The sequence below is a fragment of the Janthinobacterium sp. SUN206 genome (genome assembly GCF_030587305.1).
In the GTDB taxonomy this organism is placed as follows: Bacteria; Pseudomonadota; Gammaproteobacteria; order Burkholderiales; family Burkholderiaceae_D; genus Janthinobacterium; species Janthinobacterium kumbetense.
Genome location: NZ_JAPWIB010000003.1, coordinates 395579 through 805682, shown reverse-complemented (window position 1 = coordinate 805682; position 410104 = coordinate 395579). Strand labels below are relative to the sequence as shown.

Genomic DNA, 410104 nt, shown 5'->3' with positions numbered 1-410104 from the left:
CTATTTCATTATTTCTTGTGAACATTTGATATATTTTAAGTATTACGCCAATCCGAAGATTGACGCTGCACTTACATCAAATGCCCACACTTATCGACTGTTAATTGTTAAAGAACTGTATTCAGTTACTGCTTTCGCGCTATCGACAAAGCGTTGTGTTTGTCAGCTGCGAAGAAGGAAGAGTATGAAGCGTTTCGGCCATTTCGTCAACCTTCTTTTTTACTACCCAGCCCTTGAAGGCTGTCCCTTTTGTGCCGCAAACCAGTGCGTCTCATCGGGGAGGCGAATCATATCAAAGACCGTCGAAGTTTGGCAAGCGCTTTTCCAGAAAAGCGTGCATGCCTTCTTTTTGTGCAGGCGTACCGAAGGTGGCCTGGAACAAGCGGCGCTCGTAGGCGACACCATCCGTCAAGGTGGTTTCAAACGCGCGGTTGACGCAATCCTTGATCATCATGGCCACCGAGGTCGGCATGGCGGCGATAGTCTTGGCGGCAGACAGGGTTTCTTCCAGCAACTTATCGGCCGGCACGACGCGCGACACCAGGCCGATGCGCTCCGCCTCGGCGGCATCGATGGTGCGCGCCGTCAACAGCAGATCCATGGCCTTGGCCTTGCCGATGGCGCGCGGCAAACGCTGCGTGCCGCCCGCGCCCGGCGTGACGCCGACCTTGATTTCCGGCTGGCCAAATTTGGCGCTGTCGGCGGCGATCAGGAAATCGCACATCATGGCCAGTTCGCAACCGCCACCGAGCGCATAGCCGGCCACCGCACCCACCACAGGTTTGCGCACGCGCAAGATATGTTCCCAGTTGCGGCTGATGTAGCCCTGGGTAAAGGTGTCCGGGTAGGTGTAATCGGCCATGGCGGCGATATCGGCGCCGGCGGCAAACGCTTTTTCGTTGCCAGTGAGCACGATGCAGCCGATATTGTCATCCGCGTCGAACTTCAGCAAGGCGTCGCCCAGCTCATTCATCATGTTGTCGTTCAAGGCATTCAAGGCCTTCGGGCGATTCAGGCGGATGACCGCCACTTTGTCCTGGATATCGATGATCAAGTCTTCGTATTGCATATAGTCTCCTCTGGATGAACACGGTGACAACGATTGTAGCGGCTAACGGCAGCGGCGCGGCAGGTGCGCTGCTATTATTGTGAGCCTGATCATTTTCATATCGAGCAAGATATTTTCTCCTCCCTCTTCCAGTACTGCACCCATTACCTGCGCGGCGACGGCAGCGCCGCCAGCGTCAATTTCCGCCGCCTGTGGTTCAGCAACGGCCTCAATTGCTTCGGCGCCCAGATCACCTCGCTGGCCCTGCCCCTGTGTGCGGTACTGTTATTGCATGCGACGCCGGAACAGATGGGCGTGCTGGTTGCCTTGCAGGCGCTGCCGTTCGCCCTGTTCGGCTTGCCCGTCGGCGTGCTGCTGGACCGGCGCAGCAAGCACCCGATCATGCTGTTCAGCGAAAGCATGTCCGGCCTGGCCCTGGCCAGCGTGGCAGTGGCTTACTGGTGCGGCGTGCTGTCGATGCCGTGGTTATATATAGTAGGGTTCATCATCGGCACGGGCTTCGTCGTGGGCGGCGGTGCCGAGCAGGTGTTTCTGACTTTCCTCGTGGGCCGCGATGGCTTGATCGATGCGCAGTCGAAATTTGCCGCCACCGAATCGGCGTCGCGCCTGATCGGTCCCGGCCTGGCCGGCGTGCTGGTGCAGGTCTTGTCCGCGCCCGTCGCCATCCTGTGCACGGCGTGCGGTTATCTGATTTCCGTCTTCAATTTGCGCGCCATGAGCGTGCGCGATCCACGGCCGGCGCCATCCGACAAGCACGCCTTGCGCGACATCGCCGACGGCTTGCTGTTCGTGTGGCGCGAACCGCTGCTGCGCGCGCTGGCCTGGGGCGCCGGCATCTGGCACTTCCTGTTTTACGCCAGCATGGCCTTGACGGTGCTGTTCGCCACGCGCGACCTGGGCATGAACCCTGGCGTGCTGGGCATGACGCAGATGCTGGGCGGCGCCGGCGTCTTGCTCAGCGCCTTCATCGTCAAGCCATTGACGAAGCGCTACGGCGCCGGCCGCACCATCCTGATCGGCCTGGCATCCACCTCCGTGTGCTTTGCCCTGACGCCAACGATTCCGGCAGCACTGTTCGGCAGCGCGGCCGCCAGCGCCGTGGCGTATGCCATATTGATGTTCTTTTTCGATTGCGGCGTGATGCTGTTCTTTATTCCCTACCTGGGCCTACGCCAGAAGGTGACGCCCGATCCCATGCTGGGCCGCATGACGTCGACCATGCGCTTCCTGACGGTGGCGACGGCGCCGCTGGGCGCGCTGGCCGCCGGCTGGATCGCGGAACACTTTGGCGTGCGCAATGGTCTCGCTTGCATCGCGGCCGGCAGCATCCTGTTGACGGTGGCCATGGTGTGGGGCACGCCGCTGCGTAGCGTGCGCACCTGAAGCGATGAACGGGCATACACTGCTAAAAGATTGCCTTGGCGACACTATTCACGCCAAAGCCTGTGAGGTTTGATTTATATCAAGGTTTTAATTGATGTAAATCCATAAGCTGTCTTACATCACTTGAGGAGCACGCTATGTTTAACACCATCTTATTTCCCACCGACGGCTCGCCGTTGTCCGACAAAGCCGCCGAGACCGCCCTCGCCTTCGCCCAACTGAACAAAGCCAAGCTGGTCGCCATCAGCGTGGTGCAGCCCTTCCCGTTCTCGCCGATGGCCGACGGCGGCATCGTGCTCGACGCCAGCCTGTATGAACAGCAGATGCAGGAAGCGTCACAACGCGCCATCGACAAGATCGGCGCAGCGGCAAGCGCTGCTGGCGTGCCTTTCGAAGGCGTGGTGGCCGTATCGCCGAGCCCGCACGATGAAATCGTCAATGCGGCGCAAACCTACCATTGCGACATCATCCTGATGGCCTCGCATGGCCGCAAGGGCTTGAACAAGCTGTTCGTGGGCAGCGAAACGCAAAAAGTGCTGGCGCATACCCATCTGCCAGTCATGGTCCTGCGCTAACCTTGCGCTAGCGCAATCCCCGCCCGGCGCCGCGAGAAACTCAGCGCGCCGGCGCCTGCTTCGGCAACAACACCCACACGGCGCCGCTCTGTTTCATGCGGCCCGCATTCTCGGCCGCTTCCGCGCCAAAGCCAAAGAAATAATCGACACGGATCGGCCCGCGAATGGCGCCACCCGTATCCTGCGCCATCACCAGGCGCTGCATGGGAATCTCGCTATTGGCTTGCGTGGTGGACAAGAACACGGGCGCGCCCAGCGGCAGGAAGCGCGAATCGATGGCCACCGAGCGCTGCGGCGTCAGCGGCACGCCCAGCGCGCCCTTCGGCCCCACTTTCGGATCGGGCAAGCGCTCTTCCTTGAAGAAGACATAGCTCGGGTTGGCGTTGAACAATTCATCCTTGCGCGTGGGATGGCCGGCGATCCACGCCTTGATGCCCTGCGCGGACGCCTGGCTCAGGGTCAGCTCGCCCTTGTCGACCAGGTAGCGGCCGATCGATTTGTATGGATGGCCGTTTTGATCCGCATACGCCACGCGCACGGTTTCCTGCGTATCGGTCAGCTGTACGCGCCCGGAACCCTGCACTTGCAGGAAGAACGCCTCGACTTCGTCATCCACCCACAGCAATTCCTTGCCAGTGACGGACGTGGCGCGCTCGATGTCGGCGCGGGTTGCGTACGGTATCACCTTCTTGCCGACCAGCTTACCCCGCAAGCGCATGTTTTTCAGTTCCGGATACACGCCGGACAAGTCCACCGAAACCAGATCGTCAGGCACCTTGTACAGCGGTGTCTGGTATGGACCGCCGCGCTTGCGCGCGCCGTGCAGCAATGGCTCGTAATAACCGGTCACCAGTCCAGTATTGGCGCCATCGGCGGTGACGACTTGATTTGGCACAAAGAAGGTCTCGAAAAACAGGCGGATGGCCTTGTCGCTGTCGGCATTGACCTGGCGCGCAATCGTGCACGATTCCTTCCAGTCCGGCCGTTTCACCAGCACGCCGCACGAAGCCATGAAGGCGGGCCAGGCGGCGCGCATGTCGTCGCGGGCCCAGCCTGGCAAGGCGGCAAACTTGGCGGGCACGAAGGTGGGCGCCGCCACGTCCGTGGCATCCTTGGCATCGGCCGGCTTGGCAGGCACAGGCTTGACGACGGTCGGCGCAATGGCGGGCGCCTTGCCGCTGGAAGCAGCGGGCGGCGCGACGGGCGGCGTGGTGCAGGCGGACAAGACAAGCGCGACGGCGCCGATTGAAACGGGTAGACTACCGCGTGTAAACAGACGGCTGGTAAATGGGCTGCGGGTAAATAACATAGGGATGCGTATGTGGATCTTGATGATAGAGGCGCTGGTGGCGTTCTTCTTGCTGGCATTTATAGTCTGGTGGACCATGTATTCGGGCAAAAAGCCCGCACCGCCGGCGCGCAAGCACCTCAGTGAAGAACAGGACGCCACCGAAAAACTGAAATAAGGGGGCAAGCCCCCGGCGTTTCCTTAATGCAGGGTGCGCGGCACCGACAGCACGAACTCGGGAATCGGCGCTTCGAACTGATGGCCGTCTTCGGCCACGCAGAAGTATTCGCCGTGCATCGAGCCTTGCGGCGTGCCCAGCATGGTGCCGCTCGTGTATTCGAACTGCTCGCCCGGCTGCAACAGCGGCTGGTGACCGACGGCGCCCAGGCCGCGCACCTCTTCCACCTTGTTGTTTGCATCCGTGATGACCCAGTGGCGCGAAATCAGTTGCGCGCCAGCCGTGCCCGTGTTGACGACGCGGATCGTGTAGCTGAACACGTGCCGCCCCTGGTCCGGTGCCGATTGATCGGGCAGATATTGCGTTTTGACCGTTACCGTAAATTCATAAGTCGCCATCGTCATTCCTCTTCAGACATTGCCAGTCATATTGTGTGTCGCGCGCGCCGCATTGGCCATCGCGCGATGCGTATTCTGTATTTCACCGTACTTCAATGAGGCATGGTAACGGCGTCAGGCGTAAAATAGCGCAAATCGCATTTTCTATCCTTTGGCTACTTCACCATGACAACATTCCGTATCGCTCCCAGCATCCTGTCCGCCGACTTTGCCCGCCTGGGCGAGGAAGTGCGCAACGTCGTTACCGCAGGCGCCGACATCATCCACTTCGACGTGATGGATAACCATTACGTGCCGAACCTGACCATCGGCCCGCTGGTGTGCGAAGCGATTCGCCCGCACGTGCAAGTGCCCATCGATGTGCATCTGATGGTCAAGCCTGTCGATCGCATTATCCCGGATTTCGCCAAGGCTGGCGCGAACATCATCACCTTTCACCCGGAAGCGTCGGATCACGTCGATCGTTCCTTGCAGTTGATCCGCGACAATGGCTGCAAATCGGGCCTGGTTTTCAACCCGGGCACGCCGCTGCATTACCTGGAACACGTGATGGACAAGATCGACATCATCCTGATCATGTCCGTCAACCCGGGCTTCGGCGGCCAGTCCTTCATTCCGCAAGCGCTGAAGAAAATCGCCGAAGCGCGCCGCATGATCGACGAATCGGGCCGTGACATCATGCTGGAAGTCGATGGCGGCATCAAGATCGACAACATCGCCGCCGCTGCCGCCGCCGGCGCCGATACCTTTGTCGCCGGCTCGGCCATCTTCGGCAAGCCGGACTACAAGGCAGTCATCGACGCCATGCGCGCCGAGCTGGCCAAAACGGTGGGCAACTGATGCAGGCGGGCACGGTGAAAGACCACGTACTGGCTGGCGTGCGCGCCGCCATCATCGACCTCGATGGCACGATGCTCGACACCGTGCCCGATTTTCATGTCGCCATCAATGGCATGCGCGCCGAACTGGACCTGGCGCCCATCAGCGCCGACGCCATCAAGTTGATGGTGGGCAAGGGCTCGGAAAACCTGATCCGCACCGTGCTGGCGCTCGACTTCGATGACGCCGGCGTGGAACAGCGTTTCGAGCAGGCGATGGAGGGCTACCAGCGTCACTACCTGGCCATCAACGGCCAGTTCAGCACCCTGTATCCGGAGGTCGAAGCAGGGCTGGCGGCGATGCAGGCGGCGGGCCTGCGCCTGGCCTGCGTCACAAACAAGCCGATCGCCTTCGCCCTGCCCCTGCTGAAACTGAAAAACCTGGACCAGTATTTCGAGATCGTCTACGGCGGCGATTCGCTGCCGAAGAAAAAACCGCACCCCATGCCGCTGCTGCAAGTGTGCGCGGACTTCGACCTGCCGCCATCCAAAGTGGTGGCCATCGGCGACTCCTCGAATGACGCGCAAGCGGCCAGGGCTGCGGCTTGCCCCGTACTGACGGTACCGTATGGCTACAATCACGGACACTCTATACACGATACCGATTCCGATGGTATAGTAAAGACACTGCTCGAAGCAGCCCGTTTTATTGGCATGCAAAACTAACCGGCATACTGACCAAACCCAACACCATATCGTGAACACGTTTCTCATCAAAAAACACAATGTCACCCAAACCGGCTCGATTGAGGCCTGGCTTTGGCGACGCTGGCAATCCTGGCAGGCTTAAGGGCCGAGCCGTTACGATTGCTGCCGGTTGTACACACGTCGTTTGCGCATATTGCGCACGTTGCGTGTCCCGGCAAGTTTTTTGATAACCCACCGCAGGGTTTGTGCACTATGCACACTCATACCCTGACGGCATGGAGAGAAACATGACCGAACTCGAATTCAAATCGCTGGCCCAGCAAGGCTACAACCGCATCCCCCTGATCGCGGAAGCGTTCGCCGACCTGGAAACCCCGCTCACCCTGTACCTGAAACTGGCACAGTCCCAACAAGGCGGCAAGAACACCTTCCTGCTCGAATCCGTCGTCGGCGGCGAACGCTTCGGCCGCTATTCCTTCATCGGCTTGCCCGCCACGACCGTGTTGCGCAGCTATGGCAAACGCACCGGAATCGTCAAGAACGGCACCGTAATCGAAGAACACGAAGGCAATCCGCTCGACTTCATCGAACAATTCCAGTCGCGCTTCAAGGTGGCCCTGCGCCCCGGCATGCCGCGCTTCTGCGGCGGCCTGGCCGGCTACTTCGGCTACGACACCGTGCGCCACATCGAGAAGAAACTCGCCGGCGGCGCGCCGAAAGACGACTTGAAGCTGCCCGACATCCAGCTGATGGTGACGGAAGAACTGGCCGTCATCGACAACCTGTCCGGCAAACTCTACCTGATCGTCTACGCCGACACCACGCAACCCGAATCGTTTTCGAAAGCGCAGCAGCGCCTGAAGGACTTGCGCATGATGCTGCGCCGCGGTGTCGATGCGCCTGTCACCAGCGCTTCCGTGCGCACGGAAACCATCCGCGACTTTTCCAAGGAAGACTACCTGAAGGCCGTCGCCAAGGCGCATGAATACGTGATGGCGGGCGACCTGATGCAGGTGCAGATCGGCCAGCGCATCCGCAAACCTTACGTCGATTCGCCGCTGACTCTGTACCGCGCCTTGCGTTCGCTCAACCCGTCGCCGTATATGTACTTCTATAATTTCGGTGACATGCAGATCATCGGCGCCTCGCCGGAAATTCTGGTGCGCAACGAGAAGACGGCGGACGGCGGCAAGAAAGTCACCCTGCGCCCCATCGCCGGCACCCGTCCGCGCGGCGCCACGCCAGAGCGCGACGCCGAATTGTCGGCCGAGCTGCTGGCCGACCCGAAAGAGATCGCCGAGCACGTGATGCTGATCGACCTGGCGCGCAACGATATCGGCCGCATCGCCGAGACGGGCAGCGTGCAAGTCACCGACCGCATGGTCATCGAAAAATACTCGCACGTGCAGCACATCGTTTCGAACGTGGAAGGCAAGCTGAAGGATGGCCTGTCGAACCTGGACGTGCTGCGCGCGACCTTCCCCGCCGGCACCCTGACGGGCGCGCCGAAAGTGCGCGCCATGGAAGTGATCGACGAACTGGAAATCACCAAGCGCGGCATCTACGGCGGCGCCTGCGGCTACCTGTCGTTTGGCGGCGAAATGGATGTCGCGATCGCCATCCGCACGGGCGTGGTCAAGGACGGCATGCTGTACGTGCAGGCCGCGGCCGGCATCGTGGCCGACTCCATCCCCGAAATGGAATGGCAGGAAACGGAAAACAAGGCGCGCGCCGTACTGCGCGCCGCCGAACAAGTGCAAGATGGCCTGGATGGAGGGTTTTAAGATGCTGCTGATGATCGACAACTACGACTCCTTCACCTACAACATCGTGCAGTATTTCGGCGAGTTGGGCGAAGACGTGCGGGTCTACCGCAACGATGAAATCACGATCGCACAGATCGAGGCGCTGAACCCGGACCGCATCTGCATCTCGCCCGGTCCGAAAGCGCCGGCACAGGCGGGCATTTCCGTGGAAGTGCTCAAGCACTTCGCCGGCAAGAAACCGATACTGGGCGTGTGCCTGGGCCACCAGGCCATCGGCGAAGCGTTTGGCGGCAACGTCATCCGCGCCAAGCAAGTCATGCATGGCAAGACTTCCCTCATCGCGCATACGGGCGTGGGCGTCTTCAAGGACATCCCCAGCCCCTTCACAGTGATCCGCTACCACTCTTTGGCGATCGAACGCGCCTCGCTGCCTTCCTGCCTGGAAGTGACGGCGTGGACGGACGACGGCGAAATCATGGGCGTGCGCCACCGGGAATACGATATCGAGGGCGTGCAGTTCCACCCCGAATCGATCCTCTCGGAGCACGGCCACGCCCTGCTGAAGAACTTTCTCGAGCGCTGATTTTCCGCGCACGCCACGGCGTGCCATCAGTGTCCTCCTGCGCCATCATTGAAGAAGGAAGCATCATGCCGATCACACCACAAGAAGCCCTGCTGCGCTGCATCGAACACCGCGAAATCTTTCACGACGAAATGCTGTACCTGTTCCGCCAGATCATGTCCGGCGAAATGTCGCCCACCATGATCGCCGCCCTCACCATGGGCTTGCGCGTGAAAAAGGAAACCATCGGCGAAATCGCCGCGGCCGCGCAAGTGATGCGCGAGTTTTCCACCAAGGTGCCCATGGCCGACACCACCAACCTGCTCGACATCGTCGGCACGGGCGGTGACGGCGCGCACACGTTCAATATTTCCACCGCCTCGATGTTCGTGGCGGCGGCAGCCGGTGCGCGCGTGGCCAAGCATGGCGGGCGCAGCGTCTCTTCCTCGTCCGGCAGCGCCGACGTGCTGGACTCGCTGGGCGTCAACATCAACCTGCAGCCCGAGCAGATCGCCCAGTCGATCGCGCAAACGGGCATCGGCTTCATGTACGCGCCCAACCACCACGCGGCCATGAAGCATGCGGCGCCCGTGCGCAAGGAACTGGGCGTGCGCACCATCTTCAATATCCTGGGCCCCTTGACCAATCCCGCCGGCGCGCCGAACATTTTGATGGGCGTGTTCCACGCCGACCTGGTCGGCATCCAGGTGCGCGTGTTGCAGCGCCTGGGCGCGCAGCACGCCATCGTCGTGTATGGCCGCGACAATATGGATGAAGTGTCGCTGGGCGCGGCCACCATGGTCGGTGAACTGGTCAACGGCGAAATCCGCGAATATGAAATCCATCCCGAAGACTTCGGCATGTCGATGATCGCCAGCCGCAACCTGAAGGTGGCCGATTCCGTGGAATCGAAAGCCAAGATGATGGAAGCGCTGCGCGGCGAGCCCGGTGCGGCGACCGACATCGTGGCCCTGAACGCGGGCACGGCGCTGTACGCGGCCGGCGTGGCCAGTTCGATCGAAGACGGCCTGGCGCGCGCGCGCACGGCCGTCAGTTCGGGCGCGGCCCTGGCGAAACTCGCGCAATTCGTGCAGGTCACGCAACAGCTGGGCACCCCGGCACAAGCGTAAGCTGCCGCCCTCCTTTATAGAATAGCGACCATCATGTCCGACATACTCGATAAAATCCTGGCCGTGAAAGCCGATGAAGTAGCCAGGGCCAAGGCCCGCCGCAGTCTGGCCAGCCTGCGCGGCGACGTGGAAAGCGACAGCGCCCTGCGCGTCGGCCTGCGCGGCTTCGAAGCGAGCCTGCGCCAGCACATCGCCGCCGGCAAGCCCGGCATCATCGCCGAAGTGAAAAAGGCGTCGCCGTCGAAAGGGGTCATTCGCGCCGACTTCCGCCCTGCCGACATCGCCGCCAGCTATGCCGCGCATGGCGCGGCCTGCCTGTCCGTGCTGACGGACGAGCAGTTCTTCCAGGGTTCCGTGGCATACCTGCAGCAGGCGCGCGCCGCCTGCGCCATTCCCGTGCTGCGCAAGGATTTCATGGTCGACATGTACCAGATCTATGAAGCGCGCGCCATGGGCGCCGACTGCATCCTCCTGATCGTCGCTGCGCTCGACCATGGCCTGATGGCGGAAATGGAAGCGTGCGCCCACGAACTGGGCATGGGCGTGCTGATCGAAAGCCACGACGGCGACGAACTGACGGCGGCCCTGAAACTCAAGAGCGCATTGATCGGCATCAACAACCGCAACCTGCGCACCTTCGAAACGTCGCTCGACACGACCATCAAGCTGTTACCGCGCATCCCGCAAGACAAATTGATCATCACGGAATCGGGCATCCACGGCACGGCCGACGTGCAACGCATGCGCGATGCGCACATCCACAGCTTCCTCGTGGGCGAAGCGTTCATGCGCGCGCCCGACCCCGGCGTGGAGCTGGAACGCCTGTTCAGTTAAACCATGGTAGGCTGGTAGCATGAGACACGGAATTATCGTCCTTGCCGCCGCCAGCCTGCTGTCGGCCTGCCAGACCGCGGCCCCGCCGGCGGTGAGCACGTCCACGCCCACGTCCACGCCCCCTCGCACGCCGGCCGCGATACAGCTCGCGGACAGCATCGACGCCTACAAGTCGCTGGTGGCGCAGCAGATCATGGCCGCCAACAGTGCCTACACGTTCAGCGGGCGCCTGCCGCCCATGCTCCCTGCCATCGTCGTGCTCGACCTGAGCGTGGGCCCGGACGGCGAACTGAAAAGCGTGCACGTGCACCGTTCGCGCGACAGCGAAGCATCGGCCGCGGCGCTGGCCGCCGTGCGGCGCGTGCCCACCCTCTTTCCGCCAGCGGCACACCTGATGCACCGCCACGCCCGGACCTTCGATTTCTCCGAAACCTTCCTGTTCAACGACCAGTACCAATTCCAGCTGCGGACCTTGTCCGGTCCACAGTAAACGCGGCGGTATCGAGTTCGATACGGTCGCGTCCCCGTTCCTTGGCCAGGTACAGGGCCGCATCAGCGCGCGACAACAGCTGTTCCAGCCCTTCCACCACCGACGCCTGGCAAGCGACGCCGATGCTGACCGTACACGGCGGCAGCCCTGTATGACTGGGCTCGCGCAGCAAGGCACGGATGCGTTCGGCCACGCCCAACGCATTATGCGCCGGCATGTCCGGCATCAGCACGACGAACTCCTCGCCGCCGAAACGCGCCACGCAATCCGATTCGCGCAAGGCGCCCTTGATAACGGTGGCCACATGCGCCAGCACCCGGTCACCCACCGCGTGACCGTGGCGGTCATTGATCAATTTGAAGTAATCGAGGTCGATGCTGAGCAATGTCAACGGCAAGCGGCGGCGGCGCAGATTGTCTATCTCGCGCGCATAGGCGTCGCCAAAGCCGCGCCGGTTCAGCACCTGGGTCAGCGGATCATGGGTCGAGCGGCGCTCCAGTATCTGCTGCAGGCGGCGCGTCGCCATCGTCATGAAGCCCACCGTCAGCAGCAGCGCCATGAAATTGGCGACCGCCAGATAGATGCCGGCCGGCGTGCCGGCCACCGTCAGGTTCACGCTGGCGCCGCCATGCAGCAAGGCAGACACGCCGCGCGCCAGCACCACGACGGCTTGCATCAGCATCAGCGCGGCAAAGAAAAAACTCGAGAAATGGCGCTCGCCGTGGCGCCACACCAGTTGCACCTGGCGCGCATAAAACAGGAAGACCAGCAGGGAAAAGACCGCCACGCGCGCCGAGAAATCGGGGTGCGCCAGCAACCACCAGCTATTGCCGGCGATGGCCAGGGCAAGTATCAGCAGATAGGCGCGGCGGCTGGGCGCCAGGCCAAAGAATTTTTCCGTGCCCAGCATCGACAGGCCGATGCCGGCCACCAGCGCCGCATTGGCCGCGATCATGGACAATGCCGGCGGCAGCACTTCGCGGGTGCCGAACAGCAGGGACGCGCACACCAGCAACAGCAAGCCGGCCGCCCAATGCCCCAGGCCATGCACCTCGCGCCGGAAACTGCGATACACCGAGAACATGACGATGCTCATCGCCCCGCACATCAGCGTGGTCATCAGCATAATCGTTCGAGGATCGAGGGTTTGCACGTTGGGCGCGATCTAAAAGAAGCGGTTCGGCAATTTTAGTTTAGTTAAAGAAAAATTAGTTCATTTGCAGTAAATATGATGGCAAGCCGCCAGTTTCACCGGATAAGTTGCATTTGGGAAATTGCTGCTTGAAATAAAAACCGGCCAGTGACGGCCGGTTTTCTGTCTTACTGCATGAGCATCATGCCGCGCTAGGACGCTTCGGCCCCGTGGCTTTCTTCGGCGCCGGCAGCAGCGCCAGGCTGACGCCGGGCACGCGGTCGCCTTGCAAGACGGCTGCAAACGTCATCAGCTCGTCGCGGCGGAAGGCGTGGATGGCCACCTTGGCGCCGACGGCGTAGCGGCCCAGCAAGGTGTCCAGGTTGGCAGGGTTACCCGTCACGCGCAAGCCATCGATGGCCACCAGTACGTCGCCCGCCGACAAACCGGCCACGTGCGCCGCGCCGCCCTGGTGCACCTGCGCCAGCTTGGCATCGTTGCCGTCGCGGCCCAGGTTGACGTCCAGGCTGGCCTTTTCCGCCTTGCGCGCGTCGCTGTATTTCACGCCGAACGGCGCCAGCAGGCGCGCCAGCGGCACGTCGTCCGTGCCGCGGATGTAGCGCTCGAAGAAGGGCTTCATCCGCGTGCCCGCAATTTCATCGAACAGGGCTTCGACTTCGGCCGGCGTCACGCCGCGGCCTTTGCCTTCTCCCTTGCCCTTGTAGAAATCGCGGCCATAACGCTGCCACAAGGCCTGCATCACGTCGTCCAGCGACTTTTCACCATTCGTCTTCGTGCGCAGTGTCAGATCGAAGGCCAGCGCGATCAGCGAACCCTTGGTGTAGTAGCTGACGATGGCGTTCGGCGCGTTTTCATCCTGGCGGTAGTACTTGCCCCAGGCGTCGAAGCTGGAATCGGCCACGCTTTGCTTCGTGCGGCCGCTGCCGCGCAGCACGCTGTTGACGGTTTTCCCCAGCAATTTGAAATAGGTCGCTTCATCGATCAGGCCAGCGCGCACCAGCATCAGGTCGTCGTAATAGCTGGTGAAGCCCTCGAATAGCCACAGCAGCGGCGAATAGCTTTCCGCCTGCAGGTTGTACGGCGCGAAGGCGGCCGGCTTGATGCGCTTGACGTTCCAGGTGTGGAAGTACTCGTGGCTGCACAAGCCCAGGAATTTCAGGTAGCCATCGCCGATTTCCGTGCTGTTTGAAGCCGTCGTCGGCAGGTCGGCGCGCGCGCAGATCAGCGCCGTCGAGGCGCGGTGTTCCAGGCCGCCGTATCCGTCGCCGACGGCCATGGTCATGAACACATAGCGGTCCATCGGCGCTTTCTTTGTCTTTGGCTCGAAGAAGGCGATCTGCGTTTCGCAGATGGCTTTCAGGTCGCGGCACAGGCGGTCCAGGTCCAGGTTCGGCACCTTGCCCGTGACGACGATATCGTGCGGCACGCCATGCGCGGTGAAGGTGGCCAGCGCGAAGTCGCCCATCTCCACCGGGTGGTCGATCAGCTCGTCGTAGTTGGCCGCCTGGTAGCTGCCGAATCCATAGCGTTTCGCTTTCAGTTCCGGCAGGGTGGTGGCCACTTTCCACGTCTTGCAGGCCGCATCCTTCGGCTGCACGATATGCACTTCATGCGGCTCGGCCTCCTGGCCCAGCACGCGCAGGAACACGCTGGTGCCGTTGAAGAAGCCGTGATTCTGGTCCAGGTGGGCGGCGCGCACGGACAAATCCCAGGCATACACGTCATATTCGACGGTCAACGGGCCCTTGCACGGGGCGGCTTGCCACGAATGCTTGTCCAGCTTGGTCAGCGCCACGGCCTTGCCATCGGACTCGGCGCGGATGCTGACGATATTGCGCGAAAATTCGCGGATCATGTAGCTGCCCGGAATCCAGGCCGGCAAGGCAAATACCTGACCGATGGCGGCCGGCGACTTGACGGTCAACGTCACCTTGAACATGTGACCGGCCAGGTCAGCGGCGGCAATGCTGTAGATGATGCCGGCGGCCGGTGTGGCTTTCACTGCGGTTTTTGCCGCGGCTTTGCTTGTGGCTTTGCCGCTTGCCTTGGCTCCCGCCTTGGCGGTGATTTTTTGAATCGGTGCTTTCTTCATGTTTTCCTCGTGTCTGGCATGGATGTTCTACAATCGCCCGGGCGCGCCAGGCGCCGGCGACAAATCGTCAGGTGTATCAATATCGCGCAAGATGCCGCTGTCGTCCACTGCTACTTCGCACACGGCATGGCTGTTGACGATGCTGCGCGCGCCCTGGTCGCCATCGAGTGCCAGCAGCAGCGGCAAGTGAAAGGCGCTGAACGCGACAGGATTGCCGCGCCGTCCCCGGAACACGGGCACGGCGATGCGCGCGCCATCGCCGATGGCGTGCGACAAGGCGGCGATTGTAGCCGCTTCCACACTCGGCATGTCGCCCAGCGCGATCAGCCAGCCCGGCGCGCCGCGCACGTGACCGATGGCGCAGGTGAGCGAGGCGGCCATGCCCGTGTCGGCATCATGGCAGACGCGCACCTCGCAGCCCAGCGCACCGAGCTGGCGCGCGACCTCGGCATCGTCGGGGCGCACCACGGCCAGCACGCGCGGCAAGGCAGCCAGCATATTCCTCGCTGCCGCCACCACCACCGGCAGACCCGCGTGCGGTCCTTCCGCCAATGGCTGCAATAATTTGTTCTGCACGCCGGAAGGGTCGAACCTGCGCCCCCTTCCGGCTGCCAGCAAGATGCCGACCGTGCTCAAAAAACCGCTACCGTCATGCGGCCGCCAAATCGAAAGGCAGCTTGCGCAGGCGCTTGCCCGTCAGCGCGAACAGCGCGTTGGCGAAGGCGGGCGCCAGCGGCGGCACGCCTGGCTCGCCCATGCCCGTCGGCGCATCGCCAGACGGCACCAGGTGCACCTCGATTACCGGCATGTCGGGCATGCGCGGCACGGGGTAGTCGCCAAAATTCTGCTGCTCCACCACGCCATCCTTGAGCGTGATGGCTGCGCCGGGAATCGTCATGCCCAGCGCCATCAGCGCGGCGCCCTGCACTTGCGCCTCGATCGTCAGGGGATTGACGGCCAGGTTGCAATGCACGCCCGCCCATACCTGGTGCAGCTTGGGTGCGCCTTGTACCACCGACGCCGTCACCACATAGGCCACCACGGAATTGAACGATTCGTGCATGGCCACGCCCCAGGCTTGCCCCTTCGGCAGCTTCTTCTTGCCGTAGCCGGACTTGGCCACGGCCAGGTCCAGGGCGGCGATGTGGCGCGTATGCTTGGCGTCGATCAGCTGCTTGCGGTAGGCGACGGGGTCCATCTTCGCCACGTGCGCCGCCTCGTCGATCAGGGTTTCCATGACGAAGGCCGTGTGCGTCGAGCCGACGGAGCGCCACCACAGCACGGGTACGTTCGCCTTGGCCGTATGCACGGACAGTTTCATCGGCAGGGTGTAGGGCTCGCCCATACCTTCGACCATGGTGCCGTCGACGCCATTTTTCACCATGAAGGCTTCGAACGGCGTGCCGGCCATGATGGACTGGCCCACGATGGTATGGTCCCAGGCGAGGATTTTCCCTTTGGCGTCGAGGCCGATCTGCGCGCGGTGCACGTGCGACGGCCGGTAGTAGCCGCCCTTGATATCGTCCTCGCGGCTCCACATCAGCTTTAACGGGCCGCCCTTGCCCGCCGCCCGGTACGCCTTGGCGACGTTGACGGCTTCGACCACGTAATCGGACGAGGGCACGGCGCGCCGGCCGAAGCCGCCGCCGGCCATCATCGTGTGCAGGGTGACCTGCTCCGGTTTCAGGCCGGACGTGGCAGCGATGGCCGCCTGGTCGCCCGTCTGGAATTGCGAACCGACCCACATCGTGCATTTGTCGGCCTGCAGGTCAACGACGCAATTGAGCGGCTCCATCGGCGCATGCGCCAGGTAGGGAAATTCGTAGACGGCTTCGATCTTTTTCGGCGCCGAGGCCAGCTTGGCCATGTCGGCAGGTTTGGCGACGGTGCCCGGCGTTTTCGCCAGGGCCTTGAAGGCGGCCAGCTGCTTGTCGCTGCTGACCTTTTCCACGGCGCTCGTGTCCCATTCGATCACCAGCGCATCGCGCCCCTGTTTGGCCGGCCAGTAGCCTTCGGCGATCACGGCCACCCCGCTGCCACCACGGTCGGTTTTGACCTCCAGCACGTCCAGCACGCCCTTGATGGCTTTCGCCTTGTTGGCGTCGAATTTCGCCACTTTCGCGCCAAACACGGGCGGGCGCGCCACCATGGCCACTTTCGCGCCAGGCGGCTTGAAGTCGATGCCGAACTGCTGCTTGCCCGTGGATTTGGCGGCCGCGTCCAGGCGTTTCACGGGTTTGCCGATGATGGCAAAGTCGCGCGGGTCCTTCAGCTTGGCGGTAGTGGGCACGGGTTGGCGCATGGCCGCGTCGGCAAATTCGCCATACGTGGCCTTTTGTCCGCCGGGGCCATACAGCACGCCCTTGGCGGCGCGCACCTGGTCAGGGCTGACTTTCCATTGTGCGGCGGCGGCGCCCACCAGCATGGCGCGCGCCTTGGCGCCGATTTCGCGGTACTGCGTAAACGAATGGGCGATGCTGCCCGAACCGCCCGTCATCTGCATGCCGTAGGCGGCATCCTTGTACTGCTCGCCGGCAGGCGCCAGCGCGCCGTGCACCAGGCTCCAGTCGGCGTCGAGTTCCTCGGCGATCAGCATGGGCAAGCTCGTTTGCACTCCCTGGCCAAATTCCAGCCGGTTCACCTGCACCGTCACCGTGTTATCGGGGGCGATGTGCAGGAAAGCGTTTGGCGCGTACACGGGCTTGGCGGGTGCGGCATCGGCCGCCTGCGCCAGCTTGCCTGCGCCTGGCAGGAAAAAGCCCAGCATCAAGCCGCCGCCGGCCACCGCGCCCGCCTTCATGAAACCGCGACGCGACACGCCATCCGCCACGCCCGGCGAAACCGATGCCAACGCCGCGCCCAGGGTCACCCCGCCATGCTGCAATGCTTCCTGATTCAACCATTCGATACGCATGTCGCTCTCCTCAGGCCAGGGTCTTGGCCGCGTCCTTGATGGCGGCGCGGATCCGTTGATAGGTGCCGCAGCGGCAGATATTGCCGCTCATGGCGCCGTCGATGTCGGCATCGCTGGGCGCCTTGTTGGTGCGCAGCAGCGCCGTGGCGCTCATCACCTGGCCGCTTTGACAGTAGCCGCATTGCGGCACGTCGTGCCGCACCCACGCCGCCTGCACGGCCTTGCCCACCTGGTCGTTTTCCATCGCTTCGATGGTGGTGATCTTTTGCGTACCGACGGAGGAAATCGGCGTGATGCACGAGCGGATGGCCTGGCCGTCGAGGTGCACCGTGCAGGCGCCGCACAGCGCCATACCGCAGCCGAACTTGGTGCCCGTCATGTTCAGGTTATCGCGCAGCGCCCACAGGATGGGCGTGGAAGGATCGGCATCGACCTGCGTGTCGCGTCCGTTGATATTCAGGGTAATCATCTGCTGCTTCTCCTTTTTGGAATTGTTATGGCGTCTACAAACAACACTTGATGATACGACAGCGGAAAAAAGTGCAAAAAAAAGCGCGCCTTGCGAGGGCGCGCCGTCCAGCCTTCCTGGCGACAGCCCGGATTACTTAATGGTCGAGAATTTCTGTTCCAGCGTTTTCGCATCGACTGCGCCCGGAATGCGGCTGCCGTCGGCAAAGAAGATGGCAGGCGTGCCCGACACGCGCAATTGCTGGCCCAGGGCCAGGATTTTTTCATGCGGATTGGCGCAGGTGGCGGCCACCGTGGCTGGCGCCTTGCCGTTCAACATCCAGTCATCCCAGGCCTTGTTGCGGTCCGGCGCACACCAGACATTGCGCGACTTGACGATGGAGTCCGGCGACAGGATGTTGTACATGAAGGTGTAGACGGTGACGTTGTCGATTTCCTTCAGCGCGTTCTGGCGGAAGCGCTTGCAATAGCCGCAGTTCGGATCTTCGAACACGGCGATCACGCGCTTGCCATTGCCCTTGACGGTCTTCATGGCGGAATCGAGCGGCAAGTCGGAGAATTTGATGCGATTGACTTCGTCCAGGCGCACCTTGGTCAGGTCTTGCGACGTCTTGGCGTCGAAGACATGGCCGACGAACAGGTATTGCGCGGCCTTGTCCGTGTACAGGATGTCGCCGCCCGTGCGCACTTCATACAGGCCGCCGTACGGCGTTTCCTTGACCGAATCGACCTTGGCGCCTTCGCCCAGACGCGGCTCGATCAGCTTCTTGATGTTCGCTTCCGTTGGCGTTTCCGCGCCGGCGCACGACATCATCAGGCCCGAGGCCAGTACCAATGCGATTCTGCTCATTTTTATCACTATCACTTCTCCACTTGAAACGCCTGGCGGGACTCGCCTCTGGCCCGGCATCGTTATCTCTTTGACAAAACGATCGCCGCAGACCAGCTGCGGCGACCTTGATTTTCACACCTGCCATTATCCGGCGATATCTTAAGATTCGCTGATATTTACTGATGTCCCAATGCGTGCGCGATCATTTTCCGCTTCAGGGCCGGTAATTTATCCAGCAAGTTTAATCCCAAATTGCGAACCACGCGCAACGGCTCCAGGTCGGCGCCAAATAATCGCGCCAGGCCATCGGTGGCCAGCTGCATCAACAGCACGTCTTCCTTGCGCGCTCGCGCATAGCGGGCCAGCACGCGCTCGTCGCCGATGCCGCGGTGCGCTTCGCGTTCGCTGATCGTCTTGACCAGCTGCGCCACGTCGGCAAAACCCAGGTTCATGCCGTGGCCAGCCATCGGGTGCACCACGTGGGCGGCGTCGCCCACCAGGGCCACGCGCGGCGCCACCATGGCGTGCGGGCGCATCAGGGTCAATGGGAAGGCGCGCACCAGCTCCGGCTGCAACGGCGTCAGCTTGCCCAGTTTGTCGTGGCAGTAGGCGGCCAGGCGCGCGGCCAGGGCGTCGGCCGATTCGGCCATCAAGGTGTCGGCCAGCGCATCGGGCGCCGACCAGACCAGCGAGACGCGGTCGCCCGGCAGCGGCAGCAGCGCGACGATGCCTTCGCTGCCCGTGAACCACTGGTGGGCCGCGCCATGGTGCGGCTTTTCGCAGGCGAAGTTGCTGACCACGCCGCGCTGGCCGTAGGAGCGGTAATCGAGGCCGATGTCGCACTGGCCCCGCACCCACGACTGGGCGCCATCCGCGCCCACTACCAATGCGCAAGTGATGGTGTCGCCGCCATCGAGATGCACGATGGCCGAGTCGTTCGTCCATTCCAGGCGGCTGGCGCGGCCCTGCACCACGCTGACGTTCGGCGCAAATTTCAGGGCGGCGTCCAGCGCCTGGCCCAGGTTGCGGTCTTCGATGATCCACGCCAGCGTGCCCACATGGGCGCCATACGCGTCGAAACCGAGTCCGCCCGCCTGCGCGCCGTCGCCGTTGACCAGCATGGCGTCGACGGGCGCCACCCTGTCGGCCTCCAGAGCGCCCCATACCTTCAGCGACGACAGCAGCTGGTGCGCCGTGTGATTGAGCGCATACACGCGCACATCCCAGCTGGCCTCGACCGGCTTGGCGGCCGAAGGGGATGTGGGCGCGGGCGGGCTCACCGGGGATAACAGGGTGACGCTTTGTCCTGCCTGGGCAAACGCCAGCGCCGTGGTTTTCGCGATGGCGCCATTGCCGACGATGCAAACGTCGCTGTGGCTATGCATGAAGCGCCGCATGGTAGGGGGAGTGGGACTGTTCATGCGGCCATTATAGCGTTTGCCCCACCCTTTTCAGATAGTCCGGAAGTACAGGACGCGTGTCCCAGATCAAGCGATGCCATGAAAGACGGGCAGCACGTGGTCCGCGATCTCCTGCATCGTCTCGGCCAGCGGGCGGCGGTTCTGCCGCAGCTGCAAGCCGATGTGCCGCACGCCGGCGTCGCGCATGGCCGTCAACTCGGCGATCAGGCCATCGCGCCCCGTGCGGGCACCAAAACGGAAGCGCTGCAGCGGCAAATTCGGGTCTTCGTCCAGGCCCAGGTGGATGAAGCTGACGTAGGGTTTATCTTCCCCGGCGACGGCGCGCCATTGCGCCGAGCGCCGCGCATGGTCGTCCGGCGTACCCGGATAGGCGAGCCAGCCATCCATTTGCTCGCCTATCCAGGCGGGCGACTGCTGCGCCAGCCCCGCCACCAGCAGCGGCAAGGGCGCGGACGGCTTGGGCAGCAAACGGATGCCGGGCGGCAGGCGCCTCTCGCCCCAGTCGCGCAGCATGGCCACCTGTTCGCGGAACGCCGCGCCGCGCTGCTCGAAGTCGCGGCCGAAGACGGGATATTCGACAGGACGGTCGCCGCTGGCTACGCCCAGCAGCAAACGTCCGCCGCTCAACTGGTCGACGCTGGCCGCCGCTTTTAACGTCAATACAGGCTCGCGCAGGGGCAGCACCACGGCGGCCGTGCCCAGCAAGATGTTCTCCGTGATGCCGGCCAGGTAACCGAGATAGGTAAATACCTCGAAGACCTGGGCCGCGTCGCCGAACGACGGGTCATACAAAGGCACGTCGCGCAGCCACAGGGCCCTGAAACCGAGGCGGTCGGCCAGTTTTGCCAGCGCCGCATGCTGTTGCAGGTCCGGTTCGCCCGGCACGCGGCCGGACGCCGCATTCGCCTGGCGCCCCGTGGACGACCAGTCATTATCGAGCGGCAGTTCCAACCCGATGCTGAAACCGCCCTGCCCGAGCTTCGTCATGGCGCCCATATCAATCCCACTGCGGCGCCAGGCCGTCCGGATTCGCCAGGCGTTCGCCACGCTCCAGGGTCGCCATCTGCGCCATCTCGTCCGGCGACAGGGTGATGCGCTGGAAATGCAGGTTCGCTTCCAGGTTGGCCCGTTTGGTGGACGACGGGATCACGGCAAAGCCCTGCTGCAGCGACCAGCTCAGGGCCACTTGCGCCGGCGTCACGCCATGTTTTACCGCGATGGCCATGATGACGGGATCGACGACCACCTTGCCGTACGCGAGCGGCATGTAAGCCGTGATGTGGATGCCCTGGCTGCGCGCAAAATCGATGACGGTGCGGTTTTGCAGGAAGGGGTGGATTTCGACCTGCTGCGTGGCGATTTCAGACGCGCCCACCGCAGCGATGGCTTGCTGCAGCTGCGCATTCGTGAAATTCGATACGCCGATGGCTTTCGTCAGCCCCTGCGCCTTGGCGTCCGCCAGCGCCGCCATGTACTCGGCGACGGGAATGGCGTCCTGCGGCGACGGCCAGTGGATCAGGGTCAGGTCCAGCTGCTCCAGCTGCAGCTTGTGCAGGCTGTCCTTCAGGCTGGGAATCAGTTTATCGCGCTGCAGGTTCTCGATCCAGATCTTGGTGGTGACGAACAGTTCGTCGCGCGGGACGGGGCTGGCGGCGATCGCCTGCCCCACTTCGGCTTCATTGCCGTAGATTTGCGCCGTGTCGATATGGCGGTAGCCGACGTCGAGACCCGTGGTGACGGAATCGATGACGACCTGGCCCTGCAGGCGGAAGGTTCCCAGGCCGATTTCAGGGATGGCGGTGCGATTTGTGGTGGCGTTCATGCGGTAATCCTCTCAAGTCAATGTCGATGGCCACACTATGCGCCCATCCTTTGTTGAGAAAAATACCGCTGCTATCAAATCATATTTGACCTACAAGCAAGTAAAACCATGCCCATGCAGGAAATCGGGGAAAAGTCGCAGCCGGCTCTTGCATTCCCGTTTTGGTCTGCTATAATTCGCCACCTTGGCCTGGTAGCTCAGTCGGTAGAGCAGAGGATTGAAAATCCTTGTGTCGGTGGTTCGATTCCGCCCCGGGCCACCAAGAATACGTTTCACGTTCAAAAACGCCACCTTCGGGTGGCGTTTTTGTTTGTGGACTGTCTAGACAACACGCAGGCCGTTTCCGGCCCGCAACCACTCCCCCGGCGCCGTCAGCGCCGGGCAAACATCCCGCTTACCACATCAAATCATCAGGAATCTGGAACGCCGCATACGGATCGTCCTCGTCCACTTCCGTGCTGGCCTGTTTCACGCGCACGACGATGGCGGGGTCGCGTTCGGCGATCTTGTCGGCGATGATGCGCGGCACCAGTTCCACGGCGCCGTTCAGGCAGATGATGACCAGGCGACCCGCCACCAGGTGGGCTTGCACGGCGGCCGTCACGTAGATGCGCTCGATCTTGTTATTAAATGTAAAGTTGTACGGCACGTCGCCGTTGTTGCCCTTGCTCTGGCGGTTCTTTTGCACCATTTGCGCGATCTGCGCCACGATGGCCTTCTGGTTGGTGGCCGCGTCGCGCTGGGCGTTCAGTTCGCGCGCCCGCTCGGCATTCTTGCGCTGGGTCTCGAGCGCGGCCAGGCGCACTTCGTCGACGCTTTGCGTGCCGCTCTTGCGCTCGTCCTTTTTCTGCTTGCTCTTGTCCTGGTTGGCCAGCTTGACCTTCTTCTTGTCGACCAGGCCGGCCTTTAAAAACTGCTCTTGCAACGAGACCATAACTACTCCGTATTGAGGGTGCGCCGGCCAAGGCAGCGGCATCGGCCGGTGGAAAGACGCTAGCATAGCAAAAAACAGGGGCGCTGCCGCCGCAACATGGCTGCCTGGGCCGGCTGGCGGGCGCCTTCTGCCTGCCAGTAACAAAAAGACACACTCGAGTGGAAATTTTGTTGATAAATGTCATATAGTTAGTTACGTTTTGCATATCGGCATTCTCTGCCGATTGCATCGCCCCCTTCCACCGACTGCGTCTACAAGGATTTGCCATGAAACAATTAATCGCCCTCTGCATCGCCGCCGCGTTTGCCAGCACCGCCTTTGCCGCCGCACCGGAAGCGGCGCCTGTCGCCAAGACGGCCCAACAATCGAAGATGACGACCTGCAATGCGGACGCCGCCGGCAAGAAAGGCGATGAACGCAAGACCTTCATGAAGGAATGCCTGAGCGCCAAGCCCGCGCCGGCCATGACGCAGCAAAACAAGATGAAAGCGTGCAATGTCGACGCCAAGGACATGAAGGGCGATGCCCGCAAAGCCTTCATGAAAGAATGCCTGAGCGCGCCGAAGAAATAAGCGCCTCGCCTGTTTGCCCCACAACGCCAGCGTCGATGCTGGCGTTTTTTTTCACGGCGAGGCGTACGCCTGCATGAGGCGGTCAAGGAAACCGAACAGCTGGCCGTTCATGGCGTGCCAGTCGTGGCTGCGCAAGACCGCTGGCGGCTGCACGAAGCGGTGCGGCTCCAGCATGGCCAGTTCGGCTTCCGACGCGGCGATCAGCAATTCGACCACCTCCGGCGTGAACTCCATATGGCACTGGAAGCCGTACACCAGCCTGCCGTATTCGATGATCTGGCGGGGGCAGCCTTCGCTACAGGCGATGACCTTCGCGCTGTCAGTCAGGCCAGGCATGTCGCTATGCCAATGTCCGGTTTCCAGCACGTCGCCGAAATGGGCGAATTTATCGTTTGCCCGTCCTTCCGCCGTCAGCATGACGGGGAACTTGCCGATCTCCTTTTCAGGGCTGTGCGCCTGGCGTGCTCCCAGGGCTGCGCCTATCAGTTGCGCCCCCAGGCAGACGCCGACGACCGCCTTGCCCGCCGCCGCACATGCGGCAATCAGGGCCTGTTCGGCCGCGGCGTCGAAATGCGGGCATTCCTCGCGCGTCGTCGACGGCGATTGCGGCCCGCCCATGACGACCAGCAGGTCGATGTCCGCGATGGACGGGGGCAGCGGCTCATGGGCATGGACGCGGGAATACGTGGCCGCGTAGCCGCGCTCGCGCACCCATGTCTCGTAGGCGCCCGGCGCCTCGAACGCTTCATGCACGATGAAATGGACTTTCATGATGTTCCCTTTCTGTGGCGAGGAATTAAAAAACTATGGCCTTCCCAGCACCTGGGCCAGCACGCCGGCGAACGCCTGCGCGCCCGCTTCATCCATGCTCGACACGGTGATCCGCAATCCCTGCGCCGGCGCCTGCACGCCGAACGCTTCACCACCGCGCACCAGCCAGCCATGCCTGGCCAGCGCCAGCACGGCCGCCTGGCTGCTGCCCGGCAGCGGCAGCCACAGGTTCAAGCCATCGGCAGGACTGGCGCAGACCAGGCCTTGCGCCGCCAGCGCATCGGCCAGGATGCCGCGGCGGCGCGCATAGTCTGCGCGGGCCAGGGCCACCTGCGCCAGCACGTCCGGCGACGACAGGCAGGCGCTCACGGCATCCTGCAAGAGATGGCTGACCCAGTTCGTGCCGGGCGCCAGGCGCAGGCGCAGGCGGCGGGCGGTCTGTCCGTCGCTGGCGACGACGGCCAGGCGCAGGTCGGGGCCGAAGATCTTGGACACCGAACGGACCAGCGCCCAGCGCCGGGCGGCAGGGGGAATCACGTCCCGGTAGCCGGCGACGGACAGCAGCGAGAAATGGTCGTCAACGATGACCAGCACGTTAGGGTAGGCGGCAAGCACGGCGCGCAGCTGAGCCGCGCGTGCCGCGCTCAGGCTGCAGCCGGTCGGATTGTGCGCGCGCGGCGTCACGATGACGGCTTGCGCGCCTTGCGCCAGCGCCCGTTCCAGCGCCCCGGCCTGCATCCCCTCCGCATCGACCGCCACGCCAACGGCGTGCAGCCCCGCGATGCGCAAGGTGTTGATGCTGCTGACGAAGCAGGGGTCTTCCACGGCCACCTTGTCGCCCGCGACCAGGTACGCGCCCAGCAGGCGCTCGACCGCATCGACCGCCCCATTCGTCAGGGTGACGTCGAGCCCTTCCGGGCAATCGCCGGCCAGCCAGCGCCGCGCCAGGGCTTCCAGCGCCGGGTCCAGCGTGGCCTCGCCATACAGGCGCGGGCGGTAGGGCTTGCGCGCCAGGGCCGCGCCGATATCGGGCAGCCAGGCCAGGTTCGGATTGCCGCCGCCCAGGTCGGCCAGCGGCGAGCCGGGCAGCAGGCCTTCCTGCTCGCCGGGATCGCGCTGCGCGCGGATGGCCGTGCCCAGGCGCCCTTGCGTGACCGCGATCCCGGCCGTCACCAGGCGCTTGTACGCCAGCGACACGGTATTGCGGTTGACGCCCAAGGTCGCCGCCAGCTCGCGCACGGTCGGCAGCGCCTGGCCCGGCGGCAGTTCGCCCGCCTGCGTCAGCGCGCGGATGCTGTCGAACAGCTGCGCCGCGGTTTTCCCCTTCATCTTCATGATGGTCTCAGACATGATATATTTTGGCATAGGACAATCATACATCACTGCGGCGACTCCTGCCGCTTATAAGGCTGACACAAGGCTGACACATGAACAATGACACTCCCCTGCCCACTCCCACCATGCACGCACAGCATGGGCGCTGGCCGCAGGCCGTTTCCGTGGACGACTTCCGCCGCAATCTGGCGGCGGTGCATGCGCGCATGGCGGCCGCATGCCAGCGGGTCGGGCGCGATCCGGCCGGCGTGCGCCTGCTGCCCGTCAGCAAGACCAAGCCCGAGGCGAGCCTGCGCCTGGCCTATGCCGCGGGTTGCCGCCTGCTGGGGGAAAACAAGCCGCAGGAAGCGGGCCGCAAGTGGGAAGCGATGGCGGACCTGGCCGACCTGCAATGGTCGGTGATCGGCCATTTGCAGACCAACAAGGCCAAGCTGGTGGCGCGCTTTGCCAGCGAGTTCCAGGCCCTCGACAGCCTGCGCGTGGCCGAGGCGCTGGAACGGCGCCTGCAAGCGGAAGGGCGCGGGCTCGACGTATTCGTGCAAGTGAACACGTCGGGCGAAGCCAGCAAGTACGGCTTGCCGCCGGACGAAGTGGCTGCCTTCCTGCGCCAGCTGCCCGCCTTCCCGGCGCTGCGGGTGCGCGGATTCATGACATTGGCCCTGTTGTCGGCGGAAGCGGAGCGCGTGCGCCGCTGCTTCGTGCTGCTGCGCGAACTGCGCGACCGGCTGCGCCAGGACGCCCCGCCTGGCATCGGCCTCGACGAGCTGTCGATGGGCATGTCCGGCGATTATGAAATCGCCATCGAAGAAGGCGCCACCGTCGTGCGGGTCGGCCAGGCCATCTTCGGCGCGCGGGACACGCCGGACAGCCACTACTGGCCCACGGCGCAGACGAAGTAGGCGGCCCGACGCGCCCCGCAGGTAGCCGCGCAGTCAACCATGCCGAATGATCAAGATGACATGCATAAAGATAGCGCGTAATATTTTTACCATACTGCTCAGCTCGGCAGCACAGCTCCTGGGGAAAGGACGGCAGCGTGGCCGCGTCAAACGATCTCGCGCACTGGCGCGGACAGATTTTTTCGCGCCTGCTGCAGGTGGTGTTGCTGCTTGGCATCATCACCGCCATTCCCAGCGCCTTGCTGGCGGCGCGCGAAGCTATCTGGTCCATAGTCGCCCTCGACGTGCTGGCCATCGGCTGGATCGGTCTCATCTGGCATCTGCGCGCCATGCCCTACCGCTGGCGCGTGTGGCAATTCCTCATCGTCGCCTACCTGGTGGGCGTGGGCCTGCTGTTGAAAATCGGCCCCGTCAGCCAGATCTACATGATGCTCATGCCCGTGCTGGCGGCCCTGCTGCTGGGGATGCGGCCAGCCTTGTCGACCCTGGCCCTGACTTCGCTGACCATCTTTTTCCTCGGCTTGCATCCCGACGTCGCCCTGCACGTGCAGGGCGTGCCCGACTCCCCCGTGCTGCGCGCGCTGATCGTGGCCCTGAACTTCCTGTTCATCGCCGCCGTGCTGACCCTGTCCTGCGCCTTCCTGCTGCGCCACCTGGAACGCAGCAGCCAGGCCCTGTCGCAGCTGAACGCCGACCTGCGCTTGACGGCCACGGCGCTGGCCCGCCTGAATGACATGGTGATGCTCGCCGAAGTGACCGATGCCCCCGGCGGCGCGGCGCCGGCCACGCGCATCATCTTCGTCAACGACGCCTTCGAGCGCAGCAGCGGCTATGCGCGCGCCGAGGTGCTGGGCCGCAGCCTGCTGTTCCAGCAGGGCCCCGCCACCGATGCGGGCGAACTGGCGCGCGTCGCCGCCGCCATGGCCAATGCCCAGCCGGCCAGGGCGGAATTGCTCAATTACAACAAGGCCGGCAAGGCGTACTGGGTCGAAGCGGAACTGGCGCCGTTCACGGATGCGGACGGCAAGCAGACGCACTGGGTGGCCGTCGAGCGCGAAATCGACGAGCGCAAGAAATCGGAAGCGGACATCCACCGCCTGGCCTTCTACGACGTGCTGACGGGCCTGCCCAACCGGCGCCTGCTGATGGACCGCATCGGCCACCTGCTGGCCGCCGCGCCGCGAGGGAATACCATCAGCGCGCTGATGTTCATCGACCTCGACCACTTCAAGCACATCAACGATGCGCGCGGCCACGCCACCGGCGATGCGCTGCTGCGCCTGGCCGGCGAACGGCTGGCGCAGCTGATGCGCAAGGCCGACACGGTGGCGCGCATCGGCGGCGATGAATTCGTCGTGCTGCTGGCGCACCTGGCCGAAGACCTCGACAGCGCCGCCCGCGCGGCGGCCCAGGTGGCCGAGAAAATCCGCGCCGCCATCGCGCGCGACTTCGATATCGACGGGCAGTCCTATCATTGCAGCGCCAGCATCGGCGTGACCCTGCTGCCGAAAGCGGGCCAGCAGGCGCACGACCTGCTGCGCGAAGCGGACATCGCCATGTACCGCGCCAAGGCGGAAGGACGCAACGGCATCGCCTTCTTTGAAGCGGCCATGCAGGCGGGCGTGGAACGCCGCCTGACCCTGGAACGGGCGCTGGCGCGCGCCCTCGATGCCCATGCACTGTGCATGCACGTGCAGCCGCAGGTCGACCGCCATGGCCGGGTGACGGGCGCCGAATTGCTGATGCGCTGGCCGCAGGCGGACGGCAGCCATATCGCGCCCGGCATCTTCATTCCCATCGCCGAGGAATCGGGGCTGATCGTCCGGCTCGGGCACTGGGCCCTGCGCGAGGCGTGCCGCGCCGCCGCCATGCTGGCGCGGGCGGGGCAGCCCGTCGCCCTGTCCGTGAATGTCAGTCCGGCCCAGTTTCGGCAGCCCGATTTCGCCGCCCGCGTGCAGGCGGCGCTGGCCGAACACGGCACGCCGGCCGGCGCCCTGATCCTGGAACTGACGGAAGGCCTGCTGATCGACCAGCGCGACGCCTCGCTGGCGCGCATGCGCGAATTGGCGGCCCTGGGCATCCGCTTTTCCATCGACGATTTCGGCACCGGCTATTCCAGCCTCGCCTACCTGACCTCGATGCCGCTGTACGAACTCAAAATCGACAAGCGCTTCATCGACGACACGCCGCACGATGCGCGCGACACGGCCATCGTGCAAGCGATACTGGCCATGGCGCGCCACCTGGGCTTGCGCGTGGTGGCCGAAGGCGTGGAAACGCAGGAGCAGGCCGACTTCCTGCTCGCCCACGATTGCGACGGCTTGCAAGGCTACCTGTATGCGCGGCCCATGCCGCTGAACGACTTTCCCGGCTGGCTGGCCCGGTATCAGGCTTAGCTTTCCGACATTTCCTGTACGAAACTCCTCCGCTAGAATACCGGCCTCATAGCCTGTACCTTCACCATCCCCTTTGATTAAAGTGATCCCCGATGCGTCTGGTTCTTCCCCTGCTGCCGCTCCTGCTGCTCTCTCTGCTCCCCGCCGCCCATGCGGCCCCATCCACCGCGCCCACGCCCATCACCCTGGACCAGGCCATGGCCGATCCCGACTGGATCGGCGCGCCCGTCGAAGCGGCATGGTGGGGCTGGAATGGCCAGCTCTACTACAAGCAGAAACGCCTCGGCTCGCCCCTGCGCGACACCTATCAATTGCCGGGCGCGAACGCCAAACTCAATAGCGGCAAGAAGGTCGACGATGCGCAGCTGGCCAATCTCGACGGCCAGCACATGGTGGTCAACCGGGCCGGCACGCGCGCCATCCTGCTGCGCAACGGCGACTTGTTCGAGCGCGACCTGAAAAGCGGCGCCTTGATCCAGATCACGCGCGGCGTGTCCGCCATCAGCGACCCGCAATACTCCGCCGACGGCGGCGCCGTGCAATACCGCAGCGGCACAGACTGGTTCAGCTGGAACCGGCATGACCGCCTGAGCGCCCCCGTGGCCCTGTTGCGCGCCGTCAAGGACCCGGACGCCAAGCCGGAAGCGGATGCCCTGCGCGAACTGCAGCTGCGCCTGATCGTCAACCTGGCGCGCCAGAAGGAAGACCGCGACGCCAGCCGCGAACGCCGCCATGAAGAGCGCCGCCTGGACGCCACGCGCGCACCGGAACCGATCTACCTGGGCGACAAAGTCACCATTTCCGGCAGCGCCCTGTCGCCGGACGGCCGCTGGCTGCTGTTCGTCACGCAGGACAAGGCCGCCGAAAAGGGCAAGCTGGGCAAACTGGCCCGCTACGTCACGGAAACGGGCTATCCGGAAGCGGACGACGAGCGCACGCGCGTGGGCCGCAACATGCCGATCGCGCAAAGCCTGAAACTGGCCGACCTGCGCACGGGCCAGGTGCGCGACATCGCCTTCGATAACCTGCCCGGCATCGCCACCGACCCGCTGGCCGCCATGCGCGCCGAACAGAAACTGCCGGCCCTGAAAGGCAACCGTCCCGTGCGCATCGACGCCCAGCGCGACGGCATCGCCTGGACCGACGACGGCGGCAAGGCAGCCGTGCGCATCCGCGCCATCGACAACAAGGATGGCTGGCTCGCCAACGTCGACCTGGCCAACGCCGCCCTGCTGCCCGTGCACCGCATCAGCGACACGGCCTGGGTCAACCGCCGCGCCGACGAATTCGGCTGGCTGCCCGACAACGCCACCCTGTGGTATCTGTCCGAGGAAAGCGGCTACGCCCACCTGTACACGAAAACGGGCGCGGCTCCGGCGCGCGCCCTGACCAGCGGCCAGTGGGAAGTGAGCGCCGTCGAATGGAGCCGCGACGGCAAAACCGCGTATTTCATGTGCAACCGGCAGGCGCCCGGCACGTATGAAGTGTGCGCCAGCACGGCCAAGGAGGGCGGCGTGCGCGAAGTCACCGGCTTGAAAGGCGTGGAAAACTTCGGCCTGTCGCCCGACAACGGCAAGCTGTTATTGCGCTATTCCACCAGCTATATGCCGGCCCAGCTGGCGACGATTTCCGTTGCCGGCGGCAAGGCCAATATCCTGACGGATACGCGCAGCGACGCCTTCAAGGCGCGCAGCTGGGTCATGCCGGAACTGGTGCAAGTGCCGTCCACGCATGGCGCGGCGCCGATCTGGGCCAAGCTGTACCGCCCGGCCCAGCTGGAAGCGGGCAAGAAATATCCCATCGTCATGTTCGCGCACGGTGCCGGCTACCTGCAAAACGTCACCGAGCGCTACCCCGTCTACTTCCGCGAACAGATGTTCCACAACCTGCTGGTGGAGCAGGGCTACATCGTGCTCGACGTCGATTACCGCGCCTCGCTCGGCTACGGCAGCGCCTGGCGCACGGCCATCTACCGCCAGATGGGCCATCCGGAACTGGAAGATTTCATCGACGGCGCCCACTGGCTGGCAGCCCGGCACCAGGGCGACATCAAGAACGTGGGCATCTATGGCGGCAGCTATGGCGGCTTCATGAGCCTGATGGCCCTGATGCGCGCGCCGGAAATCTTCAAGTCCGGCGCCGCGCTGCGTCCAGTGACGGACTGGACCACCTACAACCACGAGTACACGGCGAATATCCTGAACACGCCGGACGTCGATCCGCAAGCGTATAAAATCTCGTCGCCGATCGAATACGCCGATAAACTGACGGGCAATCTCTTGATCGCCCACGGCATGATCGACGACAACGTGTTTTACCAGGATTCCGTGCGCCTGTCGCAGCGCTTGATCGAGCTCAAAAAGGATAACTGGGAAATGGCCAGCTACCCAATGGAGCGCCACGGCTTCGTGCAGCCGGAAGCGTGGTATGACGAGTACCGCCGCATCTATCAGTTGTTCCAGAGAACATTGAAATAAACCCCGATGCCCGCTTGATGCGGGCATTTTTCATGGACTCATTCAGTCAAACGGCACGGGCCGCGGCGTCGTATCCGACGATGGCGGCAGGATCGGCAGCACGATGTGCGGCTGCTTGCCCGTCAGGGTTTTCAGGAAAGCCACCAGCTTGCCATTTTCATCGGGCGTAAAGGTGCGGCCCAGCTGCAGCCGGCCCATCACGTCGACGGCTTGCGTCAGGGTTGCCGCCTCGCCATCGTGGAAGTAGGGATACGTCAGCTCCACGTTGCGCAGGGTCGGCACCTTGAAGTTGAAGCGGTCCGCATCCTTGCCCGTCACGGCCGAGCGTCCCTCCGCCGTCATCGCCGTCTTGTACGGCTCGACGACGCCCATCTTCTGGAAGGTGTTGCCGCCCACGGCGGGGCCGTTATGACAGGCGATACAGCCGCTCGATTTGAACAGCTGGTAGCCGGCCAGCTCGTCTTTCGTCAACGCGCTTTTCTTGCCCGACAGCCATTGGTCGAAGCGGGAACCGGGCGTCACCAGCACTTCTTCAAAGGCGGCGATGGCGCGCGTGACTTGCTCGATGGTCAATTTATCCTGGCCAAACACTTGCCTGAACTCCGCGCGGTAGGCGGGAATCGAGGCCAGCACGTCGATGGCAAGCTCGTGCGTAAAAGCCATCTCGCCGGGATTGGCGATGGGACCGCCCGCCTGCTCCTGCAAATCCTTGGCGCGGCCATCCCAGAATTGCGCCACGTTCATGCTGGAATTGAGCACGGTAGGCGAATTGATGGGTCCGCGCTGCCAGTTATGGCCGATCGACGTCTTGATGTTGTCCGTGCCGCCCATGCTCAGGTTATGGCAGCTATTGCAGGAGATAAAGCCCGAGCGCGACAGGCGCGGATCGAAAAACAGTTTCTTGCCCAGCTCGACCATGGCCGGATTGGCCACCTTGGCGGCGGTGATCGGCTGGATCGGCTCCTTGTCGGCGGCGTGCAGCACGTTGCCGAAAGTCAGGCTGGCGATGAAGAGGAAGGGGGATAAGGTGCGGCGCATAGTCTAACTCCTGGAAACATTCCCGAATCGGCGGCGCGCGCCGGCGCGGGAATGCAGCGCACCGGCCCGGTTGCCACCCGTACATCGCTGGTTGGATGTTGATTTATATTAACTTTGACTAGTTAATAAGGAAAATGACCGGGATCAAGGTTCTGCCCAAGTGCGAATCGCGCTTGCCATTTACGCAAGCGTGGCACATGATGAGCGCATGCAAACGCCCACCTACTCCGCCCTGCTGCGCGCCGCGTGCGCCAGCTTCCTGCTGCTGGCCGCCAGCGCCTGCGGCAGCGCCCCCACGCAAGATGATGCGCCGCCCGCCCCCGGCAATGCCGGCTTGCTGGCGCAGATCCAGGCGGAAGTGGGCGCCGCCGCGTGCGATTCCACCCAGCAATGCCAGACCATCGCCATCGGCGCCAAGGCTTGCGGCGGCCCCGAGCGTTATCTGGCGTGGTCCAGCAAAAGCAATGACGGCAAAAAACTCAAGGCACTGGCCCAGGCGCAAGCCGAGGCAAGCCGCAAACAGCAGCAGGCGGACGGCATGATGTCGACCTGCTCCATCATCACGGACCCGGGCGCCACTTGCCAGGCAGGGCGCTGCGTGCTGCAAAAGAGCGGCCTGGGCGGCAGCTCGGCCATGTAAAAAAGCCGCTGATTCAGCGGCTTATGAGGTTCGGCAACGCGTCAGGACTGCAATTGCAAGGTCTTGACGATCTTGCTTTCCACCTTCTCGCCCGCGCCCGACATGGCATTCTTGCTTTCCTTGCGCAGGAGCAATAAATGGTCGCCGCTGACGCCATACTGGCGCGTCTCGTCCGTCTTTTGCGTAAAGCTGATGACGACAAAGGCGCGCCCGCTCACATCCACGTGGAAATGGCTGGCCAGCGGCGTGCCGTCCGCCGCGATCCACACATCGAGGCCGCCTTCGAACTTCTTCACATACTTGCGGTCTTTCTCAGGCACCTTGTCGAGCGACAAGGTAAAGCTGAGCAGGCGCGCCGGCTTGCCCTTGTAGCTATCCATTTTTTCGCCGCTGAACACGGCTTCCTCGATTTCGCGCGACAGGGTATCCGCCCCCGACACCATGGAGCGCAGCTCCGTCGCCTTCATTTCCCCCAGCGCAAAGCCGATCGGCGCCTTGGCCTTCGGATCCTTCACCCTGGCGCGCTGCTCGGCCTCCACTTTCGCCAGCAGCTCCTTACTGTAGAGCACTTGCAAGCCCGGCGGCCCGCCCTCGACCGCCACCGTGGCCTGGCCGCTATCCTCTTCCGCCGCCTTGCCCTCGCCTTCGCGCCGCCAGGTTTTCGATTCGACCTGCGCCTTGATCGGCATCTGCCCCTGCAAGCGCGCCAGCGCCGCGTTCAACTCGGCCAACCCGTCGGCCCGCGCCGCGCCGCACAACAAACCGAACAAGCCTGCCACCGCCAGGCCTTGCACTCCAATACGTCGCTGCATCGCCACATCCCTTTCGGTCATACAAGGATGCCAAAACACCATGTTTTGGCCATCTGTTGCATTTGAACACAGCCAGCTCTGGTCAGGTGGAAAGTCTTTCTGCTATAATTCGCCGCCTTGGCCTGGTAGCTCAGTCGGTAGAGCAGAGGATTGAAAATCCTTGTGTCGGTGGTTCGATTCCGCCCCGGGCCACCAAGAATAAAAAAACGCCACCTTCGGGTGGCGTTTTCTTTTGTCCGGCACCGCCGTTCGCTCTCTGGCAAAACCATACGCGTGACTTTTTTCTGTCGCCGCCGAACCCATTGTGCGAGAATGCCCCTCCCCACTGGATGGTGCGCATGATGATCAGACTCGCCGCAATCACAACTGGAATGACACTGCTGCTGGCAGCTTGCAAGCCCGCGGCCACGGCACCCGCGCATGACATTCCTGCGGCAATGCACCAGACCGCGACCACCCTGCTCCAGTCGAAACTGCTGCACGCGACCTCGATAGCCGTCGTTTATCGCGGCCAGGAGTTCATCCTGCATCAAGGCGAGCTGGAGACCGGCAAGGCCAATCCGCCCAACGATACAACGCTGTATGAAATCGGTTCAGTCAGCAAAACCTTTGCCGGCCTGCTGCTGGCCAACGCCGTGCTCGATGGGAAGGCGACGCTCGACGATCCCATACAAAAATACCTGCCGGCCGCCTACCCGAACCTGCAGTCGCAGGGGCAGCCCGTGCGCTTGCGCCATTTGATCACGCACACCAGCAATATGCCGGGCATGCTGCCATTGCAGGTGAACACCGTATTGCAGGATTTCACGGCGCACGCCACGCCGGCAAAGCTCAACGCAGCCTACGCCAACTACGGACAACCCCAATTCTGGCAGGACTTGCATACAGTCAACATCAACGGTCCGCTGGGCAAGGACTACGCCTATTCCAGCGCCGGCACCGAACTCGTTGCGCACGCGCTCGAAACCATCTACGGCATGCCCTATGAAGTGCTGCTCACGCAATTGCTCGCGCGCGAAGCCGGCATGCACGATACCAGGCTGAAAATCGCAGCCCAGGATGCCGGCCGGCTGGCGCCCGGCTACCACAGCGACAATCCCGTCATCACGACACCGATGCCGCAACTGCCCTGGGGGGCCGCCGGCAACCTGAAGTCGACCATGCCGGACATGGCGAAATACCTGCGCCTGCAATTGGGCACCCATCCCGCCGTCGTCGAATCGCACAAGCCGCTGCTACGCTTTCAGGATGACTTCAGCATTGCCTATTTCTGGAACATCGGCACGAGTCGCCAGCTGGGCACGCATTACGTCCACCATGGCGGCGTGCCGCGTGCGCAAGGCTACGCCTACATCGTTCCCCAATATCAGCTCGGGGTCTACATCATCACCAACCAGAGCGGCGACGCCACCGCCGGCGCCATGGAAAGCGCGCTGGCGCATATCTTCGACACCGTGGCATCCATGGAAAGCGCGCAGTAGGCCGGGCCTTGTTTGGCACATCTTCGTGCCGCTGCTTCGATTCCGCCCCGGGCCAGCAAGAATGCAGCAGTACTGATCAAGACGCCACCTTCGGGTGGCGTTTTTGTTTGCTGGCGCCGAAAACAATAATGCCGTACGACAATATGACTTAAGTTACAATCATGCAATTTTATAAATTGCATTCCCATGACTCATTTGCGTATTATTTCAGCGACCAGCTTAATGCTCGCCTTGAGCGCCTGCGGCGGCGGCAGTACTTCACCGACATCGCCTCCCGCTCCCCCCCCGACACCGCCCACACTGCCAACGCCCCTGCCGCCCGAGGTCAGCGCCGTTTCGCCCGCCAAGGCCAACATCGGCATGGTCACCACCTTTACTGTGACTGGCAGCAATCTGCCGGATAACATGCAGTTTGCGTTGACGGACTGCGCAGGTATCGCCGAGCTCAGCGGGGGTAGCAGCACGCAGCGTCAATTCAGCTGCACGCCGACCGGGCAATCGGGAGCGCGCCAGGGCGCCGTGTCCGCGAGCGCCGGCGCCGCATCGCCATTGCACAAGCTCTCCGTCGACTATCAGGCCATTGCCGCATTCGTCACCAGCCTGAATTGGCGCTACGCCGCCCTCAAATCTGATGGCACACTCTGGGGCTGGAACCCTCTCCAGCCCGTGCCGGTCAAGATCGGCGACGGCTACGCCGATGTTGCAGTCAGCATCGCGGCCACCCTGGCCATCAAGAAAGACGGCTCGCTTTGGAGCTGGGGCAACAGCAATGACGCAGGTATCCAGGGCAATGGCACGAGCGGCTCAAACGCCACTCCTGTGCAGATCGGCAGCGATTTCGTCAAGGTCGTCGTCAAAGGCGAGAGAAGCGTCGCCGGCGAAAACGCCGAAGCCCTGAAAAAAGACGGCAGCCTGTGGGTCTGGGGCGCGCGTAGCCTGCAGCAACCCAACGCCATCGAACCGGAGCTGACGCCGCGCATGATAGACACGGGCTACGTGGATATCGCCCGTGGCAGTGGCGGGGCGTCGCTGGGCCTCAAGCGCGACGGCTCGGTGTGGACATGGACCCAGAATCTGGCCAACCAGCCATTTACACCGGTCAAGATCGCGGATGGCTATGTTGCGATTGCCACCAGCTACGATGCGGTCTATGGCTTGAAGGCGGACCATTCGCTGTGGAACTGGGGCGGCAACGCGCCCAACCAGGCGCCCGCCGCCACGCCCACTGCCGCCACGCCGGTCAAGGTGGGAGATGGCTTCGTCAGCATCTCGGCAGGCACTTATTATGCGCTTGCCGTCAAGTCCGACGGCACCTTGTGGGCGGGCGGCGATGGCAACAACGGCCAGTTCGGCGATGGCCAATTCAATCGCGGTGCCTTCCGGCAAGTCGGTACCGGGATTGCCGCCGCATGGGCTGGCAGCGCATGCTCCTTCATCCAGAAGACCGATGGCAGCTTGTGGGCGGCAGGCTTCTGCGACCTGGGGGATGGCAAATATGCGCGCTACATGCTCACGCCGGAACCCGTCACGCTGTAATTTTCCCTACTGCCCATCCGGGTCACCATCCTGGATTTAAGTGACATCAAAGGCCCGGCTCTGGCACAGCCATGGCCGTTTCAAGGCGGCGCCAGCACAGGCGTAACTATTGAGAATGGACAAGTTCGATGAAGACTCTGGCAATTGTATTTAGCGCGTGTATGCTCGTCGTTGCCTGCGGTGGCGGCGGTGGCGACTCGTCGCCGGCCCCTGCCGCCCAGGCAGATTTGACCGTCAAATAAGCGTGCCAGGCAGCACCAGGCCCTCAGTCGCGGTGCTGCCACTCCAATTTGAACAGCCACAGCAACCTTCGGGTTGGCTGTTTGTCCTTGCACAAACCTCCACCCCACCCGCCGCTATGTACGCAAACGTACGGACTGCGGCTGTCCAAAAGCACATGCTGCAGGCAGACCACATCCCTTCCCGCCGCCAGCGCCCTGCGCGACACGGCGCAACGGCTACCTGATCCGATTCTCTCCGCCATACCGCCATGCGAAACTCGCGCCCGACGCCGTCGAGCCGTTCCGTACATCACGGCACACTGCCAAAGGATGCATCATGAAAACTACCCTGATATTGCTCGCGCTCGCCTCTACCCTCGCCCTGACCGCTTGCCAGCGCGAAGCGCCACCCGCGCCTACCGTCGTACAAGTCGTTCCCGGCCCTGCCGGCGCGCCTGGTCCTGCCGGCGCTACCGGTGCCAAGGGCGCCGAAGCCCCTGCCGGCGCGACGGGTGCCACCGGCGCCACGGGCCAGACCGGCGACAGCGGCATGCAAGGCAACGATGGCGCCAAGGGCGACGCTGGTGTTGCTGGCGATGAAGGCGCCAAAGGCGACACGGGCGCCAAGGGCAAGACGGGCGACACGGTGATTGTCGTTCCGCAACGCTGATACGCCTCACGCCAGACACCACAACGCCAATCCCTGCGGTTGGCGTTGTGCGTATGCGCAGTACCGCACAGTAACATCGGCCGCATCGGCCTACTCTGTTGTCATGACACAGGGAGATATCGCATGCTGACGATCATACTGATGCTGGCCCTGCTGGGCCTGGCTTTACTGTTTGCGCCCGGCCCCGTGCGCCGCGCCTTGCTTGCGCCGCACCTGCTCGCGCTGTTCAAGCGCATCTTGCCGACCATGTCCGACACGGAACGCGACGCGCTCGAGGCGGGCACCACGTGGTGGGATGCGGACCTGTTTTCCGGCCGGCCCGACTGGCCCAAGCTGCTGGCGTATGGCCGCGCCATGCTCACTGCCGAGGAGCGCCACTTTCTTGAGCACGACGTCGAGCGGCTGTGCGAACTGGTCAACGATTGGGAAACGCAGCAGCAACTCGACTTGCCACCGCAAGCGTGGGACTACATGAAAAGCCAGGGTTTCCTCGGCATGATCATCCCGAAACAATACGGCGGCAAGCAATTCTCCGCCTACATGCATTCGCAAGTGGTGATGAAGCTGTCGAGCCGCTGCTCGGCCCTGGCCGTGACCGTGATGGTGCCCAATTCGCTGGGGCCGGCCGAACTGCTGTTGCACTACGGCACCGAAGAACAGAAGGATTACTACCTGCCGCGCCTGGCCGCCGGCACGGAGATTCCCTGCTTTGCCCTGACCAGCCCGTATGCGGGTTCCGACGCGGCCGCCATTCCCGACCTGGGCGTCGTGTGCATGGGCATGCATGAAGGGCGCGCCACTGTCGGTTTCCGCCTCAGCTGGAACAAGCGCTACATCACCCTGGCGCCCGTGGCGACCTTGCTGGGCCTGGCATTCCAGACCAGCGATCCAGAACACTTGCTCTCCGACAACGATGCGCCCGGCATCACTTGCGCCCTGATCCCCGCCAGCCACGACGGCGTGGTGATCGGCCGCCGCCACCATCCCTTGAACGCCGCGTTCCAGAACGGCCCCACGTCCGGTCAAGATGTCTTCATCCCCATCGACTGGGTCATCGGCGGCCAGGCGCAAGTGGGCAAGGGATGGCGCATGCTGATGGAGTGTCTCGCGGCAGGGCGCGCCATTTCGCTGCCCTCGTCCAGCGTCGGCATGGGCAAGATGGCCGTGCGCGGCACCGGCGCATATGCGGCCGTGCGGCGCCAGTTCAACATGCCAATCGGCAAGTTCGAAGGGGTGCAGGAAGCGCTGGCCCGCATGGGCGCCAACCTGTACCTGATGGATGCGGCCCGCACCCTGGCCGCGCACGCCGTCGACCTGGGCGAAAAGCCGGCCGTCATTTCCGCCATCGTCAAATACCACGTCACGGAGCGGGGCCGCGCGCTCGTCAACGACGGCATGGACATTCTCGGCGGCAAGGGCATCTGCGTGGGACCGAACAATTTCCTCGCCAGCGCCTACCAGCAAATCCCCATCGCCATCACCGTCGAAGGCGCCAACATCCTCACGCGCAGCCTGATCATCTTCGGCCAGGGCGCCATCCGCGCGCATCCGTATGTGCTCAGGGAAATGGCCGCCGTCAGCGAAAGCGACGGCCGCAAGGCCGTGCGCGATTTCGATGCAGCCTTCTTTGGCCACGTGGGCTTTGTCCTGGGCAACCTGGCCAGGGGATTGTGGTACGGCCTGGGCGGCGCGCGCCTGGCAGCCGTGCCCGACGCCGGCGCCGCGGAACTGGCGCCCTATTACCGCGCCCTGACGCGGCTGTCGACGGCGTTTGCCGTCATGACGGATATGTCGATGTTCGTGCTCGGTGGCGAACTCAAGCGCCGCGAGCGGCTGTCCGCCCGGCTCGGCGACGTGCTGGCGCAGCTGTACCTGGCGTCGTCCGTGCTGAAGCGCTACGAGGACGATGGTCGTTTCGCCGCCGACCTGCCGTATGTGCACTGGTCGCTGCAAGATGCGCTGGTCAAGGCCCAGCAAGGCTTGACGGGCGTGCTCGATAATTTCCCCGCACGCGGGCTGGCCGTGCTGCTGCGCACCATGCTGTTCCCGTTTGGCCTGCCAGACCATCCGCCATCCGACGAACTGGGCAGTGAAGTGGCGCTGGCCCTGCAAACGCCGGGCGCCGACCGCGAACGGCTGCTGGCCGACGGCCATGTCGCCAGCGACGCCGCAGATCCCGTCGCCTGCGCCGAGCGGGCGCTGGCCTTGCTGCCCGACGTGCTGCACATCGAAAAACGCCTGAAAGACACGCCCGCAGGCGCGGCTCTGCGGCACTTGCCGCAAAGCCTGTCCGCCATGCAACAGTGGCTGGCCGCAGCCAAGGCGGCAGGCGCCGTCAGCTGCCAGGAGCACAATACCTTGCTGGAATATGCGCGCCTGGCCGACGGTTTGATCCAGGTCGACGATTTTCCGGCCGAGGCGGCGCAGCCAGCACACTTGCCCGTGCACGAGGCCGATACCGGCAGCCGCGCCGCCTAGGCGAATTTGCGACCTATACTGAATGAAGCGGGCGCGGTGCCCGCTCTTTGCAGAAAGGAGTCGATCATGACGCGCAAATTCATCGATTGCCGGGAATTTCCAAGCGACACACATTGCTCGGTGGCCATCTCGGCCGACAGCGAGGAAGAGCTATTGGGCATTGCCGTGGAACATGCGGTCTCGGTACACCATCACCACGACACGCCGGAGCTGCGCCAGCAGCTGCGTCAACTGTTCAAGGACGGCATGCCGCCCGAACACCTGCCCATGACGGGACAGGCCGGCAGCAGCGGGGCCTCGCACGCGCACTAGCCTGCCAGGGCTTGCGCCGGTTTCTGCAAGCGCAAGCCCAGCACGAGCGGCACCAGCGCCGCATACACGACGATCACGAACAACCAGACGGCGCCGGGCCAGTACGCCCTGACGCCAAAGTAAATGCTGGAAAACACCAGCGGACACAGCACGGACGCCAGGCTCACGGCCGAAGCCAGGACGCCCTGGAACTGGCCTTGCCGGTCCTCGGCAACTTGCCGCGTCGCCAGCGACTGCAAGGCCGGCGCGCCGATGCCGCCCAGGGCGAACACGGGCATGATGGCGAAGATCATCCAGCTGCGCGTGGCAAACGCCATGACGAGCAGCGCCACGCAGGCGCAGGCCACGCCCGTCAGGATGGTGGCGCGTTCGCCCAGCAGTTTCACGGCCGGACCGGGCAAGAAGGCCTGGGCCAGCGCCTGGCACACGCCAAAGGCGCCCAGCGACAGGCCGATCCACAGCCCGTTCCACGCGAACGCATCGTGTCCCCACAAGGCCCAGCACACGCCATACACTTCCCCGGCCGCGCTGAAGGTAAAGAAGATGACGGTGATCGGCAGCAAGCTTTTCTCCGAGAAAACCCAGCGCAAGGGGCGCAAGGGATGCAATGCCGCAAGGTCGATTTTTCCGCGTGTCGGCGTTCGTGATTCGGGCAAGCTCAACCACGCCAGCAACAGATTGCCCGCATTCAAGACGGCTGCCGCCATGAACGGCAGGCGCAGCCCGTAATCGCCCAGCGCGCCGCCCAGCACGGGGCCGATGATGAAGCCTGCACCGAACATGGCGTTGAGCAAGCCGAAGCGGCGCGCCCGCTGGTTCTCGGCCGAAATATCGGTGAGGTAGGCGGTGGCCACGGAAACGTTAGCGCTGGTCAACCCCGCGATGGCGCGCCCCAGCAGCAGCATCCACAGGCTGGGCGCGAAGGCGAGGAACAGGTAATTGATGGCCGCGCCCGCCAACGACAGCAGCAGCACGGGACGCCGGCCCAGGCGGTCGCTCAACGCGCCCAATACCGGCGCAAAGATGAACTGCATCAGCGCGTACAGGGCCGTCATGATGCCGATATACGGCGCCACGTTATCGGCATGCGTGACGTCCCGCAGCAGCGTCGGCAAGATGGGGAAGACCAGGCCGATGCCGACGGCGTCCAGCACGACAGTGGCGAAAATGACGGGCAGCGCCGCCACGGGAAGGGATTTCTTCATATACTCAATCTAAATATGTACTCAGTACATAAATAGTATTCCCCATCTTGCCGCACCATCAAGTGTTATCTGTACTTAGTACACTTCGTGTATGATCGGGGCAACATGACGATTCCTGCCGACCTCCGCTCCCGCAAGCGCCTTGCCACCCGGCAAGCCATCTCGAATGCCGCCACGCGATTGTTCTTCGTGCACGGCTTCGAGCAAGTGACGGTGGACGAAATCGCGGCCGCGGCCAGCGTGGGACGCATGACGGTGTTCAACCATTTTCCCCGCAAGGAAGACATGTTCTTCGACCGCGAGGAAGAGGGACGCGAACTGCTGCGCGACGCCCTGCGCCAGCGCGATCCCGCCATCGCTCCCATCGAAACCCTGCGCCTGCTGGCGCACCGCCTGGCGGCCGAGGACAGTCCCTACCTCACGTTTTCCGCCGCCGGCCAGGGCTTCATTGCCACCATCGAGGCCAGCGCTACCTTGAAAGCGCGGGCGCGGGCGATCCGCGACGAGCTGGCGCACGTGGTGGCGCAAGCGCTGGCCGACGCCACGGGGCGCGATGCGAACGATCCCCTCGCCCACCTGGCGGCCAGCCTGCTGCTGGCCACCTGGAGCACCGCCCTTGTCGAGGCGCATCGTGCCTTCGCGCAACATGGCGATGCGCAACTGGCCAAGGCCGGCTTCCTGTCCCTGGTAGACCGGGGACACACGGGCTTGAACGCCGCCATGGCGGGCACGCCCTACGCCTGAAGCGGCAGCCCCGTCGTTCAGGCAGCCCAGCGTCTGTCGCAGCGCAAGCCTTCGCACTTCCCTGTTTCATTTGCCGGCACCTGGGCTTGCGTACCGTCTGGCGCCTTCCTATCATGAAACCACGCGCTGGCAAACGATGCATGCAGGCCGGCACGCGGGGACAGTCCTCCTGCTTCCCGTCACCATACCCATAACCGCATGCAGCCGCTGGGAGGTACACGATGAATACCTTGACGAACGGCCAGCTCAATGAGTTGCAAGCCTCATTGAGAGGGCAACTGTTACAAACGAACGACGCCGGCTACGACAGCGCGCGCGCCGTCTGGAATGCGATGATCGACCGGCATCCGGCCCTCATCGCGCGCTGCGCGGGCACGGCCGACGTGCGCACGGCGCTGGCGTATGCACGCGACCACGGCCTGCCCCTGGCCGTGCGGGGCGGCGGCCACAATATCGCCGGCAGCGCCCTGTGCAACGATGGCCTGGTGATCGACCTGTCCGGCATGCGCTCGGTGCATATCGATCCGCAACAACGCCGCGCCCACGTCGAAGGCGGGGCCACCTTGCACGACTTCGACCACGAGGCGCAAGCGTTCGGCCTGGCCACGCCGCTGGGCATCAATTCCACCACGGGCGTGGCAGGATTGGCCCTGGGCGGCGGCTTTGGCTGGCTCAGCCGCACGCTGGGCCTGGCGGCCGACAACCTGCTGGCGGCCGACGTCGTCACGGCCGACGGACAATTCCTGCATGCGAGCGCGACGGAGCATCCCGACCTGTTCTGGGCCTTGCGCGGCGGCGGCGGCAACTTCGGCGTGGTCACGCGCTTCGAATTCCAGCTGCATCCGGTGGGGCCGCAAGTCACGGCCGGCCTCATCGTGTTTCCTTACGCGCAAGCCAAGGCGGTGCTGACGAAATACCGCGATTTCGTCGACGGCATGCCCGATGCATTGACCGTCTGGGCCGTCTTGCGCAAGGCGCCGCCGCTGCCCTTCCTGCCACCGGAAGTGCACGGCCAGGACGTGCTGGTCCTGCCCGTCTTTTCACCCGTGCAATCTGCCGCCATGCAGGAAGCGATCGAGCGCATCGGCAGCTTCGGCCAGCCGCTGGGGATGCACCTGGGCAGCATGCCGTACACGGCCTGGCAACAGGCGTTCGATGCCCTGCTCACGCCGGGCGCGCGCAATTACTGGAAGTCGCACAACTTCACGCAGCTCAGCGACGCGGCCATCGATACCGTCATCCGCCATGCCGGCAAGCTGCCGACGCCGCAATGCGAAATCTTCCTCGGCCTGCTGGGCGCGCAGGCGAGCCGGCCGGCGCCCCAGGATACGGCCTATCCGCACCGCGACGCCCTGTATGTGATGAACGTGCACACGCGCTGGGACGAGCCGGCCGATGACGCGCGCTGCATCGCCTGGGCACGCGAGTTTTTCAACGACGCGGCGCCGTATGCGACAGGCAGCGTGTACGTCAATTTCCTGACCGAGGATGAAAGCGGGCGCACGGCCGACGCGTATGGCGTGAACTATCCGCGCCTGGCGCGCATCAAGAAGCAATACGATCCCGCCAACCTGTTCCGCGCCAACCAGAACATCTGTCCGGCCGCCTAGGCTGCCACGGCGCAGCGCCTTGCAATCCCTTGATCCAGGGCAATGCAATGCGCTCGCCGCCCGCTTACAATCGCCGGCTTTGCCCCTCCTCCATGCGCCACGCTCCCGAACTTCTCCTGCCTGCCGGTTCCCTGGCCAAGATGCATGCCGCCTTCGACTATGGCGCCGACGCCGTCTACGCGGGCCAGCCCCGCTACAGTTTGCGCGTGCGCAATAACGATTTTTCGACCTTGCAAGCCTTGCAGGAGGGAATTGATGGCGCCCACGCGCGCGGCAAGCAATTCTTTGTCGCCAGCAATATCTTCGCCCACAACGCCAAGCTGAAAACGTATTTGCGCGACATGGAGCCGGTGATCGCCATGCGCCCGGACGCCCTGATCATGGCCGATCCGGGCCTGATCATGATGGTGCGCGACAAGTGGCCGGAGATTCCCGTGCACCTGTCCGTGCAGGCGAACGCCGTCAACTGGGCCGACGTGAAATTCTGGCACCGCATGGGCTTGACGCGCGTGATCCTGTCGCGCGAACTGTCGCTCGACGAGATCGAGGAAATCCGCCAGCGCTGCCCGGAGATGGAACTGGAAGTGTTCGTCCACGGCGCCCTGTGCATCGCCTATTCGGGCCGCTGCCTGCTGTCCGGCTACTTCAATCACCGCGACCCGAACCAGGGCACGTGCACGAATTCCTGCCGCTGGGATTACAAGGTGAAAAATGCCACCGAAGACGCCAGCGGCGACCTGGGCGGCATGCAAGTGGTGCCGCTGGAATTCCACCAGGCGCTGGCCGAGGCCGACAACAACGCGTTTTCCGCCCTGCACCAGCAGCCGCGCCACCCGCTGGCCGACCAGCCCTATCTGATTGAAGAAGCCCAGCGCCCGGGCCAGCTGATGCCGATCCTCGAAGACGAGCACGGCACCTACATCATGAACTCGAAGGACTTGCGCGCCGTGGAACACATCGAGCGCCTGGTGAAAATCGGCGTCGATTCGCTGAAGGTCGAGGGCCGCACCAAGTCGCTGTACTACGCGGCGCGCACGGCGCAGGTCTACCGCCAGGCCATCGATGACGCCGTCGCGGGCCGGCCTTTCGACATCGGCCTGCTGGGCCAGCTGCAAGGCTTGGCCAACCGCGGCTATACAGACGGTTTCTACCAGCGCCACCACACGCAGGCGCACCAGAACTACATGCGCGGCGCATCCGAGGCGGACCGCAGCCAGTACGTGGGCGACGTGCTGGGCGTGACGGACGGCTGGGCCAGGGTGGACGTGAAAAACCGCTTCGCCGTGGGCGACCGCATCGAAGCCGTGCATCCGGGCGGCAACCGCGACTTCACCATTACCCGCATGCTGGCCGACGATGGCAGCGAGATCCAGGTGGCGCCGGGCAGCGGCCACTTCGTGCGCATCGAACTCGACGGGTCCCTCGACAAGGCCTTGCTGGCGCGCTATTTGTAACCGCCAGTCTGGAGCGCGGGGTGGCGAACCAGTATGTAAGTGTTTGATTTGACAAGAAAAATTCCCGCTAACACGGCCTAAATAATTTGTTTAGGCTTCAACATTGCTATACGATACGGCCACCCTGCGCCCGGGGGCCTGATCGGCATCCCGCGCGTCCCTGACACGTTCACCGGAATCCCCGATGCCACCTGCCACCTCTGCCCTGATCACCAATGACGCCGTCGTCCTCGGCCTGCTCGCCATGACCCTGGGGGCCGTCTTCTGGACCGCCTCCCGCCAAAATGGCTTCTGGAAAAAGTTTTACACGTATATCCCGTCCCTGCTGATGTGCTACCTGATCCCGGCGTTGCTCAACACCTTCGGCATCATCGACGGCAACGCTTCCGGCCTGTACGCCGTGGCGCGCGACTACCTGCTGCCCAGCGCGCTCGTGCTGCTGTGCGTGGCCATCGATTTCGGCGGCATCATCCGCCTCGGCCCCAAGGCCATCATCATGTTTCTCACCGGCACACTCGGCGTGATGCTGGGCGCCCTCGTCTCGTTCGAAGCCTTGCGCCTGATCCACCCGGAAACGGTGGCGGGCGACACGTGGCGCGGCATGACGACTGTCGCCGGCTCGTGGATAGGCGGCGGCGCCAACCAGGCGGCCATGAAGGAAGTGTTTGAAGTGGACGCCACCCTGTTCGGCCAGTTCGTCGCCGTCGACGTGCTGGTGGCCAACGTCTGGACGGCCGTGCTGCTGTTCCTGGCTGGCCGCGCGGGCGCCTTCGACCGCTGGACGGGCGCCGATTTGACGGCCATCAATGCGCTCAAGGACAGCATCGAAAGCTACCGCGCCCAGCACGCGCGCGTCGCCACCCTGACGGACATCATGATCATCCTCGGCGTGGGCCTGGGCGTGACGGGACTGTCGCACTTCCTGGCCGGCCCCATCATCAGCTGGATCGCCACCCTGCCCGCTGCATGGCGCCTGCAGGATTACAGCCTGACGTCGAACTTCTTCTGGATCGTCGTGCTCGCCACCACCTTCGGCTTGCTGCTCAGCTTTACCCGGGCACGCAGCCTGGAAGGCGCAGGGGCATCGACCATCGGCTCGGCCATGCTGTACGTGCTGGTGGCCACCATCGGCATGCACATGGACCTCGGCGCCCTGCTCGACAAGCCGTTCTTGTTCCTGCTGGGCCTGATCTGGATCGCCGTGCATGGCGGCTTGATGCTGCTCGTCGCCAAGCTGATCCGCGCGCCCCTGTTCTTCATGGCCGTGGGATCGCAGGCGAACATCGGCGGCGCCGCGTCGGCCCCCGTCATCGCCAGCGCCTTCCACCCGGCCCTGGCCCCTGTCGGCGTGCTGCTGGCCGTGCTCGGCTATGCGCTGGGCACCTACGGCGCCTACATCACGGGCTTGATCTTGCGCAGCATGGCGGGGTGACGCTCTTGGCAGCGCGGTAACGACAACGCCAGCCTTCGGGCTGGCGTTGTCGTTGGTTCTCGAATCAGCTTGCTACCGGCCATCAATAGTTGCTAGGGAGAGACATAAAACATAAATAAATAATAACTTTGTGCTATATATGGCATGAATTGAGATAATATTTTAAAGCAACATATTTTCAAGAAAGTAAATTCTTTAGTTGCTTTAAAAGCATCATCGCACGCAACAGGGCATAGCCAGCCTCCCCCCACTCATGAATGAACGTTTCCCCACTCCGTTGACTAATATCAAGTCAGTATGGACCGGCAGCATGCGTCCAACGCCCGCAGAAATGCGTGAGTTTCCTTACGATACGTCGTCGTCGCCACTCCCCCATAAAAAGCTATTGGTATGCGCAGCGCCACGCGCATCGAGCAAACGACTGGCCCGCCTGTTACTCGGCGCAGGGATCGGCGTGCCGCTGGAGTATTTCAACGACAATAGCGTGCAGGCGCTGACGGAGCGCTGGCAAATCAAGAAACAGGATTACCTCGCGCATATTTTTGCCAGGCGTTCTGCGAATGGCCTGTTCGCATCGAATATCCAGTTTCCCCAGATACAAAAGTGGCCGTATCCACACGACTTTACCGCCTTGTTCGAAGGAGCGACGGTCATTCATTTGATCCGCGACAACAAGCTCGCCCAGGCGGCATCCCTGGCGACCTGCATGATCACGGGGCGCTGGGGTTTCGAAGTCGCCCCGGTAACAAAAAATTACTCGACCTGGCGCCTCAAACTGGCGGCGCGCAAGGCCATGCAGCTGATTGCCGTGGATGAACAACTCTGGCAGGACTGGTTCAAGCAACGGGGTATCGAACCGCTCGTCATCAGTACCGAACGTGTCAACCGGCACGATCTGACGCTGATCGATGACATCGCCGCCTTGCTCGGCGTCAATGCCGATGCGGCAAGCGCCCAACGCATGCTGGACGTGGACCAGGGCGCCTACCCAGGGGACCAGGAACTGAAATCGCGCATGCGCACGCTCGTCGAAGAACTTGCGGCACGCGGCTAGTCAACGCCCGGGCTTCCCCGTTTTCATTGAACACACACAACAAGACAGGACGAACATTGAATATCTTTATGGTGCGCCCCACCACTCGCAATATCGGCAACGATCTCATCGGCTACGCTACGGCAGAGCTCCTCTATGAGGTGTTCGGAGCGGCCACCAATGTCGTCAGCATTCCTGCCTTGAAGGGACCGCAATTTGGCGGCCTGGTGCCACGCCAGATTTACGATATGAACCGCCTCGCCGACGCTGTCATCGTGGGCGGCGGGAATCTGTTCGAAAACGGCCAGCTGTCCTATGATGCCCAGGCCGTCAATGCCTTGCGCCGGCCGATGATGCTGATGGGCCTATCCCACGGCCGCATCACGGGCCGCGACGGGCAAATGGAAGACCGCACCGATGCGCTCAGCCCGACTGCGATACGGCACCTGGTCGAGCATGCCAAGGTGGCCATGGTGCGCGACACGGGTTCGCAGGAAATCCTCGCCGACCTTGGCGCCAAGGTGACGGTCGGTGGCTGCCCCACGCTGTACCTGCCGCCGAATGCCGAGGGCGATGCCGCCAAGGGCGGCGTGATCATTTCCATCCGTCACCCCATGCGCATGAGCGTTCCGGCCACCTTGCAGTGGCGCATCGCCGAAGACTTGCGCCGCCTGATTGCCGCCCTGCGTGCCGAATATGCGCAACCCGTCTACCTGGCTTGCCACGACTACATCGATCTCGAATTTGCCGCCGGCTTCCCGGAAGCGGCCCCCCTGTACTTTGACGAAGTCAGCCGCTACATCGAAGCGCTGCGCACCTGCAAGCTGCACGTCAGCTACCGCCTGCATGGTTTCCTGCCCTGCCTGGCCATGGGCTCGCACAGCATCAACCTGTCGTATGACGAACGGGGCCGCTCGATGCTGTCGACCATCGGCATGGCGTCGTGGGATGTTGATCTGATGCAAAGTGGCGACTGCGTGAGCGCCATCATGGACCGCGCTCGCTCGGTCGCGCAGTATCGCCGCGCGCGCCAGGACGCCCTGCCGCTGATACAGGAGTTGCGCCAGATCACGGTGCGCGGCTTGCAAACCTTGCGCACCCTGGCATCGGAGCAATGAAGATGAGCGCTCCATCCTCGACACAGGGCGTGTGGCTCAAGTGCCACGTCCGTGAACTCGCCCCGTGGGCAACGATGACCGAGCGCGTGCTCAGCGAAATTATTTCCACGGTCGAACAAATGAAGGGCGCCGCGGCAGCCCAGGTGCTGCGCCAGCATGGCATCGAGCGGCTGCACGAAGTGATCGACACCGACGATGTGACGTCCTTGCGCAACCAGGTGCTGGAACGCTTGCGCCAGCCCTTGCTGGCCATGGCGACGGCCGTCGGCCGCCAGGTCCTGGGCTGGGACGGCGATTTCTATGTGGATGACTATTTGATCCTGCGCATCAACTTCCCCTACGAAGTGGCGCGCAAGACCAATCCGGCGAGCGAAAATCCCGGCATTGGCCGCCTCAGCGCGACCGTGCGCGAGCAATTTCAGGCCCGTAAGGTCATCGACCCCGTGTACGCGCCGAAAGACTATCACCGGGGCCACCCGCCCGCCGCCTGGGCACATGGTCCGCACATCGATAGCTGGGCCGGCCATTCGCGGGACGGACGCAATATCTGGTGGGCCATTGGCGAGGTGCCGGCGGAAGCGGGCATGGTGCTGTATCCGGAACTGGCCAACGCCTCGCTGCCCTGCGAGCGCCGCACGCTGTACCTGCAAGCGGGCTACCGCCTGCCGGTGCCGACCTATCTGCCGCTGGCGGCAGGCGAGATGCTGGTCTTCGATCCAGAAGTGCTGCACGGCACGCACCTCAATACGACGGACGCGACGCGCGTGGCCATCTCCATGCGCCTGAATGCTTCCCGCCCGACCTTCGATCCCGCCTGTTTTTACTCGCGCGAATTCTGGCGCCGGGCCGCCGATATCGAGCAGGGCCACGATGAAGTGCTGCACCTGCGACGCGAAGACAATTTCGGCGCGCCCGTCGTCGCCGCTCCCGTGCAGACGCCGGCAGCCGTTCCCGTCATTGTCGGCCAGCTCGACCAGGCGAACGGCGTCATACATGGCCAGCTTCCTGCTGACGGGCCCGACACGCAGCGCATCATCGTCGATGCCGCGCCGTATCGCATCATGCTGGTGCGCACCAGCGACGGCACCCGCGCCTACGATGCGGCCTGCCCGCATTACGGCGTGGACCTGGCCGATGGCGGCTGCGACAGCGACAAAGTGTATTGCCCGGCCTGTGCCATCTCGTTCGACTTGCAAACAGGAAAATCGTCCTGCCCGTCATTGACACTGCAACCGTATGACATCCGGCAAGACGGCGCAGCCATCCGCATCCGTGTTGCGCCGCCAGAAGCCGTGGCGCCATGAGCGTCGCCCCCGTCAGCGTCATCATTTGCACCAGAAACGGCTGGTCCAGGGGGTTTCTCGAGGACACCTTGCAATCGCTGCTGGCCCAGTCCCGGCCCGCGCAGGAAATCTTGCTGATCGACGATGCCAGCAGCGACGGCACTGCCGCTTGCGTCCACGCTGCCTACCCGCACGTGACCATCGTGCACAATGCGGGCACCGGCCTGGCGGCCGCCAGGAACACGGGAGTGGCCGCCGCCCGTTGTCCATGGGTGGCCTTCATCGACGACGATGACATCTGGCTGCCTGAAAAACTGGCCGAACAACTGGCACAGGCAGAAGCATCCGACACGCCAGATGCAATTGTGTATGCATCGCAAGTTGCCACGCTTAACAGCCATGGCGGCAATCCCGTGGCCTGGGCAACGCCACGGCAATTTGCCGCCTGGCCCGCCTGCCTGCTGGGTTCTCCCATCCAGCCATCCGGCGTGCTGCTCAGCAAACGACTGCTCTCCCGTATCGGGCCATTCAGCGAACAGCTGAAGGAAGGCGCCGCTTACGATTACTGGATACGCTGCCTGAGTGCCGGCATGTCCATACACTACAGTAGCAACGTCCTGCTGCACTATCGGCAACATCATCCGCAAATGACCGCAATGTCGCGCAAGCTCGAGCATTTCCTGCATATCGACGCCATGCTCACGCCGCACCTTGCGCGACTGGCGCCAGCACTGGCCAACAGGATCCGCTCAGCGCGCAAGCTGAACAATCTGCGTTCCCTGCTGAACCATACCGGTATACCGGCAGCAACACGTTACTGGCGCGCCAGCGCCCCTTGCCCGGTGCCCGGCCTGCGCACTCTTTCCTATTTCTTGCTGGATACTGTTGCATGCCGGGCTCCGCACCGGATTCGCCACACGCTGCGGCAGCGCGCCATGCAGCTGCTCATCGGCAAGGAAACGCCTTTGCCCGGGCTGCGCCCGAAACGATCCGGACATCTGACGTAAAGGTCCGCAACGCCAGCACTCACGCTGGCGTTTTTTGTTTTTCGGTCACTTTTTCCACCAGACCACTCTCTGCTTGGCCTCGCCGCTTGATGGGAAAGCGCGCCCCACAATGTAGCAGAAACCCCTCAAAACCAAATTTCCGCACCATTTTCGTGCGAAATCTGCGATGATAGTTGCCCAAATAACCGATTACCTCCATGGAATTCTGATGAAATACGCATCTGCTCACGAGTATGTCCAGCATGTCGCCGCACGCAATCCAGGTCAACCCGAGTTTCTGCAAGCCGTCACCGAAGTCATGGAGAGCTTGTGGCCATTCCTGGAACTGCACCCGAAATACGCGGAACAAGGCTTGCTGGAACGCTTGATCGAGCCGGAACGCGTGGTGATGTTCCGCGTGTCGTGGGTCGATGACCATGGGCAAGTACAAGTCAATCGCGGCTACCGCATCCAGCACAGCATGGCCATCGGGCCGTACAAGGGCGGCATCCGCTTCCACCCGTCCGTGACCCTGTCCGTGCTGAAATTCCTTGCATTCGAGCAAACGTTCAAGAATGCACTGACCACGTTACCGATGGGCGGCGGCAAGGGCGGCGCCGATTTCGATCCGAAGGGCAAGAGCCCGGGTGAAGTGATGCGTTTCTGCCAAGCCTTCGTGAGCGAACTGTTCCGCCATGTGGGTTCGGACACGGACGTGCCGGCCGGCGACATCGGCGTGGGCGGGCGCGAAGTGGGCTATATGGCCGGCATGATGAAAAAACTCAGCAACCGCGCCGACTGCGTGTTCACGGGCAAGGGCGCCAGCTTCGGCGGCTCGCTGATGCGTCCGGAAGCGACAGGCTACGGCACCGTGTATTTCGCCGAAGAAATGTTGAAACCGCGGGGCCGCTCGTTCGAAGGCATGCGCGTGTCCGTGTCCGGCTCGGGCAACGTGGCGCAATACGCGGTGGAAAAAGCCATGGCCATGGGCGCGAAAGTCATCACCGTCTCCGATTCGAGCGGCACCGTCATCGACGAGGAAGGTTTCACGCCGGAAAAGCTGGCCATCCTGATGGAAATCAAGAATCATCTGTATGGCCGGGTCAGCGATTACGCCGCGCGCACGGGCGTGCGCTTCGAGGCGGGCGTGTCGCCATGGCATGTGCCGGTCGATATCGCCCTGCCCTGCGCCACGCAAAACGAACTGGACATCGACGCTGCGCGCACCCTGATCGCCAATGGCGTGCAGTGCGTGGCCGAGGGCGCCAACATGCCTACCACCATCGAGGCAGCCAAGGCCTTCGAAGCGGCCGGCGTGCTGTACGCGCCGGGCAAGGCCAGCAATGCGGGCGGCGTGGCGACTTCCGGCCTGGAAATGAGCCAGAACGCGGCCCGCATATCATGGCCGCGCGAAGAAGTCGATGCACGTTTGCTGCAGATCATGCAAGGCATCCACGCCGCATGCAAGCAATACGGCACGCGCGCGGACGGTTCCGTCAGCTATGTGGATGGCGCCAATATCGCCGGCTTCGTGAAAGTGGCCGATGCCATGCTGGCGCAGGGTGTCATTTAACCCCAGGACAGATACGGGGAGCATCTTGAGAATTAACGACACCTGACAAAACCGTAGCGAGCGGAAGAGAGAGGTGGCCGAGAAGCGCAACCGTACTCGGGTACGGTGAGCATCGCAGGCCGCCTATATCGACGCGCAGTAGGTTTGGTCAGGTGTCCTACGACATTTCAGGTTTCATCAGGCTCTTGCGGCTGATGGTGCGGCCCGATACCATGAACTCGCCGTTGCCACGGTAGTGCAGGGTTTCGGGCAGCTTGGGCGAGGTGGCCACGTGGGCTTTCACGCACTCGAAAATGAAGAAGCCGCCCTTCGGGTTGCCCGCCACCTGGGCCAGCTTGCATTCGAAGTTGGCGTAGCATTCGGCGATCAGGGGCGCGCCCACCTGCTCGGCCGGCTGGGGCGTCAGGCCGAAGGCCGTGAACTTGTCCGTGTCTGCGCCGCTGCAATTGCCGATGGCGACCACCTGGTCGACCATGTCGGCCGTGGGCAGGTTGATCACGCACTCCATGCTGCGCTTGATCATTTCATAGCTGTGGTTCGCGTCGGAAATGAAGCAGCCCAGCAAGGATGGCGAAAATTCCATCAGCATGTGCCAGGCCATGGTCATGACATCGCTTTCGCCCTGCCACGTTGAACTGACCAGCACCACCGGTCCCGGTTCGAGGAAGCGCCGGATGTCGGCGACGGGATAATCTTCTTTGTGGTAATTTTTCATGCAGTCTCCAGGACGCGGTACGCCACAGCATAGCCCAACGGCGCCTTGCCGGGCGCGCGGCTGGCCGCTGGCGGCGCTCATCCGCGCCGCGATTTGTGCAGTTCATCGCAAATTTCTCCCCAATGGAGATGTTGCACAATAGAATACACTGATCAACTACTCAAGGAAACCGCCATGCGTCCTCTGCTCCTGTTGTCAGCCCTGTCCCTTGCCTGCCTCTCCACCCTCGCGCATGCCGACGAGCAAACCCGCACGGTCGGCGCCTTCAACGCCATCGATATCCGCGGCCCCATCAGCATCGAAGTCGAATCGGGCAAGGAGCAAAGCCTGCTGCTGCGCGGCGACCAGAAATTCCTCAGCGGCGTGATCACGGAAGTGGTCGATGGCGAACTGAAAATTTCCATGAAGGACAAGGACATCAAGAAGACCGAGGGCGATCCGCGCATCTTCATCACCATGCCGACCTTGCGCAAGCTGATCGCGGAAGGCGCAGGCGAAAAGATATTGACCAAGCTCAATGGTCCAAGAGTCGACATCAGCTACAAGGGCGCGGGCCGCCTGGCCGCCGATGGCCAGGTCGACTGGCTGCGCCTGAAGGCGCAAGGCGTGGGCGAAGTCGATACGAAAGCCTTGCTGGCGAAAAACGTCGACGTCAATTTCGAAGGCATCGGCTCCGTCAAGGTGTATTCCTCGGGCGAACTGAACGCCGTGGTGCGCGGCATGGGCGAACTGACGTATTACGGCAAGCCGAAGATCGTGCACAAGTCGATCGCCGGCATCGGCAGCGTCAATGCCGCCAAGTAAGATTTCCTAAAACAACAAGGCCATCAGGCCAGGGGAGACCGCATGACCGCAACACCCGAGACCCAAGAGAGCGATGCGCCGCTGGTGCTGCGCGAGGATGAGGGTGGCCTGGTCACCCTGCGCCTGAACCGTCCCCTGCAATTCAATGCCCTGTCGGAAGCCATGCTGGCCGCGCTGCAAGAGGCGTTCGATGCCGTCGCGCAGCAACCGCACGTGCGCTGCGTGGTGCTGGCCGCCGAAGGCAAGGCTTTTTGCGCGGGCCACGACTTGCGCCAGATGCAAGCCACGCGCCAGCTTGCGTATTATCAAACCCTGTTCGCGCAATGCTCGCGCGTGATGCAAACCATCCAGGCCTTGCCCGTGCCCGTGATTGCCCGCGTGCACGGCATCGCCACGGCGGCCGGCTGCCAGCTGGTCGCCAGCTGCGACCTGGCCGTGGCGGGCGCGTCCGCGCGCTTTGCCGTCTCCGGCATCAACGTGGGCCTGTTCTGCGCCACGCCCTCCGTCGCCCTGTCGCGCAATGTGTCGCCCAAGCGGGCCTTCGACATGCTGGTGACGGGCCGCTTCATCGACGCCGACACGGCCGCCGACTGGGGTTTGATCAACGAAACGGTGGCCGACGCGGCGCTCGACGAGGCCGTGGCGCGCCTGGCGCAGCAGATCATGGCGAAAAGCCCGACGGCCATCCGTTACGGCAAGCAAATGTTTTACAAACAGCGCCAGTTGCCGCTGGACGACGCGTATGCGTATGCGGGCGACGTGATGGCGCGCAACATGATGGAAGAGGATGCGGAAGAAGGCGTTGCCGCCTTCCTCGAGAAACGGCCGCCAAGCTGGGCGCGGCCGTAAAGCAGCTTAGCGCTGTTCCTTCATCTGCTGCTGCACGGAAAGACTCAAGGTGCCGAGGTCTTCCTTGCCCAGCAGCGGCAGTTGCGCCAGCAGTTGCATCAGGGCGGAACTGCCCGTCACGTCCAGTTCGGACGACTGCACCAGCACCGTGCCGGCGCCCGTGAAGTCGATCTGCTTTTCCTCGCCCGACAAACTGAAACCGGTGAGCGCGCCGGCGGCCGAGGCCCAGCCCTGCACGTGGGCGTAATCGTAGTGGTACGAGGGGCTGGGGCAATCGGCCCAGCCCAGCACGGCCTGCTCATCCACGCGGCACGGCAGTTCGAGGAAATGCACGGGGCCGTTCGACGAGGCGATGACTTTCCCTGTGCCGATCATGGTCAGATAGCCGGGCAAGGTCGATTCCTGGCAAATCACATCCTTCGTAAAACCCAGCAGGTTTTTCGCGCGGATGGTCATGTTGGCGTTGTCCAGGTCGTAGCACGCCAGGTCGTTGCCGTTGTCGCCCAGAATCAACTGGCCTTGCCCTTGCGCCACGACAAAGTGGTGCACGTATTTCGGTGCATTGAAGGCATTGCGCACGATCAAATCGAGCACGCTGCTGCCCATGGCTTCGAAGCGCAGTTCGCCATAGAAGGCGATCATCTTGCCCTTGCGAATGAAGATCTGTTCCTTGACGTCGATGACATACGAAAAACGGTTCAGGTTATCGTTCTTCGGCAAGGTATCGGGATTGTAAATCGTCATGGCTTACCTTTCGCTCGCTTGGATGTAGACCGTGCCCTGGCCCGTGAATTTCACCTGGTACGATTCGCCGGACGCCTGGCCGACGAAGGTTTTCCAGTTCAAGTCCGTGACGATGGTCGAGCTCAACTGCCCCGTGTGGCCGATATACGCTTGCGGGTCGACAAACACGGGCACGTCCGGCGTGACGGGCAAGCCGATGGCATTGCCGTCCGACAAAATCGCCACTTCGCCCGTGCCTTGCAGGGTGGTGGTAAACAAGCCCTGGCCCGAGGCCATGCCGCGCACCACGCCCTGCACGCCGCCCTGGTTGCCGAGGAACATGGTGCCGGCCGTCAGGCGCGCATCGAAGGCCAGCAGGGAATCGCTTTCCACATAAAACGTTTCGCCGCGCACGGGGACGATGGTGACGAACAGGCCGCCCTGCGCATAAAACACGCTGCCCGTGCCGCGTGCCGACATCAGGGCATAGCCCTCGTTCGTGACGGCGCGCATGGCCAGGCTTTGCACGCCCTGGCCGGCCAGGAAGGAGCGGCTGAACGCCACGTCGCCCTGGTAGGACACCATGGCGCCCTTGCGCGCGAACACTTCTTCATTGCCGAGTTTGACCTCAAGCATCTTTTCATTGATTTGCTGATAGACAGGCATCGCGGGTCCTCGCTGACTTAACGTTCGGCGGGCTGGATGAACACCACGCCCTGGCCTGTGAATTTGTGCTGGTACGATTCGCCCGAGCTCTGGCCGATCATCGTGCGCCAGTTGACGTCAAAGACGAATTCCTGGCGGATATCGCCCTTGAAGCCGACGAAGGCGTCCGGGTCCACGCGCAGCGGGTGCGCGGGCGTCACTTCCAGCATAATCAGGTTGCCGCGCGAAATGACGGCCAGGTTGCCGTGCCCTTCGACGGTGGTGGAAAACAGGCCCTGGCCCGAACTGGCGCCGCGCAGACCCGCAAAGCTGGTGCCCGTCTTCAGGCTCGTGTCGTAGGCCAGCAAGCTGCTGCTTTCGATGGTCAGCTTTTCACCCGTCAACGGAATGACGGTGATTTCGGCCGCATTCTGCGCGAAAAACACGGTGCCCGTGCCGGCGGCCTGCATCACCTGCATGCCTTCGTTGGTCACCTTGCGCTTGAGCGCGCCGAACAGGCCCTCGCCGCCGAGCAGAGATTTTTCAAATTTGATGCTGCCCGTATAGGCGACCATGGCGCCGGCAATCGCCAGCACTTTTTCATCCTGCAGGCGCACTTCCAGCAGGCGGTCGGTATTGGTGCGGAAACTGGTCACGCGCGACTCCCCAAGAATGCCAGGGCACAAAGCCATGGCTATCCGACAAGATACCGTTGGCGTTACCACCATGCAAGTGCTATTCCTCCCGAACGGGGGTGGGTGAATAAAAAAAAAGCGTGCCCGGAGGCACGCCTTGCGTTCAAGCAAAGAACGGTTTACTCAGCCAGCACCGGCTTGGCGCCGCGCGCGTTCTGGAACAGCGGCACGGGATCGTTGGTATTGACCTCGACCACCGTCACGCCCTGCACCACGCCAGCCACCTGGTAGCCGACGGCGCCCAGGTGGCGCTTGCCTTCGGCCAGGTTGGACCAGCTCAGCGAGACAGTCGCCGTGCCGCCCGTGTAGGCCGTGCCCGGCATCAGCGCCTTGAAGCCGCCATTCGACAAGCCCGGCGCCAGCACCCACGACGACAAGGTGTAGTCGGCCTGGCCGTTTTGCGGCGCAAAACCGATCACGCACACCTTGTAGGTGCCGGCGGCGGGCAGGCGCAGTTCCACTTGCTCATTGGAACTTTCATTGCCGCTGCTGCCGACCAGCACATTGGCGGCGTTGTAGACCTCCATGTCCATGTCGGTATTCGCGCCGCCCGTCGTTTCCGCATCGTAGGTGGCAAAGCGCGCCGCCAGGGTGCCGGCCGGGATCACCACATTGTGCACGTTCACGCCCGTGGCGCCGCCCGCCTTGCAGGCAGCCGATGCGGCGGCGCCCGTCGTCGCCTGGCCGATCGTGCGCGCCTGGCGCACGGCTTCGACGAGACCCGACTTGACGCCCACCAGCGCGCCCGAGAAGCCCGTGCCCAGGGTCAGCACCTTGCTGCCCGTGGCCGCTTCGCTGCTGACCAGCGGAATGGCCACCAGCGCCGTGCCGCGCGCCGTCAGGGGGCTGCGCACCGTGTGCGTGCCATCCGTCCAGCTCAGGGCGCCGTAGGTCCAGGTATTGGCCGGCGCCGTGGTGCGCGTCAGCTTGACCTGGTACTGGCCCTTGGCGCCCGGCGCCAGGCTCAGGCTCGTTGGCGTCACCGCCACCGTATAGCCGGGCAAGCTGGCCGAGACGTTGTAGACGGCGCTGCTGGCGCCCACGTTGGTCACCGTGCGCGTCAGGATTTGCGTGCCCAGCACGTTGGCCGCCGTCAGCGACGCCAGGTTCAGGTTATAGGCCGCGATGGTACCGATGGCCTGGCACGTGGCGGCGCTGTAGACCTTCAGGTTCAAGCCGCACAGGAAGCGCGCATAGTCGATTTCCGACATGTCGTACACGAGGCCAGGATCGGCCGCGCTGTTCGGCGCGATGTGGCCGGCGCCCTGGCCCCACGGCAGCTGGCCCGAGTTCTTCGCCGTGGCATCCCACGACACGGAACCGTTCAAGCCGTCCGAATAGGTGCTGAAGGCCGTCGTCATCAGCGCCGACTTGATGGCCGCGGGCGACCAGTCCGGATGCTGCTGCTTGAGCAGTGCCGCCACGCCCGCCACGTGCGGGCTGGCCATCGAGGTGCCGGAATAGAAATCCCACTCGGCCGCCGGCGCCACGCCGCCCGCTGCCACGGCATCGCGCTGCGCCTGCGTCAGGTCGGCCGTCACGCCGGCCAGCACGTTGGTGCCGGGCGCCGAGAGATCCGGTTTCAGGATGTTCGCGTTGGCCACGTTCGGGCCGCGCGAGGAACGGTCGCTGACGATCGGCGCCAGCACCGTCGTGTCGGCGGTGGTGTGGATTTCGCCCAATGCCGCCGTGCCGTCGGGCGTCGCCGCCATGAAGACCTTCAGCGCGTCGCCCTGCGCCTGCGCCAGGTGCACGGTCGACAGCGCGTGCGCCTGGTTGATGACGGTGTTGGCGCCGCCGGCCACGTTGGCGATGATCACGCCCGCCGCGCCGGCCGTTTTGGCGTTCGCGCTCTTGTTGACCAGCACGTTGCCGCCACGGTCGCACACCAGCACCTTGCCCGCCACTTTCGCCGGGTCCAGATACGCCGACGTGGCATCGGCCACGCCGAAGCAGCGCAGCAAGTTGACATCCGTCGGCAGCACGCCTGCCAAGCCCGCGTCGCGCGACTGGATCAGCGGCAGCGCCGGGGTATTCGCATTGCTCGATGCGCCTTCCAGTTTCGAGCCGCTGCTGAGAGTGACGTTGGCCGCGTACAGGCGGTTGTGGGTGGAATTGGCGACCGTCGCCAGCCATGGGCTGATGTGCGAGACGGGCGCCGGCACGTCGGGTGCGGGCGTGGCCGGGCCGGAATTGCCGCCCGACGTGGCGACAAACACGCCCGCTGCCGCCGCGCCGAGGAAGGCCACTTCCGTCGGCTCGTCGAAGGCGCCGCCGCCCGCGTTCGGGCCGATGGAGAAGTTGATGACGTTGACGCCATCCTTGACCGCCTGGTCGATGGCGGCCACGCTGTCGGCCGTGGCGCAACCGTTGCGGCCCGTCGAGGCGGCCGTCCAGCACACTTTATAGGCGGCGATGCGGGCGCGCGGCGCCATGCCCGACGCCTTGCCCAGCGACACGCCGTTCGAAGTGGCCAGGGCGCCATTGTTGCCGCCCGCCGTGGACGCCGTATGCGTGCCATGGCCGCCGTGCCCCGTCAGGCCGGCGACGGAATCGCGCGGCGACATGAATTCCGTCCAGTGCAGCGCCGACGTGGCGGCGCGGTAGTAGCGCGCGCCGATCAGCTTATTGTTGCAATTCTCGGCGCTAAAGCCTTCGCCCGTCTGGCAAGTGCCCTGCCAGCTGGCCGGCGGCGCGCCGTACACGACATTGTTGCCGCTGTGGCTGGGCACGCCATTCTCGTCGAGGCGGTCGGCAAAGGCCGTGTTCTCGGGCCAGATGCCGCTGTCGACGATGCCGATGATGATGTCTTCGCCCGCGTGCGCCTTGCCGCCCAGCTGCTCCCAGATGCCGCCCGGCTTGTCCAGGCCCAGGAAGCTGGGCGTGTAGCTGGTGTCGAGCTGCAGGATGGAATCGGCGCTGATGCTGGCCACGCCGCTGTTTTTCTTCAGGGCGCGCACTTCATCGTCCGTCAGCAAGGCGGAAAAGCCGTTGAAGACGACGCTGTACTGGTGCGTGATTTCCGCCGCGCTGACGGTGCCGGCCACGGCGGCCTGTTTGGTGTCGAGGTAGCTCAAATAGGCCTGCACGTCGGCGGCGCCCACGTTGATGCGCGCGCCCGGAGCCGGCTTGGTGGCGGCCAGGCCGTCAACCTGGCCCGTGTAGGTGGCGGCCGGCTTGTCGACCAGTTGCACGATGTAGGAGCGGCGTTCCTGCGCCTGCGCCGCTTGCGCCAGGCTGGCGGCCAGCAAGAGGATGCCGAGTGAAACGGGACGTAATTTCATCTCATGCTCCTTGCACGGTGGAGGCGGCGAACTTGCCGCTGCGGCGGCGCGACAGCATGCCGATGGCGCCCAGTCCGGCCAGCATCAACATGTAGGTCGACGGTTCCGGCACGGCGCTGATATTGATATTGTCGAGCGCAAACTGGCCCTGGTTGAAGGCGGGGAAATCGAGGGAATTGCTGCACGCGCCCGTGTCGTTGAAGATGCACGCGTTGAAGCTCAGGCCCGTAAACGCATAGTTGCTGAAACCGCCCAGCAGGGAAGCGCTCTGGAAATGGTAATTGCCATCGCTGCCCTGGCCGGGAAACGCCAGCGAGGTGCTGATCACCTGGCCGTCGCTGAGGGTGCCGCTCAGCTGCAGCTGGCCCCAATTCTGGTTCGGCAAGCCGGACACGGGAGCGATAAAGGAATAATCGAAACCGGCCAGGGTGAATGCCTGGTGGTCGGCGCGCGTGAAATTCACGCCGCCATCGTTGAGGATAGCCAGGTAATTGCCGGTGGCGCCCTGCGGGCAGGCGGCGATATCGCACGACGAACCCACGCGGCCATCGAGGATGGCGCCCACGCCGCTGACGCCGCCGCCGGCCGCCGTCGTCGGGTCGGCCAGGAACAGCAGGTTGTAGCTCGACGTATTGAGCGTCTGGCCGCTTTCATACACGTCGGGACGCAAGTTGTCGAAAGTCAGGACACCGGCCAGGGCCGGTGCCGAGCCCAGCACGGACAAGGTGGCCAGCGCGGCAAGGACGGCGACGCGACCGCGGGTAGCGGGCGGATTGGCGGTGGCGGGCGATACCCGCGCATGTGATAAACGATTCATTCTATTCCCTTGATTGTTGTGGATAGATAGGTCGGCAGGTCTGACGCCCGCTTTCAGCTTTTTCACAAAAGTGTCAACAAATATAGCAAATCGTATAAAACAAATATCATATTTTTAATATCATTTATTTATTTTTTATCTAACTCCGCGAAACTTTGTTTTGTTTTATCTATGAAAGTTTGAGGAATCTCAACGTTACATTTGAACAACAAGAGCGCACACTGCAGACGCGTACGCCAGCGGACCGGCCCGACTTCGGATAAGCTCGAAAACCGCGCCTGCCGCGTCGTCCTCCCCGTCACATCGCGGTACACCTGTTCCATCCTGGAACACTTGCCTGTCCCCTCCGCCCCGCATGAGCGGCCCCTCGCGCCCTTGCGCCGATGGCATGAAGCTTGCACAACAAGAAGATCGACCGTGCTCAGGGAGCAGCATCATGGAACACCATCAATTTGGCGCCCAGGCAAGCGCGCACGCCCGGCCGCGCCGGACCGTCCTGCTGTGCTGCGCACTGGCGCTGGCTTTTTTCCTGCTGGCCGCCAGGCTGGACCTGGCCGAACGGCTGACGCAGTCGCTCTGGCGCCAGGAACATTGGCAGCTCGATGAACTGGCCCTGAGCCTGCTGGTGCTGGTGCTGGCGCTGGCCGGCTTTGCCGTGCGGCGCGGCCGCCAGGTGGCGCTGCTGCTGGCGCAAAACCGCGCCCTCACGCAGCGCCTGCTGCGCGCGCAGGAAGAGGAGCGCTGCGCGCTGGCGCGCGAGCTGCACGATGAAGTGGGACAGGACTGCACGGCCATCCGCGCCGCCGCCAGCTACATCCTGCGCGCGCGCGAGGGCGACCAGGCAAACGTGCAGGCGTGCGCCGCCAGCATCGCCCGCTCGTCGGAAGCGCTGCACGCGATGGTGCGCACGATGCTGCGCCGGCTGCGCCCGCCCGTGCTCGACAGCCTGGGATTGGCGCCGGCGCTGCAGGCGCTGTGCGACAGCTGGACCCAGCAGCACGGCATCGCCTGCCATTTCGCGCCGCACGCCATCCCCGCCGGCCTCGACGACAGCACCGCCACCGCCATCTACCGCCTGGTGCAGGAAGGCTTGACGAACGTGGCGCGCCACGCGGGCGCCGACCGGGCCACGGTGGAATTGCGCGCCGATGCGCACGGCTTGCTGCACCTGGCCATCGAAGACAATGGCCGGGGTTTGCGCCAGGACAAGACGCCAGCAGACGGTTTCGGCATGCTGGGCATGCGCGAGCGCGTGGCGGGCTTGCGCGGCCACATCCGCTGGATCAGCGCGCTGGGCAACGGCTTGCGCATCGAAGTGGCCCTGGCGGCACGGTGCGTGGCATGAGCGCCATGAACGCCATGCACAGCGGCATGCGGCCGATCCGCGTGATGCTGGTGGACGACCACCCGGTAGTGCGCACGGGCTACCGGCGCCTGCTGGAACAGGGCGGCGACATCGCCGTCGTGGCCGAGGCGGGCAATGGCGAAACGGCGTATGGCTTGTACCAGGAGCACGCGCCCGACGTCTGCGTGACGGATTTGTCCATGCCCGGCATCGGCGGCCTGGAATTGCTGCGCAAGCTGCTCGCGCGCGACGCGGGCGCCCGCGTGCTGGTGTTTACCATGCACGACACGCCCCAGCTGATCGCGCGCGCATTTGACGGCGGCGCCTGCGGCTTCGTCAGCAAGCAGGCCGACCCGGAACACCTGGTCGACGCCGTGCGCGCCGCCCACGCGGGCCGGCGCTACCTGGACCCGCACAGCGCGCCCGGCGTGCTGCAAGGCACGGCCAACATGGAAGCGGACCGCTTGAGCAGCCTGAGCCAGCGCGAATTCGAAATCTTCCGCCTGCTGGCCGAAGGCCGCAGCGCCGCCGACTGCGCCCGCCTGCTGCACGTCAGCAGCAAGACGGTGGCCAACCACCAGACTTGCATCAAGGAAAAGCTCGACGTGCCCGGCCCCGCCGCGTTGGTGCACCTGGCGCTGCGCAATGGCATCATCGAGCAGGTCCATCCTTAAAACGCATAGCGCACGCCCACATTCACGCTGCGCGGCGCGCCGGCCGCATAAAACGTCGCATTGACCATCGGATAGTCGCCGTTCACGGCGGGCAGCGGGCGGGCGGCGAAATTGCCGTTGGCGTCGAAACCCGTCGCGCCCAGCTGGGCCGCCGTCGCATATTTCCGGTCGAACAGGTTATTCACCTGGGCAAACACGCTGAGCCGTGGCGTCAACTGGTATTTGCCGTTCAATTCCACCACGGCATAGCCTCCGCTCTTGCCCGCGCCCAGGTAGGCTGGCCCGCCAGCCTGGTGCGCATTGTTTTCATTGCCGCGCGCATACGCGCTGGAGACGGCCGTCATGGCCAGGCCCACCGTCCAGTCGCGTCCGCCCTGAATATCCACGTGCGCCTTCAGGATATGGCTGGGCGTCAAGGGAATGCGCTTGCCGGGCGTGATGACGATATTGCCTTCCAGGCCCGGTGCGGACGCATCGCTGCTGCTGTTGGCGCTGCCGTTGACGAGCTCCCGGCTTTGATACGTCGCCTGCAGCCACGTGTAGTTGACGCCAAAATCCAGCATGCCCGCCTTGCCATCAAGCGCCAGCTCCACGCCCTGGTGGCGCGTCTTGCCGAAATTCTTGAAATAGCCAAACCCCGCCTGGTTGTCGGCCACGAACAGGATGTCGTCGTGATTTTCCGCGCGGAACACGCCGGCACTCCAGCGGGCCACCTCGCCCCACTGGCCGCGCACGCCCGCTTCCCACGTCTTCGTGATGACCTGCTTTAGTGGCGGGTCGCCGGCCATGGCGTTGGGCAGGCGGCACGGGTTTTCCGGGTCGGCGCAACCGAGCTCGATGGCCGTCGGCGTGCGGCTGCCTTCGTTGTAGCCAAGATACGCGCTGATGCCCGCGGCCGGCGCATACGCCAGGCCGATGGCGGGATTGAAGCGGCTGAAACGGTGGTCGCCATCGAGCGAGCCGCTGCCGCCGCCCGGCGTGATGGCGTCGCGGTTGCGCACCGTGCTGCGGTTGTAGCGGCCGGAGACGGTCAAGGTCAGGTCTTGATTCAACGCAATGCTGTCGCTCGCATACACGCTCCACGTGCGCATGCGCCCGCTCAAGTCGACCCGGTTGTCGACGGGCGTGCCGTCGTCGTCGATTTCCGTGCCGTCGGCAAAGAAGTTCACAGGCGTGATGCTGCGGTCCGGGTTCAGGTAGCCGAACTGGCTCGTCTGGCGGAAGGTGGCGTGGCTGGCGTCGAAGGCGGCGCCAGCCGTGACGCTGTGGCGCATGGCGGCCACGTCGGCCAGCGCGGTGAACTGGCCCGAAAACCCATAGTTTTCCTGCCGCGTATGGCTGCGGTTGAGCATGCCATTGCATTTTTCGGCCGGCTCGTCGTTCAGCAGCACGTTGGCGATGCAGCGCCATTTCGGGAAGGGCGTATTGGCCGCGTTCGCGCCGCTGGCGGGAAAGCCCGTGTAGCCGGCCGCCGCCAGGGCCGCCCGCTCGGCCGCTCCCGGCTGGTAGACGGACTGGTCGAGCGACTCGTCGTTCAAGTCGCCATTGAACGTGTGCGTATCGATCTTGCGGTAGTACACATTGCCCGACAGCAGCAAGGCCGCGCCGGCCTGGTGCTTGCCCGTCAGATTCAACAGGGTCGATTTGTTCTGCGTCAAATCCGGCTTGGTATACACGCTGCGGTAATCGCGCGCCAGCATGCGCTGTTCCTGCAAGCCGTTGCCCGTCAGCGCATTGTCCGCATGGGCCACGGTAGCGGCGATGTCCGTGCGCGCATCGCTCCAGCCCAGCTTGCCAAACACCTGGCGCACGTCGGACGGCGAATCGTCGCGCCAGCCGTCTTCCTTGAAGCGGTTGCCCGTCACATACCAGTGCCAGCCCTGCGCATTGCTGCCGCCATGCTCGACCTCGACGGCGCGCCGTTTGTCGGAACCCAGGCGCGCTTCGATGGCGGTGCCAGGGCTGCTGCGGCCATCCTTGGTTTGCAGCGCCAGCGCGCCGCCCAGGGTGTTCAAGCCGAACAGAGGATTCGAGCCGGGCATCAGGGTCAGCGATGCGATCGCCATGCGCGGGATCAAGTCCCAGCTGACGACGTCGCCGAACGGCTGGTTCAGGCGCATGCCGTCCAGGTACACGGACAGCCCTTGCGGCGTGCCCAGCAGGGGCGAAGCCGTGTAGCCGCGGTAGCTGACGTCGGGCTGGAACGGGTTGTTCTGTACCTCGTTCACGTAGACGCTGCCCAGGTTGCGGCGCAGGAAGGCGGAAATATCGAGCGCGCCGTTGCGGGCGATCTGCTGCGCGCTGGCCGTCTGCACGGGCGCGGCCAGGGTGTCGCGCGGCTGGTCCACGGTGGGCAGCGGCATGCTGCCCGTGATGATGACGGTGGGCAAATCACCCGAAGTGGCCAGGCTCGCGGCCAGGCTGGCGTCAGCGGCAAGGTCAGCGGCCTGCGCCTGGCACAGCGCCATGGCGGCGGCGGCCAATAAAGTCAGTTTCATGCGTATCCCCAGTTTTATCGTGGTTTTTATTGCGTCCAGTATCGGACAGCCACCATCGGGGAACCAGGGAAAAACTCCCGCCGTGCGGGGGGAACTAGCGTTGCAAGGGCAGGTAACTCTGTTTGAGCTGGCGCAACACGAAACTCGATTTGCTGTGGCGGATGCCGGGAATTTTATATAGACGCTCGCGCAGCAGGCGTTCATAGTCGCGCGTGTCGCTCACCGCGATGCGCAGGTAGTAATCGTAGTCGCCGGACACAAGAAACGCTTCCAGCACTTCCGGGATCATGGCCAGCGCGTGGCCGAATTCGAACAGGGCCTGGTCGGAATGGTCGTCCAGCGTCACTTGCACGATGACGGTGTCGGCCAGCCCCACCTTGGCCGCGTTGACGTTCACCGTGTAGCCTTCGATGACGCCATCGTCTTCCATGCGCTTGATGCGCGCCCAGCATGGCGACGAGGTCAGGCCCACCTTGGCGCTCAGGTCGTGCAGGCTGATGCGGGCATCCTGCTGCAGGGCCGTCAGGATGGCGAGGTCGAATTTATCCAGTTTCATTCTGTCATATCCTTATTTCACAGCAAATTTTACTGAATATCGCATTCTATACGAGAAAACCAGCAGCCTTTTCTGCCCCATCAGGCAGAAAATAAGGCCATGAAACCCGATCCCGCTCCCCTCCTCGCTCCCGCCGCCGACCTTGCGCCGCGCAACGGCGCCAGCACCCTGATCGACACCCTGCTGGCCCTGGGCGTCGACACCGTCTTCGGCTACCCGGGCGGCGCCGTGCTGCCCCTGTACGACGCGCTGCACGCGCAGCCCCGCCTGCGCCACGTGCTGGTGCGCCACGAACAGGCAGCCGTGCACGCGGCCGAAGGCTATGCGCGCAGCACGGGCCGGCCCGGCGTCGTCTTCGTCACCTCCGGCCCCGGCATGAGCAACACCACCACGGGCTTGCTCGACGCCCTGTGCGATTCGGTTCCCGTCATCTGCATCAGCGGCCAGGTGGCCAGCACCAGCATCGGCACCAACGCCTTCCAGGAATGCGACGCGCTGGGCATCTCGCGCCCCGTCACCAAGTGGAACCGGCAAATCCGCGCGGCCGAGGAAACGGCCGCCGTCGTGCACGAAGCATTTATCCAGGCCACGCAGGGCCGGCCCGGCCCCGTGCTGGTCGATTTTCCCAAGGATCTGCAGCTGGCGCCCGTCACGCAGCACGCGCCGCTGCCGCCCGCCGCATCTGCCGCTGCCCTGCCGCAGCCCGCCGACCTGGAACGGGCCGCCAGCCTGATCGCCGGCGCGCGCCAGCCCGTGTTCTATGGCGGTGGCGGCCTCGTCAATTCCGGCCTGGATGCCTGCGCCGCCTTCCAGCAACTGGTGAAACTGGCCGCCGCGCCGTGCACCCTGACCTTATTGGGCCTGGGCGCCTTTCCCGCCTCGCACCCGGCCTTCCTCGGCATGCTGGGCATGCACGGCACGCTGGAAGCGAACCTGGCCATGCACCATGCGGATCTGATCGTCTGCGTCGGCGCCCGCTTCGACGACCGGGTCACGGGCCGCCTGGATGCGTTTTGTCCTGGCGCAAAGGTCATCCACATCGACATCGACCCGGCCTCCATACACAAGGTGGTACGCGCCGACGTGGCCCTGCGCGGCGACTGCGCCCCCGTATTGGCCGCCTTGCTGGCGCAGCTGCGCGGACGCCTGCTGGCGGACCGCCAGCCGTGGTGGCAGCGCATCGACGCCTGGCGCGCCCAGGACAGCCTGGCGTTCGACGATACGCCGCAGGTGATCGCGCCACAGGCGCTGATGCGGCGCCTGCAGGCGGCGCTGGACAGCATGGATGGCGTCGACGCCATCGTTTCCACTGACGTGGGCCAGCACCAGATGTGGGCGGCGCAGCACTTGCGCTTCGAGCAGCCGCGCCGCTGGCTCACCTCGGGCGGCGCCGGCACCATGGGCTATGGTTTGCCGGCCGCCATCGGCGCGCAGATCGCCCATCCGGGCAAGCGCGTCGTGTGCGTCAGCGGCGATGCGTCGATCTTGATGAATATCCAGGAACTGGCCACCGCCGTGCAGCACCGCCTGCCCGTGAAAGTGGTGTTGTCGAACAATGGCTACATGGGCATGGTGCGCCAGTGGCAGGAACTCATCCATGGCGGGCGCTACAGCCACAGCTACACGGAAGCGCTGCCCGATTTCGTCGCCCTGGCGCGCGCGTTCGGCTGGCAGGCGCACACGGTAAGCCGGCGCGAGGAACTCGACGCGGCATTGACGGCCTGCCTGGCCTCAGAAGGCCCGTACTTCCTCGACGTGCGCGTGCATGGCGCGGAAAACTGCTTCCCCATGATGGCGCCCGGCGCGGGGCACCATGAAGTGACCTTGCGCAAAGGCGTCGTCTACACCGGGTAACAAATCCTGCTCAACTCCACACCCTGTATATCCAGTAGCTTTCATCGTCGCGCATGGCGCGCGCCAGCTCGGTGGGGCTCAAGCCCGTGATTTCGCGCGTCTCGCGGCAAAAATGGGCCTGGTCGGCGTAACCGCCGCTGGCGGCGACATCGGACCAGGACGCCGTGCCCTGCAGGATGGCGCCGCGCTCGTCGAGAAACAGCTGTTCCGCGCGGCGCATGCGGCGCAAGGTGCGCATGGGCTGGCCGGCCCAGGCCTTGATGCGGCGCTCGATATTGCGCGCGCTGCTGGCCAGGCCCGTCGATGCCGCCTGCACGGCCAGGCGGCGCACCCAGTCCTGCACGGCGCCGGCCGGATGGTCGCCGCTCTTGCGCGCCAGCGCCCAGCGCGGCGCGAGAAAATCCTCCACCAGCCTGACGCGGACCGCATCGTCGGGCGCCGCCAGCACGGCGTCCGACAGGGCCAGCCATTCCCCATCGAACAGCGCGTCGAGCGGGCGGAACTGGTCCAGCAAGCCATCCATCGAGACCCCCGACAACGCATGCAGGGCGGCCGGGTAAAACATCACGACAAAGGAATGCACGGGGCCGGGGTTGTAGCTGACCAGCGGATACGAACGGGGGCCGCCGAACAGCGCGGGCGGCATGCGCACGTCCCGCAGCGACAGGCCCGGCGCTGCCGCTTCCACGTCGCCCGCGACGGTCCAGACGATGCTGCACATGGGCGCGGCGGGAAAGCGGTTCAGGCGCTGCGCCGGCGGCAACGGCGCGCAGCCCGTGGTATCGCGCACGAGGAAGGCGCGCACGCAGGAAGCGAGCGCCGTGCGCGGCGCGATCAGGCGGGTCAGGGGCGTAGGGGCGGCAGGCATGGCGACGATTGTACCGGCAATTTCCGGCCGCGCCCGATGTCGTATTCGTTCAAGACGCGGACGCGCAAGCGCGCTACAGTGAAGTCATTGTCGCCATCCACCAGGAGTACGCCATGCCCCCGCTCGATCACGCCGCCGCGCCTGCCACCACGGCCCTGCGCCAGATTCGCCGCCTGCCGGGGCCATTCGCCCTGCCCATCGTCGGCAACAGCCTGCAGATCAAGCTCACGCGCATCCACCGCGACGTGGAAGAGTGGGTGCGGCACTACGGCCCCTACCTGCGCGTCTGGTTCGGCCGCACCCTGGTGCTGGTGGTGGCCGACAGCGAGGCCGTCGGCGCCGTGCTGCGCGACCGGCCCGACGGCTTTCGCCGCCCCCTGAGCAGTTCCATCGTTTCCGAGGAGATGGGCGGCATCCCGGGCCTGTTCCTGGCCGAGGGCACGGAATGGCGCAACCAGCGCCGCATGGTCATGGCCGGCATGGCGCCCGGCGCCGTCAAGGCCTACTTCCCGGCGCTGGCGACGGTGGCGCAGCGCCTGCGGCGGCGCTGGCATCTTGCCGCCACGCAAGGCCAAGCGATCAACCTCGATGGCGACCTGAAACGCTATACGGTCGACATCATCGCCGGTCTGGCCTTCGGCACGGAGGTCAATACGCTGGAAGCGGGCGAGGACGTGATCCAGCGCCACATGGACGCCATCCTGCCCGCTGTGGCGCGGCGCAGCCTGTCGATGTTCCCGTACTGGCGCTACGTGAAACTGCCCGTCGACCGCCGGCTGGACCGCGACGTGGCGGCCCTGTCCGCCGCCGTGGCCGACCTGGTGCAGCAGGCGCGCACGCGCATGGCGCGCGATCCGGCACGCCGCGAGCGTCCGCCCAACCTGCTCGAAGCGATGATCGCCGCCGCCGACGAAAAGGACAGCGGCGTGAACGACCGCGCCGTGGCCGGCAATGTGCTGACCATGCTGCTGGCGGGCGAGGATACGACGGCCAATACGCTGTCCTGGATGATTTACCTGTTGCAACGCCATCCGCACACCCTGGCGCGGGCGCGCGAGGAAGTGCGGCGCCTGGCGCCCGACGCGGCCCGCTTCACGATCGAGCAGATGGATAGCCTCGACTATCTGGGCGCCTGCGCCAGCGAAGCCATGCGCCTGAAGCCGGTGGCGCCCTTCCTGCCCGTCGAGGCGCTGCGCGACACGGTCATCGCCGATATCGCCGTGCCGGCCGGCACCCTCGTGTGGTGCGTGATGCGCCACGACACGGTGTCCGATGCGCACTTTCCCGACGCGCAAGCCTTCCAGCCCGAGCGCTGGCTGGCCGAAGGGGGCGAGGCGAACAACAAGCGCGCCGCCATGCCCTTCGGCGCCGGCTTGCGCACGTGTCCGGGCCGCTACCTGGCCTTGTTGGAAATCAAGATCGCCATGGCCATGCTGCTGGGCAGCTTCGACATCGCCGGCGTCGACACGCCCGATGGCGGCGAGGCGCAGGAACTGATGGGTTTTGTGATGTCGCCCATCGGCTTGACGCTGCGCCTGGCGCGGCCGCAGTGATACCATGGAGGAAGTCCCATTCATACGACCTCCCCATGACCATCCGCCTGGAATCGCCGCAGCAAGCCGACGTGCAAACCCTGATCGCCGAGCTTGATGCATATCAACAGACCCTGTATCCGGCCGAGTGCGTCTACTCGCTGGACCTGGCGTCCGTGCCCTCCGATACCCTGCTGTTCGCCGTCGCCCGCGATGCGGCGGGCACGGCACGGGCCTGCGGCGCCATCGTCGTCACGCCCGCTTTCGGCGAGCTCAAGCGCATGTACGTGCACCCGGACAGCCGGGGACTGGGCCTGGCGAAACGCTTGCTGGCCTTGCTGGAAGAGCAGGCGCTGGCGCGCGGCTGCCGCTTGCTGACCCTGGAAACGGGCATCCACCAGCCGGCAGCGATCGCCCTGTACGCACGCCACGGCTACCAGCGGCGCGGACCGTACGGCGACTATCCCGACGACCCATTCAGTGTCTTCATGGAAAAACCGTTGCAGGCAGCCGCATGAGCGCGCCCAGCGACAGCCTGCTCGACATCCGCGCGCGCCTGCGCGCCTTTGCCGACGAACGCGACTGGGATCAGTTCCACACGCCGAAAAACCTGGCCATGGCCCTGTCCGTGGAAGTGGCGGAACTGGCGGAACACTACCAGTGGCTGGCCACGGGCGCGGATAGCGAACTGGACGAGGCGAAGCGCACGGGCATCCGCCACGAACTGGCCGACGTGCTGATGTACCTGGTGCGCCTGGCCGACAAGAGCGGCGTCGACCTGCACGCGGCCGTGCTGGAAAAGATGCAACTGAACGCACAGAAATACCCGGCGCAGCAGGTGCGCGGCGACGCGCGCAAATACAGCGAATACTGACACGCTCACCCGTGCGTGGCGGATGCGCAAAAAGGCGTAGCATTCAGGCATGCGTATTTATCGATTACTGCTGATCATAGGCTTGCTCCACGGCCCTATTGCGCTGGCGCAAACCGCGCCCGTGCCGCAGGTGAAGGTGGACGCCACGCGCGACCCCGTCGACAAGTCCTACCGCAAGATGCTGCAGGGCGTGGACCGCTTCGAACGCGACCATGCGCTGGCGCCGCAGGCCGTGCTGCGCTTCCGCTTGCTGCCGCGCCAGCCCGGCGTGGACATGACGGGCGTGCAACTGCGCATCGCCGGCGACACCGTCAGCATCCCCTTGCCCCTGGCCGAAGACAACAGCTTTGCCCCCGTGCGCAATGCGCAAGCGGCGCGCGAAGACGCCGTGCTGCTGGCCAACCGCAAGGCCACCACCATGAGCTGGCGCGCGCAAGTGATCACGCCCGGCTTGCCGCCCGGCACGCGGCGCCTGGGCGACCTGCGCCTGGAATGCCGCGCCGGCATGGATTCCGGCCTGATCTCGAACGACCCGCAAATCATCGCCTGGCTATCCAGCATGCTCTACAGCACAGATAAAGTGTGTTCCGAGCCGGATGGCAATTATCTGTTCTTCACGGACCGTCCCCTGTTCGGCGTGACCCTCGTGCATGGCGAACGCCGCCTGGCGCTGCCGTTCACGATGCTGTACGCGGGCGGCGAGCAAACGCCCGCCTCGCTGCCCTATTGCGATTGCCAGGTCTTGCTTGATCGCACGTATTACGCGCCCTTGTGGGATAGCAACTGGCCGGACGACACCCTGCTGGAATTTACTTACATGGACGAGGTGGCGCCATGAAGTGGCTTTCGCTGATCTTGTTGACGCTGCTGGCCGCCTGCTCCGGCACGCGCGCCTTGCAAGCAAGCAAGAATGTTCCCTACGCCACCCTGGAACAGACGGTGCAAGTGGGCAGCAGCACGCGCGAACAGGTGCGCGCCGCGCTGGGCGACAGCACGTCCATCCGTTTCGACAGCGGCAAGGAAGTGTGGATGTACACCTATCCGGCGGCCTCGGGCGCGCAGGGGGAATATGTGATTCTGTTTGGCGGGGATGGGGTGGTGAAGCAGGTGCGCGGCGGCGAGGTGTACCGGGTACGGAAGTGATTCCCGCCAGCATGGCGCTGGCGGGAGTGGCATGCTTATCGTGCCTTCAGCAAGGCCCGCGACGCGACGCCCGCGCCCACGCTGCGGCCCACGCCGGCAACCTTGCGCTTGGGCGACGCCTTCAGCTTGAAAATGCCGATCGACTGGGCCACGCTGTCGGTGCGCTGCGCCAGGTTGGTGGCGGCCGCGGCCGCCTGCTCCACCAGCGCCGCATTCTGCTGCGTGATGCCATCCATGTGGATGACGGCCTGGTTGACTTGCCCGATGCCCTGGTTCTGCTCGCGCGTGGTCGAGGAAATCTCGTCCATCACTTCCGTCACGCGGGCTACCGAGGCGATCACTTCCGCCATGGTGGCGCCCGCATTGCTGGTCAGCACGCTGCCCGCGTTCACGGTGGCGATCGAATGGTCGATCAGGTTTTTCACCTCTTTCGCGGCCGTTGCCGAGCGCTGCGCCAGACTGCGCACTTCGCCGGCCACGACGGCAAAGCCGCGACCGTGCTCGCCCGCGCGGGCCGCTTCCACGGCCGCGTTCAAGGCGAGGATATTCGTCTGGAAGGCGATGCCGTCGATCAAGCCGATAATGTCGAGAATCTTGCGCGACGACGAGCTGATCTCATCCATCGTAGTGACCACTTCGCTGACGATGGTGCCGCCCTTGGCCGCCACGGTGGACGCCTGCGCCGCCAGGTCGTTGGCCGTGGCCACATGGTCGGCGCTGTTTTGCACGGTCGACGTCAGTTCTTCCATGCTGGCCGCCGTCTGCTCCAGGCTGGACGCCTGCGATTCCGTGCGGCTGGACAAGTCCATATTGCCCGTGGCAATTTCCGCCGTGGTGATGCGGATATCCTCGAAGTTGGCGCGCACGTCGCCGATGATGCTGTGCAGGTTGATGTTGGTCTGGCGCAAGGCCGCCATCAATTGACCCATGTCATCGTCGCGCACCTTGTCGATGACGCCCGTCAAGTCGCCGCCGGCCATCTTGCGCGCCACCGTGATGGCGTCGCCCAGCGGGGCGACGAGGGAATTGTGCAGATGGGCCCAGAAATACAGCATCAGCGCCACGGCGGCAGCGGCGGCACCGCTGAGCCAGCTGCGCGTGGCCGTGCTCGTGTCGCCGTCGATATTCCACACGGCGCAGCCGAGGATGGCCAGCACCACGCCGAAGACGATGCAATGCAGTGCCAGGTCTTGCGACAGGCTCAACTTGCGCCATTCGGCAAGCTTGGCGGCCCAGCCCTGGCGCACGACGCGGCCATTGCGGATCGCCAGGTTGGCGCTATTTCCGTCTTTAAAACTTTTATACAGGGCTGCCGCTTCGTTGATCTGCTCGCGCGTGGGCTTGGTGCGCACGGACATATAGCCGATCGGGCGGCCGCTTTCGATGACGGGCGTGATATTGGCGAAGACCCAATAGAAATCGCCATTCTTGCAGCGGTTCTTGACCATGCCGGTCCAGGGCATGCCCGTCTTGATGGTGTCCCACAGGTCGGCAAACGCTTCGGCCGGCATATCGGGATGGCGCAGGATATTCTGTGGCGCACCCAGCAGTTCCATTTCTGAAAAACCGCTGACTTCAATGAAATACTGATTGGCGTAATTGATGTTTCCCTGTAAATCCGTGGTGGAAACAATCGTCATGCCTTCATTTAATACGTATTCATTTTGCGTGATAGGCGTATTGACCCGCATCGTCGCTCCTCTATTTTTTTTCAACTAGCATAACAAAAACATAAAAACAATATACCACATCAAGCACCCATGATATATCGCCTCGGCGACAGTGACGCCAGTCAAACAATTTAATAAAAGTCAATTTATTTATATTTTAGGATTTACTTTGATTCAACTTGATTGATTTTATTGAAATGCAAAATTTAAATTGCGTGCATATACAATAATTAATAAAAAATTATGTATCGATGCAGCAGGCAATAAATATGGCGTTTGCACCGATAAAAATATGCAAAGGAGCCGTGGCCATTGCCGGCAGATGGCAATACCTGCCGCCAACCATAACGCGGCAACCATGTTTATTTCTTGAGGGAAAATAAAAACTGGCGCGAATGCGCCAGAGGGGGATGTGTCTCCAATCCGCGACACAGGCGCCGGAGCGCCCGTGGGAATGGCTTACTTGTACGTTTTACGTGGCGGCGACTTCGGACGCGGCGGCGCAGGCTTGCGCTCCGTCGTGCCATCGTCCAGGCTGATGCGCAGTTTCTGACCAGAAACGACAACCGATTTCAAGTGGTCGAGGATTTCCGGCGGCATGCCTTCCGGCAAGTCCAGCACGCTGTAGTTGTCAAAGATATCGATGCGGCCGATATGCTTGGCTTCCAGGTTCGCTTCGTTGGCGATGGCGCCGACGATATTGCTTGGCGTTACGGCGTGCTCACGGCCCACTTCGATGCGGTAAGCCGTCACGCCCGGGCGTGGACGTTCCTTCTTCGGCGCGCGCGGGGCAACTTCGCCCGCGTCCGCCGGTGCATCCTTGAACGCTGGCGCGGACTTGGCGGCGAACGGCTTGCGCGGCGCGGCTGGCGGCGCCAGGTCCGGCGCGTCGCCGTCGCGGCTGATGCGCAGCTGCTGGCCCGCCACCCACACGGTTTTCAGCTGGTCCAGCAATTCTTTCGGCATGCTATCCGGCAAGTCCAGGACGCTGTAGTCGTCATAGATTTCGATGCGGCCGATGTTTTTCGAATCGATGCCCGCTTCGTTGGCGATGGCGCCCACGATATTGCCCGGTTTCACGCCATGCTGATGACCTACCTCAATGCGGAAGGTTTGCATGCCGGCGTCGGCTGGACGCTGGATGCGTTCCTTTTTCGGGAAGGCCGGGCGCTCGCTGCGCTCGTTGCGGTCGAAGCGGTCATTGCGTTCGAAACGGTCATTGCGTTCAGGGCGGTCAAAGCGGTCTTGGCGCGCAGGACGGTCGTCTTGCCACGTGGCTTGCTCGCGCGCCTTGTTCTTGTCCAGCAACAAAGGCACATTGCCACGCGCCATCTTCGCCAGGGCGGCGGCGATTTCGATGGCGGGAATGTTTTGCTCGCGTTCGAAATCTTCGATCAGCGACTGGAACTGCTCCAGTTCGCCCAAGGCCAAGGTTTCGCTGATCTGTTCCTTGAACTTGGCGATACGCACGTCGTTGACGGCCTGGATCGTCGGCAGTTCCAGCATGCCGATCGGCTGGCGGGTCGAGCGTTCGATGGCTTTGAGCAAGTTCTTTTCACGCGGGGTGATGAACAGGATCGCTTCGCCGCTGCGGCCGGCGCGGCCCGTGCGGCCGATGCGGTGGGTGTAGCTTTCCGGATCGTGCGGCACGTCGTAGTTGACGACGTGGCTGATGCGCTCGACGTCCAGGCCGCGGGCGGCCACGTCGGTGGCGACCAAAATGTCGATCTTGCCGTCTTTCAACTGCTGGATCGTGCGCTCGCGCTGGGCTTGCTGAATGTCGCCATTGATGGCGGCAGCCGAGAAGCCGCGGGCTTGCAGCTTGCCGGCCAGCTCTTCCGTACCCAGCTTGGTGCGGGCGAAGATGATCATGCCGTCGAACGCTTCCGCTTCCAGGATGCGGGTCAGCGCGTCGAGCTTGTGCATGCCCGACACCAGCCAGTAACGCTGGCGGATGTTGTCGGCCGTGCCCGTCTTGGCGGCCACCGTCACTTCGGCCGGGTTCACCAGGTAGGTGGTGGCGATGCGCTTGATGACGGAAGGCATGGTGGCCGAGAACAGGGCCGTTTGATGGCCTTCCGGCGTTTCTTGCAAGATGCGTTCGACGTCGTCGATAAAGCCCATGCGCAGCATTTCATCGGCTTCGTCGAGTACCAGAGTCTTCAGCTTGGACAGGTCGAGCGAACCCTTGTCCAGGTGATCGATGACGCGGCCAGGGGTACCGACGACGACGTGCACGCCGCGGCGCAAGGCCGACAGTTGCGGGCCGTAGCTTTGGCCGCCGTAGATCGGCAGCACGTGGAAGCCGGGGATGTGGGCGGCGTACACCTGGAACGCTTCGGCGACCTGGATGGCCAGTTCGCGCGTCGGTGCCAGGACCAGGGCTTGGGGTGAGCTTTGTTTCAGATCGATGCGCGACAGGATAGGCAAGGCGAAGGCGGCGGTCTTACCCGTGCCTGTTTGCGCCTGGCCCAGCACGTCGCGGTTCGCGAGCAATAATGGAATCGTCGCCGCCTGGATAGGCGACGGTGTTTCGTAACCGACATCCTTGAGCGCGCGAATCAGCGGCTCGCTCAGGTTAAGGTCGGAAAATAAGGAAATTGGTGTATCAGACATGAAATCACTCACAAGTTCGCTCGAATCGCCCAATGCGAAAGAGTGTATCTGCTAGTTTACTCTTTACTGGACCTTACCGGGTGGCTGCATGCCGCAGAACGCCGTTTTTTGCGCCATATCTACGTAAAAAAGCCAGAAAAATCGGCGATCCGCACGCATTTGGCGCGTGATTTTGCCAACATTAAACGATACACAACAATATGCCGGCTGCGCCTGTTCTGCGTGGCAACAGCTACGGCGGGCGCCGCGCCGTCACGGCGCCCGCCCCCGTTTCAGGTGCGCAAGAACTCCAGCAAGTCCTCGTTCAGCCTATCCTTGTGCGTCGTCGCCAGACCGTGCGGCGCGCCCGCATACACGAGCAATTTGCTGCCGATGATGAGCTCGGCAGTACGGCGCGCCGAGGCAGCGATCGGCACGATCTGGTCGTCGTCGCCATGGATCACCAGGGTCGGCACGTCGAATCTGGCCAGGTCGCCCGTGAAGTCCGTTTCCGAAAACTGCTTGATGCACAGGTAGGCGGCCGGCATGCCCGCCTGCATGCCTTGCCGCCAGAAACTGTCGCGCACGCCCTGCGACGGCTTCGCGCCGGGCCGGTTGTAGCCATAGAAGGGTTCGCTCAAGTCGCGGAAAAACTGGCTGCGGTCGGCCTGCACGCCTGCGCGGATGGCGTCGAACGCGGACAGCGGCAAGCCCAGCGGATTATCGGCCGTTTGCAGCATCAGCGGCGGCACGGCGCCCACCAGCACGGCGCCGGCCAGGCGCTGCGTGCCATGGCGGCCGATGTAGCGCGCCACTTCGCCGCCGCCCGTCGAATGGCCGACGAGGGTGGCGCCCGACAAGTCCAGCGCGGCGATCAGGGCGGCCAGGTCGTCGGCATAGGTATCCATGTCGTTGCCGCCGAACGGCTGGCTGGAACGGCCGTGGCCGCGCCGGTCGTGCGCGATGACGCGGTAGCCGCGCGAGGCCAGATAGAACATCTGGTCTTCCCAGGCGTCGGACGACAGGGGCCAGCCGTGGCTGAAGACGACGGGCGGGCCGCTGCCCCAGTCCTTGTAGTAGATCAAGGTGCCGTCGGCGGTACGCAGGGTATTGCTCGATTGCAAGTCAGGGCGAGTCATGGAACGCTCCTTGTCGGTGGACCAGCAGCCATTGTGGCCCCAATCGGCTGGCGCGCGCCGCGCGCTACGCCAGAGCATTGCGGTAGAGTAAGATTACCGCTGCTTTGCTTTCCCGTATTCACTTTTGGAGTTGTCATGCGTTTTCCCTTCGTCCTCGCCGCCAGCCTGTTCAGCACGGCTACCCTCGCCCAACCGCTCGTTGCCGAGGCGCCCCTGCGCGCCCACCTGTCCTTCCTGGCCGACGACTTGCTGGAAGGACGCGGCACGGGCCAGCGCGGCGGCGACCTGGCCGTGCGCTACCTGGAAACGCAGGCGGCCGTGGCCGGCTTGCAGCCGTTGCCGGACGGCACGTATCGCCAGGCGCTGACCATCGTCGGCAGCAAGGCCTTGCCATCGAGCACAGTGACCTTCAGCGCGGGCGGCAAGACCTTGTCCCCCGCCTTCGGCCAGGACATCGTCTTTGGCGCGGCGAATGGCCAGCAGAAAGTGGCGTTCGACGCGCCCGTCGTGTTCGCCGGCTACGGCATCCGCGCCCCCGAAGAGCAGTGGGACGACTTCAAGGGTGCTGATTTAAAAGGAAAAATGGTCATCCTGATGGTCAACGACCCGCAGCCGACCGTTGCCGAGCCGAACCGCTTTGCCGGCAAGTCGCTGACCTGGTACGGCCGCTGGGTCTACAAGTACGAGGAAGCGCTGCGCCAGGGCGCCGCCGGCGTGCTGCTGATCCACACGACGGCGTCCGCGTCGTATCCGTGGTCGGTGCCGGCCAACGGTTTCGGCCATGAACGCTTCAACCTGGCCGGCGCGGGCAATGCGATGGAAGGCTGGCTGCAGGAAGACATGGCGCGCGCCCTGTTCCAGGCGGGCGGACAGGACCTCGATGCCTTGCGCGCGCAGGCGGAAACGCGCGAGTTCCGTCCCGTGGCCTTGAACGCCACGGTCAAGGTGGTCTTGAACAGCCAGATCCGCAGCATCGAGCAATTCAACGTGGCCGGCATCGTGCCGGGCACGGATCCGAAACTCAAGGACGAAGCCGTGATTTACTCGGCCCACTGGGACCACCTGGGCAAGGATGACGAAGGCAGCGCCCGCTCAGGGCAAAGCGACCACATCTACAACGGCGCCATCGACAATGCCTCGGGCGCGGCAGCCCTGCTGGCCATGGCGCAAGTTGCGGTAAAACAACCTGCACGGCGCACGCAGATCTTCCTGTGGCCGGCCGGCGAGGAAACGGGCATGCTGGGCAGCACGGCCTACACGCGCAAGCCCCTGTGGCCGCTGGCGAAAACGGCCGCCGACCTGAACCTCGACAGCATGAACTTCGTCGGCAAGACGCACGACATCGGCGTGGCCGGCGCCGAGCGCAGCAGCCTGTACGCGAACGCCGCCAAGGTGGCCAAGCGCATGGGCCTGCGCCTGGCGCCCACCATTCCCGACCTGTCCGGCGCGTTTTACCGGGCCGACCATTTTGCGTTTGCCAAGGCCGGCGTACCCGCCTTCAACGTGGGCTCGGCCGTGTTTTCCGGCGACGGCTCGTTCGACTTCGTCAAGGAGCCGAAAGCGTCCAGCGAGCGCCTGGTGGCGTTCAAGAAGGATTACCACCAGGTAACGGATGAATACCACCCGTCGTGGGATTTATCGGGCATGGTGCAGCAGGCGCAATTCACCCTGAACCTCGGCTATGAAGTGGCGAATGACAAGAATTTGCCTACATGGAACAAGGGCGAAGCGTTTGGCAAGGTGAAACGCTAGGCGCCATGAAAAACACCGGCCTGGGCCGGTGTTTTTTTAAGAGTGCTGGACAAAATGTTCAGGGCTAGGCGTGTTGCCGAAGACAGTACGAATGTACGGCGAGGCAACGCAACAACGCCATGGACTTTTTGTCAGGCGCTCTAAATTGCCATGATGCGTTTCAGGTCGACGAAGGCCGTTTCATACAAGTGCTGGAAGGCGCCGATCATGACTTCTTCCACGCCTTCGGCCGCGTCGAACTCGCTGGCCCATTCCGCCACGCAGGAAGCGCCGCCCGGCTCGCCCGTGACGCGCAGGGTGGAGCGGTAGTTCTTGACGGGGATCGGCCCCGAGACGATGGTGTAGCTGTAGCTCTTGTCCGCCTCGCTGTAGCTTTGCAGGCGTTCGGCGATGATGGCGCCGTCCGTGGTTTTCAGGCGGCGCACGCGGCCGCCGTGTTCGGACAGGCTGGTCTTGATCGAGCTCGACCATTCAGCCAGCGACTGGAAGCCGCCGATAAAATCCCACACGCGTTCGGCGCTTGCCGCCAATGTTACAGAAACAATTACTTGGGCCATCTTTAATTCGGTTCCTCATCCAGGTTTGCCGGGCGTTGCCCGGCACAGCCGCTATTTTAGCGCCCATGCGGCTTTGCTGCTGGGCGGATATCGACACGGACGTCGGCGGCTGGCCTGGCTGACGGGAACGCCTTACAGGTTTTCCGCCAGGAAAATCAAGGAATTGCCGTGCGCGTGGGCGGCGGCGCGCTGCTGGTAGCTGTCGCGGTGGGTGCAGTTGAAACCGTGCTCGGCGCCCGGGTAGATGTGGATTTCCACGTCTTGCCGGTCTTCGAAGCGTTCGGCGATCTTTTGCACGGCTTCCGGCGGAATGTGGCTGTCCTGGCCGCCGAAATGCATGAGCAACGGCACCTGGATGCGGTCGGCCAGGTCCAGCTTGTTCTGGATGCCGCCGCCGTAATAGGCGATGGCCGCGTCGACCAGGCCAGCCGCGGCCGTCTGGAACGACAAGCGGCCGCCAAAGCAGTAGCCGACGGAGGCCAGCTTGCCCGTCACTTCCGGACGCGCGCGCAGAACGGCGATGGTGGCCTTGATATCGGCGTCGGCGTGGGCATTGTCGGTAGCTTGCATGAGTTCGACGGCGCGCTTCCAGCCGTCCGCGTCATAGCCCAGTTCGATGTGCGCACCGGCGCGCCAGAACAGGTCGGGCACCAGCACCACGTAGCCATCGGCCGCGTACTGGTCGGCCACGGCGCGGATATGCTCGTTGACGCCGAAAATTTCCTGCAACAGGATGATGGCGGGGCCCTTGCCCACATGCGGCACGGCCAGGTAAGCCTGGAAGCTGCCGTCCGGGCCGGCGATATCGATCCACTGCGATGTTGTGCTCATAGAAACTCCAGTCTGAGGTTGGGGGGAATGCCACAGCCAGGCATGTTACTGGTTTTTCCCTCTTTCTGCGCCCACCCTTTGTCCTGGCTCAATACATCTCGCGCAGGTAAATCACCGGGCCCGACTTGAAGACGCCAAAGACGACGGTGCCCACGGTGCTGGGCAAGTACGCGATGCCGGGCACGGACACATCGACGCTGCCGGTCTTGCCGGCGCCGGGCGCCGCCACAATCAGGCGTCTATTCGGCGGCAAGATTCCGCTGGCGAACGTATAAGTAATAGTCGTGCCAGCGGGGAATGCAAAGTCCTTGCACACCAGTGTTTTCTTGCAATTGGCAAACACCACCTGCGCGCTGCCGAAGGCGCTGATGCTGTCCAGCAAACTGGTGACCCAGGTCTTGCCGTCCCAGTACTGCGCCTGCACGGCCAGGCGCACGGGATAGCGCTCGGAACCGTAGTCATGCGGCACCATCAGACGGCCCGTGAGCACGGTCAGCTGCGCTTCCTTGCCATCGGCCGGCGCCGAGCTCACATTGCCAGCTGCCGGATAGGCATACGTCGCGCGCAGCAGCAGCCCCGTCGGCGATGCCAGCGCTGTCGGCTGCTTGGGCACGGCATAGGCGGCGGGGAAGCTGTAGGCGATGGCGCGCGTGGCAACGCCATTGGTAAAACTGCTGACGGGTACGCCCGTCACGGCCGCAGGTACTGTTGCCCCATCCGTCAGCGTGCTGCCCGATGGCGCCGTGGGCGGATAGCTGTTGTTCCCCGTGGCCGCGTCATACGGGACCAGCGGCACCTGCGTTTTGTTGATGTCGGCATTCCTGGCGTCGAAGTTCTTCGTCTCGTTGCCGGCGGCCGTCTGGGCGCGGATGGTCAGGTCGAAGGGCTGGCGCGAATACACGGCGCGGTTGCCGGCGCACACGAGCGGCGTGCTGCACGGGAAAGGAAACTCCGTCTTCGTCCCCCCCGGGAGGTCCACTTGCTTGACAACCAGTTCCGTCACAAAGTGGTGCGGATAAAAGAGCACGGGGTCGCTCGTCCCCTGCGACGTCAGGCTGCTACCCAGATAACCGTTTTGCAGCGCGGCCGTGAAATTGATCTTGCCCACTTCGGGCCAGATCAGCGGCGGCGCCGTGATGATGCCCCCTTTCGTCACGAAATCGAGATCGCCGCTGACCTGCGGATTGACTACGCCTGTGTAGAGCGGCGCCTGCAGATTACGGTCGAGCACGACTGTTTGCACGGCGACACCGCTTTCGTTGCCGAAATTCTTCGTCACGGCATCGAGCGCGTTGACGGCCGATAACGTGATGGTCGTCCCCGCCACGAGGGGCGCTGCCGCCAGGCCCGCGCGCTGAATCGGCGCCAGCTTCGTGAACAGAAATTTCTTCGGCGCCACGACGACCGTGCCGTTGCCTTTCATGTCCAAACCTTTGTCGCTGCCGCTGTCCGGCTTGTAGGCAGCCGTCAGAATCAGCGCACCCGCGTCGGCATACAGCATGTTCGGCCTGGCCACGCCATCGGCGCCAAACGTCACATTCACCTTGGTGCTCGCCACGGCGCAGCTGCTCTGGTCGCTGCCAGCCAGGGCGACATAGCTATTTTGGACGCTGTCAAAGATGCGCGCAGGCAATGTTCCCTTGTCCGGATTGCTGTACCCGCAAGTCAGGTTCAATTGCTTGGTCTGGCTGGCGAACATGGGCACGCACACGTCCCTGTTGCCGGACGAGGTCTGCAAGGCGCTGATTTCCAGTACGGCCACGTCCTCCGCGTAGCGCGGAACGCCGCTTACCTGGAAGCCGCTGGAAAGAAAGCTGATCTGGCAATTGCTCGTGTTGCCGCCGCTCTTGCACACCAGCGCGCCCGTCGTGGCGGGCGTGCTGACCAGGCTCAGGGTGGCGATGCCCACCGTGGTCTGGCGCACCGTGACATTGGGATTGACGCCGCTGGTATCGATCTGAGTCGGCACGCCGCCCGGGCTGACGGTGACGCTGGGGCTGGGACTACCCTTGTACACCGCGCTGCAGTTGGCATCGGCACAGGCAGTCACCGTCACCGTGGGCACCTGGCACGTGAGCGCCGTCAGCGGGTGCTCGATCTGGAAATGGTGCAGTCCGCTCGGCGTGCTGGGCCCGCACTTCGGCCCCATCGGTTCATTGAAGGCCCAGCCGCTGTTGTTCGTCACGCAACTGCACGGGTTCGACGGCGTATACGCCTTGCAAGTGATGGTTTGCTGCACCCTGCCCTGCCAGCCCAGGGTGATGTGGTCGACCAGCGCATTGCCCGTGATATACGCGTTGGACGAGTCCAGCGTGACGTTGCCGCCCTCGACATTACCCTTCACGCCATTGCCGGAGGCGATGCTCAGGGAGCTGGACGCTTTCACGTCGCCCGTGACCAGCAGGCCCGAGGCCTTCAAGTCGATGGTCGGCGACGTCAGGTTGCCCTTCACCTGGCTGCCCGAACCGACTGTCAGCGAGGTGCTGGCCGTGATATCGCCCTGCACCTGGCTGTTCGCTGCTTCGATGCTGACGACGGGTGCCTTGGTGGTGCCATTCAGGTTGCTGCCCGAACCAAGGCTGAAGGAATTGACCGCCGTCACGTCGCCGGTAATCGACACGCTGGAACTGGTGGTGATGCTGCTGCCGTTGACGGGTCCCGTTATAGTCGAGCTGGAGCCGATGCTGACGTTGCCGCTGGCCTTCACGCTGCCCGTGATCGTGACCTTGGAGTTGCCGCTGATCGAGCCGCCGCTGATGGCGCCATTCAGCGTCGAGCCGGAGGAAATGTCGATATTGCCCGTGGCCGTGATATTGCCCGTCACCTTCACGGGCGTGCCGCCCAGGGAGACGGACGCCGCCGAGATATCGGCCACGAGCACGGTGCCGCCCTGCGACCCCACCTTGAAATTGCCGCCCTTGGCCGTCAGGCTGCCGCCCGTGATCTTCAGGTTGGGCGGATTGACATTGCTGATGTCGATATTCTTGTTGGCCGTCAGGGCCGCCGTGCCGCTCATGCTCAGGCCCTGGTTGTAGTCGATGCTCACATCGCTGTTGACCGTCACGCCATAGCCGCTGGCGATGACGACGTTGTCGGTGCTGCCCATGATCAGGCTGGCGCAAGTATATTGGGTGCTGGACGCCGGCAGGGTGCAGCCGCTGACGGCGCCGCCATTGAAGTTGAGCGTGGCCGCGTGGGCAAGGGATGAGCCCAGCAGCAATGTCAGGGCGGCAAAAATGTGGAGTAAGCGCACGATATCGAGGAATCCGGTGGGTGGGGAGCCAGCGGGCGCGCGGATTATTTCATGCTAACCTACGCCATCGCTGTTGTTGCATTATGGCAGTATTTATCCCCCTCGCGCATATCGCATGATCAAGCAAAGCCCCAAAGAATTCCCCCTGCGCACCGTCGACATCATCGTCTATCCCGGCTTCAAGGCGCTCGAAGCCATCGGCGCCATGAAAGTGTTTGACTACGCCAACACCCATTTGCGCCTGCGCAATCTGCCCGGCGGCTACGACGTGCGCATCGCCTCGACAGCCGTCGGCCCGGTCGAGTCGGACACCCTGATGTCGCTACACGCCAGCAAGGCGCTCGATGTGAACCGCCTGCCCGACCTGGCCGTCATCGTCGGCTGCCACCACGTCGAGCAAGTCTTGCAGGACATTCCCGCCCTCGCCGCCTGGGTGGCCGAGGCGGCGCCGCGCATCGATACCCTCGCGGCCCTGTGCACGGGCTGCTTCTTCCTGGCCGAGGCCGGCGTACTCGACGGCAAGAGCGCCGCCACGCACTGGAGCGCCGTGGATAGCCTGCGCCAGCGCTATCCATTGATACAGGTCAATGCCGATGCGATTTTTGTGCGGGAAGGGAAATTCTGGACGTCGGCCGGCGTGACGGCCGGCATCGACCTGGCGCTGGCCCTGGTGGAAGACGATTTCAGCCGCGATATCGCGCTGGAAGTGGCGCGCGACCTGGTCGTGTATCTGAAGCGGCCCGGCGGCCAGTCGCAGTTTTCCGTGCACCTGTCGAGCCAGATGACGACGCACCCGACCATCCGCCAGCTGCAGGGCTGGATCATGGAGCATCTTGCCGAAGAGCTCACCGTGCCGCTGCTGGCGGCCAGGCTGGCCATGAGCGAACGCAATTTTACGCGCGTGTTCCAGCGCGAAACGGGCACCAGTCCCACGGAATTCATCGACACGGCCCGCTTTGAAGTGGCGCGTCGCTTGCTGGAAGACAATGTGTCTTCCTTAAAACAGGTGGCCGTGCAGGCGGGCTTGCACAGCGAGGACAGGCTGCGCCGCCTGTTTCAAAAGAAACTCGCCATCACGCCACGCGATTACCGCGAGCGCTTTTCCAGCACGGCGCGCTAGGCGCAGCGGGTATCAGCGCGGCTTGCCGTGACGCACGTGGCGCGTCGCCAGTTGGCGGCTCTGCCGGGCCAGCGGCGTAAACAGCAGTGCGCACAGCAGATACGTGGCCAGCAGCGCCAGCCAGATGGCGGGCGTGGCGAGGCTGGCGGCATTGCTCCACCACAAGGCCAGCAGGGAAGACAGGGCCGCGCCGAGGAAGACGGGCAGCATGCGGCGCAAGGTCGCGAGGTAGGCAGTGGCAAACATGGACGGCTCCCGAAGCAAGGCGGTGATGTCTTCACACTAGCAGGGGCAGGCGGCGAAGTACAGCGCGCCGCCCTGCCCCGTCCGTCAAGTGTTGCGCAATGAGTACAGTCAGATAAAATTAATACAACACGACGGACCGGATCGATTCGCCGCTCTTCATCAGGTCGAAACCTTCGTTGATGCGTTCGAGCGGCAAGCGGTGCGTGATCAGGTCGTCAATGTTGAGCTTGCCTTCCATATACCAGTCGACGATCTTCGGCACGTCCGTGCGTCCGCGCGCGCCGCCGAAGGCCGAACCGCGCCATTCGCGTCCCGTCACCAGCTGGAACGGACGCGTGGAAATTTCCTGGCCCGCCGCCGCCACGCCGATGATGAAGGACTTGCCCCAGCCCTTGTGCGTGCACTCGAGCGCCTGGCGCATCAGGGTCGTGTTGCCGACGCACTCGAACGAATAGTCGGCGCCGCCATCCGTCAGTTGCACGATGGCGTCGACGACGTTTTCCACTTCATTCGGGTTGATAAAGTGCGTCATGCCGAACTTGCGCGCGATGGCCTGGCGCGCCGGATTGATGTCGATGCCGATGATTTTGTCGGCACCCACCATCTTCGCCGCCTGGATCACGTTCAGGCCGATGCCGCCCAGACCGAACACGGCCACATTGGCGCCCGCCTCGACCTTGGCCGAGAACAGCACGGCGCCCACGCCCGTGGTGACGCCGCAGCCGATGTAGCACACCTTGTCGAACGGCGCGTCGGAGCGGATTTTCGCCAGGGCGATTTCCGGCACAACGATGTAATTGGAGAAGGTGGATGTGCCCATGTAGTGAAACAGCGGCTGGCCATTCAGCGAAAAGCGGCTGGTGGCGTCCGGCATCAGGCCGCGGCCCTGCGTGGAGCGGATGGCCTGGCACAGATTGGTCTTTTGCGACAGGCAGAATTTGCACTGTCGGCATTCCGGCGTGTACAGGGGAATGACGTGATCATCCTTTTTCAGGGTCGTTACGCCCGGACCCACGTCGACGACGACGCCGGCCCCTTCATGGCCGAGAATGGCGGGAAAGATGCCTTCCGGGTCGGCGCCGGACAGGGTGTAGTAATCGGTATGGCAGATGCCCGTGGCTTTCAGCTCGACCAGCACTTCGCCGGCGCGCGGGCCGGCCAGGTCGACTTCTTCGATGGTCAGCGGGGCGCCCGCTTTCCAGGCAATCGCGGCTTTGGTTTTCATGTGTATCATTCCTGCTCGGTTTCAGATGCGCCATTATCGGGCGCCGGCGGGCGCGGCGGCGCAAGTGCCGGCGCGCTTGTCTGAAAACGCGGCGCATTTGTCCGATGCCACCGTACGTTTGCGCCAGCTCAAACTTCCCGCCGCAAAGACGCGCATTCTTGGCACAAGCCCATCCCCTCTTGAGCAGCCATTGCATCGTGCCCGCAGGAGACTGACATGCGCCATTTCCTTTCCCGCTTGCCGCTGCCCTGGCTGGCCCCGCTGCTGGCATGCTGCCTGGCGCTGCTGACTGCCTGTGGCGGCGGCCATCACCACCCAGCGCCGGGCGCCACCACGGGGAACCTGACGGTCACCCTCGGCGGCTTGCCGGCCGGCGTGGCGGGCGCCGTCACGGTCACGGGGCCTGCGTCGTACAGCAAGACGCTGACGGCCAGCACCACGCTCACCGGCCTGGCGCCCGGCGCCTACGCGGTTGGCGCCGCCAGCGTGACGCAAGGCACGGGGACGCTGGCGCCCACGCCCGTCACGCAGCAGGTGCAAGTCACTGCGGGGGCGACGGCCAGCGCCAGCGTCATGTATGCGGCAGCCACGCCGCTGGCCCTGCGTCTGCAGGAAGTGGCCAGCGGACTGGATGCCCCCCTCTTCCTCACGGCGCCGCCCGGCGACAGCCGTTTGTTCATTGTCGAACGGGCCGGCCGCATCCGCGTGGTGCAGAACGGCAGCCTGCTGGCCACGCCCTTCCTCGACATCAGTACGCTCACCACCACCAGCGGCGAACGGGGCTTGCTGTCGCTGGCCTTCCATCCGCAGTACGCCAGCAATGGCTATTTCTTCATCTATTACACCAGCCTGGCCGGCGACATCGTCATCGAGCGGCGGCAAGTGTCGGCCGGCAACGCCAACGTGGCCGATCCCCTGTCGGCGCTGGGCATCCTCACGATTGCCCACCCCACCTTCAGCAACCACAATGGCGGCTTGCTCAGCTTTGGCCCGGACGGCTATCTGTATGCGGGCACGGGCGACGGCGGCAGCGGGGGCGACCCGCCCGGCAATGCGCAAAACACGAATGTACTGCTCGGCAAGCTGCTGCGCCTGGACGTCAACGCCAGCAACGTCGCCCAGCCGTACGCCATTCCACCCGGCAATCCCTTTGCCTCGGCAGGCGGACGCCCTGAAATCTGGGCCTACGGCTTGCGCAATCCGTGGCGCTACGCCTTCGACGTGCCGGCCCAACTGCTGTATATCGCCGACGTGGGCCAGGCCAGCTGGGAAGAGGTCGACGTGCGGCCCGTGGGTCAGGCGGGCAACAACTATGGCTGGAACATCATGGAAGGCACGCAGTGCTACAACAGCGTCAGCTGCAACCAGGCGGGGCTGGTCTTGCCCGTCATCACCTACGGCCACGATGCAGCCGGCGGCTGCTCGATCACGGGCGGCTATGTGTACCGGGGCGCGGCCCTGCCGGAACTGGCGGGGCAATACCTGTATTCCGACTACTGCAGCGGCTGGCTGAAGAGTTTCAGCTACGGCAATGGCACGGCCTCTGCCGTGACTGACTGGGGCATCGCGAACGTGGGCAACATCGTGTCGTTCGGCCAGGATGCTCAAAACGAGCTGTACATGCTGAGCGGCACAGGGAAAGTCTACCGAATCGTACGCAAATAGCGCCCCTGCGCGATGCCTGCAGCACACGGACGATGGGACGTTTTTCGACGGGACGCGGGGAACCGGCTAGAATTGGTTTTTTCCGCCGCGCCCTGCGCCCCAGCTCAAGAGAACACCATGGCCCGTTTGAAACTTGAATTCCCCGAAGACCAGTACTGCTATTCCTCGCAACTGACGGTACGCACGACGGACATCAACGCCGGCAACCATCTCGGCAACGATTCCATGATTTCCATGATTTCCGAGGCCCGCGCCCGCTTCCTGTTCGAATATGGCGTGCGCGACATCGAAGCGGACGGTACCGGCATCATCGTCACCGACCTGGCCACCACCTACCGCGCCGAAGCCCATGCGCGCGACCAGTTGCTGTTCGAAGTGGGCGTCATGGATTTCAACAAGTATGGCGGCGACATCACCTTCCGCATCACGCGTCCGCGCGACAGCACCCTGATCGCCATGGCCAAGTCCGGCTTTGTGTTTTTCAACTATAAGCTCAGCCAGGTCGTGCCCATGCCGGAAGATTTCGGCAGCAAGTTCCCGCAGGTGAACTGGATCGATTGAGGCACGGTACATTCCGGCCATCATCCTGTATGCTTGTCAGGATGATATGTAAAATTGACCTGCGCCGCGCCGGCGCCTGCCTGCTGGCCGCCCTCTGCGCGATGGCCGCCCCCGGCATCGGCCATGCCGCGCCGCAAACCGTCATCCTGTACGGCGACGACGACTATGCGCCATACAGCTATGTGGAAAACGGCGTCTTCAAGGGCATGTATGTCGATATCCTGCGCCAGGCGGCCAGCGCGATGCCCGCCTACCGGCTGGAACTGCAGCCGCGCCCCTGGAAGCGGGGCCTCGATGCGCTGGAAAAGGGCCAGGTTTTCGGCCTGTTTCCGCCCGGACGCAAGACGGAACGGCCCTACGTGCAGCCGTATTCAGCCATGCTGTACCGCGAATCGGTGGTGCTGTTTTGCCATGACGCCGTCATGCGCACGCCGCGCACGCGGTTTCCCGCCGACTTTGCCGGCCTGACCATCGGCGTCAATACAGGTTTTTTACTCTCGGAAAAATTGATGGCGCCGGCCCGCGAGGGACTGCTGCGCCTGGAAGCGGCCAAGGGCAATGAAGCCAATCTGAAAAAACTGGCCTTGCGGCGCATCGATTGCTACGCCAGCGACCGCGGCGCGGCACGCCACACGGCGCGCCGGCTGGGCGGCGAACTGGCCCGTTACGGCTTTGCCTTGCACGAAGTGCTGGAATTGTCGTCCGAAGCCACGTATATCGCCTACAGCGCGCGCAACACGCCGGCCTACAAGGCCGATTTCGTCGCGCAGATGAATGCCGCCCTGCTGGCCCTGCGGCATAGCGGCCAGCTGGCGCGCATCGAACACGCTTATTTGCGTTGATCAGCCCGGCACTTCGCGCCGCGGCAAGATCATTTGCGTGCCGGACTCTTCACTTGCGCGCCGAACGTGCTCGCAAACCAGTCATCGATCATCTGCTTCTCATAGCGCAGCTTGTCGCCGCTGGAATAACGATTGATGCGCGTCAGATAGGACATATCGGACAGGGCCGCATCGGCGCTGCCGATGACCTTGCCATCTTGCTCCAGCACATAGTGCAAGCGTATGCGCGGCCAGTCGGCCTGGCCGGTCATCACGCGGAAATCCTGCGCAGAGCGCATGGCGGGATTTTCACGACCAGCCATGTCCAGATCCGTCACATCGATCTTCAGGGTTAGCCCGGGCTTGAGCGCCTCTCCCCGTTTTGCGAAGTGCGCCGCCAAGTCCTTGAGGACATTCTCACGCTCCGTCCGATCGAAAGACACATCCGAGAATTGTTCCGGCTTGGTGAAATGCACTTCCGTGCCCGCCCAGGCGGCAGTGCTCGCCAGCAAGGCAAGACCAGCAATGAAGGTACGCGTCGTTTTCGTTTTCATGATGAGTCCTTTCAAGAATGTGGATGGCCTGCGGCCATTTTTTACTTCTCAATATAGCGCGATGCGTTTCATTCTAAAGGGAAACTAATACATTGTTACTTTTCTTGCACCGCGTAACGAACGAGGCTTCGTCCCACCGATTTTTTTTACAGATTCATTGGCAATATTAATTAAAACAAAGTATTGTCTTGAAAATATAGTTGCCTAAGCGATAAAGTATACATAGTGCCGGCAGCGTGGATTTAAAGTGCTTTTTTGATATGCATGTTGCATGAGTTTAGTCAATTATTCTTGCTTGTTGTTAATACTTGGCTGTCAGTCTACAATCGATAAAATGCGCCCGAAAAACGCGCAACGCCAGTAGTGGCGCACAGGCAAGCCTGGCGCGGGCGTCTCAGTATTGCGTCAGTTATGCCTTTTAGCGGAACTCGCCCTTATGTCATTTTTGTCTTCAGCATCGCCCAAGTTACCTCCCTGGAAAGTCCTGCTCGTCGACGATGAACCCGACATCCATGACATCACCGAACTGACACTGAGCCGTTTTCGCCTCGAGGGCCGCGCCCTGAGTTTCGTGCATGCCTACAGCGGCGCCGAAGCCAAGCAGGTGCTGGCGCGCGAAGCAGGCATCGCGCTGGTGTTTCTCGACGTGGTGATGGAGCGCGAAGACAGCGGCCTGGAAGTGGCGCGCTGGATGCGCGAAGACCTGGGCAACCAGTTTACGCGCATCGTGCTGCGCACGGGACAGCCGGGACAGGCGCCGGAAGAACGGGTGATCGTCAACTACGACATCAACGACTACAAGGAAAAGACGGAACTGGACCGCACCAAGCTGTTCACCACCACCTTTGCCGCCCTGCGCGCCTACCGCGACATCATGAAGGTGGAAGAGGCGCGCCAGGCCCAGCTCCATTACCGCGAGGGACTCGAGCGCGTCATCGCCGCCTCGGCCCACATCTTCAAGCAGCGCAACCTGCGCGACTTCGCCAGCGGCCTGCTGCAGCAAGTCGTCGCCCTGCTGCGCCTGGAAACGAGCATGCTGCTGCGCCTGCGCGGCGCCAGCGCCATTTCGGGCGAGCAGGATTATGAAATCCTCGCGCAGATCGGCGACACGGACGACGGCATCCTCAGCCCTTCCCTGCTGTCGCAGCTGGACGACGCCAAGAGCAACAAGATCTCGCGCCTGCACGGCGACACCTATGTCGGCTATTTCCCGAACAGCAGCGGCAAGGCGTCCTTGCTGGTACTCAAGGGCGTGGAAGAAATCTCCGACCTCGATGCGCAATTGCTGGAAGTCTTCTGTTCCGGCGTGGCGATCGCCTTCGACAACATCCTGCTGACGCAGGAAATCACCGATACCCAGGCCGAGCTGATCCTGCGCCTGGGCGACGTGGTCGAATCGCGCTCGCACGAAGGGGGCAACCACGTGCGCCGCATGGCCGAAGTGTGCCAGCTGCTGGCGCAGGCGTCCGGCATGTCGGACGAGGAAACCATGGTGCTGCGCCACGCGGCGCCCATGCATGACATCGGCAAGATTTCCACGCCCGACGCCGTGCTGCTCAAACCGGGCAAGCTCGACGCGGCCGAATGGGAAATCATGAAGCAGCATCCGACGGTGGGCATGTCCATCCTGGACGGCTCGCAGCGCCCGCTGTTGAAGGCGGCCGCCGTGATTGCCCACCAGCACCATGAAAAATACGACGGCAGCGGCTACCCGCAAGGCCTGGTCGGCGAGCACATCCACAAATACGCGCGCATCGCCGCCGTCGCCGACGTCTTCGACGCCCTCATGCACAAGCGCTGCTACAAGGACGCCTGGCCCCTGGAGCGCGTGGTGGGCTACCTGCGCGAAGTCAGCGGCAGCCACCTCGATCCGCAATATGTGGAATTGCTGATTGCAAATCTGGATGCGGCGCTTGCGTTGAATCAACGTTTTCCAGACTGATATTCACGGCCGTCGTTTTCATTCTGCGAACCCGCGCCGCAAGAGCGCCTGAAAAACGTTCAGGGCAAGGCGCGCGGTCGCAGACAGTGCGAATAGCACGGCAAGACCAAGCAACGCAGCCATGGACGTTTTCTCAGGTGCTCTTAGGTTCCAGTGGGAAACGGATCTTGTAGTGCAATCCCATCCCCGGCGCGCTGACCACCTTCACCGTGCCCCCCAGCGGCCCCGTCACCAGGTTATAGAGGATATGCGCACCCAGGCCGCTGCCGCCGGAACCCCGCTTGGTCGTGAAGAAAGGGTCGAACAGCTGGCCCAGGGTGGCGCTGTCCATGCCCATGCCGTCGTCGCTGTAGTCGAGTTCCAGCATCTCGCCGGCCGTGCGCACGCTGATCCTGATCTTGCCCGGTTCGCCTTCGGCAAAGCCATGCACGAGTGAATTGACCACCATGTTCGTGACGATCTGCGAGACGGCGCCCGGATAGCTGCGCAGCTGCACCTCGGGCGCGCAATCGATCTCCACCTTGACGGGCTTACCCTTCAGCTTGGGCTGCAAGGACAGCAGGATTTCATCGAGGTATTTGCGCAAGTTAAAGCTGCGCAATTCGTCCGACGACTGGTCCACGGCCACCTGTTTGAAGCTGCGCACCAGCGCCGCGGCGCGCTGCGTGTTCGTCGTCATGATGCGCAAGGTCTGGTCGATGATGTCGAAGAATTGCCGCAAGCCATCTTCATCGAGCTGGCCGCCTTCCAGGTCTTCGCGCGTGAGCTTCAATTCCTGCACCAGATGGCTGGTGGCCGTCACGCAAATGCCCAGCGGCGTATTGATTTCATGCGCCACGCCCGCCACCAGGCGTCCCAGCGAAGCCAGTTTTTCCTGACGCACCAGTTCCGACTGCGCCTCCTGCAAGGCGCTCAGGGCGCTGTTCAGGGCCGCGTTCTGCTCTTCCAGCGCTTCCTTGGCCCGACGCATGGCGCTGTCGGCCTGGATGCGGGCCATCGCCACGGCCACGTGGCTGGCCATGAAGGCCAGCACGTCCAGTTCCGCCTGGCCATACACGACGGACGTGTCATAGCTTTGCACGATGATCACGCCATATTTCCGGTCGCCCAGCAGCATGGGGGCGCCCATCCAGCTGGCGATGCTGGTATTGCCCAGCGGCTCTTCCATCTCGCCGCTGGCCACCAGCGCCGCATAGCTGTCCGCATCGAGCAGGCAAGCCTGGCGCCGCGCCAGCACATAGGAACTCATGCCGATGCCGTAATGAAAGCGTTTCACGGGCGCCTGCGCATCCTTTTCGTCGACGAAATACGGGATCGTGATGTCCTTGTTGTCCGGGTGGTACAGGGCGATGAGGAAATTCTTCGCCGTCACCAGCTCGCTGATGATGGCGTGCAGGCGCGTATACAAGGTCGTCGCATCGGATGCCTGCGCCGACAGGTTGGCGATTTCATACAGCGCATGCTGCAGGTTTTCCGCGCGGCGCCGCTCGGCCACCTCGTGCGCCAGCAGGGCCGTGCGCTCCTGCACCGCCTTTTCCAGCCGGTCCATGCTTTGCATGCCTTGCAGCGCACTCGACACGTGCGTGGCGATCAGCGCGAACAGGGCCTGGTCTTCCAGGCTGAAGCGGTGCTGAGCGTCGTAGCTCTGGATGACGATGGCGCCCAGCACCTGGTGCTGCTGGTCCAGCAGCGGACAGCCGATCCAGTGCTCGGCCGCCGTGCCCCCGCCCCAGGCGCCGCCGCCGATGGCGCGCATGGCGTCGTCGTCGGCCGTCATCACCAGCTGCTTGCGGTTGACGATGACCCACGCCGTGGGCGACTGCGCGGCGCTGGCCAGGCGCACGCCCTCGTCCGGGTCGGGCGCGGCGTCGAATTCGTCGACAAAATACGGAAAGCGCACGAGGCCGTCGTCGCGGTCGCTGAGCGCGACATAGAAGTTCGCCGCATACATGATGCGTCCCAGCGCCGCATGCACCGCCTGCAGGAATTCACTGATATCGCTGCAGGTGCTCGAGCGCTGCCCGATTTCCAGCAACACGGTTTGAACGGCTTCCAGGCGGCTGAGGCGGCTTTCCATGGGTGACTATGTACCTTGTGCAAGTATATGTTCTGAAAATCAATATTATCAGTTCAGCCCAGCCTTGGCACGGCATAAAACGGAGAATCTTGCCTTGAGGCAGAGCAACACACGCCACGCACGCATTTGCCACGCTGGCAATACAGTGGCAGACTAGGCCCCTTCCTACAGACCAGACCGTCCTCATGACTGCCACGCTACGCGCCTCGCTTCGCCCCTACACCCTCGCCGGCCTGCTGGCCTTTGCCGCGCTGGGCATGCCGCCCCTGTGCGCCGCGCCAGCCAAGACGCCGGCGGCGGAAACGGCCGATGGCGGACGCTATTTCGGCCCCCTCGTCGCCGGCAAGATGCATGGCCAGGGCCGGCTCGAATATGCGAGCGGTGCGTTTTACGAAGGGGGCTTCGCGCGCGGCGTGTTTTCCGGCCAGGGCAAGCTGCGCCAGGCGTCCGGCGTCGAATACACGGGCGCGTTCAGTCAGGGCGCCTTCGATGGCCTCGGCCGCTACACCTCGCCCAAGGGCGAAATTTACACGGGCAACTTCGTCAAGGGCAGCTTCGAGGGCGTGGGCCGCTTCCAGGGCGCCGACGGCGCCACCTTCGAAGGCCATTTCAAGCACTGGCGCCCGCACGGCGCCGGCAAGCTGACCGACACGGACGGCACCGTCTTCGAAGGCGAATTCGTCCAGGGCCAGGTGCAGGGCAAGGCCACCGTCACCACCAGCGACGGCATCCATTACGAAGGCGAGCTGAAGGACTGGAAATTCGAAGGCCAGGGCGTGCTGCGCACGGCCGAGGGCGACGAATACCGGGGCGGCTTCAAGAATGGCCAGTTCGACGGCAAGGGCGTGCTGCGCTACGCCGTGGCGCAGGCGGACGGCCGGCGCGAAGACAGCGGCAACTGGACGGAAGGCCAGCTGGACGACCCGGCCCTGGACAAGCTCACGCGCGACAATATCGAGCTGGCCCTGTACAACCAGCGCACCTTGCTCGACGGCGCCCTGGCGCGCATCGCGCCGCGCGATGCGGCGAAAAAGATCAATCTGTATTTGTTGGGCGTGGCCGGCGATGGCGCACAGGAAGTGTTTCACCGCGAAACGGCCTTCGTGCAGCGCCAGTTCGACCGCGATTACGGCACCGTGGGCCGCTCCTTGATGCTCGTCAACAGCCGCAACACGGTGGCGCAGCAGCCGATGGCCACGCGCACCAGCATCGCCGCCAGCCTCGACGCGCTGGGCGCGAAGATGGACAAGGCCAACGACATCCTGTTCCTGTTCCTCACCAGCCATGGCTCGCCCGAGCACGAACTGGCGCTGGCGCAAAACGGCATGGACCTGCACAGCCTGCCCGCGCAAGAGCTGGCGTCCATGCTCAAGCACAGCGGCATCCGCTGGAAAGTCATCGTGATCTCGGCCTGCTATGCGGGCGGCTTCATTGCCCCCTTGAAAGATGACAACACCCTCATCATCACGGCCGCGCGCAGCGACCGCACCTCGTTCGGCTGCGACGACCAGAACGATTTTACGTATTTCAGCGAAGCGTATTTCAAGGAAGCCTTGCCGAAAAGCAGCAGCTTCACGGAAGCGTTCGACAAGGCCAAAGTGCTGGTGCAGGCGCGCGAGGCGGCCGATTTCCGCGAAGGCGGCATGGAAGCGGAAGAGCATTCCGAGCCGCAACTGTTCCAGGGCAAGGCCATCGCCGCGCAATTGAAAGCGTGGCGCGCCCAGCCGCGCTGACATGGGCACGCCCGCCCGCCTTTCTGTACAATAGCCGTCACCATGCGTAAATTCTTCCTCATTTTGCTGCTGTTCGTGCTTCCGCTCCAGATGTCCTGGGCTGCGGCGAGCGCGTATTGCCTGCACGAGGAAGGCAAGGCAGCGCAGCACCTGGGCCACCACAGCCACCAGCACAAGGCGGATGCGGACAAGCAGCCCGCCGGCGATAAAAAAGTGGCGGACCAGCAGAAAAAAAGCCAGCCGCACAGCGACTGCAACGTCTGCCATGGCATCGGCCACGCATGGCTGCCGGCCGGCTCCAGCCTGCCCGTCGGCGACATGGCCTCCGTGAACGCGGACACTTCCCCCTTCTTTTACGCTTCCCACATCCCGGACGCTCCCAAGCGCCCCGACTGGTCGTCGGCCACCTAGGCCGACGGGACGTCCCCTTTTGTCATAACGCAATGCGCGCCCTGAAATAATCCGGGCGCAGGCCTGCGCGTCCCGTCGAATTCTTTTTCCATACCTTGGAGAATTCGATGCACCGATCCATGTATCTATTGCTACTCTCTGCTGGCCTGCTGGCCGGCAACTTTGCCCATGCGCAATCTGGCGTGGAACCCGCCGCGCCCCTGACCCTGCCCGCCGCGCTGGCCCTGGCGGAGGGCGGCAACGCCACCCTGTCGGCCGCCCGCCATGAACTGGCGGCCCAGGGCGGCGCCCTGCAGCAGGCACGCGCCTTGCCCAACCCGGAATTGCAAACCGTGCTGGAAGACACGCGGCGCGCCACGCGCAGCACCACCGTGCAGCTCAACCAGCTCATTGAGCTGGGCGGCAAGCGCGGTGCGCGCGCCGCCGTCGCCCGGCGCGGCGCAGACCTGGCGCAGGCGGGCCTGTCCCTGCAACAGGCGGACACGCGCGCCGCCGTCACGTCCGCCTTTGTCGACGTGCTGGCCGCGCAGGAAGGCTTGCGCCTGGCCGACAGCGCGCAGGCGCTGGCCGCGCGCGCCAGCGACATCACGGCGCGCAGGGTGACGGCCGGCAAGGCGTCTCCTGTCGAGGAAACCCGCGCCAGGGTGGCCGAAGCGAGCGTGCGGCTGGAACTGAACCTGGCGCGCAGCACCCTGGCCAGCGCCCGCCAGCGCCTGGCCGCCCTGTGGGGCAATGCCACGCCCCGCTTCACGCTGGCAGAGGGACGCCTGGAAACCTTGCCGGAGCTGCCCCCGGCCAGCGAACTGGCGGCGCGCCTGGCCCAGGCCCCTGCCGTGCGCCAGGCGCAAAGCGCACTGGCCCAGCGGCAAGCCATGCTGGACGTGGAACAGCGGCGTTCCACGCCCGACGTCACGCTCAGCATCGGCATGAAGCGCTCGGAAGAGCTGGGCCGCAACCAGGCCATCATCGGCCTGGCCCTGCCGCTGCCTCTGTTCGACCGCAATGCGGGCAACAAGCTCGACGCCTTGCGCCGCAGCGACAAGGCCAGCGACGAGCTGGCTGCCGCCCGCATCGCCGTGCAAACGGCCGTGGCCGCCGCCAGCGAACGCCTGGCCACGGCCCGGCTCGACGTGGAAAGCTTGCGCCAGGACATCTTGCCTGGCGCGCAAAGCGCCTACGACGCGGCCAGCAAGGGATTCGAGTTCGGCAAGTTCGCCTTCCTCGACGTGCTCGACGCCCAACGCACCTTGCTGCAAGCCAAAAACCAATATCTGCGCGCGCTGACGGAAGCGCAGCACGCCGCCGCCGACATCGAGCGCCTGCTGGGCACACCAGCTCCTCTGTAAGGAACACCCTCCATGAACATCACACGCAACAAAAAGCAGGCGATCGCCATCGCTTCCATCGCCGCCGCCGGCATCGTGCTGGCCGTTCTCATCCTTGGCACGGGCAATTCCAAGACCCCGCCGCCCGCCGCCGCCAAGGCGGAGGCGCATGTGGAAAAGAAAGACGAACACGGCCACGAAGAAGTGGAAGGCAAGCTGGAATTGACGGCTGCGCAAAGCAAGGCAGCCGGCGTCGTCATCGCCACGGCCGCGCCCGGCCGCATCAAGACGACGGTGGCCCTGCCCGGTGAAATCCGCTTCAATGAAGACCGCACGGCCCACGTCGTGCCGCGCCTGGCTGGCGTGGTGGAAGCCGTGCACGCCGACCTGGGCCAGCTGGTCAAGAAGGGGCAAGTGCTGGCCGTCATCGCCAGCACGGAACTGTCGGAACAGCGCAGCGCACTGCTGTCGGCGCAGCGGCGGCTGTCGCTGGCCCGCTCCACGTATGAGCGCGAAGAAAAACTGTGGCGCGAGAAGATTTCGGCCGAACAGGATTATCTGCAGGCGCAGCAAGCGTGGCGCGAAGCGGAAATCGCCGTGCAGAACGCCCAGCAAAAGCTCAGCGCGCTGGGTGCCAACTCCACCGGCAAGGGCCCGCTGAACCGCTACGACATCCGCGCGCCGTTCGACGGCATGGTGCTGGAAAAACACATCACCCTGGGCGAAGCCGTCAAGGAAGACGCGAACATCTTCGTCATTTCCGACCTGTCGACCGTGTGGGCGGAAATCGCCGTGCCCGCGAAAGACCTGGCCACCGTGCGCATGGGAGGCAAGGCAGAGGTGAAAGCGTCCGCGTTTGATGCCAGCGCGCAAGGCACGATCACCTACGTGGGCGCCTTGCTGGGCGAACAGACGCGCACGGCCAAGGCACGCTTCAGCTTGCTGAACCCGGACATGGCGTGGCGCCCGGGCCTGTTCGTCACGGTGGAAGTCGTGTCCGGCGAAGCGGACGCGCCCGTCACCGTGCAGAGCACGGCCATCCAGACGGTGGAAGACAAGCCCGTCGTCTTCGTGCAGGTGAAAGATGGCTACCAGGCCACGCCCGTGGTGCTGGGCCGCAGCGATGGCAGCTTGACGCACATCAAGCAGGGCCTGGCCGCCGGCACGCCGTACGCGGCGCAAGGCAGTTTCGTCCTGAAGTCCGAGCTGGGCAAGGACTCCGCCGGTCACGAACACTGATCACGTCAAGGCTAAGGAAACCATCATGTTTGAACGCTTGATCCGCTTTGCCATCGACCAGCGCTGGCTGGTGATGCTGGCCGTGGCCGCCATGGCTGGCCTGGGCATCTACAGCTATCAAAAGCTGCCCATCGACGCCGTGCCCGACATCACCAATGTCCAGGTGCAAATCAATACCCAGTCCGCCGGCTATTCGCCGCTGGAAACCGAGCAGCGCGTCACCTTCCCCATCGAGACGGCCATGGCCGGCTTGCCCAACCTGGAGCAGACGCGCTCGCTGTCGCGCTACGGCCTGTCGCAAGTGACCGTGATCTTCAAGGATGGCACGGACATCTATTTTGCGCGCCAGATGATCAACGAGCGCTTGCAGGAAGCCAAGGAAAGCTTGCCAGCAGGCATCACACCGAAGATGGGCCCCGTTTCCACGGGCCTCGGCGAAATCTACCTGTGGACGGTGGAAACGCAGGACGGCGCGAAAAAGCCGGACGGCACGCCGTACACGCCGACGGACTTGCGCGAAATCCAGGACTGGATCATCAAGCCGCAGTTGCGCAACGTCACGGGCGTGACGGAAATCAATGCCATCGGCGGCTACGCCAAGCAATACCAGGTGGCGCCCTACCCGGAAAAACTGGCTGCTTACGGCATCAGCCTGCAAGACGTGGTGACGGCACTCGAGCGCAACAACAGCAACGTGGGCGCCGGCTACATCGAACGGCAGGGCGAGCAACTGCTGATACGCGCGCCGGGCCAGGTGGCGTCCAAGGACGACCTCGGCAACATCGTCGTCGCCAATGTGCAGGGCGTGGCCATCCGCATCCGCGACGTGGCCGACGTGGTGCTGGGGCGCGAGCTGCGCACGGGCGCGGCCACGGAAAATGGCCGTGAAGTGGTGCTGGGCACGGTGTTCATGCTGATCGGCCAGAACAGCCGCGCCGTCTCGCAAGCCGTCGACAAGAAGATGGTGGAGATCAACCGCAGCCTGCCGAAAGGCGTGCACGCCGTCACCGTGTATGACCGCACGGTGCTCGTCGACAAGGCCATCAATACGGTGAAGAAAAACCTGCTGGAAGGCGCCGTGCTGGTGATCGCGATTTTGTTCCTGTTCCTCGGCAATATCCGCGCGGCCGTCATCACAGCCATGGTGATTCCGCTGGCCATGCTGTTCACGTTTACGGGCATGGTGCAATACCACGTGAGCGCCAACCTGATGAGCCTGGGGGCGCTGGACTTCGGCATCATCATCGATGGCGCCGTGGTGATCGTGGAAAACTGCGTGCGCCGCCTGGCCCATGCGCAGCAAAAACTGGGACGACCGTTGACCTTGCAAGAACGTTTTCACGAAGTGTTTGCGGCATCGCAAGAGGCGCGCCGGCCCTTGCTGTATGGTCAGCTGATCATCATGGTCGTGTACCTGCCCATCTTCGCGCTGACGGGCGTGGAAGGCCGCATGTTTACGCCGATGGCCCTGACGGTCGTCATCGCCCTGCTGGGCGCCATGCTGCTGTCGATCACCTTCATCCCGGCCGCCGTGGCGCTGTTTATCGGCGACAAGGTGGCGGAGAAGGAAAACGCCATCATGCGCGCCGCCAAGCGCTGGTATGCGCCGCTGCTGGACAAGGTGATGCGCAACACGCCCGTCGTGCTGACGGGCGCGGCGGTGGCCGTGGTGCTGTCGGGCCTGCTGGCCACGCGCATGGGCAGCGAATTCGTGCCCAGCCTGAACGAGGGCGACATCGCCATCCAGGCCTTGCGCATCCCCGGCACCAGCCTGACGCAATCGCTGGCCATGCAGCAACAGCTGGAAAAAAAGCTGATGAGTAACCACAAGGAAATCGCGCGCGTGTTCGCCCGCACGGGAACGGCCGAGATCGCGTCCGACCCCATGCCGCCGAATATTTCCGACGGCTACATCATGCTCAAGCCCCGCAAGGAATGGCCGGAGCCGAAGAAATCGCGCGAGCAATTGCTGGCGGAAATCGAAGCGACGGCCAGCAGCTTGCCCGGCAACAACTACGAGTTTTCGCAACCGATCCAGCTGCGCTTCAATGAACTGATTTCCGGCGTGCGCAGCGACGTGGCCGTGAAACTGTTCGGCGACGACATGCTTGTCCTCGACGGCACGGCGGCGAAGATCGCTGGCGTACTGGGCAAGATTGCGGGCGCCACGGAAGTGAAGGTCGAGCAGACGACGGGGCTGCCCATGCTGACGGTGCAGATCGACCGCGAGCAGACGGCCCGCTACGGCCTCAACATTGCCGACGTGCAGTCGGCGATTGCCACGGCCATCGGCGGGCAGGAAGCGGGCACCCTGTTCCAGGGCGACCGCCGCTTCGACATCGTCGTGCGCCTGCCCGACAGCCTGCGCAGCGACCTGGAGCAACTGAAACGCTTGCCCATCGCCCTGCCCCTGGGCGCGGCGGCGGAAGGCCGCGCGCGCTTCATCCCGCTCGGTGAAGTGGCCAGCCTGCAAGTGGCGCCTGGGCCGAACCAGATCAGCCGCGAAGACGGCAAGCGCCGCATCGTCATCAGCGCCAACGTGCGCGGCCGCGACATCGGTTCGTTCGTGGCCGACGCCACGCAGCAGCTGCAAGCGCAGGTGGCCATTCCCGCCGGCTACTGGACCAGCTGGGGCGGCCAGTTCGAGCAATTGCAGTCGGCCACGAAGCGCCTGGAGCTGGTGGTGCCGGTGGCGTTGGCCCTCGTCTTCGTCTTGCTGTTCGCCATGTTCGGCAACGTGAAGGATGGCTTGCTCGTGTTCAGCGGCATCCCGTTCGCCTTGACGGGCGGCATCGTCGCCCTGTGGCTGCGCGACATTCCCATGTCGATCTCGGCGGCCGTGGGTTTCATCGCCCTGTCCGGCGTGGCCGTGCTGAACGGCCTGGTGATGATCGCCTACATCCGCCAGCTGCGCGAACAGGGCATGCCCTTGCAGGAGGCGATACGCGTAGGGGCCATCACGCGCCTGCGGCCCGTCTTGATGACGGCGCTGGTGGCCTCGCTGGGCTTCGTGCCGATGGCCATCGCCACGGGCACGGGCGCTGAAGTGCAGCGTCCGCTGGCCACCGTGGTGATCGGCGGCATCCTGTCGTCGACGGCCTTGACCCTGCTGGTGCTGCCGCTACTGTACCGGCTGGCGTACCGCAAGGAAGACGAGGTGGAAATGCACACCGCGCCCGAAGGCGCGGCGGTGTAGTCCTGGAACCAGGCGTAGCAAAATCGTAGCGAGCGGCTTCGAGGCTCGGCGCCCCCTTGTGGCTGAGAAGCGCAGCTGTACTTAAGTACAGCGAGCATCGGAGGCCGCAAAGCGTGCCGCGCAGTAGATTTTGCTAGCCTGGGCGGCGGTAGCCGCCTTCGATCCAGTTCGCCGCCGACGTGGCGTTGAACTTGAAGGCGGCCGAGGTGCGCACCTTGGCGATCTGCTCGCCGTCGGCGTCGTAGGCGCTCAGTTCCGCATACGGGTGGTCTTCGTCGGGCACGATGTCGAACATCACCTTGATCTGCCCCTCGTCGGTGGCGACGAACAGGTTCTTGTGCAATTGCGCATGCAGCTGCTGCTCGTGGCGGCGCAGCACTTCCGAGGCCGTCTTGACCAGCGTGTTGAACGCGTTGACGTCGAGCGGCTTCGGGTTTTTCTTGTCGCGGCCCATGGTCCATGGGCCCACCAGCGCTGGCTCCGGTTCGCCATCCTTGATCATGGCCACGGCCCAGCCTTCATCTTCCTCGTTCTTGATCACGCGCGCCGTCCAGCCATTGCCTACCCACAGGCGCGGCTCCTGGATCGGGGCGTCATTGTCCTGCTCGGCTGCTTCGTCGGAAAAATCAGGGAAATCGGTACTCATGGCGGTGCTCGTGATGGAAGGTCGGGGCTAGCATGATAGTCGAAAACGCCCACCCGTGCCGCCTTGCCGCAAGGTAAGGCGCGGCCCGCCATAGTCGATTCCGGCAAGAAGACAAGTTATCAATGTAGTGGATTTACTCTAGCAATCACGCTTTGATATTTCTCAAGTAAACCTATTATTATTTTGCAATCTGAATTGTGTTTTTTATATTTAAATGTTGCATGTAGTAATGCTTGGCCTTAAGAAACTCCTGTCTCATGCGACGTCCCTCGTCCTCGCACGCCGCACTGCCTCGCCACGCCAGGCACTTTCGTCGTTCCTGATAAAAATAGTTGTGCACACCTATACATTCGAGGGATTCAACATGAAAATCTTGTCTACTCTGGCCTGCGCCACGCTCGCCGTCGCCGCAGGCAGTGCCAGCGCAATTCCCACCTTCACTACCGGCGGTACGGTACTGGCAGGCGAGGGGCTGGTCACGTCGGTCGCGGGCGCCACCACCATCGATTTCAATGATGGCCTGCTACCCGGCAATTACACGGGTAACGTCTTTACCAGCGATCACCCGAGCTACGCCGCGCAGCCACCGAACGATCTGACGGCCTTCTATTCCGTCGGCGTGACGAATGGCCAGATCACCCCTGGCGTCGCTACCTTCGGTGGCGGGCTGAGCTATTTTGGTTTCTACATGGGCTCGCCAGATGCGTATAACAGCGTCGTCTTCACCATGGGTGATCAAAGCACGGTCACCTTGACGGGATCGCAAATCGCCACCTTGGGCAGTGTCAGCTCCAATGGCGATCAATCGGTCGGCCTGTATGTGAACGCGTGGGCGGGCGAAGGGGCAAAATTTACCTCGGTCGCCTTCCACTCGACAGGCCAGGATGCCTTTGAAAGCGACAACCACGCCTTCATCTGCGCCGTCCCCGAACCGGAAACCTATGCCATGCTGCTGGCCGGCCTGGGCTTGCTGGGCTTCATGCTGCGCCGCAAACAATCCTGATTCCAGGCATGCACCAGCAAAAGCCCGCGCTGCGGGCTTTTGTCATTACCAGGCTGCTCGTTTCTTTCGACGACCAGGCATCAGCACATGGACATGGCAGGCCGGTTGGGCCAGGTCAGCGGCGGACCGGGCGGTACCCAGCGCGGGTCGATGGCCGGCAGCGGCGCATGGTAATTGAAGGGATTGATGATGATCGGCGGTATCGCCGATGGCGCGCCGACGGGCTCGGCGCAGGACTGCGTGGCGCTACGCTGGCGCATGGTGCGATGATCAGGGGGGGATAGCGATTGATCCCCGGTATCTGCAAACAAAAGCATGTTGCCCTCCTTGCGAGACTGAGGTATTCAGTATAGGACGGCTTGCGCGCATTACAAGAAAAGAAATCTTGTTCCAGATCAGTGTTTTTCTGCCCCCCAGCGCCTTCCATACCGTGAAAATGACAGCCTGTCGCACGCCGCTGGCGGCAAGCCGGGCGCATCCCTACAGTGTGAGCATGCAACACCCCATCACCCACACACCGAGGCTTATCATGAAAAAATTGCTCACCTTCGTCCTCATCGTCATGCTCGCCTGCCTGTTCCTCGACAAGATCAGCGGCAGTGGCAGCGACATGCACATGCAGTTCAACGGCGACGATGTCGACGGTCCCCTGGAGTGGCTGTTCGGCCTGGTGTTTGCCGGCGGCGGCTTGCTGATCGCCGCCACCGCGGTGGTGTGCGCCGCCGTCATCACGGGAGTGGTCCTGGCCGGCGTGGGCGTGGTGCTGATCGCGGTGGTGGCGCTCTGCGTGGTGCTGGCGCTGGCCTTGAGCACGCCCGTGCTGCTGCCGCTGCTGATTCCCGTCGCCATCGTCTGGCTGATCGTCAGCCGCAACCGCAAGCAGGCGCAAGCGCGTCAGCACAGCCTGTAATCACTGCGCCATGAACTTGCTGAGCACGCCGTCGCCGCCACCGTCGTTCTGTTCGATGCGGTTGCGCCCGCCCCGCTTGGCCCGGTACAGCGCCTCGTCTGCGCGCGCCAGCACGGCGTCGCAATCGGCATCGGTACCGGCCATGGCGGCCATGCCGATGCTCACCGTGATGGTGATCACAATGCCGCCATCGATGGTCAGCGAACTTTCCGCCACGCGCCGGCGCAACCGTTCGGCGAACACGGCGGCGGCGCTCAGATCCGTGCCAGGCAGCAAGATGGCGAATTCTTCGCCGCCCACGCGGCCCGGCACGTCGACCTTGCGCAGCGCCTGGCACATCAGCGCGCCCAAGTGGCGCAGCACGGCATCGCCCACCGCGTGGCCATACTCGTCGTTGACGCGCTTGAAGTGATCGATGTCGAGCATCAGCACGCTGGCGCAGCTGGCTAGCTCGCGCTGCAGCCGCGCATGCTCGTTTTCCAGCGCCGCCATGAAGTGGCGCCGGTTCGGCAAGCCGGTCAAAAAATCCGTGGTGGCCAGTTGCAGCAGTTCCGCGTTCATGCGCTTGCGCTCGGTGATATCGAGCGAAGACACCATGACGAAATCGAGGCTGTCCGCATGGCCCGGCATCACCAGCAAGCTCAATTCATTTTGCCGCGCCGCACCATCGAGACGCACGAAGCTGCTCTCGCACTCGTACAGGTGGGCGCCGCCAGCCAGCGCCAGCAGCGCATCGCCAAAGCGCGGCAAGGCGCTGTCGTCGAAATTCTGCGCCAGGCCCAGCGCGCCGCGGCGCTGGTCGTCCTCGTTGGCGCGCACCTGCGCCAGCGCGGCGCCGTTCGCATCGATGATGCGCACCAGCCCCGCCAGCCGCTGCAGCGCGTCCGGATGGGCCTGGAAATGGGCGCCCAGGTCGCGCACGCCCGCTTGCTCGAGAACATCGAGCGCGGCGCGCACGGCCGACCAGTCCTGTTCCCACAGGGCCACGGGCGCATGGTCGTACAGGCTGCGGAAACGCGCTTCGCCGGCGCGCAGGGCCAGCGCCACTTGCGCCTGCTCAATGGCCATGCCGGCCAGGTGCGCCGCCTCGCTCAGCCGCGCCAGGTGCGCCGCGCCCGGCAAGGTGGGCTGGCGGTGATACGCCATCAGCACACCGAGCAGCTTGCCCGAGCCGCCACGCACGGGTTCGGCCCAGCACGATTGCAGCTGGGCCCGCCACGCCAGTTCCATCGTCTCTTGCGCATCGGCAACGGCGTGCAAGTCGCCCACGATCACGCGCAGGTCATCGCGCAAGGCTTGCGCGGCGATGCCATGCACGCCCTGCAGGGTGTCGAGGTCATGGCCATGGCTGGCCAGGTTGAAGAACGCGGGCAAGCCCGGCGCCGCGCCCAGCACCAGGCGGTGGCGGCTTTCATCAAGCAGTAAGATGCTGCACAGCATGGCAGGATGGTCCGCTTGCACGCTCAGCACCACGCTTTCCAGCACCCGTTCCAGCGGCGCGCCCGTGGCCAGCATTTCCAGCACTTGCCGCCGCGTATGCTCGCGCCGTTCCATCTGGCTGCGCTCGCTGATATCGCGAAACGTCCACAAGCGCGCCTGTTCATTGCCCAGTTGCATGCTGCGCACATATTGCTCGACCACCCGCCCATCGCGCAGGTGCAGCACGTCGCGCCGCTCGCGGTGGCCGTGCGGCGCGTGAACGCGTGCTCCGAGGAAAGGCGCCGCCTGCTCCAGCTGGCTTTCCACGTGGCGCACCAGCGCCGCGCCGTCGGCTTGCCAGTCGAGCGCATCGGGCACTTGCCACAGGTCGCGGAAGCGCCGGTTCGACGTGAAGATGCGGCCATCGATGTTGTCGACCAGAATACCGTCGATGGTCGAATCGAGGATGCTGCGCAGCATGGCCTGGCTGCGCTGCGCCGCCTCGGCCATCGCCAGCACGCTCGCCTGCCCCTGCTCCAGCTGGCCCGTCAGTTCGCTCGAACGCGCCAGCGCCGCCTGAGCGCGGGCGCGGCCCACCGCCAGCAGCCAGGCGGTCAGCGCCAGCACGATGCTGGCCAGCAAGCCGGTCAAGGCCACCAGCCGGGGCCGCGCCAGCAGTTCGCCATCGAAACCGGGCATGGCGCGCACGCGCAAGGTCCAGGCATGGCCGGCGATGGTGATCGCTTCCTGCGCCACCAGGCTGTCCGACGCGGCAGACGACAAGGCGCCCGGCAAGCTGTCATACATCAGGGCCGCCTCGGCCAGTTGCGCGCCATCATAGATTTCCAGGTCCAGCTGGCGCGCGCTCTCGCCGCCCACGCCGGCCATCAGGTCGCCCATGCGAAATGGCGCAAATACCCAGGCGCGCAAGGCGGCGCGCCGCTGCTCCACGCTGCCATGCAGCAAGCTATTCTCATACACGGGCAGCACGATGAGAAAACCATGCGACTGGGCGCTGCCGCCATCCTGTACCAGGTGGATCTTGCCCGTCATGGCGGCTTGCCCCGTGTCGCGCGCCTGTTCGAGCGCGGCGCGGCGCACGGGTTCGGAGCCGATGTCGTAGCCGAAGGCCAGCAGGTTGCTCTCGCTCAAGGGTTCCAGATAGGTGATCGGCGCATGCCAGGCGCGCTGGCCGTGCGGACGCACGGCATAGCCGGGATAGCCTTCCGCGCGCACGCCGGCCTCGTGCCGCGCCAGGGCGCCGCCGGACAACAGCGGCAGGTAACCGATGCCATGGATGCCGGGAAAGTGGCGGTCCACCTGCTGCACCGCCAGGTAGGCGTGGAACTCGCGGCGCGTGACTTCCTGCGAACTGGCATACAGTCCCTGCACCCCGTGCAGCACCTGGATATAGGTCTGCATGCGGCCGGCGATGTTGTTGACCAGCTCGTGCACGCGGAAATCGAAGTCGGCCCGCACCTGCTGTTCGCTGGCATCGTGGGCATTGCGCCAGGCGCCATACGTCAATCCCAGGCACAGCGCCAGCACCAGGGCGGCCAGCACGCGCGGTCCCATCCAGTGCGACACTGGCCCAGCAAACCACGACGTAGACGCGCGTGTAGGCATGACAGGATGACAAGCAGAACGGATATCAAACCGCTTCACGGCCAGCGACGTGGCTGGCGGCGGGCTGCAGGACTACCATCGGTAGTCGATGAGAATGATAGTACGTTACAGCGGGCGGCCTTGCAATGCTGAATATTGTATTAAAAAAATCACATATTTCGCCAATGCAATGATGTGTACTCCAGGAAAATTCGATGCCGTGAAAACAATCCACCACTCGCTGATATGATCGCCCCGCAATCCATCACCTGGGAGTCGCGTTTGCAACAGGATAGCTGGCAGGGAACACTCTGGCTGGCGCCGGACTTCGCCATCTTGCATGGCGCGGCGGGCGCCACGGCCAGCCACGCCCATTATGCGCACCAGTTGATGCTGAGCACCGGGGCGCCTTTCACGGCCGAGCTCGACGGCATCGTCCACACGGCGCGGCACTTGCTGGTCGATAGCCTGCGTCCGCACGCCATCCTGGCCGCCCCGGCGCCCATGCTGACCATCTATGCGGAGCCGCAGCGCCTGGGCGGCCCGGCCCTGCTGGCAGCGGCCAGCAGCGCAGGCATGCCCAGCCTGGACAGTCTGGCCGCCGCGCTGCAGGCGCAGCCGCGCGAACACTTGCCCGATCCCCGCTTGCGGCGCGCGCTGGACAAGGTCGACACGTTGTTGTCAGGCAAGGTCAGCGCGGCCGCCGTGGCCGAGGCGGCGCATTTGTCGCTGAGCCAGTTGGAACGCCTGTTCAGCGCCCAGCTGGGCTTGCCCGTGCGGCGGCTGGTGCTGTGGCGCCGCCTGCGCCTGGCCATCCGTTTCATTGTGCTCGGCAGCACCCTGACGGAAGCGGCCCACGGCGCCGGTTTTGCCGATGCCGCGCATTTTTCGCGCACCATGCGCAGCCTGTTCGGCGTGCGCGCCGACCGCAGCTTGCGCCAGCTCAACGTCAAGCTGCTCGATTGATGGCTTTACGCAAGTCCGCCGGCAATGCGGGCGCGCGCACGCCCTCTTCCGCGCGAAACGGTTCCAGCAGCTGCGCCCCGTACGCGGCCGGGTAATCGGGACGGCTGCCGATGCCCAGGTCCTCGCCCCGCATGCGGTAGCCGGGCGCGTCGAAACGCGTGCCCAGCAAGCGGTCCCAGCAGGTAAAGAACAGGCCGAAATTCACGTCGCCGGCCGTACCGTATTTCATGTGGTGAAAACGGTGCAATGGCGCCCAGGCAAACACGTGACGCAATGGCCCCATGCGCATGTCGACATTCGCGTGCTGCAGCAGCAGCTGGATCGCCACGGCAAACGCCAGCACGCCCATGACACGCTCCGGTATGCCCAGCAGCAACAAAGGCAGCATGCCGCCCGCCGCTTCCAGCAGCAGGTGCAGCGGGTGTTTCATCCAGCCGTTAAAACCGTACAGGCGCGTCACGCTGTGGTGCACGGCATGCAGTTTCCACAGAAAATAGTAGCGGTGGCTCAGGTAATGCACGAGCGTGATGCCGCAGTCCGCGATGAGGATGGCCAGCAGCAGCTGCGCCCAGAACGGCAACTGGCCGGGCCAGAACGGCCCCAGCGCCAGGTGCCCGGCCAGCAAGGGGAAGATGGCCAGGCCCAGCAGGTACAGCGCTTCATTGACGAACGCGTGCGCAATGTCGCGCCAGCCGTCGCCATGCTCGTGGTTCCACGCGCCGTCATACGGCAGGTAACGCTCGGCCAGGAAGGATGTGACCAGGGCCAGCAGCAACAGCGGCGGCAAGACCCGGAGGGGGAGTTGGCACAGCGCCACCAGCACGGTGGCGGCGCCGATGAAGCCGGCCCAGAACACGGGGCCGTACAGCGCGGCAAAGAGGGATTTCATGGCAAGACGCTCCTGTGGCAAAAACCACAGCATGGCCTTGTCCCCCGCCCCGCCGCTTGAAGAAACGGCGCAAACTGCTTATTTGGCGGCCGGCTTCGCAGCCTTGCGCGCCGCGTATTGCTGGTAACCATTCGCGCGCAGGGCGCAGGCGGGGCAGGTGCCGCAGCCATAGCCCCAGTCGTGCAATTCGCCCCGCTCGCCCAGGTAGCACGTATGCGTGCCGCTGCGGATCAGGTCGACCAGCGGCTGGCCGCCCAGGTCTTCCGCCAGATCCCAGCTTTGCGCCTTGTCCAGCCACATCAGCGGCGTTTCCAGCTTCAGGCGCGTATCCATGCCCAGGTTCAGGGCCACTTGCAGGGCCTTCATCGTGTCATCGCGGCAATCCGGATAGCCGGAAAAATCCGTCTCGCACATGCCGCCGACCAGCACCGTCAAGCCGCGGCGGTAGGCCACGGTGGCGGCCACCGTCATGAACAGCAAGTTGCGTCCAGGAACAAAAGTGTTCGGCAAGCCGTTTTCCTGCATGACGATCTCGACGTTCTGCGTCATGGCCGTATCGGAAATGGCGGAAATCAGGGACAGGTCGATCATGTGATCCTGGCCCAGGCGGCTGTCCCACTCGGGCGACTGCCGGCGCATCTGTTCCAGCACGCCGGGACGCACGGTCAGTTCGATCGCATGGCGCTGTCCATAGTCAAAGCCGATAGTTTCCACGCGGCTATAGTGTTTCAAGGCCCAGGCCAGGCAGGTGGTGGAATCTTGTCCACCGCTAAAGAGCACCAGTGCGGAGTCCGTTGCTAGCATAATTTCTTTCTTTGAGTTTTGTTCTGTCCAATAGTGCGCGGGGAAACGAGATTCCCCATGCAAAAAATACTTATTCGTCCGCCATCAGTTTACCTATTCCGGTAACATGCAGTCAGCATTTACTCATCTGGAGCACCATGTTTTCTGCACGACCCATACGGCATACGGCTGCCGGCAAGGCGATACGACCACGAATTTTGGCACAAGTAGTGACAAAAGCAATGGGTCAACTGACACTGGCGGCCGCCGGCAGTGTCATCTTGCTGTTCCCCATCGCCCAGGCCGCCGCGCAGGAGGGTGCGCAACAGAGCGCGCAAGACGCGCCCGCCGACAGCGCCGCCACGGAAGCGGCGCCCGCCCCGCTGCAGTACGAGGTCAAGGTCAACGCGCCGGGCGACCTCGATGAGTTGCTTGAAAAAAACCTGGACCTGGAACGCTTCCGCGGCAACCCGCGCATGGACCGCGAGCAATTGCAGCGCCTCGTCCGTGATACGCCCGAGCAAGCCAGGAACCTCGTCGCCACGGCCGGCTACTATACGCCCGTCGTCACGGTGCGCGTCGATACGAGCGGCGCCAAGCCTGTCGTCATCGTCGACGTCGATCCGGGCGAGGCGGTCACCATCGACAAGGTCGAGCTGGAATTGCGCGGCTTCGACCCCACGCCGCCGCTGGCCGCCAGCGAGCCCTACGATACGGAAGCCCTGAAGCGCAGCTGGTCCCTGAAGACGGGCAGCGTGTTTCGCCAGGCCGACTGGGAATCGGCCAAGCGCGCCCTGCTGCGCGAAGTGGTGCAGACGCGTTACCCGCGCGCCCAGCTGGTCGACACGCAAGCCGTGGTCGACCCGGAAACGCATAAAGTCTCGCTGCTGGTGGTGCTCGACAGCGGCCCCGAGCTGCGCTTTGGCGAGCTGCGCATCGAAGGCTTGAAACGCTACGATCCCAGCATCATCCGCAACCTCGACAAGATACGCCCGGGCGAGTACTACAGCGAATCGGCGCTGCAATCGTTGCAGGCGCGCCTGCAGGACACGGGCTACTTTGCCAGCGTGGAAGTGAGCGCCGACATGAGCAGCATCCTCAGCGAGCAGATCGAGGCGGGCCAGGAAAGCCAGCAAGCCGAGGCCGAAGGTGCCAGCGCCGCCGCCGAAACCAAGCCCGTCAACCGCGGCCCCGCGCCGCTGCTGCCGCTGGTGGTGCGCGTGACGGAAAACAAGCAGCAGAACGTCAGCGCCGGTCTCGGTTTCAGTACGAACACGGGCAATCGTGCCCAGCTCAACTATGACAACCTGAACGTGTGGGGCACGCGCTTCAAGAGCGCGATCACCATGGAAACGAAGAAACAGGCGGCGCACGCCAATTTTTACTTTCCAACGACCGAGCGCGGCTACAACGACAGCGCGGGCGCCTCGTTCGAGCGCAGCGACATTTCCAACGAAATCACGGCCGTCACGACCATCTCGGCCAAGCGCAACTGGGGCGGTACCAACCTCGAGCGCAGCCTGACGTTCGAGTTCCTCAGCGAGGACAAGACCGTCGTGGGCCTGGAACAGACGCGCAGCAAGAGCTTGCCGCTGACCTATGCCATCACCAAGCGCAGCCTCGACAGCCTGCTGTTCCCCACCAGGGGCTATGTCATCAACGCCCAGGTGGGCGGCGCCCTGCTGCCCGTGCTGACGGACGAGCGCTTCGTGCGCGTGGCCGGCAAGGCCGTGTATTACCGTCCGCTCGGTGAAAAAGGCGAGCTGATCGTGCGCGGCGAAATGGGCGCGCTGGGCTCGAAGGAAAAACGCGGCGTGCCGGCCGTCTACCTGTTCCGCGCGGGCGGCGACCAGTCCGTGCGCGGCTATGGCTACCAGGAACTGGGCGTGAAGGAAGGCGACGCCACCATCGGCGGGCGCTACATGCTCACCGGCAGCGCCGAATACCAGTACTGGTTCAAGCCGAAGTGGGCCATTGCCGCCTTCTATGACGCCGGCAACGCGGCCGACACCGTCAAAGCGGCCATGACGCCGAAATCGGGCTATGGCCTGGGCGGGCGCTACAAGAGCCCCGTCGGCCCCATCAATGTCGACGTGGCGTATGGCCACGCCGTCCACGCTTACCGTTTGCACTTCTCTCTGGGATTCACTTTCTGATGTCCGATATTACTACCGAGTCCCCCAACGGCGCCGCGCCGCCACCGCCGGCGAAAAAGGCCCGCCGCTGGCCCCGCTATGTGGCGATCGCCGTCGCCAGCCTGGCCGTGCTGCTGGGCGGCGCCTTCTGGTTCCTGGGCCGCGAATCGACCTTGCAGATGCTGGTGCAAAAAGTGGCCAGCGCCAGCGGCGGCGAAATCGCCGTGTCGGGCGTGTCCGGCTCGCTGTACAACCGCATGCACCTGGGCCACGTCAGCTACCGCAGCAAGACGCAGCACATTACGGCCGAGAATATCGACATCAACTGGTCGCCGTTCCAGTTCTTCTCGGAAGGCATCGCGATCAGCGAACTGCATGTGGCCAGCCTGTCCGTGGAAAGCACGGCGCCCTCCGAGGAACCGTCGACGATGCCCGCCAGCCTGGCTTCGCCGTTCAAGATCGGCATTGCCGCCGCGCGCCTGGACAAGGTGACCTTGGTGAGTCCGGGCGGCAACACGGTGTTTGAAAAGATCCATTTCACCTTGTCGGGCGACAAGACGCAATGGCAGCTGGAAGACGCCTCGGCGCTCACGCCGTTCGGCCAGGCCACGGCCAGCGCGACGATTGCCGCCACGCAACCGTTCAAGCTGTCAGGCAAAGCCGGCTTGACGCAGATCAACCCCGCCGCCGGCGAAAAACCCGCCGCCCTGGCCCTGCAACTGGGCGGCGACCTGAATGTGCTGAACGTCACGGCCAAGGGCAGCGCGGGCGCGGCCACGGCCGACGCCCAATTGGCGCTGGCGCCGTTCGACCCCGTCATCATCCTGCGCTCGGCCAGCATCAAAGGCCGCAACATCAATCCGGGCAAGTTCGACGCGACCTTGCCGCAGGCGGACCTGAGCCTGGAACTCGACGCCGCCATCGATACGCGCCCCAGCGCGCAAAGCGTGTCGGGCAAGCTGGCCATCCTCAACCACGCGACACCGGGCCCCATCGACCAGCAAAAGCTGCCGCTGCGCCAGTTCGAGGCGAGATTAGGCGGCACCCTGACGGCCACCACCCTGGAGTCGGCCCTCATCGATTTCGGCACTGCGGGCAAGTTCACGGGCAGCGGCAAGCTGAACCGCGACGCGGCCGATGCCCCCATCGGCAATGCGCAGCTGACCTTGCACACAGACAAGATCGACTTGCAGCACATTTACAGCAGCATCAACAGTACGAAGATCGTCGGCGATATCGTGCTCGACAGCGACGGCAAGACGCAAACCCTGCGCGCCAAGCTGGGCGAAGCCAAGCTGCGCCTGGACGTGGAAGCCACCCTCGCCGATTCTCTCGTGCAATTGCGCAAGGCGACCTTGCAAGCGGGCAAAAGCAGCGTCAACGCGACGGGCCAGATCAGCCTGAAGGATGAACAACCGTTCAAGGCCGTGGCCAGCACCAGCCGTCTCAATCCCGCCGACTTCGGCGCCTTCCCCGTGGCCGACCTGAACCTCGACGTGCGCGCCAACGGCCACGTGGCGCCGCAATGGCTGGCGAATGCGGACTTCACCGTGCGCCCCAGCAAGCTGCTCGACCAGCCCCTGTCCGGCAAGGGCAAGCTGACGGCCGATGCGGCCCATTTCAGCGGCATCGACGTGCAATTGGCGCTGGGCAAGAACAACGTGACGGCCAAGGGCAACTTCGGCGGCGCCGGCGAAAAACTCAACTGGAATGTCGATGCGCGGCAACTGTCCGCCCTGCAGTCCGACTTGCTGGGCAGCGTACTGGCCAGCGGCGTGGTGCAAGGCACCATGCAGCAGCCGCGCACGACGTTTGTTGCCGATGCGAAAGGGCTTGGCTTGACCAGCGGCAAGCGTCCCGCGCCGGACAGCGCCATCCATGCCAGCGGCGACGTGGGCTTGACGGGGCCGAAGCAGGCAGCGGAACTGAAAGTGACGGGTTCCTTGCAAAAGATCAACCCGGCCGCGTTTGGTGCTGCACTGCCCAACGGCAACGTCAACGCGGATTTCAACGGCAGCGGCCACCTGAGCGGCGACTGGCAAGTGGCCCTCAACCTGGCCCTGCGCGAATCGACCTTGCAAAATGCCCCGCTGGCCGGCTACGCCAAGCTGTCGGCCAATGCGAAACGGATCGACAGCGTGGATACGGAACTGCGCCTGGGGCCGAACAGCCTGCTGGCCAAGGGCGCGCTGGGCGGCGCCACGGACAAGCTGACGTGGAAACTTGATGCGCCGCAACTGTCGACCCTGGGCCCCCGCTTTGCCGGCGTGCTGCAGGCAGCCGGTTCCGTCAGCGGCAAGATGGACGCGCCGGCCGCGCAGCTGACGCTCGATGGCAGGGATTTGACCTTCTTTGGCGACCAGCAATTGAAATCCATCAAGGGCAGCGCCAGCGTAGGCGCCGGCCAGGGCGCGCTCGACCCCATGGTCAGCAGCCTGGACATTACAGGCTACAGCACGCCCACCCTCAAGCTGGGCAGCGCACGCCTGGCCACGACGGGCACGCGCGGCAGCCATACCGTGAGCCTGGCGGCGCGCAACGACGATTTCGACGCCACCGTGCAAATCCGCGGCAGCCAGAGCGGCGCCAGCTGGACGGGCACGATCGACAGCCTGCAAAACAAGGGCCGCTATGCGCTCGTGCTGCAAGCGCCCGTGCCCGTGAAAGTGGCGGGCCCTGCCGGCAGCGGCGTGGCGGGCCTGGGCCAGCCGGAGCAAATCAGCGTGGGCAACACCGCCATCAAATTGCCAGCAGGCAGCATCACCATGCAAAGCCTGGTCAAGAACGGCCCCCGCTGGACCAGTTCCGGCCAGGCGGCCGGCGTGGCGCTGACGTATCTGGCGCAAGTGATTCCCTCGCTGCAAGCCAATGCGCGCAGCGACCTGACCCTGGGCGCGCAATGGTCGCTCGACATGCAGGTGCCGACGGCGCAGCAGAAAGATCCCTCCCTGGCGGGCATGCTGCACATCTACCGCGAAAAAGGCGACGTAACGGTGGGCGTGGAGCAGCCGCTGGCGCTGGGTTTGCGCACCCTCGACGCCCGCGTGGACGTTGCCAACCAGCAGCTGCGCCTGGCCGTGAAACTCGACGGCGCGCGCGCGGGGCAGAGCGACATCAATGCCACCGTGCAAATGCTGGGCGGACGCATCAGCAACGACAGCGCCCTCTCCCTGACGGGCACCACCAGCATCGATACACTGGCCTGGCTGGCGCCGCTGACGGGCCAGCCGGGCCTGGAACTGGGCGGCGCCTTGAAAGTGGCGCTGTCCGGCAGCGGCACCATCGGCGCGCCGCAATTGAATGGCGACATCAACGGCAGCAAGCTGCTGGTGAACTGGGCCGACCAGGGCTTGAAATTGCGCAATGGCGTGCTGCAAGCCAAGCTGGCCGGCGATCAATTGCAATTGCAGCGCCTGAGCTTTGACGGCGGCGATGGCAAGGTACAGGCAGATGGCTGGGTACGCTTTGCGAATGGCGAAGCGAGCCTGGAACTGAAATTGATGGCGGACCGGCTGCAGGCGCTGTCGCGCCCCGACCGCACCTTGATCCTGTCGGGCAACAGCACCCTGGTGCGCAACGACAAGCGCTTCAGCTTCGAGGGCAAGTTCAAGGCCAACCGCGCGCTGATCGAACTGGCGCCGCAAGATACACCCACGCAAAGCAGCGACGTGGTGGTGCTGGGCAAGGAAGTCAAGGGCAGCAAGGAAGCGCCGTCGCTGCCCCTGAATATCGACCTCGAGTTTGACCTGGGCAATGCCTTCCACTTGCGCGGGATGGGTATCGATGCGGACCTGGCGGGCAATGTGCGCGCCAGGGTCATCAACCGCGCCGCGCCGCGCGTGACGGGCAGCATCAAGGTTGTCACAGGTCAATACGCCGCCTACGGACAAAAGCTGTCGATCGAACGGGGCCTGATCGCCTTCACGGGCGCCTACGACAACCCGTCGCTGAACATCCTGGCCGTGCGCAAGCGTCCCGAAGGCGAAGCCTTGTCGGAAACGAATGTGGAAGCGGGCGTGGAAGTGCGCGGCACGGCGCAGGCGCCGACGGCCAAGCTGGTGTCTACCCCGAGCGTGTCGGACAGCGACAAGCTGGCCTGGCTGATCCTGGGCCACGGCGCGGAAACGGCGGCCGGCGATGAAATGGCCCTCTTGACGACGGCGGCAGGCGCCCTCTTCGGCGGCTCCGGCGGCGGCTTGCAGGGCAAGCTGGCCAATTCGCTGGGACTCGACGAAGTGGGCCTGTCGCAGGCGCAAGGGCTGGAAAGCACGGTCGTCACCGTCGGCAAGCGCCTGTCCTCGCGCGCCTACCTGACGTTCGAGCAAGGCACGAGCACGGCGACGAGCCTGGTCAAGCTGCGTTACAAGCTGAACCGCCGCATCACCCTGCAATTCCAGACGGGCACGAACAATGCCCTGGACGTGTTGTACACGTGGGCGTTCGACTAATCAGACGTTGAAATGCAGAAACAACAAAGGGCGCCTCGGCGCCCTTTTCTTTGATCTGCCGCAAAGGCAAACTTACTCGGCCACGTCGAGGCCCCGCTCGATCATGCCTTCGACGTACGCGCGCAAATATTGTTCCAGCGCAGGGCCGGACAGCACATTGGCCGTCAGCGCGCCATGGGGCGAGCCCTTCAGCACGCCGTCGTGGTACACGCGCGCAATCCAGGCCACGTCCGTGCCCTGGGTGTAATCGAGTTCATAGTCGAACGATTCTCCGCTGACTTTGCGTGTGTAGACTTCCTTGACAATTGCCATCTAAAACAGCCTTTCTTGACGAGATTAACTGGGATGCGGGTGCGGCACGGGATCGTCCTGCGGCACCGGGTGCACGGGCCCCGGATGGTGCCCGGGCGCTTCTTGCGGCTCCGGCGCCGGCATGGGTTCATCGACGGGCGCCGGGTCGGGCGCGCGGTGGGCATGGATGACGGACATGGCTGGCCTCCCGGTGGACAAAAGAAGACCATACCACGAGATGCCCGCCGCCTGTCCATGTTTGCCTGCCGGCCTGACGTCCGCGGCCGGCGGCACGGCGTGACAAGGCATAGTGCTTGCATGCCATGTAAATGTCAACATGCAACTTTTACCGTTTGACAAGCATCGCCGCCCGTCCCCATCTGGCTTACAATCGCTGTTTTACCCGTACCCGATTGCATACATGGAAACCACCACCCTCGCCCTGCTGTTACTGGTCCCGCTGCTGGTCTGGCGCATCTACTCGCGCCTGAAGAAACTGGTGGCGCGCCAGAAGTCGCAGCTGTGGCGGCACTGGACGGTGGCGATCGCCTTCCCCGCGCTGCTGCTGTTCCTGGCGACGACGACGAAGTTCGACGTCCTGCCCCTGTCCAGCCTGGGCGCGGCCGCGCTGGCCGGCGGCTGGCTGGGCGTGCTGGGCTTGAAGCTGACGCGCTTCGAACAGGTCGGCAAGGACTTTTTCTTTACCCAGCACCGCTACCTGGGCCTGGCCATCACCATGCTGTTCATCGCCCGCCTGCTGTACCGTGGCATGGAAATCTACATGAATTCACGCGCCGACGTGCCCGTGCCGCCGCCACCGTTCGGCCAGAGCGCGCTGACGATGGCCGCCTACGGCCTCGTCATCGGCTACTACGCCGTGTATGCGTGGGGCCTGGTGCGCTGGCGCCAGCGCAACCAACCGCTGCAGGCGCCCGAATAAGTCATCCCGTCAGTAGTACTGGCACAGGCCTTCGCAAGTCGTCACCGACAGCGCCTGGCGTATCGTCGCCAGCGCCGGCGCCAGGGCGGGATCGAGGTCCTTGTCCGCATCAGCCAGGCTGCCCAGCAAACGCTCGCGCAACGGCGGCGCCATCAGCGCGACGTTCGGCGCTGCGTACTGCGCGGCCGCTTCCAGCATGCGCTTCTTTTGCGCCACGTTCCAGAACGGCACTTGCACGAACTGCACCACGCCGACATACAGGGTGGTCGAGCCCTTGCTGAAGGCGCGCGCGCGCATGCGCTCCGTACCGCTCACTACCTGCAGCGGCTGGCTACGGAATTCCTGTTCCATCAAGCCAATCAAGTGCGCATGGCAATGCATACCAAAGGCAAAAAAAGTACTCATTTCATCGCCATAATTGGCCAGGTTTTCCGTTACCTGGTCATTGCGCGCCTGCTGCAACTCGGCGCCGGACAGCGGCAGCGGCCGCTCGCTGCCAAACGTGTAATACGCCTTGCCGATGTTGGTTGCCCGCTCGCACAGGGCCACGCTCGGGTTGATGTCCTGCAACGCCGCGACGGGCGCCCGGAACAGGCCCGGCGCGTCGGTAATCCGGGCAATCAGCGCTGCCACTTCAGGGTCGCCGAGGCGCGGCAAGCCGCTTTGCAGCGTGGCCTTGGCCATCAGCGCTTCCAGGCGCGCGCTGGCTTGCTGGAAATCGGTATAGCTGTCGGCCCAGGCGGCGGGCGCCACGAGAGCGGAGGAAAGACAGAACAGGCGGCCGAGGCGGCGCAACGGCATGGAAATTGACAGGGACATGGGATCAGGAAAACACTATTGGAAAATTGGCAATTATAGGCAATCTGTATCCACAGTGCATTTAATTATGTTTTAAACCACGTTTCACCTAGGCGATGATGGTGACGCGCGGCCAGCGCGCCGCATAATCCTTGCTGGCCAGGCGCTGCGCATAGCCGTCCAGGCTGATGCGCGCCGGGTTGCGCCGCACCACCATATCGAACAGGTCGTCGAGGCCATGCGGCGCGATGATGCCGATCCCGCCGTCAGGCTGCAGCGAGATGCCGACCGAGGTGGCAAACTCGGGCCAGGTGGCGATGGCGTCGTCGAGCGACAGCAGGGGCGGCACGGCGTAGCCGAACGCGTCTTCGAACCACAGGTGCACCCGCGCCTGGTTGCAAACCTCCCACGGCACGCCGGGCAGCACGGTTTCCAGGCGCTGGCGCAGCTGCGTTTCGCTTTCCGGATGCATATCGCAGGCATCGAAATACGCCACGTCGACGTCGCTCAAGGCCGACGCTTGCGCGTAGCCATGCAAGGCATCCCACACGAGGTTGCGCACGGCGCCGGCGCCGATGCAGCAATGGGGCAAGCCCAGCTGCGCCACTGCGTGCAGGGCTTGCATGCACCACGGCGTGGCGCCGGCGATGGCGCGCAGGCGCGCCGCCAGTGCTTCCTGCGTACGCATGCAGCTAAGGCCGGATCTGCGGCGCCACGCCGTCGTGGCTAACCATGCCTTCGACATTGCCGAAGTACACATCCAGGTCTTGCTTCGGATGGAAGTTGCGCAGCTTGACTTGCAAGGTGGTGGGGTTGATTTTGGTAAACGTGCCGGGGAAACACAGGCTGACCAGCTCGTCCGACTTGCCCTTGATCAAGTTCAAGGTAAAGTCTTCGATGCCATTCTTCCAGGTATTGCCGGTCGTCAAAATGTACGACACCCACACGGCATTGACGAAGCCGCTTTCGCCCTGCTGGGCCGCCAGGCGGTTCCACGTCTTGTAGAAGGCCTTGTCGCCGCAGTATTTCTTTTCAAATGTATTGCCGTCACCCAGGTAGGACGCGCCCGGACCGGCCGCGACGAACGGCGCATATTGATGCCGCACGCGCACGACTTTGCCGGCAGGGAATTTCTGCTGCCACAGGTAGATGACTTTCACAGTCCAGGCCGGCACCCATTCCTCGTCGTACAGCTGGGCCAGCAAGCCTTCGCGGATCATGATCTTGCTCTGCGCGGCCGTCAGCGGCGCCACTTTCTTGTCGAACGGCGTGTGCGAGGGGAAATACGCAATTTGCGCATCGGATAAGCCCAGCTGGCGCAAGCGGGCCGTCACATCCTCGGCGTCGAGCTTGGCGACGAAGGTGGTTTTATACTCCTTGCGCTTGCCATCCACGTCGACGGTAAACTGCTGCGGCTGGCCATAATACGTGGGCGAGCCGTGGTAGCCGGAAGCGTATTCGGGCAGCGGGAAGAAGATCGTCTCTTCCACATCCGTTTTCGACTCATTGAGGAACTCGTACTCGACCTTGATCAATTCCGCGCTCACGCTGAGCACTTCCTTTTTCATGGCCACGGCATCCGTCTTGCCGAACAGGATGCCCCCAGCGCTCACGGAGCCGATGCCGTCGTTGGCCATGGCCGGCGCCGAACACGCCAGCGCCAGCGCGGCGGATGCCAGCAAGGTGCGCACCAGCATCACGCCACCTTGCCCGAGACGGGATCGACCCGGCGCTGCAGCACGAAAATCGGTTGCGCCCATTGGGTATCCTTTTTCTTCTTGCTCGTGATCAAAGTCAGTTCCGATGGATCGTAGACATCCGTGTTGTGCGTCAACGGCGTCGTCATCAGGTATTGCGCTTCCGTGTTCTTCAGGAACTCGCCCACCAATTGAATGTTGCGGATATCGAGGTGGGCAAACGGTTCGTCGATGAAGACGAAGCCGCCGGAACCGTCTTCCGATTTCAGCAAGCCGATCAACAGCACCAGCGATTTCATCACTTGCTGGCCGCCCGACGCTTCGCCATCGTTCATGCCGATCACGCCCTTGCCGTCGAACTTGAAACGCACGTGCAAGCCCGCCTGCGACAGCTGCACATCGTCGTTTTCCAGGCGCACGGGGTCGGCATGCACTTCGATGCCGGCCAGCTCGCCCAGCTCCTTGATATTCTTGCTGTAGGTCTTGATGGTGTAGCGCAAGCGCTCCATGTAGGCGCCACGCGCATTGCCCGTCGCTTCGATGGCGCGGTTGTTCTGGTAGCGGCGCTCGTCCGTTTCCGACTGGCGGCCATGCAACTGGTCCGACAGGCGGTGGTGCTGGTCGATGACGGTGGCGTCGAGTTCCCAGTCGTCGCGCGCCAGGCTGTTTTGCAGGCTGGCCACGCGCAAGTCGACCTGGTGCGCATTCTGGTGCTCGGCCACGAGGGCCGCGCGGCGTGCGGGACGGCGCCAGCTCTTCGGCAAGTGGCGCCACGCATGGCGCAGGGCCAGCAAAGCGCGCGCATGCTCGGCGCGCTGTTCGATCTGCTTCTTGTAGCCGAGGCGCGAGCCCGCTTCCGCCTCGGACAGGGCCAGGCGCGCGTTTTGCCACACGGTATCAGCACGCGTGCGCGCCACGGTGGCGTTCTTCGTCAGGTTTTGCAGCTCGCCCAGGCGGCCGCCCACTTCCAGGCGCTCTTCCTTGAGCGGCTTCGAATTGCGCAACGCTTCGGCGAACTCTTCCTGGCGCGCACTGAGTTCCTTGGCCGCGTCGACGCCGGCGATGCGCGCTTTCAAGGCGCCCACTTCGGCCGCCAATTTCGAAATTGCCAGGGTCAGGGTGTCTTCCTGTCCTTCCAGGCCCGGCAGGGAGCGCAGCAGCGCTTCCAGGCGGCCGCTGCGGCCAGCCTGGCCGAAGCGGTAGCGCGACGCTTCCACGAACAGCGAGCGCCCACCCCGGCGTTCGCGGTGGTACGCCTCGGGCGTGATCCACTCTTCGTGGTTGCCCAGTTTAAAGCCTGCTTCGACGGAATCGACGCGCGCAATGCGCGACAGTTGCTCGATCAGCCAGCTGGGCACGGGCGCGGAAAATTTCACCACGGCCAGCAGGCTCTCGTCTTTCGCGACAGGCGCCGTGACCAGGTCGGGCACGATGAAGTGGCGATAGCGCTCCTTCTCGGCCAGACGATAGGCGGCCGCCGCATCCTTGGCCTTGTCCAGCAACACCACCGAAGCGTAACCGCCCAGCACGCCTTCGACGGCGCCCTGCCAGCGGCTGTCCGTCACTTCGACGATGTCCGACAGCATCGCGTGACTGATCCCCGCGTCGCGCAGCGCGCGGCGCATGCCGCGCACGTTGTCCGGCTCCGGCATGGCCGTCTTGCCTTGCAGCGCGGCAATAGTTGCCTGTTCGCCCGCGATGCGCGCGGACAAGGCGTCGCGCTGCTGGCGCTGCTGCAGCAATTGCGCTTCCTTCTGTTCCAGCTGGGCCGCCACTTCGGCGATGTCGCTGCCCGAGTCCGCCGCCAGCTTGTGCAAACGGTCTTTCTGCTCGAGCAAGCTGTCCAACGGTTTGAGCTTGCTATTGATCAAGGACAAACGGCTCTGCAAGCCGATCGATTCCTGTTCCAGCAAGGTTTCGTTCATTTGCGCGTCGGACAGGGCCTTCGCCTGCGATGCCAGCGCATTGCGTTTATCGGTCAGCTGCTGGTCCGCCTGCGCCATCGGTTTGCGCGCATCGCGCAATTGCCGGCTGGCCGTGGCCGCTTTTTCGCGCGCCTCGTGGTACTGCAGGCTGGGCAGCACTTCTTCCAGCAGGTTGCGGCGCTCCTTATGCAGCCCTTCCCACTGGTGGTAATTGGCAACGCGCAGGCGCAAGCCTTCCAGGTTGGTCTTCGACGCTTCCAGTTCCGTCTCGAAACGCTTCAGTTCCACTTCCGTGTCGCGCTGGTGGCGCTTGGCTTCATCGTAGGCGTCCAGCACCTCCTTGTCGCCGAACACCTGGAACACCAGGTCGAGCAGCTGGCGCGGCGCATATTCGCACAATTTGTCCGTCTCGCCCTGCTCCAGCGCCAGCACTTTCGACATGGCGGGCGACAGGCCCGCATTGGCCAGGCGCTTGCGGTAGTTTTCCACACCGAGCCAGTCGTTGGCGTCCGTGATGTCCTCGATCTGCACATTGCCCGGACGCATCAGATACTGGCGCTTCCAGTCGCCGCCGTTCTTCTGGATCTGGCAAAACAGGGTCACTTCATCGTCGCTGAAGAAGCCGGAACTGCGGAACGGGCGGTTCGACAGCTGCTTGCCCACGTTCTTGTTGTCCACCACGGCGCGCAGCCAAGCCGTCTGCTGGCCCGAGTGGCGCGCATAGTGTTTATACGTGCGGCCCATCGAGCAATCGAGGCCGAACAGGGTGCGCAAGGCGTCGAGCAAGGTGGTCTTGCCCGAGCCGTTCTGCCCCGCGATGGTGATGATCTTCGCGTCGAGCGGAATATTCTTGATGCGCTGCCAGTAATCCCAGTGCACCAGTTCAAGTGATTTGATATGAAACATGGGCGCTTTCAGTGAGGGAGGTCGGACGCGGGCTCATCGCCGTCGTCGGGCAGGTCGCCGATGTCGGCGGACAAGTCGTCCGCCAGGTCGGCGTCGGGCAACGTATCGCCGCTGACGGCCACCAGGCGCGCCGGCGCCCGCTTGAACACGTCGGCCAGGGCACCGTTGATGATGCGCTCTTTCAACACGTCCGTGTCCATCATCAGGTCCAGCAACGGGCCTTCCAGGATGAAATCGCCGCGCCGCTCGATGAAGCCCAGCTTGGCCAGGGTGCCCAGATTCATGTCCATGCGCGTCTTCTTGCCCAGCTTGTCGCCGAAGTCCGACAGCAGCGCCTTGTAGGAAATGCCGATCGACGCGTCTTCCGCGCGCGGCAGCGGCTTTTCCGTGCCAAACATGTCGTTCTGGTCATCGTCCGCGTGCTGGTGGGTTTCCTGGCGTTCACGCTTGGGCAGGATGATCTGCGCCCACAGCACCACCAGCAAGGCCACGCCATCGCGGGCCAGGCCGAAGTTGTTGTTTTGCCACACGTCGCGCGCGCCGAAAATCTTCGGTTCGATGGTGCGCGTCAGTGCCAGGGTGACATGGTCGGCGTACACGTTGTCGAGCAGTTTCAAGCCGCAGGCCAGAAGGCGCGCATCGATTTCGGCGCGGAACAGCTCGTCGGACAGCACGCGCTTGACGAGCTTGTCGTCGCGGCGCAGGGTTTGATGCGTGAGCAGGCGCGCAATCAGGATTTGGGAATCGTCATTCATCGGCGGTGCCGCTATCTAAATCAAGTGAAACATTCAGTGAAAGCGAGGCGATCGACATGGCCGCCACGTGGGGGTCGGTCAGTTGGACCATCTCGTCGGTCGGAGTAAAAGTGATCGGCAAACGGGCCAGTTCGGCCGTGGATCCCTGCAAGCTCGCTTCGGAGACGTCGCCCAGCAGCGGCAGCATGGAGGCGCGGTACGAGGCCACGGCAAAGCTGGCCGGCAACAGGGAATCCTGCACGGGCACCGATTTCGGCCCTTCTTCGCCGATGCTGGGGAAATTGCCCAGGCTGGCGAAGTTCGACAGGCGTTCGAGCAAGTCATCGAGTTCGAGTTGCATGGCGGGACCGTCGCTGATGGTGGTGGGCGCGTCCTCTCCGCTGGGCAGGCCCGTGTTGATGACACCCGCCGCCCGTTCGGACAGCAGTTCCGTTTCGGCCACGTCGATCATCTCGGCCGGCGTGGAGAACAGGGGCACGACAGGCTGGTCGATGGCGCCCTCGGCCAGGCTGGCCAGGTCGTCATGCAGCAAGAGCCAGCGCTTGATGTCCGTGGTCGACAAGCCCGACTGGCCCAGGTGGACCCGCTGGCGCTCGATCTGGTTCAGCGCGCGCGAAAACATGCCTTGCATGTTCAGCAATTTACTTTGCGCGCGGCCGATCGCCTGCGCCGCCTTGTGTGTGGCGCTGTCCGCGTTTTCATCGGACGTGATCGCCACGAGGATCTCGGAACCCTTCTCGACCCAGTCGCAAGCCATGTTCCACTTCGCTTGCGCCGTGCGCAGGCGGAATTCGGAACCGGAGGCGATCGCGTCGGAAAATTCTTCCGTCAAGTCCACCAGGCGGCCCAGCAAATGCTGAAGTTGCTCGACCGACACGCCACCGACGGCTTGCGCGCCCGCCACCTGCGACAGCAGGAAACCCATTTCCGCTTCATCTTCCGTCTGCCCCAGCCCCAGCAAGCTGTCGATGGCGGACAGCACATTGCGCGCCATCGGGGTCACGCGGTACACGCCCTGCTGCGCATCCCAGGCCAGCAACTGGTTCGAGCGCAGGCGCAGCAAGACCGTTTCCAGGCTTTCCGGCAACAGATACGCAAGTTTCGTATTGATATCGGCGCGCGTATAGGCGGACGTGGCCGCATCGGACGCGAGCTCGCGCAACACCAGCAGACGCACCAGCACGCCATCGAAACCGCCGTGGAACAGGGCCGTAAACACTTGCAGCAGGGGCTGCGCCCGCTTCAAGTGAAAAACTTGCTCAATTTCATCGGCCGAAATATTGGGCTGGAAATGCGCCTGCAAGGAATCGTGATGCTCTTGCTCTGTCTGATTTGCATCCGTAGCCACGGCTGCACTTGCCATTATATCAATCATTCTTTTCCGGATGAGTGTTCAGCGGGCGGCGCTGCGGGCTAACGCGGCGCTGCGGGGCGGGGGCGTCAGTATATCAGTTCTGACATGCAATTTAGCGCATGGGAGGGGGCGGTGCGGACATGGCGCAACACGGCCGGTGCGCCGTGTCGGGCCAGGACGATGAAATGGGGGGCCAAACACGGCATGCCTGGCCCCAAGCCATTAGTGAACACTTACTTCCTGACGATCTTTTGCAAGGTTTGCTCGACGTAATCGCCGTCTTCATCGGCGAACGTCACCTTCACGGGATACCATTCCAGCGACGGCGCCAGCCACAGGTCCACTTGCTGGCCCTTCTTGTCCGGCGGCGGCGCCTTGACCAGGTGCACGGCTTCCACCAAACCCTGGCCGGTGGCGACGGTTTCCTGCTTGACGACCTTGAAGGTCCACGGTTCGGCGTCATGGCGGCCGGCAACGAAGAAGCTCCATTCCGAGCCGGGCGTGAATTTCTCCGGGGTGGCGCGCGCCACACTGACCAGTTGCCAGACGGTGCTGTTGCGGTCCTGCTCGCCGCCTTTCAGCGGATACGTTTCATCGCCTTCGCTGAAGACGATGCTCTTGCTGTCGCGCTTGAAGGTGGTCGTGGCCGCTTCCTTGCGGAAACGTTTTTCCACGAACTGCGCCGGCGCCAGGCCGTAATCGTCGACCGTGCCTTCGCTGCGCTGCTCCAGGATCTTGCCGAACAGCGCGGCCTTGGTTTCGGCCAGCAGCGAGTACTTGCCGTCGCCGGCGCGCCAGTTGCTGACCGATTCGCCGGACAGCGCAATGCCGCGCTGCTTCGCCTTGATCGAATAGACGAGGTCGGCCGACGGCGCCAGCTTGTACGGGCGCTTGATGACGGGATGGTCCACGGGTTCGTCCGCCGCCATGGCGGGCGTCAGGGTGGCCGCCAGCAGGCTGGCAGCCAGGACGCGTTTCAAGGTAGTCAAAGTAGTCATTTATTTTCCTGTTGATTCATTTACGGAGATCTTGGTCACGGTTTGCGTGGTCAGCGCCCCGTTCGCTTCGGTATTGCGTATTTGTACCGGATACCATTGCATGGACGGCGCCAGCCAGACATCGAGCTGCGACGAATACGTGCCCGGCTTCGGCGGCCGGCGCAGGTGCCACGTCACCAGGCGGCCCATTTTCGTGTCCAGTTCTTCCTCGCCCACCAGGTGGAAGCGGAACACGGTCGCTTCCTTTTCCTCGCCGACGAGAATGTCGATATTGCCCACCAGCTGGTTGACGTCGGCACGGCCGATGGCGGCCAGCTGGAACGGCACGGTGGCCTTGTCCTGCGCCCCTTCCTGCCATGGCGCCGTGGCCGTCGTGGCCGAAAACGTGATGGCCTTGGCGTCGCGGTTGAAATGCGTGGCCGTTTGCGCGCGGCCCTTGCGTTTCTCCGTGGCCGTGACGGGCACGATGCCGCTGCCATCGATCTGGCCCTCGCTCGTCAGCACCAGCAGGTTGATGCGCGTGATCAGCATGCTCAAGCCCACTTCCAGTTTCAGCTGGTAGGTGTCGCCCCGGTTGTCCCACGCCATCGCGGCCACGCCCTGCCACTTGGTGCCGTCCGCATCGCGCCTGTCCACGTGCAGGTCGAACTGGGCCGACGCGGGCGCATTCGTCTTGTAGCGCCGTGCCTGTTCGACGGCCGGTGGCGGCGGTTCGCTGGCCGGCGCGGGCGCGGCGGCCACGGCGGGCGCCGGCGCCGTGATGGCCGGAGCCGCCACGGCGGCCGGCTCGCTCGTGGCCGGGCCTTCCGGCACGTCGCTGACGGGCGCCGTCAACTGCGGCGTTTCGCTCGACGCCAGCTCCGTCGGCGGCGGGGGCGGCGGCGGCCTGGGCTTGGGCACGGGCCGCAGTTCGGGCGGCGGCAGCGGCACCACCGGCAGGGGCTTGGGCGGCTCGGCGATCAAGGCCATGCTGACCACCTGCGCATGATTCTGTCCCAGCGGCACCATGCTGGCGCGCGAGGTGAGCCATTCCAACGCCACGTAATGCAGTACGCCGATGACCGCAACAAAGATGACGGTACGGCGGCGCGGTGGCGAAAAGAAGGAGTCAGGCATCATAGGCCGTAGTGTAACGCTTCCGCCCCGCTTCCCGCTTCTTGCCCGTGCTCAACTCTTAATGTTTTATGTAAGAAAATGTTGGCGGCATTGCGTCAGTTGCAAGCCGATATCTGCTACGCTAAGGCTATCCACCTACCAGGAGATTTCGCATGGCAAACCCGCAAATGCCCCAAATGCCGGGCGCAGCAGTTGTGACCGATACGCTCGACTTCGTCAAAAACCTGTGGGGCAGCATGAGCGTGCCCGGCATGGGCATGCCTGGCATCACGGCGCCCACCATGTCGGTGGAAGAGCTGGACAAGAAAATCAATGACTTGAAGGCCGTCGAAGCATGGCTGAACCTCAACACCAGCATGCTGCGCGGCAGTATCCAGGCGCTGGAAGTGCAGCGCGGCACCATCGCCACCTTGAAATCGATGGGCGCGTCCCTGGCGGCAGCCATCACCCAGCCCGGCGCCAGCGAAAAATCCGTGTTTGAATCGGTACCCTACGCGTCCGCGTTTTTCCAGCAAGCCACACCCGCGGCGCCTGAACCGAAACCGGCGCCGGCACCCGCACCGCAACCCGCTGCGGCGGCGCCCGGCGATGCCGGCAACCAGGCCGGAGCCCAGCTGGCCAATCCAAGTGCCTGGTGGAATTTGTTACAAGATCAGTTCACGCAGGCCGTCTCGACAGCGATGTCGCCCGACGCCGCCAGCGCGGCAGCGGCCAGCTTTGGCGGCGTGAGCAAAGCCAAGCCAGCGGCCAGCAAGCCGGCCAAACCTGCCGAAGCAGGCACGGCAGCCAAGGCCAAGGCCCCGCTGCGCAAGGCGCCCGCGAAACGCGCAGCGCCCAAGGCCAAAGCACCAGGCAAGGCCTGATGTTTCAAGCCAGCAATATGATCAGGCGATACGATGAATGCGGATCGCCTCGATCATGTTGTCGGCCTGGCGTTTTACGTCACCGATCGTGATCAGGCCTTCGTCGGCCAGCGCCTTGGCGTGCTCGTACGAAGACTGGAATGTTTCCAGCGTGTCTCCCTTGGCGGCGACCGGGCGTACCCAGGCAACGGCGCCGACCTTCATTTTTTTGTATACTTCATTGACCACATCACGCATAGTTTCTTCCTTATTGTTGTAAAGCAACTCAAGCACGGGCGAACCCACGCTGGCCCCTAGTTTATCATCCGGCACGCTCACGCACGGCTTTTCCCCCTTTTTCCGCTACCGGCGGCGCATTTTCCGGCGCCGCGACGGCGTCTTCCGGCCCGGGCGGCGGCGTCAACTGCACCAGTTGCTCCATCAATTGCGCGAAGCGCTGCTGCCCTGGTGCAATTTTGTCTACATACAACAACACTTCCATGGCTTCGGCCGCCAAATCGGCCTGAAACCCGCGCTGCTGCAGGAAGGAAACGATGATTTGCGCGGAATTGAACAGGATGCGCAAGTTGTTCGGCAGTTTTTCGCGCGCCGCGCGCATCCAGGCGACCGCTTCGTTGAGCTTGTCCGTCTTCCACAGCAGCACGCCCTTGTTCATCAAGTCCGACGCTTCCTTGCGCGAGGCGATGATCAGGCTCGTGCCTTCGTCGCCCATCTTCGCCTTGTCGAATATCTTTTGCACTTCATCCTGCACCACCTGGTTGTCGTGGTTGTTCTTCACCACGTAGCACAGCAGGCCGGCCGGCGCATCCTTGACGCCGACGGCGAACAGCAGGGTCGCCAGCTCCATGCAGATGGCCTTCTCGGGCCGCGCCGGGTCTTCCAGCAGCATGGCTTCAAGCTCGTCGCCGCACTTGCGCGCGCGCCGGTAATCGCCCGTTTCGTGGTGCACCATGCCTTCCGTGATCTTCGCGCGCAGGCCGATCTGTTCGGGCGAGAATTCGCGCTGCGCCAGCAACAGCCACTGCAGCGCCTCTTTCGCATCCTTCTTCAGGCCGCACACGCGCGCCAGTCCCAGGTAGGCGTCCGGCGTCTTCATGACGGAAAACTCGCCGATGGAAATACACTTGCGGAAAGCCTTTTCCGCCATGCTGACATTGCCCACTTTCAGGGCCGCCAGTCCCAGGTTGCGCTGGCGCGGCACGGAATTGGGCGACAGGCGCGCCGCCTTTTCCAGCACGCCGCACGCTTCCTCGTGCTGGCCCATCAGCTGGTAGGCGACGGCCATCTGGTCGTAGGCGTCGATGTAGTACTTGTTTTCGACGATCACGCCCTGGAAGATCTGCCGCGCCGCCTCGTGTTCGCCGTTATTCATGCGGATCTTGCCCAGGCCCGCCTTGGCCCAGCTGTAATCGCGCTCGGCCAGCACTTTTTCGTACACGGCGCGGGCCTTTTCCGGCTCGCCGCTTTTCAGCAGCAAACTGGCCTTCATGCGCAGCAATTCCAGCTCGTGCAGCTTGTTGACCTCGATCTGCGCGTCGCACAGCTTGGCGGCGCGCAAATAATCCTTTTCCATGCAAGCCTGGTCGATTTCGCGGAACACCTGCTTCTTGTGCCACACGCGGTTCAGCCGGGTCAGCAGCACGCCTTCCGTGATCGGCTTGATCAGGTAGGCGTCGGGCTGGTGCTCGGCCGCGCCCATCACGGATTCCACGCTTTTCTCGGCCGACACCATCAGCCACACGCTCGACGGCGCCGTCAGGTTGCGCACGCGCGTCTCTTCCAGCACTTGCTGGCCATTCTTGCCTTCGCCCAGGTTGTAATCGCACAGCACCACGTCGTAGCGCGTCTTGGCCAGCAGCTTCATGGCTTCGCCGCCGCTGGCCGCCTGGTCGATATGCCGCGCGCCCAGGTTGCGCAGCGATTCGCGCAGCAGGATGCGGATGCCGATGAAATCGTCGACCAGCAGATAATGTTTGTCGGCCCAGTCGGTGCTGCCCGCTTCGGCGGCGGTGGCGTGGCTGTCTGTCGTCATGGATTCCTCGTTCAGGGCAGGCGCAGGATGAAACAGCCGCCGCCCAGCGCGCCGCCATTTTCCAGGGCGATGCTGCCGCTGCTGCCCCGGTGCTTGTGCATCTTTGCCACTTCGCTGGAAAAATACAGGCCCAGTCCCGTGCTGTTGGTGGAAAAATTCACGCCGGCCGCCATGCCATCCATGGCCGCGCTGCCCGCGTCCAGCAAGGCCTGGGTATAGCCGTCGCCATTGTCTTCCACGCGCAGCTCCAGCATGTCGTCGTGCTCCCGCACTGACAGGCGGATCGTGTCTTTCGTGTAGCGGATGGCGTTGTTGATGGCATGCGCGAGCACGCCGATGACCAGGTCTTCATCGAGGGTCCAGATCAGCTCCGGCGGACAGGCCGTCTCCAGCAGGATGCCTTTCGAGGCCAGCAGGATCTTTTCCTGGTCCACCACCTGGTCGATGACCTGGCTCACCAGTTGCGGCTGCACGTCGAAGGGGTAGCCGGGCTTGCCCACTTCCTTGTACAGGGCCAGCAGCTGGATCAGGTTATCGTTGAGGCGCTTGGTCTGGTACAGCATCTGCGCCATCTGCAGGTAGGCGGGGTCGGCCTGGGGCGCGGGCTTGGCCTGCTCGGCCGCCAGCAGCGACTCCAAGGTGCCGCTGACAACGCTGATCGAGTTTTTCATGTCGTGCACGGTCGACGCCAGGAACAGGAAAAGCTCGGGCGAGCTGTGTTGATCTTCCACCGGATATCTCCTTGGGGGCCGCGGCTTGAATATTGCCAAGGATAAATTATACCGCCAGCCTGCGGGCGCCTGCCAGCCAGGCGCAAAGTCCGTGACATGACGCAACAATGCCGCCCCCGCAGGCGCAGGGGCGGCATCGGCTTGACAAGGCGGCAAGATCAGCGGCGCGCGCCCGCCAGGCGTCTGACCACGACGATCATGCGGTCGATTTCCTCATACGTGTTGTAGAAGGCGAACGAAGGGCGCACGGTCGCTTCCACGCCGAAGCGGCGCAGAATCGGCTGGGCGCAGTGGTGGCCCGAGCGCACGGCGATACCCTCGTCATTGAGGGCGCGCCCCACTTCCGCCGGCTCGTAACCGGCCAGCACGAACGAGGCCACGCTGGCCTTGTCCAGCGCCGTGCCGATCAGACGCACGCCGGGAATCGCTTGCAAGTGGTGCGTCGCGTATTCCAGCAGCGCGTGCTCGTAGGCGGCGATGTTTTCCAGGCCGATGCGCTGCACGTAGTCGATGGCCGCGCCCAGGCCCACGGCATCGGCGATATTGCCCGTGCCCGCCTCGAAACGGTTCGGCACGCCCTGGTAGACGGTGCGCTCGAACGTGACGTCGGCAATCATGTTGCCGCCGCCCTGCCACGGCGGCAATTGCTCCAGCAAATCCGCCTTGCCATACACGGCGCCGATGCCCGTCGGACCGAACACTTTATGCCCCGAAAACACATAGAAATCGGCGCCCAGCGCCTGCACGTCCACCCGCAGGTGCGACACGGCCTGCGCGCCGTCGACCAGCACACGCACGCCGGCCGCATGCGCGAGCGCGATGATCTGCGCCACGGGCGTCACCGTCCCCAGCGCATTCGACACCTGCGTCACGGACACCAGCTTGGTGCGCCCGTTGAGCAGCTTGCGGAATTCATCGAGGATGATCTGTCCGCTGTCGTCGACGGGAATCACGCGCAATGTCGCGCCCTTTTCCGCCGCCAGCTGCTGCCACGGCACGATGTTGGCGTGGTGTTCGAGCTGCGAGACGATGATCTCGTCGCCGCTGCCGATGTACTTGCGGCCAAAGGTATTGGCGACCAGGTTGATGCCTTCCGTTGCGCCACGCACGAAAATGATTTCATTGGCCGAGGCGGCGCCCAGAAAATTCGCCACCTTGGCGCGTGCCGCTTCATACGCATCGCTGGCGCGCGCCGCCAGCGCGTGGGCCGCGCGATGGATGTTCGAATTTTCGTGCGCATAGAAATACGACACGCGGTCGATCACCGACTGCGGCTTGTGCGTGGTGGCCGCATTGTCGAACCAGGCCAGCGGCTTGCCGTTGACCCGCTCGGCCAGCACGGGGAAATCGCGCCGCACGGCGTGCACATCGAACGGCGCCGGCGTCTGGTGCTGGCCAGGCGTCGCCGCCGAGGGCAGCTCGGTCTGGAAATAGAACGCGGGCTGGCCACCGGCTGGCGAGACGGGCAGCTGGCGCGCGGGCGCCTGCTGCGGCGTGGCAAACAGGCCCCGCACATCGTCGGGCGCCGCCTGCCCTTGCCCCTGCCGCGCCAGGCCATCGAGGCCATTGCCCGACGCGGGATAACCATGCGCGCCACCGATAAAATAATACGGCGACGGTGCAGCCGGCGCATTGATCGCCGACAAGCGCGGCGTCGGTACGGACGCGGGGGCCGGCGCAATGGGCGCTTCCAGGGGCGCCGTCACGGGCGGCACCTGCGCCGTCGCCACGCCGGGAGCAATGGCGGCGAACGCAGGACCGGGCTGCGGCGGCGGACGGTTCGCATAGCGGGGCGCCGCATCGAGCACGCTGCCGGAACCACCGAGGCTGGGAGACTTGTCCAAGCCCGGCAGGCGCGCGAAAAACTCGCCCGCCAGGCGGTTCAAGGTCGCTTCGTCGGGTAAAAACGGGACGGCAGGCAAGCCCGCCGCGCCATCACTTGTAGGTGTCTGGGTAGTCATGGTATTTACCGATCTCCACGTCTTCCAGTACGGCCAGCGCATCGTCGGTCAGCACGGCCAGCGAGCAATACAGCGAAATCAGGTAGGACGAAATCGCGTGGCGGTTGATGCCCATGAAGCGCACGGACAGGCCCGGGCTTTGCTCGCCCGCCAGGCCAGGCTGGAACAGGCCGATCACGCCCTGGCGCTGTTCGCCCGCGCGCAGCAGGATGATCTTCGTCTTGCCGTCTTCGATGGGCAGCTTGTCGGACGGCACCAGCGGCACGCCGCGCCACGTGAGGAACTGGGAACCGAACAGGCTGACGGTCGGCGGCGGCACGCCGCGGCGCGTGCATTCGCGGCCGAAGGCGGCAATGGCCAGCGGATGCGCGAGGAAAAAGCCCGGCTCCTTCCACACTTTCGTCAGCAGTTCGTCGAGGTCGTCCGGCGTGGGCGCGCCCGTCAGGGTAAAGATGCGCTGGTCGTCGTGCACGCTGGCCAGCAGGCCGTAGTCGGGATTGTTGATCAATTCGCTTTCCTGGCGCTCCTTGATCGTTTCGATGGTCAGGCGCAGCTGCTCCTTGATCTGGTCGTGCGGACTGCTGTACAGGTCCGACACGCGCGTGTGCACGTCGAGCACCGTGCTGACGGCATTGAGGAAGTATTCGCGCGGCTGGTCGTCGTAGTCGACGAAGGTTTGCGGCAGTTCCGACTCGTCGCGCTGCGAGCAGGCCACGCGCACGTCCTTCGGATTTTTCACGCGGTTCAGGCGGTAGATACCCGCTTCCACGGGCAGCCATTGCAGCAGATGCACGAGCCAGCGCGGCGTGATCGTGGACAGCTGGGGGACGCTCTTGCTTGCATTGGCCAGCTGGCGCGCGGCGTTGTCGCCCAGCGCGAACTGGTTCTCTGTTGCTTCTGCCATGACTACTCCTGATGAGAAAAGTGAATATGCTTATCTGAAAAACAAATAAAGTATCAAGCGTCTCCCCTGATCTCTCAACATGCTATCGCCATCAACGCGACGTTTTAATCCACCCGCTTTAATCCACCAATTCCGGCTCGCAGCGCGCCATCAGTCCCGCCAGGCCGATGCCCAGCGCGCCGGCCAGCTTTTCCACCGTCAGCAGCGACGGCGTGGCGGCGCCCCGTTCGATTTCGCCGATGAAGGAGCGGTTCAAGTCGGCCGCTTCGGCCAGGCGCTCCTGCGACCAGCCATGCCCTTCGCGCAACTGGCGCACGGCCAGTCCAAACTGTTTGATCAACATGCTGTCCTCATGGGTGGTGGGCAAAAGCGGGGTGGGATGGCGCCGGCAACTCCGGCGCCTCCTGCTGGTTATGCGCTTGCGTGACATGGCTACCAGGCGCCACGCTGCGGGTCAGCCAGACATTGCCGCCGATGACGGAGCCCTGGCCGATGGTCACCCGTCCCAGGATCGTCGCGCCCGCGTAGATGACCACGTCGTCCTGCACGATGGGGTGGCGCGCCAGTCCCTTTTTCAGCACGCCGTCGGCGCCGGCGGGAAAGCGCTTGGCGCCCAGGGTGACGGCCTGGTAGATACGTACCCGTTCGCCGATGATGGCCGTCTCGCCGATCACCACGCCCGTACCATGGTCGATGAAAAAGCTGCTGCCGATGATGGCGCCCGGGTGGATGTCGATGCCCGTCTGCGAATGGGCCACTTCGGCGATGATGCGCGCCACCAGCGGCGCGCCCAGTGCATACAAGGTGTGCGCCAGGCGGTAATGGATGATGGCCAGGATGCCCGGATAGCACAGCAGCACTTCGTCGACGCTGTGCGCGGCCGGGTCGCCATGGAAGGCGGCCGCCACGTCCGTGTCGAGCTGGGCACGGATGCGCGGCAGCGTGCGGGCGAAGCGCTGCACGATGGCCAGCGCCTGCTGTTCGATGGACACCGTCTGCTGCAAGCCGTGCTGGCGCGCGTGGTAGCTGAGTTCGCGCCGCACCTGTTCGTGCAAGCCCGTGAGGGTCGTGTCGAGCGTGTGGCCGACAAAGAAATCCTCGCTCTCCTGCTGCAGGTCGAGGGGACCCAGGCGCATGGGGAACAGGGCCGCGCACAGGGCTTTGATGATGTCGTGCAAGTGCTGGCGCGACGGGAATTCGCGCGCGCCGCACTCCTGGTTGCTGGCCAGTCCTTCGCGCCACTGCTCGCGCACGGCGCGCAATTCATCGACGATCTGGCGCAATTCCCATTGCGGCTGCGCGGCAAGGGAGGCGGGGGGGATGGCTCGCTGGTTCATGGTGATCCTGAAGGGAGATTTAATCTTGCAGCCAGGGCAGCGCATGCCAGCGCCAGCCACCGCTGTGGCCACGCTGCTGCTGCTCGTCGAGGTCGCCCTCGAAGCCTTGCGCGATATTGAAGATGTGCGTGAAACCGGCCTTGGCCGCCGCTTCGGCAGCTGCGGCCGAGCGCTTGCCGCTGCGGCACAGCAACACCACGACGGCGTCCTTGCCACCCACTTTCGCTTCCAGTTCGCGCGTGAAGCGGGGATTGCGGTTCATGGACGTGCCGGTCGCCCACGCCACGTGCAGCGAGGCGGGCACGTAGCCGACGAAGGTGCGTTCTTCATTCGTGCGCACGTCGACCAGCACGGCTTTGCCGGCCTGCACCAGCTGCCATGCATCCTGCGCACTGACGATGCCCGCATACGGCAAGCCCTGCGCCTGCGCCTGGGTACGCGCGAGATTGAGCACTTCGTCAAACGCCGCCTCGCCGTGCGCGGCGCGGGGATCGAAAATCAGTTCTGCAGCAGCCATCTTTCCACCTCTTTATTCCGTCGTCAAAAACCAGCACGAGTCCACTGTAGCGAACTTATGTTGTTCGGAAAACAAATTAAAAAGAGTTTGGAAAGCTGAAAAACGTATATGGAGATATTGCAGCGTAAAGCCGGGGTCAGACCCGCCGGGTCTGACCCCAGAACTTGTTTGGGGGGTAAATTAGAAAAAGACCAGAATCAATATGCTCTACGGCGCTCTCGTAATAAAAAGCGCGCAGGGTCCAAAGCGGCGGCCAATTGACTCTCCAGCGGCAGCGGCTCGCCCTCCAGCTGGCAAGCCAGCAGCTCGGCCGCCAGCGGCGCCCAGATCAGGCCGCGCGAGGCATAGCCGAGCAAGCCGAACAGGCCGGGCCAGCGGGGCACGTCGCGCAGGCGCTCGCAGCGGCCTGGCACGCCGGGGTCGGGCAAGGCGCCCGCCAGCGGCAAACGGTCCGGCGCCACGCAGCGAAAGCCCGTGCGCCCGGCCAGCGGCGCCTCGAACGGGGCTACGCCAAGGATGTCGGCGATCTTCGCGATATTTTCTTCCTGGCTCGATGGGCGCAACGTGGTGTCCGCGTCCGCATCGTAGCTGGCGCCCACGCACACGACACCCTGGTGTGCCGGCGTCATGTAGGCTTCGCGGCAGACGACGAACGGCAACGAAGGCAAGCGGCCTTCGGCCAGGTGCGTGACCTGCCCGCGCACGGCGTCCAGCGGCAGGCCGGCCGCCTGCTCGACATCCACGGCCCCCGTGCCCGCCGCCAGGATGACGGTGGGCGCGGCCGCGATCAGGGTACCTTGCGCATCGCGCACCAGCCATTCCTGATCGCCGCGTTCCAGGCGCAGGGCGCTGCTGGAAAAGCGCCGCGTGAGCAAGGCGCCGCAGGCGTCGAGCATGGCCGCGCAGACGGAGGACGGGCGCGCCCAGCCGCCCTGTTCGAACCACCAGGCGCCATCGGGCGCCGGCGCGCCCAGCATGGCCCCCGCCTCGGGCGCTTCCAGCCAGCGGGCGAATTCGCGCGGATACAGGCCGCTGGCGGCGATCTGCCGCTGCACCTGCGCATGCGCGTCATCGCGCGCCAGCTGCAGCACGCCGCATTGCGCGCCATCAAAGGCGCTGCCGATACCGCCCAGGTCCTGCCAGTAGCGCAGCGAGTACAGGTAGGCGGCGCGTACCAGGCGCGTGGCGATATTGTCGTCCTTCGACAGCTGCGGCATGAAGATGCCGGCCAGGTTGCCCGACGCCTCGCTGGCCGGCTGTGCATGGCGTTCGATCAAGGTCACCTTCCAGCCGCGCGCGGCCAGGCGTTCGCAGGCGGCCGCACCGGCCACGCCCGCGCCGATGACGATGGCGCGCCGCTCGGGCGCCACGGCAGCCACGTGCTCTGCGCGCCGCGCATAAAACATGGCGCGCAAACGGCTCTCGTCGAAGACAAAACCGTTCTTTTGCAGCGCCATGCGCTGCGCCTCGTCCAGGTGCACGGCCTGCAGGCGGGCGCCATCGACCATCAGGCGCGCCAGCACGGGCGTGGCTGCCGGCACCCAGGCCAGATGCACTTCGTCGACACGCGCCGACAATTGCGCCAGGCAGGCATCGGGCTCGCCGATCAGCACATCGAGCGTGACAAGGCCATCGTGCGACACCATGCGGTGCAGGCCCGGCACGCAGGGCGGCCACTGCGCGCGCCACTGCTCGGGCAAGTGGCGCGCATCGACGGGACGCGGCGCCAGCGCGATGTAATGGAGGCGGCGGCCGCCATGCGCCGCACAGGCGGCGCGCAAGCGGGCGCCGTCAAAATCCGTGTCGAGCAGGACCAGCGCGCGGCGCATCAACGCCCCGCACGACAAAAGCAGGCGGGCGCATGGTCGTCGACCATGCCGATGCCCTGCATGTAGGCGTAGATGATGGTCGAGCCGACGAACTTGAAGCCCCGCTTGAGCAAATCTTTCGACAGTTTGTCGGACAAGGCCGTCTTGGCGGGACGCTCGCCGGTCTGCCAGCTGTTGACGATGGGCTGGCCATCGACATACGCCCACAGGAAGCTGTCCAGGGTCTGCCCTTCCGCGCGCAGGCGCAAATAGGCTTGCGCATTCGTGATGGCCGCCGCCACCTTCAGGCGGTTGCGCACGATGCCCGGGTCGAGCAGCAGCTGCGCCACCTTGTCCGGGCCATACGCGGCGATCTTTTCCGCATCCCAGTTATCGAAGGCGGCGCGGTAGGTGTCGCGCTTGTTGAGGATGGTTTCCCAGCTCAGGCCAGCCTGCGCGCCTTCCAGGTTCAGCATCTCGAACAGCCGGCGCTCGTCGTGGCAGGGCACGCCCCACTCCGTATCGTGGTAATCGAGATAACGGGGATTGGCCGGATTGGCCCAGGAGCAGCGGGTAATATTCATGGTCGTGTTCTTCATGTGCAGGCAAGTGCCAGTATAGTTTATCGGCCGCGCAGGAGGCGTCCCAGTTCCAGCAAGCCGTGCGCCATCTCGGCCGGGGGAATCGCCGCAAAGCCCAGCAGCAGCCCGGGCGGCGTGGCGCACTCCGGCCCCGCCGCCGGATCGGCATAGTGGCCCAGCGGACGCAATTCGATGCCCCGCGCCAGGCCCGCGCGCGACACCGCTTCCTCGTCATGGCTGCCGCGGAAATACGCGCACAGTTCCAGGCCGCTGTCGGCCGGACCGCAGGCGAGCTGATCGTCGAGTTCGCGCGCCAGGCCACGCACCAGCAGGTCGCGCCGCTCGGCATTGCTGTCGCGCGTGCGGCGGATATGCCGGCCAAAGTGGCCCTCGGCGATGAAGTCGGCCAGCGCCATCTGCGGCACGATGGCCGTGTGGCGGTCCATCACGGCCTTGGCCTGCACCAGCGCTTCGGCCAGCGCGGGCGGCGCCACCATGTAGCCCAGGCGCAGGCCCGGGAACAGCACTTTCGACAAGGTGCCCACGTACACCACGCAACCGGCCCGGTCCAGGCTTTGCAGCGAGGCCAGCGGCGCGCCCGTGTAGCGGTATTCGCTGTCGTAATCGTCTTCCACCAGCCAGGCTTTATTTTGCGCGGCCCAGGCCAGCAAGGCCAGGCGGCGGGGCAAGCTCATGCTCACGCCCAGCGGCATCTGGTGCGAAGGCGTCACGTAGGCCAGCTTCGCCAGCGGGCAATGCGCCACGCCATACGCCACGTCGAGCCCCTGCGCATCGACGGGGACGGGAAAGACGCGCGCGCCGGCCGCGCGCAGCGGGCCGCTGGCGCCCCGGTAGCCGGGCGACTCCATCCAGGCCGCGTCGCCGGGCGCCAGCAGAATGGTCGACAGCAGGAACAGCGCCTGCTGCGAACCTGAGGTGATGACGATCTGCTGCGGCGTGCACTGGACGCCGCGCGACGCCTTCAGGTACACGCACAGCAGTTCGCGCAGCGGCAGGTAGCCGGCCGGGTCGCTGTAGCCGAAATGGTGATCGGGACGGCGCCAGCGCCGCGCTTCCAGGCGGTTCCACACGTCGAACGGAAAATGGTCGATGCGCGGCATGCCGACGCGAAAGGCGCGCAGCGGCCCCCGGTGGAACGCCACCTGGCGCATGGCCGCCACCACGCCCTGCCCGCGCGCCGACAGGGGCCGCAGCAAGCCCGGCGCCGCGGCAGGGACAGGCAGAGGAACGTCGCGGCTGACAAAGGTGCCGCGCCCCACGGCGCCATCGAGATAGCCTTCGGCCGCCAGCTGCGCATACGCATTGAGCACCGTCTGGCGCGACACGGCCAGCAGGCGGCAAAAGTCGCGCGTGGGCGGCAGCTGCATGCCGGGACTCATGCGGCCATCGAGGATGGCGGCCTTGATGGCCGCATACAGCTGGCGAAACAGCGGCTCGCTGGCGCCGCGCTGCAGCGGCAAGGCGGCGATAACCTGGTGCAGGTGGGAAACTGGCATGATGGCATTCTTGAATTGGTAGCTTCAAGATAGCACTTATTGGCTGTTTTAAATAGCCAAGACTGGCGCTAAGATGGTGCATCCCCCTTCTACTCTTGCGGAGCACCCATGCATCAGTTTTTCGCCACCGTGGCCTGGCAGCGTGACGGCCAGGATTTCGCCGGCCAGCGCTACAGCCGCGGCCATGAATGGCAGTTCGACGGCGGCCTGACGGTACCCGCTTCGTCGTCGCCCCTGTCCGTGCCGTTGCCCATGTCGGTGGCGGCCAACGTCGATCCGGAAGAAGCGCTGGTGGCCGCCACGTCGAGCTGCCACATGCTGTTCTTCCTGTCGCTGGCAGCGCAGCGCGGCTACGTCATCGACGACTACCGCGACGACGCCGTCGGCGAGCTGGGAAAAAATGCCGCCGGGCGCCAGGCCATGACGCGCATCGTGCTGCGTCCGCGCATCGTCTTCGCGGGAACGCCGCCCTCGCCCGAGGCGCTGGCCGCCCTGCACCACGACGCGCACGAGCGCTGCTACATCGCCAATTCGCTGACGGCCGACGTGGTCGTGGAAGGAGCCCACTAGATGTACACGCCCGCCACCTTCCGCGAAGAGCGCCTCGAGGTGCTGCATGGCCTGGTCCAGGCGCATCCGCTGGGCGCGCTGGTGCGCCATGGCGACTATGGCCTGTGCGCCGACCACCTGCCGTTCGAGATCGCCGCGCCCACGCCCGAGGCACCATTCGGCATCCTGCGCGCCCACGTGGCGCGCGCCAACCCGCTGTGGCGCGTGGCCGGCGGGAGCGATGACTGCATGGTGATCTTCCAGGGGCCGCACGCCTACATCACGCCCGCCTGGTATGCGGAAAAGCAGCGCAGCGGCAAGGAAGTCCCCACCTTCAACTACGCGGTCGTGCACGCGCACGGCCCCCTGCGCGCCATCGACGACGCGGCGTGGCTGCTGGGATTGCTGGAGCGCCTGACGGCGCGCCATGAGGCAGATCAAGCCGCGCCTTGGAAAGTGGGCGATGCGCCGGCCAGCTACATCGAGAAACTCTTGAAAGCCATCGTCGGCATCGAGATTCCCCTCACGCGCATCACGGGAAAATGGAAGCTGGGGCAGAACCGCAGCATGCAGGACCAGGCCAGCATGGCGCATGGCCTGGCGCTGGACACGCAAGCCGGCGCGGCGCAGGCCCTGGGCGCGCTGATCGCCGCCAACGTCAAGTCAGCCAGCTGACAGCCGCCGAAAACGTCAAAAACGACAGCGCCGTCGACACCAGAATGATGCGGGCGATGCGCGCCGTGTTCGCCCCGAAGCGTTCCGACAGCAGCGCGACATTGCTGGCGCTGGGCAGGCAAGCCACCAGCACCATGCAGGTCAGCGCAAACGGATCGAGCGGCGCGCCCAGCGCGATGGCCGCGTGGCCGATGCCCCACACCAGCAGCGGATGCAGCAGCAGTTTTTTCAGCGCCACGGGCACATACTCTCCCAGTGGCGCCGGGTCGCTCGTGCTCATTTGCGAACGGGCCAGCACGGCGCCGATGGTAAACAGGGCCACCGGCGAGGCGGCGTCGGCCAGCAGGCCCACCGTCTGCATCAAAGGCTTGGGCAAGGCCAGTTCCAGCCACGACGACAGGGCACCGAGCACAATCGCCCACGGCATCGGGTTGCCCACCATGCCCTTCAAGGCATTCGTGACGGCCGCGCGGCTGCCGTGCGCGCCGCCGCTGCCGATGCGCGACAGGGCGATGCACAGCGAGCTGGTAATGAGCATGTCGACGACGATGGTGACGATGACGGGACCCGAGGAGCGGGGACCGAGCAAGGTCAATAGCAGGGGCACGCCCATGAAGCCCGTATTCGGGAAAGCCGCCACCAGCGCACCGAAGGCGGCGTTGTTCCAGTCGATGCGGTGGCTCAGGGTCATGGCCGTGGTGACGCCCACCATGATCAGGGCGCACAGCAGGTAGACGCCGAACACGCTCGCGTCGAGCAGCTGCGCGATGGGCGTGGCGGCGCCGAAGCGGTACAGCATGCAGGGCAGCGCAAAGTACAGGACAAAACTGTTCAAGCCGCCGATGGCGGCCAGCGGCAGCAGCTTGCGCCGCACGGCCAGGTAGCCGCACAGCACCAGGGCGAAGAAGGGAAAGGTGATGGCGAGGATGGTCAGCATGGAGCGCCATTGTAGCGCGCTGCACCGGCCGGCCGCCTGGCGCAAAAAAAGGCCGCTCGCGCGGCCCAAGGAGGTTTTCGGAAAAACGCAGGCGGCCGGCTAGGGTTTGAGCTGGGCGCGGATCTCGCCGGCCGGGTAGGCGGCGCTATGCACGTTCACATACAGGTTGCCCGCCTGGTAACTCGCATACTGGGGCGGCGTGAGCATGGTGCCGGCCGGCACGGCAAACATGCCTTCGGCGGTTTTCACCAGCGGCACGATGACGGGGCCATTCGCGCCGGCGGGCGCTTCATGGATGTGCGCGACGGTGGCCACCATGCCCGTGTAGCGCACGCCGCCGCTGACGCTGCGGTCGTGGGCGACGCGGATATTGCTGCTGCCGCTGGCCGTGCTGGTATTGGCCGGCACTTCCTGCGCGCCCGTCAAGGTGACGTCAAGGCCGCCCGGGTGATGCGGGCCGTGGGAACAGGCGCCCAGCAGGGCGGCCAGCGCCAGCACGCTGGCGGCGCGGCGTACGTGTTGTTGCAGTGTGCTCATCGCAATACTCCCTCAACGGACATCGGATCACGGATGGCGCCCTGCCCGTACAGCCGAGCCGGGCGTACGCCGCACTTGAGTTGCATAGTGCGACAGTAACGCCATGCCGCCGTGTCCGCTTTGCTGTACGCCAAACTTGCTGCTCGCCTGCCTGCGCGCGTTCAGGCCAGGTGGCCTTCCGCCACCCATCCGCGGTTGGCGGCCGGCGCCTTCGGCTTGGGCGCGATGCCGCTGCTTTTTTCCGCATCGAGGATGATGCTGCGCATGCTGTCGCTGGCGGCAGGCCCTGGCGCGAACGCGTAGTACTCGTCGTTGATGGGCAAGCCCGTCGTGGCGTCGACCAGCACCGGGTCGGCGGCCAGGCCCGTGTCGCGGCTGGCGATGACGAGGCTGGCGCCTTCAGGCGCGAAGTTTTCATTACCCCAGGCAATAAACGCCAGCAAGACAGGCTTGAAGGCGCGCCCGGACTTGGTCAGCACATAGTCGTAGCGGGGCGGCTTGGCGCAATACAGGCGGCGCGTCATCAAGCCCCCTTCCACCAGGTCGGCCAGGCGGCGCGTCAGGATGGTGGGCGCAATCTTGAGGCTTTTTTCAAATTCGTCGAAACGCGTCTTGCCGTAAAACGCTTCGCGCAGGATGAGGATGCTCCACCATTCGCCCACCTTGCCCAGGCTGCGTGCGATCGGGCAAGGCAAATTATTAAAGTTGGTATGTTTCATGACCATCTCCTCACGTTGATTCAACACAACAATCGAAAAAGTATTTCAGTTGCAATACGGAAACTTAGTTACTATCATCTTGAAAGCTACGCTCACCCCATGATGGCGGCCTGAAAATACGCACAAACTCACACTTTTCTTGTTCCAGTACAATCATGGCTCGTTCTGTCCCCCTCAACCCGGTACGAAAAACGGTGTCAGCCTTGCCATGCGGCATCGCTGACCACGCCCGTTTTTCGCCAGATGCATCCAAGATGACTCCTTTGAAGCTTGCCGTACTGCCAGCCCTGTTTGCCCTTGCCGTTTGCCAGACCACCACCGCCGGTACCGTCTCTTCCGCATCGTTCCAGGCCACCTTCGTCGTCCACGATGCGTGCACCATCGTCTCGCAGCGCGGCAGCGCCCAGGTGCGCTGCCAGCACAACACGCCCTATTTTCTGCACCAGCAGGCAACGCCATCGGGCGCCGACCTCGTCACCGTCACGTTCTAGAAATAAATCGTTGCCGTCACCGTGTCCTTGTAATCGCCAGGGCGCGGCGACACCTGCGCCGGCACGCGGCCGTAGATCGTCAGCGGCACGCTGGCGCCCGTTCCCGTCCCCGTCAACATGCTCGTGCCTGCCGTGCCATCGCCCCATGGCGCACCATCGAGGGTGGCGGACAGCAAATAGCTGACCTTGTCCGTCGTCACCGTGTTCTTCATTTGCCGGTTGGCCACATTGGCCGCCACGCTGCCGCCGTTCAGGGCAATCTGGTAAGCATTGTTATTGACGCAGCGCACCGACAAGGTGCTGGTGCTGCGCAGGTTACCCGTCAGGATGGAGGCGTTCGCAAACGCCATCGGCGTGGCCGTGATGGTGCAATCGTTGACGGCCGTGGCATTCACCGTGAAACCGAAGCTGCCGCTGCTGGCCGTGCAACCCTGCAAGTTGACGAGGCCATACGTGGTGTAGGTGTAGGTGCCGACGCCGGCAAAGCTCGACGTATAGACGGTATTGGCGTTGGCGACCGTGGGCACGGCGGCCAGGGCGGTGCCGGCAGGAATCTTCGCGTACACGGTAAAGGTGGTGGAATACGTGCCGGGCGGGGCCAGCAAGCCGGCCGACAGGATCATGCCGAAAGTCGACGGCGCGCCCGCCACGCCGGCGCCGCCCCAGATCTTCGCCGTCGCATACGAATTGTCCACGTACACGTTGTACTCCATGCGGTTGCTGCCATTGCCCAGCTTGCGCGGCAGGGCCGACGTGGAATTCGTGCCCAGCCCCAGCGAAATGCACACTTGCGCATTGGGCGTGAGCAATTGCCCCAGGTTCAGCGACGAAAACAGGCAGCTGAAGGTCCCCGTGGCCTGCGCCACGTGATCGGTGCCGGAAATCGGGCTGACGGTGCCGAAATCGATATTCGTCACGCTGACCGTGCAGGTGTCGGCCGCCTGCGCCACGCCGCCCCAGGCGCAGCCCAGCAGCAGGGTCAGCCATAGCAACAGGCGGCGCATCAGCGGCCTGCCCCGGCGCTGGCAGCGGCGCAGCGCAACGGCCCGATCACGGGCAAGCCGCCCGCGGCCGGACGTACATAGGCAAAACGCAGCGTGCATGCGCTGTCGCCCTCGCCGACTTGCAACTCGTTTTGTTCGAGCAGGTCGTCGACGAAAACGATGCCGTCGAATCCCACCACCGTCTGCTTGCCGCTTTGCACGTGCAACACGGGCAAGCCCGTGGCCAGCGCCTTGCCCTGCGCATCCTGGACGATGACGGTGGCCGCGCTGTAACGCTCGATGGGAAAGGCCGCCAGCACGCCCGCCAGGTATTGCGGCACGACATTGATATTGCTCACGGGCACCCGCGCATCAACATCAAGCTCATCCGTGGCGATGCTGATCTGGTTATTGCCATAGGGATTCAAATTCGGCACCAGCAGATAACCGCCCCTGCCCGTCACGCCGATCTGGCGGTTTTCATGCAGCACAGGAATATTACCCACGCCGCCCGTGGAGACCAGCGCAAAACCGTTGCCCACCTGGCGCGCCGCCTCGACATGGCCATCCATCAGCACCAGCGCGCCGGCCGCGCCCAGCGAAGAGGCACTGCCCATACTGCTGCTTTGCGTGCGCGCGCTCACGCGGCCGTCGTTGCCCAGGTATTCCACTTGCGCCTGCCGGTAGGCATTGCTGCCCGCCGTGCCAGCCTGCACGCTCCAGCCGAAGCCGCCGCCAAAGTCCGCCGCGCGCTGCGCGCTGACGCTGCGGCCGCTCTCGCCGTTTTGCCGGCTGCTGTTCACGCTGAGGGCCAGATTGTTGTCGAAGGCCATGCTCAAGCCAAAGTAAAAGCCCCGCTTCTCGCGTTGCCGCAAGTCCTGGAACAGGCTGGCGTTGAAGAACAGGCCATGAAACAGGGTGGCCGAATAGCCCACGGTAGCCAGTTTCGATGGCGGCGCGCCAGGCGTGCGGTAGCTGATATAGCTGCTGCTGATACTGCTTCCTGCAGGCAATGGCAGGCTGACGGTGAGGCGGTCGGCCGCGCGCACCACGGGGCTGCCGTCGCGCGAGGCCAGGTCGCCAAAGCCGACGCTGGCGCGCACGCTTTGCACATCGACACTGAAACGCGGCCCCATGTATTGATAGCCGGCGCCCAGCTGCGCACCACGGCTGCGGCCGGCGCTGGCCGACAGCGAACCGCTCAGCACGCCCGCCTGGCCCAGCCGCACCAGCGCGCCCGCCCCCGCCTGATACAGGCCGGCGGCCAGTTCCGCATGGCCTTCGAGGGTGAAGCTGTCGCTGACGCCGTGGCGGCCGGAAGCGCTGGCAACCAGTTGCCGTTCATAGCCGAACAGGCGGCGGCCATAGCCGCGCCGCACGGCGCCCGCCTCGACCGAGTAATCGCTCAAGCCGCTGGCCAGCATGCGCGTATCGACATACAGGGGCAGCACGGTCGTCACGCTGCGCCCCAGCGCATCGCGGGTGATAATGGTGGCTTGCCCTGCGCCATTGATGCCGGCCACCTGGTTCAGCACGAATGGCCCGCTGGGCACGCTGGCAGCATATTGCTGCACGCCATTGACATACAGGCTCAGCGACGAAGGCACGAGCGCCGTGCCATCGACGGAAGCGACGGGAAAGGTCAGCAAGTCGGGGCGCAGCTGAAAATTCTTGCGCCACTGCACGCCGCCGACGCGCACGGCGCGGCTCCAGCTCAGCGACGAAGAAATCAGGTCGCCCACTTGCCACGTTTGCAAGGTGTCGGGGTCGGCGTGGCTCCAGAAGGTGTCAAAGCGCATGTACTTGCGCTGGTCCGCCCCCAGGTTCACGGTGCCGGTATTGCTGAAGACCCCGCTGTCATTGAAGTAGCGCAAGTCGTTGAAGATGGCGGCGCGGCGCGTCCGGCCCAGTTCCGCATAGGCTTCGTAATTGAGGACGGCACCGGGCGTGACCGTCGATGGCGGCGTCTGCGCCGCCGTGCGCGCGCTGATGCGGTAAGGCGAGCGCAAATCGTCCGCCACCCGCAGCGACACGCTCTGGCGCGCCGCATCATATTCATAGCTGAGTCCGGGAATCGCGTCGAGCGCCACCTCGGTCTGACCGGGTGCGACCAGGCGCGCGGGGTCCAGCCCCAGCTGCTGCAAGTTCGCCACACTGCTGCGCAAGCCTTTGCCCACCTGGGTAAAGCGCAAGATCAGCCCGGTTGATTCAGCATTCACAGTGACCTCCAGATACAGTTCATTCGGCGCCGCCGGATCGCTGGGCAAGCTGGCGGGACCCGGATCGGCGCCCGTCAGGCCCGCCGCGCCATCGGCCCTGGCCAGCGGCGCCATGACCAGCAACAGCCACGCTGCCAGTGCGCGTTTCATGGTGTGGCCGCTTGCGCCCGGGGCGCGCAGCAAGCCGCCCCGTCATGGCAGCCATGTTCAAGGTGTCGAAGTCTTGGCAATGAGTGCCTTGGCATTCACATTTACCGCAATACTCAACGGCCCATCCAGTTCGGCCTCCCTGGCAACGGGCAGGCGCCAGACGCGCATGCGTGCCGCCAGGACATAACCAAACAGCCCCTTGCTGATGACAAACTCCTTGCCCGCCGGGTTCGTCAACGTCATCGCACCGATCTGCGCATGGAAATTGCCGCTGTTCTTGATGCGCAACATCCACTCGCCCTGTTCGCGGAAAACTTGCCAGTCAAGCACTTCCTTACCCGGCGCCCCGGCCGGCAGCACGAACACGGGCACCGAATAGCGCAGGCGGATATCGACGCCGCTGCGGCCCGCCTCATCCTCGCGGCTGACTTCATCGATGAGCACGCGATACGTCTTTTCCTGCGCGACAGGGCCAGCCTGGGCACGCACGAGGCGGATGGTCTGCCGGCTGTTGGCGGCGATTTCGACGATCGGCGGACTGGCCACCAGTTCCTGCGTCGGCGCCAGCGTTTCCTCGCCATCGCGCTGATCCCAGACGAATACCCGCACTTGCCCGTAGATGGGCTGGTCACCGAGGTTTTGCAGGGTGAGACCGGCCGCATTCTGCGCCGCGCGCAAATTGAGCGTCACCGGCGAAATCTGCAGGCTGGCACCGTGCGCGCCCACGGCGCAGCAGGCCAGCAGCGCCAGCACGCCTTTCATCAGGGAAACAACACCGGCCTTCACGCAGCGCCTGGCTTAAAAGTAAACGGTGGCCGTGATGGTCGACTTGTAGGTGTCGGGCGCCGGTGTCGCCTGCGGCGGAATATTGCCGTACACCGTGATCGGCTGCGAGGAGCCGTTGCCGGTGCCACCGACGGTATTCGTGCCCTGGGTATCGCCCCACAAGGTGCTGCCGGCCGTCTGGTACAGATTGAATTGCACCGTCCCCAGGTTGCCGCCGGTACCGCTCAGGTAGCGCGTCGTGCCGGTCGAGCCGGTGCCCGTTCCCGCCGTCAAGCCCACGTTATACAGCGTGGTATTGGTGCAGGTGACATTCACGGTCGTATTGACGTTCACGGCAGTAGCCAGTACACCCTGACTTTGGCCAAAGTCGAGATTGGCCGCCGCGATGGTGCAATTGGCGATGATCTTCAGGGTGACGTCGAAGGTGGTGCTGGCGCTGCCATTCAGATACACCGCTGCGTCGGCGCCACGTGGCAGGAGCGCCGTGGCGGCAATAGCCACGCTGGCGGCAACGATAAGACGGGGGAAAATAACTCGCAACATGATACCTCCTGATGATGGAACATCATTAATGAGCCCGCCAATTTGAGGGGCGTCGAGGATAGTCACGGTATTGCCGGCGTTTTCTTGGGCACGCAAACCAGGACGACAAAATACAGGTGCCGGGAGTCAGGAACCCGGGGACTCCGGCACTTTTTGCAGCATTGGCAAAACAGATTTTTTAGCAATCGACATTGCTTAAAATCAATGCACGAATGAATTATTGGCGATCTGGGAAATCCGCGCTTCTTCTGGCGGAGAAACATCTTTTGAAACACGAGAAAAGCAGAAAAAAAAGAAAAAGCGAGGCATAATAAGCCACAACTTGCTATTTGGTTAAGTCATCCATGCCATGCCATTGACCAGCGAAACCATCAAAAAGAACATCTTGCTCGTGGACGATTCCGCGTTCGAGCAGCGCATGCTGATGGAGCTGCTCAGCGAGCAGCCCTATCGTTTTAGCATCGCGTTCAACGGCTACCAGGGCTACCAGCTGGCACTGGCCACGCACCCCGACCTGATCCTGCTCGATGTGCGCATGCCCGAGATGGATGGCTACACGGCGTGCCGTTTGCTCAAGGCCAATCCCGAAACGGAACAGATACCCGTGATCTTCCTCAGCGGCGCCGATGCCGCCAAGGAACGCATCATGGGCTTGCAGGTGGGGGGCGTCGACTACATTTCGAAGCCATTTACGCCGGAAGAACTGGCCGCGCGCATCCATATCCACCTGGGATTGATGCGTAAAAGCAACAGTACCCTGCCGGCGACGACGCCGATCAGCGACAAGCTGCAGCATCCCGACCTGGTCTTCGTTAATGCCGTTAAGCAACTTATTCTCGACAATCTGGGCAGCCTGCCGAACCTGTCCGAAATCGCCCGCAGCGTCGGCACTTACCGCGAAAAGCTGACCCTGATGTTCCGCGAGCAGACGGGCATGACGGTCTTCGCCTTCATCCGCGAAGCGCGCATTGCCCGCGGCGTGGAATTGCTGCAGCAGACGGACATCGACGTGCAGGATATCGCCCTGCTGATCGGCTTTCACAACGCGGGCAACTTCGCCACAGCCTTTCGCGAACGCATGGGCGTGCCCCCCAGCGCCTACCGCCAGCGCCTGCAGGAGCAGACGGGCCAGCGGCAGGCGGCGGGCGGCTAGAACTTGTAGTTCAGCTTGAGCGCTGCAACGCGTCCGCGCGGGTCGGCCTGGGTAAAGTCAAAGCCGGTGGAGGCATAGTCCCAGGGCGCGCGCTTGTTGGCCAGGTTTTGCACGATGAAGGTGACGTTCGCCTGTGGCGTCACTTGCCAGCTGCTGGTCGCGTCAAAGGTGCTGAAGCCGGCCACCGATTCATCGAGGTGCGTCTCCTGCGCATAGCTGCCCACATAGTTCCAGGTCAGGGTCGACGACCATTTGCCCTGTTCCCAGGTGGCCGAGCTGACGCCGCGCCATTTCGGAATGGAACCGAAGTGATTGGTGCCGGCGCCATTGGTGAGCGGCGCGCCATCGGACAGCGGCTCGGCAAAGCGCAGCACGCGGCTCAGCTGACCTGCCAGGGTCAGCTTGCCCCAGTCCTTGTCGACAAAGCGCTGGCGCAGGTCGATATCGATGCCCGACACTTCGCGCTGTCCCTGGTTGCGGAACTGGCGGTACAGGGTCGTGATGCGTCCATCGGCGCCGCGCGTGATCTGTTGCGGCGCAGTATTTTCATTCTCGAGGATGGTGGTGGCGCTGGCCGTGCCGATCACGCCATCCTGCTTGATGCGGTAGTAATCGAGGCCGATGCTCGAGCTGCTGGTGGGCGACACCACCACGCCCAGGTTCAGGTTTTTCGAGCGCTCGGGGCGCAGGTTCGGATTGGCGATCGTCATCACCGTCACGCCGCGCGCCTGCGTCGGCGTCAGCGGATCGCGGGCATCGATCACGCTGGTATAGCTGACGGCCGTGCTGTCGGTGATTTCCGGCAGCGACGGCGCGCGGAAGGCGCGTGAAACAGTGCCGCGCAGCAACAACCATGGCGCCGCCTGGTAGCGCGCGCTGGCTTTCGGCGAAAAAGCATTGCCGAAGTCGCTGTAATGGTCGGCGCGGCCGGCCACGTTGACGGACAGGTCTTTTACGACGGGCACATTGAATTCGGCGAACAGGGCCGACACATTGCGCGAGCCGTTGATGATATTGAGCGCGGGGCGCAGTTCCGTGCCCGACAGCACGGCCGTCGAAGTTTGCGAATCCATCTTTTCGCGGCGCCATTGAGCGCCGGCGGCAAAGCCCAGCGGGCCCGCGGGCAAGGCCCAGATATCCTTGGCCGCCGAGAAGTCGAGCGTGTCGAGCGTCGATTCGGCCGGGCGCAGGGTCGACAGGCGCAGGCGGTTGCGCACCGCTTCGCTGTTTTGCGATTGATCAAAGAAATTGTAGCTGCCTTCGGCCAGCACTTTCTGGAATTCGTAGCGGTTGACGAAGTTCTGCACCGTTTCCTCCAGCTTGCTGCTGGAATGGGCCACGGCCGTATCCCAGTCCCAGCCCGCCCAGGTGCCCTTGGCGCCGGCCAGCGCGCGGTAGAAGGTGACGCGGTCCTGCTTCAGGCGCGGCCCCAGGTCGAACAGGGTGGCCGTGAAGGGCAAGGGCGTCGTGCCCGGATTGTTCGGGTGCCCCACGGGCAGCACCACGGGGATGGTGTCGAGCAGCTTGGTGCTGTTGTTCCACACGCGCGTGGCGTTATTCACGCTCAACGGCGCGCTGAAGGTCTGGTCGGCGCGCGAATAACTGTGCAGCAAGTCGACATAGGCTTCCGTGTCCGCGTTCAGCTTGAGGGTGCCGCGCAGCGACGAGTGGATGCGCTGGATGCCCGGAATCAGCGTTTTATACGGCGCCGGATTGTAGGCCAGCACCTGGCCGCTGCGATCGGGATTGATATCGTTGTACGGCACCAGTTGCAGCGGGCCGCGCACGCCGCCCAGGGTCTGCGTGGGATCGTTGCCCGCGTAATTCGTGACAGCCCAGCCCAGGCTGCCGCGCTGCTGCTGGCGGTAATCGGCATCGCGCAGCCATGCCACGTCGCTTTGCTGCAGCTTGTCGCGCTGCTGCGCGTCGACCGAGAAGACCACGCTGTAGCCATCTTCCTCGAGCTTGCCGAAACCCGTTTGCAGCGCCGCGCTCTTTTCATGCTGGCCCGTGCCTTGCGTCGAGCCGCCCCATTGCGCCGTGATGTCCGTGCCCGTGAATTCCTTGTACAGGATGATGTTGACCACGCCGGCCACGGCGTCGGAGCCGTACACGGACGAGGCGCCATCCTTGAGCACCTCGATGCGCTGCACGGCCGCCATCGGCAGGCTGTTCAGGTCGACGAAGGTCTGCTGCAAATCCTGCGCCGTGGCATAGCTGGCCACGCGGCGGCCATTCACGAGGATCAGGGTGTTTTGCTGGCCGATGCCGCGCAGCGACAGACCCGAGGTGCCGGCCGAGAAACTGCCCGTATATTGTTCGTTGTAGCTGTTGCCGCTGTTGGCGGAGATGGCGCGCAGCACGTCCGACACGCTGGTCTTGCCGCCGGCTTTCAATTCCTTGGCCGTGATGACCTGCACGGCGCTGGCGCCCTCCTTTTCGCTGACGCGGATATTCGATCCGGTGACATTCACGCGCAGCATGTCGTCCTCGGCATGGGCAAGAGTGGTGACAGCGGGAAAGGCGGCGGCGATGGCAAGACTGATGGCGAGTGGTTTGAACATGGTTTCCTCTTATTGGGATTGCAGCCTTTTTCCGATAAAAAAGGCCGAGCAGGGGCACGCGGACCGGGTGGGCCAGCGGGCAAACGACAACGAAATGGATGGAGTGACTTAGGGGATGCGTGGACGGGCACGCATCGGCATCCACTGCGCCATGCATTGCATGGTCAGTTGATGACAAGTAGCGTAAAAACTGGCAGAAGGGGTAGAACGCAACATAAAAGACACCGGTAAGCGGGGAAAGGCCACTATATCCCGGTGTCTTTATCGCGTGAACGAATTAAAAATTGATTGTATATACGATTTGAATCTAAGGACTTGTCGTTTGACAACATTCAAGCATCGGCATGCGCCACTGGCGCCAGCGCCGCCCGGCGCGCCTGCACGCTCCACCAGTACCAGGAAACCACAGCATTGACCCAGTAAGCCGCATACAGCACAGCCGTCAGGTGCAGGCCGCGGCTGTAGTACAGCGGCACGGCCACGGTGTTGACCAGCAGCCAGAAAGCCCAGGTTTCAATGCGCCGGCTCATCAGCAGGAATTGCGCGATGATGCTAAATACCAACACTGCCGAATCGATGAACGGCGCGTAGGCATTCGTAAAGCGGTGCAGCAGCATGCCGTAGATCACCACGGAGGCGATGCCGGCCGGCACCACCCACGCCAGGCTGCGCCAGCCCGTGCGCGTGATCGGCAACGGCTTGCCGCCGGCGCCACGCCGCCATTGCAGCCAGCCGATGACGCAGGTGACGATGAAAAACAGTTGCAGCATCACGTCGGCATACAGGTTGACCTGGAAAAACAGCACGGCAAACAGCACGCAGCCGACCATGCCGATCCACCAGGAATGAATATTATTGCGTCCGGCCAGGATGATGGAGGCAGTCATCAGTACATTGGCGGCGATCTCGAGCGGGGCAGTCAAGCGGTCTTCCTTTGCGGGGCAGTGGTGGCACCGCGCCACTATAGCCGATTACACTGTACGGTGTTCGCCGGGCCGGAGGCGATTTCCATGGGGGAAAGCGGCAAAAAACGCGCAAACATCGAGGAAATGCGAACCAGGCCCGCCTTCCGCAGCCTCAGCCCTTGACTTCCGCGGCCATTCTGGCAAATTGAATATCAAGTTGAAACTCCTGGAAACCTCCACATGCGCATGCGCCATCTCCTGTTTGCGGCAATGCTCGGCATAACTGCCCTGCCCGCCGTGGCTTGCCGCATGACGATGGCGCTGGAACAGTGGCCGCCGTATATCTACCGCGATGCCCGGGGCCGCTTTACGGGCCTGGACCTGGAGTTGCTGCAAGCCATTTTCAAGGAAGCCCGGTGCACCCTCGTCACCTTGCCGGAATTGCCCACCGCGCGGCGCCAGTTGCTGTTCCAGAAAGGGGGGCTGGACCTGATGCTGGCCGCGTCCGAGACGCCGGAACGCCAGTCCTATGCCCGCTTTTCCCTCTCGTATCGCGACGAAGCCGTGGGCCTCTTCAGCAAATCCGGCGCGTCCGCCGGCCACCGCCAGATCGCCAGCTTCGCGCAGCTCATGCGCGGCAGCTCGACCTTGCTGGCGCCCAAGGTGGGCTGGTATGGCGCGCAGTACGCGGCGGCCCGGCCGGCGCTGGAAAAGGCCGGCCGCCTGAATGCGTTCGGCAGCTTCCAGCAAGGCGTGCGCATGCTCGATGCGGGCCGCGCCGACCTGCTGCTGGGCGACGTGCTGGCCGTGCGCCACGAAGCGCGCCTGCAGGGCGTAGCATTGAACACCCTGCCCTTCCTCGTCCTGCGCGCCCCCGTGCACCTGATGCTCAATGCGCGCACGACCAGCGCCGACGACCTGGCGCGCCTGAACGCCGCCATCACGCGCCTGGAACAGCGCGGCGCGCTGGCGGCGATACGCAGCAGCTACGAAGCACCGTAGCCGCGGTCAGCCCTTGCTGGCCGCTTCGAGGATTTCCAGCTTCGTTTCACGGCCATTCTTTTGCACGCCCTGCGCCTTGTCATAGCTTTCGATCAGGGCGCGGTACGGCGGCACGATGTGATCCGTCATGATGGCGGCAAACTCCATCGCATCGGCGCGGTTCCAGGTGCTCATCACTTCAGCCAGCACGGCATACGTGTCGATCGGCACGGCGCCTGCCTGCGTCACGCGCGCCATGGTGATGTCGGTGGCCATCTTCGACCAGTTGCCCGAGGCGTCGATGATGGCAAACACCTTGTAGCCGGCCGCCAGCGCGCTGATGGTGGGGAAGGCCATGCACACGCTGGTGAGCGTGCCGGCGATCAGCAGGGTCTTGCGGCCCGTCTTTTCGATGGCGTCGACCCAGGCCGGATTGTCCCAGGCATTGATCTGGCCCGTGCGCGGGATGTAGACGGCTTCCGGGTTGAAATGGTGGATTTCCGGGATCAATGGACCGTTCGGGCCGTCGGGCACGGAAGCGGTGGTAAACGTCGGCATGTTGGCCAGGCGCGACAGCTTGGCCAGCGCCGTGACATGGCCGCGCAGCACGTGCTGCTCGATGTCGCGCACCAGCTGGAACAAGCCGCTCTGGTGGTCGATCAGCAGCATGACGGCGTCATCGGGATCGATCATCGGGGGCAAACCTTGGAAGTTGGCGGGGGTGCTCATGGTGGTCTCCTCAAAAAACCATGCCGCGGGATGCGGCATGGGTACTGCACACACTACTTCTCGATGCGGGCGAAGCGGCCGCTGTTGAAATCCTCGAACGCCTGCGCGATTTCCGCTTCGCTGTTCATGACGAAGGGGCCGTGGCCGACGATGGGCTCTTCAATCGGCTCGCCGCTCAGCAGCAGCACCACGGCGTCGTTGTTCGCTTCGATGGTGATGCTGTCGCCATCGCGCTCGAACAGCGCCATCTGCGCTTCGCGTACCACGCTCTCGCCGTTGACCAGCACCGTGCCATGCAGGACGATCAGCGCCGTGCTCCAGCCTCGGGTCACGGGCAGCTGCGTCAGCTTGCCCTGGGCCAGGCGCAGGTCCCACACCTGCATCGGCGAGAACGTGCGGGCCGGGCCATGCTGGCCGTCGAAGTCGCCGGCGATCACGCGCACGGAACCGGCGCCGTCCGGCAGCGCCACGACGGGAATCGTGTCGCTGGTGATGGCCTGGTAGCCGGGCGCCGTCATCTTGTTTTTCGCCGGCAGGTTCACCCACAGCTGCACCATTTCCAGGGTGCCGCCCGACTGCGTGAAGGCGGGCGAGTGGAATTCCTCATGCAGGATGCCGGCGCCGGCCGTCATCCATTGCACGTCGCCGGGGCCGATCACGCCGCCCTGGCCCGTCGAATCGCGGTGCGCCACTTCGCCCTTGTAGACGATGGTCACCGTTTCAAAGCCGCGGTGCGGGTGCGAGCCGACGCCGGGCGGACGGGTGCCGGGCGCAAACTCGGCAGGGCCTGCATAGTCGAGCAGCAGGAATGGGCTCAGCTGCTTGCCATGGCCGTTATACGAAAACATCGAGCGCACGGGGAAACCGTCGCCGACCCAGTGCTGGCGGGGTGCGCTGTAGATACCTGTGACTGTGTTCATCTCGATCTCCTGTTGGGGTTTGCATTACGATGAAGACAGAATACGCTTGCAACGATGAAGGCGGTAGGCGGTAAAATATGCCATCAGCGTTCCAAAAATAGAACGATCAAGGAGGCGGCATGCAGGATCTGAATGATTTGTATTACTTTGTGCAGGTGGTCGACCATGGCGGCTTCGCGCCGGCCGGGCGCGCGCTGGGCAAGCCGAAATCCAAACTGAGCCGGCGCATCGCCCTGCTGGAAGAGCGCCTCGGCGCGCGCCTGCTGCAACGCACGACGCGGCATTTTTCCGTCACCGACGTGGGCCAGACGTTTTACGAGCATTGCAAGGCCATGCTGGTGGAAGCGGAGGCGGCGCAGGAAGCGATCGAGCTGACGCGGGCCGCGCCGCGCGGCACGGTGCGCCTGTCCTGCCCCATCGCCCTGCTGCATACGCTGGTGGGCCCCATGCTGGCCGGTTTCATGCGCGACCATCCGCAAGTGACCTTGCTGCTGGAAGCGAGCAACCGCCGCGTCGACCTGGTGGCCGAAGGCATCGACGTGGCCATCCGCGTGCGCCCGCCCCCGCTGCCCGACAGCGACCTGGTGCTGCGCGTGCTGGCCGAACGCAGCCAGTGCATGGTGGGCAGCCCGCTGCTGTTCGCCGGCGCGCCCGCGCCGCAGGCACCGGCCGACCTGGCCGACTGGCCCAGCCTGGCCCTGGGCGTGCCGCAACAGCATTACCAGTGGGATTTGCATGGCCCGGACGGCGCACGCGCCCAGCTGCGCCACGTGCCGCGCTTCGTCACGGGCGACATGCTGACCTTGCGCGACGCGGCCGTGGCCGGCGTCGGCGTGGTGCAGCTGCCGACCATGATGATCACCGAGCAGGTGGCCGATGGCAGCCTGCTGCCGCTGATGGAGCAGTGGCGGCCGCAGCGCGAAATCATCCACGCCGTGTTCCCGTCGCGTCGCGGCCTGCTGCCGGCCGTGCGCGCGCTGCTCGACTACCTGGCGCACGGCTTCGCCGCGCTGGAGGAAGAGTGAGGGTTTTCAGGTACGATGGCGTACCCTCCCATCGCCTGGATGCCGCATGCGTTTATTGATCCTGTCGGACCTGCACCATGAGCTGTGGCGCGACGAAGCGCCGCAAGGCGACCTTGCGCTCAGCTGCCCCGATGCCGTCATCCTGGCCGGCGACATCGACACGGGCGCCCGCGCCGTCGCCTGGGCCGCCACCGCGTTTGCGGGGCTGCCGGTGCTGTACGTGCATGGCAACCATGAAGGCTATGGCCACCACCTCGACAAGGTGCGCCAGGAGCTGCGCAGCGCCTGCGCCGCCACGGACAACGTGCACTTCCTCGACTGCGGCACGCACGTCATCACCGACCCGGCAGGCAACGCCGTGCGCTTCCTGGGCGCCACCCTGTGGACGGATTTCCGCCTGCTGGGCGACGACACGCGCCAGGCGGCCATGCGCGACGCGGAAGCCGTCATGAACGACTACAAGCGCATCCGCCTGGCCAACATGGGCTTTCGCAAGCTGCGCGCGGCCGACACGGCCATGTTCCACGCGCAGCAAAAAGCGTGGCTGGCGCGCGAACTGGCGCAGCCTTTCGATGGCGCGACCGTCGTCATCAGCCACATGGCGCCGTCGCTGCTCTCGGTCGACGATGCCTACGGCAGCGAAGGCTGTTCGCCCGCCTACGCCTCGCGCCTGGACGAACTGGCCGCGCAGGCGGACCTGTGGGTGCATGGCCACATCCACGCTTCGCGCGATTACCGCATCGGCTCGTGCCGCGTCGTCTCGAACCCCTGCGGCTACAAGACGCGCAGCGGCACGCCGCAAAATCCCGCTTTTGATCCGAACTACATCGTCAAGCTGCCGGCCCGCTAATCGTCAGGCTTGAGACGGCCCGCCAGCCATTGCTGCAGGCGGTGCTTGCCGGCCCGGCGCGCCGCGCGCGGCGACGCTACCGACTGGTGCGCGCCGGCGCCGCCGCGCAGCCTGGCGGCGGCCACCAGCGGATTGCGCGGCTTGGGCGTGGCTTTCACTTTGATTTTCATGGTATTTCCTTTCAATCCGGTCGTCCAAAACAAAAAACCCCGGCGAGTTTCCTCACCGGGGTTTGAAGGACACCGGCTCGGGATCGGCAATGCTGCCGATGGCCCCGAGCGTCATGCGCGGGGCTAGTGGTCGTACAATTTGCTGCCAGCCTGCTCGAACATGGGTTTCCTTTCCTTTATCTGGTTAATCTGCACTGCGGACGCTGATTCTGCGCCGTATGCTGCAGTGCGTCAACCGCTTTTCATGGCGCATGCGCCAACGTTGTTATTTTGTCGCAGCCTCGCCAGTCATGGCTTGTTCCTTGGCGATGCGGGCGTCGAGCTTCGCTTCATTTTTGGCAGCGTAGTTGCTGCACGCCTGCACATCGATGAAAGGATTCGGCGTGACGCCTTCCAGCAGTTGCGTGAGCTTGCGGTCGCCGTCCGAGTGGTCGGGGTGGGCCGAGATCAGGATGTCGCACGGCAGCCTGGCGAAGTCCTGCATGACGCGGCGGAAGGCCGGCGTCAGGTCCGCATGGCGTTCATCGGCCAGGTAGTGAAAGTCGTCGGCAGCCACCGGCGTGAGGCTGGCGCCAAACACCACGTTCAGGCATTCCTGACGCTCCGCATCCTCGCACGACACCCAGGTCCAGCTGGTGCTGCCCGGCGTATGCCCGGGCGTATGGCGCGCCGTGATGGTCACGTCGCCCAGTTGCAGGGCTTCGCCATCGGCGATCTCGCGCACGTTGTCCACGGCCGGCATGGGATCGATTTCGCCCGCTTGCGGATCTGCGGCGAGCACCGCTCCCGCGCGTAGCGCCTCCGCTCCCAGCGGGCTGGCGATCACTTGCGCGCCGCTGTCGCGGGCCAAGGCGGCGATGCCGCCCGAATGATCGAAATGCGCTTCCGTACTCAGGATGAACTTGATGTCTTGCAGGCGAAAGCCCAGCTCGAGGATATGTTCCTTGATGGCGGCCACCGATTGCGGCAATGCGCCATCGATGAGGATCAAGCCTTCGCGCGTGTCGATCAGCACCACGCTCAAGCCGCCCACGCCCACGTAATACGTGTCGCCGTGGATGCGCGCCGGTTGCTGCGGGCGGTTCCACTGCGCCGCATACGGCGAGGCGATCGGCTGCGTCAGGGGATCGACGGCGGGCGTGGCGGCATGCGCCGTCAACGGCAGCGCCATGGCGGCCAGCGCGATACTGAGCAAGGTCTTGGGAAGGAAGAAAGGCGGCATGCGGCTCCAGGAAGATAGGCAGTATGAATCAATGCCACAGGGTAACGTCGCTACCCTCGCGCGGTCAAGCAGACGGGCGTGGCGACTTGCGCTACGATAGAGGCCCATCGACTGCCGTGCGCCTTGCCGCGCCCACTGCCATGCGTTTGCTGATCCTGTCCGACCTGCACCTGGAAGTCTGGGGCGAAGACACGCCCGCCATCGACCTTGCCGCCTGCCGCCCCGACGTGGTGATCCTGGCCGGCGACATCGACACGGGCAGCAATGCCGTCGCCTGGGCCGCGCGCACCTTCGGCGCCCTGCCCGTGCTGTACGTGCACGGCAACCACGAAGGCTACGGCCACCAGCTCGAACGCATGCAGGACGCCGTGCGCGACGCCTGCGCCAGCGCGAATGCGCACGGCGCCAACATCCGTCTGCTCGACGGCGACGCCATGGTACTGAACGGCGTGCGCTTCCTCGGCGTCACGCTATGGACGGATTTCCTGCTGTTCGGCGCGGAGCGCCGGGAAGAAGCGCTAAACGCGGCGCAAGCCTACATGCCCGATTACAAGCGCATCAGCACTGGCGGCGACACGCCCCGCCTGCTGTGCGCCAGCGACACGGCGCAGCTGCACGCGCAGCACCGCGCCTGGCTGGAGCGGCAACTGGCGCAACCGTTCGATGGCAAGACGGTCGTCATCACGCACATGGCGCCATCGATGCTGTCGGTGGAAGCGCAGTATGCAGACAACCTCGGTTCGCCCGCCTTCGCCTCGCAGCTGGACGCGCTGGTGGCGCAAGCGGACCTGTGGGTGCATGGCCACATGCATGCCTCGCTCGACTACCGCATCCAGGACTGCCGCGTGGTCTGCAACCCCTGCGGCTACAAGCGGCCGGATGGCACGCCCGAGAACGAACATTTTGACACAGGCTTCATCGTCGACCTGGCCAGCGCGGCTTAACGTTTTCCATAGCGCAGCTGCACCACGCCGCTGGGCAGCTGGCGCGTGCCGTCCAGGCGCCAGTCGCTGCGCGGCAAGCCATCCTCGAACAGGCGCACGCCCCGGCCCAGCACCACGGGCAGCACGGACAAGGTGACGCTGTCGACGACCCCGTCGCGCAAGCCGGCGCGGATGACGGCGCCGCCATCGAGGTACACGTGGCGGCAGCCTTCCGCTGCCAGTCCCTGCAGCACTTCCCGCACGCTGCCTTCGCGGCGCTGCTCGCCATGGCGCGGCGCGAAGTCGCGGTGGCTCAAGACCACCACGCGCTTGCCCGCATACGGCCACGGCTCGAAGCCCATCACGGCGTCGTACGTGGTGCGGCCGATCAGCAAGGTATCGACCTGTTCCATCAATTGCGTATAGCCGGTGGCCTCGGGCGAGTCGGGGGCCAACTCGGCCAGCCAGGACAGGTCGCCGTTTTCCCCGGCGATGCAGCCATCGAGGCTGATGCCGAGAAAGACGCTGACGAAAGGTTTTTGCATGAGTGCTCCTTGATTTAATTCTACAGTGTAGAATTATGCCCATGAAAATCCCAAAACTTCAAGCCATGGAATCTCCCGTGCGCCGAGCGGGTCGTCCGCGCAGTGCCCTGCCCGCGCTGGACAACGCCAGCATCCTGCATGCGGCCCTGGCCATGCTGGAAGAAAAAGGCGAGGCGTTTTCCATGCGCGCGCTGGCACAAAGCCTGGGCGTCGACGCCATGGCCCTGTATCACTACTACGCGGGAAAAGAGGAATTGTTGCAGGCCTTGATGGTGCAGCGTTTTGCCGCGCTCGATCCGCGGCAGCCGCCGTTTACGCGGCGCCAGGCAGCGCCACGGCGGGTGCGGGCGCTGTGCGCGCTGTACCTGGAACTGGTCAGCGCCACGCCGTATTTCGTGCGCCTGATGGCGCGCGGACTGGTGGAGCAAGCCGACGTGGCCGAGCGGTTTATGGCACTGTTCGAGCTGGCCGTCGACGGTCTCGCGCTGGACAAGAAAACCCGCTTGCGCGGGCGCGATGCGCTCGTCGATTTCCTGCACGGCTATGCGCTGGCGGGCAGGCCGGTGGACGAGACGCACTGGCACGCCTCGGTTTCCCTGATCCTGGCCGGCATGCAGGCCAGTGTTGAAACAAGCGCTTAATTGAACTGCTTGAAATCCGGCTTGCGCTTCTGGAAGAAGGCCGTAAACGCTTCCTTCGCCTCGGCGCCGCCCAGCATAGCGCTGAACAGTTTGTTTTCGTCGGCGATGGCCGCCTTCATCGGCTCCATGCGGCTTTGCTTCATCAGGCGCTTGGTGGCGCGGATCGAGGCGGCCGGCAGGGCCACCAGCTTGGCAGCCTGGCCTTGCGCGAAGGTCATCAGCTCGTACAAGGGCACGACCTTCGACACGAGGCCCATTTCCAGCGCCTCGCTTGCCGGGAAGGACTCGCCCAGCATCAGCTTTTCCGCCGCGCGCGGGTAGCCGGCCAGTTGCGTGAGCAGCAGGCTGGAACCGAATTCCGGGCACAGGCCCAGCTGCGTGAACGGCATCGAGAAGCTCGCATTGTCGGCCGCGTAGACCAGGTCGCAATGCATCAGCAAGGTCGTGCCGATGCCGATGGCCGGGCCGGAAACGGCGGCCACCACGGGCTTGCTGCTGCCGTACAGGGCGCGCATGAACTGGAACACGGGCCGGTCGTGGTCGAGCGAGCCATCCTTCGGGCGCGCTGTCTTCATGAAGTCATCGAGGTCGTTACCGGCCGTGAAAATCTCGCGCTTGCCGCAGATCAGGATGGCGCGCACGTCGTCGTCCGTCTCCGCCGCCACCAGCGCATCGGCCAGGGTCTGGTACATGGCGCCCGTGATCGCATTCTTGCGTTCCAGGCGGTTGAATTCCAGGGTCAGAATGCCCTCGCTCTTGCTGCACAAAATATCCATGTCGTCTCCAAAAAGATAAAGGGCGCCGGGGTAATCCCGCAGCGCCCTGTTTTATTGCTTTAGCCCGTCGAACTTAGACGCGCTCGAAGATACCTGCTGCGCCCATGCCGGCGCCCACGCACATCGTGACCATGCCGTACTTCTGCTTGGTACGCTGCAGCGCGTGGATCACGGTGGCTGCGCGGATGGCGCCGGTGGCGCCCAGCGGGTGGCCCAGGGCGATCGCGCCGCCCATCGGGTTGACCTTCGATGGATCCAGACCCAGGTCGCCGATGACGGCCAGCGCCTGTGCGGCAAACGCTTCGTTCAGCTCGATCCAGTCCAGCTGGTCTTGCGTGATGCCGGCGGCGGCGCATGCTGCAGGAATGGCGAATTTCGGACCGATACCCATGATTTCCGGCGGCACGCCGCGCACGGCGAACGAGGAGAATTTCGCCAGCGGGGTCAGGTTGTGCTCGCGCAGGATTTTTTCGCTGACGATCAGCAGCGCGCCGGCGCCGTCGGACATCTGCGAGCTGTTGGCGGCCGTGACGGAACCCTTGGCGGCAAACACTGGTTTCAGTTTTGCCAGTGACTCCATCGACGAATCGGCGCGCGCGCCTTCGTCCGTGTCGACGGTGCGGCGCGTCACATCAACCTGGCCGGTAGCCAGGTTCGGCGTGCGCGTGATGATTTCCACGGGCGTCGTTTCCGCCTTGAAGAAACCGGCTTGCTGCGCGGCGATGGCGCGACGGTGCGATTCGACGGAGAACGCATCCTGCTGTTCGCGCGACACTTTCCATTGCTGCGCCACTTTTTCTGCCGTCAGGCCCATGCCGTAAGCCATGCCGATGTTCTCGTCGCTGAACATGTCGAGGTTCATCGACGGGTGGTGGCCCATCATCGGCACCATCGACATCGATTCGATACCGCCGGCGATCATCACGTCGGCTTCGCCCACGCGGATGCGGTCGGCCGCCATGGCGATGGCCGTGATGCCCGAAGCGCAGTAGCGGTTGACGGTGACGCCGCCCACGGTTTTCGGCAAGCCGGCCAGCAGTACCGAGTTACGCGCGATATTGAAGCCCTGCTCCGCTTCCGGGAACGAGCAGCCGATGATGGCGTCGGTGATCAGCGCCGGGTCCAGGCCAGGCGCTTGCGCCAGGGCCGATTGCAGCACGCGCACCAGCAGGTCGTCCGGGCGGGTGTTTCTGAACATGCCGCGCGGCGCCTTGCCGATCGGGGTGCGGGTTGCAGAGACGATGTACGCGTCTTGAAGTTGTTTGCTCATTTTATGCTTTCAAAGATGTTGAACGAGGTTCGTGTTCTGTCGAATGTCCGGGGTAGAGGCTTATCGCTTCTGCGACAAATACCAGTCCACCGTCACCTGTGCCGCCAGCGTGCCTTCGGAGTCGAAGATATCGACTTCCACGGGAAACGCCACCTTGCCGTCCTGCGCCAGCTGCGCCTTCAGTGCAGCCAGGTCGCCCGGTACCCGGCCTTCGGCGCGCGTCGCGCCCCGGGCCACCTTCTGGTACTGGATGCGCGACTCCTTGGCCACCGGGCGCAAGCCCAGTATCAGCTCGGCGAAGCCGCCAGCCATGGCAGCGCCGGAAGCCGTTTCGGCCAGGGTAAACAAGGCGCCCGCATGCTGCGTGCCCAGGTGATTATTCAGTTTTGGATCTTCCGGCAGCGACACCTTCGAGGTGCCGGCGCCGATGTCGTCGATGCTGATCCCCAGCAGCCGCACGAAGGGCAAGGTGTCCATCATCTGTTGTTTGATACGGTCATACACCATGCTTGGCCTCACGCGCAGTAATACTCTAAAAACCAGGGACAGGATCGTCATCGACGTTGTGCTTAGTTGCGTACCGGTTTACCGGTTTGCATCATGCCCATGATCCGTTCCTGGGTTTTCGGATGGTTCAACAGCTCCAGGAATGCCTTGCGTTCCATATCCAGCAGCCACTGTTCGCTGACGAAGCTGCCCTGGTCCACGTCGCCGCCCGATACGATCTCGGCGATCATCTCGCCCAGCTTGAAATCGTGCGCCGAAATGAAGCCGCCGTCGCGCATGTTGACCAGCTGCGCCTTGATGGTGCCCCAGCCGTAACGGCCCGTCACCTGGATCAGCGACGGCAGTTGCGGACGGAAGCCCGCGTCGAACATGGCGCGCGCTTCGACCTTGGCCACGTGCAGCAGCTCGTAGGCGTTGAACACGATCACGTCGTCTTCCTTCAGGTAGCCCATTTTCTTCGCTTCCAGCGCCGATTTCGACACGTTGGCGGTAGCCGCATTGGTGAAACCCGTTTTCAGGAATTGCAGGATGTCGTTACCCTTGGCTTCCTTGTAGGCGCGCTGCGCCGCTTCCTTCAGGCCGCCGCCGGCAGGAATCAGGCCCACGCCCACTTCCACCAGGCCGATATACGACTCGATCGAGGCCACGCGCTTCGACGCATGCAGCGCCAGCTCGCAACCGCCGCCCAATGCCAGGCCGGCGACCGCGGCGATCACCGGTACGTTCGCGTATTTCAGCGACATGAAGGTGTTCTGCAGTTCGGCGATGATCGGATCGACGGCTTTCACGCCGCCTTGCATGAACGCCGGCAGGGCCGATTGCAGGTCGGCGCCGGCCGAGAAGGCACCGCCTTCGGCTGCGTCGGCGTGCCAGATCACCAGACCCTTGAAGTTCTTTTCCGCTTCGGCCAGCGCCAATTTCAGGCCATTGATCACGCCTTCGCCGATCACGTGCATCTTGGTCTTGAACGAGATGATCAATACATCGTCACCCGTATGCCAGACGCGCACGGATTCGTCTTCGAAGACGGTGGTGCCGGCGGTCTTGGGGTCGGCAGCGCCGCTGCCCAAGTTGGTGCCAAAAACGGGCGCGCGGAATGGCTGGCGGTCATACACGGCCAGGGTCGAACGGGGCACGAAGCTGTTCGACACGGCCGAATACGAACCTTCCGGCGTGTGCACGCCGCCTTGTTCAGCGACCGGGCCTTCGAAGACCCAGGCTGGCAGCGGTGCATTGCACAGCGCGTGGCCGGCGTCGATGTCTTCCTTGACCCAGTTGGCCACTTGCAGCCAGTTCGATGCCTGCCACGTTTCAAACGGGCCCACGTTCCAGCCGAAGCCCCAGCGCATGGCGAAGTCGATGTCGCGCGCATTGTCGGCCACGGTGTCCAGATGGATGGCGATGTAGTGGAAAGCGTCGCGGAAGATCGCCCACAGGAACTGGCCTTGCGGGTTCGTCGATTCACGCAGCGCCTTCATCTTCTTGACCGGATCCTTTTCCTTCAGGATGCGGGCGATGATGTCGGCAGCCTTGGCGCCGCCGGCCACGTATTCACCGGTGGCGAAGTCCAGGCGTTGGATTTCCTTGCCGACCTTCTTGTAGAAACCTGCGCCGCTCTTCTGGCCCAGCGCGCCTTTTTCCACCAGCGATGCCAGGACGGCCGGCGTCTTGTAGACGGCAGCGAACGGATCGTTCGGCAGGTAGTCCTGCATGGTCTTGATCACATGGCCCATGGTGTCCAGGCCGACCACGTCCGCCGTGCGGAAGGTGCCCGACTTGGCGCGGCCCAGCTTGGCGCCGGTCAGATCATCGACGACGTCGACGGACAGGCCGAATTTTTCGGCTTCGTGCACGATGGCCAGGATGCCGAACACGCCAACGCGGTTGGCGATGAAGTTCGGCGTATCCTTGGCGCGGACCACGCCCTTGCCCAGGGTGGTGGTCAGGAAGCCTTCCAGCTGGTCGGAAATCTCAGGCTTGGTGAACGCGGTCGGGATGATCTCGACCAGGTGCATATAGCGCGGCGGGTTGAAGAAGTGCACGCCGCAGTAGCGCGATTTCAGGTCGGCGTCGAAGCCTTCGGCCAGCTTGGTGATCGACAGGCCCGAGGTGTTCGAGGCGAAGATCGCGTTCGGTCCGATGTGCGGGGCCACCTTCTGGTACAGGTCATGTTTCCAGTCCATGCGCTCGGCGATGGCTTCGATGATCAGGTCGCAACCGGCCAGCAGGTCCAGGTTGTCTTCGTAGTTGGCCACCTGGATCAGCGCGGCGTCATCCTTGTTGCCCAGCGGCGCAGGCGACAGCTTTTTCAGGTTCTCGATGGCGCGCAGCACGATGCCATTCTTCGGGCCTTCCTTGGCCGGCAGGTCGAACAGCACGACCGGCACTTTCGCGTTGATGCAATGGGCGGCGATCTGCGCGCCCATCACGCCGGCGCCGAGGACGGCTACTTTTTTAACGATGAAATTGGTCATATTTTCCTCAAGTCTTAGAACAGGTCTGCGTCGAGTGCCATCAGGTTGGCCGAACCGGAACGCGCCTGACGGATCAGGGTTGCCGTTTCAGGCTGCAAGCGGGCGAAGTAGAAACGTGCGGTAGCCAGTTTGGCGGTGTAGAACTTGTCGCCGCTGGATTCTTTTTCGAGGGCGATCTTGGCCATCTGCGCGAACAGGTAGCTGTAGATCATGTGGCCGACGACGCGCAGGTAAGGCACGCATGCCGCGCCCACTTCGTCCGGATTCTGGAATGCCTTCATGCCGATTTCCATGGTCAGCTTGGTGACTTTGTCGCCCAGGTCGCCCAGTGGCGTAACGAATTCGCTCATCGCTTCATCGGTGCCGTTGTCTTCGACGAAAGCCTTGATCTTTTCGCCGAACTTGCGCAGCTTGGCGCCGTTGTCACCCAGGATCTTGCGGCCCAACAGGTCCAGCGACTGGATCGTGTTCGTGCCTTCGTAGATCATGTTGATGCGCGCGTCGCGCACATACTGCTCCATGCCCCATTCCGAGATGTAGCCATGGCCGCCGAACACTTGCATCGCGTCCGAAGTGGCGATCCAGGCGTTGTCGGTGATGAAGGCCTTGATGACAGGCGTCAGCAGCGCCACTTCATCGGCCGCTTCCTTGCGCACGTCGGCGTCCGGGTGGTGCAGTTCGCGGTCGATCTGCAGCGCCACATAGGAGGTGAAAGCACGCGCGCCTTCGGCGTAGGCTTTACCCGTCAGCAGCATGCGGCGCACGTCAGGGTGCACGATGATGCGGTCGGCCGGCAGTTCCGGGTTCTTGATGCCGGACAGCGAACGCATTTGCGTGCGGTCCTTGGCGTAGATCAGCGCGTTCTGGTAAGCGATTTCCGTCAGGCCCAGCGACTGCATGCCCACGCCCAGGCGGGCCGCGTTCATGAAGACGAACATGGCGTTGAGGCCCTTGTTCGGCTGGCCGATGATCCAGCCTTTCGCGCCATCCAGGTTCATCTGGCAGGTCGAATTGCCGTGGATGCCCATTTTTTCTTCGATGGCGCCGCAGGTGATCGGATTGCGCTCACCGACAGTTCCATCCGCGTTTGGCAGGAATTTCGGCACCAGGAACAGCGAAATGCCTTTCGAGCCTTCCGGCGCGTCCGGCACGCGGGCCAGCACCAGGTGCAGGATGTTTTCCGCCATGTCGTGCTCGCCGGCCGAGATGAAGATCTTGTTGCCGGTGATGGTCCAGGAACCGTCCGCCTCAGGCAGCGCTTTCGAGCGCAACAGGCCCAGGTCGGTGCCGCAGTGCGGTTCGGTCAGGCACATGGTGCCCGTCCATTCGCCCGACACCAGCTTCGGCAGATACACTTCCTTCTGGTGGTCGGTGCCGTGTTCCTTCAGGCACTCGTAGGCGCCGTGCGACAGGCCTGGGTACATGGACCAGGCCTGGTTCGACGAGTTCAGCATTTCATAGAACGAATTGTTCAGCACGACAGGCAAGCCCTGGCCGCCGTATTCCGGATCGCACGCCAGGGCCGCCCAGCCGCCTTCGACGTACTGCTTGTAGGCTTCCTTGAAACCTTTCGGCGTGGTCACGCTTTTCGTGACGGGGTCGTGGTGGCAGCCTTCGCGGTCGCCGGAGTGGTTCAGCGGGAACAATACTTCGGAGGTGAATTTGCCGCCCTCTTCCAGCACCTGGTTGATGATGTCGGCGTCGACGTCGGCGTACGACGGCATTTGCTTCAGTTCTTCTTCCACTTGCAGGAACTCATGCAGGACGAATTGCATATCCCGGATTGGCGCGACGTATTGACCCATATTTTTCTCCTGAAGGCGATTAGCTAAAGTGTTGTACTTGTAAGTGCGTGTGCGTTGTTGCGGATACTGCCTGACGGCTTATTTGCTTGTGACGGAATTCTGGTACGACGCCAGCAGGCGGACAAAGCCCGCTTGCGCCCGTTCGATGCTGCCCGGCACGCGCAGGAAGCGCGCATCGTGATGCAGGGCCAGGATCAGGCCATACATTTCGTACACCAGTTGCTGGGCATCCGTGTCCGCTTTCAGGTCGCCCGTGGCGATCGATTGCTCGACACAGCGCAGCAGCGCGCCCTGCCAGGCCCGCACCATGGCCACCAGGGCTTCACGGATGGGACCGGGACGGTCGTCATACTCGACGGCGCCGCTGATATAGATGCAGCCCGAAGCGATTTCCACGCTGACCCGCTTGACCCAGCGCGCAAACATCGATTGCAGGCGCTGGATGCCGCGTGGTTCTTTCATGCTGGGAAAAAAGACTTCTTGCTCGAAACGATAGTGGTAAAGCTTCAGCACTTCCATCTGCAAGTCTTCGCGCGAGCCAAAGTGGGCAAACACGCCCGACTTGCTCATGTTCATTTTGTCCGCAAGCAGTCCGATGGTCAGGCCTTCCAGGCCGTCGCGGCTGGACAGGTCCAGCGCCACGTCGAGGATGGCTGCACGGGTCAGTTCGCCCTTGCGCATGAATTTGACTGAAGTATTCAAGAGGTCCGTTCTAAAAGTGATGTTGCCGATTTGGCGGACTGAAGCGAGGGTAAAAAAAAGCACGCCTCGAAAAAATCCGAACGCTCGTACTATTATCCACTACCACGTAAAAGTCAAACGGGAACTTTAGAGCCGGCGTTCTATTGGTGCGGCGCAGCATTTTCAGGCTGCGTGTTTACAGCGATTTCAGGAGGGCAAAAGCGTCGCGCGCCCTTGCCGCTCCACATCAGGCGAGCCTCAGGAAAGGTCGCCTGCCTTGCTCAATTGACGGCGGTCGCGCTTGGTCGGCCGCCCCTTGATGGTGGTGCCTGGCTCGCGGAACAGCTTGCGCTCCTCGGCCAGCTGCTCGCGGCGGGCGATGCTGGCCGGCGTCTCGCCATACAGCAGGCGCGCCACAGGCGCCGCGCCGCGCTTGTCGGACAGGCCCAGCACGGCCACTTCCCACGTCTCCGCGCCATTGTCGATGGCCAGCTCGTCGCCCACGCGCAGGCTGCGCGCCGGTTTCACGCGCTCGCCGCCCACTTTGACTTTCCCCGTGTCGACGGCCTCGCTGGCCAGCGAGCGCGTCTTGAAGAAGCGCGCCGCCCACAGCCATTTGTCCAGCCTTACCGTTGTCATCTCGTTCATGCGTACTTGCCTACTGAAAAAATGCGCATCACCAGCCGGTACACGAGGAACGCGGCTTCATAGCCGATACGCCGGAAACGGCCGATGTGCTTGAAATCATCCTGGTGAATCACGATGCCGTCCGCCACGCCCTGCTCTATATGCTGGCGCAAGCTTTGCGCGAACGCCACGTCCTTGATGACCACGTTCGCTTCCTGGTTCAGGAACAGGCTCAGCGCATCGATATTGCTGGAGCCGACCGTCGCCCAGTCATCGTCAACGACGGCTACCTTGGCGTGCAGCTGCGTCTTGCGGTATTCGACGATTTTCACGCCGGCGGCCAGCAGCTTCGGATAAAACGAATGCGCCACGGCGTCCTGCATGCGGAATTCGCCCACGCCGATCAACAGCACCACGTCCACGCCCCGCTGGGCCGCCTGGGCCAGGGCGCGGCGCAGCTTGTGGCCGGGCGCGAAATACGGGTTGGCCAGCATCACGCTTTTCCTCGCCTGGCCCAGTGCCTGCAGGTAGGCGCGCTGGATGGTGCGGCGGTTGCGCAGGTTGTCGCGCACGACAAAGCCGGCCACCACGGGGTTCTTCGCCAGCTCCTTGCTGACTACGCGCATCTTGCGGTACAGCTTGATACGCCGCACCAGGTTCATCTTGCCCAATCTTGCCCACTGCGCCTGCACTTCCTCGTGGATGGCGTCCACCAGCGGGCCCTTCACCTGCACGGCGAAATCCCAGCGCGGCGCTTCCAGGCTGATGTTGTGGTCGTAGTCGCAAAACATGTCGTCGTTGATATTGATGCCGCCCACCAGCGCGATTTCGCCATCGGCCACGCAAATCTTGCGGTGCGTCCGCGTGATGCCGCGCCGGAACCACGGATTGAAGATGCGGTGGTGCACGCCCGCCGCTTCCAGCTCTGCATGCATGGCGTTGACCCGGCGGTTGCCCGTGCCGAACCAGTCCGTGATCATGCACACCAGCACGCCGCGCGCGGCGGCACGCTTGAGCGCATCGAGCACCAGGGTGCCCGTGGCGTCGTCGGCAAAGATATACGTTTCAAAATACACTTCCGAGCGCGCGCCGTCGATGGCGGCGATCAAGGCTGGAAAGTAATCGGTGCCGCAATACAGCAGCTGGATGTCGTTGTGGGCGATGAAATTGACTGTGCGCATGCCGGCAGTCTACGCGAGTTTCAAAGCAGCAACTATCGGCGCGTGGTCCGACAGTTTGGCCCACAGGGTGCCGTGCATCACTTGCGCGCCTTCCACGTGGAAACCGCGCACATAGATGCGGTCCAGGCGGAACCACGGCAAGGCGGCGGGAAAGGTGCGCGCCGGCACGGGGATCGGCGTTTTCGTCTGGCGCCGCGCCAGGGTGCGCACCAGGTCGCCCAGGGCCGAGTTCGACGCCCGCTGGTCGAATACCTCGACCACACCGAGCGCGTTGCGCAGCTTGTCGCTGAGCGTGTTGCGCCAATCGTTGAAATCGCCCGCAATGATGACGGGCTCGCCATTCGGCGCCGATTCCATGACGGCGTCGATCAGCGCCTGCGTCTGGCGGCCCCGCCCCGACTCGAACAGGCCCAAGTGGACGACGTAGCAATGCACGTCGGCCTGCGGCGTCTTGAGCACGCAATGCAGGATGCCGCGTTGCTCGTAGGCATGGTCGGACACGTCGTGGTTGGTTTGCGAAGCGATGGGAAACTTGCTCAGCAAGGCGTTGCCATGGTGGCCATGGTCATACACGGCATTCATGCCGTAGGCGGAATGGTGCTCGGGGCCGGCAAAGAACTCGTGCTGCGACGCTTCCGGCCAATGCTTGTGGCCGTTCTTCTCGGCGCCATAGCGGGCCGCATTACGGTCGTGCTTGCCTTGCACCTCTTGCAGGAAGACAACATCGGCATGGAACAGGGCAATCGCCTGCTTTAAAGCATGCACGCGGGGCAAGCCCCGCACGGAGGAGACACCCTTGTGTATATTATAAGTTGCTACGCGGATTTTCATGCATTGATTCTACTCCCAGACAGGCCCCGCGCGGCGCCGGCGTAGGTGCGCGTGCGCACCTAAAACCCACAATCAGGCCAGCATGCGTCCCACGCCCGCCGTCACGCTGACGATCAGCGCCGTGATGCCCGCCGCCCAGACGATTTTCACCAGCAACGGTGCGCCGCGCCAGGCCACGGTGCGCTTGCCCTTGGCAAACGCGCCCGGATGCAGCAGCCAGCCGATCGCCATCAGCGGCATGCCGATCGGTGGCGTGCGGCCGGGCACGGTGGAGCTGAACAGCAGGAAGATAAAGCACAGGCAAAAAACGATGCCCAGGGTGCCCAGCAGTTTTTGCTGCGCAGTCAAATGTAACCAGTTCAACATGGAATGCTTTCTAGGAAAATCAGGTGGGACGCGCCAGACCCGTCATGGCCGGCAATTGCAAGATCGCTTCCGCGTTGGACGACGAGAAACAGCGGTCGGCCGCCGCCAGATACGGCAGCCACGCGTGCTGCAAATGCTCGCGCGGGCTCAGGGTGACGGCGATGTCGCGCGGCACTTGCACGCTGAACACGTGTTCCGTGTTGCGCGTCACGCCCGGCGCATAGCGGTGGCGCCAGATCGGATAGATCTCGTACACATTCGACAAGTTCCAGTCGCGCAGCACGATATCGTGCCCATCGACAACGATGCCGGTTTCTTCCTCCAGTTCGCGCGCGGCCGTCTGCAGCAGCGGTTCATCGACGGCGTCGACGGACCCCGTCACGGATTGCCAGAAACCGGGTTGGCCTGCGCGCTCGATCAGCAAGACGTCTAGGTCCGCCGTATGGATGACGACCAGCACGGAAACGGGAATTTTATGGCTCATATCAAGAATGAAAAAGGCGCCTCGCAGCGCCTTTTTTGCCTCAGCAAGTAAAACGGTAGCGGCTGCCTGGGCAGCCGCATGCTTCATTACACTACTTTTGGCTCGGTGCTGCGCAAACGGATGTGCAGTTCACGCAGTTGCTTCTCGTCAACTTCCGACGGCGCATGGGTCAGCAAATCTTGCGCGCGCTGGGTTTTCGGGAAGGCGATCACGTCGCGGATCGATTCGGAACCCGTCATCATGGTCACGATACGGTCCAGGCCGAATGCCAAGCCGCCATGCGGTGGCGCGCCGTATTGCAGGGCGTCGAGCAGGAAGCCGAATTTCAGCTGCGCTTCTTCGGCGTCGATCTTCAGTGCGCGGAAGACCTTGCTTTGCACTTCTTCGCGGTGGATACGGATCGAACCGCCACCCAGTTCCCAGCCGTTCAAGACCATGTCGTAGGCCTTGGCGATGCAGGCGCCCGGATCGCTTTCCAGCATGTCTTCGTGGCCGTCTTTCGGCGCCGTGAATGGGTGGTGGGTCGCCGTCCAGCGGTCCGCTTCTTCATCGTGCTCGAACATCGGGAAGTCGACCACCCACAATGGCTTCCACACGTCTTCGAACAGGCCGGCTTTCTTGCCGAATTCGCTGTGACCGATCTTCACGCGCAGCGCGCCGATGGCGTCGTTGACGACCTTGGCCTTGTCCGCGCCGAAGAAGATCAGGTCGCCGTCTTGCGCGCCCGTCTGCTCGAGGATCGTGGCCAGCACGTCGGCAGGCAGGAACTTGACGATCGGCGACTGCAAGCCTTCAGGACCCTTGGCTTTCTCGTTGACCTTGATGTAAGCCAAGCCCTTGGCGCCGTAGATGGCGACGAACTGGGTGTAGGCGTCGATTTCCGAACGGGGCATGCTGCCGCCTTGCGGTACGCGCAGGGCCACCACGCGGCCGCCCTTCATGTTGGCGGCGCCGTTGAAGACCTTGAATTCGACCGACTTCATGACTTCGGTCAAGTCTGTGAAGGCCAGCTTGACGCGCATGTCCGGCTTGTCGGAACCGTACAGGCCCATCGCTTCGGCGAAATCCATCACCGGGAACGGGTTCGGCAAGTCGATGTTCAGCGTGTTCTTGAAGACGACGCGGATCATGTCTTCGAACAGGTCGCGGATTTCCTGTTCCGTCAGGAACGAGGTTTCGCAATCGATCTGCGTGAATTCAGGCTGGCGGTCAGCGCGCAAGTCTTCGTCGCGGAAGCACTTGGTGATCTGGTAGTAACGGTCGAAGTTGGCGACCATCAACAGTTGCTTGAACAACTGTGGCGATTGCGGCAAGGCAAAGAAGCTGCCCGCGTTCACGCGCGACGGCACCAGGTAATCGCGCGCGCCTTCTGGCGTCGACTTGGTCAGCATCGGCGTTTCGATGTCGATGAAGCCCAGCGCGTCGAGGTACTTGCGCACTTCCATCGTCACCTTGTAGCGCAGGCGCAGGTTGTTTTGCATTTGCGGGCGGCGCAGGTCCAGCACGCGGTGTGTCAGACGCGTCGTTTCCGACAGGTTGTCGTCGTCCAGCTGGAACGGCACGGGCACGGAAGGGTTCAGCACTTCCAGCTCCGAGCAGACCACTTCGATCTTGCCCGATTTCAAGTTGTTGTTGATCGTGCCTTCGATACGGTTGGTCACGACGCCCGTCACGCGCAGGCAGAATTCGTTGCGCACGGCTTCGGCGACCTTGAACATCTCCGCTTGTTCCGGGTTACAGACGATTTGCACCAGGCCTTCACGGTCGCGCAAGTCGATGAAAATCAGGCTGCCGTGGTCGCGGCGGCGATGTACCCAGCCGCACAGGCTGACGGTTTGTCCCAGCATGGCTTCGGTAACGAGGCCGCAGTATTCAGTACGCATAGACATAAAATTCTCAGTTCAGGTTAGTGAGTGTTCAATCCGGCCACGTCCCGCATGGGACGCCTGCCTTTATTCTTTGGCTGCCGGGGCCGGTACAGCAACAACTTCCGCAGGCGCCACCACGCCCATCGAGACGATATATTTGAGCGCCGCATCGACGCTCATGTCGAGTTCGACGACATCGCTGCGCTTCATCATCAGGAAAAAGCCCGATGTCGGATTCGGCGTCGTCGGCACGTACACGCTGACATAGTCGCCCACCAGGTGGTTTGCCGCATCACCGCCCGGCACGCCGGTCAGGAAAGCGATGGTCCAGGAGTTCTGGTGCGGATACGGCACCAGCACGGCCTTGCGGAAGGCATTGCCCGACGGGGAAAACAGGGTATCCGACACTTGCTTGACGCTCGAATACAGGGAATTGACGATGGGTATGCGTTGCAGCAATTTTTCCCACAGTTTCACCACGTAATTGCCGACCAGGTTATTCGTCAGCAAGCCCGTGAAGAACACGATCAGTACCGTCAATACCGTGCCCAGGCCGGGAATGGTGCTCAGCGCGGGAATCTGGCGGCCGAACCAGACGCTGGGCTGCGTACTGCCGGGCACCAGCAACAGCGACTGGTCCATCGTGCTGATGACCAGATTCAGGACCCAGGCCGTAATGGCCAGGGGCACCAAAATCAGTAATCCGGTAATAAAGTATTTACGCATCGGTTTCTCGGTAAGGGATCGTATCGGCGCGGCGCGCTTTTCAGTCCGCTTTCGGCGCAGCGGCAGCCGGGGCGGGCGCAGGGGCCGCGGCAGGCGCGCTCTCGGCGGCCGGGGCGGGTTTGGCGTTATCGGCCGGGCCCGTCGGAATGGCCGTGGTGGGCGCCGTGCCGCCGCGGAAATCGGTCGCGTACCAGCCGGTGCCCTTCAATTGGAAACCGGCGGCCGTCAATTGCTTCTTGAAACTGGGCTTGCCGCACGACAGGCACACCGTCAGTACTGGATCGGAGATCTTTTGCAAGACGTCCTTGGCAAAACCACACTCGTCACAACGGTAAGCGTAAATCGGCATCTCTACTCCGAGAAAATCATCAAAAACCCTGAATTATAAAGCTTTTCCTTTGTCGCCAGCGGAAATTGCCCCGCCCGCCTCAGTCCGCCCGGCGGCGCCAGCTCATCCAGCGCTCCTTGCCGGCGAAGACGGCGATGGAATCGTCGACGGCGTCGTCGGCCAGGCAATCGAAATGCGGCGCCAGCAATTCCTGCAGTGTCTCACGCGATATGCCGAACGGCGGTCCCTTGGCATTGTCGTCAAAGAAAAAGTAACCGGCCAGCATGGCGCCCGGCGCCAGCAGCTGCGCCCAGCGGGCCGCCACTTGCGGCCACATGGCGCGCGGCATGGCGCACAGGAAAGCCCGTTCATAGATCAGGTCCAGCGGCGCAACGGGTTCCCAGGCAAAGAAGTCCGCTTCCACCACCCGCCCTGCCCGCTCACCCAGCTGGATGCGCGCGGCCGCCACGGCACCGGGAGAAAAGTCGATGGCCGTGGCATCCCAGCCGTGCTCCAGCATGAAGACCAGCTCATACGCCGAGCCGCAGCCGGGAATCAGGCAGCGCAGCGGCGCCGGGCTGCCTGCAACGAAGCTGCGCAGGCGCGCAGGCACGCCGCCGTGGTCCCAGGGCGTGAATTGCTTCTCGAAACGCTCGTCCCAGAAGGCGGGCGAGAGCGGGTCGCGGGTGTGGAAGTCAGCCATCACTTACGTCCTCAGCCAGTTAAAACGGCAGTTGATGCCAGCGCATGAACACTTGCAAGCCCAGCGCACCGAGCGCAAAGGCGCCCACGAAGTAGACGATAAAGCTCAGCAGGCGGTTCGTCTGGCGTTGCTCGGCCAGCAAGGTTTTCATCAGTTCCACCTCGTTTTCGCGCGGTTCGCCATGCACCGTCAAGGCCTGGTGCAGCAAGCGCGGCAGTTGCGGGAAGATGTGCGCATAACGGGGCGCCTCCGCGCGCAGGCGCTCCATGAAGCCTTGCGGCCCCACCTGGTTGCTCATCCATTTTTCCAGGTAAGGCTTGGCCGTTTGCCACAGGTCCAGTTCCGGGTCCAGCTGGCGGCCCAGGCCCTCGATATTGAGCAGGGTCTTTTGCAGCAGCACCAGTTGCGGCTGCACTTCCACATTGAAGCGGCGCGAGGTCTGGAACAGGCGCAGCAACACTTGCCCAAAAGAAATATCTTTCAGCGGACGGTCGAAGATGGGCTCGCAGCAGGCGCGCACGGCCGCTTCCAGCTCATCGACGCGCGTATCCTTCGGCGCCCAGCCCGATTCGATATGCGCCTCGGCCACGCGCTTGTAGTCGCGACGGAAGAAGGCGAGGAAGTTTTGCGACAGATAATCCTTGTCGTAGTCGTTCAGGGTGCCGACGATGCCGAAGTCCAGCGCGATGTAGCGGCCGAACGATTCGGGCGCGATCGATACGAGAATATTGCCCGGATGCATGTCCGCATGGAAAAAGCCATCGCGGAACACTTGCGTGAAGAAAATCTCCACGCCATCGCTGGAGAGTTTACGCAAGTCAACGCCGGCCGCCACCAGGCGCTCCGTCTGCGACACGGGGATGCCATACATGCGTTCCATGACGATGACGCTGCTGGAACAGTAATCCCAGTGCATTTCCGGCACCAGCAGCAAGTCCGAGTTGGCGAAGTTGCGGCGCAGCTGGCTGGCGTTGGCCGCCTCGCGCATCAGGTCCAGCTCGTCGTGCAGGTATTTGTCGAACTCGCCCACCACCTCTTTCGGTTTCAGGCGCTTGCTGTCGGCCCACAGGCGGCTGGTCCAGTCGGCGGCGATGTGCATCAGGGCCACGTCTTCGTCGATCAGCTTTTTCATGCCTGGACGCAAGACCTTCACGGCCACTTCGCGGCCATCTTTCAGGGTAGCGAAGTGCACCTGGGCAATCGAGGCGGACGCCACCGGTTCGCGCTCGAAGCGGGCAAACAGCTGGTCCGGGTGCGCGCCCAGGGACTTGGTGATCTGCGCAACGGCCAGGTCGGAATCGAACGGCGGCACCCGGTCCTGCAGGCGCGCCAGCTCTTCGGCGATGTCGAGCGGCATCAGGTCGCGCCGGGTCGACAGCACCTGGCCGAATTTGACGAAAATCGGACCCAGCTCTTCCAGCGCCAGGCGCAGGCGCAAGCCCCGCGGCGACGACAGGTCACGCCAGAAAATCAGGGTGTCGATCAATTTGGCGGTGCGGGGAACTTGCAGACCAGAAATCGCTATCTCATCCAGGCCGTACTTGATGGAAACACGGATGATTTTAAACAGGCGCAGGAATTTCAATATCATGTAGACAAATCCGGTGAGGAGGGCTGCGGCTGGACGGCGGCGGCCGCCTTTTCCAGCCGGGCAAGGCGCTTGGCCAGGCGTTCGACATCATCGCGCACGCGCGTCACGCCAGCGGAATACTCTTGCAGGGTAGAAGGACGGATCAGCATGGGCTGTTCGTCGAGAAAATATTCGGCCACGTTTTCCGCCAGCTTTTGCTGGCCCGTGCGCACAAAGGCGGCCGCATCCTTCGCGCCGGACACGAGGCGCGTGGCCAGCATGGGGCCGACGACCTTTTCCAGGTCGTGCTCGGCCTCCCAGCGCAAGCCCTTGCTCAATTGGGAAATCGCATTGGCAAACTCGGCATCGCCTTCGATCTTGACGTAGGAAAACGCCCGCTCGCGGTTTTGCAGGATCAGCGGCACATCGGACAATTTCACGCGGATGGTGACGTTGGCCGGCATGTCGGCCGGCGCCGCCTCCAGCATGCCGGCGCTGTCGACGCGCAGGCGCAAGGCCACGGCGCCCGTGTCGATGCAGGCCAGCTTGCCGGCATGCACGGCCAGTTGCTGGCGCGCCCACGGCTCCTGCGCCAGCAAGTGGTTGATTGTCGCGATGACGGGCGTCATCAGGGAGAGATCGGAAAGTGGTGCCATCTATATACTGCGCGCCGCGCGCGCCCCCAAAAAGAAAAAACCGCCCATCAAACAAGGTGGGCGGTTTCGATCTTACCAGTTCAGCAGGAAATATCTGTCAAGCATCATGCATTCCGCATGGACTTAAGCCATTATTCAGCAAGTTTTTACAATTAATTCAATTGCTGGATGCCTGCCAGAACCCAGCCGCTATTTCCGCTGACGGGTTTCGACATATTCCACACTTCCGCGAACGGTTCCGCTGCGGCGCCCGGCGCCGAACGGATCAGGCCCGTAAACTTCACGCTGGCCAGGTAGTCGTTGACGCTCGTTTCGATCCCCAGCAGTTCGGCATCGATGGTGACGACATCCGTAAAGTCTGGCTGCGCGCCCCGTTCCTGGATTTGCATGCGCAGTTCCGCATACACTTCCGGCGACGTGAATTCGCGGATATCGTTGATGTCCGCCTTGTCCCAGGCCGCTTGCAGGCGAATGAAATTGCTTTTCGCGTGGCGCAGGAAGGCGTCCTTGTCGAAGTCGCTTGGTACGCCCCATGGCGCGGCAACCGGCGCCGGCTTGTCCAGGCCTACGCCGGACGAGACGGGTTGCAGCGGCGGCAGCGGCGGGATGCGCGAACCGATGTCAGGCACGTTGCCCGCTGGCGCAGGCTGGTTGCCGCCAAAACCAGCAAACGGCGCATTGCCGCCGGCATTGTTGTCGCGTTTGCCACGTACCATGCGGTAGATGAAGAACGCCACGCCGGCCAGCAAGGCCACCATCAACAGGGTGCTGATCATGCTGGCCAGGGCGCCGCCCAAGCCAAAGTGCGACAGCAAGGCGCCCAGACCCAGGCCCAGCAAGGCGCCGCCCAGCAAGCCCTTCCAGCGGCTCGGTGCCTTGGCGGCAGGGGCCGGCGCGGGGGCTGGCGCAGGTTGCGCCTGGCGTGGCGCGGCGGCCGGCGCCGGGGTTGGTGCCGGCGCAGGCGTCTGGCGGCCCACGTTTTGCGACTGGCGGCCAAACGAACGGCCACCGCCCATGGGACGGGCCAGCGCCTCGCCCAGCATGGATACCGTGGTCGCGGCCAGCATCATGCCGACCATAAATTTCTTCAATTTCATTCCATCTCCTAAAATCACCGGCTTGGTGAGTTACAGCTTGAGTTACATCTTGATGCCGGTATGCAAAGCGGCAATGCCTGCCGTCAAATTGTAGTACTGCACCCGCTCCAGGCCCGCCGTTTCCATCATGGTCTTCAGCGTTTCCTGGTCCGGATGCATGCGGATCGATTCTGCCAGGTAGCGATAGCTTTCCGCGTCGCCGGCGATTTTCTGTCCGAACCACGGCAAGACCGAGAACGAGTACAGGTCGTACGGCTTTTGCAGGGGCGCCGCCACCTTGGAAAACTCCAGCACCAGCAGCTTGCCGCCCGGTTTCAGCACGCGGCGCATTTCCGCCAGCGCCACATCCTTGTGCGTCATGTTGCGCAAGCCAAAGGCCACGCTGACACGGTCAAAATAATTATCGGGGAATGGCAGTTTTTCCGCGTCACACAACAAGGTGGGGGTGAGCAAGCCGCGATTCAAGAGGCGGTCGCGGCCTACGCGCAACATCGATTCATTGATATCGGTCAACCAGACTTCGCCGGTAGGGCCCGCCTGCTTGGCGAATGCCTTCGACAGGTCGCCCGTGCCGCCGGCGATGTCGAGCACCTTGAAACCGGGGCGCACGCCCGCGTTGGCAATGGTAAACGTCTTCCACAGACGGTGCAGCCCGCCCGACATCAAGTCATTCATCACGTCGTATTTGGCAGCGACGGAATGGAACACCTTGGCGACTTCGCGCACTTTGTCGTCTTCTGCAACTGTTTTGTATCCGAAATGGGTCGTATTGGTCATGGTAGGCAGTCTGTTTGAACTTGGGAGCATTATACAAGCGGCAGGCGCATTTCCCCGTGACGCCGGAGAAGGTATTGCCTTTCCACTGCATTCGCAGCCAGCATGGCCGCCCGGGCATATGCCGCCAGCGCCCCCCGCCGGTCGCCCTGGCGGCGCAGCAAGTCGGCCCGGGCTGCGTGCAGATAATGCGAATTGGCAAGGCTGGGCACGGCTTCCAGGCGTTCGAGCCACGCCAGGCCGTGCTCTGCGCCATGCGCCATCGCGCAGGCGATCACGGCATTGAGCAAGATCAAGGGTTCCGGCTTGTGCCGCAGCAAGGCGCCATACAGGGCGCTGATCTGGCGCCAGTCCGTCTGGCTGGCCGTGACGGCCTTGGCGTGCAAGGCGGCAATGGCCGCCTGCAACTGGTATGGCCCTGGCGCGCGCGCCGGCAAGGCTCGTTCCAGAACGGCCAACCCCTCGGCGATCAAATCCCCCTGCCACAGGCGACGATCCTGCTCTTCCAGTGTCAGCAAACAGCCTGCGGGCGAGAGGCGGGCCGGGCCGCGCGACGCCTGCAGCAGCAGCAAGGCCAATAGCCCCTGTACTTCCGGCTGGCCGGGCTGCAGGCTGTCGAGCAGCCGCCCCAGGCGCAACGCTTCCGCGCACAGGTCGGCGCGCAGCAGGCTATCGCCGCCGCTGGCGCAATAGCCTTCGCTAAACACCAGATAGATGACATGCTGCACTTGCGCCAGCCGTTGCGGCCAATCCTGGGCCGGCGGCAACTCGAAAGGGATGCGCGCTTCGGCGATCTTGCGTTTGGCGCGCAAGAGCCGCTGCGACAGGGCCGCTTCCGCCACGCCGAAAGCGCGCGCGATCTCGTCCGTGGACAGCCCACACAGGGTGCGCAGGGCCAGCGCCACCTGCGCCTCGGGCGCCAGCGCAGGATGGCAGCAGATGAACAGCAGGCGCAGGCGGTCGTCCTCGATGGCTTGCGTTTCATCAAGCATGGCTGCCGGCAGGCAGGACAGCACGGCCTCGGCCTCGCTGACGCTCTTGCCCGCGCGGCGCACGTGATCGAGGCCCGCGTTGCGCGCCACCGAGCTGAGCCAGGCCGCGGGATTGGACGGGATGCCCGCCTGCGGCCACAGTTCCAGCGCCTTGCGGCACGCTTCCTGCAACACATCTTCCGCCAGGCCCAGGTCGCCGAAACGCCGCATCAGGCCGGCCAGCACCCTGCCCTTTTCCTGGCGAAAGACATGTTCGACGGCCGCAATGGCGTCGCCGGCCATGTTTATGCCGTGACGGGCCGCACTTCGATGGTGCCCAGGGAAGCCGCCGGACAACGCCCAGCCCAGGCCAGCGCCTCGTCCAGGTGGGCGCAGTCCAGCAGGTAATAGCCGCCCAGCTGCTCCTTGGTTTCCGCGAACGGCCCATCCGTGATGACAGGCTTGCCGTTTTGCACACGCACGCTGGTGGCGTTGCGCACAGGCGCCAGCTCGGCGCCGCCGCGCATCACGCCCGCCACCTCCAGGTCCTGCGTATAGCTGGCAAAGTCGGCCATCAGGCTGGCCATCTGGCCCTCTTCCATGGCGGCATAGCGCGCCTCGTCGGCGTAGATCAGGATCATGTATTCCATAGTCTCTTCTCCAAAAGAAAAATGCCCGCAAGCGCGGGCATCCATACGACGAACGGGGCGGCGGCAATCCGACAAGATTACCGCATTATTTTTAATTAATGCTTATGACCGCAACTGGGTCCATGAACATGACCGCCGGAAGATTGCTTGACCGTCATGTCCGCCTTGGCATCGCGGCCGCTGTCGCCCGGGTAGCCGGCGGCTGCCAGGCGATCCAGGTAATCCTGCCACAGGGTCGCTTGCTCGGCGCCCAGCTTGTACAGATATGCCCAGGTGTACAGGCCGGAATTGTGGCCATCGCTGAAGGTGGGCTGCACGGCGTAGTTACCGACCGGCTCCAGACCCGTGATACCGACCAGGCGCTTGCCCAATTGCAAGGTTTCCTGGCCCTTGCCATGACCCTGCACTTCGGCCGACGGCGAATACACGCGCAGGTATTCGAACGGCAGGGCAAATTCGCTGCCGTCGTCGAACGCCACGTCGAGCACGCGCGACTGGTTGTGCACGGTCAAGCCGGTGGGTTGGGGTGTTGCTGCTTTTTCAGTCATGACAATACTTTATGCGGATAAACGTTGAAGGATGGCGTCGCGCAAGGCAGGCAGCAGGGCGCGGCGCGCGGCCAGCACCTCGGGCGCCGTTTCGCGCTGGATCACCGCCCAGCTGGGGTTCGGGAAATGCGCGTCGTCGCGGTAGCGGGGAATCACGTGCCAGTGCACGTGCGGCGTCATGTTGCCGAAACTGGCGACATTCACCTTTTCCGGCTGCATCACTTCCCGCACGGCCAGTTCGACTTGCCACACGACTTCCATGACGTAATTGCGCTCGCCCGGCGTCAAGTCCGTCATTTCCTTCACGTGCTTGTTCCAGATCACACGGCAAAAGCCGGGATAGGCAGGATCGTCGACAGCCACGACGGACAGGCGCTCACTGCGCCACAGCAAGGTCTCCGGACCCTGCTTGTTGGCGTAGCCGTCCAGCAAGTTGCACAGATCGCAACTCGTGGACATCACACGAGCACCCGTTCGATGCCGCCGTCATTGGCGCGTTTCACGTAATCCGGCATCCAGTTCTCTCCCAGCAAGTGTTTGGCGATCTCGACGACGATGTAGTCGGCCGTCGTGCCCGAATCGTCATTGTAGCGCGACAAGCCTTGCAGGCACGACGGGCAGCTGGTGAGGATTTTGACGTCGCCCGTGAAACCGTCGCCGCGCAGCTTGTCGGCGCCCTTGACCATCTCTTCTTCCTTGCGGAAACGCACTTGCGTGGAAATGTCCGGGCGCGTGACGGCCAGCGACCCCGATTCGCCGCAGCAACGGTCATTCTTCTCGATCTTCACGTTGTCTACCGTGCTGATCAGGGAATTGATGGTCTTGCCCGATTCCTGCAGCTTCATCGGATTGTGGCATGGCTCGTGGTACATATAACGGGTTCCATTGACGCCTTCCAGCTTGACGTTTTTCTCCAGCAAATACTCATGGATATCCATGATGCGGCAGCCGGGGAAAATCTTTTCAAACTGATACGTCGCCAACTGGTCGTAGCAAGTGCCGCACGACACGAGCACCGTCTTGATGTCCAGGTAATTGAGCGTGTTGGCCATGCGGTGGAACAGGACGCGGTTATCCGTCATCATCTTCTCGGCCTTGTCGAACTCGCCCGCACCCCGTTGCGGATAACCGCAGCACAAATAGCCCGGCGGCAAGACCGTCTGCACGCCCACTTCCCACAGCATCGCTTGCGTAGCCAGGCCCACTTGCGAGAACAGGCGCTCCGAACCGCAACCAGGGAAGTAGAACACGGCTTCCGTATCGGCCGTCGTCGTCTTCGGATTGCGGATGATCGGGATGACTTTATCGTCTTCGATATCGAGCAGCGCGCGTGCCGATTTCTTCGGCAGGTTGCCCGGCATCTTTTTGTTAATAAAATGAATCACCTGCGCCTTGACGGGCGGCTTGCCTGTCGATGGCGGCGGCGCCTTGGTTTGCTTCTTGGCAAATTTCTTCAGCAAGTCATGGCCCAGGCGCTGCGCCTTGTAACCCCAGCCGATCATGACCTTGCGCGTGGCGTTGATGGTCACGGGATCGGTAGCGTTGAGGAACATCATCGTGGCCTTGGTGCCCGGATTGAAGCTCTTCTTGTCCATCTTGCGCAGCAAATTGCGCATGTTCATCGACACATCGCCAAAGTCGATATTCACCGGGCAAGGCGTCACGCATTTATGGCATACCGTGCAGTGGTCGGCCACGTCCTCGAACTCTTCCCAATGCTTGATGGAAATACCGCGGCGCGTCTGTTCTTCGTACAGGAAGGCTTCGATCAGGGACGAGGTCGCCAATATCTTGTCGCGCGGCGAATACAGCAAATTGGCGCGCGGCACGTGGGTCGAGCACACGGGTTTGCACTTGCCGCAACGCAAGCAATCCTTGACGCTGTCGGCGATGGCGCCGATATCGCTTTGCTGCATGATCAAGGACTCATGCCCCATCAGGCCGAACGATGGCGTGTAGGCATTGCGCAAGTCGGCGCCCATGCCCGGCAGGTTCAGCAATTTACCTTTGTTGAACCGGCCTTCCGGATCGATGCGCTGCTTGTAGCTGCGGAATTCGCCGATCTCTTCTTCCGTCAAGAATTCCAGCTTGGTGATGCCGATACCGTGTTCGCCGGAAATCACGCCATTGAGCGAGCGGGCCAAAATCATGATACGGCCCACGGCTTCGTGGGCGTCCTGCAGCATTTCGTAATTGTCCGAGTTGACGGGCAAGTTCGTGTGCACGTTGCCATCGCCCGCATGCATGTGCAGCGCGACGAACACGCGGCTACGCAAGATGCGCGCGTGGATGGCGGTGGCCTCGTCCAGGATCAGCTTGAACGCGGCGCCGTTGAATATCTGGCGCAGCTGGGCGCGGATCTCTTGCTTCCAGGTAATGCGCACGGTGCGGTCCTGCACCACGTCGAACAGAGTGGCGTCCGGCTGCGTTTCCAGACGCGCATCGAACACGGGCAGCAAGCGCTCCATGCCCAGTTCGGCCAATTCGCCCTTCACGTCCGCCAGCGGACGGTCCAGCTGGGCCAGCAGATAGGTCCAGCGGCTCGTCACTTGCGCCAACAGCTGCTGCGCCTGCTCGGCGCGGTCGCCCAGCATTTCCGCATCGTCGACCCGGTCGTCGGACGCATCGTCGCTCTTGCCTACTGGCAAATTACCCTTGCCAAAGAATTCGCTGAGGGCCTCGGCCAATTGCAGTTTATTCTTGATCGACAACTCGATATTGATGCGTTCGATACCATCCGTGTATTCACCCATGCGATTGAGCGGGATCACGACATCTTCATTGATCTTGAACGCATTCGTGTGCTTGGCGATCGCCGCCGTGCGAGCACGGTCGAGCCAGAATTTCTTGCGCGCTTCCGGGCTGACGGCGACAAAGCCTTCGCCCACGCGGGTGTTGGCGATGCGCACCACTTCCGACGCCGCTTGCGCGACAGCATTTTCATCGTCGCCGACGATGTCGCCGAACAGGGCCATCTTCGGCAGCACGCCCCGCTTCGACTTGGTGGCGTAACCGACGGCGCGCAGGTAGCGCTCGTCCAGGTGTTCCAGGCCCGCCAGGCGGATGGTCGTGTATTGCTCGCCTTTCGCCGGCAAGCCGTCGAGGTAATCCTTGATTTCCACGATCGACGGGATCGCGTCGCGCGCCTGGCCGAAGAATTCCAGGCAGACGGTACGGGCGAACTTCGGCATCTTGTGCAAAATCCAGCGCGCCGACGTGATCAGGCCGTCGCAGCCTTCTTTCTGGATGCCCGGCAAGCCGGCGAGGAATTTATCGGTGACGTCCTTGCCCAGGCCTTCCTTGCGGAACTTGCGGCCAGGAATTTCCAGGATTTCCGTCTTGAACGGCGCGTTTGGTTTCGTCGCGTCGCGCGTGCTCGGGTGACGCCATTCCAGCTGGAAACGTGCCAGTGCGATATCGTGGATCTTGCCCAGGTTATGGTCGAGGCGCGTGACGTCGAGCCAGTCGCCGTTCGGGTCGACCATGCGCCACGAGGCCAGGTTGTCCAGCGCCGTGCCCCACAGCACGGCTTTCTTGCCGCCCGCATTCATGGCGACGTTGCCGCCGATGCAAGAGGCGTGCGCGGACGTCGGGTCGACGGCAAACACGAAACCAGCCTTTTCCGCCGCTTCCGACACCTTGTTCGTGATCACGCCGGCGCCCGAATTGATGGTCGCGTATTCGTGCGTGAGGCCCGGCAAGACCGTCATTTCCACGGCGCCCAGGGTGATGAGTTTTTCCGTGTTGATGACGGCCGACATCGGCGTCAGGGGAATCGCACCGCCCGTGTAGCCGGTGCCGCCGCCGCGCGGGATGATGGTCAGCCCCAGCTCGATGCAGCCCTTCACCAGGCCGGCCATTTCCTCTTCCGTGTCGGGCGTGAGCACGACGAACGGGTATTCCACGCGCCAGTCGGTGGCGTCCGTCACGTGCGACACGCGCGTCATGCCGTCGAAGCGCACATTATGCTTTTCCGTATAGCGTCCCAGTACCTTGACCGTGCGCTTGCGCAAATCGTAGGTCTTGCGGAATTCGTCGCCAAAGTCGGCCACGGCCTTGCTGGCCGCTTTCAGCAGCAGCTCCACATTGGCGCTGCGCGCTTGCGCCACTTCGGGCGATTCGCCACTGGCGGCCACGTCGCCGCCGGCCGCGTCGATGGACAGGCGGCGCTTGTCGACTTCGGCCAGGCGGTGATGCAAGGCATCGATCAAGCCCTGGCGGCGCTTCGGATTGTCGAGCAAGTCATCCTGCAGGTAGGGATTGCGGCGCACGACCCAGATGTCGCCCAGCACCTCGTACAACATGCGGGCCGAACGGCCCGTCTGGCGGGCGCCGCGCAGCTCGTCGAGCAGGCGCCAGGAGTCCTCCCCCAACAGGCGTATGACGATCTCGCGATCGGAAAACGACGTGTAGTTATACGGGATTTCGCGCAGGCGGCTTGCTGCGGGACCATTCGGCGTTTCTGCCAGTAAAGCTTGGATATGTGCGGGAGCGTTCATGGAGTGTGGTGACGATGTGGACTGGACCCTAAAGGCCCATTTTATCTTATTGCGCCGCACCATGCGGGAACAGCCTTATGCCGCCCAAGGTTTAAGCACCGCATCCGTCACCATAGCAAATACGGAAAAGCCCTATTTTGCATGAATAAAAAACCAGTGTTGCTCATTTTTTGACGCAAAAATGCCAAGAATCAGAGTCTGCTGCAAACTATCGAACTGCCCAAAAATGGGGCAAAACGGCGTTGCATTACGCCCCGTTTGCGCCCACTTTACGCCAGCATTTGTCCAATCCGGTGCCATACGCCATCGGGCACGTACAGCAGCAAGCCCGTCATGGTCAGGTAGCGCGCGCACTTGCCGACGGCCATGTAGGCCACGCTGGGCCAGAACGGCAGCTTGAGCCATCCGGCCAGGGTACACAGCGGGTCGCCCACGATGGGCAGCCAGGCCAGCAGCATGGTCTTGGCGCCATAGCGGGCCAGCCAGCGGAACCAGCGCGTGTCGCGTTCCTTGGCAAACGCCTGCTTGGCCCGGTAGCCCATCCAGTAGTCAACGACGCCGCCCAGGGTGTTGCCCAGGGTGGCGACGCCGATGGTGGCCCAGAAAAGCGCGGGATTGGCCTTGATGACGGCAAACACGGCCGGTTCCGAGCCGAGCGGCAAGAGGGTGGCGGAAATAAAGCTGATCAGAAAGACCGATGTCAGCCCGACTTCCGGTGCTGCGATCAGCTGCAGCAGCCAGGCGATTGCGGATTCGATCATGGAACACTTCGCGATGCAGTAAGGCTCTCCATTATAATGAAGAGCAGCTTGCGCGCCGCACAATCCGCGCCGGCCGGCACAGGCCTACCCGCCCGCAGTTCCACAGAGCATTATTGTCGCCAGGCTATCCGCCGCGGCGCCGCCGCTATCGCCCGACACGCTCCAGACCCTTTCTGGCCCAGAATCACTTGCTTGCAGACTATGAACATCGACTACCTCAAGAAAATCCTGACCGCCCGCGTCTATGACGTCGCTACCGAAACGCCGCTGGAACTGGCCCCTGCCCTGTCGCAGCGCCTGAACAACCAGATTTACTTCAAGCGCGAAGACATGCAAAGCGTGTTCAGTTTCAAGATTCGTGGCGCCTACAACAAGATGTCCAAGCTGAGCGAAGCGGACCGCAAACGGGGCGTGATTTGCGCCTCGGCCGGCAACCACGCCCAGGGCGTGGCCCTGTCGGCCGCGCGCATGGGTTGCCGCGCCGTCATCGTCATGCCGACCACCACGCCCCTGGTGAAGGTCGAGGCCGTCAAGGGACGCGGCGGCGTGCACGTGGAAGTGGTGCTGCACGGCGAGTCGTACACGGATGCCTACAACCATGCGCTGACCCTGGAAAAGGAACAGAAGCTGACCTTCGTGCACCCGTTCGACGATCCGGACGTGATCGCCGGCCAGGGCACGATCGGCATGGAAATCCTGCGCCAGCACGCCGGCCCCATCCACGCCATCTTCGCGCCCATCGGCGGCGGCGGCTTGATCGCCGGCATTGCCGCCTACGTGAAACAGATTCGTCCCGACATCAAGATCATCGGCGTACAAAGCGTCGATTCGAACGCCATGGCCCGTTCGCTGAAAGCGGGCGAGCGCGTGACCCTGAACGACGTGGGCCTGTTTGCCGACGGCACGGCCGTGCGCCTGGCCGGCGAGGAAACCTTCCGCCTCGTGCAGGCGTATGTCGATGAAATCATCACCGTCGACACGGACGCCATCTGTGCCGCCATCAAGGATGTGTTTACGGATACGCGCAGCATCCTGGAGCCGTCCGGCGCGCTGGCCATCGCCGGCGCCAAGGCCTATGTGGAACGGGCCAGCCTGACCAAGCACCCCGTCAACAATGAAACCCTGGTCACCATCGCCAGCGGCGCGAACATGAATTTCGACCGTTTGCGCTTTGTCGCGGAACGGGCCGAACTGGGCGAATTCCGCGAAGCCGTATTTGCCGTCACCATGCGCGAACAGCGGGGCAGTTTCAAGCGTTTCTGCTCGCTCATCGGCGCGCGCAACGTGACGGAATTTAACTACCGCATCAGCGATGAAAAGGCCGCGCACGTGTTCGTCGGCATTCAAATTGCCGACCGGCATGAATCAAGCGTGCTGGCGAAGACTTTCGAGGAACACGAATTCAAGACCCTGGACCTGACCCACGACGAGCTGGCCAAGTCGCACATCCGCCACCTGGTGGGCGGCAAGAGCCGGCTGGCGCAGGACGAGTTGCTGTACCGCTTCGAGTTCCCCGAGCGCCCGGGCGCCCTGATGCGCTTCCTCGACAGCATGGCGCCGAACTGGAATATTTCCCTATGTCACTACCGCAGCCAGGGCGGCGACGTGGGCCGCATCCTCATCGGCCTGCAAGTGCCGCCCGATGAAATGGGAGAATTCGCCCGCTTCCTCGACACCCTGGGCTACCGTTACTGGGATGAAAGCAGCAATCCCGTCTATAAGCTGTTCCTGGGGTAAGCATCACCTCCCGGCGGCGGCTACTCGCCGTCGGGAGAATTAGGCTACCATGCGTGCTTGACTGAATTCACGCCACACGACCATGACCACCACCAACGACCTCGCCGAACAATCCCCGCTGGGCAAAAGCTCCGCCTACCGCACCGATTACGCGCCGGAACTGCTGTTTCCCATTCCCCGCCAGGGCAAGCGCGACGAGCTGGAATTGCGCGGTACATTACCGTTCTTCGGCCTCGATATCTGGAATGCGTATGAACTGTCGTGGCTGAACCAGCGCGGCAAGCCGCAAGTGGCGATTGCCAAGGTCAGCGCGCCGGCCGATTCGCCGAACATCATCGAATCGAAGTCGTTCAAGCTCTATTTAAACTCGTTCAACCAGACCAGGCTGGACAGCCCGGATGCGCTGCTGGCCCTGCTCAAGCAGGACTTATCGAAGGGCTTCGGCGCGCCCGTGCAAGTGGAACTGACCTTGCAGGAAGATTTCGGCAAGCTGAAAATGGGCGAATTCGACGGCGTGCTGCTCGACCGCCTGGACCTGGAAATCACGCAATACACGCCCTCGCCGCTGCTCCTGAAGGCGGCGCTCGATGAAGCGCCGGTGGAAGAAAAACTCGTCTCGCATTTGCTCAAATCGAATTGCCTGGTGACGGGCCAGCCCGACTGGGGCAGCGTGCAGATCGAGTACGCGGGACCGCAGATCGACCAGGAAAGCCTGTTGCGCTACCTGATCGGTTTCCGCGAACACAACGAATTCCACGAGCAATGCGTGGAGCGCATCTTTGTCGATATCTTGCGTCAGTGCAAGCCGCAAAAACTGTCCGTGTATGCGCGCTACACGCGCCGCGGCGGCCTCGACATCAATCCCTGGCGCAGCAACTTCAGCACGGGAGCGATGCCGGGCAATCTGCGCAATGCGCGCCAGTAACGCCAAACAACACCCCGCAACCATGCCAACAGGAATGTTGGCTGTGTTTTAAAACAACGTTGCAGTAGTGCCGCAGAGCATGTCAAAGACGCTGAAAAATCGGAAAATCGGCATTCGGCGGCGGAAAAACCGGCGCACCGCGTGTTTTTAATCAAGAAATAGCCGATACACGCCGATGTTATTTTTTTGCTAAAATGATGACCACGTGGGCTGTAGCGCCCACTGCGCCCGCAGCGGGCGTATACTGTTGAGAATTGGCGTTACAGGCCGCCGAAACAGGCCTATAATTCGGCTCGCAAGCCCTCTGCGCATTGCACCATTTCATTGAGTGTCATGACTAATCTTAGCAAAATATTATCCCTCGAGAACGTCCTGCTGGACCTGGAAGTCTCCAGTAAAAAGCGCGCCTTCGAGCAAGCCGGCCTGATCTTCGAAAACAATTACGGCATCGCCCGCTCTACCGTCTCGGACAATCTGTTTGCCCGCGAACGCCTGGGCTCGACCGGACTGGGTCATGGCGTGGCCGTGCCGCATGGCAGGGTCAAGGGCAGCAAAACCTTGAAAGCGCCGCTGGGCGCCTTCGTGCGCCTGGCCGAGCCGATTCCATTCGAATCGCCCGATGGCAAGCCCGTCAATCTGCTGTTTTTCCTGCTGATTCCAGATCATGTCACCCAGCAACATCTGGAAATCCTGTCGGAAATCGCCGAAATGTTTTCCGACGACGCCTTCCGCACGGCATTGGCCACGGATCCGGAACCGAAATCCGTGCATTCGCGCATCGTCAATTGGCAACCCAGTCTGCAAGCGGCAGGTTAAACTTCAGGTATTCCTCCACTCCTGAAGAAGACTGCCATGTTGCAAACGCCGCTGACGATACAACGCCTGTACGACGATAATCGTGAAAGTCTGCAACTGGGCTGGTTCGCCGGCTTCCCCGGCGGCGAGCGCCTGATCTCGGGCGACGTCTCGTCGGCCGCCGACCAGGTGGGCCACTTGAACCTGATCCATCCGGGCCGCATCCAGGTCTTCGGCCACCAGGAAATTAACTATTACCAACGCCTGAAGGTCAACACGCGCACCCACGTGATCGGCGAACTGATCGCCGGCGGTCCGCCCGCGCTGATCATCGCGCAAGGGCTGGAAACGCCACCCGACATCCTCGCCATCTGCGACGAACAAAACATTCCCCTGTTCTCCACCCCGCTGCCGGCCGCGCAAGTGATCGACTTCCTGCGCGTCTACCTGTCGAAAAAACTGGCGCAGCGCATCATCATGCATGGCGTGTTCATGGACGTGCTGGGCGTGGGCGTGCTGATCACGGGCGACTCGGGCCTGGGCAAGAGCGAGCTGGGGCTGGAACTGATCTCGCGCAGCCACGGCCTCGTGGCCGACGACGCCGTCGAATTTTCGCGCATCGCGCCCAATATGATCGAAGGCCGCTGCCCGCCCCTGCTGCAAAACCTGCTGGAAGTGCGGGGACTGGGCTTGCTCGATATCAAGGCCATCTTTGGCGAAACGGCCGTGCGCCGCAAGATGCGCCTGAAGCTGATCGTGCACCTCGTGCGCCGCAACGCGCTGGAAGAAGAAGTCGAACGCCTGCCTTTCCTGTTCCCCACGGAAGACGTGCTGGGCTTGCCCGTGCGCAAGGTCGTCATCCCCGTCGCCGCCGGCCGCAACATCGCCGTGCTGCTGGAAGCGGCCGTGCGCAATACGATTTTGCAACTGCGCGGCATCGATACCTTGCAGGAGTTCATGGAACGGCAACGTTTGGCAATGAGCGGCGACTAGCGTTGCAAGAAGCACGCCCTCTTTTGTTTAACCAATACTACAGCCCAAATTGCAATAATTTGTAAAGATAGTTGCCTTGGGAGCGGAGCGCCGGTCTTTATTGTATGATCGGGTTATGCATATCGTCCTTATCACCGGAATATCCGGCTCCGGTAAATCCGTCGCGCTCAATGTGCTGGAAGATACCGGTTACTATTGTGTCGACAACCTGCCACCGGCCTTGCTGCCCAGCCTGGTGCAGACCCTGCTCGACGAAGGTACACCGCAACTGGCTGTCGCCGTCGATGCGCGCAGCGCCGAGTCGCTGACCAGCCTGCCGCATAATGTGGCCCTGCTGCGCGACCAGGGGCACGACGTCAAGGTCATGTTCCTGACAGCCACCACGCATTCGCTGGTGGCCCGCTTCTCGGAAACGCGGCGCAGCCATCCGCTGTCGCACGAATTGCGGCCGAACCAGAATCCGGCCAGCCGCCGCACCCTGATCGAGTGCATTTCGGAAGAGCGCGAACGCCTGTCGGCCATCGAACAGCTGGGCCATGTGATCGACACGTCGGAACTGAGCGCCAACAAGCTGCGTGCCTGGATCAAGGATATCGTCGCCTCCGAACGCGCGCCGCTGACCCTGTTCTTCGAATCGTTCGCCTTCAAGCTGGGCGTGCCGCTGGACGCCGATTTCGTCTTCGACGTGCGGGCCTTGCCGAATCCCTATTACGACCTCGCCTTGCGCCCCCTCGACGGACGCGACGCGCCCGTGATCGCCTTCCTCGACGCGCAGCCCAGCGCGCTGGAACTGCTGGCCGACATCCGCGCCTTCATCGAGAAATGGTTGCCATCATTCAAGTCCGACAACCGCAGCTACCTGACGGTGGCCCTCGGTTGCACGGGCGGCCAGCACCGCTCCGTGTACATGGCGGAGCGGCTGGCGCAATATTTCGGCCCCAACGAGCGCGTGGTACTGCGCCACCGCGAGCGCAGCTAGTTAATCGAGGTGGCGCAGCGGATGCGCAGCGGCCGGCCAGACGGGGGCAAAGAAGCGCGCCACCATGGCCGCGTCGACTTCGTCCAGGCTGGCGGGGTTCCAGCGGGACGCATTGTCCTTGTCGACCACCAGCGCGCGCACGCCCTCGAGCACTTCGCCATGTTCGAAATTATGGCGTACCACCGTGCGCTCCAGGCGCAGGCAATCGGCCACGCCCAGGTGGGCGCCCCGCTGCAGCAATTCCAGGGTCACCGACATCATCAAGGGCGAGCGCAGGCGCATGGCCGCCAGCGCCTTGGCGGCGAACGCACTGTCGTCCAGCGCCAGCGAGGCCATGATGGCCGCCACCGAACCCGCACTGAAATGGCGGTCCAGCGCTGCGCGTGCCGTGGCCAGGGGAGAAGCGCCTGCCTCGGCCTGGAATGGCGCCGCCAGCGCCTTGATGGCCACCGGCAAGGCCTCGCCCGGCGTCGATTCAAACAGGTCCAGCAGCGCCCCCATCTGCGCTTCGGGCAGGTAGACATCGGCCAGGCCCGTGTACAGGGCGTCGGCCGCGTTGATCGTCAAGCCCGTCAAGCCCAGGTACAGGCCCAGCTGGCCAGCCAGGCGGGACAGGAAATAACTGCCGCCCACGTCCGGGAACAGGCCGATATTGACTTCCGGCATGGCCATGCGCGTGCGGCCCGTCACGATGCGCAAGCGGTTGCCTGGCCCGGCTTGCGCCACGCCCATGCCGCCGCCCATCACCACGCCATCCATCACGGCGATATACGGTTTCGGGTAGAAATGAATTAAATGATTTAAAGCATATTCTTCCGTAAAGAAATCTTCCAGCAAGGCGCTGCCGCCTTGCGGCGTGGCCAGACCCGCATCGTAAAAGAAACGGATGTCGCCGCCGGCGCACAGGGCCTTGTCGCTGCTGGAGCGGATCACGACGGCGTCCACCTGCGGATCGTCGCGCCAGGCCAGCAGGGCCGCGCTCAGGGCGCGCACCATCTCCAGCGACAGGGAATTCAAGGCTTTCGGACGGTCGAGCACGATGTGCCCGGTGCGGTTGCGGATGGAAGTCTGGACGAAGTCGCTCATGGCAGGCAGGAAAGAAGTGAAAGTGCGAATATTCTAATGCCTGCGCGGGGAACATTGCGTTCCGCTGGGCGCAAAAAAGGGCGCAATGTGCGCCCTTAGTTGATCACAACTGCTGGAAGCGGGTGGCCTTAGACGGCGACGACGGCTTCTTCCTCGGAGTTGTCTGGCAGATGCTTGATCGCCTCTTTACCGTGCCCTTGCACTTTGGTTTTGTATTTCATCACTTGCCTATCGAGCTTGTCGATCAGCGTATCGATCGCGGCGTACAGGTCGTGCGCCAAGCTTTCCACATAGACAGTCTTGCCGCTCAAACGCAGGTTGACTTCAGCCTTTTGACGTTTTTCTTTCTCTTTGAGGTTATCCACGGTCAGAATCACGGCGATATCGATGACTTGATCGAAATGACGTTTCACGCGCTCCAGCTTCGTTTGTACGTATTCACGGATGGCTGGTGTCACTTCGAGATGATGTCCGCTGATGGTGAGATTCATACACACTCCTAAAGATGATCGGGTTCGTGCGGTCCATCCTATCCGGCCCGCAGAGGAACCGAAAAAAACTTACAAACACTTACGCAGGCTCACTGGCGGAATTTTTAATGCTTCCCGGTATTTGGCAACAGTACGTCGCGCAATCACCATGCCTTGTTCCCCCAGCATGTCCGCAATCTTACTGTCGGATAAAGGATTTTTAGGGTCTTCTGCTCCTGTCAGTTGCACGATCAATGCCCGTATCGCCGTCGATGACGCTTCGCCCCCCGCTTCGGTGGCGACGTGGCTACCAAAGAAATATTTCAACTCGAACATGCCGTGCGGGGTCAGCATGTACTTTTGAGTTGTTACCCGCGAGATAGTACTCTCGTGTAAACCCAGTGTATCAGCTATTTCACGGAGCACAAGGGGGCGCATGGCAACGGCCCCATGCGAGAAAAAGTTCTTTTGTCTTTCTACTATCGCCTGCGCCACGCGCAGGATCGTGTCGAAGCGCTGGCGCATATTCTTGATCAGCCACTTGGCTTCCTGCAACTGTGCGCCCATGGCGCCCTCCCCCTTGCCCTGCTTGAGCAAGTTGGCGTACATGGCGTTGACGCGCAGGCGCGGCATGACGTCGTTGTTCAGGGTGACTTGCCAGCCATTGCGCGCGCGCTTGACGACGACGTCGGGCACCACGTAATCGGACACGTCCGAGGCGAACACGGCGCCCGGATGCGGATTGCACTGGCGAATCACCGTCTGCGCTTCGCGCAAGTCTTCATCGTCGCAATCGAGGGCTTTTTTCAACTTGTTGAAATCGCGCTGGGCAAACCAGGCCAGGTGCTTTTCCACGATGACGAGGGCCATGCGCCGCGTCACCATGGCGATGTGCGGCAAGCGCTTGATTTGCAGGGCCAGGCATTCGGACGCGTTGCGCGCGCCCACGCCCGGCGGATCGAAACTTTGCAGCAGCGACAAGGCCGTGCGCATCTCGTCGGCGTCGATTTCCAGCTCTTCCGGCAGGCGCGCCAGGATGTCGTCGAGCGACTCTTCCAGGTAGCCATTGTCGTCGAGCGCGTCGATGATCAGCTCGACCAGCGCGCGGTCGCGCAATTCGAGCACCGTCACGCGCATCTGCTCCATCAGGTGTTCGCGCAGGGTGCAGTGATGGGCCTCCAATTGCGGACGCGAATCGTCGTCGTCGGGCGCCTTCCCCCGGCTCGCCTCGCTCCAGTCGCTGTCGCCGCCGTCCGCGGCGGCCGGGCTGTCGCCCCCCTCGCCGTCAAACGCTTCCCCTTCGGCCGGCGCCGCGGGCGCCTCCTGGCCTGGCGGCTGGGGCGGCGCTTCGGCCGGCGCGGCCGTGGAGCTCAAGGCCCCGTCGGACAGCAGGCGCAGCGAACGGTCGAGCGGATCGTCGAGGCGTTCGAGCAAGGGATTGTCCGTCAGCAATTGCTCGAGTTCCTGGTGCAATTCCAGGGTAGACAATTGCAACAGGCGTATCGATTGCTGCAACTGCGGCGTCAGTGCCAGGTGCTGCGAAGTGCGCAGCTGCAATGATTGTTTCATTGGCTTACATGCGGAAGTGTTCGCCCAGATAGACCCGGCGTACCGACTCGTTCGCAATGATGTCGTCGGGGCGTCCCGACGCCAGCACCGAGCCCTGGTTGATGATGTAGGCGCGGTCGCAAATACCCAGCGTCTCACGCACATTATGATCGGTAATCAGCACGCCGATATTGCGCTCCTTCAAGAAACGCACGATGCGCTGGATCTCGATCACGGCGATCGGATCGACGCCGGCGAACGGCTCGTCGAGCAGCACGAAACGGGGATCGGTGGCCAGCGCGCGGGCGATTTCCACGCGGCGGCGTTCGCCACCGGACAGGGACAGCGCCTGGTTCTCGCGCAGCTTTTCAATCTGCAGGTCGGCCAGCAATTTATCCAGCCGCTCCTCGATCTCGGCCTTCGTCAGCGGGCGGCCTTCGACGGTCTGGATTTCCAGCACGGCGCGGATATTGTCTTCCACCGTCAGCTTGCGGAAGACGGACGCTTCCTGCGGCAGGTAGGACAGGCCCATCTGCGCGCGGCGGTGGATCGGCAGGCTGGAGATATCCACGCCGCTGATATCGATGCTGCCGCCATCGGACGGCACCAGGCCGACGATCATATAGAACGAGGTGGTCTTGCCGGCGCCGTTCGGGCCCAGCAAGCCCACCACTTCGCCGCATTCGACTTGCAGCGAGACATCATGCACGACTTGCCGCTTGCCATAGGTTTTTTGCAGCCCGCGAACGATCAGGGTGCTGCCGCAACGTGTATTTTCCATTATTTCTTTCCTGGCGCGGGCGTGGCCGGCGCTTTCTCCGCTGCCGGCGCCTTGGTCTTCGGCTGGATCACCATGCGCACGCTGCCGCCATCGGCGGTGCTGGTGCCGCTGTTGGAATTTTCCATCGCAAATTCTTCCTTGCGGCTGTCATACGAGATGAAAGCGCCATTGGCCACATCGGTGACTTTCGCGCCTTCCAGGCGCGTCAACTTGGCTCTGGAAAACAGCTTCACCACTTCCGTCTTGTTGTCGTACTCCACGCGCTCCGCCTCGCCTTCGACCCACAGGTCGCCCGCGCCATCGCGCTTCTGGCGGAAGGTCGCAAGCTTGCCGGGATCGGCCCAGAAGGTGATGAACTGGTAGCCTTGCGGATCTTCCGTGATCAGGGCCCGGCCCGCCTTCATGGTCAGGGTCCCCTTGACCAGCACGACGTCGCCCGTCAGGGTGCGCACCTGCTTGACGTCATCGACGTGGCCGCTGCGTGCCGTGATGACGGCTTCCTTCTCGGAATCGGCCTTCTCGGCATGCGCCACGCCCATGATGGCCAGCGAAAATACGGTCAACAGCAAGATGTTCTTCATAGTATGGTTTCCTTGTTTCATTCTGTCATTTTGCCGCCGCGGCCGGGCGCGGTTTCGGCGGGAGGACCATGCGCAGCGCATTCTGCACTTCCACCACGCCGGTGGCGTTATTCGCCTTCATGCCGACGCCATTGATGCGCGAGGCGCCCGTCAGGATATCGACAGGCACGTCCGTTTCCATTCTTTCCTCGTCCGGGAACACCGTCAGCGCTTCCGTCTTGACCGTCAGGTTCTGCGCCTTCGGACTGGCCACGCGGTCGATCACGACCTTGCGGTGCAGTTGCAGCCGGGTATTGTCCTGGTCGATATGCGCCAATTCCGCATTCATGTTCATCGGCGGCATGCCTGGCGTGAGCTTGCGCACGAAAGGCTGGTCGATATCGGACGAATCGTCCAGCGGATAATGCGTGAGCTTGGTGCCCGACACGATGTAGCTGGGCTTGCCCGTCAAGTCCATGCGCACCATGCTGAAATTGGTGATGAAATAGTCGGGTTCATCCAGATGCTTGCTGGCCGTGATGTCCTGGCCATTCTTGTTCATCACCTCGAGCAGCCAAAAGCTGCCCAGCGCGACGACAACCGCGCCCAGCACGGTAAAGATCATGCGCCAGCGATGGGCGCCTCCTGGCTTACGCATAGGGCTTCACTCTTTCAAAGGTCACTGGCGAGGCGGCGCGCCTCACTCCAGGAACGGCGCCATGACGCGCGCATAGTTGTCCTGGGCGCGCAGCAGGAATTCGCAGATCTCGCGCACCGCGCCGCGACCGCCGCCAGCCTGCGTCACATGGTGCGCCAGGCCCTGCGCCTCCGGACGCCCGCCCGGCACGCTGACGGCAAAGCCCACGCGCTTCAGGATGGGCGCGTCGATGACGTCGTCGCCGATATAGCCGCATTGCTCTTCCGTCAAGCCCGTCAGCGCCAGCAATTCGCGAAACGGCGTCAGCTTGTCGTGGCCGCCCTGGTGCACATGGGTAATGCCCAGGTCTTGCGCGCGGCGCGCCGTGATGGCCGAGCGGCGCGCACTGATGATGGCCGTCTGCACGCCCGATTCCTGCAGCAGCTTAATGCCCAGGCCATCATACACATTAAACGTTTTCATCATCTCGCCGTCCGGGCCGAAATGCAGGCTGCCGTCGGTGAGCACGCCATCGACGTCAAAGATCATCAGTTTGACCTTGGCCGCCCGCGCCAGGTTGTCCGCCACGCTGTCCATCAGATCACCTTCGCTTGCGTCAGATCATGGATATGCAGCGCGCCCACCAGCTTGCCGTCGGCATCGACGACCAGCATCTGGTTGATGCGGAACTGCTCCATCACGGCCACGGCGTCGACGGCCAGGCGTTCGGGCGCGATGCTGCGCGGCTGCGCATGCATGACGTCGCGGATCGCCACTTGCGTGAAATCCTGCACGCGCTCGAACATGCGGCGCAGATCGCCATCCGTAAACACACCCACGGGGCGGTTGTCCGCGTCGACGACGGCCGTCATGCCCATGCCTTTCTTCGTCATTTCCTCCAGCGCCTGCAGCAAGGAAGCGTCCACGGGCACCTTGGGTACGCGTTCGCCGCTGCGCATGACGTCATGCACGTGCGTGAGCAAACGGCGGCCCAGGGCGCCGCCCGGATGCGAGCGGGCGAAATCTTCTTCCTTGAAGCCGCGCAAGTCGAGCAAGGCCACGGCGATCGCGTCGCCCAGGGCCAGGGTGACGGTGGTGCTGGCCGTCGGCGCCAGGTTCAGCGGACAGGCTTCTTTCTCAACAGAAATATCCAGGTGCACGTCGGCCAGCTGGGCCAGGCTCGAATTGGGCTTGCCCGTCATGGAAATCAGCACGCCGCCCATGCGCTTGACGACGGGCATGATGGCCATCAGTTCCGATGATTCGCCGGAGTACGATATGGCAATAAAAGCATCGTCCGAGGTGACCATGCCCAGGTCGCCATGGGCCGCTTCGGCCGGATGCACGAACAGGGCCGGCGTGCCGGTGGAAGCGAGGGTGGCGGCAATCTTGCGCGCAATATGGCCGGACTTACCGATGCCGGAGACGACGACACGTCCCTTGCATTGCAGCAACATCGCCACGGCGCGGCCGACGCTGTCGTCCGTGGCCAGGCGCGCGTGCAGCGCAACGATGGCGTCGGACTCGATCTGCAAGGTGGTGCGGGCCAGCGCGACAGCGCGCTCGGTCGTCGCTTGCATGTCAATTCGATCAAAAGCTTTCAGCATTGTTTTTTCATGGGTTACACTCATGCCCAAAGTATAAACGAATTAGGAAAGCAAAAAACTTGCCAGTCACAACAAACAACGATTTCCATTGACCGTACCGGGCAACCCATGTTTTCCTCGCTTGAACTGACCCTGATGTTACTCGGCAGCGCCGTGCTGGGCGTGGTCGCTTTCAGAATGTTGCATTTGCCGCCCATGCTGGGCTACCTGGCCGTCGGCATCGTCATCGGCCCCCACGCGCTGGGCCTGGCGGCGGAAAACGAGGCCAGCCACACCCTGGCCGAGTTCGGCGTCGTCTTCCTGATGTTTTCCATCGGGCTCGAATTTTCTCTTCCCAAGTTCCTCGCCATGCGGCGCATCGTCTTCGGCCTCGGCATGGCGCAGGTGGTCACCACCATCATCGCCACCGTCGTCTTCGGCTGGTTTGTCGCCCGTTACCTGTCCGCCTACATCCACCTGAGCTGGCAAGCCGCCTTCGCCTTGGGCGGCGCGCTGGCCATGTCGTCGACGGCCATCGTCTCGAAAATGCTCACGGAGCGGCTGGAACTCGAAAGCGAACACGGCCGCAAGATCATCGGCATCCTGCTGTTCCAGGACTTGGCCGTCGTGCCCCTGCTGATCCTGATTCCCGCCCTCACCCGCGATTCGGACAACTTGGCCGAAACACTGGCCTGGGCCGGCGGCAAGGCCCTGGTGGTGCTCATTTTGCTGCTGTTCATCGGCCAGAAGATGGTGCGCGGCTGGCTGACCATCGTCGCCAAGCGCCGCTCGCAAGAGTTGTTCATGCTCAACCTGCTGCTGATTACCCTGGGGGCGGCGTGGATCACGGAACGGGCAGGATTGTCGCTGGCCCTGGGGGCCTTTGTTGCCGGCATGCTCATTTCCGAGACGGAATTCAAGCACCAGGTGGAAGAGGATATCAAGCCCTTCCGCGACGTGCTGCTGGGCCTGTTCTTCATCACCGTCGGCATGCTGCTCAATATCCGCGTGGTGTTTGAGAACTGGTGGCTCGTGCTGCTCTTGCTGTGCGGCCCCGTGCTGCTGAAATTCGCCCTGATCGCGGGCCTGGCCCGGCTGTTCGGCTCCAGCAACGGCGTGGCCTTGCGCACGGGACTGGGACTGGCGCAGGCGGGCGAATTCGGCTTCGTGCTGCTGAACCTGGCAGGCGGCATCAAGCTGATGGACCCGTTCGTCGTGCAGGTGGTGCTGGCATCGATGGTGCTGTCGATGCTGGTGGCGCCCTTCCTCATCGCCAAGTCCGACGCCATCGTCATGAAACTGGCGGCCAACGACTGGATGATGCAATCCTTGGCGCTGACGAAGATCGCCACGCGCACCATGGCGTCGCAGAAACACGTGCTGATCGCCGGCTTCGGACGCAGCGGGCAAAGCCTGGCTACCCTGCTGGCGGAAGAAAAGATCGAATACCACGCGCTGGACCTGGATCCGGAACGGGTACAGGAAGCACAGCTGGCCGGCGCCCACGTGTCGTATGGCGACGCGGGCCGGCGCGAAAGCCTGGTGGCGGCCGGTATCTACCGGGCCAGCGCCGTGGTGATCACGTATGCCAACACGCCTTCGGCACTGAAATTATTGCATTTACTCAACGAAATGGCGCCCACCTTGCCCGTCATCGTGCGCAGCCACGACGATACCGATCTCGACCAGTTGAAGAAGGCGGGCGCGGCCGAAGTGGTGCCGGAATTGATGGAAGGCAGCCTGATGCTCGCTTCGCACGCGCTGATCATGATGGGCGTGCCCCTGCGCCGCGTCGTGCACCGGGTACAGGCCGCGCGCGAGGAGCGCTATGCCTCGCTGCGCGGCTATTTCCACGGTTCCAGCGACGCGGGCGACGATGCCGAGCTGGAACGCCTGCATACGGTCACCGTCAGCGACGGCGCGCACTGCGTGGACTTGCCCTTGAGTGCGATCGACGTGGCCGGCTGCGGCGCGTTTGTCACGGCCATCCGCCGCGGCCGCGGCCGCCTCGACGTCACCCCCGAGACGCAGCTGGCCAGCGGCGACGTGGTGGTGCTGCGCGGCACGGCCGACGCCGTGGCCAAGGCAGAAACATTGCTATTGAAATAATTAGCTAGGTTGTGCCTGCCAGCTGATGACCTTGTTGCGGCCATCGGCCTTGGCCTGGTACAGGGCCTGGTCGGCGTGCGCCACCAGTTGCTGCGCCACCGTTTCGATCGGTAGCAGCGCCGCATCCGCCTCCAGGCTGGCCACGCCGATCGAGACGCTGACCCACGCTTGCGCGCTGCCCGGCAAATCGAACATGGTGCCGGCGATGCTGGCGCGGATGCGTTCGGCAACGAACGTCGCACTGTCGAGGTCGGCGTCGATCAGCAGCACGACGAATTCCTCGCCGCCGAAGCGGCCCAGCGCATCGGAGCGCCGCAATTCCGTGCGGATGCGCGTGGCCACTTCGCGCAGCACTTCATCGCCGCCCTGGTGGCCATAGGTGTCATTGACCAGCTTGAAATGGTCGATATCGATATACATGCATGAAATGCAATAATTCTGGCGCCGCGCGCGGGCGATTTCTTCCAGCAGCCGGCGGTCGATATAACGGCGGTTGTAGACGCCCGTCAAGGAATCGGTCAAGCCGATGTATTTCAGCATTTCATTGCTGATCACGTTTTCCAGGCAAATGGCGATGATGGAAGCCATGTGCTTGATGAAATCCGTGCCCAGCACGGGCGTAAAGCGCGTCACGTCGCTGCTGGCCAGGTTCAGGCTGCCAATCAGGCGCTTGTTGCGCAGCAAGGGCACCAGCGCCACGCTGCGCAGGGGCGAGCCGATGCCCGGGAAACGCGGGCCATGCACGGCGGCATCGAAGGCGCCCAGCAGCGGCAGCGGCGGCAAGGCCGCTTCGCCCTCGGCCACGGGCGCCGACGGGGCAAAACCCAGCTCCGCCACGGCATGTACGAACAGCAACTGCGGGAAGGCGCTGAAATCGACGCCCAGCTTTTCCATCACCAGCACGATATCGTCATCCTCGTCGAGCAGGCTCAAAGTGACGCCGTCGAGGTCGGAAATCACGGGCAAGGTGCGGAAAATGGTGCCGATCAGTTCGGGAAACGTGGACGCGCCGACGATTTCCAGGTCGAACGCCTGGTGGCGGCACATGATGTCGTGGTTGCGCTCGACCTGTTCCAACAAGAAAGCCATGCGCGCCCGCAAGGCCTGGTTTTCGGCTTCGAGGCTGGCAATGCGCGGGTCCGGCGGTATTGCTTGATTCATAGAAACCTTAAACCCTTCTGTGCGGGCGCCATGCTTAAAATGCCAGTTCGAAACCGATGTCCTGCCCCACTACGATACGCTCATCGCCGCCTTCGGTAACGATGGCGTTCATGCCGAAGCAGATGGCGCCGTCAAGCTCGGGCTTGGCGCGGTAGCCATGCATGACGTCGAGCGGGTCCGGTCCGGGCACACCCGTGGCCTGGTCCACCGACGGAATCGGGCAGCGCGAGCACGGCTTGACGGGTTTTAACACGGTTGCGCCGAATTGCAGGAAGTCGGCGTAGTCTTCCTCGAAGGCGCCGATATCGCCGATGACGAGGTTGGGACGGAAGCGGTTCATCGGCAAGGCCTCGCGGCCGGCGGCGCGCAGCTTGTCATTGACGTCGGCTAGCGAGGCGCTGCCGGCGATCAGCACCGGGTAGCCATCAGCAAACATGGTCGAGGCGGCCACGCCATCCGTCCACTTCGTGCTGGTGGCACGCACCACGTCCGGGTGAAAGCGCACCAGGCGGCACGGTACGCCGACGGCGTTGGAAAACCAGGTGGCCGTGACGTCGTCGCAATCGTAGGCGCGCACGGTATCGTCCCACACTTGCACGTCCAGCATGGGCGCCAGTTGCGGATGCGGCAAGCCCAGCTCGATTTCCAGCCGCAACATGCCCGGCGCGCGCAATTCCAGGGTGGTGGCCTTGATGGACGGCACGATCAGCGCCATGCGCGGATGTTCGCGCTGCGTCAGGAAACGGCCGTGCTCGTCCACCACCATCCATTCGCGGTCGAACACGTGCTCGCTCATCAGCCCTGAGCGCGTCAGGACCGCCTCGCGCAAATGGATGCCGGCGCACGATTTGATCGGATACAGGATGATGTCGGACAGGATAGCCATGGACAGGGGAGAAGGAACAGTGTTGCTGCTTCAGCCAGGAAGTTATTCAAAAACGAAGTATGGCAGCAAAGCGGGCAAGCGTAAATCAGCCAGGCTCAACCTATCAGGCTGGCCTGGCGCGGCAGCGATCAATACGTGTAGAAAATACGCTGGATTTCTTGCGTACTATTGGTTTTGGTCAAGGCCAGCATCAGCAGGATGCGGGCTTTTTGCGGGTTCAGGGTGTCGGATACGACACTGTCGAGTTCATCGTCGTTGGCTTCGCCATTGCGCGCCACGATGCCCTGGCCGACGCGGCTCGAACGCACGATCAGCACGCCCTTCTGGCGCGCTTCCACCAGGGCCGGCTTCATTTGCGCGGCCACGCTGCCATCGCCCACGCCCGCGTGGATGATGCCCTTGGCGCCGGCGGCGATGAAGGCGTCCATGCCGACGCGGTTCATGTTGGCGTAGCCGTAGACAATGTCCACTTGCGGCAAGGCATCGAGCTTGCTGATATCAAATTCCGATTCCAGCGTGTGCTTGCGCGTCGACTGGCGGTAGAAGAAAGCCTTGCTGCCCTGGATGTAGCCGAGCATGCCCAGTTCCGGCGACTTGAAGGTGTCGGTGGTCGAGGTGTTGGTCTTGGTCACTTCGCGCGCGGCGTTGATCTGGTCGTTCAAGGCCACCAAGACGCCCTTGCCCACGGCTTCCTTGCTGCCCGCCAGCATCACGGCGTTGTACAGGTTGATGGGGCCGTCAGCCGAGATGGCCGTCGATGGACGCATGGCGCCCACCACCACCACCGGTTTATGGCTCTTCACGGTCAGATTCAGGAAATACGCCGTTTCCTCGATGGTGTCGGTGCCGTGCGTGACGACCACGCCATCGACATCGCTCGAGGCCAGCAGCACGTTGATGCGCTTGGCCAGGGCCAGCCAGTGGCTATTGCTCATGCTTTCGCTGGCGATCTGGAACACTTGCTCGCCTTTCACGTTCGCCACTTTTTTCAATTCCGGCACGGCCGCGATCAGGCGCTCGACACCCACGGTAGCCGAGGTGTAGCCGACGGTGGTGGTGCTGTCGGCGCCGCTGCCGGCGATGGTGCCGCCCGTGGCCAGGATCACCACATTCGGCAATTTGACGGCCGCCTGCTGCGCGCGCGCGGGGGAAGCGGCGATAAAGCCCATCAGCATGGTAGCCAGCATCAGCTGTGCACAAGAATGGAATTTGCGTGAAAACATGGTGCTCCCGTGAGGTGTACTGTCAAAAATAACAAAGTCGTGTGCAAATTATATGTCATCCATGCCGGGGCAAATCCCGAATTCATGCGTATCGCGCAAACGTGCGCGCCTTCCCTTGCGCTACAGTGGCGCCATGTCCACACTGCCGCCCATCCGGTCTTGCCTCCTCCTGCCGCTCGTCTTGATGGCGCTCAATGCCTGCGCCACGCAAATCGAACTGCGCACGGCGGCGCAACAGGAACAATGGGGGCGAGAAGCGGCCAGCCAGGGCGACTGGACACAAGCCATGCGCAACTACGCGGACGCCGTCGGGAACGTCGAACTGGGCCACGGCGATCTCGCTTGGCAAGCACGGCTGCACCACCAGGCGGGACGCGCCGCCAGCGGGGCCTGCCGCTACGATGCGGCCGAATTTCATTTCCGCCAGGCCATCGCGCTGGCGAAACGCAGCAAACAATCGAGCGCCCTCGGCTACAAGGCCCTGATCGATCTGTATGAACGCCAGGGTAAGGCGACGGAAGCCTTGGCCGTGCGCAATGAACTGGGGTTTCATCAATCGTGGGCACTGGGCGCCTTTGCCGACCTGGAATCGCTGCCTGTGGGCAAACCTTGCGGAGTTGCTCGATGAATATCGCACGCACCTTGCTGGCCGCCTCCACCCTCTGCGCCACCATGGCGCCGGCGCGCGCCGTCGAAGCACCGCCGCCCTTATCGCTGCCCTTATGGGAAGCGGGCGTGTTTGGCGGCACGGCCGTCACGCCCGCCTATCCGGGCGCCAGCGAACGCTCGACGCGCAGCCTGGCCCTGCCCTATCTGATTTATCGTGGGAAAGTCTTGCGCGCCGACCGCTCCGGCGTGGGCGCGCGCCTGTTCAATACGGAGCGATTCGATTTCGATATCGGTTTTGCCCTGTCCTTGCCGGCCAGGTCCAGCGACGTGCCGGCCCGGCGCGGCATGCCGGACCTGGGTACCCTGGTGGAATTTGGCCCGCGCCTGAAAGTCAAGCTGGCCGAGCCGACGCAGCACAGCCGCCTGGGGCTGGAGCTGCCCTTGCGCGCCGTCATCGAAGCGCGCGGCGGCCTGCGCCGCCAGGGCGCCACCTTCGAGCCGCGCCTCGTGTATGGGCTGCAAGGCGGGCAACAGGCCTGGCATGTGGACGCCAGCGTCGGCGCCGTGCTGGGCAATGCCGCCATCAACGATTACTTGTATGGCGTCAGTCCCGCATTTGCCACCGGCCAGCGCCCCGCGTATGCGGCAAAAAGCGGGCTGATGCTCACGCGGCTGGGCCTGGGCGGCTCCTACCGGCTGCACCCGGACTGGCGCGCCTTTGCCTTTGTACGCTACGACACTTACACAGGCGCCGCCAACCGCGCCAGTCCCCTGCTGCGCCAGAACAGCGGCACCTCGGCCGGCATCGGCCTGATGTGGACGTGGCAACGTTCAAGCAGCCTGGCGCGGGGCCCGGACGACTAGCGGCTAGACGGCTTAAAACTCCGTCGTGGCCGACAGCATGACCGTGCGCGGCGCGCCCAGGCCCAGGCTGGTCCATTGCGGCAGCGCCCAGTACGCCCTGTTGCCGACGTTCGTCACGCTGGCGCGCACCGTCAGGGGCCGGCCCGCCGCCTTCGTCGCATAGCGGGCGCCCAGATCAAACACGGTGCGGCCCGGCACGGACATCGAATTGTCGGCATTGATGTATTGCTTCGATGCCGCCGTCGCGTTCGCCGTCAGGGTCACGCCAGGGATGGCGGGCGTATCCCACTCAACGCCCAGCTTGGCTTGCAGCTTGGGCACGCCCGTTGCCTGCTTGCCCTGGTTGGCGCCGCCCACCGTCTTGCTCAAGACCGGATCGACATACGCCACGCCGCCCATCAGGCGTACGTCGCGCAGGGGCGAGCCGAAGAAGCCCCAGTCGATGCCGCGGTTGCGCTGTTCTCCGCCAAAGGAAAAGACATTGCTGACGGGATCGACATAGCTGCTGGGCCGCTTGATTTCATATACGCTGACCGTATGCGCGAACTCACCCAGGTCGACCTTGACGCCAAGCTCCGCCTGCTTCGATTTGTACGGCGCAAAGACCTCGCCCGAGTTGGCGGCCGTCAACGGCGCCGTGGCGCCCTGGCTCAAGCCTTCGATGTAGTTGCCGTACAGGGAGACCGTTTTGCTCGCCTTGACCAGCAGGGCGACGGCGGGCGTGGTGGCGCTTTCGTCATAGCGCGAGGTGCGCGCGCCCGTCTTGATGTTGAAGTTATCGCTGAGCACTTCCTGGCGGCGCAAGCCCACCGTCAGCTGCACGGTGTCTTGCGCAAAGGAAAGTGTATCGACCAGGCCAAAGCTGGCCAGGCGCAGTTCCGCCTTGGAAATTTGCGGCGCGTCGAAGCGCGTCGCCGGGCCCCAGACGGGATGGTAGATATTCGTGATCCAGTCTTTCGCCAGGGTATTCCTGCGGCCGTACTGCTTGTCCGTGTGGTGATAATACGTGGCGTTGACGGCCCATTGATGGCCGATGTCGCCCGTGCGCAACTTGCCCCGCAAACCCGCTTCCGCCGACTGTTTTTCCACGTCGAAGCCCAGGTCGGCGACGTTGGTGCGGTAATCGCCGGCCGTGTTGAATACCTGGATCAGGTAAGCGCCCGTCGACTGGTAGTCGGCCCGGCTGGCCCCCACGGCCGCATACGCCATCACTTGCGCGTTCAAGTCCAGTTCGCCGCGCAGCATGGCGCCCTTGTCCTTGGTATCGTAAAACGCCCAGCTGGGATTGAGCAGGGTTTCCGCTTTCGGCGGACGCGGCACGGGCAAGCCGGGGGCCAGGTTGACGCCGCGGTTCAAGCCATCGGCGCGGTCCTCGCTGTGATACAGGTCGGCGGACAGGCGCGCGCCATTGCCACGCCAGTCCAGCCCGACCGAGACGAGCCGGGTCTTCTTTTTCTGGTGGTCGATAGCACCGTCGCCGTCGCGGTAGACGCCGTTGACCCGGATGCCGAATTGTTGATTCTCGCCAAAACGTTGACCCAGATCAATATGCCCGCCCCATTGCGAATCCGACATGTACGACGCCGTCACGCGCGCCAGCGGCGCATCGCCCGCGCGCTTGGGCACGAGGTTGATGCTGCCGCCCACGGAACCGCCCGGTGGCATGCCGTTGAGCAAGGCCGATGGCCCCTTCAGCACCTCGATACGCTCGAACATTTCAGGCGACGTACGGTAATAGGGAGAGATGCCGTACAGTCCGCCAAACGCGACATCGCCGATATTCGAGCTGAAGCCCCGTATCGAGTAATTCTCGCCGATGATGCCCGTCATGCCGCTGCTGAAGACCGTAGGGTCGGCGGCGGAAATCACGTCGGTGATGTCGCGCGCCTGCCGGTCTTCGATGAATCTGTCCGTATAGCTGATGGTGTTGAACGGCGTTTCCATGAAATCCTTGTCGCCAAGAAATCCCACGCGGCCGCCGGACGCCACTTGTCCGCCTGCATAGGCATCCGTCACGCTGTTGCCCTTGCCCCACACCGTTACGGCCGGCATGGTGGCGGCGGCTTCGGCGGCGGCGCTGTGCGCCGGTTCGCGGCGCACCGTGTAGCTGCCATTGCCCTCGCGCACGGCTTGCAAGCCATGGCCGCGCAGCAATTCGTAAAAGCCTTCGGGCACGCTGTAGCTGCCGGACAGGCCGGCGCTGTTCTTGCCTTGCAGCAAGCTAGCCTCGACCGTCAATTCGACGCCCGCCTCGGCCGCGAAAGTGTTGAGCGCCAGGCCCAGCGTACCGGCCGGCACGCTGAACGCTTGCCGGGCCTGGCCCGCCCCCGCTTGCGCATAGGCTGGCGGGGCCGCCACGCCCAGCGCCCCCACGGTCAAGCCCGTGATGAGCGCCAGTTGCACGGCGGTGGCGATACGGCTCAGGTTCAAGGCGGGAAGATGGCGGGTTGCCATGCGTTGGGTCATAAAGTAAATCCTTTCAGAAGGGATGATTGCTTGTTCTCACCCTATCTCCCGAACGAAAAGGCAAAACCCTCAATGCAAATACGACTCATTACGAAAATAATTTATCTCACTGATAACCCTTGAGCACGTCGTCGATCACCCGCTTCAGCGACGTCACGCTGGCCGCCGTGATGTACCAGGCGTCCGCATCGACGAAGACCACGCGGCCGTTCTTCCAGGCATTCGTCTGGCGCAACAGCGGATTGGCCATCTGTTCGGCCGTCATGACAGGACGGTGCTCCATCACGGCCGTGCGGTCCACCACGTAGAGGATGTCGGGATTGGCTTGCTGGATGAATTCGCTGGAAATGGGTTGGCCATGCAAGCCCGCCTCGATGGCCGAGCTGGCAGGTTTCACGCCCAGCGCATCGAACACAAAACCGTAGCGCGACCGCACGCCGAAGGAGCTGAAGGCGCCGTTGTTATGCAGCACGATCAGTGCCTTCTCGGGACGCTCCTGCGTCACCTTGCGCGCATCCGCCACCTTGGCGTCCAGCTCCGCGGCTTTCCGGTTGGCAATGTCTTCCTTGCCAAAGATGCGTCCCAGTGTCAGCAAGTGTTGCTTGACCACTTCGATGTGCTTGCTCTCGCTGTTCTGGTAATCCACGTCGAAATGCAAGGTGGGCGCGATCTGGCTCAGTTCCTTGTAATGGTTGGCCTGGATCGACGTCATCAGTATCAAATCGGGCTGGAGCGCGTGGATATGCTCGAGATTCGGCTGCACGATGGCGCCCAAGTCGCGGATGCCCTGATCTTCCTTGTAGCGGGTGAGGAAATGCGGCACGTAATCCTTCACCATGCCGGCCACGGGCACGCCCAACTGGTCGAGGAAATCGACTTCATTCATGTCGAGCACGGCCACCCTCTGGGGACGCTGCTTGAGCACCGTCGTGCCCAGCTTGTGCTCGATGGTGATGGGCGCAAACGCCTGCAGTGGCGCGGAGGCGGCAGGCGCTGACGGCGTCGTGGCTGCCTTGTCGGTGCAGCCTTGCAGGGCAGCCATGGCGGCGAGCAGCACGGCCAGCGCGCAGCGGGATTTGTTCCAGATCATCTCAAGCTCCTGTGGGGGTAAAGTAATTGCAGACGCAGCCGCGCTCGTTGCGCACGATGTGAAAATCGATGTCGTACAGCGCGCGCAAGCGCTCTTCCGTCACGACTTCGTGGGCGGGGCCGGAAAAGCGCACGGCGCCGCCCTGCATGGCGACGATGTGGTCCGAATAGTTGGCGGCGAAATTGATGTCGTGGATCACCAGGATCACCGTGCGGCCCTGCTCGTCGCACAGGCGCCGCAGGGCGCGCATGATTTGCACGGCATGCTTCATGTCGAGGTTGTTGAGCGGCTCGTCGAGCAGCAAGATATCCGTCTGCTGGGCGATCGTCATGGCCAGGAAGGCCATCTGCCGCTGGCCGCCGCTCAGCTCATCGACATACGCCAGGCGCAGATGCTCCAGCGACAGGAAGGCGATGGCGTCATCGATGGCTTGCCGGTCCTGCTCTGTCAACGCGCCTCGGCTGTAGGGAAAGCGGCCGAAGGCGACCAGCTCTTCCACCGTCAGGCGCAAGTGAAAATCGGGCGACTGGCGCAGGGTGGCCACGAGTCGCGCGTAGTCCCGGATCTGGATGGCTGAAATGCTGCGCCCGTCTATCATAATCTCGCCGCCTTGCGCTTCCTGCAGACGCGCGATGAGCATCAGCAAGGTCGTCTTGCCGGCGCCGTTCGGGCCGATCAAGGACGTCACTTTTCCCCTGGGAAACTGCGCGCTGACCTTGGCCAGCACGCGCTTTTCGCCGTAACTTTTTTCAATCTGTTTGACGTGGATCATGCTGTGCCTCGGGTGCGGACCATGAGCGCGAGGAAATAGGCGCCACACACCAGGTTGACGAGGATGCCAACCGTGGTCCGGTAATTGAAAACGTGTTCGACCAGCAACTGGGCGGCCAGGAAGATGGCGATGGCGATGGCGCAGCCCAGCGGCAAGGTGACGCGATGGCGCGCCGTGCGGGCCAGGGCGTAAGTCGTGTTCGCTACAAAGATGCCCATGAAGGCCGTCGGTCCCAGCAAGCTCGTCGACACCGCCACCAGCACGGCGATCAGCGCCAGCTGCAGCCGCACCATGCGCCGGTAATCGATACCGAGCGAGATGGCCTGTTCGCGCCCCAGCGCCAGCACGTCGAGCGCCGGCAAGGTTTTCAGCACGGCCACGCAGGCGGCGCCCGCCAGCACGGCCGAGTACAACAACTGCACGGGCTGCGCCTTGTTGAACGAGGCCTGGCTGAATCCTTGCAAGATGGCAAATTCACCGGGACTGATGCGCAACTGGATGAACTGGGTAAATGTGCCGATCACCATCGTCAGCACGAATCCCAGCAGCAACAGGAAATACACGTTGTTCTTTCCATCACGAAACAGCCAATAGTGGATGGCCCAGGAATACGCGAGCATCAGTGTGATCGACACGACAAAATTGCCGTTCTGCCCCAGCAGCACGACGCTGTGCATGCCCATCGCGAGGATCAGCAGCGATTGCAGCAGCAAATACACGGCTTCGTAACCCATGACGGCCGGCGTCAGGATGCGGTTGCCGGCGATGGTCTGGAACACAATCGACGAGACGGCCACGCAAACGCCGCCGATGACGATGGCGGCCAGGCGCGACATGCGCTTGGGAATGACGTAATCGACATCCAGATTTGCGCCGATGAAAAGGAAAGCGAGCGCCAGGGCCAACGCGGCCAGCCAGAGCATGCGCTGGTTCAAATGGCGCCTCATCGCCGCCCCCGGATGATCAATATGAGGAACAGCACGCCCCCCACGCCCCCTGCCGTCAGGCCGATGGGCACTTCGAATGGATAGATCAGCAAGCGCCCCGCGATGTCGCAAGCGAGCAGCAGCGACGCGCCGCCCAGCGCGACGATGGGCAGGGTGCGGTCCAGCTTGTCGCCGTAGCGCAAGGCCACCAGGTTGGGGATGGCCAGCCCGACAAACGGGATCGCCCCCACCGTGATCACCGTGGCCGCCACCGTGACGGCCACCAGCATCAGACCCAGCGCCACCGTGCTCCCATAGTTCAAGCCCAGGCTGGTGGCCATGCCCTCGCCCATGCCCAATACCGTGAAACGCTGCGCATACAGATACGTGAGGGCAACGATGGGCAGGATCAGATAAATGATTTCATAGTTGCCCTGCACGATCTTCGAGAAATCGCCCAGCAGCCAGCCCTGCATGCTTTGCAGGATGTTGTTGCGGTAAGCATAAAACTCGGCCACGGCACTCAGCACGCCGCCATACACGAGGCCGATGACGGGGACGAGTATCGTATTCTTGAAGCGGATGCGGCGGATCAGGGCCACATACACGAGGCTGGCGGCAAAACAGAAGGCCAGCGCGAACGCCATCTTGCCGGCCGTGCCCGCCGCGGGCGCCACGGTGAGCGCCACGAGAATGCCCAGCTTGGCCGCGTCGAGACCGCCCGAGGTGGCCGGTTCGACGAATTTGTTGCGCACGATGTGCTGCAGGATGACGCCGCACACGGACAGGCCCACGCCCGTCAGCACGAGCGCCGCCAGGCGGGGCAGCCGGCTGGCCGTCAGGGTCAGCCAAGCATCGGCGGACGGCGCGCCGGACGAGGACAACAGCTGTGCCCACTCCATCTGCCTGGCGCCCACCAGCAAGGACGCGCAGCACAGCAGGAAGAAGACGAAGAACAGACGCGCGCGTGTCAAATGCGGGACTCCGTGCCTGCCTGGCGGGCGGGCGCGGCGATGCGCCAGCCCTTGGCCGCCTGGCGCTGGGCCAGGAAATGCGCGTACAGGCCGCCTTGCGCGCGCAAGGTGGCTGGCGCGCCCTGCTCGCGGATCACGCCACCGTCCAGCACGACGATCTGGTCGGCCATGGCCACCGTCGACAACTGGTGCGCGATGACGATCACCGTGCGCTTGCCGCGCAGCCGCGCCAGCGCTTCGGCGATGGCGGCCTGGTTTTCCGCGTCAAGCGCGGCCGTCGCCTCATCGACCAGCAAAATCGGCGCATCCTTGACCAGGGCGCGGGCGATGGCGATGCGCTGGCGTTCGCCGCCGGACAGGCGCGCGCCGCCCTCGCCGACCAGGGTATCGAGTCCCTGCGGCAGGCGGGCGATGATCTCGGCCACGCCCGCCTGCCGCGCCGCTTCCAGCACCTCGGCATCGGTGGCGCCGGGCTTGCCGATGCGGATGTTGTCGCCGATGCTGCCCTGGAACAGATAACTGTCCTGGAATATCTGGCTGATCTGGCCAGCCAATTGCTCGCTGGACATATCGCGCACATCGACGCCACCCACCAGCACCGCGCCTGCGCTGGCGTCAAAGAAGCGCGCGATCAGGCGCACCAGGGTCGTCTTGCCGGAGCCGGACGCGCCGATCAGCGCCGTCATGCTGCCCGGCGCAATGCGCAGGTTGATATCCGTCAAGACGTCGGCCTGATCCTGTGCATAGCGGAATGCCACGTCGCGCAATTCGACGGCGCCGTCGCGCGGCGCCTGCGGCTTGTCTGCTTCCGGCAGCGGCTGCACGGCGAAAATATCGCGCGCCGCGTCGAGCGGACCGCGCGCGCCGCGCAGCACTTCGCCATAGCTGGCCACTTCCTGCAGCGGGTCGACAAAGCGCACCACCAGCAGCAAGGCCACGATGACGGCGATGGCGTCGCCCGCGCCGGCAGCACCACCCGCCAGGCTGTCAAGCCACAGCGCGGCGGCGGCCAGCAAGGCGGCAAAGATGGCTTGCACGGTCCAGGCGTTGAGCACGGACGACAGCGCCGACAGGTAAATGAGCCGCGTGCCCGCGTGGCGCTGCGCATCGATCGCTTGCTGCAGGAAACGCGTGCCGCCGTCAGCTGCACCACTGCCGTTGCCATTGAATGCGCGCAAGACGGATTGCGCTTGCGCAAACTCAACGAGGCGCTGGCTGGTCTGGGCAAAATGGTGGTGATAGGCATCGTCGGCGCGCTGGCCCAGGTGCGCGGTGAGCCGCAAGGCGCCGGCCAGCAGGGGCAGCGCCAGCAGCGCGATGAGACCCAGCTGCCAGTGCAGCGCGAACAGCGCGATGACCATCACGACGGGCGTGACGGCGCCGCAGATGACGGGCGTCAACACGTGGGCGGGCAGCTGGGCTACATTCATCATGCCTTGCGTGATGACGTGGCCCAGTTTTGCCGTGTTGTCCGGCGTGAACCAGCCCACGGGCAAGCGCGCCACGTGGTCGCCCAGGCGCTGGCGCGCCCCTTGCAGCACCGTCACGCCCACGCGCACGCCGGCCTTTTCCACCTGGCGCCGCCAGGCCCAGCAGGCGACCAGCCCGGCCAGCAGCACCAGCAGCCACAGGGCCGCGCCGCCCACGTCGCCGCCCAGCAGGCGGCCCAGGGCCAGCACCAGCGCCGTGATGGTCAGCCCGCTGAGCACGCCATACGCGAGCGCCATGGCACAGTAGCGGCGGAACACGGGCGCGTCATCGCCCAGCAGTTGAATAAACGTTTTCAGCATGGGAGCACCGCGTCTTCCTGGAAATCCGGATAGCCGCCCAGCGCCCACAGTTGCGCATAGCGGCCCTTGTCGGCGAGCAAGCCGGCATGGCTGCCCTGTTCGACGATGGCGCCGTTCTCGACGACGACGATGTTGTCGGCATGCATCACCGTGTCGAGCCGGTGCGCAATGATGAGCAAGGTGCGGTCCCGGGCAAAGCGCGACAGCGCGTCCTGGATCGCCACCTCGTTTTCCGCATCGGCCGCGGCCGTCGCTTCATCGAGCACCAGCACGGACGGGTCGAGCAGCACGGCACGGGCGATGCTTACGCGCTGCAACTCGCCGCCGGACAATTGCGCATCCTCGCCGATGACGGAATCGTAGCCGCGCGGCAAGGCCAGGAGGCGTTCATGGATGTTCGCCAGGCGCGCCGCCTGTTCGATCTCGTGCATGCTGGCCGATGGCCGGCCCAGCGCGATGTTCTCGCGCACGCTGGCGTGGATCAGGCGCACTTCCTGCAGCACGAAACCGATGCGCCGGTACAGCTCGGGCGTGGCGATGTGCCGCAGGTCGACGCCGCCCAGGGTGATGCGCCCCTCGGTCGGGTCGAAAAAGCGCAGCAGCAGCCGCGCCAGGGTCGACTTGCCGGAACCGGAAGCGCCGACGATGGCCGTCACCGTGCCAGGCTGCAAAGTCAGCGTGATATCCGACAACACCTTGTTGTGCCCATCGTAGGCATAACTGACGCCTTCCAGGCGGATCTCCGTGCCGTCGGGCAACTGCTGCTCATCCGGCGCCGGCTGCGCCAGCACGGGCGTATCGAGCAAGGCTTGCACGCGCTGGGCCGCTCCCGTGGCGTTGTTGAGGTCATGCGTCAGGTAATGCAGCAGCAGCATGGGCGCGGAAATGCCGGGCGCCACGAGGGCGAACGGCAGGATATCGACGGGCGCCATCCAGTCCAGGGCCACGAAGGCCGTGCCGGCAAGCACCACCACGCCCAGCACGGCGACGGGCGCGATCAGCGCGTTGGCATTCGCCATCGAGCCGACCAGCGGACGGGTAAACGCGGCAAACGCCTCCGCAAACGCATCGACGGCCGTGCGGTAGCTGCCGTGCGCGCGTCCCGTGGCGCCAAACGCCTTGACCACGGGAATGCCGTTGACGAATTCCACCACGGCATTGTTGATGCGCCCCATGCCGGCGACGAATTGTTCCATGTTGCCGCTGCTGGCTTTCATGGCGCGGCCGAAGAACAGGAAGAAGCCGGGAAACGGCAGGATGGCGATGAGGGCCAGGCGCCAGTCCATGGCGAACAGGTAGATGACGGAAATGGCGATGGCGCCCACGGCGCGCCCCGTCGTCGTATAAAAGTGCGCCGTGAGGCTGTGCAGGGTATTGATGTCGTCCTGCATCGCCTGCTTGACCTCGCCAGAGGCCCGGCTGGTGAACCAGCCCAGCGGCACCTGCCCCAGGCGCTGCATGGCTTGCAGCCGCAATCGATGCGTGAGGCGGTTATCGGCCAGGTGTGCGGCCAGTTCGCCCAGCGACATCAGGGCCATGCCGAGGAACAGGCAGGCGACGCTGGCGATGATGATCGGCCACACAGCGTCAGGCGCCAGCGCGGGGGCCATGGCGATTTGCGCGAGCTGCGCGATGCCGGCCAACGGCACCAGGGTGAGCATGGATCCCGTGCCGGCCAGCAAGGCGGCGGCGATCAGGCGTCCGCGGATGGGGTGCAGTATCCGGCTGATCGGGCCGGGCTGGCGGCGTTGGCTACGCATGGGAAAAACGGGAAAAAACGTGCATAAGGTCAATGAATAAGGGTGGCTCTCACCCTATATCCCGAACGAGAATGCAAAACCCTCAATCGGGCCCGAAAAATTGTCAGGCAGCGGCCTGGGGTATGGCTTGCACCGTCACCCAGTAGCGCGTGCGCGCGAGGATTTGCACGGGCAAGGCCAGCGCCAGGTTATGCAGCGCGCGGTCCGTGTCGCGCAGGGAAAACACGCCGTTGACGCTCAAGCTGGCCACGGCCGGGTCGCAGCGCAGCAGGCCGGGGCGATAGCGGGCCAGTTCCGCCAGCAAGTCGTCCAGGCGCATGTTGTCGGCCACCAGCACGCCCTTCGTCCAGGCCGCCGCGCTGGCCGGCACGGGGGCGGCCGATTGCACGATGTCTGCCGAGAAGATGGCGCCGTAGCCCGTGGCGATGCCCACGGCGTGGCCGGGCGCATGTGCGAGGCGTATTTCGACGGCGCCCTCGAAGACGGCGACGCGCGACGTGTGTTCGTCTTGCCGTAAAGTAAAACGCGTGCCCAGCGCCTGCACCGTGCCGTGGCGGCCCTGCACGCGGAAAGGCCGCTGCGCCGGGTCGGGATCGTGCGCCGTGGTGACGAGGATTTCGCCGCTGCGCAAGATCAGCAAGCGCTCGCTGGCATCGAAGCGCACGTCGATGGCGGAAGCGGAAGCGAGCATCACGCGCGTGCCGTCAGGCAAGGTAATCTCGCGGACCTCGCCCGTGCCCGTGCCATAGCCGGCCGTGGCCACTTGCCAGGCATCCGTGCCGCGCAGCATGTACGCCATGCCGCCCACGGGCAGCAGCACGGCCAGCAGCTTCAGGGCACGACGGCGGTTCAGGTAGGCGGCGGGCGCCGGTTCGCGCAGCGCGTGCCGGGCCGCATCGCGCGGCACGCTGTGCAGCTTGCCCTCGAACGCTTGCAAACGCTGCCAGGCGATAGCGTGATGCGGATGGGCGGCGCACCAGCGGGCACAGGCAGCCCGGTCTTCGTCGCTGGCGTCATCGGACCACAGGCGCGCCATCCACTGGGCAGCCTGCTGCACGACGGCGGGCGCAATCACCACCTCCATGGCTCAGGCGTCCGGCGCGTGCATGGCCTGGTAGCAGGCCAGCAAACCGGCGGCGATGTATTTTTCGACGGATGAGACGGACACCTGCAATTCGGCGGCGATGTCGCGATAGCTGAGGCCATCGAGTTTGCACAGCAACAGGGCCTTGCGCGCCTTGGCGGGCAACTGGTGCAGCACCGCATCGATTTCCGTCAGCGCCTCGATCACCAGCGCGCGCTCTTCCTCGGACGGCGCCAGCGCCTCGGGCACCAGGGCCAGCACTTCCAGGTAGGCGGCCTCGATCTGGCGACGGCGGTACAGGTCGATGACCATGCCGTTGGCGATCTGCGTCAGGTGACGGCGCGACTCCCCGGCCGGCGGCATGCGCCCCGTCTTCATCAGGTGCAGGTACACATCGTGCGCCAGGTCAGCCGCATCGAAGGCATTGCCGAGTTTACGGCGCAGCAAGCCACGCAGCCAGTGATGGTGGTCGGTGTACAGACTGCTGACTTGCTGCTGAAGCGCTAACTCGGCGGTGCTCACGATACCCTTCCTGTCGCCAACGGCCGGCAAGAACAGGCGCATCGGATTATAAATGAGAATTATTCTCATTGTACGCCGAGTGACGAGGAAAACGCAATACGGCGACGGGCAGCAAACGCCCTCAGCCCTGCTGCCGGACGGGCCTGAACAGCCTGAACGCGGCCCACAGCGAAGGCCGGTAGACGTGCAGTGCGGCAGCGAGCAGCACGCCCCACGCCAGCGGAGCAAGCACCCCCAGGCGCTGGGCAAAAAACGCGTGGCCCGCCGCCAGCAGCGACAGCAGGACGGTGCTCAGGTACAGCGAACGACGCGGCAGCGGACGCCAGACGCGCATGCCCAGCTCCGTCTTGACGACGAAATACACGAGGAAGCCCAGCAGTTGAGACACGGCGGCGCCCGTGGCGCCATGGCGCGGCACCAGCACGGCGCCCGCCAGCAAGGTGCCCAGCAAGCCGGCCGCAAAGGCGGCGATGGAAAATGCCGGACGGCGGGCCAGATTGATGCCGACGCCGGTCACTTCCGCCAGGGCATACAGCAGCGGCTGGCCGACCGTGGCCACCGCCATGTACGCGACGCCGTGATAGTTGGGAGGCAAGACCCAGCCGATCAACCAGGCCAGGGCGCCCGCCAGGCAAAAGCCCACCACCACGATGGCCTGCGCATGGCGGCAAATGGCCGCAATATTCGACAGGCCGCCGCCGGCCGCGGCCCACTTGTGTACTTGCGGTATCCAGACAATCGTAAAAATCGATTGCACCAGCCAGGCGCCGGCGGCCACGCGCGTGGCCAGCGCATAAATGCCGAGTTCGTCAAAGCCGGCAAAGAAACGCAGCAAGCCCATACCGGCCGACAACATTAACATATAAAAAATCCCGCTCACCAGCAGGGGCGCGGCCTCGGAAAGCAGGCGCCGCAGCAGCACCCGATCCACGGCGGTGTGCCAGGCTTGCGCCAGCGATACGCGCGCATGCCACAACAGCCACAGCGTGACCAGCCAGGTAGTGGCCACGACCAGGCTTGCCAGGTGCACGAAATTGCGCTGCGGATCCCTCCACAGGACAGGCAGCAGCAACAGCAGCGACATTTTCGGCAATACTTGCGCCAGGCTGAATACCCAGGCGCGCTCCTGCATGCGGAACAGTTGCGCGATCAGGCGATTGGCCAGGGCGCTCAGCATGCCGGCAGCGAACAGGACAGCCAGTGCAGGTTGCGCCACATCAAATAACAGTTGCGCTACCGGCGCGGCAAACACGAGTATCACGGCCAGCGCCATGGGCGCGAGCAGCACGGCCGGCAGCAGGCACGCTTTCAGCAAGCCGCTACGCGCGGTGCTGTAATGGTATTCATGCAGGAAAGCCTTATCCAGCCCCAGCGACAGCAGCAAACCGGCCACCGTGCATGCGGTCATGAAGAAATCCAGCTTGCCGATGTCGGCAGGCGGAAACAGCCAGGCCACGGCAGGCACGGTGGCCAGGCCGCACAGCAGCGACAAGATGGGGCCGGCTGAAAAACCCGCGAGACGGTTCAGGCGCATCGTTCAGCCGGGCCGGGCATCTCAGCCATGCCTGTCGTTGGAGAAACGATAGGGCACCGTGTCCGAATCGGCCGGCACGCGCCAGTGGTCCGGCGCATCATAGCGATACGCATGGTCCACCGCATTGACGAGGATGGCAAGAGTGCTGCAGTAATTTTGCACGCCATGCCAGACGCGCGGCGGCACGACGAGCAGGCCGGGACGCCTGGTGCCCAGCTTGAATTCGTTGAGCATGCCAAAGGTGGGCGACTCCTCGCGCGCGTCGTACAGCACCACGCGCATCTGGCCCGCCGCCACGAACAGGCGGTCCGTCGTGATGGCATGCGCATGCCAGGCGCTCAGTCCGCCCGGCTCCAGGGTCGAGGCGAATATCTGGCCTATCTGTGCCGCATCGGGCACCCATTCGGTGCGGAAAATTTCGGTCAGGCTGCCGTACGCCGTCAGGACAGGCTTGATTTCCTGAAAGATCACGCCATCGATCAAGGAAGGCGTTGCCGGCTTCCATTCCTTGGTAATGCTGACGCCATCCTGCTTCGCGCCAGCCAACAACCAGTTATCTTTCTCAGCCACCAGATCTACCCCTAGAATTTTATAAAAATGCTCTTATGTATTGCAACCGTATTATCTATCGCTGCGACATGTCCTTCAATCCCCGGCGGCGGCGTAATTCACGTAAAAATGTGCCTTTGCGCCAATATTTGAGCCAGAAGCCGGGATGCGGCGGCCACAGCCCCAACATATAGCAAAGACGGCGTGACAATGCTTTCATGGCCGTTATCGCGGACTGTAGCGGAGCAATAAGACGCTCACGGCCCACCTTGCCATACAGCGTGGAGACAGCCTGCAGAATATTCAGCGGATCCTGCATGTGCGCCCACCAGAACGCATGCTCGGCGTGTTGCCGCTCCAGGTAGGCATTGCTGCGGCTGCCAGACTGGATCAGGATGGCGCCGATGCGGGGGTGGGCCAGCATCGGCCGTCCCGCGCGATACACGCGGTGCAGCCAGGCTTGCGACGGCCAGCAGCGCACTTCCCATGAGGGTTGCCATGGGCCGATCTGCAGGGCCAGCTCGCGCCGCATGATCCACAGGGTAGCGGGCACGTCCATCCACGGACGGTACGGTTGCACGCCATCCGCCAGCGCGCCCACCATGTGATGTCCCACCGGCAAAACCACCAGTCCCTGGCCAAAAGCCAGGTCGGCCCCGGTGCGCTCGAGGACCTCGATACTGCTTTGCAAATGATCGGGCAACCACAGGTCATCGTGGTTCAGGAATGCCAGATAGGTGCCTCGGGCCAGGCTGACGCCGACATTGTTGGGCCCCGTCTGTTCGCCGTAATTGGTGTCCAGATTCACAAAGCGGATGCGCGCGTCGCCGAACGCGGCGACCACCTCGGCGGTATCGTCGGTGCAGCAATCGCCGACAATAATCAGTTCCCAATCCTGCACGGTGCTGGCGAGTGCAGACTGAATAGCGTACCCGAGGATATTGCTCCGGTTGTACGTGGCCATGACAATGGAAACGAGCGGCGGTTTCTCCGGCTGCATGGCAGGCCTTTTCAAATAGACAAACAAAAAATGCCGCCCAAGTGCATTGAGCGGCATTTCGCAATGGACGAATGCAATATGTTGCTGGCGCTTGCCAGCAAGCATCTGTCCTTAGACGTTGAACAGGAAGTTCAGCACGTCGCCATCCTTGACGACGTATTCCTTGCCTTCGGCGCGCATCTTGCCCGCTTCCTTGGCGCCCGCCTCGCCCTTGTAGGCGATGAAGTCGTCATAGGCGATGGTTTGCGCGCGGATGAAGCCGCGTTCGAAGTCGGTGTGGATCACGCCGGCCGCCTGCGGTGCGGTGTCGCCCACATGGATGGTCCAGGCGCGCACTTCCTTCACGCCTGCCGTGAAGTAGGTTTGCAGGCCCAGCAGCTTGTACGCGCCGCGGATCAGACGGTCCAGGCCTGGCTCTTCCATGCCCATGTCGGCCAGGAAAGCGCCCTTGTCGGCGTCGTCCAGGTCGGCGATTTCCGCTTCCAGCGCCGCGCAAATGGCGACGATGGGGGCGTTCTGCGATTGCGCATAGGCCGTCAGCTGATCCAGCAGCGGATTATTCGTGAAGCCCGAGTCGGACACGTTGGCCACGAACATGGCCGGCTTGGCCGTGATCAGGCACAGCGGCTTGATCAGTTCCATTTCATCGGCGTCCAGGCCCATCGCGCGCACGGGTTTCGCGTCGTTCAGGTAAGGCATCATGCGTTCCATGATGGCCAGCAGCTTAGCCGCATCCTTGTCGCCCGAGCGGGCTTTCTTGTTTTCGCGGTGGATGGCTTTTTCCACGGTGCCCATGTCGGCCAGCGCCAGTTCGGTCTGGATGACTTCGATATCGTCGAGCGGGTTGATCTTGCCGGCCACGTGGATGACGTTGTCATCTTCGAAGCAGCGCACGACGTTGACGATGGCGTCCGTTTCACGGATGTGCGACAGGAACTGGTTGCCCAGGCCCTCGCCCTTCGATGCACCGGCCACCAGGCCGGCGATGTCGACGAATTCCACGATGGCGTTGACCATGCGTTCCGGCTTGACGATGGCGGCCAGCGCATCCATGCGTGGGTCCGGCACTTCGACGACGCCGACGTTCGGCTCGATGGTGCAGAACGGATAGTTTTCAGCCGGGATACCGGCTTTCGTCAGTGCATTGAACAGGGTGGACTTGCCGACGTTCGGCAAGCCGACGATACCGCATTGGAGACTCATGGGAAAACCTTTAAATAATCAATTTTGCCGGCAAGCGGCTGGTGCAAAAACGGCCTGTACAGGCGTTTTCTGGATAATCTTGCTGTAATAAATCTGGTAAGGGTCAATTGTACCTCTATGCACCCTACTCTTCAAAAAAACCGCCCTCTGTGCCGCTAACTGTCGCCATCCCCGTCGTCCGGCTGCGACGCATCGAATTCCAGGATGTCGCCGGGCTGGCATTCGAGCATTTCGCAGATTTTCGACAGGGTATCGAAACGCACGCCGCGCACCTTGCCCGATTTCAAGAGGGACAGATTCTGTTCCGTGATGCCGATGAAGGCCGCCAATTCCTTCGATTTCACTTTTTTCCTGGCCAGTACCAGGTCGAGGCGCACGACGATGCCCATCAGATGAACCCGCTGTTTTCATCGGCCAGGCGCTGGCCTTCATGGAGGATTTGCGCCAGCGCAAAGAACACGGAGCACAGCAGCAAGGTCCACAAGTCGCCGCCCGTGACGTCGACCACCAGGCGCAACTGGCCCGCGCCCTCTTCCAGCAAGCCGAACAGCATGCCGCGCACGGTCGGCTCCAGCAGGGTCAACAGCGTTCCCAGCAGCAAGCCGCCCGCGAAACGGCGAAAGTGCGCCGCCACCTGCGGCGTAAAGTACACGCCCTGCTCGAACTGGCGCAGGATCCGGGCCAGCTGGCGCACGGCATCGCCCAGCACCAGCAAGGCCGGCAAGGCCAGCGCCAGGCCCAGTACCCGCTGCCACCACGGCATGGCCGCCAGGTGCTCGAATGGCTGGTTCTGCAGTTGCAGCATCAGCTCGTACATGCCGGCGCCACCCAATGTCCCATGCGCGGCCGGCGCGGGCGCCAGCCAGCCCAGCACCGTCAGCAGCAGGTACAGCACGAAGAACGTCGTCACGCCATGGCGCACGCGCCGGCTCAATACAGCGGGGCCTGACTGATTTTTTTTCATATTTAAAAGTATACGAAAGTACAAAGTGCCGTTAGAATAAATTATCGTAAAACAATAATTAAATCATGTTTTGCGACCATTTTAACATGTTCGCCCTATCCTATCGACTGGAGACACCATGAAAACCCTGCTTGCCTCACTCGTTTGCAGCACCGCCCTCCTGCTCGGCGGCGCCGCCCGCGCGCATGACTTGAACGCCATGCTGCAGCAGGCGCTGGCCGACAGGAGCGTGCCGGCCATGGCCATCCTGCTCATTCGCGACGGCAAGATCGATGCGCAGGCGCAGGCGGGCGTGCGCGCCAACGACGGCCATGACGCCGTACGCGCCGATGACGTGTGGAATATCGGTTCCGACGGCAAGGCCATGACGGTGACCCTGATCGCGCGCCTGGTGGAGCGGGGCGTGCTGTCGTGGGATGCGCCGCTGTCCAGCATGCTGCCCGCGCTGAGCGCCGGCATGCGCGCCGAGTACCGCGACGTCAACCTGATGGATTTGCTGGCGCACCGCGCCGGTTTACCGCCCAATCCGGACGAGGACTGGATCAATTCCACCTACACGGATGCGCGCCCCTTGCCCGTGCTGCGCCTGGAATACGCACAGCGCGCGCTGGCCGACGCGCCGGTGGCCGCACCGCGCGGCGAATCGCATTATTCGAACAGCGGCGCCATGATCGCCGCCGCCATTGCGGAGCGGGTCACGGGCAAGACCTATGAGGAACTGATGCAGGCGGAAGTATTCGGCCCGCTGGGCATGCAGGCCGCGTTCGGTCCCACGGTGCGCGGACAAAACCTGGGCCACAAGGAAGGCAAGCCGATCGCCGGCTTGATGGCCAGCAACCCGCTGATGATGGCGCCCGATGGAGAAATCCACCTGAGCATGGCTGACTGGGCCAAGTTTGCGCTCGATCAACTGCAGGGCGAACAAGGCAAGGGCAAGCTGCTGAAACAGGAAACCTATGTCTTGCTGCATACGGCGCAGGGCGACACGAATGCGGCATTGGGCTGGGGCGTGATGCATTTCCCGCCCCAGGCGCCACAGCGCGTGCTGACCCACCTGGGCTCGAACGGCTACTGGCACGCGCTGATCGCGCTGGCGCCCGGCAGCGGCGACGGCTTGCTGATCGCCGCCAACGCGGGTGAAGGCAGCAGCGCCCAGGCCAGCCAGCAGCAGATGGCGAAAACCATCATGACCGGCTTCGGCAAGGCGGGGAAATAATTACGCGGTGTGCAACTTCATGGTCGCCGCCTCGAACTTGCCCTCGACGATCAGCGGCATGACTTGCAAGGATTTGTCGATCGCCTGCTCGATCAGCTCCTGGTCTTCGCGGCGCGGGCGGTGCAGCACGAAATCGGCTACCTGCTGCTGCAGGCTCAGGGTGCGCGGATGGCCGATGCCCAGGCGCAAGCGCCAGTAATCCTGCGTGCCCAGCGCGGCCGTGATGTCCTTCAAGCCATTATGGCCGCCGGCCGAGCCGCCCTTCTTCAGGCGCGCGATGCCTGGCATCAGATCGAGTTCGTCGTGCACCACCAGCACTTCATCGGCGGCGATCTTGAAGAAACGCGCCAGCGCGCCCACGGATTGGCCCGAGCGGTTCATGAAGGTCAGCGGTTCGAGCAGCCAGACTTCGTTGCCGCCGATGGAGGTCTTGGCCAGCATGGCGTTGTAGCGCGAATCGCGCTGCAAGCGCGTGCCGGGCAAGCTGTTGGCGAGGTTGTCCACCAGCCAGAAGCCGGCATTGTGACGGGTTTGTTCGTATTCGGGTCCCGGGTTGCCGAGGCCGACGATCAGGCGTATGGGCATGGCTGTGTCTGCAGTGTAAAAACGTATTATCGGTGAAAACAGGCAGAAAAAAACCCGTCCGGAGCGAACCGGACGGGTTTTTCCTTGCGACTACCGCATTGCTGCGGCGGCAAAATTACTTCTTGTCAGCAACAACTTCAGCAGCAGCGGCTTCAGCAGCAACGTGGCCAGCCGGTACCGAAGCGGTAGCGATGGTCAGGTTGGCGCCGTGGGTGACAGCGGTCACGCCAGCTGGCAGGACCAGGTCGCCAACGTGCAGCGAGTGACCGACGTCGATGTTCGACAGGTCAACGTTGATGAATTCTGGCAGTTGGCCTGGCAGGCACGAAACTTCGATTTCGTTGGCTACGTGGCTGATGGTCGCGCCGTGCAGTTTGACTGCTGGGGAAACGTCAGCGTTCGTGAAGTGCAGAGCAACTTTCACGTGGATAGCTTGCTTAGCGTCAACGCGTTGGAAGTCAGCGTGCAGAACCAGTTGTTTGTATGCGTGGACTTGGAAGTCGCGCAACAGAACTTGCTGGGAAACGCCGTCGATTTCCAGGTCCAGGATCGACGAGTGGAACACTTCTTTTTTCAGCGCGTGGTACAGGGCGTTGTGATCCAGCGAGATCAGCACTGGGGCTTCAGCGCCACCGTAGACGATACCAGGGGTTTGGCCGGAAATGCGCAGGCGGCGGCTCGCTCCGGAACCTTGCAATTCGCGTTTAAATGCGATAACTTTCATGTGAAACTCCAAGAAGAACAAGGCTTGCGCCTTGTGTTATGAAGATTCCCGCGACCAGGAATCTTCGAAAATGGGCGCATATGCGCCCCGAAAACTAAAATACTACGGCGCAACAGGCAAAAAGCCGGTCGCGCCGCAGGTGACGTCTGTTGCTGCTCTTGTCGAATTAATCGATAAAGAGGGAAATAACCGAATCGCCCTTGATGATGCGCTTGAACGTCTCGGCCAGCAGCGGCGCGCACGTCAATTGACGGATCTTGCCGCAGGCCAGGGCCGCTTCGGACAGGGGGATCGTGTCGGTCACGACCAGCTCATCGAGTGGCGAGGCCGAAATACGGTCAATCGCCGGGCCCGACAGCACCGCGTGCGTGCAATACGCCACGACTTTTTTCGCGCCGCGCTCTTTGAGCACTTCGGCAGCCTTGGTCAGGGTGCCTGCCGTGTCGACCATGTCATCCATGATCACGCAGTTGCGGCCTTCGACTTCACCGATGATGTTCATCACTTCCGACACGTTCGCTTTTGGACGACGCTTGTCGATGATGGCCAGGTCGCAGCCCAGGCGTTTTGCCAGGGCGCGCGCACGTACCACACCGCCGACGTCCGGCGACACCACCAGCAGATCCTGGTAGTTTTTCTTTTGCAGGTCGCCCAGCAAAATTGGCGAAGCGTAGATGTTGTCGACTGGGATATCGAAGAAACCTTGAATCTGGTCAGCGTGCAAGTCCATGATCAGGACGCGCTCGACACCGGCTTCTTCCAGCATGTTCGCCACCACCTTGGCCGAAATTGCCACACGCGCGGAGCGTGGACGACGGTCTTGGCGGGCGTAGCCGAAGTAAGGAATCGCGGCGGTGATGCGGCCAGCGGAAGCACGTTTCAAGGCATCAACCATCAGCATGATTTCCATCAGGCTGTCGTTGGTTGGAGCACAGGTGGATTGCAAAACAAAAACATCCTTGCCGCGTACGTTTTCGTTAATCTCGACCATTACTTCGCCGTCGGAGAATTTCGAAACGTTTGCTTTACCGAGAGGGATGCCGAGGTTTTTTGCGACCCCCTCTGCCAACGCTGGATTCGCGTTGCCGGTAAAAACCATCAGGTTTTCGTAAGCCATGGGAGTCCCAAGAGGTGATATAGAAGTCTTGAAAAGCACTAACCGGGCATAGGCCCGGTCAGTCATTGTTTAGAATATGCCGCGTGGCGACATATCTGCTTTTTCCCGTACTGGACGCCAACTTCGCATCGACAGACTACGGTGAAATGGTGGCAGGGGAAGAAGGATTCGAACCTTCGCATGCTGGAATCAAAATCCAGTGCCTTAACCAGCTTGGCGATTCCCCTACGTTACTGACTGCTTGCCGTCATGTTGGCCAGTATTATACCGACTATTTGACGCTAAGCAAAATCTTTTTTTGCTCTTTACAACACCGTGAGCATCGGGTGGCGATTCAGCGCTTTTGCCTTCCAGGCGATCCAGACTGGTGGCACATTGCTGAGCACCGCATCCGCTTCTTCCTGACTGCCAAACGCACTAAACACACAAGCACCGGAACCAGTCATCCTGGCCTCACCGTAAGCACCCAGCCATTCTACCGCATCTGCTACCGGCTTGAAAAGACTGCATGCCACTTGCTGTAAATCATTTTTACCAAACCCGCCCGCATCGTTTCCTTCTGCGAGGTGCCTGGAAAAGTCCGCTATTGTGACGGGTTCGGTATTTCTCGTCAAGCCTTCCGCGCAAAAAATTGCGGCGGTAGGTACTTGCACGCCCGGCTCGATCACCACATACCAGCATTCGGGCGTGGCGACGGGCTGCAGGGCCTCGCCCACGCCTTCGGCAAAGGCGTTTTCGCCAAAGATGAAAAATGGGATATCGGCGCCCAGCGGCAAGCCCAGCGCCATCAATTCCTCCCGGCTCAAGCCCGCTTGCCACAGACGGTTCAAGGCCATCAGGGCCGTGGCCGCATCGGACGAACCGCCCCCCAGGCCGCCGCCCATGGGCAGCACCTTGTCGATGGCGATATCGACGCCGCGCGGCAAGGCGCCCGTGCGGCGCAGCACTTCCGCCTGCAGCAGTTTCGCGGCGCGGATGATCAAGTCCTGCTCTTCCGGCACGCCGGCCAGCGCCGTCACGCGGCGGATCAGCGTGTCGTCGCGCAGCGCGAAGTGCAAGGTGTCGCCATGGTCGAGCAACTGGAAAACCGTCTGCAGCAGATGGTAGCCATCGGCGCGGCGGCCGTTAACGTGCAGAAATAAGTTCAGTTTGGCGGGAGCCGGGCAATGATTCAGGGTCGTCAATGTCATGGTGCAGGTGTGGATGGGGCGGCATCGAGCACGATGCGCAGCGACACGGCATCGGCCTGCGCGCTGGTGGTGCGTTCGGCATCGATACGCCGCGGTTGGGGCAAGGCGCCCGGTGTATTCTCAGCAGCATCTTGCCACGACACATAGCGCAAGCGCCAGCCGTCTTTGGTTGTCACGCTGTCATTGGCCGGTGACGCGACGAAGCGCTTGCCATCGGCGCCCACGGCATAACCTTGCAGCCAGTCACGCAAGCCCGACACGGGCAGGGACCACCCCAGCATCTGCGCGCTCAGGGTATCGACGTCGGGCGCGCTGCGCGGCGCCTTGCCGCTTTGCGTCAACACGGCCTGCTGCGGCGTGACGGCGATCGTCGCCAGGGTGCTGCCGACGGGCGTATACAGGGTCACATCCGTGCGCGCGGCCGTCTGCAGCCAGTTGAAATTGACCGTGGCCGATTCGGGCTTGTCATCCTTCTGGTACACGACGTTCAAACGGCCCGTCAGCTCCACCTGTTCGCGGTAGGGCGCGACGGCTTTGCCCGATGGCGCGGCGCCGGATGAAAAGGGGGAAGTCAGGGTCGAGCAGGCCGAGAGGGCCAGGCACAGGACAGTCAGGGGCAGGAAATGTTTGGACATGGGTTTGGACATGGGCACAAGGAAAAACCAGCGCCATGGCGCTGGTTTCTCATAGTTGAGTTAATCGGTTCAATCACAAACTGACATTCAAGCGCGCCAGGGTGCTTTTCAGTGCATCGTTTTTCGGATCCTTGCCTTGCGCCTCGCGCCACAGCTTTTGCGCTTCGGCCTTGTCGCCCTTCTGCCACAGCACTTCGCCCAGGTGGACGGCGATTTCCGGGTCGCTGCGCACGGCATAGGCGCGGCGCAGCGCGCTTTCCGCGGCGGCCAGGTTACCCATGCGGAACTGCACCCAGCCCATGCTGTCCATGATGAACGGGTCGCCCGGCGCCATCTGCAAGGCTTTTTCGATCAGTGCATGGGCTTCCGGCAGGCGGATGCCCCGTTCGGCCAGCGAGTAGCCGAGGGCGTTATACGCGTGCTGATTGTCAGGCGCCAGCGCCATCACGCGGCGCAGGCTCGCCTCCATCAGCTCGAGTTTATCCAGGCGCTCGGCCAGCAAGGCATAGTCGTACAGCAGTTCCGGATTATCGGGGAAGCGCAGCAAGGCATTTTCCAGCACCGTATAGGCGCTTTGCACGTAGCCAGCATCGCGCAGGAATTGCGCATCGACCAGCAGCACCTGCGCCTGGCTTGCCGGATCGTCCGTTTCGATTTCCGTCAGCGCCTTGCGCGCCGCATCGAGATTGCCGCCACGGGCGATCAGCTGGGCGCGGCGCAAACGCGCCTCGACATAACCGGCGGACGCACTGTTGTCGATCTTGTCCAGCCAGGCGATGGCGCCGGCCGTGTCGCCGCGCGTTTCGGCGATCTGCGACAGTATCATCAGGGCATTGAACGGATCGCGCGCGTCGCCAGGGGATTTGTCGAGCACGGCCAGGAAGCGCTTGAAGTACTGCTCCGCGCCCTTGGTATCTTCCAGCTGCAACGCCACGATGCCGAGCGCATACAGGCCGCCCAGGTTGTCGGGCTGACTTTTCAGCAGCAGCAGGAATTGGTCGCGCGCCGGCTCCAGCTGTTTTTGCTCGACCAGCAGGCGCGCATACGCGCCGCGCACCTCGACAGCGTCCGGATTCTTTTGCAGGAAGGCGGCCAGCACCTTGCCTGCCGCCTCGGGCTCGCCCGTCACCTGCGCCAGGGTCAGCGCGGCCAGCTCGGAGTTCGGCTTGATCGCCAACGCCTTGTTCGCTTCGCCGATGGCGCGTTCACGCTCGCCGATCGACAAGGCGCCCTGCGCCAGCACCAGGTGGGCTTCGAACATGTCCAGGTAGGGCTGCACCAGGCGCGTCACCATCGAATAGGCATACAGCTTGTCATTCGAACGCGACAGTATCTGCTGCATCTGGAACAGGGCCACGCCGCGCGCGCCCGGCGGTGCATTGGCCAGGCGCTCGGCAAAAATCGGTTCCGCTTCTTCGATCTTGTCCGTCAAGACGACGAAGCCGAGGAAGAACTGGGTCGCCTCATCCGATTCGGGCGCCAGCTCACGCCACAGGCGGATGGCCGCCAGCGCTTCGCCGCCCTGCTTGGCGGCCAGTGCCATTTCGGAGGCGCGGCGCGCCAGGCGCGGATCACGCGTCTGCTGCGCCGCCACCATCATCGTCACGTACGGCCCTTGCCACTGGCCGCTCTTGAATTCCATTTCAGCCTTGGTCAGCTTGTACAGCAAATCGCTGCTCAACTCGACCTTGGGCAGCTTCTCGCCCTTGGCGTCGTCGTCGGACTCGGTACCGGCCGCTTGCGGCGCAGCGGCCGCAGCGGGGCTGGCCGCCCCATCGGCGGGGGCAACAGGCGTCTGTGCCATGGCATGCGTGGCCATCAGGGCGGACAAGGTTACAATGGCGAAAGCGTTTTTCAAAGGCTGATCCTGGCTAAACGGCAAAGTTTGATTCTACGCCCAACGCGGCTATCGCGTACTTCACGTATGTAACGAAATATATACGTCGTGGCGGCGTAGCGTGCCCGGGCCAGCCATCGGCCGGCGACCCGCCTGTTTTTTACCCGGTTTTCCATCATTCGAGCCCTATGCCAGAATTGCCAGAAGTCGAAGTCACACGGCGCGGTGTCGCGCCCCACATCGAAGGGCGCGCCGTGCGTGCCGTCGTGCTGCGCCGCGACGGCCTGCGCTGGCCCTTCCCCCCTGCCCTGGGCGAACAATTGTCGGGGCAAACCATCGGCCTGACGGGGCGGCGCGGCAAATACCTGCTGATCCACTTCCGCCACGGCACCCTGATCATCCACCTGGGCATGTCGGGCCATTTGCGCGTGCTGCCCACTGGGACGGAGGCGCAAAAGCACGACCATTTCGACCTCGTCGTGGAAGACGCGGACGGCAGCAGCCAGGTGCTGCGCATGACGGATCCGCGCCGCTTCGGCGCCGTGCTGTGGCATGACGAGGCCGACGGCCCGCTGGATGGCCACGCGCTGCTGCGCGGTCTGGGCACGGAACCGCTGGAAGGCGGCTTCACTGGCCAGCTGCTGTTCGAGAAAACGCGCAACAAGGGCACCAACATCAAGCAGGTGCTGATGGCGGGCGACATCGTCGTCGGCGTGGGCAATATCTATTGCTCCGAAAGCCTGTTCCGCGCGGGGATCAACCCGAAGACGCCAGCCCGGCGCATCGGCCTGGCCCGCTATGAGAAACTGGCGCAATCGATCCGCGACGTGCTGGCCGAAGCCATCGTGCAGGGCGGCAGCACCCTGCGCGACTTCATCGGCGTCAATGGCCAGTCCGGCTACTTCCAGCAGACGTATTTCACGTACAACCGCGCGGGCAAGCCATGCCGCGTGTGCGGCGCGCCGATACGGCAAATCGTGCAGGGACAGCGTTCCACGTTTTACTGCGTGAATTGCCAAAAGTAGCCACACTCACAGAGGGAGCCAGATGGTCAGAGACTTGGAACAATACAGCGCATGGCGGCAGGACGTGCAGGCCGCCTTGCAGGCATACCGGCAAGCCGCCAGCGCGGCGGGCCTGGTCGACGGCGCCTCCGCGCTGCGCCTGGCGCGCTGTGGCTCCCGTCTGACTGACGACCGCCTGTCCGTGGCCTTCGTGGCGGAATTCTCGCGCGGAAAATCCGAGCTGATCAACGCCATCTTCTTTGCCGGCTATGGCCAGCGCATCCTGCCCTCGGGCGCAGGCCGCACCACCATGTGCCCCACCGAGCTGCTGTACGACGCGGCCTGGCCGCCATCGATCCGGCTGCTGCCCATCGAGACGCGCGCCCAGAACCTGTCGACCAGCGACTACCGCGACCTGCCCGCCGCCTGGACCGTCCTGTCCCTGAATATCGAGGCGGGCGGCGACATGCAGGAAGCCATCCGCCAGGTCAGCCTGACGAAAAAAGTCAGCGTGGCAGAAGCGGCGCGCTACGGCCTGTACGACGCCGACGATGCGGACGCGCCCTCGATGCTGGACGAGGACGGCCAGGTGGAAATCTCCATGTGGCGCCACGCCATCATCAACTTCCCCCATCCGCTGCTGAAACAGGGCCTGGTGATTCTCGACACGCCCGGCCTGAACGCCATCGGCACGGAACCGGAACTGACCCTGAACCTGATCCCGAATGCGCACGCGGTGCTGTTCATCCTGGCGGCCGACACGGGCGTCACGCGCAGCGATATCGAAGTATGGCGCAACCATATCGGCGCCGGCGCGGGGCGCCTGGTAGTGCTCAACAAGATCGACAGCATGTGGGACGAATTGCGCGGCGATGCCGAGGTGGCGCAAGCCATCGAACGCCAGCAGGCCAGCGTGGCGCACCTGCTGACACTGGATGCGGGCCAGGTGTTTCCCGTCTCGGCGCAAAAGGCCCTGGTGGGCAAGATCAACCACGATGCGGCGCTGCTGGAAAAGAGCCGCTTGCTGCCGCTGGAGACGGCCCTGTTCGATGAGCTGATCCCCGCGCGCAAGGACATCATCCGGCGCCAGCTGGCGTTCGACCTGGACGCCATCGAGGCGGCGCAGCAGGTGCAGGCGGCGGCGCGCGCGCGCGGCATCGCCGAGCAGCTGCACGAGCTGCACAGCCTGCGCGGCAAGAACCAGAGCGTGATCGCGCACATGATGCGCCGCGTCGATATCGAGAAGAAGGAATTCGACAGCAGCCTGTTCAAGCTGCAGGCCACGCGCGCCGTGTTTACCCGCCTGTCGACGGAACTCTATACAAGCCTGGGCATGGATATCGTGCGCAACGATATCGATGGCGTGCGCGCGGCCATGCAGCGCAGCCGCTTTTTCACGGGCTTGCGCGAAGCCGTGCGCCAGTATTTCGAGCGCATCACCCGGAACCTGGACCGTTCGGAAGGCAAGACGGCCGAGATCACGGAAATGATGAACGTGATGTACCGAAAATTCGCCACCGAACATGGCCTGGCGCTGGCCTTGCCGATGCCGTTTTCGCTGGCCCGCTACCGCCAGGAGATCGCCGATATCGAAGCCGTGTATCACAAGCAGTTCGGCACGGCCACCTTGCTCACCACCAGCCGTGTCGTGCTGATGGAGAAATTCTTTGACACCATCGCCTCGCGCGTGCGCCGCAGTTTCACCAACGCCAACGACGACGCCAGCGCCTGGCTGAAAGTCATCATGGCGCCCCTCGAAGCGCAGATCGTCGAGTACAAGGAGCAGCTGAAACTGCGCTTTGCCTCGATCCAGCGCATCCACGACGCCACGGGCAGCCTGGAACAGAAAATCGCCGGCTTCGAAGCCAGCCTGGCGGCGCTCGAACGCGACAAGGCGCAGCTGGCGCAATTGCTCGCTGCCTTGCGCACGGCCAGCGCCACATAAAACACGCAACAACACGCCACAAGATACTGGAACCCTGCATGAAACGTCTGCTGCATCCGCTCTCGCCCGCCACGGGCGCAACTCAGTTTGAAAACGCGTCTGAAAATTACATCGACCCGACTTTTTCCGCCACCGTCATCGCCTGGCAAAAGCAGCATGGCCGCCATGCGCTGCCATGGCAAAACACGCGCAACGCCTACCTGATCTGGCTGTCCGAAATCATGCTGCAGCAAACGCAGGTCACCGCGGTACTCGGCTACTATGCGCGCTTCCTCGAACGCTTCCCTACCCTGCGCGATTTGGCCAGCGCCCCGGTGGAAGACGTGATGGCGCAGTGGAGCGGCCTCGGTTACTACACGCGGGCGCGCAACCTGCACAAGTGCGCACAGCGCGTGGTGGCCGAATACGACGGCGCCTTCCCCAGCGACCCAGCCTTGCTGGCCGACCTGCCCGGCATAGGCCGTTCGACGGCGGCCGCCATCTCCGCGTTTTCCAGCGGCACACGCGCGGCCATCATGGACGGCAACGTCAAACGCGTCTTCGCGCGCACCTTCGGCATCGATGCCTATCCCGGCGAAAGACGGGTCGAGGAAGCCATGTGGCGCCGTGCCGAAGCGCTGCTGCCGGAGACAGGTATCGAAGCCTACACGCAGGGCCTGATGGACTTCGGCGCCACCCTGTGCACGCGCAGCAGCCCCGATTGCGGCCGCTGCCCGCTGCAGCCGCGCTGCGTGGCCTACGCTACGGGCCGCACCAAGGATCTGCCGGTGCGCAAACCGAAGAAAACCAGCCCCGAAAAACACGCCGTCATGCTCGTCATCATCGACGATGGCCAGGTGCTGCTGGAACAGCGTCCCGGTTCCGGCATCTGGGGCGGCTTGCTGTCGCTGCCGGAACTCGATGGCCACGTGCTGGCCGGCGAGGACTGTCCGCGCGACATCGATCAGGAGCTGCTGGCGCACGCCGTGGCGCCGTTTGGCGCAATCGAAACGCAGGAACGACTGCTGCCCATCGTACACGTGTTTACCCACTACAAACTGCACATCGTTCCCTGCCGCATCACCCTGGTGCGCCGCCTGGCGCTGGCCGGGGAAGCGACGCACGTCTGGTATGACGGCGCAAAAATTGCAGACGCGCCGCTGCCCGCTCCCATCAAGAAACTGCTGCTGGACCTGTTCGGCGATGCGCGCGCGGCGCAGCGCAGCATGTTCTAGTGCGGCATTTTTTACTGCTCGCGCTGGCGGCGCTGTGTCTGCACGGCGCCCACGCGGCGAACGACCTGCCCGAGGTAAGAATTGGCGTACTGGCCTACAAGGGCGGCGACGCCGTGCAGCAGGACTGGTCGTACGTGACGCGCCACCTGCAAGCGAGCATTCCCGGCATCCGTTTCACCCTGGCCGACTACGACCAGGCGGGCCTGACGCGCGCCGTGCAGTCGCAATCGATCGCCTTTGCCATCACCAGCAGCGGCCATTACGTGGCGCTCGAGCACAGCGATGGCGCCAGCCGTATCGCCACCCTGGAATCGCCATGGACGGAGTCGCCGCGCCAGGCCATCGGCTCGGCCATCGTCGTGCGCAGCGCGTCGCCACTGCATGACCTGGCCGACCTGGCTGGCAAGAACGTGATGGCCGTGGCGCCCGACGCTTTTGGCGGCTACCAGATCGCCGCGCGCGAACTGCGCGAAGCGGGCATCGATCCCACGCATGATTTTGCCAGCCTGCGCTATAGCGGTTTTCCGTCGCAGCAGATCATCGACGCCGTGCGTGCGGGGCGCATGGATGCGGGCATCGTGCGCACCTGCCTGCTCGAACAGATGGTCGCGCGCGGCGAAGTGCGCGCCGAGGAACTGCGCGTGATCACCACGCGCCCGATTCCCGGTTTTCGCTGCGCCAGCTCGTCGCGGCTGTATCCGGACTGGCCCTTCGTGGCCCTGCGCCAGACGCCGCCCGCGCTGGCAAAAAAAGTGGCGCAAGCCCTGCTGGCCATGCCGCGCACCGACGAAGGCTACAGCTGGACGGTACCCAGCGATTACCAAATCGTCGATGAACTGTTCCGCGACCTGCGCATCGGTCCCTACGCCTATCTGGACAAGCTGACGTTCGAGACGGCGTTGCGCCGCTACTGGGGTTGGATGCTGCTGGTGCTGGCCTTGCTCGTCGCCTGGGCCGTGCACACGGTGCGCGTGGAATACCTGGTCAGCCGGAGCACGGAGCAATTGCGCGCCGCCCAGCACCAGCAGCGCGCGCTGGAAGAGCAGGCGCGCCAGCGCCAGGCCACGCTAGACCACACGGCGCGCCTGGCGATTCTGGGCGAAATGGCCAGCGCCATCGCGCATGAATTGAACCAGCCGCTGGCCGCCATCGGCAATTTCGCGCGCGGCATGGCGCGCCGCATCACGGCGGGTCGGCTCGATGCGGCGCCCCTGCTCGACGGCGCGCAGGAAATCGCCACGCAAAGCGAACGCGCGGGCGCCATCATCCGTCACATTCGCGCGATGGCGCAAAAGCGTCCCGCGCACAGCACGGCCTTCGCCCTGGCCGACGCCGTGGAGCAAGCCGTGGCCCTGTTCCGCGCAGCCCATCCGCAAGCCAATATCAGCTGGCGCCACGAGGCGGTCAGCGCGGCACCGCGCGTGCTGGCCGACCCGCAGCAAGTGCAGCAGGTGCTGCTCAATTTACTGAAAAATGCGCTCGATGCGCAGCTGGAAAACGGCAATCCGCAGCACCCCATCGGCGTGCTGCTGCACCGCGAAAACGGCGCCTGCACGGTGGCCGTGCGCGACGCCGGCTGCGGCCTGGAAGCGGCGCAGATGGCGCGCCTGTTCGAACCCTTCTTTACCACCAAGGCCGAAGGCCTGGGCCTGGGCATGTCGCTCAGCAAAAGCATCATCGAATCGTTCGGCGGCAGCCTGTCGGCGCACGCCAACGCCGATGCACCAGGCTTGACGGTCTGGTTCCGCCTGCCCGAAGATACCGGCCTGGGAGCCAACAAGGAAACACCATGAATGAAAGCGATGCGATCATCTTTGTCGTCGACGACGACGCCGCCATGCGCCGCTCGCTGGCCTATCTGTTCGATTCGGCCGGCTGGAAGGTCGAGACGTTCGAGTCGGCGCGCGACTTCCTGCAGCGCTACGCTGGCCATGTTCCGGGCTGCCTGCTGCTCGACGTGCGCATGCCTTTGATGAGCGGACTGGAACTGCAACAGGAGTTGAACAACAGGACCGGCCACGCCATCTCCCTGCCCGTGATTTTTTTAAGCGGCCACGGCGACCTGGCCATGGCCGTGCAGACGATGAAGGCGGGCGCCTGCGATTTTTTGGAAAAGCCGTGCAAGGACCAGGTGCTGCTGGACGCCGTCAGCCGGGCCGTGGCCCGCAGCGTGGAAGAAAGCCGCAGCGCCGCCAGCGCGAATACGGCGCAATCGGCGCTGGCCAGGCTCACCGCGCGCGAGCGCGAAGTGGCGTTGCTGATGGCCGAAGGCAAAGCCTCGAAAGTCATCGCCCGCGAGCTGGGCATCAGCGACAAGACAGTGCAGGTGCACCGCCATAACACGATGGAAAAACTGGGCCTGCATTCAGCAGCCGAGGTAGCCCGGCTGCTAATGGCCGGCGGCGAAATCTAGAACACCCAACCCAACCTACTGCGCGTCGTGATTTGCGGCCTGCGATGCTCACTGTGCATTCGCACAGCTACGCTTCTCGACCGCACCTCCCTTCCGCTCGCTACGGTTTTGTTGAGCGTTCGTTAAGCCCGCACGATGCGCGCCGGCAGCCCCTGCCGCACCGACGTGCCCGAGACGGGATCGACAAACACGTTCTTGTCGCCGCGGCTCGGGTCCGTCAATCCCAGGTCATTCAGGTTGATGCCGGCGCCGATGGCCGGTTCATCTGGCTGACGCAGCTTGCCGATACGGTGGGCGCGCGCACCGTGCTCCTTGTGGCCGAAACCGTGTTCTACGGCGATCACGCCCCGCTGCACGCCATGGCGCAGCATCACCGTGGCCCTGGCCCTGCCTCCCGGCGTTTCCAGGTAAATGGCATCGCCATTTTCCAGCTTCAAGCGCGCCGCATCGTCGGGATGCACGGCGACCGGGTTGTCCGGATGGATGCCGCGCAAGCGCCGCGCACCGATGCTGTAGGAGTTCTGCAGCGCCGATTTAAAGCTGATCAACTCGAACGGCCACTCGCTGGCCGGATAGGTTTTGCGCACGGGCGTGCCATCGGCAAACGCCGCCACTCGCCACGCGGGCGTGCCGGGGAAACGCTTGCCGCTCAAGCTGTTCTTGCTCACGCCCAGGCCTTCGTTGTACAGCATCATCGGTTTCAGATAGCGGTGCGTGGACCAGTCCTGCGGATACGGCGCCTCGTCGATCACGGGTACAGGAGCTGCCGGCGCCTTGGGATTCGCCGGTGGCGGCAGGCGCAGGCCGAACATTTCGCCATAGCTCTGGTAGCGCCCTCCCCGCGCCAGCATGAAGGCCACCTTGCGCCACTCTTCCGGCTTCAGGGTGCGCTCCAGTTCGGGGCGGATGCGGCCCACGCCGGACAAATCGATATCGTCGTCGCTGGCCTCCGGCACGGCCGTCTTGCCCTGCCAGGCGATGTTGGCGCCGCCGCGCAGATACCAGTCTTCCGCGCGCTGCAGGGGGAAGCGCTGGCCATCCATGTCCTGCAAGGCCTCGGGACCGAAACCGGGCAAGCCCATCGTTTTCGCCAGCGCGATGAAGAACGATTCCATGCAGATGGTCTGGCCGTCCGGCGTCTTTTGCACGCGCGGTTCGACCACGGGCCAGCGCGCCGTGCTCATTTTGACGGGCATGCCGCCCCAGGCGCCAGCCCAGCCCCAGCTTTCGTACAGCAAGGTGTCGGGCAACAGGTAGTCGGCAAACGCCGAACTTTCATTGATGAAGGGGTCGATGGCGACGATCAGGGGAATCTTCTTCGGATCGGCCAGCTCTTTGCCGATCTGCGCGCGCAAGCCCGTGATGCCGTAGACGGGATTGCAGCTCCACAGAATCAGCGCCTTCAGGGTGTACGGGTAGCCGTTCATGGCGCTGGTCAGCCACTCGGTGGCCAGCGCGGGCGCATTCGGATACCACGGTGCCTTCGCCGGATACGCCTTGCCCGCTTCTTTCTTCAGCTTGAATTCCGAGGTTTTTTCATACGGCACATTGCGCCCGATCGGCATGCCGGCCGCCTTGATCTCGCCGTCGAAACTCTCGAGGTTATAGCGCGGCCCAGGCCCCGCATCCTTGAAGCTGCCGCCGTTGACCAGGGTGCCGCCCTTGCGGTTCAAATTGCCGATCAGGGTATTGAGCATGACCAGCGCATACGCGTTATAGAAGCCCGCACCCGACATCATGCCGCCGTGCGCATTGACGGCGGCGCGCTTGCCATGGCTGGTGAGTTCCTGCGCCAGCCCTTCGATGATGTGGCGCCCTATGCCGCAGGCGGCCGCGTAATCATCCATGCTGTGGCGCTGCGCTTCCTCGTTGAGCATCGTCATGGCCGTCTTCAGGTGCAGCGGTGCGCCCGCCACATCCAGCGGGCCGTCGAAGAACAGGCGCGCCTCGCCCTTGGCGGCATTGTGCGGCACGATCGCTTGCGTGGCGGCGTCGATCACGCAAAAGGCGTCGCCATCCTTGTAACGCTCTTCTTCCGGCAGCTCCACCGCGCCCATATCCGACGCCCGCAGGTAGCGGCCATCGCGCGGATGGCCCTTCTCGTTGATGATCAAATGCGTGGCATTGCACCAGGCGGCTTCGCCCGCCGCTTCCGCCACCTTCAGGTTCGGCTGCACGAGGAAGTTGCGGTCATAGCGTTCGTGCTCGATGATCCAGCGGATCATGCCCATGGCCAGCGCACCATCCGTACCCGGCTTGATCGGTACCCAGCGGCTGCGGTCGCCCGCGGCAAGGCTGTCCGCGTTTGTCAGCACGGGGTCGACAACGACGTAACTGAATTCGCGCTTGCCAGAGCGGGCCTTGGCGATCAGGGTACCCTGGCGCTTGAACGGGTTGCCCGCATTGCCTGGTGCCGTGCCGACGAAAATGCAGAACTCCGTGTTTTCCAGGTCCACTTTCGCGTGCGGCATCTTCTTCATGTCGCCGAACATGGCGCCCGAGCCGCTGCGGTAGGCGCCGCCGCAATACGAACCGTGGTTGACCAGGTTCAAACTGCCGTATGACTGCTTGAAAAAGCGCGTGCCGAACGCCAGGCGGCCATCGTCGGTACTGCACATCAGGCCCACCTGGTTCACTTGCGGGCCCAGTTCCGGCTGCGCCGGATCGATCGGCTTTTCCAGCTCGCGCAAGGCGCGCAGCCCCTGCACGTGGCCTTCGCCAAACAGGTCGCCGCCTTCCGTCACTTCCTTCACCAACTGGTCGAAGGCGATCGGTTCCCACTGGCCGCCGCCGCGCGGTCCCACGCGCTTCATGGGCGCCAGCACGCGGAACGGCGACTTCATCTGTTCCAGCACGCCGTTGCCGCGGCCGCAAGCCGTCGAACGGCCCTTCAGCCCCTTTTCCTGGAAGCGCGACAGCGACACAAAGCTGTCGCGGATCGAGGTTTGATACGGCAGCGCCGGGTCGGCCGACAGGGGGCTGTAGGGATTGCCCGCCACGCGCAGCACCTTGCCGCTCTTTTTATCGAGACGTACGCGCACGCCGCAAAACGTGGTGCAGCCCATGCACATGGTGTAGCTCACTTGCTGGTCGGGATTGACCGTCAGCTTGCCCGTGGCCGTATCGACGGAAAACTCGGGCGGCAGGGAATTGCCATGCAGTTTCTGCACGGGTTTATCCTTGCCCAGCGCATGGTCGACCATGCGGCCGGCCGTGGTGGAAAAGCTGGCGGCAAACGCGGCCAGGCCGCCGCCGATGGCGCCGTAGCGCAACAGCTTGCGGCGTTTTTCGTTTTCGTCGTCAGGGACGTCGTTGTGTGCGTTGTTGTGTATTTGATCGTTCATTTTTGACTCCTCAGTGCGTGGCCATGGCGGGACGGCTGCGACCAGCGACGACGCGTCCCGCCCATGGCAAAAATTCCAGCATCAGCAACAGCAGCGCGATCCACAGGCCGGCCGTGCCAATAATGCCCAGCAAGCCATCGTTCCCCATCGGCAGGTGGTAGTCGTACAGGCCTGCGCCCGTCTTCGGAATCGTCTGGCCGCCGATAAAAATCGTCCAGCGCATCATCCAGGCGCTATGCAGCGCGATCAGGCCATTGGCCAGGCCACTCGTGGCCGGACGCCAGATGGCCAGCGCCATCGGCACGATGGCCGACAGCACGGCCCATACGGCCGTGAACTGCCATTGCGGCATGCCCGCCACCTGCGTAAAGGCCATGCTGTGGCTGGCGCTTACGCCGGAAAGACTGACGAACAGCCAGCCGCCGCCCAGTGCCAGCACCAGCGCCAGCGACAGGGCCAGCGCGCGGTTCAGCGATACTTCCAGCGCCTTGTCGCGGCCCGGCAGGAAGCGGTTGAACAGCAGCGCCAGGCCCACGGCCCCAACAAAGGCCGTGGCGGCAAATTGCGCCGGCAGGAAAGGCGTGAACCACAGGGGACGGGCACGCACCACCATCACTTCCATGCCCGTGTACAGGCCCACGACGAAGGCGGCCAACAAGGTGAAGGCAGCGGCGACGCGAATGGCCCGCAAGGATGCGGCGCCGCCGCACCCCAGCAAACGGTAGGCGAAGGCCAGGCGGTCCTGGCCCTGTCCCCGTGTGGCGAAGTCCACGCGCAGCGCCAGCCACGCGTACAGCATCAAACAGCCCAGATACAGGGGGATGAAGAACGAGCCCCACGACATCCACGACTGCGGCTGGAAGTAAATATAGAAATGGTAGAAGCGGCCCGGCCCGTGCAAGTCGGCCAGCAGCGCCACGGGCGCCGTCATGCCGCAGACGAGGGATGCCAGCAGCGCGATGCGTCCCAGGCGTTCATACGCCTTGCGGCCAAAGACGAAGTACGGCAGCGTCAGCATGAAACTGCCATAACTGAGGCCGATGAGGAAAAAATACTGCACCGCCCACGGCAGCCATGCCGCTTCGCGCGTGACGTTGAGAATTTCGGTGATGTGGCTGTCCATGGTTTATTTCCCGTGTTTGCTCGGTTGCCAAAGAGTCGCTTCGCCCTCGACGTGGCCGGCGAAGCGCGTGTCCAGTCCCAGGTAAAACACGTGGGGCTGGGTGCCCTGCTCGGGTTTCAGCACCTTCACCTTGTTCTCGGTCAGCAGCTGGTGCACCACGCTGTCCGGGTCATTCAGGTCGCCGAAGATACGCGCGCCGCCCACGCAGGTTTCCACGCAGGCAGGCAGCAAGCCTTCATCGACCCGGTGCGCGCAGAACGTGCATTTGTCGGCCTTGCCCGTTTCGTGGTTGATGAAGCGCGCGTCATACGGGCAGGCTTGCACGCAGTAGGCGCAGCCCACGCAGCGGTCGCCATCGACGACGACGACGCCATCCTTGCGCTGGAACGTGGCGCCGACGGGACAGACGGGAATGCAGGGGGGATTGGCGCAGTGGTTGCACAGGCGCGGCAGCATGTAGGTGCCGCAGCGGTTCTCTTCCTTGACTTCATAGGTTGAGACGACGGTGCGGAAGCTGTTTTCCGGCACGGCGTTTTCCATGATGCAGGAGACCGTGCAAGCCTGGCAGCCGATGCATTTCTGCACATCGACCACCATCGCCCAACGCTGGCCGCCTTCACCCTTGGTGGCCGCCTTGCCTGGCAGCGGCGCGATGGCCGCCCCGATGGTTACGGCTGGCAAGGCGCGCAAGAAACTGCGGCGCGATTCAATCATGACACTCTCCTTGACTATGGGCGGCAAGCCCTTGTTGACTTGCTGCCATGATAGAAAAGAAGGCGCTACGGGGGTATTGGGATGATCGGGTGGGGACCTAGATGATCATGCCAATTGACAGAGGAGAGGAATGGGGGTAATGCGCTTACAACTCGTCGAGCGAATACAGCCTGCGGTGCTCACGAATCGCGTAGCGGTCCGTCATGCCGGCGATGTAGTCGGCGATCTTGCGCGCCTGCTGCGTGACGTCGCCATCCCTGAGTTGATAGTCGGGCGGCAGCAGGGCCGGTTCGGCCATGAAGCTGTCGTACAGTTCGCGCACGATGCGGCTCGCCTTCACGCGCATGCGGTTGACCTGGTAGTGGCGGTACAGGTTCGCGCGCAGGAACCGCTTGAGCTCCGTCGCATCCTTGCGCATGGCGTCCGAAAAACGGATCAGCGGGGGACTGGCGCGCACTTCGCTGACGTCGCGCGGAGCGGCGTCCGCAATCAGGGAAGTCGACGTGACGATCAGATCGTCGGCCAGGGCCGTGATCAGGCGGCGCAGTGTTTCGTAGATGGCGCGCCGGCCCGACAGGCCGGGAAACGCCTGCTGCACGTCGCGCCACAGGCGGCCGAAGAACTCCACCTCTTCCAGCTGGGCGATGGTAATCAGGCCGGAACGCAGGCCGTCGTCGATATCGTGGCTGTTGTAGGCGATTTCATCGGCCAGGTTGGTCAGCTGCGCTTCCAGGGTCGGTTGCGTGCGATCGATGAAGCGCTGGGCCACGGGGCCCAGTTCGCGCGCATGCGCCAGCGAGCAGTGTTTCAGGATGCCTTCGCGCGTCTCGAACATCAGGTTCAAGCCATCGAAGGCGCCGTAATGCTCTTCCAGGGTGTCGACCACGCGCAGGCTTTGCAGGTTGTGCTCGAAGCCGCCGTGCTCCCGCATGCATTCGTTGAGCACGTCCTGGCCCACGTGGCCGAATGGCGTGTGGCCCAGGTCATGCGCGAGCGCGATGGCTTCCACCAGGTCTTCGTTCAGGCGCAGGTTGCGCGCGATGGAGCGGCCCACCTGCGCCACTTCCAGGCTGTGCGTCAGGCGGGTGCGGAACAGGTCTCCCTCGTGATTGAGGAACACCTGGGTCTTGTACTCGAGGCGGCGGAAAGCCGATGAATGGATGATGCGGTCGCGGTCGCGCTGGAACTGGCTGCGCGAGGCGTGCGGCGCCTCGGCAAAGCGACGTCCCTGCCCCTGTGCCGAATGGGCCGCGTACGGGGCGAGGAAGTCTTCGGGCAGCATGTTATTGCACTCCGGCGGCCAGGGTGGCCAGCACCAGTTCGTGGGGCGCGGACGTGATGTTCGGGCTGCCCAAGGGTTTGAGCAAGATGAACTTGATGGCGCCGCCCTCGTTCTTCTTGTCCACTTCCATCAGTTCCAGCCAGCGCTCGACACCGAGGTCCGGCGCCTTCACCGGCAGGCCGGCAGCGGCCACCAGCGCGCGCACGCGCTCCACGGCCGCCTGGTCGATATAGCCCATGCGGCAGGACAGGTCGGCCGCCATCACCATGCCGCAGCCGACGGCTTCGCCGTGCAGCCAGTGGCCGTAGCCCAGGCCCGCCTCGATGGCGTGGCCGAAGGTGTGGCCGAAATTCAGGATGGCGCGCAAGCCGCCTTCGCGTTCGTCCTGGCGCACCACGTCGGCCTTGATCTCGCACGAGCGGGCGATCGCGTAAGCCAGCGCACCCTTGTCGCGCGCCATCAGCTTGGCCATGTTCGCCTCGATCCAGTCGAAAAAGGCTGCGTCGATGATGGCGCCATGCTTGATCACTTCGGCCAGGCCGGCCGACAGCTCGCGCGCCGGCAGGGTTTCCAGGGTCGAGGTGTCGGCGATCACGGCGCGCGGCTGGTAGAAGGCGCCGATCATGTTCTTGCCCAGCGGGTGGTTGATGCCCGTCTTGCCGCCGACGGAGGAATCGACCTGCGCCAGCAGGGTGGTGGGCACTTGCACGAAACCGATACCGCGCATGTAGCTGGCCGCCGCATAGCCGGTCAGGTCGCCGATCACGCCGCCGCCCAGGGCCACCAGGGTGGTCTTGCGGTCGCATTTATTGGCCAGCAGCGCGTCGAAGATCTGCATCAGGCTGGCCCAGTTTTTATATTCTTCGCCGTCCGGCAGGACGATGCTGATCACTTCGCGGCCATCGCTAGCCAGCGCCGCCTGCAGGCGGCCCAGATACAGGGGGGCGACGGTGGTATTGGTGACGATGGCCACCTTGTGGCCGCTGATATGGCGCAGCAGCGCATCGGCGTCGGCCAGCAGGCCGGGACCGATAGCGATCGGATAACTGCGCTCGTCGAGGTCTACGCTCAACAACATTTTGGATTGCTCGTTCATCGAAGGCTCTGCATGAATGACGCAATTGGGCGAAGCCTCGCACTCGAGGCTGGCCAGCTGCATCAGGATGGTCTGAACCATCGATTGTACGTTAGGACGGCCCGTGTCGATCACAATGTCGGCCACTTCCATGTAGTGGGGCTCGCGCTGCGACGTCAATTCTTCCAGCTTGCGGCGCGGATCGGCCGTCTGCAGCAGGGGGCGGTTCTTGTCGTGGCTGGTACGCGCAAGGATGTTGCTGACGCTGGCGCGCAGGTAGACGACCGTGCCCCGCTCCTTCAGGTAGGCCCGACTGTCGGCGTTGAGGATGGCCCCGCCGCCGGTGGCCATGACGATGCCTTCCTGGGCGCTCAGGTCGCGGATGACTTCGGCCTCGCGCCGGCGAAAGCTGGCCTCGCCCTCGATTTCAAAGATCCACGGGATGGTCGCTCCCGTGCGTGCCTCGATTTCGTGGTCGGAATCGACAAAGCGCAAGCCCAGCTTGCGGGCCAAAATGCGCCCGATCGTGGTTTTGCCTGCGCCCATGAGGCCGACAAGAAAGATATTACTGTTGGAAATTTCGGACACTTTTTATATCAATCAGAAAATAAGCAGGCACCGCCTCTACGGCGCCCGTTTCCCCTTACGTCAAGGACAGGAGAATGTCAGTCTAAACGGGTAACTGGTGGCGTTACCCAGCGGCGTCGTCACTGTTACATTAAACGTGCTGACCACATTCGCTACACAATTTGTCGGCGTCAGGCTGTTAATTGTAACGGCATGCCGGCCTCCCTGGTTACCTTGAATGTTGCCTCCGGTACGGTCATCCACGCCAAGCGTGTTGTGCGGATAGATATTTTGTATGCTGTCCGGAGTGATGGATCCAACGCCATTGATCATATTCGTGATCGCGACCGTGGTCCCGGAAGGCATGGGGTTTTGATGCAAATCGCTGAATCTCAAGCTGAATTGACGCACTGCAGCGGCTGAAACGCTCCCAAGATCATAGGTGCTGCGATCCAGGCTGACCTGGGCCGACTGATCGAACAGCGTGACATTTTCGGGACGGCTGCCGCTCAGGAAGATGGCGATCTTCGCGAACAACGTCTTGCTGCCGTCCGAAGTGCTGGCGCAGATGGTGGCAAGACCGGGCCACAGGCTGTCGGCCGTGCCGCCATTGCTGACATCATTGCAGGGCGTGACAGGTGGATTGGTGGCCACACGCGGGTTCTGGCTGCGGAAGTCGACCGAGCAGCCGCCGTTCATGGTGGTGCAGCCGCCCATGCTGGACGAGCCGATGGCGCCCAAATTGCTCTGAAATGCCACCGGCGTGCCGTCAGGAACAGGGTTGCCCGCTTGGTCTGCCAGCAAGATAGTGACGGTCGTGGCAGGGGTGCCTACGGGGCTGTCATACGACCAGCCTTCCACGCTGGACTTGACAGAGCTGAGCGAAAACGCCGTTTGCACAGGCAAACCCGTCGTTACCAGGATGGAATCGGACAAGGTGGAAATGCCAGAGGCCAGGCTGGCCTTGACGCGGAAGGTGGTCGGGGTGGTGCCGGAACTCACGGTGGTGATGACGTCACCATTGGCATCCGTGGTGTCTTTCACTTTATTGAGCGTCATGCCAGGGCCGTTCAACAACGAAAACGTCACTTCCTGGCCGACCAGCGGTTTGTTGAAAGTATCGAATACGCGGAAAGTGAGCGTAGCCATTTCCGTGCGCGCTATGCCGCCCTGCCCTTGAATCACGATCGATTTGCCTACCGGACTGACGCTGGAAAATTGTACCGATGCCGGCGCGACGCGGCCGATCGGCAGCGTCGCGTGATACATGGAAGCGCTGCCCGCCACTGTGGCATTGACCATATCGTAGTCATTGCAACCCAGGTCGCGGAAAACAGCTGTGGCCTTGCCATTGACGACAGGCACGCCACTGGTCACGCTAGCCTTGCCGGCCTGCACGCAAGTCGAACTGAAATTTACCGTCTGGCCTGATCCCGTGTACAGGCTGCTGCCAGCCATGACATCAACCGTGACGTTGGTGGTGCCATAGGCCGGGATGCTGGCGGGCGAAAACCGCATGTTCTCCGCACTCAGGTCGGTGGCTCCCAGCACATAATTGATCTGGCTGCTGGCAACGGCACCATTGACCGTCGTGGTCGCCCGCAACGTGGCGGCGCCGCTGGCCGACAGACTGAAAGGACGCAGCGTTACGCTGGCCGTACCTGTCGCATCGGTCAGTGCCGTCCCTACCGATGGTGACATCACTGCCATGGTATTGTCAGTCGAGAATGCCACCAACACGTCGCTGATCGGTTTTCCGTTCAAATCGGTCACCAACGCCTTGGCCGTCAGCGGCGCGGCGCTCGACAGCGCGTTACTGGCGCTGCCGCCGTTAAGCAGCGATAGCGTCATTTTGGCGCCCGATGCCTGGGCCGCCTTGATGTCATAGCTCGCCTCGCCGCTTACCGTGGCGGTGCCTGCCGCAACAGTGGCCGTCAGCTTGCCCGCACCGGTAACCGTCGCATTCAAGGCCGAGACGGTGATGCTGGCATAGCCCTTGGCGTCGGTCAACGCCGTGCCGTTGGTTGACGACAACGATACCAGCGTGGCATCGGCTGAAAACGTGACCACGGCATTGCTGACAGGAACGCCATTTTTATCGTTGACGAGCGCCTTGGCTGTCAGCGGCGCCGTGCTGCTCAATGCATTGCTGGGCTGGCCAGCGGCGTTCAACAGGCTTACCGTGACCGTCGCGGCCACGCCGCCCGTCGTGCCGCCACTGCTGCCGCCATCGATGGTCGGATCGCCGCCACCGCCGCCACAGGCGGCCAGCAAGGCGCCCAGCGCCAGCAAGACCAGCCAATTCGATACCCGACTCCAATAAGTGTTGCTCCAAGATACATTCCGCATAGTCGCCATCAGTCCGCTTTCGTTTGCATTGTTACTTAAACGTAAAGATGTGACATTAACGTGTTGCTGGCCGATCTGCCACTATTTTCGGCGTAATAAACACCATCAGTTCGGTTTTTTCTTGACTGCGGCCCGTGCTGCGGAAAAAAACACCAAGTACGGGGATGTCGCCCAGCAGCGGCACCTTGCTGTCCGTGCCCCGCTCGGATTGCTGATAAATGCCGCCTAGCACCACCGTGCCGCCATCTTCCACCATCACTTGCGTGCGCACGTGCTTGGTGTCGATGGCGAAGCCGGAGCGGGTTTCCTGGCCCACGCTATCCTTGTTGACGTCCACTTCCAGCACCACGTTGCCGTCCGGCGTGATCTGCGGCGTCACTTCCAGGCGCAAGTTCGCCTTGCGAAAGGTGATCGACGTGGCGCCGCTGCTGGTGGCCACCTGGTACGGCAGTTCGATGCCCTGCTCGATCAGCGCCAGCACCTTGTCGGCCGTCACCACGCGGGGGCTGGAAATGATCTTGCCCCTGCCGTCCGCTTCCAGCGCGGACAATTCCAGGTTCAGAAAACGGTTGGCGGCCGCCGAAAACAGGCTCAGGGCGAAACTGGCCGGCTGCAAGCCATTGATACTGGCGGCCGGCAAGTTGACAAATTGCGTGTTCGGCACGAAGGCGCCGGCGCCGGCCACCGTTTGCCCCGTCGCCTCGCCCACGCCCTGGTAACTGCCGCCGATGGCCGCGCGGCGCCCGCTGCCGCTCAGGGAAAATCCCGGCACCTGGCCCGCCGCCAGGCGCTGGTCCGTAAAACCCAGGCGCGCGCCCAGGTTGCGGCTGAAACTGTCATTCGCCTCGACGATGCGCGCCTCGATCATCACCTGCCGCGTGGCAATATCTGTCTTGGCGATCAGTTGACGGATCTGCTCCAGGCGCGCCGGCACGTCGGTGACGAACAGCTGATTCGTGCGCGGCTCGATCAGCACGCTGCCACGGCGCGACAGCAGGCGGCTGCGCCCTTCTCCCGCGTCCAGGGCGAACACCGTGCGGAACGCTTCGGCCTTCTGGTAATTGAGCTGGAAGATGGCTGACTGCAAGGGTTCCAGTTCCGCGATCTGCGCGCGCGTTTCGAGCTCCAGCTTTTCGCGCGCCAGCATTTCCTCACGCGGCGCGATCCACAGCACGTTGCCATTGCGCCGCATGTCCAGCCCTTTCGCCTGCAGCAGCACGTCGAGCGCCTGGTCCCACGGCAAGTCGCGCAGACGCAACGTCACATTGCCCGACACGCTGTCGCTGGCGACGATATTTTGCCCCGACGCATCGGCCAGGATATGCAGGGCCGCGCGCACGCCCACGTTCTGGAAGTCGACGGAGATTTTCTCGCCGGCATACAAACGCGGCGCCGACACGTGCACCACGGCTTCCTGGGCAAGGCTGCTGGCGTGCAGACACAGCATGGCGGCCAGCAGCATGCGGCGCGGCCTCATGGCACCGCCTCGGGCAGGCTGGCCTTCGCAGCCGCCCCCGCCGCCTGCAAGGCCAGGCTGCCGCGCCGCTCGCGCCAGGGACCATCCGCCTCGCGCAGCAATTCACGGTACTGCAGCGCCTGTTCACTGATATCCGTCACCACGCCGTGGTCTTGCCCCAGATACTGGCCCACCGCCACCCGGTACACGCGCTGGCCCGCCAGCAGCAGCGCGCTCAGGCGCCCGTCCTGTTGCACGCTGCCGACCATGCTGATGGCCGGCAAAGCCACGCTTTCCAGCGGTTCGCGCACGCGCCGCGGGTCGGGCCCCGCCACGGCGCCCCGTTGCCCCGGCGCGCCGGCGGACGGCAAGGCGCCAAAAGGATCGCCCAGGGCGGCGGCCGCGTACGGCTGCGGCGCGACAGCGGCAAGCGGACGCCATGCGGCAACGGATGCGCCCGCCTTGGGCGCCAAGGCGGCTTGCGCCGCCCGCTCCCCCGCTGCGGGCAAGCGATACGCGTGCAGCACGGCATCGAGGGTCAACAGACGATCCTTGCCGAGGGTCAAGGCCAGCCCATGTACCGTGACGATACGCGGCAGGCGCGCCAGGTCCGCCAGCAGCGCGCCCATGGCGTGGTAGCCGCCGCGCAACTGTATGGCGATCGGCAAGGCGACATACGGCGCTTGCGGCTGGGCCGCACCGGGCTTGAACAGGGAAAATTGCAGCCCGCGCGACTGGCCTGCGGCATTGATCTGCGTCAACAGCAGCGCCATCGCCTGCTGGTCGGGCAGTTGCTGTTCCAGCAAGGCCAGCTCGGCGCCGGCCTGGCGCTGCTGTGCGCGCCAATGCGGCAACTGCTGCGCCCTGGCTTGCGCCGACAGATACGCGGCGCGCAAGCGGACCTCCTCGCCTTGCCCCGCCTGCATGGCCGCAAACAGTCCATCCAGCCACGCAAGGTGCAGCAGGGCTGCCGCCAGCGTCGCGGCCAAGGCGGCGCAAGCGAGGCGCGCGGGTAGCGGCCACAACGACGCGATCTTCAAGCTCAGCATGATCAACCTCCAGGACTAGGGTGCCAAAGCCAGCCGTACCGTCCATTCCACGGCGCCATCGGCCGCGCCGCGCACTTCCACCAATTCCGGCCGGGACCAGGGCGCCGCCTGTTCCAGCCCCAGCAGCAATGCCGCGACCTTGTCCTGCGACGCAGCCTGCCCCTGCAAGCGCACCATCGTCGTTTCCTGGCGCACACTGTGCAAGGCCACGCCAGCCGGCATCGCCCGCGCCAGCGCGTCCAGCATGCGCACCCAGGCATTGCGTTGCTGTTGCAAACTGCCCATGGCTTGCTGGCGCAGCAGCAGCGCCGCCGTCTCGCCCTGCACCCGCTGACCCGCGACAAGCACGGCATCGACTTGCTGCATGGCACTGCGCCAGCCCTCCTGGCGGCGCAGTTGCGCGTCGAGCTGGTACCGCAGCCAGGCCCCCGTCGCCAGGGCCAGCAGCAGTCCCAGCAGCGCCCCGCCCGCCAGTTGCCACAGCAACAGCTGAATACGCCTGCGCCGTGCCGCGGGGCGATACGGCAACAGGTTGATGCGCTGCACTTGCGCCCGGACCGTCATCGGGCGTACCTGTGCAGGGCCAGGCCCCAGGCCAGCTGGTAGGCCACGCCACCGTCGGGCAGGGCTTGCCAACCACCCTGCGCGAGCGCCGCCTGCATGGCCATTGCCTCGCTATCCATGACGACGGCCTGCAAGCCCGCCGCCGTGGCCGCATCGAGACGGCGCTGCACGCTGGCGCGCCGCGCCGCCACCAGCAGCACGTCGACCTCCTTGCCTGTTGCGCCAGCCAGCGGCGGCGCGGGGCCGAGTATGAAAAAATCCAGGCTGGCGTCTTCCAGCGCAAACGGCATGTATTGGGCCGCTTCCAGTTCCACGAGGATTTCCAGCTGTTCCTCCGGCAATCCGGCCGGCAGGCGGATCGCATGCGTAATCAGGGCCGTGGCCGGCATGGCCAGCGCCACCCGCGTGCAGGCGCTGCCACTGTCGCGGTGGGCCTGGCGCAAGGCATCGGCCAGGCCCTCCATGTCCTCGACATTGCCTTCCAGTATCACGCCGGGCGTCAGCGCGGCGGCGCCGCAATGCCGGCACGACAATCTTCCCCGCCGGCGCCTCAACTCGACCACGCGCACGGCATCGTCCGCGATGTCGACGCCCAGCAAGCCGATGCCAAGAAAATTGCTGATGGACATGTTTTTCATAGAGAAACGTCAGCGTGGGAGAGGTTCCTACCATCCGACAGCCTAGTCCCGGCGGCGCTGGCTTGTAAATGGATTTCAGGCCGGAGTCTGCGGCGCGCGACGCCTATCTGGCCAAGCCGTGATCTGGCGCAGAATAATTGTTACCAAATCCTGGTTGCCAGCGGGCCAATACACGCTTATATAGAGTATCGGCAAGTTTCAACACTCTCCCCCGGCCAGCGCCACGGCGCGCTGCCACCCCGGCAAGCTCGCTTATAATTGGCCGGCATAATTAACCGAAAGACATACGACGCATGACATCTTCAAAATCCGCTGGCCCCGCTGGCTCGAAGCCGCCCACCAAGGGCAGCAAACCCAAACGTTTCCTGCTGATGGCCCTGGTATCGCTGCTGGGCCTGGGCATCGTCGGCGTCTTGCTGGTGGTCTTTGGCCTGGCCATGGCATATCCGAACCTGCCGGCGCTCGATACCTTGACCGATTACAAGCCAAAGATGCCGCTGCGCGTGTTCACGTCCGACAGTGTGCTGATCGGCGAATTCGGCGAGGAACGGCGCAACATGGTGCACATCAAGGATATTCCCGATGTCATGAAGAAAGCCGTGCTGGCCATCGAGGATGACCGCTTCTATGAGCATGGCGGCGTCGATTACCTGGGCATCACGCGTGCGGCCCTGCACAACCTGACGGGCGGCGCCAAGCAAGGCGCGTCGACCATCACGCAACAGGTGGCGCGCAATTTCTTCCTGTCCAGCGAACAGACCCTGAAACGCAAGGCGTATGAAGTCTTGCTGGCCTGGAAGATCGAGAAAAACCTCAGCAAGGACCAGATCCTCGAGGTGTATATGAACCAGATTTATCTGGGACAGCGTGCCTACGGCTTCGCCTCGGCCGCACAAATCTATTTCGGCAAGAATATCCAGGATCTCACCGTGGCGGAAGCGGCCATGCTGGCCGGCTTGCCGAAGGCACCGTCGGCCTACAACCCCGTCGTCAATCCGAAACGCGCGCGCATGCGCCAGCAATACATCCTGCAACGCATGGCCCAGCTGGGCTACATCACGCCGGCGCAGTACGAAGAAGCGAAAAATGAAGAGCTGAAAGTGAAAACCGACAGCAGCGCCTTCGGCGTGCATGCGGAATACGTGTCGGAAATGGCGCGCCAGCTGGTCTACGAGCAATTCAAGGAAGATACCTATACGCGCGGCCTGAACGTCTACACCACCATCACCAAGGCCGACCAGGACGCCGCCTACATCGCCTTGCGCAAGGGCGTGATGGATTACGAGAAACGCCACGGCTACCGCGGCCCGGAAGCGTATATCGAGATTCCAAAAACCAAGGCCGAAGCCGATGACGCGATCGAGACGGAACTGGCCGACCATCCGGACAGCGACGACATCATCGCCGCCATGGTGCTGCAAGCGTCGCCCAAATCGTTGCAGGCCGTCACCTCGGCGGGCGAGGAAATCACGATTACCGGCCCCGGCTTGACCTTTGGCGCGGCCTGGCTGTCGGAAAAAGCGGCGCCGAACCGCCGCATCAAGCGCGGCGCCGTGATCCGCGTCATGCAGGAAGGCAATACCTGGGTCTTGACGCAGATGCCGGAAGTGCAATCGGCGTTCGTCTCGGCCAGCACCACGGACGGCGCCATCCGCGCCATGGTGGGCGGCTTCGATTACAACCGCAACAAGTTCAACCACGTCACGCAGGCGTGGCGCCAGCCCGGTTCGGCCTTCAAGCCCTTCATCTATTCCGCGTCGCTGGAACGGGGCCTGTCGCCGGCCACCATCATCAACGATGCGCCGATCTCGTTCGACGCGGGCCAGACGGGCGGCCAGGCGTGGGAACCGAAGAACTACGACAGCAAGTACGATGGTCCGATGACCATGCGCAAGGGCTTGATGAAATCGAAGAACATGATTTCCATCCGCATCCTGCACAAGATCGGCGCCAAATATGGCCAGGAATACGCGACGCGCTTCGGCTTTGACGCGGACAAGAACCCGCCCTACCTGACCCTGGCCCTGGGCGCCGGCAACGTGACGCCGCTGCAGATGGCGGGCGCGTATGCCGTGTTCGCCAATGGCGGCTACAAGATCAACCCGTACCTGATCGCCAAGGTGACCGATAGCGACGGCAATGTCTTGTCGCAAGCCAAGCCGGACCTGGCGGGCGAGGAAGCCAACCGCGTCATCGACGAGCGCAATGCCTTCATGATGAACAGCATGCTCAACGACGTCGTGCGCTTCGGCACGGCCAACAAGGCCATGGCCTTGAAGCGCCCCGACCTGGCCGGCAAGACGGGCACGACCAACGATTCCATCGACGCCTGGTTCGCCGGCTACCAGGCCAAGCTGGTGGGCATCGCCTGGATCGGCTACGACCAGCCGCGCAACCTGGGCAACCGGGAAACGGGTGGCGGCCTGGCCTTGCCGATCTGGATCAGCTACATGGCGAAAGCCCTGAAAAGCATTCCCGTCGAGGAACGCGCCGTGCCGGAAGGCCTGATCCACGTGGGCGACGAATATTACTATGCGGAAAATCCGCCGGGCACGGGCGTAGGCAGCCTGGAAGGCGCGGCGCGCGGCACGCCGGAGGAAGAAAAGGCGAAAGAAGCCGTCAAGAACGAACTGTTTTAAGATCGTTTGATGCAAAAAGGGCAGCCTGAAGAGGCTGCCCTTTTTTATGGCGCGCGGCTAAGACAATTACGTCAATACGACTGCCGTGCCTGCCTGCTCACTGGCCATGGCCGACAGGGCCGCAAACAGTTCCGAGCCGTCGCGCGTGTTGCGCCATTCGTCATCCACGCGCTTGTAGTGGAAACCGCCGGAACGGGCCGCTACCCACATCTCGCGCATGGGGGCCTGGCTGTTGACGATGATTTTCGTGCCGTTATCGATGAATTCGATTTCCAGCACATTGCCGCTGCGGCTGCATTCGACGTCGAGCACGTCTTCATCGTTCAGCCGGTCCAGCGCCGCCTCGATCTGGGTCAGGGTGGCTTCGGCCAGGGCCAGGAATTCCGATTCGCTCATGCTACACTCCAAAGATCTTAATCAAACCGTGATTCTAATCGTGAAGTCATCCTCAGCGTTTTATATCGGCACCGCCATTGTGGTTTCTAGCGTCCTGGCCGGCTGCGGCCAGCCCGGCCCCCTGTACCTGCCCAAGCCGCCCGCGGCCAAGGGTGCGCCAGCCAAAGGCCCGGTCGAACCGGCGCCCGTGCCGCCGCCACCGATCATCGTGCCAGCCACCTAAACGGCACGCACCGGGGTGGCTGCCTTGGCCGCCCTGGCGCTCTTTTCTCGCTTGCTCCAGGCGAAATACACGCGAATTAGCAGCAGTAGCGCGACGATGGAGCCGAACAGTATCGGTTGCGCGAAATTGTGCTTGCCCGCCTTCATCCACCAGAAGTGCAGGATGCCCAGCGGCGCGATGATGTAGATCAAGCGGTGCAGCCACTGCCAGCGCTTGCCCCCCAGGCGTTTCACCATGCCGTTCGTGCTCGTCACGGCCAGCGGGATCAGCAGTACGAAAGCGATAAAACCCACGGTGATGAACGGCCGCTTGAGCACATCCTTCCACATTTCCTGTACATCAAAAAAGTGATCGAACCATAAAAAAGTGGTGAAGTGCAGTGTCGCGTAGAAAAACGCGAACAGGCCCAGCATGCGCCGCAGCTTGATCAGCCAATTCCATTGCGTGAAGCGCCGCAAGGGCGTGACCGCCAGACTGATGCACAGGAAATACAGGGTCCAGTCGCCCGTGCCGCGCGTGATGAATTCCAGCGGCTCCACCAGTTGCCCCGTGTACGTCAGCCAGACCATGCGGGCAAACGGCAGCAGCGCCAGCAAGAAGATCAGGCTTTTCAGCAGCGACAGCTGTTTGCTCGTGGGGTTGATGGCCATAGTATTTCCTTAAAAGAACTTCTTCAGGTCCATGCCCGCGTACAGCGAGGCCACATCGTTATAACCATTGAACATCAGGGTCTTGCGCTTGCGCGTGAGGAAACCGTCTTCGCCGATGCGCCGCTCGGAAGCCTGCGACCAGCGCGGATGATCGACGTTCGGGTTCACATTCGAGTAAAAACCGTATTCGGACGGCGCCGACAGGTTCCAGGACGTGCGCGGCTGTTCCTTGACGAAACGGATCTTGACGATGGATTTGGCAGACTTGAAACCATATTTCCACGGCAATACCATGCGCACGGGCGCGCCATTCTGGTTCGGCAAGGTTTCGCCATACATGCCCAGGGTCAACAGCGCCAGCGGATGGTTCGCTTCATCGATGCGCAAACCTTCCGTATACGGCCATTGCAGCACGCGGCTGCCCACGCCCGGCATCTGTTTCTTGTCGGCCAGGGTGATGAATTCCACATACTTGGCATTGCCCGTCGGTTCGACCTTCTTGATGATTTCCGAGAAGGAATAACCGACCCACGGAATGACCATCGACCAGCCTTCCACGCAGCGCAGCCGGTAGACGCGCTCTTCCAGCGGCGCCAGCTTCAGCAGCGCGTCCAGGTCCAGGGTCATGGGTTTCTTGACTTCGCCTTCGATGCTGACCGTCCACGGACGCGGGCGCAGAGTGCCCGCGTTTTGCGCCGGATCGCTCTTGTCCGTGCCGAATTCGTAGAAATTGTTGTAGCTGGTGGCGTCTTTATAGGCCGTCTGTTTTTCCAGCGCCGAATAGGCGGGATTCAGTTTGGCAGCCAGCTTGGGATTGGTGCCCTGCGCGAAGGCTTCGCGGCTGGCCATTTCCAGCAAGGCCGCGCTGGACATCGTGCCCAGCGCCACTTGCTTGATGAAACTGCGGCGCGATTCAAACACGGCGCGCGGCGTGATTTCGGAAGAATACGGCAACTCAATGCCGTTGGGACTGCGCTTGATCAACATGGCGGCTCCGGGAAAAGGTGATTATTTGTACCTTACACCAGTTTTCCCGGGCCGTTCATGACGCTTCTGTCATGCAAAAAACAATTAAAGCTTGCCGTAAGAATGCAAACCGGAAAGGAACATGTTGACCCCCAAAAACGCAAAGGTCGTCACCAGCAAGCCCACCAGCGCCCACCACGAGGCGACGCGGCCGCGCAAGCCTGTCATCAGGCGCATGTGCAGCCAGGCTGCATAGTTGAGCCAGACGATCAGCGCCCACGTTTCTTTCGGGTCCCACGACCAGTAGCCGCCCCATGCTTCGGCCGCCCACAGGGCGCCCAGGATGGTCGCTACCGTGAAGAAAGCGAAGCCCACGGAAATGGCCTTGTACATGACGTCGTCGAGCACTTCCAGCGACGGCAGGCGGTCGACCAGGTAGCCGCTCGATTTGAGCAGGTAAGCCGCCGCCACCATGGCCGACAGGGCGAAGGTGCCGTAGCCGATGAAGTTGGCCGGCACGTGGATCTTCATCCACCAGCTTTGCAGGGCCGGCACCAGCGGCTGGATTTCGGCCGCGTCGCGCGTGACCGTGTACCACATCAGGAACACGACGGCCGCCGAAATGACCAGCATGACGAAGGCGCCCAGCTGGCGCGTCGCGTAATGCTGCTCGTAATACAGGTAGAACATGGCCGTGATCAAGGAAAACAGGATGAACACTTCATACAGGTTCGACACGGGAATATGGCCCACGTCGGCGCCGATCAGGTAAGACTCGTACCAGCGCACCAGCATGCCCGTCAGACCCAGCACCACGCCGGCCCAGCACAGCAGGGAGCCGACGGACGAGCCGAATTCCGAGCGCGCCACCAGGCCGATCCAGTAGAACAGGGTCGACAGCACGAACAGGGTGCCCATCCACAGGATGGCGGACTGGCTCGACAAAATGTATTTCAGGAAGAATTTCTGATTCGCCATCTCCAGGTGGCCGGCGTACAGCTCGATGGCGAACAGCGACAGCACGGCTGCCACGGGGATCAGCCAGCGCACGGGCTTCCAGTACCAGCCCAGCCACGCGAACGTGGGCGCCGCGGCCAGCAAGATGGCTTTTTCATAGATATCCATGAAGGCGCCAAAGCGCATCAGGCCGAACAGGGAGGCTGCCAGCAAGCCGGCGCCGTACAGCCAATCGATCAGGCTCAGGCGCTTGAAAAATCCTGGTTCCTGCGTATATATTTGCTTGTTTGCCAATTCCATCATTTTCTCCATTCCCGGCGACGCGCAAGCGTCCCGGACACAGCGCAGCTTACGCCGATTGCGGCAGCTTTGCCTTCAAGTTCTCAAATTCTTTTTCAAAATCCAGGGTCTTGCGTTGCGTGCTCATGGCCATCAAGGCCTCGCTGCCGCCCTCGCCATCCTTGATCCACACCCACAGGCGGCGCTCGCGGATATAAAACATGGAAAATACGCCGATCACGAGGAACAGGCAACCGAGGTAGACGACGCTCTTGCCCGGCGACCGCGTCACTTGCAGCACGGACGCCTTGATTTCCGTAAAGTCGTCGAGTTGCAGATACACGGGCGCGCCATAGAAGAAGCTGTCGGACAGCGCATTCGTGGCCAGCTGCAGGAAGCGGCCGTGCTTGTCATCGGCCTCGATAGCCTTCAAGCCATCCTGGGCGCGCGCCGCCTGCCACAAGTCCCACAGGCTGCCATTCAAGATCTTCATGAAGATATCGGCCGCTTTTTCTTGCTCGGCGGCAGGAATTTTCTCCAGGAAACGTGAAATGGCGAGGAAACCGCCCTCTTGTCCATTGCCGGCAAAGATGCCCAGGCTCTTCGCCGCCGATTCCTGCAACTGGCTGCGCAAGGCTTCCGCGCCCGCCTGCGGCATGGCGCGCGCCGCATAGCGCGTGGCGGCTTGCTGGCGCAGCGCGGGATCTTGCAGCGCGGCACGCAAGCGCATCCATTCGTTCACGCTGTAATTGTCATCGGCGGGAATGCGCAGATAGCTGAACGGGTCGCTGGGGTTGACGCGCATGCCGGCCAGGAACACCGTCGTGCCATCCACGGCGACCGGCTGCATATAGTTCTGGTACTCGCGAGCCTGGCCCGTCTTGTCGCGCAATTTGTATTGCACCGAGGGGCCCACGTTCTTGAGATCCTTGTTGTTCGCGTTCTTCGCGGCCGAACCGAGGCGCTTGTCCAGGCCGACGGCGAATTTATCGTTAAAACTTTCCGCCTTGTTGACGGCGCGCACATCCTGGCCCGCGCTGAGGTTTTCCACGTTGAAGGGACGGAAACCCGACCATTCCACCGTGTAGGAATTGCCATCGCTGCGCTCGAGCGGCGTGCTGCCGCCCACTTCGCCGCCGATATCGAAGCGTTTCGTCGTCTTGCCCGTCATCGGATAACCCGTCAACTTGAGCTTGCTGCCACCATCCTCAAAGCTGGACTGGTACAGGGCCAGGCCCTTGTAAAGCAGAGGCTGGTTGACTTTGATGGTTGCTGGGAAACTTTCCCCCGTCGCATGGTCGGTGACGACCACGTCGCTGGCAAACAGCTTCGGCATGCCCGTGCTGTAAAAATCGATGTGGAATTTCTTCAACAAGATCGTGATGGGCAAATCCTGGATCAGCACGCCATCGGCCTGGGGAATGATGGCCGTGTTGCTCGACGAGCCTTCCGGGATCATGGTATTGCCGCGGAAAGTGGGGTTCGACAGGCTCAGGCGGTGCTGGGCGGGGATGTCGGCGATCACGCCGCTGCCGGCAAACGGCGTCTTGCCAAAGAACCATTGCTGTACGCGGATCGGCATTTCCGAGTCGAGCAAGCCGCCCACGCAGATGATGACGATGGCGCCGTGGGCAAAGATATAGCCCCATTTATTGGCGGCGCCCCGCTTGGCGGCCACCAGGGTGGCGTTGTCCTTCTCGACCACCTTGGCACGGTAGCCGGCGTCTTTCAGGCGCATCACCATCTGCTGCGCCAGCACGGCGCGCGGCAGCGGCGCCTGCCATTCCAGCTTGTGGTGGAAATTGCGCAGCGATTGCTCGCGCACATTGTCGCGCCAGCTGCGCATGTCCTTGAGCATCTTCGGCGCATTGCGCACGATGCACAGCGAGGTCGAGGCGACGAGGAAGCCCATGATCACGAGGAACCACCAGGCCGAATACACGGAATACAGGCTCAGCTTGTCGAAAACGGTGAACCAGAACGGACCGAACTGGTTGACATAATTGGGCATGGGCTCGTTTTGCTTGAGCACGGTGCCGATGATGGAGGCGACGGCGATTAGGGTCAGCAGGCTGATGGCAAAGCGCATTGACGAGACCAGCTCGACGAATTCAGCCAGGCTGCGGCGTTGGGTCTTTAACTCGATTCCGGTCGTGCCAGTGCTCATACGTGGATACTCATACGGGATATGCAATCTTCAAGAAAATGTGGCATGGAGCTGATAGTTTCTCCGCGCAAGGCGGCAGCATACTCCTGTTTGGCCCCTGCCATAAAAAAGGGCAGCCTGTTGAGACGGCCGCCCTCGTTCATGCGCGCTGGTGCGCCTGGCAATCTCTTGCCACGATGAAAACTTACTTCAGGCCGGCGATGTAATCGGCAACGGCGGCGATCTCGTCATCCGACATACGGGCGGCGATGGTGTGCATTTGCGCGCTGTTCTTGCGGGCATCAGCCTTGGTGCTGCGGAACATGGTCAGCTGGGCCACCGTGTAATCCTGGTGCTGGCCGGCGATGCGCGGGTACTGGACGGGAATGCCATTGCCCGTCGCGCCATGACAGCTGGCGCAGGCGGCAACTTGCTTGGAAGCAATGCCACCACGGTAGATTTTCTTGCCCAGGTCGATCGTATCCTTGTTTTTCGCGGCACCCGGTTTGGACAGTTGCGCGCCCAGGTAGGCGGCGATATTTTTCTTGTCGGCGTCGCTGAGCATCTTCGCGTACGTCGTCATGACGGGCTGGCTGCGTTCCGGCGTGGTGAAGTCGACCAATTGCTTGTAGATATAGCTTTCGTGCTGACCGGCCAGTTTCGGATTGACCGTGATGGTCGAATTGCCGGCCGCGCCATGGCAGGAGACGCAGGCAGGCAAGCCGCGCGCCGCATCGCCATCGGCGTACAGGGTGGCGCCCTTGGCGGCGTCGGCCTTGACGGCCGGTTTCGCTGCTTCGACCGCGGAGGCAGTTGCCGATACAGCCAGCAATGCGAGCAGCATGGATTTGATAAACGGTGAAAACGCACGATTCATTCAGGCACCCTGAGACAGTGAGAAATTAGTGGTGGACATTGCCGCGCCCTGTGGATTTTTGCTTTATTTTCAGGGCCGCAAGCCGCATCGCTGCTACGCCGGCAACAATAAACAACCCCTTATTGTACAATAGCTTCTTGGCGTTATCGCTCCCTTATCGCTCCCTTTTGTTGCTTTACTACTCCCATGTCAAAACTCTGGCAAGCCCGCTTCTTTACGACCGTCAACCAATTGCGTGACCTGCCCGATACCACGGTGCCGGAAATCGCCTTTGCCGGCCGCTCCAATGCCGGTAAATCGACCGCCATCAACATCTTGTGTAATCAGAAAGGCTTGGCGTTCGCCTCCAAGACACCTGGCCGTACCCAGCACATCAACTACTTCTCCATCGGCGGCGCCCACGTGGCGCAGCACCGCAAGGATGCCACCATCGTCGAAGAGATCGAATGCCTGCTGGTCGACTTGCCGGGCTACGGCTACGCGGAAGTATCGGGCTCGGCCAAATTGCACTGGCAGCGCCTGCTGGGCGACTACGTGCAGCGCCGCGAGCAATTGGCGGGTTTGATCCTGATCATGGATTCGCGCCGCCCGTTCACCGACCTGGACATTCAAATGCTGGAATGGTTCGCCCCGACCGGCAAGCCGATCCACTGCATCCTGACCAAGGTCGATAAGCTGAACCGTAATGAATCCGTGAATGCCTTGCGCCAGGCGAAAGCCAAGCTCGACAGCTATGTGGATGAAGACGGCGTCGGCTTCCCGTTCACCGTGCAACTGTTCTCGGCCCTGAAACGCGTCGGCATCGACGAAGCCAACGACAAGATCATGGAACTGGCCGGCATCAGCGAAGACGGCGCGGCCCAGATGGTCGAATTGATCGACATGGAAGACGACGTCGAGCCTGAATCGGACAAACCGGCTTGATCGAGATCAACGCTGCGTAAAAAAAGGCTGCCCGTTCACACGGTGCAGCCTTTTTTATTGCCGTCAGTTTGACGGGCGCCTAGCGCCGTCCCGGCCCTGGCCGCTTCTCGGAAAAGAATTCCTGGCGCAGGAAAGCCATAAGCTCGGCCGTGTCTTCCACGCGGGCGCTGAGGTTGACGTTACGCCCCAGGCGACGCGATTCCCACACGAAGTCGCCCGGTTTTTCGGCACGGATCAGTTGGATCATCTTCTTCAGGATGGCCGTTTCGATATCGGGCTCATTGCCCAGCTCCACTTTTTCCTGCTTCAGCCAGTTGCGCTTGAAGTTGCCATTCCAGCCCTTGAACTTGACTTCCGCGCTGAACGAGGTCTGGTTGACGATGGAAAACACGCCGCCCGAATCCTCGCGGTCGCTGCCGGAATTGCGTCCCTGGGCGCCGGCGATATTCGCCTTGGCCACGCGCATGGCGCGGTCGTTTTCGCTTTCCTCGGCCGGCGGCGCGGGATTTTGCGCCTGACGCTGCTTGCGGCGCTGCTCGATCATCGAACTCATGTCTTCAGCGGGCGGCGGCGGCAACGGCACTTTCGACACCAGCGGCGGCGTGAAGGTTTCCAGTTTCGGCTTGTCGCGCGGCACGTCTTTCGTGACCACGCGCTTGCTCGGCGCCGGTGGCGGTTTGACCTTGGCCACTTTCGTGTCCTTCGGTTTCGGCGTGGGTTTCGGTTGCGGCTTCGGTTGCGGCTTGTCTTTCAGCGGCGCAATGTAGACCATTGCGCTTTCCTTCTTCGGCGGCGGGATTTTTTCGATCTTGTCGCTACGCAACAAGACATACGCCGCCAGCAGCACGTGCAGCAAGACGGACACGCCGAGCGCCACCTTGCGCATGGTGCTGGTCTTGGACCCGTAGGCCGGTGGTGGCTGGATGACTTGCCCGCAGGTGGGGCAAACATCGGAATCGGCAGCCATCAAATGGGTCGTGTCATGCAAAATGAATCGTGCTTTCTGTGTAGCGACAAAAGTAATCTTACAGGGCAGCCATAGTGCCAGAGTCCCTTGCTTTTGGGAACACTTCCTCGGCATTTCCAACCCGAAGCGTACAGGATAGCGACTTTCCTTGCAGCGGTATCAGCGTACCCTAGCCGTCCCTTGACGGTTGTTACCGTATGTATCACGGCCCATACAAAACCGGCGCCGCATTCACTCAGGAACGGGGCGCCGGTGCTGCCGTATGGCGGATCAGGCCTTGTTGTCGAGCGCCACCAATTGCTCGTCCGTCAACGGTCCCGTGCCGCTGTACTTGTCCAGGAACAGATAAATCACGGGGGTGATGAACAGGGTAATCACTTGTGAAAAGAGCAAGCCGCCGACCACCGCCAGGCCCAGCGGCTGGCGCAGCTCGGCGCCGGCGCCCAGGCCCAGGGCGATCGGCAAGGCGCCCATCAAGGCCGCCGCCGACGTCATCATGATGGGGCGGAAACGCAGGATGCAAGCCTGGCGGATGGCCTCCGCCGGCGCCAGCCCGTCGTTGCGCTGCGCATGCAGGGCGAAGTCGATCATCATGATGGCATTTTTCTTGACGATGCCGATCAGCATCAAAATGCCGATGATGGCGATCATGGTCAGGTCCATGCCGAACAGGCGCAGGGTCAGCAGCGCCCCCACTGCCGCCGATGGCAAGCCGGCCAGGATGGTCAGCGGGTGGATATAGCTTTCATACAACACACCGAGCAGCACGTAGATCACGGCCAGCGCGGCAATGATGAGGATGATCTGGCTGGACTGCGAGCTCTGGAACACGGCCGCGTCGCCGCCGTAGCGCGTGATGATGGAGGCCGGCAAGCTCATGTCCTTGGCCATCGCGTCGATCTTGCCCGTGGCGATGCCCAGCGGCACATCCGGCGCCAGGTTGAAGGCGATGGTAACAGCCTGCAACTGCCCCTGGTGATTCACGGACGTGGGTCCGATCGTGCGTTCCACGTAGGCAATACTCGACAGTTTCACCAGTTCGCCCGTCTTGCTGCGCACGGACACGCGCGTGAGCGCATCGTCGTACTGGCGGTCTGCCGTGGCCGCCTCCAGGATCACGTAATAGCTGGCTGCCGACGAGTAGATGGTCGACACTTGCCGCTCGCCAAAGGCGCTGTACAGGGCCGTGCGGATATCGGACATTTGCACGCCCAGCAGATTGGCCTTGTCGCGGTCGATCCTGAGCGACGCCTGCAAGCCCTTGATCTGCGAATCGCTGGTGACGTCGCGGAAGGCCGGATCCGTGCGCATTCCGGCAATAAACTTTTCCGCCCAGTCATTCAAGGCGTCGGGACTGACGCTTTGCAAGGTGTACTGGTAGCGGCTCTTGCTCTGGCGTCCGCCCAGCTGCAAGTTTTGCACGGGGCGGAAATACACGGCCATGCCGGGCACGGTACTCGTCGCGCGGCGCAGGTTTTCCAGCACCACGGGCATTTTCGGCCGCTCGTTGCGCGGTTTCAAGACCATGAACATGCGTCCCGTGTTGCCGCCGCCGACGAACGAGGTCACATCCTGCACGCTGGGGTCCGCCTTGAGCACGGCCGCCACGCGGGCTTGCAAATCCTGCAGTGCCGCCGAGGAAATGTCTTCCGACGCTTCCGTATTGACCTGGATCTGGCCCAGATCTTCTTCCGGGAAGAAACCTTTCGGTATCGTGGCGTACAACAGCACCGTCAGCGCAAAGGTACACACGGCAATGAACAGCACCACGTTGCGGTGCGCCAGGGCCTTGTCGAGCAGATGCACGTAACCGTTGCGCAACTTCGTGAAACCCGCTTCGAAATGGCGGCCGATGAAGGTTTTTTCGCCATGGCTGGGGTCGCTGTCATTGTGCTCGCGCGAATCGGCCGGCAGGAAGCGGCTGGCCAGCATCGGCACCAGGGTCAGCGAGACGACGGCGGACACCAGCACGGCCAGCGAGACGACAACGGCGAACTCATGGAACAACAAGCCGATCACGCCCGGCATGAAGAAGATGGGGATGAACACGGCCACCAGCGAGACGGAAATCGAGATGATGGTAAAGCCCATCTCTTTTGCCCCTTCCAGGGCCGCGCGTATCGGTTTCTTGCCCATCTCGATATGGCGTACGATGTTTTCCAGCACCACGATGGCATCGTCGACAACCAAGCCGACGGCCAGGGTAATGCCCAGCAGCGAGACGTTGTCGAGGCTATAGCCGAGCCAGTACAGCAGAGCCAGGGCGCCCAGCAGGGAAATCGGCATGGTGACGGCAGGAATGAAGGTGGCGGCCGCGCGGTGCAGAAACAGGAAAATCACCAGCACCACCAGCACCACCGTCAGGGCCAAGGTCAAATTGACGTCGTGGATGGCTTCGCGTATCGACAGCGAACGGTCGTTAACCAGGCTGATCTGTATCGATTGCGGCAATTGTTCCTTGAACCCAGGCAACAAACGGCGCACGCCATCGACCACTTGCACCGTGTTGGCATCCGGTTGGCGCTGCACCATCAGGCTGATCGAGCGCTCGCCGTTGAAACTGCCGACGGCCTTGATCGATTGAAAGCTGTCTTCCACCTCGGCCACGTCTTTCAGGCGCACGGGCTGGCCATTGCGGCTGGCGACGATCAATTCGGCAAAATCAGCCGCTTTCATCATTTGCGGATTGCCCTGGATGGTCAGGGTCTGGCTCGGGCCGTCAAGGATGCCCAGCGGGGAATTCGTGTTCGACGTGCGCAAGGCGGTGGCCAGCTCGTCCATCGTCAGGTTGCGCGCATTCATCAGGTCGGCACGGGCGCGCACGCGCACGGCAAAGCGCTTCTGGCCATTCACGATCACCTGGGCCACGCCAGGCAGGGTCGACAGGCTCGGGGCGATCAGGTTTTCCGCATAATCATTGAGATCCGACAAGTTCAGCGATGGCGACGTCATCTGGATGAACAGCACCGGCGCATCGGCAGGATTGACCTTGCGGTAGGATGGTAAATCCGTCATTTCCGTCGGCAACTGGCGCTGCGCCCGCAGCAGCGCGGCTTGCACGTCGACGGCCGCCTCGTTGACATTGATGCTGGCGTCAAATTCCAGGGTCAGCGAGGTATTGCCCAGCGTGCTCGTGGACGTGATCAGGCTAAGGCCGGAAATGGTGGAAAATTGTTTTTCCAGTGGCAAGGCCACCGACGAGGCCATGGTTTCCGGGCTGGCACCGGCCAGGTCGGCACTGACGTTGATGACGGGCGTGTTGTAGCTCGGCAAGGCCGCCACGGGAATTTGCAGGTAGGCCAGCACGCCGGCCAGGATGATGGAGAGGGACAGCAGCACCACCATGACGGGGCGGCGGATGCTCAGTTCGGACAGGTTCATGCTGGCTTGCCCTGCGGTGCGGCGGCGCCATCGGCGGCCTTGTGTTTTTCCGCCAGGCGCACCTTGCTGCCTGGACGCAAGTTCTGCTTGCCATCGACGATGACTTTTTCATCGCCTGCCAGGCCCGTGACGACGGCGCTCGGCCCGAACGCGTACACGCGGGTAATCTTGCGCATCTTGGCCGTACTGTCCGCCTCCATCGAGTACACAAAGGTGCCGGAAGTACTCGTGATGATGGCGTTTTGCGGGATCACCAGCGCATCCTTGAGGGTGCGCACGGTCAGCTGCGTATTCACGTACTGGCCTGGCCACAAATCGGTGCCGCCATTATTGAAACGGGCCTTGATCCGGATCACGCCGGTGGCGGAATCGACGGCATTGTCGATAAAGTTCAATTTGCCGTCGAGCTGCTTGCCGCCCGCATCGGACAACAGCGCCGTGACGGGCACCTCGCCCGCCTTTTGCGCCGCCAGCAAGCCGGACAAGCTGCTTTCCGGCAAGGTGAACGACACGTCGATCGGGTCGAGCTGGGTGATGCTGGTGAGCGACGTGGTCGGCTGCACCAGGCTGCCCGCATAGACATTGATGGCCCCTACCCTGCCCGCCTGCGGCGCGCGCAGGACGGTGTAGCTGGAATCGACCTGGGCGGCGCGCAAGGCGGCCTGGTCGGCAGCCAGCAAGGCGCGTGCCGCGTCGAGCTGGCTTTGCAGGGTATCGACGGCGCCCTGGGCAATAAAGTTCTTGCTCAGCAAATCCTGGCTGCGCTTGAGCTGGCGCTCGAAGTCCTGCACCGAGGCGCGGTCGCGCAAGACCTGCGCCTGCGCCTTGTCGACATTCGCGTGTTCGCTGCGCGCATCGAGAGTGAACATCAGCTCGCCCTGCTTGACGAACTGGCCTTCGCGGATATGCACCTTGGTAATCGTGCTGGTCGTCTGCGGGTGCAAGTCAACGCTGCTGATCGGCATCACGCTGCCATTGGCTTGCAGCACCATCGGCACGTCCTGGCGCACCGGAACGACCACGCTCACCGTCGTCGGCGCCTGTCCGCCCTTGCCCCCTTTACCATCCTGCCCACCGCTCGCCGCGCCGGGCTGATGATTGAAATACCAGATGCCGCCGCCGATACACAGGGCCGCACCCACGAGGATTGCCAGACTAGTCTTTTTCATTGTTCTGTCACGCTGTCGCAGCGCAGGGCTGCTGGTTGAAGGTAGTTGCCAGGGGGCATAAAGCACAATATTGTCGCACGGAAATGCTCACTTTCCTGCGTAATACTCAGGCACGATGAGGGTGACTTCCAGTCCACCGTCGACATGATTGAGCAGTGAAACCGTGGCGCCATGCTGTTCGGCGATATTGCGCGCGATGGTCAGGCCCAGGCCCGTGCCGCCCGATTCGCGCGAACGCGAAGTCTCGATGCGGTAAAACGGTTCGAACACTTTAGCCAATTGATCTGGCGCAATGCCTGGCCCCCCGTCGCGGATGCGGATGCGCGCGGCACCCGGGATGCGCTCGACGGCAACCTGCGCGTACAGGCCATATTTGACGGCATTGTCGATCAAGTTCACCAGGCAGCGCCGCATGGCGATCGGGCGCGCCATCAAGGCCATGCCTGCCTGCCCATTCAGGGTGACTTTCTGGCCGGCATCAGCCGCGTCGGAACAGACGCTATCCAACAGGGAATCGAGGTCGAGCGCCTGCATCGCTTCCGTGCTATCCATCGAGCGGGCCAGGTCCAGCCCTTCCTTGACCATGCTCTGCATGGCCGACAAATCGCCCACCAGGCGGTCATACAATTCCGTATCGGCCACTTTTTCCAGGCGCAAACGCAAGCGCGTCAGCGGCGTCTGCAAGTCGTGCGTGATGGCAGCCAGCATCTGTGTCCGCTGGGAAATATGCTGGCGGATGCGCGCCTGCATGGCATTGAAGGCGGCGCTGGCCTGGCGGATCTCGCTGGCGCCCGACAGGGTCAGCGGCGGATGGTTGATGTCGTTGCCCAGGTCTTTCGCCGCCTGCGCCAGCTGCTTGAGCGGGCGCATGGTCATGCGCGTGACCAGGTAGGCGAGGATGGCGATGCTGATCAGGAAAGGCAGCAAGGTCATCCAGTCGTTGTGTTCATTGAACGGCGGCTGCTGGCGCGGCGGCAAGACCATCAGGCGCAGCACGTGGCCATCCTGCATGCGCACGTCGAGGTTTTCGCACGTGCCGCCCCATGGCTTGGCGGCAAACATGCCCGGCGTCTGGCGCGGTTTGACGCAGGCGGCCGGGCGTTCGGCCAGCGCGCTGACCTTGAAACCTTCGCCCAGCTTGGCTTGCAGGGCGGTGGAAAACTCCGTCGGCGCGCCGGGCGTATGTTCCGTTTCGGGACGCAGTTCCAGGCGCACGCTGCCTTTGTTGGCCACTTTCAGGTAGGCGGCGCGCGAGGCCAGCGGCACCACGTCGGCCGCCATCACCAGCTGCTCGGCCCGCTCGACGGCGTGGTAGTCGCGGTATTGCTCGATGGCGCGCTGACGTTCGCCCACGGCCAGCCACTGCGTCAGCGCGGCCGACGCGACGATGCCGATCAGCAAGAACATGAAGACGCGGCCCGTCATCGACCCGAGGAAGGCCTTCACGCGTGCGGCTCCACATTGACCTGGCCGGCCAGCACGTAGCCGCCGTTGCGCACGGTCTTGATGATTTGCGGCAAGCGGGCATCTTCACCGAGCTTTTGCCGCAGGCGGCTGATCTGGATATCGATCGAGCGGTCGAACGGGTCGGCGTCGCGGCCCTGCGTCAGGTTCAGCAGCTGGTCGCGGTTGAGCACGCGGTTCGGGTGTTCCAGGAACACGCGCAGCAAGCGGAACTCCGCGCCCGACAGCATGATCACGAGGCCGCTGGGATTGAGCAGGTGGCGCGCCGTCAAGTCCAGGGTCCAGCCGGAAAAGCGGATTTGCTGCGCCTTGTCCGATGGCACGTTCGACGGCATGGCATGGCTGCGGCGCAGCACGCTGCGTATGCGCGCCAGCAATTCACGCGGTTCGAACGGTTTCGGCAAGTAATCGTCGGCGCCCATTTCCAGGCCCAGGATGCGGTCCAGCGGCTCATTGCGCGCCGTCAACATGATCACCGGCACCGTCGATTGGGCGCGCAGCTTGCGGCACAGGGTCAGGCCATCGTCGCCGGGCAGGTTCAAGTCCAGCACGATCAAGTCGGGCCGCGTTTCGTCGAGGATTTTCCACATGGCCGTGCCATCTGCCGCGCCCAGGGTGCGGTAGGCGTTCGTTTCCAGGTAGTCCGCCAGCAAGCTGCGGATATCGCGGTCATCGTCGACGATGAGAATTGTAGAAGTGGGTTCCATGGTACGAATTATCCCCACTTCCCCCGGCCTTGCACAGCGCATTTGTATCGTCTTGTATATAGGAGACCCGAAGAAACATATAGATACAAACTGTCTGGCAGCGGACACTTCGGGGAAACATGGCGCGTCCAACATGGATTCATGTGCAGCAACATGTACATCCCTCACTTTTACAAAGGAATCCAGATGAACGCCTCAATGACAACCTTGCGCAAGAATTTGATCATCGCCATGAGCGTACTCGGCATGGGTGCGGCATCGCTGACCGTCCACGCCCAGGAAGCGGCCGCCAGCGCGCCTGCCGCCAGTACCAAGATGCAACACGATGGCCAGCACCGCGGCGGCAACCCGGCCGAGCGCATGGCCAAGTACCAGGCCCGCCTGCACGACAAACTGAAGCTGACGGCCGCGCAGGAACCGGCCTGGGCCACTTTCACGGCCGCCAATGCGCCGAAAAAACCGATGGGCGACTGGAAAGCCAAGCGCGAAGCGATGGCCAAGCTGTCGGCGCCGGAACGCATGGAGCAATGGATCGCCATGTCGAAGGAGCGCATCGCGAACCAGGAAAGCCGCCTGGCCTCGCTGAAAACCTTTTATGCCGTGCTGACGCCGGAGCAAAAGAAAGTGTTTGACGACAGCGTGCCTGGCGGCAAGCACGGCGACCACCGCGGTGGGCACCGTGGCGCTCACGACGGCATGCAGCAGCATCCCAAAGCCGGCTAAGTTGTAGCGGGTGTGAACACAGAAAAAGCCTGCAATGCAGGCTTTTTCTTATTGACGAGACAAGTGACCGCTTACTGCCCGTCGAGCTTGCGCAAGGAGGTCAGGAAGGTGGCGGCGTTCTGGAAACCGATCACGCGCGACTGGGCGATTTCCTGCCCTTGCGGGTTGAACATGATGATGCCCGGCGGGCCGAACAGCTGAAAACGTTTCAGCATGGCCTTGTCGTCGGCATCATTGGCCGTCACGTCCACCTGCAGCAGCACGGCTTGCCCCATCTTCTCGCGCACGACGGGATCGACGAAGGTCAGCTTTTCCATTTCGATGCAGGACACGCACCAGTCCGCATAAAAGTCCAGCAGGGCCGGCTTGCCATTGAGCTGGGCCAGCGCCGCATCGAGCTGCGCCACGGTCTTTACGCGCATAAACGGTTGCGCATGCACTTGCCCGCCGCCGAGGTGGGCCAGCGGCGCCAGCGGATCGCGGCCACCGCTGGCCACACCCACCAGTTGCATCGCGCCCAGCACGGCAAACACGAGGCCGAAGGCCTTGGCGATCCAGGCGTTCTTCGCGCCGCTCTTGCCCACCAGCAAATACATGCCGTAGCCGACAAACAGCACCGTCCAGCCCATCATCTGCACGGCGCCCGGCAGCACGGGCGAGACCAGCCACCAGGCCACGCCCAGCTGCAGTACGCCAAAGAAGCGCTTGACAGCGTCCATCCAGGCGCCTGCACGGGGCAGCAGGGTACCGGCCGACACGCCAACCAACAGCAGAGGTACGCTCATGCCCACCGCCATGGCAAACAAGGCGCTGCCGCCGATGACGACGTCGCGCGTCTGGCTGATGTACAGCAAGGCGCCGGCCAGCGGCGCGGCCACGCAGGGCCCCACGATCAGGGCGGAAATGGCGCCCATGACGAACACGCCCGCCAGGCGGCCCGACGATTGCTGGTTCGACACGGACGTCAGCTTGCCTTGCAGGAAAGCCGGCACTTGCAGCTCATACAAGCCGAACATCGACAGCGCCAGGCCTGCCATCAGCAGGGCAAAGAAGCCCAGCACCCACGGATTTTGCAGCTGGGCCGCCAGGCCTTCGCCTGCCAGGCCGGCCGCCACGCCCAGCGCCGTGTAGACGATGGCCATGCCCAACGCGTACGTCAGCGACAGCAGCAAGCCGCGCGAACGACTGACCTTGGCGCCATCGCCGATGATGATCGACGACAAAATCGGCACCATCGGCAACACGCACGGCGTAAATGCCAGGCCCAGGCCCAGCAGCATGAACAGGGGCACGATGACGAGCAGCTTGCCGCCCTTCAGGGCCGCTTCGATCTTGCCCATCTCGCTTTGCGCGGGCGCAGGGCTGGCCTCCACGGGCGCTGCCGCTACCGGCTCGGGCGTGCTGGTGATATTGGCCTGGGGAATGCTCATGACGGACACGCCGGGCGACGCCTGCGCCTGCGGGCCGTTGACGGCGGCCGTGTCGACTGCCGGCGCGGCCGGCAAGGCGAACTTCGACGGCAAGCCGCCCGGCGCCATGCTCTGGCCGCCGCCACCGCCTACCAGCTGGGCCGTGGCATCCTGCGGCGCATAGCACAGGCCCTTGTCCGAGCAGCCCTGGCCCGTCGCCTTCAGGGTGAACGCGCCGGCCGCTTCCACGGGAATGGTGATGGTGAGGGTCTGGCGGAAGGTTTCCACGTTCTTCTGGAAAGTGTCGTCGAACTTGACCTTGCCCTTCGGATAAACTGGCGTACCCAGCTTGGCGCCCACGGCTTCGAACTTGAAGCGCTCGTGGTACATATAGTAGCCATCGGCAATCACATAGGTGACGGCAATGGTGGACGGGTCCTGCATGCGCGCGGAAAATTTAAACGCCAGCTCGGGATCGAGGAATTCATCGTCGGCACGGGCCTGATTGGCGCCAAAGACGGCCATGGCCAGCAGCAGACAGGTGGCAAGCCAGATCAGCAGTTGATGTAGGGGAGCGGCGCGCGCGGTGGCGCTGGAAGGGAAACGGGACATGAACAACCTTTTTCTGCGGCATCAGCTGTGCCATTCGACAAGAGTCGCGCGGAGCGGGCAGCGCTTGTGCCGGGCCGGCGCGAAAGAAGAATAGTACACCGCAGCAAGGATAGCTGCAGCAGAAAACAAAAAAGCCAGGCTAGGCCTGGCTTTCTCAGATGCAATTACTGGGATTACTCGCCAGCAACTTCAACTGCTTCGGTCGTATCTGGACGATCCATCAGTTCAACGAACGCCATAGGAGCGTTATCGCCGACGCGGAAACCCATTTTCAGGATACGCACATAACCACCGTTACGGTTGGCGAAACGTGGGCCCAGTTCAGCGAACAGTTTGACGACCATTTCACGGTCGCGCAGGCGGTTGAAGGCCAGACGCTTGTTTGCCAGGGAGTCGGTTTTGCCCAGGGTCAGAATTGGCTCGACAACGCGGCGCAGTTCTTTTGCTTTTGGCAGGGTGGTTTTGATCGCTTCGTGACGCAGCAGCGATACTGTCATGTTGCGCAGCATTGCCAGACGGTGGGACGAGGTACGATTCAGTTTACGGAGGCCGTGACCGTGACGCATGATAAATCCTTTCGGTGAGTGTTTAAATTCCAGCTCTTCGATCAATGAGGCGGAAGCTTCATCGCGGGCCGGTTTGGTGCTACAAAATAAAAGCCTGGGACACCTGTCCCAGGCAGTTTGCTACAACTACGTATTACTTTTCCAGGCCGGCAGGCGGCCAGTTTTCCAGCTTCATGCCCAAGGTCAAGCCGCGCGATGCCAGCACTTCCTTGATTTCATTCAGGGACTTGCGGCCCAGGTTTGGCGTTTTCAGCAGTTCGTTTTCCGAACGTTGGATCAGGTCGCCGATGTAGTAGATGTTTTCCGCTTTCAGGCAGTTCGCCGAACGCACGGTCAACTCCAGGTCGTCGACTGGACGCAACAGGATAGGATCGACCAGCGGAGCGCGCGATGGCGCTTCGGCGGCGGCTTCCGTGCCTTCCAGGGCAGCGAACACATTCAACTGGTCCACCAGGACGCGGGCCGACTGGCGGATCGCTTCTTCCGGCGAGATCACGCCGTTGGTTTCGATGTTGATGATCAGCTTATCCAGGTCGGTACGCTGTTCAACGCGGGCCGATTCAACGAAGTACGATACACGGCGCACTGGCGAGAACGACGCATCCAGGATGATGCGGCCGATGGTCTTGTTCGTGTCTTCCGACAGGCGACGCACGTTACCAGGAACGTAGCCGCGGCCTTTTTCAACCTTGATCTGCATGTCCAGCTTGCCACCAGCGGTCAGGTGGGCGATCACGTGGTCAGGGTTGATCAGTTCGACGTCATGCGGCAGGTCGATGTCGGAGGCCAGGATGGCGCCTTCGCCTTCTTTTTTCAGGGTCAGGGTTACCGAATCGCGGTTGTGGACTTTGAAAACCACACCCTTCAAGTTCAGCAACAGATCGACGACGTCTTCTTGCACGCCATCGAGGGAGGAATATTCGTGGACGACGCCAGCGATCGTCACTTCGGTCGGCGCGTAGCCTACCATCGACGACAGCAGAACGCGGCGCAACGCGTTACCCAATGTGTGGCCATAGCCGCGCTCGAACGGTTCCATCACGACCTTGGCGTGACCTGCACCGAGAGCTTCAACATCGATAATACGTGGCTTCAACAAACTGTTTTGCATGAAATGTCCTTTTCAATACCCTCGGCTCATTACACCGATAAGGCTGATGGCATTAGTAAAACGCCCACTCAAGAAAGTGAGTGGGCGGGAGTCTTGCTAACTACTATTAACGCGAGTACAGCTCGACGATCAGCGATTCGTTGACGTCGTTAGCGATTTCGTTACGCTCTGGCAGGGACTTGAAGGTGCCTTCCATTTTCTTGGCATCAACCGAAACCCAGCTAGGCATACCAACTTGTTCAGCCAGCGACAGTGCTTCAACGATACGCACTTGCTTTTTCGATTTTTCACGAACAGCAACGATGTCGCCAACTTTGACTGCGTACGAAGCGATGTTCACAACGATACCGTTCACGGTGAACGCTTTGTGGCTGACCAATTGACGCGCTTCAGCGCGGGTCGAGCCAAAGCCCATGCGGTAGCAAACGTTGTCCAGACGCGTTTCCAGCAACTTCAACAGCGTTTCGCCGGTGTTGCCTTTACGACGGTCTGCTTCAGCGAAGTAGCGGCGGAATTGACGTTCCAGCACGCCGTACATGCGCTTGACTTTTTGCTTTTCGCGCAGTTGGTTACCGTAGTCCGAGGTGCGGGCGCCGGATTTGACACCGTGCTGGCCTGGCTTGACGTCCAGTTTGCACTTGCTGTCCAGCGAGCGACGTGCGCTCTTCAGGAACAGGTCTGTACCTTCACGGCGGGAAAGTTTTGCTTTAGGTCCGATATAACGTGCCACGATACTTCCTTTTTTTAAATGATAACGCCCCAGCCACATGCATGATCAAACACACTGATGCGGTTAGGCGCTAGTCTGATTTGGTTTCAATCAGACGGTGGCTGAAAACGAAAAACCCGTCAAACAGGATTTGACAGGCAAGAACAGCCGGGCAGTATAACCGTTTCCGGCTCCCTGCTCCAGCGTTTTCACACAACTGTACTGAGTTACAACAGACAGCAAAGCAGCTGGCGCCGAAGCGCCCTCTGCAACACTATCTTAGATACGACGACGTTTCGGTGGACGGCAACCGTTGTGCGGTACCGGCGTCACGTCCTGGATCTCGGTGATCTTGATGCCCAGGTTGTTCAGCGCGCGAACGGCGGACTCACGACCAGGACCTGGGCCCTTGATACGTACTTCCAGGTTCTTCACACCACACTCAACAGCCACTTTACCAGCGGCTTCCGCGGCGACCTGCGCTGCGAATGGGGTCGATTTACGCGAACCCTTGAAGCCTGCACCGCCGGAGGTAGCCCACGACAAGGCATTGCCTTGACGATCGGTGATGGTAATGATGGTGTTATTGAACGAAGCGTGGACATGCGCGATGCCTTCAGCGACGTTCTTTTTAACTTTTTTACGCACGCGTGCTGATGCGGCGTTATTTTGCGACTTAGCCATAATTATTCCCTAGCGGATTATTTTTTCAGCGATTGAGCGGCTTTACGCGGTCCCTTGCGGGTACGTGCGTTCGTACGCGTACGCTGGCCACGGCAAGGCAGACCCTTACGATGACGCATGCCGCGGTAGCAACCCAGATCCATCAAACGCTTGATGTTCATGGACAGTTCACGACGCAGATCGCCTTCGACGATGAATTTACCTACTTCATCGCGCAGCTTTTCCAGTTCGCTGTCATCCAGATCTTTGATCTTTTTGTTGGTTGCTACACCGGTCGATGCACAGATTTTCTCTGCGCGTGGACGGCCCACACCGTAGATGGCCGTCAGGCCGATAACGGTATGCTGATGATTTGGGATATTAACCCCTGCAATACGTGCCATTTGTTATTCCTCGATTAACCTTGACGCTGCTTGTGACGTGGTTCCACGCAGATAACGCGGACTACGCCTTTGCGCTTGATGATCTTGCAGTTGCGGCAGATCCGCTTGACTGATGCGAGAACTTTCATTTTTGGGCTCTTTCTTTCGCTTCTTTGGTTTGATTCAGTGTGTTACTTGGTACGGAACACAATGCGGGCTCGGCTCAGGTCGTACGGCGTTAACTCCACCGTCACCTTGTCTCCAGGGAGAATGCGAATATAGTTCATCCGCATTTTACCTGAAATATGCCCGAGCACCACGTGTCCGTTCTCCAGCTTCACTCGAAATGTTGCATTTGGGAGATTCTCAAGAATCTCGCCCTGCATCTGTATGACGTCGTCTTTTGCCATTCGGTATGTTTACCGCGCTTAACGCGTCGGAATTCCGCCCTTGAAATTTGCTTTGCGCAGCAGTGAATCATATTGCTGCGACATCACGTAGTTCTGTACTTGCGCCATGAAATCCATGGTGACAACTACAATAATCAATAAAGAAGTACCGCCGAAATAGAATGGTACTTTCCACTGGGCTTGCATAAATTCCGGCAATAAACACACCAGGGTGATGTAGACTGCGCCGGCAAGTGTCAAGCGTGTCAGGATCTTGTCGATGTAACGGGCTGTCTGTTCGCCTGGACGGATCCCGGGAATGAACGCACCGCTTTTCTTCAAGTTATCCGCTGTTTCCTTGCTGTTAAAGACCAGCGCTGTATAGAAGAAACAGAAAAACACGATCGCCACTGCGTACAACAGCGCATGGATAGGCTCACCAGGCCCCATCGATGCTGCCAAATCTTTCAAGAACCGCACCGCAGGGTTAGCATTGTCGGCGCCCTTTGAAAACCAGTCCACGATAGTGGCCGGGAACAAGATGATCGAAGAAGCAAAGATCGGCGGGATCACGCCGGCCATGTTCAGCTTCAACGGCAAATGGCTGGTTTGACCGCCATAAATCTTGTTGCCTACCTGGCGCTTCGCGTAATTGACCAATATTTTGCGCTGACCACGTTCGACGAATACGACGAAGTACGTTACCAGTGCTACCAGGATCACGATGAAAATCGCGCTGAAGCTGCCGATCGAACCATTCGACACCTGAGTGAACAAGCCACCCAACGCCGACGGCAGACCTGCTGCAATCCCGGCAAAAATGATGATCGAGATGCCATTCCCCAAGCCACGCTCGGTAATTTGCTCACCCAACCACATCAAAAACATTGTTCCGGTCAACAAAGTGACGACCGTCACGAAGCGGAATGCAAGACCAGGTTCCAACACCAGACCAGCTTGCGACTCCAGTGCGACTGCAATGCCTAACGCTTGGAACAGTGCCAGGGCAACCGTGAAATACCGGGTGTACTGGGTGATCTTGCGACGACCTGCTTCGCCTTCTTTTTTCAACGCTTCCATCTGCGGTGACACGATCGACAGCAATTGCATGATGATCGAGGCCGAGATATAAGGCATGATACCCAGCGCAAACACTGTAAAACGAGACAAGGCACCGCCCGAGAACATGTTGAACATGCCCAGGACGCCGCCTTCGTGCTCCTTGAACAGCGAGGCTAATTGTGTCGGGTCAATCCCGGGAACCGGGACGTGAGCACCGATACGATAAACCACCAATGCGCCAAGCAAAAACCAGAGCCGTCCCCAAGGGAAACCGGCCGCTGCACTTTTAGCAAGTTGTGGATTAGTCGCCAATTTTCGCTCCGATCAAGCTGTTAGCGGTCAACTCAGGCTACCGAGCCGCCGGCTGCTTCGATGGCTGCTTTCGCGCCAGCGGACACTTTCAAGCCCTTCAAATTCACCGCTTTGGTGATTTCGCCGGACAAGATCACGCGCACGTCACGGGCCAACACGCCCAGAACGCCAGCTTGCTTCAAGACCAGAATGTCGACATCGCCAACAGCCAGGTTGTTCAGATCGGACAGGCGCACTTCAGCTTTGAAGGTTGCGTGCATCGATTTGAAACCGCGCTTAGGCAGACGGCGTTGCAGAGGCATCTGACCGCCTTCGAAACCGACTTTATGAAAGCCGCCCGAACGCGATTTCTGACCTTTGTGACCACGACCCGAGGTTTTACCCAGGCCGGAGCCGATACCGCGACCGACGCGACGCTTGTAGTGCTTAGCGCCTTCGGCTGGTGCAATAGTATTCAATTCCATGATTTGCTCCGTTCGTGTAAGCCCGAAGGCTTACCCGACAACTTTAACGAGATACGATACTTTATTGATCATGCCGCGTACGGATGGGGTGTCTTGCAATTCGGAAACCGAATTTACACGACGCAGACCCAGACCGCGCACGGTAGCGCGATGCGATTCGCGCGTACCGATCAAGCCCTTGACCAATTGCACTTTGACTGTGTTTGTCATTTTGTCCACCTTAAGCCAGAATGTCTTCGACCGACTTGCCGCGTTTGGCAGCGATATCGGAAGCAGTGCTCATTTTCGACAGGCCGTCCAGCGTAGCGCGTACCAGGTTGTATGGGTTGTTCGAACCGGTGGATTTCGCCACCACGTCCGTCACGCCCATCACTTCGAAGATAGCGCGCATTGCGCCACCAGCGATAACGCCAGTACCAGGCTTAGCTGGGTTCATCAGGACCTTGGAGGCGCCGTGACGACCAACAACCGTGTGATGTAAGGTACCGTTTTTGAGCGGTACTTTGATCAGGTTGCGACGGGCTTCTTCCATTGCCTTCTGCACGCCAACTGGCACTTCTTTCGATTTGCCCTTGCCCATGCCGACGCGGCCATCGCCATCACCAACTACGGTCAGCGCGGCGAAACCCATGATACGACCACCCTTGACCACTTTGGTCACGCGGTTGATCGCGATCATTTTTTCGCGCATGCCATCATCCGGCTTGTCGCTTTGCATTTTTGCTTGCATTTTTGCCATGATTGATCCTTAGAACTTCAGACCGGCTTCGCGTGCGGCTTCTGCCAACGCTTTCACACGGCCGTGGTAACGGAAACCGGAGCGGTCAAACGCAACTTCGGTAATCCCTGCTTTCAACGCTTTTTCAGCGACGCGCTTGCCGATCAAGGCTGCAGCAGCGGCATTGCCGCCTTTGCCGGATTGGCCTGCCAGTTCAGCGCGAACTTCCGCTTCAGCCGTCGAGGCCGAAACCAGGACTTTAGCGTCCGGGCTGATCAGGTTGGCGTAAATGTGCAGGTTGGTGCGATGCACCGACAAGCGATTTACTTTCAATTCCGCAATCTTGATGCGGGTTTGGCGTCCGCGGCGAAGCCGTGATTCTTTCTTATCCATCGTCAGCCCCTAATTACTTCTTCTTGGTTTCTTTAAGCTTAACCACTTCGTCCGCATAGCGAACGCCCTTGCCTTTATAAGGCTCAGGAGCGCGGTAAGCACGAACTTCAGCGGCTACCTGGCCAACCTGTTGACGGTCGATACCTTTAATCAGGATCTCGGTCGGGGTTGGTGTTGCGCAGGTAACGCCAGCTGGCATGTCATGCACTACAGGGTGCGAGAAACCCAGGGACAGATTCAGCTTGTCGCCTTGAGCTTGCGCCTTGTAACCCACGCCTACCAGGTTCAGCTTTTTCTCGAAACCCTTGGTGACGCCAACAACCATGTTGTTGACCAGTGCGCGCAGCGTGCCGGACATGGCATTGGCTTCGCGGCTGTCGTTCGCCACGTCGAAACTCAGGGTTCCTGCATTGTTTTCCACTTTGACCTGGCCGGTGAGGGCCTGGGAAAGTACGCCCAGCGGGCCTTTTACGGTGATCGCTTGTGCGGAGATGGCGACTTCGGCGCCAGCTGGCACTACGATAGGCATTTTAGCTACTCGAGACATGTGTAACTCCTTAAGCCACGTAGCAAATAACTTCGCCGCCGACACCGGTAGCGCGTGCTTTGCGGTCAGTCATGACGCCTTGCGGAGTCGACACGATCGCCACACCCAAGCCATTCATCACAACAGGGATCTCGTCTTTACCCTTGTAGACGCGCAGACCCGGACGGGACACGCGCTCCAAGCGCTCAATGACGGGACGGCCAACATAATACTTCAAACCGATTTTCAGTTCCGCTTTGCCACCAGCTTCGGCAACAGCGAAATCTTCAATGTAACCCTCGTCCTTCAGGACGCTGGCAATCGCAATTTTGACTTTCGACGATGGCATGGCCACGGTCGTCTTTTGCACGCCTTGTGCATTGCGAATGCGGGTCAGCATATCGGCGATAGGATCGCTCATACTCATTGCATATTCTCCTATTACCAGCTTGCTTTTGTCATACCCGGAATTTCACCACGCATGGCGAATTCACGGAGCTTGATACGACCCAGACCGAATTTACGGAATGTGCCGCGCGGACGACCAGTGATGGCGCAACGGTTACGTTGACGCGTCGGGTTCGAGTTACGTGGCAGCGCCTGCAATTTCAGGCGAGCTTCGTAGCGCTCTTCTTCCGATTTCGATTGGTCATCGACGATGGCCTTGAGAGCTTCGCGCTTAGGGGCGAATTTCGCCACCAGGTCAGCACGCTTGATCTCACGATTAATCAGTGACAGTTTGGCCATGATCAGTTCCTGAAAGGGAATTTAAAGGCGGCGAGCAAAGCTTTGGCTTCGTCATCGGTCTTAGCGGTTGTCGTGATGCTGATATTCATACCGCGCAACGCGTCAATCTTGTCGTATTCGATTTCAGGGAAAATGATCTGTTCCTTGACACCGATGTTGTAGTTGCCACGACCATCAAATGCACGGCCGTTCACACCACGGAAATCGCGTACGCGCGGCAGAGCCACGGTAATGAAGCGATCCAGGAACTCGTACATCCGAGCGCCGCGCAGGGTGACCATCGTACCGATCGGGTAACCTTCACGGATTTTGAAGCCTGCGATCGCTTTGCGGGACTTGGTGGTCACTGGCTTCTGGCCGGCGATCTTGGTCAAGTCAGCAACTGCGTGCTCGAGAACTTTTTTATCCGCGATAGCCTCACCAACACCCATGTTCAGGGTGATCTTGGTCAGGCGTGGAACTTCCATTACCGACTTGTAACCAAACTTGCTGGTCAGGTCGGCAACGACTTTTTCTTTATAGAATTCTTGGAGACGTGCCATGATTTCTTAAGCCTTCACTACTTCGCCGGAGGATTTAAAGATGCGAACTTTCTTGCCGTCCACTTCTTTGAAACCCACGCGATCTGCCTTGCCAGTCGCTGCATTAAACAATGCAACGTTGGACACGTGAATTGGCATGGTCTTATCGACGATACCACCAGTTACGCCAGTCATCGGGTTTGGCTTAGTCGCTTTTTTAGCGATGTTAATGCCGTCAACCACGATATGTTCAGCATCGATACGCTGCTGTACCACACCACGTTTGCCCTTGTCTTTCCCGGTCAGAACGATGACTTCGTCGTTTTTACGAATCTTATCCATTACGACTCCTTACAGGACTTCCGGTGCCAGGGACACGATTTTCATGAACTTCTCAGTGCGCAGTTCGCGCGTGACAGGTCCAAAAATACGGGTACCGATCGGTTCCAGCTTGGCGTTCAACAGAACGGCGGCGTTGCCGTCGAACTTCACCAGGGAACCGTCTTGGCGGCGAACACCTTTAGCGGTGCGCACAACCACGGCGTTATAAATTTCACCTTTTTTGACACGGCCACGTGGCGCAGCAACCTTAACGGTTACCTTGATCACATCGCCAATGCCAGCATAACGGCGCTTGGAGCCGCCCAATACCTTGATGCACATTACTTCTTTGGCACCGGTATTGTCAGCCACTTCGAGCCGGCTTTCAGTTTGAATCATAGTATTCTCTTTCCCAACTTAAGCCGAAGAATCCACACAATGTAGACCCACGGTCAGTCTTGGTCCCGCCAGAGCCGCCCTGCTGGGCTTCACTGTTTGGGTGCATGACCTTCATACATCAACTGACCGCGAATGCTACTGTCTGTGGCCAGACACTTTGCGGCGTTACATGAACGAAGCCCGCAAGTATTACATACAATTTGCGGGCCTGCAAGTACTAATTAAAAGCCACCGCCGAAACGGTGGTTTTTATTTAAACGGTTGGTGCGGCTTGAACCACACGTGTCACCGTCCATGCCTTCGTTTTGGAGATCGGGCGACCTTCCTGGATCTCGACCGTGTCACCGGCCTTGACTTGGTTGGTCTCGTCATGCGCGTGATACTTGTTCGAACGCATGATGATCTTGCCATACAAAGGATGTTTTACGTGGCGCTCGATCAGAACGGTAACGGTCTTGTCCATCTTGTCCGAAACCACTTTACCGATCAGCGTGCGCTTGAGCGACTGTTTCACTGGTTCGTTCATTTGGCTTCCTTCAGATTCATTACCGTCTTCACACGCGCGATATCGCGGCGTACCTTCTTGAGCTGCGAAGTGTTGCTCAGCTGCTGCGTAGCGATTTGCATGCGCAGGCCGAACTGTGCCTTCAACAGGTCATTCAGCTCTTTTTGCAGAGCTGGCTGGTCCTTGCCGCGGAGTTCAGATGCTTTCATATACAACTCCAATTATTGGCCGACTTGGCGGATGACAAACGTCGTCGCCAGTGGCAGTTTAGCGGCGGCAAGACGGAATGCTTCCCGTGCCAGCGCTTCATCAACGCCATCCATTTCATACAGTACTTTGCCTGGCTGAATTTCAGCGACGTAGTACTCAGGATTACCTTTACCGTTACCCATACGGACTTCAGCCGGTTTGTTCGAAATCGGTTTGTCCGGGAAAATACGGATCCAGATACGGCCACCGCGCTTGATGTGACGCGTCATTGCACGACGCGCCGCTTCAATTTGACGCGCAGTGATACGACCGCGCGCAACTGCCTTCAGACCGAATTCGCCAAACGACACGGCGGTGCCGCGGCTGTGCGAAATACCGGTATTACGGCCTTTCTGCTCTTTACGATACTTTCTGCGTGCTGGTTGCAGCATGATTATTCTCCTGCTTTCTCAGCTGGTGCTGCTGCGGCGGCCGGTTTAGCGGCGGTACGCACACGTGCACCTGGTGCTGTGGATGGTTTCGCACCGGCACCGGCTGGACGTGGACGGCCAGCTGGCTTGCCATCGTCACGGCGTGGGCCGCGGCTTTTCTTCTCGTCAGCTGGGGTATCGATGACTGGTGCATCGCCGTTAGGCGCGCGGTCACCTTTGTATACCCACACCTTGACACCGATGATGCCGTAGGTGGTCGACGCTTCGCTGGTACCGTAGTCGATATCGGCGCGCAGGGTATGCAGAGGCACGCGGCCTTCGCGGTACCACTCTTTACGTGCGATTTCGATACCGTTCAGACGGCCGGACGACATGATCTTGATACCGAGAGCACCCAGGCGCATTGCATTTTGCATTGCACGCTTCATGGCGCGGCGGAACATGATCCGTTTTTCCAGCTGCTGAGCGATCGAGTCGGCGATCAGTTGCGAGTCGATTTCTGGCTTGCGAATTTCTTCGATGTTCACGTGAACAGGTACGCCCATGATCTTGGTCAGCGCGGACTTCAGTACTTCGATGTCTTCGCCTTTTTTACCAATGACCACGCCTGGACGCGAGCTGTAGATCGTGAAGCGCGCGTTCTTGGCTGGGCGCTCGATAACGATGCGGCCAACGGAAGCGTTCTTCAGTTTCTTTTTCAGGTAAGCACGTGCTTTCAAGTCTTCGTTCAGCATGGCAGCGAAATTACCGTTGCCTGCATACCAGCGCGAAGCCCAGTTACGGGTGACCGCCAGACGGAAACCGGTTGGATGAATTTTCTGACCCATCGTGGCTCCTTAGTTACCGACAGTCACGTAAACGTGACAGGATTGTTTCGAAATACGGTCGCCACGGCCTTTTGCACGCGCGGTGAAGCGCTTCAGGACGGGGCCCTTTTCGACGTAGATCGTTTTCACGAACAATTCGTCGATGTCCGCGCCATCATTGTGCTCGGCATTCGCAATAGCGGATTCCAGAACGCGTTTGATGATCGCAGCACCTTTTTTCGGGCTGAATTGCAAGATGTTGAGTGCAGCGTCAACTTTCTTGCCACGGATCAGGTCAGCAACCAGGCGGCCCTTTTGGTCCGACAGGCGCACACCTTTGAGGATAGCTTTAGTTTCCATTATTTCTTAGCCTTTTTGTCAGCTGCATGGCCCTTGAACGTACGGGTCAGTGCGAATTCGCCGAGCTTGTGACCAACCATGTTTTCGGAAACATAAACCGGCACGTGCAGCTTGCCGTTATGCACCGCGATCGTCAGGCCGATGAAGTCAGGCATGATTGTCGAACGACGCGACCAGGTTTTGATTGGCTTTTTGTCTTTGGCTGCTTGCGCGGCTTCAACTTTTTTCACCAGGTGGGCGTCACAGAACGGCCCTTTTTTCAATGAACGTGTCATGTGCTACCCCTTATTTCTTGCCGCGGCGCGAGACGATCATGGAAGTAGTACGCTTGTTGCTGCGTGTCTTCTTACCCTTAGTCTGTTGGCCCCAAGGCGAAACTGGATGACGACCAGCTGCTGTTTTACCTTCACCACCACCGTGCGGGTGATCGACCGGGTTCATGACCACACCGCGAACGGTAGGACGAACACCGCGCCAGCGCATCGCACCAGCTTTACCGATTTTACGCAGGCTGTGCTCGGCATTGCCGACTTCACCAACCGTTGCACGGCACTCGATGTGCACGCGACGTACCTCACCCGAGCGCAGACGCACTTGAGCGTAGGTACCTTCACGTGCCATCAGCACAACGCCAGCGCCGGCGGTACGTGCCATTTGGGCACCTTTACCTGGCAGCATTTCGACGCAATGCATCACGGTACCGACTGGGATGTTACGGATTGGCAAGCAGTTACCCGATTTGATCGGTGCTTCCGAACCGTTCATCACGCTGTCGCCAACGGCCATGCCTTTGGTTGCGATGATGTAGTGACGTTCGCCGTCGGCGTAGCACAACAGAGCGATATTCGCGGTGCGGTTTGGATCGTATTCGATACGTTCCACTTTCGCTGGAATACCATCTTTGGTGCGCTTGAAGTCGATCAAGCGATAGTGTTGCTTATGACCACCACCGATATGACGGGTGGTGATGTGACCGTTGTTGTTACGACCAGCGGTCTTGGATTTCTTTTCAACCAGGGCAGCGAACGGACGACCTTTGTACAGGTCGGCATTCACCACCTTTACCATGCCGCGACGGCCTGGCGAGGTTGGTTTCATCTTAACGAGTGCCATTATGCAGCCTCCTCGGAGAAGTTGATTTCCTGGCCAGGCTTCAGGCACACGAAAGCACGCTTGGTATGGTTACGACGACCGTTGAACTTGCCGGTGCGCTTTTGCTTACCTTCGCGGTTTGCAGTTTGCACGGACAGAACTTCAACCTTGAACAGCAGTTCGACCGCTGCCTTGATTTCAGGCTTGGTTGCATCCGGCAGTACGCGGAATACAATTTGCTCGTTCTTTTCCGCGACCATGGTGGCCTTTTCGGAAATCACGGGCGCCAACAGCACCTTCATCAAGCGTTCTTCGCTATGTTTCAAAATCGCGCTCATGCCAGCATCTCCTCAATCTTGGCCAATGCAGCTTTGGTGACCAGGATCTTCTTGTAGAACACCAGGGACATCGGGTCTGCGTGACGTGGCTCAACGACGAGTACGTTAGGCAGGTTGCGCGATGCCAGTTCCAGGTTTTCGTTCAGAACGTCGGTGATGATCAGAACCGAATCAAAGCCCAGGCCGTTCAATTTTTGCGACAGCAGCTTGGTTTTTGGCGCGTCGATCGTCAGATCGTCGATGACGATCAGGCGCTCTTCGCGAGCCAGCTGCGACAGGATCGAGCAGATACCTGCGCGATACATTTTTTTGTTCACTTTGTGGGTGAAGTTTTCGTCAGGCGAGTTCGGGAAAATCCGACCACCGCCGCGCCACAGTGGCGACGACGACATACCAGCACGCGCGCGGCCGGTACCTTTTTGGCGCCATGGCTTTTTCGTCGTGTGGTGAACTTCTTCACGGTCTTTTTGCTTGCGGTTACCACTACGTGCATTCGCTTGATAAGCGATGACGACTTGGTGGATCAGCGCTTCATTGTAGTCACGGCCGAAAATCGTATCGGCTGCAGCAACGTTCGAGGCGGCTTGACCTTGCGCATTCAGAAGCTTGAGTTCCATCGTTTAAGCTCCCTTCTTGGCTTTGGTTTTGATGGCTGGCGAGACAACTACCTGGCCATTTTTCGCACCTGGAATCGCGCCTTTGACCAGCAACAGCTGACGGTCGGCATCGATACGGGCGATCACGAGGTTCTGGATCGTACGGTTAACGTCACCCAGATGACCGGTCATGCGCTTACCAGGGAAAACGCGACCTGGATCTTGTGCCATACCGATGGAACCTGGAACGTTATGCGAACGCGAGTTACCGTGCGTTGCACGGCCAGAAGCGAAGTGGTAACGTTTGATAACGCCTGCATAGCCTTTACCGATGGTAACGCCTTGCACGTCGATCTTTTGACCGACTTCGAACAGGGAAGCAGCGACAACATCGCCAGCTTTCAGTTCAGCGGCTTTAGCAGCGTCAACGCGGAACTCTTTCAACAGAGTACCGGCTTCAACACCAGCTTTAGCGTGATGACCAGCAACAGCTTTGGTCACGCGGGAAGCGCGACGTTGACCGAATGCGACCTGAACAGCGGAGTAACCATCTGTTTCAGGGGTTTTGATTTGCGCAACACGGTTGTTCGATACGTCCAACACGGTGACAGGAATCGAATCCCCTTCATCCGTGAAAATGCGCATCATACCAACCTTGCGACCGAGAAGGCCTAGGCTCATTTTTTCTCCATTCCCACCTGCGATTGGGCGGGGCTTGTTTAACTACAAAGTAACGTAGGACTCAAAAAAGACGAATCCATACCGAAGCCGGCTAGTATATAGCACAAAAACCCTTGACGCAACAAGTTAACACGAGGTATGTCAAAGTGTTGCGCGACGCCCCTGCAGGAGTTGTCGAACACCTCCCGCAATTGTCGCAGCGCCTCGTCAAAATGAGCATCCATGCGCCCTGACGCCACAAAAAGAAGGGCGCGGGCCAGGCTTGTACCCCGTCCGCGCCCATGCGTCATGCGAGTCGCTGGTCTAGCCGTTGCAGCGCTCCAGGCAATGTTGGAGCAGGTCACGGCAAATCGGGCTACCGCCCAATGAACCGGTGCAGCCGACATAGCTGCTGTCGCAGCGCGAACGGCATTGCCAGACATCCTCACTCGCCGCGGCATACGCGTAACCGGCACTCAGGCCGCAGGCGAAGAGGAAAAAAGCCAGTTTCTTGATCATGGTGCTGTCTCCAGGTTGTTATGTTGGAATGAAAGGAACTGCCCGGTGGCGGCAAGCCATCCTTCCTGCCGCCCGCTATTACTCCCGCAACACACAATACCGTGCTGCCCGGAAAGCAATACCAAAGACTACCGTAAACAATACCAACTTAAAACCAATTATTTTCCAAATCAGCAATCTTTTTCATGCATCACTGGAGCAGGCTCTGACGATTGCTGCCCTCCCCTGCCTACCTGATACCAGTCCACCTTGCGCGTCGCCACCATGATGGCGGCCAGCACGGCGAACAGCAGGATGCTGCCCATCACCAGCGCATTGTTTTCCGAGCTCAGCAAGCCATACAGGGCGCCATACAGCACGGTCAGCGCCACGCCGAAGCCGATCCCGCGCCAGGCGTTGTGCAGCACGTGCACCAGATAGAAGCTGGTCAGCGCGATGCACGCGGCGCTGGCGATCAGATAGGCGGCCAGGAAGGCGATATGCTCGGCCAGGCCCACCAGCAGCAGGAAGAAGATCACCAGCGACAGGCCCACCAGCAAATATTGCACCGGGTGGATCGGCAGGCTTTTCAGGATTTCAAAGATGAAGAAGGCGGCAAAGGTCAGCGCCACGAACAGCAAGCCATATTTCGTGGCCCGGTCCGACTGCGAATACACGTTCACCGGCTCGATGAAGCCCACGCTGAAGCGGTCGATCTGGCCCAGCGGGGCGCTGTCGGGCACCTTGAATTCCCCTTCGATCGTGCTCAGTTGCGTTTGCGCATTGGTGGCCAGCGACGAGATATTCCACGCCACACTGAAACCCTGGGCATCGATCTGGCGATTCTTCGGCGACGGCAGGAAGCGCCCGCCAAACTGCGGATGGGGCCAGTTCGACTTGATCTGGATCTGGCTGTTCTTGGCCACCGGCACGAAATGCTGGCGTTCGATGCCATCGAGGCCCAGGTCAAAGCTGAAGCGCACCTGTTGCGGCGCCGCCAGGGGCATGGCGCCCAGCGGCGCATGCAGGCCGCTGCGGAAGGCAAACAGGTCGGTACCCTGCTCGAACTCGATCTTTTGTCCGCCCCAGTCGATTTTCGGAATATTGCGGATGCCGCGCACGTCCTCGATGGAAAGGGCGACGAAAGGCTGACCCAGGGTCACGCGCGAGTCCGGCGACTTGCGCGGCAACTGGCTGCTGGCCGGCACCGTGAAGTCGCCCTTGAACGCATGCTGGCCGCTGTAGACCAGCACCTGGTGGATGCCGCGGTAACGGCGGTCCGTCTCGATGTTGCCGTTGATCTGCAGATCGTTCGGGTACACGAGCAGGCGACGCTGCACCAAGCGGCGCAGCAACTCCGTGCGCGCAGGCGCTTTCGCTTCCTTGTCATCACCCTTGGCCACTTCCACGCGCTCTTCGTACTGCTCCGTGTAGGGAATCACGAGGATGGGGCCGATGATGGTTTGTTCGCGCACCGAATCGGCGGCGATGCTGTTGACGGCTTCCTGGCGGAATTCCATCCGCTCCTTGATCGTTTCCTGAATCATCAGCAAAGGCAGGCCGATCAGCAACATCAGGCCGAACACGATCATCGCTTTGACTAAGAGAGTTTTTTGCATGGCGCATCCTTGAAGTAAGGCGGCCAGTGTAGGAAAGCTGTATGCGCTGACGATGCAGTCTGTGTGAAGCCTGTAAATATAGTGCGCTAAGCCAGCGGCAGACACAGGCACGCGCAGGCACCGCCTTCCGCATGATTGAGCACCTCGACCGTGCCGCCATGCAGGGAAGCGACCTCGCGCACGAAAGGCAGGCCCAGGCCCGTGCTTTTACCGGCGCTCGGGCGCGGCAAGGAGTAGAAGCGCTCGAAGACGCGTTCGAGCGCATATGCGGGGATGCCCGCGCCGCGGTCACGCACGGCAATTTCCACCTGGCTACCCTGGCGCCGCGCCGTCAGGTCGATGCAGCTGCCGGGCGGGGCGAAGCCGGCCGCGTTATCGAGCAGGTTGCCCAGCGCCTGGCGCAGCAACAGGGGGTCGCCCGCCACGCTCGCCTCGTCGTGCTGCAGCTGCAGACGCACGCCGCGCGCCGCCAGGGTGGCGGCCGCATCCTGCGCCACTTGCGCCAGCAGGGGCGCCAGCGCGATGCGCTCAGGGTTATCCAGGCGCTGCTGCTTTTCCACGCGCACCAGGGCCAGCAGCTTGTCGATCAGTTGCCGCTGGCGCGCATTCTGCTCCAGGATGCTGGCGAGAAACTGGCGGCGCTCGGCCGGCGGCATGTCTTCCTGCAGCAGCTCGGCAGAGGCCTGGATGGCGGCGATCGGGCTTTTCAATTCATGCGCCAGCGTGTGCATCAACTGCTCCACATACTCCTTGCCCTCCAGGCGTGTGCGCATCGCCTCCAGCGCCCGCCCCAGGGTGCCGATCTCGTTCTGGCCCAACGCCGGCAGCGCCACCTTGCGCCCCGCTTCCACGTCGCCGATGTAATGCATCAACTTGCCCAGCGCATGGTGCAGCCACCAGGCGAATGCCAGGCCGATCAGCAGCGACAGCAGCAACAGCACGGCGCCGCGCTGCAATATCTTGCGCTGGCTGCGCTCGACAAACGCCTGCACGCTGGCATTCGGCTTGGCCACCGTCAGCACGCCGATCACCTCATTGCCGTCGCGAATCGGCGCGGCCACGTGCATGACCGTCGACATCTCGTCGTCTGGCCGGCTGCGCGTGCTGCGCGCGCCATACTTGCCCTGCAAGGTGAGGTACACGTCATTCCAGCGCGAATAGTCGCGGCCCACGTCGCGCCCGCTGGAATCGAACAGCACGATGCCATGCCGGTCCGTGATGGTGATGCGGTAATCGAGCGTGCGCTTGCGCACGCCGTTGATATTGACGTCCACGCCATGGCGCGCGTAATCCTGCATGCGTTCTGCCACAGGCGACTGCGCCAGGCTGCCCGCCTTCACGTCGGGCGCCACCAGGCTGGCCAGCAGCTGCGAAGTGTCGACCAGGGTGTCTTCCAGGGTCGAGCGCACACCGGGCTTGACCTGCTCCATGAAGACGTTCAGCAGGAACCATGCGGCCAGCCCGACGATCAGGAAGTAGCCGAGCAGGATGCGCAGGCCGATCTTCATGCGCCGGCCAGGCTGTAGCCGAGGCCACGGTGGGTGTGGATGGGGTCGACTTGCGCATCGATGGCGCGCAGCTTGGCGCGCAGCGATTTGACGTGCGCGTCGACGGTACGCTCGAGCGTGTCCGGCGCCCCGCTCCACACGCGCTCCATCAGCTGCGCGCGCGACAGCACGTGGCCGGGATGCGCGAGCAGGGTTTTCAGCAACAGGTATTCATAGCGGGTCAGGTCCAGCGGCTGGCCGTGAAAGAGCACCTTCGCCTCCAGCGCCCGCAATTCGAAGCGCGCCGGCGCGGCGACAGGCGCGGCTATCGTCATGCCAGTCTCGCGGGGAGCTTGCGCGACACCTGCGCGGCGCAGGATGACGCGGATGCGCGCCACCAGTTCACGAGGTGAAAACGGTTTCGTGACGTAATCGTCGGCGCCGATTTCCAGGCCGACGATACGGTCGATCTCATCGCTGCGGGCCGTCAGGAAGATCACCGGCACCTCGGAAAACTGGCGCAGCCGGCGGCACACTTCCAGCCCGCTCATGTCGGGCAAGCCCACGTCGAGCACCACCAGAACGGGCATCTGCGCGGCTTCGCCGGGCGTTGGGCGCAACGCGGCCAGGGCTTGCTCGCCCAACATCACATGGCGCGGCGCAAAGCCGTCCGTGCGCAAGGCATAGGCGATGCTGTCGGCAATCGCCTGTTCATCTTCCACGATCAGGACAGTCTTGGACATGGCGGCGGCACGCAGTAGTGGACAGACCCGGAGTATCCCTGAAGCACGCAAGCGGCGTCAATCGCGCGCCTTGCCGCGCGCCGGCAAAAAGCCACCCGCCCCAAAAAACTTATAGTATATTTATCGCAGCATGACTCCACTGATACACCGTGCCCAACACCCGTCCGAGGAGACTATGAAGAACCATACCATCAGCCTGCTATGCGCTGTCAGCCTGCTGGCCGCCTGCGCGGCGCCAGCGACGATCACCACCTCCAACGCACAACAAGACGCCTGCAACGCGGCCGAGCTCAAGGGCCAGTTTGGCGAAGCGGAACTGGCTTGCGTACAGGCGCTGCGCAGCGCCGAGCAGGCCGGGGCCAGCGCGGACATCCTCTCGCAGCGCCAGTACAACCTCGGCCGCATCAAGCGCTTGCAGGGCAAGAATGCCGAAGCGGAGCAGCTGTACCGGCAAGCCCTGGCCACGGAAGAAGCGGCGCAGCCACGCAGCGATGCGCGCGTCGGCCGTCGCATGGTGGAACTGGCGTCGGCCCTGGCCGCGCAAGGCAAGTGGCAGGAAGGCACAGGCTACCTGGAACGCGTGCTGCCGTTGCTGCCGAAGCTGTCGTCCGCGTCGCGCACGTATTCGGCGGAAGTGTTGCGCCAGTACGCCAGGCAGCTGCAAGGCGGTCCGCAGGCGGCACTGGGCGCGCGCTTCGACGCGGTGGCGGCCAGCCTGCAATAAGAGACGCCCGGAGCCCGGCCTACGGCTGGGCGACGTGGATGCTGGCCTTGATGTGCTTGAGGTGGGCCACGATGGTGAACGTCATCACCACCAGCAGCGACCAGGAGCTCCATTTGCTGACATGCACCACCGACCAGGCGCCAAGCTGGTTCGGATAGCGCCACACGCCCCAGAAAGTGCTGATGTTTTCAGCCAGCCAGATGAAGAAGCCGACCAGCACGAAGCCGAGCAGCAAGGGCATGCTGCGGTCGCGGTCGAGCGGACGGAACACCACGGTGGTGCGCGCGTACAAGCCCAGCGCGCAGGCGGCCAGGTACCAGCGATAGTCGCCGATGTAATGATGAGTAAAGAAGTTGGCGTAGATCAGAACAGCGATCAGCACCGCCATCCAGTATGGCGGATGGTGGCGAATCCGCATGTCGAGCAGGCGCCAGGTCTGGATGATGTAGCTGCCGACCGCCGCATACATGAAGCCGGAAAACAGGGGAACGCCGAACACTTTGGTATAGGCAAAGTCGGGATAGCTCCACGACTGGATCGTCCCCGATACCTTGAATACTTCCAGTGCAAAGCCCACCGCATGGAACAGGCAAATGGCTTTCAGCTCATCCCACGTTTCCAGTCCGCTCCAGACCATCGCCGCCTGGATCGCCAGCGCCACCAGCAGCAGCACGTCATAGCGCGGCAGGCCGAACAGGCCGGCGCGCGGCACCAGGAACACGGCAGCAAAAAACAGCCCCACGAACAGGCACGACCTCGCCTCCTTGATGCCGAAATACAGGAATTCGGTCAGGAAGCGTGACCAGCCGCGCAGGCGCTGGCGTGGAGTCGCATTTAACAGGTGGGTATCGAGAGCATTGAGCATGCAGCAACTTTATCGATGGGCTGCAGCACTGTAAAGCGATTTTGAACGCAGATAGGTGGCGCCAGTACTGGGCAGCACCAATAGCAATGGGGCCGGGCGCACTCACGATCGTGAGCAGGCCCGGCCCCATCATCAGGCAGCGGGACACCCCGCCGGCCTGGAACAGCTGTCAATACCTGATGCTACGGTATTGTCAGCTGCCCTGAAAACTCTTATTGCAGTTTGATTTCGACATCAACACCAGCTGGCAGGTCCAGCTTCATCAGCGCGTCAACGGTTTTGTCCGTTGGGTCAACGATGTCCATCAGGCGTTGGTGCGTACGGATCTCGAACTGATCGCGCGAAGTTTTGTTGACGTGCGGGGAACGCAGCACATCGAAACGCTGAATACGGGTAGGCAGTGGTACTGGGCCTTTGACGACAGCGCCGGTGCGCTTCGCGGTTTCAACGATTTCCAGAGCGGACTGGTCGATCAGCTTGTAATCGAAAGCCTTCAGGCGGATACGGATTTTTTGGTTTGGTGCCGACATGATATTTCCTTAAAAGAACGAACCGCGCAGTCTGCACGGCAATGAGGTCATACGGGAATTTCTGACGCAACAACCGTCAGGGTCGACATGATAGCACCAAAATGCTTGCCAACCCCGGCAGTTGAATAAAAAGAAGGGCGCCGGGCGACGACGCGTCTTCTTTTCTATTCGCTTAATAATTAAGCGATGATTTTGGCAACCACGCCGGCGCCGACGGTACGGCCGCCTTCGCGGATAGCGAAGCGCAGACCTTCTTCCATCGCGATCGGGTTGATCAGCTTGACGGTGATCGACACGTTATCGCCTGGCATGACCATTTCTTTGTCTGCTGGCAACTCGATCGAACCGGTTACGTCCGTCGTACGGAAGTAGAACTGTGGACGATAGTTGTTGAAGAATGGCGTATGACGGCCGCCTTCGTCTTTCGACAGAACATAGATCTCGCCGGTGAAGTGAGCATGCGGCTTGATCGAGCCTGGTTTTGCCAGAACTTGACCACGTTGCACGTCTTCACGCTTGGTGCCGCGCAGCAACAGACCAACGTTGTCGCCTGCTTGACCTTGGTCCAGCAGTTTGCGGAACATTTCCACGCCGGTGCAAGTCGTTTTGACGGTATCGGTGATACCAACGATTTCGATCTCTTCGCCGACTTTAACAATGCCGCGCTCGATACGACCGGTCACAACGGTACCGCGACCCGAGATCGAGAACACGTCTTCTACTGGCATCAGGAAGGCGCCGTCAACAGCGCGCTCTGGCGTTGGGATGTAAGCATCCAGCGCATCGGCCAGACGCAGCACTGCGTCAACGCCCATTTCGCCTTCTTTGCCTTCCAGCGCCATACGTGCCGAACCTTTGATGATTGGCAGGTCGTCGCCTGGGAATTCGTACTTCGACAACAGCTCGCGCACTTCCATTTCAACCAGTTCCAGCAGCTCTGCGTCGTCGACCAGGTCGCACTTGTTCAGGAACACGATGATGTATGGAACGCCAACTTGGCGGGCCAGCAGGATGTGTTCGCGGGTCTGTGGCATTGGGCCGTCAGCTGCGGAGCACACCAGGATCGCGCCGTCCATCTGGGCAGCACCGGTAATCATGTTTTTGATGTAATCGGCGTGGCCTGGGCAGTCAACGTGCGCGTAGTGACGCGTTTCCGTTTCGTACTCGACGTGGGCGGTGTTAATCGTGATACCGCGCGCTTTTTCTTCTGGAGCTGCATCGATCTGGTCGTATGCTTTAGCTTCGCCGCCGAATTTCTTCGACAGAACCGTTGCGATTGCAGCGGTCAGCGTGGTTTTACCGTGGTCGACGTGGCCGATGGTGCCGACGTTGACGTGCGGCTTGGTCCGTTCGAATTTACCTTTTGCCATTTTATTCTTCCTTAGAACAATGATTTAAATGTAGGGACCGGCATTCTCGTGAAAGCCGGCCCGGAACTTCTATTACTTAGCTTTCGAGCTTACGATTGCTTCAGTCACATGCTTAGGTGCTTCAGCATAGTGCTTGAATTCCATCGTGTAAGTCGCACGACCTTGGGTCGACGAACGCAACGACGTAGCGTAGCCGAACATTTCCGACAGAGGCACTTCGGCCTTGATGATCTTGCCGCCACCGCCAGCAATTTCATCCATACCTTGCACCATGCCGCGACGCGACGACAGATCGCCCATCACGGTACCGGCGTAGTCTTCCGGCGTTTCCACTTCCACGGCCATCATCGGCTCCAGGATGACTGGCGATGCTTTGCGGCAGCCATCTTTGAATGCCATCGAAGCGGCCATGCGGAATGCATTTTCGTTCGAGTCAACATCATGGTACGAACCGAAGAACAGCGTGACTTTCACGTCAACGACTGGGTAGCCAGCCATCACGCCCGAAGTCAGCGTGTCGCGCACACCTTTTTCAACTGCAGGGATGTATTCGCGAGGAACGGTACCGCCCTTGATCGCGTCAACGAATTCAAAGCCCTTGCCCGGTTCTTGCGGTTCGATCTTCAGAACCACGTGACCGTATTGACCACGACCACCCGATTGCTTGACGAATTTGCCTTCCGACTCTTCGCACACTTTACGGATCGTTTCGCGGTAAGCCACTTGTGGCTTGCCGACGGTGGCTTCAACGTTGAATTCACGCTTCATGCGGTCAACGATGATGTCCAGATGCAACTCGCCCATACCGGCGATGATGGTCTGGCCCGATTCTTCATCGGTACGCACGCGGAACGATGGATCTTCTGCTGCCAGACGGTTCAGCGCCAAGCCCATTTTTTCCTGGTCGGCCTTGGTTTTTGGCTCAACCGCTTGCGAAATCACTGGCTCAGGGAAGACCATGCGCTCCAGAACCACGCTTGCCTTGTCGTCGCAAAGCGTATCGCCAGTGGTGGTGTCTTTCAGACCCACAACGGCGGCGATGTCGCCAGCGCGCATTTCCTTGATTTCTTCGCGTTCGTTCGCTTGCATCTGCACGATACGGCCGATACGCTCTTTCTTCTGCTTCACGGAGTTCAACACCGAGTCGCCCGAATTCAGGGTACCCGAGTAGCAACGGATGAAGCACAGCTGACCCACGAACGGATCGGTTGCGATCTTGAACGCCAGCGCCGAGAATTTCTCGTCGTCGTCAGCTTTACGCTCGACAGGCTGTTCATCTTCATCCAGACCAGGTACTGGCGGAATGTCGATTGGCGATGGCAGGTACTCGATGACCGCGTCCAACATGGCTTGTACGCCCTTGTTTTTAAAGGCGGTACCGCACAGCATTGGAACGATTTCGCTGGCGATGGTACGTTGACGCAGAGCAGCCTTGATCTCGGCTTCCGACAGGTCGCCTTCTTCCAGGTACTTGTTCATCAGGTCTTCCGACGCTTCAGCAGCGGCTTCAACCATGTTCTCGCGCCACTTGGCAGCATCAGCGGCCAGGTGTGCAGGGATGTCTTCGTATTCAAACTTCATGCCTTGCGAAGCGTCGTCCCAGATAACCGCTTTCATCTTGACCAGATCGATAACACCGGTGAAGACGTCTTCAGCGCCGATAGGCATCTGAATAGGTACTGGGTTGGCTTTCAGACGCGAACGCATCTGATCGTAGACCTTGAAGAAGTTGGCGCCGGTACGGTCCATCTTGTTCACGAAGGCCAGACGTGGCACTTTGTACTTGTTAGCCTGACGCCATACCGTTTCCGATTGTGGCTGCACGCCGCCGACTGCACAGTAAACCATGCAGGCGCCATCCAACACGCGCATCGAACGTTCCACTTCAATGGTGAAGTCAACGTGGCCTGGGGTGTCGATGATGTTGATGTGGTGAGCTGGGAAGTTGTTAGCCATGCCTTTCCAGAAGCACGTAACAGCAGCCGAGGTAATCGTGATACCGCGCTCTTGCTCTTGTGCCATCCAGTCGGTGGTGGCAGCGCCATCATGGACTTCGCCCAGCTTGTGGTTCACGCCTGTGTAGAACAGGACGCGCTCGGTCGTGGTCGTCTTACCTGCATCGATGTGAGCGGAGATACCGATATTACGATAGCGCTCAATGGGGGTCTTGCGGGCCATAATTAATCCTAAATGAATGGACAAAACCGAGCAGCATTTTTTTGCAAAAATGAGCCCGGCCTCGAACAACAGATGCTTGACAGCCGCCTTGCGGTAGCTGGCTTTATATTAGAAGCGGAAATGCGAGAACGCTTTGTTCGCTTCAGCCATACGATGGACTTCGTCGCGTTTTTTCATCGCGCCGCCGCGGCTTTCAGCCGCTTCCATCAGCTCACCGCCGAGGCGTTGTGGCATCGATTTTTCGCTGCGCTTGTTAGCAGCTTCACGCAACCAACGCATGGACAGAGCCATACGACGGACTGGGCGAACTTCGACCGGCACCTGGTAGTTTGCACCACCGACGCGACGGGATTTCACCTCAACCAACGGCTTGGCGTTGTTGATTGCGGTAGCAAAAACTTCGAGTGGATCTTTACCCGATTTTGCTGCGATGTGCTCGAAAGCACCGTAGATGATGTTTTCTGCAACCGATTTCTTACCGGACAGCATCAGCACGTTTACAAATTTAGCGACATCAGTGTTGCCGAATTTTGGATCTGGCAAAATTTCGCGCTTGGGTACTTCACGACGACGTGGCATATCAATTCCTTTCAATCTTCAGTTGAGCGCGCGTTCTTCGCACACTCGCGGACGACCATCATAGTCCTCCACTTACTCGACCAGATGCGGTCGACTACATTCACTTAGCTAGTTGCCACTGAGCGAAACTTGGGTTTGCTGCGTACAACCTATTACTTCTTGCCTGCTTTAGCGCGCTTGGTACCGTACTTCGAACGCGATTGCTTACGGTCTTTAACGCCTTGGGTATCCAGGGCACCGCGAACCATGTGGTAACGCACACCCGGCAAATCCTTAACGCGACCGCCGCGCAACAGCACAACACTATGCTCTTGCAGGTTATGGCCTTCACCGCCAATGTACGAAATGACTTCGAAACCATTGGTCAGACGAACTTTAGCGACTTTACGCAGAGCCGAGTTAGGCTTCTTTGGAGTCGTGGTGTAAACACGTGTGCAGACGCCACGTTTTTGCGGGCTGTTTTCCAGCGCCGGCGATTTGCTCTTCACGGTCAAAGCGACGCGTGGATTGCGAATCAATTGATTGATGGTTGGCATCGTTATAAATCCAACAAAAAACTACGATTAATAACCCGGACAAGATGCCCGGCGACTAAAACCTCGTCCCGCTTTCATCTCCTGCGCACCGGAGGCGCCCGCAGCCACTCGATAAGGAGCGGCCATGAAATGCCAAGCAATACGTAAACGATGAGCAGAATAAAATCGAGAACTCGCTAGTTTAGACCTTGTGTTACAGGGGGTCAATCAGTTTACCGCTTTTTGCTATAAAAAAAGGCAAAAAAGCAGCACTTTTGTGGCATTTTGACTAATCTTTGGGGGCGGCACGCGGGCGCCGGCACCTCGCAGCGCTTGATGATTTGGCATTCTTTCTCTACAACCAAGCATCGGGGCCACACATTCTTGTATGACCGCAAGACAACAAAAGGATTGATAATAGCGGACATTTTTCGCTGCCCTCCTTTATGCGCCCCTTGCTTCGCCCCGCCAATCTGTTCCTGCTGCTGACCTACGCCTTGCTGACGGCCGTGCCCTTCATCCCCGCGCTGCTGGGACGTGCGCCCGAGCATCCCTGGCAGATGCTCACGTTCGAACTGCTGGCCTGGCTGGCCGTCTGGAGCGTGTTCAAGCGCCCCGCATATTTCCACTGGCTGCTGGTGCCCGCCTTCCTGGCCCTGCCGACGGAAATCTACCTGTTCATCTTCTATGGCCAGGGCATTTCCACGCACCACCTGGGTATCATCTTCGAAACCAGCCCCAAGGAAGCGATGGAATTCCTCGGGCAAAAAGTATGGCTGATGGGCGCCGTCATGCTGAGCGTGATCGCCTGGTGCGCTGCCAGTTGGTTTGCGGCCGCGCGCACGCGCGACCTCGACTGGCGCGGCAAGACGCGCCCGGCCGCCTTCGTGCTGTTGCTCCTGCTGGGCGGCTTCTGGTGGTATGGCTACGAATTCGGTTTCGACGCCAAAGTCCTGCACAGCGCCCCAGCATCGGCCAAGGCCGGCAACTCGGCGGCCAGCGGCAAGGCGGGCGCCTCCGGCTTCGGCGACGCCAGCTCGGCCGATGACGAAACGGCCGAGGAAGACGAGGAAAGCAGCAAGCCGGAGAACGCCAGCATCGCCGGCGCCGACGAGACGGGCCTGGGTTGGCCCAGCCTGCCTCACTGGGCGCGCCTGCCCTACGCCTTCGACACCGTCAGCAATTCCTGGCCCTTCGGCCTGGCCGCGCGCGGCTTCGATTTCTACAAGGAACGCAAATACCTGGCCGAACTGGGACAGAAAAGCAGCAGCTTCCGTTTCGGCGCGCACCAGCAACAGCCCGATCCCCATCCGGAAGTGGTGGTCATGGTGATCGGCGAATCGTCGCGCTACGACCGCTGGAGCCTGAACGGCTATGAGCGCGACACGAATCCCCTGCTGAAACAGGAAAGCAACCTGGTGCCGCTGGCCGACGTCATCACGGCCGTTTCCGCCACGCGCCTGTCCGTGCCCGTCATCATCTCGCGCAAGCCGGCCACGCAAAGCCTCAAGGATGGCTTCTCGGAAAAATCCTTCCTCACCGCCTACAAGGAAGCGGGCTTCAAGACGTACTGGCTGTCGAACCAGATCTCGTTCGGCCAGTTCGACACGCCCGTGTCCGTGTTTGCCAAGGAAGCGGACGTGGTGCAATTTCTGAACCTGGGCGGCTTTACCAACAATTCGAACTTCGACCAGATCCTGTTCGATCCGTTCAAGAACGCGCTGGCCGACCCGGCGCCGAAAAAACTCATCGTGCTGCACACGCTGGGCAGCCACTGGAACTACAGCCAACGCTATCCCAAGCAATTCGACAAGTGGCAGCCGTCGCTGTTCGGCGTCGACAAGCCCGTCTACACGGACACGGCCATCAAGCCGCAGCTGAACAACAGCTACGACAGCTCCATCCTGTACACGGACTGGTTCCTGTCGAACGTGATCGGCATGCTGAAGGACGATGGCCAGCGCACGGCCTTGCGCAGTTCTCTCGTCTACGTGGCCGATCACGGCCAGACCCTGTACGACGGCACCTGCCGCCTGGCCTTCCATGGCCACAACACGCAGTTCGAATTCCACGTGCCCGCCTTCGTCTGGTATTCGCCGCAATTCCAGCAGCATTATCCGGACAAGGTGACGCAGCTGCGGCGCCATCAAAAGGCGCGCCTGTCGACGGAAAACATGTTCCACACCCTGCTCGACCTAGGCGACATCCGTTTTGCCGGCGAACAACCCGAATGGAGCATCGCCAGCCCCCACTTCAAACAGCACAAGCGCTACGTCGACAGCTATGGCTGGACCAACTACGACAACGCCATCATCCGCGGCGATTGCCGCGAAGTGATCGACAAGAGCACGCCGGAGAAACAGGAAAAGTAAGTGCGGCCATCAGGCCCGTTCGAGGACGCCGCCGCAATCGGCCGGCTGCGCCATGTGCGTGCTGAGCCAGTCGAAGACGCGCCCGGCCTTGTCCGCGATGCCGGCGTCAAAACCACGCTGCGCCAGCAGGGCGATACCATTCGTGGCCTGCAGCACGCCCGGCGCCAGCAACAGCGCGCCGGCATCATCACGGCGCACGCACCACGGCGCCAGGCAGTCTTCCAGCAGCGGTCCCAGCACGAGGTTGTGCGACGAGACGATCACCAGGTGCTGCGCCGCCAGGCTGTGCAGCACGGCGGCGGCGGCCGCCACCGACTCGAGGTGGTTCGTGCCGCGGAAGATTTCATCGATCAGGAACAGTGCCGGCGCCCCCTCCCTGGCCAGCGCCAGCAATTCGCGCGCGCGCCGCAATTCGGCGATATACAAACTTTCGCCGCCATCGAGCGAGTCTTCATTCTGCATGCTCGAATACAGGGGCAGCAGGGGCACCCGGGCCGCCTGCGCATAGCAAAAGCCGAAGGAGCGCGCACTGATCAGATTGAGCCCCACGCCGCGCAACAAAGTACTTTTTCCCACCGCATTCTGCCCCGAAATGAAGGCACCGCGGCCATCGAGCCGCAGCGACAGGGGCTTGGCGCCGTCCAGCAGCGGATGCACCATGGCATCGAGCGATAACTGCCGCGCATCGCTTTCCTGCGCCCAGCAAAACTGCGCGCGGCCGCGCACGTGGCGCGCCAGGGCCAGGTCTGCTTCCAGCTGGGCCACCTGGGTAAAGCTGTCGCGCAAAAAGGGCAGCTGCTGCGCCAGCAGCTGGCGCGTGCGGAAATAGCGCTTGACGTTTTTCAGCAGGAGCCAGTCGCCATATTCGACCAGTACCGTATCGATGAAGGGCACGTAATGCAGCAGCGAACGCTCGATGGCGCGCGTCAGTTTTGCCGCCTGCGCGCCCTCCGCAGCCAATGGCAAGGCTGCCGGCACATCGAGCCGCGCCAGCGCGGCACGGGTTTTCAGCAGGTACCGCAAGGTATCGAGCGTGCGCTCCCACGCCTTGGCGCTTTCGTAAAAACGCGCCTGCACGGTCATCAGCGCCACACAGGCGGCCACCACGCCGAACAGGGCCGGCCACCCCATCAGCCAGGTAGCGGCGATGGCCAGCAACAAGGCCAGCGGCACCAGCCAGAGCCAGGCGCGCCACCAGGGCGCCGGCGCCAGCGCCGCACCAAACAGGGTTGCGCACACTTCCTTATCAGCCTGACGCAAGGGCAGGCAGGCGCGCTGCAGGCTGGCCGCCTGGGCCGGATCGTCCAGCAATCGCCGGACGCGCGCAATGGAGGCAGGATCAGCCTGGCCGCCGCTCAGACGCCGGTGCAGCTCCTGCTGGCCGAAGATACTGGTCTCGCGCGCCAACTGCGCCGCATACTGGTCGAGCAGCAGCTCGTTCCAGGTCTGCTCATCCAGCGCTGGCGCCTCGCCCGCCAGCCGCTGCAGCATTGCCACGTCGCTGCGCGCAAAAGGATAATCGAGCGCCGGCGCGAAGACACGGGCAGGGAAAAGTTGCTGGAGGAACGGATGCATGGCGCCTGTGGAGGAGTCTATGAAAGGTATGTTCCCGCAGATGCAGGCGATTGCCAATTTATCAAGTGCAACCTGCGCGGACGGACATGCTGGACAACGCGGACACGGCGGACAGCCGGACGCCAAATATTTTCCCCATTCAAATCAACGACTTAACAACTGGCACGGATCGTGCATTGAGAAAGGTATCCTTCACGAGACCTGACCATGATCCGCGATACTTCCTCCCAAGACGCCGTCCTGTCCGCCCCGCCGGGCCAGCGCCACAAGCAACGCGCCCTGCTGCTGGCCGGCGTCGCCGTCGTCATCGGCGCCGCCATCGCTGCCGTTGCGGGCTGGCGCAACAGCGAACATTCCGTCAATGCCGACCGCCTGCGCATCGCCGACGTCACGCGCGGTACCCTGATCCGCGACGCCGCCGTGAACGGACGCGTGGTCGCCGCCATCAGCCCGACCCTGTACTCGACCACGGTGGCCACCGTCACGCTGAAAGCGAAGGCCGGCGACACCGTCAAGAAGGGCGACATCCTGGCCGTGCTGGAGTCGCCCGACCTGTCGGACGCGCTGAAACGCGAGCAGTCGAGCGTGCAGCAGCTGGAAGCGGAAGTGGCGCGCCAGCAGATCCTGGCCAAGAAACAGAAACTGCTGGCCCGGCGCGAAGCGGACACGGCGGAAATCGAGCGCCTGTCCGCCCAGCGCACGCTGGAGCGCTATGAAAGCGTGGCGCAGGTGGGCATCATCGCCAAGATCGATTACCAGAAGGCCAAGGATGCCTTGAATTCCGCCGAGATCCGCAGCAAGCACGCTTCGCAGGCGGCGGGCCTGGAAGGCGAGGACGTGACCCTGGCGCTGAAGACCCGGGTCAACGAACTGGAACGCCAGCGCCTGAGCCGCGACAACGCCCAGCGCAGGGTCGACGAGCTGACCGTGCGCGCGCCCGTCAATGGCTTCATCGGCACGCTGTCGGTGGCCAACCGCAGCGTGGTGCAGGCCAACACGGCCCTGATGACCCTGGTCGACCTGTCGCAGCTGGAAGTGGAGCTGGAAGTACCGGAAACGTATGTGGCCGACATCGGCCTGGGCATGAGCGCCGAGATCGAAACGGGCGCCATCCGCGCCTCCGGCAAGCTGTCGGCGCTGTCGCCCGAAGTGGTCAAGAACCAGGTGCTGGCGCGCGTGCGCTTCAACGGCGAACAGCCGGCCGGCCTGCGCCAGAACCAGCGCGTCTCGGCACGCCTGTTGATCGACGAGCGGCCCAATGTGCTGATGCTGGCGCGCGGGTCCTTCGTCGAAGCCGAAGGCGGACGCTTTGCCTACGTGGTGCGCGATGGCGTGGCCGTGCGCACGCCCATCAAGCTGGGCGCCACCAGCATCTCGGCCGTCGAGATTCTGGGGGGCCTGAAGCTGGGCGACAAGGTGGTGGTCGCCGGTACGGAAAATTTCGCGAACGCGGCCCGCGTCGCACTCAATTAATTTCAGTCAACAAGGAGGCTTCCCATGCTGCGCATGCAAAACCTGAGCAAGATCTACCGCACCCACATGATCGAAACGCACGCGCTGCGCGGCTTCGAGATCCACGTTCGCCAGGGCGAATTCGTCACCGTCACGGGACCATCCGGCTCCGGCAAGACAAGCTTCCTGAACATCGCCGGGCTGCTCGAGGAATTCACCGATGGCGAATACATCCTCGACGGCGTCAACGTCAAGGGCATGGACGATAATGCCCGCTCGCGCCTGCGCAATGAAAAACTGGGCTTCATCTTCCAGGGTTTCAACCTGATTCCCGACCTGTCGCTGTTCGACAACGTCGACGTGCCGCTGCGCTACCGGGGCTTCAACAGCGCCGAGCGCCGCGAACGCATCGAGGATGCGCTGGCCAAGGTGGGACTGGCCTCGCGCATGAAGCATTATCCGGCCGAACTGTCGGGCGGGCAGCAACAACGCGTGGCGATCGCACGCGCGCTGGCCGGCTCGCCGAAACTGCTGCTGGCCGATGAACCGACGGGCAACCTGGACACGCAGATGGCGCGCGGCGTGATGGAACTGCTGGAGGACATCAACGCGCAAGGCACGACCATCCTGATGGTGACGCACGATCCGGAACTGGCGCTGCGTTCGCAACGCAACGTGCACATCATCGACGGCCAGGTGTCGGACCTGGTGCAGCATGGCGCCACGCTGTCGGCCAGGCCACAGCACGCGACCGCCTAGGAGCCGCCATGTTCCACTACTATTTCAAGCTGGGCCTGCGCAACCTGCGCCGCAATCCCGCCCTGACGGCATTGATGGTGCTGACCCTGGCTGTCGGCGTGGCCGCCAGCGTGGCCACCGTGACCATCCTGCACGCCATGTCGGGCGACCCCTTGCCGCACAAGAGCGACCGCATGTTCGTGCCGATGATCGACGTAGTTCCCTTGAAAGGCTATACGCCGGGCACCAAGCCCAGCTTCGGCCAGGCACAACTCGCCTATACCGATGCGAAGAACTTCATGGCCAGCAAGATAGGCATCCGCCGCAGCGTCATGTACGGCGTGGCCGGCCCCGTGGAACCGGCGCGCAGGGACCTCGGCGCCTTCCGGGCCCAGGGCCTGGCTCCCACACGCGATTTCTTTGCCATGTTTGAAGTGCCCTTCCTGTATGGCCAGCCATGGAGCGAAGCCGACGACGACAGCGGCGCCGACGTCATCGTCCTGAGCCGCGCCCTGGCGGAAAAGCTGCTGGGCACAGTCAATCCCGTGGGCCAGCGCGTGACGGTGCTGGGACGTCCCTATCTGGTCAGCGGCGTGCTCGCTCAGTGGGACCCCGTGCCGCGCGTGCACCGCATCATCGGCAGCAAGGGTGCTTTCGGCACGGAGGATGAATTCTTCATTCCGTTTGCCAGCGCCATTCGCCACGAAACGGGGCATGACGGCGGCATGGCCTGCAGCGGCGTCGAGCGCAGCCCCGGTTACCAGGGCATCCTGGCATCGGACTGCACCTGGCTGCAATTCTGGTTCGAAATGGCCAGCGCCGGCGAACGCAGCGACCTGCAGGCTTATCTCGACAGCTATGCGGCCGAACAGCGCAAGCTGGGCCGCATGCCGCGCCATGCTCCCAACATGCTGTACGACGTCAGGCAGTGGCTCGATTTCCTGAACGTTGTCGACAACGACAACAAGCTGGCCACCTGGCTGGCCTTCGGCTTCCTGCTGCTCTGCCTGGTCAACACCATCGGCCTGCTGCTGGCCAAGTTCTCCGTGCGGGCGGCGGAAGTCGGCATCCGCCGTGCGCTGGGCGCCACGCAGCGCGACATCTTCCGCCAGTTCCTCATTGAGACAGGCGTCATCGGGCTGGCCGGCGGCGTGCTGGGCCTGTTGCTGGCCTATGCCGCCCTGGCCGTGGTGAGTTCGCAGTCGAAAGAGCTGGGCACCGTGGCGCACCTGGATGTCCCGATGCTACTGCTGACGTTTGCCGTTTCCGTACTGGCGGCCTTGCTCGCAGGGCTGTTGCCCACCTGGCGCGCCTGCCAGGTCACGCCGGCCATGCAGCTCAAATCCCAATGACACCCACCTTTTCACAATGAGGCCCAACATGGAAATCCGCCCCATCCTGTCGGCGCTGATGCGCAACAAGACCGGCGCCGTGCTCGTCGCCGTGCAAGTCGCCATCAGCCTCGCCATCCTGGCCAACGCCTTGTACATCGTCAACCTGCGCCAGGCCATCGCCGCCCGTCCCACCGGCGTGGTAGCCGAAAACGACATCTTCTATGTCAAAGTCCAGAGCATGGACAAAGGCAGCCCGCAACGCCAGATAGCCGAGCAGAAGCGCCAGGCCGCGATACTGCGCGCCCTGCCGGGCGTGGTCTCCGTGGCGCAAACCACGCAGGCGGTTCTGTCGCGCTCCGGCAGCAGCACCAACGTCGCGGCCAAACGCGGACAGGCCGCGGCCAGCGCCAGCACCTCGATGTACGTCACGCCCGATTCGCTGGTCAAGACATATGGATTGAAGCTGGTGGAAGGGCGCGATTTCCATGCCGACGAGGTCCCGGAAATCAATGAAGACGTCGATGAAAGCTTCCCCAAGGTGGTGATCGTGACGCGCGCCGCGGCGCAAAAGATCTGGCCCGGCGAAACCAGCTTTGTCGGCAAACCCCTGTTCAATGGCACCGGCGACAACGATGACGAGATGCGCGTGATCGGCGTGGTGGAACGGCTGCAGACCCAGGTCGGCCAGGTCGGCGCCCAGGGCGAGTATTCGATCATCCTGCCGGCGCGCCTGACGGGCGGGCGCGATTCGCTGCTATTTGCCGTGCGGGCAGAACCAGGCCAGCGCGACCGCCTGATGAAAGAGGCGGAACAAGCGATCCGCAAGTCCAGCAGCGAGCGCCTGCTGGTGCGCACGGATACCCTGGAACAGCACCGCAAAGCACGTTATCTGGCCGACCGGGGCTTGTCCTGGATGCTCATCGCCGTCAGCACCCTGCTGCTGCTGGTGACGGCCAGCGGCATCGTCGGCATCGCCAGCCTGTGGGTCTCGCAGCGGCGCAAGCAGATCGGCGTGCGGCGCGCGCTCGGCGCGCGCCGCATCGACATCCTGCGCTATTTCCTGACCGAGAATTTCATGATCACCAGCGTCGGCGTGGCATGCGGCGTGCTGCTGGCATTGGGCTTGAACCAGCTGCTGGTAAGCCAGCTGGAAATGGCGCGCCTGCCGCCCGGCTATCTGCTGGCCGGTGCGCTGGTGTTCTGGCTGCTGGGCGTGGGCGCCGTGTACGGTCCGGCATGGCGCGCGGCCAGTATTTCGCCGGCCACTGCCACCCGCAGTACCTGAGCCGGCACCTGAGTGATATGCTGCGCGCATGCCTACCGTACTGATTATTGACGACAATGCCGCCGTGGCCATCGCGCTCGACGTGCTGTTCTCCCTGCACGAGATCGACGCCGTGCGCGCCGCCTCGCCCGAGGAAGGCCTGCAGCTGCTCGAGCGCCACGCCATCGACCTGGTGGTGCAGGACATGAACTTCACGGCCGACACCACCTCGGGCGAGGAAGGCAGCGCGCTGTTCCACGCCATCCGCGCGCGCTACCCGGACCTGCCCGTGGTCCTGCTGACAGCCTGGACGCAGCTCGACGCGGCCGTCGACCTGATCAAGTCCGGCGCGGCCGACTACCTGGCCAAGCCATGGGACGACCGGCGCCTGATCGCCAGCGTGCAAAACCTGCTGGAGCTGGGACAAGCCAACCGCGCGCTGCGCCAGCGCGTGGTGGCCGAGCAGCGCCAGCGCCACGCGCTGGAACACGACTTCGACTTGCGCGGCATGGTGTGGCAAGACCCGGCCACCGAACGCGTGGTGCACCTGGCGTGCCAGGTGGCGCGCGCCGACGTGCCCGTGCTCATTTCGGGGCCGAACGGCAGCGGCAAGGAACGCATCGCCGCCATCGTGCAAGCCAATTCCCAGGTCGCCAGCGGTCCTTTCGTGGTGCTCAATTGCGGTGCCGTGCCGGTGGACCTGATCGAGGCGGAACTGTTCGGTGCCGAGGCCGGCGCGTACACGGGCATCACCCGCGCGCGCGACGGCAAGTTCGATGCGGCCGACGGCGGCACGCTGTTCCTCGACGAGATAGGCAACCTGCCGCTGGCCGGGCAAATGAAGCTGCTGCGCGTGCTGGAAACGGGACGCTTCGAGCGCCTCGGTTCGAACCGCGAGCGGCAGGTGAAAGTGCGCGTCATCAGCGCCAGTAACGCCGACCTGCCGGCGATGATCAAGGCCGGCACGTTCCGCGAAGACCTGTTTTACCGCCTGAACGTGATCGAACTGCGCCTGCCGCCGCTGGCCCAGCGCCCGCTTGACATCCTGGTACTGGCGCGGCATTTCCTGGGCAGCGAGAAAACGCTCGATGCGCAGGCGCAGGCGACCCTGCTGGCCCATGGCTGGCCGGGCAATGTGCGCGAACTGAAAAACGTCATGCAGCGCGCCAGCCTGCTGACGGCAGGTCCAGTGATCCGCGCGCAGGAGACGGGCTTGCCGCTGGCAGGCGTGCCATCGCTGCGCGCGCCGCAGGATGGCGCCGCGACGGAGCCAGACCGCGACAGCGTCACCGCGGCGCTGGCGCGCGCGCAAGGCGTGGTGGCGCAGGCGGCGCAGGAACTGGGGCTGTCGCGCCAGGCGCTGTACCGGCGCATGGAACGCCTGGGCATCGCGCGCGGCTGATGGCAAACCGCCCCATGCGCCTCTCCCTGCTCACGCGCTGGACGGCGCTGATCGTTACCTTGCTGGTGCTGGGCATCGTCATCGCCCTGCTGCTCGCGCATTTTTTACCCGACCAGCCGCTGCTGGTGCTGGCAGGTACCCTGCTGTGCGTGTTGCCGGTCGCCGTCATTACCATCCGCGCGCAGCTGCAGGCGATGCTGTCGCTGTTTCGCGCCCTGAGCGGCACGGTCGCCAGCTACCAGGACGGCGACTTCGGCTTCAGCTTGCGCTGGCCGCAAAACGATGAACTGGCCGACCTGGTGGCGGCCCACAATGCGCTCGGCGACGTGCTGCGCAAGCAGCGCCTGGACCTGGTGCAGCGCGAACTGCTGCTCGACACCATGGTGCAAAACACGCCGGTGGCCATGCTGCTGGTGGCCGAGGGCAGCGCCATCGTCTACGCCAACCTGGCCGCGCGCCAGCTGCTGCACCATGGCCGCCGGCTCGAAGGGCATCACCTGGCCGACATCGTGCAGCAGGCGGCACCGGCCCTGGCCGAGGCGCTCGCGCGCCGCAACGACGGCCTGTTTACCAGCGGCGAGGGGGAACAGGAAGAGGTGTATCACCTGGCGCGGCGCAGCTTCAGCCTGAACGGGCGCAAGCACGAACTGCTGCTGTTGCGCCAGCTGACACTGGAACTGCGCCGCCAGGAAGTGCAGACCTGGAAAAAAGTCATCCGCGTCATCAGCCATGAACTCAACAACTCGCTGGCGCCGCTGGCCTCGCTGGCCCATTCCGGTGCCGAACTGGTACGCCGCGGCCAGACGGAACGCCTGCCGCAAATCCTCGCCACCATCGAAGAGCGCACGCGCCACCTGGAAACCTTCATCCTCGGCTATGCGCGCTTTGCCAAGATGCCCGCGCCGCGCCTTGCGCCGTGCGAGTGGCAGCCTTTCCTCGATGGCCTGGCCTCGCAGGCGGCCTTCAGGCTCGACTGCCCGCCGCCCGCGCAGGCGGCCGTGTTCGATGCGGCGCAAATGCAGCAGGCACTGCTCAACCTGCTCAAGAATGCGCTGGAATCGGGCTCGCGGGAAGAGCACATCGGCCTGCACGTCAGCCTGGCGCAAGGGCAGTTGCGCATCGAAGTGCGCGACCGCGGCCCGGGCATGAGCGGCGCCGTGCTGGAAAACGCGCTGGTGCCGTTTTATTCCACCAAGCGCAGCGGCACGGGACTTGGCCTGGCGCTGGCGCGCGAAATCGCCGAAGCCCATGGCGGGCGCATCACGCTGGCCAACCGCGAGGACGGCGGCCTGGCGGTAACTCTAATTCTTCCCTTGCTGGACAGAAATTAGTTACTGGCGCAACGATTTTTCCATCACATGCTGCGCAATTATTTTTCAGTATTATATTGACAATTAGAGTTTTTAATATTGCAACATAACGAGCGCCATGCCCGTGTATTAGAAATAAGCTATTTAAGTTTGCATAATGATATAAAAATAGCTCATTGACAATGAAATGTCCTGGCGATAATTTATCTGAGCGGTACGGTTTTTTTGAAACATTAATCGTTTTTTCGCGGGGATAAAAATGAAACTGAAATCACTCATCGCAGTAGCACTCTTGAGCGCGGCTTCCATCGGCGTAGCGCAGGCGACAGCGTACAACGTGGACCTGATCAACACCACCGGCAACCTGTGGACGGGCGGCTTCAACGCCACGCCCGATCCGCTCGGCGCCTTTACCGACACCTTCACCTTCACGCCCGACGCCACGTTCGGTTCGACCGCGCAAGCCTTCCTGGCCAACCTGTCGGTCACGGGCAGCGATGCTTCGTCCATCAACTTCAGCAGTGCCAACCTGAACGGCATCGCCCTGACGGGCTTTGGCGGACCCACCGTCTTCGGCTATGCCCAGGGCGAAGTGCTAGCGCCAACCAACCTGCTGTTCAACGGCCCGATGGTCCTCACCGTGATGGGCAACAGCAATGGCGGCAGCTATGGCGGCACCTTCAACCTGAACCTGGCTCCCGTTCCTGAACCAGAAACCTATGGCATGCTGCTGGCCGGCCTGGGCGTACTGGGCTTCCTGGCACGACGCCGCAAGCAATCTTGAGCTCCCCACCAAAAAGACGCTGCGGCGTCTTTTTTTCAGCCGGCTGCTAAACTGGCGCCATGACGACCGACTTCACCTCCACCAGCCATACCGCTTTCAGCCACCCGGGCCACCCGCCTGCCACCACCACCGAACACCGCGGCATCCGCTACCTGCACCTGGGGACCAAGTGGGTGCAGGGCGCCATGCGCCTGGACAAACCCGACGCCATCGAGCTCGAATACGTGCAGATGATGATGATGTGGATGCTGTTCAAGACGCAGCCCAAACGCATCGTGCAGCTGGGCCTGGGCAGCGCCGCGCTGACCAAATTCAGCTACCGCCGCTTCCCCGACGCCACGGTCACGGCCATCGAACTCAATCCGAACGTGATCGCCATCTGCGGCGCCCAGTTCGCGCTGCCGCCGAACGACGCGCGCCTCGACGTGCGCGAAATGAATGCGCTCGACTTCGTGCTTGATCCGGCCAACCACGGCACCGTCGATGCGCTGCAAGTGGACCTGTACGACGAAGACGCGCGCGGCCCCGTGCTCGACACGCCCGAGTTCTACCAGGCTTGCTTCGACTGCCTGACGGACGACGGCATCATGTGCACGAATGTCTTCGGCGACTTCCCCAACTACGACAAGAATCTGCAGGCGATGGAGCTGGTTTTCGACGCCGTCGTCTGGGTACCGGAAATGGAAGATGAAAACATCGTCGTGCTGGCCTTCAAAAAATCGCCGTCGCTCGACTTCAGCGATTTATACGAACGCGCCGGCACCATCAAGAAGCAGTTCAACCTGCCCGCCAAGAACTGGGTCAACGGCCTAAAGCAGTGGATGCAGGACCAGCAATAAGGTAGCTGCATCACGCCGGCAGCAGTCCACCCAGGCGGCGCGCCAGGCCATCCATGTTCTCGGCCGGCACCTGGGCATAACCGAGCAGGAAACCGTTCCAGCCCCCCGCATCTCCCGTGCCATGCGCGGACAGGGCCAGAGCCACGATGCCGTCCTGCGCGGCGCTGCGGCTCAGCGCCAGGTCATCCCATGCGCGATCATGGAAACGCAGCGCCAGGTGCATGCCGGCCGTGCCGCCATGGATGGATGCGCCCGCGCACGCATGGCGCTGCAGCGCCTCGCTCAAGGCATCGCGGCGCTGGCGATACAGCCGGCGCATGCGCCGCACGTGGCGCGCAAACAGGCCGCTGCGCAGGAACTCGGCCAGCGCCAGCTGTTCCGCCACCCTCCCCCGCGCGGCGCCCTGCGCCTGCATCTGTGCGAAGGCCCCTGCCAGCGCGGCCGGCACGACGACAAAGGCGATGCGCAAGGCGGGAAACATGGTCTTGCTGAAGGTCCCCAGGTACACGACGGGCGCGTCGGCCACCAGTCCATGCATCGCGGCCAGGGGTGGGCCGCCATGGCGAAACTCGCTGTCGTAATCGTCTTCGATAATCAGGGCGCCGGCCGCGCGGGCGCGTTCGAGCAGCGCCATGCGGCGCGCGGGACTGAGCACGCTGCCCGTCGGATACTGGTGCGACGGCGTGGTGTAGATGAGGCGCGGCGGCGTGTCGCGCCAGTCGTCATCCGTCGGTGCGATGCCGTCCATGTCGACCGCGATACCGGTCACCTGCAAGCCCGCGCCACGGCCCGCCGCCAGCGCGCCGCCATAGCCTGGATGCTCGATCCACAAGGTGTCGCCCTGGTCGGCAAAGGCGCGCAGGCAGACATCGAGGCTGCTTTGCGTGCCGTCCGTGATGAACACCTGGCCCGCATCGCAGACGACGCCGCGCGCGGCGCGCAAATGCTCGGCAATGGCCATGCGCAACGACGGCTCGCCGGCCGGGTCGCCGTAATTGAGCTGGCGCGGCGTCAGCGCGCGCCAGGCGCGGTCCAGCATGCGCCGCCACTGCGCCAGTGGAAACTCATCGAGCGCCGGTACGCCAGGCGCAAACGCGCCCATGGCGTCGGCGGGAAACACTACCGACGCATTCACATCCTGTCCCGCCACGCCGCGCAAATGCCGCGCGCGGCGGGACAAGCCACCGTTGCCCCCTGCCGCAGGCGCGGCCGCAGGCACACCGGTGCTGCCGGCGACGACGGTGCCGCGCCGGTCCGGCAAGACAAATCCCTCGCTGGCCAGCTGCTCGTAGGCGTACAGCACGGTATTGCGCGCCAGTCCCAGTTCGGCCGCCAGCACGCGCGTGGCGGCCAGCCGCGTGCCGGGCGCCAGCTGGCCGCCGCGGATCGCCGCGCGCAGGCATTCATGCAGCAGGCGCTGGCGCGACCAGCCCCGCCCGCAGTGCGTGCGCTCGAACGCATTCAGCAGCAAAGCGAAGTCCATGCTTCCCCTTCATTGTGGCTCTAAATTATTTATCGGTTCTGGATCTTTTTTCAGGGCCAGATGCCGATTATAGTGCGGCCTGCTTCTTCAACCAACGGGACTTCCACCATGACCGCTACCGCCCTGCCCCCCAGCCCCCGTACCCGCGTGCGCCGCGTCGCCGAACTGGCCAGCTATGAACAGACCACCCTGCACGCCATCCTCGATGCCGCCTATCTGTGCCATATCGCTTTTCGCGACGACAAGGGCAGCCATTGCATCCCGACCGCCTGCTGGCGCATCGGCGGCCACCTGTACATCCATGGCTCGAACGGCAGCCGCATGCTCAAGCAGCTCTTGCTCGACGGCGACGCGTGCGTGACGGTCAGCCATCTCGACGGCCTGGTGCTGGCACGCTCCGCCTTCAATCACACCATGAACTACCGCTCAGCGATGGTGTATGGGCAGTTTGAGAAAGTCAGCGACATCGGCCAGCAGCATGCGGCCATGGATGCGCTGATGGAGAAGCTGGCGCCGGGACGCCTGACACAGGTGCGCGGTGGCAGCGCCAAGGAATACGCGGCCACCACTGTGCTGCGCATCGCGCTCGACGAATGCGCCGTCAAGCAGCGCACGGGCGGCCCGCTCGACGATGTGGGCGACATGGCGCATGCCGTCTGGACGGGCGAACTGCCCTTTACGCACGGCCATGGCGCGGCCATCGCCGATGCGCTCAACACCTGCGACATGCCCGCGTATGCCGCCGCCTGGGGTACGGAATCCGCTTGACCGGCCAGCGTGCTTGCCCGATGATCGGCATTGATGGCGATCGCCACCAATTGACCAACCGATCCAATCACGCATGGAGCATATGATGATGAAGCGAGTATCCCTGGCCGCGGCCCTGACGGTCATGCTGACCTGTGGCGGCAGCGGCGCGGCGCTGGCCGCCGATGCAGGCGACGCGGCCCTGAAGGCGGCCATCGCCGGCAGTGCGCGCACGCCAGCCAACGCGCTGCGCGACAGCGCCCGCCACCCGTATGAAACGCTGACGTTTTTCGGCATCAAGCCGACCATGACGGTGGTGGAGCTGGCACCCGGCGGCGGCTGGTACACGGAAATCCTGGCGCCCTACCTGCGCGACCACGGCAAGCTGATCGCCGCCGGCAACGACCCGCAGTCAAGCAGCGAAGGCGCACGCCGTGGCGCGGCGCGCTTCCAGCAAAAACTCGACGCCAACCCGAGCGCTTTCGGCAAGGTGGAACTCGGCGCCTTCGCGCCTCCCACCACCTACCGCATCGCCCCCAAGGGCACGGCCGACATGGTGCTCACCTTCCGCAATATCCACAACTGGATACCGATCGGCGACGAGGGCATGCAGACCCTGTTCAAGGAAGTGTATGACAGCCTGAAACCGGGCGGCGTGTTCGGCGTCGTCGAACACCGCCTGCCGGCGAACAAGGCGCAGGATGCCACGGCCAGCAGCGGCTACATGCACGAAGCGTATGTGATCAAGCTGGCCGAAAGCGCAGGCTTCAAACTGGCGGCCAAATCGGAAATCAACGCCAATCCCAAGGATACGGCGGACCATGAGGGCGGCGTCTGGGCACTGCCGCCCACCTACGCCAACAAGGATGTGGAGCGCGCCAAGTACACGGCCATCGGCGAGAGCGACCGCATGACCCTGAAGTTCGTCAAGCCATAGCGTAAAAAAGGCCACCTTGCGGTGGCCTTCTGCTTTTACTTCTTGCCTTCCTTCGCCTTCACCGGCACCAGGCTCAAGTCCTGGAAGTCATAGCTGAAATCCGTCTCGGCCGACACGGGCGCCATCTTCACGCGGTCGATGCTGCCATCGGGATTGAGCGAAAACGTCACGTACGCATCGGCGTTGAAATTGCGCTCTTTCCAGCGCACGATGAAGGTGTCGTGCTGCCAGTGTTCCAGCTCGCCCGTCAGGTCCGGCGTGCGCGTGAAGCTGAGGATGTGTTTTTTTCCTTCCGGCTTGATCACGACCTTGCCATACCAGGCATCCTCGTACTCGCCGTCGTACGCCGCCAGCGACAGCGACGGCTGCGATTTGGCTGCGCGCGCGCTCGACGCCTTGCCCTGCTTTTTGACTTCCTCGGCATGCTGGTCCTGCTCCACCTTGGCCACCAGCGCCAGCCAGTCCGACGGCGCCGCCTGCAGGTAATGGTCGAGGATGCGCCATTGCAGCGCCGTCATGGAACCGCCATTTTCCGCATTGGTCAGAATGGCCACGCCCAGTTTTGCTTCCGGCACCATCACCACGCGCGAATAAAATCCCTGCAGCGCGCCACCGTGCATGGCCACTTTCATGCCCTTGTAGTCGCGCAGCTGGAAGCCCAGGCCATATGCGCTGAAGTTCGGTTTCGTCGCGGCCAGCGCCGGCTTCGGCTCGGAAATCTTGATCGGCGTTTGCGCCGTCCACATTTCGCGGCCCTGCTTTTCGCTGAACAACCGCGCTTCCTTGCCGTCCTTGTCCTTCACGCCGGCGATCTTGCCGCCGTCGAGCAGCACCATCATCCACTTGGCGATATCTTCCGCATTCGTGTTGATGCCGACGGCGCCCACGGCGTTCGGCACAGGCATGGACTTGACGGCGGTGATCTTGCCGTCGATCTTGCTGTGCGCACTGGCGACGTCGGGCTTGCCCGCGTTTTCAAGCAGGCTGGTGGTGGTGCCCGTCATGCCCAGCGGCGCCAGGATGCGCTCATGCATGGCCTCGCCCCAGCTCTTGCCCGCCTTGTCGGCGATGATCTTCCCGGCCACGATATACAGCAGGTTATCGTAGGCATAGCTGTTGCGAAAACTCGTGGCCGGGCGGATGTAGCGCAGCTTCTCGATGATCTCGTCGGTGCTGAAGGTGGTGGTCGGCCACCACAGCAAGTCGCCCGCGCCCAGACCCAGGCCGCTGCGGTGCGTCAGCAGGTCGCGCACGGTCATGGCGCCCGTCACGTAGGAATCGTGCATCTGGAAGCCGGGCAGGTGCTTGGTGACGGGATCGTCCCAGGCCAGCTTGCCATCGTCGACCAGCATGGCCAGCGCGGCGGCCGTGAAGCCCTTCGAGTTCGATGCTACCTCGAACAGGGTCTGCGCATCGACAGCGGCCGGCTCGCCGAGTTTACGCACGCCAAAGCCCCTGGCGGTGACGACCTTGCCGTCCTTGACGATGGCGATCGCCATGCCGGGCACGTCGAACACTTTCAAGGCGGTGGCGACGTCGCGGTCAAGGTCGAAGGTGGGCGCCGGCGCGGATGCGGCGGCAGCGACGGGTGCGGCGTCAAGAGCCAGCACCGGCACGGTGATGCTGGAAAACGCCAGCACGATGGCGGCGGCGAGACGATTCATGGTATGCATGGTCAGGATGTCCAAAGAAGGTTCAATGCGCTTGCGCGGCCATCAATTTATCGACGCTTTCCTGCGTCACCGGGTGGTAGCGTTCGCGCGCCTGCGCATACACGTCCTTGGCCCAGGCATGGCCCTGCGGCGTCTTCATCAAGGCGCTGTACAGGGGCACGACGAACTTCTGGCGGCCCACGCTCATGAGGAACGCCTGCAAGGGCTGGCGCACATCGTAGCCGGCGTTCACGGAGGCCAGATAGAAGCGGTACGCCACTTCATTGTTGCCGCTCTTGCCCACGCCGTAGACCTGATCCAGCTCAAGCAATTGCGCCGCGCTGGCCTTGTTGTTGATATCGTTCAGGAAGTGCATCGATTCGATGGCGATCCACTTGTCCATGCCCAGGTCCTTCGTCGCCAGCTCGCCTTTCAGCCAGGCGTCGCGGTGCTGGTCGAGCAGCGCCAGGCGCGGCGAGACGACGTGCTGCGCGCTGGCCGGCACGCCGGTGCCATACAGCCATTCATCGAGTTCCGCTTCCGGCATGACGTCCGGATGCTGCGCCAGCAGGTTCTTGCGCAGGTAGGCGATGAACTGCTCCGTCGTCACGCTCTGGAACGCGTGCTGGTCGAACCAGCCGCGCAGGAAAGGATCGAATACTGCGCGGCCGGCACGGCGCTCCATGGTGGCCAGGAACCAGGCGCCTTTCGGGTAGATGATGCCGTCGTCCGTGTACGTTTCCGCCGGATTGGCGTCCGCATCGCGCGTGATCAATGCCGTTTTCGCTGCCGGCAATTCCTTGATCGAGGCCGCCAGTTCTTCCTGGTCGACCTGCACGCCCATCTGCGCCACTTCGCTGCCATAAAGCTGTTCGACGATGCGCGTCGTGACGTAGGTGGTAAAGCCTTCGTTGAGCCACATGTGCTTCCACGACGCGTTGGTGACCAGATTGCCCGACCACGAGTGGGCCAGTTCATGCGCGATCAGGTCGACCAGGCTGCGGTCGCCCGCGATCATGGTCGGTGTGAGGAAGGTCAGGCGCGGGTTTTCCATGCCGCCATAGGGGAACGATGGCGGCAGCACGATCATGTCGTAGCGGCCCCAGCCATACGGACCGTACAGTGCTTCGGCTGCCTGGATCATCTTTTCCGTGTCGGCCAGCTCGTATTCGGCGGCCTTGATGCGCGGAGGTTCCGCATACACGGCCGAGCGGGGGCCGAGTTTACGCACTTCCAGTTCGCCGATGGCGATGGCCAGCAGGTACGAAGGAATCGGCTGCGGCATCCTGAATTTCCAGCCGCCCTTGCCCGTCGCCTTTTCATCATTCTCGGCGCTCATCACGACGCGCATGCCCGCTGGCGCATCGATGCGCGCGCTATAGGTAAAACGCACGGCCGGCGTATCCTGCGACGGCACCCACGAACGGGCATTGATACTTTGCGACTGGCTGAACATGAAAGGCAGCTTGCCCGACATGGTCTGCTGCGGCGTGAGCCACTGCAGCGCGATGGCATTGGGGGCCGTGTGATAGTAGACGCGCACTTTGCCCGGCTGGCCCGAGGTGGTGATGCGCAGCGCCTGGCCTTTTTCCGGGTCGGCCTTGTCCAGCTGGTACGGCGCCATCTGCCATGCGCCGCGCTTGTCCTGTACCTGCACCTTCGCGATCGACAGGTCGCGCGTATCGAGCACCAGGGTGCGCGCCGCCGGGTCGATCCAGTTCAAGGACAGCTCGGCATAGCCGCTCAAGGTCTTTTGCTTGAAATCCGCTTTCAGGTCCAGCTGCAGGTCGCGCGTGCGCACCTGGTCGTAGCGCGCGTAGCTGAGGGGGTCGGCGTGCGCGGCCAGGGTCACCTGGCAAAGTAGCGCACAGCCCAGCGCGCGCAGGAAGGTCAAAGTTTGCATGGTCGTCTTTTGAATGATTTGCGAAAGCCCCGGTCCGTGTGCGCCGGGGCGTCGCGCAGAATAGCACTTCCAGCGCGGACCTGGCAGAAAAAGCGCCGGACTGGCCGGCGCTGTTTCCCTATTTTGCTTCCGGCCTGGCTTCGGCCTTGGCCTCGGGTGCCTTCAGCGGCACATTAACATCCTTCATCAAGTTGTTCTTGTCGCGGTCCTGCTTGAACAGCTCCAGGCGCGATGGCGTGATTTTTCTCGGCCAGGCGTTATTGCTGATGTCGATGTCGGCCGTCTCCCAGTACGGGTCCTGCACCAGCCCCACCATCGGCTCGTCCGTGATGATGACCTTGCTGATCTTGTGCGGCGAGTAGCGCCACACTTCGGCCGGCACCCGCTCGATGATCTTCTTGCCGCTTTTCAGTTCGATTTCCAGGATCAGCGGCATCACCAGGCCGCCGAGATTCGAAAAATCGACCAGGTACAGATGCTTGCCCATGTTGTGCTGTTCCAGCAGCTTTCTCTCCCATGGCTCCAGCGTTTCCTGCTCCTCCGCATAGCTGTTGCGGTCCTTGTTGGTGACCGTGAATTCATCGTGCCGGTTATAGAAATCCTTCAGCGCAGGATCGAGGTCGACCTTCTTCGGCAGCGCCTTGTTGCGCTGGTCCGAGATCGATATGGGCTGCGCGGCCTTCTGCGCCTTCTTCCACGCTTTTTCGATTTCCGGATTCTTCGTGCTCACGCCATATTCGCTGATGCCGTCGATGCTGATGTCGACCGCGTCAGTGGTATAAAACCAGCCGCGCCAGAACCAGTCCAGATCCGTGCCGGACGCGTCTTCCATGGTGCGAAAAAAGTCGGCGGGCGTGGGGCGCTTGAACTTCCAGCGCAAGGCGTACTGCTTGAAGGCGAAGTCGAACAGCTCGCGCCCTAAAATGGTTTCGCGCAGGATGTTGAGGGCGGTGGCCGGCTTGTCGTAGGCATTCGCCGTGAACTGCAGCAAGGACTCGGAATTGGTCATGATGGGCACTTGGTTCTGGCTGCGCATGTAGTCGACGATCTTGCGCGGCTCGCCATTCCAGGACGGAAAATGCTCTTCCCACGCCTGCTCGGCCAGGTACTGCAGGAAGGAATTCAAACCCTCGTCCATCCACGTCCACTGGCGCTCGTCCGAGTTGACGATCATGGGAAAATAATTATGGCCCACTTCGTGGATGATCACGCCGATCAAGTCATATTTGGTCGTCTTTGAATACGTGCGTTCCCCCGTTTTCTTGTCCTTCACGGGGCGCCCACCATTGAACGAAATCATCGGATACTCCATGCCGCCCACGGCGCCGTTGACGGACATCGCGTTCGGATACGGATAGTCGAAACTGTACTTGTTGTACTGCTCGATCGCGTGCACGACGGCGCGCGTGCTGTACTGCTGCCACAGCGGATTGCCCTCGTTCGGATAGTAGGACATGGCCATCACGCGCTTGCCGCCGCTATTCAAACCCTGCGCATCCCAGATGAACTTGCGGCTCGACGCCCACGCCACGTCGCGCACATTGGCCGCCTTGAAGTGCCAGGTTTTCATGCCCGTGGCTTTGCCCTTTTCCGCCGCCATCGCCTCTTCCGGCGTGATCACCAGCAGCGGCGTATCGCTGTTTTTCGCCCGCGCCAGGCGCTCGCGCTGCGCCGCGCTCAACACGGCGGCAGGATTTTGCAGCTCGCCCGTGGCGGCCACCACATGGTCGCCCGGCACCGTCAGATACAGCTCGTAATCGCCAAACTCCAGCGTGAATTCCCCTGAGCCGAGGAATTGCTTGTGCTGCCAGCCGACGGCGTCGTAATACGCGGCCATGCGCGGAAACCACTGCGCGATCTGGAAAATCGCGTTCTTGTCGTCCTCAAAATACTCGTAGCCGGAGCGTTCGACCAGCACCTTCTGGTCATTGATCTGATACGACCAGTCGATGTTGAACGTGATGCTCTGGCCGGGCGCCAGCGCCACCGGCAAATCGATACGCAGCATGGTCTGGTTGACCACATACGGCAGCGGCTTGCCACTGGCCGCTTTCACGGCGGTGAGCTTGAAGCCGCCGTCAAATTCGCGGCCCGCATGGATGGCGCGCAAGTCCTCGAATTTCAGCGCCTCCTCTTCACTGCTGCTGAGCCAGGCCTGGCGCGACGGCGCGCTCAGGACGCGGCGCTGGTCGGCGTCCTTGCGCAAGCCATTCTGGTCCAGCTGCAGCCACAGATACGCAAGGCTGTCGGGCGAGCGGTTGTGATAGGTGATCTGCTCGCTGGCCGTGATTTCGCGGCGCGCTTCGTCCAGGGTAGCGCGGATTACGTAATCGGCGCGCTGCTGCCAGTAGGCGTGGCCCGGCGCGCCGGACGCCGTGCGGTAGCTATTCGGCGTGGGCAGCAATTCTTCGAGCTGGCGGAACTTGTCGTCGAAAGGCGCGGCGGCGCACAGGCCGGACAAGGGAGCAAACAAGGTCAAACACAAGGCAAGCAAGCGGACAAGGACCGGCATGGCGCATTCCATCTGGGAGTCGTGGACAGACTGCATTCTAAGTCGAGTCTGTTTGCAAATCGATCATTGTTGTCGAAGTCCCACACACCAGGCCGCAACATCCCCCGCCGGCACTGGCGCCGACGCAGGCATTGGCGTATGATGCGCCTCGAACATTGGGGAGTAGTCGTCCTGCGGTCCTGCCGCGGGAACCTGTATCAACATAATTGGCCCGCAGGCCATGGTGCAGGTGGTTGCAAAACTTGACGAGACCATTGATCCAGGGCGGCCGCATGGGCCGGAGTCGCCCGTGGATCATTGGTTAATTCGTCCGGCCCGCGTACCTCTTGCAATCTCATGGAAGCATTCCTCATCTCCACCGGCATCGTCGGTCTCGCTGAAATCGGCGACAAAACCCAACTCCTGGCCTTTTTGCTGGCCGCCAAATTCCGCAAGCCCTTGCCCATCGTGCTGGCGATTTTCGTCGCCACCATCGCCAACCACGCGTTTGCCGCCGCCGTCGGCGCCTGGATCACCAGCATGCTGGGGCCCGACGTGCTGCGCTGGGTACTGGGCGTCTCCTTCCTGGCGATGGCTGCCTGGACCCTGATCCCCGACAAGCTCGATGAAGACGAAACCAAATTGGCCAAGTACGGCGTCTTCCTGACCACCCTGATCGCCTTCTTCATGGCGGAAATGGGAGACAAGACGCAGGTCGCCACGGTGGCGCTGGCGGCGCGCTATCACGACATTGTTTCCGTCGTGCTGGGCACCACCTTCGGCATGATGCTGGCCAACGTGCCGGCCGTCTACCTGGGTGACAAGATCGCCAACCGCGTCCCGCTGCGCCTCGTGCATGGCATCGCGGCGCTGGTGTTTGCCGTGCTGGGCGTGGCGACCCTGCTGGGCGCGGGAGCGGCGCTGGGTTTTTGACTCAGTCTTAAATAATTTCTCATTTACAATGTTCATGTCTATAATTACAATGTCGCTGACATGAATACTGGCGCGGTGCCACCTGGTGGTCACCGCGCTTTCTTGAGGAATCTATGCATTTGAATGGAAAGATGGCGGCGCTGTGCCTGGTCGCCTGCGCAAGCCAGTTCCCCGCTGCCATGGCGGCACCTACGCCCCCTCAGTCAGCAACGCAATCCGAGCCCGCCGTACGCACGCGCGACCTGCTGTTGCTGGGCGCCGGCCTGATCCTGCTGCTTGGCAGGCGCCGGCCCGAATACGATACGTGGCAGGTACGGCGGCTAGACTAAACCAGCAGTAGCACCACGTACTCGCGGCTCTCGTCGCGCAGGGCGATGCTGTTGCCCCCCTGCGCCACGCCATCGAGCAACAAGCCCGCAGGCCGCCCCTGCGCCTGTTCCACCGTGATGGCATAGCTGCTGGCGCCGAAGCGGTAATGCAGCTTGAAGCTGTTCCACTCTGCCGGCATGACCGGCACCACGCGCAGCACGTCCGCTTCGCGCGTCAAACCGAGCAGGGATTCGACGATCAGCCGGTACAGCCAGCCCGACGATCCCGTGTACCAGCTCCAGCCACCGCGTCCCACGTGGGGCGCCACGGCATACACGTCGGCCGTCACCACGTAGGGCTCGACCTTGTAGCGCTGCACCGCCTGCGCGTCAACGCCGTGGCGCACGGGATTGATCATGCGCAGCAGTTCCCACGCTTTTTCGCCATCGCCCAGGCGGGCAAACGCCATCGCCGTCCAGATGGCCGCATGCGTGTACTGGCCGCCGTTCTCGCGCACGCCCGGCACGTAGCCGCGGATGTAGCCGGGGTTCAGGCTGGATTTGTCGAATGGTGGATCGAGCAGCTGGATCACGCCGGAATCACGGCGCACCAGGCGTGCATCGACCTGGCGCATGGCGCCGGCGACCCGTTCCCTGTTGGCCGCGCCCGACAGTACACCCCAGCTCTGCGAAATCGAATCGATCTGGCATTCCTCGTTCATGTGCGAGCCAAGTGGCGTGCCGTCGTCGAAATACGCGCGCCGGTACCACTCGCCATCCCACGCATGCTCCTCGACATTCGCCGCCAGTTTCGCCGCTTCATCGCGGCAGAACTGGGCAAACGCGGCATCGCCGCGCAGCACGGCCACTTCGGCGAAACGCTGCAGCACTTCGTACAGGAAGAACGCCAGCCACACGCTCTCGCCCTTGCCATGTTCGCCCACCTTGTCCATGCCGTCGTTCCAGTCGCAGGAGCCCATCAGAGGCAAGCCGTGCACACCCAGGCGCAAGCCATGGCGGATGGCGCGCACGCAGTGCTCGTACAGGTCGGCCGACTCGCCCGAACGCACGGGCAGGTCGTAATACGAATCCTCTTCCAGCTTGACGGCGCGCCCCTCGATGAAGGGCGCCACTTCCGACAGCACGTTGACGTCGCCCGTGGCGATCACGTAACGGCAAGTAGCCAGCGGCAGCCACAGATAGTCGTCGGAACAGTGCGTGCGCACGCCCCGGTCCGACGGTGGATGCCACCAGTGCTGCACGTCGCCCTCGACAAACTGGTGCGCCGCGCACAGCAGCAAGTGCTTGCGCAGCAGCTGCGGCGCCGTATGGATCATGGCCATCGCATCTTGCAGCTGGTCGCGGAAGCCGTAGGCGCCACCCGACTGGTAATAGCCGCTGCGCGCCCACAGGCGGCAGGCGATGGTCTGGTACATCAGCCAACCATTGGCGATCACATCGAGCGATGGATCGGGCGTCTCGATGCGCACGGCGCCCAGGGTGTTTTCCCAGTGCGCACGCACCGCGTCGAGCGCCATGCGGGCCGCTTCCTTGCCTGCATGGCGCTGCACCATGGTGCTGGCGTCCGCATTGCGGCGCCCGCCCACGCCGAGCAGGAAGACAATTTCGCGCTCCTGCCCCGGCTGCAGCTCGAACGGCACCTGGATCGCCGCGCACGGGTCCAATCCCGTGCCCGCCTTGCCGGACAGGCGCACGCGGCGCAAGGCGGCTGGCTGCGCCAGACTGCCATTGCGGCCGATGAATTCATTGCGGTCGCAAGTGATGGAACGGATGCTGGCATCCGTATTGAAAAAGCCGACCCGGCCCGAAAACTCCGTGTTGTAGTTATTGCGCGCAAACAGGGCGCCGCTGATCGTGTCGACTTCGGTGGCCACGTGCATGCCGGACTTGGCGCGCAGGTCGGCCATCACCCATTCCACATAGCCCGTGACGGACAGGCGGCGCGGCACGCCGCTGTCGTTACGCACCTTGATGACAGAGTATTTGACGGCCGCATCGAGCGCCACATAGGTGCACAATTCGGTGGCGATGCCCCCTTCGCTGTGCTCGAACACGCTATAGCCGAAGCCGTGGCGCGTGACGTAGTCGCCGCTGCCGCGCGCGGGCAGGGACGACGGCGACCAGAACTGGCCGCTCTGCTCATCGCGCACATAGAATGCTTCGCCGGACAGGTCGGAGACTGGGTCGTTCTGCCATGGCGTGAGGCGGAATTCATGCGCATTTTCGCTCCACGTATACGCCTGGCCGGCTTCGGACACCACGGTGCCGAATTGCGCATTGGCCAGCACGTTCGACCAGGGCGCCGGCGTCTGTTTATTCTCTCCCGTGGTGATCACATATTCGCGCCCGTCGGGCGTGAAACCGCCCAGGCCATTTTCCAGGATCAGCTCGCGCCTTGGCGCCCGGTGCGGCACGCCGCCGTGGTCGCGGGCCGGGTCCTGCAGCAGCGGCGGCATGCGCAGCACGGGGCTTGACGGACGCTTGACCTGCTCGGCCAGGGTGCCGCGCAAGTCGCTGATGATGGCGCGCGCCACCGATTGCAGCAAGATGCGGTCTTCATTGGCGATCTGCTCGGCCAGGCGCACGAAAATGCCGCCCGGGCGGTCGATCGCCTGCGCATCGATGCCCGAGGCGATCAGGCCCATGATCTGGTCGTGCAGCAGCTGCCGGTAGCCCGACTGCTCCTCGTACCAGATCACCAGGTCCACCACCAGCCCTTTCAGGCGCCAGTAGGCATGCGCCTGCACCATCTGGCGCGCCAGTTCGATATTGGCCGAATCGCGTATCTGCAGCAGCACGATGGGCAGGTCGCCCGAGATGGCATACGCCCACAGGCCGGATTGGCCGCGCTGGTTCTTGATCAGGATGCTGGCCTCGGCGCGCAGGGCCGCATTCGGATAGATCACGGCATTGGCCAGGCGCGCATACAGCTGCGCATCGGCTTCGCTGGCATTCAGCTGGCGCAGCACCACCTGGCTGTGCGTCCAGGCCAGTTCGAACACGCGGTCGGCCAGATGGCGGTCCTGGTATTTATCGATCAAGTGCAGCGCCGCGTCGCGCTGCTCGACCATGCCCGTCACGCTGTCGACCGTCACGGCCTGGTCGGGGGCCAAGGTGATGACGTAGCGGATGGCCACGATGGGGTCGAGTACGGAACCCTGGCCGTCACTGAGCGGCCCGCTTTCCTGCAGCGCCAGCGGCAATTGCGCCGTGTTGCCGCGGCCGATGAAGCGCGCGCGGTCCGTCTCGAACGAGACTTCGTAGCGCTCGATATCGTGCACGGTCATCACATGCAGCAGCCACGGCATCTGCTCATCCTTCGAGCGGGGCCGGCGCGTACATAAAATCGCATTTTCATGCGCGAGGATTTCCGTCTGTACGAACAGCTTGCTGAATGCCGGATGAGCCGCATCGGCCGCCGCCGGCGCCATCACCACTTCGGCAAAACTGGTGATCTCGATGCGCCGCTGGCGGTTCGAATTATTGCTGATGCGCGTGCGTCGGATTTCAATGTCGTCCTCGGGCGAGACGACGATTTCCGTGTACAGGTCCAGGCCATGGTCGGCGCGGCGGAACTCGGCCCGCCCTTCCGAAAAAATCACTTCGTATTTCTTCGGCTCGGCCAGGGTCGGCTGGTACATGGTGGACCAGACGGCACCGTCGTCGAGGTCGCGCAGATAGCAGAAATTGCCCCAGTTATCGCGCGTGCTGTCTTCGCGCCAGCGCGTCACGGACAGGTCTTTCCAGCGGCTGTAGCTGCCGCCCGCATTGCTCACCATGACGTGGTAGCGGCCATTCGACAGCAGCTGCGTTTCCGGCACGGCGCTGTTGGCTTGCGTAAGGATGCGCATCGGCATGGCCTGTTCGGGGACGCCGCTGCGCAGCACCGCCAGTTCGGCCGTGTTCGAGTAAAACGCACCGGCCTGCGGCGTGCGTTCCTGCAGCACCAGCAAGGCCGATTGCAGCAGCGGATCGGACTCGAAACGGCGCTGCATCGGGCGGTCGTGCAGCAGGTAACTGAGGGCCAAAAAGCCCATGCCCTGGTGGTGCACCATGAAGGAGCGGATGATGGCGCTGCCCTGCCCGCGCGGCAGGCGCGCCGTGGTGAAATCGATGGCTTCAAAGAAGCCGTAGCGGCCCATATAGCCGGCCGCCTGCATCCGCTGCAGGTTCTGGCACGCCGCCTCCGGCTGCACCATCAGGCCCATCATGCTGGCGTACGGCGCCACCACCAAGTCGTCGGCCAGGCCCCGCTTCAAGCCCAGCCCTGGCACGCCAAACGCGCGGTACTGGTAATTCAGGCTGGCGTCGACCGTGTTGTAGCCGGACTCGGAAATCCCCCACGGCACATCGCGCTGGCGTCCGTAATCGATCTGCGCCTCGATGACGGAGTGGTACGTCTGGTCGAGCAGGGTGTTCGGATAATTCGGCATCACCAGCAGCGGCATCAGGTACTCGAACATCGAGCCGCTCCACGACAGCAGCACAGGTTGCCCCGCCACCATGCACAGCTGGCGGCCCAGGGCGAACCAGTGCTCCTGCGGCAGCTGCCCCTGGGCGATGGCGATGAAGCTGGCCAGGCGCACTTCGGAGGCCAATAAATCGTAGTAGCTGGGGTCCAGGCGCCGTTCGCTGACGTTGTAGCCGATGGCCAGCAGTTTTGTCGACGGGTTGTACAGGAACGCGTATTCGATCTGCGCAAAGTCGCGCGCCTGGCCCGCCGCGTGGGCGATGTCGCGCATGTGGCGTCCCGCCTGGTCGCGGCCCTGCGCCAGCAAGGCGGCCAGCTCGGCAGGCAGGCCTTCCGGTGTTTCCAGGTTGGCCAGTTCGCGCAATGTCAGCACGCGCATCAGCACCGCATCGACATCCACCTGCCCCGCCCACGGTGCCAGTTGCAGCAATTCGGCCAGCGCCGCGCGGCACTGGCGCGCCAGCGCACCCGCCCACATGGCCAGTTCGCCATCCCCGCTTTGCAGTGTCAGCGATAGCAACGCGTCGGCGGCGCCATTCACCGCGCCCAGGTAGGCATGCCATTCGCCCAGGGTGGCGGGATTTGCCGCTGCCTGCAGCAGGCTCATGCTGTCGCGCATGGCCTTGCCCTCGCCTTCGGCGGCGATGAATTCCTGCAGTACCTGCGCCGTCGTGCGGATGCCCTGCACCACCTGCGCGCCGATGATGGGCGCGTCGTACAGTTCCACCAGTCCCGGCTGCAAGGTCAGCAGATGGCCGGCCAGGTTGCCGCTGTCGACCGTCGAAATGTACATCGGTTGCAGCGCCTTGAGCGTTTGCGTGTCGTACCAGTTATAGAAATGGCCCTGGAAGCGTTCCAGTTCGCCCATGCTGTGCAGGGTGGCGCGGCTGCGCTCGATCAACTGGCCCAGGGTGAGGTAACCGAAATCGTAGGCCGTCAAATTCGCCAGCAGCGCCAGGCCGATATTCGTCGGCGAGGTGCGGTGCGCCACCACCAGGTTCGGATGCTCCTGCATATTATCGGGCGGCAGCCAGTGGTCATCGGGACCGACGAAGGTATCGAAATACGCCCAGGTCTTGCGCGCCACGCCGTGCAGGAAGCGTCCCTGCTCGGCCGACAGGCGCGCCACGGCCCGCTCGATGGGGCGGCTGATCCACCAGGCGATGGCGGGTGCGACGAGCCACAACAGCAGTACCACGGCGGCGGCCGGCAAGGCTTGCGGGCGCCAGGCCAGCAAGCCGCCAAAGGCAGCCAGCGCCAGCGCGGGCGAGCACCACATGGCGCGCCAGCTGTCGGCCTGCGAACCTGACGATGTGTGCAGGTTCGAGGCGCGCCAGTCGAGCAAGTGCTTGTGCGAGACGCCCAGGCGCCACAGGGTGCGCGCGATGGCGTCCAGGCTGATCCACGCTTCGTACGGCAGGAAGACGAGCGTCAGCATGGCGTGCGAAAACTGCACGCCGCAGCGCCGCTCGAAGGCGGCCAGATGCTGGCGCCACAGGGTGTCGCGCGGTTTGCGCAGCAAATCGTACAGGGCGGAAAACACGGGCGGCAGGAAGATGATGGCCAGGACCGCTGCACTCCAGAAGGCCACGTGCGGCAGGAAGCCCCACACCAGCAGCAGCGACAAGGTGGTGGCCGGCGCCACGACGCTGCGGCGCAGGTTGTCGAACAGCTTCCAGCGCGACAGCATCGACAGGGGATTGCGTTCGCGCTTGCCGGCGCGGCCCGGCACCCGGCCCAGCAGCCAGCCGAGCAGCTGCCAGTCGCCGCGTATCCAGCGCTGGCGCCGGCTCACGTCGGCGTCATAGCGGGCCGGATATTCCTCGTACAGTTGCGAGTCGCTGAGCAGCCCGGCGCGCAGGTAGCAGCCTTCCAATAAATCGTGGCTGAGGATCTTATTGTCGGGCAGGCGCTGGCCCAGCACGCGCTCGAACATGTCGAGATCGTAGATGCCCTTGCCGATGAAGGAGCCTTCATAAAACACGTCCTGGTACAGGTCCGACACGGTGCGCGTGTAGGGGTCGATGCCCGGCTCGCCACCGCACAGCAGCTCGTAGCGCGACGCGTTCGCGCTGGGCAACGCCACGGCCACGCGCGGCTGCAGGATGCCGTAGCCGGCCACCACGCGCGTGCCGGCCGCATCCAGCACGGGACGGTTCAACGGGTGCATCATGGTGGCGATGAATTCGCGCGCCGCATCGCGCGGCAGCTGCGTATCCGTGTCGAGCGTGATCACGTATTTGATCGTGCGCAGGCCGCGCAACTCGCCTTCCACCAGCGAGAATTTGTCGCGCGCGCCGCCGCGCAAAAACGCGTGCAGGTCGGACAATTTACCGCGCTTGCGCTCCTGTCCCATCCACGCATTCTGCTGCGAATTCCACAGGCGCGGACGGTGCAGCAGCAGGAACGGCCCCACATGGCCCAGCTCTTCGGGGCCGGCCGGATCGCCGTTTTCCTTGAACGCGACACCCTCCACGCGGTATTTCTCGTTCAGGCCGCGGATGATGTCCTGCGCCTGGCGCAGCAGGGCTTCGTCGCCCGGCATCGTTTGCGCCTGCGCGTCGACAAAGTCCGTCAGCAGGCAAAAGCGCAGGTTCGGGTCGCGGTTGGCGAGATAACGCACTTCCAGCGCCTCGCACAGAGCCGCCACGTTGTCCTCGCTGTAGATCAGGGTCGGCACGACGACGATGCCGCGCGCATCCGATGGAATGCCGGCCTGGTAATCCATGCGCGGCAGCGGATGCGGCGACGTCATCAGGGTCGCCAGCCAGTTCACCACGGCCACGGCCAGCTGGCTGCTGCCCAGCAGTGCCAGCACGCCCAGCGCCGTCAGGGGCCAGCCCTGCACGCCATGGCGCACGGCGCGCTCAAGCAGCAAGGCGCTCGTCGCCAGGGTCAGGAACGAGATCGCGCCCAGGTAGACGGCCAGCGGCGCCGCGCGCGCCGTATGCTGCAGCGCCTCGATGAAGGGCAGTTTCGCGCCGGCCTGCTTTTCCAGCACCAGCACGCCGCGCCCCACCAGGTAAAAGCCGATGTGGCCGCGGCGCGCATCATTGCCGTTGCCGTGCGTGTGCGCCAGCTGTACCACCATCTCGGCCACTTCCACTTCGCTGCGCGCGCTGCGCCTGGCGATGCGTTCGATGGCGTGGCGGTAGCTGTCGCGCGTGGCGAAATCCATCAAGCCATAGGTGCCGGCCGGATCGAGGCGCAGGGTCTGCTCGACGACGCTCATGGTCTCGACGAATTCCTGCCAATCCATGGTGCCGAGAAAACGCAGGCTGCCGATGCTGTTGGCGATCGACACCTGGTCGGCCGCCTGTTGCCCGATTTCGGACTGGATCTGCTGCTCGATGGTGAGGCCCGACTCGGCCAGCTTGTGCGTCAGCCACGACAGCGCCAGGGTCAGAGACGAACTTTGCCCCTGCAGGCGGCGCGACAATTCGGCCACGAAGGCGCTGGTCATGGGCGGGTTCGAACGGGCCATGTCGGCCACCAGCAGGATCAAGCCGCTGGGATTGCGCTCGGCGATCTCCGTCATCTGGTCGGCCCAGGTATTGGCCAGGTCGCGCTGCATGCGGTCGTCGGCCACGCGCACGGCGACGCGGCGCAGGTTTTCGATCAGGGCCAGGCGCAGCATGATGGGCACGGCCCACAGCTCACCCAGGGTCAAGGTGGCCACGTCCTGGTAAGCCTCGACGAAGTGGCACAGGTTTTCCAGGTCGACCCGGCCATCGCCGTGCGAGATGATTTCCAGCGCGATCTTGTACACGCGCGGGCAGCCCGCGTCCGCGCCGGAAGTCAGCCGTGGCAACTCCTTGCTGTAGTTCTTCGGCAGGTGGCGCCGCGTGGTGCGGATCTGCTCTTCGATCAGGTAAAAATTATCGAGCAGCCATTCCGAGGCGGGCGTGACCTGGCGCCCGCTCTTGACGGTCGCCGTCAGCTCGTTGACGGTGGCCGTGATCAGGGCCGCATTGTCGGCCAGGCGCGCCAGCAGGCGGTCGCGCCCATGATGCCGTCCCACCGCATGGCCGGCAGCCACGTGCTTGCCGTGGGCGGCCATCTGCATGGCGCTGAATAATTCGGAACGCAAGGGCAAGGCATCGTCGCGCGCGGCGTCGAAGGTTTCCGGTGCAAGGGAATGGTCGCGGAAGATTTCTTTAACTTTGGAAATCTGTTCCTTGATCTGCTGCGTGACAACTGCTGTGTACTCTTTCAACTTGGCCTCGCTAGGTGCGCGCAGGCAGCCAGCGGCCGCCGTCACGCTGGCCCAGTCTGGAAGAACACGATCGGACACTGGCGAAGACGGAAAGCGAAGCGCCGGAGCGTTGCGACGAATCTCAGGGTGTAGGGAGATTTTCTCAACTTCATCGTAGGGGCGCCCTGCGCGCAAGACCGTGCGCTAGCGTACATACCCGGCGCTTTAGGGGCGTGCCGGCAAAGAAATCAGCGAGTGAAACGGGAGAAAGATTCCTGGAGGAAATGAATAGAGGGAAAGGAGTAGCGGCACCGTGCCAATGATGACACGGTGCAATATTTCAAGGAGGAAAGTTCAAGCCGCTCAGGCAGCGATGGCCAGCGGGTGACGCATCGCCTCCGCCATCGCCATGCCGCCGTTGAGCTGCCATGCCGCGCCGTGACCGAGGCGGCGCAGGCAGACGGCGGCGCGCGCGCTGCGGTTGCCGCTGCGGCAGAAAAAGACCAACGGACGCTGCGGCTGCTGCAACCATTCAGCCACCTGTCCCGCCAGGCGGCTCAGCGGTACGCTGCGCACGGCGCAACCCTCGAATACCGTGCCAGCGCACGCCGCGTGTTCATACGCTTCGCGCACGTCGACGAGGATGGCGTCGGGATGCTGGCGCAGGAAGGCGGGCAAAGCGGCCGCATCGAGCTGCAGTTCGCTCGTGGACGCTTCGCCTTCGCCGGCGACGCGCACGGTGCTGCAGAGGCGGCCGTCGTCGCTTGAGCTGCACAGCACGGTGTCTTGCGTCACCAGCGCAGCATCCAGCAAGGGCCTCAACGTCTCGGGCGCCAGGGCGCCGATGAAGGCAAAGCGCTGCTCCAGCAGATACGCATGGTTTTCGCCACACTCGACGCGTCGCAGGCGCTGCTGGCCCAGTGCCAGCTCACCGTCGATATCGATGCGGCCCACCTGTTCGATGGCGAGTTCCTGCAGCAAGGCCAGGCGCGCCACGCCATGGTCGGCCGGGGCGGCCGTGTGCACGATGGCGCGCAAGGCCAGGTGCTGGCAGCGGATGTAGGCGGCCAGGCGCGGCACCAGGGCGACGACGGGATCAATGACAACGCAACTGGCGCTGGCAGCGTCGCTGAGCAGCCAGGTGCACTGGCCATCGACGCTCAACTGGATCACGCCGTCCTGCGGCGATGGCGCCAGCGCCGATGGCAGCAAACAGCTGCTGCGCAGCGCTTCGCCGCAACGCTCGATGCGCGCGCAGGCGGCCGTCACCGTCGCCGCGTCGATCAGGGGGCCGAACGACAAACGGATGGCCGAGCTGGCGCGCCATTGCGGCACGCGCATCGCTTCCAGCACATAGCTGGGGAGCGCCTTGGCGGCGGAACAGGCGCTGCCCGAGCTGACGCGCACGCGCGCCGCATCGAACAGGTCCAGCAATTCTTTCGACGACAAGCCGGGCACGGAAAAATTGAGCGTCGTCGGCAGCGACAAGTCGAACGGCATATTGAACACGATGCCGGGGAAAGCGCGTTCCAGGCTGGCCACCAGCTGCTCGCGGAAAGCAGCCAGGTCGGCGTGGCTGCGGAAGGTCTTGCCATCGTCGAGCGCGGCCAGCACGGCGCCCAGCGCGGCGATGCCGGCCATGTTTTCCGTGCCCGAGCGCAGGCCCGCTTCCTGGCCGCCGCCCATCATCAGAGGGGTGAACGGCGCGCCAGCGCGCACATACAGCATGCCGATGCCCTTGGGCGCATACAGCTTGTGGCCGGAAAACGGCGCGTAATCGATGCGCGTGGCGGCCAGGTTCAGCTTCAGCTTGCCCAGCGCCTGCACGCAATCGACCATCCAGTAGGCATCGGCGCCCCGTTCCTGCAGCAGCTGGGCGATGGCGGACAAGTCGCTGACGACGCCCGTTTCATTATTCGCCGCCATCGTGCACAGCATGGCCGCGTCGCCGATCAGCGCATCGAGCGCCTGCAAATCGTGGCGTCCCTGCGCATCGACGGGCAGCTTGCGCACTTCCAGGTTCAGGCCCAGGAGCCGGTTCCAGTGCGCCAGGCTTTCCGGCACGGCCTTGTGCTCGGTCGCGCCATACAGCAGCAGGCTGCCGATGCGCTTGCCCGCGTCGCGCCGTTCGCGCAGCGCGCACAGGGCCGACAACACGGCCGTCTGAATGCCTTCGGTGGCGCCGCTGTTGAACATCAACCGGCCGTCGCCCACGCCCAGCAGACCGCTGGCGCGCTGGCGCACGCCATCCATCATGGCCTTGGCCTGCAATCCCGTCGCGTGGGTGCTGCTGGGATTGCCATAGCCCTGCTCCATCGCTTGCCGGGCGGCGGCAACGGCGGCGGGCAGCACGCAGGTGGTGGCATTGCTGTCGAGGTAGATTTCTTTCATGATGGCAGTCCGGGGATTCTATAAATAAAGGGGCAGCACTGGCGGCTGGAATGTATGAACAGTCTACCGGCCCCCGCCCGTGAAGATATGCCAAAAGACACTGCAAACACGGTAATATGCAGCATGTTCATGCTATAAAAACAGGAATAGTGAAATGCATTCACCAAACACTCCGCTCGACAAATTCGACTGCGCCATCCTGGCCGCCCTGCAGCAGGATGGCACCTTGTCGATCGCCGCCCTCAGCGAGAAGATCGGCTTGTCGAGCACGCCGTGCTGGAAGCGGGTCAAGCGCCTGGAGGAAGAGGGCTATATCGAGAGCCGCGTGGCCATCGTCAACCGGCAAAAAGTGGGTTTGCCCGTGACCGTCTTCGTCAGCGTGCGCACCGGTCAGCACGATGAAAAATGGCTGCGCCGCTTCGCCGCCGCCGTCATCGTCTTGCCCGAGGTGCAGGAATTTCACCGCATGAGCGGCGATATCGACTACCTGCTGAAAGTCGTTACCACCGACATCAAAGGCTACGACACCTTCTATAAAAAGCTCATCAAGGCGGTGCAGCTGACGGGCGTGTCGTCCGCCTTCTCCATGGAACAAATCAAGTGCAGCACGGAATTGCCGCTGGAATTGATCGCCCACGGCTTGCCTGCTTGACCCATTTTCCCCGCATGGCGAACAAGCATGAAAAGTCGGCATGATTGCCTGCCTCTTACGTTGCTGCATTGCAACATAAATAGCCTGAAAGCAGCAATGGTGTCGTGAAACGCACGGCCCGGCCGGTATACTGCAGGCTTGCCTGCCCGCTTTTCTGCCGATTGTGCAGGCCATCATTCAAGGTCTTCCATGTCACTGCTCCGCCGTCTCTCCATCCAGAAAAAACTCCTGTTCAGCATGGGCTTGTGCCTGCTGCTCTTCATGGCGATCTCGTCCTTCCTCAGCGTGCGCATGAGCAGCGATTACGTGCGCGAACGCGTCGTCGGCCAGGAATTGCCGGCACAGGTGGGCGAGATCCGCAACGATGTGCTGCGCCAGATCAGCCAGCCCCTGTCCGTGGTGCAAACCATGGCCAACGATGTCTACCTGCAAGACTGGGAAGACGCTGGCTTGCCCGACAGCGGTATCGCCACCTTCCAGCGCTACGCCACCGTCGTCAAGGAAAAGAACAAGGCCGCCTCGATCAACTGGGCGTCGGCCAGCACGGGCAAATATTTCACCACGGAAGGCTTGCTGCGCACCCTGGACAAGAACCAGGCGGCCGACCAATGGTTTTATGGCTTGCTGGCCGGCGACAAGGCTTATACGCTCGACATCGACAAGGCGGAAAACTCCAGCGACCTGATGCTGTACCTGAATGCGCGCGGCCAGACGGCGGGCGGCAAGCAGATCGCGGCCGGCCTGGGCCTGTCCATCAATGCATTGGCCGACACCATCCGCAGCTACAAGATCGGCCAGACGGGCCATGTCTACCTGGCGCGCGCCAACGGCGTGCTGCTGGTGCACCGCGACACGGCCCTGGCCGACGGCAAGCATCTGCTCAAGGATTTGCCCGGTTTTAGCGATACCCTGAGCAAGAGCCTGCTGACGGGCAACAAGTACGCATACGCCATCTACGACGCGCCGGCGGGACGCCAGTTCGTCGCCGCCTCCTTCGTGCCGGAATTGAATCTGTATGTGATGGCCGAGGTGCCGGAAGCGGAAGTGCTGGGCAACGTCACGCGTTCGGCCCTGATCGCCGCCCTGATCGCCGGCCTCGTCGGTGGCGGCATCGCCCTGCTCATCATTTATGTCATCAGCCGCGCCATCGCCGCCCCCGTCGCGCGCGCGGCCGACATGCTCAGCGAGATCGCCAGCGGGAATGGCGACCTGAGCCGCCGCATGCCCGTCGAATCCGAAGACGAGGTCGGCGCCCTGGCCGCCGCCTTCAACCGCTTCGTCGCGTCGCTGAACGTGACGATACGCGAAGTTCGCGACAGTACCGGGGCGATTGCCAGCGCATCGAGCCAGATCGCGTCGGGCAATCTGGACCTGTCGGCGCGTACGGAAGCCCAGGCGTCGAGCCTGGAAGAGACGGCGGCGGCCATGGAAGAACTGACATCGACCGTGAAACAGAACGCGGATAACGCGCGTCAGGCCAACCAGCTGGTGGTGTCGGCTTCAAGCCACGCCGTCAAGGGCGGCGAAGTGGTCGGACAAGTCGTGCAAACGATGGGCGCAATTACGGAGAGTTCACGCAAGATCGCAGATATTATCGGCGTGATCGACGGCATTGCTTTCCAAACCAATATCCTCGCGCTGAACGCAGCGGTCGAGGCAGCGCGCGCGGGCGAACAGGGCCGCGGCTTTGCCGTGGTGGCAACGGAAGTGCGCAACCTGGCGCAGAGGTCAAGCCAGGCAGCGAAGGAAATCAAGGACTTGATCGTCGACTCGGGCAGCAAGGTGGACGCGGGCAGCAAGCTGGTCGACTCGGCCGGCGCCACCATGCAGGACATCGTCGTCTCCGTGCAAAGAGTCGCCGACCTGATGGGAGAAATCGCTTCGGCCAGCCAGGAGCAAAGCCAGGGTATCGCGCAAGTCAATGCCACGGTCACGCAGATGGATGACGCCACCCAGCAAAATGCGGCCCTGGTGGAAGAAGCGGCGGCGGCGGCCCAGTCCCTGCAAGACCAGGCTGGACGGCTGGCGCAGGTGGTCAGCGTCTTCAAGCTGGAAGAAACCGGGCATGCCGCGCAGCAGCCGGCCGGCAAGCCGGCGCTGCAAAAACCTGCCCGCCCGGCACTGGCCAAGGCAGCGGCACCCGCAGCGCGCCCGACAGCGCCGGCCAGCGATGCGTGGGAAGAATTTTAAGGGTGTTGGAAAACGCTTAAATCGCCGGCGCTTTCACGCTCGCCGCTTGCTTGAAGAAATCATAAATGCCGCTCTCGCTCATGCGGCGGGCATTCGCCAGTTCGCCGCCCTTGGTGGCGTACAGCACCTGGTTGTTGTCGCTCGATACGAGCACGGCGGCGGGGATGCCTTTCTTGAGCGGATTGCCATAGGCTTGCGCCACGTCAAGGTTATGGTCGAAGTTACCCACGTCGACCTTGACGACCTTGAACTGCTGTTGCATCAGCTCGGCATTCTTGCCTTCCTTCAAGGCCTTGTCGAGCGCGCGGCAATCCTCGCACCAGTTGGCGCCAAAGATCAGCAGGACTGGCACGTGCGCCGCCTTGGCCTCGGCCAGCGCGCGGGCCACGTCGGCCTTGGCATCGGCCGCCGCGTTATACGGCAAATGCGGCGTGGCGACGGGGTTGGCCGGCGTCGGGGCGGCGGCAACGGCGGTGCCGGAAAGCAGCAGGCTGGCAAAGAAAAGGGAAACGAAACGGGAAACGCGCATGCGGGACTCCTGAGAGAGATCGTGAAGCCAGCTGAACAGCTGCCAGCGGGCGTGATTGTCTAGAATATGCGTACCTGTAGGAAATATCCACCATTTAATTGCACTGTGCTTATGCGAAAAACGTATAAGCACGCCAAGGATAAGCCACTTGAACATGCCAGACAGCCTGCCCCCAACGCTATCCGGCGCCGCGCGCATGCTGTGCAGCGCCTATCCCGGCGGCATGCCAGACTCGGCGTACTTCGCCGTGCTGGACCTGTTGTATGAACACTTTTCCGACCGCAACCTGGCCGAGCTGATGGCCGCCATCGCGGCCGTCGGGAACTTGCTGGCGCGGCACGGCCTGCACGCCGTCTGCGCCGGGGATTAATGCCCGCAGGCAGCGAAATGGAACGCATGGGATAATATCGGGCTCACACAGAGCAACGCGGCCCGAACGCGCCCTCCCCATGACGACTTCTTTCCTGGCACGCTGGCTGCCGCAACCAAACAACGGCAGCCGCCGCGAACAAGCGCGTGCCTGCGCGGGCGCCATCTGCGGTCTGTTGCTCACTGGACTCATCTGCCATTTCCTGCTGGCCCCCGACAGCGCCAGTGTCTACCTGATCGCGCCCATGGGCGCCTCTGCCGTGCTGCTGTTCTGCCTGCCGGCCAGCCCGCTGGCGCAACCGTGGTCCGTGGTGGGCGGCAACGTCGTCTCCGGCCTGGTGGGCATGGCTTGCGTGAAGTGGCTGGGATCGAGCGTAGGCGTGGCGGCCCTGGCCGCCTGCCTGGCCATCGGCGCCATGTTTGCCCTGCGCTGTTTGCATCCGCCGGGCGGGGCCGTGGCGCTCACCACCGTGGTCGGCGGCGCCAGCGTGCATGCGGCCGGCTTTGAGTTCGTCTTCATCACCGTGCTGTTCAATTCCGCCGTGCTGGTTGCTTGCGCCGTGCTGTACAACAACCTGACGGGGCGTCGCTACCCGCACATCCAGCAACTGGTGGCACCGCATCCGCACGCCACCCGGGATGACGTGCCCAGCAACCGCCTGGGCTTTTCGCCGGACGACCTCGATGCCGTCTTGCGCCAGCACAGCGAAGTGCTCGATATCAGCCGCGACGATTTGCAAGCCATCTTCCTGCAAACGGAAATGCGCGCCTACCAGCGCCGTTTCGGCGTCGTCACCTGCGCCGACATCATGTCAAAGGATGTGCTCAGCGTGGAATTCGGCACGCCGCTCGATGTTGCCTGGCGTACCATGCGCGAGCACCAGGTGGGCGCCCTGCCCGTGCTGAACCGGGCGCGCCGCGTCATCGGCATCATCACGCAGACGGATTTCCTGCGCCATGGCGGCCTCGACGATTATCAAGGCATGCGCCAGCGCCTGCGCGGCTTGCTGCAGCGCAGCGGCCTGTCCCACGGCGACAAGCCGGAAGTGGTGGGCCAGCTGATGACGCCGTCGCCGCACACGGCCCGCCTGGGCACGCCCATCATCGACCTCGTGCCCCTGATGGCCGACGCCGGCTACCACCATATTCCCATCCTCGACGAGGATGAACGCCTGGCCGGCATCATCAGCCAGTCCGACCTGATGGCGGCCCTGTACGAAAGCCGCTTTGCCGAGGCCGCCGCATGACGCCCTTCCAGGCACTGCTGACCGGTCCCGATGGCGGCCCGGCTGGCACGCCTGTCAGCGCACATTTCTTTGGCACCCAGCTCGCCATCGATGCGCCCGGCCATGGTGTCGACGTGGCGCAGCTGGTCGTCAGCGTGGGCGGCGTCGACGGGCCGGAACTGTTCCTGAACTGGCTCGACGAACAAGGACGACAAGCGTCGCTGAAACCGCTCGGCGCGGAGGACATCGCCATCGTCTTGCGCGAAGCGCCGGCGGCGCTGCAACCGCAACTGCAGCGTTTGTGGGGCGAGCGCCAGCGCAACCGGCGGCAGGTGTCGGGCTGGCTGCTCGGTTTGACGGGCGCCGCCGTCGTCGCCACGGCCCTGCTGTGGTGGCAAGGCGGCCATGCCGTCGGCGCGCTGGCGGGGCTGATTCCCCTGTCGACGGAAAAGCAGCTGGGCGAACTGGCCCTGGCGCAAGTACGCGCGCAAGGCAGCATCAGCGAGAGCGGCGTGGCGCAGCAAACAGTGCAGGAAATCGGCCGCCAGCTGACGACCGGTTCGCGCTACCAGTACCGCTGGCTCGTCAAGCAGGACGACACGGTCAACGCGTTTGCCATGCCGGGCGGCATCATCGTCGTGCATACGGGCTTGCTGCGCCAGGCGGGGGATCCGGGCGAGCTGGCCGGCGTGCTGGCGCATGAAGTGCAGCACGTGGAGCAGCGCCATTCGTTGCGACAAATGATCAGCAGCCTGGGCTGGGGCGCCCTGATGGGCGTGACCATCGGCGACATCAGCGCCGTGGCCGCCATGCTGGCGCACCAGGCCGGCACCCTGTATTTCAGCCGCGACATGGAAGAAGAGGCGGATCGCCTGGGTTTGCTGGCCTTGCAGCGCGCGCGAATCCGCCCGGACGGCATGCTGCGCTTTTTCCAGAAGCTCGACGACAAGGACAAGGCCAGCGTACCGGGATGGATTTCCTCACACCCGCAAACGGCGGCACGCGCGCAGCAGATCCGCAGCCTGATCGCTGCCACGCCCTGCCCTGCCTGCGCCCCCTTGGTCAGCCAGCACTGGCAGGCGATGAAAGCCCTGGTCGCGTCAGCGGACAAATAGCAACATTTCTCCCGCACAATTTGTCCAAACGCACTGGGCAATGGCGTATGCTTACGCCCCGGCTGTTCCATCTTGAACGGCCACCCCGACCCCGCCAAGAACGCCTATCAAAACCTACTGCGCGTCGTAATTTGCGGTCTGCGATGCTCACTGTACCTTCGTACAGTTGCGCTTCTCGACCACAACTTCCTTCCGCTCGCTACGGTTTTATTAGGCGTTGTAAGCCTCCGTTCATTCCCTCCTTACAAAGGATCTCGCGCATGAAGCATCGTTTTGCCGCCGGCACCCTCGGCACCCTGGCCATCTCCCTGTTGCTCGCCCATGCGCCCATGGCGCAAGCGGCCCAGCCCGCAGCCAAAACCGTGGCCGTCAGCGCACCCAAAGCGAAGCAGCAGCTGCAAGTGCTGGCCGACCAATACTATGATGCGCTGGCCCGTTTCGAGCCGATCAATGCCACCGAGAGCGGCGACAACCGTTTCGACGACCAGATCGGTTCAGCCATCGTGCCCGCCGCGCGCGCAAAACAATTCGCCCTGTACCGCCAGTACCAGAAGACCCTGCGCAGCATTGCCCGCGCGCAGCTGTCGCACCAGGACCAGATCAACTACGATATCCTCGACTATGAACTGGCCACGGCGCTGAGCTTCGAACGCTTCCCCGAATACCTATTGCCCCTGAACCAGATGGACAGCATGCCCGTCACCTTGGCCAATTATGCGGGCGGAGAGGCATCGCAGCCTTTGACCACGGTCAAGGAGTATGACGCTTACCTGAGCCGTATTGGCCAGTTGCCGGGCTGGATAGACCAGGCCATCGCCAATATGCGGGTCGGCATGCAAAAAAGCATCGTGCTGCCGAAGGCGCTGACGGAATCGGCATTGCCGCAATTCAAGAAACTCGTCAGCGCCACGCCGCAGGAGAGCGTCTATTACACGCCCATCAAGAACTTGCCGGCCAGCTTTTCCGACGCGGACAAGGCGCGCCTGACGCAAACCTACACCGTCATCATCGAGGCCAAGCTGATGCCTGCGCTGCAGCGCCTGTCCACCTTCATGGAACGCGATTACCTGCCGGCCGGCCGCACGAGCAGCGGCTGGAGCGCCCTGCCCGATGGCGCCAGCTGGTACCAGGCGCGCGTGGCCAGCAGCACCACCACGGATTTGAAGCCGGAGCAAATCCACGCCATCGGCTTGAAGGAAGTGGCGCGCATCCAGGAACAATACGCGATCGTGGGCCCGAAGATGGGCTACAACGGCCCTGCGGCCGGCTTGCCCGTGTGGGTGTCGGAACAGGCGAAATACCGCCCGTTCAAGACGGAGCAGGAAGTGCTCGACGTCTACCGCAAGCTGAACGTGCTGCTGGACAGCAAATTGCCAGCCCTGTTCACCCTGGTGCCGAAGGCGCCGCTGGACTTGCGCCTGGAACCCGAACTGAGCCGCGACACGGCCGCCGACCACTACACGGCGCCGGCCGCCGACGGTTCGCGCCCGGGCGTGTTCTGGTCCGTCGTCACGGATCCGAAACTGTATGGCGACACGGGCATGACCACCCTGTTCCTGCACGAAGGCAAGCCAGGCCACCATTTCCACCTGGCGCTGGTGCAAGAGATGGACTTGCCGAACTTCCGCCGTTTCGGCGGCAACAATGCCTTCACGGAAGGCTGGGCCCTGTATGCGGAAACCCTGGGCAAGGAAATGGGCCTGTTCGAGGATCCGGCCCAGTATTTCGGCCACTTGAACGACGAGATGCTGCGCGCCGTGCGCCTGGTGGTCGACACGGGCTTGCACACCAAGGGCTGGACGCGCGAGCAGACGATCAAGTACATGCGCGACACCCTCGGCTATGACGCCGTGGCGAAAAGCGAAACGGAACGCTACATGGCGTGGCCGGGCCAGGCGCTGGGCTACAAGATCGGTTCGCTGAAAATCGTCGAACTGCGCCAGCGCGCGCAGCACGCGCTGGGCGACAAGTTCAGCCTGCCGAAGTTTCACGAAGTGGTACTCGGCGACGGCACCCTGCCCCTGAAGCTGCTGGAAGCCAAGGTCGACCGTTGGATCGCGCAGCAGAAGTAAGCGGCAGCGCCTGAAAACAAAACGGCAGCACCTCGATGGCGCTGCCGTTTTTTTTCGCCGCCGGCGTTTCCAGCTACACCAGCAGCGCGGCGCTCATCGAGTGTACTTCCTCGGCCGATTCGGCCAGGATGCTTTGCAGGGTCTCGTTGTCGATAATGAAATCTATGACGGAATCGGAGGGCGTGAGCATTTCCACGTACGTCAGCTGCAAGGGCGACGGCACGGGTGACAGTTGCTTGGCCAACAACAAGGTATCGAGCAGGGAGTCGGGCGGGATGGATAGCAAGCCATCGCGCAAGCCTTCGATGGCTTCGCTCACGGCCAGCGGGATCAGCAGCTTCTTCATGACTTCGCGGGAAATGATCTCTTCGGCGGACTCCATCCAGTGATCCGTATCGTCGTCGAGCAAGCCGGGGAACTCATCGGCACGCGACAGCAAATAAAAGCCTCCCACCTCATGCACGATACCGGCGAACAGCGCCGTGTCGGCATCGACGTGCGTCACGCGGCGGGCCAGCACATGCGCCAGCGCCGCCACGTGGGCCGTGTGCTCCCACAGCTGGGTCGCCTTCTGGCGCAGGACGGGGTCGATGATCTTGCTGCCAAACTGGCGCACCACCATGGCCGCCACCAGCGCGTACAGATTGCGGTAACCCATGCGCATCACGGCGGCGCGCACGCTGGTCACGGGCGCCGCATCGCCGCGGCTGTACACGGCCGAATTGGCCAGCGCGACCGTGCGCGCCGCCAGCAAGGGTTCGCCCAGAACCAGCTTGATCGCATGATCGATATGGCAGTCCGGTTCAGCCAGGGCCAATTGCAATTGCAATGCGGAATTCACACTCGTGGGAAACGTTAATTCTCCCCGCACTGCCTGGGAAACAATTAAACCGAAAGCCTGTAGTTTATTCATCATACGATCAATCCGCCTCAGATATTTTTCCAGCCAAAAATTTCATATGTCAGAAATTGAATGCCAGGCCCGGCCTTTAGAATACAGATGGCGTGTCATTCGCCTGCATGGAAGAATCTGGCAATGCCAGCGCATGCAATTGTGATTCATCGCCGATGACAAACAACTTCGGCTGCTGTAATACCTGCAGCAGAAATGGCTGGCCTTCACGCAGACGCCGGCGATAATCGGCCAGCGTATATAAGTTGGGATTGATTTTACGCCTCAAGGTTCGCTCGGCCGGCGCCAATCCCGTCAACAGATCGCCATAATTGGCTTCTTCGCCCACCAGCAGCAAATCGATGGCGCTGCCAGGCATGTCCTGTCCCTTCGCCGTGGCACCCGACACGAATGCCAGGTGCAACTGGGCACGCAAGGGCGCCAGCGTCATGCTGAGGACGCCAACGATGCCAAAAGTTTTCTGCACCAGTCCGCTCAATTCCGGATACACGAGGCTTTCCTTGTTGGGCCAGAAGCGCCGCACATTGCCGATCCGCTCCGACGTGATCAGGCCGGACTCATGCAAGCGGCGCAGCTCCCGTTGCGCCGACGCGCTGCCAAGGCCGGTCAGGCGCATGATCTCGTTCAAGTGAAAGCCTTCATTCACGCGGACAAACAGCAATCCCAGCAGTTTCTGCTGGGCGGGAGTAAACAGGGCTTGGGCAATCATGCGCCAAATCTTAGCATGAATAAACTGATAATTGGCGTGGCCCGCTATCGACGGGGATTTGCGCAACATATATGCCGGCCGCGACCAGTGGCGGCCGTGCTGGCGGGTACTCGGCATCGCCGGACACGCCACGGCACGCCCCGTAACGGCGCCGAGGAGGAAAATCAATGTGAGCGCTCACTGCAAAGCGAACAAGGCAACAGTACAATGCGCGAAAAAAGAGAAAGATGATTGAATATGCCTGGCCATCAAAATATATGGATGCCGGACAGATCAATTATATATACCTTGATTCGTTTTAATTTTTTCCCGCAAGCCGATCATAATCAAATCGAGACCCGCATTAAAACGGTCGTCGATTTCCGCATTAAAGATGGCATCCATGGATGCGAGCACGTGCGGATAATGGTCGGCCGCCATGGCGGCGAAAGCGGCACGCCGGTTCGATAATGCATACATCGCGGCGCTTCCCGGTCCCGTGCCTTGCGCTTCCATGACAAAACCGAGCACATAATAGAGCAGCGTAAATGCGCTCCAGCTGGCCAGTTTCTCCGATGCCCCGGCTGCACGCATCGGGCCGATTAACGCTTCGGCGACGCGAAACACGTTTTCCGATATCACATAGGTACCGCCAAAGACGCGCACGCCATCGCGGCGGGCCGATAACGCCGCGCGCAGTTGCGCCGCCACCTGGCGCAACTGCGCTTCCCAGCCCGCATCCGCATCGACGTTCCTTGCCACGTCTTCGATCAGCACGTCGGCCATGCCATCAAGCAAAGCCTGCTTGTTCGCAAAATGCCAGTACAGCGAAGCGGCCTTGATGCCCATCGCGTCGGCCAGGCGACGCATGGTCAAGCCTTCGATACCCACTTCGTCCAGCAGCTCGAGCGCCCTGGCCACCACGGCTTCGCGTTGAATTTTCATTTTCCTGTCATTTCCCTTGAAACTCTAACGTCGTTAGTTTACCATTTTACACAGACTAACAACGTTAGATTGAGAGCGACATGCACAATAGCGATATCGAAGTCATCATCGTCGGCGCCGGCCCCGTCGGCCTGACCCTGGCCTGCGAATTGCGCCTGGCCGGCATCCGCGTGGCCATCCTGGAACGGCGGCCGCAGCGCAGCGCGCATTCGCGTGCGCTGACCATCCATGGCCGCACCCTGGAAATGCTGGGCTTGCGGGGCCTGGACCAGCGCTTTGTTGCGCTGGGCACGCCCTTGTCCAGCGGCCACTATGCGGGCCTCGATACCCGGCTCGATTTTTCCGGCTTCGACACGCCCCATCCCTACACCTTGTTCCTGCCGCAAAACACGACGGAACGCCTGCTGGAAGAGCAATTGCTGGAAGACGGCGTGGCAATTGTTCGCGGCGCGCTCGTGGAACAGACACAGCAGGATGACGATGGCGTCACGGTGGCCGGCACGCACGACGGCGCTCCATTCTGCCTGCGTGCCCGTTACCTGATCGGCACCGATGGCGCTCGCAGCCTCGTGCGCCAGCAGGCGGGCATCGCCTTCGACGGCGTGGCGGCCACGTGCAGCATGCTCATGGGAGATGTGCGGCTGCGCCATCCACCCGCGTCACCCATGCTGTCCCTGACGAACGCAGCGGGTAGCCTGATGATCGTGCCGCTGGGGCAAGGCCGCCACCGCGTCATCACCCTGAGTGCGCGCCGTCCCCAGGCTGCGGCGGCGGAAGCGGCCACCGTGGAGGAGTTGTCGCAGGCCAGCACGGCCATCGCGGACCACGATTTCGGCCTGCATGACGCCAGCTGGCTGTCGCGCTTCAACGACGAAACACGGTTGGCCCGGCGCTATCGCCAGGGACGCGTCTTCCTGGCCGGCGATGCCGCCCACATCCACATGCCGGCAGGCGGCCAGGGCATGAACGTGGGAATGCAGGACGCGATGAACCTGGGCTGGAAGCTAGCCGGCGTACTCAAGGGCTATGCGCCGGACAGCCTGCTCGACAGCTACCATGCGGAGCGCCATCCCGTTGGCGTGTCGTTGCAGCACAATACCCTCGCGCAAACGGCCATGCTGACGCGTTTTGACGCGCGCACCCTGGCCCTGCGCGCCACCATCAGCGACATGCTGGCGCAACCGGACGTCAACCGCGCGCTGGCCAGCGAGTTGTCCGGCTTTGGCGTGCGCTATCCCATCTCGCTGGGCTCTGACGCGAGCGCCGGCAGCGCAGACTGGATCGGCAGACGCGTGCCCGACTGGTTGCTGCGCCTAGCCGACGGCACGGCCGTGGGCATCCATGAACTGTTGCACGCGGGAAAATGGCTGCAGTTGGTCGTTGGCAATGCCGCGCACGCAGTACAACCGTATCGTTTCGATGCGGCCTGGCTCACCTCGCTGACCATCAAACCCGGCTGCCAGCCACTGGCCGGCATCAAAAGCCTGATGATCCGGCCCGATGGCTATGCGGACCACGCGGTCTGATTGACTTATCTCAAGACGAAAAAAAACGGCACCCGAAGGTGCCGTTCTTGTCAGCTAGCAGCGCAGATTACGCTTCGTCGCCGTGGTGTTGCTGGGTTTCGATGTCCTGCAGCGCTTCGGCAGCTTCGCCAGCCATCGAGGCTTTCTCGGCCAGCAGCAGCGCTTGACGCTCTTCCACTTCCCACGCTTCTTTCTCTTTGCGTGCGCGGTGGAAGGCCAGACCCGTACCGCCAGGAATCAGACGGCCGACGATGACGTTCTCTTTCAGGCCGCGCAGACCATCGCGCTTGCCCATGATCGCCGCTTCGGTCAGCACGCGGGTGGTTTCCTGGAACGATGCGGCCGAGATGAACGAATCGGTCGACAGCGATGCCTTGGTAATACCCAACAAGACGTTTTCGTAGGTCGCTGGAATCTTGTTCTCAACGGCCATGCGATCGTTCTCGTCCAACAGTTCCGAACGCTCTACCTGCTCGCCAACGATGTAGTTGGTGTCGCCGGCATTGACGATCTGAACGCGGCGCAGCATCTGACGCACGATCACTTCGATGTGCTTGTCATTGATCTTCACGCCTTGCAGACGGTACACGTCTTGCACTTCGTCAACGATGTAACGTGCCAGCGCTTCGATACCCAGCAGGCGCAGGATGTCTTGCGGATCGGCCGGGCCGTCCACGATCATCTCGCCCTTATTCACGACTTGGCCGTCATGCACCAGCACTTGTTTGTCCTTGGTAATCAAGAACTCATGCTTGTTGCCGTCCATGTCCGTGATTTCCAGACGCTGCTTGCCCTTGGTTTCTTTACCGAACGCAACCGTACCCGTGACTTCCGCCAGCATACCGGCATCTTTCGGCGAGCGCGCTTCGAACAGTTCCGCAACACGTGGCAGACCACCGGTAATATCGCGCGTTTTTTGCGATTCGGTAGGAATACGTGCCAGCACTTCACCCACCGATACCTGTTGACCGTCCTTGACCATGATCAGTGCGCCGACCTGGAAGCCGATCGCCACCGAGTGTTCGGTGCCGGCGATCTTGACTTCTTCGTTCGCGTCGTTGATCAGCTTGACTTGCGGACGCAACGTTTTCGTCAACGAACCGCGACGTTTCGCATCGATCGCCACCAGGGTGGACAGACCGGTCACTTCGTCGACCTGACGGGCTACGGTGACGCCTTCTTCGACGTTCTCGAAACGCACTTGACCGGCGTATTCGGTAATGATCGGACGGGTCAGCGGATCCCACGTTGCCAGGGCCGTACCGGCCTTGATGACCATGCCGTCCTTGACGATCAGGGTCGCGCCGTACGGTACTTTATGACGCTCACGCTCACGGCCATGGTCGTCGGTAATCAGCACTTCGCCGGAACGGGAAATGACGATTTGCGCGCCCTTGCCGTTCGTCACGTAACGCATGGTTGCCGTGAAGCGGATGGTACCGTTCGACTTGGCTTCCACCGACGATGCCACTGCTGCACGCGATGCCGCACCACCAATGTGGAACGTACGCATGGTCAGCTGGGTACCCGGCTCACCAATCGACTGCGCTGCCACCACACCGACGGCTTCGCCGGCGTTGACCAGCATGCCGCGGCCCAGGTCGCGGCCATAGCATTTGGCGCACAGGCCGAAGCGCGTGTCGCAAGTCAGTGGCGTGCGAACCTTGACTTCATCGATGGACAGACGTTCGATCTCTTCGACCATGTCTTCGTCCATCAAGGTGCCGGCTTCGTACAGCGTTTCCTGGGTTTCAGGATTGACGACGTCATGCACCACCACGCGGCCGAGGATACGGTCACGCAACGGTTCGATGACTTCACCACCTTCGACCAGTGCCTTCATGACGGCGCCGTTCATGGTGCCGCAATCGTCCTCGATCACCACCAAGTCTTGCGTCACGTCAACCAGACGACGCGTCAGGTAACCGGAGTTAGCCGTCTTCAACGCCGTATCGGCCAGACCTTTACGCGCACCGTGGGTCGAAATGAAGTACTGCAAAACGTTCAGACCTTCGCGGAAGTTCGCGGTAATCGGCGTTTCGATAATCGAGCCATCCGGTTTGGCCATCAGACCACGCATACCGGCCAACTGGCGAATCTGGGCTGCGGAACCGCGCGCGCCGGAGTCGGCCATCATGTAAATGGCGTTGAACGATTCTTGCGTCGACTTGGTGCCGTCGCGGCGGATCACGTCTTCGACTTTGAGCTGGTCCATCATGGCCTTGCCGACTTCATCCGAGGTCTTGCCCCAGATATCGACTACCTTGTTGTAACGCTCGCCGGCGGTCACGAGACCCGAGGCGTATTGCTGTTCGATCTGCTTGACTTCCGATTCGGCCGTCGCGATCAGGGTAACTTTTTGAGGCGGTACCAGCATGTCGTCGACGCAGATCGAGATACCGGCGCGTGTCGCCAGGCGGAAACCCGATTGCATCAGTTTGTCTGCGAACACCACGGTGGCGCGCAGGCCGCACTTGCGGAACGACGTGTTGATCAGCTTGGAAATTTCTTTCTTTTTCAGCGCGCGGTTCAGGACGGAGAACGGCAAGCCTTTAGGCAGAATTTCCGACAGGATCGCACGGCCGATCGTCGTTTCGTAGCGGGTAACCGTTTTCTCGAATTCGCCCGTTTCGGCGTTTTTCGGGTATTCGGTAATACGCACGGTAACGCGGGTCGTCAGTTCGACTTCCTTGTTGTCGTAGGCGCGGATCACTTCCGATACGTCAGGGAACATCATCCCTTCGTTCTTCGCATTGATCGCTTCGCGGGTCGCGTAGTACAGACCCAGCACGATATCCTGGGAAGGAACGATCGATGGTTCGCCGTTCGATGGGAACAGGATGTTGTTCGATGCCAGCATCAAAGTGCGTGCTTCCATCTGCGCTTCGATCGACAGAGGAACGTGGACCGCCATTTGGTCACCGTCAAAGTCGGCGTTGAATGCGGCGCAGACGAGCGGATGCAGCTGGATGGCCTTGCCTTCAATCAGGACTGGCTCGAACGCCTGGATACCCAGACGATGCAAGGTAGGTGCGCGGTTCAACATGATCGGATGTTCACGGATCACGTCTTCCAGGATGTCCCACACGACCGGCTCTTGAATCTCGACCAGCTTTTTCGCAGCCTTGATCGTAGTCGCCAGGCCCATCAGTTCCAGTTTATTGAAAATGAATGGCTTGAACAGTTCCAGCGCCATCAGTTTCGGCAAGCCGCACTGATGCAGTTTCAATTGCGGGCCCACGACGATGACCGAACGACCGGAGTAATCGACGCGTTTGCCCAGCAAGTTTTGACGGAAACGGCCGCCCTTGCCCTTGATCATCTCTGCCAGCGATTTCAGCGGACGCTTGTTGGCGCCGGTCATCGCTTTGCCGCGACGGCCGTTGTCCAGCAGCGAATCGACCGCTTCTTGCAGCATGCGCTTTTCGTTGCGCGTGATGATCTCTGGAGCGCGCAGCTCCATCAGGCGTTTCAGACGGTTGTTACGGTTGATGACGCGGCGATACAGATCGTTCAGATCCGAGGTCGCGAAACGGCCGCCATCCAGCGGTACCAGCGGACGCAGTTCCGGCGGCAGCACTGGCAGCACTTCCATGATCATCCAGTCAGGCTTGATGCCCGAACGTTGGAACGCTTCCAGCACTTTCAGGCGCTTCGCGTATTTCTTGATCTTGGCTTCGGATTTCGATTCCTTCAGTTCCACGCGCAGGGTTTCGGCATCGCGGTGGATGTCGATCGAGCGCAGCAGTTCACGGATACCTTCGGCGCCCATGAAGGCGGTGAAGTCGTCGCCGTACTCTTCGTACTTGGCGGCGTAGTCGTCTTCCGACATGATCTGGCATTTTTTCAGCGGGGTCATGCCTGGATCGGTCACGACGTATGCTTCAAAGTACAGCACGCGTTCGATGTCCCGCAGGGTCATGTCCAGGACCATGCCCAGACGCGACGGCAGCGACTTCAGGAACCAGATGTGCGCGGTAGGCGAGGCCAGCTCGATGTGGCCCATGCGCTCGCGGCGCACCTTGGCCAGGGTGACTTCGACGCCGCACTTTTCGCAGATCACGCCGCGGTGTTTCAGGCGCTTGTACTTGCCGCACAGGCATTCGTAATCCTTGATCGGGCCAAAGATCTTGGCGCAGAACAGGCCGTCGCGCTCAGGCTTGAAGGTACGGTAGTTGATGGTTTCCGGCTTCTTGACTTCGCCGTAGGACCACGAACGGATTTTCTCAGGCGAAGCGAGACCGATCTTGATTGCATCGAAGGTCTCGTTGGTCTGTACTTGCTTGAATAGATCGAGCAGTGCTTTCATGTATCACTCCAGAGGTGATTAAATTTCTATATTCCTGAGACTACATTGCCCGGCGTGGTTTCCCAGCCGGGCTTTGTGTTTCCCAAACCAAATGACAGGTGGCTGTCTTTTAGTTGCGTTCGAGGTCGATATCGATACCCAGCGAACGGATTTCCTTGACCAGCACGTTGAACGATTCCGGCATGCCGGCGTCGATCACGTGGTCGCCCTTGACGAGGTTCTCGTACACTTTGGTACGGCCATTCACGTCATCGGACTTGACGGTCAACATCTCTTGCAAGACATACGACGCGCCATACGCTTCCAGTGCCCAGACTTCCATCTCACCGAAACGCTGGCCACCGAACTGGGCTTTACCGCCCAGTGGCTGTTGCGTCACCAGCGAGTAAGGACCGGTCGAACGCGCATGCATCTTGTCATCAACCAAGTGATGCAGTTTCAGCATGTGCATGACGCCGACAGTAACCTTGCGCTCGAACGCTTCACCGGTGCGACCGTCATACATGGTCACCTGGTTTTTCGAAGCGGTCATGCCCAGGTTCTTGGCGATGTCGTCCGGATACGCCAGGTCCAGCATGCGGCGGATCTCTTCTTCATTGGCGCCGTCGAACACTGGCGTGGCGAATGGAACACCTTTTTTCAGGTTTTCCGCCAGCTTCATGATCTCTTCGTCGTCGAAGTCGTTCAACTCTTCGGCACGGCCGTTGTCGTTGTAGATCGTCGTCAGGTACTTGCGCACTTGCTCGACCTTGGTTTGCGCCTTCAGCATTTCGCCGATGCGGATACCCAGACCCTTGGCAGCCCAGCCCAAGTGAGTCTCGAGAATCTGACCAACGTTCATCCGCGAAGGAACGCCCAGCGGGTTCAGCACAACGTCGGCTGGCGTGCCGTCGGCCATGTATGGCATATCTTCCACAGGAACAATACGGGAAACCACACCCTTGTTACCGTGGCGACCTGCCATCTTGTCGCCCGACTGCAGGCGGCGTTTCACGGCCAGGTACACCTTGACCATTTTTTGCACGCCTGGTTGCAGCTCATCGCCTTGCGTCAGTTTCTTGCGCTTCTCTTCGAAGGCCAGATCGAACTGGTGACGCTTCTCATTGATCGATTCCTTGATCGCTTCCAGCGCTACTGCTGCATCGTCGTCCGCAGGGCGGATGTCGAACCAGTGGTATTTGTCCAGATCGGCCAGGTATTCCTTGGTGATCTTGGCGCCTTTGGCCAGCTTTTTCGGGCCGCCGTTGACAACTTTGCCGATCAGCATTTTTTCCAGACGCTGGAAGGCATCGCCTTCAACGATACGCATCTGGTCGTTCAAATCCAGACGGAAGCGTTTCAGTTCGTCATCGATAATTTGCTGGGCACGCTTGTCGCGCACGATGCCTTCACGGGTGAAGACTTGCACGTCGATCACGGTACCGATCATGCCCGAAGGCACGCGCAGCGAGGTATCTTTCACGTCCGACGCTTTTTCGCCGAAAATCGCGCGCAGCAGCTTCTCTTCCGGGGTCAGCTGGGTTTCGCCTTTTGGCGTCACTTTACCAACCAGGGTATCGCCGGCTTGTACTTCCGCGCCGATGTAGACGATACCGGACTCATCCAGACGTGCCAGCTGATTTTCAGCCAGGTTCGAGATGTCGCGCGTAATTTCTTCCGCGCCCAGTTTCGTGTCACGGGCAACAACCGACAACTCTTCGATGTGAATCGAGGTGTAGCGGTCGTCCTTGACGACGTTTTCCGAGATCAGGATCGAATCTTCGAAGTTCAGACCATTCCATGGCATGAAGGCCACGGTCATGTTCTGGCCCAGCGCCAATTCACCCAAGTCGGTCGATGCGCCGTCGGCGATCACGTCGCGCTTGGCAACACGGTCGCCCACTTGCACGATAGGACGCTGGTTGATGTTGGTGTTCTGGTTCGAACGGGTGTACTTGATCAGGTTGTAGATGTCGACGCCCACTTCACCAGCGGTAGCTTCGTCATCGTTCACGCGAATCACGACACGGCCCGCATCGATGTAATCGACGATACCGCCACGCAGCGCTTGCACGGTCGTGCCCGAGTCGACCGCAACGGTGCGTTCGATACCAGTACCGACCAGCGCTTTTTCCGGACGCAAGCAAGGCACGGCCTGGCGTTGCATGTTGGCGCCCATCAATGCACGGTTCGCATCATCGTGTTCGAGGAACGGAATCAGCGAGGCAGCGACGGAAACGATCTGGCCTGGCGCCACGTCCATGTACTGGATGCGCTCTGGAGAGACCAGGATGGTTTCGCCGGCTTCACGGGCCGAGACCAGTTCATCGGACAGCATGCCTTCGTCGTTGATGGTCGCATTCGCCTGAGCGATGATGTAGCGGCCTTCTTCGATGGCGGACAGGTAGTCGATCTGATCGGTAATCTTGGAGCCTTCGACCTTGCGGTACGGGGTTTCCAGGAAGCCGTATTCATTCAGGCGGGCATACAGAGCCAGCGAGTTGATCAGACCAATGTTCGGACCTTCCGGTGTCTCGATCGGGCAGACGCGGCCGTAGTGGGTCGGATGCACGTCGCGCACTTCAAAGCCGGCGCGTTCGCGTGTCAGACCGCCGGGTCCCAGAGCCGATACGCGGCGCTTGTGGGTAATTTCCGACAGAGGATTGGTTTGGTCCATGAACTGCGACAGCTGGGACGAACCGAAGAACTCGCGAATCGCGGCCGAAATCGGCTTCGAGTTGATCAGGTCGTGCGGCATCAGGTTGTCCGCTTCGGCTTGGCCGAGGCGTTCCTTGACGGCGCGCTCAACACGCACCAGGCCGGCGCGGAATTGATTCTCGGCCAGTTCGCCCACGCAACGTACGCGACGGTTACCCAGGTGATCGATATCGTCGACTTCGCCGCGGCCATTGCGCAGTTCCACCAGGATCTTGATCACGGCCAGCACGTCTTCGTTCGACAGGGTCATGGCGCCCGTCAGTTCATCGCGGCCAATGCGGCGGTTGAACTTCATGCGGCCCACGGCCGACAGGTCGTAGCGGTCCGAGTTGTAGAACAGGCCATTGAACAGCGCTTCAACGGAATCTTCCGTTGGCGGTTCGCCTGGACGCATCATGCGGTAGATCGCCACTTTCGCAGCCATCTGGTCGGCGGTGTCGTCGATACGCAGGGTTTGCGAGATGTAGGCGCCCTGATCCAGGTCGTTGGTGTACAAGGTCTGGATTTCGGAAATGTTGGCATCGCGCAAGCGACCCAGCAAGTCTTCCGTCAGCTCATCGTTCGCGGACGCGACGACTTCGCCGGTGTCGCCATCGACGATATTCTTCGCCAATACGCGGCCCAGCAGGTAGTCTTCCGGTACGGAAATGTGCTTGATGCCGGCAGCTTCGATATCACGCACGTGTTTCGCGTTGATACGCTTGTCTTTCAGCACCAGGGTCTTGCCCGACTTGTCGACGATGTCAAAGCGCGCCACTTCGCCGCGCAGACGTTCGGAGACGAATTCCATTTCCGCGCCTTCGGAGCGCAGGTTGAAATTATCGAAGACGAAGAAGTTCGCCAGGATTTGCTCGTGCGACATGCCGATGGCTTTGAGCAGGATCGTCACTGGCATCTTGCGGCGGCGGTCGACGCGGAAGAACAGGATGTCTTTCGGGTCGAACTCGAAGTCCAGCCACGAACCGCGGTAAGGAATGATACGCGCGGAGAACAGCAGCTTGCCCGACGAGTGGGTCTTGCCGCGGTCGTGCTCGAAGAACACGCCAGGCGAACGGTGCAGCTGGGAAACGATAACCCGCTCCGTGCCGTTGATGACGAACGAACCGGTGGTCGTCATGAGCGGCAATTCGCCCATGTAGACTTCCTGTTCTTTCATTTCCTTGACGACAGGCTTGGTTGGCGATTCCTTGTCCAGGATCACCAGGCGCACTTTCGCGCGCAGCGGCGACGCGAACGTCAGGCCACGTTGTTGACATTCTTTGACGTCAAAGGCAGGATCGCCCAGAACGTACGACAAGAATTCGAGACGCGCAAAACCATTGTGCGAAACGATAGGGAAAATCGAAGTGAAAGCCGACTGCAGGCCATCATTCTTGCGGCCGGACGGTGCTATGTCCTCTTGCAAGAAACTATGATAAGACTCGAGCTGGGTCGCCAGCAGGAACGGAACGTGGTGAACGTTGGCGCGCTTCGCGAATGATTTGCGAATGCGTTTCTTCTCAGTAAATGAGTAGTGCATGGACACTCCGTGAGTGACAGAAAGGATAGAAAATTCAGGTTTTGCAAGTGTTCGTTTGCACCGCTGCGTGTGACACAGACGAAACCTCAAGGCTCTGCTTTCCGGCTTGAATCGAACAAAACTGCTGCTACAAATACGATACAGACGACAAAGGAGCCAAAGTCGGATTTCCCCCCTTGCGAGGGGAAACCTCAGACTTTGACTCGGGCGCTAACTGACGCCGGTACAGATATTACTTCATCGAAGCGGTTGCGCCGGCTTCTACCAGTTTCTTAACTGCTGCTTCAGCATCAGCTTTCGACACTGCTTCTTTCACAGTTTTTGGTGCGCCATCGACCAGGTCTTTAGCTTCTTTCAAGCCCAGGCCGGTGATTTCGCGAACTGCTTTAATGACGCCAACTTTGTTTGCGCCGAAGGTGTCCAGAACAACGTTGAACTCGGTTTGCTCTTCAGCAGCTGCTGCTGGGCCTGCTGCAGGACCGGCCGAAGCCATCGCTGCTGCGGACACGCCGAATTTTTCTTCGAATGCTTTAACCAGGTCGTTCAGGTCCATTACGGACATGGCGCTAACTGCTTCCAGGATATCGTCTTTGCTAATTGCCATTTTGAAACTCCTAAATTTATTACGTTAGTTACATCAGATTGGTACTGAGAAAAAAGCGCGCGCAATTAAGCGGCTGCTGGGGCTTCTTCTGCTGCTGCTTCTGCAGGAGCTTCGGCGCCTTCGCCTTTTTTCGCTGCCAGGGCAGCCAGACCACGTGCAAAGCCCGAAACCGGAGCCAGCATAACGCCCAACAACTGCGAAATGAGAACTTCACGGCTAGGAATGCTCGCCAACGCGGTGACAGCAGCTGTATCCAGCGGCTTGCCTGCGTAGTTACCTGCTTTGATGACCAGTTTGTCGTTGGTTTTAGCGAAGTCAGCGATGACTTTAGCTGCTGCAACGGCATCGGCCGAGATCGAGTAGATCAACGGGCCGGTCATGGCATCTGCCAGGCTGGCGAATGCGGTACCTTCAACGGAGCGACGAGCCAGAGTGTTTTTCAACACACGCAGGTACACGCCTTGGGCACGCGCTTTAGCACGCAGTTGCGTCAAGTGACCAACCTGGATGCCACGATATTCGGCCACGACGATCGTTTGCGCATTTGCTACTTGTGCGGAAACTTCGGCGACGACGGCCTTTTTGTCATTCAGATTGAGACTCACGGTCAACCTCCTTAAATGATGTTCGGCAATCACAACCGAGTGGTTGAGCGCCTTGCATCGGTTCGAACACGGCGTCCGAAGTCAAGAAGTACTAAACTGAGCGGATGGATTCACGCAGCATGAGGACTACAAAACTTGTTCGGGTACACCATCTGCGTTGGGCACTCGCCGTTGCCGGCAAGCCTATTAACCTTCTGCATGTGCGATCGCAGTCGGCCCAACGGTCTTTGATTGTCTGCCTGCCCGGTGCGAACACCGGGCAGACAGCCCAAAGATGCGCCCGCAGCGCCCGAAGGCGCTACAGGACTTGATTCTGTTACTTAAGCTGCCAGGCTAGCCTGGTCAACACGGACGCCAGCGCCCATGGTCGACGACAGCGAAACTTTGCGCAGGTACACGCCTTTGCTCGATGCTGGCTTGGCTTTGTTCAGTGCGTCGATCAGTGCGACCAGATTCGACTTCAGATCTGCGTCAGCGAAGGATTTACGGCCGATGGTAGCGTGGATGATACCGGATTTGTCGGTACGGTACTGAACTTGACCGGCTTTCGCGTTTTTCACGGCGGTAGCGACGTCAGGAGTAACAGTGCCAACTTTCGGGTTAGGCATCATGCCGCGTGGGCCCAGGATCTGACCCAGGGTACCAACGATACGCATGGTATCTGGCGAAGCGATAACGATATCGAAAGGCATGTCGCCGGCTTTGATCTGCTCAGCCAGGTCTTCCATACCAACGATGTCGGCGCCAGCTGCTTTAGCAGCTTCAGCTTTTTCGCCCGACGCGAATACTGCCACGCGTACGGTTTTGCCGGTACCAGCTGGCAGCACGACGGAGCCGCGCACCACTTGGTCGGATTTCTTAGGATCGACGCCCAGTTGTACCGATACGTCGATCGATTCATTGAACTTGGCCGTTGCGCACTCTTTGATCAGAGCGACAGCGTTGTCGAAAGCGTACACTTTGGTACGGTCGACTTTGGCTTTCAAAGCCTTGATACGTTTGGATAACTTAGCCATTATACAACACCTTCCACCGTGATACCAATCGAACGAGCGGAACCAGCGATGGTGCGTACAGCAGCATCCATGTCGGCAGCGGTCAGATCAGGGGTTTTCAATTTAGCGATTTCTTCAGCTTGTGCGCGGGTCAGCGTACCGACTTTGTCGGTATGTGGCTTCGGCGAACCTTTGGTGATCGCAGCAGCTTTTTTGATCAGGTAGGTTGCTGGAGGCGTCTTCATCACGAACGTGAAGGACTTGTCCGCAAATGCGGTGATCACGACTGGAATCGGCATGCCTGGCTCCAGACCTTGGGTCTGTGCATTGAAGGCCTTGCAGAATTCCATGATGTTCAGACCACGTTGACCCAGAGCTGGACCGATTGGTGGGGATGGGTTTGCTTTACCAGCTGGCACTTGCAGCTTGATAAAACCAATGATTTTCTTTGCCATGATGGCTCCTATCTTGGATTGAGTAGTAGCGCCCCGCCGATCCTACCCTGGCGGGGCTCCTCTGACCGGATTTCGCTGAGACTGCCGCGACGCTCCTGGTGGCGCTTGATAATACTTAGACTTTTTCGACTTGGCCGAATTCGAGCTCTACCGGAGTAGCGCGACCGAAAATGGTGACCGAGACGCGCACTTTGGATTTCTCGTAATTGACTTCTTCGACATTGCCGTTGAAGTCGGTAAACGGACCATCCTTGATGCGTACTTGCTCGCCCACTTCGTACAAGGTTTTCGGACGGGGCTTTTCAACACCTTCCTGCATCTGCTTCATGATGCCGTCGATTTCGCGCGCGGAGATCGGCGTCGGCTTGTTCGACTTGCCACCAATAAAACCGGTAACCTTGCTAGTGTTCTTGACCAAGTGCCAACTTTCGTCCGTCATTTCCATTTCAACCAGCACATAGCCAGGATAGAAACGACGTTCGGTGACGGACTTGACACCATTCTTGACTTCGACAACTTCTTCGATCGGCACCAGGATCTGGCCGAACTGGTCTTGCATGCCCGCGCGCTCGATGCGCTCGGTCAGTGCGCGCATGACGCTTTTTTCCATGCCGGAATAAGCATGCACGACATACCAGCGCTTGCTGCTCACTGGCACGCTCAGCGCTGCACCAGTGTCCGCTACCGGAGCGTCGCCCGGAACGGACTCGTTCGCCGCTTCATCATGCACATTTTCGCTCATTATTTTTTCCAACCCAGAATTACGTCATACAACAAAAACTCGAGCAATTTATCCGTGCCCCACAGGAAAATCGCCATGACCAGCACAAAGGCAAACACGATCGCAGTAATCTGCGTGGCTTCTTTGCGGGTAGGCCAAACGACTTTCTTGGTTTCGCGCACAGCTTCTTTGGCGAAATTGAGAAATTCACGGCCGGTCGTCGAGACATACAAGAGCGCAACAGCAATAACCAAACCAGCCACAAGCGCGCTTGCACGCACCAGAGCTGGTTGGCCTGCCAGGTAATAAAACCCGACTACTCCTGCAATCGCAGCCACTATTGCCAGCGCGACTTTTATCTTGTCACTCGACGTGCTAACGGTTTGCACGGATTGATTTGACATTTTTCTACTTTCGGTGCCCTGCACCTTGACGGTGGCAGGGACGGAGGGCATCGAACCCCCAACCTTCGGTTTTGGAGACCGACGCTCTGCCAATTGAGCTACGTCCCTACGTAAAACTTTCGAGGAGTGCTATTCTACCACCCAGGACGCCCCGGGTGGAAGCATAACATTTCCTTATGCGATGATTTTTGCAACCACGCCGGCGCCGACGGTACGGCCGCCTTCGCGGATAGCGAAGCGCAGACCTTCTTCCATCGCGATCGGGTTGATCAGCTTGACGGTGATCGACACGTTATCGCCTGGCATGACCATTTCTTTGTCTGCTGGCAACTCGATCGAACCGGTTACGTCCGTCGTGCGGAAGTAGAACTGTGGACGATAGTTGTTGAAGAATGGCGTATGACGGCCGCCTTCGTCTTTCGACAGAACATAGATCTCGCCGGTGAAGTGAGCATGCGGCTTGATCGAGCCTGGTTTTGCCAGAACTTGACCACGTTGCACGTCTTCACGCTTGGTGCCGCGCAGCAGCAGACCAACGTTGTCGCCTGCTTGACCTTGGTCCAGCAGTTTGCGGAACATTTCCACGCCGGTGCAAGTCGTTTTGACGGTATCGGTGATACCAACGATTTCGATCTCTTCGCCGACTTTAACAATGCCGCGCTCGATACGACCGGTCACAACGGTACCGCGACCCGAGATCGAGAACACGTCTTCTACTGGCATCAGGAATGCACCGTCAACAGCGCGCTCTGGCGTTGGGATGTAAGCATCCAGCGCATCGGCCAGACGCAGCACTGCGTCAACGCCCATTTCGCCTTCTTTGCCTTCCAGCGCCATACGTGCCGAACCTTTGATGATTGGCAGGTCGTCGCCTGGGAATTCGTACTTCGACAACAGCTCGCGCACTTCCATTTCAACCAGTTCCAGCAGCTCTGCGTCGTCGACCAGGTCGCACTTGTTCAGGAACACGATGATGTATGGAACGCCAACTTGGCGGGCCAGCAGGATGTGTTCGCGGGTCTGTGGCATTGGGCCGTCAGCTGCGGAGCACACCAGGATCGCGCCGTCCATCTGGGCAGCACCGGTAATCATGTTTTTGATGTAATCGGCGTGGCCTGGGCAGTCAACGTGGGCGTAGTGACGCGTTTCCGTTTCGTACTCGACGTGGGCGGTGTTAATCGTGATACCGCGCGCTTTTTCTTCTGGAGCCGCATCGATCTGATCGTATGCTTTAGCTTCGCCGCCGAATTTCTTCGACAGAACCGTTGCGATTGCAGCGGTCAGCGTGGTTTTACCGTGGTCGACGTGGCCGATGGTGCCGACGTTGACGTGCGGCTTGGTCCGTTCGAATTTACCTTTTGCCATTTTGAACTCCTAATGATTTGATTAGATTGCTCAGGCACACGCCCGACGGTCTGGTTTGAATTGCTTCTGTGCTGCCTGCTGCGAATTCTGGTGCCCTTGACGTGGATCGAACACGTGGCCTCTCCCTTACCAAGGGAGTGCTCTACCACTGAGCTACAAGGGCTGTAATTTGTTGCATGCGATGCATCAAGCATCTGAACGGAAACTGGAGCGGGTGAAGGGAATCGAACCCTCGTCGTAAGCTTGGAAGGCTTCTGCTCTACCATTGAGCTACACCCGCGAGGTATCGTTCACTTTATCTTCACTTACTTTTGCTACTACCCAGTTTTCCTTGCAAAAACTTGGTGGAGGGGGCTGGATTCGAACCAGCGTACTCATAGAGAACAGATTTACAGTCTGTCGCCTTTAACCACTCGGCCACCCCTCCGCGGGAACCGCAGAGTATGAAGCATCTACTCACAACTGTCAACCTTATTTACTGATGCCTGACTGCTGCATTTGCTTATAAAGAAGAAGTTGGCTGCTTCGGGGCGTGATTATAAGCTCCCGATTTGAGAATGTGCAAGGGTTGGCGCGAAAAAGTCTGCTTTTTTTGGATTTTTTTTATCCCCCCCTGCCGGGAAGCCGCATTTTCCCGTCATTTTTCCCTTTTACCGGGCGTCAGGCGGATGCATCCAGGAGTTGCCGAGAGGCTTATATTTACGCAACAACTGCTGATGCAGGCCTGACAGCACGGGCAATTTGGGGTTGCGCGGGTCCAGGCGGCGCACGCCGGCGATAAACGTCAGCGCCTGCTGCCCCATGCGCTCATCCCAGCCTTCGTGTTCCAGGCACTTCAGCACGGCCACGGCCGCATTGAACACCACTTGCGGATTATCGGGCAGGCGCGTGACGGCTTCGCCCATCAAATCGACGGCGCCGCGGAAATCGCCCTCTCCCGCCCTGGCGGCGCCGGCCGCCACCATGTCGGCCACTTCCTGGCGGCTTTGCCGCGCCAGCGCCTTGGCCAGCTCTTCGCGCCCAGCATGTTCGAACACGGCCATGGCGCGCGTCATGGCGGCGCTGTCGGGCGCATTGCGCATGACTTCGCGCATCACCTCGGCGGCGCCATCTTCGCGCCCATGCGCCAGGCAGTGGCGCGCCAGTTCGGTTTTCAGCATGTTCGAGCCGCCCACGCTGTGGCGGTTGGCGGCCAGCGCCGCGTCCAGTGATTGCTGCAGGCGCTCCTCGTTGCCCGTATGCGCATGCAGCATGGCGCTGCACAGCGCGCTGCACAGTTCTGCATTCTTTTGCCCGCCCATCGACTTGTCGAGGTCGCGGATCACGGCGCCCACCTGCAGCGGGTCGCCCTTGCGCACCAGGGTCTGCACCAGGCGCACGTGGTCTTCCGGGTCGCGGAATTCCGAATACTTGGCCTTGCTGACGACCAACTTCAGGGATTTTTCCGCCATCTCGATATCGTCGGCCGCCAGGGCCGCCTCGCCCAAGCGGCGCAAGCGGCGCACGGCGTGCGGCGACAGGGCCACTGCTTCGCTCAGGGCGGCCTGCGCCAGTTCCGGCTTGCCTTGCGCCAGATGCGTGCGCGCCAGCCAGTCATATGCGTCGAGAAAACGCTTGTTGTTTTCCAGCAATCCCTCCAGGGTGCCTTGCGCCGCTTCGTACTCGCCCAGCAGGAACTGCGTCTTGGCCTGTCCCAGGCGCGCCCAGCCGATGGACTTGGCTGCGTACAGGCCCGCGTAGATCGGCTCGGCGTCGGCCGCTTCGCCCAGCAGCAGGTGCAATTCCGCGCGCAAGCGCAGAAAATCAGTGGCGTAACGGGGATACAGGCTGGCGCCCTCCGCGCAGGCGGCAATCGCCGCGCGCTCGTTGCCCACGTCGATCAACTCGTACACGGGCACGAAGGCGTTGCGCTTGTCCAGCGCACGGCCGATGCGTTCCAGCATGTTGTCAGCGGTGAAGGGCTTGAGGATGTAATCGGTGGGCAACAGTTCGACGGCGCTGACCACCTTGGCGAAGCTGCCTTCGCCCGTGACCATGAAAAACATGGTCGATGCGTGCATCAATTTGTGGTGGCGCAGGTCTTCCAGCATCTGCTGGCCATCCTGCCCGCCATCGAGATCGTATTCGCACAGGATCAAATCATACGATTTGCTGCCCAGCATGCGAATCGCCTGGCCCGAGCTGGCCGCGTCATCGATCTTCGCCAGGCCGCACAGGTTGAGCATATTGTGCAGGCTGGCGCGCATGCCCGGATGCGGCTCGATGATCAGTGCGCTAAGGCCCTTGAGTTCTTTCATGTCGTGATGTCCGAAAACTCCGCGGCGCGCCACACTGGTGCGTGGCGCCAGCCAGCATGAGGCTGCCGAGTATATGACGGCGCCGCGCGCAAGGGAATGGCGGCGTGCCGAAAAATGCCGACGACGTTGCTGCTCAAGCGACGGCGCGCTCCGGATGCCACAGTTGCGGCTCATGGTCGATCAGTTCCAGCAGCGCCGTCACCACTTCCGGATCGAACTGGCTGCCGCTGCGCTGTTCGATGTATTCGCGCACCTGCGGATACGGCCACGGCTCCTTGTAGGGCCGCTCGTGCAGCAAGGCGTCGAAGACGTCGACCACGGCAACGATGCGCGCGGCCACAGGAATGTCGCGCCCTTTCAAGCCATTCGGATAACCGGCGCCATCGAAGTGTTCGTGGTGGCCGCCGGCGATCTGCGCGCCATACGTGAGGTAGCTGACGCCGTCGACCATGTTGGCGGCCCGCTCGAGGATGGTGCGCCCGACGCTGGCGTGCAGCTGCATCTGCGCCCGCTCCTCGTCCGTATGCTTGCCGGGCTTGAGCAGCACGGCGTCCGGCGTGGCCACCTTGCCCACGTCGTGCAGGATGCTGGCCAGGCCGATCATGTCGAGCAGCTGCGGGGTCAGCTCGTCGGCATACACGCCGCGCTGCTGCATGCGCCGGGCGATAGCGTCGGACAACAACTGCACCCGCCGCACGTGGCCGCCCGTGTCGCTGTCGCGGAACTCGGCCAGGTCGGCCAGCGCCACCACGGTCGCTTCCTGCGCCTTGCGCAACTGGCCGAACATGTACAGGTTGTCGAAGGCGGCGGCGATACGCTGGCAAAACACTTCCAGCAAGTCGCGCTGGATCTGCGCCAGCGGCCACGGCGGCGTGACGGAAATGGCCAGCTCGCGGTTGCCTTCCGTATGGATGAACAGCACATTGGCCGGATGCTCGAACTGGCTGCGCTTTTCCGCAAACGCCTTGTCGATGGTGGACGTGAGGGCATGGTCGGCCGGCATCGCTTCGGACTCGGCCAGCACGGCATACGTGCCAGTGGCGGCCACCACCTCGGGCCGTCCGGCGCCGCCCTGCATCAGGCACAGCACGCCGTCGGCGCCCACGTCGAGGATGGCGCTGACCTGGTTCAGCACGCCGGAAGCGAATTCGCGCAGGGAATGGATCTGATACAGATTGGTGGCGCCGGCGAGGATCTTGCCCAGACCGATGCGGCTGCGTTCGAGCATCATCAGGCTCTCGTAGGCGCGCAGGGCCGAGATGACGGTGGTAAACAACTTTTGCGTCGTCAGTTCCGTCTTGGCCTTGTAATCGTTGATGTCGTATTCGATGATGACGCGCTGCTCGGGCGCCTGGCCCGGCTGGCCCGTGCGCAGCACGACGCGCACGATGGAGTTGTTCAGGTCGGCGCGGATGCGCTTGGCGAGGATCAGGCCGGCGTCATCCGTTTCCATCACCACGTCGAGCAGCACCAGCGCGATATCGGGCGTGTCGCGCAGGATGTCGTACGCCTCGCGGCCGCTGTAGGCGGAAAACAGTTCCAGTTCGCGGCCCTTGAAACTGACATTGCGCAGCGCCAGCCGCGTGACCGCATGCACGTCGACGTCATCATCGACGATCAGGACACGCCACAGGCGCTGGTCGGGCGCGGCCAGCCCGGCAGGACTGGCCACCGGCTCATCTTCGTCGAGCAGCCAGTTATCATCTGCATCGGCCTTGAGGTCGGTCATGAATACTCCTAATGGATAAGTTCGATGTGGACGCTGCGTTGACGCATATCAAGCATAATCAGATTAGATGCTGCTTACAACAGGATTCTGCGTACCGCCTTCGCTGGCGGACGGCGACGACGCCGGCGCCGAGGCACCGCTGCGCGTGGCGCCGCCACAACTATCCTGGCCCGGCCCGACGGCCTGGTAGCGCACTTCATACTTGCCCGCGCTGAGCTGCTCCACCAGCAGCTTGTCGTACGCGAGGATGTACAGGTAGCGCACGTTCGAGCGCCGCTCCGTGTCAAACAGCTTGACGAACACGGGCGCCGCATTGCCGCTGTTGTCGATGCTCACGGCCAGCTCATCGCCCTTGTTACCGATCGGGAATCCATCGACATAGCCGGAATGGGCCGGCCAGGGTTCGCCATTCGGCGCCACCAGCGATGGGGACTCGACCTTGCCTGCCCCATCGCAGGCGGGCTGGATGCCTTTCAAACTCAGCTGGGACACGGCCAGCACGCGGATCTCCGGCGTCTTCGCTTGCGGCGGCTCGGGCGCATACGGCTTGCCCACGGCCCAGCTGTCGACTGCCACCGCCTCGCCTTTCGACGACGACACGGCACCAGCCGCCGGCGTGGCCGCTTCCGCATGGGGCTTGGCGCCGTCGCGGGCCAGGCCGCTCCAGGCCGACGCCAGCGCGGCAGGCACGGGCTGCGACGTGTCGAGCATCAGCAAGGCGGCCAGCCAGCCCAGCAACAGGCAGATAAACAAACTCAGCCACCAGCGCCAGTTGCGCCAGACGGGTTGCAGGCCGCGCCGCGGCTTGCCCTTCGGCGGCGGCACATCCTGCGCCCAGGCGTGTTCATGCGGCTGGGCATGGCCTTTCGCGCGGCCATCGCGGCTCTTGCCTTCTTCCTGGTGGGTGCTTTCCAGCCATTCGATTTCCCACTCCTCGGCGGCGATCCACTCGTCGTGTTCCTTGCGGCGTTGTGGATCGGACAAGGTGCCATAGGCGCTGTTGAGGATCGCCATGATGCGGGCGGCCTTTTCGTCGCCGGGATTCTTGTCCGGGTGGTATTTCTGGCTGAGGGCTTTGTACGCGGCACGTATGACTTCCTGCGGCGCCAGGCGCGCCACCTTCAGGTTGTCATAGTGTGTATGTATCTTTCCCATCGTTCTATCTTGAAATCGGTGCGCGGCGACGGGTTCTTGCAGGATGGAACCGTGCTGTGTCGGTCATCATATACGATATGACAAGATAATAACCACCGGCGGACAGGAAATTGCAGGGCGATACTGCCCTGCCTTGATATTGCAGGCGCTTACAAGCGGTGACTGCGGTCGCTGGACAACAGCACTTCCGGCAACTCCACGCGGTGCCCCACTACCAGCACCTTGAACAATTCCCCCATCTCGGCGGGCGACACCAGTTTTTGCACGGCGCTCGCCTGCGGCAAATAGGTCTTGACCTGCTCCGGATCGGTGCGCAGCAGCAAGTCGCCGAGACCCGCGCCCAGCAGGAAGGACGCCTGGTTCATGTAGGCGAGCACATCGAGGCCCGCCTCCTGCGCCGCCACCGCCATCGCCGTAAAATCCACGTGGGCCGTGATGTCCTGCAAGCCGGGCAGATAAAACGGTTCCGCGTGGGCGTGATGGCGGTAATGGCACATCAGAGTGCCCGTGGCGCGCAAGTCCAGGTAATACTCATGCGCAGGGAAACCATAGTCGAACAGCACGGCCGCGCCGCCCTTGCCATTGGTCAGCATGCGCGCCAGCGAGCGCATGAAACCGCAGGCGACGCCATGAATTTCCGTGACATAGCCGACGGGCAAGGCGTCCGCCTCGGGCACCTGGGCGGCGATCTGCGCAGCCACGTCGGCGCCAGCGGGCCGTTCGACAAACACGAACTGGCCGTCGGCGATGCTGACGTCGAGTTCGCACCAGCCGGCGGGCGTCTTGCTGATCAGGTTGACGGGCATGGCGTCCAGCACTTCATTGCCGAACACGGCGCCCTCGAAACTGTCGGGAAAGCCGTCGAGCCACACCACTTGCGGGAAGGCTGCCAGCGCCAGCTCCTGGCGCGCACGCAATTCGCCGGACAGTTCGACGATCGCATACTGTTCCACAGGAATGCCGGCCTTCGCCGCTTCCGTCAGGATATCAAAGGCCAGCTTGCCCGTGCCGGCGCCGAATTCGAGGATGCGCGGGGCCGTTTGCGCCATAATAGCGGCTGCCACATGGGCCAGGGTGGCGCCGAACAGGGGCGAAATCTCCGGTGCGGTTGTAAAATCGCCATCTTTGCCCAGCTTGGCGGCGCCGCCGCTGTAATAGCCGAGGTCAGGCGCGTACAGCGCCAGCTCCATGAAGCGGACAAAGGGAATGGCGCCGTCATTGCGCGCGATTTCGGCGGCAATCTGGTGCTGCAAGGCATGGGACGCGGCCAGCGCGTCGCTATCGGGTGCGGGAAGAGACATTCCCGCATTGTAGCGAATCGGCGGCGCATGCCGCCAGTGTGGCGTCCACCGAATATCTCAACCATAACAAAGACATGACAGAAGCAACGACAACGCCATTCGACAGCACTCCCCGCGTCGCCCTCGTCACGGGCGCGGCGCGCCGCATCGGCCGCGCCATCGCGCTGGGCCTGGCGCGCGACGGCTGGGATATCGCCGTGCATTACCGCGATTCGCGCGACGAGGCGCTCAGCCTGGTCGCGGAAATCACCGCGCTGGGCCGCCGCGCGCAAGCGTTCCCCTGCGACCTGGCGCAGGAAGAGGCCGTGCGCCAGCTGTTGCCGCAGGCACAGGCGGCGCTGGGCCCCGTGACGTGCATCGTCAACAACGCATCGTTGTTTGCATACGACAATGCGGGCGATTTTTCCGTCGCCGCGCTCGACGCCCACATGCACGCCAACCTGGCCGCCCCCATCCTGCTGGCGCAAGCCCTGTACCAGGCCACCCCGGCAGGCGGGCAAGCCGTGGTCATCAACTTGCTGGACCAAAAACTGTACAATCTCAATCCTGATTTTTTGTCGTACACCCTGTCCAAGGCGGCGCTGCTGTCGGCGACCACCATGCTGGCCCAGGCGCTGGCGCCGAAAGTGCGCGTGGTGGGCATTGCCCCCGGCATCACCATGGTCTCCGGCGAGCAGACGGAAGCGAACTTTGCCAAGGCGCATGAAAACACGCCGCTGGGACGCTCCAGCACGCCCGAGGATGTGGCCGACAGCGTCTGCTACGTGGCCGGCGCGCGCGCGCTGACGGGCACGACCCTGCTGGTCGATGGCGGCCAGCATTTGATCGGCTTGCCGCGCGACGTCATGTTTTTGACCAAATAATCAGCAGCCCTACCAAACAACCAGCACTCCAGCATTCCCTAAAAGGTAAAACTATGTCGTCCGCCCTGTCCCACCCTCGCTTGGCCGATTGCCGCCGCCTGTTCCTGCGCAATTACGAAGTCCTCATCAACATCGGCGTCTACGACTTCGAGAAAAAGGGCGAGCAGCGCGTCCTCATCAACGTCGACCTGTACATTCCCCTGGCCCTGTCGACGCCCAAGGATGACCAGCTGGAAGAAGTGGTCGACTATGACTTCATGCGCGAAACCATCGCCAAACGCATGGCGCAAGGCCACGTGCAGCTGCAGGAAAGCCTGGTCGACGACGTGCTGGCCGCCATGCTGGCCCACCCGCGCGTGCGCGCCGCGCGCGTATCGAGCATGAAACCGGACGTGTATCCCGACTGCGAAGGCGTGGGCGTGGAAGTATTCAAGATCAAGGATGAAGCATGAACAACATGAATGACACCGCCGTACTGGAAACGATGACGGCCGCCGTGGAAGTGCCGGCCAATGTGGAAGCGCAGAAACTGGCACGCAAGAAGGCGGAAAAGATCGCCCTGGAAAACAACAAGCTGCACAAGCGCTTGTGCCGCCTGGTGGGACAAGCCATCGGCGACTTCAACATGATCGAAGACGGCGACAAGGTGATGGTCTGCCTGTCCGGCGGCAAGGATAGCTATGCGCTGCTGGACATCTTGATGACCTTGCGCGAACGCGCGCCGATTCACTTCGATATCGTCGCCGTCAACCTGGACCAGAAGCAGCCGAACTTCCCGCCGGAAATCCTGCCCGCCTACCTGACGGAACTGGGCATCGCCTTCCACATCGAAAACCAGGATACCTACAGCATCGTCAAGCGCCTGATTCCGGAAGGCAAGACGACCTGCTCGCTGTGCTCGCGCCTGCGCCGCGGCATCCTGTACCGCGTGGCCGACGAGCTGGGCGCCAACAAGATCGCCCTGGGTCATCACCGCGATGATATTTTGGAAACATTCTTCCTGAATATGTTCTTCGGCGGCAAACTGAAAGGCATGCCGGCCAAGCTGCAGTCGGACGACGGCAAGCACATCGTCATCCGCCCGATGGCTTACGTGAAGGAAGAAGACACGCAGCGCTATGCGGAAGTCAAGGGCTTCCCCATCATTCCATGCGACCTGTGCGGTTCGCAGGAAAACCTGCAGCGCAAGCAGATCAAGGGCTTGATGCGCGAATGGGACAAGAAATTCCCCGGCCGCGTGGAAAGCATCTTCTCGGCCCTGTCGAACGTGGCGCCGTCCCACCTGATGGACCCGAAACTGTTCGGCTTCAAGGATTTGAAGGCGGACGGCGTGGCCAACCCCATGGGCGACATCGCCTTCGATGAAGAGCCATGCTCGACGCCGACCACGTTCGGCACCATCGCGCTGCAACCGCTGTAAAAACCTCCTGTTGTTCCGCCGCCACCGTCCAGGTGGCGCGCGGTATCTTCCCTCCGCCTCTTTCCCCCCGCGTCCATTTGAGGTACCGTAGTCAGCTCTGCCGGTACGCGGTGCGTCACGCGCGCATCCCTGCACGGCGGTCAGCACGCATTCTTCCGACAACCTCACTGGAATGAACCATGACGCCATCCGCGCTCAAGCGCCCCCTGCTGTTCTCCCTGCTGGCCCTCGGCCTCTCCACCGCCTTCGCTGCGCCCGTCCCCACGCCAGGCGACCGACAAGCCGACCGCTGGGACCTGACGGCGCTGTATCAAGACGACGCCGCGTTCGACGCCGACGCGAAAAAGCTGTCGGTGCAGCTGCAGCAACTGGGCGCCTGCAAGGGGCAGTTGAAAGCGTCGCCGGCCCGCCTGAAAAGCTGCCTGGACCTGTACGCCGAGGCGCGCAAGCGCGTCAACACGCTCACCACCTATGCGGCGCAGTATTACGACCAGGATACGGGCGACAGCAAGGGCAACCAGCTGAACCAGCGCGCCGCCCTGCTGGGCAACGACTTCTCCCAGGCGACAACCTTCCTGCAGCCGGAAATCCTCGCCCTGGGCGGCAAGCGCATCGACGCCATGCTGGCGAAGGACAAGGGTTTGCAACTATACCGTTTTCAATTGAGCAACATGCTGCGCAGCGCGCCGCACACGCTCGACGCGGCTGGCGAACAGCTGGTGGCGCAGTTCGGCCTCGCAACAAGCTCGGCCGCCAGTGTCTACCGCACCCTGGCCAATGCGGAAATCCCATGGCCGACCGTGAAACTGTCGGACGGCAAGGAAGTACGTCTCGACCAGGCGGCGTACACGAAATACCGGGGTGACGACCAGCGCGCCGACCGCAAGCTGGTGTTCGACGCCTTCTTCGGCAAGTGGAAGGAATATGAACGCACGTTCGGCGAAACCCTGTACGGCCAGCTGAAGACGGACGCCGCGTATGCGAAAGTGCGCCGCTATGCCGATTCGCAAAGCGCGGCGCTCGACGCCGACCATCTGCCGCCCGCCGTCTACCAGACCCTGATCGCGCAAACCAACGCCAATCTGCCCACCTTGCACCGCTACTTCAAGCTGCGCGCGCGCATGCTGGGCGTCAAGGACCTCGCGTATTACGACATCTATGCGCCGCTGCTGAAAAGCGAGCGCAGCTTCCCGCTGGCCGACGGCAAGCAGATGATGCTCGATTCCGTCGCGCCGCTGGGCCCCGACTACGTCAAGGCCCTCACCGCCGCCGTGAACGCGCGCTGGATGGACGTGTACCCGCGCCCGCGCAAGGTGGCGGGCGCCTACATGAATGGCGACGCGTACGACGTGCACCCGTTCGTGCTGCTCAACTACACGGACAATTACGAAGCCGTCAGCACCCTGACGCACGAATGGGGCCACGCCATGCACTCGGTGCTGGCCAACAAGGCGCAGCCATCGATCTATGCGCCGTACAGCATCTTTGTCGCGGAAATCGCCTCGACGACGAACGAGGCGCTGCTGCTCGACGCGCGCCTGAAGCAGGCCAAGGACGATGACGAGCGCCTGCTGTACCTGGGCGCGGCGCTGGAAAACCTGCGCGGCACCTACTTCCGCCAGGCCATGTTCGCCGAATTCGAAGCGGCCATCCACGGCAAGGTGGATAAAGGAGAAGCGCTGACGGGCGAAGAGATCACGGCCATCTATGCCGGCATCCTCAAGCGCTACCATGGCGAGGCGCAAGGCGTCATGACCATCGATCCCGCCTACGCGCTGGAATGGGCCTATGTGCCGCATTTTTATCACGGCTTCTATGTGTTCCAGTACGCCACCTCGATCGCCGCAGCGCAGGATTTCGCGCAGCGCATCCTCGACAAGGAGCCGGGCGCGCTGGCCGCCTACCTGAAGATGCTCAGCTCCGGCGGTTCCGCGTATCCGTATGAGCTGGTGAAGGCGGCCGGCGTCGACCTGGCCTCGCCGAAACCGTACCAGGCGCTGGCGGCGCGCATGAACGGCATCATGGACCAGATCGAGGCGATTGAAAGCCGCCGGGGGAAATAAGCGCCCGCGCGGACCGGAATCAGGCCGGCTGGTCTGATTCCGGCTTGTCCGCCCCCGCTGCCGCAAACGCCGCCGCATCGCTCTCGAACATGTCTTCCAGTTCCTCGCGCGCCTGGCGCGTGAGGGACATGACTTTTTGCTGGTCCTGGAAGTGCGGCGCCACTTCCAGCAGGGTTTTCAGGTTATGCCGGCCGAAGATGCCGGCCGCGCGCTGCGCCCGCTCCGGGCTGAAGCCCACCTGCTGCAAGGTCTGCTCGCCCAGCAGCAGCGCCGCGGCGAACGTTTCGCGTTCGATCAGCGTCACGCCCCGCTTCATCAATTCATAGTAATGCGTGACGTTGCGCGCGCGCGCCAGAATCGTCAGTTCCGGCAGGCGCAGGCGCACGGCGTCGACCAGCGCCAGGCTGTCGTCCACATTGTCGATGGCGATCACCAGCGCCCTGGCCTTCTCGATGCCGGCCGCCACCAGCAGGTCCACGCGCGTGGCGTCGCCATAAAACACCTTGAAGCCGAACTTGCGCAGCAGGTCGATCTGGTCCGGGTCGTGATCGAGCACCGTCACGCCGATCTTGTTGGCTGCCAGCAGGCGGCCGATGATCTGGCCGAAGCGGCCGAAACCGGCGATGACGATGGGATTGTCCTGCGCCTCGATATGGTCGTCGGGGCGGCGCTTCTTCTCGCCTTGCAGGCGCGGCGCGACGAATTTGTCGTGCAACAGCAGCAGCAAGGGCGTGGCCACCATCGACAGGGTCACCACCACGACCAACAGCGCGGCCGTCTCCGGCGCAAACACGTGCGCGGCCTCGGCGGCGGCAAACACGACGAAGGCAAATTCGCCGCCTTGCGACAGCAGCAGCGCAAAGAACAGCTGCTGGCCGCGGGGAATGTCGACAAACTTCGACAGCAGGTACAGCAAGGCGATCTTCACCGCCAGCAGGCCCGCCACCAGGGCCAGGATCAGCAGCGGCTGCGCGCGCAGCACGCCGAAATCGACGGACATGCCCACGGCAATGAAGAACAGGCCCAGGAGCAGTCCCTTGAACGGTTCCAGGTCGGAAATGAGTTCATGGCGGTATTCGGAGTCGGCCAGCAGCACGCCCGCCATGAAGGTGCCCAGCGCCATCGACAGGCCCACCGATTCCATCAGCACGCAGATGGCGATCACCAGCAGCAGGGCGAAGGCCGTGAAGATTTCGCGCAAGTCCGTCCTGGCGATGAAGCGCAGGATGGGGTTCACCAGAAAACGCCCGCCGATCACCAGCGCCGCCAGCACGGCGGCCAGCTTGGCCACGCGCAGCCAGCCCGGTTCGCCGCTGTGCGTGACCAGCCCGCCCAAGAGCGGCACCAGCGCGATCATGGGAATGGCGGCGATATCTTGGAACAGCAAAATGGAAAAGCCGGCGGAACCGGCCGGGGTGCTCATCAGCTTGCGTTCGCCCAGCGTGGCCAGCACGATGGCCGTCGACGACAGCGACAGGCCCAGCGCGCCGACCAGCGCCGTGCGCCAGTCCACGCCAAAGGCCATGGCCACGGCGCACAAGCCCGCGCTGACGACGCCCACCTGCGCCCCGCCCCAGCCAAAGATGGGACGGCGCAACAGCCACAAGCGCTTCGGCTCCAGCTCCAGGCCAATTAAAAACAGCAGCAGCACCACGCCGAATTCGGAAAAGCTGAGGATCACCTCGACATTCTTGATCAGGCCCAGGCCCCAGGGACCGATGACGACGCCGGCTACCAGGTAACCCAGCACGGCGCCCATGCCCAGGCGCTTGGCCAGCGGCACCATGATGATGGCGGCGACCAGGTAAAACAGTATGTTGATGAGAAAGCTGTGGTGTTCCATGCGGATTCCGGAAAAACGTGACTGGAATCGCAATCATGCCTGAAGTGGCGCGCCAGCGGGGTATCAGGGTTGCGGCGCATCGATACGCGCGCGCAGTTCGTCGACATTCACGCGCTGGAGGTAGCTTTCGATATTCTTCCACACGGCGTGGTAGCCGTAGCCGCCATTTTTCAGCTCGTCGATCGCCTTTTCGCGCGGCCAGCCCTGGTACAGCATACGGTACATGGCGGCCATCATGCCCGTGCGGTCGGCGCCGTGCAGGCAATGCAGCAGCACGTGACCCTGCTGTCCGGCGGCGCGGATGGCGCGCATGGTGTCGATCACATGGCGGTCGCGGATGGCCCAGGTATTGATGGGGATGCGGACGGCGCGGATGCCGCTGCCTTCCAGCACCTGCGTATCGGAGTGGAAGGAGCGCAGGCTGATCACCGTCTTCACGCCCAGCGCCTGCAACTGGGCCACGTCGGCGCTATCCAGCCTAGCGCTGCGGTACAGGACGGGCGTGACCTGGTGCAGGTTCGACACCTGCGGCAGCGGCGTGGCCCAGTCCGGATGGCGTGGCGGCGATGGTTGCGCCCCGGCCGGCGCGGCGGCCAGCCCCAGGGCGAGGGTCAACAGTACGACATGCAGCATCATGGTTTCCTGGTTATTGAAGAACGGCGCCGGCGCGCAGCACCTGCGCCAGCACGTCCAGGGCGGCGCGCGGGCGGCCCAGGGCCAGCGCCTTTGCGCGCATCGATTGCAACTGCTCGGGATGCTCGAGCAACAGGCGCACCCGGTATTCCAGGGTGACGGCATCGAATGCCTTCAGGGCCACGCCCTGCTCCAGCAGATAGTCGGCATTGCGCTCTTCCTGGCCGGGAATCGGCGAGTTGACGATCATGGGCAAGCCCAGCGCCAGGCATTCCGAGGTGGTCAGCCCGCCCGGCTTGGTGATCACCAGGTCGGCGCACGCCATCAGGCGCTCGACTTCGCTGGTAAAGCCTTGCGCCAGCAAGCGGCCCGGATACTGGCCGGCCAATGCCTGCAGCGCCGCCAGCGCGGCGGTGTTTTTCCCCGCCAGCACGATCAGCTGGAAGTCACCCGGCAGCGCCAGCAGGCGCGCGGCGACCGTTTCAAGGCTGCCCAGTCCCGCCCCGCCGCCCATCAGCAGGATCGTCGTGCGCCGCGGGTCGAGGCCAAACGCCTGCGCGCACGACACGCGGTCGGGCGCCTGCGCGAATGCGGGCATGATGGGGATGCCCGTCACGTGGATGCGCCCGGCGGGGATGCCTTCGTGGCGCATGCGAAACGCCACTTCGTCGGTGGCGGCGAAATAGCCCTGCATCTGCTCGTGCACCCACATGCGGTGCAAGTCGAAATCCGTGACCTGCACCCACACGGGGCAAGCCAGCTGCTGCTGGCGCAATGCGCGCGACAGCAATTCGGCCGGCAGGAAATGCGTGCAAATGATGGCGTCGGGCTGAAAAGCGGCGATCCGCGCCATCAGCGCGCGCGTGTTGAGGCGCTCGACGGCGCGGCGCAGGCGCTGCATCGAGCCGTCGCGCGGCGCATCGTGGGTGGCGTGATACAAATAGCCCCACAGCGCGGGGGCCTTGTTGACCAGCTTGATATACAAATCCGTGTACAGCTTGCGAAATGCAGGCGTGACGAAGTCCATCACGTCGAGATGCAGGGCCAGCGCCGCTGGGCCGCCGTCATCGCGCGCCGCATACGCCTCGATGGCTTGCGCCGCGCGCATGTGGCCGGCGCCGGCCGAGACGCTCAGGAGAAGAATTTTTTGTGTCATGAAAAACCGATGCGTGAACAGGTTGCGCGCGGACGCGAAAGATGCATTAGCAGGATAACATCACTGCAAGCTGGCCGGTTTGATCTGGCCACGCGCGCGCTAGCCAATGACGGGGACGGGCAAGGCCGACACTTTCCAGCTGCCTTTGAGCTTGCGTTCGATCAAGGCCGGCAAGGCGCTGGCGTCAGGCGCGCCTTTTTTCGTGAACTTCACCGGTACCAGCAGATAGATGGTGACCTTGTCATCGTCGGCAATGTCCTCCTCCGGCTCCGGATTCCAGCGCTTGTCGATGGCCAGCAGCGCGTCGACGCCATCCGGCCAGGCCAGGTCCGTCAGGTGCGGATCGTCGCGCCGCAGCAGCTCGCCCGCCGCCAGGCTGGCCTGGTCGAGCGTGCGCCGTCCCAGGCGTGCCAGCAGCGCCACCGGAAAGCGCCAGGGGCTGTGCTCCGCAAAGCCGTGCACGGTCAGCGGCCAGCGGCCAGGCAGGCAGATGGCCAGTTCGGTCATCGGGGATTGCTGGAACAGGCCGACCGTAAACAACAGCTTGAAATCGCTCTTGCCGCCGATGCAGCTGATCCCCAGCGAAAAGCGCGCATCGCCGCTGTCCGGGCTGAACACGGCCGGCAATACCCAGCCGGCGCTGTTGTGCATGAAGGTGCGGATCGATTCCTGCGGCGAGGCGGCCGCTTGCTGCGGCACATCGAGTATGCTGACGCCGCCGGCGGCAGCGAGCAATTGGGCGATAGCGGGAAAGCCCCAGCCGCTGGCGATATCGACCGGCGCCTGGTTCCAGCGCGTATGCAGGCGGTTCGGATTGGCACCCGACTGCAACAGCAATGCCACCACGTCCTGGTGGCCGCCAACGCAGGCGCTGGCCAGCGGCGAGAGTATCTTGTCCGGCAAGCCATCGACGGCAGCGCCATGCCCGAGCAGCCAGCGGCAGGTATCCAGATGGCCATGGCCCGCCGCCACGTCCAGCGGCGTATGGTTGCGGTAGCCGGGCAAGGGCAGGTCGATGTCCAGGCCCAGCGACACGAGCAGGACGCAGACGTCGCGGCTACCGCCGGCCGCGGCCAGATGCAGCAGCGATTCGCCGTCATCCATGTTGTAGTGGCGAAAGGTCAACAGCAGCGGCGTGGCCTCGAGCAGGCTGCGCACCTGTTCCACCTGATTTTCGCCGACGGCGTCGCAGAGGCGAAAAAACGTCTCGCGGTGCTGGTTGTAGAGTGTCTTGTTGACCATGCATGTTCTCTGCTCGTGGTGGCGGCGCCATCATCGAGCGGAGAATAGCATTTTCTTCCGATTAATCCGTGCGATTTGACAACTTCGGTGTGCGCGTCGGCGGCAATGCCAGGCCGGCCGGCGCCACATCCGTGCGCAGCACCGGATACAGGTTCAGGCGCTCATCCCAGGACGCGTGGCGGCGGGCGAAGAATTCCAGGCGCGCCGCCGGGCTCTTGGCAAATGCGGGATCGCTGGCCAGCTTCTGCTGGAACTGCGCTGCCAGCGCCGGGTCGGCCGCCAGCTGCGCGCGCGCCACGTCTTCGGCCACGTATTCTTCCATGTACTCCTTACGCTCGAAGGCCGTATTGAAACTGCCCCAGGCCAGCAGGGAATCGGGCGCGCGCGGTTCGAGCAGGGCCACGACCAAGCGCGCCTTGGCCTGGTTGACGGGCACGTACAGCGCGCCCGCACCGACCACGCGCGCCTCTTTCTGCCACTCGCCCTGCACGACCGCCGTCTGGCGTCCCTCGAACGACTGCGCGCCGAATTTCACCTGCGTGGCGCGGAAGGTCTCGACCGGCAGCTTGCCCGGCGCGCCAGCCAGTACCTGGTACGACACGCCATGCTGGCGCAGCTTGGCCGCCACCATCTGCGCCTGCGCGGCGGGCACCAGGTAGCCGGCCTGCGGCGCGGCCTGCTGCAGGTCGGGCACGATCTCGTCGCGCAATGGCACGTTCCAGATCTGCGGCGTGGTTTCATCGTAGCGCGTCATCAGCGCGCCCGACACTTCGGACGGCGTGCGCGTGTAGGCGTAACCGCGAAACGCGATCATGCGGCTCTTCTCCGTCGTCTTGTAGGTGAGCGGCAGGGTGGCACCGGCCAGCTGCGCGGCGCGCGCGTCCGCCTCGAGCGCCGTTTGCCGCCACTGCACGCCATGCTGCGCCACTTGCGACAGCAGCGAAACGATGGTGTTGCGGGTGATGCGCACGCGGGTCGGATAATCCTTCCACGAATGGGTTTCCACCAGCATGCCGAAGCGGTTGCGCAGCTGGAAATAGCCATGCGAGAAGCGGGGATTCGGCGCCGAATCGACAAAACCCGATTGCGGATTGTCGTTCTCGGCAAACGAAATATAAAACGGTTTCGGGTCCGAACCCTGGCTGGCCAGGTCGGCCAGCACGCCGTCGCGCAGCGCCGTTCCCGCCACGCGCAGGGCCGCATCGCCCGCATGCACGGGTTCGACCTGGATCGAGATATCGGGTTCGAACTGGGCGCCGTCGGTGACGTGCAGGTCAACATACGCCAGCGGATCCCAGGCATTGACCAGCGCCAGCATGTGCTGCATCTCGGGCGTATCGGCCTTCATGTATTCGCGGTTCAGATTGTAGTTTTGCGCCGTGCTGCGCCAGCCCATTTCCACGGGACCGCGCTGGTTCGGACGGTTCCACTGGCCGAAGCGCTCATGGCCATCGACATTGAAGACGGGGACGAACAGCAGCACCTGCTTGTCCAGCGCGCCGGGCACCGCCTTGCCCTCCAGGACTTCGCGCAAGGCCAGGAAGCCCGCATCCTTGCCATCGATTTCGCCCGCATGGATGCCGCCCTGCACCAGCAGCACGGGTAGCTTGCGGCGCGCCGCTTCGGCCGGCGTCAGCGCGCCCGTATTCGTCACGGCCAGCGCCAGCATGGGGCGGTTTTCCGGCGTGCGGCCGAACTCCACGCAGCGCACCTGCTTCGGATAGCGCGCCTGGAACTGGCGGCACAAAGCTTCCACTTCCGCGTAGCGGCCCGTATTCAAAAAGCCCGAGCGCTCGGCCACCGTCGTCAGGACGGGAGCGGCGTGTGCGCTGGCGGCAAACACGGTCAACAGGGCGGTGGACAGCAGGGCGTGGCGTAGCATGGGTCAAACTCCATCGAGAGAGGACAAGCGGGCAATTATAGAGTGGCGGTCGGATAAAAACGCGCCGGAAAATAAAAAAGCCGGAACAGCGTCAGCTGCTCCGGCCTTGCTTCGGCAAGCGTGAATTACGAGCCAAAATGGTAGTTGAACTCGACCCACCCCTGGCGGCCTTGCGGGCTGTAGTTGCCGATCAGGTAGTACGGCCAGCCGTTGCTGCTATCGCGCTTGATCTTGTCGAACACGTTGTTGACGATCAGCGAAACGGTGGCGCGGTCGTTGATGCGGTAGACGGTGCTGATGTTGGCCAGCGCCGTCGGCGTCAGGTAAGCCTTGCCGGCGGCATTCGGCACCTTGCCGTAACGGCTGACCAGCAAGGTATTCGACCAGTCGCCCGCGGCCCAGTTGACGCTCAGGTTCAACTTGTCGGGCCAATCCCTGTTGGTCATCGATTTGGTTTCGTCGGTCTCTGCATCGCCGGCAAATTGCTGCGATTTCTTGCTCAGCACCTTGGCGTAGTTGGCCTTGAAGGCGAAGCGGCCATAGTCCGTCGTGCGCAGCAGATACTTCAGGCTGACGTCGATGCCGCTGCTGCTTTGCTTGGCCGCGTTGATCGGATTGACGGTGATCGTCTTGATCTCGCCCGCCTTGTTCAAGGCATTGGCCGCGTAACGCTCGATACGGCCCAGGGTATCGATACAGGTCGGCGAGCCGATATCGGCTTTGCCGAGGCGGCAATCGGATTCGTCGCGCAGCAGCTTGTCGGCGTCCAGATTCGTCACCAGGTCGTCGATCTTGATGTTCCAGTAATCGACCGAAACGTCGAAATTGGAACTCGGCGACCAGACGGCGCCCACGCCGAAGGACTTGCCCTTTTCCGACTGCAGGTCGCGGCTGCCGTTCTGCACGTAATCGGCACCCGGCGATTTATTGGCATACTCGCAGCCGTCGATGGCCTTACCCGCAGCATCGCAACGGTAATAGTCGGTGGTGCTCGCATAATAGCCTTTGCCGCGTGCCTGGTAGATGTAATTCATGTCCGGCGCGCGGAAGCTGGTGGCATAGTTGGCGCGGAACAGCAGCTCCGGCGCCGGGCGCAATTCCAGCCCGCCGTTGTAGGTGAACTTGCCTTCCTTGCGGCCGGCAAAGCTGTAGCGGTCATAGCGGCCGGCGACGGTAGCGGTCAGCTTTTCATGCAGCGGCACATTCAACTCCGCACCCAGCGCATAGCGCGAACGGGTGCCGGCCGTGACGCCCGAACCGGTGGCGACATTGAAATAGCCCTGGTCGATGCGCGCGTCGGGTTCGTTGCTGAAGCCCTGCTTGCTTGCTTCGGCAATCGTGGCGATTTTCACCGTACCGGCAGGCAGCTGGAACAGGTCGCCATTCGTGGCCAGGCTCAGGGTATTCGTCCAGGCCTTGTCCTTGCTGTCGCTGTAGCCGCTGATACTGTCGAATTCGGCCGGCGTCAGGCGCTGCGACAGGCGCGCGGGATCGGGGGCGTAGATGGCCACGCCATTCGCGTCCGTGCCCAGCTTCGGTCCCAGGAAGAAGCTGTCGATGTTCGAGCGCAACTGCGGCCGGTGGGCTTCGCTCGTGTAGACCGAGGCGTTGTAGTTCGCCTCATATTGCCAGGCGCTGCCCGGAATGCGACCCTTGGCGCCCAGCGAGATGGCCGTGGCCAGGTCGTCCCAGCTGCGGTTGTAGCGCTGCACGCCGCCGATTTCCTCGGGCGAGATAAAGCGCGTCCACTCTTCGTAGGCGCCGCTGTTCTGGTTCAGAAAGGAATTGCCGTTCAGCGAAACCGAGGTCCACGACGGGCCGCGCGTATTGTTGACGGTCTTGTTCTTGCCGATCAGGACATCGGCAAACAGGGTGGTGTCGGCATCGAGCTCGTAATTGGCGCTGCCGAACACGTTCTGGCTCTGGTTCTTCGTCTGCGTGGTCCAGAAGGTCGGGCGGGCTTTCGGGCTGGCGCAATAGCTGCCGTTTGCCGCCGTATACTTGCTGACGCTGCCGCCGAACATGTCGCCGAACTGACCGCAGGTGTCGCCCAGGTCGACATAGTTGCCGGCCTTGCCTTTCACCAGGGTACGGCGCGCGGCGATCGTCGTCGGCACGCCGGAGCGGCTGGTCATGAAGTCGCGGTCCATGCTCCACAGCGGGTCGCGCTGGCTCAGTTCCACGCTGAACAGGGTATGCAGCTTGTCGAAATTGCCGCCGCCCGTCAGCTGCACGCGCTGGTTGCCGGCGCCGCCGCGCGAGGTGCCGCCCAGCTTGACGTTGATATCGAAGCCGTCCGTCTGTTTTTTCAGGATCACGTTGACCACGCCGGCGATCGCGTCCGAGCCATAGATGGCCGAGGCGCCGCCGTTGAGGATTTCGATGCGGTCGACAATGCTCGACGGGATGTTCGCCAGGTTGGTGAAGTTGACGGCGCCGTCATAGGCGATGGGGAAGTCTGCCAGGCGGCGACCGTTCAGCAGGATCAAGGTATGGTTTGGACCCAGGCCGCGCAGGCTGATGGTATTGGCCGACGGCGTGAAGGTATTGCCGTAATCCTCGCCCTGCGTAAAGCCGCTGTTCTGCACCTGGCTGGTCAGCGCGTCGAAGACGTTCTTGTAGCCCTGCTTGGTGATTTCGTCGCCGGTCAGGATGGTGACGGAAGACGGGCCTTCCAGGCTGGCGCGGGGAATGCGCGAACCGGTGACCACGACGGCTGGCGGGGTGGCCGCCGCCTGCTGATCCGCTGCGGGCGCTTGCGTTTGCGCGTGCGCCTGCCATGCGGTGCCGCCCAGGATGGCCAGTACGCCAAGGCTGAGCGGGGTTAACTTGAACTGTTTCGACATCGTTGCGCTTCTCAAGGTGGGAGAAAAGCGGCAAGATAGCAAAATGTCAGTCATTCCAGAACGAATGGATTCATCTTTCTATATATCAAAATTGTTATATAGAAATATTCATGAGCAGGAAAACGCCAGGCGTCCTCGCTAGCTCATGGCAGGAACATGCGTGTTAACGGCGCCTGATGGCAATTTCCTTGTAGGAGGGCCGCAACAGGCGCGTGGCCGCGTCGGCCGGACTCTCCATCGAACTCAACAGCCTGGTGGCCCCCATGGCCGGCGTGCAGCTGCCGCTGCTGCGGTAGCGCAGCGCCGCCGCCAGCATGCCTTCCGCCGCGTCGCCCAGCGCATGCTGGTAATCGTCCGCCACGTCGCAGGTCGGCGCCATGCCATCGGCAAAGTCGCCAAAGCCCTTGGCGTTGACGCCCTGGAATTGCACGGCGAAATACGTGGTGCCGCAATTCGGCGCGGGATAGAAACCGTAGGGCTTGCCACATGTCGTGCCGCCGATCAGGTTGACTTGCACGTCCACGCCGCGCAAGCCGTTGATGATCGCTTCGCTGGCCGAGCAGGTGTTGCCCGTTGTCAATAAGGTCACCCGCTTGAGCCCCAGCGAGGGCAGCGGCGTGCCCTTGGGCAAGGGATTCTGCGCGGGAAAGCCCTGGCTTTGCGCATGGAATGGCACGGGCGCTTCCGGCCGCGTCTTGTCATTGAAGAGCACCTGCTCGAAGGTCTTGCCGGTGGTGACTTGCGGACCGGCGATCATGTAGGCGAGTTCGCTGGCGACATCGAGGTAACCGCCGCCGTTGTAGCGCACATCGAGCACCAGGTCGCTGATGCCGGCCGCCTGGAAGCGGGCCATGGTCTCGACCAGCTGACGTTCGGCCACGTTGTTGTGCGTGTTGAAGGTCAGGTAGCCCACCTTGCCCGTGGGCGTGTCGATGATGCGCTCGTTCTGCACGGCGCTGGTGCTCACGTCCACCGCCGTCAGGCTCACCGACAGGGGCGCGCCGTTACGGCTCAATCCCAGCGTGTGCGCGCCTTGCGCCTTGGGGAACAGGCCGGCGTTGAGGATAGCCACGCTGGCCGCGTCGGGGGCATTGACGAAATCGACGCCATCGACGGTTTGCAGCACGTCACCGCGCCGCAAGCCCGCCAGTGCCGCCGGCGAGCCCGGCTCGACGATCGAGATCACCGCCTTGCGCGGCGGCGTGCTACGCGTCAGCGCCAGCAGCATGCCGTAGCCCAGTTCCACGCCGTTGAGCGAAGCTTCCCATTCTGTCGTCGGCAAGGTGAAATGAAACTGGTCCTTCGGCTTGCCGGATGCCGTCATGGCCGTCGTTTTCAGCACATCGAAGTACGCGACGGGCGTGGCGAAGCTTTGCGCCTGGTAGGTGGTCGGCACTTCGCGGTACCACAGATACGTTTCATCGATCCAGCTGCGCACCCACGTCAGTTCATCGAGCAAGGTGCCCGGCTTGTCGATGCTGCTGCCGCGCGGCGCGGCGCAGCGGTTCTCGACCGTGGACGAAGCGACCAGCGCCGCCGGACCCGCCGGCGTCACGGGCGGCACGACGGGCGCGCTGTCGCTGCCGCCGCCACCTCCGCCGCAGGCACTCAACAACAATACGAGAGGAACCGCCAGGGCGGAAAAGCGCAGGGAAGACATGACGAACTTTCCGAAAAGAAATTATCGAAAAATTATAAGACGTTTTACAAACAGGCGTTGTTTTCTTTGATACAAAAAAAATGGCGCCCGCAGGCGCCATTGCTACAGCGTGAAGTTCACCCCATCACGCCACGGTGGCCGCCACGGGTGCCGCCATGACGGGCGGCAGCGGCGTCGGCGCATTGAAGGCGATCAGCAAACTGGCTTCCTTCTCTTTCGCCGCCTTCAAATGACGCTCCTTCACGTGGCCATAGCCGCGGATGTCTTCCGGAATGCTGGCAATCGCCACGGCTTGCGCCAGCTTGGCCGTCGTCAGTTTCGGCAGCAAACCGCCTACCGTCGCGCGGTACTCAAGAATCAGCGCGCGCTCCATCTTGCGCTCGGCCGTATGGCCGAACACGTCGAAAGCCGTGCCGCGCAAGCCCTTGAACTTGGCCAGCACGCCGAAGGCCTTCAGCATCCACGGGCCATATTCCTTCTTGATCAAATGGCCATGGGCATCCGTTTTCGCCATGATCGGCGGCGCCAGGTGGAACTTGAGCTTGATGTCGCCTTCGAACATGGCGGCGATCTTCGCCTGGAAGGCGCCGTCCGTGTACAGGCGTGCCACTTCGTACTCGTCCTTGTAGGCCATCAGCTTGTAGAAGTAGCGGGCCACGGCTTCCGTCAGGCGCAGGTGCGGGCCGTTCAGCGCGCTTTCGGCGGCGCGCACCTGGCCGACGAAGTCCAGGTACTGCTGCGCATACGCGCGGTCCTGGTAAGCCGTCAGCAGGGCCACGCGCTTTTCGATCAGGTCGTCGAGCGTTTCGATGCGCTTGAATTCCACCACCTTGGCTGGCGTCGTCATGCGCACCAGGCTGGCCGTATCGTGGGCACCCGCGCGCCCCCAGTTGAAGGCGGCCTTGTTGAACGCCACCGAGACATTGTTCAAGTCGATGGCCTTCATGATGGCAGCTTCCGACAGCGGCACCTTGCCCTTTTGCCAGGCATAGCCCAGCATGAACATGTTCGTCGCGATGGAGTCGCCCATCAGCGCCGTGGCGATCTGGCCCGCGTCGATGAAGTCCACGTGGTCGCTGCCGCACGCCTTTTCGATTTCCATGCGCGCCGAGGCGCCGGGGAATTGCCAGTCCGGGTTTTTCACGAACGCGGCCGTCGACGAGCTGGTCGAGTTGATCATGGCCCAGCTGCGGCCCTCTCCCATGCGCGACAGGGCGTCGCGGCTGGCCGTGACGATCAAGTCGCAGCCGATGACCAGGTCAGCCGCACCGGTACCCACGCGCGTCGAGTGGATATCTTCCTGGCGGTCCGCCAGGCGCACGTGCGACATCACGGGGCCGCCCTTTTGCGCCAGGCCGCTCATGTCCAGCACGGAACAGCCCTTGCCTTCCACGTGGGCCGCCATGGCCAGGATCTGGCCGACGGTGACGACGCCCGTGCCGCCGATGCCGGTGACCAGGATGCCGAACGGCTCGGCCGTCGAGGGAATGCTTGGCGTCGGCAAGGCCGGCGCCGCTGGCGCGTCCTTGTCGGCGGCAGCCGCCTTCTTCGGCTTTTTCAAGCCGCCGCCTTCCACCGTCACGAAACTGGGGCAGAAACCCGTCGTGCACGAGAAATCCTTGTTGCAGGACGACTGGTTGATCTGGCGCTTGCGCCCCAGTTCCGTTTCCAGCGGTTCCACCGACAGACAGTTCGATTGCACGGAACAGTCGCCGCAGCCTTCGCAGACGGCTTCGTTGATGACGGCGCGCTTGGCCGGATCCGGGTATTCATTGCGTTTCCGGCGGCGGCGTTTTTCCGAGGCGCAGGTCTGGTCGTAGATCATGGCCGATACGCCGGGCATGTCGCGCAATTCGCGCTGCACGTCCATCAGTTCCGAACGGTGGCGCACGGTGACGCCTTCGGCCCAGGCGTAATCGTCCGGGTATTTTTCCGGTTCGTCCGTGACGACGATGATGGGACCGACGCCTTCGGCGGCGATCTGGCGCGAAATGATCGCCGGCGACAGCGGGCCGTCGAATTCCTGGCCGCCCGTCATGGCCACCGCATCGTTGAACAGAATTTTATAAGTGATGTTCACCTTGGCCGAGACGGCCGCGCGGATGGCCAGGATGCCCGAGTGGAAATACGTGCCGTCGCCAAGGTTGGTAAATACGTGCTTTTCATTCGTGAACGGCGCCTGCCCCACCCACGTGACGCCTTCGGCGCCCATGTGGGTGAACGTCGACGTTTCGCGGTCCATCCACAGCACCATGTAGTGGCAGCCGATGCCGGCCAGCGCGCGCGAGCCTTCCGGCACCTTGGTCGAACTGTTGTGCGGGCAGCCGGAGCAGAAGAACGGCGTGCGGTCCTTTTGCGGATCGGGTTTCACGCTGATGGCCTTGAGGACGTTTTCCTTCGCTTCCAGGTAGGCGATGCGCTCCTTGACGCGCTGCTCCACCGGGTGGCCGGCGTAATAGCGCGAAATGCGGCTGGCAATGGCGCGGGCGATCATGGCCGGGTTCAGCTCATACGTGGCCGGCAGCAGCCAGTCGCCGTGCCCCGTCCCCTTCTGGTTGCTCCATTCGCCCGTGTCGTCGAACTTGCCGACCACGCGCGGACGCTCGCCGTCCTTCAGGTTGTAGAGTTCTTCCTTCAGCGCATATTCGAGGATTTGCCGCTTTTCTTCCACCACGAGGATTTCGTCGAGACCCTTGGCAAATTCATGTACGCCGTCCGCTTCCAGCGGCCAGGTCATGCCGATCTTGTACAGGCGGATGCCGATGTCGGACGCCGTCTGCTCGTCGATGCCGAGGTCGGCCAGCGCCTGGCGCGTGTCCAGGTAGGATTTGCCGGCCGTGATGATGCCGATGCGCGCCTTCGGGCTGTCCCAGATAATCTTATTGAGCTTGTTGGCACGCGCATACGCCAGCGCCGCATACCATTTGTAGCTGTTCATGCGTACTTCTTGTTCCAGCACCGTGTCGGGCCAGCGGATGTTCAAGCCACCGGCCGGCATCTCGAAGTCGGTCGGCAGGGTGATCTGCACGCGGTCCGGGTCGAAATCGACGGCGGCGCCCGACTCGATGATGTCGGTCACGCATTTCATCGACACCCACAGGCCCGTGTAGCGGCTCATGGCCCAGGCGTGCAAGCCATAGTCGATGTATTCCTGCACCGACGACGGGTACAGCACGGGGATGCCGCAAGCGTTCAGGATATGGTCGGACTGGTGCGCCGTGGACGAGGATTTCGCCGCATGGTCGTCGCCGGCCAGCACCAGCACGCCGCCATGCTTGGCGGAACCGGCGTTATTCGCGTGCTTGAACACGTCGCCGCAGCGGTCGACGCCAGGGCCCTTGCCGTACCACATGCCGAACACGCCGTCGTATTTCGCGTCTTCGAACAGATTCGTTTGCTGCGTGCCCCAGACGGCCGTGGCGGCCAGGTCTTCATTCAGGCCCGGGTGGAATTTGACGTGGTGTTCATCGAGGTATTTCTTGGCCTTGATCGCCGTCATGTCGACGGACGTCACAGGCGAACCGCGGTAACCGGTGATGTAGCCAGCCGTATTCAAGCCAGCCTTCAAATCGCGCTCGCGCTGCAGCATGGGCAGGCGGATCAGCGCTTGCGTGCCCGTCATGAAGGCGCGGCCGCGCTCCAGCGTGTATTTGTCGTTCAGGGAAATTTCGGACGCGTGCGCGCCCGGCTCAAGACTCGAGCCCTTGATTGGTGCATTCATTACTTGTCTCCATTATTCTCTGTGCTACGCGTGCAAAGTCGGTTGAACTCACACGTACCGGCTGTGCCTTGTGGACAATGCCGGTGCGGAAAAATGACTTGTTTGTCGTAGACTACCACAGGAATGCGCGCAGTTCTTTGCTGCGCTGCACTCCCGGGCGGGTACCATTTTCACTACTATTTGTTACAGAGCAACATTACGCCGCGTTCGTATCTTTCAGCACGCCGCGCTTGATCTGGTCCAGCTCGATCGATTCGAACAGGGCGCGGAAATTGCCTTCGCCGAAGCCCTGGTCGCCCTTGCGCTGGATGATCTCAAAGAAGATCGGGCCGATCACCGTCTGCGTGAAGATTTGCAGCAACAGCTCGCGTTCATTTTCCGTGCTGTGGCCATCGATCAGGATGCGCAGGCGGCGCAGTTCTTCCAGCTGCTCGCCATGGTTCGGCAGGCGGCGGTTGACCAGCTCATAGTAAGTTTCAATCGTATCCTGGAAATCGATACCCGTATCGCGCATGCCTTGCACGGATGCGTAGATATTGTCCGTACCCAGGGCGATATGCTGGATGCCTTCGCCATGGTACTGGTCCAGGTATTCAGCGATCTGCGACTTGTCGTCCGACGATTCATTGATCGGAATGCGGATCTTGCCGCACGGCGAAGTCATGGCCTTCGACTTGAGGCCCGTCAACTTGCCTTCGATGTCGAAATAGCGCACTTCGCGGAAATTGAACAGGCTTTCATAGAACGTCGCCCATTCCTTCATGCGGCCACGGTGCACATTGTGCGTCAGGTGGTCGATATACGTCAGGCCATGGCCGACGGGGTTGGCGACGGCGCCGGGAATGGCGACGAAGTCGACGTCATAGATGCTGATGTCGCCGATGCCGCCTGGTGCGGCCGCGTCCGGCTTGTCGGCGCCCTTGCCGCGCCAGCGGTCGACGAAGTACAGCAGGGAATCGCCCACGCCCTTGATGGCGGGGATATTCAGCTCCATCGGACCTGTTTTATTGTCGAAGCCCCAGGCGCCCAGTTCCAGCGCGCGGCGGTACACGAAGGCCGCGTCGTCGACGCGGATGGCGATGGCGCACACGGACGGGCCGTGATGGCGGGCAAAACGCTGCGCGAACGAATCTTGTTCGGCATTGATGATGAAATTGATGTCACCCTGACGGTACAGGGTCACATCCTTGTGGCGGTGGCGCGCGATGGCCGTGAAGCCCATGTTCTCGAACAGCTTGCCCAATGCTTTTGGGTCTGGTGCTGCATACTCGACGAACTCGAAACCATCGGTACCCATCGGGTTATCCCAAGGCTGAAATTGCATGATGTCTCCTCCAAGAAGTAGCGCACAGTATAGGCGCGGTCTGTGGGCATTAAATGCCAAAGATCTCCCGAACAATCATGATTTGCGCAATAATATTGCGTGAAAGTCGAACCACCGGAGGAAGCATGAGCAAAATTACGCTGGATAAAACGGATCGCAAGATCCTCGCCGTCCTGCAGGCCGATGGCCGCCTGTCGAACCAGGACGTGGCCGAACAGGTCAGCCTGTCGCCGTCGCCATGCTTGCGCCGCGTCAAACGGCTGGAAGAAGCGGGCGTGATCCGCCAGTACGTGGCCCTGCTAGACCCGGAAAAGATCGGCCTGGGCTTGCTCGCCTACGTCAACGTGCGGCTGGAAAAGCACAGCGACGCCACGGCGCACAGCACAGCGCGCGTGCTGGCGCCGAATCTGGTGACGAATACCTCGCCGCGCGCCGACTTCGCCGTGGCCGTGGCGCAATGGCCGGAAGTGGTGGCCTGCTATGCGATGACGGGCGAAATGGATTATCTGTTGCGCGTGCACGTGGAAGACATGGAACACTTTTCGCGCTTCATGATGGCGACCCTGCTGCGCCACCCGGCCGTGCTGGACGTGAAATCGAGCTTTGCCTTGCAGCGCATCAAGGATACGACGGCCCTGCCCTTACTGTGACGGCGGTGACGGCGGCCCGGGCTTCTTCTTGCGCCCCGGCAAGCGATCCCACAATTTGAACGCGGCACGCGCGTTGGCCTTGAACGTGTAGTCGAACATGGCGAACTGTTCCTGCACGGCTTCCTGCAGCATGCTGGTCGGGTTCGGCGGCAACAGTTTCAGATATGCATCGGCTTCGCCATAGTCGCGCTGGATTTCCATGCCCGCCTTCTTGGCGATATGCAACATCGTCTTGTTCGACGACAAACAATGCATATACAGGGTATCGACATCGTTGTTACGGCAGTGAATCGCCGCCCGTTCGAACAGTTTCGACCCGACCCCCATGCCGCGCATGGATTTCGACACGGATACGCCAAACTCCGCCACCTGCTCCTTGTCCGTCACCACGCTTTTCGCCGGCGACTGGTCCTTCGGCGCGAACGCCAGGTGCCCCACGCCCACCAGCTTGAACAGGCTGTTGTAGACGCCGTAGATCATGTCGCGCGAAAAATCCATCTTTTGCACGTACTGGGCCACGAGTTCATCGGGCAAGGCGCTGCCGAAGCGCAGCAGGCGGTCGCTTTTCTCGAGCGACAGAAAATGCTTCATCATGCGGCGCCGGTCGCGCTCATGCAATTGCTTGACGAGCACGGTCGGACGCCCGCCACCGCTACGGCTGAGCCAGCGGCGAAACGGGTTTTGAAACAGCTTGGGTAAGGTCACGTCGACTCCTGGGGGCGGTGCTGCGGCACGTCAGGCCGGCATTGTGCAGTGCAACATTGTGGCGCCATTGTAGCCTATTCCCGCCATTCAAGCCTGGCCCAGGAACGCCTGCACGGCCGCCACCCGCGCCGCGTGGATGACTTCGGGGATGCGTTTCGGCTCCGCACAGCCTTGCGCCAGCGCACCCGCATTCACGGCGCGCGCCGCGTCCAATCCACCCTGCAGCCGCGCCGCCTGAGGGAAATCGCCGGTGACCAGCCCGTCGCAAGCCACAGCTTGCAGCAGTTGCGCAAAGCGCTGCGGCTTGCGCAAGCCGTCGCAGCGCTCGCACAAGCTCACCACGGCTTCGGCGCTCAGCGCCAGCGCGCCATCGATATTGTCCCGTTCGCGCGCCGCCATGACGGCAAGCTCGCGGCACTCGTTGGGCACGCGCAAGCGCTCGCTCAGTTTCTCGATGGCATCTTTGCTCATGCGCAGCATCAAGGCCGCAAAACGCACGGGCAAGTCATGGCCTTGCGCTGCCGCATGGTCGACGACCTGCAGCAAGCGCTCGCTCAGCGTGATTTCGCCCATGATGCGCGCCAGGGCACCGCATTCGTGCAGCACCGTCAGCATGCGCGAAGGATGGCTTTCCATCAGCCCCTTGGCCACTTCCTGCCACACGCGCTCGGCCACCAGGGCGTCGACTTCGCCGTCGGCCACCATGCGGCGCATCAAGGTCAGGGTAGCGGGCGCGACAGTAAAAGTATGAAAACGGGCGGCAAAGCGGGCCAGGCGCAAGATGCGCACGGGGTCTTCGCCGAACGCGTCGGAGACGTGGCGGAAGATTTTGTTGCGAATGTCCTCGATACCGCCGAACGGATCGGTCAACGTCCCGTCCTCGGCCCGGGCGATGGCGTTGATGGTCAGATCGCGGCGCACCAGGTCGTCTTCGAGGGTGACGTCGGGCGCCGTGTGGAAGACAAAGCCCCGGTAGCCGGGCGCCGTCTTGCGTTCCGTGCGGGCCAGGGCGTATTCTTCCTGCGTCTTCGGGTGCAAAAACACGGGGAAATCCTTGCCGACTGGGCGGAAGCCCTGGCGCAGCATGTCTTCCGGCGTGGCGCCCACGACGACGTGGTCGTGGTCTTTCACGGGCAAGCCCAGCAGTTGGTCGCGCACCGCGCCACCGACCGTGTAAATCTTCATAACACTCTTTTCTTATTCAGGTAATTCCGCGTCGTGCTTGGCAGCGACTTCCGTTTCCGCCAGCGCTTCCGTGATCCAGCGGGCCACGGCCGGGTGCGCCTGCACGCGCTCGCAATACGCGTTCAGGGCCGGCGCCAGGCTCACGCCATACGTGCGGAAACGCATGACGACGGGGGCGAAATACGCGTCGGCGATGGAAAAGTCGCCAAACAGGAACTGGTGGTGGCCAAAGCGCGACAGGCACTCTTCCCAGATTTCGCTGATGCGGCCGATGTCGGCCTGCGCGGCGGCCGTGCGGCCACGTCCCGGCAATTTTGCCTTGATATTCATCGACATGTCCGTGCGCAAGCCGTTAAAGCCGGAATGCATTTCCGCGCAGATACAACGCGCCATGGCGCGCGCGGCCACGTCTTGCGGCCACATGTGTTTATCGGGAAACTGCTCGGCCAGGTATTCGCAGATGGCCAGGCTGTCCCAGATCGTGATCTCGCCCGCCAGCAGCACGGGGACCCGGCCGCAGGCGGAATATTCGGCGATCTTGGTGGCCGTGTCGCTCTGGTCGAGCAGCACGCGCACTTCCTGGAACGGGATGCCGAAGGCCGTCATGGCCACCCACGGGCGCATCGACCACGATGAGTAATTCTTGTTGCCGATGATGAGGGTCAGGCCCGGCTCGCGCGCGGCGGCCAGGGTTTGCGTCAGGCTGGGATCAAGGATGGTCGTTTGCATGGTCGGCGGACTTTAGTTGGAGGATGGCAAATCGGCGGAAACGGCGCTGTTTTTCGGTCCCACGGTGCCCAGGCGCGCCTTCAGCGACTGCGGGCTCTTCTCGAACAGGGCAGCGTAATAGGTGGCGTTGGCCATCACGTTTTTCACGTAGCCGCGCGTTTCCGTGTACGGAATGATCTCGGCAAAGACGGCGCCTTCCAGCGGACGCGTCATGGTGGCGCGCCAGATGCGCAGACGCCCCGGTCCCGCGTTGTAGGCGGCGCTGGCCAGCACTTGCGAGCCGTCAAGACCACCGAGCACCATGTTCAGGTAATTCGTGCCCAGCAAGACATTGGTGCGCACGTCGCTCAACGTTTCCGTGACGAAATCGGTGAGGCCGATCTTCTTGGCGACATAACGGGCCGTCGACGGCATGACCTGCATCAAACCGGACGCGCCCACGTGCGACTGCGCATCCATGATGAAGCGCGATTCCTGGCGGATCAAGCCATACACCCAGGCCTTGTCCAGGCCCAGGGTTTGCGTGGCCGGATGCATGACGTCGTCGTGCGGCGTCGGGTAGCGCTGCGTATAGTCCACTTCCAGGCGCGTGCGGTCCGAGGTGTTGACCATGCGGTCGAGCACATTGTTTTGGCGCGCAAATTCCGCGGCCGCCAGGTGCTGGCGGTCCGTCATCGAACGCAATTCCCAGTTCCACTCGCGCGTGCCTTCGAAGCGCAGGCGCATGTTGAAGAATTTCAAGGCGCGCTGCAAGCCCGGATTGGCGGCCATGGCGGCGATTTCCGTCGGACTGACCGGCTGGCCCGGCGGCGGCAACACCAGATGGTTGCCCAGTTCTTCATTGGCCAGCAAGCCATAGAAATTCGACTGGTCGGAAATCGTGCGGTACAGGGCGTCCGCCTGCGGGTTCGGGCGGCCCGGCGTTTCCGCCTGCTGCGCGCGCGCCAGCCAGTACACCCAGGTGGGATCCGTGCGCAAGGACGCCGGCATGGCCTGGATGGCGGCCTTCACCAGTGGCCAGTTGCCTTCACGCAAGGCGATACGCGCCTTCCATTGCATCTGCTCCTGGGTCAGGGGCGCACCATTGGTTTTTTGCCAATATTCGAACGCTTCCGGCGCCAGCGCATACGACGCTTGCAGGGCCAGGCTGGCCCAGCCGATGGCCTGTTCCTGCGGCGTCAATTGCGCACTCGCCTTTTGCAGGGCCACGACGCCCAGTTTCAAGGTGCTTTTCGCCATGCGGCCGACGGCCACCAGGTACATCTCGTGGTCGGCACGGCTGGCGCCCGCGCCCTTGGCCAGCACCAGCGCCGGCAAGTCGATGGCTTGCGCCATCTTCGCGTCGGAGGCGCCCAGCAACAGCGCGATGCGGCGGGCCGGGCCGGTAGCGTTGGTCTGGCCCGCCAGGCGGATCTGCGCCCACAGATCGTTCGTGTCGAACTGGCCATTTTGCGCCAGTGCCGCGATCAGGCTGCCGCACGCTTCGCCATAGCCGGGCGGCGAGACGAGCAGGTTGCGCGCCTCGGACGCCACGTTCTGCCCCTTGGCGGCGCGCGACATCAGCGCGTAGCACTTGAGCTGGGTGTCGTCGTCGAGGGCGAATTGCGGGTATTGCTCGTCAAACACAACCCAGTCACGCTTGCGGCCCAGCTCCAGCAGCCAGTCGTTGCGGAAACGGTCGGCGATGGCGCTGCCCTTGTAGCGGTTCAGGTAATCGCGAAATTGTGCCTCGGTCAACTGTTTGATGCGCGGTTTCAGCCGATAATAGTCGACATACGAGGGAATCTGGTAATTCGTCAGGCGCCCCGCATAAAAGTCGGCTTTTTCGACGTCATCCTTGCGCGCGGCGTCGCGCAGCAGCAGGAAGGCATCGTCCTCGCTGCGCGTGTCGGGAGCGGCGGGCGTTACGGTAGCGGACACCTGGGCCAGGGCGGCCAGGGGAGACAAGGCCGATGCAACACACAGCATCGTGCCGGCAATCCATTTCAGTGGGGAAATCAATGTACGACTCTCAATCTTAACTTGATGGTGATATGAATAGCGACCCTAGAATAACATGCGATCCGGCTGCACGGCCACCCATTGCGCCACAGGAAAAAGCCGGCTTGCGCAAAGCCTTGCTGGCGGCCCGGCGCGCCCTGCCCGACGCCACGCGCGCGCAGTGGGATGCGGCCATCGCGCAGCGCCTGCTGGACTGGTGCGCGCAGGAAAACATCGAGGAACTGGGCGTGTACTGGCCCCTGCATGGCGAGCCGGACTTGCACGACGCGTATGCGCAGCTGGCCGCGCGCGGCGTGCAATTAAGCTTGCCGGTGGTGCTGGAAAAGCATGCGCCGCTGGCGTTTTCCAGCTGGACGCCGGGAGAAGCGATGGTCAAGGATGGCATGGGCGTGGCCGTGCCCGCCGAATTGCGCCTGCGCCCGGCGCCCGCCACCCTGCTGGTGCCTTGCCTGGGATTCAATGAGCAACGGTACCGGCTCGGCTATGGCGGCGGGTATTACGACCGCACCCTGGCGCAACTGCCCCGTCCGCGCACCGTGGGCATCGCCTATGCCTGCCTGGCGGCAAGCTTTCCCAACGGCGAATACGACATCGCCCTCGATCACATCGTGACCGAGGGCGATCTGCTCTGACGGATCAGATGGGGATTACTTGACCAGGCGCTGCCACAGTGCGGTCGTGGGCGCCGCCTGGTTCATGCTATAGAAATGCAAGCCTGGCGCGCCGCCTTCCAGCAGGCGTTCGCACAAGCCCGTCACCACGTCCAGGCCAAAAGCCTTGATGGACGCGCTGTCGTCGCCGAAGCTGGCCAGTTTCAGACGCACCCAGCGTGGAATTTCCGCGCCGCACATGTCCGAAAAGCGCATCAATTGCGTGTAGTTCGTGATCGGCATGATGCCGGCCACGATAGGCACGTTGATGCCCATCTTCTGCGTCTGCTCGACAAACTGGAAATACGCGTCGGCATTGTAGAAGTACTGGGTGATGGCCGCATCGGCGCCGGCCTGCACCTTGCGCGCGAACGCGTTCAGGTCGTCCTGCGGCGAACGGGCTTGCGGGTGCACTTCCGGATAGGCAGCCACTTCGATATGGAAATGGTCGCCCGTCTCGGCGCGGATGAATTCCACCAGCTCGTTGGCGTAGCGGAACTCGCCCGAGGCACCATAGCCGCTCGGCAAGTCGCCGCGCAAGGCCACGATGCGGTTCACGCCGGCCGCCTTGAAGTCGGCCAGCACGGCGCGGATCGATTCGCGCGAACCGCCCACGCAAGACAGGTGGGGCGCGGCCTGTTCGCCGGCCGCCAGGATCTCGCGCACGGTGTCCAGCGTACCCTGCTGCGTCGTGCCGCCGGCGCCAAACGTCACCGAGAAATACTTCGGATGCAATTCAGACAACTTGACACGCGTGGCGCGCAGCTTTTCCGCCCCTTCCGGGGTTTTCGGCGGGAAAAACTCAATACTGAAGTTATGCTTTTCCATCGTCGTTGCTCAAAAGTAAGGTCGACAAGGCCCAGGAAATGATGCTGTACAGAATGGCACCGCCCACGGCAGACCAGAAACTGGCGACATGGAAACCAGCGATCATCTGCGCCACCAGCCAGAACATGAAGCCGTTGATGATCAAAATGAACAGGCCCAGCGACAAGAACGTCACGGGCAGGGTCAGCAGGATCAGCAAAGGACGGATCAGCGCATTGACCAGCCCCAGCACGGCAGCGGCCAGCAGCGCGGTCCAGCCGCTGCTCATCGTCACCGAGTGCATCAGGTAAGGGACGGCAAACAGGGCCGCCGCATTGATAAACCAAATCAGTAGCAAGCGCATTTCTCTAGCCTGTCAAAAGTGAGGTCAGGCCGGCGCCAGGCGTCGGCCCTCGGAGGGTGAGTGACAGCCCCGGACTACCGATCAGTAACGGTAGTGTTCAGGTTTATAAGGGCCTTCCGTGCGCACGCCGATGTAGTCGGCTTGCTCTTGCGTCAGTTCCGTCAGCTGCGCATTCAACTTTTTGAGTTGCAAACGAGCGACTTTTTCATCGAGGTGTTTCGGCAAGGTGTACACGCCGACCGGGTAGTTGGCCGTGTTCGCGTACAGCTCGATCTGGGCGATCGTCTGGTTGGCGAACGACGAGCTCATCACGTACGACGGGTGGCCCGTGCCGCAACCGAGGTTGACCAGGCGGCCTTCGGCCAGCAGGATGATGCGGCGGCCCGACGGGAAGATGATGTGGTCGACTTGCGGCTTGATGTTTTCCCACTCGTATTGTTTCAACGAAGCAACATCGATTTCATTGTCAAAGTGACCAATGTTGCAGACGATGGCCTGGTCTTTCATGCGCGTCAGGTGATCGTGCGTGAGGATATGGTAGTTGCCGGTGCAGGTGACGAAAATGTCGCCGTGTTCGCAGGCGTAATCCATGGTCACGACGCGGTAGCCTTCCATCGCCGCCTGCAGTGCGCAGATCGGATCGACTTCCGTCACCCATACTTGCGCCGACAGGGCGCGCATGGCTTGCGCCGAACCCTTGCCGACATCACCGTAACCGGCGATGACGGCGACCTTACCGGCGATCATCACGTCGGTGGCGCGCTTGATGCCGTCGACCAGCGATTCGCGGCAGCCATACAGGTTGTCGAACTTCGATTTCGTGACGGAATCGTTCACGTTGATCGCAGGGAAAGCCAGCTTGCCTTCCTTGTGCATTTGATACAAACGGTGCACGCCGGTGGTGGTTTCTTCCGTCACGCCGAGGATTTCCGGCAGACGCTTCGAGTACCAGGTCGGATCGGCCAGCAAGTGCTTCTTGATCGAGTTGAACAGGCAGATTTCTTCTTCCGAGCCTGGATTGGCCAGCACCGACAGGTCGGTTTCCGCGCGCACGCCCAGGTGCAGCAGCAGGGTGGCGTCGCCGCCATCATCGAGGATCATGTTCGAGTAGACGGCCTTGCCATCCACGTTCGGCCATTCGAAGATGCGGTGCGTGTATTCCCAGTAATCGTCCAGCGACTCGCCCTTGACGGCGAACACAGGCGTGCCGGCGGCAGCGATGGCGGCGGCGGCATGGTCTTGCGTGGAGTAAATGTTGCACGATGCCCAACGCACTTGCGCGCCCAGTGCTTCCAGGGTCTGGATCAGCACGGCGGTCTGGATGGTCATGTGGATGGAACCGGTGATGCGCGCGCCTTTCAGAGGCTGCGCTGCCGCGAATTCTTCGCGGATGGCCATCAGGCCAGGCATTTCCGTTTCAGCAATCTTGATTTCTTTGTCGCCCCATGCGGCCAAGGTGATATCGGCGATGGTGTAGTCGTGTTGCGATTTGAGTACGGCGTTCATCACGCCCTCCTTTCAGTTGTTGAAAAAGGTACGTGAGCGCAGTTGCAGGATATTCCGAGCCTGGCGAATTTCTTCGTCGCAACGCTCCTCGGACACGGGATTTTATCATTGTCAAGGCCGCCGCGCCAGCCTGTTTGCACGGCATTGCCACGTAACAACACATAAAAAAAGCGCCCGCGGCCAGCAGGCCGGGGCGCTTTTCTTGCAAATCCAACTAGATTACTTCAGGCCGGCAGCGTCGCGCAGCAGGGCGACCTTGTCCGTGCGTTCCCACGTGAATTCCGGCTCTTCACGGCCGAAGTGGCCGTAGGCGGCGCTCTTCTGGTAAATCGGGCGCAACAGGTCGAGCATTTGCACGATGCCTTTTGGACGCAGATCAAAGTGCGCCAGCACCAGCTTGGCGATTTCCGCGTCGGGAATCACGCCCGTGCCTTCCGTGTACACGGTGATGTTGATCGGCTTGGCCACGCCGATGGCGTAGCTGACCTGCACCTGGCATTGGCGCGCCAGGCCGGCGGCGACGATGTTTTTCGCCACGTAGCGGGCCGCGTAGGCTGCCGAACGGTCGACTTTCGACGGGTCCTTGCCCGAGAACGCGCCGCCGCCGTGCGGGGCTGCGCCGCCGTAGGTGTCGACGATGATCTTGCGGCCGGTCAAGCCGCAATCGCCTTGCGGACCGCCGATGACGAAACGGCCCGTCGGGTTGACGAGGAATTTGGTCTCCGTCAGCCATTCGCGCGGCAGGATCGGCTTGATGATTTCTTCGATGACGGCTTCTTCGATCTGCTTGTGCGAGATTTCCGGCGCATGCTGGGTCGACAGCACGACCGTGTGCACGCCGACCGGGCGGCCATCAACGTAGCGCAGCGTGACTTGCGATTTCGCATCCGGACGCAGCCATGGCAAACGGCCATCCTTGCGCAGTTGCGACTGGCGCTCGACCAGGCGGTGCGCGTAGTGGATGGCGGCAGGCATCAGCTCGGCCGTTTCATCGCAGGCATAGCCGAACATCAAGCCCTGATCGCCAGCGCCTTGATCCAGGTCAATGCCCGCACCTTCATCGACGCCTTGCGCGATGTCCGGCGATTGCTTGTCGTAGGCCACCAGCACGGCGCAACCCTTGTAGTCGATGCCGTATTCCGTGTTGTCGTAGCCGATGCGTTTGATGGTTTCGCGCGCAACTTGAATATAATCCACATTGGCGTGCGTGGTAATCTCGCCAGCCAGCACCACCAGACCGGTGTTGCACAGGGTTTCGGCAGCCACGCGGGCGGCTGGATCCTGGGTCAGGATGGCGTCAAGGATGGCGTCGGAAATTTGATCGGCAACCTTGTCGGGATGGCCTTCCGAAACGGATTCGGAAGTGAAGAGATAGTCGTTTGACATTGCAAGCTCCTGTTTACTATGTGAATGTTCTGTCGCAGTAAAGAGGATTTTGCCTGCGACGCTTTAGCGAGATTTATATTCCGCATCGCAAGTTGTCTATTAACTCAGCGGTTACTGCATACGTGGTATTTTACGCTTCTTAAAAAATTTTGGCACGGCAACACGCCATTCCTGGAAACAGCTTATACATGTTAGTCCCAATTTTCCGCTTCTTATCGATCTTTCCCCTGCCCGTCCTGCATGGTCTGGGCGCTGCGCTCGGCTGGGTAATTTACGCCATTTCCCCGTCCTACCGCCGCCGCATGCGCGAGAACCTGCAAGGTGCGGGGTTTTCGCAACACTTGCACACGGCCGTGGCCGAAGCGGGCAAGAGCGTGCTGGAACTGCCCTTCATCTGGTGCGCGCCAGCCGAACGCGTGGCGCGCCATGCGACGGTGGAAAACTGGAAACTGGTGGAAAAAGCGCTGCAGCATGGCCGCGGCATCGTCTTCCTGACGCCGCACCTGGGCTGCTTTGAAATCGTCGCCCAGCAAATCGCGCTGCGCACGCCGCTCACCGTGATGTACCGTCCGCCCAAGCGCGCCGCATTGAAGCCGCTGATCGAAGGAGCGCGCGCGCGCGAAAACCTGATGCTGGCGCCGGCCAATATGTCGGGCGTGCGCATCTTCGCCAAATGCCTGAAGAAAGGCCAGCCCATCGGCCTGCTGCCCGACCAGGTGCCGCAGGAAGGCGAAGGCGTATGGGCCGATTTCTTCGGCCGCCCCGCCTACACCATGACCCTGCCCGCCAAGCTGGCGCAGATGGGCGGTGCCGAAGTCATCATCACCTACGCGGAACGCCTGCCGGGCGGGCGCGGCTATGTCGTGCATTTCGTGCCCTTCACCGAGTCCCTCGACAGCACCTCGGCGGAACAGGCGCGCACCATCAATGCGGCCATGGAACAATTGATCGCGCGCAGCCCGGCGCAATACCTGTGGAGCTACAATCGCTATAAAGTGCCGCGCGGCGCGCCGCCGCCCACGCCCGCCGCGCCGGATGCCGCCGGGGAGCAGGCATGAGACTGCTGATCGCCTTCATGTGGCTGCTGCACTGGCTGCCCTTGCCCATCCTCGGCCGCTTCGGCGTGGCCGTCGGCAGCCTGCTGTTCATCGCCATGCCCACGCGGCGCAAGATTGCCCTGACGAATCTGCGCCTGTGCATGCCGGAATTGACGGAAGCCCAGCGCGTGGCGCTGGCGCGCCAGCATTTCCAGGCGTATTCGCGCAGCGTGTGGGAACGCAGCATCCTGTGGTGGTCGTCGGAAGCGCGCCTGAACCGCCTGATCAAAAAGGTGCCCGCCTTCCCGGGCCAGCAGATCGCGGCCAAGCCGACCATCCTGCTGTGCCCGCACTTTGTCTGCCTCGACGTGGCCGGCGCCGCCACGGCCATGGAAATTTCCGCCTCGTCGATGTATGTGCAGCAAAAGAACGCCGCCTTCGACCAGGCCTTGCGCAACGGCCGTTCGCGCTTCAAGCCGCCCAAGCTGTTTACACGCCAGGACGGCATCAAGACGATCCTGCGCGCGCTGCGTGACGGCTTGCCGTATTTCATGCTGCCGGACATGGATTTCGGCGAAAAGGATGCGGAATTCGTACCCTTCTTCGGCGTGCCCGCCGCCACCCTGACGGCCACGGCGCGCCTGGCGCTGGCCGCCAAGGCGCAAGTCATTCCCGTCATCGCCACCTTCCTGCCCAATTACCAGGGCTGGCAAGTGACGTATTACCCGGCGTGGGACGATTATCCGGGCGACGACATCACGGCCGCCACGCGCCGCATGAACGAATTCATCGAAGAGCGCGTGCGCGAAGCGCCGGCCGAATATTTCTGGACGCATAAACGCTTCAAGACGCGTCCGGAAGGCGAAGCATCGTTCTACAACCAGCACAAGTGATACGGCAGACCATGAAACTCCAATTTACCAAAATGCATGGCGCCGGCAATGACTTCATCGTCATCGACGCCATCCATCAAGAGATCGACCTCACGCCGGCCCAGTGGCAGCACCTGGCCGACCGCCGTTTCGGCATCGGCGCCGATCAGATCCTCGTGGTGGAAAAGCCGCGCCTGCCCGGCTGCGACTTCCGCTACCGCATCTATAACAACGATGGCGGCGAAGTCGAGCAATGCGGCAACGGCGCACGCGCCTTCGTCAAGTTCGTCAGTGAAAAAGGCTTGTCCGACAAGACCAGCATCCGCGTGGAAACCATGGCCGGCATCATCGCGCCGCGCCTGGAGATCGACGGCAGCATCACGGTCGACATGGGCGCGCCCGTACTGGAGCCAAAGCTGGTGCCGTTCGACGCCAGCGGCATCGATGGCGTGGCGCAAGGCAAGGACACCGTGTGGCCGCTGGATCTGGCGCTGCCGGGCCAAACGTCGCCCGTGCTGGTGTCCGTCGTCTCGATGGGCAATCCGCACGCCGTGCAAGTGGTTGACGATGTCGATGCGCAAGACCTGGACGCGACGGGCCCGCGCATCGAGCACCACCCGCGCTTTCCCCGCAGGGTCAACGCCGGCTACATGCAGATCGTCGACCGCCAGCACGTGAAACTGCGCGTGTTTGAACGGGGCGCGGGCGAAACCCTGGCATGCGGCACGGGCGCCTGCGCCGCCGCCGTGGCGGGCATCCTGCGTGGCTTGCTCGATTCCCCCGTGCGCATCAGCGCGCGCGGCGGCGAACTGTCGATCGCCTGGCAAGGCCCCGGCCATCCCGTCCTGATGACGGGCCCGGCCGTGACCGTGTTCGAAGGCACGATCGAGCTGTAAGCGGGTGAAAGTCAGGCCACCAGGAACTGCTGTTCCTGCGCAACGTCGAGTTCCGCCAGGTAGCACTTCAGGCGGTACAGGCGCTGCCGGTAATTGCCTTCCGGCCCCGCCACGCCGCAATCGACGCGCTCGAACAGGCGCACCGCCTGGTCGAGCAGCTGACGCTCCTGCGCCGTGCGGATCAATGCCAGGCGCCGCTTGCCGCGTCCATGCGTGGCGCTGATATCGATCAACAGACAATGCCCCTGGTCGGCCGCGTGTATATCGAGCAGCAATGCCTCGGCACGCGACAGATGAAAGCAGCGCGCCAGGGCCAGCCGCATCGCCAGCAGGGGATGGCTCTGGCCCAATTGCCGTAAATGCCCATCGGCGTGCATGGCGGCGCACTGGCCCCAGTCGCCGGGCTCGCCTTGCGGCGCGATCTTCGCCAGCGCCGCCTCCGCCTCGCGGCTGCCTTGCGCCTGCGCCTGCAGCAGCCAGTACGCGGCCCGCACATCGTTGTTGACGCCGTCGCGGCGATTACGCCAGGCATGCATGCCGCACTCAAGCTGGGCCGGGCCATGCCCCAGGTCGGCGGCACGCTCCAGGCAGGAATGGGCTTCGACCACATTGCGCTGGGAAAATTCCGGTTTCGTATAGATGCGCGACAGCACGAACCAGGCTTCGGCCAGTCCCTGCTCGCCAGCCTGCGTCAGCCAGCGCACGGCCCGCTTGAAATTGGCCGCGCCGTTGCGCGTGGCCAGCCGCTGGCCATGCGCATCCATGCGCGCATAGCCGAGTCCCAGCTCCAGCTGCGCCGTGCGGTCGCCGCCATGCGCGGCCAGCTCGCAACACTGCCAGCCCTCGGCATCGCCGCCTGGCGCCAGGGCCTGGGCGCAACGCGACAGCAACAGCACCTGCTGCGCGTCGAGGGCGATCGTGCGCGCCCCGGCTGCTGCCTGGCGCTGCAGCAGCTCGCGCGCCAGCGGCAAGCCTTGCGACAGGAAACCCGCATGATTGCCCTGGCTCCAGGCCTGCTCCAGCCACGAGTACAGCGGCGCGTCGCCATCGAGGACTTGCTCGCCAGCAAGACTGGTGTCCCGCCCGGCAGCGGCAAGCGATCCCTCTTGCATGGACAACAACCATTGCGCATCGGGCAAGCCGGCCCGCACGGCGGCGTCCAGCGCCACGCGCGCCTTGGCGCGCAAGGCTTCACAGTGGCTGGCGGCATTGCCCAGCACCAGTTGCGCCAGCACCAGACCCGCCTGCACCAGGCCCGCATCGAACGCCTGCGCGTAATACGGAATCAGCGCCTTGGCGGCCGGCTGCGCCACTTCGAACGGCACATGCGTGCCAATCAGCAAGCACGCTTCCTCGCTATCCTCCTGGGCCGCCCGCGCCAGCCAGTGCAAAGCCGTCGGCAAGCTTTGCGGCACACCCTGCCCAAACAGATACACCCGTCCCAACGCCAGCTGGCAAGCGACATCGCCCGCGCGTGCGCCCTTGATCAATCCTAATGTTTCGCGATTTGCCATCGATTCTCGATATTGAGTCAATGATTCTAATAATAGTGAGCCATCTCCAGGCCCATCCATGCAGGCCGTCCCTTAGTGTAACGTCCTTGTGTCATAAATCCGACTAAGCCCGCTTAAGAACTTGATTCAACGCAACAATGTCCTGGCCCTGAGACGCCAAGATGGCGAGGCGCCGCTGGCGCAACGATGGAAGAACGCTGGCCCTCGGCGCGGGATCGGCAGAAACCGTGCGTTACGAAAATACAACAGGGGCATGCAGTTATGCCGCTTTTCACCAATCTTTTCACGCACATTTGACCAATCCCGCACGTCTTGCGCGCCGACGAATTAAGGTTCATTCATCGAAACGCGACAGTTAGCGCATTTCAATCTGCTCGGATCTCGGACGGAACTCACTTTTAATAGGGAATAAGACATGAAAAAATCACTCGTTGCCCTCGCACTCTTCGGCGCCTTTGCCGCCACCGCACAAGCGCAGTCGTCCGTCCAAATCTACGGCACGATCGATGCAGGCCTGGGCAAAGCGACTGGTTCGACCACCGCCGTCACCAAGCGCGACAACAACAAACTGGGCTTCAAGGGCACGGAAGATCTGGGCAATGGCTTGAAAGCTATTTTCCAACTGGAAATTCGCTATGAATCCGACACCGGCACCGTAGAAAACACCTCGGGCATCAATTCGCGTCCGCTGTTCCAGGGTCAAAGCCGCGTCGGCCTGCAAGGCGACTTCGGTACCGTACGCCTGGGCCGTGGCCTGACCGCTTTCCAGGAAACGAGTACCGGTTTCGAACCATGGTCGGGCATGCCTACGCCAGCCGGTTTCCAGACCGACCTGACCGTTGCCGGCTACACCAGCGATCCGCTGAGCGCGCCAGGCAATTCGCGTAACCGCTTCTCGAACGCCGTGTTCTACAACTCGCCAGTCATCAGCGGCTTCCAGTTCAACGCCACCGTGGCCGCCAAGGAAGCGAACAACAACGCCGCCGTTGCAGCCACCGTGCGCAACCTGACGACGAATGCCACCGGCAACTTCGCCCTGCCAGCCAATGTGGCGCCAGAATCGAATCCGTACTCGGTGTCGGCAACGTACAACAATGCCCAGTTCGCCGCCATGGCTGCCTACGAGCGTAACGGCCTGCAAGCCAAGCTGTGGTCGGTCGGCGCATCGTTCAATCCGATCGCGGAATTGAAACTGATGGCAACGTACCAACATCAGGATGACGGCAATTTCAAAATCGTCAACACCGACACCAAATCGTGGGTGCTGGGCGCCAACTATGACGTCGGCCCAGGCAAGATCCGCGCTGGCTACGGTCAAAAAACGCCGGATGGCGTCGCCAAGACCAAGCAAGCATCGCTGGGCTACGACTACAATCTGTCGAAGCGTACCTACCTGTACGCAGATATTTCGAACAAGAAATCGGCCAGCCTCACCAACTACAACAACACCACCTCGGTCAGCTACATCGGTCTGGGCGTACACCACAACTTCTAATGCCCGGCCTGTCACCCTCCGCGGGTGATTGCTGAGCTAAGAATGCAAGGCGGCATGGGCAACCATGCCGCTTTTTTCATGCGCGCGCGGAAAATGCATCGACGCCGTCCCCTTTGCGCCTATGCCGCCGCACTCTCGGTTAGAATGAAGTGTTCAACTTTCACTGACAGATATTCTCAATGACCGCCACACTCGATTCCAGCACCGTCGCCCAGTACCTGAGCGAGCACCCGAATTTCTTCGAAGAGCATACCGCCCTGCTCGGTGAGGTCAAGCTGAGCAGCCCGCTGACGGGACGCACCATCTCGCTGCAGGAGCGGCAGATGGAAGTGATGCGCGACAAGTACAAGGCGCTGGAACTGCGCATGTCCAAGCTGAGCCGCCTGGCCGAGGAAAATGGCGACATCGCCAGCAAATTCCACGGCTGGAACCAGGCCATGCTGCAAGTGCGCAACGATGCGGACATGCCGCGCGTGCTGGTCGACGCCTTGCAAAGCAATTTCGACGTGCCCTGCGTCAGCCTGCGCCTGTGGCAAGTGCTGCCGGAACACGCGAACGGCTGGTTCACGGAAGATGTGACGGCCGACGTGCGCATGTTCGCCAACAGCCTGCAAGCGCCGTACTGCGGCAGCAACCGCGATTTCGAAGCCGTGCACTGGTTGCAGGCCGACAAGATCGAATCGACCGTCATGATCGCCCTGCGCGCGCCGAACACCACGGGCACCTTCGGCTTGCTGGTGCTCGGTTCACCCGACAGCGAACGCTTTACCTCGAGCATGGGCACGGACTTCCTCGTGCATATCGGCGCCACGGCCAGCGCCGCCCTGGCCGCGCTGCGCGCCGGCACGCCTGCCTGAGCACGCCATGGAGGCGCGCGGCAAGGCTGACTGGCTCGACGCCTATCTGGCGCAGCTGGCCACGCAGCGCAAGCTGTCGCCGCATACGCTGGACGCCTACGGGCGCGACTTGCGCACCTTGCTGGAACTGAGCGGCAGTACGCCCTGGACGGCGCTGGCGCACAATGAAGTGCGCCGCTACACGGCCAAGCTGCATGCCGGCGGCCTCGACCCGCGTTCGATCGCCCGCAAGCTGTCGTCGTGGCGGGGATTTTTCAACTGGCTCAGCGGCGAGACCCCGCTCGACGCCAATCCCGTCGACGGCATCCGCGCCCCCAAGCGGGCCAAGACCTTGCCGAAAGCCCTGTCGGTGGACGATGCCGTGCGCCTCGTTGCGCCCGCGCAACACCAACAAGGCGCCGCCGAACCGGAACAGCTGTGCAACCGCGCCATGTTCGAACTGCTGTACTCGAGCGGCTTGCGCGTCTCCGAACTGACCAGCCTGGACACCCATTATTGCAAGGCCGACGGCGGCCAGCCCGCCTCGCTGGGCTGGCTCGACATGGCCAGCTTCGAAGTCATCGTCACGGGCAAGGGCAACAAGATGCGCAAGGTGCCCGTCGGCAAGGCGGCCCTCGTGGCCCTGACCGCCTGGCTGGGCGTGCGCCCGCCTGCGGCCGATGGCAGCGCTGCCTTGTTTTTAAGCACGCGCGGCACGCGCATCTCGCCCCGCGTGCTGCAGCTGCGCCTGAAGGCGCACGCGCTGGCGACGGACATTCCCGCCAACGTGCACCCGCACGTGCTGCGCCACTCGTTCGCCTCGCACGTGCTGCAATCGTCGGGCGACTTGCGCGCCGTGCAGGAAATGCTGGGCCATTCCAGCATCACCTCGACCCAGGTCTACACGGCCCTCGACTTCCAGCACCTGGCGCACGTGTACGACCAGGCGCACCCGCGCGCCAAGCTCAAGTAGGCAGCGGCGCCGGTGGGACGGCCTGATCCATATCAAGCGGATGGGCGCGCATTTGCAAGCTTTTGCAAAATTCCGGCATAATCGTCCGCATTCTTCCGCTTGCGCGGCGGCACCACCGATTACAAGGCATCTCTCATGGCACTGATTCCAACCACCATCCTCACCGGTTTCCTGGGCGCAGGCAAAACCACCTTGCTCAACCGCATACTGCAGGAAGAGCACGGCATGCGCATCGCCGTGATCGAAAACGAGTTTGGCCAGGAAAACATCGATAACGAGATCCTGGTGCAGGACAGCAACGAACACATCATCGAGATGAACAACGGCTGCATCTGCTGCACCGTGCGGGGCGACCTGATCGTGGGCCTCACGGAACTGGCGCGCAAGCGCGACGCCGGCTTGCTGGCGTTCGACCGCGTCGTCATCGAAACGACGGGCCTGGCCAATCCCGGTCCCGTGGCGCAAACCTTCTTTGTCGACGAAGAAGTGGGCAGCCACTACATGCTCGACGCTATCCTCACGGTAGTCGATGCCCGCCATGCGATGAAGCAACTGGACGAATACGAGGAAGCCCAGCGGCAAGTGGGCTTTGCCGACAAGCTGCTGCTGTCGAAGACCGACCTCGTCAGCGAAGACGACGTGGCCGTCCTGACGCGCCGCCTGAAACGCATCAACCCGCGCGCGCCCATCGCCAAGGTCGATTTCGGCCGCGCGCCGCTGGCCGAGGTGCTCGACATCCGCGGCTTCAACCTGAATGAAAAGCTGGAACTGGACCCGGATTTCCTGGCAACGGAAACGGCGCACGTCCACGACCACGATCACGCGCATGAGCATGCAGATGAGCACGGCCACGGGCACAAGCATGAGCACAGCGACGCCTGCGCCACCGATTGCGGCCATGCCGACCATCACCATGCGCAGCACAGCGACGATATCGCCGCCTTTGTTTTCAAGAGCACGCAACCGTTCGACAGCGCCAAGCTCGACGAGTTCCTCGGTGGCCTGGTGCAAGTGTATGGCCCGCGCATGCTGCGCTACAAGGGCGTGCTGCTGATGCAGGGCGCCGAGCGCAAGGTGGTCTTCCAGGGCGTGCACCAGCTGATGGGCAGCGACCTGGGCGCCAAATGGGGCGAAAATGAAGTGCGCGGCAGCAAAATGGTGTTTATTGGCAAGAATCTACCAAAAGACATTTTTATTCGCGGACTCGAACAATGTTTGGTATAAACTAGCCGGGTTTTGCAAAGTATCCGTTGCAAAGCAGAAACAAAAGGGAAAGTTAAGCACGCTTTCCCGCTGTCTGACACCCGTCTTGCTGGCATAAACCAACAAGTAGCCGTTTCTGATCGGCTAGTCAACAAATCGGGATGGCAATATAAAGCAAAGCGTGCCAAAATCAGCGACGAAAACGGCCCATGTCGTTCGCCTGTCATGAAATGCTGGCAAACTGCCGCTGGCCGCATGCCAGGCATGCAACCGATCCACCCAACACGCCTGTTGACGCGCGCATAGCGCGACTGGCATAGAGCGGTAAAAAGTTATCAACATGGCACCTTAGCCGGCCGGTAGTCCTGGCTTTCTCCGGCAAGCCAAGGTCGCACGCAGTACAGCGGGACAGCAATGCCAAGCGGAACCTGTACAGTTGCTCGGTATCGCCGCATCAACTGATCAATTTGAAAACTCTGTCGTATCGAAGGTAAGCGAAGTTATGACCAAAACTAATAAATCGACCCCGGCCGCCAACCAAGACATCCCTCTCATCAGCGAAGACCAAATTCGCGCCATGAGCGAAGATGACTACATGAATCCGGCACAACTGGCATTCTTCAAGGCGCGCCTGCAGCAGCTCGAAAAAGACTTGCTGAAAAACGCCGGCGAAACCACGGAACACTTGCGTGAAACCGTGCTCGTACCGGACCCTGCCGACCGCGCCACCATCGAGGAAGAGCATGCGTTGGAACTGCGCACGCGCGACCGCGAACGCAAATTGCTGAAGAAAGTGCAGCAATCGATCGCCAGCATCGACGCCGGCGACTATGGCTGGTGCGAAGAAACGGGCGAGCCTATCGGCATCCCGCGCCTGATCGCCCGTCCGACCGCCACCCTGTCGCTGGAAGCCCAGCAACGGCGCGAACTGAAGCAAAAGCTGTACGGCGACTGATCGCCCTCCCCTTGCGCGGCCGCCCCGGCGGCCCGCGATGGCGAATAAAAAAGCACACGACCTCCGGTTGCGTGCTTTTTTTTCGTCCCGCGCCGACTACACTGAAGCAAACACTGCCGCTTGCAATTGCCTTTTCCATCCCCACTTTTGAGCCATGGGCGCGCAATCGCATGGCCTTGCACGCATCGGCACGAATCTTTTGAGGTCACTATGGAACAATTTCACGGCACCACCATCCTCTGCGTCCGGCGCGGCAAGCAAGTCGCCCTGGGCGGCGACGGCCAGGTAACGCTGGGCAACATCGTCATGAAGGGCACGGCCCGCAAAGTGCGTAAGTTGTATCAGGGCAAGGTCCTGGTCGGCTTTGCCGGCGGCACCGCCGACGCGTTCACCTTGCTCGACCGCTTCGAAGGCAAGCTGGAAAAACACCAGGGCAACCTGCTGCGCGCCTCCGTCGAACTGGCCAAGGACTGGCGCACCGACCGCGTACTGCGCCGCCTGGAAGCGATGCTGCTGGTGGCCGACAGCGAGTCGACCCTCGTCATCACGGGCAATGGCGACGTGCTGGAACCGGAAGACGGCATCGGCGCCATCGGCTCGGGCGGCACCTACGCCCAGTCCGCCGCCAAGGCGCTGCAGGAAAACACGGATCTCTCGCCGGCCGAGGTGGTCAAGAAATCGCTGACCATCGCCGCGGAACTGTGCATTTACACGAATATGTCCCACATCATCGAGACCCTGGACTAAGAGTCCCCGAGAAAACGCCCATGGCTGCGTTGCATGGCCTGGGCGTACAAAAAGGTAGTGCCTGCGGCCAAGCGCCTTGCCCTGAACGTTTTTCGGGCACTCTACGCAAAAGAAAGATAGAAAGCCAACTATGATCATGAACATGACCCCGTCGGAAATCGTCACCGAACTCGACAAGCACGTGGTGGGCCAGGCCAAGGCCAAGCGCGCCGTCGCCATCGCCCTGCGCAACCGCTGGCGCCGCCAGCAGGTGGCCGAGCCCCTGCGCCATGAAATCACGCCCAAGAACATCCTCATGATCGGCCCCACGGGCGTCGGCAAGACGGAAATCGCGCGCCGCCTGGCCAAGCTGGCCGAGGCGCCGTTCATCAAGATCGAAGCGACCAAGTTCACGGAAGTGGGCTATGTGGGGCGCGACGTCGACACCATCATCCGCGACCTGATCGACATCGGCATCAAGCAGACGCGCGCGCTGGAAATGAAGAAGGTGCGCGCACGTGCCGAAGATGCGGCCGAAGACCGCGTGATCGACATCCTCGTGCCGCCGGCGCGCGACTTCGGCTTCACGCCGAATACGGCGGCGGCCGTGGACACGGGCAGCGGCGACAGCACGCGCCAGACCTTCCGCAAGCGCTTGCGCCAGGGCGAGCTCGATGACAAGGAAATCGAGATCGAGCTGGCCGAAGCGGGCCCGCAAATGGAAATCATGGCGCCGCCGGGCATGGAAGAAATGACGGAGCAGATCAAGTCCATGTTCTCGGGCGTGGGCGGACAGCGCAAGAAGGCGCGCAAGGTCAAGATCCGCGAAGCGTTGAAACTGCTGGTCGAGGAAGAAGCGGCGAAGCTGCTCAACGAAGATGAGCTGAAACAGAAAGCCATCCAGAACGTCGAGCAGAACGGCATCGTCTTCCTCGATGAAATCGACAAGATCGCCTCGCGCTCGGAGTCCGGCGGCGCCGACGTCTCGCGCGCGGGCGTGCAGCGCGACCTGCTGCCGCTGGTCGAGGGCACCACCGTCAACACCAAGTACGGCATGATCCGCACGGACCACATCCTGTTCATCGCCTCGGGCGCGTTCCACCTGTCGAAACCGTCGGACCTGATCCCGGAACTGCAGGGGCGCTTCCCCATCCGCGTGGAACTCGAATCGCTGTCGATCTCGGACTTCGAACGCATTCTCACCAGCACCGATGCCTGCCTGACGATGCAGTACGAAGCCTTGCTGGCGACGGAAAACCTGAAACTGCAGTTTGCGCCGGAAGGCATCACGCGCCTGGCGGAAATCGCCTACTCGGTAAACGAGCGCACGGAAAACATCGGTGCGCGCCGCCTGCACACGGTGATGGAAAAACTGCTGGAAGAAGTGTCGTTTACGGCCAGCGAAGGCAGCAGCAGCACGGAAAACCTGCTGGTGATCGATGCCGCGTATGTCAACGAACGCCTGGAAGCGCTGTCGGTCAACGAAGACCTGTCGCGCTACGTGCTGTAATCAGGGAGGGGACCGATGGCAAACAAGGCATTGGCGACGCGGCAGAAAATGCAGTTCCGCGTCGAACCCTCGCAAAAACCGCGCAACCCCGTCGCCACTGCAGCCCTGCAGCGCGCCGCCGGGGCGCATGTCAAGACCGTGTCAGGCCAGCGCCAGCAGGAAAAACGGCTGCTGGCGAAATTGCTGTTGAAAGTCGAAATAGACAAATAGGCCGCCCGCGGACGCCCTTTTCATAGGGCGTCCGCCATCAGGCCACTCTCTGCCGCAGCAGCATCCCCTTAGAAACGGTAGGACGCGCCCAGCGAAAACATGTCGACCTTGGTCGTCTGCTTGCTGCTGTACTTGACCGGCACGCGGTCCCAGTCCAGGTGCAGCGCCCAGTTCTTGTTCAGCGCATACGCCGCGCCGATACCGTAGGTCAGGCCGATCTTGTCCTTCTTGTCCGAACCGCCGCCCAGATAATCGACCTTGCCCTGCGTGTAAGCCGCGCCCAGGCGGCCGCTCAGGGTGAACGCGTCAAACTGGTAGCCGAGCACGCCCTGCATGCCGAGGCCCGTGAACTTGCCGCGGCCCGCGCGCCGGCCGGCGCCCGTGTCGAAGCCGGACTTCACTTCGCCGCCCATATACCCCACCAGCTCAATCGAAGGCAGGGCCACGCCGCCCTGAAACGGCAGCGCGTCGAAACTGTAACCCACGTAGGCCTTGCCGTTGCGCTTGCTGCTTTTGTCGCAATCGTTTTGTCCCGGCACGCAGTCGAGGCCGGTACTGGCGCGAAAGCCATAGCTGGCGCCCATGTAGATGGGGCCCGGCGCAGGATCGGCTGCCGATGCATGCAAGGGAGCGATGGCGGCCAGCGCCAGCAGCGCTGCGGGGAAACGTAATTTGAAGGACATGAATAACCTCTACAAGTGGATGAGTTGCCTGGTTGTAGCGCGCCGTGCGAGCCACAAGCGGGAGTGTCATCTCTTTTGCCGTAAAGTACTATCACCTTGTGCAAAGTGCCATTAAGGGCTACATTCGGTACCGTTACCCGCTACCAAACTTATCAAAAAGGATATCCGTGAGTTCACCCGAACTGGTTTTGCGCGTGCTGCGCACGCAACTGCGCGCCGCCGGCATCACCTATAAAGTGCTGGCCGAACGCATCGGCATGAGCGAATCGAGCGTCAAGCGCATGTTTGGCCAGCACGACATGTCGCTGTCGCGCCTGGCCCTGATCTGCAAGGCCTCGGGCATCGCCATGGAAGACGTGCTGCGCGGCGCGGCCGACATCACGCCGCATGCCGACACGCTCACCCTGGTGCAGGAAAAGTCGCTGGTGGCGCATCCGCGCCTGCTGCTGGTGGCGATCTGCTGCCTGGGCCACTGGAGCCTGGAGCAGGTGGTGGAAACGTATGCGCTGACGCAAGCCGAATGCATCGGCTGCCTGGCCGAGCTGGATCGCCTGGGCTTGATCGAGCTCAAGCCGCTGAACCGCTACAGCCTGCGCGTCTCGAACGCCTTCCACTGGCTGGCCGACGGCCCGGTGCAGCAGTACTTCCGCGAACACGTGGTGGCCGATTATTTCAGCGGGCATTTTGACGGCGCCGGCGAAACCCTGATGTGCATCCCGGCGCGCCTGTCGCTGTCGAGCGCGCAGGAGCTGGTGCAAAAGATCCGCCAGCTGGCCGAGGAACTGGCGCGCCTGCACCAGAACGACCGCCGCCTGGCGCCCGCCGAGCGCGACGGCTTTACCCTGCTGCTGGGCTTTCGCTCATGGGAATTTGCCGCCTTCACGGCCCTGCGCCGCAGTACGGCGTCCGCCGCGCCCTACCAGACCGGTCCCAGGAACAGGTAGAGCGTACTCTCGCCGCCCTTCGATGCGCCCGACGCCACGTACACGGGACCGAAGCGCGTATCGACGGAAATGAAGGCGCTGCTGGCCTGCGTGAATTTGGTGGATTTCCAGTGCTCGCTCTGATCGAAGCCGCCGCCCATTTCCAGCGAAAAGCCGGCCCGCACGGCGCCGCCCAGGGTGCTGGGCAGGGAGCCGATGCGGCGCGCCATCACGAAGCGCGCCAGGGCCACGCTGCGCCCCGTCACCGATTCGAACTGCGTGCCGGACAGGCGCAGGAAGCCGCCCAGGCTGAGTGGCGCCTCGCCCCGCTGCGCGCGCGCCCATTCGCCATACACATGGCCGGCCCAATTGCCGCGGCCAAAGGCCTTCAGGCCCGTGATGGCGGAACGCCCCAGGCCCGTCTCGCCCGAACCGGTGGTCGAGGCGCGCGTCCAGGTGGCGTCAAACAGCACGCCGCGCGTGGGGAAACCGGGCGAATCGAGCGTATCGACGCGGAACTGGACGAACTGGTTGGTGCCCAGCGCCCGCTCCTGCGGGTAGGCCGGGTCGGCCGGGATGCTGACACCGGCCTTGACTTCGCTGCGCGAGACGCCGAACTGCAGGTCGCCCCAGAAGCCGAACTGGCGTCCCAGCACCAGGCTGGCGCCCTGGCCGCTGTAAGCGACGCGCGCGCTGCGCCGTCCCTTGTCGAACAGGTCGACCGCCTGCGAGCTGTACTGGATCGACGGCGCGATATACCACGGGTTGCCGGCGCCCAGCGGCTGCCAGTACTGCACCCCGAAATTGCGCGTGGTGCCGATCTGCGCCATGCTGCGCAATTCACCGCCCCAGCTGTTCAGATTCGAGCGCACATGCAGCAGCTTCAGGGCAAAGGTATTGCTGTCCCTGAAATCGCTGCCCACTTCCAGGCCCACGCGCAGGCGGCTGCTGGCCCACGGCGCTTCGACGGCCTTGATGGTGACGGCGCGCTGGTCGCCGGAATCGACCACTTCCGTCTCCACGCGCGCCACGTCGCCACGGCCATACAGCTTGGCCGCCGCCTTGAGCACATCTTCCTGGCTGACGGACTGCCCTTCCACCAGGCCCGATTGCGCCTGCAGGATGCGCGGATTGATATCGCCCTCGCTCTCCACGGCCAGGCGCGTGAGCGGCAGGGCCACGTCCAGCAGGGCCGGCGCGGCCAGGCGCAGCTGCTCGCGCGCCGCATACTGTTCCGGCGGCAGG

At 62.8% G+C, this 410104-nt stretch carries 361 protein-coding genes, 7 tRNA genes, 1 pseudogene and 2 riboswitches (1 of these 371 only partly in view); of the genes and pseudogenes, 125 read left to right on the top strand and 244 right to left on the bottom strand.

Annotated elements, in window-relative coordinates:
• Positions 1–292 precede the first annotated feature (292 nt).
• A complete protein-coding gene (locus tag O3300_RS20615) occupies positions 293–1069 on the bottom strand; it encodes an enoyl-CoA hydratase (protein ID WP_305053967.1) in 777 nt (258 codons plus the stop codon).
• Between the two features lie 63 nt (positions 1070–1132).
• On the opposite strand from O3300_RS20615, the gene O3300_RS20610 reads away from it, so the two are divergent.
• Both O3300_RS20610 and O3300_RS20605 read left to right on the top strand, forming a co-directional pair.
• The gene (locus O3300_RS20610; protein WP_305053966.1) at positions 1133–2452 is read left to right on the top strand and encodes an MFS transporter; all 1320 of its coding nucleotides are present in this window, start codon (positions 1133–1135) and stop codon (positions 2450–2452) included.
• A gap of 137 nt (positions 2453–2589) precedes the next feature.
• Entirely contained in the window at positions 2590–3027 is a 438-nt protein-coding gene (locus O3300_RS20605; protein ID WP_034785626.1) for a universal stress protein, read from the top strand.
• Between the two features lie 40 nt (positions 3028–3067).
• Here O3300_RS20605 and O3300_RS20600 read toward each other — a convergent pair whose 3' ends face one another.
• Positions 3068–4252, bottom strand: coding sequence for a murein transglycosylase A (locus O3300_RS20600; protein ID WP_306558300.1), 1185 nt, complete (start codon positions 4250–4252; stop codon positions 3068–3070).
• A 106-nt stretch (positions 4253–4358) separates the two neighbouring features.
• Between O3300_RS20600 and O3300_RS20595 the strand changes: the two genes are divergently transcribed.
• Complete coding sequence (locus O3300_RS20595; RefSeq protein WP_305053965.1) at positions 4359–4493, top strand: hypothetical protein; 135 nt, start codon at positions 4359–4361, stop codon at positions 4491–4493.
• Positions 4494–4516: 23 nt separating this feature from the next.
• On the opposite strand, the gene apaG is transcribed toward O3300_RS20595, so the two are convergent.
• Positions 4517–4891 (bottom strand): Co2+/Mg2+ efflux protein ApaG, encoded by a 375-nt coding sequence (gene apaG / locus O3300_RS20590; protein ID WP_034785627.1) that lies wholly within the window; start codon positions 4889–4891, stop codon positions 4517–4519.
• Positions 4892–5056: 165 nt separating this feature from the next.
• Between apaG and rpe the strand changes: the two genes are divergently transcribed.
• The 7 genes from rpe (at position 5057) to O3300_RS20555 (ending at position 11199) form a co-directional block, all read left to right on the top strand.
• Positions 5057–5731: a ribulose-phosphate 3-epimerase gene (gene rpe / locus O3300_RS20585; RefSeq protein ID WP_077399332.1), complete on the top strand. Its 675-nt coding sequence runs from the start codon at positions 5057–5059 to the stop codon at positions 5729–5731.
• On the top strand, positions 5731–6435 hold the full coding sequence (locus O3300_RS20580; protein WP_305053964.1) for a phosphoglycolate phosphatase: 705 nt from the start codon (positions 5731–5733) through the stop codon (positions 6433–6435). The genes rpe and O3300_RS20580 overlap by 1 nt, the downstream gene beginning before the upstream one ends.
• A gap of 269 nt (positions 6436–6704) precedes the next feature.
• Positions 6705–8201, top strand: a complete 1497-nt coding sequence (gene trpE / locus O3300_RS20575; protein ID WP_305053963.1) for an anthranilate synthase component I — start codon at positions 6705–6707, stop codon at positions 8199–8201.
• A gap of 1 nt (position 8202) precedes the next feature.
• A complete protein-coding gene (locus O3300_RS20570) occupies positions 8203–8766 on the top strand; it encodes an aminodeoxychorismate/anthranilate synthase component II (RefSeq protein WP_305053962.1) in 564 nt (187 codons plus the stop codon).
• Between the two features lie 65 nt (positions 8767–8831).
• Complete coding sequence (trpD, locus tag O3300_RS20565) at positions 8832–9875, top strand: anthranilate phosphoribosyltransferase (protein ID WP_305053961.1); 1044 nt, start codon at positions 8832–8834, stop codon at positions 9873–9875.
• Between the two features lie 33 nt (positions 9876–9908).
• Positions 9909–10709: an indole-3-glycerol phosphate synthase TrpC gene (trpC, locus tag O3300_RS20560; RefSeq protein WP_305053960.1), complete on the top strand. Its 801-nt coding sequence runs from the start codon at positions 9909–9911 to the stop codon at positions 10707–10709.
• A 19-nt stretch (positions 10710–10728) separates the two neighbouring features.
• Positions 10729–11199 (top strand): hypothetical protein, encoded by a 471-nt coding sequence (locus O3300_RS20555; protein ID WP_305053959.1) that lies wholly within the window; start codon positions 10729–10731, stop codon positions 11197–11199.
• Here O3300_RS20555 and O3300_RS20550 read toward each other — a convergent pair.
• The 9 genes from O3300_RS20550 to dkgB form a co-directional block, all read right to left on the bottom strand.
• Positions 11150–12319 (bottom strand): GGDEF domain-containing protein, encoded by a 1170-nt coding sequence (locus tag O3300_RS20550; RefSeq protein WP_305053958.1) that lies wholly within the window; start codon positions 12317–12319, stop codon positions 11150–11152. The genes O3300_RS20555 and O3300_RS20550 overlap by 50 nt on opposite strands.
• Positions 12320–12533: 214 nt before the next feature.
• The gene (locus O3300_RS20545; protein ID WP_305053957.1) at positions 12534–14444 is read right to left on the bottom strand and encodes a M61 family metallopeptidase; all 1911 of its coding nucleotides are present in this window, start codon (positions 14442–14444) and stop codon (positions 12534–12536) included.
• 27 nt (positions 14445–14471) lie between these two features.
• Positions 14472–15080: a nucleotidyltransferase family protein gene (locus O3300_RS20540; RefSeq protein ID WP_305053956.1), complete on the bottom strand. Its 609-nt coding sequence runs from the start codon at positions 15078–15080 to the stop codon at positions 14472–14474.
• 13 nt (positions 15081–15093) lie between these two features.
• On the bottom strand, positions 15094–17358 hold the full coding sequence (locus O3300_RS20535) for a xanthine dehydrogenase family protein molybdopterin-binding subunit (RefSeq protein WP_305053955.1): 2265 nt from the start codon (positions 17356–17358) through the stop codon (positions 15094–15096).
• Positions 17359–17368: 10 nt separating this feature from the next.
• Positions 17369–17827: a (2Fe-2S)-binding protein gene (locus tag O3300_RS20530; RefSeq protein WP_289899392.1), complete on the bottom strand. Its 459-nt coding sequence runs from the start codon at positions 17825–17827 to the stop codon at positions 17369–17371.
• Positions 17828–17959: 132 nt separating this feature from the next.
• Entirely contained in the window at positions 17960–18676 is a 717-nt protein-coding gene (locus O3300_RS20525) for a DsbC family protein (protein WP_034785648.1), read from the bottom strand.
• Between the two features lie 158 nt (positions 18677–18834).
• Positions 18835–20079, bottom strand: a complete 1245-nt coding sequence (locus O3300_RS20520) for an FAD-dependent monooxygenase (protein WP_251349245.1) — start codon at positions 20077–20079, stop codon at positions 18835–18837.
• Between the two features lie 66 nt (positions 20080–20145).
• On the bottom strand, positions 20146–21066 hold the full coding sequence (locus O3300_RS20515) for an LLM class oxidoreductase (protein ID WP_369812304.1): 921 nt from the start codon (positions 21064–21066) through the stop codon (positions 20146–20148).
• Between the two features lie 10 nt (positions 21067–21076).
• Positions 21077–21901 (bottom strand): 2,5-didehydrogluconate reductase DkgB, encoded by an 825-nt coding sequence (gene dkgB, locus O3300_RS20510; protein WP_305053953.1) that lies wholly within the window; start codon positions 21899–21901, stop codon positions 21077–21079.
• Positions 21902–22087: 186 nt separating this feature from the next.
• Here dkgB and O3300_RS20505 point away from each other — a divergent pair.
• Positions 22088–22163: transfer RNA gene (locus tag O3300_RS20505), tRNA-Phe, on the top strand.
• 132 nt (positions 22164–22295) lie between these two features.
• Here the strand turns inward: O3300_RS20505 and O3300_RS20500 are convergent.
• Entirely contained in the window at positions 22296–22835 is a 540-nt protein-coding gene (locus tag O3300_RS20500; RefSeq protein ID WP_305053952.1) for a DUF2058 domain-containing protein, read from the bottom strand.
• A 266-nt stretch (positions 22836–23101) separates the two neighbouring features.
• Here O3300_RS20500 and O3300_RS20495 point away from each other — a divergent pair, with 266 nt between their 5' ends.
• A complete protein-coding gene (locus O3300_RS20495; protein ID WP_046682222.1) occupies positions 23102–23407 on the top strand; it encodes a PsiF family protein in 306 nt (101 codons plus the stop codon).
• Positions 23408–23458: 51 nt separating this feature from the next.
• On the opposite strand, the gene O3300_RS20490 is transcribed toward O3300_RS20495, so the two are convergent.
• Complete coding sequence (locus O3300_RS20490; protein ID WP_099665576.1) at positions 23459–24178, bottom strand: GMP synthase; 720 nt, start codon at positions 24176–24178, stop codon at positions 23459–23461.
• A gap of 33 nt (positions 24179–24211) precedes the next feature.
• Entirely contained in the window at positions 24212–25513 is a 1302-nt protein-coding gene (gene ptsJ, locus O3300_RS20485; RefSeq protein ID WP_305053972.1) for a transcriptional regulator PtsJ, read from the bottom strand.
• A 92-nt stretch (positions 25514–25605) separates the two neighbouring features.
• Between ptsJ and O3300_RS20480 the strand changes: the two genes are divergently transcribed.
• From O3300_RS20480 to O3300_RS20470, 3 genes are all read left to right on the top strand, one after another.
• Positions 25606–26412: a YggS family pyridoxal phosphate-dependent enzyme gene (locus O3300_RS20480; protein WP_305053951.1), complete on the top strand. Its 807-nt coding sequence runs from the start codon at positions 25606–25608 to the stop codon at positions 26410–26412.
• A 137-nt stretch (positions 26413–26549) separates the two neighbouring features.
• Positions 26550–28808 (top strand): bifunctional diguanylate cyclase/phosphodiesterase, encoded by a 2259-nt coding sequence (locus O3300_RS20475; RefSeq protein WP_305053950.1) that lies wholly within the window; start codon positions 26550–26552, stop codon positions 28806–28808.
• 92 nt (positions 28809–28900) lie between these two features.
• On the top strand, positions 28901–31285 hold the full coding sequence (locus O3300_RS20470; protein WP_305053949.1) for a S9 family peptidase: 2385 nt from the start codon (positions 28901–28903) through the stop codon (positions 31283–31285).
• A gap of 42 nt (positions 31286–31327) precedes the next feature.
• On the opposite strand, the gene O3300_RS20465 is transcribed toward O3300_RS20470, so the two are convergent.
• A complete protein-coding gene (locus O3300_RS20465) occupies positions 31328–32323 on the bottom strand; it encodes a cytochrome-c peroxidase (protein ID WP_099665580.1) in 996 nt (331 codons plus the stop codon).
• 208 nt (positions 32324–32531) lie between these two features.
• Here O3300_RS20465 and O3300_RS20460 point away from each other — a divergent pair, with 208 nt between their 5' ends.
• On the top strand, positions 32532–32963 hold the full coding sequence (locus O3300_RS20460; protein WP_099665581.1) for a hypothetical protein: 432 nt from the start codon (positions 32532–32534) through the stop codon (positions 32961–32963).
• 41 nt (positions 32964–33004) lie between these two features.
• Here the strand turns inward: O3300_RS20460 and O3300_RS20455 are convergent, their stop codons facing one another.
• On the bottom strand, positions 33005–33775 hold the full coding sequence (locus O3300_RS20455) for a hypothetical protein (protein ID WP_305053948.1): 771 nt from the start codon (positions 33773–33775) through the stop codon (positions 33005–33007).
• 119 nt (positions 33776–33894) lie between these two features.
• Here O3300_RS20455 and O3300_RS20450 point away from each other — a divergent pair.
• Together O3300_RS20450 and O3300_RS20445 are read left to right on the top strand one after the other, a co-directional pair.
• Positions 33895–33970 (top strand) — tRNA-Phe (locus tag O3300_RS20450).
• Between the two features lie 242 nt (positions 33971–34212).
• Positions 34213–35256 carry a serine hydrolase gene (locus tag O3300_RS20445; RefSeq protein ID WP_305053947.1) on the top strand — a complete coding sequence of 348 codons (1044 nt, stop codon included), beginning with the start codon at positions 34213–34215 and terminating at the stop codon, positions 35254–35256.
• Positions 35257–35447: 191 nt separating this feature from the next.
• On the opposite strand, the gene O3300_RS20440 is transcribed toward O3300_RS20445, so the two are convergent.
• Positions 35448–35618 carry a hypothetical protein gene (locus tag O3300_RS20440; RefSeq protein ID WP_305053946.1) on the bottom strand — a complete coding sequence of 57 codons (171 nt, stop codon included), beginning with the start codon at positions 35616–35618 and terminating at the stop codon, positions 35448–35450.
• Here O3300_RS20440 and O3300_RS20435 point away from each other — a divergent pair.
• The 4 genes from O3300_RS20435 to O3300_RS20420 all read left to right on the top strand — a co-directional run bounded on the left by O3300_RS20435 (position 35617) and on the right by O3300_RS20420 (position 40473).
• A complete protein-coding gene (locus O3300_RS20435; protein WP_305053945.1) occupies positions 35617–36792 on the top strand; it encodes a hypothetical protein in 1176 nt (391 codons plus the stop codon). The genes O3300_RS20440 and O3300_RS20435 overlap by 2 nt on opposite strands.
• 558 nt (positions 36793–37350) lie before the next feature.
• Positions 37351–37683, top strand: a complete 333-nt coding sequence (locus tag O3300_RS20430; RefSeq protein WP_077399256.1) for a hypothetical protein — start codon at positions 37351–37353, stop codon at positions 37681–37683.
• A gap of 123 nt (positions 37684–37806) precedes the next feature.
• Positions 37807–40161, top strand: a complete 2355-nt coding sequence (locus O3300_RS20425; RefSeq protein WP_305053944.1) for an acyl-CoA dehydrogenase — start codon at positions 37807–37809, stop codon at positions 40159–40161.
• 66 nt (positions 40162–40227) lie between these two features.
• On the top strand, positions 40228–40473 hold the full coding sequence (locus tag O3300_RS20420) for a DUF1059 domain-containing protein (protein ID WP_099665586.1): 246 nt from the start codon (positions 40228–40230) through the stop codon (positions 40471–40473).
• Here O3300_RS20420 and O3300_RS20415 read toward each other — a convergent pair.
• Positions 40470–41678 carry a TCR/Tet family MFS transporter gene (locus O3300_RS20415; RefSeq protein ID WP_305053943.1) on the bottom strand — a complete coding sequence of 403 codons (1209 nt, stop codon included), beginning with the start codon at positions 41676–41678 and terminating at the stop codon, positions 40470–40472. The genes O3300_RS20420 and O3300_RS20415 overlap by 4 nt on opposite strands.
• Positions 41679–41783: 105 nt before the next feature.
• Here O3300_RS20415 and O3300_RS20410 point away from each other — a divergent pair, with 105 nt between their 5' ends.
• The 9 genes from O3300_RS20410 (at position 41784) to gdhA (ending at position 52911) form a co-directional block, all read left to right on the top strand.
• Positions 41784–42422, top strand: a complete 639-nt coding sequence (locus tag O3300_RS20410; RefSeq protein WP_305053942.1) for a TetR/AcrR family transcriptional regulator — start codon at positions 41784–41786, stop codon at positions 42420–42422.
• Positions 42423–42643: 221 nt separating this feature from the next.
• On the top strand, positions 42644–44032 hold the full coding sequence (locus tag O3300_RS20405) for an FAD-binding oxidoreductase (RefSeq protein ID WP_251349260.1): 1389 nt from the start codon (positions 42644–42646) through the stop codon (positions 44030–44032).
• Positions 44033–44124: 92 nt separating this feature from the next.
• Positions 44125–45486 (top strand): tRNA 5-hydroxyuridine modification protein YegQ, encoded by a 1362-nt coding sequence (gene yegQ, locus O3300_RS20400; RefSeq protein ID WP_289919269.1) that lies wholly within the window; start codon positions 44125–44127, stop codon positions 45484–45486.
• Positions 45487–45670: 184 nt separating this feature from the next.
• Positions 45671–46918 carry a DUF819 domain-containing protein gene (locus O3300_RS20395; RefSeq protein WP_305053941.1) on the top strand — a complete coding sequence of 416 codons (1248 nt, stop codon included), beginning with the start codon at positions 45671–45673 and terminating at the stop codon, positions 46916–46918.
• Positions 46919–47228: 310 nt separating this feature from the next.
• Positions 47229–47972: a Stf0 family sulfotransferase gene (locus O3300_RS20390; RefSeq protein WP_180278631.1), complete on the top strand. Its 744-nt coding sequence runs from the start codon at positions 47229–47231 to the stop codon at positions 47970–47972.
• Between the two features lie 56 nt (positions 47973–48028).
• Complete coding sequence (locus O3300_RS20385) at positions 48029–49069, top strand: polysaccharide pyruvyl transferase family protein (RefSeq protein ID WP_289899411.1); 1041 nt, start codon at positions 48029–48031, stop codon at positions 49067–49069.
• A 2-nt stretch (positions 49070–49071) separates the two neighbouring features.
• On the top strand, positions 49072–50373 hold the full coding sequence (locus tag O3300_RS20380) for a Rieske 2Fe-2S domain-containing protein (protein ID WP_305053940.1): 1302 nt from the start codon (positions 49072–49074) through the stop codon (positions 50371–50373).
• Complete coding sequence (locus tag O3300_RS20375) at positions 50370–51359, top strand: glycosyltransferase (RefSeq protein ID WP_305053939.1); 990 nt, start codon at positions 50370–50372, stop codon at positions 51357–51359. The genes O3300_RS20380 and O3300_RS20375 overlap by 4 nt, the downstream gene beginning before the upstream one ends.
• Positions 51360–51567: 208 nt before the next feature.
• Positions 51568–52911, top strand: coding sequence for an NADP-specific glutamate dehydrogenase (gene gdhA / locus O3300_RS20370; RefSeq protein WP_305053938.1), 1344 nt, complete (start codon positions 51568–51570; stop codon positions 52909–52911).
• A 157-nt stretch (positions 52912–53068) separates the two neighbouring features.
• Here gdhA and O3300_RS20365 read toward each other — a convergent pair whose 3' ends face one another.
• Positions 53069–53626 carry a flavin reductase family protein gene (locus tag O3300_RS20365; RefSeq protein ID WP_305053937.1) on the bottom strand — a complete coding sequence of 186 codons (558 nt, stop codon included), beginning with the start codon at positions 53624–53626 and terminating at the stop codon, positions 53069–53071.
• A 174-nt stretch (positions 53627–53800) separates the two neighbouring features.
• Between O3300_RS20365 and O3300_RS20360 the strand changes: the two genes are divergently transcribed.
• On the top strand, positions 53801–54430 hold the full coding sequence (locus O3300_RS20360) for a head GIN domain-containing protein (RefSeq protein ID WP_305053936.1): 630 nt from the start codon (positions 53801–53803) through the stop codon (positions 54428–54430).
• 42 nt (positions 54431–54472) lie between these two features.
• Positions 54473–55279 (top strand): enoyl-CoA hydratase, encoded by an 807-nt coding sequence (locus O3300_RS20355; protein WP_305053935.1) that lies wholly within the window; start codon positions 54473–54475, stop codon positions 55277–55279.
• A gap of 6 nt (positions 55280–55285) precedes the next feature.
• Here the strand turns inward: O3300_RS20355 and O3300_RS20350 are convergent, their stop codons facing one another.
• The 5 genes from O3300_RS20350 to O3300_RS20330 all read right to left on the bottom strand — a co-directional run bounded on the left by O3300_RS20350 (position 55286) and on the right by O3300_RS20330 (position 61443).
• Positions 55286–56023, bottom strand: a complete 738-nt coding sequence (locus O3300_RS20350; protein WP_152252167.1) for an AIM24 family protein — start codon at positions 56021–56023, stop codon at positions 55286–55288.
• 3 nt (positions 56024–56026) lie between these two features.
• A complete protein-coding gene (locus O3300_RS20345) occupies positions 56027–56638 on the bottom strand; it encodes an AIM24 family protein (protein ID WP_253192779.1) in 612 nt (203 codons plus the stop codon).
• A gap of 47 nt (positions 56639–56685) precedes the next feature.
• A complete protein-coding gene (locus O3300_RS20340) occupies positions 56686–57303 on the bottom strand; it encodes an AIM24 family protein (RefSeq protein WP_216350350.1) in 618 nt (205 codons plus the stop codon).
• A 158-nt stretch (positions 57304–57461) separates the two neighbouring features.
• Positions 57462–60626: a S8 family serine peptidase gene (locus O3300_RS20335; RefSeq protein WP_305053934.1), complete on the bottom strand. Its 3165-nt coding sequence runs from the start codon at positions 60624–60626 to the stop codon at positions 57462–57464.
• 1 nt (position 60627) lies between these two features.
• Positions 60628–61443, bottom strand: a complete 816-nt coding sequence (locus O3300_RS20330) for an NF038120 family PEP-CTERM protein (RefSeq protein WP_099665602.1) — start codon at positions 61441–61443, stop codon at positions 60628–60630.
• Positions 61444–61879: 436 nt separating this feature from the next.
• Between O3300_RS20330 and O3300_RS20325 the strand changes: the two genes are divergently transcribed.
• Together O3300_RS20325 and O3300_RS20320 are read left to right on the top strand one after the other, a co-directional pair.
• The gene (locus O3300_RS20325) at positions 61880–62788 is read left to right on the top strand and encodes a histidine kinase (RefSeq protein ID WP_305053933.1); all 909 of its coding nucleotides are present in this window, start codon (positions 61880–61882) and stop codon (positions 62786–62788) included.
• Positions 62785–63462 (top strand): response regulator transcription factor, encoded by a 678-nt coding sequence (locus tag O3300_RS20320; RefSeq protein WP_251349271.1) that lies wholly within the window; start codon positions 62785–62787, stop codon positions 63460–63462. The genes O3300_RS20325 and O3300_RS20320 overlap by 4 nt, the downstream gene beginning before the upstream one ends.
• Here the strand turns inward: O3300_RS20320 and O3300_RS20315 are convergent.
• On the bottom strand, positions 63459–65960 hold the full coding sequence (locus O3300_RS20315; RefSeq protein WP_305053932.1) for a TonB-dependent receptor: 2502 nt from the start codon (positions 65958–65960) through the stop codon (positions 63459–63461). The genes O3300_RS20320 and O3300_RS20315 overlap by 4 nt on opposite strands.
• Before the next feature lie 94 nt (positions 65961–66054).
• Positions 66055–66516: an Lrp/AsnC family transcriptional regulator gene (locus O3300_RS20310; protein ID WP_070217690.1), complete on the bottom strand. Its 462-nt coding sequence runs from the start codon at positions 66514–66516 to the stop codon at positions 66055–66057.
• A gap of 99 nt (positions 66517–66615) precedes the next feature.
• On the opposite strand from O3300_RS20310, the gene ilvB reads away from it, so the two are divergent.
• Positions 66616–68370, top strand: a complete 1755-nt coding sequence (ilvB, locus tag O3300_RS20305) for a biosynthetic-type acetolactate synthase large subunit (protein WP_305053931.1) — start codon at positions 66616–66618, stop codon at positions 68368–68370.
• Between the two features lie 10 nt (positions 68371–68380).
• On the opposite strand, the gene O3300_RS20300 is transcribed toward ilvB, so the two are convergent.
• Positions 68381–69238, bottom strand: a complete 858-nt coding sequence (locus tag O3300_RS20300; RefSeq protein ID WP_305053930.1) for a helix-turn-helix domain-containing protein — start codon at positions 69236–69238, stop codon at positions 68381–68383.
• 113 nt (positions 69239–69351) lie between these two features.
• Between O3300_RS20300 and O3300_RS20295 the strand changes: the two genes are divergently transcribed.
• The 5 genes from O3300_RS20295 to bamE are packed head-to-tail and all read left to right on the top strand — an operon-like array spanning position 69352 to position 72787.
• Positions 69352–70791: a cytochrome P450 gene (locus O3300_RS20295; RefSeq protein ID WP_305053929.1), complete on the top strand. Its 1440-nt coding sequence runs from the start codon at positions 69352–69354 to the stop codon at positions 70789–70791.
• A 35-nt stretch (positions 70792–70826) separates the two neighbouring features.
• The gene (locus O3300_RS20290) at positions 70827–71288 is read left to right on the top strand and encodes a GNAT family N-acetyltransferase (protein WP_305053928.1); all 462 of its coding nucleotides are present in this window, start codon (positions 70827–70829) and stop codon (positions 71286–71288) included.
• Positions 71285–71644 (top strand): nucleotide pyrophosphohydrolase, encoded by a 360-nt coding sequence (locus O3300_RS20285; RefSeq protein ID WP_099665608.1) that lies wholly within the window; start codon positions 71285–71287, stop codon positions 71642–71644. The genes O3300_RS20290 and O3300_RS20285 overlap by 4 nt, the downstream gene beginning before the upstream one ends.
• A gap of 49 nt (positions 71645–71693) precedes the next feature.
• Positions 71694–72482 carry a hypothetical protein gene (locus O3300_RS20280; RefSeq protein WP_305053927.1) on the top strand — a complete coding sequence of 263 codons (789 nt, stop codon included), beginning with the start codon at positions 71694–71696 and terminating at the stop codon, positions 72480–72482.
• A complete protein-coding gene (gene bamE / locus O3300_RS20275; protein ID WP_289912285.1) occupies positions 72479–72787 on the top strand; it encodes an outer membrane protein assembly factor BamE in 309 nt (102 codons plus the stop codon). Before O3300_RS20280 ends, bamE begins: the two co-directional genes overlap by 4 nt.
• 35 nt (positions 72788–72822) lie before the next feature.
• Here the strand turns inward: bamE and O3300_RS20270 are convergent, their stop codons facing one another.
• The 3 genes from O3300_RS20270 to O3300_RS20260 all read right to left on the bottom strand — a co-directional run bounded on the left by O3300_RS20270 (position 72823) and on the right by O3300_RS20260 (position 78191).
• Positions 72823–74478 carry a PAS domain-containing methyl-accepting chemotaxis protein gene (locus tag O3300_RS20270; RefSeq protein ID WP_099665611.1) on the bottom strand — a complete coding sequence of 552 codons (1656 nt, stop codon included), beginning with the start codon at positions 74476–74478 and terminating at the stop codon, positions 72823–72825.
• Positions 74479–74916: 438 nt separating this feature from the next.
• Positions 74917–77073, bottom strand: coding sequence for a DEAD/DEAH box helicase (locus tag O3300_RS20265; protein ID WP_251349280.1), 2157 nt, complete (start codon positions 77071–77073; stop codon positions 74917–74919).
• A 272-nt stretch (positions 77074–77345) separates the two neighbouring features.
• On the bottom strand, positions 77346–78191 hold the full coding sequence (locus O3300_RS20260; protein ID WP_305053926.1) for an alpha/beta fold hydrolase: 846 nt from the start codon (positions 78189–78191) through the stop codon (positions 77346–77348).
• Between the two features lie 135 nt (positions 78192–78326).
• Between O3300_RS20260 and O3300_RS20255 the strand changes: the two genes are divergently transcribed.
• The gene (locus O3300_RS20255) at positions 78327–79943 is read left to right on the top strand and encodes a M28 family peptidase (RefSeq protein WP_305053925.1); all 1617 of its coding nucleotides are present in this window, start codon (positions 78327–78329) and stop codon (positions 79941–79943) included.
• A 140-nt stretch (positions 79944–80083) separates the two neighbouring features.
• Here O3300_RS20255 and O3300_RS20250 read toward each other — a convergent pair whose 3' ends face one another.
• The 3 genes from O3300_RS20250 to O3300_RS20240 all read right to left on the bottom strand — a co-directional run bounded on the left by O3300_RS20250 (position 80084) and on the right by O3300_RS20240 (position 84584).
• The gene (locus O3300_RS20250; RefSeq protein WP_289905649.1) at positions 80084–80500 is read right to left on the bottom strand and encodes an SRPBCC family protein; all 417 of its coding nucleotides are present in this window, start codon (positions 80498–80500) and stop codon (positions 80084–80086) included.
• A gap of 132 nt (positions 80501–80632) precedes the next feature.
• Complete coding sequence (locus O3300_RS20245) at positions 80633–81331, bottom strand: dienelactone hydrolase family protein (protein ID WP_289905650.1); 699 nt, start codon at positions 81329–81331, stop codon at positions 80633–80635.
• 88 nt (positions 81332–81419) lie between these two features.
• Positions 81420–84584, bottom strand: coding sequence for a DUF6701 domain-containing protein (locus O3300_RS20240; RefSeq protein WP_305053924.1), 3165 nt, complete (start codon positions 84582–84584; stop codon positions 81420–81422).
• Between the two features lie 115 nt (positions 84585–84699).
• Between O3300_RS20240 and O3300_RS20235 the strand changes: the two genes are divergently transcribed.
• Complete coding sequence (locus O3300_RS20235) at positions 84700–85704, top strand: GlxA family transcriptional regulator (RefSeq protein ID WP_251349285.1); 1005 nt, start codon at positions 84700–84702, stop codon at positions 85702–85704.
• Positions 85705–85716: 12 nt separating this feature from the next.
• Here the strand turns inward: O3300_RS20235 and O3300_RS20230 are convergent, their stop codons facing one another.
• Together O3300_RS20230 and O3300_RS20225 are read right to left on the bottom strand one after the other, a co-directional pair.
• The gene (locus O3300_RS20230; RefSeq protein ID WP_034784311.1) at positions 85717–85950 is read right to left on the bottom strand and encodes a hypothetical protein; all 234 of its coding nucleotides are present in this window, start codon (positions 85948–85950) and stop codon (positions 85717–85719) included.
• Between the two features lie 118 nt (positions 85951–86068).
• Positions 86069–87175 carry an S-(hydroxymethyl)glutathione dehydrogenase/class III alcohol dehydrogenase gene (locus O3300_RS20225; RefSeq protein ID WP_034753481.1) on the bottom strand — a complete coding sequence of 369 codons (1107 nt, stop codon included), beginning with the start codon at positions 87173–87175 and terminating at the stop codon, positions 86069–86071.
• 216 nt (positions 87176–87391) lie between these two features.
• Between O3300_RS20225 and O3300_RS20220 the strand changes: the two genes are divergently transcribed.
• The 3 genes from O3300_RS20220 to O3300_RS20210 all read left to right on the top strand — a co-directional run bounded on the left by O3300_RS20220 (position 87392) and on the right by O3300_RS20210 (position 90243).
• The gene (locus tag O3300_RS20220; protein WP_305053923.1) at positions 87392–88840 is read left to right on the top strand and encodes a sorbosone dehydrogenase family protein; all 1449 of its coding nucleotides are present in this window, start codon (positions 87392–87394) and stop codon (positions 88838–88840) included.
• A gap of 117 nt (positions 88841–88957) precedes the next feature.
• Positions 88958–89401, top strand: coding sequence for a thioesterase family protein (locus O3300_RS20215; RefSeq protein ID WP_077399141.1), 444 nt, complete (start codon positions 88958–88960; stop codon positions 89399–89401).
• A 41-nt stretch (positions 89402–89442) separates the two neighbouring features.
• Entirely contained in the window at positions 89443–90243 is an 801-nt protein-coding gene (locus tag O3300_RS20210; protein WP_251349287.1) for an ABC transporter substrate-binding protein, read from the top strand.
• Between the two features lie 29 nt (positions 90244–90272).
• On the opposite strand, the gene O3300_RS20205 is transcribed toward O3300_RS20210, so the two are convergent.
• Complete coding sequence (locus tag O3300_RS20205; protein ID WP_305053922.1) at positions 90273–90776, bottom strand: DUF3016 domain-containing protein; 504 nt, start codon at positions 90774–90776, stop codon at positions 90273–90275.
• Between the two features lie 436 nt (positions 90777–91212).
• On the opposite strand from O3300_RS20205, the gene O3300_RS20200 reads away from it, so the two are divergent.
• The gene (locus tag O3300_RS20200; RefSeq protein ID WP_099665621.1) at positions 91213–92718 is read left to right on the top strand and encodes a DUF3369 domain-containing protein; all 1506 of its coding nucleotides are present in this window, start codon (positions 91213–91215) and stop codon (positions 92716–92718) included.
• 133 nt (positions 92719–92851) lie between these two features.
• On the opposite strand, the gene O3300_RS20195 is transcribed toward O3300_RS20200, so the two are convergent.
• Positions 92852–94795 (bottom strand): GAF domain-containing sensor histidine kinase, encoded by a 1944-nt coding sequence (locus tag O3300_RS20195; protein ID WP_305053921.1) that lies wholly within the window; start codon positions 94793–94795, stop codon positions 92852–92854.
• Between the two features lie 185 nt (positions 94796–94980).
• Here O3300_RS20195 and O3300_RS20190 point away from each other — a divergent pair, with 185 nt between their 5' ends.
• The 5 genes from O3300_RS20190 (at position 94981) to O3300_RS20170 (ending at position 102699) form a co-directional block, all read left to right on the top strand.
• On the top strand, positions 94981–96528 hold the full coding sequence (locus O3300_RS20190; RefSeq protein ID WP_305053920.1) for a C13 family peptidase: 1548 nt from the start codon (positions 94981–94983) through the stop codon (positions 96526–96528).
• Positions 96529–96570: 42 nt separating this feature from the next.
• Entirely contained in the window at positions 96571–96939 is a 369-nt protein-coding gene (gene czcI / locus O3300_RS20185) for a cation efflux protein, CzcI family (RefSeq protein ID WP_305053919.1), read from the top strand.
• A 119-nt stretch (positions 96940–97058) separates the two neighbouring features.
• On the top strand, positions 97059–98285 hold the full coding sequence (locus tag O3300_RS20180; protein WP_305053918.1) for a TolC family protein: 1227 nt from the start codon (positions 97059–97061) through the stop codon (positions 98283–98285).
• A 12-nt stretch (positions 98286–98297) separates the two neighbouring features.
• A complete protein-coding gene (locus O3300_RS20175) occupies positions 98298–99503 on the top strand; it encodes an efflux RND transporter periplasmic adaptor subunit (RefSeq protein WP_305053917.1) in 1206 nt (401 codons plus the stop codon).
• Between the two features lie 25 nt (positions 99504–99528).
• Complete coding sequence (locus tag O3300_RS20170; RefSeq protein WP_305053916.1) at positions 99529–102699, top strand: efflux RND transporter permease subunit; 3171 nt, start codon at positions 99529–99531, stop codon at positions 102697–102699.
• A 133-nt stretch (positions 102700–102832) separates the two neighbouring features.
• Here O3300_RS20170 and O3300_RS20165 read toward each other — a convergent pair whose 3' ends face one another.
• Positions 102833–103345 carry a hypothetical protein gene (locus O3300_RS20165; protein ID WP_152252198.1) on the bottom strand — a complete coding sequence of 171 codons (513 nt, stop codon included), beginning with the start codon at positions 103343–103345 and terminating at the stop codon, positions 102833–102835.
• 364 nt (positions 103346–103709) lie between these two features.
• Here O3300_RS20165 and O3300_RS20160 point away from each other — a divergent pair, with 364 nt between their 5' ends.
• Positions 103710–104348 (top strand): PEP-CTERM sorting domain-containing protein, encoded by a 639-nt coding sequence (locus O3300_RS20160; protein ID WP_305053915.1) that lies wholly within the window; start codon positions 103710–103712, stop codon positions 104346–104348.
• An 80-nt stretch (positions 104349–104428) separates the two neighbouring features.
• Here O3300_RS20160 and O3300_RS20155 read toward each other — a convergent pair whose 3' ends face one another.
• Entirely contained in the window at positions 104429–104665 is a 237-nt protein-coding gene (locus O3300_RS20155) for a hypothetical protein (protein WP_143451398.1), read from the bottom strand.
• Positions 104666–104877: 212 nt separating this feature from the next.
• On the opposite strand from O3300_RS20155, the gene O3300_RS20150 reads away from it, so the two are divergent.
• Complete coding sequence (locus tag O3300_RS20150; protein WP_305053914.1) at positions 104878–105258, top strand: hypothetical protein; 381 nt, start codon at positions 104878–104880, stop codon at positions 105256–105258.
• Here O3300_RS20150 and O3300_RS20145 read toward each other — a convergent pair whose 3' ends face one another.
• Positions 105259–108264 (bottom strand): CHASE domain-containing protein, encoded by a 3006-nt coding sequence (locus O3300_RS20145; RefSeq protein WP_305053913.1) that lies wholly within the window; start codon positions 108262–108264, stop codon positions 105259–105261.
• Between the two features lie 264 nt (positions 108265–108528).
• On the opposite strand from O3300_RS20145, the gene O3300_RS20140 reads away from it, so the two are divergent.
• Positions 108529–109248 carry an AraC family transcriptional regulator gene (locus O3300_RS20140; RefSeq protein WP_305053912.1) on the top strand — a complete coding sequence of 240 codons (720 nt, stop codon included), beginning with the start codon at positions 108529–108531 and terminating at the stop codon, positions 109246–109248.
• On the opposite strand, the gene O3300_RS20135 is transcribed toward O3300_RS20140, so the two are convergent.
• Together O3300_RS20135 and queC are read right to left on the bottom strand one after the other, a co-directional pair.
• Entirely contained in the window at positions 109232–110137 is a 906-nt protein-coding gene (locus O3300_RS20135; RefSeq protein ID WP_305053911.1) for a sterol desaturase family protein, read from the bottom strand. The two genes, O3300_RS20140 and O3300_RS20135, sit on opposite strands and share 17 nt — an antisense overlap.
• A gap of 78 nt (positions 110138–110215) precedes the next feature.
• Positions 110216–110941, bottom strand: a complete 726-nt coding sequence (queC, locus tag O3300_RS20130) for a 7-cyano-7-deazaguanine synthase QueC (protein WP_099665632.1) — start codon at positions 110939–110941, stop codon at positions 110216–110218.
• Positions 110942–111162: 221 nt separating this feature from the next.
• Here queC and O3300_RS20125 point away from each other — a divergent pair, with 221 nt between their 5' ends.
• On the top strand, positions 111163–113076 hold the full coding sequence (locus tag O3300_RS20125) for an autotransporter assembly complex family protein (RefSeq protein ID WP_305053910.1): 1914 nt from the start codon (positions 111163–111165) through the stop codon (positions 113074–113076).
• Positions 113076–117503 carry a translocation/assembly module TamB domain-containing protein gene (locus O3300_RS20120; protein ID WP_305053909.1) on the top strand — a complete coding sequence of 1476 codons (4428 nt, stop codon included), beginning with the start codon at positions 113076–113078 and terminating at the stop codon, positions 117501–117503. The genes O3300_RS20125 and O3300_RS20120 overlap by 1 nt, the downstream gene beginning before the upstream one ends.
• Positions 117504–117575: 72 nt before the next feature.
• Here O3300_RS20120 and O3300_RS20115 read toward each other — a convergent pair whose 3' ends face one another.
• Together O3300_RS20115 and O3300_RS20110 are read right to left on the bottom strand one after the other, a co-directional pair.
• Entirely contained in the window at positions 117576–117815 is a 240-nt protein-coding gene (locus O3300_RS20115; protein ID WP_099378551.1) for a hypothetical protein, read from the bottom strand.
• 24 nt (positions 117816–117839) lie between these two features.
• Positions 117840–117992, bottom strand: a complete 153-nt coding sequence (locus O3300_RS20110; RefSeq protein WP_168208500.1) for a hypothetical protein — start codon at positions 117990–117992, stop codon at positions 117840–117842.
• A gap of 223 nt (positions 117993–118215) precedes the next feature.
• Between O3300_RS20110 and O3300_RS20105 the strand changes: the two genes are divergently transcribed.
• Positions 118216–118734 (top strand): hypothetical protein, encoded by a 519-nt coding sequence (locus O3300_RS20105; RefSeq protein ID WP_305053908.1) that lies wholly within the window; start codon positions 118216–118218, stop codon positions 118732–118734.
• 9 nt (positions 118735–118743) lie between these two features.
• On the opposite strand, the gene O3300_RS20100 is transcribed toward O3300_RS20105, so the two are convergent.
• The 8 genes from O3300_RS20100 to O3300_RS20065 form a co-directional block, all read right to left on the bottom strand.
• Positions 118744–119553 (bottom strand): hypothetical protein, encoded by an 810-nt coding sequence (locus O3300_RS20100; protein WP_305053907.1) that lies wholly within the window; start codon positions 119551–119553, stop codon positions 118744–118746.
• An 88-nt stretch (positions 119554–119641) separates the two neighbouring features.
• Positions 119642–120220: a nucleotidyltransferase family protein gene (locus tag O3300_RS20095; RefSeq protein WP_305053906.1), complete on the bottom strand. Its 579-nt coding sequence runs from the start codon at positions 120218–120220 to the stop codon at positions 119642–119644.
• Positions 120221–120224: 4 nt separating this feature from the next.
• The gene (locus O3300_RS20090) at positions 120225–121229 is read right to left on the bottom strand and encodes a DUF4424 family protein (protein WP_305053905.1); all 1005 of its coding nucleotides are present in this window, start codon (positions 121227–121229) and stop codon (positions 120225–120227) included.
• On the bottom strand, positions 121229–124060 hold the full coding sequence (locus tag O3300_RS20085; RefSeq protein ID WP_099665639.1) for an ATP-binding protein: 2832 nt from the start codon (positions 124058–124060) through the stop codon (positions 121229–121231). Before O3300_RS20085 ends, O3300_RS20090 begins: the two co-directional genes overlap by 1 nt.
• Positions 124061–124068: 8 nt before the next feature.
• Positions 124069–124815, bottom strand: coding sequence for a hypothetical protein (locus O3300_RS20080; protein WP_077399077.1), 747 nt, complete (start codon positions 124813–124815; stop codon positions 124069–124071).
• Positions 124808–126178, bottom strand: coding sequence for a hypothetical protein (locus O3300_RS20075; protein ID WP_092608970.1), 1371 nt, complete (start codon positions 126176–126178; stop codon positions 124808–124810). The genes O3300_RS20080 and O3300_RS20075 overlap by 8 nt, the downstream gene beginning before the upstream one ends.
• Positions 126179–126402: 224 nt before the next feature.
• The gene (locus O3300_RS20070) at positions 126403–127167 is read right to left on the bottom strand and encodes a DUF3108 domain-containing protein (protein ID WP_099665640.1); all 765 of its coding nucleotides are present in this window, start codon (positions 127165–127167) and stop codon (positions 126403–126405) included.
• Positions 127168–128286, bottom strand: coding sequence for a DUF3108 domain-containing protein (locus O3300_RS20065; protein ID WP_305053904.1), 1119 nt, complete (start codon positions 128284–128286; stop codon positions 127168–127170). It lies immediately after the preceding gene.
• A gap of 149 nt (positions 128287–128435) precedes the next feature.
• On the opposite strand from O3300_RS20065, the gene O3300_RS20060 reads away from it, so the two are divergent.
• On the top strand, positions 128436–129146 hold the full coding sequence (locus O3300_RS20060; protein ID WP_305053903.1) for a PhaM family polyhydroxyalkanoate granule multifunctional regulatory protein: 711 nt from the start codon (positions 128436–128438) through the stop codon (positions 129144–129146).
• A 21-nt stretch (positions 129147–129167) separates the two neighbouring features.
• Here O3300_RS20060 and O3300_RS20055 read toward each other — a convergent pair whose 3' ends face one another.
• From O3300_RS20055 to O3300_RS20005, 11 genes are all read right to left on the bottom strand, one after another.
• Positions 129168–129383, bottom strand: a complete 216-nt coding sequence (locus tag O3300_RS20055; protein ID WP_077399068.1) for a hypothetical protein — start codon at positions 129381–129383, stop codon at positions 129168–129170.
• Positions 129384–129447: 64 nt separating this feature from the next.
• Complete coding sequence (locus O3300_RS20050; RefSeq protein WP_305053902.1) at positions 129448–131178, bottom strand: tetratricopeptide repeat-containing response regulator; 1731 nt, start codon at positions 131176–131178, stop codon at positions 129448–129450.
• 11 nt (positions 131179–131189) lie between these two features.
• Positions 131190–131909 (bottom strand): sensor histidine kinase KdpD, encoded by a 720-nt coding sequence (locus tag O3300_RS20045; protein ID WP_305053901.1) that lies wholly within the window; start codon positions 131907–131909, stop codon positions 131190–131192.
• A gap of 158 nt (positions 131910–132067) precedes the next feature.
• On the bottom strand, positions 132068–133870 hold the full coding sequence (locus O3300_RS20040) for a family 2A encapsulin nanocompartment cargo protein cysteine desulfurase (RefSeq protein ID WP_305053900.1): 1803 nt from the start codon (positions 133868–133870) through the stop codon (positions 132068–132070).
• A complete protein-coding gene (locus O3300_RS20035) occupies positions 133845–134774 on the bottom strand; it encodes a family 2A encapsulin nanocompartment shell protein (RefSeq protein WP_034784363.1) in 930 nt (309 codons plus the stop codon). Before O3300_RS20035 ends, O3300_RS20040 begins: the two co-directional genes overlap by 26 nt.
• Positions 134775–134892: 118 nt before the next feature.
• Entirely contained in the window at positions 134893–135117 is a 225-nt protein-coding gene (locus O3300_RS20030) for a helix-turn-helix domain-containing protein (RefSeq protein ID WP_034784364.1), read from the bottom strand.
• A gap of 7 nt (positions 135118–135124) precedes the next feature.
• Positions 135125–136111, bottom strand: coding sequence for a serine O-acetyltransferase EpsC (epsC, locus tag O3300_RS20025; protein WP_305053899.1), 987 nt, complete (start codon positions 136109–136111; stop codon positions 135125–135127).
• Positions 136112–136130: 19 nt separating this feature from the next.
• Positions 136131–136628: a rhodanese-like domain-containing protein gene (locus O3300_RS20020; protein ID WP_305053898.1), complete on the bottom strand. Its 498-nt coding sequence runs from the start codon at positions 136626–136628 to the stop codon at positions 136131–136133.
• 197 nt (positions 136629–136825) lie between these two features.
• Complete coding sequence (gene mnmC / locus O3300_RS20015) at positions 136826–138457, bottom strand: FAD-dependent 5-carboxymethylaminomethyl-2-thiouridine(34) oxidoreductase MnmC (protein WP_305053897.1); 1632 nt, start codon at positions 138455–138457, stop codon at positions 136826–136828.
• Positions 138457–139020: a DNA-3-methyladenine glycosylase I gene (locus O3300_RS20010; RefSeq protein WP_305053896.1), complete on the bottom strand. Its 564-nt coding sequence runs from the start codon at positions 139018–139020 to the stop codon at positions 138457–138459. Before O3300_RS20010 ends, mnmC begins: the two co-directional genes overlap by 1 nt.
• 38 nt (positions 139021–139058) lie before the next feature.
• On the bottom strand, positions 139059–140534 hold the full coding sequence (locus tag O3300_RS20005) for a PLP-dependent aminotransferase family protein (RefSeq protein ID WP_305053895.1): 1476 nt from the start codon (positions 140532–140534) through the stop codon (positions 139059–139061).
• Between the two features lie 108 nt (positions 140535–140642).
• Between O3300_RS20005 and O3300_RS20000 the strand changes: the two genes are divergently transcribed.
• The gene (locus O3300_RS20000; protein ID WP_099665649.1) at positions 140643–141104 is read left to right on the top strand and encodes an OsmC family protein; all 462 of its coding nucleotides are present in this window, start codon (positions 140643–140645) and stop codon (positions 141102–141104) included.
• On the top strand, positions 141105–141758 hold the full coding sequence (locus tag O3300_RS19995) for an FMN-binding negative transcriptional regulator (RefSeq protein WP_305053894.1): 654 nt from the start codon (positions 141105–141107) through the stop codon (positions 141756–141758).
• On the opposite strand, the gene O3300_RS19990 is transcribed toward O3300_RS19995, so the two are convergent.
• The 3 genes from O3300_RS19990 to O3300_RS19980 form a co-directional block, all read right to left on the bottom strand.
• Complete coding sequence (locus tag O3300_RS19990; protein WP_305053893.1) at positions 141742–142695, bottom strand: AEC family transporter; 954 nt, start codon at positions 142693–142695, stop codon at positions 141742–141744. The two genes, O3300_RS19995 and O3300_RS19990, sit on opposite strands and share 17 nt — an antisense overlap.
• Positions 142696–142794: 99 nt before the next feature.
• Entirely contained in the window at positions 142795–143232 is a 438-nt protein-coding gene (locus tag O3300_RS19985) for a CHRD domain-containing protein (RefSeq protein ID WP_305053892.1), read from the bottom strand.
• 161 nt (positions 143233–143393) lie between these two features.
• Complete coding sequence (locus tag O3300_RS19980) at positions 143394–143951, bottom strand: helix-turn-helix domain-containing protein (RefSeq protein WP_034753667.1); 558 nt, start codon at positions 143949–143951, stop codon at positions 143394–143396.
• 254 nt (positions 143952–144205) lie between these two features.
• Between O3300_RS19980 and O3300_RS19975 the strand changes: the two genes are divergently transcribed.
• Positions 144206–144442, top strand: a complete 237-nt coding sequence (locus O3300_RS19975) for a hypothetical protein (protein ID WP_289912322.1) — start codon at positions 144206–144208, stop codon at positions 144440–144442.
• Here the strand turns inward: O3300_RS19975 and O3300_RS19970 are convergent.
• The 4 genes from O3300_RS19970 to O3300_RS19955 are packed head-to-tail and all read right to left on the bottom strand — an operon-like array spanning position 144439 to position 149123.
• Entirely contained in the window at positions 144439–145446 is a 1008-nt protein-coding gene (locus O3300_RS19970) for a spore coat U domain-containing protein (protein WP_305053891.1), read from the bottom strand. The genes O3300_RS19975 and O3300_RS19970 overlap by 4 nt on opposite strands.
• A complete protein-coding gene (locus O3300_RS19965) occupies positions 145446–147794 on the bottom strand; it encodes a fimbria/pilus outer membrane usher protein (RefSeq protein ID WP_305053890.1) in 2349 nt (782 codons plus the stop codon). The genes O3300_RS19970 and O3300_RS19965 overlap by 1 nt, the downstream gene beginning before the upstream one ends.
• Before the next feature lie 57 nt (positions 147795–147851).
• Positions 147852–148580, bottom strand: a complete 729-nt coding sequence (locus O3300_RS19960; protein WP_305053889.1) for a molecular chaperone — start codon at positions 148578–148580, stop codon at positions 147852–147854.
• Between the two features lie 12 nt (positions 148581–148592).
• Positions 148593–149123, bottom strand: a complete 531-nt coding sequence (locus O3300_RS19955) for a spore coat protein U domain-containing protein (RefSeq protein WP_099665656.1) — start codon at positions 149121–149123, stop codon at positions 148593–148595.
• Positions 149124–149472: 349 nt separating this feature from the next.
• Between O3300_RS19955 and O3300_RS19950 the strand changes: the two genes are divergently transcribed.
• Positions 149473–150276, top strand: coding sequence for a response regulator (locus O3300_RS19950; protein ID WP_305053888.1), 804 nt, complete (start codon positions 149473–149475; stop codon positions 150274–150276).
• Here O3300_RS19950 and O3300_RS19945 read toward each other — a convergent pair.
• Together O3300_RS19945 and pnuC are read right to left on the bottom strand one after the other, a co-directional pair.
• Entirely contained in the window at positions 150273–152840 is a 2568-nt protein-coding gene (locus tag O3300_RS19945) for a TonB-dependent receptor (protein ID WP_305053887.1), read from the bottom strand. The genes O3300_RS19950 and O3300_RS19945 overlap by 4 nt on opposite strands.
• Before the next feature lie 332 nt (positions 152841–153172).
• The gene (gene pnuC / locus O3300_RS19940; RefSeq protein ID WP_099665658.1) at positions 153173–153763 is read right to left on the bottom strand and encodes a nicotinamide riboside transporter PnuC; all 591 of its coding nucleotides are present in this window, start codon (positions 153761–153763) and stop codon (positions 153173–153175) included.
• A 252-nt stretch (positions 153764–154015) separates the two neighbouring features.
• Between pnuC and O3300_RS19935 the strand changes: the two genes are divergently transcribed.
• A complete protein-coding gene (locus tag O3300_RS19935; protein WP_305053886.1) occupies positions 154016–154747 on the top strand; it encodes an ABC transporter substrate-binding protein in 732 nt (243 codons plus the stop codon).
• A 6-nt stretch (positions 154748–154753) separates the two neighbouring features.
• On the opposite strand, the gene O3300_RS19930 is transcribed toward O3300_RS19935, so the two are convergent.
• Both O3300_RS19930 and O3300_RS19925 read right to left on the bottom strand, forming a co-directional pair.
• Positions 154754–155455, bottom strand: a complete 702-nt coding sequence (locus tag O3300_RS19930; protein WP_289905699.1) for an isochorismatase family protein — start codon at positions 155453–155455, stop codon at positions 154754–154756.
• Positions 155456–155508: 53 nt separating this feature from the next.
• Positions 155509–156375, bottom strand: coding sequence for a pirin family protein (locus tag O3300_RS19925; RefSeq protein WP_305053885.1), 867 nt, complete (start codon positions 156373–156375; stop codon positions 155509–155511).
• A gap of 119 nt (positions 156376–156494) precedes the next feature.
• On the opposite strand from O3300_RS19925, the gene O3300_RS19920 reads away from it, so the two are divergent.
• Together O3300_RS19920 and O3300_RS19915 are read left to right on the top strand one after the other, a co-directional pair.
• Positions 156495–157400, top strand: coding sequence for a LysR family transcriptional regulator (locus O3300_RS19920; protein ID WP_305053884.1), 906 nt, complete (start codon positions 156495–156497; stop codon positions 157398–157400).
• A gap of 46 nt (positions 157401–157446) precedes the next feature.
• Entirely contained in the window at positions 157447–158250 is an 804-nt protein-coding gene (locus O3300_RS19915) for a metallophosphoesterase family protein (RefSeq protein ID WP_305053883.1), read from the top strand.
• Here O3300_RS19915 and O3300_RS19910 read toward each other — a convergent pair.
• Positions 158247–158420, bottom strand: coding sequence for a hypothetical protein (locus O3300_RS19910; RefSeq protein ID WP_289912332.1), 174 nt, complete (start codon positions 158418–158420; stop codon positions 158247–158249). The two genes, O3300_RS19915 and O3300_RS19910, sit on opposite strands and share 4 nt — an antisense overlap.
• Before the next feature lie 265 nt (positions 158421–158685).
• On the bottom strand, positions 158686–159642 hold the full coding sequence (gene bla, locus O3300_RS19905) for a subclass B3 metallo-beta-lactamase (RefSeq protein WP_305053882.1): 957 nt from the start codon (positions 159640–159642) through the stop codon (positions 158686–158688).
• A gap of 86 nt (positions 159643–159728) precedes the next feature.
• Here bla and O3300_RS19900 point away from each other — a divergent pair, with 86 nt between their 5' ends.
• The gene (locus O3300_RS19900) at positions 159729–160586 is read left to right on the top strand and encodes a metallophosphoesterase family protein (RefSeq protein ID WP_305053881.1); all 858 of its coding nucleotides are present in this window, start codon (positions 159729–159731) and stop codon (positions 160584–160586) included.
• Here the strand turns inward: O3300_RS19900 and O3300_RS19895 are convergent.
• Positions 160583–161110: a dihydrofolate reductase family protein gene (locus O3300_RS19895; protein WP_305053880.1), complete on the bottom strand. Its 528-nt coding sequence runs from the start codon at positions 161108–161110 to the stop codon at positions 160583–160585. The genes O3300_RS19900 and O3300_RS19895 overlap by 4 nt on opposite strands.
• Before the next feature lie 41 nt (positions 161111–161151).
• Here O3300_RS19895 and O3300_RS19890 point away from each other — a divergent pair, with 41 nt between their 5' ends.
• Positions 161152–161751: a TetR/AcrR family transcriptional regulator gene (locus O3300_RS19890; RefSeq protein WP_305053879.1), complete on the top strand. Its 600-nt coding sequence runs from the start codon at positions 161152–161154 to the stop codon at positions 161749–161751.
• On the opposite strand, the gene O3300_RS19885 is transcribed toward O3300_RS19890, so the two are convergent.
• The 25 genes from O3300_RS19885 to O3300_RS19765 form a co-directional block, all read right to left on the bottom strand.
• The gene (locus O3300_RS19885; protein ID WP_289919372.1) at positions 161748–162527 is read right to left on the bottom strand and encodes an enoyl-CoA hydratase; all 780 of its coding nucleotides are present in this window, start codon (positions 162525–162527) and stop codon (positions 161748–161750) included. The genes O3300_RS19890 and O3300_RS19885 overlap by 4 nt on opposite strands.
• Before the next feature lie 73 nt (positions 162528–162600).
• Positions 162601–163797, bottom strand: a complete 1197-nt coding sequence (locus O3300_RS19880; RefSeq protein ID WP_035824191.1) for an acetyl-CoA C-acyltransferase — start codon at positions 163795–163797, stop codon at positions 162601–162603.
• Positions 163798–163857: 60 nt separating this feature from the next.
• A complete protein-coding gene (locus O3300_RS19875) occupies positions 163858–164304 on the bottom strand; it encodes a PaaI family thioesterase (RefSeq protein WP_099665668.1) in 447 nt (148 codons plus the stop codon).
• Between the two features lie 62 nt (positions 164305–164366).
• Complete coding sequence (locus O3300_RS19870; protein WP_305053878.1) at positions 164367–166778, bottom strand: 3-hydroxyacyl-CoA dehydrogenase/enoyl-CoA hydratase family protein; 2412 nt, start codon at positions 166776–166778, stop codon at positions 164367–164369.
• A 14-nt stretch (positions 166779–166792) separates the two neighbouring features.
• A complete protein-coding gene (locus tag O3300_RS19865) occupies positions 166793–168583 on the bottom strand; it encodes an acyl-CoA dehydrogenase C-terminal domain-containing protein (RefSeq protein WP_034753387.1) in 1791 nt (596 codons plus the stop codon).
• Positions 168584–168661: 78 nt separating this feature from the next.
• Positions 168662–169264: a TetR/AcrR family transcriptional regulator gene (locus tag O3300_RS19860; protein WP_070278980.1), complete on the bottom strand. Its 603-nt coding sequence runs from the start codon at positions 169262–169264 to the stop codon at positions 168662–168664.
• A 258-nt stretch (positions 169265–169522) separates the two neighbouring features.
• Positions 169523–169912, bottom strand: coding sequence for an RNA-binding S4 domain-containing protein (locus O3300_RS19855; RefSeq protein WP_077398991.1), 390 nt, complete (start codon positions 169910–169912; stop codon positions 169523–169525).
• Positions 169909–171072: a cardiolipin synthase ClsB gene (clsB, locus tag O3300_RS19850; RefSeq protein ID WP_305053877.1), complete on the bottom strand. Its 1164-nt coding sequence runs from the start codon at positions 171070–171072 to the stop codon at positions 169909–169911. The genes O3300_RS19855 and clsB overlap by 4 nt, the downstream gene beginning before the upstream one ends.
• Before the next feature lie 9 nt (positions 171073–171081).
• The gene (locus tag O3300_RS19845; protein ID WP_251349339.1) at positions 171082–171903 is read right to left on the bottom strand and encodes an endonuclease/exonuclease/phosphatase family protein; all 822 of its coding nucleotides are present in this window, start codon (positions 171901–171903) and stop codon (positions 171082–171084) included.
• A 72-nt stretch (positions 171904–171975) separates the two neighbouring features.
• On the bottom strand, positions 171976–172269 hold the full coding sequence (locus O3300_RS19840; RefSeq protein WP_046682130.1) for a hypothetical protein: 294 nt from the start codon (positions 172267–172269) through the stop codon (positions 171976–171978).
• 19 nt (positions 172270–172288) lie between these two features.
• Positions 172289–172753, bottom strand: coding sequence for a dihydroneopterin triphosphate diphosphatase (gene nudB / locus O3300_RS19835; protein ID WP_305053876.1), 465 nt, complete (start codon positions 172751–172753; stop codon positions 172289–172291).
• Positions 172754–172839: 86 nt separating this feature from the next.
• Positions 172840–174642 (bottom strand): aspartate--tRNA ligase, encoded by a 1803-nt coding sequence (aspS, locus tag O3300_RS19830; RefSeq protein ID WP_180278639.1) that lies wholly within the window; start codon positions 174640–174642, stop codon positions 172840–172842.
• Between the two features lie 63 nt (positions 174643–174705).
• A complete protein-coding gene (locus O3300_RS19825) occupies positions 174706–175347 on the bottom strand; it encodes a DUF502 domain-containing protein (RefSeq protein WP_077398981.1) in 642 nt (213 codons plus the stop codon).
• A gap of 40 nt (positions 175348–175387) precedes the next feature.
• On the bottom strand, positions 175388–175696 hold the full coding sequence (locus O3300_RS19820) for an FmdB family zinc ribbon protein (protein ID WP_077398979.1): 309 nt from the start codon (positions 175694–175696) through the stop codon (positions 175388–175390).
• A 79-nt stretch (positions 175697–175775) separates the two neighbouring features.
• Complete coding sequence (locus O3300_RS19815) at positions 175776–176378, bottom strand: methyltransferase (RefSeq protein WP_305053875.1); 603 nt, start codon at positions 176376–176378, stop codon at positions 175776–175778.
• Positions 176379–176397: 19 nt separating this feature from the next.
• Positions 176398–177969 (bottom strand): ubiquinone biosynthesis regulatory protein kinase UbiB, encoded by a 1572-nt coding sequence (gene ubiB / locus O3300_RS19810; protein ID WP_099665676.1) that lies wholly within the window; start codon positions 177967–177969, stop codon positions 176398–176400.
• Entirely contained in the window at positions 177966–178604 is a 639-nt protein-coding gene (locus O3300_RS19805; protein WP_289912344.1) for an SCP2 domain-containing protein, read from the bottom strand. Before O3300_RS19805 ends, ubiB begins: the two co-directional genes overlap by 4 nt.
• Before the next feature lie 152 nt (positions 178605–178756).
• Positions 178757–179701 (bottom strand): Tim44 domain-containing protein, encoded by a 945-nt coding sequence (locus O3300_RS19800; protein ID WP_305053874.1) that lies wholly within the window; start codon positions 179699–179701, stop codon positions 178757–178759.
• A 42-nt stretch (positions 179702–179743) separates the two neighbouring features.
• A complete protein-coding gene (gene ubiE, locus O3300_RS19795; RefSeq protein WP_034753359.1) occupies positions 179744–180478 on the bottom strand; it encodes a bifunctional demethylmenaquinone methyltransferase/2-methoxy-6-polyprenyl-1,4-benzoquinol methylase UbiE in 735 nt (244 codons plus the stop codon).
• A 29-nt stretch (positions 180479–180507) separates the two neighbouring features.
• Positions 180508–181749, bottom strand: coding sequence for an RNA polymerase sigma factor (locus tag O3300_RS19790; protein WP_305053873.1), 1242 nt, complete (start codon positions 181747–181749; stop codon positions 180508–180510).
• 2 nt (positions 181750–181751) lie between these two features.
• Complete coding sequence (locus O3300_RS19785; protein ID WP_305053872.1) at positions 181752–182096, bottom strand: YciI family protein; 345 nt, start codon at positions 182094–182096, stop codon at positions 181752–181754.
• 95 nt (positions 182097–182191) lie between these two features.
• Positions 182192–182644, bottom strand: a complete 453-nt coding sequence (locus O3300_RS19780; protein ID WP_289905722.1) for a DUF971 domain-containing protein — start codon at positions 182642–182644, stop codon at positions 182192–182194.
• A 9-nt stretch (positions 182645–182653) separates the two neighbouring features.
• Complete coding sequence (locus O3300_RS19775; protein WP_305053871.1) at positions 182654–183103, bottom strand: HIT family protein; 450 nt, start codon at positions 183101–183103, stop codon at positions 182654–182656.
• The gene (locus tag O3300_RS19770) at positions 183103–187143 is read right to left on the bottom strand and encodes a DUF3683 domain-containing protein (protein ID WP_289912349.1); all 4041 of its coding nucleotides are present in this window, start codon (positions 187141–187143) and stop codon (positions 183103–183105) included. The genes O3300_RS19775 and O3300_RS19770 overlap by 1 nt, the downstream gene beginning before the upstream one ends.
• 269 nt (positions 187144–187412) lie before the next feature.
• On the bottom strand, positions 187413–187904 hold the full coding sequence (locus O3300_RS19765) for a YqaA family protein (protein ID WP_077398959.1): 492 nt from the start codon (positions 187902–187904) through the stop codon (positions 187413–187415).
• Positions 187905–188105: 201 nt separating this feature from the next.
• On the opposite strand from O3300_RS19765, the gene ilvA reads away from it, so the two are divergent.
• From ilvA to rapZ, 5 genes are all read left to right on the top strand, one after another.
• The gene (gene ilvA / locus O3300_RS19760) at positions 188106–189641 is read left to right on the top strand and encodes a threonine ammonia-lyase, biosynthetic (protein ID WP_099665685.1); all 1536 of its coding nucleotides are present in this window, start codon (positions 188106–188108) and stop codon (positions 189639–189641) included.
• An 82-nt stretch (positions 189642–189723) separates the two neighbouring features.
• Positions 189724–190566: an NADPH-dependent 7-cyano-7-deazaguanine reductase QueF gene (gene queF / locus O3300_RS19755; protein WP_289905725.1), complete on the top strand. Its 843-nt coding sequence runs from the start codon at positions 189724–189726 to the stop codon at positions 190564–190566.
• A 333-nt stretch (positions 190567–190899) separates the two neighbouring features.
• Positions 190900–191382: a PTS sugar transporter subunit IIA gene (locus O3300_RS19750; protein WP_071079718.1), complete on the top strand. Its 483-nt coding sequence runs from the start codon at positions 190900–190902 to the stop codon at positions 191380–191382.
• Between the two features lie 36 nt (positions 191383–191418).
• Positions 191419–192354 (top strand): HPr(Ser) kinase/phosphatase, encoded by a 936-nt coding sequence (gene hprK, locus O3300_RS19745; protein WP_034753337.1) that lies wholly within the window; start codon positions 191419–191421, stop codon positions 192352–192354.
• Between the two features lie 115 nt (positions 192355–192469).
• Positions 192470–193333, top strand: coding sequence for an RNase adapter RapZ (gene rapZ, locus O3300_RS19740; protein WP_035824128.1), 864 nt, complete (start codon positions 192470–192472; stop codon positions 193331–193333).
• On the opposite strand, the gene O3300_RS19735 is transcribed toward rapZ, so the two are convergent.
• From O3300_RS19735 to O3300_RS19700, 8 genes are all read right to left on the bottom strand, one after another.
• The gene (locus tag O3300_RS19735) at positions 193334–194419 is read right to left on the bottom strand and encodes an enoyl-CoA hydratase/isomerase family protein (RefSeq protein ID WP_305053870.1); all 1086 of its coding nucleotides are present in this window, start codon (positions 194417–194419) and stop codon (positions 193334–193336) included.
• 128 nt (positions 194420–194547) lie between these two features.
• Entirely contained in the window at positions 194548–194910 is a 363-nt protein-coding gene (gene hpf, locus O3300_RS19730; RefSeq protein WP_034778388.1) for a ribosome hibernation-promoting factor, HPF/YfiA family, read from the bottom strand.
• A gap of 69 nt (positions 194911–194979) precedes the next feature.
• Positions 194980–196458: an RNA polymerase factor sigma-54 gene (locus tag O3300_RS19725; RefSeq protein WP_305053869.1), complete on the bottom strand. Its 1479-nt coding sequence runs from the start codon at positions 196456–196458 to the stop codon at positions 194980–194982.
• Positions 196459–196462: 4 nt separating this feature from the next.
• Positions 196463–197218, bottom strand: coding sequence for an LPS export ABC transporter ATP-binding protein (lptB, locus tag O3300_RS19720; RefSeq protein ID WP_077398949.1), 756 nt, complete (start codon positions 197216–197218; stop codon positions 196463–196465).
• Complete coding sequence (gene lptA / locus O3300_RS19715) at positions 197218–197799, bottom strand: lipopolysaccharide transport periplasmic protein LptA (RefSeq protein ID WP_099665690.1); 582 nt, start codon at positions 197797–197799, stop codon at positions 197218–197220. The genes lptB and lptA overlap by 1 nt, the downstream gene beginning before the upstream one ends.
• Positions 197800–197824: 25 nt before the next feature.
• Positions 197825–198436, bottom strand: coding sequence for an LPS export ABC transporter periplasmic protein LptC (gene lptC, locus O3300_RS19710; RefSeq protein WP_253192771.1), 612 nt, complete (start codon positions 198434–198436; stop codon positions 197825–197827).
• 42 nt (positions 198437–198478) lie between these two features.
• Complete coding sequence (locus O3300_RS19705) at positions 198479–199012, bottom strand: HAD family hydrolase (RefSeq protein WP_077398943.1); 534 nt, start codon at positions 199010–199012, stop codon at positions 198479–198481.
• A complete protein-coding gene (locus O3300_RS19700; protein WP_369811625.1) occupies positions 199012–200046 on the bottom strand; it encodes an SIS domain-containing protein in 1035 nt (344 codons plus the stop codon). Before O3300_RS19700 ends, O3300_RS19705 begins: the two co-directional genes overlap by 1 nt.
• Before the next feature lie 84 nt (positions 200047–200130).
• Between O3300_RS19700 and O3300_RS19695 the strand changes: the two genes are divergently transcribed.
• A complete protein-coding gene (locus tag O3300_RS19695) occupies positions 200131–202110 on the top strand; it encodes a monovalent cation:proton antiporter family protein (RefSeq protein ID WP_099665692.1) in 1980 nt (659 codons plus the stop codon).
• Here the strand turns inward: O3300_RS19695 and O3300_RS19690 are convergent, their stop codons facing one another.
• The 3 genes from O3300_RS19690 to O3300_RS19680 all read right to left on the bottom strand — a co-directional run bounded on the left by O3300_RS19690 (position 202111) and on the right by O3300_RS19680 (position 205380).
• Entirely contained in the window at positions 202111–203271 is a 1161-nt protein-coding gene (locus O3300_RS19690) for a diguanylate cyclase (protein ID WP_289912357.1), read from the bottom strand.
• Positions 203272–203305: 34 nt separating this feature from the next.
• A complete protein-coding gene (locus tag O3300_RS19685) occupies positions 203306–204157 on the bottom strand; it encodes an MOSC domain-containing protein (RefSeq protein WP_305053868.1) in 852 nt (283 codons plus the stop codon).
• A 128-nt stretch (positions 204158–204285) separates the two neighbouring features.
• On the bottom strand, positions 204286–205380 hold the full coding sequence (locus O3300_RS19680) for a type II asparaginase (protein WP_305053867.1): 1095 nt from the start codon (positions 205378–205380) through the stop codon (positions 204286–204288).
• 133 nt (positions 205381–205513) lie between these two features.
• Between O3300_RS19680 and O3300_RS19675 the strand changes: the two genes are divergently transcribed.
• Positions 205514–206008 carry a hypothetical protein gene (locus O3300_RS19675; protein WP_305053866.1) on the top strand — a complete coding sequence of 165 codons (495 nt, stop codon included), beginning with the start codon at positions 205514–205516 and terminating at the stop codon, positions 206006–206008.
• Complete coding sequence (locus O3300_RS19670; protein WP_305053865.1) at positions 206005–206853, top strand: MipA/OmpV family protein; 849 nt, start codon at positions 206005–206007, stop codon at positions 206851–206853. Before O3300_RS19675 ends, O3300_RS19670 begins: the two co-directional genes overlap by 4 nt.
• Before the next feature lie 12 nt (positions 206854–206865).
• Here the strand turns inward: O3300_RS19670 and O3300_RS19665 are convergent, their stop codons facing one another.
• From O3300_RS19665 to O3300_RS19595, 15 genes are all read right to left on the bottom strand, one after another.
• Positions 206866–209319: a TonB-dependent receptor gene (locus O3300_RS19665; RefSeq protein WP_305053864.1), complete on the bottom strand. Its 2454-nt coding sequence runs from the start codon at positions 209317–209319 to the stop codon at positions 206866–206868.
• Positions 209320–209425: 106 nt separating this feature from the next.
• Positions 209426–210409 carry a siderophore ABC transporter substrate-binding protein gene (locus O3300_RS19660; protein ID WP_305053863.1) on the bottom strand — a complete coding sequence of 328 codons (984 nt, stop codon included), beginning with the start codon at positions 210407–210409 and terminating at the stop codon, positions 209426–209428.
• Between the two features lies 1 nt (position 210410).
• A complete protein-coding gene (locus O3300_RS19655) occupies positions 210411–211181 on the bottom strand; it encodes an ABC transporter ATP-binding protein (RefSeq protein ID WP_305053862.1) in 771 nt (256 codons plus the stop codon).
• Entirely contained in the window at positions 211178–212128 is a 951-nt protein-coding gene (locus O3300_RS19650; protein ID WP_305053861.1) for an iron chelate uptake ABC transporter family permease subunit, read from the bottom strand. The genes O3300_RS19655 and O3300_RS19650 overlap by 4 nt, the downstream gene beginning before the upstream one ends.
• Entirely contained in the window at positions 212125–213081 is a 957-nt protein-coding gene (locus tag O3300_RS19645) for an ABC transporter permease (RefSeq protein WP_305053860.1), read from the bottom strand. Before O3300_RS19645 ends, O3300_RS19650 begins: the two co-directional genes overlap by 4 nt.
• Positions 213078–214871: an ABC transporter ATP-binding protein gene (locus O3300_RS19640; RefSeq protein ID WP_305053859.1), complete on the bottom strand. Its 1794-nt coding sequence runs from the start codon at positions 214869–214871 to the stop codon at positions 213078–213080. The genes O3300_RS19645 and O3300_RS19640 overlap by 4 nt, the downstream gene beginning before the upstream one ends.
• The gene (locus O3300_RS19635; RefSeq protein ID WP_305053858.1) at positions 214865–216631 is read right to left on the bottom strand and encodes an ABC transporter ATP-binding protein; all 1767 of its coding nucleotides are present in this window, start codon (positions 216629–216631) and stop codon (positions 214865–214867) included. Before O3300_RS19635 ends, O3300_RS19640 begins: the two co-directional genes overlap by 7 nt.
• A 103-nt stretch (positions 216632–216734) precedes the next feature.
• Entirely contained in the window at positions 216735–217715 is a 981-nt protein-coding gene (locus tag O3300_RS19630; RefSeq protein ID WP_305053857.1) for a FecR domain-containing protein, read from the bottom strand.
• A 3-nt stretch (positions 217716–217718) separates the two neighbouring features.
• Positions 217719–218237, bottom strand: coding sequence for a sigma-70 family RNA polymerase sigma factor (locus O3300_RS19625; RefSeq protein ID WP_251349364.1), 519 nt, complete (start codon positions 218235–218237; stop codon positions 217719–217721).
• Between the two features lie 121 nt (positions 218238–218358).
• Positions 218359–219771: a lipopolysaccharide biosynthesis protein gene (locus O3300_RS19620; protein ID WP_305053856.1), complete on the bottom strand. Its 1413-nt coding sequence runs from the start codon at positions 219769–219771 to the stop codon at positions 218359–218361.
• Between the two features lie 21 nt (positions 219772–219792).
• A complete protein-coding gene (locus tag O3300_RS19615) occupies positions 219793–220341 on the bottom strand; it encodes a dTDP-4-dehydrorhamnose 3,5-epimerase family protein (protein ID WP_099665707.1) in 549 nt (182 codons plus the stop codon).
• Between the two features lie 55 nt (positions 220342–220396).
• Positions 220397–221425, bottom strand: a complete 1029-nt coding sequence (locus O3300_RS19610; protein ID WP_305053855.1) for a glycosyltransferase family 2 protein — start codon at positions 221423–221425, stop codon at positions 220397–220399.
• 6 nt (positions 221426–221431) lie between these two features.
• Positions 221432–222523, bottom strand: coding sequence for a redox-regulated ATPase YchF (ychF, locus tag O3300_RS19605; RefSeq protein ID WP_251349368.1), 1092 nt, complete (start codon positions 222521–222523; stop codon positions 221432–221434).
• Positions 222524–222678: 155 nt separating this feature from the next.
• Positions 222679–222912 carry a helix-turn-helix transcriptional regulator gene (locus tag O3300_RS19600; RefSeq protein ID WP_034778346.1) on the bottom strand — a complete coding sequence of 78 codons (234 nt, stop codon included), beginning with the start codon at positions 222910–222912 and terminating at the stop codon, positions 222679–222681.
• Positions 222912–223487 (bottom strand): DUF2975 domain-containing protein, encoded by a 576-nt coding sequence (locus O3300_RS19595; RefSeq protein WP_305053854.1) that lies wholly within the window; start codon positions 223485–223487, stop codon positions 222912–222914. The genes O3300_RS19600 and O3300_RS19595 overlap by 1 nt, the downstream gene beginning before the upstream one ends.
• Positions 223488–223605: 118 nt before the next feature.
• On the opposite strand from O3300_RS19595, the gene O3300_RS19590 reads away from it, so the two are divergent.
• Positions 223606–224703 (top strand): serine hydrolase, encoded by a 1098-nt coding sequence (locus tag O3300_RS19590; protein WP_305053853.1) that lies wholly within the window; start codon positions 223606–223608, stop codon positions 224701–224703.
• On the opposite strand, the gene pth is transcribed toward O3300_RS19590, so the two are convergent.
• The 7 genes from pth to O3300_RS19555 all read right to left on the bottom strand — a co-directional run bounded on the left by pth (position 224704) and on the right by O3300_RS19555 (position 230812).
• Complete coding sequence (pth, locus tag O3300_RS19585; RefSeq protein ID WP_034778342.1) at positions 224704–225288, bottom strand: aminoacyl-tRNA hydrolase; 585 nt, start codon at positions 225286–225288, stop codon at positions 224704–224706.
• A 115-nt stretch (positions 225289–225403) separates the two neighbouring features.
• Positions 225404–226012, bottom strand: coding sequence for a 50S ribosomal protein L25/general stress protein Ctc (locus O3300_RS19580; RefSeq protein ID WP_077408940.1), 609 nt, complete (start codon positions 226010–226012; stop codon positions 225404–225406).
• Between the two features lie 166 nt (positions 226013–226178).
• On the bottom strand, positions 226179–227129 hold the full coding sequence (locus O3300_RS19575; protein ID WP_034753270.1) for a ribose-phosphate pyrophosphokinase: 951 nt from the start codon (positions 227127–227129) through the stop codon (positions 226179–226181).
• Between the two features lie 150 nt (positions 227130–227279).
• A tRNA-Gln gene (locus O3300_RS19570) sits at positions 227280–227356 on the bottom strand.
• Positions 227357–227434: 78 nt separating this feature from the next.
• A complete protein-coding gene (gene ispE, locus O3300_RS19565) occupies positions 227435–228319 on the bottom strand; it encodes a 4-(cytidine 5'-diphospho)-2-C-methyl-D-erythritol kinase (RefSeq protein WP_289899510.1) in 885 nt (294 codons plus the stop codon).
• Positions 228316–228954, bottom strand: a complete 639-nt coding sequence (locus O3300_RS19560) for an outer membrane lipoprotein LolB (RefSeq protein WP_099668272.1) — start codon at positions 228952–228954, stop codon at positions 228316–228318. Before O3300_RS19560 ends, ispE begins: the two co-directional genes overlap by 4 nt.
• 73 nt (positions 228955–229027) lie before the next feature.
• Complete coding sequence (locus tag O3300_RS19555; protein ID WP_305053852.1) at positions 229028–230812, bottom strand: tetratricopeptide repeat protein; 1785 nt, start codon at positions 230810–230812, stop codon at positions 229028–229030.
• 167 nt (positions 230813–230979) lie between these two features.
• On the opposite strand from O3300_RS19555, the gene mutM reads away from it, so the two are divergent.
• The 5 genes from mutM to O3300_RS19530 are packed head-to-tail and all read left to right on the top strand — an operon-like array spanning position 230980 to position 237367.
• Positions 230980–231816, top strand: coding sequence for a bifunctional DNA-formamidopyrimidine glycosylase/DNA-(apurinic or apyrimidinic site) lyase (gene mutM, locus O3300_RS19550; protein WP_099665715.1), 837 nt, complete (start codon positions 230980–230982; stop codon positions 231814–231816).
• Between the two features lie 22 nt (positions 231817–231838).
• A complete protein-coding gene (locus tag O3300_RS19545) occupies positions 231839–233740 on the top strand; it encodes a dynamin family protein (protein ID WP_305053851.1) in 1902 nt (633 codons plus the stop codon).
• 38 nt (positions 233741–233778) lie between these two features.
• On the top strand, positions 233779–234954 hold the full coding sequence (gene mutY / locus O3300_RS19540; protein WP_305053850.1) for an A/G-specific adenine glycosylase: 1176 nt from the start codon (positions 233779–233781) through the stop codon (positions 234952–234954).
• The gene (locus O3300_RS19535; RefSeq protein ID WP_305053849.1) at positions 234954–236747 is read left to right on the top strand and encodes a sensor histidine kinase; all 1794 of its coding nucleotides are present in this window, start codon (positions 234954–234956) and stop codon (positions 236745–236747) included. The genes mutY and O3300_RS19535 overlap by 1 nt, the downstream gene beginning before the upstream one ends.
• Positions 236744–237367: a response regulator transcription factor gene (locus tag O3300_RS19530; protein WP_099665719.1), complete on the top strand. Its 624-nt coding sequence runs from the start codon at positions 236744–236746 to the stop codon at positions 237365–237367. The genes O3300_RS19535 and O3300_RS19530 overlap by 4 nt, the downstream gene beginning before the upstream one ends.
• Before the next feature lie 122 nt (positions 237368–237489).
• On the opposite strand, the gene O3300_RS19525 is transcribed toward O3300_RS19530, so the two are convergent.
• The 10 genes and pseudogenes from O3300_RS19525 to pilM all read right to left on the bottom strand — a co-directional run bounded on the left by O3300_RS19525 (position 237490) and on the right by pilM (position 251519).
• On the bottom strand, positions 237490–240711 hold the full coding sequence (locus O3300_RS19525; protein WP_305053848.1) for a molybdopterin dinucleotide binding domain-containing protein: 3222 nt from the start codon (positions 240709–240711) through the stop codon (positions 237490–237492).
• A gap of 10 nt (positions 240712–240721) precedes the next feature.
• Positions 240722–241834 (bottom strand): NrfD/PsrC family molybdoenzyme membrane anchor subunit, encoded by a 1113-nt coding sequence (gene nrfD, locus O3300_RS19520; protein WP_305053847.1) that lies wholly within the window; start codon positions 241832–241834, stop codon positions 240722–240724.
• A gap of 3 nt (positions 241835–241837) precedes the next feature.
• On the bottom strand, positions 241838–242548 hold the full coding sequence (dsrO, locus tag O3300_RS19515) for a sulfate reduction electron transfer complex DsrMKJOP subunit DsrO (protein WP_077398882.1): 711 nt from the start codon (positions 242546–242548) through the stop codon (positions 241838–241840).
• Between the two features lie 145 nt (positions 242549–242693).
• Positions 242694–243830 carry a deoxyguanosinetriphosphate triphosphohydrolase gene (locus tag O3300_RS19510; RefSeq protein WP_305053846.1) on the bottom strand — a complete coding sequence of 379 codons (1137 nt, stop codon included), beginning with the start codon at positions 243828–243830 and terminating at the stop codon, positions 242694–242696.
• A 1-nt stretch (position 243831) separates the two neighbouring features.
• Positions 243832–245451 carry a bifunctional shikimate kinase/3-dehydroquinate synthase AroKB gene (gene aroKB, locus O3300_RS19505; RefSeq protein ID WP_251349708.1) on the bottom strand — a complete coding sequence of 540 codons (1620 nt, stop codon included), beginning with the start codon at positions 245449–245451 and terminating at the stop codon, positions 243832–243834.
• A 102-nt stretch (positions 245452–245553) separates the two neighbouring features.
• The gene (locus O3300_RS19500) at positions 245554–247764 is read right to left on the bottom strand and encodes a hypothetical protein (RefSeq protein ID WP_305053844.1); all 2211 of its coding nucleotides are present in this window, start codon (positions 247762–247764) and stop codon (positions 245554–245556) included.
• Between the two features lie 112 nt (positions 247765–247876).
• Positions 247877–249202, bottom strand: a pseudogene (locus tag O3300_RS19495) (type IV pilus secretin PilQ); the annotation flags it as partial.
• A 92-nt stretch (positions 249203–249294) separates the two neighbouring features.
• A complete protein-coding gene (locus tag O3300_RS19490; protein ID WP_305053843.1) occupies positions 249295–250326 on the bottom strand; it encodes a pilus assembly protein PilP in 1032 nt (343 codons plus the stop codon).
• Positions 250327–250341: 15 nt separating this feature from the next.
• The gene (locus tag O3300_RS19485; RefSeq protein WP_305053842.1) at positions 250342–250890 is read right to left on the bottom strand and encodes a PilN domain-containing protein; all 549 of its coding nucleotides are present in this window, start codon (positions 250888–250890) and stop codon (positions 250342–250344) included.
• On the bottom strand, positions 250887–251519 hold the full coding sequence (pilM, locus tag O3300_RS19480; protein WP_305053841.1) for a pilus assembly protein PilM: 633 nt from the start codon (positions 251517–251519) through the stop codon (positions 250887–250889). The genes O3300_RS19485 and pilM overlap by 4 nt, the downstream gene beginning before the upstream one ends.
• A 302-nt stretch (positions 251520–251821) precedes the next feature.
• Between pilM and O3300_RS19475 the strand changes: the two genes are divergently transcribed.
• On the top strand, positions 251822–254167 hold the full coding sequence (locus tag O3300_RS19475; RefSeq protein WP_077398866.1) for a penicillin-binding protein 1A: 2346 nt from the start codon (positions 251822–251824) through the stop codon (positions 254165–254167).
• Between the two features lie 66 nt (positions 254168–254233).
• Here the strand turns inward: O3300_RS19475 and cyaY are convergent, their stop codons facing one another.
• Positions 254234–254563: an iron donor protein CyaY gene (gene cyaY / locus O3300_RS19470; protein ID WP_305053840.1), complete on the bottom strand. Its 330-nt coding sequence runs from the start codon at positions 254561–254563 to the stop codon at positions 254234–254236.
• Here cyaY and O3300_RS19465 point away from each other — a divergent pair.
• Entirely contained in the window at positions 254562–254786 is a 225-nt protein-coding gene (locus tag O3300_RS19465; RefSeq protein ID WP_305053839.1) for a lipoprotein, read from the top strand. The genes cyaY and O3300_RS19465 overlap by 2 nt on opposite strands.
• On the opposite strand, the gene O3300_RS19460 is transcribed toward O3300_RS19465, so the two are convergent.
• From O3300_RS19460 to O3300_RS19440, 5 genes are all read right to left on the bottom strand, one after another.
• Positions 254783–255436, bottom strand: coding sequence for a sulfite oxidase heme-binding subunit YedZ (locus O3300_RS19460; RefSeq protein WP_305053838.1), 654 nt, complete (start codon positions 255434–255436; stop codon positions 254783–254785). The two genes, O3300_RS19465 and O3300_RS19460, sit on opposite strands and share 4 nt — an antisense overlap.
• A gap of 9 nt (positions 255437–255445) precedes the next feature.
• Positions 255446–256423: a protein-methionine-sulfoxide reductase catalytic subunit MsrP gene (gene msrP, locus O3300_RS19455; protein WP_099665732.1), complete on the bottom strand. Its 978-nt coding sequence runs from the start codon at positions 256421–256423 to the stop codon at positions 255446–255448.
• An 84-nt stretch (positions 256424–256507) separates the two neighbouring features.
• Entirely contained in the window at positions 256508–257659 is a 1152-nt protein-coding gene (gene ccsB / locus O3300_RS19450) for a c-type cytochrome biogenesis protein CcsB (protein WP_034753239.1), read from the bottom strand.
• A 49-nt stretch (positions 257660–257708) separates the two neighbouring features.
• Positions 257709–259805 carry a cytochrome c biogenesis protein ResB gene (locus O3300_RS19445; protein WP_099665733.1) on the bottom strand — a complete coding sequence of 699 codons (2097 nt, stop codon included), beginning with the start codon at positions 259803–259805 and terminating at the stop codon, positions 257709–257711.
• Positions 259806–259989: 184 nt separating this feature from the next.
• Entirely contained in the window at positions 259990–260661 is a 672-nt protein-coding gene (locus O3300_RS19440) for a cytochrome c (RefSeq protein WP_077398855.1), read from the bottom strand.
• 186 nt (positions 260662–260847) lie between these two features.
• Between O3300_RS19440 and yihA the strand changes: the two genes are divergently transcribed.
• On the top strand, positions 260848–261585 hold the full coding sequence (gene yihA / locus O3300_RS19435; RefSeq protein ID WP_077398853.1) for a ribosome biogenesis GTP-binding protein YihA/YsxC: 738 nt from the start codon (positions 260848–260850) through the stop codon (positions 261583–261585).
• Positions 261586–261664: 79 nt separating this feature from the next.
• Here yihA and O3300_RS19430 read toward each other — a convergent pair whose 3' ends face one another.
• The 5 genes from O3300_RS19430 to O3300_RS19410 form a co-directional block, all read right to left on the bottom strand.
• Positions 261665–262552: a hypothetical protein gene (locus O3300_RS19430; RefSeq protein ID WP_251349390.1), complete on the bottom strand. Its 888-nt coding sequence runs from the start codon at positions 262550–262552 to the stop codon at positions 261665–261667.
• 270 nt (positions 262553–262822) lie between these two features.
• Positions 262823–265933: an efflux RND transporter permease subunit gene (locus tag O3300_RS19425; protein ID WP_305053837.1), complete on the bottom strand. Its 3111-nt coding sequence runs from the start codon at positions 265931–265933 to the stop codon at positions 262823–262825.
• Positions 265930–267102: an efflux RND transporter periplasmic adaptor subunit gene (locus O3300_RS19420; protein WP_099665735.1), complete on the bottom strand. Its 1173-nt coding sequence runs from the start codon at positions 267100–267102 to the stop codon at positions 265930–265932. The genes O3300_RS19425 and O3300_RS19420 overlap by 4 nt, the downstream gene beginning before the upstream one ends.
• 87 nt (positions 267103–267189) lie before the next feature.
• Complete coding sequence (locus tag O3300_RS19415) at positions 267190–268548, bottom strand: ATP-binding protein (protein WP_099665736.1); 1359 nt, start codon at positions 268546–268548, stop codon at positions 267190–267192.
• Entirely contained in the window at positions 268545–269273 is a 729-nt protein-coding gene (locus tag O3300_RS19410) for a response regulator (RefSeq protein WP_034753223.1), read from the bottom strand. Before O3300_RS19410 ends, O3300_RS19415 begins: the two co-directional genes overlap by 4 nt.
• A 186-nt stretch (positions 269274–269459) precedes the next feature.
• On the opposite strand from O3300_RS19410, the gene O3300_RS19405 reads away from it, so the two are divergent.
• On the top strand, positions 269460–269996 hold the full coding sequence (locus tag O3300_RS19405; protein ID WP_305053836.1) for a Spy/CpxP family protein refolding chaperone: 537 nt from the start codon (positions 269460–269462) through the stop codon (positions 269994–269996).
• 71 nt (positions 269997–270067) lie between these two features.
• On the opposite strand, the gene dsbD is transcribed toward O3300_RS19405, so the two are convergent.
• From dsbD to creB, 33 genes are all read right to left on the bottom strand, one after another.
• Complete coding sequence (gene dsbD / locus O3300_RS19400) at positions 270068–272017, bottom strand: protein-disulfide reductase DsbD (protein ID WP_305053835.1); 1950 nt, start codon at positions 272015–272017, stop codon at positions 270068–270070.
• A 173-nt stretch (positions 272018–272190) separates the two neighbouring features.
• The gene (gene rplQ / locus O3300_RS19395) at positions 272191–272583 is read right to left on the bottom strand and encodes a 50S ribosomal protein L17 (protein ID WP_034753219.1); all 393 of its coding nucleotides are present in this window, start codon (positions 272581–272583) and stop codon (positions 272191–272193) included.
• A 133-nt stretch (positions 272584–272716) separates the two neighbouring features.
• Positions 272717–273694, bottom strand: coding sequence for a DNA-directed RNA polymerase subunit alpha (gene rpoA / locus O3300_RS19390; protein WP_008444343.1), 978 nt, complete (start codon positions 273692–273694; stop codon positions 272717–272719).
• A gap of 106 nt (positions 273695–273800) precedes the next feature.
• On the bottom strand, positions 273801–274424 hold the full coding sequence (gene rpsD / locus O3300_RS19385) for a 30S ribosomal protein S4 (protein WP_010394478.1): 624 nt from the start codon (positions 274422–274424) through the stop codon (positions 273801–273803).
• A gap of 258 nt (positions 274425–274682) precedes the next feature.
• Positions 274683–275087: a 30S ribosomal protein S11 gene (rpsK, locus tag O3300_RS19380; protein WP_010394475.1), complete on the bottom strand. Its 405-nt coding sequence runs from the start codon at positions 275085–275087 to the stop codon at positions 274683–274685.
• A 17-nt stretch (positions 275088–275104) separates the two neighbouring features.
• Positions 275105–275470 (bottom strand): 30S ribosomal protein S13, encoded by a 366-nt coding sequence (gene rpsM, locus O3300_RS19375; RefSeq protein ID WP_046681666.1) that lies wholly within the window; start codon positions 275468–275470, stop codon positions 275105–275107.
• Positions 275471–275484: 14 nt separating this feature from the next.
• The gene (gene rpmJ / locus O3300_RS19370) at positions 275485–275598 is read right to left on the bottom strand and encodes a 50S ribosomal protein L36 (RefSeq protein ID WP_010394471.1); all 114 of its coding nucleotides are present in this window, start codon (positions 275596–275598) and stop codon (positions 275485–275487) included.
• Between the two features lie 42 nt (positions 275599–275640).
• Positions 275641–275859, bottom strand: a complete 219-nt coding sequence (infA, locus tag O3300_RS19365) for a translation initiation factor IF-1 (protein ID WP_005663428.1) — start codon at positions 275857–275859, stop codon at positions 275641–275643.
• A gap of 18 nt (positions 275860–275877) precedes the next feature.
• On the bottom strand, positions 275878–277212 hold the full coding sequence (gene secY / locus O3300_RS19360; protein ID WP_010394438.1) for a preprotein translocase subunit SecY: 1335 nt from the start codon (positions 277210–277212) through the stop codon (positions 275878–275880).
• A gap of 32 nt (positions 277213–277244) precedes the next feature.
• Positions 277245–277676, bottom strand: a complete 432-nt coding sequence (gene rplO / locus O3300_RS19355) for a 50S ribosomal protein L15 (RefSeq protein WP_034753211.1) — start codon at positions 277674–277676, stop codon at positions 277245–277247.
• Between the two features lie 30 nt (positions 277677–277706).
• Positions 277707–277886, bottom strand: a complete 180-nt coding sequence (gene rpmD / locus O3300_RS19350; RefSeq protein ID WP_010394435.1) for a 50S ribosomal protein L30 — start codon at positions 277884–277886, stop codon at positions 277707–277709.
• Between the two features lie 10 nt (positions 277887–277896).
• Complete coding sequence (gene rpsE / locus O3300_RS19345) at positions 277897–278415, bottom strand: 30S ribosomal protein S5 (RefSeq protein WP_010394433.1); 519 nt, start codon at positions 278413–278415, stop codon at positions 277897–277899.
• Positions 278416–278424: 9 nt separating this feature from the next.
• A complete protein-coding gene (gene rplR, locus O3300_RS19340; protein ID WP_010394431.1) occupies positions 278425–278787 on the bottom strand; it encodes a 50S ribosomal protein L18 in 363 nt (120 codons plus the stop codon).
• Positions 278788–278800: 13 nt separating this feature from the next.
• Complete coding sequence (gene rplF, locus O3300_RS19335; protein ID WP_034778281.1) at positions 278801–279334, bottom strand: 50S ribosomal protein L6; 534 nt, start codon at positions 279332–279334, stop codon at positions 278801–278803.
• Between the two features lie 10 nt (positions 279335–279344).
• Positions 279345–279740: a 30S ribosomal protein S8 gene (gene rpsH / locus O3300_RS19330; RefSeq protein WP_034753208.1), complete on the bottom strand. Its 396-nt coding sequence runs from the start codon at positions 279738–279740 to the stop codon at positions 279345–279347.
• A 14-nt stretch (positions 279741–279754) separates the two neighbouring features.
• Positions 279755–280060 (bottom strand): 30S ribosomal protein S14, encoded by a 306-nt coding sequence (rpsN, locus tag O3300_RS19325; protein WP_010394423.1) that lies wholly within the window; start codon positions 280058–280060, stop codon positions 279755–279757.
• Positions 280061–280062: 2 nt separating this feature from the next.
• Positions 280063–280602 carry a 50S ribosomal protein L5 gene (gene rplE, locus O3300_RS19320; protein ID WP_010394421.1) on the bottom strand — a complete coding sequence of 180 codons (540 nt, stop codon included), beginning with the start codon at positions 280600–280602 and terminating at the stop codon, positions 280063–280065.
• 6 nt (positions 280603–280608) lie between these two features.
• Entirely contained in the window at positions 280609–280923 is a 315-nt protein-coding gene (rplX, locus tag O3300_RS19315; RefSeq protein WP_034753204.1) for a 50S ribosomal protein L24, read from the bottom strand.
• 9 nt (positions 280924–280932) lie between these two features.
• Positions 280933–281301: a 50S ribosomal protein L14 gene (rplN, locus tag O3300_RS19310; protein ID WP_008444317.1), complete on the bottom strand. Its 369-nt coding sequence runs from the start codon at positions 281299–281301 to the stop codon at positions 280933–280935.
• Positions 281302–281554: 253 nt separating this feature from the next.
• Positions 281555–281827: a 30S ribosomal protein S17 gene (rpsQ, locus tag O3300_RS19305; protein ID WP_010394415.1), complete on the bottom strand. Its 273-nt coding sequence runs from the start codon at positions 281825–281827 to the stop codon at positions 281555–281557.
• Entirely contained in the window at positions 281824–282015 is a 192-nt protein-coding gene (gene rpmC, locus O3300_RS19300; RefSeq protein WP_010394412.1) for a 50S ribosomal protein L29, read from the bottom strand. The genes rpsQ and rpmC overlap by 4 nt, the downstream gene beginning before the upstream one ends.
• Before the next feature lie 12 nt (positions 282016–282027).
• Positions 282028–282447, bottom strand: a complete 420-nt coding sequence (gene rplP / locus O3300_RS19295) for a 50S ribosomal protein L16 (RefSeq protein ID WP_034753201.1) — start codon at positions 282445–282447, stop codon at positions 282028–282030.
• A gap of 2 nt (positions 282448–282449) precedes the next feature.
• Complete coding sequence (gene rpsC, locus O3300_RS19290) at positions 282450–283274, bottom strand: 30S ribosomal protein S3 (RefSeq protein ID WP_034753199.1); 825 nt, start codon at positions 283272–283274, stop codon at positions 282450–282452.
• A gap of 9 nt (positions 283275–283283) precedes the next feature.
• Positions 283284–283616 (bottom strand): 50S ribosomal protein L22, encoded by a 333-nt coding sequence (rplV, locus tag O3300_RS19285; RefSeq protein WP_170840583.1) that lies wholly within the window; start codon positions 283614–283616, stop codon positions 283284–283286.
• Positions 283613–283888 (bottom strand): 30S ribosomal protein S19, encoded by a 276-nt coding sequence (rpsS, locus tag O3300_RS19280; RefSeq protein ID WP_008444295.1) that lies wholly within the window; start codon positions 283886–283888, stop codon positions 283613–283615. The genes rplV and rpsS overlap by 4 nt, the downstream gene beginning before the upstream one ends.
• A 10-nt stretch (positions 283889–283898) precedes the next feature.
• Positions 283899–284726, bottom strand: coding sequence for a 50S ribosomal protein L2 (gene rplB, locus O3300_RS19275; protein WP_034753198.1), 828 nt, complete (start codon positions 284724–284726; stop codon positions 283899–283901).
• Positions 284726–285043 carry a 50S ribosomal protein L23 gene (gene rplW, locus O3300_RS19270; protein ID WP_010394398.1) on the bottom strand — a complete coding sequence of 106 codons (318 nt, stop codon included), beginning with the start codon at positions 285041–285043 and terminating at the stop codon, positions 284726–284728. Before rplW ends, rplB begins: the two co-directional genes overlap by 1 nt.
• Positions 285040–285660 (bottom strand): 50S ribosomal protein L4, encoded by a 621-nt coding sequence (gene rplD, locus O3300_RS19265; RefSeq protein ID WP_034753197.1) that lies wholly within the window; start codon positions 285658–285660, stop codon positions 285040–285042. Before rplD ends, rplW begins: the two co-directional genes overlap by 4 nt.
• A 3-nt stretch (positions 285661–285663) precedes the next feature.
• On the bottom strand, positions 285664–286320 hold the full coding sequence (gene rplC / locus O3300_RS19260; RefSeq protein WP_010394393.1) for a 50S ribosomal protein L3: 657 nt from the start codon (positions 286318–286320) through the stop codon (positions 285664–285666).
• 303 nt (positions 286321–286623) lie between these two features.
• A complete protein-coding gene (locus O3300_RS19255) occupies positions 286624–286818 on the bottom strand; it encodes a hypothetical protein (protein WP_077398840.1) in 195 nt (64 codons plus the stop codon).
• Between the two features lie 170 nt (positions 286819–286988).
• The gene (gene creD, locus O3300_RS19250; RefSeq protein ID WP_305053834.1) at positions 286989–288416 is read right to left on the bottom strand and encodes a cell envelope integrity protein CreD; all 1428 of its coding nucleotides are present in this window, start codon (positions 288414–288416) and stop codon (positions 286989–286991) included.
• A gap of 86 nt (positions 288417–288502) precedes the next feature.
• Positions 288503–289924 (bottom strand): two-component system sensor histidine kinase CreC, encoded by a 1422-nt coding sequence (creC, locus tag O3300_RS19245; protein ID WP_289899527.1) that lies wholly within the window; start codon positions 289922–289924, stop codon positions 288503–288505.
• Complete coding sequence (gene creB / locus O3300_RS19240; RefSeq protein WP_305053833.1) at positions 289921–290646, bottom strand: two-component system response regulator CreB; 726 nt, start codon at positions 290644–290646, stop codon at positions 289921–289923. The genes creC and creB overlap by 4 nt, the downstream gene beginning before the upstream one ends.
• 175 nt (positions 290647–290821) lie before the next feature.
• On the opposite strand from creB, the gene O3300_RS19235 reads away from it, so the two are divergent.
• Positions 290822–291370 carry a tetratricopeptide repeat protein gene (locus tag O3300_RS19235; protein WP_099665741.1) on the top strand — a complete coding sequence of 183 codons (549 nt, stop codon included), beginning with the start codon at positions 290822–290824 and terminating at the stop codon, positions 291368–291370.
• 19 nt (positions 291371–291389) lie between these two features.
• Here the strand turns inward: O3300_RS19235 and O3300_RS19230 are convergent, their stop codons facing one another.
• The 6 genes from O3300_RS19230 to rpsL all read right to left on the bottom strand — a co-directional run bounded on the left by O3300_RS19230 (position 291390) and on the right by rpsL (position 297428).
• A complete protein-coding gene (locus tag O3300_RS19230; RefSeq protein ID WP_305053832.1) occupies positions 291390–292235 on the bottom strand; it encodes a DUF817 domain-containing protein in 846 nt (281 codons plus the stop codon).
• 212 nt (positions 292236–292447) lie between these two features.
• On the bottom strand, positions 292448–292765 hold the full coding sequence (rpsJ, locus tag O3300_RS19225) for a 30S ribosomal protein S10 (RefSeq protein ID WP_010394389.1): 318 nt from the start codon (positions 292763–292765) through the stop codon (positions 292448–292450).
• 179 nt (positions 292766–292944) lie between these two features.
• A complete protein-coding gene (gene tuf, locus O3300_RS19220; protein WP_077398776.1) occupies positions 292945–294135 on the bottom strand; it encodes an elongation factor Tu in 1191 nt (396 codons plus the stop codon).
• A gap of 72 nt (positions 294136–294207) precedes the next feature.
• The gene (gene fusA / locus O3300_RS19215; RefSeq protein ID WP_077398827.1) at positions 294208–296313 is read right to left on the bottom strand and encodes an elongation factor G; all 2106 of its coding nucleotides are present in this window, start codon (positions 296311–296313) and stop codon (positions 294208–294210) included.
• Positions 296314–296421: 108 nt separating this feature from the next.
• Entirely contained in the window at positions 296422–296892 is a 471-nt protein-coding gene (gene rpsG / locus O3300_RS19210; RefSeq protein ID WP_010394377.1) for a 30S ribosomal protein S7, read from the bottom strand.
• Between the two features lie 152 nt (positions 296893–297044).
• Positions 297045–297428 carry a 30S ribosomal protein S12 gene (gene rpsL / locus O3300_RS19205; RefSeq protein ID WP_010394376.1) on the bottom strand — a complete coding sequence of 128 codons (384 nt, stop codon included), beginning with the start codon at positions 297426–297428 and terminating at the stop codon, positions 297045–297047.
• Between the two features lie 425 nt (positions 297429–297853).
• Between rpsL and O3300_RS19200 the strand changes: the two genes are divergently transcribed.
• Positions 297854–299779: a phosphoethanolamine transferase gene (locus O3300_RS19200; protein WP_305053831.1), complete on the top strand. Its 1926-nt coding sequence runs from the start codon at positions 297854–297856 to the stop codon at positions 299777–299779.
• A gap of 9 nt (positions 299780–299788) precedes the next feature.
• On the opposite strand, the gene O3300_RS19195 is transcribed toward O3300_RS19200, so the two are convergent.
• The gene (locus O3300_RS19195; protein WP_305053830.1) at positions 299789–301354 is read right to left on the bottom strand and encodes a DNA mismatch repair protein MutS; all 1566 of its coding nucleotides are present in this window, start codon (positions 301352–301354) and stop codon (positions 299789–299791) included.
• Between the two features lie 207 nt (positions 301355–301561).
• Between O3300_RS19195 and O3300_RS19190 the strand changes: the two genes are divergently transcribed.
• The 8 genes from O3300_RS19190 (at position 301562) to O3300_RS19155 (ending at position 310477) form a co-directional block, all read left to right on the top strand.
• Positions 301562–302827, top strand: a complete 1266-nt coding sequence (locus O3300_RS19190) for an efflux RND transporter periplasmic adaptor subunit (RefSeq protein WP_305053829.1) — start codon at positions 301562–301564, stop codon at positions 302825–302827.
• Positions 302828–302851: 24 nt separating this feature from the next.
• Positions 302852–303565 (top strand): ABC transporter ATP-binding protein, encoded by a 714-nt coding sequence (locus O3300_RS19185; protein WP_099665745.1) that lies wholly within the window; start codon positions 302852–302854, stop codon positions 303563–303565.
• 8 nt (positions 303566–303573) lie between these two features.
• Positions 303574–304896, top strand: a complete 1323-nt coding sequence (locus O3300_RS19180) for an ABC transporter permease (RefSeq protein WP_099665746.1) — start codon at positions 303574–303576, stop codon at positions 304894–304896.
• Between the two features lie 28 nt (positions 304897–304924).
• Complete coding sequence (locus O3300_RS19175) at positions 304925–306163, top strand: ABC transporter permease (RefSeq protein ID WP_099665747.1); 1239 nt, start codon at positions 304925–304927, stop codon at positions 306161–306163.
• 28 nt (positions 306164–306191) lie between these two features.
• Positions 306192–307544, top strand: a complete 1353-nt coding sequence (locus tag O3300_RS19170) for a sigma-54 dependent transcriptional regulator (RefSeq protein ID WP_099665748.1) — start codon at positions 306192–306194, stop codon at positions 307542–307544.
• Positions 307544–308875 (top strand): PAS domain-containing sensor histidine kinase, encoded by a 1332-nt coding sequence (locus O3300_RS19165; protein WP_369812303.1) that lies wholly within the window; start codon positions 307544–307546, stop codon positions 308873–308875. The genes O3300_RS19170 and O3300_RS19165 overlap by 1 nt, the downstream gene beginning before the upstream one ends.
• A 238-nt stretch (positions 308876–309113) precedes the next feature.
• Positions 309114–309638: an FxDxF family PEP-CTERM protein gene (locus O3300_RS19160; RefSeq protein WP_099665750.1), complete on the top strand. Its 525-nt coding sequence runs from the start codon at positions 309114–309116 to the stop codon at positions 309636–309638.
• A 59-nt stretch (positions 309639–309697) separates the two neighbouring features.
• Positions 309698–310477 (top strand): spermidine synthase, encoded by a 780-nt coding sequence (locus O3300_RS19155; protein ID WP_099665751.1) that lies wholly within the window; start codon positions 309698–309700, stop codon positions 310475–310477.
• A 10-nt stretch (positions 310478–310487) separates the two neighbouring features.
• Here O3300_RS19155 and O3300_RS19150 read toward each other — a convergent pair whose 3' ends face one another.
• Positions 310488–311960 (bottom strand): PLP-dependent aminotransferase family protein, encoded by a 1473-nt coding sequence (locus O3300_RS19150; RefSeq protein ID WP_305053827.1) that lies wholly within the window; start codon positions 311958–311960, stop codon positions 310488–310490.
• A gap of 108 nt (positions 311961–312068) precedes the next feature.
• On the opposite strand from O3300_RS19150, the gene O3300_RS19145 reads away from it, so the two are divergent.
• Positions 312069–312728, top strand: a complete 660-nt coding sequence (locus O3300_RS19145; protein ID WP_369812302.1) for a pyridoxamine 5'-phosphate oxidase family protein — start codon at positions 312069–312071, stop codon at positions 312726–312728.
• 88 nt (positions 312729–312816) lie between these two features.
• Entirely contained in the window at positions 312817–313644 is an 828-nt protein-coding gene (locus O3300_RS19140) for a class I SAM-dependent methyltransferase (protein WP_305053825.1), read from the top strand.
• Between the two features lie 35 nt (positions 313645–313679).
• On the opposite strand, the gene O3300_RS19135 is transcribed toward O3300_RS19140, so the two are convergent.
• From O3300_RS19135 to O3300_RS19125, 3 genes are all read right to left on the bottom strand, one after another.
• Positions 313680–315317 (bottom strand): serine hydrolase, encoded by a 1638-nt coding sequence (locus O3300_RS19135; protein ID WP_305053824.1) that lies wholly within the window; start codon positions 315315–315317, stop codon positions 313680–313682.
• A 22-nt stretch (positions 315318–315339) separates the two neighbouring features.
• Complete coding sequence (locus O3300_RS19130; RefSeq protein WP_305053823.1) at positions 315340–317199, bottom strand: M1 family metallopeptidase; 1860 nt, start codon at positions 317197–317199, stop codon at positions 315340–315342.
• A 118-nt stretch (positions 317200–317317) separates the two neighbouring features.
• Entirely contained in the window at positions 317318–319711 is a 2394-nt protein-coding gene (locus O3300_RS19125; protein WP_099668276.1) for a M1 family aminopeptidase, read from the bottom strand.
• Between the two features lie 145 nt (positions 319712–319856).
• A riboswitch (yybP-ykoY riboswitch) is annotated at positions 319857–320038 on the top strand.
• Positions 320039–320047: 9 nt separating this feature from the next.
• Here O3300_RS19125 and O3300_RS19120 point away from each other — a divergent pair.
• Both O3300_RS19120 and O3300_RS19115 read left to right on the top strand, forming a co-directional pair.
• Complete coding sequence (locus O3300_RS19120) at positions 320048–320623, top strand: TMEM165/GDT1 family protein (protein WP_099665756.1); 576 nt, start codon at positions 320048–320050, stop codon at positions 320621–320623.
• 113 nt (positions 320624–320736) lie between these two features.
• On the top strand, positions 320737–320952 hold the full coding sequence (locus O3300_RS19115) for a hypothetical protein (protein ID WP_305053821.1): 216 nt from the start codon (positions 320737–320739) through the stop codon (positions 320950–320952).
• Here O3300_RS19115 and O3300_RS19110 read toward each other — a convergent pair.
• The gene (locus tag O3300_RS19110; protein ID WP_369812306.1) at positions 320949–329576 is read right to left on the bottom strand and encodes a GH36-type glycosyl hydrolase domain-containing protein; all 8628 of its coding nucleotides are present in this window, start codon (positions 329574–329576) and stop codon (positions 320949–320951) included. The genes O3300_RS19115 and O3300_RS19110 overlap by 4 nt on opposite strands.
• 405 nt (positions 329577–329981) lie before the next feature.
• Positions 329982–332009, bottom strand: a complete 2028-nt coding sequence (locus O3300_RS19105; protein WP_305053820.1) for an aminotransferase class V-fold PLP-dependent enzyme — start codon at positions 332007–332009, stop codon at positions 329982–329984.
• A gap of 154 nt (positions 332010–332163) precedes the next feature.
• On the opposite strand from O3300_RS19105, the gene O3300_RS19100 reads away from it, so the two are divergent.
• Complete coding sequence (locus tag O3300_RS19100; RefSeq protein ID WP_099665758.1) at positions 332164–332661, top strand: Lrp/AsnC family transcriptional regulator; 498 nt, start codon at positions 332164–332166, stop codon at positions 332659–332661.
• Between the two features lie 189 nt (positions 332662–332850).
• Positions 332851–334851 (top strand): methyl-accepting chemotaxis protein, encoded by a 2001-nt coding sequence (locus O3300_RS19095; RefSeq protein WP_305053819.1) that lies wholly within the window; start codon positions 332851–332853, stop codon positions 334849–334851.
• 16 nt (positions 334852–334867) lie between these two features.
• On the opposite strand, the gene O3300_RS19090 is transcribed toward O3300_RS19095, so the two are convergent.
• Entirely contained in the window at positions 334868–335380 is a 513-nt protein-coding gene (locus tag O3300_RS19090) for a co-chaperone YbbN (protein WP_218965289.1), read from the bottom strand.
• 148 nt (positions 335381–335528) lie between these two features.
• On the opposite strand from O3300_RS19090, the gene O3300_RS19085 reads away from it, so the two are divergent.
• From O3300_RS19085 to O3300_RS19070, 4 genes are all read left to right on the top strand, one after another.
• Complete coding sequence (locus tag O3300_RS19085) at positions 335529–335750, top strand: DUF3349 domain-containing protein (RefSeq protein ID WP_251349418.1); 222 nt, start codon at positions 335529–335531, stop codon at positions 335748–335750.
• Between the two features lie 79 nt (positions 335751–335829).
• The gene (locus O3300_RS19080; RefSeq protein ID WP_305053818.1) at positions 335830–336996 is read left to right on the top strand and encodes an HPP family protein; all 1167 of its coding nucleotides are present in this window, start codon (positions 335830–335832) and stop codon (positions 336994–336996) included.
• Entirely contained in the window at positions 336993–338090 is a 1098-nt protein-coding gene (locus tag O3300_RS19075; RefSeq protein WP_305053817.1) for a M48 family metallopeptidase, read from the top strand. The genes O3300_RS19080 and O3300_RS19075 overlap by 4 nt, the downstream gene beginning before the upstream one ends.
• 260 nt (positions 338091–338350) lie before the next feature.
• Entirely contained in the window at positions 338351–340162 is a 1812-nt protein-coding gene (locus O3300_RS19070) for a DUF885 family protein (protein WP_305053816.1), read from the top strand.
• 73 nt (positions 340163–340235) lie between these two features.
• Here the strand turns inward: O3300_RS19070 and O3300_RS19065 are convergent, their stop codons facing one another.
• The 3 genes from O3300_RS19065 to O3300_RS19055 form a co-directional block, all read right to left on the bottom strand.
• Positions 340236–341075, bottom strand: a complete 840-nt coding sequence (locus O3300_RS19065) for an HDOD domain-containing protein (protein WP_099668278.1) — start codon at positions 341073–341075, stop codon at positions 340236–340238.
• 76 nt (positions 341076–341151) lie between these two features.
• Positions 341152–341952, bottom strand: coding sequence for an ArsR family transcriptional regulator (locus tag O3300_RS19060; RefSeq protein ID WP_305053815.1), 801 nt, complete (start codon positions 341950–341952; stop codon positions 341152–341154).
• A gap of 105 nt (positions 341953–342057) precedes the next feature.
• On the bottom strand, positions 342058–342708 hold the full coding sequence (locus O3300_RS19055) for a TetR/AcrR family transcriptional regulator C-terminal domain-containing protein (protein ID WP_289899545.1): 651 nt from the start codon (positions 342706–342708) through the stop codon (positions 342058–342060).
• 80 nt (positions 342709–342788) lie between these two features.
• On the opposite strand from O3300_RS19055, the gene O3300_RS19050 reads away from it, so the two are divergent.
• Positions 342789–344234: an FAD-dependent monooxygenase gene (locus tag O3300_RS19050; RefSeq protein ID WP_305053814.1), complete on the top strand. Its 1446-nt coding sequence runs from the start codon at positions 342789–342791 to the stop codon at positions 344232–344234.
• A gap of 67 nt (positions 344235–344301) precedes the next feature.
• On the opposite strand, the gene rpoC is transcribed toward O3300_RS19050, so the two are convergent.
• The 17 genes from rpoC to O3300_RS18965 all read right to left on the bottom strand — a co-directional run bounded on the left by rpoC (position 344302) and on the right by O3300_RS18965 (position 364390).
• On the bottom strand, positions 344302–348543 hold the full coding sequence (gene rpoC, locus O3300_RS19045; RefSeq protein ID WP_034753138.1) for a DNA-directed RNA polymerase subunit beta': 4242 nt from the start codon (positions 348541–348543) through the stop codon (positions 344302–344304).
• A gap of 109 nt (positions 348544–348652) precedes the next feature.
• Complete coding sequence (gene rpoB, locus O3300_RS19040) at positions 348653–352759, bottom strand: DNA-directed RNA polymerase subunit beta (protein WP_077398780.1); 4107 nt, start codon at positions 352757–352759, stop codon at positions 348653–348655.
• Between the two features lie 232 nt (positions 352760–352991).
• The gene (gene rplL / locus O3300_RS19035) at positions 352992–353363 is read right to left on the bottom strand and encodes a 50S ribosomal protein L7/L12 (protein ID WP_070223390.1); all 372 of its coding nucleotides are present in this window, start codon (positions 353361–353363) and stop codon (positions 352992–352994) included.
• A 65-nt stretch (positions 353364–353428) separates the two neighbouring features.
• Entirely contained in the window at positions 353429–353968 is a 540-nt protein-coding gene (rplJ, locus tag O3300_RS19030; protein ID WP_034753621.1) for a 50S ribosomal protein L10, read from the bottom strand.
• Positions 353969–354288: 320 nt separating this feature from the next.
• Positions 354289–354984 (bottom strand): 50S ribosomal protein L1, encoded by a 696-nt coding sequence (gene rplA, locus O3300_RS19025; protein ID WP_034753134.1) that lies wholly within the window; start codon positions 354982–354984, stop codon positions 354289–354291.
• On the bottom strand, positions 354984–355418 hold the full coding sequence (rplK, locus tag O3300_RS19020; protein ID WP_034753131.1) for a 50S ribosomal protein L11: 435 nt from the start codon (positions 355416–355418) through the stop codon (positions 354984–354986). Before rplK ends, rplA begins: the two co-directional genes overlap by 1 nt.
• Before the next feature lie 115 nt (positions 355419–355533).
• Positions 355534–356160: a transcription termination/antitermination protein NusG gene (gene nusG / locus O3300_RS19015; protein ID WP_077398778.1), complete on the bottom strand. Its 627-nt coding sequence runs from the start codon at positions 356158–356160 to the stop codon at positions 355534–355536.
• The gene (gene secE, locus O3300_RS19010) at positions 356160–356543 is read right to left on the bottom strand and encodes a preprotein translocase subunit SecE (protein WP_010394308.1); all 384 of its coding nucleotides are present in this window, start codon (positions 356541–356543) and stop codon (positions 356160–356162) included. The genes nusG and secE overlap by 1 nt, the downstream gene beginning before the upstream one ends.
• Positions 356544–356575: 32 nt before the next feature.
• Positions 356576–356651 (bottom strand) — tRNA-Trp (locus tag O3300_RS19005).
• Positions 356652–356717: 66 nt separating this feature from the next.
• Positions 356718–357908, bottom strand: a complete 1191-nt coding sequence (tuf, locus tag O3300_RS19000; RefSeq protein WP_077398776.1) for an elongation factor Tu — start codon at positions 357906–357908, stop codon at positions 356718–356720.
• Positions 357909–357996: 88 nt separating this feature from the next.
• Positions 357997–358071, bottom strand: a tRNA-Thr gene (locus tag O3300_RS18995).
• A 43-nt stretch (positions 358072–358114) separates the two neighbouring features.
• A tRNA-Gly gene (locus O3300_RS18990) sits at positions 358115–358188 on the bottom strand.
• Positions 358189–358250: 62 nt separating this feature from the next.
• Positions 358251–358335 (bottom strand) — tRNA-Tyr (locus tag O3300_RS18985).
• Between the two features lie 223 nt (positions 358336–358558).
• Entirely contained in the window at positions 358559–360205 is a 1647-nt protein-coding gene (locus tag O3300_RS18980) for a tetratricopeptide repeat-containing response regulator (RefSeq protein ID WP_077398774.1), read from the bottom strand.
• A gap of 133 nt (positions 360206–360338) precedes the next feature.
• A complete protein-coding gene (locus O3300_RS18975; RefSeq protein WP_305053813.1) occupies positions 360339–361934 on the bottom strand; it encodes a DUF3369 domain-containing protein in 1596 nt (531 codons plus the stop codon).
• Positions 361935–361997: 63 nt separating this feature from the next.
• Entirely contained in the window at positions 361998–363089 is a 1092-nt protein-coding gene (locus O3300_RS18970) for a J domain-containing protein (RefSeq protein WP_305053812.1), read from the bottom strand.
• Positions 363090–363238: 149 nt separating this feature from the next.
• Positions 363239–364390: a class I SAM-dependent methyltransferase gene (locus O3300_RS18965; protein ID WP_305053811.1), complete on the bottom strand. Its 1152-nt coding sequence runs from the start codon at positions 364388–364390 to the stop codon at positions 363239–363241.
• Between the two features lie 74 nt (positions 364391–364464).
• On the opposite strand from O3300_RS18965, the gene O3300_RS18960 reads away from it, so the two are divergent.
• The 4 genes from O3300_RS18960 (at position 364465) to pepF (ending at position 368736) form a co-directional block, all read left to right on the top strand.
• Positions 364465–365253 (top strand): SDR family oxidoreductase, encoded by a 789-nt coding sequence (locus tag O3300_RS18960; protein WP_305053810.1) that lies wholly within the window; start codon positions 364465–364467, stop codon positions 365251–365253.
• Between the two features lie 53 nt (positions 365254–365306).
• Entirely contained in the window at positions 365307–365705 is a 399-nt protein-coding gene (locus O3300_RS18955) for a dihydroneopterin aldolase (protein ID WP_046682033.1), read from the top strand.
• 32 nt (positions 365706–365737) lie between these two features.
• On the top strand, positions 365738–366673 hold the full coding sequence (gene ttcA, locus O3300_RS18950) for a tRNA 2-thiocytidine(32) synthetase TtcA (protein ID WP_257219065.1): 936 nt from the start codon (positions 365738–365740) through the stop codon (positions 366671–366673).
• A gap of 179 nt (positions 366674–366852) precedes the next feature.
• Positions 366853–368736: an oligoendopeptidase F gene (pepF, locus tag O3300_RS18945; RefSeq protein ID WP_305053809.1), complete on the top strand. Its 1884-nt coding sequence runs from the start codon at positions 366853–366855 to the stop codon at positions 368734–368736.
• 19 nt (positions 368737–368755) lie between these two features.
• Here pepF and kefC read toward each other — a convergent pair whose 3' ends face one another.
• The 9 genes from kefC to hppD all read right to left on the bottom strand — a co-directional run bounded on the left by kefC (position 368756) and on the right by hppD (position 385043).
• Positions 368756–370579 carry a glutathione-regulated potassium-efflux system protein KefC gene (gene kefC / locus O3300_RS18940; protein ID WP_305053808.1) on the bottom strand — a complete coding sequence of 608 codons (1824 nt, stop codon included), beginning with the start codon at positions 370577–370579 and terminating at the stop codon, positions 368756–368758.
• A gap of 63 nt (positions 370580–370642) precedes the next feature.
• The gene (locus tag O3300_RS18935) at positions 370643–371215 is read right to left on the bottom strand and encodes a tyrosine-protein phosphatase (RefSeq protein WP_305053807.1); all 573 of its coding nucleotides are present in this window, start codon (positions 371213–371215) and stop codon (positions 370643–370645) included.
• A 10-nt stretch (positions 371216–371225) separates the two neighbouring features.
• Positions 371226–372368 carry a glycosyltransferase gene (locus tag O3300_RS18930; RefSeq protein WP_305053806.1) on the bottom strand — a complete coding sequence of 381 codons (1143 nt, stop codon included), beginning with the start codon at positions 372366–372368 and terminating at the stop codon, positions 371226–371228.
• 99 nt (positions 372369–372467) lie between these two features.
• Positions 372468–373610, bottom strand: coding sequence for an ankyrin repeat domain-containing protein (locus O3300_RS18925; protein ID WP_305053805.1), 1143 nt, complete (start codon positions 373608–373610; stop codon positions 372468–372470).
• 61 nt (positions 373611–373671) lie between these two features.
• A complete protein-coding gene (locus tag O3300_RS18920; RefSeq protein WP_305053804.1) occupies positions 373672–375492 on the bottom strand; it encodes a M14 family metallopeptidase in 1821 nt (606 codons plus the stop codon).
• 125 nt (positions 375493–375617) lie between these two features.
• Positions 375618–378338: a TonB-dependent siderophore receptor gene (locus O3300_RS18915; RefSeq protein ID WP_305053803.1), complete on the bottom strand. Its 2721-nt coding sequence runs from the start codon at positions 378336–378338 to the stop codon at positions 375618–375620.
• Between the two features lie 163 nt (positions 378339–378501).
• Complete coding sequence (locus O3300_RS18910; protein WP_305053802.1) at positions 378502–379998, bottom strand: S41 family peptidase; 1497 nt, start codon at positions 379996–379998, stop codon at positions 378502–378504.
• Positions 379999–380122: 124 nt separating this feature from the next.
• The gene (locus O3300_RS18905; RefSeq protein WP_099665779.1) at positions 380123–383719 is read right to left on the bottom strand and encodes an indolepyruvate ferredoxin oxidoreductase family protein; all 3597 of its coding nucleotides are present in this window, start codon (positions 383717–383719) and stop codon (positions 380123–380125) included.
• Between the two features lie 196 nt (positions 383720–383915).
• Positions 383916–385043, bottom strand: coding sequence for a 4-hydroxyphenylpyruvate dioxygenase (gene hppD, locus O3300_RS18900; RefSeq protein ID WP_099665780.1), 1128 nt, complete (start codon positions 385041–385043; stop codon positions 383916–383918).
• A 125-nt stretch (positions 385044–385168) separates the two neighbouring features.
• On the opposite strand from hppD, the gene O3300_RS18895 reads away from it, so the two are divergent.
• Entirely contained in the window at positions 385169–385693 is a 525-nt protein-coding gene (locus O3300_RS18895; protein WP_034753092.1) for an Lrp/AsnC family transcriptional regulator, read from the top strand.
• On the opposite strand, the gene O3300_RS18890 is transcribed toward O3300_RS18895, so the two are convergent.
• The 4 genes from O3300_RS18890 to O3300_RS18875 form a co-directional block, all read right to left on the bottom strand.
• Complete coding sequence (locus O3300_RS18890) at positions 385685–386398, bottom strand: GNAT family N-acetyltransferase (protein ID WP_305053801.1); 714 nt, start codon at positions 386396–386398, stop codon at positions 385685–385687. The two genes, O3300_RS18895 and O3300_RS18890, sit on opposite strands and share 9 nt — an antisense overlap.
• An 87-nt stretch (positions 386399–386485) precedes the next feature.
• Positions 386486–387583, bottom strand: a complete 1098-nt coding sequence (locus O3300_RS18885; RefSeq protein WP_305053800.1) for a multifunctional CCA addition/repair protein — start codon at positions 387581–387583, stop codon at positions 386486–386488.
• A gap of 12 nt (positions 387584–387595) precedes the next feature.
• Entirely contained in the window at positions 387596–388312 is a 717-nt protein-coding gene (locus O3300_RS18880; protein ID WP_305053799.1) for a glutathione S-transferase family protein, read from the bottom strand.
• 12 nt (positions 388313–388324) lie between these two features.
• Complete coding sequence (locus tag O3300_RS18875; RefSeq protein WP_305053798.1) at positions 388325–390280, bottom strand: lytic transglycosylase domain-containing protein; 1956 nt, start codon at positions 390278–390280, stop codon at positions 388325–388327.
• 137 nt (positions 390281–390417) lie between these two features.
• Here O3300_RS18875 and O3300_RS18870 point away from each other — a divergent pair, with 137 nt between their 5' ends.
• Complete coding sequence (locus O3300_RS18870) at positions 390418–390945, top strand: 5-formyltetrahydrofolate cyclo-ligase (RefSeq protein WP_305053797.1); 528 nt, start codon at positions 390418–390420, stop codon at positions 390943–390945.
• 15 nt (positions 390946–390960) lie between these two features.
• Here the strand turns inward: O3300_RS18870 and metF are convergent, their stop codons facing one another.
• The 4 genes from metF to metK form a co-directional block, all read right to left on the bottom strand.
• A complete protein-coding gene (gene metF / locus O3300_RS18865; protein ID WP_034783533.1) occupies positions 390961–391791 on the bottom strand; it encodes a methylenetetrahydrofolate reductase [NAD(P)H] in 831 nt (276 codons plus the stop codon).
• Complete coding sequence (locus O3300_RS18860) at positions 391778–392134, bottom strand: phage holin family protein (RefSeq protein ID WP_099665786.1); 357 nt, start codon at positions 392132–392134, stop codon at positions 391778–391780. Before O3300_RS18860 ends, metF begins: the two co-directional genes overlap by 14 nt.
• 81 nt (positions 392135–392215) lie before the next feature.
• Entirely contained in the window at positions 392216–393640 is a 1425-nt protein-coding gene (ahcY, locus tag O3300_RS18855; protein ID WP_070258574.1) for an adenosylhomocysteinase, read from the bottom strand.
• 27 nt (positions 393641–393667) lie between these two features.
• Positions 393668–393736, bottom strand: a riboswitch (S-adenosyl-L-homocysteine riboswitch).
• A 123-nt stretch (positions 393737–393859) separates the two neighbouring features.
• Positions 393860–395026: a methionine adenosyltransferase gene (metK, locus tag O3300_RS18850; RefSeq protein WP_034783537.1), complete on the bottom strand. Its 1167-nt coding sequence runs from the start codon at positions 395024–395026 to the stop codon at positions 393860–393862.
• A 188-nt stretch (positions 395027–395214) separates the two neighbouring features.
• On the opposite strand from metK, the gene O3300_RS18845 reads away from it, so the two are divergent.
• The 3 genes from O3300_RS18845 to dapF are packed head-to-tail and all read left to right on the top strand — an operon-like array spanning position 395215 to position 397831.
• Positions 395215–396084, top strand: a complete 870-nt coding sequence (locus O3300_RS18845; RefSeq protein ID WP_305053796.1) for a lysophospholipid acyltransferase family protein — start codon at positions 395215–395217, stop codon at positions 396082–396084.
• Positions 396081–396956 carry a lipid A biosynthesis acyltransferase gene (locus O3300_RS18840; RefSeq protein ID WP_077398734.1) on the top strand — a complete coding sequence of 292 codons (876 nt, stop codon included), beginning with the start codon at positions 396081–396083 and terminating at the stop codon, positions 396954–396956. Before O3300_RS18845 ends, O3300_RS18840 begins: the two co-directional genes overlap by 4 nt.
• Before the next feature lie 11 nt (positions 396957–396967).
• Positions 396968–397831: a diaminopimelate epimerase gene (gene dapF / locus O3300_RS18835; RefSeq protein WP_305053795.1), complete on the top strand. Its 864-nt coding sequence runs from the start codon at positions 396968–396970 to the stop codon at positions 397829–397831.
• A gap of 11 nt (positions 397832–397842) precedes the next feature.
• On the opposite strand, the gene O3300_RS18830 is transcribed toward dapF, so the two are convergent.
• A complete protein-coding gene (locus O3300_RS18830; RefSeq protein WP_305053794.1) occupies positions 397843–399345 on the bottom strand; it encodes a hypothetical protein in 1503 nt (500 codons plus the stop codon).
• Positions 399346–399760: 415 nt separating this feature from the next.
• On the opposite strand from O3300_RS18830, the gene O3300_RS18825 reads away from it, so the two are divergent.
• The 8 genes from O3300_RS18825 to O3300_RS18790 all read left to right on the top strand — a co-directional run bounded on the left by O3300_RS18825 (position 399761) and on the right by O3300_RS18790 (position 407253).
• Positions 399761–400840: a porin gene (locus O3300_RS18825; protein ID WP_251349444.1), complete on the top strand. Its 1080-nt coding sequence runs from the start codon at positions 399761–399763 to the stop codon at positions 400838–400840.
• A gap of 179 nt (positions 400841–401019) precedes the next feature.
• On the top strand, positions 401020–401697 hold the full coding sequence (locus tag O3300_RS18820; protein ID WP_099665791.1) for a DUF484 family protein: 678 nt from the start codon (positions 401020–401022) through the stop codon (positions 401695–401697).
• A 7-nt stretch (positions 401698–401704) separates the two neighbouring features.
• Positions 401705–402649, top strand: coding sequence for a tyrosine recombinase XerC (locus O3300_RS18815; RefSeq protein WP_305053793.1), 945 nt, complete (start codon positions 401705–401707; stop codon positions 402647–402649).
• 135 nt (positions 402650–402784) lie between these two features.
• A complete protein-coding gene (locus tag O3300_RS18810; RefSeq protein ID WP_305053792.1) occupies positions 402785–403873 on the top strand; it encodes a GTP-binding protein in 1089 nt (362 codons plus the stop codon).
• A gap of 481 nt (positions 403874–404354) precedes the next feature.
• Positions 404355–404807 (top strand): RNA polymerase-binding protein DksA, encoded by a 453-nt coding sequence (gene dksA / locus O3300_RS18805; protein ID WP_034753066.1) that lies wholly within the window; start codon positions 404355–404357, stop codon positions 404805–404807.
• A 210-nt stretch (positions 404808–405017) separates the two neighbouring features.
• The gene (hslV, locus tag O3300_RS18800) at positions 405018–405554 is read left to right on the top strand and encodes an ATP-dependent protease subunit HslV (RefSeq protein WP_010394217.1); all 537 of its coding nucleotides are present in this window, start codon (positions 405018–405020) and stop codon (positions 405552–405554) included.
• A 136-nt stretch (positions 405555–405690) separates the two neighbouring features.
• On the top strand, positions 405691–407043 hold the full coding sequence (gene hslU / locus O3300_RS18795) for an ATP-dependent protease ATPase subunit HslU (RefSeq protein ID WP_285817091.1): 1353 nt from the start codon (positions 405691–405693) through the stop codon (positions 407041–407043).
• Between the two features lie 15 nt (positions 407044–407058).
• Positions 407059–407253, top strand: coding sequence for a hypothetical protein (locus O3300_RS18790; protein WP_099665795.1), 195 nt, complete (start codon positions 407059–407061; stop codon positions 407251–407253).
• A 68-nt stretch (positions 407254–407321) separates the two neighbouring features.
• Here the strand turns inward: O3300_RS18790 and O3300_RS18785 are convergent, their stop codons facing one another.
• Positions 407322–407936, bottom strand: coding sequence for an outer membrane protein (locus tag O3300_RS18785; RefSeq protein WP_099665796.1), 615 nt, complete (start codon positions 407934–407936; stop codon positions 407322–407324).
• A gap of 167 nt (positions 407937–408103) precedes the next feature.
• Here O3300_RS18785 and O3300_RS18780 point away from each other — a divergent pair, with 167 nt between their 5' ends.
• On the top strand, positions 408104–408880 hold the full coding sequence (locus O3300_RS18780) for a helix-turn-helix transcriptional regulator (protein WP_180278646.1): 777 nt from the start codon (positions 408104–408106) through the stop codon (positions 408878–408880).
• Here O3300_RS18780 and O3300_RS18775 read toward each other — a convergent pair.
• Positions 408853–410104 carry the 3' portion of a patatin-like phospholipase family protein gene (locus O3300_RS18775; RefSeq protein WP_305053791.1) on the bottom strand. The gene runs 1004 nt beyond the window's last position, so only the last 1252 of its 2256 coding nucleotides appear in the window; the start codon falls outside the window, past its right edge; it ends in the stop codon at positions 408853–408855. The genes O3300_RS18780 and O3300_RS18775 overlap by 28 nt on opposite strands.

Excerpts from the sequence above, each read along its gene's own strand:
- O3300_RS20615 (WP_305053967.1), bottom strand. The coding sequence starts at position 1,069 with ATGCAATACGAAGACTTGATCATCGATATCCAGGACAAAGTGGCGGTC.
- O3300_RS20605 (WP_034785626.1), top strand. The coding sequence starts at position 2,590 with ATGTTTAACACCATCTTATTTCCCACCGACGGCTCGCCGTTGTCCGAC.
- O3300_RS20595 (WP_305053965.1), top strand. The coding sequence starts at position 4,359 with ATGATAGAGGCGCTGGTGGCGTTCTTCTTGCTGGCATTTATAGTCTGG.
- apaG (WP_034785627.1), bottom strand. The coding sequence starts at position 4,891 with ATGGCGACTTATGAATTTACGGTAACGGTCAAAACGCAATATCTGCCC.
- rpe (WP_077399332.1), top strand. The coding sequence starts at position 5,057 with ATGACAACATTCCGTATCGCTCCCAGCATCCTGTCCGCCGACTTTGCC.
- O3300_RS20580 (WP_305053964.1), top strand. The coding sequence starts at position 5,731 with ATGCAGGCGGGCACGGTGAAAGACCACGTACTGGCTGGCGTGCGCGCC.
- trpE (WP_305053963.1), top strand. The coding sequence starts at position 6,705 with ATGACCGAACTCGAATTCAAATCGCTGGCCCAGCAAGGCTACAACCGC.
- O3300_RS20570 (WP_305053962.1), top strand. The coding sequence starts at position 8,203 with ATGCTGCTGATGATCGACAACTACGACTCCTTCACCTACAACATCGTG.
- trpD (WP_305053961.1), top strand. The coding sequence starts at position 8,832 with ATGCCGATCACACCACAAGAAGCCCTGCTGCGCTGCATCGAACACCGC.
- trpC (WP_305053960.1), top strand. The coding sequence starts at position 9,909 with ATGTCCGACATACTCGATAAAATCCTGGCCGTGAAAGCCGATGAAGTA.
- O3300_RS20555 (WP_305053959.1), top strand. The coding sequence starts at position 10,729 with ATGAGACACGGAATTATCGTCCTTGCCGCCGCCAGCCTGCTGTCGGCC.
- O3300_RS20550 (WP_305053958.1), bottom strand. The coding sequence starts at position 12,319 with ATGACCACGCTGATGTGCGGGGCGATGAGCATCGTCATGTTCTCGGTG.
- O3300_RS20545 (WP_305053957.1), bottom strand. The coding sequence starts at position 14,444 with ATGAAGAAAGCACCGATTCAAAAAATCACCGCCAAGGCGGGAGCCAAG.
- O3300_RS20535 (WP_305053955.1), bottom strand. The coding sequence starts at position 17,358 with ATGCGTATCGAATGGTTGAATCAGGAAGCATTGCAGCATGGCGGGGTG.
- O3300_RS20530 (WP_289899392.1), bottom strand. The coding sequence starts at position 17,827 with ATGATTACCCTGAATATCAACGGACGCGACACGCAGGTCGATGCCGAT.
- O3300_RS20525 (WP_034785648.1), bottom strand. The coding sequence starts at position 18,676 with ATGAGCAGAATCGCATTGGTACTGGCCTCGGGCCTGATGATGTCGTGC.
- O3300_RS20520 (WP_251349245.1), bottom strand. The coding sequence starts at position 20,079 with ATGAACAGTCCCACTCCCCCTACCATGCGGCGCTTCATGCATAGCCAC.
- O3300_RS20515 (WP_369812304.1), bottom strand. The coding sequence starts at position 21,066 with ATGACGAAGCTCGGGCAGGGCGGTTTCAGCATCGGGTTGGAACTGCCG.
- dkgB (WP_305053953.1), bottom strand. The coding sequence starts at position 21,901 with ATGAACGCCACCACAAATCGCACCGCCATCCCTGAAATCGGCCTGGGA.
- O3300_RS20500 (WP_305053952.1), bottom strand. The coding sequence starts at position 22,835 with ATGGTCTCGTTGCAAGAGCAGTTTTTAAAGGCCGGCCTGGTCGACAAG.
- O3300_RS20495 (WP_046682222.1), top strand. The coding sequence starts at position 23,102 with ATGAAACAATTAATCGCCCTCTGCATCGCCGCCGCGTTTGCCAGCACC.
- O3300_RS20490 (WP_099665576.1), bottom strand. The coding sequence starts at position 24,178 with ATGAAAGTCCATTTCATCGTGCATGAAGCGTTCGAGGCGCCGGGCGCC.
- ptsJ (WP_305053972.1), bottom strand. The coding sequence starts at position 25,513 with ATGAAGATGAAGGGGAAAACCGCGGCGCAGCTGTTCGACAGCATCCGC.
- O3300_RS20480 (WP_305053951.1), top strand. The coding sequence starts at position 25,606 with ATGAACAATGACACTCCCCTGCCCACTCCCACCATGCACGCACAGCAT.
- O3300_RS20470 (WP_305053949.1), top strand. The coding sequence starts at position 28,901 with ATGCGTCTGGTTCTTCCCCTGCTGCCGCTCCTGCTGCTCTCTCTGCTC.
- O3300_RS20465 (WP_099665580.1), bottom strand. The coding sequence starts at position 32,323 with ATGCGCCGCACCTTATCCCCCTTCCTCTTCATCGCCAGCCTGACTTTC.
- O3300_RS20460 (WP_099665581.1), top strand. The coding sequence starts at position 32,532 with ATGCAAACGCCCACCTACTCCGCCCTGCTGCGCGCCGCGTGCGCCAGC.
- O3300_RS20455 (WP_305053948.1), bottom strand. The coding sequence starts at position 33,775 with ATGCAGCGACGTATTGGAGTGCAAGGCCTGGCGGTGGCAGGCTTGTTC.
- O3300_RS20445 (WP_305053947.1), top strand. The coding sequence starts at position 34,213 with ATGCACCAGACCGCGACCACCCTGCTCCAGTCGAAACTGCTGCACGCG.
- O3300_RS20435 (WP_305053945.1), top strand. The coding sequence starts at position 35,617 with ATGGTCACCACCTTTACTGTGACTGGCAGCAATCTGCCGGATAACATG.
- O3300_RS20440 (WP_305053946.1), bottom strand. The coding sequence starts at position 35,618 with ATGCCGATGTTGGCCTTGGCGGGCGAAACGGCGCTGACCTCGGGCGGC.
- O3300_RS20430 (WP_077399256.1), top strand. The coding sequence starts at position 37,351 with ATGAAAACTACCCTGATATTGCTCGCGCTCGCCTCTACCCTCGCCCTG.
- O3300_RS20425 (WP_305053944.1), top strand. The coding sequence starts at position 37,807 with ATGCTGACGATCATACTGATGCTGGCCCTGCTGGGCCTGGCTTTACTG.
- O3300_RS20420 (WP_099665586.1), top strand. The coding sequence starts at position 40,228 with ATGACGCGCAAATTCATCGATTGCCGGGAATTTCCAAGCGACACACAT.
- O3300_RS20415 (WP_305053943.1), bottom strand. The coding sequence starts at position 41,678 with ATGAAGAAATCCCTTCCCGTGGCGGCGCTGCCCGTCATTTTCGCCACT.
- O3300_RS20410 (WP_305053942.1), top strand. The coding sequence starts at position 41,784 with ATGACGATTCCTGCCGACCTCCGCTCCCGCAAGCGCCTTGCCACCCGG.
- O3300_RS20405 (WP_251349260.1), top strand. The coding sequence starts at position 42,644 with ATGAATACCTTGACGAACGGCCAGCTCAATGAGTTGCAAGCCTCATTG.
- yegQ (WP_289919269.1), top strand. The coding sequence starts at position 44,125 with ATGCGCCACGCTCCCGAACTTCTCCTGCCTGCCGGTTCCCTGGCCAAG.
- O3300_RS20395 (WP_305053941.1), top strand. The coding sequence starts at position 45,671 with ATGCCACCTGCCACCTCTGCCCTGATCACCAATGACGCCGTCGTCCTC.
- O3300_RS20390 (WP_180278631.1), top strand. The coding sequence starts at position 47,229 with ATGCGTCCAACGCCCGCAGAAATGCGTGAGTTTCCTTACGATACGTCG.
- O3300_RS20380 (WP_305053940.1), top strand. The coding sequence starts at position 49,072 with ATGAGCGCTCCATCCTCGACACAGGGCGTGTGGCTCAAGTGCCACGTC.
- O3300_RS20375 (WP_305053939.1), top strand. The coding sequence starts at position 50,370 with ATGAGCGTCGCCCCCGTCAGCGTCATCATTTGCACCAGAAACGGCTGG.
- gdhA (WP_305053938.1), top strand. The coding sequence starts at position 51,568 with ATGAAATACGCATCTGCTCACGAGTATGTCCAGCATGTCGCCGCACGC.
- O3300_RS20365 (WP_305053937.1), bottom strand. The coding sequence starts at position 53,626 with ATGAAAAATTACCACAAAGAAGATTATCCCGTCGCCGACATCCGGCGC.
- O3300_RS20360 (WP_305053936.1), top strand. The coding sequence starts at position 53,801 with ATGCGTCCTCTGCTCCTGTTGTCAGCCCTGTCCCTTGCCTGCCTCTCC.
- O3300_RS20355 (WP_305053935.1), top strand. The coding sequence starts at position 54,473 with ATGACCGCAACACCCGAGACCCAAGAGAGCGATGCGCCGCTGGTGCTG.
- O3300_RS20350 (WP_152252167.1), bottom strand. The coding sequence starts at position 56,023 with ATGACGATTTACAATCCCGATACCTTGCCGAAGAACGATAACCTGAAC.
- O3300_RS20345 (WP_253192779.1), bottom strand. The coding sequence starts at position 56,638 with ATGCTTGAGGTCAAACTCGGCAATGAAGAAGTGTTCGCGCGCAAGGGC.
- O3300_RS20335 (WP_305053934.1), bottom strand. The coding sequence starts at position 60,626 with ATGAAATTACGTCCCGTTTCACTCGGCATCCTCTTGCTGGCCGCCAGC.
- O3300_RS20330 (WP_099665602.1), bottom strand. The coding sequence starts at position 61,443 with ATGAATCGTTTATCACATGCGCGGGTATCGCCCGCCACCGCCAATCCG.
- O3300_RS20325 (WP_305053933.1), top strand. The coding sequence starts at position 61,880 with ATGGAACACCATCAATTTGGCGCCCAGGCAAGCGCGCACGCCCGGCCG.
- O3300_RS20320 (WP_251349271.1), top strand. The coding sequence starts at position 62,785 with ATGAGCGCCATGAACGCCATGCACAGCGGCATGCGGCCGATCCGCGTG.
- O3300_RS20315 (WP_305053932.1), bottom strand. The coding sequence starts at position 65,960 with ATGAAACTGACTTTATTGGCCGCCGCCGCCATGGCGCTGTGCCAGGCG.
- O3300_RS20310 (WP_070217690.1), bottom strand. The coding sequence starts at position 66,516 with ATGAAACTGGATAAATTCGACCTCGCCATCCTGACGGCCCTGCAGCAG.
- ilvB (WP_305053931.1), top strand. The coding sequence starts at position 66,616 with ATGAAACCCGATCCCGCTCCCCTCCTCGCTCCCGCCGCCGACCTTGCG.
- O3300_RS20300 (WP_305053930.1), bottom strand. The coding sequence starts at position 69,238 with ATGCCTGCCGCCCCTACGCCCCTGACCCGCCTGATCGCGCCGCGCACG.
- O3300_RS20295 (WP_305053929.1), top strand. The coding sequence starts at position 69,352 with ATGCCCCCGCTCGATCACGCCGCCGCGCCTGCCACCACGGCCCTGCGC.
- O3300_RS20290 (WP_305053928.1), top strand. The coding sequence starts at position 70,827 with ATGACCATCCGCCTGGAATCGCCGCAGCAAGCCGACGTGCAAACCCTG.
- O3300_RS20285 (WP_099665608.1), top strand. The coding sequence starts at position 71,285 with ATGAGCGCGCCCAGCGACAGCCTGCTCGACATCCGCGCGCGCCTGCGC.
- O3300_RS20280 (WP_305053927.1), top strand. The coding sequence starts at position 71,694 with ATGCGTATTTATCGATTACTGCTGATCATAGGCTTGCTCCACGGCCCT.
- bamE (WP_289912285.1), top strand. The coding sequence starts at position 72,479 with ATGAAGTGGCTTTCGCTGATCTTGTTGACGCTGCTGGCCGCCTGCTCC.
- O3300_RS20270 (WP_099665611.1), bottom strand. The coding sequence starts at position 74,478 with ATGCGGGTCAATACGCCTATCACGCAAAATGAATACGTATTAAATGAA.
- O3300_RS20265 (WP_251349280.1), bottom strand. The coding sequence starts at position 77,073 with ATGTCTGATACACCAATTTCCTTATTTTCCGACCTTAACCTGAGCGAG.
- O3300_RS20260 (WP_305053926.1), bottom strand. The coding sequence starts at position 78,191 with ATGACTCGCCCTGACTTGCAATCGAGCAATACCCTGCGTACCGCCGAC.
- O3300_RS20255 (WP_305053925.1), top strand. The coding sequence starts at position 78,327 with ATGCGTTTTCCCTTCGTCCTCGCCGCCAGCCTGTTCAGCACGGCTACC.
- O3300_RS20250 (WP_289905649.1), bottom strand. The coding sequence starts at position 80,500 with ATGGCCCAAGTAATTGTTTCTGTAACATTGGCGGCAAGCGCCGAACGC.
- O3300_RS20245 (WP_289905650.1), bottom strand. The coding sequence starts at position 81,331 with ATGAGCACAACATCGCAGTGGATCGATATCGCCGGCCCGGACGGCAGC.
- O3300_RS20235 (WP_251349285.1), top strand. The coding sequence starts at position 84,700 with ATGATCAAGCAAAGCCCCAAAGAATTCCCCCTGCGCACCGTCGACATC.
- O3300_RS20230 (WP_034784311.1), bottom strand. The coding sequence starts at position 85,950 with ATGTTTGCCACTGCCTACCTCGCGACCTTGCGCCGCATGCTGCCCGTC.
- O3300_RS20225 (WP_034753481.1), bottom strand. The coding sequence starts at position 87,175 with ATGAAAACCAAAGCCGCGATTGCCTGGAAAGCGGGCGCCCCGCTGACC.
- O3300_RS20220 (WP_305053923.1), top strand. The coding sequence starts at position 87,392 with ATGCGCCATTTCCTTTCCCGCTTGCCGCTGCCCTGGCTGGCCCCGCTG.
- O3300_RS20215 (WP_077399141.1), top strand. The coding sequence starts at position 88,958 with ATGGCCCGTTTGAAACTTGAATTCCCCGAAGACCAGTACTGCTATTCC.
- O3300_RS20210 (WP_251349287.1), top strand. The coding sequence starts at position 89,443 with ATGATATGTAAAATTGACCTGCGCCGCGCCGGCGCCTGCCTGCTGGCC.
- O3300_RS20205 (WP_305053922.1), bottom strand. The coding sequence starts at position 90,776 with ATGAAAACGAAAACGACGCGTACCTTCATTGCTGGTCTTGCCTTGCTG.
- O3300_RS20200 (WP_099665621.1), top strand. The coding sequence starts at position 91,213 with ATGTCATTTTTGTCTTCAGCATCGCCCAAGTTACCTCCCTGGAAAGTC.
- O3300_RS20195 (WP_305053921.1), bottom strand. The coding sequence starts at position 94,795 with ATGGAAAGCCGCCTCAGCCGCCTGGAAGCCGTTCAAACCGTGTTGCTG.
- O3300_RS20190 (WP_305053920.1), top strand. The coding sequence starts at position 94,981 with ATGACTGCCACGCTACGCGCCTCGCTTCGCCCCTACACCCTCGCCGGC.
- czcI (WP_305053919.1), top strand. The coding sequence starts at position 96,571 with ATGCGTAAATTCTTCCTCATTTTGCTGCTGTTCGTGCTTCCGCTCCAG.
- O3300_RS20180 (WP_305053918.1), top strand. The coding sequence starts at position 97,059 with ATGTATCTATTGCTACTCTCTGCTGGCCTGCTGGCCGGCAACTTTGCC.
- O3300_RS20175 (WP_305053917.1), top strand. The coding sequence starts at position 98,298 with ATGAACATCACACGCAACAAAAAGCAGGCGATCGCCATCGCTTCCATC.
- O3300_RS20170 (WP_305053916.1), top strand. The coding sequence starts at position 99,529 with ATGTTTGAACGCTTGATCCGCTTTGCCATCGACCAGCGCTGGCTGGTG.
- O3300_RS20165 (WP_152252198.1), bottom strand. The coding sequence starts at position 103,345 with ATGAGTACCGATTTCCCTGATTTTTCCGACGAAGCAGCCGAGCAGGAC.
- O3300_RS20160 (WP_305053915.1), top strand. The coding sequence starts at position 103,710 with ATGAAAATCTTGTCTACTCTGGCCTGCGCCACGCTCGCCGTCGCCGCA.
- O3300_RS20155 (WP_143451398.1), bottom strand. The coding sequence starts at position 104,665 with ATGCTTTTGTTTGCAGATACCGGGGATCAATCGCTATCCCCCCCTGAT.
- O3300_RS20150 (WP_305053914.1), top strand. The coding sequence starts at position 104,878 with ATGAAAAAATTGCTCACCTTCGTCCTCATCGTCATGCTCGCCTGCCTG.
- O3300_RS20140 (WP_305053912.1), top strand. The coding sequence starts at position 108,529 with ATGATCGCCCCGCAATCCATCACCTGGGAGTCGCGTTTGCAACAGGAT.
- O3300_RS20135 (WP_305053911.1), bottom strand. The coding sequence starts at position 110,137 with ATGAAATCCCTCTTTGCCGCGCTGTACGGCCCCGTGTTCTGGGCCGGC.
- queC (WP_099665632.1), bottom strand. The coding sequence starts at position 110,941 with ATGCTAGCAACGGACTCCGCACTGGTGCTCTTTAGCGGTGGACAAGAT.
- O3300_RS20125 (WP_305053910.1), top strand. The coding sequence starts at position 111,163 with ATGGGTCAACTGACACTGGCGGCCGCCGGCAGTGTCATCTTGCTGTTC.
- O3300_RS20120 (WP_305053909.1), top strand. The coding sequence starts at position 113,076 with ATGTCCGATATTACTACCGAGTCCCCCAACGGCGCCGCGCCGCCACCG.
- O3300_RS20115 (WP_099378551.1), bottom strand. The coding sequence starts at position 117,815 with ATGGCAATTGTCAAGGAAGTCTACACACGCAAAGTCAGCGGAGAATCG.
- O3300_RS20110 (WP_168208500.1), bottom strand. The coding sequence starts at position 117,992 with ATGTCCGTCATCCATGCCCACCGCGCGCCCGACCCGGCGCCCGTCGAT.
- O3300_RS20105 (WP_305053908.1), top strand. The coding sequence starts at position 118,216 with ATGGAAACCACCACCCTCGCCCTGCTGTTACTGGTCCCGCTGCTGGTC.
- O3300_RS20100 (WP_305053907.1), bottom strand. The coding sequence starts at position 119,553 with ATGTCCCTGTCAATTTCCATGCCGTTGCGCCGCCTCGGCCGCCTGTTC.
- O3300_RS20095 (WP_305053906.1), bottom strand. The coding sequence starts at position 120,220 with ATGCGTACGCAGGAAGCACTGGCGGCGCGCCTGCGCGCCATCGCCGGC.
- O3300_RS20090 (WP_305053905.1), bottom strand. The coding sequence starts at position 121,229 with ATGCTGGTGCGCACCTTGCTGGCATCCGCCGCGCTGGCGCTGGCGTGT.
- O3300_RS20085 (WP_099665639.1), bottom strand. The coding sequence starts at position 124,060 with ATGTTTCATATCAAATCACTTGAACTGGTGCACTGGGATTACTGGCAG.
- O3300_RS20080 (WP_077399077.1), bottom strand. The coding sequence starts at position 124,815 with ATGAATGACGATTCCCAAATCCTGATTGCGCGCCTGCTCACGCATCAA.
- O3300_RS20075 (WP_092608970.1), bottom strand. The coding sequence starts at position 126,178 with ATGGCAAGTGCAGCCGTGGCTACGGATGCAAATCAGACAGAGCAAGAG.
- O3300_RS20070 (WP_099665640.1), bottom strand. The coding sequence starts at position 127,167 with ATGACTACTTTGACTACCTTGAAACGCGTCCTGGCTGCCAGCCTGCTG.
- O3300_RS20065 (WP_305053904.1), bottom strand. The coding sequence starts at position 128,286 with ATGATGCCTGACTCCTTCTTTTCGCCACCGCGCCGCCGTACCGTCATC.
- O3300_RS20060 (WP_305053903.1), top strand. The coding sequence starts at position 128,436 with ATGGCAAACCCGCAAATGCCCCAAATGCCGGGCGCAGCAGTTGTGACC.
- O3300_RS20055 (WP_077399068.1), bottom strand. The coding sequence starts at position 129,383 with ATGCGTGATGTGGTCAATGAAGTATACAAAAAAATGAAGGTCGGCGCC.
- O3300_RS20050 (WP_305053902.1), bottom strand. The coding sequence starts at position 131,178 with ATGACGACAGACAGCCACGCCACCGCCGCCGAAGCGGGCAGCACCGAC.
- O3300_RS20040 (WP_305053900.1), bottom strand. The coding sequence starts at position 133,870 with ATGACTACCCAGACACCTACAAGTGATGGCGCGGCGGGCTTGCCTGCC.
- O3300_RS20035 (WP_034784363.1), bottom strand. The coding sequence starts at position 134,774 with ATGGCAGAAGCAACAGAGAACCAGTTCGCGCTGGGCGACAACGCCGCG.
- O3300_RS20030 (WP_034784364.1), bottom strand. The coding sequence starts at position 135,117 with ATGTTGATCAAACAGTTTGGACTGGCCGTGCGCCAGTTGCGCGAAGGG.
- epsC (WP_305053899.1), bottom strand. The coding sequence starts at position 136,111 with ATGAACCAGCGAGCCATCCCCCCCGCCTCCCTTGCCGCGCAGCCGCAA.
- O3300_RS20020 (WP_305053898.1), bottom strand. The coding sequence starts at position 136,628 with ATGGCTGCTGCAGAACTGATTTTCGATCCCCGCGCCGCGCACGGCGAG.
- mnmC (WP_305053897.1), bottom strand. The coding sequence starts at position 138,457 with ATGCGCCGCGCGCTGGTCCTGCTCGACACGGATTTTGACGGCGCCCGC.
- O3300_RS20010 (WP_305053896.1), bottom strand. The coding sequence starts at position 139,020 with ATGAATATTACCCGCTGCTCCTGGGCCAATCCGGCCAATCCCCGTTAT.
- O3300_RS20005 (WP_305053895.1), bottom strand. The coding sequence starts at position 140,534 with ATGCCAGTTTCCCACCTGCACCAGGTTATCGCCGCCTTGCCGCTGCAG.
- O3300_RS20000 (WP_099665649.1), top strand. The coding sequence starts at position 140,643 with ATGCATCAGTTTTTCGCCACCGTGGCCTGGCAGCGTGACGGCCAGGAT.
- O3300_RS19995 (WP_305053894.1), top strand. The coding sequence starts at position 141,105 with ATGTACACGCCCGCCACCTTCCGCGAAGAGCGCCTCGAGGTGCTGCAT.
- O3300_RS19990 (WP_305053893.1), bottom strand. The coding sequence starts at position 142,695 with ATGCTGACCATCCTCGCCATCACCTTTCCCTTCTTCGCCCTGGTGCTG.
- O3300_RS19985 (WP_305053892.1), bottom strand. The coding sequence starts at position 143,232 with ATGAGCACACTGCAACAACACGTACGCCGCGCCGCCAGCGTGCTGGCG.
- O3300_RS19980 (WP_034753667.1), bottom strand. The coding sequence starts at position 143,951 with ATGAAACATACCAACTTTAATAATTTGCCTTGCCCGATCGCACGCAGC.
- O3300_RS19975 (WP_289912322.1), top strand. The coding sequence starts at position 144,206 with ATGACTCCTTTGAAGCTTGCCGTACTGCCAGCCCTGTTTGCCCTTGCC.
- O3300_RS19970 (WP_305053891.1), bottom strand. The coding sequence starts at position 145,446 with ATGCGCCGCCTGTTGCTATGGCTGACCCTGCTGCTGGGCTGCGCCTGG.
- O3300_RS19965 (WP_305053890.1), bottom strand. The coding sequence starts at position 147,794 with ATGAAACGCGCACTGGCAGCGTGGCTGTTGCTGGTCATGGCGCCGCTG.
- O3300_RS19955 (WP_099665656.1), bottom strand. The coding sequence starts at position 149,123 with ATGTTGCGAGTTATTTTCCCCCGTCTTATCGTTGCCGCCAGCGTGGCT.
- O3300_RS19950 (WP_305053888.1), top strand. The coding sequence starts at position 149,473 with ATGCCATTGACCAGCGAAACCATCAAAAAGAACATCTTGCTCGTGGAC.
- O3300_RS19945 (WP_305053887.1), bottom strand. The coding sequence starts at position 152,840 with ATGTTCAAACCACTCGCCATCAGTCTTGCCATCGCCGCCGCCTTTCCC.
- O3300_RS19935 (WP_305053886.1), top strand. The coding sequence starts at position 154,016 with ATGCTCGGCATAACTGCCCTGCCCGCCGTGGCTTGCCGCATGACGATG.
- O3300_RS19930 (WP_289905699.1), bottom strand. The coding sequence starts at position 155,455 with ATGAGCACCCCCGCCAACTTCCAAGGTTTGCCCCCGATGATCGATCCC.
- O3300_RS19925 (WP_305053885.1), bottom strand. The coding sequence starts at position 156,375 with ATGAACACAGTCACAGGTATCTACAGCGCACCCCGCCAGCACTGGGTC.
- O3300_RS19920 (WP_305053884.1), top strand. The coding sequence starts at position 156,495 with ATGCAGGATCTGAATGATTTGTATTACTTTGTGCAGGTGGTCGACCAT.
- O3300_RS19915 (WP_305053883.1), top strand. The coding sequence starts at position 157,447 with ATGCGTTTATTGATCCTGTCGGACCTGCACCATGAGCTGTGGCGCGAC.
- O3300_RS19910 (WP_289912332.1), bottom strand. The coding sequence starts at position 158,420 with ATGAAAATCAAAGTGAAAGCCACGCCCAAGCCGCGCAATCCGCTGGTG.
- bla (WP_305053882.1), bottom strand. The coding sequence starts at position 159,642 with ATGCCGCCTTTCTTCCTTCCCAAGACCTTGCTCAGTATCGCGCTGGCC.
- O3300_RS19895 (WP_305053880.1), bottom strand. The coding sequence starts at position 161,110 with ATGCAAAAACCTTTCGTCAGCGTCTTTCTCGGCATCAGCCTCGATGGC.
- O3300_RS19890 (WP_305053879.1), top strand. The coding sequence starts at position 161,152 with ATGAAAATCCCAAAACTTCAAGCCATGGAATCTCCCGTGCGCCGAGCG.
- O3300_RS19885 (WP_289919372.1), bottom strand. The coding sequence starts at position 162,527 with ATGGATATTTTGTGCAGCAAGAGCGAGGGCATTCTGACCCTGGAATTC.
- O3300_RS19880 (WP_035824191.1), bottom strand. The coding sequence starts at position 163,797 with ATGAGCAAACAACTTCAAGACGCGTACATCGTCTCTGCAACCCGCACC.
- O3300_RS19875 (WP_099665668.1), bottom strand. The coding sequence starts at position 164,304 with ATGGTGTATGACCGTATCAAACAACAGATGATGGACACCTTGCCCTTC.
- O3300_RS19870 (WP_305053878.1), bottom strand. The coding sequence starts at position 166,778 with ATGACCAATTTCATCGTTAAAAAAGTAGCCGTCCTCGGCGCCGGCGTG.
- O3300_RS19865 (WP_034753387.1), bottom strand. The coding sequence starts at position 168,583 with ATGGGTCAATACGTCGCGCCAATCCGGGATATGCAATTCGTCCTGCAT.
- O3300_RS19860 (WP_070278980.1), bottom strand. The coding sequence starts at position 169,264 with ATGCGCAAGGGCGAACTGACCCGTGCAGCCATCCTCGACGTGGCGCTG.
- O3300_RS19855 (WP_077398991.1), bottom strand. The coding sequence starts at position 169,912 with ATGAACGAGATGACAACGGTAAGGCTGGACAAATGGCTGTGGGCGGCG.
- clsB (WP_305053877.1), bottom strand. The coding sequence starts at position 171,072 with ATGCGCACAGTCAATTTCATCGCCCACAACGACATCCAGCTGCTGTAT.
- O3300_RS19845 (WP_251349339.1), bottom strand. The coding sequence starts at position 171,903 with ATGAAAATCCGCGTAGCAACTTATAATATACACAAGGGTGTCTCCTCC.
- O3300_RS19840 (WP_046682130.1), bottom strand. The coding sequence starts at position 172,269 with ATGTTGAACTGGTTACATTTGACTGCGCAGCAAAAACTGCTGGGCACC.
- nudB (WP_305053876.1), bottom strand. The coding sequence starts at position 172,753 with ATGAGCCATAAAATTCCCGTTTCCGTGCTGGTCGTCATCCATACGGCG.
- aspS (WP_180278639.1), bottom strand. The coding sequence starts at position 174,642 with ATGTCTATGCGTACTGAATACTGCGGCCTCGTTACCGAAGCCATGCTG.
- O3300_RS19825 (WP_077398981.1), bottom strand. The coding sequence starts at position 175,347 with ATGCGTAAATACTTTATTACCGGATTACTGATTTTGGTGCCCCTGGCC.
- O3300_RS19820 (WP_077398979.1), bottom strand. The coding sequence starts at position 175,696 with ATGCCGATTTACGCTTACCGTTGTGACGAGTGTGGTTTTGCCAAGGAC.
- O3300_RS19815 (WP_305053875.1), bottom strand. The coding sequence starts at position 176,378 with ATGGCTGACTTCCACACCCGCGACCCGCTCTCGCCCGCCTTCTGGGAC.
- ubiB (WP_099665676.1), bottom strand. The coding sequence starts at position 177,969 with ATGATATTGAAATTCCTGCGCCTGTTTAAAATCATCCGTGTTTCCATC.
- O3300_RS19805 (WP_289912344.1), bottom strand. The coding sequence starts at position 178,604 with ATGGCACCACTTTCCGATCTCTCCCTGATGACGCCCGTCATCGCGACA.
- O3300_RS19800 (WP_305053874.1), bottom strand. The coding sequence starts at position 179,701 with ATGAAATTGAAGAAATTTATGGTCGGCATGATGCTGGCCGCGACCACG.
- ubiE (WP_034753359.1), bottom strand. The coding sequence starts at position 180,478 with ATGACCAATACGACCCATTTCGGATACAAAACAGTTGCAGAAGACGAC.
- O3300_RS19790 (WP_305053873.1), bottom strand. The coding sequence starts at position 181,749 with ATGGCCGGCGACGCCATTGCGGCCGTCGAACATGTCTTTCGCCAGGAA.
- O3300_RS19785 (WP_305053872.1), bottom strand. The coding sequence starts at position 182,096 with ATGGAATACATGATCCTGATCTACGCCGACGAGGCGCGCTATGCCGCC.
- O3300_RS19780 (WP_289905722.1), bottom strand. The coding sequence starts at position 182,644 with ATGACTGAAAAAGCAGCAACACCCCAACCCACCGGCTTGACCGTGCAC.
- O3300_RS19775 (WP_305053871.1), bottom strand. The coding sequence starts at position 183,103 with ATGTCCACGAGTTGCGATCTGTGCAACTTGCTGGACGGCTACGCCAAC.
- O3300_RS19770 (WP_289912349.1), bottom strand. The coding sequence starts at position 187,143 with ATGAACGCTCCCGCACATATCCAAGCTTTACTGGCAGAAACGCCGAAT.
- O3300_RS19765 (WP_077398959.1), bottom strand. The coding sequence starts at position 187,904 with ATGATCGAATCCGCAATCGCCTGGCTGCTGCAGCTGATCGCAGCACCG.
- ilvA (WP_099665685.1), top strand. The coding sequence starts at position 188,106 with ATGAACATCGACTACCTCAAGAAAATCCTGACCGCCCGCGTCTATGAC.
- queF (WP_289905725.1), top strand. The coding sequence starts at position 189,724 with ATGACCACCACCAACGACCTCGCCGAACAATCCCCGCTGGGCAAAAGC.
- O3300_RS19750 (WP_071079718.1), top strand. The coding sequence starts at position 190,900 with ATGACTAATCTTAGCAAAATATTATCCCTCGAGAACGTCCTGCTGGAC.
- hprK (WP_034753337.1), top strand. The coding sequence starts at position 191,419 with ATGTTGCAAACGCCGCTGACGATACAACGCCTGTACGACGATAATCGT.
- rapZ (WP_035824128.1), top strand. The coding sequence starts at position 192,470 with ATGCATATCGTCCTTATCACCGGAATATCCGGCTCCGGTAAATCCGTC.
- O3300_RS19735 (WP_305053870.1), bottom strand. The coding sequence starts at position 194,419 with ATGAGCGACTTCGTCCAGACTTCCATCCGCAACCGCACCGGGCACATC.
- hpf (WP_034778388.1), bottom strand. The coding sequence starts at position 194,910 with ATGAATCTCACCATCAGCGGACATCATCTCGAAGTGACACCAGCCATC.
- O3300_RS19725 (WP_305053869.1), bottom strand. The coding sequence starts at position 196,458 with ATGAAACAATCATTGCAGCTGCGCACTTCGCAGCACCTGGCACTGACG.
- lptB (WP_077398949.1), bottom strand. The coding sequence starts at position 197,218 with ATGGAAAATACACGTTGCGGCAGCACCCTGATCGTTCGCGGGCTGCAA.
- lptA (WP_099665690.1), bottom strand. The coding sequence starts at position 197,799 with ATGAAGAACATCTTGCTGTTGACCGTATTTTCGCTGGCCATCATGGGC.
- lptC (WP_253192771.1), bottom strand. The coding sequence starts at position 198,436 with ATGCGTAAGCCAGGAGGCGCCCATCGCTGGCGCATGATCTTTACCGTG.
- O3300_RS19705 (WP_077398943.1), bottom strand. The coding sequence starts at position 199,012 with ATGGACAGCGTGGCGGACAACCTGGCGCGGGCGGCCAAGGTCAAACTG.
- O3300_RS19700 (WP_369811625.1), bottom strand. The coding sequence starts at position 200,046 with ATGAGTGTAACCCATGAAAAAACAATGCTGAAAGCTTTTGATCGAATT.
- O3300_RS19695 (WP_099665692.1), top strand. The coding sequence starts at position 200,131 with ATGTTTTCCTCGCTTGAACTGACCCTGATGTTACTCGGCAGCGCCGTG.
- O3300_RS19690 (WP_289912357.1), bottom strand. The coding sequence starts at position 203,271 with ATGAATCAAGCAATACCGCCGGACCCGCGCATTGCCAGCCTCGAAGCC.
- O3300_RS19685 (WP_305053868.1), bottom strand. The coding sequence starts at position 204,157 with ATGGCTATCCTGTCCGACATCATCCTGTATCCGATCAAATCGTGCGCC.
- O3300_RS19680 (WP_305053867.1), bottom strand. The coding sequence starts at position 205,380 with ATGTTTTCACGCAAATTCCATTCTTGTGCACAGCTGATGCTGGCTACC.
- O3300_RS19675 (WP_305053866.1), top strand. The coding sequence starts at position 205,514 with ATGTCCACACTGCCGCCCATCCGGTCTTGCCTCCTCCTGCCGCTCGTC.
- O3300_RS19670 (WP_305053865.1), top strand. The coding sequence starts at position 206,005 with ATGAATATCGCACGCACCTTGCTGGCCGCCTCCACCCTCTGCGCCACC.
- O3300_RS19665 (WP_305053864.1), bottom strand. The coding sequence starts at position 209,319 with ATGACCCAACGCATGGCAACCCGCCATCTTCCCGCCTTGAACCTGAGC.
- O3300_RS19660 (WP_305053863.1), bottom strand. The coding sequence starts at position 210,409 with ATGATCTGGAACAAATCCCGCTGCGCGCTGGCCGTGCTGCTCGCCGCC.
- O3300_RS19655 (WP_305053862.1), bottom strand. The coding sequence starts at position 211,181 with ATGATCCACGTCAAACAGATTGAAAAAAGTTACGGCGAAAAGCGCGTG.
- O3300_RS19650 (WP_305053861.1), bottom strand. The coding sequence starts at position 212,128 with ATGAGGCGCCATTTGAACCAGCGCATGCTCTGGCTGGCCGCGTTGGCC.
- O3300_RS19640 (WP_305053859.1), bottom strand. The coding sequence starts at position 214,871 with ATGCTGAAAACGTTTATTCAACTGCTGGGCGATGACGCGCCCGTGTTC.
- O3300_RS19635 (WP_305053858.1), bottom strand. The coding sequence starts at position 216,631 with ATGCGTAGCCAACGCCGCCAGCCCGGCCCGATCAGCCGGATACTGCAC.
- O3300_RS19630 (WP_305053857.1), bottom strand. The coding sequence starts at position 217,715 with ATGGAGGTGGTGATTGCGCCCGCCGTCGTGCAGCAGGCTGCCCAGTGG.
- O3300_RS19620 (WP_305053856.1), bottom strand. The coding sequence starts at position 219,771 with ATGCGCCTGAACCGTCTCGCGGGTTTTTCAGCCGGCCCCATCTTGTCG.
- O3300_RS19610 (WP_305053855.1), bottom strand. The coding sequence starts at position 221,425 with ATGCTTGCTGGCAAGCGCCAGCAACATATTGCATTCGTCCATTGCGAA.
- ychF (WP_251349368.1), bottom strand. The coding sequence starts at position 222,523 with ATGAGTCTCCAATGCGGTATCGTCGGCTTGCCGAACGTCGGCAAGTCC.
- O3300_RS19600 (WP_034778346.1), bottom strand. The coding sequence starts at position 222,912 with ATGGGCATCGTCGTGCGCCTCGACCTGGTACTGGCCAGGAAAAAAGTG.
- O3300_RS19595 (WP_305053854.1), bottom strand. The coding sequence starts at position 223,487 with ATGAAAAAAAATCAGTCAGGCCCCGCTGTATTGAGCCGGCGCGTGCGC.
- O3300_RS19590 (WP_305053853.1), top strand. The coding sequence starts at position 223,606 with ATGAAAACCCTGCTTGCCTCACTCGTTTGCAGCACCGCCCTCCTGCTC.
- pth (WP_034778342.1), bottom strand. The coding sequence starts at position 225,288 with ATGCCCATACGCCTGATCGTCGGCCTCGGCAACCCGGGACCCGAATAC.
- O3300_RS19580 (WP_077408940.1), bottom strand. The coding sequence starts at position 226,012 with ATGAAAGTTATCGCATTTAAACGCGAATTGCAAGGTTCCGGAGCGAGC.
- O3300_RS19575 (WP_034753270.1), bottom strand. The coding sequence starts at position 227,129 with ATGGCTTACGAAAACCTGATGGTTTTTACCGGCAACGCGAATCCAGCG.
- ispE (WP_289899510.1), bottom strand. The coding sequence starts at position 228,319 with ATGACATTGACGACCCTGAATCATTGCCCGGCTCCCGCCAAACTGAAC.
- O3300_RS19560 (WP_099668272.1), bottom strand. The coding sequence starts at position 228,954 with ATGTCCAAACATTTCCTGCCCCTGACTGTCCTGTGCCTGGCCCTCTCG.
- mutM (WP_099665715.1), top strand. The coding sequence starts at position 230,980 with ATGCCAGAATTGCCAGAAGTCGAAGTCACACGGCGCGGTGTCGCGCCC.
- O3300_RS19545 (WP_305053851.1), top strand. The coding sequence starts at position 231,839 with ATGGTCAGAGACTTGGAACAATACAGCGCATGGCGGCAGGACGTGCAG.
- mutY (WP_305053850.1), top strand. The coding sequence starts at position 233,779 with ATGAAACGTCTGCTGCATCCGCTCTCGCCCGCCACGGGCGCAACTCAG.
- O3300_RS19530 (WP_099665719.1), top strand. The coding sequence starts at position 236,744 with ATGAATGAAAGCGATGCGATCATCTTTGTCGTCGACGACGACGCCGCC.
- O3300_RS19525 (WP_305053848.1), bottom strand. The coding sequence starts at position 240,711 with ATGAACGATCAAATACACAACAACGCACACAACGACGTCCCTGACGAC.
- nrfD (WP_305053847.1), bottom strand. The coding sequence starts at position 241,834 with ATGGACAGCCACATCACCGAAATTCTCAACGTCACGCGCGAAGCGGCA.
- dsrO (WP_077398882.1), bottom strand. The coding sequence starts at position 242,548 with ATGATTGAATCGCGCCGCAGTTTCTTGCGCGCCTTGCCAGCCGTAACC.
- O3300_RS19510 (WP_305053846.1), bottom strand. The coding sequence starts at position 243,830 with ATGCTGCCCGAAGACTTCCTCGCCCCGTACGCGGCCCATTCGGCACAG.
- aroKB (WP_251349708.1), bottom strand. The coding sequence starts at position 245,451 with ATGGGCGCAGGCAAAACCACGATCGGGCGCATTTTGGCCCGCAAGCTG.
- O3300_RS19490 (WP_305053843.1), bottom strand. The coding sequence starts at position 250,326 with ATGCTGAGCTTGAAGATCGCGTCGTTGTGGCCGCTACCCGCGCGCCTC.
- O3300_RS19485 (WP_305053842.1), bottom strand. The coding sequence starts at position 250,890 with ATGACGGTCCGGGCGCAAGTGCAGCGCATCAACCTGTTGCCGTATCGC.
- pilM (WP_305053841.1), bottom strand. The coding sequence starts at position 251,519 with ATGTCCATCAGCAATTTTCTTGGCATCGGCTTGCTGGGCGTCGACATC.
- O3300_RS19475 (WP_077398866.1), top strand. The coding sequence starts at position 251,822 with ATGACATCTTCAAAATCCGCTGGCCCCGCTGGCTCGAAGCCGCCCACC.
- O3300_RS19465 (WP_305053839.1), top strand. The coding sequence starts at position 254,562 with ATGCTACACTCCAAAGATCTTAATCAAACCGTGATTCTAATCGTGAAG.
- cyaY (WP_305053840.1), bottom strand. The coding sequence starts at position 254,563 with ATGAGCGAATCGGAATTCCTGGCCCTGGCCGAAGCCACCCTGACCCAG.
- O3300_RS19460 (WP_305053838.1), bottom strand. The coding sequence starts at position 255,436 with ATGGCCATCAACCCCACGAGCAAACAGCTGTCGCTGCTGAAAAGCCTG.
- msrP (WP_099665732.1), bottom strand. The coding sequence starts at position 256,423 with ATGTTGATCAAGCGCAGTCCCAACGGCATTGAGTTGCCGTATTCTTCC.
- ccsB (WP_034753239.1), bottom strand. The coding sequence starts at position 257,659 with ATGGAATTGGCAAACAAGCAAATATATACGCAGGAACCAGGATTTTTC.
- O3300_RS19445 (WP_099665733.1), bottom strand. The coding sequence starts at position 259,805 with ATGAGCACTGGCACGACCGGAATCGAGTTAAAGACCCAACGCCGCAGC.
- O3300_RS19440 (WP_077398855.1), bottom strand. The coding sequence starts at position 260,661 with ATGAATCGTGCGTTTTCACCGTTTATCAAATCCATGCTGCTCGCATTG.
- yihA (WP_077398853.1), top strand. The coding sequence starts at position 260,848 with ATGTCAAAACTCTGGCAAGCCCGCTTCTTTACGACCGTCAACCAATTG.
- O3300_RS19430 (WP_251349390.1), bottom strand. The coding sequence starts at position 262,552 with ATGGCTGCCGATTCCGATGTTTGCCCCACCTGCGGGCAAGTCATCCAG.
- O3300_RS19425 (WP_305053837.1), bottom strand. The coding sequence starts at position 265,933 with ATGAACCTGTCCGAACTGAGCATCCGCCGCCCCGTCATGGTGGTGCTG.
- O3300_RS19420 (WP_099665735.1), bottom strand. The coding sequence starts at position 267,102 with ATGAAAAAGACTAGTCTGGCAATCCTCGTGGGTGCGGCCCTGTGTATC.
- O3300_RS19410 (WP_034753223.1), bottom strand. The coding sequence starts at position 269,273 with ATGGAACCCACTTCTACAATTCTCATCGTCGACGATGACCGCGATATC.
- O3300_RS19405 (WP_305053836.1), top strand. The coding sequence starts at position 269,460 with ATGAACGCCTCAATGACAACCTTGCGCAAGAATTTGATCATCGCCATG.
- dsbD (WP_305053835.1), bottom strand. The coding sequence starts at position 272,017 with ATGTCCCGTTTCCCTTCCAGCGCCACCGCGCGCGCCGCTCCCCTACAT.
- rplQ (WP_034753219.1), bottom strand. The coding sequence starts at position 272,583 with ATGCGTCACGGTCACGGCCTCCGTAAACTGAATCGTACCTCGTCCCAC.
- rpoA (WP_008444343.1), bottom strand. The coding sequence starts at position 273,694 with ATGCAAAACAGTTTGTTGAAGCCACGTATTATCGATGTTGAAGCTCTC.
- rpsK (WP_010394475.1), bottom strand. The coding sequence starts at position 275,087 with ATGGCTAAGTCGCAAAATAACGCCGCATCAGCACGCGTGCGTAAAAAA.
- rpsM (WP_046681666.1), bottom strand. The coding sequence starts at position 275,470 with ATGGCACGTATTGCAGGGGTTAATATCCCAAATCATCAGCATACCGTT.
- rpmJ (WP_010394471.1), bottom strand. The coding sequence starts at position 275,598 with ATGAAAGTTCTCGCATCAGTCAAGCGGATCTGCCGCAACTGCAAGATC.
- infA (WP_005663428.1), bottom strand. The coding sequence starts at position 275,859 with ATGGCAAAAGACGACGTCATACAGATGCAGGGCGAGATTCTTGAGAAT.
- rplO (WP_034753211.1), bottom strand. The coding sequence starts at position 277,676 with ATGGAATTGAATACTATTGCACCAGCCGAAGGCGCTAAGCACTACAAG.
- rpmD (WP_010394435.1), bottom strand. The coding sequence starts at position 277,886 with ATGACAAACACAGTCAAAGTGCAATTGGTCAAGGGCTTGATCGGTACG.
- rpsE (WP_010394433.1), bottom strand. The coding sequence starts at position 278,415 with ATGGCAAAAATGCAAGCAAAAATGCAAAGCGACAAGCCGGATGATGGC.
- rplR (WP_010394431.1), bottom strand. The coding sequence starts at position 278,787 with ATGGATAAGAAAGAATCACGGCTTCGCCGCGGACGCCAAACCCGCATC.
- rplF (WP_034778281.1), bottom strand. The coding sequence starts at position 279,334 with ATGTCTCGAGTAGCTAAAATGCCTATCGTAGTGCCAGCTGGCGCCGAA.
- rpsH (WP_034753208.1), bottom strand. The coding sequence starts at position 279,740 with ATGAGTATGAGCGATCCTATCGCCGATATGCTGACCCGCATTCGCAAT.
- rpsN (WP_010394423.1), bottom strand. The coding sequence starts at position 280,060 with ATGGCCAAACTGTCACTGATTAATCGTGAGATCAAGCGTGCTGACCTG.
- rplE (WP_010394421.1), bottom strand. The coding sequence starts at position 280,602 with ATGGCACGTCTCCAAGAATTCTATAAAGAAAAAGTCGTTGCCGACCTG.
- rplX (WP_034753204.1), bottom strand. The coding sequence starts at position 280,923 with ATGGATAAGATTCGTAAAAACGACGAAGTCATCGTTCTGACCGGGAAA.
- rplN (WP_008444317.1), bottom strand. The coding sequence starts at position 281,301 with ATGATTCAAACTGAAAGCCGGCTCGAAGTGGCTGACAATACCGGTGCC.
- rpsQ (WP_010394415.1), bottom strand. The coding sequence starts at position 281,827 with ATGAACGAACCAGTGAAACAGTCGCTCAAGCGCACGCTGATCGGTAAA.
- rpmC (WP_010394412.1), bottom strand. The coding sequence starts at position 282,015 with ATGAAAGCATCTGAACTCCGCGGCAAGGACCAGCCAGCTCTGCAAAAA.
- rplP (WP_034753201.1), bottom strand. The coding sequence starts at position 282,447 with ATGCTGCAACCAGCACGCAGAAAGTATCGTAAAGAGCAGAAAGGCCGT.
- rpsC (WP_034753199.1), bottom strand. The coding sequence starts at position 283,274 with ATGGGTCAGAAAATTCATCCAACCGGTTTCCGTCTGGCGGTCACCCGT.
- rpsS (WP_008444295.1), bottom strand. The coding sequence starts at position 283,888 with ATGACACGTTCATTGAAAAAAGGGCCGTTCTGTGACGCCCACCTGGTG.
- rplB (WP_034753198.1), bottom strand. The coding sequence starts at position 284,726 with ATGGCACTCGTTAAGATGAAACCAACCTCGCCAGGCCGTCGCGGCATG.
- rplW (WP_010394398.1), bottom strand. The coding sequence starts at position 285,043 with ATGAGCGCGATTTTGAAACATAGCGAAGAACGCTTGATGAAGGTGCTG.
- rplD (WP_034753197.1), bottom strand. The coding sequence starts at position 285,660 with ATGGAACTCAAGCTTCTGAATGCGCAAGGTCAAGCCGCCTCGAACGTT.
- rplC (WP_010394393.1), bottom strand. The coding sequence starts at position 286,320 with ATGAGCCTAGGCCTTCTCGGTCGCAAGGTTGGTATGATGCGCATTTTC.
- O3300_RS19255 (WP_077398840.1), bottom strand. The coding sequence starts at position 286,818 with ATGATCAAGAAACTGGCTTTTTTCCTCTTCGCCTGCGGCCTGAGTGCC.
- creD (WP_305053834.1), bottom strand. The coding sequence starts at position 288,416 with ATGCAAAAAACTCTCTTAGTCAAAGCGATGATCGTGTTCGGCCTGATG.
- creC (WP_289899527.1), bottom strand. The coding sequence starts at position 289,924 with ATGAAGATCGGCCTGCGCATCCTGCTCGGCTACTTCCTGATCGTCGGG.
- creB (WP_305053833.1), bottom strand. The coding sequence starts at position 290,646 with ATGTCCAAGACTGTCCTGATCGTGGAAGATGAACAGGCGATTGCCGAC.
- O3300_RS19235 (WP_099665741.1), top strand. The coding sequence starts at position 290,822 with ATGAAGAACCATACCATCAGCCTGCTATGCGCTGTCAGCCTGCTGGCC.
- O3300_RS19230 (WP_305053832.1), bottom strand. The coding sequence starts at position 292,235 with ATGCTCAATGCTCTCGATACCCACCTGTTAAATGCGACTCCACGCCAG.
- rpsJ (WP_010394389.1), bottom strand. The coding sequence starts at position 292,765 with ATGTCGGCACCAAACCAAAAAATCCGTATCCGCCTGAAGGCTTTCGAT.
- tuf (WP_077398776.1), bottom strand. The coding sequence starts at position 294,135 with ATGGCAAAAGGTAAATTCGAACGGACCAAGCCGCACGTCAACGTCGGC.
- fusA (WP_077398827.1), bottom strand. The coding sequence starts at position 296,313 with ATGGCCCGCAAGACCCCCATTGAGCGCTATCGTAATATCGGTATCTCC.
- rpsG (WP_010394377.1), bottom strand. The coding sequence starts at position 296,892 with ATGCCACGTCGTCGTGAAGTACCCAAGCGCGAAATTTTGCCAGATCCA.
- rpsL (WP_010394376.1), bottom strand. The coding sequence starts at position 297,428 with ATGCCAACCATCAATCAATTGATTCGCAATCCACGCGTCGCTTTGACC.
- O3300_RS19200 (WP_305053831.1), top strand. The coding sequence starts at position 297,854 with ATGCGCCCCTTGCTTCGCCCCGCCAATCTGTTCCTGCTGCTGACCTAC.
- O3300_RS19195 (WP_305053830.1), bottom strand. The coding sequence starts at position 301,354 with ATGCATCCGTTCCTCCAGCAACTTTTCCCTGCCCGTGTCTTCGCGCCG.
- O3300_RS19190 (WP_305053829.1), top strand. The coding sequence starts at position 301,562 with ATGATCCGCGATACTTCCTCCCAAGACGCCGTCCTGTCCGCCCCGCCG.
- O3300_RS19185 (WP_099665745.1), top strand. The coding sequence starts at position 302,852 with ATGCTGCGCATGCAAAACCTGAGCAAGATCTACCGCACCCACATGATC.
- O3300_RS19180 (WP_099665746.1), top strand. The coding sequence starts at position 303,574 with ATGTTCCACTACTATTTCAAGCTGGGCCTGCGCAACCTGCGCCGCAAT.
- O3300_RS19175 (WP_099665747.1), top strand. The coding sequence starts at position 304,925 with ATGGAAATCCGCCCCATCCTGTCGGCGCTGATGCGCAACAAGACCGGC.
- O3300_RS19170 (WP_099665748.1), top strand. The coding sequence starts at position 306,192 with ATGCCTACCGTACTGATTATTGACGACAATGCCGCCGTGGCCATCGCG.
- O3300_RS19165 (WP_369812303.1), top strand. The coding sequence starts at position 307,544 with ATGGCAAACCGCCCCATGCGCCTCTCCCTGCTCACGCGCTGGACGGCG.
- O3300_RS19160 (WP_099665750.1), top strand. The coding sequence starts at position 309,114 with ATGAAACTGAAATCACTCATCGCAGTAGCACTCTTGAGCGCGGCTTCC.
- O3300_RS19155 (WP_099665751.1), top strand. The coding sequence starts at position 309,698 with ATGACGACCGACTTCACCTCCACCAGCCATACCGCTTTCAGCCACCCG.
- O3300_RS19150 (WP_305053827.1), bottom strand. The coding sequence starts at position 311,960 with ATGGACTTCGCTTTGCTGCTGAATGCGTTCGAGCGCACGCACTGCGGG.
- O3300_RS19145 (WP_369812302.1), top strand. The coding sequence starts at position 312,069 with ATGACCGCTACCGCCCTGCCCCCCAGCCCCCGTACCCGCGTGCGCCGC.
- O3300_RS19140 (WP_305053825.1), top strand. The coding sequence starts at position 312,817 with ATGAAGCGAGTATCCCTGGCCGCGGCCCTGACGGTCATGCTGACCTGT.
- O3300_RS19135 (WP_305053824.1), bottom strand. The coding sequence starts at position 315,317 with ATGCATACCATGAATCGTCTCGCCGCCGCCATCGTGCTGGCGTTTTCC.
- O3300_RS19130 (WP_305053823.1), bottom strand. The coding sequence starts at position 317,199 with ATGCAAACTTTGACCTTCCTGCGCGCGCTGGGCTGTGCGCTACTTTGC.
- O3300_RS19125 (WP_099668276.1), bottom strand. The coding sequence starts at position 319,711 with ATGCCGGTCCTTGTCCGCTTGCTTGCCTTGTGTTTGACCTTGTTTGCT.
- O3300_RS19120 (WP_099665756.1), top strand. The coding sequence starts at position 320,048 with ATGGAAGCATTCCTCATCTCCACCGGCATCGTCGGTCTCGCTGAAATC.
- O3300_RS19115 (WP_305053821.1), top strand. The coding sequence starts at position 320,737 with ATGCATTTGAATGGAAAGATGGCGGCGCTGTGCCTGGTCGCCTGCGCA.
- O3300_RS19105 (WP_305053820.1), bottom strand. The coding sequence starts at position 332,009 with ATGAAAGAAATCTACCTCGACAGCAATGCCACCACCTGCGTGCTGCCC.
- O3300_RS19100 (WP_099665758.1), top strand. The coding sequence starts at position 332,164 with ATGCATTCACCAAACACTCCGCTCGACAAATTCGACTGCGCCATCCTG.
- O3300_RS19095 (WP_305053819.1), top strand. The coding sequence starts at position 332,851 with ATGTCACTGCTCCGCCGTCTCTCCATCCAGAAAAAACTCCTGTTCAGC.
- O3300_RS19090 (WP_218965289.1), bottom strand. The coding sequence starts at position 335,380 with ATGCGCGTTTCCCGTTTCGTTTCCCTTTTCTTTGCCAGCCTGCTGCTT.
- O3300_RS19080 (WP_305053818.1), top strand. The coding sequence starts at position 335,830 with ATGACGACTTCTTTCCTGGCACGCTGGCTGCCGCAACCAAACAACGGC.
- O3300_RS19075 (WP_305053817.1), top strand. The coding sequence starts at position 336,993 with ATGACGCCCTTCCAGGCACTGCTGACCGGTCCCGATGGCGGCCCGGCT.
- O3300_RS19070 (WP_305053816.1), top strand. The coding sequence starts at position 338,351 with ATGAAGCATCGTTTTGCCGCCGGCACCCTCGGCACCCTGGCCATCTCC.
- O3300_RS19065 (WP_099668278.1), bottom strand. The coding sequence starts at position 341,075 with ATGAATAAACTACAGGCTTTCGGTTTAATTGTTTCCCAGGCAGTGCGG.
- O3300_RS19055 (WP_289899545.1), bottom strand. The coding sequence starts at position 342,708 with ATGAAAATTCAACGCGAAGCCGTGGTGGCCAGGGCGCTCGAGCTGCTG.
- O3300_RS19050 (WP_305053814.1), top strand. The coding sequence starts at position 342,789 with ATGCACAATAGCGATATCGAAGTCATCATCGTCGGCGCCGGCCCCGTC.
- rpoC (WP_034753138.1), bottom strand. The coding sequence starts at position 348,543 with ATGAAAGCACTGCTCGATCTATTCAAGCAAGTACAGACCAACGAGACC.
- rpoB (WP_077398780.1), bottom strand. The coding sequence starts at position 352,759 with ATGCACTACTCATTTACTGAGAAGAAACGCATTCGCAAATCATTCGCG.
- rplL (WP_070223390.1), bottom strand. The coding sequence starts at position 353,363 with ATGGCAATTAGCAAAGACGATATCCTGGAAGCAGTTAGCGCCATGTCC.
- rplA (WP_034753134.1), bottom strand. The coding sequence starts at position 354,984 with ATGGCTAAGTTATCCAAACGTATCAAGGCTTTGAAAGCCAAAGTCGAC.
- rplK (WP_034753131.1), bottom strand. The coding sequence starts at position 355,418 with ATGGCAAAGAAAATCATTGGTTTTATCAAGCTGCAAGTGCCAGCTGGT.
- nusG (WP_077398778.1), bottom strand. The coding sequence starts at position 356,160 with ATGAGCGAAAATGTGCATGATGAAGCGGCGAACGAGTCCGTTCCGGGC.
- secE (WP_010394308.1), bottom strand. The coding sequence starts at position 356,543 with ATGTCAAATCAATCCGTGCAAACCGTTAGCACGTCGAGTGACAAGATA.
- tuf (WP_077398776.1), bottom strand. The coding sequence starts at position 357,908 with ATGGCAAAAGGTAAATTCGAACGGACCAAGCCGCACGTCAACGTCGGC.
- O3300_RS18980 (WP_077398774.1), bottom strand. The coding sequence starts at position 360,205 with ATGAAAGAACTCAAGGGCCTTAGCGCACTGATCATCGAGCCGCATCCG.
- O3300_RS18975 (WP_305053813.1), bottom strand. The coding sequence starts at position 361,934 with ATGACCGACCTCAAGGCCGATGCAGATGATAACTGGCTGCTCGACGAA.
- O3300_RS18970 (WP_305053812.1), bottom strand. The coding sequence starts at position 363,089 with ATGGGAAAGATACATACACACTATGACAACCTGAAGGTGGCGCGCCTG.
- O3300_RS18965 (WP_305053811.1), bottom strand. The coding sequence starts at position 364,390 with ATGTCTCTTCCCGCACCCGATAGCGACGCGCTGGCCGCGTCCCATGCC.
- O3300_RS18960 (WP_305053810.1), top strand. The coding sequence starts at position 364,465 with ATGACAGAAGCAACGACAACGCCATTCGACAGCACTCCCCGCGTCGCC.
- O3300_RS18955 (WP_046682033.1), top strand. The coding sequence starts at position 365,307 with ATGTCGTCCGCCCTGTCCCACCCTCGCTTGGCCGATTGCCGCCGCCTG.
- ttcA (WP_257219065.1), top strand. The coding sequence starts at position 365,738 with ATGACGGCCGCCGTGGAAGTGCCGGCCAATGTGGAAGCGCAGAAACTG.
- pepF (WP_305053809.1), top strand. The coding sequence starts at position 366,853 with ATGACGCCATCCGCGCTCAAGCGCCCCCTGCTGTTCTCCCTGCTGGCC.
- kefC (WP_305053808.1), bottom strand. The coding sequence starts at position 370,579 with ATGGAACACCACAGCTTTCTCATCAACATACTGTTTTACCTGGTCGCC.
- O3300_RS18935 (WP_305053807.1), bottom strand. The coding sequence starts at position 371,215 with ATGATGCTGCATGTCGTACTGTTGACCCTCGCCCTGGGGCTGGCCGCC.
- O3300_RS18930 (WP_305053806.1), bottom strand. The coding sequence starts at position 372,368 with ATGACACAAAAAATTCTTCTCCTGAGCGTCTCGGCCGGCGCCGGCCAC.
- O3300_RS18925 (WP_305053805.1), bottom strand. The coding sequence starts at position 373,610 with ATGGTCAACAAGACACTCTACAACCAGCACCGCGAGACGTTTTTTCGC.
- O3300_RS18920 (WP_305053804.1), bottom strand. The coding sequence starts at position 375,492 with ATGCTACGCCACGCCCTGCTGTCCACCGCCCTGTTGACCGTGTTTGCC.
- O3300_RS18915 (WP_305053803.1), bottom strand. The coding sequence starts at position 378,338 with ATGTCGAAACAGTTCAAGTTAACCCCGCTCAGCCTTGGCGTACTGGCC.
- O3300_RS18910 (WP_305053802.1), bottom strand. The coding sequence starts at position 379,998 with ATGTCTTCCCTGCGCTTTTCCGCCCTGGCGGTTCCTCTCGTATTGTTG.
- O3300_RS18905 (WP_099665779.1), bottom strand. The coding sequence starts at position 383,719 with ATGAATGCACCAATCAAGGGCTCGAGTCTTGAGCCGGGCGCGCACGCG.
- hppD (WP_099665780.1), bottom strand. The coding sequence starts at position 385,043 with ATGCAATTTCAGCCTTGGGATAACCCGATGGGTACCGATGGTTTCGAG.
- O3300_RS18895 (WP_034753092.1), top strand. The coding sequence starts at position 385,169 with ATGAGCAAAATTACGCTGGATAAAACGGATCGCAAGATCCTCGCCGTC.
- O3300_RS18885 (WP_305053800.1), bottom strand. The coding sequence starts at position 387,583 with ATGAAGATTTACACGGTCGGTGGCGCGGTGCGCGACCAACTGCTGGGC.
- O3300_RS18880 (WP_305053799.1), bottom strand. The coding sequence starts at position 388,312 with ATGCAAACGACCATCCTTGATCCCAGCCTGACGCAAACCCTGGCCGCC.
- O3300_RS18875 (WP_305053798.1), bottom strand. The coding sequence starts at position 390,280 with ATGCTGTGTGTTGCATCGGCCTTGTCTCCCCTGGCCGCCCTGGCCCAG.
- metF (WP_034783533.1), bottom strand. The coding sequence starts at position 391,791 with ATGGAAAAGCATAACTTCAGTATTGAGTTTTTCCCGCCGAAAACCCCG.
- O3300_RS18860 (WP_099665786.1), bottom strand. The coding sequence starts at position 392,134 with ATGCGCTTGCTACTGATTTGGTTTATCAATGCGGCGGCCCTGTTTGCC.
- ahcY (WP_070258574.1), bottom strand. The coding sequence starts at position 393,640 with ATGAACGCCGTACTCAAATCGCAACACGACTACACCATCGCCGATATC.
- metK (WP_034783537.1), bottom strand. The coding sequence starts at position 395,026 with ATGTCAAACGACTATCTCTTCACTTCCGAATCCGTTTCGGAAGGCCAT.
- O3300_RS18845 (WP_305053796.1), top strand. The coding sequence starts at position 395,215 with ATGTTAGTCCCAATTTTCCGCTTCTTATCGATCTTTCCCCTGCCCGTC.
- O3300_RS18840 (WP_077398734.1), top strand. The coding sequence starts at position 396,081 with ATGAGACTGCTGATCGCCTTCATGTGGCTGCTGCACTGGCTGCCCTTG.
- dapF (WP_305053795.1), top strand. The coding sequence starts at position 396,968 with ATGAAACTCCAATTTACCAAAATGCATGGCGCCGGCAATGACTTCATC.
- O3300_RS18830 (WP_305053794.1), bottom strand. The coding sequence starts at position 399,345 with ATGGCAAATCGCGAAACATTAGGATTGATCAAGGGCGCACGCGCGGGC.
- O3300_RS18825 (WP_251349444.1), top strand. The coding sequence starts at position 399,761 with ATGAAAAAATCACTCGTTGCCCTCGCACTCTTCGGCGCCTTTGCCGCC.
- O3300_RS18820 (WP_099665791.1), top strand. The coding sequence starts at position 401,020 with ATGACCGCCACACTCGATTCCAGCACCGTCGCCCAGTACCTGAGCGAG.
- O3300_RS18815 (WP_305053793.1), top strand. The coding sequence starts at position 401,705 with ATGGAGGCGCGCGGCAAGGCTGACTGGCTCGACGCCTATCTGGCGCAG.
- O3300_RS18810 (WP_305053792.1), top strand. The coding sequence starts at position 402,785 with ATGGCACTGATTCCAACCACCATCCTCACCGGTTTCCTGGGCGCAGGC.
- dksA (WP_034753066.1), top strand. The coding sequence starts at position 404,355 with ATGACCAAAACTAATAAATCGACCCCGGCCGCCAACCAAGACATCCCT.
- hslV (WP_010394217.1), top strand. The coding sequence starts at position 405,018 with ATGGAACAATTTCACGGCACCACCATCCTCTGCGTCCGGCGCGGCAAG.
- hslU (WP_285817091.1), top strand. The coding sequence starts at position 405,691 with ATGAACATGACCCCGTCGGAAATCGTCACCGAACTCGACAAGCACGTG.
- O3300_RS18790 (WP_099665795.1), top strand. The coding sequence starts at position 407,059 with ATGGCAAACAAGGCATTGGCGACGCGGCAGAAAATGCAGTTCCGCGTC.
- O3300_RS18785 (WP_099665796.1), bottom strand. The coding sequence starts at position 407,936 with ATGTCCTTCAAATTACGTTTCCCCGCAGCGCTGCTGGCGCTGGCCGCC.